The sequence below is a fragment of the Methanolobus profundi genome (assembly GCF_900114835.1).
Taxonomy (GTDB): Archaea; Halobacteriota; Methanosarcinia; order Methanosarcinales; family Methanosarcinaceae; genus Methanolobus; species Methanolobus profundi.
Genome location: NZ_FOUJ01000004.1, coordinates 1 through 373,330 on the forward strand (window position 1 = coordinate 1; position 373,330 = coordinate 373,330).

Genomic DNA, 373,330 nt, shown 5'->3' on the forward strand with positions numbered 1-373,330 from the left:
AGAACATTTGACTCGCATGGCTTAGTCGAATACTGATAGCAGTGACCTCTGGCAGGATCAACCAGAATTGTTGATCACACACAAAGAATATGTTATTTTGGAAGTCATTTAGGAATCAGTCGGAAAGAACTCTCATTGAGAGAATATTTCCTATTTGCACATAGTTTGGTTAATTCCTTAATTGTTTGTAGTTATACACTACCGGTCAGAATTAACCGAACTGCCAAATCCAACGTCAGACAGAAAAAGCTTCTGTCTCCACTTGTTAAAGGCGGTGATTGTAAGTGTTTTCGCGCGATTTGCGCGGACTCCTTCAAAGGCTGCCATCGTATATATACCTTCCGGATCAAGAGATTCGAAGGTAAAGGATGAACCTTTGGAGAATATCTGACACCCCTATATTCCACTCGGATTTTACTTTTAGGTTTTAATCCTATATGGATTTTTCGGCAATGCCATCTTTCAAGAACTTTCTGATAGAAAGCAGTTGAAAGCCCTCCAAAATACCTCAGAGGGATTTCATACATACCAAGCATAGTACATAAACATAACGTATTTAATTATTTTAGATTATATAAATAAAGGCACCTCATATACCAATAAAAGAGAGGTACGCAAGCTTTAACAATATAAGTGACATAGCAATACTCAACCCCCATATAAAAGAAGGAAAAGAGTACATCCACAGTAAAAGCTGCAGATGACCATTATGCTCATACTTAGGTTGCAATGGTCCGAGTTACTCATATAGAGAACAATGAAGTAACAACAAGAACCATGCATGATCCAGACCACACAAAACTGAGATCGATGGACTTAAAAATAGAATGGGGAAATTACTCATATAATAGAACATGGCTACCAGAGGGAAACATCATTATCGCTATTCCCTAAATTTCCAGAATGAACGATCAAAGATCATATGGAAATATACCTATTCGCAAGTGAAATAGCCCAAATGAGAAGGGTACCTGAAAAGGTAAAACAACTATGAAAAAAGAAGTAACAAATAAAGTAAAGCGTATCGATACCGAGGTCGACAGATCTAGAATGAGACGGAAAGATACCGATACTCTCAAGGTCAAAGAGAATGTCTTCGACGAACCTACCCTTAAAACGTTGTACACCTTATCTAATAAAGGAATAGTTCAGGCCATCGGAGGATCTATCAGTACAGGAAAAGAAGCAAATGTATTCCTGGCAGAAGGAGAAGAAGAAAAAGACATTGCTATCAAGATATACAGAATATCTTCAAGCACTTTCAATTCAATGGAAGACTACATCCTGGGAGATCCTCGTTTCAGGAATGTGAGACATTCAAAACGAGACATCATTTTTGCATGGACAAAAAAAGAACAGCGCAACCTAATACGTGCAAAAGAGGCAGGCATCCGGGTACCTGAGCCCATAGTTGCCGAACGTAATATTCTCGTAATGGAATTCATGGGAGAGGATGAAAGACCATACCCACAACTAAAGGACATACGGCTTGACAAAGAAACTGCAAGACCCGTATATGACACAATAATCAATTACCTTGATCTGTTGTACAACGAGGCGAACCTTGTACATGGAGACCTTAGTGAATACAACATACTCATAATACCTGACACCAAAGAGCCTATCATCATAGACATGGGACAGTCAGTAACAAAGGAACATCCTCGTTCAAGAGATTTCATGATAAGGGATATCGAGAACATTGTTCGGTATTTCAAAAAATACGGCATCAACGAAGACCCACATGAAATTTACTCGGCGATCCGGGATAAAGAAGAAAAAACGGAAATAAAAGATTCATAATTATAGGTAGATCAAATGACACATATCAAAGTTCCAAAAGACAGAATTGGCGCAATAATCGGACCAAAGGGCCGCGTCAAGCAGATAATCGAAGAAAAATCAACATCAACACTGGATATTGACAGTGAAGAAGGCATCGTAGAGATCATCCCAGGAGATGACCCGGTAGGTGCCATGAAGGCAGAGGACGTTATCAACGGCATAGCAAGAGGATTCAACCCGGACAAAACATTCGCAATGTTCGATGATGATATGCTCATGCTCGAGGTAATAGACATCTCAAAACACACTGGCACACAGAAAGAACTACTACGCCTCAAAGGCAGGATCATCGGGAAAGGCGGAAAGACCAGAGAGATAACCGAAAGACTGATAGGAATAAAGATGTCAGTCTACGGAAAGACAGTAAGTGTAATTGGAACTCCAGAACAGAACCAGATAGCAAGGACAGCCATAGAGATGCTCATAGAAGGAGCGAACCACGGAAGTGTCTACAGTTATCTGGAAAAGAAGAGACAGGATCTGCTCCAGTCACAACTCGACTACTATTGATACAAGAAAGACTTAAGGGACTCATTGTATATTTCGCCAAAAATATTAATACTCTGAGACCCTATCTCATTACGGTGGATAGATGAGAGGATATACCAACAGTTCCGAGATCAGGATGTATGCAGCCTTTGTGTTGATCCTGCTCCCCACAGCAGCGCTTTGCTACAAAGGACAACTTGCCCTCGGGACAATAGGCCCCATACCACTGGCCATTATTCTTTTTGCTATGCTTGCAGGCTCCATTATAGAGATACCTTTTGCAAAGATACGGTCCAAAAAACCGGAACAGCTTTTCAAGTATGCACCTATCCTTGAGGACATATACTCAGTACCCATCGTAAAGGAACTACCCATTGGGAAGCAAAGGGTGTTCAACACAACACTCACAATCAACTTTGGCGGAGCCATCATACCATCTCTCGCAGTCATATACCTGTTATTGACACAACCCAACAACACTGCCCTTGAGATAATGCTGATCGTTGTTGTAGCAGTTACCATGCTATCAGAGATGATGGGAGGAATAGGTACAGTGATCCATGAGTATATCGGGATCATAGCACTCCCTTTTGCACTCATAGTTGAACCTGAGAATGCAGCAACAATAATGTTCATTGCAGGTGTAGGAGGCATCCTTGCAGGTAACATAATCTCTGTTGCAACCTTTAATAAGGAAAGGACCGGCAGCGCCTTCATAAGCATCGGCGGTGCAGGAAGTTTTAAAGCGATATACGTGACAACTATCGTTGCCACCCTGATATCACATTTCGTCGTCTGACATACCAAGTCTCTCTGCCCTTCTTTTTTCGATCCTGTCCTGCAAGACCTTTGAAGGAATATTGAGAGCCCTGTATTTAGCTATACCATTGTTAGTGAAACGGAATGGCTGAGGCGTATGATCGACACGTGTTGCCCTCATCTTCTGAACTGCCATCACAGGCATAGGAGTCGTATCGATATCATTTGTCTGGATAAAATCAAGGAAGATGACACCATCCCCAAGGAAATCAAAATCATCATACTCTTTTGTCTCGATCCCATGAGATTTCTCTGTCACAAGAATAGCAGTTGTCATATTCTTCTTCAATAACCTGTGAAGACCCCTCCATGATGCAGAAGTACGGAAGTCCCCCGGAGCAGTTAATACATTAAGGGAATCGAAAACTATCCGCTCAGGTTTATGGGAATCTATTATTTCCATCATCTCTTCAGATGTTAGCATAGAGATCCCGAAGATCTCAAGGTATCCATCATCAATATATTTGCCTACGTCCCATCCAAACCTTGCAAAGTGCTGCACAAGCTGTTGTGCCCTCTCCTCAAAAGAGAAGAAGATACATCTTTCACCATTCTTGACACCCTCCATCAGATACTGCATGGAAAATGTGGTTTTACCGGTTCCCGGAGGTCCGGTCACAATTATGGCAAATCCTTTAGGAAAGCCACCTTCCAGAAAATCATCCATACCAGGAATGCCCGTGGACACTCTTTTGATGATACGGTCTATGTTCTGGGTATCAAGTTTGGCCTTAAAGCGTGTAGAATCAAGATTAAGAAGGGCCTTTTCAAGGACAATATTCTTAGCCCCAAGCTCCTTCTCATATCTCTCAAGAACTTTTATCGCATCTGCACTTAATGTAGTATGAATGGGGAATTTGGTTTTCATCACACCACCATGTGTACATAATATGTGATTATATATTTAAAATGTTATGGTAATATGGACATATTCCGGATATTATGAACATGTCATTCCTCATCCTCGGACCTGAGACCTTTTCCAGGCAGGAAGTTACCACGACCTCTTGAAGCCATCAGTTCGCCATCCCATACCACTTCTCCTCGCGCTATCGTGTACTCAGGGAAGATACCATCCATACCCTCATAAGGTGTCCATCCTGCCTTACTATGCAGATTGTCGCCCTTTATTTCCTGAACATGCCCCGGATCGACCACGATAAGATCAGCATCATAACCTTCTGCGAACGAACCCTTTGAAAAGCGATCCAGTTTGAATATCCTGGCAGGATTCTTACTGGTCACATCGATCATACGGCCTAACGGAATCAGATTCCTCTTCACAGCAACAAGCATCAAAGGCATCAGTGTTTCAACACCAGGTACACCAGATGGAGCACTCTTGATATCTGCATCTTTCTCAGCTTCAGTATGAGGAGCGTGGTCAGAAGCCACCATATCTATAGTACCATCATTCAACGCATTAAGAAGCATCTTGACACTCCGGCGATCCCGGAGAGGAGGATTCATCCGGCCATAAGAACCCAATCGTTCCCAGTCCTTTGTAGAAAGGAACAGATGATGCGGTGCAGCCTCACTGGTGATCATAGGAGGAACACCATCCTTGATATCCTGATACCTTTCCTTACGCAAAAGTCCCACTGATTCAAATGCACTGATATGGCAGAAATGAGCCTTTGTAGCATTCTTCTTTATCAACTGTATAGCCTTTTCAACAGCAAATGCCTCACAGTGATTCGGCCTTGCCCTGGAATGAGACTCAGGAGACATGTCATTTTTCAAGTAAGCCTCACATTCAAGCCTTATCTTATCATCTTCAGCATGTATACATGGCAATGCACCTAACTGTTTTAACACTCCGAGTGCCTCATCAAGACACTTCTCATCAATATTAAGAGCACCTGTAGACTCTGCCATGAAGATCTCACCAAAAGCAGTGGCACCAAGTTCCCATAGTTCAGGAAGCTTGCTTATATTGCCCGTAACACCACCATAAAGTCCGAAGTCAACAACCGAATTACGATTCGCGATCTTCATTTTATCCTTAAAGGACTTTTTATCGATAGTTGGAGGAATGGTGTTCGGATGATCAATAACAGTAGTTATACCACCTGCTGCAGCTGAACAGGAACCAGTATACCAGTCCTCTTTCTCAGTAAGACCCGGATCTCTGAAATGAACATGTACATCGATACCTGCAGGTAATGTCAATGCCCCTTTTGCATCAATGATCTGATTCAAACTTTGAACATCGATCTCCCGGGAGATCTGTTTTATCTTACCATCCTCTATCAGGACCTCAGCTGGCTGAAGATAATTATTGTAGAACACTTTTGTGTTCTTGATAAGAATATCCGGCATATTTCCCTATATCCCAGTAAGACTATATGCGTTTTATGACAGAGCAAGAATATCCATAGAGAATCTGTATATATAGGTATGTAGATAATATATAGAAACTATAGTGAGTCGTAGATATTATATTGATATATATTGTAAGGACACAACCCTTATGTATCGATTTTGTTATGGTTCACTGACAAGTAAATTGAATTTAAAAACTCAATGGTGAATCATAAAATGATATCAGGAAAGTTATTAAAGAACATATCGATCTGTTCTGTTGTTCTATTGATAGTTGCAGCCGCATTCATAGGAATTGGTTGCGTTGACCAGGAAAAGACCACAACTGGCGACGATACTGGAGAAGAAGTCACAGGATCACAGTCCATTATGATCAAAGGGTCAGACACAGTACTTCCACTCTCACAGGCAGAATCTGAAGAGTTCATGTATGCAAACCCTGAAGCAAGCATCACCGTCATCGGTGGCGGTTCAGGAGTAGGAATTGCTGCACTCATTGATGGAGAGGTTGATATCGCAATGGCTTCAAGGCAGATCAAAGACTCAGAGATCGAAAATGCACAGGCTAATGGCATTGACCCTGTGGAGTATGATATCGCATGGGATGGAATTGCAGTTGTAGTAAACCCAGAGAACCCTGTAACAGAGCTGACATTCGACCAGCTCAAGAGCATCTATGATGGTAGTGTAAGCAACTGGGCAGACGTTGGCGGAGAAGACCTGACAATAACAGTGATCACCCGTGACAGCAGTTCAGGAACATACGGATACTTCCAGGAAGAAGTACTCCTTGACGAAGAATACCGTGCAGACGCACTTGTACAGCCAGCAACTGGTGCTATAGTACAGGAAGTTGCACAGAACACAGGAGCGATCGGATACATCGGCTACGCATACCTTGATGACAGCATAACTGCACTTGCACTCGATGCAGGCGAGGGATCAGTAGAAGCAACACCTGAGAATATCATAGCAGGAACCTACCCACTTGCAAGACCACTTCACTACTACACGGATGGTGAACCAACAGGGCTTGCAAAGGAATACATTGACTACGTAATGAGTTCCACAGGCCAGGATATCGTCTCAGATGTCGGATATTTCCCGGTAAACTAAGGATACACAGTATCTTGAGGAATAGATGTTGAACAGACAATTAAAGGAAAAGGGTATCGAGTCTCTGCTCTTTGCCGCAGGAGCAGCAGCTGTATTAGCCCTTTTCCTCCTTTGTATATTTTTATTCAAAGACGGATTACTATTATTTGAAAATTATCCGATCAGTAGTTTTCTGACCGATACTAAATGGTATCCGACATCAGAGCCAGAACACTTCGGGCTTTTACCATTGCTTCTTGGATCATTGATAGTGACCGTAGGAGCAATATTGTTCTCCGTACCACTGGGAATAGCAACTGCGATATACATATCTGAACTTGCAGACCCAAAAATATCCAACATATTGAAACCAGTAACAGAAATACTAGCAGGGATCCCATCTGTGGTATATGGTTTCTTTGGCCTCGTCATACTGGTACCTATCGTCCAGAAAACACTACAGATACCAACTGGCCAAACGGCACTTACGGGATCCATAATGCTTGGAATAATGGCGCTCCCAACAATAATATCCATATCAGAGGATGCCATCAGCTCAGTACCAAGGTCCATAAAAGAAGGTTCACTGGCACTTGGCTCCACAAAGTGGCAGACAATATACAAAGTTACAGTCCCTGCAGCCCTCTCTGGAATATCAGCCGCAGTTATGCTTGGTGTTGGAAGAGCGATCGGTGAGACAATGACGGTCATGATGGTAACAGGAAACTCAGCCGTGATACCAGGATTCCCATCAGGTCTTTTTGCACCCGTAAGGACCATGACAGCCACAATTGCACTTGAAATGGGCGAAGTGCCACAGGGAAGTGACCACTTCCACGCACTGTTTGCGATAGGTTCTGTACTTTTCATTACTACATTTATAATCAACATAATAGCCAACTACATAAAAAGGAGGTACAGGTTCAACCTGTAATAACCATGTTCTCCAATGCAAAACTCAATGAAAAAATAGCCTTTGGGTTATTGAAGATCGCAACGGGAATGGTTGTTGCCTTTGTACTGGTAATTCTGTACTATATAGTATCCAACGGATACAGTGCCATCAGTATTGAATTTATCACTGAGATGCCAAGGAGCAGAATGACAGAGGGAGGCATCTATCCGGCCATAGTAGGAACATTATACCTCATCATTGGATCCATAGCTGTTGCAATGCCACTTGGTATGCTGGCTGCGATCTACCTCACAGAATACTCAAAGCCAGGAAAAACAACATGGGCAATAGAAATGGCGATCAACAACCTTGCAGGTACTCCGTCGGTCGTGTTCGGACTGTTCGGACTTGCAATGTTCGTAAAATATCTGGGCTTTGGGGCCTCAATTCTTTCAGCATCATTAACACTTGCACTACTCATACTACCCGTGATAATCAGGGCAAGTCAGGAAGCACTCCTCACAGTACCTAAAGAGTACAGGGAAGCATCACTGGCACTTGGAGTGACAAAGTGGGAAACTATAAGGAAAGTAGTTCTTCCGTCTGCGATACCAGGAATGATAACCGGAGCAATATTAAGTATCGGAAGAGTTGCCGGTGAAACCGCACCGATCCTGCTCACAGGAGCAGCATATTTCCTACCAAGGCTCCCAGACTCCATATATTCACAATTTATGGCACTCCCATATCACCTCTATGTCCTGGCAACCTCAGGAACCAGTATTGCCCAGACAAGACCGATCCAATATGGTACAGCATTGATACTGCTTATAATAGTACTGTGTGTGAATATCGTCGCAGTAAGCGTTAGATCACACTATCGGAAAAAGCTTAAAAGATAATAAGATCACGTCCATTTTTACATGAGATCAGAGGATAACATATGCCAGAAACTTATGAGAACGGTACTGAAATTGAGGTCAAAGACCTTAATCTCTGGTATGGAGACAACCATGCCCTCCACGATATCTCGATAGATATCCCAAAGAACAGTGTGACAGCATTTATAGGACCATCAGGATGCGGAAAATCCACATTCCTCAGATGCCTTAACAGGATGAATGACCTTATACCAAACTGCAGGATCGAAGGTCAGGTCAACATCAGTGGAGAGGACATATATGCAAAAGAAACAGATGTAGTAGACCTTAGGAAGAGAGTAGGAATGGTATTCCAGAAGCCAAACCCATTCCCTATGTCGATATTCGATAATATTGCATACGGTCCCCGCATCCATGGCATGAGTAAAAAGGAAATGCCAGAAATTGTTGAGAATGCACTGCAGTCCGGAGCACTCTGGAAAGAGGTCTCAGACAGACTTGATGTATCAGCCCTTGATCTTAGTGGAGGTCAGCAACAAAGATTGTGCATAGCAAGAACACTTGCAGTAAAGCCTGAAGTGATCCTATTTGATGAACCATGCAGTGCACTTGACCCCATATCGACAAGCAAGATAGAAGACCTGATCCTTGAACTGAAAAAAGATTACACAATTGTCATTGTAACACATAATATGCAACAGGCAGCCAGAATATCCGACCATACAGCTTTTTTCCTACTGGGTGATCTTATAGAATTCGGAAAGACGAACCAGATATTTGAAAATCCGCAGGAGAAGGAAACGGAAGATTATATAACTGGCAGATTCGGGTGAGATCAAATGGCACGAGATCAATTTCAACAGAACATGGAAACTCTTAAAGGATTCGTTATTGAAATGGGAGAATTAGCCCGCAACGCAATTGTTGACTCAATGCAGGTCCTGAGGACACAAGATGCAGAACTTGCAGAGAAGATATTCCAGGGCGATGAGCTGATCGACGAATATGAACTAAAGATAGAGAAATGTTCCACACAACTGATATCACGCCAAAATCCAACTGCAGGAGATATGAGACTTGTAGTATCCTGCTTCAAGATAGCAATTGATCTCGAAAGAATGAGCGATCTTGCCGTCGATATCGCCAATGTTGCAAAATGCATGGAAAAAAATGATCAAGAAGCATTGGAGAATATTTTAAAAATGGCCGAACTATGTGATAAGATGCTACAACGTTCTATCAAAGCCTTTGAGACACTTGATAAGGAAATGGCCTATGAAACTGCCACAAAGGATGATGAGATCGATAGACTCTTTTACAAAACACAAAGTCAGCTCATTGAAAAGATGATCGGGGACAAGTCCATCATAACCAGTGCTTCCCACCTCCTGCTAGTACTTCGTTACCTTGAAAGATGTGGAGATCATACATGCAATATATGCGAAAGTATTGTTTACATAGCATCAGGGCAAAGGGTCAAACTCAATTGACCAGAAACAAACAATATAAAGCCTGATCATAGATACAAAAGAATAGTTGGCATCAGGCCATATTTGTCAAAGGAGGAAACTACCTCCACTACTATTTTTAGCAACATAGCTGATGATCCAGAGACATCTATCAAAATTAGATGAAAAATTATCAGACATATTTAATAGGATTGGATATATAAATATGCAGTTCTAAGAAGATACATACGCAAATCTAATATATGAATCATCGACTAAAATTCAGTTGACAGAAATATCACAATAATATGAATATATCCTGTAAGCAAAGATACGAAAATGAAAGAATTAAGCGCTTGCAGATTTCACTAATAATGGGTAAATAGTTAATGGGTAAATAGTTGGCAACTCTCAAAGAGAGCTATACAAGACAATAAAAGGATTGGGTGAAAAAAATGACGCGTACAAGATACCATGAAACTCTTGATATTTTGAAAAATGATATTACACACATGGGAAAACTGGCATATGAGGCAATTGACCGATCGATACTAGCTCTTAAAGAACTTGACAAAGAACTTGCAAGAACCGTCATCGATGGAGATCAGGAGATCGATGATTACGAGATGAAGATCGAGAAGGCAATATCCCAGATAATAGCACTTCAGAGTCCTACTGCAAAAGATATGAGACTTGTAACCTCCTGTCTTAAAATCGCAATTGATATTGAGAGGATGAGCGATCTTGCAGTGAACATCGCAGAGATCGCAAGAGACATGGAAGGAGAGCATATCAAACCCCTTGTAGATATACCAATAATGGCAGAGGATGCCAGGAATATGCTTGAGCAGTCAATGATAGCTTTTGCAAACAATGATGCAAAGATGGCAGAGGATACTGCAAAAGAAGATGATAAGATCGACAGGGCTTTCTATTCAATAGAAAAAGAGCTAATTGACATGATGAGAGCTGATGAGAGTATAATCATCAATGCATCACATCTTTTGTTCGTATTGCGCTATATTGAGAGGATAGGAGACCATGCATGCAACATATGTGAAAGCATAGTCTACATTGTAGAAGGCCAGAGAGAGGACCTCAACTGATCAGGATATCCAACTGGCCACGATCGAACTTAGAAATCAAATAAGGAACTCTGGGACTTCTTATCGGTCGATGTTTGCTGTTGTGGCTGAACATCCACTTCTTTTTTCTTGAATTCAACAGCGTTTGTTTGCGGTTTGTCTGAGAAGTCGAACAATCCTTTCTGCTTTGAGTCATAGTCAAGGTTGGCCATATCCACACCAAAAACGCCCAGAATACGCTCTACAGGCGGCAACAGTTGTTTTTTGATGTAATAGTCCACATCGATAGGAATATTGTTCTCCCTGACATATTCAGGATCCTCAGCACGATTTACGAACAGGTCCTTTCCAGCCACGATCACGAATGGAATACGCTCCCCTACAGGAGGAGGAGTACCTGTCCTTTCTTCGATCTTTTCTGCTACGGTCAGATGAGGTTGTTTGTTCTTATAACTGGTAGCTTTCTTGGAGAACATACGGGTCATCGTCAGGTCTTCAATAATGGCAGAATCAGTCCTTACATCAATATTCCTTACACCATCCACTACACTACGTACATGCTGAACGGCAGACTCTACATTACCCTCCTTAAGGACCAGCTCCAGAACCCTGTTAAGGGTCTTTGAAGTGAGACCACACCAGTCCCTTCGGACAGTTTCCATTCCCTTTACCTTAATGCCATCTTCCCATCCATCACCGGAGCGCTCAAAGACCCATATAGCATAACGTTTCTTAGCAATGAAAAGTGCACGCCTTGCAATAGATTCGAACTCAAGTTCCATCGGGTCAGGAAGCGAGTCCGATACAGTAGCAGCGATCTTGCTACCTACAAGTCCCAGACCATCAAGAGAAACATCTTTTTTAGAAGCACACTGGACGAATACACTGTCAGTATCACCATAGACCACAGACAAAGATACAACTTCATCATTTGGATCGATCGAAGATAATTCTTCTGTAAAATATGCAGAATCATCCCTCAGGATCACCTTGCTGATGCTGCCATTTATGAGAGCACGAGTATCGAGGATATTATTCCTTCCAAAACTTGTTACAGCATTTGCAAGGGCAAGACTGTATAACCTGGCCCTTGTGTAACCGGAATATCCGTAAAAACTATTGAGCAATATCTTAAGAGCTAGCTGAGTTGCATCAAGAACACGATGCTCAGTCTCATCAGATGTGGCTTTCATCTTCCGCTTTGTCTCAGTTCTTCGCTGCAACAAACTCTCAAGAATAGACGGCATTATACCCTTGGACACACCAGCAGATACGAACTCTCCTCCAGAGGGAGGCTTTATCGTATCACCATCCGGGCGGTCCTGCTCCACTACAGTGGTATAACAGAGATTATGCGCCATCATAATAGTTGGATAAAGTGATTTATAATCGAGAATTACAACATCCTCAAGGAGACCACGCTTTGGCTCAAGGACCTCACCACCTTTGAGTCCTTCACTACTGCGATTCCTCATTGCTACAAGTTCATCGTTAGGCTTTGGAGGGATAACCCTGTCCGCCCTGCCATACTCCCTGAGAAGAAGATTATCCACCATAGAGGTCTGGCCACCATCGACCACTTCCTGCAGGATCGAACCGCTCACCTGGGATATTGCTATATGTTTGTCCAGAAGCCTGAGTTTCAGGATAAGTTCCATTGCAAGCTCAGAGTCCCTTCGGGCATAATCTATGAACTTAAGTATCCTCTCGCCCGAGTCATTCCAGTATTCCTCCATCTCAGAAGGTGCAACATCAAGCTTCTCACTATCAAGGAGCTCTTTTGCCACATTTCTCAAAGTATAACGTTTAAGACTATACTGACTTCGGATAAGAGGCAGAGCATCTACAACGACCCTTCCAGGAATTGATACCATGGTTCGGTTACCGATCTTACGGTAACTCAATAATCTTCCGTCACGCCCCACAGATGACCTGACATTTTCCCCGGAATCAGTAAGTATGTTCACCCTGTCAGCAATATATGGAACATCAAAATCATTTATGTTGTATCCTGATATGACATCTGCATCATATTCCTGGAATATCTCAAAAAATCGGCTTAACATCTGAGCCTCTGAATCGAAACATTCTACATCCTCACCGATACCTTCAACCTTTTTTGCTACGAGGACTACGGTCTCGTGACCATTATATGCAGGACTGAAGGACATACTCACCATGATAACAGGAGAGGTTTCAGGCACAGGCATAGAGCCACCGATAGGAAGACATTCAATATCAAATGCCAGATACTTCAAAGGAGCGATGGACAATTTCTCAATCTCTTCCAGAGAATCAGCAGTAAATACAGAATCGCAATATATCCGCCCTTCAGACACAGGTTCGTTCGAAGATGGAGTAGCAGTCACCCATCCCATCCCATGAAGGTCTTTATCGATCAAAAAGCGATTTCTGAAAAGTATGTCTGTTTCGTATACTTCCTTCACACCAGGAAGTGTCAGAACATCATCACGGATCTCAGGAACATTACGTGGTTCCATGGTCGTGACCTTCAACATTGGCTTCTTAGATACCTGATAACCAACCGGCTCGAACTTAGGAACTATATCCACCTTTTTGATAACATCAAATCGCTCCCTGAGCATAGTGGAAAGTTTGTCGAGTTCCCCTTCAGCATTGAGATAGAAATAAGGCTCAAATCCAGGTACAAAACAACAGACGCTCTCGCCGCCTTCAGCTCTGCCGAAAAGACGAACGACAGGCCCATCATGGGTGCCTATGTAATCAGCGTCCAGTATCTGAAAGTTCATGACATATCTTACAGGTTTGCAGCATATATGCTTTGCGTTGATAATAAAATAAGGAAAAGAATGCCCGGAGCGTGACTCGAACACGCGACCTCCAGATATCTCAGGAGATTTTGGACGCACGGAATTTTATTCCCTATGAGTCTGGCGCCCCAACCAACTAGGCTATCCGGGCAGTGCAGCACCTAAAAGGACAAAGTTATATTAAAGAGTATCGATTGAAAAAGGAACGGTACACACATTTAGAGGAGTATCAAAAAAAAGTTTGCCGGGATCAGTACCCGGTTGCTTCAGCCAGTCCACTAAGAACAGCATAATCATCTGTTGCTCCACCAACGATAAAGACATACTCACCATTGTTCCATACGTAAGTGTATCTTTTTACATTGCTGGTCTCCATAGTAATGTATTGGAGTATCCTTACAGCAGAATGACCATTGAGTGAAACATCAGTAAATCTACTTTCACCTACAGACAGAGAACTAAACCCTGATCGGTATTCAGAAATGAACGCTTCTGCAGATGTCGTGTCCTCCATCTCGATGACATCAATATATACATCTGTGGAATCCTGATACATATAAAGACCTTCTGAAGCCCCAATCACACCAGAGATAGAAACGTATTCTTCGCCTACATATTCAGCAGAGAGTTCACGAACCCCAAGGAATTCATAACTTGCTGGAAGGTCTTCAGATGGTACAAGATCAGAAGTGCCTGCATCAGCAGGAATTGTAGCGATTACATCAGTAGTGTTTCCAACATCATCAACATCCGCGTCAGCAGGAGTTTCTTCAATTACTTCATCCGTGCAACCGGAGATAGATAACATTAGAATGCTTATTAGTAAAACCAAAAATATCTTTTTTATCATGGTTACACCTCTTTGATAAAACATCAATATTAAAAAAAGATAAGTAAGAAGGGATCAACCCTTCTTTATTTTAAAATTTAGTCTCTTCTAACGAGGTATGCTACTGCAAGGAGACCAGCTACTGCGAATACTGCTTCAAATCCAGGGGATTCTTCTTCAGCTGTTTCGTCAGCAGGCTCTTCGTCCTCTTCTTCAGCAGGCATATCATCTTCAGCCATGTCATCTTCAGGCATGTCTACTGCTTCAGACTCGTTACCTTCTACAACATCATCAGCTGGCATCTCTTCGTCAGAGTCGCCTGCATCTGTATCATCGACTGCCATCTCTTCACCGATTGTTCTCTCGATGAATGGGTAGTATCTGAGTACAGAGGTGTTGTCTGCGGTCTTGAGCATAAAGTCTTCTGCAAGTTCGATTTCCTTGTCGGATGTCAGGGAAATTGTACCTGAGTTGTACATTGTGATGGTGTTGGAAACTGAATCGACTTCAAGTTCACCAAACTCATCTGATGATTCAATCTCAAGAATGTTCTCGTAGTCAATGAGCCAGAGACCTTCGACAACAGCAAGGCTGTCTACCTGACCCTGGAATACATCGGTGATGAGTACTCTGAAGACGATTACATCAGACTGGTCACCAACATCGACATCATAGTCCCAGGTTGCTTCGCCATCTGTTACATCAATGACTTCGTCCTCTACGAATTCTCCGTCCTTGGAGAGTTCCATCCAGACCTTGTCACCCTCGACATCGATCTGCTTTGCGGTAAGTTCATAGCCGCCTACAAGCTCGAGTGCGGAGCCAGTTCTGAGTGTGTACTTGTCATCGGTGTCGAGAAGGAGCTTTACAAGCTCGCCTGCATCATCATCTGCAGTTGGCACATACTTGTCTGCAAAGAGACCAATGAGTGGGTATGTCATGTTGTCATCGCCGGTTACATCTGTCTCACCAGCAAAGTCACCTTCGTACTCATTCTGTACGATTGTTGCGTTGTATACAAGACCATCTTCACCGATTGCCTCTCCACTAACAATAGCAGAGTTGTTCACGATTGTAAGGGTCTCGCTTGAAAGGTCTTCGTCTATGTCATACCAGAAACCTGCAAAGTTAGTGGTATTGAATTCGATGTCTCCACTGGAGAGAACATCAGCAAAATCAGTACCGTTGATAATAGTACTGCGCACTTCGATTGACTCCTCAATAGCTGTTGCAGGCACTACTAATGCTGCAAGAGCAAGAAGAGCAACTAATGCGATAGTTGTAAATCTTTTCATTATTTTCCTCCGAATTTATTCTTAAGTAAGTAAGAGTGAGAATCAAAGAATAAAGCGAATTAACGCCCTATCATCTTCTGACAAAGACAATCATTGAGATTCGTCCATTGCCGAAGGAGACTTCATCACCCTCCTAATCCCGTCATATTGGATTACAAGTGTTCTATTAACCAATTGCCGTATTAAAGCTTTTGTGGTCCAATATCAAACAATTATCGCATTGCAATGGCAAACATCGATGCAATTGACGGTAAATGTCGAACTTGTTCGTCGGTCAAAAAGAAAAAACAGGCGAAAACAGAAGTAATGTTTATAGATTGTCGATGTGTATAATATACTGATCCATATCCAAAAAACAGCTCAAAATGACAAATTAGGCCATTGCAACAGGAATAATTCAACATATTTATATATATGATAACATAAAATGGACATAAAATAAAAGTCTAACAGGGCGCATAAATTTTTCGATCCGCTTTATCAGGTAATTACTAATGGTCACAAGGAGTGAATAATAAGATGTTTGATGGTGCAGTTTCTGAAGAAATATCAATGGACGATGAAGCAAATCGTGTTAAAACGGGCATACCGGGGTTTGATGAGCTATGCGGCGGAGGACTGATCCGTGACAGGACATACCTCATATCGGGCACATCGGGTGCTGGAAAAACCAACTTTTCAATACAATTCATCTATAATGGGATTACCAAATATGGAGAAAATGGCATAATTGTCGCCACTGAGGAAAGACCGGAGCAGATAAGAGAGAATGTGCTCAAGTTCGGATGGGACCTGCAGGAACTCGAAGATGAGAACAAGCTTGTGATAATAGATGCATGTTCTACTAAGATAGGTATTCCATCACAGGAGAAATACGTAGACGTACGTCCATTCGACATCAGATCAATGATGGACCAGATAATAGCCACCCAGGAAGAGATCAATGCAAAACGTGCACTTATCGATTCAACAACATCTGTCAGTTTCTACTTACAAGATCCTGCAAAGATAAGGATAGAGCTTCTGAAGCTCAGCACAACGCTTGAAGTCATAGGCCTGACATCAATGATGACATGTGAACTGATAGACGAGACCAAACCATCCAGATTCGGAGTGGAGAACTTCGTTACTGATGGTACTATAGTATTATACTACAAGAGACACGAGAATGTCAGGATGAGAAGTATGGAGATATACAAGATGAGAGGATCGGACCACAGTAAGAAGATCCACCCATACGACATAACTCCAGGCGGATTTGTAATCCATCCACACGAAGAAGTATACTCCATGTTCTAAAAGATACCGCAGAAATCAAAGATCAGGGAACATTTCCTCATGGCCACATTCAACGCACTTGTGCACTACAAGTGCCCGGCCATACTGATCCTGCCTCTTTATAGCCGGATATCTCCAACGATTCATTTTTCCATCACATATAGGACATCTGTAGTTCATTGATATCACCAACAGTTAATTATATAAAAATGTATATTAAATTAACGAATAGAATATTATCCGACATATCGAAGTAAAATTACAAAAGAAGATAGAATGGACCAGCTTAAAAATATCTCATGTGGCATTAAAGGACTTGACACCATACTCGGAGGTATGATGTCACCATCAACCATACTGATAGCAGGATCAGCAGGAGTAGGAAAGACCATCATGTCACTTCAGATGCTTTCAAGTGCATCTAAGAACGGGGAAAAGGCACTTTATATACCCATCACGACAGAGAATCCTGAAAAGCTCAGCATGTACAATTCCACACTCGATTTCTTCGACGATTCTTTTGAGGTCCATCCAATTAACAGACAACTTGCAGAAAAGGACCCTTTAACGACCCTCATTGAAATAGGGAACATAATAGAATCTGTAAAACCTGACAGATTAGTTATAGACCCGGTCACACCGCTTGGATTCGGATTTATCGAACAGGAAAAAAGAAGGTTCTTCTACACACTTGATTCAATGCTACAGGAAAGGAACATGCTCTCATTCCTTGTAGGAGAGTTATTGAAACCAGAGATACACAATTCAGTTATTAGCCACCTGTCAGATGGGATCGTATACCTCACCAGAGAGGATAGGAACTCAAGGGCAGACCACCGCATGGAATTCATTAAAATGAGAGGGATCGACCCTGGAAAGCGGTCAGAGATCACATCTCGCAAGTACCTCTACGACATAAATTCTACAGGATTCACAGTATACCCACACCTGAGACCAGAAGAGAACATCGAGCTGGATGATACAAGAGTGGAAACAGGAATACCTGGCCTGGATAGTATGTTCGAAGGAGGACTCTTCAAATACAACAGCCTTCTGGTAGCAGGAGTACCTGGCACAGGGAAGAAAACATTTGGATTACAATTCATACTTCAGGGATTGGAGAACAAAGAGCCAGCAGTCGTTGTCACCTTTGAGGATACACCGCATCAGATGATACTTGATGCAAAAAGGATGGGATGGGACCTCCAATCATATATTGATGATGGATCGCTCTACTTCATATGTAGCAATCCAAGCGAGACATACCCGGCAGAACATGTGTCCCGTATCAAAGAACTTGTTGAGAAAAAGATGATCCAAAGGCTTTTCTTCGATGGAACGAACCACTTGCAATTATCGATACCTGATGAACTGGAGCTAAGAGGATACCTGTACTCGATCACAAGTTATCTGAAAAGCAGGAACATAACATCCCTGTTCACAACAGACATACCTGCATCAGAATGCCCCGGGAACGAAAAAATAGATGTTGCAGCCATAATGGACTCTGTGCTCATATTACATAATTCCAAAGCAAGGGACCGCAGATATATGTGTGTTACCAAGTCAAGGGGTACAAAGCATAAACGCTCTGTAAAAGAGTATGCTATCGCTGAAAGTGGGATAAAACTCAGAACAGACACTTTGATATAAATTGTCAAAAAAGAAATATAAGAGGAGTTCAGATGCTCTGAACTCTGCGTTCTAAAGACTCACCCAGATCGGTCAGTTTATAGATATCGCATTCCTGTTCAACTAACTCTTTTTCAATTAGCTCGTCGACTATCCTCTTCACAGAAGGCTGGGCTATATGCATGTTCTTTGCCAGTTTCACAGCATCCAGTTGATGTTTGGAGCCCAAAAGTGCAAGCAATTTCTGGCGGTTCTTATTGCCAGTCACAAATCCGATCAATTCTTCCATAATCTGCCTCAATAGATAATTGGGTCGCATGATATATATTACTTTTACATGTCCATAGCATATCGGAAAGATAAACATGGACCGCGGGCATCTGTACAAAGGATACTTTTATAACCAGTAATGCATATGTAAGGGTGGCAGGCTAGTCCGGGTAGGCCGGCGTTACCTGTAACCCGAAATCGCCGATATGCGGGGGACGAAGCCTGGAGAAGATGTTTGGATCACTTTCAAACCTGTAATTTCAACTAAGAAGCCCCGTCCTGCTTGGATGACGTTGATATAAGTGCTTGTTGGAGAACTTGTTCTTATACCTTAACTGTGGGAACCAGCCGAGGCCCGGAAGGGAGCAGGCCTACCATAGACAATCGTCGCTTGGAGGGCTGCGGGGTGGAGAAGAGACTGCAGACCACCTGGAAGTGTGAAAGATAACGACTCTGGGCGTGCCTGTCACTTAAATCAGGAAAACGTTAAATACCTGAATTGCGTTTAGGGATGAACACGACTGTGACGAGATAGCCAAGCCCGGTATGGCGCAGGATTGCTAATCCTGTGGTGCTTTGCGCCTCGGGGGTTCGAATCCCCCTCTCGTCGTACTCTTTTTCAAATAAAGTAACAAATTCCAGTGACCACCATATTACTAATGCATCCTTCGACAAAGAACCTAATAATGATAAGGGGCAAATAGAACAATGATGTCAGAAAAAACAATTATCCCTTTATTGAACAAAGAGGAAACTGAACCTCAAGGTAACCAGAGCGCATGCACTTCCTGTGGTAGCGGAGGATGTTGCGGCGGTTTTGGGATAAAGGCAGGCTCCGAAAAAGATGTGGTGTTCAGGAACATATTCCTTTACACGGCCATGGGAGTAATAATGTTCACTGTCGCCTACCTAATCACAAGGATCATGGCATGGATCAGCGGATGATAGATCTTCGTTTGATGCAGTAAAAGGATACCTTTTGATACTCCCGCATTCAAGACAGGTCATAAGAATATAACCATTCTTGAGACGGGTCCGTGAATTACTGCCTGGAACCAGCAACGAACCACAATTCCTGCAGAAATTCCTTTTAAGATCAGCAGGTATGCTCACTCGATGCCTCATCCCTATCTTCCTTGCAAGAGAGACATATCTTTTACTTCTATTAGGAGAGGCAGGAAACTCTTCTTTTGCAAGAGTAAAGAGATACTCTATACGTTCCATGGCAATGTTTCTGGCCACTGCCTTGTTCTTCTTTCTGGATTTTGCCATGATCATTACATCCACTATTATATGAGTGACAGAATTCTCGTACCAGGAGACTTATCATTTACCAGTGTTTTAAATTGATCTACCGGAACAACAGGCCCATCGTCCTGAGAATATCCTATTGGAACAACTATCTGAGGAGACATTAAAGATACTGCATCCGCTGCAACCATAGCATCCATTGTACCATTTCCACCTACTGGAAGAAGTGCAACATCAATTGAACTGCCCCCTAGTTCAGGAACAGCACATGTATGGCCGGCATGGTAGAAGGTAAGACCACCCAGTACAAACACATATCCTACACCAGGACCAGATGAAAGCTTGTCATTGCAGGAGTCATATGCTGCAACCACTTCTATGTCAACGCCCTTGATGCTTAGTTCACCTGTGAGGGAATCATCTTCCATCACTCTTCGTGCATCTCCCCTGAACTGCAGACCCATTTGTTCAGGAATAAGGGTCGTACAGTCAGACTTTCTGACCTTACGAATTGAATCGGGATCACAGTGACCGAACCTCTCATGAGTGATAAGAAGAAGGTCTGCCATATCATCTTCAGAGACATTACCCTCTATTCCGGAAGGATCAATATAGACCACCATATCATCCGCTTTTATCATAAATCCTGCATTGCCAATCTTTTTTATAAAAACACCATCAATCGTTGTGCTGTCCAAGATATCACATCCCTGTTCAATGAATACACAAATGAGACTAGACCCATATCTAATTGATGATAGCATAAATAATGTGCATTGAACATCCAGACAAATAAAGTAACAGATACATGAGGAAATAACTGCTCAGCCCGGACAAAAAGAACTAAATGTACCAAGGATAAGGGATTAAGGGAACATGAAAGAGAAGAAGATCAACATACTTTGTTCAGCTGCCGATGCAGCCAGCCAGAACATAAAAGAGCATTTGCTCAGGAAAGAGGATTGGCAGGCGACCTCTGAACTTCCAAAAGACTGGAAAGACCTGCTAACTGTCTATGAGGGCATAGATCACAGAATAATAGAGATCAAAGGGCACCACATATACGAAGACAGGATCGATGAGAAGATGAGGAATGCTGGATATGACACAGACCTTATTATAGTGGCCTCAAAACACAGGAGCAAAGATGGAAGATCCGTCCTTACTGCACATTTCACAGGAAACCCTAATTCGGCAGATTTTGGAGGAAGACCACGGGAACTGTCGGTCCCGGCACCAAAGACCATGTGCTCGATCCTGAAGAACATGGAAAAAATGGCAAAGGGAACTAAATATGCCATTAACATGGAATCCACACATCATGGACCTACAGATATGACCACACCAATGGTGTATGCGGAGATCGGAAGCGGAGAAGAACAATGGTCAGACCCTGTAGCAGGAGATATCGTTGCCAGAGCCATATTGAAAGCAAGACCACAGGAGCTCCCGGTAGCAATAGGATTTGGAGGAGGACACTATGCTGCAAGGCAGACCGAGCTGATACTTGAAGCAAACGTTACTTTCGGACATAATTTCCCTGACCACCAGCTCCCACACGTAGACAAGGACATGATCATCCAGGCATTTGAGAAAACAAATGCAGATTTTGTCTATTTCGACAGGAAGTCAATGAGCTCAAAGGAAAGAAAAAGACTCACAGAGATCATAACTGACCTTGGATACACATTATTAAGAGAGAACGAGATCAAAGAGATCAAAGGACTTCCATGGGACCTCTTCGCCAGGATCAAGAGAAAATGTGAAGAGATCGACCCTGAATGCCGGCCCAGAATAACTCAACTTTTCAGATATACTTTTGAAAAGATGGCCTGCAACACAGAATATATGCAGCATCCGGACATTTCTGTTTGTATTCTGAACGAGGAACTTCTTCATGGGTGCATAAAAGCAGATAAAAGCAGAACGATCGACGTTTTAGAGCAGAATGCACCAATATACATGGAGAAGAAGAATGGAACCATTTCAAACTATGTCCTGGGCATCGGCAAAGATGCAAAAACTGCTATGCAGAACGTCACAAATGAATGCATTAAAATACTAAAAGAGCATTATGAAATTAAATATATTCCTGATGAGAATATACTTCAGATAATAAGTAAAAGATTCGATCCAAATGCAGCAAAGGAATTGGGCATACCACCAGGACCAATGTTGGGCGAACTGGCAAAGGGTAATTCTGTTGTTGTGGACGGAAAGATGATCGATCCAGAAATGGTCCATAAAAGAAAGATCAAGGAAATCTTACTGTCCAATTAAATATATATAATCATACCTGTAATCCAATATACGATTTTCATTTGAGGGAGAAAAAGAATGAGATCCATAGTAGAAGAGGCACTTGCAAGGTCTGAACAGGAGGCAAACCTCCGCGGCCAGGCCACACAGAATCCGGAGCATAAAGATATAAACGCAGAATTAGAGGAAATGCTGCGCCAGTTACATACCAATATAAAGGTCATCGGCTGTGGAGGTGGCGGTTCCAACAGCACACAGAGAATGGTCGATGAAGGTATCAAGGGCGCAGAGTTCATTGCCATTAACACAGATGCTCAACACCTCCTGAACATCAAGGCTGACCAGAAGATACTCATTGGAAAGAAGAAGACAAGAGGTCTTGGAGCAGGCAGTCTTCCACAAATAGGAGAAGATGCTGCACTGGAAAGCGTTGATGAGATAGCAGAAGTTGTGAACGGCAGCGATATGGTATTCATTACATGCGGACTTGGCGGAGGAACCGGTACAGGATCAGCACCTGTTGTTGCAGAAGCTGCAAGGGACGCAGGAGCACTCACCATAGCAGTGGTCACATTACCATTCAGTGTAGAAGGACAGGTCAGAAGGACAAACGCAGAAGCAGGTCTTGAAAGACTGAGAGATGTTGCTGATACTGTTATAGTAGTTCCTAATGACAAACTTCTTGAAGTTGTTCCAAGACTCCCATTACAGGCTGCATTCAAAGTATCCGATGAAGTGCTCATGAGAGCGGTCAAAGGTATCACCGAGCTTATCACAAAACCAGGACTTGTTAACCTTGATTTCGCTGATGTAAGGACCGTCATGCAGAATGGTGGTGTCGCAATGATAGGCCTTGGCGAGTCTGATGGTGAGATGAAAGCTGTAGAATCTGTGCAGAAAGCACTTCGCAGCCCACTTCTTGATGTAGACATATCAGGTGCAACATCCGCACTTGTCAATGTAATAGGCGGACCTGACATGACGATCTCAGAAGCAGAAAGTGTCGTTCAGGAAGTATACAACAGGATCGATCCCGAAGCAAGGCTCATCTGGGGAGCACAGGTCAATGATGACCTTGAGCAGACCGTCCGTACCATGATAGTAGTAACCGGGGTAAAGTCACCTCAGATATACGGCCATGGCGGAGCCAAGAACGTAACAAGGAAATACGGAATCGATTTCGTTAAATAGAATACATCCCTTTTTTAACATGAGACCTGTTGATTGTACCCTGCATTATTTTGCCAGGGTCCAATCGAAAGGTATTTTATTAAAGACGTTGTTTTGAAGGCTCTACAGATTACCTAATAGTAAATTCTGACATAACTTACGGCTTCAAAATATACGAATGTAATATAAACGATCATAACCGGTTGTGAAGTACTTTGGCAGAAGATTCATTCGATCTAAGTAAAATCAATAGCGCTAGCATAAACCAATCCCTTAAGACATATCTAAGGGTCCTCAAACTTACAAAGAAACCATCAAGAGAGGAATTTATCACCATAGCCAAAGTCGCTGGGCTTGGTATCCTCGCTATCGGTTTTTTAGGATTCATTACATATGTGTTATTGGTAGAGATGCCTAAATGGGTGTAATTATGACCACAGAGTCTGCAATATTCGTAGTAAAGACCACCGCGAATCAGGAACGTTCTGTAGCAAATATGATCACATTATCAGCTAGGAAAGAACACCTGGACCTCAGAGCGATCCTTGCTCCTGACGAGCTAAAAGGATATGTACTGATCGAGGCAGTTTCACCTGGTGATGTAGAGCAGGCAATACAGACAGTCCCTCATGCCAGAGCACTGGTCAAAGGACAATCCTCGATCGAGGAGATATCACACTTCCTCACTCCAAAACCAACAGTAACAGGCATATCAGAAGGTGCTATCATTGAGATAACATCTGGTCCGTTCAAGGGCGAGAAGGCTCGTGTTAAGAGAGTGGATGAAGGCCACGAGGAGATAACTGTAGAACTGTTCGATGCAGTTGTACCGATACCTATAACTATTCGCGGTGATACTGTAAGAGTCCTCAGGAAAGACGAGGAAGGAAACGTCTGAGAACCTAATTTCCTTATATAATATTTATACAATTCAATGGTGATATTCAAATGGCAAATGTTGTTGAAGCATTGGTCCCAGGAGGAAAAGCAAATCCAGGTCCACCACTTGGCCCTGCACTTGGCCCTCTTGGAATTAACATAAAAGACGTGATCGACAAGATCAATGAAAAGACAAAAGATTACAATGGGATGCAAGTCCCGGTCAAAGTAATAGTAGCAGATGATAAGAGCTTCGAAATAGAAGTCGGAACTCCACCAACATCAGCACTCGTATTACAGGAAGCTGGAATCCAGAAAGGATCCGGCGAACCAAACACTGTAACCGTAGGAAACATAACAATTGCACAGGCAGCAAAGATCGCACGCATGAAGAAGGACGATATCCTCTCATACGACCTTAAGGCTGCTGTGAAAGAAGTCCTCGGTTCCTGTGTCCCTATGGGCGTAACCGCTGAAGGCATGACCGCAAAGGAATGCCAGAAAGCTATCGACGAGGGACAGTTTGACGATGTATTAGCACAGGAAGCATGGTAATACCATGCTTTAACCAATAACTTTAATATAAATACTGGTTATTGGAGTGCCACTATAGACAGAGAGATGGCCAACTGGCCTGATACTCTAAACAGATCCGTAGTAGACCGTAACGGTCCTGCCTGAACCTAGAGTTCACACTACGGGAGGTAAAGAATGGCAGACGAAACAACAGTAGAAGCTATAAAAAAGTTATTAGCTGAATCACCAGAAAGGAAATTCCCTGAAGGTGTGGAACTTGCTATTAACTTAAAGAATCTGGATATGAGTCAGCCTAAGAACCGTGTTGATGAAGAGATATTACTTCCACACGGACTAGGTAAAGACCTCAAGATCGCAGTATTTGCGAAAGGTGAGGTTGGTCTCCAGGCTAAAGAAGCTGGTGCAGAAAGTGTTTTCTCCGAAGAGGATCTTGCAGAGATGGCAGAGGACAAAGCACGCGCAAGATCAGTTGCAAATGAATTCGACTTCTTCATTGCAGAAGTCCAGTACATGGCACAGATCGGTAAGGCACTTGGTGCTATCTTAGGTCCTAGAGGAAAGATGCCAACCCCATTGCCACCAGGAAAGAACGTGGGAGATCTTATCAACAGCGCAAGAAGCTCAATAAGGGTAAGATCAAAGGACAAGCTCACTTTCCACGTATCCGTTGGCCGCAGGGACATGGATATCCAGAAACTTGCAGAGAACATAGAAACAGTCCTTAGCAGAGTGGAAGGTGCCCTTGAAAAAGGTAAGCACAACGTAAAGTCTATTTATATTACTTCCACCATGGGTAAGTCAGTGAGGGTGCTATAATGGAAGAAGATCACCACAGCAGCCACATCCCACAATGGAAAAAGGACGAAGTTGAAGAGATAAAGGAACTCATCAATGAATACCCCATCATGGGAGTCATAGGTATTGGTGGAATTCCTGCAAAGCAACTTCAGAAGATGAGAAGGGACCTTAAAGGCAAGGCTGTTTTGAAAGTCGCAAGGAACACTCTTATCAGAAGAGCAATTGATCAATCCAGTGACGATGTAAAGGAAATGGACCAGTATGTCGATGTACAGACTGCCCTTGTGTTCACAGAACAGAATCCTTTCAAGTTATTCAAGACACTGGAAAAGAGCAAGAGCCCATCTCCTATCAAAGCAGGTGCTATAGCACCTCGTGACATCATTGTCGAGAAATGCGAAACATCATTCCCACCAGGCCCAATACTTGGAGATCTACAGGCAGCAGGTATACCTGCAGCTATCGACAAGGGCAAAGTGGTAATCAAAGAGACAAAAGCCGTAGCAAAGGAAGGCGAAGCAGTTTCACAGAAACTCGCTGCAATGCTTACAAGGCTTGAGATCTACCCAATGGAAGTAGGTCTTGACCTCAGAGCAGCCTTAGAGAACGGACTGGTCTTCACACCAGATGTACTCGCGATCGATGAGGACAAATTCTTCTCCGATATCGTACTGGCAACGCAGCAGGCATTCAACATGTCCGTGTTCGCAGCATATCCAACTGCAGAGAACATCAAGACACTTATTGCAAAGGCAACAACAGAGTCACGCAACCTCGGTGTCAACGCAGTGGTACTGGAACCAGGTATTGTCGATATACTTCTTGGAAAAGCACAGTCAGAAATGCTTTCAGTTGCATCCATTGCATCTTCTAACAATGAAGAAGCAGTTGACGATGAACTGAAAGAAGCACTCGGCGCAGCAGCAAGTGCAGCAGCCGTTGCAACAGAGACTGTAGAAGAAGCAGTTGACGAGAAGGAAGAAGAAGAGGAAGAAGAGTCAGCAGAAGAGGACGGAATGGCCGGTCTTGGAGCTCTCTTTGGATGATCATAATTTACGAACTACAGAATTTACATTGATAAAATAAAAGGTGATTTCACATGGAATACATATATGCAGCACTTTTACTCTACAAAGCAGGTAAAGACATTACAGAAGAAGCAGTTACAGCAGTACTTCAGGCAGCAGGCGTAGACGTTGACGACGCACGTGCAAAGGCACTCGTTGCAGCTCTTGATGGCGTAGACATCGAGGAAGCAATGGCAACCGCAGCAGTCGCAGCAGCACCAGCAGCAGCAGCAGCACCAGCAGCAGCTGAGGCAGCACCAGCAGAAGAAGAAGCAGCTGAAGAAGAAGAAGCAGCTGAAGAGAGCGGCATGGCTGGTCTCGGAGCACTCTTCGGATAAACAACCTATTTCTTGTCCGCCTTTGTGCGGACAAAACATTCTTTTTTTAATCAGCTTTCCTGAAAAGCTGGCATTTTACATATGATTTGATATATTCCTCATTTTCAAGGACCAGATCACTTTCTCTGCAAATATCAGGATAGTGGTTGTTCCAGCTCTCCGGAGTTTCCTTGAACATAAAAAAAGGAAGCATCATTACAGTATCCAATCCAAGTATAGGCTTTGCACAATCGACTATAGCAAAGTAGGAATCATCTTTTAGTATCCTGGAGACTTCCCTGATAGCACCTTTACGCACATCCGAAGTCGTCTCACAGAAGGCCACAGACGTCACTACAAGGTCAAAGGAAGAATCAGCAAATGGAAGCATGTCCATCGTCCCTTTGTAAAGATTAAGCGATATATCTGCCCTTGCGCCCTTAGAGAATGCATAACCAAGCTGGGTACTGGAAAGATCCAACCCATGTATACTAACATCGTTTTCAAGCCTCCTGGAAACCGCCAGACCTACTGATTCGGTCCCACAGCCCAGATCAAGGACAGACATCCCCTTTTGGAGAGGAAGAGCAGCAGCTACCTGCTCATAATAAGTACGACCAAAGCCAAGCATTGTTGCAAAGAGATCATAATGCTTCCCACCAAAGAACCAACCAAAATTATTTCCTTTTTTGTGATTGATCTCCAAACCCCCCATAATACAGATGATCAGCAGAAGCAATAAACATGCACCCGTCTAACTCCCAATAAATAATATGATTCTAACCCTACATATATTTTGCAACCATTCCAGAGACATATTTATGAATCAGGAATTCTTCACAAACATCACAGCGAACAGGAAAATGGCACTTGTAAACCCAATAATACCCATCACAGGCAGGTAGCCATCCCCATTAATAACAAAGTATGAAGAGGATAACAGAATTCCCAGCAGGAATGTGTACTTTGCAATAGAATCTATCGTCCTGTATTTCCGGATCTCATCGGTCTTCTTCTCGAACCTCTCGATCTTGTAACCACGGATAGTTTCAATTACATCATTTACGCCCTGAGGAAGTTCCTTGATGATCTCCAGATACCGGTCACCTTCCAGTTGCAGATACTCGAATGCCTCGAATGGAGAATACCTTTTCATCAGAACCTTCATGATGACAGGTTTAGCATTTTCCAGCAGATTGAACTTTGGATCGAGCTCAAGACAATTAGCTTCGATGAGAATCAGAGCCCTTTCCAGTGTTGAGAACTCAGTTGGAAGGGACAGGTCATACTTCAGACCAAGGGTCGCATAATTATCACTCTGGCGTTCACCGGATGAATAATTCTGTTTCGATATGATGTCATCAAGGTCCAGCTTAAAGCGGCGTATGTTGATATCTTCTTTATTGACACCGGTGATCTTCATAAATGATTCAAAGACAACATCCAGTCTCTTCTTGTAAATACCATAGAAAAGATTGAGCATATTACGCCGGAGCTCATCATCGATAGTGCCCACTGCACCAAAGTCGATATAGGCAATTCCATCTTCCTGCAGTATTATGTTCGAACTATGAGGATCAGCATGATAGAAACCATCAATATAAACCTGCTTTAGATAACTTTTACTGATAATGTCTGCATACCACTTCTTCCTTTCAGGAGATACTTCTGAAAGCTTTCTGATGGTGACACCTTCCATATAATCCATGATGAGAATGTTCTCGTTTGAAAAATCATCATATATATGTGGAACATGAACCTCATCAACATCTGCAAAATTCTCTTCGAAGCGCCTTATATTCCTTGCCTCATTGCTCAGATCAAGTTCACGGTTCAGAAGCTCACTGAATTCATAAAGGAAGCCATCAATATCGAAATTCTTCCCAAGGCCAATAGCCTTTACAATAAGAGGTTTGATGTCCCTTAGTATAGCAAGATCAAGGTTGATGGTATCTAGTAGATCAGGCCTTGTTATCTTTACAGCAACCCTCTTCCCATTGAGCTTCGCCTCATATACCTGAGCAATAGAAGCACATGCTATAGGTTCAGTGTTGAACTCATCGAATATATCAAGAACATCGATATTCGAACTTGAAAGTGTCTCATTTATCTCTTCAGGACCGATACTGCAGCTAAAGCCATCAAATGCTACTTTCATCGTATCGAATCCAAGAGGATTTACATTATCCTGAAGATTACCAAGTTCCTCTATATAGATCGCAGGGACTATATCAGGCCTTTTGCTCAGTATCTGGCCCAGCTTTATAAATGTAGGACCGAGTTCCTCTAAGGCTTTTCTGAGCTTAACTGCCTTTTCCCGATTCTTAGAATCAATTACACAGGGATTTCTCCTGTTGGAGATATAATATTGATTTACTTCGCTATACAGAAGACTGAATAGATTATATTTTGAGAATACCCTAAGAATAGTTATATACCTGCGGATCTTCCGGAGCATCGTTACTATGTTGACTCTTGTACTAGATATAGATTGGCTTCATTCTAATAATTCTTAATTCCACATGACCAGAAGACAGAATTTCTTTGTTCTGAAGCAAATTCCCATTTAATAGAATAAATAAAAAAATATTAGTGTTCAGTAACACCAAACAAGTATTTATAACAAGATCCTTATGTAGAATGAAAAAGCTCCCTGTCAAAAACAGGCTTTTTGGCCGGTTGAGATACCTGTACGTGACCACAATGACCGAAAAACCTATCGTCCAGTTAAAAGGAGTATCCTATTTTTACGCAAGCAGCAAGACAAAAGCTCTCGACAACATCGATCTTGACATCTATGCTGGAAAGAAGATCGCGATCCTTGGAGCTAATGGTGCCGGCAAATCCACTCTTTTCAAACATCTCAACGGCATACTCAAACCTGCAGCTGGAGACATACTCGTAAAGGGTGAGCCAATATCAAAGAAGAACATCAGGACAGTACGCCAGACAGTAGGGATAGTGTTCCAGAACCCTGATGACCAGATACTTGCACCTACGATCGAGCAGGATGTTGCATTCGGTCCGATAAACATGGGACTTGATGAGGAAGAGGTTGAAAAAAGAGTAAAGAAAGCACTGGAACTTGTCAACCTTTCAGGTTTTGAGGAGCGTTCACCCCACCACCTCAGCGGCGGTCAGAAGAAGCTTGTTGCCATTGCAGGAGTACTTGCAATGCAGCCGGAAGTTGTCGTATTGGACGAGCCCACAGCAGGACTTGACCCATTGAGTGCTGAGAATATCATGAAGATAATAGATGGCATGAACAAGAAGTTCGGTATCACTGTCATCCTCTCAACCCATGATGTGGACATCGTTCCTCTTTTTGCAGATATTGTCTACATCATGCACCACGGCAGAATAGAAGCCAGTGGAACTGCCAGAGAGATATTCAAAAAGCACGAAGTTCTTGAGAATGCACATCTGAGAATGCCACGTATTGCAGAGGTTTTCGAACTACTGCAGGAATCCGGCATGGATGCCGACATAATGATCACACCACACGATGCAAGGGATGAGATAATCCGACTGGTGGATAACAGGAAATAAAAGGTCTGCCCATGGAGATCACACTCACTGATATTGAAAGGGAAGCATACAAGGACAGCCCTGTCCACAGACTTGACGGAAGAGCAAAGATCCTCGCAACAATCGCGATCATTGTCTTCGCAGTCAGCCTGCCACGCATGGATGAGACGAATTTCATGAAACTCGCCATCCTTGAGATATATCTCATATCACTGATGGTAATTGCAAGGTTAAATCCCCTGTACACCATCATGAGATTCCTTTCTATACTTCCTTTCGGGCTTGCCATTGTGCTGATCCAGCCATTTGTGAGACAACCTTTCATCGAGTCATTTACCGTATACCCTGTTGACCTGCCACTTGGGATCACCCTGACCTACGAAGGTATTTTCTTTGGAATGGTCCTTCTTGCAAAATATGCGGTCTGCATAACTGCCATTGTACTAATGTCCTCCACAATGAAGATGAACGATATGGTGACCTCGGCCAGGCGTCTTGGAATGCCGGCAGAGTTTACCCTGATACTTTCAATGATGGTAAGATATCTGTTCGTATTCTGGATAATACTCAAACGCATAAGAGTAGCCCAGAAAACACGTCTGTTCTACATATGGAACAAGGGCGTACCACACAGATGGATACTTGAACAGGTGGCTTACACCATAAGCTCACTTTTCATCCGCTCCTACGAACAGGGAGAAAGAACATACATCAGCATGCTCTGCAGAGGATATTCCAGTGCTCAGAAAGTATATGTCCACAAGAACAAGATAAAAAATACAGATATTCTTTTTGCAATAATAACGATCGGAGTATTATTGCTGGCTTTTACAGCCTGATTTAAAAAATAGAAATAAAAAAAGAAGAGCAAAGAAATTATTTCTTTGCAAGTTTTCCTAGTCCAAAGCTAATGCCTAGCACCAGAAGAGTACCAATAACTATGGCAAGGACCTCGCCGGTCTTACCCTGACCCTCGATCGCGTAGTCAGGCATTGGGGATTCCATGAAAGGTTCAGACTCTTCCATCTCAGCTAATTTTGCTTCATCTATAACATTTCCTGCAGCACTTTCCAGACCATCCGGATCAGAAGATGCAAGGAATGGTGCAGCAATAGCTACGAGCAGAGCAATTATTATTCCTGCGTACAGGAATTTCATATTCATACCCTTACTGACACTCACGTTCATGCCCCCACCCCATTGACACTGGTGACGGATGAATCCAGCAGGTCAGGTCTTGCTTTTTCTATTGCAATGATAACTATAGCAGTGATGAGACCTTCACCGATGAATCCAATTATAAGATGGTAAAGACCCATTGCTGCAAGTCCTGCTTCCAGAGGGAAGGTTCCTGCAACATACATCTCAACAGCACATGCCACAGAGGATACGAGCAATCCCAGCCATGCACCTACAAAGGATGCAGCTTTGATCCCAGTCTTGTTCTTCAGAGCGGCAAACGTATAATACCCGACAAAACCAGAGATAACTCCCATGTTCACGATATTTGCACCCATTGTTGTTATTCCGCCGTCTCCAAAGACAAAGCCCTGAACAAGTAATACAAGTGTGAGCACAAGAACTCCGGCCATAGGACTTCCAAATATGATAGCAACCAGTGCAGCACCGACCATGTGTCCGCTAGTTCCCATTCCTATAGGAATGTTAAGTGCCTGTATAGCAAAGATACCTGCAGCAAGTGCAGCAAGGATAGGTACTTTCATGTCATCGAGTTCTTTTCTTGCCCATTTAAGGGACATAAATATGAAAGGCAGAGCTATTACCCAGTAGATGATCGCCTGCCCCATGGGTATAAATGAATCAGGTATATGCATTTTTAATCCTCATGATGTTATAAGTAGTGATATGAAAATAATAGTATTTAGTAACACTTGTGGATACGTAATAGGATGTATATATACTTACTGAACTAACATTATTAGAAAACGTATTACTCAATTTTTGTACAACCTGGACTGTACAAAACCAAGATATATAAAAGAGAAAGTGATAGAACCAAGAGAATACCATGGCTAAATACTCACCATTCATTGCAGCAAAGGCTGTCTGGCAGATGCGGATAAGAAAACGTCCCTTCGTACTGTCACATGCCATCAATTCCAGATGTAACATGAAATGCTCTTTTTGCGAATACTGGAAAGCAGAGGGTGAGGAAATGGCACTAAGTGACATATTCAGGCTTCTTGAAGAAGCACGGGCATTTGGGATACTCGTCTATAATGCATGGACCGTTGAACCATTGCTAAGAGAGGACCTGCCCGAGATATTAGCCCATGCGAAACAGCTTGGAATGGTGACCTCGCTCATTACCAATGGACTACTGCTGGAGAAAAGGATAGATGAACTGAAAGACCTTGACTATCTCTCAGTTTCAGTTGACGGGACCACCAGTTATAAGGATATACGAGGGATCAGCCTTGACAGGATAATGCCGGGTATCCTGAAAGCTAAAAGTATAATCAAAAATCCACTTCTGCTGAACTGCGTCATCAGCGGAAAGAACCTTGATGATATAGAAGAACTCATCACAATGGCAAAAGACCTTGATGTAAAAATATCATTCGAACCCATGTACGAGTTCCAGGGAATAGAGAACAATACATGGAACGATATGGGCATAAGGGACATGGACAAATACCACAGGACAGTGGACAGGATAATAGAGATGAAAAAGGAAGGCTACCCGATCATCAACTCATACACATACCTGGAAATGGTCCGTGACCTGAGGACCGAGTTCACATGTCATGCCAATGACATAATACTGGATGTAACGGCAGATGGCAGCATCGAGAACTGCAGAGTACACCGCAAACCGATCGGCCACATCGATGATGGGATAGCCAATGTATGGAAAAGCACAAAAAAGCTTAGAAAGGACATAGCACATAACTGTAATAAATGCCTTTTCTTTGGTTATGTTGAGAACAGTCTTATGTATAATTTTAATCTCGAAGTTGCACAACACTATGAATGGATGTGAAATATTTGCATCCTATAAAGCAATACATTTAATAAGATAACACCACCAAATAATAATTAAGAGGTGGTGTATAATGTCTGAAATCCTGAAGTCCAGTTCATTAATATCTATTGTCCTGTTCACTTGTATCATACTATCATTGACCGGCCTTGCAAGTGCAGAGTCGGCCATCGGACTCTCCCCCTCGCAACTCAATGTAGAAGAGAATGAGGAGTTCACACTTGATATTATAATAACATCAGATGATAGTGTATCAGGTTGTGAACTTGAGCTTTCCTATGACCCCGGGCTTGTCAGTATAACATCGATCACCGAAGGGGATTTTTTCAAGCAGAGTGGAAAGAGTACTATATTCTCACAGGGAACAATTGACAATGATGCAGGCACTGCTACCGGCATATATTGTGCCATCATTGGTGATGATCTGCAACTCAACCCGGGAACCTTTGCAACCATTACACTTAGCTCAAAGGGAAACGCAGGGATCACTGAAATGGGTCTGAAGAATGTCATCATAACAAATTCTGCAGGTGAGAAACTACCAGTGAACATCAAAAAGGCAACACTGACCATTGGCGATGTGGAGACAGTTGCAGAAGAACAGGAAGATATCGAAATTGGAGCAGAGGAGAAACAAACAGGACAGAATACCCTTATACCGGTCATATTCGCTTTGATGTCCCTGTACTTTATCAAAAGAAAATAAGAACAAAAGATGTAGAGATCATTTGGTACTAATTATCCCGATCTTTACATCATTACCATTGTTCAGACGTAACAACTTTGATGCACTTCCCTGATTCACGGATATCTCGAAGAAACCATGACTGCCTATAAGGGAGAGCATCTTCCCTCTGGACACCTCACCATATGTGCGGAGGAAAGGCATCTGCCTTCCCGCAATGGACAATATAGTACCCTGCAGAATTGCTTTGGTGAGTTCTGCACCCGGAATATTGGTGACGATATTACCGAACTCATCTATGTACACCACTTTTGCACTGATAAAATCCTTCTCTATGATATATTCTGACAGGTCCAGCCCTACATATTCATCAGTCTTGCTTCCAAGATCATCAAGATAGATCCCTTTTGATATCTGTGCGGCCACCGGGGCAAAGATATCCCTACCATGAAATGTTGATGAGACCTCATCCGGAATGTTATCGGAACTTATCTCATAGACCTCCGGGTCCCCGAGGAGGTTGGCTGCAGGGATAAGCAGACCATTATCAGGCCCTACAAGGAATTGTCCCCCTGCACGGATAGCTATTGCTTTCCTATCAGTACCCACTCCCGGGTCGATCACAGCAACATGAATTGTCCCCGGAGGATAATACTTTACAACTGAGTACAAAGCAAGAGCACCTGCATGGATATCAGTTGGCGGGATCGAATGAGTAACGTCAACAATAGTAGTATCAGGAGCAATACTGAGTATAACACCTTTCATGGATGCAGGATAGAGCGATCCAAAGTCCGTGGTCAGGGTAATTATTGACATAAAAAGAATTTTGTTTATCCTAATATAAATATGTGCTTAGGAAATTCTGATACAAATATCATTTATTGACCTACATGGTCGAGATAGACATCAGACTGAAGTCTTATATTGACCCGGAGAGAAAACGATCTCGAACCTTGCACCTTCACCAGGAACACCGGTCTCCCTTATTCCTATCCCCGTAATAGACAGGATCTCTTTAGAAAGGAAAAGTCCGTATCCTGAACTGGAACTGCCTTTCTTGAACAATCTCTTTTTATCGGCAATACCGATACCATCATCCTGGAACACTACTAGAAGATTGTTGCCTTCCTCTTCGGTAGTAATAGTAAGATTTGTGGCATTGCTATGTTTTATCACGTTGCTGGCCAGATTATAGAACACTTTCTTTATCATAGGGTCTGTGAAAACAGAGTAATCCATTACATCTATGTGAAGGTCGATCAATGTCCGGTCTATCGACACCATGGCCCCGGTAAGAGTATCCATCAGATCGACCCACTGAGGAGCCTGGATACCTATCTCCTGATAGTCCTTGGCGAACATAACATGCCTGTCAATGGACTTCACATTAACTTTCATTCTTTCCAGTAGCATGAGAATATCCGGATCTTCCACCCTCTCCATTACCAGATACAGATATCCCTCCAGTATCATTACCTGATTAGTTATATCATGGCGAGTTATAGAACTTAAGAGATTGAGCTTATTGTTCGCCTGCCTGAGTGCTTCCGACCTCTGCTCTTTTTCAGTTATATCCTCTGCAACCACATCGACCAATATCATATTACCATTGATATCATACTGTGCCGAAAGACTGACCGAACACATGATAGTACTTCCGTCCTTTACTTTGAAAACCACATTACGGTCCTTTATCCTGCCTTCGCGTTCCAGTTCTTTCAGTAACTCAAGCCTTGCTTCCGGATAAAGGTACATATCTACAGCTGGTCTGTCCAGAAGTTCATCCTCATCATTAACACCCAACATCCTGCAAAATGCAGGATTTGCCTGGATCACACGACCATCGTCCCATGGTTCAGTCTGGATTATCCCAATATTTACATTCTCTACCAGAGAACGATACTTATTCTCACTTTCCTGCAATGCAAGCATTGCCTGATTTAGTTCACGTATCTGATCCCTTAACTGAGGATAGTAGCTCTTCCTGTGAGATGTCTCGCCCAGACCAATTATCTTGTTCCTGAACGCAGCCATCCGGTCAGCATTCTCAGAGGGCTCCATGATAAAGTTCCTCTATATCCTCTAAGGTGGCAGGACGCGGGTTTGTTGCCAGACATGGATCCAGTAATGCATTATGACTAAGGAAATCAATATCTTCTTCCTTCACGCCTATATTGGACAAACCTGGTTCAATTTCCAGATGTTCGTTCAGACCCCTTATCATACCTACAAGACTGTCTGGACCACTGTCCGTTGATGAGCTATTTCCTGACATTGCGGCTTCAAGGTCCCTGTACCTATCAGGAACCTGAGGATAATTATAAGCGACCACATGTTCCAGAAGCTGAGCATTGCATTCCCCATGGGCTGAATCCAGATAGCCACCCAGGCTGTGTGCCATTGCATGGACCAGACCCAGACTTGCGTTGGAAAATGCCAGGCCTGCATACATACTTCCCAACATGACCTTCTCCCTTACCACAATGTCGTCAGGATCATCATATGCCTTTGGAAGATACTCACTTACCAGTCGCGTAGCTTCCAGTGCGAACATGTCCGTAATGACAGATGAGGCATTCGACACATAGGACTCAAAAGCATGACACAGAGCATCCATACCCGTATCTGCTATCAGTTCCAGGCTCATGGAAGTAGTGATCACCGGATCAATAAGCGCAAGGTCTGCCAGCATGGCCTTACTGATTATGGCGAATTTCCGTTTCTTTTCTTCATCGGTGATGATAGCGAATTGTGAGACATCAGCAGAGGAACCAGCTGTTGTTGGGATGCATATGATAGGCGGAGCAGGGAATTGTACCTCGTCCACACCTTCCAGCTCCAGGACATGACAATGATTGGATGCCACTGCGCCTATGGCCTTACCACAGTCCATGGGACTCCCACCGCCCACTGCAACGATAAGGTCGCATCCTTCATCAATATAGACATCAGCCCCCTGCATAACCTCCTTAGAACGAGGATTAGGGGTTACCTTATCGTAGGTCACTACATCCAGACCTGCTGATGCAAGATTGTCTGCGACTTCACCGGTCCAGCCTGCTTTGACAACACCGGGATCACTTACCAGAAAGATATTCTTTCCTGAGAGACTGAGAGCATACTGGCCTATAAGTTCGCGTGAATCATCCCCTAATATGATCTCAGGTGCCAGGAATTTTCTGGTCATCAGTGTTCCATGCATCACACTGCCATTATCATCTACCCCTTTCATGGCCATGAAACCACAACCTTCCACACAAATTGCCTGTTACTGTTCACATAAAGTATCAATAATGAATATTCTTCCATACCAAACCCCAATAATATATTATATTGTGATATTATAAAGAGATAGCTTTTAGAAGAAAGAGTTGAAGAATTATCTACATAAAGGCAATGTAAAAGTGAAGATGCTTCCTTTTCCGGGCTCACTTTCTGCCCATATAGTTCCACTATGAAGCTCTACAAGCTCTTTTGACAGAGCAAGTCCAAGACCTGTACCCTCGTGTTTTCTTGATTCAGATGAATCGAGCTGGGTGAACGGAGTAAAAAGCTTTTTGAGACCTTCATTGTCAATACCGATCCCATTATCGGTTACAGATATATGGACATGATCGCCTTTGATGGTCGTATCGATCGATACAGTTCCCCCGTTATCTGTAAATTTTATAGCATTGCTGACAAGGTTGTAAATTATTTGTGTGAGCTTTGCCCTATCTGCGAATACACACCCTGCACCATGATCGACCGATGTCTTTAATCTGATATTTTTATCCTCCAACGCATGTTTGAAAGTAAAGAGAAACTCATTATAGAGATCCATAATAAAGACCTCCTCCCTGTACAATCTCATTTGCCCGGACTCGATCCTGGAAATATCCAGTATCTCGTTAATGATACTTAGCAGATGTTTCCCACTTTGAGAGATATTGTTGAGGTACTTATATTGCATGTCATTTATCTCTCCAGAGATACCATCAAGCATTGCATCAGAAAAACCAATTATAGAGTTCAAAGGTGTCCGCAATTCATGACTCATATTAGCAAGGAACTCGCTCTTTGTCCTATTAGCATTCTCTGCAGCGATCTTTGCCTTTAGCATCTCATCCTCAGCTTTTTTCTTCTCAGTGATATCCATTGATATGACAAGGAACCGATCACCCGGAATGCGCACAGCATGAAGTTCCATATAGAATACCCCGCCATCTTTTTTCCTGTAGGGGAACTCACCTGACAATTTGCCTTCATCATGTAACTGCTTAAAGACCCTGACATATATTTCATATCTTTCTGAAAGCACAAGGTCAGTGACATTCATTTGCAGCATCTCCTCCCTGGAATATCCGGTCTGTTTGCATGAGGCAGGGTTCACATCGATGAAGTTGCCATCGAGGTCCATTACAAAAATAGGATAAGGAGAAACTGTCACATATGTCCTGTACTTTTCCTCACTTTCACGCAATGCCTGCATGGTCGTGTTAAGTTCCTGGATCTGCTTCTGCAACTGAGGATAGTAGCTCTTGCGGTGCGATGCCTCACCCAGTCCGATTATACCTTTTCTAAGGTTATGCATCCTGTCATCTTCATCTGAAGGTCCCATTTTTAGTCCCTTTGTTCATCCATACCATAGAACAGTGGTCAATAGAAGGAGATCGCCCAATTTCCCCATCACACGTAGAACAATGTCATATAACATCATATGAGGACAAGACCCTAGCTTTTGTAGTCCCATGAAGAAACATCAGCTGATCGTAACCAAACCTTCCCATAGAACATTATAGCCATCTATTAATAAAGCCATTAGTCCATATTAAGGAAAAATACCGAGAGAAACTTGCAGAACAGGTAATTTGAGATAAGGAATAAAAAGAAAAAGAAGAAAGATAATGCCTTTCGGCATTACTTACAAAGGTCGTAGTTAGCGTTAACGATCTTAAGAGCGCAGAAGTCACCGCACATGGTACATGCATCTTCGTCGCCTGGTGATCTGCTGTCACGGGTTGCTCTTGCAAGTTCTGGGTCAAGTGCGAGTTTGTACTGTGCTTCCCAGTCGAGTTTTGCGCGTGCTCTGCCCATTGCGAGGTCAACTTCACGAGCTGTTTCTGGGTATTTGACCATGTCACCGACGTGAGCAGCGATCTTTGAGGTCTTGACACCTTCAATAACGTCTTCAAGGTTTGGAAGTGCAAGGTGCTCTGCTGGTGTTACGTAACAGAGGAAGTCACAGCCTGCTGCTGCAGAAGCTGATGCGCCGATAGCTGTTACGATGTGGTCACGGCCTGCACCGATGTCAGATACCAGTGGACCGAGCATGTAGAATGGTTTTCCACCGCTCATTGCTTTCATGAGCTTGACGTTCATCTCTACCTGGTCAAGTGGTACGTGACCTGGTCCTTCTACGATTACCTGAAGGTCGTATTTGTCGTGTGCTATCTGTGCACATTCGGAGTTGATGATGAGTTCCTGTACCTGTGCTCTGTCAGTTGCGTCTGCTACTGCACCTGCACGCATTCCGTTACCGGTTGAAAGGGTAACTTCGTGTTCCTTGAGGATCTCACAAAGATAATCGAACTCTGCGTAAAGTGGGTTTTCCTTCTCGTTGTGCAGCATCCATGTGCTCATGAATGCACCGCCACGGGAACAGAGACCACCGAATCTACCGTGTGCCTTCAACCTGTCAAGGACAATGTTGTTGATACCTGTGTGGATAGCCATGAAGTTTGTACCGAGCTTTGCCTGTTCCTCGGTTGCGTGCCAGAGATCGTCCTCTGTCATGTGGACAATGGAACCGTCCCTCTTTGCTGCTGTGATGAATGCCTGGTAGAGTGGAACTGAACCGACTGGAAGGGATACTGCGTCACATACAGCTTTCCTGATACCAAGGAAGTCTCCACCGGTACCGAGCTCCATAAGTGTGTCTGCACCTGCAGCTTCAGCAGCCTTTGCTTTCTTGACTTCCATGTCAAGGTCAACGATATCTGATGATGCACCAATGGATGCATTTACCTTGGTTGTAAGGCCTTCACCCATACCACAGATCTTTATGTCCCTGTAAGGGGTCATTGGGATTACGATCCTTCCTGACGCGATACCACGTCTAATGAACTCTGGGTCTCTGCCTTCATTCTGGGCAACGATCTTCATCTCTTCTGTGATCTTACCATTTTTTGCATCTGTAACTATTGTCATGTTTATACCTCAAGAGTAGATGTAACTTACAATAACTAGATCGTATATAATGTTTGTCAAAAAATAAACTTTAGATAAAGTCAAGTTAACTTTATAGGTGCTGATATTTAATGAAATAATTTAGAACCGGAACAATTCCATCAGACAATAATGTAATACAGTGAGTTCATTTAAAGAAAAGACAGAGACAAATACACAAATATAGAACAGACAGAGGACAAATTAATTTGTTTTTTAGGATAGCAAAATACACATTATTATATAAAAAAGAAAGAGCACATGAAATGAACCAAAAGCTCATTCATTCTTTTCTTCGCTTATCTTCCTTAAAAAACGCATATTCTCCCTGTGAAGAGTAACCATAAGATCGCTCAGCATTCCGAAAACGAACATCTGGAAACCTGCAATGATAAGCAAGGTCGTGAGGATGGTCATAGGAATGCGCGTGACACCATGGAACCACTCGACAACAACATAAGTGCCGGTAAAGAGCCCTGCCATGATAAATGCACCACCGATCAGACCAAAATAGAACATCGGATTGTGAAGCCTGGCCATCTTATAGATAGTAGAACCTATCCTCATTCCATCTTTTAGAGGATTCAGTTTGGTAGCACCCTCCGAATGTCGTGCCAGATATGTCGTTGGAACTTCCTCGATACGCAGATCTTTCTTAACACTCTCGATAGTTATCTCGGACTCTACCTCGAACCCCAGTTTCTTCAATTCAAAGGACTTGATAGCCTTTTTATTAAAAGCACGGTAGCCTGTGAGAATATCGTTGAGCCACACACCATAGGCCATACCGAACATCTTGTTGATCAGCTTGTTACCCAGAAGATTGAGCCTGGTGAATGCCCCTTTCTCATAGTCGACCAACCTGTTACCCATTACATGATCGGCCTTTCCTTCAAGTACAGGACCAAGCACTGCATGGACATCCTTTGCAAGATTAGTACCATCACCATCGGCCATTACAACATAGTCCTCTTCGATAAGATCAAAGGCCTGCTTAATAGCCTGCCCTTTGCCCTTCCCGGTCTGGACAATGACCCTGGCTCCTTCAGCCTCAGCGATCTCACGCGTCCGGTCCTTGCTGTTACCATCTATAACAAGTATATTGTCAAAGCCTTCTGAGCGAAAGTCCCTGATGACCTGACCTACGGTAGCCTCTTCGTTAAGAGTAGGCAACAGAATACAGACATTCTCGTTTGTCATTGATAGAAAATAGAAATGAAAGGTCTTAAAGCAGACCCATGCTGTCAAGCTGCTGTCTTACGACCTCAACACCCTGCTCACAGTTCTCAGGGGATTTTCCGCCGGTGACCACAAGCTTTCCGGAACTGAAGATCAGAACTACGACCTTAGGATCATCGATACGGTAAACAAGACCAGGGAACTGTTCTGGTTCATACTCGATGTTCTCAAGACCAAGACCGATAGCAATTGCGTTAAGGTTCAGTACTGCCTGAAGGTCTGCTGATGCAACGATGTTCTGCACAGTGATCTCTGGATCCTCGATGGTCTTAATTCCAATACCATTGAGCTTCTTTGCCATGTTGCCTATGACAGTATGAACATCAGCCACGTTCTTTGCACCAGTACATACTACTTTACCGGAAGTAAAGACAAGGAATGCTGCTTTTGGGTCAGAGACACGATACACAAGCCCTGGGAACTTCTGCTTGTTATATTCCGCGCCCTCGAATTCAGCTTCTATCTTGGTAAGATCGAACTCCTCTGCAAGCTTGGTAGATGCGACCACATTTTCAATTTTGATGTTGTAATCTGACATAGTATAATCCTCATATTTAAAGCGGGCTAATATTCAACAATTCAGTATATAAACTTATACCCTCTTGTTTATATAGGTTTTTAAGAAAACTCATAAAATGATGAAAGTAGCAGGAATTTTACTATTAACTGCACTTTCGTTCAACTATCCTCTAACTTCTTAAGTCCATCTATGACAGCATCATATTTGCTGCAAACCCTTTCCAGCAGGTTACTTTCAAGGTTCTTGTGGGTCGGGATCAGAATGTCTGCGCCTTCTGAAACCTCAACTCCTTCGGTGGATGTACCATAATCCGGAGCTATGACCACCCCTGTAGAGGACACTCCCAGCCTTAGATCACTGACAATGCGCGCAACCATCTCTGTTGCAGGCTGGACCTTCTTGCTGATCACAAGTGCCTTTGAAGCATACCTTTCCTTGAGGTCCGCGATAAATTCGATACTTGACTCAGCCTTCTCACTATCCCCAACGTTCTCAAGAAGCCTGATAGAATCAATGAGGTCATCGAATGTTGTAGAACTCGCCTCAATGATCTCCCCGTCATAGTATTTGCTGACCTTTTCAACATAGCCTTTTGAGATCACAAGCTTGTAAACATCCTCAAGCTCATCCAGTTCGTCCTCGGTAGGATCATAGGCATTGATGACCTTGTACTCCCTGATGCCACAAAGGTCCATGAGGGATTCATACATAGGCGTGACACCGATGAACCTTCTTCCAAGCCACTTGTTAAGGCCGCTCTGCCCGCTCTGAAGACGGGAAAGCTCAACGATCTTCTTCTTCACAAGTTCAGGGTCATTGGATTCAAGACCGAAATAATCAGCGAACAGAGAAGTAGTACGAAGTAGCTTGGTCCTGCCATGAGGCAAAGCTTCAACAAAACCTCTCTCCTTCAGTTCCCTGATGTGATCATAGGCAGAGTTACCTCTCATATCCACAAGATCGGACTGGATAAGCGGCTGATGGTAGGCGATCATAGAAAGTGTGCGCAACATCGGAGCACTCAGTTCCTTTGGAGCAAATGGTCTCACCATATCAGTATACTTAGGCTTGACCTGCATCACATACCGTTCACCTAGGTCGATCACCTCGATACCAGACTCCCTTGAGGCATACTCATTCACCAGATCAGTGGCAATAGTTATGACCTGTTTTTTCTTCTTACCTGTAAGCTTGGCCAGGGTTGCCGCATCGATCGCGCCCCCGGCAGCAAAAAGCACTGCTTCGATGACTTCCTTATCACTCATATTTCCACTCATAAGCCGGAAAACACCTCTTAAACAGCCCTGATATCATGTTCAGCAGGGTAAACATACAGTTCACCGAACAGTTCCTTCTGTGTAAGCCAGACCTTCTTGTCCGTTGCAAGGAAAAGCAATGATACATACGTCATGATATTCTCAGACCGGTCATCTGTCATCAGGTCGGAGAGCATAACACATTCATGTTCTTTGAACGACTCGGTCAACATCTCACCCATATCCCTGACACGCCCAAGGATATCCTCCTCGTGGGCAATACCAAGAACCTCGTCAGTGGTTACCGCAGACCTCTCTTCCAGCTTGCGGTGGACACTACGGTCCTTCCTTCGGGTCTCGACCTTCTCGGCCTTTCGCAGCTCGACTATAAGTTCCTGAAGCGTAACAGGACGGGTGGCCCTGCGCCTTATCGGAAGTTTAGGGATAGGATATTCATCGACCTCATAGAGATCAAGTTCATCCTCGAACATGTCAAAGACATCCTCTTCCTCCTCTTCCTGAACTATTCCGGTGGACTTCATACGCAAAAGGATAGCTGCATAGAGAAGCGTCCTACCGGATATGCGCAGGTCAAGCATCTGCATCACTTCAATACGTTCGAGGAACATGTCGGTCACATTGACAATATCGATCTCCCAGGGATTGATGGCACCATCCTTTGCAAGGTTCATAAGGATCTCGACAGGCTCACTAAGCACATCCTCCGGGAACTCGAGAAGAGCCTCATCAACACCCATATCTCTTAAAGTCTCAACAAATGCCGGGTCGATGGTGCATGGTAATGAAACACCCGTTGCCGGAACGACATCGATCACCTGGACCATTTCCATGTCCTCTGCTATTTCGTTCAACGTAATTTCACACCTGTAATACTTGTAATGTTATTTTCCTGCATGGCAACACCAATGGTACGCTCTGCAGCCTCGATCATTGGTTTTCTCAGGGAGACGACAATGAACTGTGCATTGGCAACTGCCTTCTTGACACGCTGGGCAACCTTTCCTGCATTGGCACCGTCAAGGAACATATCGATCTCATCGAATGCATAGAACGGTGCTGGCCTGTATTGCTGGATAGCGAAAACAAATGAAAGGGCAGTGAGACTCTTCTCTCCTCCTGACATAGCTTCCAGACGCTGCAAGGTCTTTTCCTTTGGCTGTGCCTTCAATGTCAGGCCACCTGCAAAAGGATCATCATAATTATCAAGAACAAGCTCACCGATACCATCAGAAAGTTCATTGAATATCTCTCTGAAAGGTTCATTGATACCATCATAGGTCTCCATGAAAGTATCTTTCTTAAGCTGCTCATACTGTGATATACGCTCAAGGATCTGCTCCCTTTCAGATGATAGGGTATCACGTCTTGTAACGAGGTCATCAAGTCTTGCCTCTACCTCATCGTACTCATCGATAGCACGCATGTTCACAGGCTCAAGACGCTCCATTGCTTTCTCGATAGAACCGATCCTGGTGCGTACGGTCTCATAATTAGGGACTTCCTCGGACTCCTCGATACCACGTCTCTGGATCTCCTCTGCCAGTTCTGTGACCTGTTCATCAAGGGCTTCCTTAGTAGCTTTGAGAGCCATCATCTGTCTGGTGCTGTCATCGAATCTGACCCTTATCTTATCGTATTCCTTCTTCACAGCTACATGCTCATCATGCAAGCGGACACGTTCCTGCTGTAATTCCTTCAGTTCATCAGCAAGTTCATTCTCACGCTGCTGTTTCTCTTTAAGGGTTTCCTCAAGCTCAGTGATCTTTGCCTTAAGGTCAGCTACACGCTGTTTATGATTGGCCTTGTTCTCATCCATGGACTTGATGAGTTCCCTGTTATCCTCGATCTTCGTGTTTGCATAATCACGGTCAAGATTGAGTGCATTCAATGTGGAATCGATATCCCTTACACGACCATCCAGACGCCTGATCTCTTCATCAAGCTGCTCTGCCTGCCTGTTGAGTTCAGGGACCTCGGAACCTGCAAGTTTCTTTTCAAGGACCTCGATGTCCTTCTCAAGAGAGATAACAAGCTCTTCCTTTTCCTGCTTCTGGGTGACGGTCCTGTCCATCTCGTCCCTGAGTTCCTTACGGGACTCCTCTATCTCGATAAGCTCCTGACCCTTGGCCTCGATAAGCTGAGCAAGACGCTCGCCCCTGCCTTCGATCTCATCAAGTTGCATCTGCTTCTTGGAGATATCCTTGTCATGCTCATGGATCTCACGGTTTATCTGTGAGATGTGGCCTTCCACCTGATCAAGTTTCTTGATGGCATTGGCACGCTTTGAGTCGAGTTCGGTTATCTTCTCAGCTATTTTCACCAGCTTGTCCTTTTCGGAAGCAGCGAATGAAAGACCGGAACTCTGTGGCTGGGAACCACCGACCATTGCACCACTTTTCTCAATGACCTCACCTTCAAGGGTGACCATCCTTAAGCCTCCCATCAGGCGACGTGCATTGGTAAGTGTATCAACGACAAGAGTATCCCTGAAGACATTCCAGAACGCAGCCTCGAACTTCCTGTCAAAATCGACCAGATCCATGGCGTATCCAATTACACCCTCTCTGTCAGAAAGATCCTTATATGGCCTGCGGGCTTCCATCTTGTTCAATGGAAGGAATGTAGCTCGTCCGCCACGCCTCTGTTTAAGGAAAGATATGGCACGTGAGGCATCCTCGTCATTTTCAACAACAATAGATTGCATACGTCCACCGGCAGCTATACCAAGTGCATTGGAATACTTCTGGTCCACACTACCAAGTTCTGCGATAGTACCGTATATTCCCGGAAGACCGTGATGTTTCTTCTCGTTCATCACCATGTCAACTGCTTTGGAATACTTACTGTGGTCCTCTGCAGCACGCACACGCATCTCGATCCTTGCATAATCATTCTGGTGCTTTCGAAGCTCTTCCTCGAATTCCTTTACAATGGTCTTTAGCTGGGAACGGTTGTTCTCAAGGTCATCGATATCCTTTGTCAGGGCATCTATCTTTTCATTGAGCTTCTCAATATCATATTCAACCGACTTTGTATCACTATCAGAAGATTCAGCCTTCGACCTTGCATCAGCGATCTCACTTTCGATATCCCTGACCTCTGCAGACTTTCTCCTCAGGGAATCGAGAAGACGGTCCTCCTGACGCATCAGTTCATTTTTCTCATCCTTGATGGTCTCAAGTCTGGACTTAAGAGTGCTGAGCTCATCCCTTGTCTGAGCAAATTTAGCATCCACATCAGCGATCTTGCTCTGAAGGATCATGCGCTCGGTCTTGCGCTCGGACATTTCGGCAAGGATGCTCTCCTTCCTCATTGTCTCTTCAGAGATATTAGAATCAAGCTCCTCAAGTTTGCCTTTGATCTCATCGATCTCAACAAATATCTTCCTTCGTCTTGATTCGACATCTTCCATTTCCTTTTCAGAAAGCTCGATGGTGTCAACACACCTCGAAACTTCACCTCTGATACCTTCGATGTCCTTCTTGATCTGTATCTGTTCATCCTCACCCATCCTCTGGATGTTGATGGTCATTTCCTCGAGTTCCTGTTCGAGCTTCTCCACATCAAGACGTTTGGTCTCAAGACCAAGTTCCAGTTTACCAAGGACCTCTTCCTTGGCAACGATATCATCAGCAACTGACAGAAGTTCGGTCTTTGCATCCTTGAGCTTTGCAAGCAATACAAAACCCTCGAACTTCATCTTCTCTTCTTTAAGGGACTGATATTTGAGAGCCTGATCACGCTCTGTTTTGAGCTTTCCAAGCTGCTGACCTACCTCTTCTATGATTATGTCTACCCTTTCCACTCTTTCACGTACTATCTCAAGCTCACTGAGTGCCCTGTCCCTTTTACTATCGAACTCGGCAACACCGGCGATCTCATCGATGATCTTACGTCTCTCGGTGGGGGTCATATTGATGATGCGAGTAACATCTCCCTGCATCACAACGTTATAGCCCTCAGGGGTCACGCGGGCCTTGGCAAGATAAGTATGAACCTCAGTAAGGCTCGCAGCCTTGCCATTGAAATAGAAATAACTGTAATATCCGGAGTCTGTCTCACGGATCTTCCTTGTAATAGTGATCTCATCAGCATCGAACGGCATTTCACGGTCAACATTATCAAAACGGATAGTTACCTGTGCAAAATCCGGTTTTTTAGAACCTTCGCCATTGTAGATAAGATCGGTGAGCTTTTCAGCCCTCATTGTCCTTGAACTGGAAAGACCAAGCACGAAGAGGATCCCATCTATTATGTTAGATTTACCACTACCATTCGGACCGGAGATAGTGGTGAAACCATCAAAAAAAGGTATTTTTACCTTTTTCCCGAAGGATTTGAAGTTTATAAACTCAAGTTCCTTGATATACACGCGATTCCTCTGTTTTTATGAAAAAGATTATTTTCTTCGTGTGGTGACCACTACTGCATCTTCATCTTCACGAGCCTCAACGGTCTCGTATTCGGAATCTTCGTCATTACAGGATGATGGTGTGTCCTCTTCTGCAACTATATAATTACAGGATTCGGTCTGCCTGCGTGTATTCCCGGCAAGTCTGAGCTGGCGTTCATCATCGGTCTCTGCAATAATATACTCTGACCGGTGTTCGGGTTCAGGCATTTCAGGCTGCTTCACCGAAGGGACTTCCCTTACATTGAAACGTACATTTGAGGAAGGAGCGATCGATGATCGTTCCTCTGGATCCTGTCCGTCGGACCTGACAGAGACCCTTGAACTAACAGGTCTTGCTGTTGGAATAGGGCCTTTAGGAACCGGTCTTGCGTTAGGGACAGCAGAGGAAGCTACAGGAGAGGGCGGAACTGAAGCGCTTTCTGTCTGAGATGTGAATGGAGCGACAGGTTTTGTTTCCGGCCTGTACAACTTAGGAATTGCTACAGGGACCGGGGTTGGTTCTGGCTCTGGTGCCTCTTTCACAGGAGGCTCTGCAGACTGCCTTTTTTCCACTACCTTCTCTACTACCGGTGCTTTTGGCACAGAGGACTCTTTTAGGGCGCGAAGCATTGATTTCTGGTCAAGGAGCTCATCCATGATACCATTAAGATTACTGCTCAGGGACTGGACCTTACGTTCGAGCTGCACAATACGGTTGTGAAAATCGAGGTCGTTCTTAAGGTCACTTCTTATCTCACGGAGTATCGACTCACGGAGATTGGTCTTGATATCATCTATCTCTGATTCTTTTTCCTTGAGCTGCCGCTCAAGGCGTTCAATTACAAAGTCCCGGTTCTCTGTATTCATGAAAAGCCTCGCAAATCCATTCAGTCCCTCATCGCTGTTATGCGAAAATACTACGTTAATATATGAACAAAAGTATAATATACCTTATGGTCAGCTCATGTATTTTTTTCAACCAATAAATAAGTATTTAATTCGCCTCACCGGGCATAGATGCTGGAATTGTTTGTGACCGGGTCTTTCTCAACTGCAAATACGTGGTCAGCAGAATCAATGAGAGATTCATCATGAGATACGATAAGGATCTGTGCCACCCCTATATCCCTCATCATGTCAATGAGCTTTATCAACTGGTGTATATGTCCCCGGTCAAGGAAAACAGTAGGTTCATCCATTATAAGAGATGGGAGCCCTGCACCATCATTGGATGATGTTCCAAGTGACAACAACCGGTATATAGCACACCGGAGCACGAGATTGAACAAAGCACGTTCTCCACCACTTAGAAGCTTCGGCTCAAGGGCAGTACCATCCTTCTCGAAAACTGTGAGATTGTAATCAGGATCAAGCATCACATGAGAATATGCATTGTTGGAATACATGAATGAGAATATCTCATTTATCAACATATCAAGGGTCTGTATGTTACTGGAACGCAGATGTGCACGGATACGTACATACATGCTTTCAAGTTCCTCTGCATCGGAATATACTGCACTCAGATATTCCCCGCGATTCTTCAGCATGATCAGGTTCTTTTTAAGATCTGCAAGTCGTTTCCGGTCATTTTCAGCCATACCTGCCTTTTTCATCACATCATCCTTCTCGGCCTTCAACTTATCTAACTCGGAATTGATGAACTTGAAAGCAGATCCATAGTCCCTGTTAAGTGACTCGAGCTCCTTCTTATCGAACTCACCCATCTTCTTCTCGATATCTTCCAGAGATCCCTTTTTCTCCCCTATCTGACCATCAAAGAGAGAGATCATTTCCTGGATGCTCTTTATCTTTTCGTCCATCTGCCTGATCTCTGAATCGATCTTATCGAACTCACCAAGTAACTTTTGCATCTCACGAGCAAGTCCAAGCTTTCCAAGAAGGACGGAATGTTCTTTCAGGACAGACTCTTCTCCCTGCTTTATCTGCTGAACCTTTTCTCTGGTCTCAGCAAGAGTCGTTTCAAGAACCTCTTTACCGGATATCAGTTCTTTTACCCTAACCTCATCTTCCCTGATACGTAACCCATACTCTTCAATACGTTTCTCATCTCTCTCGATCGCTTCTTTAGCAGACCCGATATCCCTGATGACGGACTCAATTTCCGACCTATGACCACGGGCTGTTCTGACCTTTTCGACCCTTCCCTCAGCTTCACTCTTCTTTATCCTGAGTTCTGAAAGTTCCGTGCCCAGTTCAATTAACTCTTCATTATCAGAGACAGTTGATTCTTCCACACATGAACCTTTGAGCTCCTGACCACACGTAGGACATTTTCCTGCATCAAGGAGCTGCTTTGAGCGTTGAAGGCGATTCTTTATCTCAGAGACCTTCACCTTGAGTTCTGCTTCCTTAGCATGGAACATCTTCTGCTGGTCATTGACAAGATCAAGTACCTCATCGATATTCTCCAGTTTTTCAAGGCTCAGACCAAGAGACTCGATCTTAGCAACAACGTCCTTGCGCTTGTTGTCAAGCTCTCCGATACTAAGTCTGTGTTTCTCAATGCCATCCTTGATGGCTTTGATCTTAGACTCAACGTCCTTTCCTGAATTCTCAAGAGAACTTACCTGTTTCTCAATATCCTTCACTGACCGGACAGTATTGAGAACATCTTTTTCCAGTACAGCCTTTTTGCTTTTGGTCTCGCTGATATCATCACGCAAAGAACGCTCATCCTCATCCAGCTTTGAAACGACCGCATCAATGTTTTCAGGAGATGCTTCCAGCTTTCCCCCGATCTCTGAGACCCTGGACCTTTTTACCTCAAGAAGCTCCTTACGTGACCTGATATCCTTTAAAAGAGAGTCAATGGAAAGGAAGGATTTTGAACGCCTTTCAACCAATTCCCTGATCTGCTGTTGCACAGCCTCTTTCTTGCTGGCAAGTTCTCCCAGTTCGGACATCTTCTTTGTTACCTCGTCCATTCTGGAAAGAGTGCGATCCCTCTTCTCGTTCAAAGATGAAATTTCCCCATCGATCTCATTGGACCTCGTCCTCAAAGCAGCCAGTCTGCCACTTGGATCACTGTCCTCTACCAGAAGGATCTCACTGGTAACTTCCTTGATACGTCTTTCATTATCTCTCTGATGACGACCGACTCCCACCCTGGCACTTGAAGCCCTTTCACGATATTCCTCCAGTTTACCCAGTTGGAGAAGGTCATCGATCATCTTCTGCCGGTCCTTGGGTTTCGAGTTGATCAGAACATCGATCTCTCCCTGACGAATATAAACACAGTTCCTGTAAGCCTCTTCATCCATATTGAGAAGAGAATGAACTGCCTCATAGGTCCGTGTTGCCTGATCGAATATTATTTCCCCGTCCTTCTTAAAGACGGATCTTGTATTGGATGCACGCCCCTTTTCAGGATCGTTCCTGAAGGACTGCTCAACAGAATAGGTATGACCGTTCTGCTCGAACTCCAGAAATATAGATGCCTTTGAAGCCCCTTTTGTGATGATATCAGAAAGCACGAACTCCTTGTCCAGTGTCTTACTTCCGAAAAGTCCCGTAAAACATGCTTCAAGAAGACTGGACTTTCCACTGCCATTCACACCTGAGACGACTGTCACACCATTCTTGAAGGAGATGTCAAGCTCCTTATAGCTCCTTATATTCTCAACCTTCAGGCGTTTTAGCATCACAGGTAATCACCCAGATTATATTGACGGGGTTTCACAGAACCATTCTCTTTTTTCTCTTCCTCTGAAGAGGGTTTTTCTTCAGGGAGATCATCAAGAGCTTTTTCTGGAAGCTCTTCCTTATCTCCCTCTAAACCTGAGATATTATCAGTATCATGCACCTCTTTCTCATTGACCGACACATCTGATACGGCATCATCAGAAGTATCAGCAACTTCAGCATTGTGCTGATCAGGTACATCTTTTCCAGGCAAGGTCTCTTCTACATCATGGTCTACCATGACCTCGACCGGGGACTCTTCACCAATATTATCAACTTCAATTTCAGGAATCTCTTCAGACCTATCCGTTTCAACATCCACGGAAGGTACAGGAGTACTAAGGGACTCAACAGGTACGGATACAGAGAAATCGATCTTATCAAGCAGTTCACCCAGTTTGTTCTCCGCCTCATCACCAACCTTGGTCTTTACAACATGAGGGTCCCTTATGATATCATCAAGCAGCAGACCACCGGAAGTCAGGTTCATCTTCCTGATCTCTTCCTTGACAACATCATCCGGATCAGAGAAAGAGACATTTAAAGATGGATCTGCAAGCGTATCAACACCTGTACGAAGGTCCTTTATCCCCGGAACCAGTGCACCTCTTGAAAGAAGGAACCTCTCAACCTCACTGAGGTCCATTTTGGACATAACATCACCGGATAGTTCTACAAAGGCCACCTTATCGGTCAGGTCGTATTCCTTTATAGCGGAAAAAACATCATCCAGAGCATTCGAACCTTCTGTGAGAGCAACTGGTATGAAAACAAATTCACGGGTCGATATTGTCCGTTTACTTATCTCTATGCCACTTTTACCAATAGTGACTATATTATATGACCGGGGCTCACGCTCAGCGGTACTGTTCCTTTCGGTGCTCCCGGCATATGTGACCCATACATCATCCACTTTTGTGATCTCATACTTGTGATTATCTCCAAGAAGTACAGCATGAATATCGAACGGTATTGAATCGATCACTTCTTTGATATCCCATTCACCAAATGCGAATGGTTTTACGAGCTGATGCATCACAAGCAGATTATAACGTGCATCTGTCCCTTTGCCATTGAATGTAGAATAATCGAACAATGGTATCTTTGTCTTTGCAACACTGTCGATACCATATATTGCCACATCTCCCAGTCGGTAAGGCTCGGCCCCAAGGCGGGTCACAAGACCAAGACTACCGTAAAGATCAAGCCATTGGGTACTCTGTTTGCTCTCATGGTTACCAACAATAGCAAGCAAAGGAATACCTGCAGTCTTCAATCTTGAGAAAAGGCCCATGGCATCAAGAATATCATCAAGTGTAGGGTTCCTGGAATCGAACAGGTCTCCTGCATGAACTACAGCATCCACACTCATATCAATAGCATCATCCACCACATTGGAAAAAGCATTGAGAAAATCCTTTCGGCGCACATCACTGTGATACTGCCGATACCCAAGATGCGTATCCCCTGTGTGAAGTATCCTTATCTCATCCATCAGGGATTATCATATGTTTTTGTGATTTTTAATTGTTTGGGGCGGATAGAGAAATAGACATTGCCACAGCCTAATTGTATTGTTTTGATATTACAATTCTTTTTTATATAATAAATACCTAATAATACAACGGGCATCATGGATAGTAAAGGACAGATCACTATAGATTATCTTATCAGCGTCACTATTTTCCTGTTTGCAGTTGCTTTTGTATTCAACTACACTTCAGGCATATTCACACCTTTTATCTCGAATTCTGATGAAGTTACTCTTGTCGCTGACAGGGTCTCAACAGTCCTTGTAGAAATGACCCTGACCGAAGGAGATGGAAACGTCCCTAACATGGTGAACAGTTCGAAGGTAGATACATTCCTTACAGACCTCAACAATAGTTACGAAACAACTATCGATGACCTGGGTATGACCGGCTCATATGTCAGATATGACCTCAATGTAACACTCGAAAATGAGACAGGCATCATCCGTATGGCTGGCAAGGAAATGCCATCCGGAGTAAATATCGGACAGACGAAAAGAATAGTTCTTCTCAGATATACCGACACGGGGAACAGAGAGACGGCCATCATGTCATTCAGGGTGTGGTAACATGGTCATATGGATATTCCCGGATGAAATGGATACACACGGCCAGATGCATTCCCTGGAAGCATTGATGGCATCACTGATAATGATCGGAATAATAGTCTTCGCAGTAGAGGCTACTTCTCTGACACCCCTTACATCATCAACTGCAAATGCACACATAGAGGCACAATTGCAGACAATGGGACAGGATATGTTGAATACATTGTCCTACACAGGTCACGAGCATAACTCTGATCTTAAGAATGACATACTGAACTGGAACGGGACAGAATATGTGTGGAACGGGACAGGATACGACTCAAGAGACTCCAATAATATTACACTGGTGAACAGTTCACTTGGAGAGATATTTGAATTCATAGCTATCCCAAGAGGAATTGCCCACAATGTCCATTTCACATGGGTCAATGAGAATGGAATTACCATTTCCAGACCTTACATCTATAATGGGGACCCATCTGACAATGCGGTGATAGTTTCAAAGAAGGTTGTGCTTTCCGATTACGAAGTTGGGAACACATCGACCTTCATAGTAGATACAGGCATACCAGATGCAGATAATAGTAGCGAATTCTACAACATAGTCAACGTCAAGATGACACTCTGGAGAATGTGAGAGAACTGGGGCGTGAAACAATGAAAAGGTTCGATGATAGTGCACAGTTACTTATCCTTGCAGGATTTGCAGTGGGCGTAGGCATTGTAGTTCTTACCATAATGCTGAACAATGTGATATATGCCAGCAACATCGCATCTGAATCAAGCATTGATACTTCACGCAACGATATCGAGAATGCCATCAGTATGACCACAGAAGCATATGAAGATGCATACAGATCGGCAACAGAGGCAGGACCCTTCAATAATACTATTTTTGAACAATATCTGAACGGATACGAGGAAATGGCAGCAAGGAACTATGCCATAGCAGGCCTTACATTCAACCTTGATAATAACACACTGCATGAAGCATATATGACAAAGAACGGACTTTTCGATGGCGAAGATGACTGGACCATCGTCAGGAACGTCAATACAACGGATGTTTTCCTTTTCGAGGTCAACGATACCTCTACGCTTGGGAACAGTTCCAACAGTTTCATGATCACGATAACTAACAGCACAGGACTTCTATGGTCTGTGGAACTGTACAATTCCAGTGGGAATATAAATATCACCGTAACCGACCAGTCATCTGTTATTGAACAACACGTTGCCACCTCACAGATCAATGTGACAGGGGACATGAAAGATTATACCGTCCCAGCATCTTTCCAATTCGATTCCCATACGTCAGGAAATGACTATTCAATAAACATCGTCAATGGAAGCAATGTCATTGCTTACTGCACTTTAAATGGCACTCTTACTACCGGGGAGCCTTTCACTTTTGCAAGATATTTCGTAGCTAAACCCACGATCACAATGCATTCCAGGGAGATGAGCATAACACGCGAAATCCCAACATCCTTACCAGGGAGGGTATCATGAAATTACGTAACCTGAATGAGGACGATAATGCAGTATCGATAACAATAGGATTCATACTTACATTTTCGATAACTGTGATAATACTTGTAACTATACTCAGCTCGTTCTATTCTCTTATGGACAGAGCAGAACAGACCGTTATGCGAGATGAGTTCGAGATACATGGAAATGATATTGCAGTTCGTATCGCAACCATCGACACCATGATCGGAACTGCGACCAATGCAGGCTCTGACGTAGGAGAGCTCAGATATGAGCTGTCGCTTCCCGAGCGAATAGCGGGGAAAACATATTCCATAGAGATCGTTAACAGCAGCAAAGGTATCGTCTTTATGTCAGAGGAAAGGGAAGAAACAAAGATCATTGTCCCATACTACACCAAGAATACGGTGGTCCATTCAACTACATTACATAGCCCGAAGGGAGAGTACATTATCAGGTACGACCCCGGCGCTAATGCCATAATAATATCCTGAGGGAAAGGAAAATGACAGGAAGATATAAAATATTCACTTCAGATGATGCTGTATCAGAAGTTGTCGATTTCAGTATCACCCTTGGAATAATGCTCCTGGCAATAAGCATCATAGGCCTGGTGGGCTATCCTCTTATCGAACACATGAAGGAATCAGGACATATAGAGAATATCAAGCAGAGCTTTTCCGTTCTTACCCCTAACATGAACAAGATCGTCTCGGGCAAGGCCCCTTCACAATCCGTAGAACTGAAGATGTATGGAGGAGGCGTGTTCATCACAGGAAGCAGTTATATGAACATCACCATGGACAAGTGGAATGACTCCTCGTCCTCAATTGATACTATTTCCTTCGAAAGACAATTGCGTATGATACAGAATGACTACAAGTATACGACAATAGCCTATGAGAATACAGGTGCATGGGCAAGATATCCCCCTGGCGGATCGGTCATGGTAACAAAACCGATGTTCGCATATGACGACAGTTCAATGATCATCCCCATGGTGACCATCACAGGAACAAAAGGGATCTCTGGTTCCGGGCTTATCAGAGTTATCTCAGAGGGCGGACAGCTCGCAGTAGAAAAATACGAGAATGTATCCAGGGTCCGGATCGAGATATCCAGTGAATATTATGATGCATGGGCAAGATATCTGGACAATTCCGTAGGCATGCAGATGATCGATCTTAATTCAAGCAGCAGGACCGCGATCATGGAAAAGAACTACAGCCAGAATATCGATGTTTTCGTAACAGTATCGCCAATGAGTGTGACCGTAGAGTGAACAATATAATTTAAAGGTGTTATATCATGAAAAACTTCATAGGATCAGAAAAAGCTGTCTCTGCAGTAGTAGGAGTAATAGTGATACTTGCACTTACGATCACATCGATCAGCGTGATCTTCCTGTATGGTGTTCCAACTATATACAAGATGGAAGATATGGCAAATGCCCAGAAAGTGGAGCAGGCCTTCACGGTATTCGACTCAAGGACCAGTAAGGTGGCTTTAGGTGAGTCACCAAGTCAGACCACATCATTCTCAATGATGGATGGGGACATACAGGTGAACGGGAATAATGCATCATACGAAGAGAGTAAGATCGTTGTTATTTCTGTTGATATAGATGCCGCATGGTACAATAGTTTCAAACAGAAAAGATACAGATGGGAGGGGTGGAAGAACTACACCAGTAATCCCGGTATGAACGAGTTCAATTCTTCAATGGGAAGTATTGTTTTCACCAATGATGACAGGGTCATCGGTTATGAGGGTGGAGGAGTATGGTCCAGATACCCTAATGGAAGATCAGTGATGATCTCACCTCCTGAATTCCACTATAATGGAGAAACTCTTACCCTGCCAATAATGAGAATTGAAGGAGATGCTGCATCTGGTGGAGTATCTGATGTCGCAGTAACGATCAGCTCAGACAATATGCCTACCATAATGTATCCGGACCCTGCAACTGATTCCAGAAGAACGAATCCTCTTACATCGGATAAGGTCATCATTTACATCAAGAGCGAGTTCTATAATGCCTGGGCAGATTACGCAAATTCCCTTGCATATGCCAGTGCTGTAACAGATGACACAAACAAGACAGCAGTCATAGAACTTGAAGTTATTCCTGCAATGGGTAAGGACACTCTTAAAACTGCTTTCAAGATCGGTGCTGTCAATCAGGATAATCCGGCACCCATATACAATTTCTCATTCGACCTCGAAGCAAGGGCATCACAAGGTTTGAACCCGAGTAACTACCAGATCACTGCCACCTCAGGAACAAAGACACTGACCTATACACTTGCAAAGAAAGGTGGTGCCAACCAGCTTGAAATAGGAGTTATCTATGAGGATGTTGCCCCGGGCGGAGGAATTGAAACATGGGAAGGTAATACTGAATTTCCCGTAAGTGGCACGAAAGAAGACCAATCTGCAAATGTGGACCTGCTTTCAACAACATTGACCCTGGAATATGAAGAGAGCAGCGATTTCTCATGGGCGAACAATACATCGATCAGTATAACTCCTGATATTGAATACACCGGTGGGGAAGATGTTGCATTATATGATCTGACACAACATTACCTGAAACTTCTGACGATGGAAGGATCTGTTGTGTTCAACCTGCAGCAACCAGGAAATTCCGATCCAGTGGACTATGATGAATCAACCCTTACTTTGTACTATGATGGAATGCCTGGAAGTATCACTTATCTTCATGTGAGCAGAAATGACCTTGTAGCGACATTGAACTAAGACTGTACTATAATCAGTAAGACCTCTCTGTGTAACAAAATATCACTCATATTTAACAAATCTTTTTTATATTGAGATGGTCATATATACAGACTGAATGAAAGATGAGAGCGGACAGATAGCCGTTGATTTCCTGTTGGGCATATCCCTGGTCCTCATTGCTCTTTCTTTCACAATGCAGTTCGTCCCAGGGCTTTTTACGTCAGGTTCAGCAGGGGAGAGTAGTTTAGACTATACAGCTTACCGCACAGCCACGATCCTTGTAGAGGACACTGGCTGGTGGGAGCACAGCACCGGGAATGGAACTGACTGGGAGACACACACCTCTGATCTGATGAGGATCGGCCTTGCTGTTGACGATGAACCGGGAACAAGGCTCACCAACGTACCCAACCTCATCTCAAAAGATAAGATCGGACAGTTCATGCTACTTGATGAAAGCATTATGGTCGAGGTGCTCGGATTATACAATAATGTTGATGGGTCGCGTTTTGCCTACGGGTACAATATATCGATCACAAAGAAAGGAGCAATCATTAACGTCAATAACACGGCCATTACCCGTGGAACAACAGTCCCGGACGACCAGGAGATCGCAAAGATCTCAAGGATAGTACTGATAGAACATGGAACAACTGCTGTCCTTAAAGGAGATAGTATTACCAGTTCATCCTCATCAAAGGCAACTGTTAACATAACAGGACCTTTTGAAGAGAACATAACAATACAGCTCCAGAATTTAAATATCAGTGGAGTAGGTCCTGCTTTTGTGAATGCCAGCCTTGACGGAGCAATACTGACACAACCTGCTGATATGACCATCTACAGACTGGAAGGATGGGATCATTCACCATTTAGTGGAAGCCTGAACGGTACAGATGTGATCTGTTTTAACATCGACAACTCACTTTTCAATATGGGTACTGAATACAGGATCGACCTGGAGTTCAGTAACGTTACATTCAACAATACAGGAACATCTTTTGTAAATTACAATAATATCAGCAGCCCGCTCTACGAACCTGCTTACCTCACAGTGGAGGTGTGGCAATGAACGAGAAGGGGCAGTTGCATACCCTGGAAGGACTGGCAGCAGCTCTGATGATAACGATGACAGTGCTTGTGATATCACAAAGTACCATGATGGTAACCCCACAGAATGAGCTGGCTGTGAACGTCCATCTTGAGCAGCTCAGTTCAGATGCTCTTGCGGTCATTGATACCGCAGACTCCGGTTCAGTAGAACATGACCTTACAGAATGTGTTTCAAGCTGGAACATGATGGAAGCAACATATCCTGCAAGTAGCCTCTGTGATCTTGATGATGAACTTTCTTACCTGTTGCCTGGTGTACTGTACAACATCGAACTTGCGTACTTCAAGGACCAGAACCTCAATGTGAAGAAGGTTATAATCAATGGTCCACCCGGTGAGAACTCTGTTGTTGTAAGGAGATTTGTAACAATTACCAACGAGACAGTAAATGATGCCGGAGGTGGCTGGAACCTGAAAGAAGATGAATTGAGGGTCGTAGAAGTGAGGATGACAACATGGAAAGTATGAAAGATAATACGAACGGACAATGGATCATTCTTTCTGGACTAGTCATATCACTTATACTTATAGGACTTGCCACCCTGGCCAACCAGGCAGTTATAGCAGGATATCATTCATCCAATGCCGCTCTTGAGTTTCCCAAAGAGAGCATCAGGGAACTAAATTCACATACCAGGGACAATGCAAGGATAATAAAGGACCTCACACTCCATATCAACAGCACCAGTAATGATACTGTACCGTTTATCTATGAAGGTCTTTTCAAAAATTATAGTGAACAGATAGAGGGCCTTTATGCACTCCATGGGGAAACCGCAGACCTTACACTGGTATCTGTTAATTCCACTAATGGAACGGTCAACACATCTGACATCGACATGATATTTGTCAATATCACATATTTCGACGGTAACACATACTATTCTTCAAGACCCGAGATAATCGAGGTGAATGAATGAAGATGCTCAAAGATGAGTCCGGAAGTTCACTACTATTCGAATACATATTGTTCTCCCTGATATGCATTGGCTTTTTCATGGTAGTGAGTATCAATTCCAATGAGATCTTCATCCAGAGACCAAATGAGGTTGTAATGGAGGATGAGATGAGCGATATAGGGAATATGATGAGCACACTGATCACTGACATATATCTGATACTTCCAGATAACGGTAAAATAGAAACAGAGTACAGGATCCCTGAGAAAGTTGGAAAAGAGACGTACATCATCAACGCGGATATCGCTTATACGGACCAGATAATAGAAGTGGTCTCATCATCAGGAAAGACAGTAAGGGTGACCATCGGCGGGATCGCTACTACAATGCCTATCAACGGAACGGTCTCAAGCAGTTCCACATACCACATGATCAGTTATGATTCAACAAGATAGAAAAGATTCAGCTGTTTCGGAGACACTTGGATACATACTTTTGTTCGGTATTGTCACCCTGTCCATGGGAGTGATCTATACGGTGGGCTATCCCGTACTGCAAAGTAACATGGACTCCAATATATTTGAAAGTGCAGAGCAGAGTTTCATCGTACTCCAGAGTGGAATGGACCGTGTAGCCTTTGACCAGGTACCTTTGAAGATACTTAAAATGAAGTTGCAGGGGTCATCTTTGGCCATAAGTAACACATCATCGGTCACCATTACATATGATGGGAACCCGCCATTGAATATAACAACCGGCGATCTTGTTTTTGAAAAAGCAGGAAAGAAGATAAGCTATGAGCTGGGAGGGGTCTTCAAATCATATCCACCTGATTCAACTGTAATGGTATCACAGCCTCCCATATATGCGATCACCAGTGACAATGTGGAAGTGACAACTATAGGGATCGTTTCACTCAAAGGCAGCGATTATGTCTCTGGAAGAGGTATAGCTACCCTCACTATCGAACATGGATCCAGCACCATGGAGCGCACAACATCACCTACAAATGTAGATATACAAATTAACAGCCCCTATGCACCAAGATGGGCAGAATATCTTGAAGACAACGGGTTCTCAGTAACAAATATCACATCTTCCTCCGTCCATGCAAGTAAGAACAATACTATCCTGATCCTGAGTCTGCATGAGATAGATGTGGATATATCCTGAAAAAGATAAGAAGAGACCATAAACCCATCTTCCCAGAACATTCTCCTTTAAGTCATTAACATATACAGATGGTACCTTTTGGTCTGACATATATCACTTCTTCAGCCACCAGTACATCACTTGCATTGTTCACATTATATGCATAAGCAGTGATGTATGCCTTACCGGCCGTAAGACTGGAGAAATCAACTGAATCAGAACCTACAACTGTCAGATTGATGGGGTTCTCATAATTGTCAAAGTAACCAATGCTACTGTAAAGATGCACATACGCAAAACTTGAATTACCCATTGTATCTGTGAGTGTCAACTGTATGTTAGAAGTGCTGGCTATTGGCAGAGTGGTCTTGTCAGGTACCATATCCAGGCTTCCCAGTGAATAGGACAGGACACTGGCCGCACCCCCACCAACACTCGCCGTTCCTCCGCTTGGTATGTAAACAGTGATGTTCTCACCGCTGAGGTCTGTATATGTGACGGTGGAAGTTGGCATTATTATAGGAACATACCCTGCACCATCGATCCTCATCTGGTACCATATACCCCATTTATCGCCGGCACCCATATTTGGCAACTGCCATTCAAGTGTGGACATACTACTGGATATATTGATAGAAGGTTCAGCATTCCCGGTAGCTGGTGCCACAGGGTTGTTGAAGACGGTTGCATTGCCTGTGGTGGCATTGCTACTGCCTGCTATATAACTTGCCTTTGCAACAGATGATGAGGTCACATAGTTGTAAGGTACATGGATATCCAGCACAGGCCCACCTGCAGAGAAGTTCGTTATCTGGGAGGCGATCCCCCTGAAGATATCCTTTAGAACACTGGAATTAGGTGCAAAGTAGTATTCACCACCGGTTATGTTTGCAATTTCCTCAAGTACAGGGTCAACCTCGGATTCATTGTTACCGAACCCCACCGTATAGATCACAGTATTGTTATCCCGTGCCCTGTATGCTTCCTCAAGCAGAGAGTGATAACCTGCATTGTCCATACCATCGGTCATTATGACTATGGTAGAGTTCCCATCTGCTGAAGATAGCTCAGTGTTAGCAACAAAAAGACCTTCGTCGATAGCTGTCAGCCCATCGGCAGTTATTGTATCAATTGCATTCTCCAGATGTGACAGAGAGTCATTCTCAAGGGTCGATGTCACACTGGCTGTCCACTGGTTCCAGGATACCGGAGTACTTTCTGAGACAGGGTCGACGTCATTGAACACTATATCGAAACATTCATAGTACCTTGTAGAGGATGTCTCAACCTCAGAGACAATGCTCCAGGAACTACCGTCCCACCTCTGTACGTTCAGATCATTGTTACCGTCAGAGGTCATCAGGAACATTGCATCAGAATCCGGGTCAGGGGTTAGCTGTACCCATCGTGTATAGCCACTGCCACCAAGCCCTGATGCCAGCGATTCCGGACCCCAGGAACTACCATTCCATATACGGTATCTTGGGATAAGGTCACTTGTACCCCATACCACCATACCTGTTCCACTGGACTGTTCAAAAGCAACATCCATGGACCTTCTGCTATATTCGTACACATCGGTCTCTATCTCCAGTGGTGATGACCAGGATGAACCATTCCATGATGTGACATGAATATCATATTTGTTATCCAGTGCTGCAAGGAGGATATTATCGGAATTGGGATCAGAACCCATCTTTATCCAGTAGACACGTTCATCAGGTTCATACAGGTTGTTTGCAGAACTCCAGGAACTGCCATCCCATATACGATACATCACATAACCCGTGCTCAGATCGGACCATGTGACAATTGCCCTGCCTGTCCCATGTTCATAGGCAAGGTCAAAGCATTGATAACCTGTTGCTCTGGCATTGTTCGTGATAATTACCGGATCAGCCCAGGAAGAGCCATCCCAGACCTGTGCCCTTATATCCCTCTGGTCATCAAGTGTCACAAGTACCATCTCATCGGATGAAGGATCAGTTTCCAGTCTTACCCATCCAACATCTCCCGCTCCAGGACTGCTACCATCTACTGCTGAACCTGAGCTCCAGGAACTGCCATCCCATATACGATACATTGGGATCCTGCCATCTATATCCGTATCCACATATACAACAACAGCATCACCTGATGTCTGTTCATACTTAAGGTCAAAGCCTCTTCTACTGTAGGAATCGAGATGAGATGTGAACTGGTCAACGCTGCCCCATGAGGAGCCATCCCATATCTGTACATTAAGATCGTAATTGTTATCCGAAGTGGCCATTATCACTTCTGAACTAAGAGGATCGGACTCGAGCAGTACATAATAAGGACTTCCACCAACATAATTTGCAGATCCCTCGGAAGACCATTCTATTCCATCCCAGGTCCTGTACCTTGGAGTTCCACCTCCTCCACTGCTATCATAGTATGCGGTCATGATGGTATCGATATCAGATGTTGATACATTTACAGTGAACTTTGTATCTGAACCATTGCCTGACCCCTTGAGAACTTCCAGATAATAAGGATCACCAGCTGAAAGCATATATGATACATCACAACTGCCAGTGCCATTAGAAGATGAAACTACATCTATACCTTCATAGAGATGGACATCCATGAATGATGTGTCATCCCATGTTACATTGAATGTGTAGAAACCAGTCATATCAGGGATGAAATAACCCACCCACGAACTATTATCAAGAACATAACTGGTCTGGTTGTCACTCGATACTATACCTTCAAAACTATAAAGTGCAAGACCCGCAGTGTCGCCTCTGCTCTCATCGAAGCTTGATATGAACGAATGAGATGATATCTTTGCTGCGCTCTTCTTATCGATATATGTTGATATTGTGAACGGCTCGGTACCTGATCCGGTACCTGTCACATTGACGGTCCAGTTCCCTGTTTCTACAGTATCATCGTCATTATCCGGATACAGATATGACAATGGCTCTATCCATATGAATTCCGATGTGTCGCCATTAGGGTAGTAACCCGTAGTATCATCGTAAAGTCCATAGATCACACCTGATGGACTTGTAAGTTGAAGATGGAGCTCATCTGAACTATCCGACCAGTCAAGCTGCACTTTAAGATCGTTCAATGTCTCATTTATCAGGAATGTGGCACCATAGGAATCGGGTAATGCCAGAGAATCCTGGAACCGGTGATCATACGGAGTGAATCCCTCTGTACCATATTCCACCTCAGATATATCATAGTCACTTATTTCCTGAGCTATACTATTATATATCTCATCAAGATCGGAACTGTCAGGAGCATTATAGTATGCACCTCCTGTCTCTGAAGCAATATGCCTTAAAAGAGCTTCATCAAGACTTGAGCCCAGACCAATGGTATAGATAGTGATCTTATTATCATTGGCAAATTCAATGGCCTCTTCCCCATCCTGATCATCACCTGTATTGGTCTCACCATCTGTAAGGACAACCATTACTTTTGTGGTATCGGAACGACCATCGTTTATCAACATATCATTGGCATCGCCCATTCCTTCACCCATTGCAGTATAACCACCTGCCACCAGTGAATCGATCGCATTATGGACCGGTGTCCTGTTAGCGTAAGCATTCATCAGTGTCATCCCAAGGTCCACACTACTTGTTGTAGAGAAAGATACCACACCAACTTCCGAATTGGATACAAGGTTATCAGCAAATCCTTTGGCAGCCTCCTTTGCATCTGAAAGGGCAGTCCCGCTCATACTCCCCGAACGGTCAAGGACAAGAACAACATCAAGAGGTGTACCAGCATAGTAATCAGGGTCCATACTTCCCGAGCGGTCAAGGACAAGCATTGCACTGGCAGCTGGCCTTGTTATTGGTAGTTCACCTTCTACAGAGATGACAGTTGTGACATTCACAAGCGAGCCCGAGCTCACAGATGAAGGTGATACACCCAGATACACGCTCATAAAAGGTTCGGACTTGACACTGATATTAGTTGAAAGAGTTATATTGCCACTTGTAGCGATAATTGAAGTGTTCCCTGAGATATTGCCTGTGAATTTCCCATATATCCTGCCTTCCAGATCTGTCGTTGCATTGAATATATCAGAAGCATTTATCCCATCAACAGTAAACGTTCCCACCGTTGTATTGGTATTATTGAAAGTGACATTGATATCAGCCAGTGAATGCCCCCATTCATCCAGTGCAACAAGAGTTACTTCTGACTCATGGTTACCGTTAAGGCCCTGTGCAAGAACCGCATTTGGAACTGAATAAAGGTCCATCATGTCCAGGGACCCGGCTATAAAATCAAGTGTAGTGCTATTGGAAAAATTAGTATATCCGGTCTCGTTCCTATAAGTGGCTGTCACTGACAGGGACTCTATATATGGTGTTGGGCCGACTAGAGTGTTCGCCTGTCCCTGAGTGTTCAAAGGCACCAGGACAATAGCCCCACTATCTGTAGTGAATCTGACCTGCTCCTTAATAGGAGATGTCAAAGGTAATATTGGATTGGAGAACTGGTCTACCGGTCTGGCCGATAATACATATGACCCCTGATTGTCAGCTATAACATGTTCAGGACTATAGCTCATGAACAGATTGTCGATAACATCTGCAAGACCTGTTATTGTGACGTTAAGGTCCAGAGAGGTGTTCACTGCGCTGATGCCTACGGTATTATCACCTGCCTTTTTGTCAGTGGTGAATACATTTGATACCTTACCGGTGCTATCAGTGGTTCCTTCATCAATATAGATAAAAGCGGAGTTGTAGTCGATCGGACTGTTATAATTGGTATTTTCAGGAGAGCTTACTGTGAAAGTGACATTAACACCCTCAACCGGATTCTCATATCTGTCAAGAACTGTCACATAGATACTTGAGCTCGTATTCACAGTGTAATCATCATTGTACACAACCCTCATCAGACCGGGAGAACGGGATGAGATGTCCAGATACGTGAGGTTCGATACAGTACCAACTGTGGAGTTTATAGAGATGTTCCCTGCAATAGTAGAGTTAAAGTTCAATATCGCACTGCCTGAAGGATTGACAGCATAGGTCTGAACTGAATTGGTCCTGTTCACATCCAGAGCTGTAACATTGTATGGAGCAACTGACAGGTCGATATCAGGTAATGTATTTCCCAGGAGATCTGTGATGACAATATCCAGATCCACGGTAACGCTTGAATTGATATTACCAAATACGTCAACCGGCGAGAATGTTATGTTAGTGACCTCTCCAGCCATATTGGAAAGAGGGTCAACATCTATGATGATAGAAGAGACCTCAGTAGGAAGGAACGTTACATTTGTCAGGTTGTATACACTTCCATAACTTGCATTGATATGGGCTACCCCTGCAACTGTTGAATCAAGAATGACCTCAGCAAAGCCGGAAGAATTTGTCAAAGCAGAAGAAGAACTAAGAGAACCAAGGTCTGTGGTGAAGTTCACCATTGTATTGTTCACAGGGGTCCCATTATTGGATAACAGCACACTTATAGTGGCCGATCGTCCTGCATTGCACAGGATATCTGTTTCCTGATGGTCTAAATTATAAGCTAAAGATGGGTCTGCAATAAAGATCAGAACAAGAACAGCATAGAACAGTTTTTTCAAATACCCCATAGAAATACCTCTGGATCACTTTTTATACCACCCCATTATCATTCCCAAATATCTTCGGCCATATTTTATAATATATTTAATAGTATTATATTATTAATGATATAAGATGCTTATTATATCATTGAGCTTTTTCGGACCGTTTTATGATCAGAAACTGGCTCTTACTGAAAAATCAGAAAATTGATCGATTTTGCGCAACATATAAACGGATATATTTACAAATATTTTTATATTACATTGCATATATATTCAGAGAATGGCGGATGATAGAGGACAGATCGCAGTAGATTTCCTTCTGGGGATATCCTTATTCCTTATTGCTCTGATCTTCACAGTGCAGTTCATTCCAGGCATGTTCATGGCGGGGTCTGCCAGAGAGAGCAGTCTGGACTACACAGCATATCGAACTGCTACTATCCTTGTAGAAGACACTGGATGGTGGGGAAACAGTACAAGTAGTGGAACTGATTGGGAAGAACATCCAGCTAATGCAATGAGGGTCGGGCTTGCAGTAGATGATGATACAAGTTCAAGGCTCACAAATACCCCCAATGTGCTGTCAATGAACAAAACTGTCCAACTGATGCAGATGAACGATGAGGATCTCATTGAGATACTGGGTCTGTACAACAATATAGATGGAACACGTTTCTCTTATGGATACAATATCTCAATAACAAAGAACAATGGTCCGATGGTCCTTGATGGAAGACCCGTAATGCTTGGGGAAACGGCACCATCTGACAGGGAAACATCCAAGATCACAAGGATAGTTCTGGTGGAAGCCGGGACAGTAGCCAATTTTGATGCAGATGACCTTCCTATAGACCCATATACAGCAAGTGTTGAAGACACTATACTGAACATAACAGGACCTCTTGAAAATACTATAGCGATACAGATCAACGGATTGAACATAACAGGTATCGATCCCAGTTTCAAGAAACTGACCCTGGATGGGGTCAACCTCAATGAAGGAATAGACTACACATCATATAAGGTGGATATAAACGGGACAATATCAACGCTTACAAGCACAGGTAAGATAATAGACACAGATATCATTCGTTTTTACCTTGAACCTGGACTTTTGAACCATTCACAGACCTATCAGCTTGAGATTAATCTCAAAGACATAACATTCACAAAAATAGCACCTCCATTTGTAGATTACAGGGATGGGATCGAAGTGTACTACGAACCTGCATATCTTACTGTAGAGGTATGGCAATGAACGACAGGGCACAGCTACATACCCTTGAAGGACTGTTGGCTGCCATTTTGATGACCCTTACAGTACTCATGATCACCCAGAGCACTACTATAGTCTCTCCCCAGAACGAACTGGCTATAGACGTCCAGCTTGAGCAGATGGGGGCAGATACACTTACTGTACTTGATAGAGCCTCGAATACCTCTATTCGTTACAACCTGACACAATGTGTTGCCAGCTGGGACATGACAGAAGCCACCTATCCTGCAAATAATCTGATCATCCTTGATAGCAGCATTGGGAACCTCATACCCGGAATACTATACAATGTGGACCTGGCATATGTTGACAATGGGGATCTTGAGGTAAGCAAGGTGATAATCAAAGGACAGCCAAAAGAGAATGCTGTCGTTGTAAGGCATTTTGTAACCCTCACAAATCAGACCGTACAGAGTATGAACGGGAGCTGGGGACTTGCAGATGATGAGATAAAGGTGGTTGAAGTGAGGATGACAACATGGACAGTCTGAGAAAGGATACAAAAGGACAATGGATAGCATTATCCGGTCTGGTCATATCACTTATAGTGATCGGTCTTGCAGCACTTGCCAACCAGTCAATGGTCGCAGGATACTATTCATCGAATGCAGTACTGGAATTCCCTAAAGAGAATATCCGGGAACTCAATTCACATACAAGGGACAATGCAATGATCATAAGATGTCTGTCGCTTGAGCTCAACAGTACAAGTAATAATTCTGTGCCGGTCATCTATGAACAACTTTTTGCTGATTATAGTAGTCAGATAGAGACACTATATGCAATGCATGGAGAAACCGTAGATGTATCGCTTGTATCTTTGAACACAAGCTCAGGAACATACAATAGTAGCGATATTGATATTGTTTTTGTGAATATAACATACAACGATGGAGACACATATTATGTGTCCCAACCTGAGATCATTGAGGTGAGAAAATGAGGGGGATAAGGGAAAATGAAGAGGGAGTATCCCTTGTTCTGGAATACGTACTTTTCTCCCTGATATGTGTGGGATTCTTTATGATCATAGCTATGAACTCAGATGCAGTGTTCATCCAGAATCCGAATAATGTAGTGATGGAACGGGAAATGAGCGATGTGGGGAACATGATGAGCACAATGATAACAGACATGTATCTGATCCTTCCTGACAATGGATATATCGATACTGAATACAGGATCCCTCAAAGAGCAGGAAGGGAAGAATATGTGATAGATGCGGATATTGCATACTCCGACCAGATAATTGAGGTCATTTCACCATCATCCGGAAAGAAAGTAAGAGTAACGATCGGTGGTATTGCAACGACAATGCCGATCAACGGTACTGCATTCAGCAGTTCCACAGACCATAAGATCAGCTATGACTCAAGAAAATAGAAGAGATGCAGCAGTATCTGAAACCATTGGATACATCCTGTTGTTCGCAATAGTGACACTTTCAATGGGAGTGATATATGCCATAGGATATCCTGCACTGCAATCAAATATCGACGCTAACATATTCGAAAGTGCCGAGCAGAGCTTTATCGTACTTCAAAGCAATATGAACAGGGTGGCCTTTGACCAGACCCCTGTGAAGATCCTTAAGATCAACCTTCAAAGCTCTTCTGTTGCTGTGAGCCAGGGATCGTCGATGACCATAACATATGATGGAAATCCGCCACTTTACATATCTACCGGAGAGGTCGTCTTTGAAAAAGATGATAAGACCATAACATATGAGATGGGAAGTGTATTAAAATCATACCCGGCTTCGGGAAGTGTAATGGTCTCAGAACCACCTATCTACGTCAGCACGATCGACAACACTACTGTGACCACCATAGGACTTATCTCTGTCAATGGTAACGACCAGGCATCTGGAAAAGGTATAACAGTACTGACCCTCAAGCATAATTCAAGTATTATGGATACAACATCCGCACCAACGACCGTGGATATTCAGATAAATAGTACTCATGCTCAAAAATGGGAGCAATATCTTGAAGATATCGGATTCTCTATAACCGGAACCACCGATTCATCGGTCACTGCAACCAGGAACAACACAATGCTTATCCTCAGCAGACATGTTGTTGATGTAGATATATCATAATACGCTCCATTGATAGATCATCAATGGATGTTCCTTTTTTTAGCAGAGTTTTTTAGCTGGTACTTAAAGCTCGGCCAGCATCAATATTACATAGATACAGGCATGACACTTGTTTTTCAGGACCTTAGTAACCCAGAAATAAGATATTATTGAAAAATAGGCAGTGCCTGCATAAAAAGAACTGTACGCAAGGAAAAGTGATCGTTCAGGCATAGTGTCTGAAATAAAAAAAGGCCAGTACACAGATACTGACCCCGGATCGATACTACGGATAATGAAGCATCTTTTCTTAACTTATGGTTATCATTCCCTTTGGTCTGACAATTATGATCTCGGTTGCTGATATGATATCACTTGCATTGTTGACATTATAGGCATATGCAGTAATATGGGCATTACTTGCTACTGCACTGCTGAAATCCACACTATCTGAACCTACAACGGTCACATTTATTGGGTTCTCGCAATTCCCGAAATACCCTACATCAGAATAGAGATAGACATAAGCAGCACTGTGGTTCCCGGTTATGTCCCTGACCGTCAGATCAATGACCGTGGTATCATCGACCAATATCAATGGCCTTTCAGGTTCCACATCAAGAGATCCAAGTATGTAGGAACTCACATTTGCAAAACCACCGCCTACACTTGTACCACCCGAAGAAGGTATATTAACATCTATGATCTCCGAACTGATATCTGTGTATGTCACCGAAGATGTGGACATGATGACCGGTATATAGCCTATACCGTCTACTTTCAGTTGGTACCATACACCCCATTTGTCACCAGACTCCATGTTCGGCAGGTACCACTTAAGCCGGGTCCTGTCGCTTAGTGAGGTCGGGTCAGGTTCTGCATTGCCCGTAGACGGACCTTTAGGTGTTTCAAAGAATGACTCATTGCCTATGGTAGAATTACTGCTCCCTGATACATAGGTGGTCTTTGCAACGGATAAGGGAGTAATGTAGTTATAAGGAATATCTATGTTCATTGCTGTTCCGCTTGCTGAGAAATTAGTGATATCCGCAGCAATACCTGTGAAGATCGCCTTCAGTACACTTGAGTTCGGTGCAAAATAATAGGTACCTCCTGTCATATTTGCAATTTCTTCAAGCATTGGATCGACATCTGAGACATCATTACCAAATCCTACAGTGTAGATCACTGAATTGTTATCCCTTGCCCTGTAAGCCTCTTCAAGCAAGGAATGATAACCTGCATTGTCCAGTCCATCTGACATGATAACGATCGTAGAATTACCTTCTACTGATGAAAGCTCGTTGTTAGCAATGAACAGACCCTCATCTATCGCTGTCAGGCCATCTGCAGTTATAGTATCGATCACATTTCCAAGATGGGTAAGAGTGTCATTCTCAAAAGTAGATGCTGCATTGGCAGTCCACTGGTTCCAGAGCACAGGTGTATCCTCTACAATATTATCTTTATCATCAAGGGCCATATCAAAACACTCGAATATTCTGGTCGATGATGTCTCTACTTCATAGATATATACCCAGGAAGAACCATTCCATTTCTGAATATTGATATCGTGTCCACCATCCGATGTCATGAGGAAGACCTCATCTGTTTCCGGAACTGGTGTTAGCTGGACCCAGCGTGTATAACCGCTTCCAAGGCTTAATGCAGAGGACTGAGCACTCCACGCCGAACCATCCCATGTGCGATATTTAGGCAGATATGAACCATCGCCCCATACTACCATACCTTCACCACTGGAGTCCTCAAAGACCACATTGATCGACCTTCTGTTACTCTCATATACGTTCACCCCGACCTCCAGAGGAGTTTCCCACGAGAAACCATCCCAGACGGTCACATGAACATCTTTATGCTCATCCTGTGTGACAAGGAGCACCTCATCAGAATTCGGGTTTCCTCCCATCTTGACCCAATACACATCTTCAGCAGAAGTGTAAACAGTGTCCTCAGGCAACCACTTGTTATTCCCATTCCATATACTGTACTTGACATAACCGGACCTGTCATACCATGAGACCATGGCCCTTCCTGAATCCTGTTCATAGACCACATCAAAGCACTGGTATCCGGCCTGAGATGCATTGTTTGAAAGCTCCGTGAACTCTGCCCAGGATGAACCATCCCAGACAGTGCCGTAAAGATAACCTGAATCATCAAGCACTGCAAGGACCAGTTCATCGGAATCCGGATCAGATGCAAGCTGGACCCATGATATACTGCCATTACCGGAAGGATTAAAATCATCAACAAGAGATGCAAAGCTCCAGGAAGAACCATCCCATACACGATACATTGGGATGGAACTGTTCATACTAGCATCCATGTAAACAAGGATAGCGTCACCGGATGTCTGCTCATACTTCAGATCAAAGTCCCTTGTATAATAATCGATGTTAGCATCAAGATAAGGAGCAGAACCCAGTGAATGTGATAGTTCTTCCACATCACCCCAGGAGGAACCGTCCCAGACCTGTGCATTAAGGTCAAGGAAATCATCTGCTGTGCACATGATCATCTCTGAATTCAGAGGGTTTGATTCAAGTTCCAGATAATATGGCCATCCTCCAACATAATTGGCATACTTTTCAGCAGACCATGAAGAACCTTCCTCAAGTGTACGGTACTTGGGAGTGGAACCATCCCCACTGGCATCATAGTAACCTACCATGATATTGTCCAGAACAGATGTTTCTACATCTATTGTGAACCTGGTATCTGTAAAGGAACCTTCACCCTTGGCCACATCCAGATGATATGTATTTCCTCCTGTGAGGGTTTTGGATAGCTCACATGCAGATGTTCCGCTTGAAGATGCAATTATGTCCGCTCCACTATAGAGATCAACGTCCATGAGAGAGCCATCATCCCAGCTTACATCAAAAGTGTAGAAGCCATCTTCCTGAGCAGTGAAATAGCCCACCCATGTGCTGTTATCAGGAATATAACTTGTTTGGGTATCGCTTAGTTCCATGCCTTCGAAACTGTAGAGCACAAGTCCTGCACGGTCGCCCCTTGTTTCATCGAAACTGGAAATAAAAGCATGGGAAGACAGTTGTGTTGCACTCTTCTTATCGATATATGTAGTAATTGTGAAGTCCTCTGTGCCCGACCCAAAACCAATTACCTCAACGGTCCAGTTCCCCATTTCAACGGAGTCCATATCATCATCAGGATAGGTAGTGAATACCGGCCTGATCCAGATATACTCTGAAGTATTGCTCTCTGCATAGTATCCATGACTGTCATCTACAATACTGTAGACCTCTCCTGACGGACTCGTCAGTTGAAGGTGAAGTTCGTTATCACTGTTCTCCCAGTCAAGTTGAACTTTGAGATCATTAATTGTCTCGTCGATCTGGAAAGTGTTGTTATAGGTAGCCATATTTGGCATATCCCAGGACAGATCATAAGGGTTGGCGTCCAGAGGGAATGTTTCCATGAGAGAAGCTACAGAGTAATTGTTCCAGGTTATCTCTATGTTCCGTCCCTGATTGTCATAAGCTGACATACCGAGATATGCACGATATTCGTAGAATGTAATTGTATTAGAAACGGGGTCAAGATGACCGGTCAGATCGTATTCATAATCCACCCATTTTCCGTTGTAAGCTGGCATATTAGCAGAAGGTATCAATGTGAAATTATCCCCGTTGATCTGTATAAGACATTCTCCTGCAGCTGCCCCTCCATACTCGGTACCGGCATTGAAGACCGTATCAAGGTCATATCCCTCAAAGCTGAGCAGAACATCCTGATCCAATGGAGTATCCATTTCCAGTGAATCACTGAATACGTGATCATAAGGAGTGAAACCATCAACACCGAACTCAACATCTGTCATATCATAATCACTGAGATCCTGAGCTATGCTGGCATATATGGCCTTCAGGTCCGAACTGGTAGGTGCGTTGTAATATTTCCCACCGGTCTCAGATGCTATATGCATCAGCAATGATTCATCAAGGTTGTTTCCAAGACCTATCGTATAGATCACAATGCCGTTGTCCAGAGCGGTTTCGATCGCATTGTCACCCTGCTGGTCCTCACCTGCATTAGTATTACCATCAGTAAGGACCACCATTGCCTTTTTGGAATCATCACGACCATGATAGATCAGCTGGTCGTTCGCATCTCCCATACCTTCACCCATTGCAGTTGAACCTCCATCCTGGATCGAATCTACTGCATTCTTTGCAAGAGAAAGGTTGGTGTATGAATCAAGGGGGATCAGACCAAGATCAGTAGAACTTGAACTTGCAAATGACACAAGACTTGCCTCTGAATTTGAAGCAAGATTATCCATGAACTCCTTTGCAGCTGTTTTTGCATCAGCTATGGGAGTACCGGACATACTGCCTGAGCGATCCATGACAAGAACAACATCAAGAGGGTCACCTGCATAGTAATCAGGGTCCATACTTCCGGAACGGTCAAGAACAAGCATTGCACTTGCTGTGGGTCTTACTATAGGGAGCTCACCCTCTACGGAGATAACTGTTGTAACATTCACAAGTGAGCCGCTTGTCACGGAAGGAGGACTAACGGATATTGATATGCTCAGGAATGGTTCGTCCTTTATGCTCACGTTGGTTGTCAGTACAAGATCCTCGCTCTCAGCTACAATACTGGTATTGCCTGATATATTACCGGTAAATGTTGCATATAGTCTGCCATCAGAATTAGTGAACGCACTTATATTATTGGTAGTAGCACCGCCTTCCATCCATAGTGTCCCTGTTGTGACATTTGTATTGCTAATGTTAATTGGTACATATGGCAGAGAATGACCCCATTGGTCCAGTGCAACAACGGTTATAGTGGCATTGTGATTACCATTCTGCGTATTGTCCAGGACAGCATTTGGAACGGCATACAGGTCAAGGGAATCCAGTACATCTGCTGTGAAGTTCAATACAGTGCTATTAGTAAATTCCGTATAGCCGGATGCATCCTTGTAAGTGGCATTTATGGAAATAGAGCTCACATACGGAGTAGGCCCAACTTCAATATTGGCACTTCCCTGGCTATTAAGGGGAAGCAACAGTGTACTTTCATTTGTCTCGAATCGGACCTGTTCAGTAATGGCACTTGAAAGAGGTATTATAGGATTCAGGAATCTATCCACCGGCCTTCCGGATAATGTGTAATGGTCTATGTTATTGGCTATAGCATGTTCCGGAGCATAGGTCAGAAATAACTGGTCGATCCCATCAGCAATCCCGGTTATTGTAATATTGTGCTGCAGTGAACTGTTCACTACAGATATATTCACTATATTATCGCCTGATCTTCTGTCTGCTGTGAACACATTGGATACCTGTCCATAGGCATCGGTCAATACATATTCATGATCGACAAAAGCTGAATTATAGGTGACAGGACTGTTGAAGACCGTATCCTCAGGAGATGTTACATTGAAAGTGACATTGGCATCGCTTATAGGATTGGAGTAATGATCATAGAGGATAACATTGATAAGAGAACTGGTATCCACGGTGTGATCATCATCATACGATACCCTCATCGACCCTGGTGAGCCTGGAACGACCTTAATGGAACTACTGTTCGAAGCGGGTCCTGCTTCTGAGTGAATGAATATGTCACCTGCAACTGTCGAGTTCAGGAGAAGAACTGCGCGGTCAGAAGGACCACTGGAGTATGAAATAACGGTGTTTGTCCAATTTGCATCCAATAGTGCGATCTGACCGACTGCCACAGACAGGTCAACATCGTGTACCTGTGTCCCGAACTGGTCATCTATGGTCACACTAAGACTAACAGGCAGACTGGAATTCACATTGCTGAAGTCATCCTGTGGTATGAAAGATAGGTTGGCTGCATTTCCTGCAGAAGTGACCGTATCATTCGTTACAGTAAGAAGAGTAGATATTGATAATGGGGAGAATGTGATATTTGAAACATTGTATGAACTTCCTGAACTCGCATTAACATGCGCTGTCCCTGCAACCGTCGAGTTGAGCGATACCGACACCATCCCTGATATATTAGTATAGGCTGAAGAAGGTATCAGAACTCCATGGTCCGTTGTGAAATACACCAGTGTATTGTTCACCGGTAAACCCATATCCTGGACCATAACATCTATACTGACAGGGCCTCCCGCTTGTCCCTGCTGATCAGTATCCAGGAATTGAATATCTAGTGCAAGAGCAGAGACCGACAACATATAAAATATCACAAATGATAATAGAACTGTTTTGAAGTGTACCATAAAAACTCAATTCTCCCATTGACCTACCAATCTAATATATAATAAAGATGATATTTTTATAGGAGTATGAGGCAAGATATATAAAAATATTATTATATTCTTTTTTTTGGCTGGCTCATGCATTATGAGCATACATTCAAAACGTTCCGTAAGAACAGGATAAATTAAAAAGAAATACTAAAGGATGCTCCGTTAGATACAAAGTATCCTTTTAACTTATAGTGATCATTCCTGCCGGACGTACAACTATCATATCCTTTGCAGTAAGGATATCGCTTGCATTGTTCACATTATATGCATAAGCGGTAATATGCGCCCTTGCAGCAGTAGCACTGTGGAAATCAATAGTGTTCACACCATTTACGGTCAGGTTTATTGGATTCTGATAATTATCGAAGTAACCCATATCCGCATACAGATAAACATATGCAAGGGATAGATTACCTGTCTCATCCCTTACTGTTATCTCAATTTCTGTAGAATCATCCACCAGTATGATCGGTTCATCCGGTACAATATCAAAAGAACCTAACTGAGGTACACTCGTACTGGCAAAACCACCACTTACACTTGTAGTACCCGATTCCGGCAGAACGATAGTGATATTATCGCTACCCAGATCCATATATGTTATCGAGGATGTTGGCAGAATGACCGGTACATACCCTGAACCGTAAACCTGCATCTGATACCATACACCCCATTTATCACCAGAGCTCATTGTTGGTAACTGCCAGGTAAGTATCTTCTCACCTGTGGATGAATTGATGACAGGTTCAGCATTGCCTGTTGCAGATGCTATCGGGATCACAAAGGTTGTATCATTACCGGATGTTGAATTGCTGCTTCCGTTGACATACAACGCCGTTGTAGCGGACAGAGAACCGGCATAATTATCAGGGATATGCATTTCCAGTACAGGACCGGCTGCTGAGAAGTTGGTCAGTTGCAAAGCTATCCCTGCAAAGATATCCTTCAATACACTGGAGTTCGGTGCAAAATAATATGTACCTCCGGTCATATTTGCAATTTCTTCAAGTATAGGGTCCACCTCTGCTTCATTGCTGGCAAATCCGATCGTGTGGATCACTGTATTATTAGCTGCAGCCTTCTGTGCCTCTTCAAGTAGTGAATGATGACCTGCATTGTCAATTCCATCTGTCATTAGAACGATAGTGGAATTGCCTTCTACCGATGAGAGTTCATTGTTCGCTGAGAACAGACCTTCATCTATAGCGGTCAGACCATCTGCTGTCATTGCGTCAACCATACTTTCAAGATGGGAAAGTGAATCATTGCTGAAAGAAGATACTACATCTGCAGTCCACTCACTCCATAGGAGCGGTGCTCCTTCTGAGGCCGAATCCATATAGTAGGCCAGGTCAAAGCTTCCATGATCGCCCAGAGCATCTTCCAGCTCTGTGGCACTGCCCCATGTTGTCCCATCCCATATCTGATAATTGAGATCATTGTCATTATCTGAGGTCAGCAGGAACAGCGTATCAGATGCAGGGTCAGATTCCAGTTGAATATCCTTTGTGGCAGCGCCGATATCTGATGCAGATGACTGCATACCCCATGTGATACCATCAGATGTGGTCCTATATTGAGGATAGCTGGTGCCATCACCCCACATAAGGATCCCAGTACCTGAGTTTGAAGTATAAGCAACATCGATCGACCTGTGATCTGAATTCAGACTGTGGCTCGTAACAATATAAGCAGACCATGATGAACCGGTCCATGCACCTACAATTACCTTATGATCATCTTCAAGGGCCATCAGTATATCATTTGAATTAGGATCAGCTTCTGCTACTACCCAGCAATCATAGGTGGTGCTTGATGAACGCTGGTAAGGATAATAGTACCCAATTGACCTTTTGGTCATTGTGCTCCCATCCCATACATATGATTGAATTGTGACCTTACATGTATATCCATCAGATACTTCGTGAGGATAAGGGAACATGTCAATGTGCGTCTCTTCGTAGATGTTCCATTCTGCGAGAACTACAGTTGCTCTGCCCTTATTATCATATACTACATCAAAGGACTGATAATCACCGTCTGCATCAGATGTGAAATAATTAGAACTTCCCCAGTCGGAACCGTCCCATTCATATCCACGTACTGTTCCTTCATCATCCTTTGTTACAAGGAACATCTTGTCAGAATTGGGATCTGCTGCGAGTTCTATCCATTCCACTGGTCTTGAACCGGTGCTTGTCACAGGTGAAGCCGAACTCCATGATGAGCCGTCCCATATACGGTACTGAGGATATGATGAGCTTTGACCAGAATCGATATAGACAGCCACCGCATCTCCGGACAAATGCTCATATTTTACATCAAACCCTCTCTTTGTATTCGAGTTCAATACACCACTGTTCAACGTGGTGACAAAACCCCATGTATAATCCTTTACCTGAGCCTCTACATTACCAAGACTGTCACTAGTTAACATTATTATCTCAGAGCCTACTGGATTTCCTTCAATGACAATATTGTAAGGTTCTTCAGACAATTGTTTTGCAGATAGTTCACTTATCCACTGAGATGTATGTTCATTCCATGTCCTGTAGCGTGGCCTATCTACCCCGGACTCGGAATATGCAGTGATGATATTATTTATCTCCATAAGTGAAACATCGATGGTAAACTGCGTATCTTCCAGGTAGGTCCCACCCTTTTCAACTTCAATGTAATATGTATCGCCTGTGCTGAGGACTGCTGAGACAGTACACTGACCGGTACCGTCAGATGATGAAAGAAGTTCTATCCCATCATAGAGAGCAATGGTCATTCCAGAGGGATCTTCCCATGTTACATTGAAATAATAAAGGCCATCTGTTTCCGGAGAGAAATAACCCATCCATGAACTGCTACCTGACACATAACTAGTCTGGGAATCGGTCAGTACACCCCCATCATAACTGTAAAGCGCAAGGCCTGCCCTGTCACCATCGCTTTCATTCAGACCTGATACGAATGCATGAGATGAAAGTTGTGCAGCACTTTTCTTATCAATATAGGTAGAAACTGTGAAGTCCTCATCCCAGGTGCCTGTACCCTCAGCAGCCATGCCTGTCACACGAACTGTCCATGTTCCCTCTTCTACAGGATCATCATCACTGTCCGGATAGACATCAGGAAGCGGATCGATCCATATATATTCTGATGTACCGTCATTCCCCGGATAATAACCTGTTTCATCATATCCGATACCATATATCCTGCCGGAAGGACTTATCAGTTGCAGGTCCAGATCCGTATGATCGTTCTGCCACTGAAGCTCTACTTTCAGATCGTTCAGGGATTCATTGATCACAAACGTATCTTCGAAATAGTCACTGGAAAGGGATGTGTCGAAAGTAAGATCATATCCTGACCCAGAGAGCGATGTCTCGGGACTTAACGACTTGATCGCAACTCCATTCTTCCTTATCACAACATTCCTTATCTTGTTGTTACCAACACCAGAAGGATTTGGATCTTCGAAGCCTGCAAAATGGAGTTCCCTGTCATAGTAGTCATAATAGGGGCCCAGAAGATAATCATAATAGTCATAGAAAGTTATGGTATTCTCACCGGAATGGATGGAATTGGTAATATCATAACTAAAGCCAGTCCAGATAGCAGAATTTGCAGGGGTGCTCGAAGATGGAACGGTTACAAAGTTCTCCGTATTGATCTGTATAAGGTTCTCACCTGCACCATCGCCACCAAAATAAGGAGCTGCATAAATGACATCATCGAAGTCATAACCCTCGATCTCCAGAGTGTATGTATCCTGTATTGTTATTGTGTCACTAAATGTATAAGGATAAGGTGTAAAACCTTCTTCACCATATACGATCTCTGTTACATCATAGTCAGAGATATCCTGAGCGATCGTATTGTATATCTCGACGAGATCGGAACTGTCAGGTGCAGAATAATACTTTCCTCCCGTTTCCTGAGCGATCGATCTTAGAAGGGATTCATCGATCTGGTCACCAAGTCCTATTGTATAGATCGGGATATCATTTGCTTTTGCAAGAGATACAGTGTTCGTCCCCTGTTGGTCATTACCCTGATTCGTCAGACCATCAGTAAGAACGATCATAGCCTTGCTGGAACCAGTTCTCCCATCATTGATAAGGAGGTCGATACCATCTGACATACCCTCTCCCATTGCAGTACCGCCTATCGCATCGATCTTATCTATGGAACTATTGAATATAAGGAAGGATTCAGATGTGTTTAGCAATGTGAGGTCCATATCCGTTCTACTGATATCAGCAGGTGTCCATGCAAAGGAAACAACACCGATCCTGGAATTTGAAACAAGGTTCTTTGCAAATGTCTTGGATGCACTCTTAGAGTCGTACATTGCCTGCCCGTGCATACTTCCTGAACGGTCAAGGACAAGTACTACATCAATAGGATCTCCCGCATAGGAGTCCGGATCCATACTTCCTGAACGGTCAAGGACAAGCATGGCACTTGCTGCCGGTCTAGTGAGAGGGAGATCACCTTCTATTGAGATAACAGTTGTTACATTTACAATGGCACCGGTCTCAATGGATGGCGGATCAACTTCAAGGGATATGCTCATAAAAGGTTCATCCCTGACCGAGACATTGATAGAAGTGTTCATATCACTGCTTGTAGCTGTTATATGAGCATTACCCGAAACATTGCCTGTGAACGTGGCATATACACGTCCAATAGAATTGGTAGTAAGAGTGATATGGTCAACTGAGGAATTAGCATCAGCCAACAGTGTTCCAACAGTGGTATTGGTGTTGTTAAGAGTAATATCTACATCTGGCAACGGGTGACCCCATTGATCCAGTGCTACCACCGTGATGGTAGAATTATGGTTTCCGCTTATTGTCTGGTCCAGAACGGCTGTGGGAACTGCATAAACATCCATGGAATCCAGTATATCAGCGGTGAAATTGACTACAGTGCTGTTGACCAGACTTGTGTAACCTGATGCATTTCTGTAAGTAGCAGATATTGGAACAGATTCTACATAGGGGGTCGGACCCACTTCGATATTTGCGCGGCCCCTGCTATCAAGGGGGACAAGGTATGTTTCACTGTCAGTTATAAAACGTACCATTTCATTGACAGTTGTCGTGAGCGGAACTATAGGGTTTATGAACTGGTCTACCGGACAGGCTGAAACTGTATAGATATCAAGATAGTTTGCCAGGGCATTTTCCGGGGAATGTATCATGAAGAACTGCTCAGCCTCACCAGCTATACCGGTAATTGTAAGATCATATTCCAATGAAGAGTTCACAACACTTATCGTAATAGTGTTCACACCAGCCCGCTTGTCGGTCCTGAACACATTGTAGAAATAACCACTGGCATTGGTCGATCCGCTACTTGCAGAAACATAAGCGGAGTTATAGGTAATTGGACTGTTCTGGTCATTGTTCTCAGGAGGAGTTACACTGAAATTGATATCTGCATTCTCTACAGGATTGGAATACTTATCATATACATAGAGATAGAAAGCTGCACTTGTGTCTACAGAGTATTCGTCATTAGAATAAATGCTCATTCTTTTCGGTGCACCAGGAACTATCTGAACAGAGCTACTGTTCGAAACAGAAGAAACTGCCGAACTAACAAGGATATCACCTGCAACAGTGGAATTGATACTAAGGATGGCACGATTGGATGGTCCCGAGGTGGATGAGACTGAAAGGGTTGATATATTTACATCAAGCAGGGAAATGCTGCCAACAGGGACAGATAAAGATGTGCTGTTAACAATTGCTCCAAAAGTATCATTGATGAGGACTGTCAGGAGCACATCCTCGCTTGAATTGATATTCCCAAAAATATCGACAGGATAGAAGGAGATATTGGTAATATTACCCGCCTCATTGACGCTATTGTCTGTTTCAGCAAGAAGGGAAGCAATTTCCAGAGGAATGAAGGTTATATTTGTAAGATCATAGCCACCATCAACACTGATATTAATTTCTGATGTCCCCGCTTGTGTAGAGTTTAGTGAGAACTCGGCAATACCAGAGAGGTCAGAAAAGGCCGAATAAGGACCAGAGAGCTCCATATCAGTTGTAAGATCCACCAGTGCATTATTGACGGGCGTGCCATTACCAGCATACGTGACCTGAACGCTCAGGTTCACAGGGGTGCCTGCGTTGCTTTGTTGATCCTTCGTGAGGATCTCCACATCCAGTGCAAAGGCAGTTGAAGATAGTAAGCAAAGAACTGCGATAGCATATAGTATCGTTTTTAAGATAGACATAGAGAATCCAAACCCCCTCTCTGTTATCGACCAGAGACTAGTATATGATTTATAATATAATATCCGCCCATATACGTTCGTGTAGTATAAAACGATTTCTGTTTAGAGTATCGCTGCATGCCATATTTCACAAAATTGATGAGTGAAACACAAGGTCCAATTATATAGATATCTCTGCTCTTCACCGCTTCTTCAGCATGTAAAGCCCATACTCATCAAATAGACAGGACAGACGAAGCATATTAAATTAATCGGATTATTACAAAAATAAATATATATAATGCACCTTAATATATACAGACAGAGGATTGCCTATGGATGACCAGGGACAAATGAATATTGACTATATAATAGGAATATCAATATTCCTGATGGGAATAATCTTTGTATTCTCATATACTTCAGGAATGTTTGTCCCGTTCCAATCGAACTCAGATGAGATCACGCTTATCGCGGACAGGATCTCAACTAACATGGTCGAACAAACATTAAGTGCGGAAGAAACAGGAACAACAAACCTCCTTGATGGTGTAAAGGTAAGTGATTTCTTTGCACAGTTCACTTTAAACTATGAAGATACTATCGATCATTTCGGGCTTAATGGAACGTATCTGCGCTATGACCTTAATATGACCATTGAGAATGAGACAGATACCATGTATGCGGCAGGGAGAACGCTGCCACAGAACATGAATATAGGTCAGACAAAAAGAATAGTACTGATAAGGGATGATAGTACAGGAAATGTGTCAACAGCTACTCTTTCTGTGAGGGTGTGGTAATGGGTATAAGAGAAATGATATCTGGCAATGACACAAAAGATACAGCACAGATATACACACTTGAAGCTTTGGTCGCGATCTCCATAATACTCGGCATTATCGTATTCTCAGTACAGGCTACATCCCTGACACCACTTACGTCCTCAACCGCCAATGCACACGTGGAAACCCAGCTTTTTATCCTTGGGCAGGATATACTGAACTCACTTGACTATTCCCAGTACGAAGGAAGATCAGATCTGATGAATGACATCCTTAGCTGGGATGGTGACAGCTATAACTGGAACAGTGTGACATATTCCACATCTAACAAGACCCTGAACAATAGTAATACAGCTGATATGCTTGGAAAGATGATCGTTACAAAGGGAATAGCCCATAACGTCGAGTTCACGTGGATAGACAACAAAGGCAACACTGTCACTCTTCCATACATATATAATGGGCAGGCTTCGAACAATGCCGTGATCGTTTCTAAAAAAGTACTTCTTTCTAATTCGGATATTACAGATCCTTCACAATTCGTATCAGACACCGGGATCGAGGATATCGATACAAATACTGACTTCTATAGCATTATAGATGTGAAGCTTACTTTGTGGAGGATGTAATATGTGGCAATTGCATATGAAAAAGGATGATGATTCTGCACAAATGATATTGATAGCCAGTTTTGCCATCGGTCTGAGTATTGTTGTCCTGACACTTATGCTCAACAATATCATCTATGCCAGTAACACTGCATCGGAATCGAACATAGAGACTAATGTCTTCGAGTTCTCTAATGCTATCCATCTGACCAGCCATGCCTATGAAAAAGCATATGAAGATGCAGATAACGGGTCTTTCGACCAGGCAAGGTTCAATGACTATATGAATTCATTCTCGACCAAGATGGCAGAATCTTCAGCATTCTCTGGCACTATTTACATCCTTGAGACTGGGACTTTCATGGAACCATACTTCACTAAGAACGGATTGGTCGACGGGAGAGATGATTGGACAGTGATAGAAAGAGTGAACCACACTGACACTTTTCTGATGGCCATCAATACATCTCTTACAGCTAACCAGTCCGACAGGTTTGTGATCGAGGCTGTGGATACCTCAGGAACAATATGGTCTGCAAGCTTCTTCAGGTCAGGAAGCAACGTGAACGTGACCGTAACAGATGGAGTGACCGTCCTTAATACACAGAACAGTTCCAGTGGTGAACTGAACATTACATCAGACCTCATGGATGGGAGTACACCATTCCAATACTATTTCAATAACAGAACAACAGGAAAGACATATAGTCTCCTGATAAAGAACGGTGATCTTGCCACAGGTACAACCCTTATATCAGGAGATAAGATCAATGGAAAGGGTTTTAAGATCGAAAGGATCGATGTGATCGAGGCCAGTATAAGAATGAACAAGGACGGAAAGCTCAAAGCTAACGTAGTTATACCCGTCCTATTACCAAAAGGGACTGCATGACTAAAAGACTGATCAATGACGAGAGAGCGGTATCCATATCGGTAGGTACAATGCTGATATTCGCAATCACAGTGACAACCATGATCATTGTCATTAGCTCGTTCTATACAATGATAGACAGGGAAGGAGATATGGTCATGAGGAACCAGTTCGAGATCCATGGTAATGACCTCGCACTACAGATATCGAATATTGATACCACTGTCCAGATAGTTAACAATAGCGGAGGTAAGGTCGAGAATGTCAGCTTCCGTTTCTCACTGCCTCAAACGATAGTGGATGAGCAGTACTCGATAGAGTTCAAGAACGATACGAACGAGATAATATTCGAATCAAAAAGAGGATACAACAATCAGGTAAAGGTATCATATGTGACCTCGGAGGTAGATGTAGCATCTACTACCCTGTTCAGCGGACCCGATAACTTTGAATTCTACTATAATCCTGATTCGAACCTCATAGAGGTACGCAATGTCTGAAAGAAGGAGAGGTATGCGGATCAAAGACCCGATGACGGATGATGCTGTATCAGAACTTGTGGATTTTAGCATCATACTGAGTATAATCCTTCTTGCCACCGCGGTCATCGTAGTTGCAGGCATCCCTATTATTAAACATACACAAGAGAGTCAGTATTCCCAGAACATCGTGCAGAGTTTCCAGGTACTGGCCCCGAACATCAATAAAGTGGTCAAAGGAACATCACCATCGCAGTCCATTGAACTGAAAATGTACGGAGGGATATTATCGGTCACAAGTGACAGCTACATGGAAGTGAGCATGAAAGTATGGAACAGTTCCAATGGTTCCTATGATACCGAAACCTACGGAAAACATATGGGAATGATAGAGAACGACTACTATGGGACTTCCGTAGCATACGAGAATACCGGCATATGGGCAATATATGACAGAGGTAATTCGGTAATGAAACTTGAACCACTTTTTACCTACTCCAATAATGTACTTTTTATTCCATATTCATCCCTGTCCGGAATATCAAGTCTCTCCGGTTCCGGTCTTGTAAGGGTCACTACAGATGGAGGAAGGAGAACCATAGAAAGCTATCATAACGTGTCACAGGTGGATATATCGATAACCAGTGAGTACCATGAGGCATGGGGAGAACACCTGAGCGAAAAGATAGATATGCCGATTGTATCAAGGGACGCTGCGAACAATACGGTCCATTTGGGCAGAACCTATACCCAGGACATAGATGTGTACATCATCGAATCCCCGATGCACATCACTCTCAATTAAAAGGAATATGATGAATATGAAGAAATGGAAGAGATACGAGAACGATCGTGCAGTTTCATCCGTAGTAGGCATCATTATCCTCCTGTTGATCACATTGCTATCCATATCCATAATCATCCTTTATACGATACCAACAATAGATGACATGCAGGACCTTGCCAAAGCACAGAAGATAGAGCAGGCTTTTACAGTAGCTGACTCAAGGGCAAGTAAAGCATCCTTAGGCGAATCACCTCTTCAAACCACCAGAGTATCCCTTATGGGAGGTACACTGGAAGTGAGGGGCGATGCTGAAGCCTATAATGAGAGCCAGATAATGATACTTGCAGTCTCCAGTTCATCATCATGGTATGACGATTTTCTTAACAAGAGCGACCAGTGGAACTCATGGAAAGATTACGAGAACGAATCAGACTTCTCAGGGTATAGTTCGACGATACCCATGGGAAAGATCATCTATACCACCGGGGACAGGACGATCGCTTACGAAGGAGGAGGGGTCTGGTCCAGATATGGAGATGGCGGTTCTGTGATGATATCACCACCTGAATTCCACTTCAATACCCAGACGCTTACACTGCCTATTATGAAGATCACAGGAAATACGTCCATATCCGGAACAACTGAAACAGATATTATGGTCCGTTCCACCAACACACCACAGGTACTGTTCCCTAACACTACTATCGACATAAACTTTACAAATCCGATAAGAGCAGATGATCTATTTATCTATATCAACAGTGAGTTCTACGATGGGTGGGCAAAATATGCAGAAACACTAACTGCATCTGAGGTCACACTTGACCATCAGAACCAGACCACCATAATACAACTGGGAACAGTCCCTCCTATGGGCACATTCCCTCTTTCCAGTTCTTTTAAGATAATAAAATTGAATGAATCTAATCCGGACCCGATGTATAACTTCTCATTCTACTTTGAAGATACGGAAGGAGATGCTTCGAACTTCAATCCTGTAAGAACATATATCACGGCAACAGCAGGCACCAAGACCCTTTATTATGAGATCAAGAAGAATGAGATCACTACAATAGAATATACAGATTCATCTTATGGAACGAATAAGGAAAAATGGGCCACATCGGGAGGAAGTGAATTCCCAATATATGAAGATCCCTTGCATGTTAAGATGGCGAACAGCACCTTCGACCTTCTAAGTACGACCTACATGCTAGAATATGATAATCAAGCTGATGCTGAGTTCTCATGGGATGAAGTGAGCAGCACTACAATGTTACCTAATGTTTCTATTACAACCGGAGATGTTTACCCCCTTTACAACGTGACTAATCACTATATGAAACTCCTGGCATCGGATGGACTTATCGTTTGCTCGTGGTCACAAAATAATAATGAAAAGATCAAGGAAGAAGATTCAGAATACACCCTTGTATATGATTCAAGTGGTAATATCGCATACCTGCATATAACTAGCAGCGACCTGGAAGCAAGTGTCGTATAATTTTTGAAGAGAATTAACACGAGCTGCAGACCCACAGAAACACTTAAATCCGGCACATCCATTAATCAATCTCATAAGGTGAAATTCATGAAGAAAGCAATCATCGAAACCGGTAAAGGAACTATTACTATTGAACTGTTCGATAAGGATGCACCAAAGACAGTGGCAAACTTTGAGAAACTCATCAAGGAAGGATTCTATGACGGACTTACTTTCCACAGGGTCATTCCAAACTTCGTGATCCAGGGCGGATGTCCAAGAGGAGACGGAACAGGTGGACCAGGATACTCCATCAAATGTGAAACAAAGGGCAACCCACGCAAACACGGAACAGGTGCACTTTCAATGGCACATGCAGGAAAGGACACAGGTGGAAGCCAGTTCTTCATCACACACTCACCACAGCCACATCTTGATGGCGTACACACCGTCTTCGGTCAGGTTATCGAGGGTCAGGATGTAGTCAACAAGATCAAGCCAAAAGACAAGATGACAAAGGTCACTGTTGTCGAAGAGTAATTATTTTGTTTTGGCAGCTTTTGTGCTGCTACGTTCTATTTTTTAGATGCTCTTATATTTAATCTGCATGACTACGTCATAGAAGAGTTTGACATTTGATGAATAGCACCACTTTTTAAGTTCATGGGAGAAAATGGACTATAGGAGTCTGGAGAATGTGAGGATAAATACAATTTTCCAAAATGCTAACTGAAGTTAAATGTATACAGATTTGAAAATGTTTTTATTTGGCAACTTATACAATATATTGAGCCCATATGTATTATTTGTGAATAAAATCACAAACTTATTATAAGGCATCATCATAATATTACTGCCTAATTTAAAGAGTGGTGTGGTTAAAATGATAAAATTAATGTTGATAGTAGCGGTGGCTATATTGTTTACAGGAACTGCTTCAGCAGCAGTTACATATACAGTAGATGACGATGGCGGACAGGATTTTACAACGATAGGAGAAGCAGTTACATCTGCTGACTGGGGAGATAGGATCATTGTGTACCCTGGAATTTATTCAGAAAATGATTTTGATATATACAAAATCTATTCAATTGTATCATACTCTGGTGACCCTAGCGATACAATAATAGAATACAATGGTTCATATGGAAGATTTTCAGTCGATGGCAGTTTACTAGGCGGAGAAAGCATACTCCTATCAGGATTCACTATCAACAACTATAAAATAATACCAAATATGTGTGAGATTAAAAATAATATTCTAATATCTTCTGAGATAAATGGAGGATTTGAGAACTACGCTAGTAGTGTAAAAATCTATGATAATGTGTTTGAGGGAAAGGGTGTTTCTCTATATAGAGCATCACCCTCTGCAACTGAAATTGTTGGTAACCATTTCTACAATTGTTCAATTGCTCTGAATTCCAAAGATTGTAGTCAAATGAACGTTGAAAATAATGAATTCTCACACAACAACGTAGCCATACGAATTAATTACGCTGGAATTAATTTAGTTAGCAACAAAATATATGATAATGATATCGGGATAGCTGGAGGAAATTCTGTAGAGAACGTCATTTATAATAATTATTTCAACAATACAATTAATACTGAAGGTTTGGCGATATTGACACCACATACTTTTTCAGTTCCTGTTTCTTCTGGACCTAACATCATTGGTGGTCCCTCTATTGGTGGCAATTATTGGGCCAAGCCTGATGGAACAGGATTCAGTCAGACACATTCTGACACTAACAGTGATGGATTCTGTGATGAACAGTTTGAGATATACGGACTCGGAATATATAGTGAGATATTAGTAGGGATTGATTATTATCCACTGGCAGACTGGATACCTGCTAATTCATCACAAAAAGCAATATATACAGTAGATGATGACGGCGGTAAAGATTTTTTAACAATAAAAGAGGCAGTGGATGCAATCCCGATTGATTCATTGGGAGTCAATGAGATCATAGTTTATCCAGGAACCTACACAGAAAACATTGAGGTGTATCATGACAAAGTTACTATAAGATCATATTCAGGAAATCCAGAGGACACTGTTATCAATGGGGACGGCGGAACTGTTTTCGATGTTTATACTCGGCCAGGGTATAAGAGGACGGTTTTTGTATTGGACGGTTTTACAGTCACTGGTGCCGGATGCGGGGTGTCTGCTGAAAAAGAACAAGCATACTACAGTATCTATAATAACGTGTTCGATGACAACGAGCACGGTATTTTAATGAGAGAGCAGATAGAAGTTGATATTCATGATAATGTTTTTCAGAACAATGATATTGGGATGAAAATCAAAAGATGTACTATCTATGATTATGAAATCAGAAACAACACACTGACTGAAAATGATATAGGTATTGAATCCAATGATAATTCAGTTACAATATCTAATAATCGGTTATACACTAACAACCAAGCTATCGTTTTGATGACAAGTGGATCAAAACTAATAAACAACAAGATTTACGATAATAATCTAGGGATTTATGTAGCCGTTACTGGACGAGTACCGATTATTAACAATTATCTGAACAATACTATTAATACTGAAGGGATATATTATAATACAATCTTAAATGGAACTATATCCACGGGACCTAACATAGTAGGTGGTCCTTCGATCGGTGGCAATTACTGGGCTAAACCGGATGGAACCGGGTTCAGCCAGACACACCCAGATAATGATGGTGACGGATTCTGTGATGAAGAATATGAAATATACAATGAGTATGGATCCTCCATAATAGGCGTTGATCACTACCCATTGGCCAAAGAACAGTCATGTCTATCGAATGCAGAGGTTCCTGAATTCCCAACAATCGCTCTACCCCTGATAGCAATTGTAGGATTGGCATTGTTCTTTAAGAGAAGGTAATTACTTCTCTTTATTTATACTATTGAATGTGTTTGGTTCTGGTATAAATAATGTAAATATGAGCAACACAAAATCTGCTCATTTTTGTTTAGAAAAACAACTTGTAAACTAAATACAAAGTAACCATCCACCAAAAGCAGCGTATTCCTATGCTGCTTTCCAGAATAGTAGAGAACTGCAGCTATACTGATAATTCTACAGATGACCAGATATGAATTTAGAATATATTTGCAGTTTTTTTATTTTAGATTTAAGGAAAACGAGGCTTATCCAGGACCTTCTGAATTATTAAAGTTATTCTTAATCTCTGAGAAATGATGATAGTAGGAAGTCTACAGGGTCTCAAATTCACTATTTTCTAAGCAAATCATTTTATCAATTCAAAATACTCCAATCTTGTTTATGATTATACAAGTAGCCTTAAAGTTGAATGTGGTCACAATTGGCATATTGATGAAACAGCAATTAAAATTAAGGGAAAACAACATTTTTTAGGGAAATGATAGATGAAGATACTCGTTTCATGGTTGCCAAACATCTATCCAAGACAAGAACTCAGAGAGATTGTACTATTTTGTTTAAAGATGCTGCAGACAGAGCCATAAGCAAACCTAAGTTCATATTTGCTGATGATTGTTTTGCATACAGGAAACCATTCAATAAGGTATTTTGGGAATACGGAGAACCTACAAAACTGATACAGAACGTAGGTATCAACAGCAGAAAGACAAACAATATTGTTGAAAGGCTACATGGAACTCTCAAAGATATGCTCAGAGCAAGACGTGGACTTGATTCAATGGAAAAGACAGAGTTGCTTCTGAAAGGTTGGTTTATTCATTACAATTTCTTTAGACCACATCATTGAAAGGTAAAACTCCTGTACAGGCGGCAGGAATAGACATTGATGTATCTAACAAATGGAAATCACTTATAGACCAAGCAACAAAATGGAGTATGACAACATGAGCAAAGGGTTAAAAACGACAGTTCAAGAATCAAGTGGGAAATATACTGCTCCTATACCCACTGATTTAGTTAATCTCCTTGACCTCAATAAAGGCGATAAGTTCATGTGGAAAATGGAAGATAAGAAAATTACAATTTAGGTTGTAAAGCAATGACAAAAGATATAGAAGGTGAAATTTATCACTTGGATAAGATGATTACTTCCTTAGTTGAATTGTTGGAAGAAAAGGGTGTACTGGAATACGAAGAATGGGAGAACAAGTTGCGTGAGAAGTTAGATGTTGTTAAAGGGCTAACCAAGTTTGATGATTTGGAAGATTAAATGTTAACTTTTCAATAATTTTATTCCTTTCACCCATATAACAAATGCAACTAGTGATAAAATCAACGAACGTATTGTCATAATATCACCCATGTAAGCTAAAAATTTTTCAAATTGGGTTTTTTCATTAATTGACTGCGAAAGCTCCAATGCAACCGATCCTTGTGAAATTCCGTATTCATCTGCCTTGTTAAATATTTTATTCCTATCTTCCCATTTATCATTAACATGTACCTTATAAAACCCACTGATTTCATTTTCTCTATATTCAGTTATTAGTTCTTCCAATTCATAGTAACCTATACCAGTTAATTTGCTTTTGTAATAAATATCATCAATCGCTTCTTTGTATATCAAATCAATAGAATCGTCTACTGCTTTTTCGTTAGTCCATTCTGTTTTCAGATTGCTGCTTTTCAAAATTACAGTTTTGTCCAATACCAATTTACCGTTAAGTGTAATGTTTCCTTCTCTCCATATTGTTTTTGCATCAATGTAAGATACTCCATTGAAATGAATTCCATCAGCTAATAAAATGGGTGAATTATCATCAATGTTACAATACACACTGTCAGTAGAATTTTCTATATAAATCCATGAACCGTGGAGGTTTATGTTATTAAATGTTGAATTTGTTCCCTCTCCGGCAAGTCCGATTACCATATTTTCTTTTTCGTCGTCAGTAATTTCAGGGATATAATTTTCTATTGGATAAGTTAGTTCAACCACTGTGTTTTCATCGGTACTGTTCGGAACAAAAACAACTGCTGTCCCACGTGAATTAGAAATGGCTATGTTTACAGAATATGGATATCCTTGGTAAAATGAATATGTTTCAGTGTCGTCGGAAGTTAAAACTGACTCACCAACTATTTCTTTATATTGTTTTAAAAATATATCTGCATATTCAAACATATCATCTTCGTCGACATATATGTTGGTGTAACCGCTGAATAAAAACACTGACAATAATAGTATTAAAAAAAATAGTGACATACTAAACGTGTCATGTTTTTTTCTAAACCCCATAACTCATCTTAAAAAAGGCATAGTATAAAAGGAATATCTTTTGTTCTGTTTTTTACGTTTTTCAAAAAAAATCACAAAAAATTATTCCATGTTCATTTATTGTAATTATCTGAGTCGTTTGATTCTCTAATCCATCGTTTCAATACTGGAATAGAGTATAATGTGCTTAGTATACCAAAAAACAATGTGGCTGCTAAATCAAAAAGACCCCTTCCAGTATACGGAGGAATTGCCATACTTGTTGATATACCAATTAAAACCAATGCCATGAATGTGTCTTCTTTCATATTCTTATCCATCCACAACTACGCCATTTCCTAAAATAAGAGCAAATCCTTTTATCCATTCAAACTACTCCTGAACTTAACAGTACCACTATCAGGAAAAATATTTATACAAGAAAGTGGGAGGTTAGCGTTATGTGCCACCGGACATAACGGATTGATAGTTACTGTTGGGTCCGAGTGACAGTAGTAAGAAGGTAGTAATTATGAGACTGAACAAAAAACTGATTCTGGCTATTGCAGCCATACTGGCACTTGTGGTCTTTGTAAGCGGTTGTACCGATACTAACACAGAAGATGTTGCAACTGATATGGATACCGACACAGGTGAAGTTACAACAATAACAGTATCCGCAGCAGCAAGCCTTACAGAAGCATTCACTGAGATCGAAACTGCTTTTGAGACCGAGAACCCGGACATTGATATCAATTACAACTTTGCAGGATCAGGAACTCTCAGAATGCAGATAGAAGGTGGTGCTCCGATCGACGTGTTCGCATCAGCATCACAGAGCCATATGGATTTATTAAGTAACCAGTCATTGATAGTGGAAGATTCAAGAAAGGACTTTGCAGCAAATACTGTTGTCCTGATAACACCTGTTGATAGTGAACTGGACATCACAGGACCTGAGGACCTGATATCAGACGACGTTGGAACAATAAGCATAGGAAACCCTGAGACAGCACCAGTAGGAAAGTACACTGTCGAAGCCCTTGAAGAAGCAGGCCTCTGGGATGAGCTTGCATCAAAGACATTGCTTGCAGAAAATGTAAAACAGGTCCTTGTCTATGTTGAGAGAGGAGAAGTTGATGCAGGGTTTGTATACAGTACAGACGCAGCAACTGCAGATGACGGTACTATAGATATAAAAGCAACCATACCAACAGTAACACCTATCAGCTACCCAATAGCAATTGTTTCATCATCAGAACACCAGAACGAAGCACAGGTATTTGTTGATTTTATAACTTCTGAAGAAGGAACAACAATACTGGACTCCTACGGATTCACAGCTTAAAAGGAAAAATAATGCTCGACCAGATAGGATTTCCCCTGATAATCACTTTGAAGATCGCCGGCCTGTCCACCCTGATAGTGGCGATCACAGGTATGATCATATCATACATACTTGCAAGACGTGATTTCAAGGGGAAATGGCTGGCCGACGTACTTGTCACTTTACCCCTTGTACTCCCGCCAACAGTAACAGGATACCTTCTGGTAGTGTTGCTTGGAAAGAATGGAGTGCTTGGAAGCATTCTTTACAGCCTCACTGGCTGGAGTATAGTTTTCACATGGCAGGCAGCGGTCATTGCAGCCTTTGTTGTTTCACTGCCACTTATGGTCAAGACCACCACAGCAGCGATCGAGGCCGTGGACAGGGAATACGAATATGCGGCCTTCACACTTGGAAGAAAGGAACTGGATACCGCACTTTTCATCACTCTTCCCCTGGCTAAAAAAGGAATACTCGCAGGTATTGTCCTCAGTTTTGCAAGAGCTGTAGGAGAATTCGGTGCAACACTGATGTTCGCAGGGAACATTCCTGGAAGAACGAACACAATGTCAATTTCAATTTACAGCGCATTCCAGGCAGGGAACAATGACCTTGCCAATATGCTGGTCGTGATACTCATAGTAATGTCCCTCCTTTCCATGGCCATAACTGCAAAGATCATAAATGACTGGAAGATATGAGGTGCGATCATGGGCATTAAAGCAGATTTCAGAAAACGGTACTATAGAGATAAGAACGACAAGAAGAAGGGAGTGGAAGCTGCTTTCACACTTGATGCTCAGTTCGAGGTCGGCGATGAACTTGTCGTGTTCTTCGGTCGCTCCGGATCGGGAAAGACAACTGCCCTCCAGTGCATCTCAGGCTTGTTGGAACCAAATGGCGGAAAGATCGTTGTCAATGGAGATGTCTATTTCGATTGCCACAAGAGGATCAACCTGCCGGTACAAAAACGCAGCCTTGGATACGTATTCCAGAGCTATGCCCTTTTTCCGCACATGGATGTCAAGAAGAACATCGCATACGGACTTAAAGGCTGGAATGAGAAGGACAAGGAGGAAAGAGTAGATGAGATGCTCCAGATGCTTGAGATAAAGGGACTGGAGAACAACTTCCCCTCACAATTATCAGGCGGTCAGAAGCAGAGAGTTGCACTGGCACGTGCACTGGCACCTAAACCCAGTATACTTTTACTTGACGAACCATTCTCCGCACTTGACAGGGTCGTTCGTATGAAGCTCAGGGAGAAAATCAAGGAGATCCAGAGAGAACTGAAGATACCTGTGCTCTTTATCACTCACAACCATGTGGAAGCTTTCACGATAGCTGACAAGATAGTTATATTCCATGACGGTCGTGTTCAGCAGATAGGAACATCGGAAGATGTGTTCTACCATCCTAAGAATGAGCATGTTGCAGAACTTGTAGGATTGACCAATATCTTTGAGGATTCGATGTTGGTGGACGAGGACGAGATGGCAGGGACCATTACGATCGGATGTGAACATATGAAAGTCACTGCAAACCGACCTGACTGTGATATCAAAGAGAAGATATCCTGGGGCATCAGGCCGGAGAATATGCGTATACTCCCGCTGACAGATAAGAACAGCTCCGAGGAGAACACATTCCCGGCTCTGGTTAAGAGCATAGTTAACAAGGGATCTAGCAAGGTCCTTGCTCTTAGTGTAAAGGAGCACAGCAAGCTCCTGATAGCCGAGATAGGTAATCAGTCCTTTGAAAATATGGATATTAAGACCGAAGATGAGTGCCTGATACGCATCGAAAGGGACAGGATAGTTCTTTTCTAAAAATGATCACTGATTGTTATTCTTGAACCTGCTGTCAATGTATTCTATAAGTTTACTTCCTGATATCTCAAGACTTGCTGCTGAGGAACGAATATAGAATTCCTCTTTCTCACCTTCCTTCAGGAACACTGGTTTATCGCTGGGGTCGCATTCTACTTTCATAACATGCTTGCCATGGACATCGACGAGCTCAGAGCTTATGTATGGAAGGAATTCATTGCCAATATTATGACCCACTATGTTGGAAAAGTGCTGATTGAACTTATCATTGCTCTGAAAAGCATCGGCTTCAATTCCCAGAATGCTTCCATCGTCTGAAACACCTACCAGCAGACATCCTCCATCTGAGTTCAAATAGGCTACAATGGTCTTTGCAACTGCATGTTCAATGCGTTTATCGGCTTTAGAGGTGTGCAGGTTGGTCCTGAGTGTTGATTTGAACTCTAATGTATTCCCTTCTCCATTGGAGATCAATTTTAGCAGTTCATCCGAGGGAGACATTGGTTCGCTGTCCTGTTTGAAAAAATAAGGGTTCTTTTGAACAAAGCCTGTAACCATTTTGTCAAGCATATTTCCCCTTTGATGATGGATGTATACAAATCCGGCAACAGATATCAAAAATGAGATCAAGAGATCAATGAACAGGTTTGATGCCATGTTCGGTGCGGTGATCCCCATATCGTACCTTGATGCATCATATCCAAAGATATTGACCAGTGCAACGATCGATATTTCCATAATTGTAGCAGTGGTGAACGAAAGACAAAAAGAGAAAACTGCAATGATAGCCGGGGTCATAACTGTGTGTGTCCTCTTCTCCCAGAAAAGTAGATACACGAGTGAGAAAGCTATAGCTCCTACTACCACAGTTGAAAGAGCATTCAATATGAAGTCACCCCACCATAGTTCTTTGATCACCGGAGCCATTATTTCGGGGAATACTGACAGGTAGATGAAGATCAGTATCAAGATCTCGAACAATGAAGGGAACTGGAATTCCCATTTTTTTCTGATAATGGTCGGTAAAAAGGTCAATACCAGAGCGAACAGGCATAAAGAGAAGTTGAGCAGGTCATCACGGAGCAAGGCACTGGCACCTGCAACTATCAGTAACGTTCTGAATATTACAAAAAAATAGAACCTGATCCGCTGTATATTGATATGGCGACCACGCTGTTCATCAGTCATTTCTCTTTTTTTAGCCATTGTGACCATCAGATATACTTTTGATATAAGTTAGACCTGTGAGCTTATATTGCTAGAATACTACATGATTACTATATACATATTGCTGACAGAACAGATCATTTCATACCAAACTGAAATATCCAATAAACTTTTAAAGTTGCATGGCGTTTTGTATTCGAAGAGATGAAGTTCATTGAAAGGCTTTTTGGAAAAAAGCAGGAAAAAGAAGAATCTCATTCAGCTGTTTTTGAGTTCAGGGAACTTGCCGTTGTAGTGAAAGATAAGTCCAGAGAAGAGGAAGAGGATCTCAAACCCGTTGTTAAAGATGGATATGAGACAATAAAGCTGGCTTTGAAAGAACTTGACACCTTAAAGAAAGAGCTGCTTGCAGCAGAGCCTATTGAGGGTGCAAGTAAAAGAGGAGAGAAGCTGGGCGATTCCAACAGGGATAATGTTGCAAACAACCTGAAGCTCATACGTGATAAGGTCAAAACTCCAGGGAACACATCACCGACAGCTGCATCCGAATTCTACATGGAAGCGAAATCCACTCTTAGAACGGTCATGGAGAACACGAACCGAAGCCTGATGTACATCAAAGCACTTTACCCGCAGGAACATCAGAAGATCAACCATGGTCTTGCAGAGCTTGAGGATTCACTTGACGAACTCTATTCCTCGATAATGCAGGGGATCAAAAGACTTGATGACCTGCAGAAGATAGCATCCGGAACAGATGATGTCAGAAGGATCGATGAGGAGATGGAGAAAAGCACAAAGAAGATGCGTGAACTGGATTCCAGATACGAGTCCGCAAAAGAGAAACTTTCCAGGGACGATTCAAAACTTACAGAACTTGAGAACAGCAAGGAGTTCGAAAGGGCAAAGCAACTGGAAACTGAGATCAAAAAACTTGATACAAAAATAGCAGATACTGCTTCTGAAGCAAGGAGATTGTTCACACCACTCTCAAAAGCGATATCCAGAATGGAGAAACAGGACGAGAATGATAGATGTGTACTCTCACCTGAGAACAGGAACGTACTCAGATCGATCAGGGAAGAGCCTGCTAATGCGATAGAACAGGACCTTGGACCATTCCTCTCAGAGCTTACGAACAGAATAGAGAGCGGAGAGCTTGGGCTGAAGGATCAGATGTGCGACAAGGCTCTTAAGCAGATACAGGTCCTCAATGACAAGAAAATAATATCATCGCTTGTTGAACAAAGGAAAGAATATCTTGCAGAAAAAGAAGAGCTTACAGATGAACTGAACGGCCTTAGTATCTACAGGGAGAAAGAGGAACTTGAGAAGGAGATGGGTAAACATCGAAGCCTTGTGAGTTCTGCCAATAACGACATAGATTCAGAGAGCAGGCACCTGTACAGCCTTAAAGATGAGATGGAGATGGCAAGGTCAGCCCTTCTCTCGAATGTAAGATCGGTCTTTGGCAAGGACAGTGAGATAGAATACTAAAATGATCCTATCAGGAGATGAAAAACATGGGACACGATGAAACCAATATTCACAGACTCAAGGAAGTCGATGAATTCGTAAAGACAAAAAAGAGTGAAAAGAAGGAAGAGAAGAAGAAGGACAAGCGGAATATCCTTGGCCTTAATGACTAATTCTCATTTTTTATTTCCACTACTTGAAGGTCACTGTATGATCATGACCGTATTTTCCTATCTTCCCAATACCCACGGGTACACCCTCTTCATCAGAAACATATTTTGTACCTTAGTTCTCTAGAAGAAAAAGTAGTTCAGAGCTCTCATTTTTGGAATGAAGTACCAACATCCCATTGACATTGAAAAAGATGGAAAACGATACATCTGCAGCATACAAAGTGCACAAGGATATCCACTTTGAGAACTATGAGGATCCAATTAGAGCCCTTGGTGGGGCTGTGACTTCAATATGGTTCGGTGTTGGTGCTCCTCTTGGGTGGTGGTATTTAAGAAAAATACAGAGAACACTCGATTTAAAAACTGTTTTTTAGAATAAAACGTGACCATTATCTATGTGGATATCCAGTGATTACATAAAACACTAGTTAAATGTAACATAAACCACAGGTTTACTTCTACACCATAATTAAGGCAAAGCTGACAAAATACACTATAATTGACCCCTCATCAAAGTAATTCCAATTGTCTACAAGAGTATTCACTGTTGCTCTACTGATTAGTAATGTTACACCAAACATATTGGCTACTGACATTGTACTAATTAAATCTCGCACCGTATTTTCTATTTCTATTGAAATGGATGATACAACTATAAAGGAAAATATCAGAACAAGCGTTGCCATGTCTTTGCTTACGAATCTTCCACCGAAAACAAACGAGTAATCATTTGTATTATATAAAGCAATTCCACCTAGCAGAGCCATTATACAGCCAGTTACTGCAATGGTGGCTCCATCCATTAAATATTCAAACATATCCCTACACCGTGTATTCGATTCACTTTTGATCCTTTATAAATATCAAATCTATTTTTTCATAATCCGATGGTATACCCTTGAGAGAGATTTTTGAAACAACGAATCAGCAATTGTGCTTTCTATAGATGTTATATCTTCTTTTTTTAATGCTTCCCATTCAGCCAGATTCTGGTGTTTTTGAAGATATATCAAATCACTTGATTCAAAAACAATGCGTTTATACAACCTTTTTTCTCCCTTCAATGTCAGGCAAACTGCGCTTTTATTAACTACTTCCCACACGAAACCAATAGAAAATATGGCTATAAATGATATTAAGTACAGAATAGATATGAATGAGAGGGAAATAGATCCCTGAATCACAGCTTTGTTCATAGATCCCACTTCCTCTGTTGTTAGTGCACCAGAATAAGTTAAATTCTGGACTAAACCATCTACTGAACTAGCAAATATATTGAACGGTTCTGGATTCGTAGCTATGGAATTCATAAAAGAGTACCACAAAACACATACTATTAAGACAACTACTGCAACGTTTGAAAACACTTTTTCCGTACTGTCTTTAATATCATATAATTCATGAAAAAACAATCTTCGTGGTAAATAGAAAGCATCTTTTACAAGAAATCCGATTAATGCCAATACAAGAATAAAGCTGCTGAAGTCAGCTGGAAGTAACATGAATATAAGACGAAGTATATGGATATAAATTTATTTACAATATATCATGTTTCTTTTTGTCACTCTTTTTATTAGAGAATATTTTATTCAGGGAATAAATCAAACAAATAATACTTATCAGCAAAAGCAAAAATAAAAGAGTAGTAGTTGCTTTGAGGTCATTGACTTCCACTTCAATTTCTTTGGTGCTATTGTTCAATGTTATGTCCTCTTCCCCTACATACTGATAAAATGTTTTTTCATCACGTATGTTTATGGTATAAGACACATGTTCATAAGCACCTAATGTAACTGGGCAGATTCCAGATTCGTTGGTATTTAATTTGATATTGTAACCAACTACTTTTAGCGCGGTTCCGTTATAATTCAACGAAATATCAATACTACAATTTGGAATTGTTTCTCCATTACGTGTTGATTTGATAACTATTTCTTCTGTATTTAGGATATAATCTATTGTTCTGTCCTCGTTTTGGCTTTCATTTTCAAATGCATATACTGGACCAAATAACCAGATATTACTATACGCTGCGAAATTGTTTTGTGGTGGAGCAAGTCTAAATCCCGAATCTGCAACCACCCAACCTATGTCTTCGATAAATACTTCAGACCACGCGTGGTTATCAATGTCGCCACTTGAATCAATATGTCCGTCAATACTTACTCTTCTGTATGTCAGACCTGTTCTGTTTGCCATCTCTTCAAAAATTGTAGCACGTTCCCCACAATTTGCTCGTTGAATGTACATGTACCATCCAGCATCGTCGGTTATCCTAAGATTTGTTTCGTTTGAATTGAACCGTTGTAAACCTAAACCGTTTTCCCATTCGATTATATTTTGTACAATTTCTGTGTCATTTGATGACTCAAGTAAAATGCTCTCACTTGTTTTGTTTAGATATGCATCGATAGATGGCTTTTCATTCTGCACATAATTATGATATTCAATGCGAGGTTTTACCTTATCTTGATAATATTGATAACATTGGTTGGATTCATAACACAGAACAAATAGAGAAAACACTAACACTAGAAAAAGAAGGACTAATTGCTTTTTGTTTCTTATGCACGACTGCATAATTGGCATTCTTTTTTTAAATTGCACATATACCAACTGGCCGATGATAATAAATATTTTATTGCGATACGTAAAGATTGCATTGTTGTTAATGCTGTCAGTGGTATCCGCATCATAAACAATTCAACATTTTTTAATAACATTGTATGAATCTTGTCATATGCGTTATTTCTACGATGTTAAAGGTCTGCTAATACTAACCATTATCATCTACTATGCTTTTTTTGTACTTTTACCAGAAATAACTTCTCTGACAAGTGCTGACTTTTCAACATCGAGGGCAATTGGTGTTTCGTTTATAGTTGCTGCATGGGTTTCAATGCGTGGATGGAGATGGTAATGTAGGATTTGATTGGGAGAAAACTGACGTTACTAATTTTGCAGCTGGTGTAGTTGTCATTGTAGCAATAGCAAGTGGTTTTTTTGGAATTCACTCTCTGAGTGTAAATGAGTTTACTAAGAAACTTTATTATGGAGCTGCCGTTTTTGTTTTGTACGCACTCTGAGTAGAAGTTAGGATTCAGAAATTAAAGTACTCACTTGAGAAAAGAGATGAGTAATATTTTAACTTTCTATTATACACTTTTCTTTGTTCTCTTTTTCATAATTGGATAGAAAAGTATTTGAAAAAAGGAATACAACATATAATTATAGCTTAAGATCATGTGGGGGTCAAAGCGATACAATAATATATTACGGATAATTATATTAATTGTAGTCTTACTCACGAGTATTGCGAATTTCAAATCGCCAAATTTAAATATATTCGTTTAATATGAACTAAAAAGTCTGATAACTAATTGTAGGTGCAATAAAATGTCTGAGGTAGTAGAACACATTCCTGAGCTAAAAGGGGTCGATTTTGATATATTTATCGAGCGGCTAAATCAGGATATTACTGCAGAAGAAGCTAGTGAGGTCCGCAAATGGGCACTCTGCACGACATATCAATTCAAAGACTAATTTTTTTCAATGCCTCTTAAAAGATTTACAAAATCGGTGCTTACTGCTGATTGTCTCCCCCTTATTGGTGATTTTGATTGTGGTAGCTCACAGCACTCTGATTTTGATAAATTAAACGCGTTTCTGAAGGAACGGGCGTTGGAGTACAACCAAGATCATTTTTCTAGAACCAACATATACCATGAAGATGGTAAATGTGCTGCATATTATAGTTTATCTATGAATGCTATTAATGGAAAAAAAATCGATGTTGATGATCAATACCGTTCCTTAAAAAGCTACCCTGCACTATTTTTAACTCGCTTTGCAGTAGATAAAAAATATCAGCGAAGTGGAATTGGAAGGGGAGTAATTAACGACATCATAATGAATGCATATCGAGACGGTGAAGTGGCAGCAAGGTTTCTTTATGTTGATGCAAGCCCAATGTCGGTATCTTGGTATCTTGGTAATCCATTGTTCACAGTGTTGTATTCTGAATTGACAGAAAGAATAGAGCAATGTATAGAATCACATATTATCGAGAAATTGAATAAGCGCTTGGTAGAGGGCCATCCAATTGAGTTTGTGTTGAGTGTGGAAGGGGAATTAGAATCATTAAAAAAGAACAGTGAGAAAATACTAATAGCACATGTTAAAGACATTTTTAATGATTTATGCGAAACAATAACCATATTCACCGACTGCAATTCAAAGATTAAACTGACTTTTGAAAACAACAAACCAAAAATTACTCTTGATAACTTCAACACACGACAAAACCATGAGGGCATTCGTGATTGGTTGAAGCAAGCAGATAATGTTCTAAATCTTGATATTACCGTTCCGCTATACCTGGACATGAAAAAATATTATATGGCCCTCTATGGCTGTTAATCTGGTTGATGATTTGCTAATAACTCTTTTTTAGTAGCGTGCATCCACACCCAAATAACACGATGATTGCGTAAAGAAGGACAGTAATCTCGTTAGTTCTGTTTTTACTTGGACAAAAAATTACACAATAATAGGATTATGGAAAATAAAAAGCGATCCCGAAGGGATTTGAACCCCTGACCCTCGGGTTAGAAGCCCGATGCTATATCCTGGCTAAGCCACGGGACCGCTGTGGATTGGCTGGATTGTGAAATAGGTTTTCTAGCATAAAAGCCTTTTGTAAGGAATGCACTACTTCTCCTAATTACATAAAGTGTGTATGTGAATACAAATAAATAATAGTTTGACATCAACACTAGCAACTATCTATTAATACTGAGGCTTTATACATGAGTGAACTTTTGATATATTACAATGGTGACTTTGTCCCAAAATCACAGGCCACAACATCTGTCTATGATCATGGATTTCTGTACGGTGACGGTGTCTTTGAGGGAATAAGAGCTTACAACGGACGTGTCTTCAAATTACGTGAGCACGTTGACAGGCTCTACGACTCTGCAAAGGCTATCGCTCTTGAAATACCAATGACAAGAGAAGAGATGGAAGAGGCTATTCTGGAAACGCTCCGAAAGAACAACCTTACGGATGCGTATATCAGACCTATCGTATCAAGAGGTGTCGGAGACCTTGGACTGGACCCAAGGAAATGCCCTAAACCGAACATATTCATCATCTCACAGGAATGGGGTGCAATGTACGGTGACCTCTATGAAGTTGGCCTGACAGGTGTCACAGTCTCAGTAAGGAGAAACTCCTGCGATGCACTTTCACCGAACATCAAGTCACTTAACTACCTGAACAACATCCTCGCAAAGATCGAGGCTAACGAGAAGGGCGGAGATGAAGCTATATTCTTCGACCAGAACGGTTACCTCTCAGAAGGATCAGGAGATAACATATTCATCATCAAGAACGGTAAGGTATACACACCACCTACCATCAACAACCTCAAAGGTATCACAAGAGCAACAGCAATTGAGCTTCTTGCGGACATGGGCATCGAGACCCACGTTGAGAACCTTGGAATGTTCGACCTCTACACCGCTGACGAGATATTCGTCACAGGAACAGCAGCAGAAGCTGCACCTCTTGTAAAGGTAGATGGTCGTCCTATAGGTGATGGAAAGCCAGGACCTATCACTGGAAAGATGGTCGAAGCTTTCGAGAAGGCCACAACCACTACAGGTACACCGATCAATCCTTAGAACCTTACATGAAGAGCTGACTCTTCATACCTTTTCTTCTTTTTTATTTCTTCAAAACATTAATTAGTGATAACTTCATTTATATATTGAATAAAAATAATATTATCATGAAATACCAGGTGGAGATGGTGTTCCATAAATGAGGTTTTAAAATGGAAACTGAGGGAGAAAAGGATAAAATAATAGTGAAGAACCTGAAGTATCTTAATGATTCAGTGCTTGCGATCTTACTTCTGATGCCGGTTACCCTTGTTATCATCTTTGAGGCACTTGATGAGACAGGAAATCTGCAATGGATCTCAATCGCAACATGGATTGTATACCTGATGGGATTGTGGTATGTCGCTTCAAGGATATTCAGGCTTAACAAAACGCTTATAGAGTATATTGACGAAAAGTAGACCGACCAGAATGGAACGTAAAGAATTCAGAGAACTGACATCCGTTGAGGATGCAAGGACACTGGTTGACAAGATCAGGGTCCAACCGGAAACTACTATTTTACCAATTGAAGGAACAGCAGGGCAGATACTGGCAGAAGATATACTCTCAGGTGTCAATGTACCTGCTTTCAACCGTTCTATAAAGGACGGATATGCCATCCGTGCAAAGGATAGTTATCAGGCAAGTGAACCAGAGCCACAGGAACTTAAGCTCATAGGTGCCATACCTGCCGGCTGTTCAGACAGCTTTTTTGTTGATGACGGAGAGGCCATAGAGATATCCACTGGAGCACCGATCCCCGATGGTGCTGATGCGGTTATAATGGTCGAGAACACAAAACAAAAAGAGAATTCCGTGCTGATCTACCAGCCTGTGCATATCGGTGAGAACATCATGCGCGCAGGGACCGATATCATGAAAGGTGAAAGGATCCTGCGGAAGAACACACGCATGGGATCCCGTGAGATAGGAGTGCTGGCTTCTATCGGAATGGATAAGGCTCCGGTGAAGAGACTTATCGTGGGAATTATATCAACAGGCAGCGAGTTGATAAAGCCCGGAGAAGTATTGGGGCTTAGCAAGATATATGATGCGAATTCCTATGCCATCGCAGCAGCGATCGAGGAATGCGGCGGAACTCCGAAGATATATGGTATCGTTCCTGACGAAGAAGAGGTCATGGAAAGAACACTTGAAACCGCCATCGATGAATGTGATATAGTCCTCACATCAGGAAGCACCTCAGCAGGTGCTGGTGACATAATGTATATGATCATTGAGGAAAAGGGAGAGACACTCACACATGGCATTGCCATCAAACCCGGAAAACCTGTTGTTATCGGCATGATAGATGGCACACCCACCATAGGACTGCCAGGAAACCCTACATCTGCCCTCAGTATTTTCAACGAGTTCGTGGCACCGATAATTTACAATTCACTTGGCCTTAAGCCATCGTTTAAGACAAAGGTTACCGCTGTAATGGGAACCGGCATACGTTCCGGAGGCAGAGAAGAGCTATTCCCCGTCGGTGTTGTGAGAGGGAAGGTATACCCTGCTGACAAAACATCAGGGGCTATAACCACACTATCTGATGCTGACGGAATAATTGAGATCAGGGCACATACCGAGTATATCGAACCGGGATCCGAAGTTGAGGTCACCATGTTCGGAAACGTAAGGAGTCCTGACCTGATGCTCATAGGAGGGCAGTGTCCTGGAATAGACCTGCTTGAAGAGATGACAGGACTTATGTTCAGGACATTGAACATGGGGTCGAGTGCAGGATTCACAGCAATGTCCGGCGGGACTGCTGACATAGCATGCGTGAATATGGTGGATGCAGATGGAAATTACAATTCATCAGTTCTGGAGAAAATGAACCTTAAGGATGTAGTGCTGGTAAAAGGATACAGACGAGAGCAGGGATTGATATTCAGCCCTGACAACCATGTCTATGGACTTGAGGATATTGTAAATCTCCAGATCATCAACAGGAACCGGGGTTCAGGTACAAGGGCACTTTTGGACAGGGAACTCGGACTGCTGGCAGAAGTGAAAGGAACATCTAAAAGCGAGCTTATCAAAGATCTCAAAGGATATAATTCAGGTTCCAAGACCCACCGGTCGGCCTGTGATGCTGTGAAGAGCGGAAAGGCGGATGTTGCCTTTGGCATTAGGGCTGCGGCAGAGGAAGCAGGACTTGAATTCATTCCGGTTGCAGAGGATGAGTTTGATTTTGTAATAAGGAAAGACCTTCTGGAGATAAAAGAAGTACAAATGTTCCTTGAAACACTTAGCTCTGAGGACTTCTCAAAAAGACTTCCACAGGGAATGTATACATACGAACTGACCGGTAGTATAATATCCTCCTTTTGACGTTAAGTCCTACTGAGACTGAGAAATTCGAGAAGAGCTTTTTTATTTTGACGTTATGGTAGGTTACAAATGGGATTACATGAGGATATACAGGAAGTTGAAGAGGAGATCAGAAAGACTCCCTACAACAAAGCGACATCACACCACATAGGTAGATTGAAGGCAAAACTTGCACGTCTGCGTGATGAGGTTGTCAAGAAAGCCTCAAGTAAAGGAGGTGGAGATGGATACTCTGTTAGAAAATCAGGGGACGCCACAGTAACACTTGTAGGTTTCCCTTCCGTTGGTAAATCCACCCTGCTAAACAAGCTTACTGGTGCCGAGTCTGAGGTCGGTGCCTATGAATTCACTACTCTTGATGTCATCCCTGGTGTACTTGAATATAACAATGCTACCATTCAGATACTTGATGTACCTGGATTGGTCAAGGGAGCTGCCAGTGGCAGAGGCCGTGGAAGAGAGGTTATAGCGGTTGTCAGGAACTGTGACCTTGTAGTATTCATTCTTGATGTGTTCCAGAATTATCATCATGACGTTCTTACACAGGAACTGTATGATGCAGGTATCCGTCTTAACCAGAAGGAACCAGATGTAGTAATTAAAAGACAGGACCGTGGCGGAGTCACTATCAGCAGTACCATGGACCTTGAGTTGTCAGAAGATCTTATCAAAGCCGTACTTAATGACTACAAGATACACAACGCCCACGTACTTATCAGGGATAATATCAATGTGGACCAGCTCATCGATGCCATCATGGGTAACAGGGTCTTCATACCTGCTGTTATTGTGGTCAACAAGGTGGACATGGCAGATGAGTTCGTACTGCAAAAATGCAGAGAAGAATACCCTGATGCAACATATATTTCAGCTGACAAAGAGCAGAACCTTGAAGCTGTTAAGGAAGTTATATATGAAGCTCTTGACTTTATCCGTATATATCTCAAACCACAGGGAGGACCTGCGGATCTGGAAGAGCCACTTATCGTCCGTAACGGCGTTACTGTAGGCGATATATGTGACCACCTGCACCGTGATTTCAGGAGGAAGTTCAGATATTCACAGGTATGGGGAGCTTCCGCAAAACACCCCGGTCAGAGAGCAGGACTTGACCATGTGCTCAAGGATAAGGATCTGTTAACACTTATCATTGCAAAATGATGAGTTAACTGCCTATCCTGCATAACAAATAAGTATTATTATGCATTTATTCTGCTAATCACAATAGTCCCGTAGGGTAGTGGTCAATCCTTTCGGCCTTTGGAGCCGAAGACGCTGATTCGAATTCGGCCGGGACTATTATTTTTATTTAACAATATTCATTGGTAGTTTTGGATCATAAACCATACTTAGCAAAGTTATTAAATATTGATCAGTAAATACTAACTTACATTGAAGGAATTGGCTTTGTGCATACCTATGATGTATAAGGGCATTAAAAACAACCACAAACAATCCTCATTTATTTAATTATATATGAATTGGTTGCAAATTGATCATTGATGAAGCACACAGGTACGAGGCATATATGAGAGAAGTTACAAAAGTATTACTGCTTCTCAAGGACATGGTCTACGAAAGTACCAGCCCCATGGAAATCCTTCGGTTTGCGAATTACTATTGCAATAAAGACCTTGATGTAGTGATCATCATATTCGGTCCAATGGGTGTCATCCTTGGAAAAGCAGATAAATGCGGAGTTCCTGCCTACGATGACAAGATAAGGGAATGTATGGAAATGGGTGTACAATTCAAGTGCTGCAAACTTGGAGCATCCATTATAGGAATGAAAGAGGAAGAGCTTATCCCTGGTATTGAGCTCATCGAATCGCAGGAGATAGCAGAAATGCTTCTGGAATACTGTAGTGAAGGACAATTAATCGTTACATTATAGTATGATCCATGGTGCCCTCAAACCAGAATAGACATGAGGCCTACTTGCTCATAATGTGTGTTAATTCAGTGTACTACCAATTTTCTGTATCTGCTCAGGTTACCTTATTGATTATTCTTGCCATGAACTGCCCTATATGAATACAGACCCCTATACCAGAGTGAAATTGTTGAGTAGAGTGAATTCAATGTTCAGTTGAACTATGTCAGATACATCCAAAGTTTAACATTCAAAAACAATAAGATGATCAAAGAGTTGCTAAAAATAGAAATGGTGTGAAGTTAATCACACCTTGTCCAGCCACATGCTGAACAACTTCTACATCCATCGATACGTCTTATGGCTTCACCACATTCCGGGCAAACACCCTTCAATGAGGTCTGTACTTTAATTGTCTTTTGAGCACTTTTTGGTGCTGCAATTGCTTTTCTCACATTGCCTGAAGCAGGATCTTGTGTCAACGACCTGATATAATTGGCCACGATCGAAGGACATGACTTACCATCGGTATCACGGCCTTTACATGCATCACATTGGATCTTACTCCAGTGATGTGTCAGACTCTTGATATTCGCTCTTCCCTGCAATGCAAGTGAGACGGTGATTGCAAGTGCAGCAGAATGAGCCTTACATCCACCGCCTACTGTGGTCATGAACAACTCCCAGAGGATCGCATCGTCACCATCATTTATTGGATTCTCGAACGATTTACAATATAGTTCACCACACCCGGTTGTGAACTTTGTCCTTTTACCGTTCACAGTTTCCTTTGGATGCAGGTCAATTTTGGTATTGTAATCCAGTCTGAAGAGATTCACCCTCTGAAGAAGCTCACACTTCTCTTCAGGAGAGAGATCCACCATTGCAGAAGCAAGAGTATCAGGGTTCATTATGTCGATCTGGGTAGGAGCGATATCCTCTGCAATATCAGCTTCTTCGGCATCCGTATCTCCACATATTTCAAGGAGTTTTATATCATCCTTGCCTGATTCCTTTGCAGCAACGATAACCTGGTCATCCCTTGAACCATCACGATAAACTGTGAGACCCTTGCAACCGAGCTTCCAGGCCATCATATACAGTTCCCCGATCTGCTCAGATGTAGCATCATAAGGTAGATTGATGGTCTTTGAGACAGCATTGTCAACATACTTCTGAACTGTAGCCTGCATCTTCACATGGTCTTCTGGTGAAATATCGAAAGCTGTGACAAAGTATTCTTTCACATGGTCCGGGACCTCGTCCAGGTCCCTAATCTTCAGAGAGGGAGTTGTTCTGAGCTTTTCCATCAGTTCTTCAGAATAGAAGTCCTCTTCCTTTGCTACCTGCTCAAAGAGAGGATGGACCTGAATGAACTCGCTATCAACGATCTTTCTCTTATACACATAATTGAAGTTAGGTTCAATTCCAAATGACACGCCGGCGAATGTTGCAAGCGTACCTGTAGGTGCAATTGTTGTGATCTGACAATTTCTTGGCGTCTTCTGTGAAGGAAGAGATCCTTGCTGGAACTCGGGGAATGTGCCGAATTCACGGCCAAGCATGTTTGATGTTTCCCATCCAACCTCATCAATGAACTTCATTACCTCTCCGACCATTTCACGACCTGCATCACTGTCATACGGTAATTTCATGTACAACAACATGTCTGCAAGTCCCATGACACCTAATCCAATGGGTCTGGTCTTGTGTGCCATATCATGGATCTCAGTTAATGGGAAATGGTTCACATCTATGACCTTATCGAGGAATGTGACTGCAATTTCAGTGATCTTCCTGAGACGGTCAAAGTCAATTTCATAGCTGCCGTCTTCTGTAGCTTTTAGCATATTGACCAGGTTTATTGAACCGAGGTTACATACACCGAATGGAATGAAATAGAACTCACCACATGGGTTCGATGATCTTATCGCACCAAGATGAGGAACAGGATTTGTGGAATTCACTGCATCAATGAATATCATTCCGGGTTCGCCGGATTCCCAGGCGTTCTCGCATATGATATCGAATATCTCACGTGCATCCATAAGGACAGTTTCCTTATTATGAGGATTCACCAGTTCAAAATTATCGCCCTTCTCAACAGCAGCCATGAAAACATCAGATACAGCAACGGACAAATTGAAGTTTGTCATGGTTTTGTCATTCTTCTTACAAAGGATGAAGTCAAGAATATCCGGATGGTCCACACGGAGAGTGCCCATGTTAGCACCACGCCTCATGCCACCCTGTTTGACCTCTTCTGTAGTTGCATTGATGATCTTCATCCAGCTTAGAGGACCGGATGCAACACCATTTGTTGATGATACAGGGGATCCTTTTGGTCTGGTCGAAGAGAAGTCAAAACCAGTTCCTCCACCGCTTTTATGGACAATTGCAGTGTTCTTGACGGTTTCCATTATTTCAACGATATCATCTTCAACAGGCAGTATGAAACATGCTGAAAGCTGTTGCCTGTCACCGTCTTTACCTGCGTTTGCCAATGTAGGGGAATTTGGCAGGAAATCAAGGTTGTACATTATGTTAAAGAAGTCCTCAGCTAATTCCTTGTCACCATTTGCTATTACGAATGAGACCCTTTCACATAATCCTCTCCAATCCTCCCCTTCATGGTAATACCTTTTACCAAGAATATCTTCAGCAATGGGGCTAAGTGTTTTGCATTGCGTCGTTATTTCCATTTTTTCACCTCATATATTTGAACTAACAAGTTCGTGATCTGTACTCCAGCGACCGATCTTCAGCCGTGTAAAGATACTTAACATTCAGACTCGAGTGGAGCTACGTAATTATTTTAAAAGTGCGCATGTCGTTGAACAAAGTTGCCAGTTCCAGTTTCCGGATATTTATTTTAACAAGGCTGCTACATAGCCAAAGAACATGATCCGACATTCAAAGTGGCAGAACTATAATTCTTATTTCTAGCCTTCACTTCCTGCCTCCATGCCGAATTCCATCCACCCACATTGGAAACTATAAACGACAACAATTGACAGCTCTGGTGCACATAATGACCCATACAATATGGATATAACGGTTGATCCTACCTAGCCTTGAATATCCATTAACAAAAAGTATAGCATTAATGAATTCTGACGAATGTATGACAAATAATAAATAAGAGATGATCAGCCTATTAATAGTATAACAAATGGGGTTAGAACATGAGGTATAAACTAATTACTAGTGTATTGCTATTGGTAACGATAACTTTGGCAGGTATAACTGTCACGTCAGCAACACCCGATGCTCTCGGGGCCTTCAACCAAACATATAGCGTAGAGGGGACAGTACTTGATTCATGTGCTACATGTCACACGGAAGATGCCCTGACACCTTATGGAATGGATGTTCTGGCAAGCGGACTGGATTTTGCAGCAACAGAAGAGACCGACTCTGATGAAGATGGCTTCACAAATATAGAAGAGATCAATGCCCTGACATTTCCGGGAGATGCCGAAGATTATCCTGAGACCATGATGGATGAAATGGAAGAAGAAGCAGAGGACATGGAGCCTATGGAAGAGGAGGCTGCAAGCGAAGAAACATCTGGTAATCAATCTCCAGGATTTGAAATGGTCTTTGCAATTGCAGGAATAGCATCAGCTGCATACCTGAAAAGAAGAAGATGATCAGAAAGATGTCACATCGTTCCGGTAACATTCCGGAACGACCTTTCTTCTAATTTTTATTGATCCGATCCTATCTCTCTTTTTTCTGTCCCTTAATTAAAATTGGATCGAACATAGTTCCTAAACATTACCTATCATCAATACCCAGTTTCTTCTTTGCCTCGTCTGACATCTCATCCGGGGTCCACGGGGAATCGAATACGAACTCTACCTCAACATCCTTTACACCCTCAATACCCAGGACCTTGTCCCTTACATCATCACCGATCCTCTGGTGCATGGGACAGCCCGGAGTCGTCAGTGTGAGTTTGATGTGGACACTATCCCCTTCTATATCTATTCCCCTGACAAAACCCAGGTCAACTATATTGACAGGTATTTCAGGGTCATAACACTCCCGCAGGACATCTATTACTTCTTTCTCTGTGACCATAGTTACCACTCCCTGTTCGGTCATTTATCGACATATCCCTTATTGGAAATTCTGACTGGCATCTATAAAGATGTTTGTGATACGAAATATCAGCCTGACGAAATAGAAAAAATTTCACAAAATATTTATACAACGTACTCTTCCATTTATATGGTACGTATGAATGACAGTGGAAGTTCTTCAAGCACTATGAGAATAATGCTTGTGATTCTCTTATATGTAGCAATGATATTTGTCATGGGGTTAGCTGCAGGATATATGAATCTCAAATGATAGCAGTATTATAGACAGCCATTCTACTAACTGGCTAATTATCAGCATACTGAGTTGCTACTATCGTTCTTATTTTCTATTTGAAAGCAAAAATAAACAAATGGAAGCCACAAAGACTTCCAATATCTAAGTTAACTACTGCCTTTTTATTTTGGAACAAAACATAGCAAATCCGAACATTGACAATGCAAGTATCATACCGAATCCAGGGGACTCCTCTTCCGCATAGTCCTCTGAGGGTTCCTCAAGTGGCATTGATTCATCCATTGCTTCCTCGACTTCATTCACAACCATATCCACTACCATTTCCTCATCAGATCCTAGGGAATCGAAATCTTCCATATCTGAATCATCTACCTCTGGTTCTTCTACTTGTGGTATCTCCACAAAGAATGATGTGTATGGAGTCACAAAACCATATACTAATGACAGAGCAGTTACCTCGGAGACAAGTTCATCGGTCTCGCCTTCGACCTTCATCATATCGAGTTTATCCCTGATAGTATTGTAAGCCCATAGGCGTGGAATGAAACTGTTATCATCCATGGTCTGAACAGAGAACTTATGCTCAGAGGTATAATCTCCATCTCCGGTGCTGCCATCTGCCACTGCAGTAATGACCGATGCACCCTCATCATAGTTACCCAGGATAATTGCCTCAGAACCTGCAAAAAGATGATCCTTACCTGTGATAACCACATTCGTGCCTTCATCATAGGTAAACACCAGGTCTGTCACAAGTGGTGTTGAGATGGTCTCATAGAAATCACTTATACCTGCCGATGCTTCGGAGTTCTCCTCAAAATAGACCGCTATGCCTTTGTTTTCAAGGCTCAGTGCCTGAAGGAAATTAAAATCATAACTATATTCATTTCCAAAGGCTATGGAGAATATAGCTGCATCCACATTGTTAGCTTCCAGCACGTTCTGCCTGATCACCGCAGTTGATGTGACCCCTTCTGTAGGTTCACCATCTGTCAGGAACACTATGACTGGTACATTGTCACTCTTTGCGTAGAACATTTCAAGTGCTTCCACCAGTGCATCATTGATATTCGTACCTCCCCATGAATCTGTACCAAGCACCTCTGATGCTGCTTGAGCCTTGTTGTCCTCGTTTGCCATCAGGATCTCGTCACTATATGGCATGTCATCCGAATCAAAGAATACTATATTGAAACGGTCATTTTCAGGCAAATCTGTGATGATACTTGAGAATGCTTCTCGCACCTGCTCTATCTTCATGCCATCCATTGAACCGGACTTATCTATCACAAAAATGATATCCTTGTTCAGAGGAGAAGTCCCAAGTTCATCGGCAGTGGGTGAGAATATATGCATGAAATAACCTGTTCCATTGATCTCATAGAACAGCATCTCACCGTCAGAATCTGTATTCTCAGTTTTGAACACAATGGTCATATCCGAATCCTGCAGACCTTCTGAAGAATATTCCACCTTTGCACTGTCTGTGGACGGATAGGAAATATCTGTTTCAAGGCCCGGTGTCTCAACACTCAGAATATCGGTGGATGAACTGATATCCACAGTAACGCTCAGGTCTTCCACAACATGGTTGCTCTGAAGATATTGCAGATATTCGTACTCATCCATTGTTCTTGCAAGAGCCTGCTCATAGGTGAGTTTCACTATGATGCTCTGGTTAGCCTCGAAGTTCAGTGAGTATGAGAAAAGCTCGGTATCTCTTGTTTCCAGCAGACCTGCTGTTCTTCCACTTGATACCGCCTCTGCGAACTTCTGCTGTGCCTCTTCATTCTCAAGGATGTCAGCCTGATATTCTTCTCCATCTATCGTTATGGAGAATGCCGACATGAAAGCGCCCTCAGGTATCAGGAACTGGAATTTGTCCGTTACAGATGAATTACCCGTGTTGTCAAGCTTTTCCTCAACGGTGGTAATGGCATAACCATCGTGTATATTGACATCGATATTCATATAGTCGGACCCAATGTTCGATTGCGCCAGAGAAGGCACTATCAGCGATACGCATGCTAAAGATATAAGCAACAAAACCATAGCCCTTATAGAGCTTTTTTTAAGATCCATGATAACCACATATCCCAACTAGACTGTCAGTACTTTGTAATGTTATACATAGATCATAAAAAGTGTTTTGGCCAGAGTTCAAACTGAATGATAAAAATAATTATCTGCAAACTGCATAAAATGCTTTCATAACTACAAAAATCATGAGTATAAAATGGAAAAATAAAAAATACATTGTAATAATATAAAATATCAAAAGAACGGTTATGAAAAACGAAAATTTAGTAGAATAAACAATTGTAGGATCAATCCAAGTTCCACCAATTACCACAATAACTAACACTATACCTATTAAAATAGTATAGAATATATTTGCAAATGCTCTTTCTTTCAATGCACTACCCAATGAAGACCTTGTATCCACTGCTTTTAACATAACAGCAGAATTTATAAGAAAACCAATTATGATTGATGAAAAAGAAATAACGTAGTTAGATTGTTCTAATTTACAGGAAGCTACAAACAAAGGAAACACAGAAAGCACTACTGCAATTATATAAGGAACAAATATTATCCAAAAGATTATGTGAGAAAGGTGGGCATCTCTTTCTAATTTTGAGTAATTATCCCTTATAATATGTGAGACATCAAAAATCATTGGACTTTCGTTATTTGTCATAGCGATCTGTATTTCCTTGCAACACTGGCTGCATACTCACGTGCTTCGCTCATAACATAATTGTGTGCTATTGTTCCATCTTTTTTTATAACATCTTTATCCATAAGAGGGTAAGATTCTCTAAATTTAAGGTCATCTGAATCAATCTTAACTATGAACTCTCTAAGAGGAGTTGTCACCGTTACTTTTACCCCGTTCATTTCTGAATTCGTTACTTCATAAAATACAGTGTCTTTTGAATTTAAAATCATCTTTTTTAGAAAGGTGGTTAGTTCTTTTACTTTCGCATATGGAACCAAACTTTCGTTTTTAGAAGAGGTTATAGACAGGTTTACACTATTCAAGTTGTCAATTTCAATCAATTCATTGTTATTAAGATTTACACCATCATCTGTTGTTGATAAAATCTTGCTTGCATTATCTTTTGAAACATCGTGAGAAATAAATTCTATTTCTGTTATTCGGTCACCATGGTTCATAATATCAATAAGTTCTTTGCTAACTAAAGGATTGACAGATATAATGGCATTTATTTCATTTTCGTCGCCCAATTCCTTTTTTAACATTTCATTCAATTCTTTTTTTAACATTTCACTTAAAATTGTTTTATATCCATTCCTAGAATAGGTTTGAGCTATTAAATAAGCCTTATTTTCTATCAGTTTATCTTGAAAATAAGTAAAAGTCAAATCAAACACTGGAGTTTTCTCACGATCAATAGACTTTTCGTCAATTTCACCAGTATTAGTATCCATTATTTTTCTTATAATCCCATATTCTCCATAGTAAACTAAAGATTGAAGTATATCCATTTCTTTATCTTTGGTAACCTTCGGAGACTTTTCGAATTTTAATGCTTTTTTGCTTGATTTTTGCAAAAACGGTTTTTTATTATAGGTTGATATCGCATTAGAAATTACATCAATAAGAGATTTATTTGTTCCAAATAGATTATTGATATCTTGGTCTTCTTTTGACCTTTTCTCTCGAATTGTTATAGAATAAGGATGTAAGTTTACTTTAGACATTAAATCATTCCACCTATATTTTAAAATAGAGGTTTCCTTTTGCTTAATCTTTAAGAAGTAAAGACTTGATTAAATAAAAAGTAATCCCACTGAAAAAACATGGACAGAAAATATAAATTCCCCCTGCACAGCACATTTAAACCAGAAAAGGATAGAGTACTATCATAAGAGGAGTAGCTATGGCAATGAAATGCGCTTTATCCGAGGAACTTCCAGTCGATGAATACCTGATAACCGAAGAGCCTTACTATGTACCAGTTGGCAATGAGGTGGAGATATTCACAGCCGCTTACAAGAACCTGCTTCCGGTGAATCTCAAAGGACCTACCGGCTGTGGGAAGACACGGTTCATGGAGTACATGGCATGGAAATTACAGCGGCCTCTGATAACAATTGCCTGTCATGAGGACCTCACCGCCACTGACCTTGTGGGACGTTTTCTGATAAAAGGAGAGAGTGTCGAGTGGAGTGACGGACCTCTCACAAAAGCTGTCAGGGCAGGAGCTATCTGCTACCTTGATGAAGTTGTTGAGGCCAGGAAAGATACCATAGTTGTTATTCACCCACTTACTGACGACAGGCGTATAATCCCTATTGACAAGCTTGGAATAGTTGTTAAGGCACCAGATGAGTTCATGCTTTCTGTCTCATACAACCCCGGATACCAGAGCATTGTCAAGGACATGAAACAGAGCACAAGACAGCGATTCGTTGCTATTGATTTTGATTACCCGCCTGCTGAACTGGAAAAGCAGATCGTTGCCCATGAGAGCAAGGTCGACGAGAACACAGCCACCCAGCTTGTGGAAATAGGGCAGAGTATCAGGAACTTCAAACACCATGGTCTTGAAGAAGGGGTCAGTACACGTCTGTTGATATACGCAGGAAAGCTTATCCAGGAAGGTATCGAGTCGAAGGAAGCCTGCAGGATAGCAATGGCAAAGCCAATAACTGATAATCCTGACCTCCAGAAGAGTATCGATGAGATCATTGCAGCCATAATGGAGTGAACTGATACGTGGCAGAAGACACAGGTAAACAAGTACCTGCCACAACCGGGAAGATCGAAGAACTGATAGCAGGCCATTTTCCAAAACTTGACAGTTCCGAAATTACCGAATTAGCAGCAGGCTTTGAGAACTTAGATGACAAAGAGCTGGAAGCAGTTCTTCACGCTGGTAAAGGAGCACTCAGACGTGGAATGAGAGTGCTTATAGCATACCTTGGTGCTGCCCCCTATGTTTACAGAACCCTCGGGGAGAATGAATTTGAGAACTGGCTTGCCCTTGCTAGAGATATCTCAAAACTAAGCGTATCCTGCTGTGAAGGTTTCTTTGATTCCTCACTTGCGATCATAGAGAAAGGTGGTCTGGAACTACTGGAGAATTGGACGAAAACAGGCATAGCCCTGTCCGAACAGAACAAATGGATGGCAATAGCCTACTTCAAACACACTGGAAAAGTAGTGATATCAACCGAACCTGCAAGGTTCCAGGAACTCGTCGGAAAAGGAGAGATCATAGGCAAGGTCAATGTGAAAGTTGCCGAAGCCTATTTTGAACATCTGTGGCTGCTTCACTCACTGCTTACTACTGAGAATTTTGCCTTGTTCTGCCATATAACAGGACACATTATCAAGGTCCACTGGCTCACAGCGATCGAACTCATAAACATAGCAGTAAAGACATTGCCTGCTGTCCGACCATCGAGAAGAGAAGAACTCCTCTCATCAATGGAAAATATCCTTGAGATGGGGGAAGCCCCCGCAATAGCACTGTTAAGGAATGCAGGACCTATCCTGGAAAAAGCAAATGAGAACGATCTGGAAACACTCGTCACAATTACAATGGATATTGCAACCACTGACAGTGAAAGTGCAAAGGTATTCCTTGATACGATCCCACAATACCTTGACATATTGGAACTAAAAGAAGTAGAGGAATGGAAGGATAAAGCCATATCCGCATTCCCTGCTAACAAAACAGCACTCAGAAATGTGATCCCATCGAGCCTTGCACTTGGAGATCACTATGATGATACAAATAAGGATGCAAGATCGATACTGATAGACAAAGGCATCCAGCTTGCAGATATCCAGCCGGAATGTATCCTCAGTTATTTTGAAAATGCTTCCCTTGCATACAATATCCTAAGCTCTGATATGTTCGAGGAATGGATAGGAACAGGAGAAGGGATAGCCATACAGGGACCTGAATTGGGTTCCAGCTATTACAGGAATTCTGTTCTGACATTAAGTAAAATTGAATCAAAAGAACATGAGGAGATATTCAGTATCGCAAATACTCTTCTTAAAAAAGAAGGAGCCCTTAGCAGCACTTTCTTTGAATTCCTCGGTCCTTTTGTTGACAGGGCAGGAACAGAGAATACAGCAAAGTGGGCTGAGATCGGACTGAAAGTATACTCTAAGGACAGGAAGCTTGCATTGGATTATTTCTCTCACTCACCTTCACTGCTTGAGAAACTGGATATTGGAGAATTGGAAGAGTGGACACTGAAAGGACTTGAAGCTGCAGAGGAAAAGAAAACTGCAGGAAAGGCATATTTCTCACTTGAATCGAAGAGTTCCAGAGAACTGGTAGAAGAGCTCACCGGTGCTGTTGCCCTCAAAAAAGTGGCAAACGTACTTAGATACTATGCCCTTGGACTTTCTGGTAGTAATTTTGTTATACGTTCTATGGCAGCATTACCTCTCCAGATAGAAGCAGAGGGCATGAACCCTATCATAGCAGGCAATACCATTTACCTTGCACCGGGGATGGGGATCTATCAGGATACAGAGGATAATTTCAAGATATACAAGCTCAGTGTGATGCACGAGGTAGGACATGTACGTTTCACATCACTGGATGTGCCACAGGAGAACGTGAATGCACTTGCAGAGAGGATACGAGGAAAATATCCAGCTCCAACCAATGAAGAAGCAACAGAACCTGACCAGAACAACGAAGACATCGACCCTGTTGATCTGCTCTCACTTTTCCCGAACCAGATACTTGCTGCGACCATATTCGGAGTGCTGGAAGATGCACGTGTCGAATACGTGATAATGGACCACTACAAAGGAGTGCGTTCAGACCTTGAAGATGTAAGACACAGGATGCTTCTCATGAGACCTGTACCGGAGGAGGGACTGGAAAGGTTCATGGAGGCACTTTTATGGGTCACTACAGGACATGAACCTGAGTTCGAACTGGAAGAAACTGTCAGATCCACCCTTGACAGGGTCAGGGAAGAACTAAATGAAAATATATTCAACCAGGAGTCAAGCACCTTTTCCTCTCTTGAACTTGCCTTTGGTATATATTCCATGATCGAGGAAGTCTTTGGACCACTTGAACAGATCAAGTACATGATGATCAAAAATATAGGTTATCGTGGAATGGACGTAGGTGCTGCCGGACCTATCGACCCTATGATGACAAAACCCTATGAGAATGTCATCAAGAACTTCATCCCTGAAACTGAAACTGACCTCACAGCTGAGGAGGATAGACCTAAAGAGCAGGCCACTGACAGACCCACGCAGGCAATGGAAAAGAACTGGAAGCTTCTTGGCAGATACAAATATGATGAGTGGGACAGTACGATCAATGACTACAGGTCAGAGTGGAGCACCATAAATGAAATAGAACCTGTGGGAGGGTCCACAGCCTACTATAACAAGGCAATGGAACGTTATTCCAATGAAATATCACTACTAAAGCATACATTTGGTCTGATGAAACCCGAGGTATTCCACAGGTTGAAACAGCAGAACGATGGTACTGAGATCGACATCGATGCCTTCACGGAGTCACTTATCGCAAAGAAATGCGGTGTCAATCCTGACGAAGGACTCTACATCAGGTGGGATAAACACGAAAGGGATGTAGCAACCCTATTCCTGATGGATGTGAGCGCTTCCACACGTAAGGTACTTGGTGCAGATGGCAGAAGCATACTGGAAGTTGAAAAAGATGCACTGATAATAATGAGCCAGGCACTTGAGAGCATAGGGGATAATTATGCAATATACGCTTTTTCCGGCAAGAGCAGGGAAGCTGTTGAGTATTTTGTTATCAAGGAATTCGATGAAAAACTCTCTGATGATGTAGCACGGAGGATAAGTATTCTACAACCTGCGTCCAACACCCGTCTTGGACCAGCCATCCGCCATTCCATAAAGAAACTGGAACACGCAGGTGCAAGTACAAAGATGCTGGTGCTGCTCTCTGATGGTGAACCCTATGACAGGTCAAAGGGAGAGGACTCATATCAGGGAGATATCGCACAGGAAGATACGAGAGTGGCAATTGCTGAGGGAAAGAACAGGGGTATGCATTTCTTCTGCATTACAGTTGATAAGAACCCAGGAGATTACCTGGATAATATCTTTTCCGATGTGGGATACACCATAATCGATGATGCTCTTATGCTGCCTGAAACACTGCCATTGTTGTATAAGAGACTGACAACGTGAACTATCTGCCTAAGAATAAATAAAAAGGTAAAACGGAGCTTTAGCTCCGTTTACTGTACATTACATATGCACCTACTAGCAGGACCGATATTCCTCCCAGTATTGCAAGAATACCCGTAGAACTTCCGGAAGTTTCTGAATCTCCTTCAACTGTTATATCTTCCGTACTTTCATCACCTACAGACATCTTAGTATCCTCTTCAACGATATCGGTCACCTCGGCCTCTGAACCTATCACGAATGGAGAGAATCCTGGAGTCTCGCTCTCAAAGTGAACAAATTCATCGTCTTCCTCGGTCACAGAAGTAGGAAGTGCATTCCATGAACCATCTGTATACCTATAGAGATGCACTGTGCTTGCTACGATATTGTTTTCTTCAAGCCATGATCTTTCAACCTTGAAAGTGATCAACAGGTTCTCAACATTCTCCGGAGTTACAAACCCGGATTTACCAACCCAGATATTCATCTGCTGGTAGACAGTACCTGGTGCATCAAGGTCTGCAAATGATGACCGACCTTTCAATACTTCAACAATTGTTGATATCTTACCAGAGTTCTTCAGGGAATCGAACTGAACTGATGAGATAGCATTGCCATCTTTCGTGAACTCGTAATTGACATGTGAGTCCTTATTTACAAAGATGTTCAGCACATCCTTTACAAGAATATTCTCATACTTTTCGCCAGTGGTACCCCCGCCACCGCCTCCACCACCAGAGGAGCCACTTCCACTGGATGAAACACTGCTACCGATATCAATCGGATCATCGGACTCTGGAATATCAAATACAGTAATTCCATATGTAGAGAAGTGAGACACATAAGCTGTCCAGCATTCTTTACCATTGATGATATCTATTGAAGTTGAACAATTATCCCATTTGTATGAGGTCTCATTGTAATAACGAATGGAAACATCCTCTTTGGTCATTCCATCAGGTAAAACCACTGGATCTGTAGGTATTGCGATCAAAGCGCCTGACATGTTCTCCGCAAGAGCTTCATCCAGTTCAACATTAAAGAAATAAAGGCCGATCGATCCATCGTTCAGATCTTCCATTGGTTGAGTACTTTCTGTTACTATTATGGAACCAGTGGTATCATTAGTTCCATTAAAAATAATGGACATACCAAATTCACTACTGTTGAATATTCCTGTTCCATTGCCATAGACCATTGTTTCAAAGTACATCACTGAAGTGCTCTCACCAATGTTACCGGCAAGGTCAGTACCTTTTACATTCACGTAGAACACAATGTCAGTACCACGCGGGAAATATCCTGTCCATTTACTACCATCCTGATAGACTGTGATGGAATCGGAGTTCACTGCAACCTGAGGAGTTTCAGTAAGGTTTTCAGAAACACTTACTGTGACATTCCTATGGGTTTCGTTGTACTGAGAAGTTATTGAGGAAAAGGCAGGAGATGTGTGATCAACTACTACCAGCGTTTCAGAAATTGTGGAATTAGTATTCATTGCAGGATCACTTGCAGTAGCACTCAGGTTATAGTGCCCTTCATCCAGTGATGAAAGGTCGAACTCTGCACTCCACTTGTTATTGATAAGTTCTGCATTTATACTAACGCCATTATCAGTGGGGACCAGGTCAAGTGTGTATCCTACAAAGTTCACATCTTCAGACACTGATGTGTTCACTACAAGACTGGAACTACTATAAACATAGCTTCCCTGAGTAACATGCCCGATGATCTCATCAATGCTGATCACAGGAACTGTGTTGTCTACAACAACAATAACATCTTTTGATGCTGAATTCCCGAGTTCATCATAGCTTATCAAGCTCATAGTGTAAGTTCCGCTTGGCACAGCTTTACCAAGAGAATCACTTGTATTCCAGTACAATGTCAAACTGTATTCACCTGAAACTATGTGATTGGTCAGATCCTGGGTGAAAACCACATGTCCTGAACTGTTCACTATCTGAAACTCACTTTTCAGAAGATACATATCACTGCTATTGAGTGTTATGTCAACTGGATTGTTCACACTGATATTACTCTCAAAACCAACACTTATGCCGACTAAAGGATCACCATCATCAACTACAATTGTATCACTTACTTCAGATGACCAGGCGCCATCATTGTCCTGAACCTTGAAATAGATAGTATGCTCTCCTGCAGAAAGGGACGATGTTGAAAAATCTGAACTGGTATTCAATTGGCCATCTATATCTGATCTCCAGTTATATGCAACAACATAACCATCAATATCAGTACCTGAACCTGCAAAATCAACGACCTCACTAATATTAGATGGGTCAGGGGAAATAGAATCAATGATCGCAAGAGGTTTTCCATTGAGACCTTCATTTATGGTCAAGATAGATGATACCTCTTCAGACCACGCATCATCATCATCCTGAACCTTAAAGTAGATGGTGTGAACTCCTGGAGAAAGAGCATTGGTACTAAAACTTGCTGAATTATTCAAGTAACCATCGATACTGGACCTCCAATTATAACCAGTAACTATACCATCTACATCATTTCCGAGACCTGTAAATGAAACGTATTCATTTTCACTGGCTGGATTGGGAGACATAGATGATATTGTTGCCACAGGCATTTCATTGGGTATTGTCCCCTCAATTTTACATTCTACAAAAGGATAGTATCTCAGATAAGGATCATCCGCGACCTGTAGATACATTCCAGGGGCAAATTCAATTATATCTCCTTCGCTGAGCAAAAGTGTACGGGAATTATACATTTTTATAGTACCACCCCAGGTAGTATCAACAAAAAGCTCCCCGAACTCATCGCCTGCATCAACTGAAACTATATCCTGATGATCTATCAGATAGAGACCATCGACTACCACAAAACTACCATCTCCATCCTCAGAAACTTCATTGATATGTACTCTGGATACTATAACATCATTCTGGCTTCCAACATTCGGATCATAATCCCAGGTTGCTTCACCGCCTGTTACATCGATAACTTCATCTTCAACGAATACACCATCTTTGGAAAGATCCATCCAGACCTTATCTTCTTCTACATCGATCTGCTTTGCAGTCAGTTCATATCCATTCGGAAGATCAAGGACGGAACCGGTCCTTAGTGTATAATTATAACTGCTATCGACAAGCAACTTCGCAAGCTCTCCGGGATCTGTATCCGAAAGGGAGACATATTCCTCACCAAAGAGACCTATTACAGGATATGTGGTATTGTAGAGAACAGTATCCTCAACATTGAACTCTGCAGCATACTCTGCCTGTACGATCGAGGTTGTATAACTGAGCCCTCCTTCATCAGGAAGAACCGGACCACTGTTTATGATCGTCAGTTCTTCTGAGCGAATATCATTATCGAGATCATACATAAATCCTGCAAAGTTGAGAGCCGTCCATGAAGAAGAACCGGTTGCAACAGCCCCCCTTAACTGGTGAACTCCCTGTTCTGTGCATTCCTCCATCAGATAGAACCGAAGGTCATCATCATCCGCGACCTTGAATTCCAGACCTTCTGCTATATTCACAGTATCACTCCTGTTCAGTGTTAATGATCTGTGATTGAGCATTGTGATCGAATCGGAAATACTGTCAACTTCAAGTTCACCGAATTTATCAGATGGGTCCACTTCAAGAATGTTGTCAAAATCCAGGAGCCAAAGACCTTCCACGACTACAAGATCATCAACACTTCCCTGAAAGATATCAGTAATGAGCAACCTGAAGACGATGACATCATTCTGATCGCCCACATCTCTTTTATAATCCCATGTTGCTTCCCCTACCGTGATATCAATAACATGATCTTCAATGAATTCTCCATCTCTGGAGAGTTCCATCAAGACTTTATCTCCTTCTACATCGATCTGCTGTGCAGTCAATTCATATCCATTGGCAAGATCAAGCGTAGAACCGGCCCTAAGTGTGTACTTGTCGTCTGTGTCAACAAGGAGCCGGACAAGTTCTCCTGCATCATCATCAGCCGTTGCAACATATTTATTCCCAAAAAGACCGAGCACGGGGTAAGTATCATTATGAACAGAGGCATCTTCACTTGCAAAGTCAGCTTCGTATCCCATCTGCACAATAGACACATTATACCACAATTCTCCCTGAGGTATTGACCTGCCATAAATATTGTAAATTGTGATACACTCTGAACCAATGCCGTTATCGACATCATACCAGAATCCTGAAAAATCAGTTGGCCTGATTATTATATCAGATACAGTTGAAATAACAGAGCTTCGGAACTCAAACTCATCAACTGTCCTTGGGTCTTTTTTAATGAGCCATTCCCATTCCGTTGTTGCACTGCCATTCTCATTTGAAGCAACCACTTTCACAGCATGTTCTCCGTATGAAGGTGGCAGGGCGTAGTATGAAGAATTTGTTGAAGAAAGAGTGGACTGTACATTTACATCATCAAGGAACCATGTAATATTTGCAGCCTGATTCAAATTTATCCTGAAAAGCTGGGATGTACTCTCTGAGCCTTCAATGGTCTTTGATGGACTGAAAGATACAAACATCAGAGTCTCTTGCTCATTATAGCTTTCAACAAAAGGATAATACCTCAATGCAGGATCATCTGCTACCTGTAGATTCATACCAGGAGCAAATTCAATAGTGTTTCCTTCATTGAGAATAATTGTATCGGAATTATACATTGTGATAGTGCCATCCAGGATAGTATCGACCACAAGCCATTCAAACTCATCACCAGACCCTACGGAAAGTATATCCTTATAGTCTAGCAGATAAAGACCGTCAACTATAGCGAAACCGCCGGTAGCATCCTCTGAAACATCACTGACATGGACCCTGAGAACAATGACCTCTGCCTGCCCTCCAACAGCAGTAGAATAGTCCCAGGTCACCGGGCTTGCTGTAGTATCAATTACTTTATCCTCAATGAACACACCATCCTTTGAGAGTTCCATCAAGACCGTATCATCTGCCACATCGATCTGCTTTACGGTCAGTTCAAAGCCTTCAGGAAGGGTAATTATTGAATCGGTCCTGAGGGAATAATTGCCACCATCATCAACAAGTAACTTCACAAGTTCATCAGGGTCGGTATCCGAAAGAGAAACATATTTTTCGCCAAAAAGACCGACCACAGGGTAGGTGGTATTGTAGAGAACAGTGTCCTCATCGTTGAACTCGCCATTATAATCTGCCTGCACTACAGAAGTTGTATAGACGAGTGATCCTGCAGCAATGGATCTGCTGTAAATGTCTATGATCTCAAGTCCTTCAGAATAAATATTGTTATCAAGGTCATACATAAATCCTGAAAAATTAAGGCCGTTCCAGGCAGAAGGACCAGTTACAACAGTTCCTCTGAGCTCATGCATTCCCTGTTCCGTACATTCCTTCATCAGATAGAACCTAAGATCATTGTCATCTGCGATCTTGATCTTCATATTTTCTGCTATGTCCACAGTATCTCCCATGGACAATGCCAAAGACCTTTGATTGTACATTACAATAGTATCAGAAACACTGTCAACCTCAAGTTCACCGAATTCATCAGATGGTTCTACTTCAAGGATATCTTCAAAATCCAGAAGCCAAAGACCTTCTATGACTACAAGATCATCAACCTGACCCTGGAAAATATCAGTTATAAGTACTCTGAAGACGATGACATCATCCTGATTTCCAACGTCTCTGGCATAATCCCAGGTTACTTCACCAGAGGTCACATCAAGAATTTCATTCTCAATAAGTTCACCATCTTTGGAGAACTCCATCAGGACCTTGTCACCTTCAACATCGATCTGCTTTGCAGTAAGCTCATATCCATCCGGGAGCTCAAGTACAGAATCGGTCCTGAGTGTATATTTATCACCTGTGTCAAGAAGAAGAGGGACAAGTTCTCCTGCATCATCATCGTCCGTTGCAACATAATCTTTCCCAAAAAGACCGATCACAGGATAAGTATCACTATAAATAGAGGAATCGTCGCTTGCAAAGTCAGCTTCATACCCTATCTGCACGATCGATGATCTATAGAAAAGAGATACTTCAGGGATCGTTCTGCCATACATATTATAAATAGTCAGAACCTCAGAACCGATACCCTCATCAATATCATACCAGAAGCCGGAAAAATCAGTTGGTGTTATAACTACACCGGAGATTCCCGATATGATAGGACCCCTAATATCTTTTACATTGCTTGTATTGATCTCTATTGCATTCGCAACACCCACACCAAATAATGACATGATGAGGATTAACCCAATAAATAATGTTTTTAGTTTCACCACAGTACCACCTATAATAACGTGGTGAGAAATAAACAAACATACAATATAAATTTTGTCAAATCATTAATTTTTAGGAATAATATTATAGAATTTTGACAATATATGACTCTATAAGGACATAAAACAGACAGTGTTTTTTCCGATGTAGGATACACCATAATCGATGATGCTCTTATGCTGCCTGAAACACTGCCGCTGTTGTATAAGAGACTGACAACGTAAAAAAAAATAGAAAAAAGGTAGATCGATGATGGAATAAAAAGAGAGGATAAGGATCCTGTATCCTCAATAGCTTGCGTGTATCTTTGCTTCCAATGTTGTATCTTTGGACTCGCTCCATTTAGCATCAAGGGAGATATTGGCCTTAAAACCGGTCTTATGCTTGAAATCGACCTTCTGCCCTTTTTTTACTCCTTTTTTATTCAGGATGGTGCTGCTGCCGTCCTTGACAACGATATCCCATGTTCCTTCATCTGGAGAAGTTATCTCGAAATTGCCTGAGATGGTCACCCATGCTGTTGTCTGGGAAACTGACTGATGACCCTTTCCATTCTTGACCGGAAGCTTGAAAGTGATATCTTTGGTACCACCAAGAAGGACCTCTTCCTGGGATAGTGCGATCAGTTTCTTCAACTGAGCATCGTTTATCCCGATATGCCCCATTATGTCATTATGCACAGAGTTCATCATTCCAGTCATATTTGCATTCTCTATTTGTTCACTCATTTTTATCTCTCCTTGCCCAACCCTGTACCAAACTGCAACGGAAATATCAACCAGACATCTTTATTTTCATTGAATAATATATCCAAAAATAATAGTTGTCTGCACTTCCTGAATATATCTTATTAAATATAAAACTGTGTCGGATATTTTGAATATCGGACCATAAAATATTAACAGAATGTTAGTACCACGATCATTGTGGTAACTAGTGTATTCAGACCGATATCTCCACTACCCGAACGTCCTGGAACTATACACAAGGACCGGAGAAAACTAAGAACAAAAGAAAAAAGATGGTCAGAATACGATGGTCCAGCCGGACCTGACCTCTTTTCCTGTATATTTAACCTCATGCATCAGTTTGCCCTGTGCATTATAGAGTGTGATCACCCCTCCATTATTTGCAAGCATTACACCTTTGCCGGAAAGAAGTATGCGGGTTCCTGAGCCTGCATTAATGCCACCTTTGAGTACGGACTTTCTTCCAGGACCATCCTGAATGAACCAGCCATCAAGATCGATATCCTCTGGAGAGGCATTGAAAAGTGTTATAGCCTCTTTACCTACATCAACACCTGTCGGATTTACAAGTGCACCTACTATTTTTACAGAACCTGCAGGAACAGCGGCCTCAGAAGCATCATCTGTATCATCACATTTTTGCGATGGGATCTTGTGACCATCTGGCATACAATGACCTGTTGAAGCATCTGTATTGAAACACTGCGACTGGAAAGCAAGGAAAATAGCTATCCACCTGTTCTCTTCAGGCAAATGGATAAGAAGGGCACCATCCTGGTTAGGTGCATCATCACCCTGCCACTTTGGAGAATTCCCCTGATTCATATGTATATCGTGAATACCACTACCGGGTCTGAATCCAAAGAAACTGTCAGGAAGGAAGGATTCCGGACCCCATCTTTCACCGAAAGCATAGATGATACTGTCACTTGAACTTACGGCTTTTTTTACATGTTTCTGGATAAGGTCGTTCAGATCATTAGAAGGACCGGGGACATCACATGGCAGAGGAAGCATCTTTGATATGTCAAAGAGCCCGCCACGAACATAATCAAGACGTATCTCACGTGAAGTATTATCAAGTCTCTTATAACCCATTCCAAGATTTTCAAGCTTTTCTGTGATAGGATGAGTGAAGTTGTCATCTACAAAATAAAGCAGTTCTGACGGAGGGATCTTGGAATTGATATTGACAGCCACACGATGCTCGTTCTTTCCATCATGTACAAGTATCTGATAATGGGCACTCTTGCCCTTTCCACATTTACAATCCTTGGGTTTGCCCTTTAATACCCCGTAATTTTCAAGAGACATGATGAAACTTACTCTGCTCCTGAATTAAAAGTTTTCTATTATGAAAGAACGTGTTCATTTGAAACAGATGGCATTCGGTTCCAGACCCATATCATTGAACACGTTTCCAATGATATTCCGTGGGCAGGTATCGTTATGGAACAGATGAGATGGACAATTACAGTCACTCGATCCAAACCCTCGGATAATATCACCATCCAATGCCTCGTTGAGCTTTCCTGCAAGCTGGCATTCAACCGCTTCATCCACCAGAGCATATACTACGCAGACCAGATCGAACTTTGAAGATACTGAAAGGTGGTCCACATGCCAACGTGGCTTTTTATCCTTCATCAATGAGAACAGTACATGGCGTTTCAGTCTTTTAAGACCACCTGAACCCAGTGCTGATCCAACATATACATGATAACCAGAACTAAAAACCACCCCCTGAAACCTTCCCGTATCAAGAGATGAGTCCTTATTTTTGAATATGAGACAGTATACCCCTTTCTCAGTTATATCTGGAAAGTTGCTTTTGTCCTGCATAGGATATACTCTCCAAAGAAAGCATTAAATCATTTCCTGTCAAACTCATATTGATAACTATGCCAGAAGAAATGAAGGATGCAAAAGATGTGAAAGGTTTCAAGCCAAGGGCTGTTGTCTATGCAAAGAAACTGGATGATGACTTCTCAGAAGCTGTGGCACAATTCTATAGTTCCGTATGGGAAGAGAAAGAAGGTGGCCTTTCTAAGAAGCAGAAGCATTTGATGGTATTCGCTATTGCCTGCGCCAGCCAGAAGACAAGCAGTGCCGTGAAGATCCTTCAGAGACTGAAGAAGTACGATGCAACTGCACAGGAGATAAAAGATGTCATGATGCTGGCTGCATGGACCGGCGGGATACAGAATTTTACAACTTTCACACCAAAGATACTGGAAGAAATGGAAAGGCTGGAGTTCTGAACTCCACCTTATCTCATTACATATAATGGAAGAAGGAACCTTATCAGAATATATATGTGTATCACGAGGATCAGAGGCATTCCTATCTGGAAACTTGGATGTCTTGTCTTGTGACGGAAAAGCTGCATACCCAGTATCGACCCGATACTTCCACCTGCAATAGCCCACATAAAAAGTGTCTTCTCAGGTATCCTGTACTTGTTCTTTTTTGCTTTATTCTTGTCGAGCCCCATAAGGGAAAAAGCCACTATATTCACAAGCAGCAAATACGCAAAGAATATAAAGGTTGTATCCATAGCCCTTATTTCACCAGATACCGTATAAATTTTTCCCGGTCAAAAATGAGGGATCATACTTATTGTGGTCCAGCCGGGAAGTGGTTGTCTGGAATGATTGGTAATCATAATTGGGTGGTTAATATGACAAAAAAATGGCTGATATTGATAACAATATTGATGCTTGCAGGCGTACTGGTTAGTGGATGCGCTGATAATGCAGAAGATACAGTTGTAGAAGAAGAGATCGAAGAAACAGTGGCAGAGGATGTAGAAGAAGACGTTGCACCTATTGGTGACGGACAGGATTTCGCGGTAAGAATGGAATACTACGGAATGATGAAACCTTCTGAGCTTGAACTTAACAGAGGGGACACCATAGCCTGGAGAAATTACAAACCGCAGGGAACCTATGTCCTTGTAAGTGACGATGGGCTCTTTGAGGATCAGGAGATGGATTCCAACGATGCATACTCATATACATTCACTGAAAGCGGAACTTACACATTCAGTGTAATAGATACTCCTGACATGACACTCACGGTCACTGTCAATTAATGAGGCTCAATGCCTCATCCATTTTAATTTAAATGTCATTCCTCTTTTTTAAAGTCCATTGATATGGAATTCATGCAGAACCTCTTACCTGTTGGTTTGGGTCCGTCATCGAAAACATGACCAAGGTGGCTTCCACATCGACTGCAGACAACCTCAGTTCTTTCCATGAAGTGACTGTGGTCCTCTTTGAGGGTTACCTTATCGTCAGCAAGGGGTTTGAAGAAACTTGGCCATCCTGAACCGGAATCATATTTGGTATCTGAACTAAAGAGCTCCTGCCCACATGCAGCACAAAGATAGGTACCTTTCTCCTTGTTAGCATAGTATTTCCCTGTGAATGGAGCCTCTGTGCCTTTCTGACGCAGCACTATGTACTGGTCCTTGCTCAATACTTCTTTCCATTGTTCTTCGGACTTCTCTGCAGGAGCATCCTGCTTTTCTGTTCCCTTTGTTTCTTTCACGTTCGGTCTCCCCATGAAAAGTGGATCATATTGTGATAAATAGGTGACGTGTTGACAGATCAAAAAAGGAACATCGTTCATTTAAATATACAGATAAATATAAATATTGTTTATGAGAGATTTAATATTGTTTAACTTACAAATAAACAAACGGGATTAGTTCAATTATTTGGGAGAATAATTGAGAAATATGAAATATTGACTTCTGTCAATTCAAAGGGGAATTTGAATGTCGGATTGGATCACATACTATGAAGACAACAAACTAAGTGCATTGAAGAGAATAAAGAACATGGCCCTTTCTCCAGGATACAGGAAAGAGCTAAGTTGCTGGGTCAACAAATACCTTGATCCATTTTCCGTTGCAAGGACCATATCTATTGAAAGAAAGGAAAGTCTGGATCCTTATTCGAGGATACGCATGGAAGCAGAAAGGGACCTTGAGTTCACACTGCTTACTGCAACCGGAAAGGACAGGAACAGCAGCGACATCATACTATTTGAGAGCAATCTCCTGCTTCTTTTCAACCTTATGCTTAAACATATAAGAGCAGCATAAGCTAAAACCACATTAATAACCGTGTAAAAAGTGTACCGGGCAGGATGAAAGAAAGAGATAAATATACCTATCTGGCCTATTAGTTCCATCCCTTTTTTCAGGGAAGAAGGCAGATTCATTGCAGGACCGAAGTAAACTCTTAGCTGACGAAAGCATAGGTAAGCTCCTTTTCAAACTTTCTGCTCCCGCCACTGTGGGAATGTTAGTTCAGGCTCTCTATAACCTGGTAGATACTGCTTTTGTAGGACAGGCACTTGGTGAGAACAGTATACCAGCCATAGGAGGTATCGCGGTGGCTTTCCCTGTTATGATGATAGTCATGGCAACAGCTCTTGCCATCGGTATCGGTGGAGCATCCATGATCTCGCGCAGCCTTGGTAAAAAAGACCAGGACAGGGCCGAGAACGTAATGGGAAACGTACTGTCCATGGTACTGATAATAAGCGTGCTCATCTGCGTGCTGGGAAGTATATTCATAACGCCCATATTGAGGCTCTTCGGGGCTACTGATACGATCCTGCCTTATGCTACAGATTATCTCAGCATCATATTGTACGGATCAGTGTTCTTCATGTTCGCTCTGGCAATGAACAATGTCGTGCGCTCAGAAGGAAATGCAAAGGTAGCAATGTACACCATGCTTATCTCAGCTCTGGTGAATATCATACTTGATCCTTTTTTCATATTCAACTCAGGATATATCGAGTTCAATTTCCTTGCTGACAAGTTAGGGATCGTTATCCAGCCACTGTATGTGTATGGGTTTGGACTGGGAGTGAAAGGAGCGGCAATTGCAACCGTACTTGCCCAGACCACAGGAGCAATATTCCTGGTATGGTATTTTGCATCCGGAAATTCAAGTCTCAGATTCCACACAAGATATCTTATACCAAAATGGGACATCGCAAAGGAGAGTATCTCAATAGGAATGGGACCACTTGCAAGGAACGCATCCAGTAGTCTGGTTGTGATCGTACTGAACAATATACTCATTGCCTATGGCGGAGGAGATATCGCAATTGCCATCTTCGGTGTTGCCAACCGCCTGTTCATGTTCACATTCATGCCAATGTATGGGATCGTTCAGGGATTACAACCCATTGTGGGATTCAACTACGGTGCAAGGAAGTTCTCCCGTGTAATGGAATCGGTGAAGCTCTCTATGTTCGTTACGACCACCATGGCGATCATTGGATTCATAGTTCTCATTGCCTTCCCGGAACAATTGTTCCGAATATTCACCACCGATCAACAGCTTATCTCATCCGGCAAATACGCAACACGCATCATGGTACTTGCATTGCCACTGGTAGGTTTCCAGGTAGTTGGTGCCTCACTATACCAGGCCATAGGAAAGGCACGACCATCGTTCCTGCTGGCAATGAGCCGCCAATTACTATTCCTGATACCTCTGGTATTGATACTGCCACATTTCTTCCAGTTGACAGGTGTATGGATGGCTTTCCCGTTATCTGACAGTCTATCCTTCATGCTCACTCTTGTAATGGTTATCAGAGAGTTCAAAGTACTCTCAGGAATGGGCGAAACGATCGCCTAGTAATCACCCTGATAGCCATAATACAACGCATTTAAAAAGCATCAGGACAATTCTAGGATTCATGTCATATGAGAACGGACCACTTTTACTGATGATACTTGACGGTTGGGGCTACACCACCGAAGATCAGGGTAACGCAATAACGGCTGCAAATACCCCCGTACTTGACTCTCTGGTAGAGAAATATCCTTCATGCTTACTTCAGGTCTCAGGAGAAGGCGTCGGGCTTCCTGAAGGACAGATGGGGAACTCAGAAGTAGGACATCTTAACATAGGTGCAGGCAGGATCGTCTATCAGGACCTTACACGCATCAACAAGGACATCAGAGAAGGCTCCTTCTTCGAAAATCAGGTTTTTCTTAAGGCAATGGAGAACGTAAAGGAAAATGATTCCTCACTTCATCTTATGGGACTTTTTTCATACGGCGGCGTCCACAGTCATATGGACCACATGAGAGCCCTTGTGGAAATGGCAAAGAAAGAAGGAGTTGAAAAGGTCTACATCCACGCATTCCTCGATGGCAGGGATGTTCCACCACAGACAGCTCTTGAGGACATGAAAGCTCATGAGGAATTCTGCAAGAGCACAGGTATAGCAAAGACTACAACTGTCTCCGGCAGGTACTATGCAATGGACCGTGACAAACGCTGGGATAGAACAGAACTGGCTTACGATGCACTCACACTTGGAGAAGGCATCCTTGCAGATGATGCTGTCTCTGCGGTCAGCCAGGCATATGACAGAGGAGAGAATGATGAGTTCGTCAAGCCTACTGTTGTTACAGATGAGGAAGGTAAACCTGTTGCAACTGTAAAGGACGGAGATTCAGTTATTTTCTTCAACTTCCGTCCTGACAGGGCAAGACAGATGACATACGCATTTGTGGATGATGCTTTTGATGGTTTTGAGAGAAAGCTCAGACCAAATGTCCATTATGTCTGCATGGCCGAGTATGATGAAAAACTGGATGTTCCAATAGCATTCCCACCGGAGTGCATTGAGGATACTCTTGGAGAGGTTCTGAGCAAGAATAACAAAAAGCAGCTTCGAATAGCTGAGACCGAGAAGTACGCCCATGTGACATTCTTCTTCAACGGTGGTGTTGAAAAGGAGAATGAAGGTGAGGACAGGTGTCTTGTACGATCACCTGACGTTGCTACCTATGATCTCAAACCTGAGATGAGCGCATACGAAGTAACCGATGAACTCGTAGCAAAGATACGTTCTGACAATTATGATGTTATAATACTCAATTTTGCTAACATGGATATGGTAGGCCATACCGGCATCGTCGATGCAGCCATAAAGGCGATCGAATCCGTTGATAAGTGTGTTGGAAAGATAGTCGATGCTATTATCGAGAAAGATGGAGCAGCGCTCATAACAGCAGACCATGGCAACGCTGAGAAGATGATAGACTACAATACCGGAAAGCCACACACTGCGCATACTTCCAACCCTGTAAGATGTGTTCTTGTGAACGGAAAGGAAGGAATTGGATTGCAGGATGGAAAACTCTCAGACCTTGCACCTACAATGCTGGAGATACTTGGTATCGATAAGCCTGAGAAAATGACAGGAATGTCGTTAATAACAAAATAAAAGGAATATTTGCTTTTCAGAACCACTTGTCCAGTGTGCTCTGGCCGCTTCCTGAAGAAGCCTTCAGGCGCTCCAGAGCCTTTGTGACCCTGTCCTCTGAGAAATCATGTTCCCCACAGAGGAAAGAGACAACTGCCTGAGCATCAGGTTTGTCCCATTTTAGAGAATAATCATCTGTGACATCAGGAGATTTGAAGAACTCTTTGATATCCTCAAGGTTCGGGATATCAAGTCCTTTTACTTCCAATACCTTTTCAATGCTTCCATGGTCCTTTATGAGCTTAAGGGCTGTTTTTGGACCTACTCCCTCAAGACCTTCATTGTAATCCGTACCCACACAAAGAGCGATATCTATAAGCTGTGAACGATCGATCCCAAGTTCATCAAGGTTCTCTTTCAGGTCGATGACCTCAGGTTTTACATCCACATAGATATTCTTCTTTGGAAGTTTCCTTTTGCCTGAGACAGTAAGGTTCCTGACAACCAGAGGAGAACCAAAAAGAAAAGAATCATAATCCTGTGATGCTATCTTGTCAGCATCACCTTTCTTGACCATGTAAGCAGCCTGCGCTTCCCCTTCTGAGGGTGCATCGACAAAAGGAATACCCATGGCAGTTAACAATTTCTTTGAATCCTCAACTATTGTCGCATCTACCTTTGCAGATGCCTGAGCATACTTATATGCCTCTTCTGCAAGCCCCTTTTCCCGGGCCTCATCCCATTTTACCTTTGCATTCTCACGGGACTCAGTGCGCTTCCGGATAGTAGCTGATTTCCATTCTGGTGGCTTGCCATCAAAAACAAAGACAGGTTTCACTCCTGCTTCAACAATATTGGTCATCCTGTAAAGGATACCGGACAAATGGGATGTTACATTACCCTGTGAATCCTTCAGGGGAGTTCCATCTCTTTGTCGGATGATACTTAAGAACTGGTAAAGTGTATTGTAGGCGTCTATCGCCACTATATCTAAAGAAAGGTCAGATACCTCGATCGTGCTTCTCCTAAGAAGCTCTCCTATATCAACACCCATATCGCATCATATAGAAAATATGTGGATCAGTTCAGCCTTTAGGCCTCACTTGTTATAAGTCCATTGCATTCAAGTCTTACATCAATGACAGAATCGTCATTCGCATCTATCTTTCCCACCTTAAGGATATTTCCTACCCTGTCAATAAGATGTGTTTTGGTTATCTGCACCTGATGCAGATCACCCGATTCTCTATTTTTGTGGATCACCACAAGGTTATGCTGATCACCATCATTCTTACCTAACTTTGACATCATGTTCTTCACAAGTTGTTCAAAGTCGGAATAGATAAGGATCTCAGAGCATTTACCGGCTTTTTTTATTATTCCTATCGGTTCTAAATTAATGCGCATGTACGCACCTCTTATAGATAGAGATATTACTCAGTATCCTACAACAGACTAGTTAATATGGTTTTCGGGTTTTGAATGGAACAATAAATATTATAATGTAAAAAATTATCTGTATCTGGTCCTGTCCAGTGATGCAATTACATCATCCATTCTCAAAAGGACCTCATGAACTCTTGAATCAATATTGTTCTCTACACTCTGAATATTTATTCTCAATGAACGTTCCTTTGCCTCAAGCATGTTATCAAGCTTACGCAGACGCATGTCAACTGAAAGGATCATTCCTGCCAGTGCACCCACCATGACCATGGCAGCCAATATTATCAAAGCATTTGCCGGACTGTATTTAAACCTTCCAAGCCACTCATAGGTCAGCACAAATGAAGAAACTACCATTACAACTGAGAATAATATATCTCTGATTTCCATTCTGATCCCTCTCTACTTAGATAAGGGCTGTTTTGCTATTTATATTATTTAACTCTATTTTTTTAAAAGAGAATCACTTAAATACTGAACCATACCTTTACTATATTTATATAATATTCGTTAATTTATATAATTGGAGTTGAACCATTGAGTTCGGAGACGGGAATAAAGGACTATATACCAATGCTTGTGATGGCAGGTATAATACTGATAGTACAGATCACAGCACTGCTTTTAGCCACACCAATGAATGATAGCGGCATGCAGGCATTCGAGGATCCTGATTCAACTGCTAACAGCATCTATTACATAGGGATCATCCTTGTATTCACGTTCTTCCTGTTGATGGCGATCAAGAAGAACATGGAATGGATCATACAACTGGTCATATTGCTTGCCGTGGGAGCCACCATGTTCTATGTATTCTTCGCCCTGCTCTCCCTTGCGAACATCACAGAGATGACAAACAACATCATATCCACTGTGGTAGCTGCCGTGCTCACCATACTGCTCTATAAGTTCCCTGAGTGGTATGTGATCGATACAGTAGGACTCATAATAGGAGCAGGAGCAAGTGCGATATTTGGAATATCCCTGTCAATACTACCTGTTATCGTGCTGCTCGGATTGCTTGCAATATATGACGCTATATCCGTGTACAAGACAAAGCACATGATCGATCTGGCAGAAGGAGTGATGGACCTGCGTTTACCCATCCTCTTTGTGATCCCAAAACATCTGAGGTACTCATTCATCGAGGATTCTTTCAATAAGGAAGAAGGCAAGGAGAAAGAAGCTTTCTTCATGGGTCTTGGAGATGCCATAATGCCAACGATCCTTGTAGTATCTGCAAATGTGTTCCTGGTGCAGAAAACTGATGCATTGAGCTATATTGGGTTCATATCCTACCCGGCCCTTGGTGCAATGATAGGAACTATCATAGGATTCATAGCACTCAGCGTACTGGTAATGAGAGGAAAGCCACAGGCAGGATTACCATTCCTGAACAGTGGTGTTATACTTGGATACATAGTAGGGGTACTGGCCTCAGGGGCCGGAACACCCTTCTACTGATCCTTTTTTAAAATAAGAAAAAACGAATATCAAATTTCTTTTTTTAATCCTCTTCCGGAAGCTCGGAATTGATATTGCATATAGCACAGTTGGAATTGGACAGACCTGAATTCGACTCGTTGAACTCTGCATCCACAGAACGTGTGCCTTCTGCAAGTACAGCAGCGGTTGAGATAGTGCTTGCTATGAGAATGGAATCGAATATCTCTTCCTTTGAGACACCAAGTCTCTTAGCAACCCTGACATGGGTCTTCATACAATGTTCACAGCGCAATGCTGATGCCACTGCTATGCAAATGAGTTCCACGGTCTTTGGGTCCATACGTTTGAACTCTCTCATAACGCTGTTCTCGTAGATCATACGCGATACGAAAAGTTCAGGCATATCCTTCATGAAGTTAATTATGTAAGGAACCTCACCATAGCGTTTCTCAACATCGGCCAGAATATCTTCCACGGCCTCTTCCGGCTCCTTATCAAGGATCTCTTTTATTTTATCAAGTTCCATAATAACCTCATGGCTTTGTTTTCAGCAGAAGATCAGGCTGTGAACCCTACTTCAGATTCACGTTTGATCTTGATCAATATATAATTTTTCATCTTGGAAAGCGTGACATCGGCCATATCAGAAAGCCTTACACCCTCATCGAACTCAAGGTTCTCCACCTTTTCATGGAACTCCTCATATGGAAGCTTCACACGCAGACCGTCAAGCTGGAGCGTAACCGGAGCAGGCGAGAACACATCGAATATCTCAGGGATCTGCTCATGGATCTCTTTCATGACCCTGGCAGGCAATACGGCCAGTGGGTCCTTTGCAAGATCTTCACGCATCTTCTCCACCACTTTAACGACGTTCTCCAGGAGAATATCGAGAGCACTCAGTTCACCACTTTTCCTCATACGGTGAGCGACCCTTCCAACGCCGCCAACATACAGGTCAGCATTCTCAACATCCTCTGTCTTAACGTCCAGAGGACCGCCGGTGACGATCTTAGGAATGGTAACGCCTTCAAGGAGCTTTGGCTTCTTGTTCTTTATACAATCACTGAAAGTACCGAAAGAGAATACAGCAAGGTCATGTTCATTGATGAGCTTCCTCTCGTAGTTATCGGAAAGTGAGACCCTTCTGCCCATTCCCCTTGCAAGACCGATCATATTGGTATTGGCACCGCCCCTGCGCATAAATTCTGCGACATCACATGCTGAATGTGGCAGGTGGTGTGATGCAAGTGTAGGGGAGACAACAGCTATCTCAGTACCCGTAAGCGGAGCACGGGTGAGCTTACCAAGAAGTTTGGTTCCCAGTGCTTCGATGAGATGGACATCATCCCTTGGTATGAGCATAACAAGAGTGACCTCTGTAGCAGCAGGTACTTTCTGGATAAGGTAACCTCCAAGGTCCTCCAGAAGTTCGGTTATCAGAGTATGCTGATGCACACCACCCTCATAGATATAGGGTTCCAGTATCGCTGCCATTATTCACCCTCCATTAGCTCTTCTGCAAGATCACGTGCTTCCTGTATCCATTCAGGTTTAAGTATATCCTCACTGGCTGCGAAAACGAACCTGTGACCATCCATTGAGTGATAACGCACTCTGAAACCTTCCGGGGTTGCCCTTATTGCCATTTCCACAAGCCTTGACTGGAGTGTACTTTGCGGGTCTGCAACTACCATATCTGCAAGGAACTTTTTCTCGGCATCCACATCTTGAGCCGTCATGATAAGAGTTTTCCTCTCCGGCTGGTAGACCTTTGCACGACCATATTTCGCCCAGAGCTTCTCAAGAAGTTCAGGCAGGTATTTCTCCTGTTCAACGGATATCGTGATCTCTTTCTTCAAATGATTGCTTATATCTACACTGGCCATATCAGAAACTTTTACCCTTGGCTGGCTACCTCTGAGGATCACAGCCATCAGGTAAAGGGATTCCTCTGGTCTTACTATGACCTTTATGCGACCTATGGAACCACCAAGTACAAGCTCAGTAATGATATCAGCAACTATGCTCTTGTACGCATCTCCTTCTGACTGGACAGGGGACTCTACAACGAAAGTCTCAAGAGCTTCCATAGAATTACTCCTCCACGTATCCTGATGCCAGTAAAGCACTTCCTACCGCACCTATAAGGTGGGAATTAGGTGGTACGAGAACATTGATCTTGAGCAACTCTCCAAGAGCCTTCGGGACACCTTCGATAAGTGATGAACCGCCTACAAGGATCAATGGTTCCTTCACATCGACCTCCTGAAGCTGCTGTTCGAATATCTGCTCTACAACACTATGACATGCAGCAGCAGCAACATCCTCAGGAGTTGAGCCCTTTGCGAGTGAGTTGACAAGTGACTGGATACCAAAAACGATACAGTAACTGTTCATATCCACATTCTGCTCCATTCCTTTAACTGCAAGGGCACCGAGCTCTGTGATATCGACACCAAGTCTCTTTGCGGTCATATCAAGGAAACGACCTGAAGCACCTGCACAGATACCTCCCATTGTGAACATTCCGGGGATACCATCATCTACAGAGATAGCCTTGTTGTCCATTCCACCAATATCAATGACCGTAGCATGTCCTTTCTGGGTATCTGCAAGATAGACAGCACCCTTTGAGTTGACAGTGATCTCTTCCTGGATAAGTTTGGCATCGAAGTGCTCGCCAATAAGGAAACGACCATATCCTGTTGTGCCTATTGCCTGAATATCTTCCTGCTTCACACCTGCCTCTTCAAGAGCCTGGTTGAAAGCCTCTGTTGCACTATCAATAACCTTGATGGTTGGTACCCAGCCGGACCCGATTATCTCGTTGTCCCTCATTACAACTGCTTTTGTAGTTGTAGAACCTGAGTCTATACCTGCAGTAAGTCCGCTCTGTTTTTCCCTTGCGAGCAGATGTCTTCTCCTTGCGATAGTTGTAAGAGCTTCCATACGGGTCAGCAGTGTAGCTGCCGTTGTACGCTCTGTGAATGAATAACTGATAACCGGAAGTTCGGAATGTTTGTTGATGTAACGGCGCACCTCGTTCCTGACAATAGCAGCCTCGGCACATCTGAAACATGAGGTAATGAATACTCCATCAACATCCGTGATACCCTCTACAACAGCCTTTGCCCTTGCCATCATGAGACGAAGATCAGGACTTGCAGCCTCAATTCCGAAATCCTTGCCGATATCGTCGAGTATATCGATCTCGATCTCAGGATACACCAGTTTGGCATTGACACTTGATGCTACAGACTCAAGTTCTCCGTGGACACCTGCATATTCAGAACCACATGATACCAGAGCAACTTTTACAACAGCTTCTTCGCTCATTCTGTTGCCTCCTCACCATCAGGCAATGTCTTCAGGAACTCCGCGATCTTATACACGAATTCCTGTCCTTCATCATCGGAGTGAGGGAATTCAAGTTCGAGGAGAGGCATCTCACGGCTTCTTATGAGGTATTTGGTAAGCTCGTTGGTACGTGCACAACCCATGCAACCAAATGCCATAGGTGATTCACCTACAATAATACCAGCATCTGCCTGCTCGATCATCGGGCCCACAAGAGCCATCCTTCCTCTTACACCTGCCGGAACTTCAACAGCTGCATACTTCAGACCGTGTTTTGGTTCCTCCGCAGTGATGTTCATGGGCGGGGAATCCACACCTACGGTAGTAACCTTTTCCTTTATCTTTTCCATCATTGCTATAGGTGTGTGACCGAACCTCTGGACCAGGTCAGAAAGGATCAGACTGTTTGTAGGGTATATGATAACTTTAGCCATTGTATTGCCTCATTGGGTGGATTCTATCAGATCCTGAAGCTCTTTCACTTCATATTTTTTCTTGCGTTCTACTTCCTTGAGAGGAACATGTTTGTCGTATTTATCGAGGGCGTTCCCGATCATTGGAAGCATCATTGCCTCTTCCTTCAGGAAATAGAAACCGGGTCGTGATCCTCCTCCACGGGATGCACGGCATCGCCTGTCATCACCAGGAGGGAAACCTCGCTCCTTTACGAATATATGGTTCTTGTCGAGGTCGACGATCTCCTTTACCACTTTGTTCACAGACTCCCTTGGGCCTGTGACCATGGTTCCAAAACATGTTTCCTTGATAACTATATCAGTACTTGATTCGTATATCCTCATAGCAGCGTCGATCGGCAGCACGCTATCTGAACTTGTGACAACGAGTTTTGTTATAACATCCTCATTTCCTTCGGCCATCTTCATTCCTCCTTGCTGCGTTCTAAGATATACACTATGTCACCATCCTTGAAATGCCTGAGTTTCTCGACATCAAGTATCTTTCCTATGATGTTGGTATTTGAGAACCTCTCTCCTGTCGGCCCGAAAAGATCATCATCTGTGGTCTTGACACCTACCATACCAGCCCTTTTTGCTGCCTGATTGGTAACACCGATCTCACCTGCAATGGTCATCTTAGGTGTGTTCTCAGGGAAGATCTCCTTGTATGATTCCGCCGGTTTCTCTGCCTTGAATATATAGGTGTTCTCATAGGTCATCATCACAGGAAGTACGCCCACAGGATTATACTGCAAGCCAACTGCATGTCTGAAGAAGTCAAGGGTCTTGGGAGCAAGATCATCGTAAAGCTCTATTGTCACAAGCATATCCGGGTCAACACCCTGCACTGTGACCTTCCTTTCCTGAAGGATCTCTATGGTCGTGGAAGGGGATTGCCTGACTATGTAGCCATCGTCCTCAGTATAACCTTCCCTTATGATCTCGATACCTTCAGCGCTCATTGCTTCCTGTGCTTCACTGTTGGTCATTCCAAGAAGCATTACCTGATCTGGAATGGATTCGACCATGATCTTCTGTCCATTCTCCACCATCCTGGCAAGCTCAATACCTTTTACCACATGACCAATGACAGAATGCATGATAGATGATGTGCGGCTATCCGTTGAGATATACAACTTACCGGCACCATAGCCAACGGTCCTTACAAAGACAGAACCTGTTGATCGTGCTTCGAAATTCTCGTAAGGTACAAGTTCACCCTGGAACCTGTGGTCAGATATGAATGATGTGGAACTAAGATCAGTGTGGAAAGTTCCGTCCCTGGTCACTGCAAAGAAGAACTCAGCGCCTTCCGGTGCAAGTGGGTCCATCTCTATCTCCACATAAGTGAAGATCTTTGAACCATCCTCAAGCTTAAGAGAGAGATCGGTCGTGGAAATATGATCTCCTGCCTTTTCCCATTCGACAACTGGCTCCACGGACAATATCCTGTCGCATTTTACGAGATCAGAAAGAACGTGTTTGCTGCTTATGAGCCTGGCAAAGACCCCTTCCTCAGGAGCACCATATTCAGAAGCATGTTTGGTCTTACTGATAATGATATGCGTATTTGCCGCATCGCCACCACCTGCTCCAAACAGCATGGTGAACCTCTCCATATCAGTACTTCCACGTACTGGTTCCATGTCTGTGGCAAATGGTCCAAAAGCAAGCGCGTCCCTGCTTGTCCAGCGAACAGGTACATCAGTAAGCTCTTTAAAAACAGATACCCATCTCTTTGAAGATGGGGATGATTCGTCCAGCAGTTCGATCTTGAACTCACCCTTAGAGGTCTTCACGACATATTCCACAGAAGCCTGGGATCTCGTGTCCTCCCTTTCAATGAGTATTCCAACTGCTGAGCCTTTCTTATAAGGTGCGTTTGACACCTTGATGGCGTCCTCAAGGATAGAACCTTGTGGTAATTTCAATTCCTGTCCGTTGATCTCTACCGTTATTTCGCCACTCGTGTCAAACTCCTCCGTAACTTATCAAGACATCATGTTTCTGCTGCCGCCTCCATGCGCTCTTCATCGGTAAGCTGTGACAGAACGGCAGCTGGTTCTCCAACACTGACAACCTTACCATTTCTCATAAGAGCTACACGATCACATATCTCTTCAAGGAAATCCATATCATGTGACACGATGACGAATGTGTCGCCCATCTTCTCACGTGCTTCCAGGATCGACTTTGTGACCTCTTTCTTTGTGAACGGGTCCATGGTACCCGTTGGTTCATCCATTATAATGATATTAGGCTCCTTCATCAATATCTGAGCCAGAGCAACCCTGTGCCTTTCACCTTCACTAATCTCATCTGACATCTTCGATAATATAGATTTTGCCTTCTCATCAGTGAATCCTGTTGCTTGAAGGGTATTTATTGCCTTTCTGACAGCAAGTTCGTATGGAAGGTCTATACCTATTGATTCTGTGAGATTGTCAATGATGGTCCTGTGAGTATAGAGTCCATATTCCTGATGGAGTATACCCATATATTTGACAGCACGGCCCCTGCATTCAGGTCCTGGTTTCCTCATGTCGATCCATTCATCACCGACACGTACCTGGATATCGCCACTTGTTGGCTGTACGATGCCCATAAGGACCTCGGATGTAGTGGTCTTTCCTGCACCACTTGTACCTGCAAGACCGAATATCTCTCCTTCTTTCACATCAAAGGAGACATCATTAACGGCGTAAACAACACCCCTGCTTACGGATATATACTTTTTGACAAGATTGTCCACTTTGATCAGCGGGTCACCGACAACAACGTCACATTTCTTTTCAACAGAGCAGATCATCTCCATGAACTCTTTTGCTACCTCTGAAGGTGCGCCCTCTCTGGTAATTGCACCATCCTCAAGAATGATAGCCTTGTCAGCAAGATCCTCTACTACCTCAGACCAATGTGAAGTGATGACCATTGTCATGTTGTAGTCCTTGACAGCCTTTGCGATCACACTGTGGACCACATCAGCGGTCCTTGGATCAAGCGTACCTGTAGGCTCATCGGCAATAAGGAGCATTGGGTCCCTTACAAGCTGACGGGCAAGTACTACTCTCTGTTTCTCACCACCACTAAGATCACGGGCCACGTGCATCATACGGTGTGAGAGCTGGACCTTTTCCAGAAGTTCCACTGCACGGGCAAGAGCGTTCTCGCTGCTCACGCCGATCTCAGTGAGGGAATTTACCACATTGGTAATGACCCTGTCATCTCCATAGAGAGCGAATGTACGCTGGAGCATGATAGCGATCCTCTTGGTTATCTCACGCCTCTCATTGTCATGCAATGACAATTTGATGAAATCAGCATCAAAGGCCTTGAGGGTATCCTGACCACATGCAGAACATTCCTGTCCTACTTTGCTTGGTGGTTCTATGTGTCCACATTTCTCGCATCTTGCGAGGTGGTATATTACTTCACCACTGATACCTTCATACTCTTCAACACCACGCAGGACGTGCATCAATACTGTTTTCCCTGAACCGCTTCTACCAAGGATACCGAGAACTTGTCCCTCTTCGATCGTCAGGTTTATATCTTTAAGAACTTTGACACCATCAAATTCAAGTGTCAGGTTTTTGACTTCAATGAATAATGCCATTTGATTTCCTCCGCCCAGGGGTGCATAGGAGTCCTTTTGCACTAATAATGATATGCATATCTACTCAAATTACTTAACGGTTTTGCAGATTGCGCACAAAACTAGCCCTGCTGGAGCCCATGCAGACCTGATAACAAGTTTTTAGCGATCTTTTTAAAGAATTACTGTTGGATTATTGAACTCAATACATAAACATAACGCATCTGCTTCGCGGTGTTAACTTCTAAAAAAGGGAGGAGCATAGTGATTTTACAGAGTAACGCCGTTACTTATTTTCTTTACTATGTCCACAACATCAACGATATTGCTTATGTTAATATCTGCTGCATCCATTAGTACCTGAGGTCTTTCATCACCTTGCTGGGATGTAAGTATTCCCACATCAGCCGCCCTCAAAGCCAGTATATCGTTCATGCCGTCACCCACCATGAGAACATTATCATAGCTCTTTTTGAGATCTTTGACTATACGCTCCTTATCATGGGTTGTGGCAACCGGAAAAACATATTCCATTGGAATATCCAGAAAAGACGCAAGTGTACTGAGGTTATGGGCATCATCACCTGAGGCTATGTATATATCAGTACCAAGCTCCCTGAGAGCCCTGACAGTATCAGAAGTACTGGAATACATCTGCCCTCCCGTACTAAGAACATAAGGCACGACATTTTCCTGAGAGTCCACTATCAACCCTGCGGCAATATAGAACACATGTGGACAGCGTCCCCTGACAAGGCTGACAACATCATTGATGTCACTTACCTTTGTACGGTTCTGCCTGATTATACCGTATACATCATCAATATGAAAAGGACTGCTTGAACAGCTTATACCAAGGTCGATATCATATTTTTCAATGAAATTATGAAGTTCCATACCCGGGTCGCAATTAGCCAGTTCGTCAAAACGTGTGCGAAGAACCACAAGTGCCCTGTCTGCCTTCTGCGCCACCAGAAGTGTTGTCTGTATATCCTCAAGGATCGAGCCTGTGCTCATTTCCTTTGCAACACGATACATATGCAACAGTGTCCCGGCACTGTCAAAGACAACAGCAACACGTTTTTTCATAGAGCATGATCGGTATTAATCAGATATATGTTTAGTCATAGCTTCTGAAAAAAGACGGCCAAATAACTAAATGCAAACAACTACAATTCTCACCGGGGTGCCATGACCAGAACCAACCGGATAATAATTGCCTTGATAATACTTATCGCACTGTCATTCGCCTTTGAGGGTATGAAACATTCGGAAACTGAGGACAGTATCATACTCTCAGAACCCTGGGACCACAGTCCTATCACCGTATATATAGATGACAAAGATGTTCCTGAACATTATAGTCCGAGTTACAGGGAAGATGTAGAGAAAGCACTGGAATACTGGGAGAGTGGTGGCAACGGGCAGCTCACATATGAAGCAGACTTCGAGATCGTCGATGTTGATAATGCGGACATACTGGTAATGTGGGTGGATAACCTTGAGGAAGATGCTGGTGTGGATAATGGTGTTGCGGGATTTGCCAGACCATATATCGTGAACGGACGTTTTGAGCGTATTGACATTGTACTTGAGACCGGGAACTACCAGGGATATTCATGGGTTCAGTACGGTGATATTGCCATGAAGGACATAGCTACGCATGAACTTGGACATGCACTGGGACTGGGACACAGCAGTGACAGGGATGACATCATGTACCCTACATATGACCGCAGAGAGAATCTGAACCCTCTGCTGCTCCATTCTACATGGCCTGTACTTTTGCTTCTGATCATCGCAGCAGTTACTATCATCTCGTATCACGGAACCGGCTGGCTTCACTACAGGAAAAAGAGAAAGAACCTCGAAGATGATATATTCAGTGATATGAACGAAGAGGAAAGGAATGAGTGAGAGAACGATCTATCAGGCGATCCTGAGATACTTTGCCGGAGAAATGATAGACTTCTCTGATCACAAGGTTGATCTCTCAGACCTGACCGAATTTCAGCGAATGGTCCTTGAGGAAGTAAGGAAGATACCTTACGGGGAAACCCTGACGTATCAGGAACTGGCCTGCAGGATAGGAAAAGATGGTGCTGCCAGAGCTGTTGGAACTGCTGTTTCCAAAAACCCGTATCCAATAATAATACCCTGTCACCGGGTGGTCTCATCTAATGGAATAGGAGGTTTTTGCGGAGAGACCTGTGGTGAGAAGGTGGAACTGAAAAGAAGGATGCTGGAAATGGAAGCCAGTGCTAAGGAAAAAGATGAATAATACTACGACAGATATTCATAAAGAGATGAGAGCATGTTCGGATGGACAGGAAGAACAGTAATTGTAGACCTTGAAAGCAAAGCGATCACCGAGACCAGGACCAGAAAGGCATTTGCAGAGCAGTTCATTGGTGGTCGGGGACTTGGATGCAGACTGATGGACGAATTTGCAGCACCGGATGTCGACCCGCTGGGCCCTGAGAATCCACTCATCTTCACTACCGGACCACTTACAGGAACATCTGCCCCGATGTCAGGACACTTTGCTGTTACATGTCGGTCGCCCCTTACCTCAACGATATTCAGTTCCAACGCAGGAGGACAGTTCGGAGCAGAGCTAAAATTAGCAGGGATCGATGCACTTATTATAACAGGAAAAGCTGAAAGCCCAGTCTATCTCAGTATATATGACGAAGATGTGGAGATAGTTCCTGCCGAACATCTCTGGGGAAAGAGCACCTCAGAAACAACAGCATTACTTGAAAATAAAGGAAAGGTTGCATGCATTGGCAAAGCAGGGGAGAAGCTTGTCAGCATGGCCAACATTGTCAATGACAGTATCTATTCCAGTGGTCGCGGAGGACACGGGGCAGTTGCAGGCTCAAAGAACCTGAAGGCGATCGTGGTCAAAGGGACGAACAAGGTCCAGATAGCAGAACCCGATGCCTTTGAAAGGGATGTTGAAAAGGTAAAAAAACTGCTGGTAGCAAACCCACCGGCATCGAAAGGACTGAAGAAATACGGTAGCTCAGTCATATCCGACCTGCTTGATCACACTGGAACACTTCCGGCCCGTAATTTCAGTGAGAAAAGATTTCATGGTGCAGAGAAGATCTCAGGAGAGAACATCAGTAGGAATTACAAGATACAGCAGCAACCCTGCTATGCCTGTCCCATCGGATGCAGAAGAATTGCAGAGGATGGAGAACCGATACCTGATTTTGATTCCATATGGGCATTCGGACCAAATATCGGCAACGATGACATGGAACTGATAAGGGAGATGGACAGGCTCTGCTTCGACTATGGACTGGACCCTCTGTCATGTGGTGCTTCGATTGCAGCATACATGGAGGTCAATCCATGGATGGAAATGGACGAAGTGAAAGGGATGGTCCTTGAGATAGGAAATGGGAAGCATGATGCCTGTAAAGGATCACATGCCTATCTGTGTTCTGTAGACAAAGAGGAATACAGCACATCGGTCAAAGGTCTGGAGCTTCCGGGCTATGACCCGAGGGAGATGGCAGGAATGGCTATTGCCTATGCAACATCCAACACTGGCGGGTCACACCTCAGTGCATTCATGGTAGCACCTGAAATAATGGGTAAACCCATGCTGCTTGACAGGAGATCGTTCGATGGCAAGGCTGCCCTTGTGAGGCATTTCCAGAACCTTACCGCATCTATCGACTCCATGGTCATGTGCCCTTTTTCCATGCTTGCTATGGGAGAGGTTGAAATTGCTGCAATGCTCAGCCATGTGACCGGAAAAGAGTATTCTGCCGAAGATGTGCTGAAAGCAGGTGAGAGAATATTCAACCAGGAGAGGATGTTCAACCTTAGAGCAGGGTTCACATGGAAAGATGATATGCTCCCGGAGAGGTTCTTTGGTGATGAAGGAATTGACAGGGAAGAATTTGAGAAAGCGATATCAGATTATTATCATTTCAGAGGTTGGGACGACAATGGCATACCAGCTGAAGATACATTGAAAGGTCTTGGGATCAGCAGGGATGTGAAATGACCGATATTTCTGCAGAATATGAAATTATAAATACATTTATATTAGTTTCTTCTATTATTACATTCCATTATAGCAGACTCAAAGGTTAACTTCTTATATAGCATTGGGAATTATACCCATTAGACCTTTTAAGCTCATAAATAATTGTTACGATTATGGAGGATTTTAAGTGAAAATACAAGTTGAAATTAAAGAACTTAAAGAGGGTAAGTACGTCATTGTAGATGATGAACCCTGTACCATTAAGAGTATATCCAAATCAAAGCCAGGAAAACACGGTTCAGCAAAAGCAAGGATCGATGTAATAGGACTTTTTGACGGACAGAAGAGATCCATCATCGGACCAGTTTCCGATAAGACCTACGTACCAGTTGTCGAGAGAAAGAACGCACAGGTACTTTCACTTGCTGGCGATGTTGCACAGCTCATGGATATGGGCGACTTCTCAACCTTCGAAATGAAGGTCCCTGAAGAGTACAAGGACAGGATCGTTGAGGGTGAAGAGGTATCCTACCTCACCGCAATGGGCAAGATGAAGTTCGATCTTAGATGATCGGACCTCAAACCTTTTCTTCTTATTTTTCATTATTAAATTTATGTTCTACAAACCTGATATGATGGATGCCCTGGCAGATTATGATGCTGCAAGGTATGTTATATTCGGTGTTCCTTTTGATGCAACCTCTTCCTACAGACCGGGAAGCCGCTGGGCCCCTGATGCTATGAGGAAAGCCTCTGCAAACTTTGAGACATATAATGAGTTCTTTGATATCGATTTTGAGGACCTGCTCATACATGATGCCGGCAACCTTGAACCATATTCTTCCGTAGATGAAACACTGGAAGAACTTCACCTTGCTGTTAAGCCTATAGCAAGGGATGGTAAGATACCGATCATGCTTGGCGGAGAGCACTCACTCACTTACCCATGCGTGAAAGCATGTGCAGAAGAAGCAGACGAAGATATCGGATTCGTTGTTATGGATGCACATTTCGATCTTCGTGAGGAATACGGAGGTATCAGGAACAGCCATGCATGCGTTTCCAGACATGTCCGGGATGATATTACTGACACTTACGTTACCATAGGCGTTCGAAGCGGACCAAAGGAAGAATGGGTCTACGCAAAGGAGAACGGCCTCAAATACTACACTTCCGACGATGTACGTGAAATGGGCATCAAGCAGGTAATTGCTGAGGTTAAGGAATACCTTGGATGCAAAAAGATATACCTGTCACTTGATATGGATGCTCTTGATCCCGCATATGCACCCGGCCTTGGCACACCCGAACCTTTCGGACTTACAGATATCGATGTCCGTGAGATCATACGTGCATTAGCCCCGATATCCGTTGGTTTCGATGTTGTTGAGATAGCTCCGGAATACGACAACGGCATAAGCGCACTGCTTGGAACGAAACTTCTCAGGGAGTTCATCGCAGCACATGCTGCAAGTGAGAGATAACCTTATTTTTAACTACTGCAGATAATATCAGATATCTGCTGCACTTCATTTTCTAATTCTTAATATGCCGGTGGTCTTCTGGAAATATCGATCAGGAATGCTGAAAGGAAGGATATCGAAGCCATAATGCTTATCGAAAATAGTTCATTCCACGAGAACATAGCAGAGAGCAGGGAAACCTTTCTTGAAAGGACCGAAGTATTTCCAGATGGCTTTCTGGTATTGATGGTCAATGGAAGGGTGATCGGCTACATTTCCTCGGAACTCTGGGAATATTCAGAAGACATCGATGTAAGACAGTTCCAGCTCGAACACAGCATTATGGACACTCACAGAAGTAACGGTTCAGAGCTTTACATTTCATCTATTGGAATACTTGAAGAATACCGTGGAAGCGGATATGGCAAGATACTGGTCTCAGAACTGGAAAAAAAGATGATCTACAACTACGGGATCAATAGCATTATACTGATCGTTTCTGAGAACTGGACCGCTGCAAGAAGGATCTATGAGAAGAATGGTTTCGAACGTATACAGACGATATCCGGATTCTTCCATGACGATAACAATTCAGATGCTATTGTGATGAGAAAGATCATCTGAACATCATCCGGCCTTTTGTCATTTGTCCTTTTGTGATCCAAGGTCCCACATCTCGATGAAGTTATCGAGAAGCCTGTCAAAAAAGCTGCCTTTGTAGCGTATCATCAGCCCTGCAGCAGTTTCCGGATCAGGAACATTAAAATTGCTCTCTCTGCCATGGACCACCCTGCTGACGACACCTGATGCTACCATTTTATTAAGATGCCATGAAACTGTGGAAGGTGAAAGACCTACACTTGATGAAATTGCCTTGTTGTTAGCCCCGGGGGCTTCCATGAGAATTATAAGAATATGCCTGCAGGCCTTTTTCCTCAGGAATGAAAGTATCATGCGCTCATCTGCACTCAGTTCTTTGTCCCTGACAAAATAGCGGATGAACTGCTCATCCTTAATTGAGTATATCAGGTTCTTCTTCTCCATGTAGTGAAGATGATACTGCAGGTTCCCTACAGCCATACCAAGAACGCGTTCAAGTTCACGCAGGTGGATCCCGGGTGAACTCTGGATAGTTTCAAATATCCTTTTCCGGCCCTCAAGCTCAAATTCCATTTCAGACCTTCTCTTTTGTCATCATGGCAAAGAAGAACAACAGCAATACTACAAAATTGAGGATACTTCCCCACACTTCAAGACTATCTCCTATAGATGGGAAAAATGACTCTGTGGAATCCAGGAAACCCATTAAGAAATAAGCAAAGAATGCAGCAGTGACCAATAACAATTTTCTTCTGCGCTCCCTCAGATATGAAGCGAGGGATATAGTGAAAAGGACAAATGCCAGGACACTTGAAATCAGGACTATCACATTATCGATTTCCATTTCCATATAAGTAAGTCACCTCCTGAAAAGATGAGAAAGGAAGATCTGCTTCCTCTCACTCAGTTGTGATATCCACAAGTTCCAGCATCTCATCACCTTCGGTCACTGATTCCTCTTTGAGGAGACCAACGCCGCTGGCATAATACTTGTGTTCCTCTATTCCCGGTTCAAGTGGTGTCCACTCCTTTGTCTGGAGACAGTTATCGAATGAACCGTATTCCACCGTTACAGACGCATCAAGGCTCAATACTTCAGCCATGTCCTCAGCTTCACCTTCATAGTATTCCTGCTGATAGACATCACCTATCTGCGGGTCTGCTTTCATCAGGATACCAGGTTCTGCTCCATCAACACCAGCTTCCCATGAGCCTGCTGTGCCTACCAGCTCACCGTCATCATACTCTTTGGAATCCTCACCGAAATACCAGACATTGCCTTCGTTATCATTGGCATACCAGTCGAATGTATCTTCCACTAGTTCACCATCTTCCCACTCTCTTTCCCTGATGACCATGGTCGTTACACCCATTATCTCCTTTGTCTGATCGGTGACATACATCTCCACCCTGATATCCTCGCCATCGGATTCACCCTCAAGGATAAAGGTTGTACCTGCTTCCAGTGGGAAATATGGATTTCCAACCGGATCTGTGAAATCTGCCGGGTCAATTATAGCATCTGATCCTTCGTCAGTATCCTCTGCCATAGTATCATCCATCATATCCACAGGCTCTTGTGCATCCATATCTACCATATCAGCTGCTTCCTCCTGCACCTGCTCATCAGGTGTGTCCTCTGAATATGATGTGTCGGCACACCCGGATACAAGTACAAGTGCCATTCCGATCAGAAGCACTAAAATATTCTTAAACATTTTATATTTCATACCAAACCTCCAATTTTCTCTTCCGGAAAGAAAAACGTGTTAAATAAAAATTGGGCTGGTCTATATTAACGATTCTGGTACAGCCATCGAATATTAATACACACTTCGAACAATTGGAGAGATAAAAAAAGAAATACAGATCAATGTAACTGAAAAATAACTATCTGTCCTGAGGGATCGTAAAACTTATCGTAGTACCTTCACCTACCCTGCTCTCCAGAAAGATCTTGCCACCATGCATGTCAATAAGCTCTTTGACCAGAGCCAGGCCGATACCCATACCACTATAGCTCCGGGCATGTGACCAGTCAAGCTGGACGAAGGGATCGAACAACTGTTCCTGTTTCTCTTCAGGAATACCAATACCGGTATCTGTAACTGTTACAAGCACGTAAGTACCTGAACGCTCGATCCTGACCTTTATTGAACCACCGCTGGGAGTGAACTTTATGGAGTTACCTATGATATGATGAAGAAGTATCATGAACTTGGATTTATCCGCAATGGTCCCATCGATATCGTACCCTACATCAAAATCGAGAGATACACCTTTTTTAAATGCGGTGGCCCTTGTAAGCTTCTTCATATCCTCTATCACAGGTAGCATATCAAATTTGGAGAGATGGATATCCCAGTCACCTGCCTCGATCTCTGCAATATATATCAGTGAATTCACTATTTCCAGAAGATTGGAACCTGCATTCTTAACATTATTTGCATATTTCCTCTGTTTCTCATTGAGCTCACCTGACATATCACTCAACAGGACATCAGAGTAACCTATCACAATGTTCAGGGGTGTGCGCAGTTCATGACTGATGTTCGCAACGAACTCGCTCTTTGATTTAGAGGCATCCTCTGCCAGCAATTTTGCCTGTACCAGCATCTTTTCGGTCTGTTTACGCTCAGTTGTATCTACACATATCCCAAGGAAAGTATCCTCGTCGAGCTTCACAGCTTCAACCTGCATATAGAACCGGGTCCCATCCTTCTTCATAAAAAGGAACTCATCGAATGCAAGCTCCCCGCTTTTCACTTTATTGAAATGATTCACTGCCTTATCTACAGATTCCGGGGCGCAGATATCAGGGATGGACATCGATGCAATTTCCTCTTTGGTGTAACCCATAACATAAGAGGCTGCAGGATTTGAATCAATGAATCTGCCAGTGGAATTTGCTACAAAGATGGGATATGGGGAATTATCCACATATTTACGGTATTTAGCTTCACTTTCCTTCAGGAGTTTCTGCGACCTCTTGATCTCCGTGATATCCAGGATATTGCCCACATAGTACAGAGGAGTGCCCTGTTCATCAAATATTATATTAGAATTAAGCAATGCCCATACCGGAGAACCATCTTTGTGAAGATACCTCTTTTCCATCTGGATAGAACTTATCTCCCCTGCAATTAACTGGTTCTGCTGATCGATATTAGCAGGAAGATCTTCAAAATAGCTTATATCACGAAGATGCTTACCTATGAGCTCGTCCTCGGTGTACCCGAGCATTTTACAAAATGCCCCATTGGCCTGTTCGATCACTTTGTCGTTAAAGGACATTCTGACAATACCAATACCACTTGACTCATACATTATCCTGAAGATGGACTCACTTTCATAGAGCAATGATTCTGCCTTCTTTTGTTTGGAAATATCAGCCACTATAGCAAAAGCACTTGTTATATTCCCTGATCCATCTCTGGATACACTTGTATATAACTTGACCCAGACAAGATGGCCCTTTTTGTGGATATATCTCTTTTCGATCTCAAATGAATCGAGCTCCCCTTCCAGGAGCTTATTTACCATTTTAGATTCAGCTCCACTGCGATCAGGGTATGTAATGTCCAGAAAATTCATTGAAAGCAGCTCTTCCCTTGTATAGCCAACTATTTCACAAAAACGTTCGTTGACCTTCTGGAAATTACCTTCCAATGTCATTTGAGCGATACCTACTGCAGATTGCTGAAAAGTCGCTTTGAAAAGTTCCTCATCTTCAGGATCCAGACATGTAGGTTCAATTGACCCATTCTTTTCAACTTCTTCTTTAAGCTTGTTATGCTTATCGATCATCCAGGGGAAATTGCGTCTCTTTTCCAGATGAGCATTCAAATAAGTGACTATTGAAGTATTATCGAACGGCCCTTCAAAATAGTCATCGGCTCCTGACCCGATCAGTCTCAATTTATGGTCACCGGAAAAAGAGGAAACACCGATGAAGATCACTGGTATGAAATGATATTTTTCGGAGAACTTGATCTGCTGACATACCCTATAGGCCTCCGGGTCATTGATATCCTCATCGATCACAATTATGTCCGGTATTGTTGTCTCAAGCATTGTCAGGACAGAAGTACATGGAGTGACCTCTACCACATCGAGATCGTTCTCGATCATACTGTTGAACAGGCTTTTGTTACCAGACCCGTTCTTAGCTACAAATACTACTGGTCCCAATGAATGATCATTCCCACATTAATTGAATCTAAAGAGATAGTATATTTTATATCTGCATCATATATAAAAATGCAATTGATACTTATTTAACAATTCTACATACTCACAGAAAATATTACAGATAGAGTAGATTAAGTTTTTCATTGTGTTCAGGGAGAGAACTTAAAAATCACCTGAACACAGATAATTATTTACCTACTCCAGACAATGACACAAATGAGAATATGTACGATGAAATTGAAGTAGTATGTCCATCATGCTCACCAAAAATGAGTGTACTGCATGATGTTCTGAAATCAGGACAGAATACTGTCGTTCAGTGCCAGGAATGTGGAAATGTCCACCCTGCAAAGATAGAAAAAACGAAGACTTTCAATGTTAAGGTAATTATCAGTAAAGGAGAGGAATCCTTTACGAAATACACACAGTTGGCATCAGAAGATGATGTGACCATTGAAGATGAGATCATCGTTGATGACGGAGAATCTGATGAAGTGTTCCCGATCCTTGTCACAGCAATAGAGGCTGGAGATAAGAGGCCGGAAATAGCAAATGCCTCAGAGATCGATACGATATGGGGCAGGGCTATTGATGAAGTTGTTGTAAAAGTAGCGGTCCACCATGGCAAGAATACGGATGCCCTTCATAAGAGAGTACCCGGCGGGTATGAGTTCATTATAGGCAAAGAAGAGAACATTGACAGGACAAAAGTAAGGATAAAGAAGATCAAGATAAGGGATGGGAGCCTTGAATCTCGAACAGGTATTGCTGTTCCTGCAAAGTTCATCAAAAGGATATTCGCAGAAGAGATCGTCAGTAAGGGATGGGGAGATGGAAGAACCCAATGGAGTATGAAAGGGAAAGGACGCTTCTGATCAGATCACTAGCAGAACAAGGGGTAAGTGAAAGAACCCTTAAAGCAATGAAGAAGGTACCCAGACATCTGTTCGTACCTTCTATACACGCATCAAGGGCCTATGTGGACAGTCCACTGCCCATAGGTCATGCTCAGACCATATCAGCCCCTCATATGGTTGCCATGATGTGTGACCTCCTTGAACTGAAGGAAGGACAAAAGATACTTGAGATCGGTGCCGGCTCTGGCTACAATGCAGCAGTTATGGCAGAGATCATCGGGAAGAAGGGGCAGATCTATTCTATTGAACGCCTTGAAAAACTGGCGGTATTTGCACATGAGAATCTGGAAAATGCCGGATACTCCAACGTAGAGGTTATACTTGGGGACGGTTCCCTTGGCTGGCCTGACAATGCACCTTATGACAGGATATGTGTTACAGCATCAGCACCGGACACACCACATCCACTTATCGAACAACTGAAACCCGGTGGCATCATGGTCATTCCCGAAGGGGAAGGCTATCAGCGCCTGTATATCATTAGAAAATCCCCTGATGGTGAGGTCACAAAGCAGGACTGGGGAGGCGTTATATTTGTCCCGCTGGTAGGGCATCATGGTTTCAACCCATACGACAGCAAGAGGGGAAAAAAGTAAAGGCTGCCAACTGCGAAACTACTTTTAATATTATGGACATTGAGCGTAGCATATCTTATATTGACCTATTCATGGCGTGAAAGAACGATGTCCTCAAAAGATGAGAAATGGCAATTCTGGATAGACAGGGGAGGCACATTTACCGATATAGTTGCCCGCAAACCTGACGGACAACTGCTTGCCCACAAGCTCCTGTCGGTTGACCCTGAACATTATACCGATGCTGCAATGCACGGGATAAGAAAGATACTGGGAATTGAGCCTGAGGACGTACTTCCCACTGATATCATATCCTCTATAAAGATGGGAACGACTGTTGGTACCAATGCACTGCTTGAACGCAAAGGTGAACCAACTGCGCTTGTCATCACAAAAGGGTTCAAGGATGCACTGAGAATCGGCTACCAGAACCGGCCTGACATATTTGCCCTGAACATCGAACTTCCGGACCTGCTATACGATGAGGTCATTGAGATAGAGGAACGTTACAGTGCGCAGGGAGAAGAACTGGTTTCACTGGATAGAGAGAGCGCCCGAAAGGAACTTGAGATTATCTATTCAAAGGGGATACGTTCTATTGCGATCGTACTGATGCACGCCTATCGTTATCCAGAGCATGAGCTTCAAGTTCGCAGAATAGCAGAGGAGATCGGATTTACCCAGATATCCCTTTCTCATGAAGCAAGCCCTCTGATGAAACTGATAAGCAGCGGTGAGACAACCGTTGTGGATGCCTATCTGTCTCCCGTGCTGCGAAGATATATCGATATGATAGCAGCCACCCTTGAAGCAGGCGGAGGAAATACAAAGCTCATGTTCATGCAGTCCAACGGAGGGCTGGTTGAAGCTACACAGTTCCGGGGCAAGGACTGTATCCTCTCAGGCCCTGCCGGTGGGATCGTAGGAGCTGTGGAAACCTCGAAGATGGCTGGTTTTGATAAAGTGGTAACCTTCGATATGGGAGGAACTTCCACCGATGTGGCCCATTATAGTGGCGAATATGAGAGAAGCTTCGAGACAGAGATCGCAGGAGTTCACCTGCGCTCACCTATGCTTTACATTCATACGGTAGCTGCTGGTGGCGGATCGATACTTCATTTTGAGGCGGGGAGATTCACAGTGGGACCTGATTCTGCCGGTTCTGACCCCGGACCTGCATGTTATCGCAAGGGTGGACCACTCACTATCACTGATTGTAACCTGATGCTTGGGAAAATAGACCCACAATATTTCCCGCATGTTTTCGGACACAGCGCAGATATGCCACTGGATGCTGATGTTGTCAAGGAGAGATTCTCAATACTTGCGGAGGAAGTAAGCACTTCCACAGGAGAAAAGCACAGTGCTGAGCAGGTTGCTGAGGGATTTCTGAAGATAGCCATCGAGAACATGGCCAATGCTATCAAAAAGATATCCATCCAGCGTGGATATGATACCAAGGAATACGTGCTTTGCTGTTTTGGCGGGGCAGGAGCACAACATGCCTGTGGTGTTGCAGATTCCCTGAGCATAAAGAAGATACTGATACATCCGCTGGCAGGAGTGCTTTCTGCATACGGAATGGGACTTGCTGACCAGCGTATAATGAAAGAATCTGCTGTAGAGAAGAAGCTCGGAAAAGAACTTGTTCCAGAACTAAGGGATATTGCGGTTGAAATGGAAAAGAGCGGTCGCCAAGAGATGCTTGTACAGGGTGTGCCAGAGAAGGAGATAAGTGCACTGCATAAGGTCCATGTAAAGTATAGGGATGCCGGGACCTCCATCATTGTTGACCTTGGGGATGAAAATGAGATCAGAGAAGATTTCGAGATCGAGCACAAAAATCGTTTTGGTTTCATCATGGAGAACAAGGAACTTGTCATCGAGGCAATATCTACAGAGATCATAGGTTCTGGTGAAGAGATGCACCATTTCAGCATGGCAGAGAATTCGAAAGTTGTGGCTGGTGAACTGCCGGATACAACTGTCTTCACCTGTGGAGAGTTCCACAGGACCCCTGTTCTCAAAAGGGAAACATTAGCTGGAAGGAAGATAAGTGGATCTGCAATAATTGTTGAAGCAAATACTACAATCAATATCGAACCTGGATGGCAGGCAGAGATCACTAATGAGCGGGAACTTGTCCTTGAAAGAATAGTACCATTGCCAAAGAGGGAATCGATAGGTACTGAAGCTGATCCTGTGATGCTTGAGATATTCAATAACAGGTTCATGTCCATTGCACAGCAGATGGGACATACTCTCCAGAATACAGCTTATTCTGTTAATATCAAGGAGAGACTTGACTTCTCATGTGCTCTTTTCGACCGTGAAGGAGATCTCATTGCCAACGCACCCCACATCCCTGTTCATCTTGGGTCCATGGGGGAGAGTGTAAGGGCCATCATCAGAAAATTCCCGTATATGGAAGAGGGAGATGTATTCATGCTCAATTCTCCATTCGAGGGTGGAACACATCTACCGGACATTACAGTTATCACTCCTGTTTTCCATGAAGAGAAGGTCGCATTCTATGTTGCATCCAGAGGACATCATGCAGATATCGGCGGGGTAACACCGGGATCGATCCCCCCTGAGAGCAGGCATATAGAGGAAGAAGGGGCGCTGACCAGCGGGCAAAAGATAATTTCCGGAGGAAAGTTCCTTGAAGAGGATGTTTCTAAGTGGTTAAGCTCTGGTAAGTATCCCGCACGAAATCCTTTCCAGAACATTGCTGATCTAAAGGCACAGGTAGCTGCCAATGAGAAAGGCGTTACAGAACTAAGGAAACTTGTCGAACACTTTAGCATGGAAACTGTTCAGGCTTATATGAAGCATGTTATGGACAATGCGGAAGAGTCCGTTAGAAGGGTTATAGAGGTTCTGAAAGATGGGGAATACTCACTTTCCTTCGATGATGGGACTATTATCCATGTAAAGGTCAGCATTGACCGTGAAAGAAGAACAGCACATGTAGACTTCACCGGAACATCGGAACAACATTCTGGAAACCTGAACGCTCCTGTGGCGGTCTGCAAAGCTGCTGTGCTGTATGTGTTCAGATCACTTGTGGATAAGGACATACCACTCAATGAAGGATGCCTGCAACCCCTTGAGATAACTATACCCAAAAGAAGTATACTCGACCCGGAATATCCTGCTGCTGTTGTGGCAGGGAATGTTGAGACCTCGCAATACATAGTTGATGCTCTTTTCGGAGCGCTGGGAGTTATGGCTGGGTCTCAGGGAACCATGAACAACTTCACATTCGGAGATGAGGAATTCCAGTATTATGAGACCATCTGTGGTGGTTCTGGTGCAGGCAATGGTTTTGCTGGTACCGATGCTGTGCAGACCCATATGACAAATTCAAGGATAACCGACCCGGAGGTTCTGGAATGGAGATTCCCTGTGAGACTTGAGGAGTTCTCTGTCAGAAAAGGTAGTGGTGGCAAAGGTGCTTATACCGGAGGCAGCGGGGTCGTGCGTAAGATACGGTTCCTGAAACCGATGAGAGCTGCTATTATTTCCAGCCACAGGAAGTTCGCTCCAAAAGGTTTGAACGGCGGAGAGGATGGAAAGACCGGACACAATTACATTGTAAGAACTGACGGAAATGTTGAGGAGCTTGAAGGAAGGGCGCTTGTAGAGATAGATGCAGGGGAAATGTTCGTTGTAGAGACCCCCGGAGCAGGCGGATTTGGCATCCCTGATAAAAATAAAACAAAAAGTGTTAAGTAATGCTTTCACCAAAGCATCTGTGGACGAGATAGAGGCTATAAAGAATGGAAGATCCTGTAGACGAGAATATAGACCCGGGGAATAATATCAAGGAAGTCACTGTTAAAGGTGTGTTCATGATCAACATCTTCGGAAGGGCTGTGCCTGCGGTGATGCTTGAGGATGACGAGGGAATGATGATGCCCATACATATTGGTCAGTCAGAAGCCCTTTCAATAAATTCGGTTCTGAAGAACGAGACCATGCCAAGACCGATGACACATGACCTTGTGGTCTCCATGCTTGAAAGGCTTGGAGCCAAGGTGGACAGGGTTCTGATAGATGATAAAGTGGATAATATCTACTATGCACGGATCACTTTGAAGAGGGAAGGTACCAGCATGGATTTCGATGCCAGACCAAGTGATTGTATCGCTATTGCCCTGAGGAACAATGCCTCGATACTTATCAGTGAAGATGTCTTCAAAGGTGATGCGATAAGCAAGGAGAATTTCATGGGCTCCAAAGCTATCACAGGCTTTACATGAACATGGCATTCATGTTCCATTGAGTTTTCTGCGCAACTTTGACCCAAAAAAGTAATATAGAGAGATTCAGGACTTTACTCTATGAGGCATCGGATATTTTACAATCCTTTTAATTTCATCTTTACGCTGATACTCACTTTTGTGCTGGCATTCAGCATATCAGTGCTTTTCTTCGGCTTTGTCAGCACTGCCTTTGCAAAGATCGGCTTCTCATGGAACGATGCACTCATTCTGCTCCTTGCCTCACTTATAGGGAGCAATATCAATGTGCCCTTGAGAACTATCGAGTCAAAGGTACCGATAGAGGACCACAAGTATGTGAAGGTCTTTGGAGTTTCATACAGAGTTCCTTTCAAGAAGACACACATAACTAAAACAACGGTGGCCATCAATGTAGGCGGAGCACTTATCCCGACAATAGTTTCCCTCTACCTGCTAAGTCTCTTTCCTGAGGCTGCTGTCTATGCACTCTACGCCACTTTCATGGTTGCACTTATCACGAAGGCTGTTGCCAGACCGGTCAAAGGTGTGGGCATCGTATCCCCTGCACTTCTCCCTCCTATAGCTGCTGCCATTTGCTCGATCATCGTTGTCTACACGACCCAGGTACATCACGACCTTATCTTCGCCGTAGCCTATACCAGTGGCACCCTGGGCACCCTGATAGGAGCCGACCTGCTTAACATGAGAGCCATTACAAAACTGGGTGCTCCTGTTGTGAGTATTGGAGGCGCAGGGACTTTCGATGGGGTTTTTCTGGCAGGGGTTATTGCGGTTTTGTTGGTATGAGCTGGAACTTGCATCAAAGATCAAATCTGCATAAATCAGAAAATATGCGAATTCTGGCAATGCATTTTCAACAATTTAAATAAAAATAAAGAAATTGAAAATTATTTTAACACTTGCCATTGTAGTATATATCAAGGACTACATGGTGGCAGAAAAATGAACTTATCCAAAAAAACGAAACTATATGCAGCAATTGGCCTTACCCTTATACTTGGAGTAGTTATCACTTTGGCATCAGCAGGGCCTTTCTACACCATAACTAACAATGACCAGTATTCACATAGTGTGAGCATCGTTATCAGTGGGAATGATGGAGAATACTTCAAACACGAGTCCTATCAACTTGAACCGGGAGGATCTGCCCAACTGGAAAAACCGTATGGATTGATGTTGAAATGGTTCAACCCCTTCAAAGAAGGAGATATTTTCTATTCTGCCATGGACTACGAATATCATATCACATCCGAGGAAAAAGAGAAATTCATCTACATCACTCCCTGTCTTTCCACCTGTATTGAATTCGAACTGACCAATGAAAGCGGGGATTACCAGATACTCCGAAGTTCCTGAAAGATACTAACGACCGGACTCATAACAAACCCTCAGGTGAGAGATTGATCGAAAAGGACAGGATGGATATCATTCCAATAATTTATGTGATAATTGTACTGATATATTTCGCATTTCCAAGCATAGAGCCTTTTTACACCATCACCAATGCTGACGATCATACACACGAGATCAATATCAGTATTTCCAGTTATAATGATGAATATTCATGGCAGGAATATTATAAACTTGGGCCAGGAGAAACAATAGAGGTTAAAAAACCTCTCAGCCTTGTAATTAAATGGCTTAACCCTTTTAGAGGAGAAGCAGAGATATTCCACTCCCCATCAGAATACGCGTATATATTAACTTTAGAGGAATATGAATTTTCCACGGATTTTGAACCAGGAATCTCGACCAGTATATCGTTAGAACTGCATAATAAAAGTATAGAGTTTCCAATAGAAATAATTGATTTGAAATATAGATGATGACAAACATTTTTGGAACTCTTTAACTCACTTTTCTTTCCAGAATTACATTCTCATGAACAAACTGGATGAAAATAACAACCAGCACAGCAGGCAATCCACCAACGACAACAGCCAGGACCTTCAAAACGGTGCTGTCAGAGTACCACATTTGATGCACAGCCATCAGCCAGAGAGTTATCAACCCTGAGATAAACACCAGATATATGAGCGCCACAAAAAGAGTTGTTACAAGGCCTTCAGCATCCGGAGCAGGGTAAGAGAACAAAAAAAAGAGATAGAGCAGGATGATAAAGGATCCCATTACATAAAGCCAGAGTTTCTCAGGTATCCTTTTTGTGTTGTTCAAGCTAAAACCTCATTTGTTATATTTTAATCTCAGTTTTTAAACGCATTATCACTTGTCCCCACAACAAGTATTAAATAAAAACTCGATATCTTCTTATCAAACTACCATCTGCCAGCTAGCCTTGCAGATCAGATAATCAAATGCAGTGAAAGGGACAATATCACATGCTCACAAAAAGGATCATACCATGTCTTGATGTTACGCTTGATGAAGAAGGCGGAACTGTTGTCAAGGGAATAGAATTCGTAGACCTGAGAAAGGCAGGGGACCCTGTGGAACTTGCCAAACAGTATAACGAACAGGGTGCAGATGAACTTGTATTCCTTGACATAACAGCATCCCATGAGGGCAGGGGGACAATGGTAAAGGTCATTGAAAGGACTGCTGATGAGGTTTTCATCCCTCTAACCGTTGGTGGCGGGATCAACTCCATCGAGGACATACGCCAAATACTCAGAGCAGGTGCAGACAAGGTTTCCATAAACACTGCTGCTGTCAAGAATCCAGATCTTATTAAAGAATCATCAGAGATATTTGGTGCCCAGTGTATCGTTACAGCGATCGATTGTAAAAGGAACTTCGATGTAGAGAACAATCCTGACAAGACGATCCTTGAACTTGAGGACGGAACACCTGCATGGTATGAGGTCGTTATCTACGGTGGCAGGCAGCCAACAGGATTAGATGCCGTTCAGTGGGCAAAGAAGGTCGAAGAACTTGGTTCCGGCGAGATACTGCTCACCAGTATGGACAGGGACGGAACCTATGACGGTTTTGACATCCCTATCACAAAGAGGCTCTCAGAGGAACTTGAGATACCTATCATCGCATCAGGTGGCGTAGGCAATCCCGAACACATGTTCGAAGGGTTCACAAACGGAAAGGCCGATGCAGCACTTGCAGCAAGCATATTCCACTTTGGTGAGTACACCGTGAAGGATGTCAAGGAACATCTCAGAGAGAAAGACATTCCTGTAAGACTCTGATCATCAACAATTCCAGAGGAAGTAAGAACATGGAAATATCTGAATTCCAGAAAAGGATGTATGACCTCTATGCCCACAATGACAGAAGGAGAGGTGCAGCAGCCACTACCCTCTGGCTTGTGGAAGAGATCGGTGAACTTGCAGAAGCTGTCCGCAGGGAGGACATGGAAAATCTCAGAGAGGAACTTGCTGATTGTTTTGCCTGGATAGGCGCCATTGCAAATCTCTATGATATAGACCTTGAAGCTGCTTTTCTGGAAAAGTATCCTGACATGTGTCCAACCTGCAAAAAGAATCCGTGCATCTGTACGGATTAAATTTCAATTCACTAATTATACTCTGTTCACTAAATTTGTGTATATACAAATTAATTCATAATGTATATATAATATCCTCACTTCTATTTGTTCGGGGATATAATGATACATAGACGTACTATCTATTCTTTCCTGGTAGTTCTTTTCATCCTGTGCTCTACAGTATCCAGCGGATGTCTGCGGGAGTTCGAGGAACAGGAAGCACACATGGGAATAAGGGACATTGAAATAGCATCAGAAAGTGTCAAAAGCACCTATGCGTGGTTCAATGTGACAACATATGTAGAGAACTGGGGAGCTGACAGCGACGATAATGCAACGGTTATGCTGAAGGTCTTCAACCAACAGACCGGACTGCTTGAACTGAAACAGGAAGCAGATATCGGACCTATAAAGAGCGATGAGACAAAGACCGTAAGCCAGACAATACATCTTCCAAAGAGCGGCAGTTATCGTATAAGTGCCACCATTATCAATGATGGAGAGATGGGCTATGACCTCTGGATGACGCTTTCCGGCTTAGAGAATCTTCCAACCGACCAGCAGGAAACAGGGATCCAGATAGAAGGCATCGATTTCATAGCAAGGGAAGCAAGTTCCAATGGAATTGTGATCGAGAATGATATCTATCTCAAGAACGAGGGTGTGGAGACCACTGAAGATTACCGCATACTCGTAAAGGCCAGGGAAATGGATGCAAGGCTCATTGCAGACAAGGAATGGACAAGTTCTGGTGAGATACAGCCTGAGGATACCATCATCAGAAGTGTCAACCTCACTGTACCTGACAACTACAATTACGTTGTGGAGGTCAGCATATGGGATGGCAATACCGTTGTCCAGACAGGCGAGGATTATGTGCAACTGAACCCTGAGAAAGTAATTGACAGGGACCAGATGGTACAGAACAAGAATGTAGATACAGCAGACTTTGTTGTAGAGGATGACTTTGACTGGGCATATGACGATTATGCTGAAGAAACAGCAGCAGAAGAAAGTCCGGGATTCACAGCAATATTCACGGCAACATCACTGATAACAGCACTATACATCATAAGGAGGAGAGCACAATGAACGATGAGAAGGACATCGGAGAAACGAAAGATGAACAGGTCACTGTCCCTCCAAAAGTGGACGCAAAGTCGGAGAAAGAGAAGAAGGAAAGGACCAACGAGGATTATTTCAGAAGCGGAATGCTTCTGCTTGTGGGCATCATAATTGCTCTTTCGACGCTACAGTTATACTTCTCTGTTGATAACATAATAACTACATGGTTCGAATACCAGTACAGACCTATCTTCAGGTCAGTGTACTACCTGTTTGTGATAGGAATCGGACTGTTCATCCTCAAGAGATATCTGTTGGTTAAGGAAAAGAAGTGATCCATCTTTTCCATTTTCCTTTTTCCATTTTTATCCTCACTTTTTTCACAATATCGATCTTTTCCTACCAACCCAATAATTACTTATTTTTATGAAAGATACTGAATCTGTCCAGACAGAGGGATCTATATGAAAGAATTACCAGATTGGTACTATGATGAGCTCATCCAGATAGGAACTGATTACGCAAGCGAAGAAGAGGTCATGAACTACGACAGAAAAATGACAACTATCAGGAACATAGCCGAAGAGGCTGCGACCATGATAAAGCTCATTGACCTTCAGCCCGGTCATAATGTACTTGAGATCGGATGTGGAACCGGTGAGTTCTCAATAGAGCTTTCGACGCATTGCAAACAAGTAACTGCACTGGACATTTCACAGAATATGCTTGATTTTGCAGAAAAGAAAGCAAATTCAAGACTGAGAGACAATATCAGATTTATCAAAGCAGGTTTTCTGACATTTGATTCCAGCCAGACAAAATATGATGCTGTTGTCACACAGTTGGTACTGCATCACCTGCCTGATTTCTGGAAACTTATCGCCCTGAAGAACATCAACTCAATGCTTAAAAGTGGTGGAAAATTCTTCCTGAAAGATGTAGTTTTTTCGTCAGAAATACAGGATTTTGATGAATATTTCTCTCAGTTATTCCAGAATATGCCACCTGAAGCAGATGATAAGGTTGTGGAGGAAATGAAACTACACATCAAGGAGGAATACTCAACCTTTGAATGGACCATGAAAGGCCTTATAGAACAGGCAGGTTTCAAAATTGAGGAATATGTACACAAAAAGGGTTTCATGGCAACCTACCTGTGCGTTAAGATTTGAGATTCACTCAACGCCTGAACTGAAGGAATAACTTATCACATCCTTCGGGCAGGTATCAACACATTCCCCGCAGAGGATGCACTCCGAATTCTCCATTTTTCCGTTGCTCACCATTGCATTGACATCAAGGCTCATGGGACAGGCTCTGCTGCACTTCCTGCAGTTGATACAATCATCCTTATTCGCTCTAAGCCTCAGGGAAGGGTACTTCAGCATGTTCCTTATCTTCCTTCCGATGACCATGAATGGTGCCATCCAGCAAATGTAGTGACAGCCTGCCCTTTTACCAAATGCCAGTGAAAGAACTGCCAGTATAGTTATCACCACATAATAAACAATGAACTTCATGGGGTTGTCAATTGATATCACGTTCTCTGTGTGGTAGAAGAAATTAATAGTATGCAGACCACCAGCTGAGGCTGCTAGAAAAACGATAGTGAAGATCCAGACCGTCCATATCAGATATTTTATTAGGTCATGCCTTCCACCCTTTGCATCTTTTCCGTTGACCTGAATCAATATTGACTGACATCCTCCTGAGGGACAAAGCCATCCACACCACAGTCTTCCGACAACAAGTGATGACAGAAAAAGTAATGCAAACACAAGCATACTTCCTGAAGCTATTCCCTTTGATGCTGCCTCAACGATAATATAAGGAGAGAAATAGAAGATAGTGAGCGGGAACATAAAGAACGAAATTATGAGAAGCATTTTCCTGAATTCCTGTCTGTTCAAGTATGATCACCTGCTTACTTTATAACCTATTTCCAGATACATGGCATCAAATTTAAAGATGATAGATTAAAGGGGGCTTTTATATACTCTTACCTCATCTGAGCGATTATTATGCTTAATATTCCTGAACTTTTAGCCCCTGCCGGAAACATGGAATCACTCATCGCTGCCGTAGAGAATGGAGCGGATGCAGTCTATCTTGGCATCAAGGATTTCAGCGCCAGGGCATACGCAGGCAATTTCACCATAGAGGAATTCAGGGAAGCACTTGACTTTGCTCACCTCAGAGGTGTGAAGGTCTATGTCACTCTGAACACGCTTATCAAGGACAACGAAATGGAGCAGGCACTTGAGCTCATGTACACCCTTGATGAACTTGGCACTGATGCTATCATCGTGCAGGATATTGGACTGCTCACACTTGCAAGGGAAATGGTCCCCACACTTCCGGTGCATGCAAGCACCCAGATGACAATACACAATACAGAAGGCGTAATGTTCCTGAAAGAGATGGGTGTGAAAAGGATAGTCCTTTCCAGAGAACTCTCACTTGAGGAGATCATCAAGATCAAGTCTGAGACAGGTGCCGAGATCGAGGCCTTTGTTCACGGTGCTCTCTGTATCTGTTATTCCGGTCAGTGTCTCATGAGCAGTATGATAGGTGGCCGAAGTGGTAACCGTGGATACTGTGCCCAGCCATGCCGTAAACAATACAGATTACTGAAAAATGGCAAGGAGATCAAGACAGAAGGTAGCTATCTTCTTAGCCCAAAGGACCTGAACACATCAGCAATACTTCCCGAGCTCATAGAGGCAGGTATCGATTCATTCAAGATCGAAGGTCGCATGAAACGTCCTGAATACGTTGCAGGGGTCGTGAGAATATATCGCCGCCTGATAGACAGATTTGTGGAAGACCCGGAGAACTATTCTGTAACTGAGGAAGAAGCTACAGAGCTTGAACAACTTTTCAACCGTGAGTTCACCACAGGATACTTTGAAGGTGACCCTGCTGCTGACCTGATGAGCCGTGAAAGACCACACAACCAGGGCATAGTTGCCGGAAAAGTTGTGGGCTACAACCGCAAATATGAGAGTATTATAATCGAGGTCACAGGACAGCTTGAATTAGGTGACGGTATTGGATTTGAAGGTTACCGGGATTCAGGTGCCATTATCAGAGGAATGTTCGTCGACAATGAACCGGTCAAAATTGCAAGGACCGGTGATATCATCTCGATGAACTTCGAGGAAGCTCTGAAGACCGGAACAGTTGTTTACAGGACACTGGATGAATCCCTGATGAAAGAGCTACAGAGTTCATTCACATCTCCTGCACCAATACGCAAGGTCCCCGTCTCCATCAATATGAAGGCAAATATCGGAGAGAGAATGGAAGTCTCAGTTTCTGATAATGAGAATAACACTTCTGTCGTGGTCTCTGATTATGTTGTGGAAAAGTCACAGAAAAGACCAACGACTGCAGAAGATGTGGAAAAACAACTCTCCAAGACCGGTAACACAGTCTTTGAACCTGCAGATATCACTATGGATCTTTCCGATGATGCGTTCATACCCATAAAGGAACTGAATAACGCAAGGACCCAGGCAATATCTGAACTTGAGATAAAGAGAGTTGAGCAGTGGAGGAGAGCTCCACATATCAGAGAAACTGAGGATATTGCACTAGAAGAAGAAAAGGCCCGACCAGTTCCTGAAGAGAGAACAAAACTATCAGTAAGTGTTGACAGCCCTGATGCTCTCATGTCCGCTATCAAAGGTGGAGCAGATATTGTATACATCGACACTGACAAGACCGGCCTTAAAAATGGAGGATGGAAGTCTGCTCTTACCATAGCTTCTGAAAAGGACATTCCGGTATACCTTCACACTCCGATCATAGTAAAGGATGCAAAGATGCCGCTCGTCAGAGAAATGATAGAGTTTGCAAAAGAGAGCGAACTTGCAGGAATAATAGCCGCCAACGCAGGAGTTCTCAAGGTAATAACCGGATCAGGAAATGATATCAAGATCATAACCGACAGTCCTATGAACGTTTTCAACAGGCATACCCTTGAATTCCTTTTGGCAAAAGGTGTGGACACAGTTACCCTTTCAACTGAAATGAACCTTGGACAGATCACAGAGATAACAAGGTATGGGAATTGCGAATACATCGTTCATGGCAAGATACAGATAATGGAATCAGAACACTGCCTTATCGGTGGCTTGATGGGAGAAAAAGATGACTCTGGATTCAATTGTGGCTCACAGTGTAAAAGTGGCAGTTTTGAAATAGCTGATGAAAAAGGGTTCGAGTTCCCTGTTAAGACAGACTCTGATTGCAGAACACATATTTTCAATTCGAGAGAGATGTGCCTGCTTGACGATGTACCCCACCTTATCAAAGCAGGCGTTTCAAGACTCAGGATAGATGCAAGAACTCTTGATGAGGAACGTGTGCAAATGGTGACCCGTGCCTATAGAGTTGGAATAGATGCCCTGTATACAGGAAACACAAAACACCTCTGGCAGGGCAGCGATATTTGTGAATTCCATACAAGAGGACATTACCACAGGGGAGTACAATGAAGGTATTCCTTTCAGCATCCATAAGAGGAGGAAGACAGATGCTCTCCACCTATATCGAGATGTGCGCGTATCTTCAGGAAAGCGGATATCAGGTACCTAGCTGGCATGTGGCCGACCCTGAACTTGAGAAGACAGAATCCCTTCTCACCGAGCAGGAGATATACATACGTGACATGGAGTTCCTTGAGAAGAGCGACTGTATGATAGCTGAAGTGAGCACACCTTCTATTGGTGTTGGTTACGAGGTCTGCAGCGCATTACACAGAGATATGCCAGTGATGTGTCTTTACACACCTGAGGCAAATGTCTCCGCAATGATACTTGGTGATGAGAGAATTATCTGCAGGGAATATGACAGTATTGGGTCTATGAAAAAAGAGATCGACGATTTCCTGAACTCTGTCAACAAACCCTAATTTTTTAGTAATCATTAAATACTTATCATAGTAATATTAAACGGGAAAGCATGGTAACTGAAATAGTAATCCTTATAGTAGCTCTTATAGCTGCATTCCTTCTGTGGAAAGTGCTGAAGACTGTAAAGAATATGGTCATTAACACAATTGTGGGACTTATTGTACTTGTCCTTGCAAACCTTGTGTTGGGTCTGGAAATAGCTTACACGTGGGTAGTTATACTTGTATGCGCTATCGCAGGAGTTGTAGGCGCATTGCTCATTGTAGTTCTGAACTATCTCGGAATTGCATTCTAAAGACGAACTATTGCCCTGATCTGGTGGCGCCTGTGTGGTTTGCCACTGAACATTTTTTCTGAAACTACATCTTTCATTTCTATTATCTCAAAGCCAGAAAGCAGAGATGACAGCTCTTCCTGTGTGAAATAGTGGTATATGATGCCATTCTTCCTGCGGAATGTGTCCTTTTCTATTGGCTCTCCGCCATACCTCATATCTTCGGTCCCAAAGACCTCCATTACAAAGACAGCACCTGTTCTCATTACTCTCTTTATCTCAGTTATTGCCATCTGTCTCTCATCTTCCAGCAGATGCTGCAAGACACCAAGACACAGAATGACATCAAAAGAACTCTCAGAAAAGGGAAGTGAGGTTATACTCGAAACAAGGCACTCTGCCTGCGAGTTGTTCTTAAAAAGATATGATCGGGCCCTGCTAACAGCAGTCGATGAAACATCAGTTCCGACGGACTCGTATTTTCTGGAAAGCGGGAGAAGGAACCTTCCGTTCCCGCAACCAAGATCAAGTACCCGGGATGATGGTGAGACCAATCCTTCGAGCATTGATATTGACCTGGGACCCCCCCAGGTCACATGTTTGTATTCTTCTTCCCAGGCAAGGAAATGAGACTTATCTGAATTATTGCCCGGGAAAGAATTCGGTTCCATGTTCAGGGTCTGTATTCTGCTGCTTCCTTGAAGCGCTGTGCTAGGAAGTCCTTCTCAAGTGATGAAAGGAACCATCCTGCCTTTGGACCTGAAGGCTGTCCGAGTACGGATACATAGACCGCCTTGAAAAGCTCCTTTGGATTGACCTCCAGTGATTCAGGAGCTACTTCCAGTGCAGCAGCAATATTTGTATTCAGTTCAGTGCCTGCTTCCTTTGCAGAATATACAAGATTGTGATAATCCTCACCGTTGAGTTCACCGCTCTTATCAAGGATAGCAGAGAAATTGCTCAGGAAAACCCTCTGGAGATCGGTGAGCTGTGAAGTGCTTACAGGAAGCTCTTCCTGCACGCTGAACTTTGCATTATCAGGAGCATACATCTCAAGCCAGTTACCAACATTGTCAGTGAGCTCACGTATACATTTCTCATTGGAAACATCATATCCTGCTCTCTTCACAATGTTCAGTATCTTATCGAGGTCACCTGCTGCAACCTGGTATATGGTTGTCATGTGCTTGAATGGAATATCAGTGTGACAGAGACCTGCTGCATGTGAAAGCTCGATCATTCTCTTATCGTAATCTGTTGCCTTGTCGCTTGAGTGCAGACGTTCGAACTCATCCACAAGTGTGAGAAGTGGCAGTGCAGGGTCAAATCTGATATGCTTTTCAGGCTTTGTACGGATGATAAGGTAACGGAGCACCTCAGGGGGTACTACCTTAAGCATGTCTGAAATGGAAACAACAACTCCGGTTGATGATGACATTGCACCCTTCTGTCCGAGCATGATCCACTCATAGACTATTGGATGTGGAGCCTCATAGCCGAATATCTCCTTTGCGATCTCAACACCGGTATCATAAGATCCACCTCTTGAAGCATGGTCCTTACCGAATGGTTCCACAGTGACACCGAGTGCCTTCCATCTTGCAGGCCAGTCCACACGCCAGGTGAGCTTTCCGCCACCCTTCATTGGTACTGTGTCATTGCTGCCGCATGAACATTCATAGTCCACGGTCTCTGCATCAATGTCAAAACCTGTAACAATAGTAGTGTTAACCTTTCCACACTCGTTACAGATAGGATTGAATGGGTTCCATGTGTCAACAGGGGTCTTGCCTGATCTCTTCTGAAGGATCGCTGCGATCTCATCTTTCTTCAGTAGTGCCTGTTTGATAGCCTCAACATAGGCACCCTCTTTGTAAAGCTCATCTGCCCTGTAAACCTTAGGATGGATACCAAGATGTTCAAGTGCTGCAAGGAATGGTTCAAGGAAGTGCTCTGAGTAGTTCTTGTGCTCACCACAGGGACATGGTATCTCAGAAAGAGGTTTCCCTACATGTTCAGCATAGCTCTCATCCAGGAAAGGATATACCTTTCTTAAAGGGTCGTAGGTATCTGCAATGTAGATGAACTCAGCCTCTGCTCCTTTGTCAATAAGGGCCCTGTATGCTACATCTGCAGTTACGACCTCGCGCATGTTACCAATATGAATGTGACCTGAGGGTGTGATGCCTGTTGCAACAAGATGCTTCTTGCCTTTTGCCAGCACCTCGTCTGCGATGACATCCGCCCAGTGTGTAATATCTGCCATGATTTCACCGATATGATATGAAAATTATAATACCCGGATGACTCCGAATCCAGTAACCTTAGACGATCGTTCCTATTATAATCTTTGCCTATTGAAGATGGACGATCAGGAATTTGAACTGCGATCCTTGTCCTTTTGAGGACAGAAAAGACCTCATATAATTTCAATACGAAAGCTATTAATAAACAGTGGTCTTCATAAAAATATGACACGTATAACCGACAATATGCACAGGATCCCATTAAGCACTTCACAGGACATTTTCAATATGAAGAACCAGCGTGATCCTGAATCCAACGAGCTATGGCCTTTCCTTGTTGTCCACGGGAACCATGCCACCATCAACAATGAATCTGTGATCTATGATGAAGAAGGTGTGTTCCAGGTATATACGAAAAATGTCATGCCAAAGGTAAAGAAGGAATAAAAAAGTAGCTAAAGGACTACCAGTAGGTCTTGAAGTTCAGAAGTTCCTCTACAATATCCCAGTCCTTTCCAAAGAACCTGTAATCCTTTATTAGATTTCCATTGTAACTGATAGTGTCGATATAACCGTACCAGTACACTATCATACCGACACCGTAGATCTCCTCGTATTCCCTGAACTGTTTCTTGATGTAATAATCATGCTCTTTTTCATCACCGAAGAGCGCCTTGCTCTCTATCCATGATATTTTGACACCGTCCACATCAAGTTCCTCGTCCAGCAGGAAGTCAGGTGTCTTTGTAAAACCCTCATCTCTCAGGTCATCCTCTGAGCGATAGGTAAGGCCCCTTTCACTGAGCCATTCAGCAAGTATGTATTCACCCATCTCTCCTTTCTCAGCATGTAATGCATGTGCCTTGGGGGAGAAGAAAAAATCAGAATCCATTGCAGCGATAACTTCCCTTTTCAGGCGACCATCTGGCTGGTCTTCCAGATTCCTGATAAAGCCTTTCTTAGGAATACCCATCTCCTTGAGAAGCATTGAGACCATAAGAGTAGCAGGTATGTCGTTCTTCCTGGCAATTTCAATAATGCTCTTACCCTTCTTCCATTGCCTCAGATGTCTTGGACCCTTGCTTTTGACCTTGGAAAAATTCCTTTTGACCTTTGTAACGGTCTTCTGGTTTAGTATGGAATGAATAGTACCTATAGGCTCTGAGAACTGTTCAGCAGCTCTTCTTACATCATCGACATCGTCCAGACTTGCATATATCTCATTATAGGTTTCAATATCCATTCTCATTCAAATCCTTAAGAATACATTCATTGCATCGGTTCCTGCCGCAATAGGCTTTTGAATACTCAACTATGAGTGCATGGTATTCCTTATAGATACCGACGTCTTTAGGGAGTTGTTCCTCGAACATGCCCTGTAATTGCATATAGTCCCCTTCAATACCTATACACTTCATCATACGAGTAGTGTAGGCATCGATAACGAACTTCGGTTTTTCAGCTGCGTAGAGCACAATGCTATCAGCGGTCTCGTTCCCGACACCTTTGAGTGACAGCAAGGTCCTGCGAAGTTCATCAACGGGCATCGAGAAAACGTTCTCCATACCATGCTCCGCAAAAAAACCAGCTATTCCCTTCAGGCGGGAAGCTTTCTGACGATAGAAACCGCAGCATCTTACAAGCTCTTCAAGCAACCCGGGATCGGCCCTGGAAAGCGGATCAACTTCCAGAAGATCATTCTCTTTGAGACCTTCTATTGCCTTTTCAACATTGGTCCATTTTGTCTGCTGGGTGAGCATAGCACCCACAACGACCTCAAAGGCTGTGTCTGCAGGCCACCAGTGTTGCGGCCCCAGTTCATCCAGCAACAGATCATATACTCTGCAAAGTATCCCGACTTTCATATATCACAAATATCACAATAGGACTATTTCCAGAACTCTTCTTCATAGCCCTCTGGAAGGTCAAGGTCCATCAGTTCATCCAGTGACTTTCTCTTCCTTGGGTCCTTAGCCTTGCCTTCATCACTGCTCTTTGATTCAATAACAGTAGTATTTTTGTCATTGACCACGACCTCTTCCTCTCTTTCAGGAGTTAAAGGCTTTACCGGTGTTTCAGAGACCGGTTTCCCAACACACGCCTCGATATAGCTGTCACAGGTCTCAACCACATTCCTGGAAACTGGTTCAGACACAACCTCTGCGTCAGTAGCTTCCCTTTTGAGATGACCCCTTCCTAATGGACCGGTAGTATCCGGCCAGGGTTTCCTTTCACGTGGTTCCCGCTTCTCAAGCCTTATACGAGTGGTCTCAGCATAGGTATCTTCCAGCGATGTTGACTGAGAGAACTCCTTATGGGTCGAGCTATACCCGATGACACATTGTTCGTCCCCTGTCCGCCATTCTACTACGTAAAGATGGCAGTCTTTCTTCTTACACTGGGAAACTCCGTCCCTGGGGCAAACATCGGGTAACGTCATGATCAATCCTCAATATATTAATGTTCAGATACTTCTTAAAGCATTGGCTATCAGAGGTGCCACACTGACAGAACTCTGTGCCTTTTCTATTGTATCAGTAGCAATAATATCTTTTACCCCTGCATTGAACAGGCGCAATACTGCATTCCTTGCAAGTACCGGATGGACACATGCAAGATAGACATCCTTTGCACCCTGTGACTTGAGGAGCTTTATGGACTCCGCCATAGTACCGCCTGTGGCGATCATGTCATCGATTATGATGATATCCCTGTCCATTACATCGACATTCTTTGCTTTGATGGTAACAGTGTCACCAGAATGACGGGTCTTTTCCAGATAATCGAATTCCAGTCCGACATCCGCCGCAGTATTCTCTGCAAGACTGATAGCACCCTTATCAGGAGAGACTATCAACGGATTATCCAGGTTCAGGGACCTTATATGATAACCTATCAGACGTGATGCGTCAAGGTCGAAGGCATCAGCATTGAAATAGTTCAGTACGCTTGCCTCATGGATGTTCACTGTGAATATCCTGTCTGCGTTTATCGTTCTGGCAATTGCCCTTGCAGTGATAGGCTCACCTGTTTTGAACTTCTTGTCCTGTCTTGCATACCCCATGTATGGTATAACAACATTGATGACAGGCGAATCCTCACAGGCATCTATCAACTGCAATAATGCAATAAGATCAGAGTCCGTGGTCGTACTCTGGATAATGGTAACTTCATCCACGTCCTCATCAAGGATGCGTGAGTACATCTCCCCGTCAGGGAATCTTGTATAATCACACACTGTAGGCTCTATATTGAGCTCTCTTGCGACCCTTGATGAAAGAGCCTGGGATGCTGGTCCTCCTATAATTTTCAAATAATGTACCTCGTTAAAAGTTGATTAATGGATAATTTGGATGCTTCCTAATGTACCCTTATAATACATTAGTTTTGGTTCATTTTGACTTTCTCAAGAACCTTGATATTCTGAATACCAGTAGCAGGATAGTTGCCGGTCTCATCCTTCTCTGCAGACTTGACCATATCCCACACAGTGAGCAGCGCGACTGAAACCCCGGTCAGGGCTTCCATCTCAACGCCGGTCTTTCCAACTGAACGCACCTCTACTATAGCCCGAACTATATTATCCTCAATTTCGAAGTCCACATCCACCGATGTGATCGGGATCTGGTGGCACATTGGAATGAGTTCCGGGGTCTTTTTGACCGCAAGAATGGAGGCCACTCGGGCTGTGGAAAGAACATTACCCTTCTCGACGGTTCCGGTGCGTATCTTGTTGACAGTTGCGTCACTAAGAACTATCTCACCGGAAGCTATCGCCTTCCTTATAATTATATCCTTGCTGCTGATGTCTACCATGACCGCGCGGTCGTTCTCAATATGCGTGAATGTAGCTTCCAATGGATCTCACCGTTTTTCAGTCAATTCTGATATTCTGTCTTTGCAGGTAATCCTCAATAGTACTATTTAGTTGTTCTTTCAGGTGGGTGGCCTCATTAAGACTTAGCTTGATGATCTCCTCGTCCTTTCCATGACTGATGGTTATACGAACCCACTTCCTTTCGATATCAACATTGATCTTTCTGTTTTCCCGCTCCATATCAAAACACCTTCAATATAACATCTGTTATCCGGTCAATTATATCTGTCGCAAGCAGACCGAAGCCTTTCTCCTCAAAGGCAAGATCACCTGCCGCACCACTTATGAACACAGCACATGATGCTGCCTCCATTGCATCGTTCATAGCGAACAGTGCACCTGTAATACCCGTAAGAACATCACCGGTGCCTCCAACGGTCATTCCGGCATTGCCTGTCCGGTTAAGCCGTGTGTACAGGCCATCTGAGATGACATCGATATTACCTTTAAGGGCCACAGTGACACTTTTATCTCCTGCGAACCTGCTGACAATATCCTTCTTTTCATCAAGTCCACGGGGAACTTCCTCACCACAAAGACGTGAGAACTCTGCAGAATGCGGTGTCAGGATGATCTTGCCCCCACTTTTTACGGGCAATGTCAGACCATAAAGTGCATCTGCATCGATCACTGCCTTTTTGCATAAAGGAACAAGCTGTTCCACTGTTGCAAGCGTTCCCTGATCCCTTCCAAGGCCCGGACCTATGACAGTGACATCATGTGAAGTGATAAGGCCTTTCAGTTCAGGAATATTATCAGGGTTCAACCTGTTCCCCATCAATGGAACAACTATCAGGTCAGGGGAAAATGAGGAAACTGTATCAGCTACATTCTCAGGAACCGCCACGGTGACGATATCGGCACCCGTGCGGAGTGCTGCCATTGACGAAAGTGCAGGAGCACCATAGTAGGCGCCTCCACCAATGATGAGGATACGACCTGAATTACCTTTATGAGCATCATTTCTCCGCTGGCCCAATACCATCAGATCACCCGGACCAACATATTCCTCAGCATCTCTGCAGACACCTATAGGAACCACTTTTACTGCACCTGTATACCTTTCACAGCCAGGGATCTCAAGACCGGTCTTCATCCTGTGGAAAGTTACTGTCAGACTGGCGATCACACTCTTTGTTACATCTCCACCATCAAGGTCGTATCCTGAAGGAGAATCTATAGATATAATATAAGAACCGGAAGAATTAATCAGATCGATCGCAGTGGATTCTGGTTCCCTTGGTATACCTTTTATGCCGGAGCCAAGGACACCATCAACAATGATATCCATATCATTCCAGCAAGGATAGCTGACCAGTTCACTGGAATCCGATATTTCTCTGATCTCTCCAATACCACTGTTCTTCAAAAGGGAGAAGTTATGCTTCGATTCCCGGGTCCTTATACGTGATGAATGGCCCAGAAGTATAATTCTGACATCGTAACTCTCATATAATGCAAGATGTCGTGCAGCAACGAATGCATCACCTCCATTGTTGCCCCTGCCGGCAACAAAGAGCACCTTTCCGGAACTTATCTTAGACATTATTTCCCGGGCTATAGCCGCACCTGCATTTTCCATCAACTGGAGAGGATCCAGTCCAAGATATGCGCAATTAGCATCGATCGAACGCATCTTTGAAGAAGTGATAGAGAACATAGTTACCTATTTATTCCTTAGTTTGCATTGTATTTATCAGTTGATATATCATTTCTGTTAAATAATATTCAAAATCATTTTATGCTAATATAACTCTTATACAAAATGGAGGTCTTTTCTATTAACAACGTTGCAAAAGAGATTGGCGCAACTGACAGATCAAAGGTGAAGCCCACATACCTTATTCTTGGAAGTGGCAGCTTTGGTTTTGCTTTGGCCAAGGAACTGAGGGAGCTTGATAAAGAACTTATAATCGTGGATAAGGACTCCCAGAAGGTTGAAACACTTCGTGAGGAAGCATATGAGGCCATGGTAGGTGATGTCAGTGACCCTAACCTTTTTGACAATATCAATACGAAGAACCTTGCAGGAATACTGATCCTGAGCTCAGACCCCAAAGCTAACAAGACAGCTCTCAATAATGTCAGGAACAAGGTTTCCCAGGAAATATATTGTGTTGTGAGAGCACCTGATGTCATCAACATGCAGGAAATGGAGACCATGGGAGCAGACCTTGTTATTATGCCCCCAAGGATGGTAGCCAAGTCACTATCAAGATCACTTGAACGTGCAGAGGCCATGCGTAGGGGAAATAAACTGACCCAATGGTTCGAAGCTAATAAAGATAAGAAACTTGCGATCGTTGTTCATGACAACCCTGACCCTGATGCAATATCCAGTGCCCTTGCATTGCAGAGGATAGCAACGTCATTCAATGTACTTTCAGACATCATATACCACGGAGAGATCGGACATCAGGAGAACAAGGCTTTTGTCAACCTGCTGGGTATCGACCTCTACAGATCAGAGGATGTAGGGTTCACCAGCTATGAGAACCTTGCACTTGTCGATTGTTCAATGCCGGGTGCAAATAACTCACTTCCACCTGAGACACATGTGAATATGATCATAGATCATCATCCCCTCCCCGATGCGGAGCTTGATGCAGACTTCATTGATATACGTCCGAACGTGGGTGCTTCAGCCACCATACTGACAAAGTACCTCCAGGAGCTCAATGTGGATATTGACAGTGAACTGGCCACTGCTCTGCTCTATGGTATCAGGACCGATACTCTTGACTTTAAGAGGAACACTGATTCTGCGGATCTTTCAGCAGCTTCATACCTGTATCCACTATCAGACCACGATATACTGGAGCAACTGGAACGTCCTTCCATGTCTATCGAGACACTGGATGTCCTCGGTGAAGCTATCAACAGCCGACAGGTGATAGGAAGCTACCTGCTCTCAAATGTGGGAAGCATACGTAACAGGGATACATTACCACAGGCTGCAGATTATCTCCTTAACCTCGAAGGTATCTCAACTTCTATCGTATTCGGAGTTACAGATGAGAAGATATACATCTCCGGACGCAGCAATGATATCAGAGTGAACCTGGGTGACGTAATGAAACGCGCTTTTGGAGAAGAGGCCGGAGGAGGTCATGCAACAGCAGCAGCAGCACAGATCCCACTGGGTGTCTTCAGTGCCTCAAAGGATCGTCAGACCCTTCTAAGACTTGTTAACGAAGCAGTTGTAAAGAGATTCCTGTCTGCCGTTGGCGTGGAAGAGACTGACGAATAGTCTCTACTGAGTCTTTTTTTTTGAGTTTTAAAATAGAATATACATATTATGTACTACATGTAATATAGTCTATTATCTAACAAATATAATTAATTATATACTTTTTAGTATGATACTTTTGAACAAGATAGAACAACAGAAGCCGACCCCTTTTAGATGCACTGCCATATAAACGAGCGACAATAACCAGCTAGCTGCAATGGCATCGAGTAGAGTATGAAAGATTAATGAAACAATACACACATAAAACAGCATCAACAAAGCTATTCATACATAATATGCAATAATAGGACTTACTAGTATATAATTCACTGATAAATCATACTGGAGCCTACAACAACAATACGAAAAAAGAGTACATAGACTTACGTAAACATTACACATAATAAGTAAGAGAGTACACCCTCATACATAACATATTGAATTATATGGCAGCTCTGCTCCACAAGTTCCACGAATGCAAAGCCCGGACCAGAATGATCATCATATAGTGCCAATAGATATGGGACGAAACTAAGAAGATATAATGCCAATTGACCGGTACATTCGCCCTCAAAAGGACATATCCAATTATCCAATTATCCCATACAATAAAAAAAGCAGCCCACCGGCTGCATGCAACCTGTTTTAAAATGGCATACCAAAGAAAGTAGATAATTTATAATATATTTTTTAGTTCGGATCAGCCAGGACAACTGATCAGAACTTATATAATATACTAGCATCAAAGATAGCACAATTCAGATCGAACGGCAAAAAGATGAATGTCAAATTCAAAGAAATACTGATCAATGAGCTTGAAGAAGAGATAAAAGCTGCAAAGCTGATAGACCCGCAAGAGCTTGCAAAGCAAATTAAGGAGATCGGGTTCAAGTGTATAATGTGTGGCAAATGTTGTCGCAGGGAATTTGGAGATAATAGGGTCGTTGTGATCCCTGATGAGATCCACAGGATACAAAATAACAGCGATCTGGAATGGAATGACATAGCAGAACCTTTGAACATAGAGGCAGACACACCAGAGGAAGAGTGTTACCTTCAGGCAGGATCAGGGATGATAGATGAGTATGGGAACATCCACACATTTGGATGGATGCTTCACAGAAAGGAGAACAGAGATTGCTCATTCATACCCGACGAAGTCAAAAATAACCGCTGTAACATATACGAACTACGACCCTTACTATGTAGCACATACCCCTTCTATATGGAAGATCTTAAGCTCCAGACATCTGAATGCGAAGGATTGGGAGAGAACATCAGCGAGCATGACAGTAAGAAACTCTCAGAGATGCTGATCAACAGATACCTTGGAGAGCTGCAGGATACCATTCTCACCTACAGGAACTATGAAGGATTCGAGACCGATGAAAAAAGCAGGGAAAAAGCCATGTCCAACCTGAAGCAAGGCTACTTAAATTACGTCGTCCATAATAGTGAGGGAACTTGTAAGATCACAAAGAATATCTGAATTTCATCTTATCGATCGATTTATAATGAATAAACATTATGCAGGAATAAACATGTCCACTAATAATGAACCTATGACGATCTCTGAGAAGATCTTTTCAAAGGCTGCCGGTAAAACGGTAAAAGCTGGAGAATTCGTACTGGCTGATATAGACAGGGCAATGACCCACGACATCACAGGACCTCTTGCTGTAGAAGGTTTCTACGAGATCATGAGGGACAAGGAAGAGAAGAAGGTCTGGGACCCAAGCAAGATAGTGATCCTCTTTGACCACCAGGTTCCTGCAGACTCCCTCAATGCTGCACAGAACCACATCATGCTCAGAAAGTTCGCTAAGGAACAGGGCATAATCAACTATGATGTTTATGAAGGTGTCTGCCACCAGGTAATGCCTGAGAAGGGGCATGTCAAACCAGGAGACCTTGTAGTAGGTTCCGACTCACACACCTGTGCATACGGTTCACTCGGTGCATTCTCAACAGGTATCGGTTCAACTGATATGGCAGCGGTCTTTGCATCAGGAAAGCTCTGGTTCAAGGTACCTGAGACCATCAGGTTCGAAGTCGAAGGAAAACTTCCTGAACACGTCTATTCAAAGGACATCATCCTCCACCTCATCGGAGATGTAGGTGCAGAAGGTGCAAGATACAAGGCAGCAGAATATGCAGGTTCAGCTATCGAAGCACTTTCAATGTCAGAGCGTATGACCATTTCCAACATGGCTATCGAGATGGGTGGAAAGGCAGGTATCATCGAGGCTGACAAGACTACAGAAGCATATCTCAAGGAGCGCATACCTGACTATGAATTTGACCCATACTGGAAGTCAGATGAAGGCGCAGAATGCGAACTTCACAAGTATGACATCAGCAACCTTGAGCCACAGGTCGCATGCCCACACAACGTGGACAATGTAAAGCCTGTAACTGAAGTTGAGGGAACAAAGGTAGACCAGATCTTTGTAGGTTCCTGTACCAACGGAAGGTTCGAGGATATAGAGGTCGTTGCAAAGATGATGGGCGATGAGCCTGTTGCAAAGGATGTCAGACTCCTTATCATCCCTGCATCAAGGACAGAATACATGAAGGTGCTCAGAGCAGGATATATCGAGCAGTTCATGGAAGCAGGTGCAATGGTAGAGTCACCATGCTGTGGTCCATGTATGGGAGGTTCATTCGGACTCCTCGGTGACGGAGAGGTAGGACTTGCAACATCCAACCGTAACTTCAAGGGACGTGAAGGAAGCCCACAGTCCTTCGTATACCTCAGCTCACCTGCAACAGCAGCAGCATCCGCACTTACCGGAGAGATCACAGATCCGAGAAAGATCTGATATCTCACCTTTTCTTTCTTTTTTTAACTCTGAGACCACAAAAGATATATTTTACAAATTAATATGATAGTTCGGACGTTGGTCTAACCAACACTACCCGTCATATTTTGTGTGGATTACAAACCAACGTCACTAAAACCTTTTTTCATATGTTCTAAACTCTTAGCTTAGGCTGTGGCGACCTTTACACCATAAAGATGTAATAGGATTACCTTATATCTGGAAAGGATAGAGCATGACTGAAACCGACCTCTCAATACTTACCGAACTTTACGACATCATTAAGGACAGAAAAGAGAACCCTTCCGAGGACTCATATGTATGTTCTTTGCTCAACCATAGAAAGGGTATAGACAAGATACTTGAAAAGGTGGGCGAGGAATCTATCGAGACAATACTTGCTGTGAAGAGCGAGAACAAGGAAGAGATGATATACGAATCATCAGACCTTTTATTCCATCTTATGGTTATGTTCGTGGCAAAGGGAATATCCCTTGAAGAGATCGCCACTGAGCTTAAGAAAAGAAGAAAATGATCAATGATCATTCTCAATAGCTTATTTTTAATATACTAATTCGTGGAAAACGTCCTTTTTGGACAGTATACCCTTTGGCACACCATCATAGGATACAAGTATGAACCCTATATTGTGAGTGTCAAAGACCTTCACTGCATCATAGAGTGATGTTTCTGAATCCACCGTGATAAGGTCGCGGGTCATTATATCCTTGACCTTTGCAGTCATTTTTCCACTTGCCACTGCATCACCTATATCTGTAAAAGTGACAACGCCAAGGATCATATCAGCGTCCATCACTGGTGCACCGTGAATACTATTGTCAACAAGGAGACGTGCTGTTTCCTGAATGGAAGCATTTCCACTGATAGATATCATATCGGTCTTAGCATAGTTCTTAACAGGCTTCTTTGGAAGCGAGATCATTTCATTTATTGCGAAAACGAGCGTGTTCTGGGTATCATCCCTTCCCACGATCTCTCCACGAACAACCAGTTTGTTCACAGGAGTAGGACCCATCTGTACAAGGTCACCCTGCTCAAAACCCTTGATATTACCAAGGACCTTGATCATGCCATGACATAGGTCAGGATGCCTTACTGTAGTGAAGCTTATCTCCGCTACTGTTGCACCTTCCACAAGATCATCGTTCCTGTAGATAGGAACACTGGCCTCGTGGTCCATGGCAGTGATGCTTAAAGCTTCATAAGCGTCGCCAGTTGCTTTATATCCCCCTTTGGGACCGGGGACACCTTCAACCAGGCCAAGGACTTTCAAAGATTGCATCTGGTTCCTGACAGTGCCAGGATTACGGCTAATAAGCTCAGCGATCTCTTCGCCTTTTACAGCACGATCCTTTTCTCTCTGGAGATTGATCAATGCAATGAGAATATCTTTTTGTATGGGAGTCAGTTCCACTAAATCACCGGTCCATAAACTCAAATCTAGTTTATACATACTCAAAGGAGATATATATAAATATAGTATCTCCTCCTGAGGATACTAGAAAAGGTTTATATTTATAGGAACAGGGCTTTATAGATTAAAGTGATTTGAAGCGCAACAGGAAGGAATATGATCTTTGAAAAAATAAATACAGTCCCTACTTCGGATGAATTACTGGATAAATCATTCAGAAGAGCTACCAGGGCAATGGCAGGAAAGACCATCACCGGAAGGAAAACGGCTCTTGAGGCAAACGAGTCAATGGTGCTGACCGCTGCTAACATACTTACAGATAATCTAAAGAATATAGTAAGAAGATTCCCTACCTTTGAGAATTTGCCACCGTTCTACTATGAACTGGCAGACGTAATGGTAGGTGTAGATGATATGAGGAAGTCCCTTAGCAGGCTTGACTGGGCCAGTGCGAAGATACATGAGGTTGCAAGGGAACATGTAGGAAAGATGAGAAAGAGCAGAGACCCGCTACCTGTGAGAAAACAGTGTTTCGGACGTCTTTCATCCATCATAGGTTCGATCAGCAAGGACCTTCTATTCTTAAATGAAGCCCGTAACAAGCTTAGAAAACTGCCATCGGTCCATGATGAACCGACCATTGTAGTAGCAGGCTATCCGAACATCGGAAAGTCCAGTTTCGTTACAAAGGTAACAGGTGCAACACCTGAGATAGCATCCTATCCATTCACTACAAAAGGAGTATCCATAGGACACTTCTTCGTTGGTAATGACAGGTATCAGGTAATGGATACACCCGGTCTTCTTGACAGACCTATGTCAGAACGTAATGAGATAGAGCTCCAGGCCATAACAGCACTGAAGAACCTGGATGCAGTAGTACTTTTCATCATAGATGCCACTGAAACATGCGGATACGAGATCGAGGATCAGAAACGCATGCTTGAAGAGGTTCGCAGTGGATTCAAGCTTCCAGTCCTTGTGGTCGGTAACAAAGCAGACCTTCCACAGTTCAGAGAACTGGACTTTGTAGACATGAAAATGTCCACAGCAACCGGCGAAGGTATCGAGGAAGTAACCTCAACCCTTATAGAAATGGTAAAAAAGGCCATTGAAGAAAAAGGGCCAAAGGAAGAAAAAGAAGAAAAGATGCCATGGGATGACCTTTAAGGTCATCACAATACTTTTTTCATTATATCAAGTGCATTTCTTAGATCATCCATTGATGAAGCGTAAGAAAGGCGTATATGTCCTTCACCACGGGCACCAAAAGCAGTTCCTGGCACAACTATAACGCCATTAGAGATCATTTTTGATGCTACCTCACCAGAGGTCATACCTTCAGGGATCTCAGGGAAAGCATAGAATGCACCTTTTGGAGAAGCACAGTTCAGACCTGCAGCGTTCAGGCCCTCTACAAGCATGTCCCTGCGAGCCTTGAACTCATCGCGCATTGCAAATACAGAATCCATTGGACCCGTAACAGCTGCTAATGCCGCTTTCTGTGCAATGGAATTGGCACATGCCTGCACATACTGATGCACCTTGATCATCTGATCAGTGTATTCTTTTCTGGCGGCTACATAGCCAAGACGCCATCCGGTCATGGAGAAGGTCTTGGAAACTGCATTCACGGTAATAACATTATCAGAGAACTGAGCAGGGCTGACCTGTTCACCCTCATAGATGAAATGCTCGTAGACCTCATCAGAGATAATAGTTATGTCGTGATCATCAGCGATCTGAGCAAAGGCCTTCATATCAGCCTTGCTCTGTACCGCACCAGTAGGATTGGCAGGAGAGTTGATTATCATAGCCTTGGTCTTCGGAGAGAGATTCTCAAGTACACTCTCAGGACTTATTGTAAGGTCATCAGAGAGAGGAAGTGGAGTAACACGACCACCCATTAAGTGAACCAGGGAATTGTAGGATACAAAACCAGGATCTGCGATCAGTACCTCGTCCCCGGGATCCACAAGAGAAGCGATAGCAAGTTCAAGAGCCTCCGATGCTCCGGATGTCACAATGATCTCATCCGTTGAGACCTCGAAATTGTTCTCTGTCTTGAACTTTGAACTCAAAGCCTCTCGAAGTTCAGGAATACCCGGACCAGCCGTATAACCGGTGAAACCCTCATTGATAGCATTGATAGCAGCCTGTTTTATGTGCTGCGGAGTATCAAAGTCAGGTTGTCCGATACCAAGATTTATGGAATTCGGACCGGCGCCTTCGAACATCTTCCTTATCCCGGAAATGTCTATATCCAGAACCCTTTGTGCAAACTTCGAGCCAGCCATAGTTATCACTTCAATTTGTTTTATTCAATATTTGTGTGTCTTGATTTGAGGTCTTCCTCGGAAGCACCTGTGATGAAGATAAGCTCTGCGATCACAGCATCAAGGAAAACGCTTGATGATGTCTCAAAAGAAGTACCCAGCGGAGTAAGATATGTGTATTCACCACGCATGTGACGTTCAACATATCCGCCTGCATCGTCCTTTGTCCTTCCGGGAAGAGCGATAACTGTGTCGGACAGCTCACCTAATGTTGATTCCTTGTTCGAGGTTATTGTGACAAGTTTGGCACCGATCTCCTTGGCCACACGTCCAAGATTTGATATAGAACGTGTCTGTCCTGAACCTGATATAGCAATAACGAGGTCATCCTTTCTTACTGCAGGGGTTGTTGTCTCACCTACAACGTGAGAAGAAAGTCCAAGGTGCATAAGTCTCATGGCAAATGCCCTTCCAACAAGGCCGGAACGTCCTGCGCCCATCACGAAGATCCTATTCGCACCCATTATATCTTCAAGCATCTGTTTAACAGAGTCCTTATCAAGCTTGTTAGCTACATTTTCAAGGTGCTCAGCCATTAATAAAATAGAAGAAGTCAAGTATTTACATTCAGTTAAGTGGATCTCTTTCATCTGATCTCCTCATATTATCGATCGAAAATTACAGAATCATTTTGTTTTTCTTTTGCATCGTCCTTATAATTGATGCTCTTTAGGCCCCAGCCATCGATATTGCTCAATTCCTCATACAAACGCATGATGTCAGAGTCATCTCCGGTCCAATAGCAGTCTAACACAGTGTCCTTGTCTTTAAGGTCTTCGGTAATAGAACCTGCAAGGCGAAAAAGAGCTTTCTTGCTGGAAAAAGGAATATTAAAAGTAGTCCTGTACCCGGAACTTGACCTTGCATAGGAAACAAGAACATAACCATTGCTCTCGTACTCCATTATATCATCAAAATCACATATCAGTTCCAGTTCGTGAACAGCAGAATTATCGATATTGGAAATACCCAGAAGTATCTGCCCAACCACTACATCTGGTACCTGTCGTCCAAACCATACGGAAATCTTACCATATGTGCAGACTACATTCACATCATCCCTCCCCATCTCGAAAGAAGAAAGGGAGGAATCAGGTGAAATAAGATTATCTCTGTTTTCTTTTTGACCCATTTGCTTCACGCAAATACTTTATTTAGTTGTAGAAATGAGAGCACTGATCATATCACGATCCTTCTTTAGGGTCTTAAGCTGATCAGCCGGTCCAATGACAGTAAGCCTTGACTTAAGAGCATTCTTTTTAAGGATCTTACCAATGAACGAAGTGTCCACCTCTGAAGGATAACTTTCCATTTCTATACCTGAGAAACCATCCGGTTCAATGAGCGTCATTGTCATCTCTATAAGATGTGCCTCTTCTTCAGGACTCAGGCCCTTTTCAAGGACAAGTATCTTCCCGCTTTTAACCTCATCGATAATAAACCTGACCTTTTCCACAGGAGACATTGTAGACAACCTGTGTTCTGATACAAGATCCATCTGGAAGCCCTGCATTGGTATCACCCGAACCTCTTTGCAAGCTCTTCATAGAACGTTTCTATGTTCTTTCCTTCCAGAGCTGAAATTGACACCATTGGGTGTTGTGGGAAAGCATCTCTGATGGTCGATGGTGAAGCCTCTGCAAGGTCAACCTTATTGGCAACAATAAGAAGAGGAAGGCTCCTTGCTTCCATATTACCGATAACGGTCACATTGACCTGAGTGAAAGGATCCTCGGTAGCATCCATTACAAGGATGACACCATCAAGGTTCTCGAGCCATTTCACAGCTTCTATGACACCTTCTGTGGCTTCCTTTGCACGCCTCTTGGATTCAGCTTCATCCATGCCCTGCTCCATGAACTCATGGAAATCGATCTTTGTAGCAAGTCCCGGCGTATCAATGATATCGAGGGTTATTGAGCTACCGTTAGTGTTGATAGTAACTCCTTCCCTTCGTCTTGCTCTTCTTGTCTCATGCGCAATATGTGAGACAGAGCCCATAGCGTCTCCTGTCCAGTCCCTTACTATCCTGTTAGCAAGAGTTGTCTTACCCGCGTTTGGCGGTCCATATATCCCTATACGGGCATTCTGTTTTTTAAACAGTTTTTTGAAAAGGTCCGAAAAATTCCTCTTGAATGCTCTAATTACGCCCATTCATTCCCTCCGTGAAATAGCATTTATATTTAATTATGGATAATTTTAGTAGTATAAACACCCATTAGCATATAATTTTTATTATCTTGATCTGCTAACAGGCAGGTTGTATAATCATATGTCCTTTGTCATTGCAGAGTTTATTGCTATCTCAGCAATGTTCGACCCATAATCGGCCGTTCTGTCAATACTGTCCACCACGGTCCCAAGGGCAACCACTGACCCATAAGTATCCAGCTTCAGTATAACACCATTAAGCTTGTTGATCATAGGGGAGAGCTTTTCCACCCTGTCGATCACCTGATTAGCAAGGTCTACGTCAAAATTGTAAAGAGCATCTATTGAATCCTCAACTATCTTCCTTGATATCTCAGAGGTCTTCTCGATCATTTCCATGATATCATCAGGAATAGGCCCTTCCAGATAGCCTGTTATCTTTGCGATCTTACGTGCATGGTCAGCTATACGTTCGATAGGACCTGCAGCCATCCTCAGATCGTGGTACTCATCGATAGATGTCTCAGCTGCATCCGGCAGCCTTGCCCCGCGCAATATGGAGCGGAACTGTTTTGCTATAAGAAGGAACAGACGATCCACATCATCGTCCCTCTGGTCAACATCCAGAGCAAGATCGGAATCTAGCGTTTTTATCGCCTTTATTGCATCCATATGCATGGAATTGGATATCAGGTACATCCTGCGAACACTTTTTTTGATCGATATCTCATCAGGGTTCAGAAGATCCTGAATGACCACTTTCTTAGCAGTCTCCTCTATGATCTCCGGACCTATGAGTTTGTAACACATGCCTCTGATAACGTTCTTCTGCTCAGCAACTATCCTGTCAGCCTTTACCTCTATAATATCAGAACCTGCAAGATATGCTGCGATCATATCCCTGGTAAGAGCATCTCCCATCCTCCCACTCACATCGATCTGTATTCGCCTTATAGGAGGAGCATCATGTATAGGATCTATAACCAATTTACCATCTGGCTGAGGTTGTAAGGAAACTCTGCTACCTGTCTGTATCCCAACCTTGTCTGCCCATGTTTTTGGAAGAGATATAATATAAGTAGAACCGCCTGTTTGCTGAACTTTTCTGGTCTCTATGAAAATCCCTCATATTATGTTATGGAAATATCTGGATATATAGAATATCAGGTAATATATAGATACTTCCCTGTGAATAAAAATATATATCTGATGCCATATAGAAAGAAAGTGTATGAAAGCACTTGATATCAAACCTCATGAACTTGACACGCTTAAAAAGCTCATGCCTGTAATTTGTCTGTCAATACCATGGGAGATATATTTCTATTCTAATTATTCGACCGGATGGGGTATCAAGTTCTCGGTCTTTTACGCAAACTTTGATGATATCTACGGTACGATCTTTGTAGACCTGATCCAGCAGAGCTCACTGCTCTCCTACGGAGGGTTTTTGCCATCTGTAAGAACACTCGGATGGATATTCGCAGCGATACTATGTATAGCACTGGCGATCTATGAACTTTCAAAGGAGAATATTGAGCTGGAACTGGAAACAAGGACCACCGCACATATACTCATACTATGTGGGATACTGACATTCATCAGTTCAATTGCAGTATGGAACAGCAGTTTCAAAACATTGCCTATTGCACCGTTCTTCTTCCTGGCTTTCGGGTATCTGCTTCTTGTTTCGGATAAAAACAGCTCTACCGTGAAAGAAGAAGATTAAGGAGATAGTATATACAAAACCTCGAATTCCGGGGTTGTCTGTATACATATGCACTATTTGCTAAAGATAGCCTATAGTCTAATTATGCCTATGGGTATAACAATAGGTAACAAAAATTATATATGCATAAATAATCATCCTAAGTAATAATTAAGAAAGTTGGGCTGAATATAGTGGCTATGTTCAGTAAACAAGGGGTACATACCTATTTTTATACAGGCCGCAATTTCCACCGTGCATGGAGTTGCAGACCAGCATTAGATAGATCTTTAGAAGTAGTTTAATCGTATAATATTATACTGGGAAAATAATATGAGATAGTCATATGCCTTTTAGTTTATGAGCTCGAATTGCACTATAAGTCTTCCGGGTCTAATAGCAAAGAAATACGAATACAAATATAATGAGATAAGTAACACAGTGTTGCCAACACTGCATCTATTAAAAAGTTCTGTTCTTGTCTCATTTTCAGGTGCACTAAGGATACACATAGCATTTCTTCTTATGCACATCAGTTCTGCCTTTTTCAACTGTCTTGCAGGAGGGCTGATAATCTATGCGGTCTACACACTTGACAGAGCCATGGATGCAGAAGAGGATCTTGAGAACCGACCTGAATTAAGAGGAGCGTCGAACAAGTTTGCCCTGATAATATCGCTTATCTGTTTTTTAATAGGAGCTGCTATCCTCACCTCCAATGGACTAATATTCTTCGCTTTTCTACCACTAATAACCGGTTATCTCTACACCAAGGGAATTAAAATACGAAACTTCAACCTTAGACTAAAAGGTGGGCGCGGTATGAAGAACCTTGTTGTGGGAAGCACATGGGGAGCTTTCATCGCAGGCATAGCAGGCATAGATGCCACTACCATAATTGCTCCACTTATTGTTTTCCTCTACTTTGGAATGAAACTATTCATCAACTCCACAATATACGATTTCAAGGACATAAAAGGAGATACAATGGCCGGGATCAATACATTACCGGTGATCCTTGGAGAGAGAAAGGCAAAGATGATGCTGTTCAGTCTTCACCTGCTGGCCCATTTGATGCTTGTAGCGGCCATTATCACAGGAATAATAGCATTCGAACCGGTGATAATAATCTATAGTCTTGCCGTCGGACTATTGTATATCAAGACATTCGCAGAGCAAGTCGATATTGAAACAAAGAGCAGACTGACAAAGAGGCTGTTCATGATAGATGGAGAATCAACCTCAATTGTAGGATTAAGAACTATTCTAAGCGGAATAGTAGCCTGAGAGATGATCAGATCGAAGTGATCTTTGTTGACATCTCCTTATAATGATCAAAAAGATCACTTCCCCATTTAAGGGCAGATGGGTCGTACCCTACAAGATCATCCCTTGGGTCATATGCCTCAGGGTTGAAGAAAAGAGACATAGAAAAGAAAACATCCGTCACTACAAATGCGATCTTTACATCATCGACCACAAATAGTTCCGTATTTGGAGACTTCAGGTAGAACTCAAGTTTATCGCGGTGTTCATCCCTTACTTTATTAAAGACCTTTTCAGTAAGTATCAAAGAAGTAGGTACATTCCTTTCAGCCATCCCTACTACAAAATCAGGGTATGTTGGAATGAATATAGAAGATACACCCTTTAGATGAGATGAGCGTGAGATATTTTCAGTGAATATCTTATGAGATTCATAGATGTTCTCAATACTTCCTGATAACACTTTACAGTCCTTCAGATCACGGAGATCATCCAGCATTTTTTGAGGTATGTCTCCCAGATAGTGATCTTCCCAAAAAGACTCATTGTTCTCAATGGTCTCTATAATTTCCAGAAATGGCCTGAAATGAGTGATTATGGCCCGTCCTATGGGAGTTATCTGGTAGTTCTTATCAGTCTTCGCTATCAGATTACAAGCCAGCATCTCTTTTATTCTTGGAGATATCTCCGGAGAGGATACATTAAAGTAGTCTTTGATATCAGACAGAGTACATGGCTTTTCCTCAAGCAGGAATAATATGTCCTTTCTTTTTTCCGAAAAGGTCAATATACTTAAAAGTCCCTTTGATTTCACAACAACCACATCAATTTATATTGAGTTATGTATCCAACCAACCAGTAGAAACTAATTAATTATATAAAAGTTAATTACTCGCTTATAAGTGTTTTCTAAACAGTGACAGCAGAGTACAAAAAATATACATCTCAGTCAAAAGATCAAGCTAAGTCAAGCAGACTTTATATAAGTACTCAAAAATAAAATAGGAAGTTCTTCTGGAAATGAAGAACTTCAGTGTAAGAAATGCCGCATTCCAGTGAACACAAGTGAAACGCCAAGTTTATTGGCCGTTGCAATTACCTCATCATCCCGTATGGAGCCGCCTGGTGACAGGATATACTTAATTCCTGCTTCAGATGCATATACTACACTATCATCGAACGGGAAGAACGCATCGGATGCCATGACACACTTTGAGAATACATCACTGACATAATCATCAAAGGACATATCAGGAGCAGCACGATCATACATGACCTGGAGGTTCTCACGTGCCTTTGTCACAGCAAGCTTCCTGATGGAATCAACCCTGTTAGGCTGTCCTGCCCCCATTGAGAGCATCATGTAGCAACCATCCTCATATTCATAGGCAAGTGTCACTGCATTGGACTTAACGCACTTGCATGCATGCATGGAGAACTCAGAGACTGAACGGAGCTCTTCAGGATATGCCATATCGGTTACGCATTCCCACTTGTCGTATATTCCAATGTTCCTTGACTGCTTCAGGACACCACCGATAACATACTTGTATGTATCTTCCACTTCGAACGGCTCATTCAATTCCGGAAGGTCGAGCAAACGGAGATTCGCGCTCTTATTCTTCAGGTATTCAAGAGCATCAGGCTCAAATCCGGGAGCAAGGATGATCTCCACGAACTTACCATTCAGGAACTCTGCTGCCTGAAGGTCAAAAACAGTGTTCGTACAGATGATACTTCCATAAGCTGAGATCGGGTCGCCGTCCCATGCTGCCTGAAGTGCCTGTAGAAGAGTGTTACCTGTGGCGAGTCCACATGGATTGTTGTGTTTAACGATGTTCACAGCAGGTTTGGAACAAGAAAGTTCCTTAACTGTCTGGAGTGCGTTGTCCGCATCGATATAATTGTTATATGAAAGTTCTTTTCCATGGAGTTGTTTTGCATTTGCAAGGGATGGACCGGTTATTCCGTCCTCCTTATAGAATTTAGCTTCCTGATGCCAGTTCTCTCCATATCTGAGAGTTACACCATCTTTGAAGCTCATACGAAGGACATCCTGTCCAAGTAGTTCTTTACTTAGATACGTATCGATCGTTGCATCGTAATCTGCTGTGTGCCTGAAAGCCTTCACAGCAAGCAGTTCTCTTGTTTCCTGGGAAACAACGCCTGTGGAACGAATTTCTTTAAGGATATGACCATAATCATCAGGGTCACATACTACGCTTACAGAGCGATAGTTCTTTGCTGCTGAACGAAGCATAGCTGGTCCACCGATATCGATGTTCTCTATGGCTTCTTCAAGCAATACGCCTTCTTTTGAAACTGTTATCTCGAATGGATAAAGATTGACCACTACAAGGTCTATCATTTCTACTTCTGCTTTCTGGGCCTCTCCCATATGATCATGGTCATCCCTTATACAAAGGATGCCTCCATGGATCTTAGGATGAAGAGTTTTAACCCTACCGCCCATCATTTCCGGGAAGCCTGTAACATCCGCTACATCAGTGACCTCAATATCTGAGTCACGGAGTAAGCGGGCAGTCCCGCCAGTAGATATGATCTGTATATCCAGTTTTTCGAGTCCACGAGCAAAATCTACAATTCCGGTCTTATCAGAAACGCTGAGCAGTGCTCTCTTTACCAAAAAATCACCGTATGAAATTGGCGGATATACACTAAAAGGTTTCTGGTCAGGATCATGAGTTGAATTTGACAACCGGACACACCTCGATACATTTACCACAGTGAGTACATCCTTCTTTGATGATGGCAAGACCTTTTTTCATTCTGATAAGGCCCTGAGGACATTTTCCAACACAAACACCACATCCACTGCAGAAGAGAGCTCTCCTAACTGAGAGTTCCATCTTTTTCATGAGCCTTCGGGCATCCCTGTCAGAATCACTCCTTGCTGTGACACTTCCTGAAGCAAATACCTGCGCCCTGTCCTCACCTATTGTCACCATGGCAACGCCTTCCATGTAAGACGCCTTTCCAACTGCTTCCAGCATCCCTGTGAGCTCAAGTCTTCCAAGGTCCACTGGACCATCGAATCCACCCTCTGCGGAGATACCACCCTGTTTACATGGGCGATAGCCGGATGTCACGGCGAAATTCAGATCATTCTCATTGCTGCCCTTTGGAATGATATCTATGCCCTTTTTCTTTGCGATCTCCTTCAGCTGAGCAGGCAGGTCCTTCCATCTCCAGAAACCGTGCTTTACCCATTCCTCTGACAGGCCCATACGCTCTGCGTACGAGAGCAGGTGGTCATTGAGCCTCTTTTCCATCTCAGGGTGGGTTTCCTTAAGCCTCACAAGGTCAGACACTGAGCATGAAGGACACAACCAGCATCCTATCCTGTCAAATCCTTCCTCGTATAGTGGATTGTACAACAGATCGTTCTTGAATATATAGAGCCAGACATGCATTGCGGTCCAGTTCTGGATAGGAGCAGCAGCTACCTGATTACCGACCCATGGGTTCTTCCAGACACGCTCACTCTTTGCCCTTGTACTGGATTCATACTTTCTCTGACCTATGAAAGTTAGACATCCGTTCTCGTAATTGTCATTTATTATCTGGGTTATCGGACCAAGTTTACAAACCTTACAGCACCAGCGTACCTCAACACTTGGAGGACCGAAACTGTCAACAGAATCCCAGAAAGCATCACCTGAACTTATGATGTTCAGAGGTTTGCCGTAGAATTCCACAACATCATGGACATTCTGCACGGTTTCAGGGAACTCGATACCAGTGTCTGCGAAGAGAAGCTCATAATCATCAAGACATTCACTCACCAGGTGAAGCACTGCAAGACTGTCCTTTCCTCCTGAATAGGATACTGTTGCCGGCCTGTCAACTGAGGAAGATACATTTTTGATGAACTTGTGAGAACGCTCGATAAAGTCGTTCATATAATTCTCGTTGGCCTTCACCACATCATCCCAGGTCTGTCCGCCCTCAGGAACTGTGATCTCAGCAGGGTCTTCCTTGAACCTTACCTTGACACCAACACCCTTGCCCTTCTCAAGCATCTTTTCCCCGCTCATACGAGAGCGTCCGGTACCAAGCACTTTGCCGTCATGTGTCAGAACGACAACCTCGTCCATAACATTGATAGAAGGATCTGCATCATTTATGCCAGGAGCAAGTACACTTGCACCACCCAGGATGAACTTCTCAGCACCTGCATCTATGGAGACCCAGCTCTTGAGGGTCTTATGATCAGCATTATCAAAGATCCGGCGTGCACCGTTCAATCTTAAAAGAAGGACCCATTTCAGTTGTTCAAGCTCAAAGCGGATAGTAGCTATGACCTCACCGTCAACTATGACCTCATCCATACGGTCATCGTATGGGGATTTGTTCATGACCACCACACGCTCATCGGTCAGTAGCGGAGCATTGAACTGTTGGATCGAAAGCTTGTTTATGAGATCCAGTTCATATTTGAAAGCAGGACGGATGTCTCCCGGAGGAGTTATAGTAACCTGGCTGGTAGCAGCACCACAGGAACATTCTTTCCCAAGAACAGGAACATTACATGAAGGGCACCAGTAAAGGAGCAGTTCACCAAGATAAAGAGGTTTGGACATTCTGTCAACCTAGATATTGAAGTTTTAAATGCTTTTTGGCAACTCATATACATTAAAAGAACTTAGATGCAAGGGAGGGTTTTACGTTGCACATTTCTGAATAAGCACAGGTGTCACACAAAGGACTTTCCTTTTTATCAGGCATAGTTCCTTCCTTTATCTTTCTGACACGCCCAATTGCCTGCAAGACCTGTCTGCGGTCAGTGGAACGTATTTTCACATTCCTGAAAAGTCCGGACCTTGCATAGATAATGTGACCTGCCCTGACCGGAATGCCGTGCATTTCCTCTGCAAGCATGGCAAACGATGCCACATGTAACCTGTCGTTCATCCATACACCATTTTCAGGAGCTTTTCCTGTTTTGATGAGAATAGGCTCGAAAGAACCTTCGCTCTCCAACAGCCTGTAAGGGATCCCTGTAATATTTAGCTTTTCAGAACGAAGGAATGGCTCCTCATCCAGAATTGAGAGCCTTTCACTTAGATCGAGAAGTTCGGGATCCTTTAAGTGAGATGAAAGAGCCTGTTGTATCTCCGGCAAGTATTCCATTATAGTTCCTGATACCTCAGCTATCATTTCCTCTGTGACACCTTCCATCTCAACAGGATAGATCATAGGGATATTCTCCAGCGCCTGTGTAAACAACCCTTCGACCTCTGCAGATGACACATCGTCTTTTGACGAAGAGCCGTTCAACAAATGAGAATAGGACATGGCCATTTCCTTTAATATAAGATGTTCTATATAGTAAGAAGAAGAGGAAGATACAGGCTCGTAGCCGCGGCATGAGTAATATAATTTCCTTGCACAGGAAAAATAAAGAGATAATTCGGAAACCGTTATCTGTATTTTTTCTTTTCGGAGAAACATATTTTAATAGAGAATATATACCATATTATAAATAAGTAGATAGTAGGCATTCAGCAGAATCGACAATAGACGAACTTGTATTCGTTAAATATATATGGTAATCTACCCTTAGGAATATAAAGCATGAGTGAAGACGAATCGCATGACATGGTTCGCCAGCGTCTTGCAGAAAAGATGGCAGGCGAGATTACGCTATCTGAAAAACCTGGCGAGGCCCTTAAAAAATGGCGATTGAACTTCGAGATCGCGCAGACAGACCTTTCGGGGTATCTGAGCGTTTCTCCTTCGGTCATCAGTGACTATGAGAGTGGCAGGAGAAAATCTCCAGGCACGCTCATTGTGAGCAGGATAGTCGATGCGCTCCTTGAGATCGATTCACAGAGAGGAGGGCAGAAGATTCATGCTTATGAGGGGATCCTTTTCGCAGATAAGAAATCAAAGGCCATTTACGCCACCTACGAATACACATTTCCAATGCAGGTTGCAAAGCTTGCCAATATCATTGAAGCAGATATAGTTAATAAAGGGGTAGAAAAACCACTTTACGGTTTTACTGTTGTAGACAGTAAAAAGGCTATTCTCGAACTTTCTTCCCATGAGTTCCAGAAACTCTACGGATGGAGTACGGAACGTGCAATGATATTCACCAAGGTCACAACCGGCAAGTCACCAATGGTAGCCATAAGGGTCACGAACCTGAAACCAGGCGCTGTTGTGATGCACGGACTGCGTGGAAGTGAGGTTCACCTGATGGCAAAGAAAATGGCTGAGATCGACAGGATACCCCTTCTTGCAACGACAATGGATATTGACGAAATGGTAGAAGCGCTGAAGAAATACAGCGAATACCATGTAATGGAATAATATTTTACATTAGATACACATTTGAACGGTGTTAAGATGAGTGTAGGGATAGTCTCATATGGTGCCTATGTACCCAGATATAGAATAAAGATCGAAGACATCGCCCGCGTATGGGGAGACGATGCAGACATACTCAGATCAGGACTGATGGTCAACGAGAAAGCAGTTCCTGATGTTGATGAAGATGCAGCTACAATTGCAGTGGAGGCTGCAAGAGCTGCCGTTACTAGGTCAGACATAGATGCGCAGAGAATAGGTGCCGTATACACCGGTTCAGAAAGCCATCCTTATGCTGTCAAGCCTACCAGTACTATAGTCGCAGAGGCGACCGGAGCAACTCCGGTACTTACTGCAGCTGATTTTGAATTTGCATGTAAAGCAGGTACTGCAGCGGTCCAGGCATGTATGGGACTTGTTTCCTCAGGCATGATAGACCTCGGACTTGCCATTGGATCTGATGTGGCACAGGGTGCACCGGAAGATGCACTTGAATATACAGCAGCAGCCGGCGGTGTTGCATTTGTCATCGGTAACAAAGAATCAGAACTCGCAGCAATTATCGAGGACACATATTCATTTACAACCGACACTCCTGACTTCTGGAGACGTGAAGGAATGCCATACCCTGAGCATGGTGGAAGGTTCACAGGAGAACCAGGTTATTTCAAACATGTTACAAACGCCGCAAAGGGACTTATGGCAAAGATAGACACAAAGCCTGAGGACTATGATTACGCAGTGTTCCACCAGCCAAATGGAAAGTTCCCAAGCCGTGTAGCAAAGATGCTGGGATTCAGCAAAGAGCAGATAAAACCCGGACTTGTCGTACCAAGACTTGGAAACACATACTCAGGATCATGCATGATGGGAATTGCAGCAACACTTGACCAGGCTAAACCAGGAGACCGTATATTCGCAACAGCATTCGGTTCAGGAGCAGGTGGAGATGCATTCAGCATTACTGTGACCGACAAGATAGAAGAGATACGCGACAAAGCACCAAAGGTAGAGGAACTACTCGAAAACCCGATCTACATGGACTATGCCCAGTATGCCAGACACAAGGGTAAGATAAAGATCGCATGAGGTGTGAAAAATGAGAGATGTAGCAATCATAGGTGTTAAGAATACAAAATTCGGAGAATTGTGGGACCGCTCTTTCAGAGATGTAGTAGTTGAAGCAGGCGTAGGTGCTGTCAGTGATGCTGGCGTTGTGGGCGAGAAGATCGACTCAATGTTCGTCGGTAACATGAGCGGTGGACAGTTCGTCGAGCAGGAACACATCGGTGCACTTATTGCTGATTATTCCGGCCTTGCAAAGGATATCCATGTACCTTCCACACGTGTTGAGGCTGCCTGTGCTTCAGGTGGACTTGCCCTCAGACAGGGAATATATGCTGTGGCTTCAGGAATGGATGATATCGTTATCGCTGCCGGAGCAGAGAAGATGACAGATGTACCTTCACCAAAGGCATCATCAGCCCTTGCAGCAGCAGCTGACAGGGAATGGGAAGGTATCATGGGTGCAACGTTCCCGGGACTTTATTCAATGGTAGCAAAGCTCCATATGCACAAATACGGGACCACAAGTGAACAGCTTGCAGAGGTTGCTGTAAAGAACCACCACAATGGTCAGCACAATCCAATAGCCCAGTATAAGAGCCCGATCACAGTCGAATCGGTCCTTAACTCAATAATGGTAGCAGACCCATTACACATATTCGATTGTTCCCCTATCACAGATGGTGCATCCGCTGTGGTGCTTGCACCAGCCGATGTAGCTCATGAGTATACTGACACACCGATCTATGTAAAGGCGACCGCACAGGCCTCAGATACCATTGCACTTCACGACCGCAGGGATATTACTACCCTCGATGCAAGTGTAGCAGCCGGAAAGAGAGCATATGAGATGGCAAAGATGCAGCCAAAGAACATTGACCTTGTTGAGGTTCATGACTGTTTCACCATTGCAGAGATATGCGCAATTGAAGACCTCGGCTTTGCAAAGAAAGGTGAGGGCGGTATCGTAACACAGAACGGTGAGACCGCAATTGGCGGCAGGATACCTGTAAACACTTCAGGTGGACTCAAATCATGTGGACACCCAGTAGGTGCGACCGGCGTAAAGCAGGCTGTTGAGATAGTCGAGCAGCTTCGTGGTGAAGCTGGAAAGAGACAGGTTGACGGAGCAGAGGTTGGAATGACCCACAATGTGGGAGGTTCAGGAGCTACTGCTGTTGTACACATATTCTCGAGGAACAGGTGATCATCATGTCGGTACCAAGATTTTGGAGAAAGCAGATCGCAAGATACAACCTTGTAGGTACTCACTGTAAGAAATGCGATGAATACTTCTATCCACCACGTAACATGTGTCCTGCGTGCAGGCGTGAGGGAGAGATAGAGGATTTCAAATTCAGTGGAAAAGGTGAGGTAGTTACATACACTGTAATTCACACCGCTGCCGAAGGTTTCGAGAACCAGACACCTTATGTCCTTGCGATCATCAAGCTGGAAGAGGGACCAAGTCTCACAAGCCAGATCATATGCGAACCTGAAGAAGTGAGCATAGGCATGAAGGTAAAGCCAGTGTTCAGAAAACTTGGACAGGGCGGAGAACGTGGTATGATCTACTACGGTACAAAGTTCGTTCCGGATAAATGATAGAGATAGAAGTTAAAGCCCGTGCTGAGCATCAGCAAGTAAAGGAACTGCTGACAGGCATGGGTGCTGTTCTTATAGGTGTCCAGCATCACTGCGACACCTATTTTAATGCCCCTCACAGGGATTTTGGAGAAACTGACGAAGCGTTGAGGATACGCTCTGTGGATGGCAGGTCCGTAATGACCTACAAAGGCAAGAAACTGGATACAGTATCCAAGACACGTGAGGAATTCGAGACCGAAATTGATGGCGGAAATACACGAAGCATCCTTCTTGCACTGGGTTTCTATGAAGCCGGCGTTGTTAAGAAGACAAGAGAAGTGTTCAGATATGAGAATATGACCATCTGTCTTGACAATGTAGGAAGCCTCGGAGAATTCATTGAAGTAGAGATCACAGCTGAATCAGACGTTGAGATCCACACAAAAGATATATTCTTATTTTTGGCTAAATTGGGTATTGGAGAAGAGGATTCCATCAGGACATCCTATCTTGAGATGGTGCTCTTAAACAATATATCCGAACAATGTGAAGAAAAAAAAGGGTGAAATGCTTTATTTCAGGTCTATAGGGATCTCAAAGTAGAAACTTGAGCCCTGACCTAATTCACTTTCAACCCATACTTTTCCTTCATGCATTTCCACGAACTTCTTTACCAGAGCAAGTCCCAGACCTGTTCCTTCATAACTGCGGTTATGAGCAGAATCCACCTGGGTGAATTCATAGAACAGATATTTCTGGTCATCAGCAGATATACCTATACCCGTATCTGTTACAATGAACCGGGCCATATTACCACGTTTCTCAACCCTGATATCAACACTTCCATTCTCAGGAGTGAACTTGACAGCATTGCTAAGGAGGTTCAAAAGGGTCTGTTTGATCTTGTTCCTGTCAGCATTGATGGAGAGCAGATCATCGTCGATATGATATGTCACAGATAGTTCCTTTTTCGATGCCAGCGAAGATATCGTTCCTATTGCCTCATCCACTAGTTCTGTGACCGATACTTCCTTCATATCGGCTTCCATCATCCCTGCCTCTATCTTGGAAAGATCAAGTATATCATTAATGATATTCAGAAGATGTTTCCCGCTATTAGAGACATTATTGAGATAACGTTCCTGCTTTTCGTTGATACTGCCAAATGTTTTTAAAAGTAACATATCCGAGAAGCCGATAATAGAATTCAGAGGGGTACGCAGTTCATGGCTCATATTGGCAAGGAACTCGCTCTTTGCACGACTGGCGGTATCAGCTTCGATCTTTGAATTCAGCAAAGCATCCTCATAGATCTTCTTTTCAGTTATATCACGTATGATCAACTGGACCGTACCCTTTTCTTTATCGATCACTGAGGAACTTATATCCGCATAGATCTCCCTTTTGCTGAAGAGACTTAACTTGATCTCAGACCTGACAGAGCCTTCCTTTATTGTATCCTTATAGATATCCACAAGGTTCGGTGAATAACCTTCAGGTGATAAGCACCTGATATCCATAGTGCTAAGTGCAGAATGTGTATATCCAAGAAGCTCAGAGGTCTTGCTGTTCGTATCGACCAGAGAAGCACCAGAGCCTAAAAGCATAATGGCATCATTTGACTGTTCAAAGAGGGAATGATATTTACCTTCCTTGTCTTCAAGTGATCCCAGCATCTCATTGATGTTATCTGCCAGCCAGTTGACCTCATCGTCACCTTCGATCGCTATCCTGGACGAGAGATCACCACTTCTCTGTATATTCCCAAGTCCATGAACGAGAAGATTGAACTTGGCATAATTAACGTTCTTTGCCAGGAATATATGGATGAACAATTCTATGGAACTCAGGAACACTATTATAACTGCAAGATAGAGCAGCATCCTCAGTCCTTCTGAAGTGGTCTGCCCCATTGTTCCTACCTTCATTAATTTGACCGGGTTTCCCATTATGTCATACAATGGAACAACTCCGGCAGGGAGACCTTCTTCAAATGAGCTAGGTGAAGCATTACCTGCTATCCGGTCCACATCATCAATGGCAGTGTAACCATAACCTATGTCCTCCAGAACCATCGGCATTTTGTCATCTGATGCATCCCCTATCTCATTTAGATCGATCATATGGGATACTACAATTACAGAGATGCTCTCATTTTCCCCGCTTCCTGAACTGAAGCACTCCATTGCAACTACCACGGTCCTTTCAGGGAGAAAGACCAGACCTGAGAGAGAACCTTCAGTGATACACTTTGAAAAAACCTCAGGATTGGAAATGATATAGCTTTCAATATCATCAGATGATGGATAACCGGTTATCGTATGCTCAAAGATAAGAGATGCTGTTGAAAGGTTATAGATAAGAATGGATTCAATACTATGTGACCTGAGTAACTGGTCATCGGATAAGACCCGATATAGATCATTTGAATTTCTATCCTCACTTTCATATTGTGCGTACAATGCCAGATTTGAAGCGCTTGAACTGACAACTCTTATCTCATCATCTTCTATCTCATCGATCAGCATATGGGTGTTATGGATAGCATATTCTTCTTCAATACCATGAAGACTTGATGAGAAGAGAAGGTAACTGAAGATGATCATCAGGAACACCGTAATTACAAACAGTATTGAATGTAGGAAGATGTCCTTTTTTTCCATTTCCATTTTTGATGACCCGGACTAAGCGATTGTGAATAATAAAAGAAGCAAAAAAAGCAACTTTGTAATTGTTCCTTATTAACAATTAAATTATATAAACATATCTTATATAAATATATCATACTCCAGAATAATATAAGGTTCAAAGATACCAGTAGCAACCCGCAGACAATGAAGAAAACAACTGGAAATTATCTTGAGATGCGTTTGAAAAAGGAGTCTTAACTTTATTTAATTCATTGTCCCTTATTCAGCAGGTCTTCAGGTGTGTACAAAATGCACTTATTGTTATTACTATCCCATGACAAGCAGTTTTCTTCACAGCAGTTTGTCATCATACCTTCGTATAGCTCATAGTTGCGCATAAAAAGAAGGGAGATCAGATCTTTAAACCAGTTCTTCAATCCTGATATACTGAGCATTGGACTTACTTCCTGTTTTTTACATACTGGAGATCACAGTGAATCTGGTCAGTTATATACATTAACAGGTGGTTATTTGTAAATTTGTTGGTTTGGGGAGGAAGTTCATTCTCAGAAGCCCGTGTACATCACTACCCATTTTAACTACATACAGGACTAAAATACATACATTTTTCAACAAATGATCACCGACAATTTATGTACGTGTTCATACATATCCAGAGAATAGAGCCGGATAAAAGACCCGTCTGATAACGGGTTATCCATATAGATGCTGGCGCATGATCCCCTCAAAAACATGTAGCTCCTATAATTAATATAGCATTTTGCTTTGCTTTCAAAAATGCCAGCATCTATGTTTGCTCTGTTTTTAGTAGATTTTACTTTTCTGAAGGCAGTTTGTCATCGTATAGCTTATATTTCAGCATAAAAAGAAGGTATACCAATCCTTTATGTTTGAAGCGGCCCTTCAATTCTGAGAATTAATCGAACTTCCTGTTTTCAGCGTGATATGAAATAGTAGCGGATTTGGATAGCTATATGACGACATCTGGTGCATGCTGTTAGAGATCTTTTCTTTGTCTGTCAAACCATCCCATATAAGAAATACTTCGCAAATGTTTTTATATAAATTATGTGATACTTATATACATTGAGAAGGAGTTTTTATGGCAATACAATACATTAACAAGGTTGGGGTCTTCTCATTTGGAAAGATCCTTGCAGCTATCTACGGAATACTTGGACTTATAGCTGGAGTTATTATGAGTCTTATGACCCTTAGAATGGGGCTAATGATGGGTGGAGCAGGTCTTAGCTCAGGACTTATGTCCGGGTTAGGAGCGATAATAGCGATACCCATATTCTATGGAATGGTCGGATACGTCAGCGGTGTGATCATTGCAGCAATATTCAATGGAATAGCAGGACTTATAGGTGGCCTGGAAATTGATATCGGATAATTCAACTATCTAATAATAAATGAAAAATCAAAAATGATGGGCCTCACAGCCCATCGTCAAAAATAGCTGGGATGAAAATCAGCAAATGCTGGACCCGGGGTCCATATCCTTGTCTGTTGAAAGCAGGGATACCTTTTCACCTGCATCTGCTGCCAGGAGCATTCCCTGTGACTCGACACCACAGAGCTTTACAGGCTTCAGGTTAACAAGCACGTTCACTGTCTTGCCTATCATCTCTTCAGGCTCGTAGTGTTCTGCAAGACCTGCAACGACCTGTCTTGGTGCTTCATCTCCTATGTCAACCTCAAGACGCAGGAGTTTCTTTGATTTCTTGACCTTCTCAGCGGTAAGGATCTTACCAACCCTGATATCAAGCTTTGCAAAATCATCATATTCTATTTCGTCTTTGAATTCCATCTTTTCTTCTTCCTTTATGCCTGCTTCCTTATCCATAGCAGCCTTTACACGCATTGATGATATCTCTTCCATCTCATCGATCTTATCATCCTCAAGCTTGGTGAAAAGGATACCTGGCTTTGCGAGCTTTGTTCCACTTACAACAGGAACGGTTGCTTCTTCATATGTAACTGCATGGACATCTGAATCCATACCGATCTGCTTCCATGCGACTGCCATACTGCCCGGTGCCATTGGTTCGAACAGCAGAATGAGTGCCTTGGCAAGCTGTATACAGTTCTTAACAACCTTTCCGCAGGCGGCCTTATCTTCTTTAATGAGCTTCCAGGGTTCATTTGACTGGAAGTATGAATTTCCGTATGATGCAAGGGCCATTGCTGTGTCAGCAGCCTTCTTGAACTCGTACTCGGAGTTAGCTCTGATGACCTCTTCAATGGTGGAGTTGATCTTCTCTATAACCTCAGGGTCGATATCTCCCTCCGGGATCTCGCCGAAGTTCTTGAATGTGAAAAGCAGGTTCCTGTACAGGAAATTACCCAGCACGCCTACAAGCTCGGTGTTGATCTTATCCTGGAAGATCTTCCATGAGAAATTGACCTCTTTTGTATGGGAGGTGTAACTTACAAGATAGTATCTGAGAAGGTCAGGATGGAAACCATGATCAAGGTAATCCTCTTCGACCCATACAACGTAACCACGGCTCTTGGAGAACGTCTTGTCCTGGATCTTCAGCATACCTGATGCTACAACTGCTGAAGGCTGGCTGTAATCTGCACCTTTAAGCATTGCAGGCCAGAAGATACAGTGATGGTAAATGATGTCCCCACCGATGAAATGGACTATCGGACAATCGCCTTTCCAGAACTTCTCCCAGTCACCGCCGGTTGCTTCTGCCCACTGCTCCGTGAATGCCATATAACCGATAGGAGCATCCACCCAGACATAGACCACAAGATCATCGTGTCCGGGGAACTTTACACCCCATTCAAGGTTCCTTGTGATACACCAGTCAGTAAGTTCCTGTTTGATCCATCCCATTGCATAGTTACGTGCGTTCAGTGTTCCTCCAAGGTGCTCCAGATGGTCCATAAGGAAATCGTTGAACTCTGAGAGCTTGAAGAAGAAGTGTTCCTGTTCCTTGTACTCAGCAGGACCATTACATATGGTACATAGTGGTTCCTTGAGCTCTCCAGGTTCCAGATGCTTGCCACATCCCTGGTCACACTCATCACCACGTGCCTTCTCACCACAGTGAGGACACGTACCGGCAACGTACCTGTCAGGGAGGAAACGGTCACATTGTGAACAATATGCGATCTCGATCACTTTAGGATATACATAACCCTTATCTATCAGCTTATTAACGATCTCAAGTGTACGGTTGTGATTGGTCTCATCATCAGTTGTGCCATAAGCATCGAAGCCCACACCCATCTTCTTGAATACCTCGTCGAAGTGGACATGATACTTCTGCATGAGTTCTTTAGGTGTGATACCAAGCTCCTCTGCATTCACAACAATAGGAGTTCCGTGGGTATCGGAACCACAGACAAATGTAGTTTCCTGTGAGTTCTTATTCAGGGACCTCACAAAGATATCTGCGGGAATATAGGTTCTAAGGTGCCCTACATGCGCTTTACCGTTCGCGTATGGAAGACCGCATGTTACTAGCACCGGTTTATCAGAAGGAATAGTTGACATTTATTTTCTCCATTGGAAATTGTTCAATAGCTCTGATGTTGCATTGCGTGCAATTATAAAATATATTTCGCTCGCCGGTCATAAGGCAAGGTTTTTGAATGTTCAAATACATTTTATATCCGGGATGGATAATGAGATGAAAGGAGACAATATGGATAAAAAACCAGAGGATGATGCTGAATATCATCTTTACCCTTATAGTTACGACAAAAACGAGAGTGAGGATATCCTGAACTCCGTCCCGTCAGATGGAACTGAAACAGGAACAACTGAAGATGCGACCCCTGTTACAAGTGAACCTGCAGACGCAACTTCCACCGAGGCCGTTGCCCAGCAGGACAATAAGAGCGATATCGCAAGTGGTGAACCTGCATATATTGCCCCCGGACATGTGGGAGAACAGCAAAGGCCACAGCCCCAAATGGAAGCCAGGAAAAGCTATGCAGAACCAGCACAGCAACCACCGGTCACTAAGAAGAAAGGCCGCAAATGGCAATATATCACAATTGTCGCAGTACTTCTTTTCATAATAGGTGCAAGCTTCGCGGTCATCTACCAGACATTCAATGGCGATCTCTATTCCTCAGATGATAAGATAGCTGTCATATACATTCAGGGAACCCTTGTCACCAGCAGTGTCCCCGGAGGATTTGGCTATGCAAGCTCCGAAGAGATCTCAGACAACATCAGAAAAGCTCTGAACGATGATAACGTGAAAGCCATTGTTCTGAGGGTCAATAGCGGCGGTGGAGCATCCACGGCAGGCGAGGAAGTATACTCCGAGGTCAAAAAAGCAAGTGAGAGCGGTGTACCGGTTGTTGTGTCAATGGGAAGTACGGCAGCCAGTGCAGCATATCACCTTTCAGCTTCGGCAGACCTTATCGTGGCAAACCCAACAACAATGACCGGAAGCATAGGAACCATATGGACATTCCAGAACCTCTCAGAATACTACGATGCTGAAGGTGTGGAATACTACGTCGTAAAATCCGGAGAGTTCAAGGATATGGGATATGCCTGGAGAGGACTTTCAGATGATGAAAAGGAATATGCTAACAAGGTAGTTGCACAAGTTTACGGGCAGTTCATCGAAGATGTCGCTGAAGGCAGGGATATGAGCACCAGTGAGGTCAAAAGCCTTGCAGATGGTAGGATCTACATCGGAACCGAGGCAAAAGAACTTGGTCTTGTGGACGAGCTGGGCAATCTCTATGATGCCATAGACATGGCAGCAGATATCAGTGGTATCGAAGGTGAACCAACCGTAGTCTACATGAACAAACCAACTCTCTCAAGCCTTCTTTTTAGCTCAGAGACTGGTGTTGATGTGACGTCTGAAGAATTCCTTTACTATTACGAAGGAAACCCTTACGGATCCATAAACTGATGTGAATGCCATTCACACCTTTTCATTTCGGACCTGCCTTTCTTCTCGGAGAGATATTCGAGAGAAAGGTCAACCTCTTTTCTATTTTACTTGGCAGCGTCATTATCGATGTAAGGGCTACCTATTGCCTGTTCACAGGTTGTCGCCCTCTTCACGGACCGCTCCATAATTTCCTGACTGCAACACTTATAGCGTTGCTTATCTCATGGATACTGTTCTCACAGAGAAACTGGCTGACAAGAGTTACCGATAAACTGAGAATAGAACAAACATATTCTTTCATTTCCATAATTGCAGGTTCGATAATTGGAACGTGGAGCCACGTATTCCTGGACTCTTTCCTTTATACAGATATCATTCCTTTCTGGCCACTCTCTGCCAATCCTCTTCTTGGAATGGTTGGATCAGGAACGATATACACACTATGCGTGATCTCTTTCCTGCCAGCTATTGTGATGTTTACCTACAGATACTGGAAAAGAGCCTGAGCAGGTCCAATAGAACTATTCCATATCCCTGCATTCCTGATACCTGAAACATCCGGTCACATGATCGTTGACCATTCCTACAGCCTGCATGAAAGCATAGACTATAGTTGGGCCAACAAAGTTGAAGCCCCTTTTCTTCATATCCTTGCTTATCCTTTCGGAAAGCTCGGTTTTTGCAGGTATATCTGACATGGACTTCCATGAGTTCTGTATTGGTTTTCCGTCCGGCAGGAATGATCTCAAGTAATTATCGAACGAGCCAAACTCACCTCGTACCTTGATGAAAGCCTTTGCATTGCTGACCGATGAACGTATTTTCAGCTTGTTCCTTATGATACCGGCATCCTGAAGAAGTTCCTCGATCTTTGCACCATCGTAATCAGCGACCTTGTTGTAGTCAAACCCATCGAAGACTTTCCTGTAGTTCTCCCTTCTTTTGAGGATGGTGTCCCAGCTAAGTCCTGCCTGCGCTCCCTCTAGTATCAGGAACTCGAACAACTTCCTGTCATCGTGTTCAGGCACACCCCATTCAGTATCATGATACTTTATCTCGTGTTCGTTGACCTCAGACCACTGGCATCGTTCACTCATATTCTTAAATGAGCTATCAAACATTATATTTCTTCTTTTTATTCACATACAATATCAGGAAGCATAAAGGACTAGTATGAACAGGTGAAATTCTCCTTAAGGAAATATCGGGGTTATTAACATGAGTGGAACAGGCAAAGAGTTCATGGAAAAGACACAGTACGGATATCTTGGTATGTCGGACCAGGCCAGCGGGTATCCTCAGCCGGAACTTGAACTGGGAACAGAGGATAGCGACAGTATAGTGGACCTTCCTCTGCCAAAGGATATCGAAATTGAGGATATCGGATTGAGACAGGCTATCGAAAAGAGATCGAGTGTCAGGAACTATAGTTCAGAACCACTTCCCATTGAGGAGCTATCATACCTTCTCTGGTGCACACAGGGTGTCAAAGAAGTTGTCCGGGATGTCGTGACATTCAGGAACGTCCCCTCAGCAGGAGCCAGACACGCACTGGAGACCTATATTCTTGTGAACAATGTACATGGACTTGAAAAAGGTCTCTATCGCTTCCTCCCGATCGAACATAAGCTTGTTGAGATCGATATGAGTGAAGATATTGCCGACAGGGTAATGCGTGGATGTCTTGACCAGCCATTTGTAAAGAGCAGCGCGGTGACATTCATCTGGACAGCAGTACCATACAGGATGGCATGGAGATACGGACAGAGGGGCTACAGGTATCTGCATCTGGATGCAGGACATACATGTCAGAATCTCTATCTCAGTGCAGGGTCTGTAGGCTGTGGTGTCTGTGCCATAGCTGCATTCCTTGATGAAGAGATAAATCCCGTTATCGGTGTTGACGGGGAGAACGAGTTCGTGATATACGTGGCAACCGTGGGTAAAAAATGAGGGACAGGACAAAAACCGGGTTTGATGATCACAGAACCGTGAAAAAGGAACTTATGCAGATCCCGGGAATTGGGAAGAATATAGCTGATGACCTGTGGAACATGGGTATTCGCAGCATTAAAGACCTCATGGACAGGGATCCTGAAGAGCTCTATCTCCAATTATGTGACATTCAGGGAACTCAGGTGGACAGATGCATGCTCTACGTATTCAGGTGTGCCGTCTATTTTGCATCTAATGAAGAACACGACCCAGAACTTCTAAAATGGTGGAACTGGTCCGATAAGAACATGGAAAAAAGAAAGGAATGATCGATCAGATATCGGCAATTTCCAGCCCAAGATAATCCCGTATTACCGTGAATGCCATAGCTGGAGGGAAAGCTCCAACCTCAGTGATTATCAGGTCGATATATTCTGCCGGTGTCACATCGAAAGCAGGATTGCTGACCTTCACATTTGGAAGCTCCTTGAGTATCTCAGGATCGATGACCTCCTCACTGGAACGGTCCTCTATCTCCACCATCTCACCAAGGAGGGTGCGAGGACTGAATTTATAGGTCTCTGCAGCAACGATCACATTCCTGCGAGCTTCCTGTGCTGCCATTGCAAGCTGTGAAGTACCTATCTTGTTGATCAAAGCTCCGTTGACAGATATCGAATCTGCACCAACTACCACAAGGTCGACTTTCTTCATAGTGAGTCTCACAGCGGAATCAACGATGAGTGTTGTGGGGATACCATAGTCGTTCAGTTCCCTGATAGTGATGAAACCCTGTCTTCTTGGCCGGGATTCTGTTGCGATGACAGAGATGTCCTTGCCCTGATCAAAAGCGGTCTTGATAATTGATATTGCTGCATGTGAATTACAGTGTGTCATTATGACATCACCGTCATGGATACGCTCAGCACCTATCCTGCCGATCTTATCCAATGCCTCTTCTGCATTCTTGATGAACTTCTCTGCATTGGAGTCGATCTCATCGATGGCAGCATATACATTAGTTGAACTGTGTCTCTTTGTAAGAGCAACTGCATTTGGGAGAGAGACCGCCGTTGGTCTGGTATCCACAAGTGTCTTTGCAGCCTCTTCGAGCTTGATCTCGAACTCTTTCATTGGAAGGGACTTCAGTTTCTTTGCATGGTCCCTTAAAGCGGCAGACGCTGCAACGGCGATCCTTCCCGCTCCCCTGATCTCCATAGTTCTTATCTTCTCTGCAGTAGTGTTCAGGTCATCCATAATTATAAGTCGTACTTAAAGAATTTATATTTAGCCAGTCAGAAGAGAGAGAATATGTACCAGCCGGATTTCCAGTACAATGACAGAATAGTACGCCTCCTGGCAAGGATACAGGCAGCAAGGGAGATAATTCTTAATACTCACGTGCCTCCTGCATGGGAAAGACGACTACAGATCAACAACCTTTTCAGGCTTGCCTATCATGCAACAAGTCTTGAAGAGAATGGGCTTTCCATTCGACAGGTTACCAAACTGGTCAACGGACAGGACATATTCGGGGACGAGACCGACAAGAAACAGGTACTGAACTTCCTGGAATTGAACGAATATCTTCAGGGAAGTGACGGAGATATCTCCGAGGAAATGGTGCTCGATCTGCATAGAATTGCCACAAAGGATATACTACCTGAGGATGAACTGGGCAGATACAGAACGACGGTTGCTGAAGGGTTCATGGAACCGGAAAGGGTTAGATACTGTGTCCGGGACCTCATTGACTGGATATATGGTGAAGAAGCCTCAGAGATCATGCCAGCACTTGTAGCAGGTATCGTCCACTATGAACTATATCGTATGCATCCGTTCGAGAAGGCAAGCGGTACCATTGCCACGAGCATCTCTTCATACCTGCTTAGCAAGAACTTCAGGGAAGCAAAGAAACTGTTCACCCTTGAGGAATTCTTCAATCAGCGAAAGAAGGATTATTTTGAAAAACTCGAAGGCTGGAATAGAGAAGAACCAAATTTGAACGAATGGCTGGAATATTATCTCTATGGTCTTGCATTGAAAGTCTCAAGAGTTGAGAACGCCGTACTGAACATAAGCCGTGACTACGGCACGGTGGGTAAATATATACAGACAGGACTGAAGGACCGACAGGTCAAAGCCATACGCTTCGCCCGTGAGATGGGGAAGATCACCAACAAAGAATACCAGAAACTGTGTGACCTTGGTGCCTCAACAGCAAAGCGTGACCTTCAGGAACTGGTTAAGAAAAAGATATTCGTGCAGGTCGGAAGAACAGGAAGAGGAACCTACTACAAGCTCAGATACGACCATCTGGATGAACTTATATGAAAATGAGAGTTCACTCCAGACCGGAATCACGGACTATATTATTGTAGATCTTATCCATGAGACCATAGTATCCTGAAAGTTCTTTGTATATCTCTTCTGCCACATCCTCATGATAAGTGTGGGTCGTCATGTTCCTGTCATCGGTCATATAGAGTGCCTGCATGCTTTCAGTTTCATTTATCAGATCCATTTTGAAAGCTTCACGGAAACATGATTTAGGGGAGTTGCATACAATACCTTCCCTTTCAATGAGATATTCTTTGATCATTTTCCAGATAGCTTCGAACGTATACTCGAAACGCTGGATAGCAGCATCCCTGATTATGACGGAGTATGGCTCGTCCATGATCTCCTGCAGCGTTCCAAGGGCTCTTTTTGCAACCCTTGCCTTCATTTGCAGCTTATACTGTCTTTCCATACTTCTCCCTCATCCAGCACTTTTTGTCTGAAATCCCCGGAAACGGTAGAAAGGTCCACCAGATCCACTGTATAGGGGATGTTCATTTCCTCCAGATCTGCTCTTAATGCAGTTATCTTTTTTCTGTCACAACTATCCTGTGGTAGGATACCTATGTCAATGTCCGATGTACAGTGGGCATTTCCCCTTGCCCTTGAACCGAAAAGAACTATTTTTACATCATCGTCCTCAAATGTCTGAAGGACCGCAGCCTTCACTTTTCGGATAGAGGTTTCAAAGACTTGTGATATATCAGGCATTTTCTGGTTCCTTTCATGTAATTAGGATCTCTATCTACTTTATCAGATTACAGCTTTAAATTATTTATCAGATATCCTCTACTCAAAATCGATTTCAAGTAAAACATCATAGATAGAACTGAGGAATATGTCCGGAAGGTATCCAATAGCCGATGATCCCATCCTCACAAGATGGATGAGACTAGAAATGGGAAAGCTGAACGACGGTATCGTTTCTGAGCGTAAGAGCCTGGCACAGCTTCTGACGGGAGAAAGACCGGTCTCAAGAACAAGATCAGGAAAAGAACATGTCTTTGATAGCTCTGCACTGAAGGAGCTAAGTGAAAGACTTCCACCGGACCTGCACGATAAACTAAAACTGCCTGTGATCTTTTTTTCGGACACAAAAGTACCTGACAGTTGTTACCTGAACGACCCTAACGCACTTTCTGCATTACAGATACTTGAAGAACTGAGTGAGATGAGGCAGATGCAACAGGGAAAGATGTGGGTCGGCAAGTCCATTGCTTATTCTATCATGAGGAAATATCCGACTGTTGTACAGATAGCTATGAGATAAAATCTTGGAATACTCTCACTTTTTATCCAATCAATAATACCAAATATGGGACATTGTAATTATATCAATTATATCGAGGAAAGATCATGACCACCATCCCATCCATTAACCCCACAACAGGCACAGTAATAGGTGAAGTTGAAATGCATACTGACGAGCAGGTGAGCAGGATGCTCAAAAAGTCTGCAGACACCTTCAGGGAATGGAAACGAACCGATATCTCAGAGCGTAATGAGCTCCTGAAGAACTTCGCAGATCTGTTGAGGAAGAACAAGCAACAGTATGGTGAACTTATCACGGCAGAGATGGGAAAGGTCATCAAGCAGGCTGTTCCTGAGGTTGTGAAATGTGCCACCATGTTCGACTATTTTGCTGACAACGCAGAGAGGATGCTTGAACCCGAGCCTGCAGAGGAATTATGCGACTCTACAATACATTATGAACCAATGGGAACCGTTCTTGCTATCAAACCATGGAACTTCCCGTTCTGGCAGGTTCTCAGTGCAGCCGCTCATGTACTTGCAGGCGGTAATGTCATGCTTCTCAAGCATTCCAGCTATGTGCCAATGTGTGCACTTGAGATCGAGAACATCTTCCTTGAGGCCGGATTCCCTGAGGGGGTCTTCCAGACAATGCTTATCGATGGAAAGACCGCATCCTCACTTATCCCAAGGGATGAGATCAAAGCCGTATCATTCACCGGGGGGTTCGATGCCGGACAGAAGGTTGCTGAACTTTCAGCCCACAATATGAAGAAGTTCGTGCTGGAACTTGGTGGAAGTGATCCATTCCTGATACTCGATGATGCCAATGTGGAAATGGCTGCAAAGGTAGCTGTTCCGAGCCGTTTCATCAATACCGGACAGACCTGCATAGCTGCCAAACGTTTCATCGTCATGGAAGAGGGTGCAGAGGAATTCACGGAAAGGTTCGTTGAAGGGACGAATAAACTGAACATCGGTGACCCGATGGACCCTGAGACAGATATCGGTCCAATGGTCAGGGATGAACAGATACTGGCGCTCGAGGCGCAGGTCAACGATGCAATATCAAAGGGTGCAAAGGCAATTGTCCCCGGTGGAAGAATGGCAGGTAAAGGTTACATGTACTCACCAACTGTCCTCAGTAATGTGACCCGGGATATGAAGGTCATGAGTGAGGAGACATTCGGACCTGTGGCACCGATAATCACTGTGAAAATTGAGGAAGAAGCCATCGAACTTGCCAACGATTCCGAGTTCGGTCTGGGAGCAAGTGTCTGGAGTCAGGACCGTGACAGGGCCATGAAGATCGCATCAGAACTTGAGACAGGAATGGTAGGGATCAACTCATTCTGCACACCACAGGCATGCCTGCCTTTTGGTGGTGTCAAGAAAAGCGGAATGGGCAGAGAGCTTTCAAGGCATGGGTTCCTTGAGTTCATGAATATCAAGTCTGTGAAATTAATGTAAGTACACATCAATTCAAAATATAATTCTCATTTTCCTTTTTTCTCTCTTTTTTGAACTACTCCTAAATCAATTATATATCATATCAACTATTAAATAAAAGAAAGGAGTGAAAGCTCCCGTACTTCATATAATACAACAGGGGAATTATAATTGGGTAAGATACGTTCTGTCAATCCTGCAACAGGGGAACTGAATGGAGAGTTCGATCTCTATTCTCAGCAAATGGTGGACCAGAAGATAGAGAATTCAAGAAAAGCATTCGATGAGTGGAAGAAAGAACCCATAGTAGAAAGGACATTTTCCATCGAATGCGTTGCTGAGGTCCTGAGAAGCAGGAGAGAAGAACTTGCAGAGACCATAACAAAGGAAATGGGAAAGCCCATCAAGGAATCCCTTGCAGAGATCGATAAATGTGCATGGACGTGCGATTATTTTGCAGAGAAGGCAGACACTTTCCTTGCAGCTGAATTCGTGGAAACAGATGCTGAAACATCAGGTTTTGTCTACGAGCCTGTTGGGACAGTTCTGAGCATAATGCCATGGAACTTCCCGTTCTGGCAGGCACTAAGATTCGGAATACCTGCACTTGCTGGTGGAAATACAGTACTTCTGAAACATGCAAGTAACGTTCCCATGTGTGCCCTGGAGATAGAGAAGATCTTTATAGAGGCCGGTGTTCCTGAAGGTGTCTATCAGACACTTCTCGTGGATGGCCCCACAGCTTCCTCACTAATATCGAGGAATGAGATCAGTGCCGTGACCTTCACTGGAAGCAAACCAGCTGGAGAAAAGGTAGCAGAGGCAGCAGGAAGAAATATCAAAAAGGTCGTCCTGGAACTTGGTGGGAGTGATCCGCTTATCGTTCTGGACGATGCAGATATCGAAAAAGTGGCCAAAGCAGCGGTTTCAGCCCGGTTCCAGAACTGTGGACAAAGCTGTATTGCAGCCAAACGTTTACTAATTGACGAGACTATCGTGGAAAATTTCACAGACCTTTTCCTTGACAATGTCAGCAAACTCAGGATAGGTGACCCAATGGATCCCGAGACCGATATGGGACCACTTTCAAGTAAAGGACAGATGGAGCTCATCAAAGATCAGGTAGATAAGAGCATTAAAATGGGAGCTAACGTACTGGCACAAGGCGGACCTCAGGAAGGAGATGGATACTTCTACATGCCAACGGTTCTCAGCAATATTGCAAAGGAAGCGCCTGTTGTCATTGAGGAGACCTTCGGACCTGTAGCACCTATAATAACATTCAGCAATGAAGAAGAAGCCATTGAGATCGCTAACAGCACAGAATACGGACTTGGTGCCAGCATCTGGAGCAAAGAGAGCCAGAGAGCTATGAGAATGACACGGCACATAGAGGCTGGTATTATTGCTGTTAACAACATAGTAGCTTCCGACCCACGACTACCATTTGGGGGAATGAAGAAAAGTGGTGTTGGAAGAGAACTGTATCGTATAGGAATGCTTGAATTTATGACTGTCAAATCAATGAAGGTGTATTAAAAAATGAAAGCTAGTGATCTCTTTGTCAAATGTCTTGAAAATGAAGGTGTTGAATATATATTCGGTGTCCCAGGGGAGGAGACCATAGACCTTACCGAATCGCTCCGGAAGTCAAAGATAAAATTCATCCCTACCAGACATGAGCAGAGTGCCGCTTTCATGGCAGATATGCACGGAAGGCTCACTCACAGGCCTGGCGTATGTCTTGCAACACTTGGTCCCGGAGCCACTAATCTCATAACAGGTGTTGCTGACGCACAACTTGACAGAGCACCACTGGTAGCAATAACAGGTCAGTCAGCCCTTGAAAAGACTCACAAGGAATCACATCAATACATCGATATTGTTACTGCTTTCAAACAATTCACAACCTGGAACTCTAAGGTCACACGTCCTGATTTCATCCCTGAGATAGTTCACAAGGCATTCGATATCGCTGCTGACCGTCCGGGAGCAACACATATAGAGCTTCCCGAAGATGTTGCCAAGGAAGAGACATCAAAGGAGCCTATCGCCAGGAAAGTGTATCCTCATATCAGTCTCCACGATGAGAGAGAGCTCAAAAGAGCTGCTGAAATGATAAGAGAAAGCTCCATGCCAATGATACTTGCAGGAAATGGTGTGTTCAGGGAAGATGCAGCGATCGAGCTCAGGAAACTGGTCCAGTTCACAGGACTTCCTGTAGCTACAACATTCATGGGAAAAGGCGCGATACCTGCTGATGATGAGCACTACCTTGGTTCAATGGGTATCAAGGACCGCGACCACATTATGTGTGGGTTTGAAATGGCTGACCTTGTGATATGTATAGGGTTCGATTACGTTGAGTACACACCAAAATTCTGGAATCCTGACAAGTCAAAGAAGATAATACACATTCATAATGACCACCCGGAAATAGATGAGAACTATGTCCCGGACATCATGCTTATCGGAAGTATCAAACAGGCACTTTTCAGCCTGAGACAGCAGTGTGAGTTTACAAGAGAGATGCCGGACAGGTTCACGAAGGTCCGCTCAAGGATGAGAGCAGAGATAGAGGACTATGCAGAGGACTTGTCATTCCCTATGAAACCACAGAGGATACTGAGCGATGTGAGGGAAGCGCTTGGAAGAGATGACATCCTGATAAGCGATGTAGGAGCCCACAAATTGTGGATCGGGCGTCTTTTCCCTGCCTACGAACCTAATACTGTTTTCATATCCAACGGACTTGCTACCATGGGATTTGCACTTCCCGGTGCGATCGCAGCAAGCCTTATCAAACCTGAGAAGAAGGTTGTGGCAATAGCAGGAGATGGTGGTTTCCTCATGAACCTCCAGGACCTTGAAACTGCTGTAAGACTTGGATGCAACTTTGTTGTAGTGATCTTCAATGACTCGAAGTACGGACTCATCGAATGGCATGAGAGAAAAGCGTTCAACGAGACCATAGGTATCGATTTCACTAACCCTGATTTTGTTATGCTTGCACAGAGCTTTGGTGCAAAAGGTGTTAAACTTGAAGGTGCGGAAGAGTTGAGACCAAGACTAGAGGAAGCACTAAGTGCAGGTGGTGTCTGGCTTCTGGATGTGCCGGTTGACTATTCTGAGAATATCAAACTTACAGAGAAACTGAAGAACAACTTCTGTGAATTGTGAGAATAAGGGTTAATCCCTTACATCCACATCTTTCCAGAATGCAACATAGTCCCTGAAATCCTTGCCCACCTTTTCAGGCGAACCTGCTTTGGGTTCAGGATAATACCATGCAGCATCAGTATTGACATCTCCATCAACAACGACGTCATAATAATTTGCAAGCCCTTTCCAGGGACAGGTAGTCTGATAGTCACTTTTCCTGAAGTATTCCATATTAACAGAATCCGGCGGAAAATAATGATTGCCTTCGATCATTATCGTTTCATTGCTCTCTGCAAGAGTAACTCCGTTCCATGTAGCTTTTGCCATATTGACCACTCCATCTGTATATTTGTTCTTTACAGTTTAAAAGAGTGTGCATGGAAGAATTAGTATATATTCTCATGTGAAGAGCCTGAAAGCATCACAGTATTTCTGTCCCCTCTCCATTGACCGCAGATCACTTTATGGTATGGAACATGATCTTTGATGGGAGTGATATAATGCATGATCCGCTTGAGTTCCTGAGAACTGTCAGATCAGTAGCAATTGCAACTATTGATGACGGAAGACCGGCTGTAAGAATGACCGATGTGATGCTTCATGAAAATGGAAAACTCTATTTTCTGACAGCACGCGGAAAAGCATACTACAGGCAACTGAAAGATGATCCTGAGATCGCCATAGTTGCCATGGACAAGAATTATGTTATGGTCAGGGTCAAAGGCAGGATAGAGTTCGTGGGCCAGGAACTTCTTGAAAGGATATTCGACCAGAATCCTGCAATGAAAGAACTGTATCCCGGTGATACCAGAGAGATACTTGAGGTATTCTGTCTTTCAAAAGGGACAGGGGAAGTATTCGACCTTTCAGTTGTCCCTCCTGAACGTGAAAAGTTCGCCTTCGGAGGAGCTACAGTGGAAAAAAGTGGTTACCTGATCAATGATAACTGCATTGCCTGTGGTGTTTGCAAAGATGCCTGTCCTGTAGGAGCCATCATAGAAGGGGAGATTTACACAATAAACGCCTCTATATGCCTGAAATGTGGAAATTGTTATGAGAAATGTCCTGTCGATGCGATCGAACTTATCAAGTGATCGGGAGAGTACATTACAAAAATATCCCTGATGATACATTTATAAAAAGTGTACATCATGTATCTTATAGGGAAGTCGTTATCGAATTACAGTTACTGATAACAAGCGATCTCGGGGTGTTTAACTATGAAAAAGACAATTCTGATACTTTTAGTTGTAATTATGGCTCTTTTTGCCGCTGGTTGCACAGACCAGACCTCAGACATGGCAGATAATACTGATATGGAAGATGCTACTGACCAGCAGATGAAGGAAGAGACCATTGTGATAGGGTCCAAGCTTTTCCAGGAATCATATATCCTTGCTCACATGACAGCTCTTGTTCTTGAGGATGCGGGGTATGACACTGATGTTAAACAAGGTCTTGGTGGGACATTTGTCAATTATGAGGCTTTGAAAGCAGGTCAGATACACACATATGCTGAATATACCGGTACTGCTTACAGCCAGATACTCAGCCTTGAACAGCTTGACAACTGGGACAGGCAGGTCGTGTATAACATGACAGAAGAAGGTCTCATGGAACAGGACGGTGTAATGATAGTCAGCAACCTTGGTTTTGAGGATGCATATGCTATTGCAGTACAGGAAGAATGGGCTGCTGAGAACAATGTCACAAAGATAAGTGATCTCGAACCATACGCAGCAGAAATGACCATCGGTACAGATCCGGAATTTGCCACACGTGAAGATGGACTTCCACGTATCACTGAAGTGTACGGATTTGAGTTCATGGACTACAAGCAGGCAGTCGCTACCGTCATGTACGAAGCCATCAGGAACGACGAGGTCAATGCAATATCAGCATACACTACCGATACAAGAAATGAGGTATTCGACCTCAGAGTGCTTGAGGATGATAAGAACGCACTGCCACCTTACGATGCTATCCTGATAGTCACAGAGGAATTCGCAGATGAGAATCCTGAGGCTATTGCTGCTATGAAGAAGCTCGACGGTGCAATAGATACCGATACAATGAGACAGCTGAACTATCAGTTCGATATCGAGCAGAAGGAACCAAGGGATATCGCATATGAGTTCCTTGTCGCTGAAGGCATCATAGAGGGATAAAGAACAGATATTCTTTTCTCTCTTATTTTTAAACACGAAACAACCCAGGGTGCATGTCATGCAAACCGAAAGGCTGTTCGAGAGAATAGATTCCATCCACCTGGAAGGGATAACAAAGAAGTATGGTCACGGATTTGCAGTGAAGGACCTTGACCTTGAGATACAGGGTGGAGAACTCCTTATCCTGATCGGACCCAGTGGTTCAGGAAAGACCACTGCACTGAGAATGATCAACCGTATGATCGAGCAGGATGCAGGAACCGTTACTATCAACGGGATAAACACAAAGGATGCAGACCCGGTCCGTCTGCGTCGCAATATGGGTTATGTGATACAGAACATAGGTCTCTTTCCTCACATGACCATTGGGGAGAATATCGGTCTTGTACCGAAGCTTGAGGGATGGGATAAGGAAAGGATAAAGGAAAGAGTACGTACCCTCCTTGAATTTGTATCGTTGCCACCTGACATGTTCATGGATAGGTATCCAAGGCAACTCAGTGGCGGACAACAGCAAAGAGTAGGTCTTGCCAGGGCTATGGCAATGGACCCTCCCCTGTTCCTGATGGACGAACCCTTCGGTGCACTTGACCCTATTTTAAGAAAACAGCTCCAGAAGGAGTTCCTCAAGATAAAGAACGAGATCAACCGTACGATAGTTTTCGTTACCCACGATATAGAGGAAGCTCTTGTACTCGGTGACAGGATAGCAATAATGAACCAGGGAGAGCTTGTACAGGTCGGTCCCCCTGAAGAGTTGATCTTCAACCCTGCAAATGAGCTTGTTGCAGATATAGTTGATACCCAGAGGAAATTCAAACACATGGATACTCTCAAGGTCAAAGACCTGATGTCACCTTTCGATGAGAAATACGTACTTGAAGGTAGAACTGAGACCTGTGATGCAGTAGACGTGATGACCGAAAGAGACCTTGAAACTGCTTTTGTGTTCGAGGGTGAGAGACTGATAGGGCAGGTCACTATGGTGGAACTGATGAAATGCAGGACCAGATCACAGAAACTGAGTGATGTTGCAAGACCCGTTAAAATATTCCAGCCGACCGATTCAGTTGCTTTCGCACTCTCTGAAATGAAGAGCACTGGAGAATATCTTGCGATCGTTATGAACTCGAACGATCCGATAGGTATCCTCATTTCTGACGAGGTGCTGCTGAAACTTATCTAAAGGGGAGATACCTGATGGAGAATATGTTGACGATACGGGTCATAGCAGATGTCTGGGAAAGACATCTTATGACCATGCGAACCATTGAGCACCTGCATATGTTCAGCATAGCCCTAATGCTGTCGATAATGATCGGTGTCTCTGTGGGTGTCTTCATATATATGAGACCAAAGACCGCTGATCCGGTCCTCAATTTCCTGAACATCGTTGAGACGATACCTGACCTGGCTCTCATCGTCCTTCTACTACCAATACTCAAACTCGGTGCTGGTCCCACCATTGCAGCATGTGTGCTCTATTCCATACTTCCGGTTGCAAGGAACACATATACAGGACTGAAGGGTGTGGATGAGCAATACACCTACGTTGCACATGCCATAGGACTCTCTCCAAGAGAAGCATTGTTCAAAGTAAGGATCCCCATGTCATTACCGCTTATAGCAGGTGGTATAAGGATAGCTCTTGTGTTCTGCATGGGTGTGGTGACACTTGGAGGACTGGTAGCTGCCGGAGGACTTGGAACGGTGCTGCAGAACGGGATCCAGCTCTATCAGAAAGATGCAATTCTGGTTGCAGGGATATGGACTGGCCTTCTGGCAGTGATATTGGACGGTTTTGCAGGCATTATCGAGAAGAAGCTCCACGAGAGGTATGGAACATGGTAATTCTTGAAACGGTGCTTGAAGCCACATGGGAACATATCGTCCTCGTTTACACTACACTGCTTGTCAGCATAGCTGTTTCCTTACCACTTGCTTTTGCGGCACTTTACAGTAAAAAGATAGAGTTCGCTGTGATGAAGTTCGCGAATCTCGTACAGGCAGTTCCAAGTTTTGCGGTTGTGGCTATCATGGTCCCTTTCCTTGGGATAGGCTTCACACCTGCTGTGGTGGCAATAATGCTGCGTGCTCTGCTGCCTATAATCAAGAATACCTATATCGGTCTGAGCAATGTTGACCCTGCGCTGATAGATTACGCAGAAGGTGTGGGTTTAAGCCAGTGGCAGATCCACAGGCATATTAGATTACCAAATGCATATCCGGCAATGTTCGCAGGTATCAAGTTTGCCGGGATACTTGCTAACAGCATTGCAGTACTGACCGCTTTTATTGGAAGCGGAGGACTTGGAGAAATAATATTCCAGGGACTTATAGGTTACAATACCCGTACCCTTCTGGCAGGTGCAATACCTGCTATCATGCTTGCAGTACTGATAGATGTCTCATTCACAATGCTTGAAAGGAAAGTTACTCCCGGATATGTTAAAGAGTAAAAAGAACAGGTTGAAATATCATATACCGAAATGCTGTGTGAGCCTGTAATGACCCATTTCCATGCTTGATTCATCTATGAGCTTAAAGTATTCAAGACATAGTGGAAGCTTGAGGACCAGACCAAATGCTTTGAGCGCATCGTCCATGTTCTCCCAGTGCAGAACATCCATCCAGGTGCCATCTTCCTTTTTTAAAAGTTCACGGTCAATGAAACCATCAAGTGAACCAAGTTCCTTCATCATGATATTTGATGCTGCAAGGAATTCATTCTCATTTACTCCGGTAATGAGCCTGAACTTGACGACCTCGACCACAATTTCTGACATTTTATCTCCTGAATCATCTATGCATCAATGATTTATTGCTTTATTGCATAAGGCAAAAACAGACACGAAAATGAGTTTTAAGGATGAATTGAAAGGCATTATTCCAGCAGAAGAGCTGCACAGGTTGCCTAACCGTTTTGATATCATCGGGGATATTGCTGTTGTATCGGTCCCTGATGAGATGAAAATATACAATGAGGACATAGCTCGCATTATCATGGGAATGATGCAGAACATCAGGACCGTGCTTAACAAGGTATCAAAGCTTGAAGGCAACAAGCGTGTGGCAGACTTTGAAATAATTGCAGGTAACAGTACGGAAACTGTTCACAGGGAATTCGGCCTCTCTTACAGGATAGACCTGAAGAACTCTTTTTTCAATGGCAGGCTATCATATGAAAGGAAAAGGATCGCTTCCCTTGTGAAAGCCGGGGAGGATGTGCTTGTACCTTTCAGTGGTGTTGGACCTTTTGCCATACCTGCTGCTGCGGCTGGTGCAAAGATCGTTGCAGTGGAAATGAACGGCAACGCATGCAAGTCCTTTACAAAGAACTGTAAACTCAACAAAGTGGAAAAGAACGTCCATATCATCAACGCCGATGCAAACTGCATCCCAAATATGCTCAATATGGAATTTGACAGGGCGATAATTCCGACACCATACGGCATGGACCATTTTCTTGAAAGCATTTCCTCACTTGTTAGAACCGGAGGATATGTTCATTTCTATACTTTCAAACCTAAAGAGGAAATTCCAGAGCTCATCGAGAAGTATGAAGGAATGGGATTTGAGGTTGAGTTCTACCGCAGATGCGGGAATGTTGCTCCGGGCATAAGCAGATGGGTTTTCGATCTTAGAAAAAGAGATATCTTATTCAGATAAAAGAAAAGAGATGAGAAAGCTCCCGCCCTCTCACATTGATTCAGGTGCACCGATACCAAGTGTATCGAGAGCATTTGCAAGAACTATCCTTGCACAGTTCACAAGGGCCAGTCTGCTTGCCCTTATGTCGTCCTCTTCAGCACTTACAACAGGCACGAACCTGTAGAACTGATTGAAGGCGTCTGCAAGTTCTCTTGAATATATTGCTATTGTATGCGGTTTGAGGTCCCTTGCACAGATATCGATGATACTGTCAAAGGCTGCCATCTTCTTGATAAGGTCGACCTCGGTATCCTCTGTCAGAAGTGATGGGTCTATCTTTCCTGCAGGGTCCCATTTGCCTTCCTCTTCTGCCTTTTTAAGGATATTACATGCCCTTGCATGTGAATACTGGATGAAAGGTGCACCCTGCTTTTCGAAGTCAAGTGCCTCTTCCCAGTTGAAGACCGTGGACTTCTCAGGTGAGACCTTCACGATATCATACCTCACAGCACCGATACCTACCATGCTGGCAACGTCCTTCTTGAACTCGTCTTCCATCTCAGGTCTGCGTTTCTGGACCTCTGCATATGCGCTCTCCTCTATCTGTTCGAGAAGGTCATCAGCTGAGATGAACTTTCCACGGCGTGTGCTCATGGAACCTTCAGGAAGTGAAACGAACTCGAAGATAACGATCTCAGGTTCCTTCTTACCTATTGCATTGAGAGTTGCTTTGAGCTGACCAGAGATCAATTTGTGGTCTGCACCAAGTACATCGATCAGCCTGTCTGCGCGTTCTCCCTTCCACTCGTGGTATGCAAGGTCACGTGTTGTGTAAAGTGAGGTTCCGTCACTACGCTGGATGACAAGTGTCTTTTCAAAACCATAATCAGAAAGATCGACAACCAGAGCACCATTATCATCCTCTGTTCTTCCGGTAGCCTTTATTTCCTCAACTATTCTGGAAACTGCACCTGAACGGATGTAACTGGACTCGTGCGGGAAACTGTCATGACTGACATTCATGCGTAAGAGGGTCTGCTTGATACCTGTTACTGCCAGGCTTACAGCCTCATCGAAGCTCTTGATGGTCTCCTCATCACCGCTTTCCACAAGCTGCATACGTTTATCGATCTCAGCGACCTTTTCAGGTTCCTCATTGAGGATCGCATTTGCCTTGATGTAAACATCCGCTATCGCATGATCGGGTTTTCTGGATGTATCGAAATCGAAAAGTGAAAGTGCCCATGAGACGATAGCGATCTGACGACCCATGTCATTGACATAGTACTGGGTCTCGACCTCATATCCTGCCTTTTTCAGGATACGCACAAGTGTGTCACCGATAATTGAGTTACGGATGTGACCTACGTGAAGCGGACCGTTGGGGTTGGCAGAAGTGTGCTCGAGCAATATTTTGCCCTCACAGAAATTGCCACCAAAGGCTTCCTTTTCTTCAAGTATCCTGTTAACCGTATCGTCAACATAATTGCGTCCTGCCTCTATGTTGATATAAGGACCGACGGTCTTGATATTGCCGATCAGGGATCCTTCAGGCAGTTCGATAGCAGCGACTATTTTCTCAGCAAGCTCTTTTGGATTGCTCTTTGCCTGTGCAGCCAGCCTGAAAGCGACCTTTGAAGCAATATCCGCATGCTGTGATGGCTCAAGTCCCATATCGTCCGTTTCATATCCAAGGGACGCAAGGGCATTCTCAAGAGCCTCTGTAACCTGTCTTTTAAATTCAAGGAACAAAGATAACACCTACATTATTAGATCAAAAAATAAAAACAAAATGATACCGGTCCTGTTCAGACACCGGTACTGAATCTGAGGATGGCGACTATACCACCGAATGCGTTCAGGAGCTGGGAACCTTCATCGAAGTCCGTTGATATGAACTCTACCTGTGTTGCCATCTGGTCAGCAAGTTCTGAGAGTTCATCGACTATGTCAACCCTTTCAACGACCTCGACACCTGTTCCACATACCGGACATGGAATAGCGGAAGTATCTTCCTCTCCAGGTTTGAAATTACGGGTAATAGCGTTCTCATAATCTCCGTTCGGACACTTAAGATTAAGTCTTTCAGCCCTCAGGCCTTCGGATATCAGAAGCACTTCCACTGCACCGATGTTCAGGTTATCACGGACCTGTGACTCACCGTATGCAACCTTACCTGAATCAGATACCAGTTCTGTAAAGAAGCGCTGCATGAGTTTCTTTTCGACCATGAGGTCAAGGTCTGAAAGTCTTTCACTTGCAGAGTTCACAAGTTCTGAAAGACCGGATTCATCAGTGTATGCAACATCGAAGAGACCAAGGATCTTCCTCTGGAGCTCGTGGTGCAGGAACTCTCCTGACTCGAACTCTTCCTTTGTAGGGGAAGGACCACCAATAAGCACTCCCTGGAAATCCTTGTGATCTACCGTAAGGAATACATCACTTGCAGCGTCACCGATACGCTTATAGAACTCATGGATAGCGATAAGTCTGAGTTGCTGGAACCTGTGTGCACTCTGTCCTCCTTTTCTCTGTTTTCCGGGAACCGTTGAGGTCAGATTTCTGAAGGTCTCGATACGCTTGCCCACAAGAAGACCTACTGTTGCCTCCCTCCTGTCCAGTACCAGAAGACCGTATGTCTTTGCGTCCTTTAGCATCTCCTCCAATGGTTCAATGAAGAAAGATGAATCACAGTGATACCTGTATGTGATAATAGGCTGTGGTGGCTCTACTATGCGTGTTTCCATATTGGTCTTGTTGGCACCTATGTCAACAGCACCTGTAAAGAATACAATACCATTTTCGGGAACTTCCACATATCTGAGCCTTGAAAGCAGGGATTCCAGTGCACCCTGCACATTATCACGTGTTACTTTGGATTTGATGTTAGCAGCCTGTCCGTGTTCGTTCTTAAGCTGGGATGTAACATCTGATATTTGCTTTGTGGGAGGGATATACAAGGAGATCAGTTCTGTACCACGTCCTTTTTTGGTACGGAGCTCCTCCAATGATTTTTTGAATTCATATTTTGAATGAGCAGATTGTTCTGACATTTTGTGAATACTCCATTTGAATAAAGAGATAAGCTATATCTTCGATTATTTTGGTTGCTTATGTATGCCTTGTTATAAATATAGATTGTGACAGAGAGTATAGAAGAGTTCCTGAATGGTCGGTATCATTGGGGTTCACCTATAAAATATTATTAGTATCTGTCATACAAGATGCGTTACAGAACCATCTTTTGACAGGAGTACTACCCTGCTGACCTCAACATTCCCTGCAACCTTATATCCAAGGTGTTCTGCCAGCTCTTCTGAGAATTCCAGAACCTCTTCAGGAGAAGGCATTGCTTCACGTGGAAGTCTTTTCCTGGAGAAACCAAGGTGCATGTACGCTTTGACCTCTATATAATCCGGTTCTGCTATCTTTATGAGCTCCGCATAGGCTTCCGGGCTGAACATATTGACATCCTTGATAAGGGTAATACGAATGACAGTTCTTGTTTCCTTGTCCCTGAGGATCTCCAGTGATCTTAGAATCCTATCCCATAGCTTTGGAGAATCAGGAACACAGACCTTTTCGTAGGTTTCCCTGTCAGGAGCATCAAGGCTCATATATAATTGTGCAGGATCGATCCTTTCCATCATTTCAGGCACTGTACCGTTGCTTACAACAAAGGTCGTAAAGTCCTGTTCTTTGAATTCCTCGATGAGCTCAGGAAGATGAGGGAAAAGTGTTGGTTCACCGGAAAGTGAGATGGCCACATGTTTTGGATCGTTGCCTTCCTTCCAGAGATGAGGAGGAGCGGAATGTCCGAATCCTGTCAGCAATCTTCTCTGGGACTCAATTGCAGACCTCACTATTTCCTCTGGAGAATCATAGCCAACAGGCATAGTGACATCTATGTCAGTAGGCCTCCAGCAGTGCAGGCATTTCTGATTACAGATAAGGGTCGGTGTCATCTGAAGACATCGATGCGAAGTTATCCCATAGAAGATGGATTTGTAGCATTCACCTTCATCCTTGATAGAACGACGAAGCCAGAGACATGTCTTAACAGCACTGTGTTTGCCTGCGAGACTATAGCCCTGCTTCTTTAACAGGCTTTTAAAATCCGTGATCTCAATATCTTTCTTTCTTCTGCGGGACATCTCTGGCTCTAGTAGAATTTCAGAATATATAAATGTGTGGAAAACAGGAATTCGAAGGAAAAGTAGCAGACACCGGTCCTGAAATGCAGTAAAAGGACCGGTGCTACGGAGGGTGGGGGAAAAATATTAGTTATTATCTCAGTTTCTCTCAGTATTTATGGCTCTTTGCCATCTCTACCATTGCCTGGAGGTTCTCGGTAGGTGTCTTACTGACAATGCCACAACCTGGTGCAAGCAGACCAATACCTGCATCAAGGACCTTCTGTGACTGCTCCTTGATAGCCTCAGGGGTCTGGTTCCAGAGCATGTTCACAGGATCGAGATTGCCGATGATGATAGCATTTTTCACATTTCCTACAGCAGTTGCAGCATCCACATTCTGGTCAACACTGATGGCATCCACACCACATGTTTCCATGACTCCAAGACCCTTGGTCGTGTCACCACAGACATGAAGCACTGTTGCAACATTAAGCTCACGCATTGCATCACAGACCTTCTTGTGGAAAGGCACCACGAACTTCTCGTAGAACTCATTACCGATAAGCTGTGGACTTGCGGTTGGGTCAATGATGACCATTGTATCTGCACCGTTCTCTACCATCTTCTTTGCATATGCGACACTGAAATCGGTTGTGAATTCCATGAGTGCAAGACCAAATTCCTCATTTGTCATGATCTCCATGAACCAGTTGTCACCATTGACGTGCTGAGCAAGGGAAAAAGGACCGATCATACTGCCCATAATAGGAAGTTCGTCTCCGTATTTGTCTGCAAGGATCTTGATCGCATCACATACAACGTTGATCCTGCCGTTGTTAAGATCGTAGCCCTTGAGCTTTTCGATATCTTCCATGCTTGATACAACATGACCAATTACGGATGGCTGCTGTTCTTTTGTACCGTCCTTGATCTCACAGCCGAAGAACTCAGCTTCTGCGGTGATGTCGAAAGGAACACGAACAGCTTCAAAACCTACTACAGTGTGACCTGCTTCAGCGAGTGTTGCCATCTGCTGGGCATCGTAGTTTGCTTCTGGCCAGGAAGCGCCACAAGCTTCCATCTGGTCTACTGTTCCTGTCTGTGTTACTGAGACTGCTGGCATCCTGTCAACAGACTGGCCGGTAAGTGCTCTTGCTAATCTTTCTTTAGGTGTATATTCTGCCATAGATATGATCTCCATAGTGTGATTATGTTCGAATTTGGTTCACTGGAATATATATTTTTCGATAGGTGCGCAGTTAAAGTTAAATATGACATTCAAACAGAAACTGCCGGAAAGATATAAATAGCAGATTATGAGCACGAATACCTATTTTACCAACAAGAAGAGAACATAGGGATATATGCCTTTATTGATAGTGTTTATTGCAAATAATAGTTGATGTATGATATTTGTTCAAAGCCAATACATCCTTAATTATATATGATAGTTCTTAAATAATAACAGACTGATGGAGGAGAGCAGATATGCAAAAAATATAAATATAATTTAAGCAAGGTGCGCACCTCATTATAAATGAGAAAGGTCCAGAAAATGAATACCGGTATTATTGGCAGAATAAAGTATACAGGGATTTCATTTGATCATATTGCCTGAAAAGAAGTATACATATAAGGCTTACTAAAAAAAATTGAATACTGGCAGATGAAAATATTAAAAAAACAACATAAGCAGGCATACTTTATTCCAATATATTGGGATCTGATCAAAAACTGGTGGAAAAATATAAATATAAGAAGCAATTGACTACTTTCTATTAAAGAAATAATCCACAGGCGATCATCTACTGTCATTTGACAGAATGTTCTTTTCTAAAAAACAGGAGAATTGTCATGCAGAACATCTACAAATACCTCAAGTACGCAATTGCAGGGGAAAAACGAACAGAAAGAGAGCATGACATCCTTATATTCAAAAAATCAGAAGAGCTGGCTTTCAAATATGGTATAGAATATGACCCCGAGACCTTCGTTCCTGATGACCTTGAACTTGCAGATGCTGTCTTTGAGGCAGGTATTGAACTTCTCCATTCCACAGGTATATTCTGTAAAAGCACCAAGAGAGTTATCCATATAGATGAAGAGGATATCCTGAAGGCTCTGAACACAACAAATCCTCTTGAGATCGGGAGGCTTAAAGAGAAGGTGGCAGTTCCACATCGCTATCCTATGGTCTCTTTTCCACCTGTCATCATAGGTGGACCCATGGGAGGAAGCGTATCCGAAGACAATTTCCTTTATGTTAACCTGAGTTCTGTGCAAGAGAACGTTGTGCAGGGAATATACAGTGGAGCCATGAAACAGTTTGGAGGAGAATACATACAACCAAGAAGTCCACTGGAGATGCTTGCTGTACTGAAAGCGTCCAGAAATGAAAGACTGGCAACGAAGATCGCAGGCAGGGAAGGACTTACACTTATGGGGCCGAGCACCTCAACGCTAACAACATCATCTTTACTTGTCTCATCTGATGAACTTTACTCAAGTGCAGATCCACAGGAAGTCTATATGGACGACCTCAAGGTGGATTACGACACGCTCTCAAAGTGCATCTATCATCAGGAACATGGTAATCACTACATATCAGGGCAGGTACCTGTTTTTGGCGGGCCATGTATCGGTTCTCCTAAAGGACTTGCTATCATAGATGTGGCAGAGACACTTCAATCCAAGGTACTGGCTCACTCCAGTATACATGCATCTGGTGCAGTACATGCTGAAACCGGATCATCGAGTACAAAGGAGATAATGTGGGCATCAAATCTGGCATCGCTTGCCGTTTCCAGAAATATGAACTATTACACTGCAAGATACTACTGGAACTCTGCCGGTATCTGCACCGACATGATGTTCTACGAGACCGCTGCACAGGCGATCGGCGATACTGTCTGCGGCAGGAATATGCTACTTGGACCAACAGGGCGTCTGGGAAGTACTGCCGATCACTCCTCAGGAATTGAATCAAGATTCATGGGCGAGATGGCGCAATTAGCAACACAGTTGACACTCACAGAAGCTAACAAACTGGTATCCAAGATATATTCCAAATACGCTGATCGCATCAGAAATCCACCTGAAGGCAAACCATTCAACAAGTGCTATAATATCCGCTCCGAATACGATATGGAACCCACCGAGGAATACCTGTCACTCTACAGGAAGATATCTTATGAAATCATGGGCGATATTCCTGGTGAGCCCGTTTGAGAAAATATCAAATAAACCAATCAACAATTTTTAATTATCTGAATGAGGCATGCGTAAATAGGTGCACACATTTATAAAAACAAGGATTAAAAGTGAAAAAGTAATCGATAAAATCATACTTTGCTCAAATTGAATGAGAATCAAAAAACAATACGAAGATATTATAAATGAAATAATAACTTTTGTCAAAAAATATTCTCTTTTTTCATCTGATTCTAAAAAAGATTTCCCTATTTTTGCTATTGTATTCCAAAATAATCCTAATACAAATATTAGCACACAAAAAACAAGAGGTATTGCAATATTAGCAGCAATCAATAGTGATGTAACCAATACAAAAATTGATTTATTGTAGATAATGAACGAACTTGCATACTTACTTAATAATAGCAGAATCCCAGCAATGAAAAGATTTAACAAAAAATAACTTTTTGCTGCTTCAATTACTTTTCTTGGAACAGTTAGCAAATTAGATTCAATAAAAACATAAATAAAAACGAATGCAACTATCGATAAGCTATAATAATCAGAAAGAAGAGAGGAATACCCAGAACCGAGTTGCTTATCCATTATATATTGAACAATAGAAACAATTGCAACGTTGATTGTTATATTCAAAAAAATGGGATTATGAATCTCTTCATTTTTCATATAAATAAAAAGTAGTTTTCTTGTAGATATGTTTATAGGTAGGATTCAAAAAATTAGTTAAACCTGAATTATCAAAAAAGTTAGGTGAGCCAGCGGTGATAAGTCGCTGGCCCGTTAGGGAAGTGATAAACTATGTTATCACAGGGATTTTTTAATCTTAGAATACAAGTCCGAACTCTTCGAGCTTCTTGCGTGCGCCGTCGTAGACCTTCATGTATTCATCAGTTGGTGTTACGGTAGCTACATCGTAACATTCCTGGAAGGTCTTACCCTCTGGTGCATTTGCATAGTTGCCCTCGTAGGAGCTTACAAGGAGGTCGAGGACCTTGTTGACATCATCGATGTTCATTCCTGCTGTTGCTCTTGCAACCTCTCCCATCATCCTTGCTTCCATACCTGTGGTCTTGTCCTGGACAACACCCTTTGCAGCTGCCACACCGGAGAGGATCTCACGGCCGGATGCTGTGTCAGTTATGGACTGGGCGGATGCTTCCAAAAGACACATCTCGGTACATGGACCTGCACATGGATAGTACTGGTTACCGGATATTATGTCAGTGAATTCTGAGATAGTTGCACATGCCCATCCAGCGATCTGGAGGGTTTCACGAGTGTTTGTAGAGCCCCAGCGAATGTGGACCGGACCGTCAAGATGCCAGCTTGCATTGCTCATTACAAATGCATTGATGTGAGTTGCGATATCTACGATAGTGGTTTCTTCTATGCCACCGGCATATCCTCCAAAGATAGGCATCTGTTCATCCATGATAATGTCACTGTTACCCTGATAGTGTGCCATCACACTGATAGCATCGAGGTCGATCTTAAGCTCGTTGAGCTGTGATACTTCGTGACTGTCACTGCAGACCTGGCCACCGACGCAGTCTGAAGCGATATTTCCCTGAGCGGACAGGGAAGTCTCTGGTCCCTATATGCCCATGCCTGGCCTTCCGGCCATTGCAGCTGCATTCTTGATCAGCCTTGTTTCGGTCTTGGCTGCAAGGATCTCATAAGGACTCTTTGGAATTGGTGGTTTGCCACGGACTGTCATCATGACACCGTTGACAATTGTGTCGACTTCCTTTTCAAGAGCATAGCTCATGTGAACTGGCATGAACATGTCTTCGGAAATTGGGGAACCTGTTGGACCACCCTGAACTATTGGCTTTCTCTTGTCGCCAACATTTCTTTTCCTGACGTTGACGGAGTCTCTGCCAGTTCCGAGTGTGAACCCTTTCTGGACGTTGTTAAGAGCATCCCATATCTCATCCTCGGTATATTTTACCACACGGCTTGTGTCGGTGCAGAAAATACCACATTCAAGTAACATCTCAAAACCTGCTTTGAACAGGTTTTCCATCATGTCCTTGTCAGTTGGAACAAATTCGTTCTTGAAGTCAAGGTTATATTTCTGTTTGAGTTCCATTGCCTTCATAGGGATGGTCATGAGGTCCCAGTCGTCCTGGGTCATCTTCTCTCCCTTCTTTGCTCTCTCATAGAACTCGAAACAATCCATTGATCTTGCGAATGTCATCTTTGAACACCTCTTATTTCATAATCTCAAGAGCTACGCGAGCTGCATCTGCTGCGTTCTCTGCTGTTGCATCTGCTCCAATCTCTGCGATCCATGCATCTGATACTGGTGCTCCACCGAACATGATCTTGACAGAGTCACGAAGCCCTTCTTCTGCAAGCATTGATACAGTGTCCTTCTGTCCGAGCATTGATGTTGTCATCAGTGCTGAACCAACGAGGATGACCTTCTTACCCTTGTGCTTTGCAATCTCTTCAACAATATTGTCATTTGGTACGTCAACGCCCATGTCAATTATCCTGAAACCGTTTGCTTCAAGCATTGTTGTTACGAGGCGGTGACCGATATCGTGGATGTCGCCTTCCTGTACGTAGGTTACAGCAAGTCCGACACCTTCATCGTCTGCTCCCTTCTCTTCTGCAAGTACAGGGACAAGGATCTCCATAGCAGCGTTCATTGCCTTTGCAGACATCATGATCTGCGGAAGGTATACCTCTGCTGCTTCGAACTTGTCACCGATTATCTTCATACCTACTGAAAGACCATCGTTAATGATCTCAACAGCGGTCATTCCAGAATCCAGAGCTTCCTGGGTAGCTTCGGCACAACCGTTGATGTTCTGTGTAACGATAGTGTCTCTGAGCTTGTCTAACATTTCCTGATTTGACATAATTTCACCTTGTTTTATTAGTAGTATATTGAAATTAAAAAGTGGAAAACTGTTGAGGCCTGGAACACCGTCCCAGGCGATCACAGTGAACCACTATGAATTCAGGCGATCTGTCCCCTGAATTTCTCACAGCTGTTGATCTTAAGATCGAGCAGTTTCTCGATATTCATCTTAGCTGCGATTCCCTTTGGAGCACCTGCAACTGAAGTGATGACACCGATACCGAGCTCTTCTCTCAGTTCCCTCATTACATACTCATCACTGAGGTCATCTGTGGTTACGTCAAGTTTCTTTGCAACGTAATCCTTTGCTTCTCCAATTCTCATTCCCTTTGCAAATTCCATTCTTGCAACAAGGTCACCGGCAGCTCTAATTCCGCTCATTCCGGAGGTCATTATGTGGGAGATCGGCATACCCATCGGGTCGCCGACCCCTATCTATATACCATCCACGCCAGCAATTTCGACCATCGCCTTGCTGGCTCTTGATACAGCGTCAATTGTAGGGGTTTCGAGCATTGGAATACCACCAACACCCATTCCCATGTTCACATGGCATGGTAGTGTTGAAGCTTCAACAGCTGCTTTGATGAATGTAACAGCTCTTCCAAGGTTCCATGCTGCACTCTTGCTGGTGTTTGTGTTAACAACAGGACCGAAAACGTTTGCTCCTGCCTTTGCAACAAGTGGAGCCTGCTCATGTGGCCACAGACCTGCAAGGGTTGTGCCATCGTACTCAAGCTCACCGTGCATTCCAAGCATAAGTTCTCCTGCCATACCTGCTTCAATATAGATATCAGGGAACTGCTTTCTGAGTGCTTCGATCGCGTGGAGTGATGCATACATGTCACCGTCACCTGCAGCACCGATAGTATCGAAGTTGACACCGTCAGAACCTGATGCCATCATTTTCTGCATGATCCAGACAATATCCCTTGTGAGGTGTTCTGCAGAGTGTTCCATGGATTGTCTTGCTTCGTCGATCTTGAATGCCTTCATAAGGTCACCTGGGTTCTCGAAAGGACCATCTGGTGTGTAGTAAAGACCCATGTTTGGCATTGCACCGTAAAGAAGAGGAACGATCATATTCTGCTGGCAGATTTCCATTGTCTGCATTTCCTGTGCAATTACTGGCTTTGCAGGCTTGTAACTGTAGTCGATGTGACCAAGTTCCATTGTGTCTGCACCAAATGCGCGCTCGTGCATCATTGCACCGACAAGTCTGCTGGATGGAATTCCGACACCACTGTTACCCTGGTCACCATCAATTCTGATAGTACCGATATCGTGGGTCACTGGGACTTCCATACCCTGCTCGACACCAACCATCCTTGAAGGCATGGTGATAATGTCCACGAGCTTGTCGATCTCATCTGCACTAAGATCTGGAATGCTTCCAAGGTCTGCAGCGTCTGCCATACCCTCTTTAAGGTCAGCAACGATCTGCTCCTTTGTCATGAAAATGCGCTTTCCGTCGCCCATTCTCAATTTATATTCTGTTGTCATGATGATTCCTCACTTAAACAAGAAGTTCCTTGGCTTTTACAACAGCTTCACTTGCATTCTCTGCGTAGCAGTCTGCACCGATCTTGTCAGCCCATGCCTGGGTTGCAGGAGCACCGCCGACCATGACCTTGACATCATCTCTCATGCCATTTTCTTTGAGCATCTCGATAACATCCTTCTGGCCCTGGAGGGTGGTTGTCATAAGTGCTGAAAGACCGACCATGTCCGCATTCGTCTCTTTGATCTTGTCAATGAAATTCTGCAGTGGAACATCTCTTCCAATGTCGTGAACTTCAAAGCCAGCGGACTGGAGCATGGTTGATACGATTGCCTTTCCGATGTCGTGTACGTCACCTTCAACGGTACCGTTCACGATTACACCGAGTTTCTTGCTGACAGCATCCTTTGGCATGTCTGCTTCAAGAAGCTTGACACCTTCTTCCATTGCGCCTGCAGCCATCATTACATGAGGAAGGAATAACTTTCCTCTTTCAAAACGGACACCGACTTCGTTCATTCCTGCTGCAAGACCCTTCTCTATGATCTCTGGGGCAGGGATGCCTTCGCCCTTTGCCTTCTCAACTGCTGCTATTACAACATCTTTCTTGCATGTAACTACAGCATCTGAGAGTTCTTTGAACATTTCTTCTTTGCTCATTTGTACACCTCGTTGATTTTTGATAATTTTAAACGATTCTAATTTTATTCTGGTTTGAAGTTGGGGTATAACCCGAAGGTTAAACTGCATAGTTATACGATAGATATATATGTTGCCATTTACCACACTATATAAATGTTACTCATGCATCTCCTTAGTGTCTAGTATTTATATTTTTCTATTATATTGACTTACAGAACCTTCAGGCAAGTAGACTAAAATAAATATCAACGGACACGGTTGATCCACAGGTCCAACCATGGGATGAAGACCTGTAAACTTACCGTGTCCATCTACTCAACTGATCTTAAAGAGATTCTTTTCAGGATTCTCCTTAGAACTGTGAAACGAACGTTCTCGCCTGCCAGAGTGCCAGTAATGCTACGAGCAGGATGGCAACCATCCACATAACATCAGCAGCTGGCAAAGGTGAGTTCACCCAGTAAGCATTGTAAGCTTCCATTGCAGCTTGTGTCTGTACCATTTTCATCACTCCTTATACATACATTAAACAGGCATCTGAAGCCCTTATCTTTCCGAAATCCGTCAATTTGTACTTGTGCAGAAGGAAACCTTTCTTGTAGATCCCTTCTTCATCGACCTTGGTCTCTATATCTTCAAGCATTCCACCTGATGCAAGTTCGATAATATCAAAATTGATGGAATCCCTGTGGAAATTTCCTTTGAGGCCAGGGTACTCTTTCTGGATCTGCGCAACGATCTCATAGTTCCATTTACCACTGTTACACAATTCAAGTATCCTGAATTTGACCGGACGGTTTCCTGCCATTTTAATCACCTCTCAGAGATTCCATTTCACCTGTGTCCTCGGAGAACATGATAGAACTACCTCCAAGACAAAGAGCGCCTCCCAGAAGAATGGTCCATGCAGGAACATCTCCGAAGAAGAGGAAAATGAATATCACAGCGAACAGACCGTACAGGTTACCGATACCCTGTCCCCTGCCCACACCGATGAGCGGGAAGGACTTGTACCAGGCAACATAACAGAAACCAAATGTTATACCTGCAAAGATAAGTACCAGAAGTGTGAGTGGCTCGAATGCAAGAAGTGCATACTTGAACATTGGGAATCCTGCAATTGCAAGTGCTGGAACAATAAGGATCCACCAGATGATGTTCTCACCAAGGAACCTCAGTGTAAGACCTACATCAGGTTCTGCGATGTCAAGACCCTTTCCTGCGATCGCACCTTCAATTCCCCATCCTGCTGCTGCCATAAGACCACCAAGGTAACCGATCCATGCAACATTTCCACTTCCGATCTCAGTAATCAGTCCACCACCGAATATGGTGATACCACCGAGAATGATGAAAGCAATACCCAGATAAGCACGCTTGGATATCTTTTCACCATACCACTTTTGTGCAAGTATGGAACCAACTACAGGATACATGAGTGCTGCAACTGCTGCAAAAGCACCTCCAATGAAACCCATAGCTATAAAAGAACCCAATATGGCCATAGGACCACCAAAAATAGACGCCAGGAAGAACCATTTTGAACAGGGATGGAATTCCTTCACCGTTCTCTTCATCTCTCCGAACTTACCAAGGACACCATTCCAGACGGCAAGAGCCAGAATAACTGTTAATGCATTGAATGCTGTAATTAGTACGGCCACTATTACTAGTGCCATTCCATCGCCACTTCCTGCAGCGATCTCACCGTACATCTCATCGAACGGGTTCAATACCCATACCGTTGTACCTGGTATATACCACATACCCCAGAGAACTGCACAGAAAAGAGCCCACATATAACCATACTTAACCCTTTTCTTGTGTTCTTGCTTTTTTAAAGCTTTTAGATCCAAAGTCAATACCTCCAATTTCAAACCTTCTTGAATAAGATATGCCATTGCATGGCATATTGATAATTCCGGACATTACCGGAACTAATACTCAAAAAAAGGTGAAGCACTGCCATTCCTTATCAGTCTGGCAGCCATCATCCTCTTTTGAGGAGGCTACAACGGAAAAATGATATCCATGTAGCACCAATTGGTGGAAGACAATAAACACAAAAATTGTCTTCAGGTTGTGAGGTTGTACTCGATATACATCCTCACAACTAATTCTCTCAATTTTCTTTTTGTCTTAGAACATTGCGTTAAGCTTGGAAACCACATCAGTGGCGTTCTCGCCATAGACGTCTGCTCCGATCTTGGTTGCCCAGTCCTGGGTCACAGGTGCGCCGCCGACCATTGTCTTGACGGAATCGCGAACTCCTGCTTCCTTGAGTTGTTCTTCGATCTGTATCTGACTGACCATTGTTGTGGTCATAAGAGCGGATGAAGCAACTACATCAGCACTGTTTGCCTTTACTGCTTCAACGTATTTGCCGATCGCTACATCCCTTCCAAGGTCGACGACCTTGAAGCCTGCGATCTTGAGCATTGTTGCGACAATATCCTTACCGATGGAGTGGATATCTCCCTCAATTGTACCGATAACGATAGTTCCTTTGCTTGCTGTCTCTGCGCCCTTTGCTTCAAGTGCTGGTGTAAGTACAGCCACTCCTGCACTCATTGCCTCTGATGCTGCAATGACGTGTGGAAGGAATAGAGTACCTGCTTCGAACTGGTCACCAACCTCGTTCATAGCTGCTGTGAATCCATCCTGAATAAGATCAACAGGATCTACATCTGCATCAAGCCCTTCCTGGGCTGCTGCTGCTGCTGCTTCATCATCAAAATCAAGGATAGCTGCTTTTGCTTTTGAAATAATTTCTTCTTTTGTTGCCATTTCTAAACCTCCTGTTTTACATGCTAGCCCTGAATGCCTTGTCGGCCTTCTCTACAACTGCCTTCATATCCTTGAGCAGGTCAGCGTCTATTGGTGTGACCTCGTGGTTCTTCATGATGTCAACGACCTTTTCATGAGCAACCGTTGCGATGTCCTTTGCACCTGCCATTTCCCAGTCTCCGTACATGAGTCTGTCAATGAGCATTGGGCTGGATGGGAGATCGATGTTCTGTCTTGTTGTCTTGTGTGCAAGGAAGTTGTTTCCAATACCAACCTGGTCAATGGAGTCAACTGCCATGGTCTCCTCGGTTACAGGGATTCCCTGCATTGCCTTCTTTGTCATGGAGATCATATCATTGTCAAGAACGAGCTGTTCGAGTGAGAATGTCATACCGAGCTCAAGCATACCTGCTCCGTACAGGGTGTTTGCACCTGCAAAGGATGGAAGAATTGTTGTCATTGTCTTCTCATGACCAGCCTGGCCATCAGGTATCTTGGCATCTGCCTACGAACCAGCAACGAATGTTGGCAGACCGTAGTACTGACCGAGCTTTGCAACAGCTGCACTGATAAGTCCGAGTTCTGGTGAACCTACTGGTGCTGTTCCTTTCTTAAGATCGAATGTTGTGGTTGAGCTACCGTACCATACTGGTGCACCTGGCTTGACCAATTGTGCGAGTACAATACCTGAGAGTACCTCAGCGTTGTGTGTAACGAGTGTACCTGCAAGGTGTACTGGTGATGAACCTCCAGCCATTGCCATACTAAGTACATTAACAGGTGTGCCAAATCTTGCGCCCTTCATGATAACCTGACATGCATTGTCACCAAGTTCAAGTGGACTTGTTGGGCATGTAAGTGTTGAGAAAAGAGGTTTCTTTGCTGCTTCGTCAGCATCTCCGCCATAGTATGCAGTAGCGATCTGCTGGTAGTATTCTACGTTCTCGCCTACAGGGTCGATGTGGTGGAAGTGCTTTGTTGTGTTCATCAAAGGTGTGAGTGTCTCGTGAACATCCTGTGCACCCTTTCCTGCCCAGTCTCTTGCGGAAACTGCAAGTGAATAGTAGTCGATGTTCTCTGCCCAGTCACAGAGCTTTGCTGTGTCTGCGAGGTCCTTGTCTGTTGAATCAACAGTTGTGTACTTTCCTGGTCCCTCGTAGTTGCACATCTTGACACCAGTACCGAAACAGGTCCAGTGTACCTTTCCTTTGTGCTCCTGCTTGACATTCTTCGCCTTGTCACGTCCCCAGAGAACGAACTTAGAAGGACAGTCACGCAGAGCCCTGTTAACTACAAATTCAGGGATCTTTACGATCTGTGTTTTTTCATCTACTAAACAGCCACCTTCTTTGAAGATCGCTCTAGCTTCAGCATCTGATACCTGGATACCAGTGTTTATAAAAACGTCCATTGTAGCATAGTGAAGTGCTCTGAGATCATCTTCTGAGAAGAGCTCAAGACTTACACCTTCCAATGGACTCTTACCTGGGTAAAAGTGGTTTACCATTTTCTTTAGCCTCCAATTTAAATTATAATTCGGGATTACTCCAAAATTTTCCCGAAAGGATTGAACATGCGTTGAAGCAGTTTGTTCCTGTAGATTACGTAGAAGATACTAGTATATAAATGTTTCTTGGTAATCTAGTATTTATATTTTGCTATGCAGGCTTATCGATATCCAGTATAAAAAGATAACCCAATATCCGCAAAAGAAACAAGTTACAAAAGAGTTATTGATACTGATTCCCAATAATACGATAAACAACTACAGACATATGAAATGTCTGTGTTTCTTTTCTAGTATATATAGATTACTAGATGCCACCGTTCCAATGTAGTATATAAATATAACGAAAGGCACTGGTAGTATATAAATAGCTGAAAAATACCATGGAAAAATGAAAAGATATTATTCAATTTTCCACCGATTATCCATACAGCAAAGTATCTCATACTGAATAATCACATATAAAGATTCTTCCTCATTATGTGTCTATCAAATCAACAAATAAGTAAAACAAGCTGATAGATTGCGTTTTTTGTGTTAACAGCGTTAATTCCTCATGCACAAAATATATATAACTTGATTCTTGAACATCCAGACCATTGATAAGATAAAATAAGGGAGTTCACAAAAATGAGTTACAGTCTTGGAATAGATGCAGGAGGAACATACACCGATGCAGTCCTCTTAAATGATGAGAACAACACGATAATACAGTCGAATAAAGCACTTACAAGCTATCCTGACCCACTGGAAGGGATCACAGAAGCAATAGATGGCCTGGACCCTGTGCGCTTCATGGATGTAAAAGTAGTATCGGTGTCCACTACACTCTCCACCAACAGCATACTTGAAGGGACCGGTTCCCCGGTAGCCATGATACTTATCGGCAACTATGATATCAAGCAAGAACTCCCCACAAGACATTTCCTGCAAGTAAAAGGCGGACATGACCATAACGGAGTTGAGACCAATGACCTGGATGAGGATTCTATCAGAGATTTCGTGCTACAGGTAAAAGATAAGGTCTCAGCCTTCGCAATATCCTCATATTTTAGTGTGAGGAACCACGACCATGAACTCCGCGCAAAAGATATTATTATGGACCTTACCGGAAGACCAGTGGTCTGCAGCTATGAGCTGTCACAGGACCTGGGAGCATTTGAAAGAGCTGTCACGGCATTCCTGAATGCTCAACTGATACCTGTAACTGAAAGGTTCATGACCACCGTCGAATCAGAGATCAGGTCCAGAGGCATCGATGCGAAGATATTCATGCTCAAATGTGACGGATCCGTGATCGGCATACAGAGTGCTCTGAAAAAACCCATTGAATCCATATTCTCAGGACCAGCAGGAAGTCTCGTTGGTGCCTCATTCCTTGCAGAAAGAGAAACATGCGCGGTCATAGATGTAGGCGGTACAAGCACCGATATCTCAGTGATATACAATGGGGTTCCTGAAATGAGCGATGCAGGAGCTGTTGTAGGAGGATGGAAGACAAGGGTCAAAGCAATAAAGATGGAAACATCTGCAATGGGAGGAGATAGCCATGTATGGGTCAAAGGAGAGAAGATCAATATCGGCCCGAGGAGAGTCATACCCCTATGCAGGGCTGCTGTACTCTATCCCGATTTTCTTGAACAGCTCAAAGCAAACCCAATCCCCTCAAAAATGAGAATTGGTGTCAACTACCAGCCAACAAAGTTCTACCTGAGAACGGATTATGAGGTACTGGAAGCAAGCCCTGAAGAAAAAGAAGTACTGGAAGCTGTAAAGAAGCACCCCACATCAACCACCGAGATATTCAACCGAATAAAGAAGTACCCTACAAGTAACGTATTTGATACTCTCATACAGAAAAGGCTCTTGCAGCCCATTGGTTTCACATTGACAGATGCACTCCACGTACTCGGTGAGTACACGGAAAGGAATGTAGAAGCAGCTGAGGTCGGTGCTGATAGGCTCGGTTCACTTGTTAACATGGACAGATATGAATTTGCCCGATATATCAAGAGAGAGTTCGCAAAGAACATGGCATGTGACCTTGTATCATTCTTCCTTGATGGTGTCGAAAAGACCGAGATCAGAAAGATATTCGATATTCAGTCACCTGCAAAGTTCAAGATCGAAGTCCCTGTTGTATTGATAGGAGGACCTGTAACGGCCTTCGTGGAAGAAATGCAGGATATACTGGATGCCGATATAGTCCTTCCTGAATATTCAAGTGTCGGAAACGCTGCCGGGGCACTGGCTGCTAAGGGGATAAGGAGATTCGAGGTACTTATAAGACCCGCATCTATGGCTGCCCCTGACTGGGAATTCCTGGTATTTTCTGAACAGGGAAAAAGCAATTTCTATGAATACAAGGAAGCTCTGGACTATGCTGTGAACCTTGGAGAGACCACCGTGCTCAGTTACATGAAGGATGCCGGACTTGACCCAAGCCACATAAAAATAGATATCAAAAAAGAAGAGGTAATTCCAGTAGGCTGGAAAACACCAATGGAAACGAAACTTGTAGTGCTGGGTGTAGGGGACAGGGACAACTGATAAGCACTTTTACTTCCCTGGCTCCTTTATTGGGTATGATATCGAAATGAGAACATCCTGTCCTCCCCAGTCACCGATCGTGAATTTAGACTTGACAGGAACAAGGATACCTTCTTTGCTCACCAGCGGAATATCGCAGGTAGACAACTTACCGGCCATGATCTCATCGAGGGTCGAGAGAACATCATCCTCCCAGTCATCAGGATAGAGCATAAGGAAATCCTTCATCTCAAGGTCCCTTGGCGTATAATTAAGGCTCTGTACCAGTGTCTCATTTATGTGAAGGACCTGTCCTTCCATATCCATGATGAACACTATCTCATCAAGTGCATCAAGAAGGGAATTCATGTTGTTCTTGCTCTTCTGCATACCCGAATCCTTCTTCATCCGGGATATAATTATACCAACCTGATTGGCTATGGTCTCCGCAAGGTTCCTTGAATTTGCCGGGATCTCAAGTTCCGTATGAGAACCAAGAATAATAGCTGCAACCAGATTATCATTGAACTTTACAGGTATGAACGCCATGGCCTGTAATCCTTCATGATCAAGATCTACCGCTGGCATCATCATATTGATCTCGGAGAAGTACTTGTAGACCGGGAAACCAGTAGTGAAAAGACGTGCTAGTAGTGTGTTTGGTCCAAAGTGTGCCAGGGAGGTGACAAAGCTTTCTGAAAGACCACGATAGGATATGGCATCGAACTCTCCTGTCAGTTCATCGACCACGTACATTATACCGGAATCTATTGCCTTTCCTTCGAGTGTGAAGTCAAGGAGTTTCTCGAATGTTTCCTCAAGTCCGCCGGTCTCACCAAGTACATTGTCAAGATCACATTCTATACGCATGAAGTTATTAGCTTGCTTGCGCTCTGTTATGTCAACAATGATACCCTGCATGTAATCTACCATACCAGCCCCATCATAATGAAGCATGGTCCTCTCATCGACCCATCTGACCTCACCTGATCTGGTAAGTATCCTGTACTCGTGGCTGAAATCAGAGAAACCTTCTCTAGCGGCTCTTTCCACTTCGTTCCTTACCCTTCCCAGATCAGATGGATGGATAATATCACCATAGATGATCTTTCCTGTAATGAAATCAGCAACAGTATACCCGAACTGTTCAATATTCTCAGATACGAACTCTACAGGCCAGTCCTGTTCAGGTTTCCAGAGGAAGACTATTGCAGGGCTTGAGCTCATTATAGATTCCAGCATCCTGCGCATTCTCAATGCTTCATAGAGAACCTCACTTGTGTTCTTGTACTGTACAAGCTTCCACATTCCTTCCATAAGAAGTGTCAACTGGCGTACATCGGATTCATCATAATCCTTTGACTTGTTGGCAACGCTGGCAACTGCAACTATCTGTTCGTTCTCGAACACAGGAACCGTTATGTGTCGGACCATCCGCTCTTTTTTCCCGGGATAGATATCGTCGACACTATCAGAATCATATTGAGTATTGACTATCACCGGTTTTCGCTCACGTATTGCCTCACCCCAGAAACCAGTGGATTTCACAGGATGGACAAAAGGTTCTTCACTGCTCATGAGTACGTCTTCAGCAGCAACAGGCCAATGATAGGTTTCCAGTACATTCTCATCCTCATTGAGGAATTCAAGATAACCTGTCGTACTGTTAGTAAGTTCAGCAGCCTTCTGTATAGCATACTCGGATATCTCACTCATAGGATAATCCTGCATCTGATACAGTTTCAGCAGGGCTTCCAGACGCATCTCATTAAGGGCCAGCAGTTCTTTGTCCTCTTTATTGGTGGATATATCCTCAAGTATCCCTATACCACCCAGCAAAGAGCCATCGTCATCCATGACCGGAGTGAAACTTGCCCTTACCATTATCCTTTTTCCGCTTATGCTGGAAATGTATCCTCCTTCATAATATCCGGCATTGCCAAGAAAAACGACATCTATTGCTTCTTTCAGATTCTCATCGTTCAGAGAGGATAATACGCTGAAACCAACTATTTTCTTTACAGGGGCACCGATGATATCGGAACAGCTCTTGTTACAGTGAGTGATTATACCGTTCTCATCAAAATAGAGGATACCTACAGGAGACCTCTCAAATATTATCTGGTATTTCTTGCCGGTCTCTAACAGCTCTTTTTCGGTCTTCTCGAGTTCAGTGTTGTCGATGATTATACCCTGGAAATGAGTGATGTTCCCATTTTCATCTCTCTTTATGAAAGACCTCTCAGTGACCCAGCGGACCTCATTTGACTTTGTAAGAATGCGATAATTAAGTGAGAAATAGGATGTGTTCTTTTTCTCAGAATGCTTCCTGACCTCTAGGTGGATCCTGTCAAGGTCATCAGGGTGTACTATGTCCCCATAGAGCAATTTTCCAGAAAGGAAATCATCCGTCGAATAGCCTAATTGTGTTATGTTACCAGACACATATTCCACAGGCCATTCACCCTCTGCTTTCCAGAGGAAAGATATTACGGGACTACTGTTATAAACCGCTTCAAGCTTCTTGTCTATAGAAGCAGGAGCAACCACAGTACTCACATGAACTTCATTTTTTCCTGGTATTCTAGCATCTGATATATTCATCACTCCCGAACTTGCATTCATCCTATCCAGCGTTAGCTTCAGGAAACGAAGCTGAGAACGCCATTGATCGGTTCGGATATTGATCATTTTATTGTTTGACACTGGAAGTAGTTTACGACTATATAATAGTAACGATAAAACTGTTTTGACAATAGTATATAAAGATTGTGCAAGATACCATTCACATTAAGCATTATTAGTACAGAAAAAAAGCATCTTGAATCTGATTATTAGAACTATCGCATATACAGAAAATATATATAGATTAACCCGGCAGCCGTTGTGACCCCTAATATAAAGAAGATGTTATAAAGAACGAACAGAATAGTGAATACTGGTTAAAAAATCAATATATGTTCCTTGGTTTCTAAATCAACTATATATATGTTTCCTCTTGCTGTTTTTGATAAAGTATTAAGTACTTCACAAAATAAACAGCATCAATAGACACTATTTCTTTAATAAAAATACAGATTTACTGAACAGAGTGTAGGAAAAATATAAATAATAGTACACCCATACTAGAAAATAGAGATAAAACAAATTGCCTTGATTTAAAATGGGTCTATATCACGGCATCAATCTCTGCAGAAATTCTACCTCCTTCAATTGCTCCTTCGTTCTATCTCCACTAGAACAGAAAGGAGCGGGAATTTCCTGATTATCGATTTATTTTTTGAGGTCTACAGATGTTTTTATCAAGAATGATCAATGTTGAGATCCCTGGTTTTGAAGGTAACGGACCTGCGATACAAAGTACTGTTCTTAAGAATAATATACTGAAGGCGAAAAGCACCTAGGAGGTGCTCTGATGCAGTACAGTCTTGGAATAGATGCCGGAGGCACTTATACCGATGCTGTGTTGATCAGGGACTCTGACGGAAGCATAATAGATTCCAATAAATCACTTACCACCTATCCTGATATCTTAACAGGTATCAGGAATACCCTGGATGGACTGGATCAGCAATACCTTGAAAAGGTCCATTACGTATCTGTTTCTACGACCCTTGCAACTAATAGCGTACTGGAAAGGACAGGTTATCCTGTGGCACTTATCCTTGCCAATGGCACAGACATACCCAACAGTGCGAAGATAGAACATTTCACCCTTGTAAAAGGAGGACACAACAGTGCAGGAAATGAGGTTTGTCCCCTGGACCTTGAACCGGTCAAGGAATTTGTCCTTAGAGTAAAAGATAAGGTATCTGCATTCGCTATCTCATCCTATTTCAGTGTACGTAACCCTGACCATGAACTGAGGATTAAAGAGGTCATCAACGAACTGACCGGACTTCCGGTTGTCTGCGGACATGAACTTTCACAGGACCTTGGTGCATACGAAAGAGGGGTCACAGCATACCTGAATGCCAGACTTATCCCTATATCCAGCCACTTCATGGAAGCCGTCAGTTCCGAACTAAAAAGAAGGAACATCGATGCAAAGCTCATGATGCTCAAATGTGATGGTTCTGTTGTAGGCATCAACGAAGCTCTCAAAAGACCAATCGAATCCGTGTTCTCAGGACCTGCTGCAAGTCTTGTAGGAGCAGCACATCTTTCTGGAAATGAGAATTGTACTGTTATCGATGTCGGAGGAACAAGTACCGATGTCTCCCTTATATACCGCGGATTACCGGAACTTAGCGAAGCGGGTGCTGTGGTCGGCGGCTGGCAGACAAAAGTAAAGGCCATACGCATGGAAACATCCGCAATGGGCGGTGACAGCCATGTATGGGTCAGGAACCATGTCATCAACATCGGACCAAGAAGGGTCATACCACTCTGCCTTGCTGCTGTGGAATATCCAGAGATAATTGAAAAGCTGAAACAAAATCAGGTTATCCTTCGTAACCAGATAGGAGAGAACCTTCAGCCCACCAAGTTCTTTATAAGGTCAGGACTTGAGACCACTGATATCAGTTCTGCTGAAGAGGAACTGCTCTCAAGGATAGGTGACAGACCACTTACTGTTAGCGAGATATACTGGAACGAGAACAGACTTCCAAACCCCGGAACACTTGACCTGCTCATACAGAAAAGGCTCATCAAAGCAATAGGATTCACACCCACAGATGCACTCCATGTCCTTGGTGAATACACCCAATGGAACAGGGAAGCCTCAGTTCTTGGAGCCGGTATACTGGCGGCACTTTCAGGAACGGACGAAGATGAGCTTTGCTTACAAATAAAGAAAGACGTAGCCAGGAATATGGCATTGAACCTGATAGCATTCCTGCTTGAGGATGTGAGCAGGGAAGAGATAGAGAAAGTGCTTAAAAGAAAATTCTTTGCCGGATTCAAGGTGGACCTCCCGGTGGTCCTGCTGGGCGGACCTGTCAGAGCCTATGCAGAAGAGCTTGCAGAGTTCATAGATGCAGAGATCATCGTACCTGAACACTGTAGTGTGGGAAATGCCGTTGGAGCAGTAGCAGGAAAAGGTGCAAGGAAGCTGGAGGTCCTCATAAAGGCCAACTACACCGAATCGAAATACAATCTGAAAACATCATCTTTTGTTACTTTCTTCCCCGGAGGCAGGGAAGAGTTCGCATCATATCAAGAAGCTCTTGAGTTCGGAGAAGAGATCGGCAGCAAGCTTATCATGAACTATATGAGCGATGCAGGTCTGGACAGCACTGAGGTCAGCATCGATATGCTTCGGAATGACATCGTTACACACGAAGGCGGACTTCCTGTGGAAACAAGGCTCACTTTCTCCGGTATTGGCGAGGCCGAAAGGAACAGGAAAATGGAGGTTGAATGATGCAATACAATCCTGGAATAGATGCCGGTGAGACATACACCGATGCGGCCATAGTAAGGGATCTCAACAGAAATGGAGCATGATCACACTATTACAATACCATTGTAATTTTATCACGCGTGTATTATAAACTCAAATGGTCCTCTTTTATCGAACGATCCAAAAACAGAGGTAGAATAAATGCAATACAGTCTTGGAATAGATGCCGGTGGAACATACACCGATGCGGTCATAGTAAGTGATCCGGACAGAAAGGTGGTGGCTTCGAACAAGGCACTCACAACATATCCTAACCTGCTGACAGGTATAGAGAACGCCATCGACGGACTTGACAGCAAATACATACCGGACATTAAACTCGTATCAGTATCAACCACCCTTGCAACCAATACTATACTTGAGAAGACAGGTTATCCTGTAGCTCTTATCCTCATAGGGAAACACACCCTTCCCTCAAGCATGCCCATTGAGGACTACATCGTAGTGAAAGGTGGACATAATGTAGCCGGACTTGAAGATGAGGTTCTAGACCTGGAAGCTGTCAGAGAATATGCCATGAAGGTCAAGGACAGGGTTTCAGCTTTTGCCGTTTCCTCATATTTCAGCATCCGTAACCCGGAACATGAGATAAAAGTGAGGGATATGCTTGTTGAACTCACAGGACTGCCGATCGTCTGCGGACATGAACTGTCACAGGACCTTGGTGCATATGAAAGAGGGGTCACAGCATACCTTAACGCACAACTGCTTCCAATAGCAGACCAGTTCATCCACGCAATTCTTACTGATATTAAGAAAAGGGGTATCGAAGCAAAGCTCATGATGCTCAAATGTGATGGTTCTGTGATAGGTATTCATGAGGCAATGGAAAGACCTATAGAATCAATATTCTCAGGACCTGCTGCAAGTCTTATGGGAGCATCCTTCCTCTCCGGGAATGATACATGTGCCGTTATCGATGTTGGAGGGACGAGCACCGATGTCTCACTGAACTACAACGGACTGCCTGAACTTGTTGATACAGGAGCCGTGGTCGGCGGATGGCATACGAAGGTCAAGGCCATACGTATGGAAACATCAGCAATGGGTGGTGACAGCCATGTCTGGATCAAGAACCGGAATGTCAATATCGGACCACGCAGGGTAGTGCCACTATGTCTTGCTGCTGTAAAGTATCCCGGATTCATGGACCAGTTAAGATCAGGAAGAACACCTTCCAGGGTACAGCTTGCAGAGAATGTCCAGCCTACAAAGTTCTTTGTAAGTACAGGCAAGGAAGCCAGCAATCTTAGCTCATTTGAGAAGGAGCTTATGGAGATAATAGGAGAGGAACCTGTTTCACTCAATGATATCTTCTGGAAGATCGGAAAGCCCATATCTCCCGACAGTGTTGATTCACTGATACAGAAAAGGCTTGTCCAGGCGATAGGATTCACACCAACCGACGTGCTCCATGTTCTCGGAGAGTACACGAAATGGGACCGTGAAGCCTCACTTGTCGGTGCTAAGATACTTGCAAGACTTACGCCCATGGATGAGACCGAACTTTGCATGCATATCAAGAAGGAAGTTGCCATCAATATGGCACTTGACCTGATGAGCTTCATGTACAAAGGAGTATCAAAGCCTGAGATCGAGAAGATGATACGTGGAGATTTCCTCTCGCAGTTCAAGATGAATGTTCCTGTGGTGCTTCTCGGAGGACCGGTTCACTCCTATGTTGAAGAACTCAACAGGCTGCTGATCGCCGATATCATAGTTCCCGAACATGCAGAGGTTGGAAACGCTGTGGGTGCTCTTGTAGGAAAAGGTGTCAAGAGCATAGAGATACTTGTCAAGTCATTCTATAAGAAGACAGAAAGGACCATTCTGGTGTTCTCTCCAGTGGAAAGAAGGGAGTTCTCTACTTATTCAGAAGCCCTTGAATACGCAACCGAGCACGGGAAGGAACTCATAATGCAATATATGGAAAGTGCGGATATCGATCCGAAGGATGTCAGCATCGAGATCAAGAGAGAGGATATCACAATGACAGATGATGGCGGTGCTCCTATAGAGACAAAGTTCATTTTCCTTGGAACAGCATTGCCACAGAAAAAGTGAAGGTTAAAAAAATACAAAAAATGAGAACGGTCAGTAATCGACCGTCTCTGTCTCTTTTATCTTTTCTTTGAACAATGTGTAGGCCCACAACTGGTATATGATGACCAGCGGAACGAACACAAGTGCTCCGCCCAGCATTATTGTCAGGGTGAGCTGGCTTGATGCTGCCTGGAAGATATCGATACCATTCTCAAGTGCGATAGAAGATCTGAGCATGTAAGGATAGATGCTTACCAGCCCGCTCTCAACTATGAAGAGTATCGTTCCGAGGTTGCAGCAGAATGCCATGAATGCCTTTTCCTGTCTTGCAAGCACCACTGCAAGGATGGCAACTATGACAGCTACGGCCGGGAACAGATACAGTACCGGTGTGGCAGAGTAGTTCCTGGTGAAGCCTTCGATACCTGCAAATGAGTATGCAAGGTATACCAGAGCAAGTACAAGTACCACTATGGAGCTTATCTTTGCGAAATTTACAGCTGTTTTTCCCAGTGGACCTTTCGTCTTGAACCTTATCCACAGGGCACCGGAAGTTGCACTGATGAGCACGAACAATATACCTCCGATCAATGCATACGGACTGAAGAGACCCAGAAGTGTACCTTCGTAAACTCCGCCTGCTGCAATGGCAAGTCCCTTGAAGAAATTAGCGAAAGCGACACCAAGCACCAGTGAAATTAGAAGGCTACCTGTGAACCATCCCCATTTGAGGATGTTCTGTATCTTCGGGCTCTCATCCTTGTGGAGATACTCAACTGAGATCCCCCTTATTATCAGTCCGATGAGCAACAGCATCATTGGAAGATACAGGAATGTGAACATCTTTGAGAACACCAGCGGGAAAGCGGCAAATGTGCCACCTGCAGCCAGTATGAGCCATACCTCGTTCCCGCCCCAGAAAGGACCTACTGCCTTCTGGACCTGTATTCTCTGTGTCTTATCCTTTGCAATGAACGGTATAAGAAGACCTGCTCCAAGTGAGAACGAGTCCACCATGAAGTAAACTCCCCATATAACACACCAGAGAACGAACCAGATAACTGCGAGAGTATCATGTGTCAGGATTTCCAGCATTTCACTCAGCTCCTGTAGCATTGACCACTGTCTTTCTGATAAGATAGAATTCCAGGGCGAAAAGCATGAGATAGACACTGCTTATCAGCAGTATGCTCACCAGTACTTCTGATGTAGGGACCAGTGAAACACCACTTTCGGTCCTGAGAAGCCCATATACTATCCATGGCTGTCTCCCTATCTCAGTTACGTTCCATCCTGCAATTATAGCAATAAATGGTAGCGGAATAGACCATTGCATCAATTTAAGGTATAGACGTGACTCATACAGCTTTCCTGTCCTCTGCAAATAAAGACCTGCAAGTGCCTCTGCAATGAAGAGGAAGCCCAGCATTGTCATCAATTTGAAGTTCCAGAATACCATTCCTACAGGAGGAAGGTCCTCTGCAGGCATCTGGTTGAGACCAGTAATTGTCCCGCTAAAACTTCCAGTATAAAGGAAACTTGCAAGACCCGGGATGCCCAGAAGCTCAACACTATTGGAGCCTGTACTTGCATCAGGTATCTGGATAAGATACATGGGTACCGAGGAACCTGTTTCCCATATCGCATCCATAGAAGCTCCCTTTGCAGGCTGGATATCAACAACGTACTGTGCATATCCGTGTCCGAGAACAGGAAGCAGAATAGATGTCACAAGTGCAAGGACAATTGCTATCCTGAATGATCTTCTGAACACTTCATTGTCATTCTTCTTCAGGAAATGGTATGAACATATTCCCACTACGACAAATGCAGTGAGAAGGTAAGCTGAGAGCAGCGTGTGGACCAGCATATACCAAACATAACTATTAGTGAGCAGGGCAAGGAAATCCGTCATAATGACCTTGCTTCCATCAGCAAGAAGTTCATAACCTACCGGGTTCTGCATGAAACCGTTGGCTGTGATGATCCACAGTGCAGATATGTTCGTTCCCAGGGCGACCATCCACATGGAGAATGCCTTGAGCTTCTGCCTGTTACGGTCAAGGAAGAGCCATACACCAAAGAATGTACCTTCAAGGAAAAAGGCCATCAGTGCTTCCACTGCCAGAGGCGATCCAAAAACATCTCCCATGAATTCGGAATAAGCACCCCAATTTGTGCCGAACTGGAATGTCATAGCAAACCCCGTGACAAGTCCGATCGCAAAGTTTATTTTGAATATCCTACCCCAGAAATCAGCCATCTTTCGCCAGGTCTCATCCCTGGTCTTGTAGAAGGCTGTTTCCATTACAGCTACCAACAGTGCAAGTCCCAGCGTCAGCGGGACGAACAGGAAATGAAATGCCACTGTTACGGCAAACTGTATTCTGCTTAATAGAACCAGATCTAACATTATTTATCCCCTTATATGATTTTGTTCGCTTTTGCCACATCCGAAAAAAACCCAGTATGGCACTCCACGTCGTTGAAATAACAATTATAATAATTGTTCATTATAGTTTATAATATTTGCCATGAGAACAAATGAGAGAAAATGAGAACAAGCGCCATTATTTATCTACAAATTGGAATGGCTGGAGAATAAATTTGCAAACAATAGAGGCATCCACATTAGAACAGAGTTACTTACCGAAAAGTTTCATAGTATATGTATATTGTGTTAATTGATAATATGGTAAAATTGAATAACAATAGCATAAGACATTATAATAACTATAGTTCAATAGATACCCGAAAAATATAAGTAGTAATACTTCCTACTAAGAGTTAGATTCAACCAATCATCATGGAAATCAGATCATGTTGATCGAATGGACTCTAAATCCGTTCAGTCGGGTTAAATTCCCGAGGTTTCCGCCATATGTGTTTCATTGTGTGATACGTTCACATAATGACAAGATCTTTTTTTCTTTTGTTTCTGATCCTCTAGTTTACGATATATTCCAGTCCGATCCTGGAAAAAATAGTATCATTCTTCCAGCTGGAAGAATGTCCTGAATATCTCGATGGAATCCAGAAAGTCCTGTTTACCCATCAGTTCCCTGGTCGAATGCATTGCCAGCATTGGGACCCCTACATCCACCACACGAACAGGTATATATTTACTTAGCAATGGACCTAATGTTGTTCCACCCCTCTGATCGGAATGGTTCACAAATTTCTGATATTTCACACCGGTCCTGTCACAAAGTTGCTGAAAAGCTGCAATGGTCTCTACTTCTGATGCATAGGAACGATTTCCGCTGATCTTAATGGTCATACCTTTGTTCATTATCGGCTTATTGGTGATATCATTCTTTTCAGCATAATTTGGATGGAGTCCATGGGCACCATCAGCTGATATCACAAAACAATCCGTCATCTGCCCGGAAGGTAACTCTTTTGTTGCAACCATTCCCATGCGGATCTTTTTCAGAATTGTGCTCAAGGTCACAGAATCAGCACCCTGGCGGGTCATGGAACCGATCTCTTCATTGTCCATGAAGGCAATCATGTTGATCCCTTCCTCACTTTTGGACCCTACAAGAGCTTCCATAGCAGCATAGACCATTGAAAGATCATCGATCCTCGGACAGGAAATGAACTCCTCTTTAGCCCCTACAAGGATACCCTCTTCACTACAATAGACATTGAGGTCCATATCCAGAATGTCCTCACGGTCGACCCCGGCTTCCTTTGCGATCAGATTCAGAAGATGATCATCCTTGACCTCATCCTCTATCAATTGGGTCAGGAGAGGTTGCATCTCTTTCTGGACCTTGATCTCCACACCTTTGTTGACCTCATTGTTCATGTGGATAGCCAGATTAGGAATGATAAGTATAGGTCTCTGAAGGTCCAGATGGATCACTTTTGGCTTCAGCACCTCATCCGATCTCACTGCTATTCTTCCGGCGATGGATAAAGGACGGTCGAACCATGTATTCAGGATAGGACCACCGTAGCGCTCCACATTCAGTGTCAGCATCCCTTCACTGTCCACCTCAGGACAGGGTTTTATCCTGAAACCCGGATTATCCGTATGAGCTGCAATGATCTTCAGTTTCTGTGTCTGATCCTTACTGCTTCCAATAGTGAAAGCCACAAGCATGGAAGGGAAAGGAGCCAGATAGTATTTACCTGACAGGTCCAAAGTCCATGGCTCATTCAGATCCAGTTCCATAAAGCCTTCGCCATCCAGACGTTCCTTTATAGTATCAACTGTCTGAACTGCTGTTGTGGCCTTTTTCATAAATCCGAAAAAATCGCTGATATGATCCATATAATCCATATTTACCATCTCTCTCATGAGATCACATTATTAAAAGATCTCTTTTATCTTCTATCTGGCATAATGATAGATTAATAGATCCTCAGAATACTTAATCCTGTACCCCTGAAATAAAAAAAAGGATCTCCGGGAAAGGGGGACAATTCATCAGAAGGATTTTGGCCCGGAGAAATAAGCGACTTTTCTAGTTTTGGTTTGTTTCAATATCTGTGGCTCTTTGCCATTTCTATCATTGCCTGGAGATTCACAGTAGGTGTTTTGCTCACAGTACCACATCCGGGTCCAAGCAAACCTATTCCTGCATCGAGGACCTGCTGTGACTGCTCTTTGATGGTCTCAGGGGTCTGGTTCCAGAGCATGTTCACAGGGTCGAGGTTCCCTACAATGACAGCTTTTTCGACATTAGCTACAGCTGCTGCTGCATCAACATTCTGGTCTACACTAATGGCATCAACACCACATGATTCCATAAGTGCAAGACCCTGGGTTGTATCACCACAGATGTGCAATACTACAGGTACATTGACCTCGTGCATTGCATCTATTATCTTTTTGTGGAAAGGAACCACGAACTTCTCGTAGAACTCAGCACCTATCAGCTGGTAACTTGCTGTAGGATCGATAATGACCATGGTATCGGCACCGTTCTCAACCATCTTTTGTGCGTAACCAACACAGAAATCAGTTGTGAATTCCATAAGAGCAAGGCCGAATGCCTCGTCTGTGAAGATAGCCATGAACCATTCATCACCATTGATGTGCTGTGCAAGTGAGAAAGGACCGATCATACTGCCCATAATAGGAAGTTCATCACCATACTTATCTGCCAGTATCTTGATAGCATCGCAGACAACACCGATCCTGCTCTGGCTAAGATCATAGCCTTTGAGCTTCTCGATGTCCTCTACTGTTTTTACAACATGGCCGACAACGGATGGTTGCTGCTCCATTGTACCATCTTTTATCTCACAGCCGAAGAACTCAGCTTCTGCAGTTATATCGAAAGGCACACGGACAGCCTCGAATCCAACTACGGTATGACCTGCTTCGGCAAGTGTTGCCATCTTTTCTGCATCATTGTTAGCCTCTGGCCAGAAAGCGCCACAAGCTTCCATCTGTTCCACAGTGCCTGTCTGGGTAACACAAACAGCAGGCATCCTGTCAACAGACTGGCCTGTAAGTGCACGGGATAATCTTTCTTTTGGGGTATATTCTGTCATGATCTTAGGCTCCTGAAGAAGAGATGACTGGAGATTGGAAACCAGCCATCCAGATTTTGGAGGTAATTTTCTGTCTTGTCGAGACAAATGTATAGAAGGTGAGCCAGCGATGATGGGTCGCTGGCTGCTAGGGAAGTGATAAACTATGTTATCACAGGGATTCTTTTATCTTAGAATGTAAGTCCGAACTCTTCGAGCTTCTTGCGTGCGCCGTCGTAAACCTTCATGTACTCATCAGTTGGTGTTACAGTAGCTACATCGTAACATTCCTGGAAGGTCTTACCCTGTGGTGCATTTGCATAGTTGCCCTCGTAAGAGCTTACAAGAAGATCAAGGACCTTGTTCACATCTTCGATGTTCATTCCTGCTGTTGCTCTTGCAACTTCTCCCATCATCCTTGCTTCCATACCGGTTGTCTTGTCCTGTACAACACCCTTTGCAGATGCTACACCGGAGAGGATCTCACGGCCGGATGCTGTGTCAGTGATAGACTGAGCGGATGCTTCGAGCAGACACATCTCGGTACATGGACCTGCACATGGATAGTACTGGTTACCGGAAAGCATGTCTGTGAACTCTGAGATAGTTGCACATGCCCATCCAGCGATCTGGAGGGTCTCACGGGTGTTGGTGGATCCCCAGCGGATGTGGACCGGACCATCAAGGTGCCAGCTTGCATTGCTCATTACAAATGCATTGATGTGAGTTGCGATATCTACAATTGTGGTCTCTTCTACGCCACCGGCGTAACCACCAAAGATAGGCATCTGTTCATCCATGATAATGTCACTGTTACCCTGATAGTGTGCCATCACACTGATAGCGTCAAGGTCGATCTTAAGCTCATTGAGCTGTGATACTTCGTGACTGTCACTGCAAACCATACCACCGGCACAGTCTGAAGCGATATTTCCCTGAGCGGACAGGGAAGTCTCTGGTCCCTATATGCCCATGCCTGGCCTTCCGGCCATTGCTGCTGCTGTCTTGATGAGCCTGGTCTCGGTCTTTGCTGCAAGGACCTCATATGGGCTCTTTGGAATTGGTGGTTTGCCACGGACTGTCATCATGACACCGTTAACAATTGTGTCAACTTCCTTTTCAAGAGCGTAGCTCATGTGAACTGGCATGAATACATCTTCGGAAATTGGGGAACCTGTTGGACCACCCTGTACTATTGGCTTTCTCTTGTCACCAACACTTCTCTTCTGGACCCTGACAGCTTCTCTGCCGGTTCCCAGTGTAAATTCCTTCTGGACGTTGTTGATAGCGTCCCAGATCTCGTCCTCTGTGTACTTTACTACACGGCTTGTATCTGTACAGAAGATACCACAGTCAAGGAGCATCTCGAAACCTGCCTTGAACAGGCTTTCCATCATGTCCTTGTCGGTTGGGACGAACTCGCCCTTGAAATCAAGATTATATTTCTGCTTGAGTTCCATTGCCTTCATTGGGATCTTCATAAGGTCCCAGTCATCCTGGGTTGTCTTCTCTCCCTTCTTTGCTCTCTCATAGAATTCAAAACAATCAAGTGATCTTGCAAATGTCATTGTTATTCACCTCAATTATTACTTACTGCATAAGGTTGAGTGCTACACGAGCTGCATCTGCTGCATTCTCTGCTGTTGCGTCTGCTCCGATCTCTGCGATCCATGCATCTGATACTGGTGCTCCACCGAACATGATCTTAACAGAGTCTCTAAGACCTTCTTCTGCAAGCATGGCTACTGTGTCCTTCTGTCCGAGCATTGATGTTGTCATGAGTGCTGAACCAACGAGCAGAAGCTTCTTACCCTTGTTCTTCTCAACTTCTTCCATGACCTTCTCATTCTGGACATCTACGCCCATGTCTACGATCTTGAAACCGTTTGCTTCAAGCATTGTTGTAACGAGACGGTGACCGATATCGTGAATGTCGCCTTCCTGTACGTAGGTGATAGCAGTGCCTACACCTTCATCTTCTGCTCCCTTTTCCTCTTCAAGTACAGGTAAGAGAAGTTCCATTGCTGCGTTCATTGCTTTTGCAGACATCATGATCTGTGGGAGGTAGATCTCTGCTGCTTCGAACTTGTCTCCTACAATTTTCATGCCTGGTGAAAGTCCATCATTGATTATCTCAACTGCAGTAAGTCCTGCATCAAGGGCTGTCTGAGTAGCTTCGGCACAACCGTTGATGTTCTGTGTAACGATAGTGTCTCTGAGTGTGTCTAACATTTCCTGATTTGACATATTTAGCCTCCGTAATGGTTCCTAGCAATTGTCCGTTTTTCGCACATTGTTTGAACCGGCTGATAGAATCCATAAAGGTCAGACTGCATATATCATAAACTCAATGCAATATGTCCATTGATCTTGAATTAATCATTAGGGAGCAAATTATTAGAGCACTTTACAGAATTATACTAACATTACAAGATTACAACAGCATTGTAATGTTAACAGACGTGCATTTTAAACTAATAAAATACCATAAGGGTAACATCGTCTCTTTATTACAATAAAAACAATATCAAGAGCAATGATAAGGTATAAAATGAAACTCGAAAACATGTCATTGAAGGCAAAATTGATCCTCTATATAGTTATAGGAACACTAGCTGTCCTTTTGATCAGTACTGCAATGACGATCTCAACTGTCACAACTCAGGAAGAAAATCTTGCATATAAACAGGCAACTGAGATGGCCAAGAACTACGCCAGTGAATTCAACGGTGATATGGAAAAGAACATGGCCATTGCAGAGACAATTGCCGTTAGTATGTCCAGCTATGATTCCCTTAGCAGAGAGGAAACAAGCAATATGCTTTACGATCTGTTAGTTGAGCATCCGGATCTCCTTGGTACATACGTTGCCTATGAGCCAAACGCTTTTGATGGCGAGGATGAACTTTATGTAAATTCATCAGGTCATGATGCCACAGGCAGGTTCGTTCCTTACTGGAACAAAATTGGTGGAGATATACAACTTAATCCTCTGGTGAATTATGATAAACTTGATTATTACCAGTTGCCAAAAGAGACCAAAAGAACCGCAATAACTCAACCCTACTACTATGAGGGTGTCTTTATGGTGAGTTTCGTCTCCCCCATCATGAAAGATAACGAGTTCCAGGGAATCTCAGGTGTGGATGTCTCACTGAACTATCTAAATGATGAGATAAGCACGGTCAAAGCATTTGACACAGGCTACGCATTCATGGTAGATGACAGAGGTGTTCTTGTTGCCTATCCTTACAACAAGGAACTGATAGGGGAAAAAACCCTTTATGATTTTGGTATCGAAGAGCTCTCAACAGTAAGTGAGGATATACTCAGTGGAAATAGTGGACACGTAGAGACCATCGACCCTACAACCGGAGAAGATGTTGTGATGTTCTATGAACCGGTCACTACAGGCAACTTTTCCTTTATACTTGTGATACCAAAAGATGAGATATTTGCAGGTGTGCAGAACCTCAGCAATAAACTTTTGTTGATATCTCTTGCAGCTGTACTTTTCATGGGCGGATTTTCATACCTGATCGCATTGTCTTTCAACAAGACAATTACAGATATAGTCCATGATTTCAAGACGATCTCAAAGGATGCTGTCAAGGGAAACCTCAGTACACGAGCTGAAACCAATGTTGAAAAGGATTTCAAAGAAATACCCATTGGACTTAACGAGATCCTTGAGGCCGTGGTCACACCGGTACGTGATACTATCCGCCTTACAAAATCACTTTCCAGAGGTAAACTCTCAGATCGCTCCAAGCTTGAAGCAAAGGGAGAGTTCAAACAATTGGCAAATACACTGGATACTCTCGCAGAATCACTTGATACCATGATAGAAGATTCGAACAGGGTGCTGACTGCCTTCCAGCACAATGATTTCTCACAGAAGATCGAGGTTCACGGTGAAGGAGACTTCGGCAAACTTACAGAAGGTATCGAGAAAACGAGGATCACCCTTGCACAGATAATGGATGAGCGCAAGAAGCTGGAAGAAGTAAGGAAGAAAGAGATCCATCACCGTATCAAGAACAATCTGCAGGTCATTTCAAGTTTACTGGATCTTGAATCTGAGAAATTCGACGATGATGCCGTGATCGAAGCTTTCAGGGAAAGCCAGAACCGTGTGGTTTCCATGGCACTTGTACATGAAGAACTTTACAAGTCCCAGGATATGGAAAGTATCGACTTCTCAGATTACCTGATGAAACTCGTAAACGAATTATCCTATTCCTATATGATGGAAAAAGAAAATATCAAGGTCAAACTGGATCTTGATATTGTCTTCATTGATATGGAAACTGCGATCCCGCTGGGAATGATAGTGAATGAGATCATTTCAAACTCATTGAAACACGCATTTGCTCCCGAGGAAGAAGGGGAGATATTTGTATATCTTGATCTGACCAATGGAAAACTTACTTTGACGGTCGGTGACAACGGGCGTGGTTTCCCTGAGGGAATGGACTTCACTCAGACAGAATCCCTGGGACTCCAACTCGTAACAACATTGACTGCTCAGATCAACGGGACCATTGAACTTGACAGAAATAAAGGTACAAAATTCAAGATCAGATTAAAATAATATTATAACAGGTGATCAACCGTGGAAGATTCAAAAGATATAAAGATACTTGTCGTTGAAGACGAAAGTATTATTGCTTTAAATATAAAAAAGAAGCTAAAGAGTTTCGGATATACTGTCCCGGCAATGGCTACTACAGGAGAAGATGCCATCAAAATGGCAGAGATCACGTTCCCGGACCTTATTCTTATGGATGTGAGGTTAAAAGGTGAAATGGATGGTATACAGACAGCTGCAGAGATACGCAAGAAATTCGATATCCCCATTATTTTCCTGACCGCATACTCAGATGATAAAGTACTCGAAAGAGCAAAAAAGACGGAACCTTACGGATATATAGTCAAACCTTTTAAGGCAAATGACCTCAAAAGCAATATTGAGGTTGCTCTTTACAGATTTGGTATGGACAAGCCAAATAGTGCTGAATGAACCGCCATGAGATTCAATTACAAAACGGAAATTTTCAATTTAAGAAAATACAGGGATTGGTTCAGATGAACAACTCATTGACTGATGTAATCTTTAATTCTGACAAAAGGAAGAATGTCCTTTTACTCCTTATCGAAGGGCAAAAGAGCCGTGAAGAAATAAAAACAAGCCTGAATGTAACTTCAACTGCTCTTATTCCCCAGATCAAGATACTTAAGGAGAATGGACTCGTCATACAGAACGGAGACTACTACACCCTGACAAATATGGGAGAGGTACTTGTTGAGAACATGCTTCCATTGTTGAATGTAGTGGAAGTTTTCGAGGAGAACAGAACTTATTGGAAGAACCGCAACCTTAACGGAATACCTAAATCACTCCTGAAGAGGTTTGGAGAACTCGGAAATTGTCTTATCATAGAACCTGATCTTAACTACCTGTTCGAATTCCCAAGGGAATTTACTGAGAATATAGCAAAATCTGAATACATTATGGTTTACAACGCTTATTTCCACCCGGAGTATCCTGCTATGTATTCAAGACTGGCTGAGAAGGGTATTGATATCTCACTAATTCTCACAGATGCTGTCTATGAAAGAATGAAACAGGATTTTACAGAGGATATAGAGAAGTTCAACAGTTTTGAAACTACTGAATTAAGAAGATCTGACGAGATGACAGGACTTGCTACTCTGGTGAGCAGTGATCGTTTTCTTTTCCTGTGTTTCTTTAATGAACAGGGTCAATATGATCATACAATACTCATGAGCTTTGACAGCAACGCTTTACAATGGAGTGAAGAGTTGTTCGAGTACTATAAAGAGAGATCAGAGATCATCGACTGATCAATAGATATTTCTTTTTATTTGTCTGGTTAAGGACTTCCGGTCTTAAACCAAAAAAAAGGATTCTGGTACAAAAGTACCAGGCTTGTGTTACTCATTTAATTTTTATCTTATTCTTCGACTGGAACAGCTTCAGGTTCACCAAATAGACCATGTTCTCTGTGTGCTGCACTAGCAGCAGCCATTTTATTCCTGTTCTCACGCTGTGAGTAGAACCACAGAGGAATAAAGAGACAGAGCATGAAGAAACCAACACCTGTTGTTGCCCATCCAAGTTCAAGACTGTTAAGGTAGATGATACCTACCAGGAAGAATGGTGTGTTAAGGATAGTAGTTGCAAGAGCGACCTTTTTCCATCCTCTTGGAGCCTTGAATGGTCTTTCCAGCTTTGAGAGCTCAGGGTCGTTCCTGACCTTCACATAGGTGTAAAGACTTATACCGTTGGCGCAGATGTAACCGATCGCAGAAGCAGCCAGGATAGCTGTTGGTGTTCCAAGAAGAATAAGGAACATGTTGAATCCTGCATCAGCAAGCATTGCGTTCATTGGATGTCCATGCTTGTTCAACTTACTCAGAACTGAAGGCAGGTTACCTTCGACTGACATTGAATAGATGGAACGTGCAGATGAAAGGAAAGCTGTCTGAATGATCAGAAGCATTGCACCTATCAACATTATAATTGAAATGGATGCACCAACAGGACCAAGTGCCATGTTTGCCAGTGGAAGCATTGGTGAGATAGGTTCTGCAAGAACTCCGTCAACTCCAAGAGCACCAATTACAGATGTCTGTACAAGTACGTAGAGAATAAGACAGATAGCTCCACAAACAAGCAGTGCCTTTGGTATATCTGAATTTGGCTTCTTGTATTCAGGACCATAGATAGCAGCAGTTTCCCATGCAGCAGCACTCCATTCAGCCATTGCCAGAAGTCCGAGAAGGATCAGAATGTGCTCCCAGTCCCAGCTCCAGTCTGTAGGGAACCATGAATTTGTGATGTTCTCCATGTGGAAATCACCAGTGAAGAATGGTGCAATGGTGATGACCAGAAGAGGTACCAGGGAAATAGCAGCTAAGATCATTCCAGCGGCTGCTCCGTTCTTAAGTCCCTTTGCATTGATGATCGCAAGGGAACCGAAGATGAAACCTCCTACTACCAATGCCATAAGTGTTGAGTTGATACCTGCTAGGGACGGGACCATTCCCTGAACGTAGCTGGATATCAGTATTGCGTAGATCGCAAGTACAGGACTCCATCCGAACCAGTAGCTCCAGGCACTGAAACCACCTATGAACTTACCGAATTTGAACTTTCCCTGGTTGTTCTTGTCCTTGTCTGAACCAAAGACCGTTTGCGTATATCCAGGAAGACCTGATGCCTTTGGGAAAACCGTTGCCAGTTCTCCGAATGCAAAGTTCTGTAAAAAACCAAGGAGCACAGTGGCTCCCCATATTACTATCGCGAAGGACCAGACATAACTTGTAAGATATCCTATTGAAGGCAGGATAAGCAGAGGAACACCCAGTGCTATTGCAAGACCCTGTTTCCAGTCAATGGACCTTTCAAGTTCCTGCGGGTCGCATATATTCTTAGCACACTGTGCACCATGTTCCCAGTCAATGCCTGGTGCTTCATTTGACTTATTACTCAAAGTGATCACCTCATTATGTATTTATTTAAGCGATCTGCTTTCTGAATTTGTCACAGCAGTTGATGTTAAGGTCGAGAAGCTTCTCGATGTTCATCTTTGCTGCAATTCCTTTTGGAGCACCTGCAACTGAAGTGATAACACCGATACCAAGATCTTCTCTCAGTTCCCTCATTACATATTCGTCACTGAGGTCATCTGTGGTTACGTCGAGTTTCTTTGCAACGTAATCCTTTGCTTCTCCAACTCTCATGCTCTTTGAAAGCTGCATCCTTGCAACAAGGTCACCAGCAGCTCTGATCCCGCTCATTCCGGAGGTCATTATGTGGGAGATCGGCATACCCATCGGGTCGCCGACCCCTACCTATATACCATCCACGCCAGCAATTTCGACCATCGCCTTGCTAGCTCTTGATACTGCATCTATTGTTGGGGTCTCGAGCATTGGGATACCGCCGACACCCATTCCCATGTTCACATGACATGGTATTGGTGAATCCTTAACAGCCTGCTTGATGAATGTAACAGCTCTTCCAAGGTTCCATGCTGCACTCTTGCTGGTGTTAGTGTTTACTACAGGACCGAAAACGTTTGCTCCTGCCTTTGCAACAAGTGCTGCCTGCTCATGTGGCCAGAGACCTGCGAGAGTAACTCCATCATATTCAAGCTCACCGTGCATTCCAAGCATAAGCTCTCCTGCCATACCTGCTTCAATATAGATATCAGGGAACTGCTTTCTGAGTGCTTCGATAGCATGGAGTGATGCGAACATGTCACCGTCACCTGCAGCACCAACTGTATCGAAGTTGACACCGTCAGAACCGGATGCCATCATTTTCTGCATGATCCAGATAATATCCCTTGTGAGGTGTTCTGCAGAGTGTTCCATGGACTGCCTTGCCTCGTCGATCTTGAATGCTTTCATGAGGTCGCCAGGGTTCTCGAAAGGACCGTCTGGTGTGTAGTAAAGACCCATGTTAGGCATTGCGCCGTAAAGAAGAGGAACGACCATGTTCTGCTGGCAGACTTCCATTGTCTGCATTTCCTGTGCGATAACAGGTTTTGCTGGCTTGAAACTGTAGTCGATGTGACCGAGTTCCATTGTGTCAGCACCAAATGCACGCTCGTGCATCATTGCACCGACAAGTCTGCTGGATGGAATTCCTACACCACTGTTACCCTGATCACCATCAATTCTGATAGTACCGATATCGTGAGTAACAGGAACTTCCATACCCTGTTCGACACCTACCATCCTTGAAGGCATGGTAAGAATGTCCACAAGCTTGTCGATCTCATCTTCACTAAGGTCTGGAATGCTTCCAAGGTCTGCTGCATCTGCCATACCTTCTTTGAGGTCAGCGATGATCTGCTCCTTTGTCATGAAGATGCGCTTTCCATCTCCCATTCTCAATTTATATTCTGTCATGATGATGCCTCACTTAAACCAGAAGTTCCTTGGCTTTTACAACAGCTTCACTTGCATTTTCTGCATAGCAGTCTGCACCGATCTTGTCAGCCCATGCCTGGGTTGCAGGAGCACCGCCGACCATGACCTTAATATCGTCTCTCATGCCCTGTTCCTTGAGCATCTCGATGACATCCTTCTGGCCCTGGAGGGTGGTTGTCATAAGTGCTGAAAGACCGACCATGTCTGCGTTGGTCTCTTTGATCTTGTCGATGAAATTCTGCAGTGGAACATCTCTTCCAATGTCATGAACTTCAAAACCAGCGGACTGGAGCATGGTTGATACAATTGCCTTTCCGATGTCGTGAACGTCACCTTCAACGGTACCGTTGACAATTACACCGAGCTTCTTGCTTACAGCATCTTTTGGCATGTCTGCTTCAAGGAGCTTGACACCTTCTTCCATTGCGCCTGCTGCCATCATTACGTGAGGAAGGAATAATTTTCCTCTCTCAAAAAGGACACCTACTTCGTTCATTCCGACTGCAAGACCCATCTCAATGATCTCTGGGGCAGGAATGCCTTCGCCCTTTGCCTTCTCGACTGCTGCAGTTACAACATCTTTCTTGCATGTGATCACAGCGTCTGAGAGTTCTTTGAACATTTCTTCTTTGCTAATAATTATACCTCCTACATATTTTGCCTTCAATCTATCAACAAGGGTTTGAGCTTGAAGGACAATCAGTTGTACCATTTCATATGGAGAAAGCATATATATCATAAACTCAGCAAAATACATCCGCCCTACATGAATTTGTTAGCAGGAGACAAGATTTGATTGTTCTTGTAGCATTACAACGCTGTTGTAATCTTACATCAGGTTTAGGATAAATACAGACAAACGCTTCTATTTTCAACAGCAAAATCAGGTTTTCAGAAAAGTTCTGCATACACCTTTGAATTTGCCGCTTAATAACTGATAGAAAAGTATAAATATTGCTAATTGTTGCAGCTTCCCAAAAAATATAAATACTGCTGAAACTGAGTAATATATATATATGTCGACGACAAAGACTACTTTGTTGTTATAATCGATACAATATATCAGTAAAACAACCTAAGATCAACAAAAGGAAGAGAACCAATGATACTCAACACCAAGAACCACAACTGGATGCTGGCATACCTGGGATTCTAGGAATTAGTACGAAAAAAGGTTAAGATCCAGGAGCTGTTAGCATGGAAAGAAAACCACTTGATACACTTATTAGCAAGAACGGATTATGGGTGTCCCGTAACGGACGTCTTCACGGAGTGAAGAAGTGCGAGACATCACAGAAGTATATAAGAATAGAGATGGATTGCGGAGATATTGTTACTATACGCAACTCCAGAACAAGCAGGTCTGCAAGGGCCCTCAGGAACCATAAGTTCCAGAAACCCTGTAAGCACTGTCGCCTGTCAGATGACAGGATCAACGAATTCTCAAAGAAGATCTCAAGAAAGACCGAAGCTGAGGTCAAGATCGTACGCTCTTTCAGGCTGCAACCTGAAAAGCCAGCTGAACCTGTTACAGCAAAACCAGAACAGGTAATTCAAACTAATACACCTTCAACTCACATTCATAATGAACCACGGGCTGGAATAACTGCCGATAGTTCCACCAACCACAGATCAGCTCCGAAAACCAGTAAGAGCAATTCCAGCCCTTCCACATCTAATACAAAGAAGACTTCCCAGCCACAACAACCAAAGTCCAGGAAAACTGAGTTCACTCCCCTGCAGAAGAACAGGATACTCTCACTTTTAGGACCTGGTGAAATGATATCATTCTCAAAGGAGAAGCGCTCCTTTGCCGAGCTGGAATCCACCCTGACCTTAGAGCGCAAGAAGGATATCAGAGGTATTTACGAGAACAGTCGCGAGAACTATCTGGGAAAACTCGAGAGAACAATTACAGAGTTCTTAGTCGACATGGGCTTCCTTGAGGTCAAGTCCCCAATACTCATACCATTCGAATACATGGAAAGAATGGGAGTTGGTGAGGACAAGAAGCTATCAGAGCAGATATTCAGGGTTGGCGACAATATGTGTCTGCGCCCAATGCTTGCTCCAGGATTATACAACCACCTGAGAAAGTTCGATAATGTACTCCCTGACCCTGTCAGGATATTCGAGATCGGTCCATGCTACCGTAAGGAATCAGATGGTAACAGCCACCTTGAAGAGTTCACCATGCTCAACTTCTGCCAGATGGGATCCAACTGCACAAGAGAAGAACTTGAGTATCTCATTAAGGAACTACTGGATTTCCTTGGCATAGAGTACGAGATAGTAGCTGACAGTTGCATGGTCTATGGTGACACGATCGATGTGATGCACAAAAAGATGGAACTCTCATCCGCTGTTGTAGGTCCTGTTCCAATGGACATGGACTGGGGAGTTAACAAACCCTGGATAGGAGCAGGTTTCGGTCTTGAGAGATTGCTCAAGGCAAAGCACGATTTCAAGAACATCAAGCGTGCTGGAAGATCAGAATCCTACTACAACGGAGTAAGTATCAACCTCTGAGGTGCCATCATGATAAGTAATATCAATTACTGGGACCTCGATGCTGTAGCAGATAGTATTATAAGAGGTCGTAAGCTCACAGACGATAACCTGAGGGAGCTTCTTTCCCTGACAGAAGAAGAGGACATACAGAAACTGAACTATGTTGCAAGGAAAGTGAGGGATCACTTTTTCGGCAACAGGGTCTTCCTCTACAGCTTCGTTTATTTCTCAACCCACTGCAAGAACAATTGTGCCTTCTGTTACTACAACAGGTGCAACGATATACAGCGCTACCGTCTGGACATGGACGAGATACGCAGTATAGCAAGGGCAGTTAAGAACGAGACCATCCACATGGTAGACCTTACCATGGGAGAAGATCCATATTTCCACAATGAACCTGAAAAGTTCGTTGACGTTGTAAAGGCAGTGAAGGAAGAGACCGGACTTCCAATTATGATATCTCCCGGTGTAATGGACGATACAACCCTTACAAAGCTCCATGAGAACGGAGCTAATTTCCTTGCCCTCTATCAAGAAACACACGATAAGGACCTCTACCGGAAACTGAGGGTCGGGCAATCCTTTGATGAAAGGAACCACGCCAGACAATTCGCAAAGAATATCGGCTACTGTGTCGAGGATGGAATACTCACAGGTGTTGGTAACGATATCGAGTCAACCATCGTCTCACTTCGTGGCATGGAGAACGGACAGCCTGACATGGTGCGTGTCATGACCTTTGTTCCACAGGAAGGAACCCCCCTTGAAGAAGTTGACCAGGAATCCAGTCTCTCTGAACTGAAGATAATATCAGTGCTCAGACTGATGTTCCCTGATAAGCTCATACCGGCATCCCTTGACCTTGAAGGAATAGATGGTATGGTCCATCGCCTGAACGCTGGTGCAAATGTTGTCACATCCATCATATCTGCAGATTCCTCACTCGAAGGCGTTGTCAACTATGACAGGGAGCTTGAGGAAAGGGACAGGGACTCAAAGAGCGTCATCAAGCGCCTGAGGTCCATGGGCATGGAACCTGCAAGCCAGGCCGAGTTCAATAGTATAATAGAGAAGAGGAGAACAAAGCCTGCCAGAATCCCGGTGGTAGCATGACAACTATCTGCATTATCGGTGGCAAGCTACAGGGTTTTGAGGTCACTTATCTTGCACACAAAGCAGGCATGGATGTCGTACTTGTAGACCGCAGGGAAAAGCCTCTCATACGCAATGTGGTTGATAGTTTCCAGTGTTTTGATGTGGTAAAGGAACCCAAAAAACTGAGAGAACTCTCAGAAGATGTGGACGCCATCATCCCTGTGAACGAGAACCTCGAGACCATAGAGTTCCTCAGAAGCATAAAGGATCAGCTTTCATGTCCTGTACTCTTTGATTTCGATGCCTACCACATCAGTATGGATAAGAAGCGTTCAAAGGACTACTTCAATTCCATCAATATCCCCACACCTGCTGATAAGCCCTCCAGTCCACCATATTTTGTGAAGCCACCTTGTGAGAGCAGCAGTATCGGGACCTCTATAATATATGATAATGCAGGACTTGAGGGACTTGACCCTTCAATGCTCATCGAGGAATACGTAGAGGGTGACGTGATCTCCCTTGAAGTGATAGGGGATGGCACTCACTTTGCAGTTGTAAAGGAAACGAAGATACATATCGATGAAACCTACGACTGCCATATGGTGACACCTATTGATAACTATCCTGAGTTCAGGAAGATCAGCTATGAGCTTGCAAAGAACATCAACCTTCGCGGGATAATGGATGTCGAAGCAATAGACAGCCCTAAAGGACTGAAGGTTCTGGAGATAGATGCAAGGTTCCCGAGCCAGACACCAACAGCAGTCTACCATTCCACAGGTGTGAACCTCGTGGAATTGCTCATGCAGGCATTCTCAGGAGAGGTTCAGGAAATGGACAGTGTTTCTGAACTAAATTACTGCATCTACGAGCATCTGCTACTTGAAAATGATATCCTGAAACCTGTTGGAGAGCATGTGCTCTCTCAGGGAGATGAATACGTACAGTTCCATGCTTCTGAAGGGCTTGAGATATTCGAGTCCAGGGGAGAGAACAAGAACAGTGTTTTCACCCTTATAAGCTGGGGAACTGACAGAGAAGAGACGGAAAAAGTAAGACAGAACGCAATGGAAATGATCATCGGTCATTTCAGTAATGAACAGGAGGAATAAAAATGGCACTTTTAACACCAGAGGACCTTGAGAACCTTTCAATGCAGCTTGAAGAGAACGATGAGATCGCAAGAAGGGTCACAGGTCTTGATATAAGAGGAATATGCGAATCACTTTACGGAACCGAACCAGGCTCTGAAAAAGTTGGTATTATCCCGATAACTGCTGGTAACGGCATCATCGGCAATTTCACATCATCCCTCCTGTACATAGTCGAATATTTCGGTTTTGAAGGATTCATAACAGAACATCCTGATGTAACTGGCTACTATGAAGCTGTTTCCAGGGGTGCTGATATCATAATGATGGCAGATGACCACATCTTCACTGCCCACAACCTGAGAAATGAGAAGATAGTGAGCAATCACGTTGCAACAGGTGTAGTATATGCAGATATCGCATCAAGGTTCCAGGAAGCAAGTTCAAAGGACATACTTGTCATCGGACTTGGAAGGGTCGGCTATGCCGGAGCCTGTCATCTTGTGAACAAGGGATTCAATGTCTATGCCTGTGATCCGAACAAGGAATTTCTCCAGAAGGCTGTTGATGAACTTGGGATCAATCCCTACTGCAGCGATGACAGGAAGAAGTTCTCCATGGTCTTTGAAGCGACACCAAATGCCGACACCATATCAGAAGGAATGATCGAGGAGAGATGTCTTGTCTCAACTCCCGGGATACCATGCGGACTCCCACCTGAGATCGGTAAGAAGTATCGTGTTGACCTTGTGATGGAGCCCCTTGTTATTGGAGTGGCTTCAATGCTGTATTCTGTGATACAGAACTAACATCAGAAATTGAAAATGGAGTGTTGAGAGAATGTATGTTATTTCCCTGGACCTTGGAACAAGCGGTTTCAGGTCACAGCTCATCGACCTTGAGAAGAATGAGACCGTAAAGACCGTTATCACAATGGGGCATCCACTCCCTGGTGGTAATGTAATGGACCACCTCGATTTTGCAATGAGCACCGGAACGGATGTTGCCCACAGACTTATCATCGAAACTGTAAAGGAAATACTGGACAAGTTCGATGTTGAACCTGAGAAGATACAGCGTATAGCGGTCTGCGGAAATCCGATACAACTCTCACTTTTCCAGAACATGGAGATAAGGGACCTTGCATTTGCAGGTGAGAACAAGCAGGAATCACTTGGCGTCAGGGATGTGAAAAGGGATGCAAGGATATTTCCCGCAAACGAACTCTTCGGGGATATCTATCCAATGGATAACTGCGAGATAGTCATCCCGCCAGCGATCAAACATGAGATAGGTGCTGATGCCCTTGCAATGATGCTTGAAACCGATTTCATTCACCAGACAGAACCCTGTCTTGTAACAGATTACGGGACCAATGCCGAAATGGCACTCAAGATCGGCGAGAGGATAATAACTGCAAGTGCTGCTGCCGGCCCTGCAATAGAAGGACAGGGAATAGCATGTGGTATACTTGCCGGTCCCGGAGCTATCAGTGATATCAATGTAGAGAGCGGACACTGGAGACTTACTGTTCTTGACAGTACAATGAACCCCGGAAAAGGGCCTCTTGTAGATCCGGTAAGCGGGGAGACCATCGAGGAAGGAGAACTTGTCCCTAAAGGAATAACAGGTACAGGGGTCATTTCCACAATGGCACTGGCCATCAAGGAAGGACTTATCGAGAAACTCCCGAAACTGCCCAATGGAAAACTGATACTTGGGGACAGTATAATCATCACTGACCAGGACGTAGAAGAGGTCGGTAAGGCTATTGGCGCCATCCGTGCCGCCCACATGACACTAATGGTGGAATCGGGATTGAAGTATGAGGACCTGAGATACTCATACATGTCAGGGGCCACAGGCACCTATGTTGATGCGAACAAAGCACGGCATATAGGTTCAGTTCCCGGTTTCTCAAAGGGAATAATTCAATTCGGTAACACTTCCATTGGACTTGCAAGGAAGATCGCTATAGATGTCTCAAAACTGGATGAGGTCATTGCGGTGGCCAAAAGGATACATGCAGACCATCTGATGATGGCAACCAGTGAGACCTTCAAGGATATTTACGTCTGCGAACTTTCCACCTGGCAGCAGGGAATGCCTGCTGAGATGTATGCTCAGATGCTGGAAATGTACGGTATCCCGGTATTTCCACAGGACCTTGAAGAGGTTGAGATCGAAAGAAGAGTGTCCAGGGATATAGATGATGTTGGATACCTTGGTCTTGATATTGTAACGGATATCGGAATAACACTTGAAGCTCCGGTGGAGAAATGTACACTCTGTCATCAGTGTGTGGAAGAGTGTCCCGAGGATGCAGTGGAGATCGTAGAAATGGATGGACAGAAGTCTGTCTACATAGACAGTCAGCATTGCCTTGGTACAAGCTGCAGGCGTTGTGTGACGATCTGTCCTGAGCAGACCATGAACCATTCACTGCTCAAGATAAAAGATATATAATGATTAATCATTGGAGTTCCAGTGGAAACCAACGGGTTATTTGGTCATTCATTGAACTTCAAAATAGTTGTTTTCAGGGTCTCAAGGTCCACTACCGGCACCTGTGCAGGTGTCGGAACGACATTTACCCTTTTCTGGAACTCGGTCTGGTCCTGCCAGGTACCCGAATTTATCAACAGGACGTTCTTGTACCATTCCACACCCACGGTATGTACGTGGCCACAATGAAGAATATCAGGTACATTTCCAATAACAAAATAATCCTTCTTTTCCGGTGCAATGGAAACACGGCTTCCATATATCGGTGAAAGATGCCTGAACTTCATCATCTCTACCATTGCTTTTGTAGGATCAGCATATGATACACCGGGAACTGCTGCTACCAGATCATCAATGGAACGACCGTGATAGAGCATCACTTTAACGCCATCCAGATCCACAATAGATGGATTACCCACAAAAGTGACATTCTCAGGGAAATAATCCCTGATCGACTCCGGCAATCTGGGCTGTGGTTCAGCCTGACGTACTGCATCGTGGTTTCCAGGAGAAATAATGATCTTGATGTGCTTTGGGATCATTGAGAAATACTCGCCGGCCTTTTTATATTGATCATACACATCCAGGATCGAGAGTTCCTCGTCCTGTCCGGGATAGATACCTACACCGTCAACAAGATCTCCTGCAACAAGAAGATAACGGATCTCCTTTGAGATAGCAGCCAGAGCTTCGTTGTCAGTGTCACCATTAAGGAAATCAAGGAACCTTTCCCATGGTTCTTCAAGAAATGTATTGCTTCCTATGTGAATATCAGATGTTAGGACAGCCTTTCCAGATGTTTTGGTCCTTTTAGGATTTACTGCCGGAAGATCGGGGAGGGTTATCTTCTGCACTATCATAAGATTTCCGTCGTTCGTCAGATTCCCTGTGAACCCAACAACCTCATCCAGTACGAAGTGACTTGCCTGCTCGAACAGTTCCTTATCAGCCATACGTATAAGGACGGAGAACGAACCAGTGGGGTCTTCCACCTCAATGATCTTATGTCCATTACTGGTGCTCTTCATATCAGATATCATACCGATTATTGATATCTCACTGGCATCTTTGCTTCCCCTGAAATTAGTACCTTTTCCTTTTTTCAGGCTCTCGATAGGACGGGCTGTTATCCTGCTACGTATAATATCACTTAGCCTGGTGTAACGGTTCCTGAAGAACTGCACGAACTCCATGTATTCACCTACACATGTAGAATTGTCAGTGATATCAGAAAGAATAGCTATGGGACTTTCAACATTACAGTAATTGCTCTGGAACCCTTCAGGCATGGAAGGTGCCTGGTAGGAATGTTCATAAGAGCTGTCAGCTCCAGAAGTAAGCTCATCTGACAGATGAAAGCTCTCTTCATTCACATGGGTCAGAGAACTGAAACTCTCAAGATCAATATGTTCAACATCGATGACAAGAACTGAGAGGTCTATATTTTCAAGTACATATGCTACAAGTTCCTTCGGGGAACAATGGGAACATATGAGGTCCACTGCTTCGGGACTTATCTGATAACCTTCCTCGATGAAGGCCGTTAGAACATCGATCTCATTCATATCAATAGCAGGTCTAAATGGAAATTATGGTACAATAAAATAACTTACAAAATTATCTGATGCCGTTAACATTTTATTTTGTGCAAATATATTCCTTAACTCATAAATACATTCTTTCATTCGGAATAACGCAGGTATGAACAATGAACTTAAAAGAAGCATTCCATGCTTTCAAAGAAAGCGATGATTTCTTTGTTTCGCTCGCGCGCGACATTTTGACCGTTCTGGCAGCTGTACTGATATTCGCATCTTTCTCCCAGGTGGTCTTCGGGATGTGGGCGCCTATGGTGGCTGTGGAATCCGGAAGTATGGAACCTCATATGAACATCGGTGATATAATCTTCATCCAGAGCATTGACAGGACAGATGTTGTGACCTATGAGGAAGGCAACAATAATTCCTATTCGACATTCGAAAATTACGGCAACGTTATACTTTACAGACCCTATGGCCAGGAAGGTGTTACCCCTATCATCCATCGTGCAATGTACTATGTTGAAGCAGGAGAGCCAATGTGGGATGGCGGGCCCGCTGCTCCTCATGCAGGATATATCACAAAAGGCGATAATACAGTGACGAACCAATACTATGACCAGCAAGGTCGGGTGAGTTACCTGATGCCGGTCAAGGAAGAATGGATAATAGGCATCGCACGTTACAAGGTACCATATGTCGGCTACCTTAGATTGATGCTTCCAAGCTTCTAACTTTTTTTTTACTTTTTTAATTTAAAGATGTAGTTGAGTGGTGAGGACCGGCTTGAAGTTCTCAAGCGGTTTAAGTCTGTAGTCCTCGAAAAGCACTTTTCTGGTACTGTTGATAGGAACGCTCAGAACGATCTCTTTTGTCCTGCCGTATCTTCCTTTACTTACTACAACAGCATTCACGATACCAAGCATGTCCAGCTCGGACATGAGATCAGTGACCCTGCGCTGTGTAAGGATATCCATATCCACATGCAGACATAACTGACGATAGACATTGTAGACCTCGCCTGTAGTTACGTTCTTGTAACCATTGTTCCTCAGGAGCATGACGCTGTAAAGTGCAAGTTTTGACTGGGTCGGAAGTGTGCGTACAACCTCTATGACACGGTCGATCTCGATCTTTTCCTGAGCGCCTTTTACATGCTGTTCTTCAACACGGGACTTATTCTCTCTTTCAGCGATCTCACCTGCAACTCTTAGAAGGTCAAGTGCACGTCTTGCATCACCATGTTCCTGAGCTGCAAATGCAGCACAAAGAGGAATGACCATTTCATCAAGAGCATCTGGCTTGTAGGCTATCTGAGCTCTTTCATGAAGGATATCACTTATCTGATCAGCATCATAAGGAGGGAAAATAATTTCTTCTTCTCCAAGGGAGCTTTTTACTCTTGGATCAAGGAACTCTGTGAATTTCAGGTCATTCGAAACGCCGATCATACTTACCTTAGCATTCGCAAGATCCGTATTTATCCTTGAAAGATTGTAAAGAACGTCATCGCCTTTTTTGATGAGCTTATCGATCTCATCAAGAATAATGATAACAACCTGTCTCTCATTGTCGATCGTCTCTTTAAATTTGAAAAATACCTGATCAGTTGGCCAACCGGTCATCGGGACATCTTCACCGAACTGACGTGTCAGGTTTGCAAGAAGCCTGTACTGAGTGTCAATGACCTCACAGTTCAGATAGACAACTTTACAGGAAAGACCAAGTGATTCACCTTTTCTCTCAAGTTCGATACCAACATGTCTTGTGACAGCAGTTTTACCTGTTCCTGTCTTTCCATAGATAAGGATATTTGAAGGTGTGTCTCCTCTAAGCGCTGAAACAAGGATAGATGCCAGACTGTTGATCTGATCATCACGATGTACAAGAGAATCAGGAGTATATGAATGTCTTAAAACCTCTTTATTTTTGAAAATAGGTTCATTTTCCAGTAGTTCCTGGAATAATCCATCTAATGATTTATTTTGCATTTACTTCTTTCACCCTTTCCTGTAAGATAACGAAACTCACAATAACGCTTTTTTAATGATGATCCCCATCCATCAGATCATCATGTTCTCTCTATTCCAGATGATACAATGGAAGGTGAGGTTATTAATGTTTGTGGTTTAGACCCCTTTGTTTCAACTGGAGTTCAATATAAAATTAAAAAGAAGCATTAAAAAAAGATACAAGAAACATTGTTGTTTATTGATTTCATCTTAAGGTTATAAGCAAACTGGTTTCCTATGGAGTTAAACCCCTTTATTTCAACTGGAAAGTTTATAAACCACAGAGACCCTATGATCTCGACTGGAAGCTAGAAAAAAGATAGAACTACTTTTTTTTTAAATTTTGAAAAAAAGATGGCGGTGTAAGTATCAACAATATAGTATATAAAATTATCTCGTAATCAAGTAAGAAAACTTTGTAAAAATTAAAAAATAAATAAAAAGTTAAGCGCTAAAATCGAAAGATGATTGTTTTTGCTAAGGTTCCAGTTGAAACAATGGGGTCACTCACAGTTGTAAAGATATCAAAGAAGTAAACATGAAAAAATCCTGATATCTGGAAAAATGCATTTTGTAAGATCTTTTATTATCCAGTCGAAACAAAGGGGTCTCTCACAGTAGTAAATATCTTTTAAATATCACCAAATAAAAAATGGGAATCTGAAAACTGAAAAAGTGTTTTTATTTTTGTAAATTAATATATAGAATAAACAATATAATACTCCTATCTGATCAATGTGGTGAATGGGAGCATGAAAAAAGAAAAAGGAAATAATGAATCATCTTTAGCAGTTACCCAGTATACCATTGATGAAATAATAAATAATCCTATTCTTAGAAATGCATTTGATACGTTTCCCTACGTAGCTGCTATCTATGACAAACATTACAATATTTTGTTCCTGAACAAAAGTGGATATGAGTTCACCGGTTTTAAAAGAACGGAACCACTTAACAGAAAATGCTATGAGATGATAGGAAGAACTTCTCCTTGCGAAAATTGTCGCAGGTCCATAGAACAAAAAGAACCATCTTTTGAATACAAGAGCTATCTTGATGATTCCGGTAACAATATTCATCTAAAATCATCTTTTGTCTACAACTCAGAAGGTGAAATAGAATATATCATTGGATATATTCGTTTTTTTAAATACGATAAGGCTTGTTTTTCAGAAGAATATGAACCGGCAAATCTTGAGGTCCTTATTGCTGAAAGAACAGATGACCTTATTGCAGTTAACGAAGAATTACAAGCCGAGGTCATGGAAAGGATCCATATTGAAAATGAGCTTCGTGAGTCACAGTTAACGTTCAATACTTTGATAGAGACAATTCCTGAGATAGTTTATTTTAAAGACTCACATGGCAAAAATATAGTTGCCAACAAAGCATTTGAAAATTTTATTGGCCTGGAGAAAAAAGATATTATAGGAAAGACCGACAGAGAGCTTTTTTCCGATTTCCTGGCAAGTTCTTTCCAAGAGTCTGACGACGAAGTGATGAGAACTAAAAAAGCAGTTCGAACCTCAGCAGATTTTATTGATCCCCAGGGTAATAAGAAATTCCTCGAAACAATTAAAACACCAATTATTGGAGACGACGGAGAAATTGAAGGCATCGTTGGCTTAAGTCGTGATATCACTGACCAGAAGATATCAGAGGATAGCCTGAAGATATCAAGGAATGAGTTGGAGCAGACATATGATTATATCCGCAATCTCATGGAGCTCACACCTATAGCAACTGTATCCCTTGATGCCCAGCAAAGGATAACCACTGTAAATCAGAAAGCTATAGATATGCTGGGCTATGATCTCGACGAGCTTATAGGTGCTCCTTTTATTGGTCTTATATCAAAACCTGAAAAATTCGTGCAGGGTTCTGAAAGATCACTTGTACTGGAGTTTGTTACAAAAGCGGGGACATCAATTGTTGCCAACGTTTCACAATCATTGATAGATAAAGAAGGAATGGATGAAAAGACTGTTGTGACCTTACAGGCTCTGTCTGATCTGAGAGGTATTTTTGTGGATCCTTTGCAGGAAGAATCCATTGAACAGGAATCTGTCCACGATGATAAATATATAGATCTGGAGCCTGGAAATGTCTACTTTATAGATGATGTCAATACAGATGAGACATATCGCTTGTTCTCCAATATGGTCAAAAGTGGGGCGCCGGGTCTTTGTATAACAAGACAGAACCCTGCTAGGGTGCGCAAGACATATGGCCTTCTCAAAACACCTTTCATATGGTTCACAAAGAACCAGACAGGTGATATTCCATTTATCGACTCCAGCGAGCTTTACAAATTGCAGCCTACAATTTTAAATTTCATTGAGAAGGTTGACAGTGGAGTAGTTTTCCTGGATGGTCTCGAATATCTGAGCCTGGACAATGATATAAGATCCGTTATCAAAGCAGTTGAAGAAGTGAACGATTCAGTTATGGATTCAAACTCGAGCATGATAATACATGTTAATTCTCTTGCGCTGGATACGAAGGACTTCTATCTTATGACACGCTGGATGAAACCGATAAAGTGCATTTAGACTGATAGTGGAACACATAAATAAGGACATATTGTGAATGAACTATTCAGAGGTTGAACTGGACTATATCACAGATATCCCTCAACTTGTGACCAATATAGCTATTTCCAATTCCCAGTGGGCCCATGGGTCTGTAGGAATAAGTGATCAGGATATATGGCTACCTAAAGAAGGTGGATGGGATACTATTCCTTTAAAGGCAGTGGAACTTGTTGACAGAAAGCTTCCAAAATCTGTTGTTAATAAGATCATCTCTTCAAGCAAGAACTCAAGTTACATAGTTGTGGACTACAAGAAATTATCACTGTTCGGAACAGGATATGTAACCACTGCGATGATTTTCACCGGTGATAAGAAGAATATTGAAAAATTCAAGTCGTATCTGATGACATTACTTGGTTTTAGTGTGGATGCCATGTATGGTCAGCTCGAACCGGCACAGGTAAGATTGCTTTTTCTGCTTTCAACAGGCATCAAGGATGTAGATGTATTGCTACCCATGTTCGACAGAGACAAACTATTGCTAAAACATGCATTCAATGTACTTAGAAAGAGAAAACTTGTAGATGAGTTCGCTCTTGTTACTCCTACCGGACTTGCATTGGTAGAAGGGCTTAAAGGCAAAGGAGAGGGTTCACTTGGTAAGGACCTCAAGACCTCTTTTAGTAATATCTCGAAAAGCTGGAGCCGCACGACTAGCTTCAGAGCCACAGAGAAGATGAACAAGCTCATATGGAAATTTGAAAGTTCTTCTATTGTAGGACATGTGAGCACTGAGAATATATGGCGTTTCCTTCCTGTCAAGCAGATAAGCTCTGTAAAGATAGAAGAGACCGATATTGGTGCATTGAGCCTTATTATCAAGACAAAATATGATGTCATTGTAACTCTTGAATCCATAGAGAGATCGATAGCTCTGGCTCTCTATGTATGTCTGGATCCCGGAGAAGACAGTGTTTTTAAGCTCATAAGTGCTGTCTATCTTGGAGTAAAGGAAAGACCAGGCTTTGTTTATCTATGTGGCCTTGACTCATTTGCTGTTGAGTCAAAGCTTGAGCATATGAGACAGACAGAGTTTATTGATGATGAATTTAATTTGTTGCCAAAGTCCATAGCCATGATCAGAAAATACATCAATGAAAAGATGAGATGCTCTTCATTAGAAGGTACTTTTGAATCTGAAAGGCTCAGGGAATTTGAAATGAACTATGCTAAAAAGAAGATGATGGATAGATTGGGTGATGAGATTTGAGGTTTATAGATACGATAGAGGGATTGAACAAGGTCTTCCTTACTGATATCCCAAAGAACAGTGTTGTATTGATAACAGGAGCTCCCGGTACTCTAAAATCCGGTTTTACATTCTCAATGCTTTCCAGTTATCTCAAAGCGGCCGATGAATATGGTCTTTACATAACCCTTGAGGAAAGCAAGGCTAATCATATAAGGAATATGGAGCACATGGGTGTCAAACTTACAGAAAATCTTGGGATCCTTGATTATAGTGATTATCGTTTGCAGTTCGATGAGTATTCCCAGGACCTGATAAGTACGATCGAGACCCAGATAATGCAATACAAGAGGAAATGGGGTGCGAAGTTCACATGTGTAGCCCTTGATTCTCTGGGTGCTCTTTACTCTTTGATGGATGAAGGTGAGGATGAGATACGTAAACGCCTGTATCATCTTTTCGAGCCACTGCGCAGGGAGAACCTGACATCATTTGTCATATTCGAGAGTTTCAACACACTTGACCAGAGCCAGTCAGGTGCAGGTATTGAAGGTTATCTGGCAGATGGTATCATTGAGCTGGGTATCTCTTCAAAGCAGAACGTTTCCTATCGTTTCATAAGGGTACTTAAGATGCGTGCTGCTACTCATAGCATGGATCCGTGGGTGGTTACGGTTTCCGATCAAGGTCTTAAGATATACAAGGGTATCTCATGATCCCATATCTTATCCTTCCGGTACCTGCCTGAATTTCAGTTCACAACACAATTGTTTTAAGCATCTTCTATTATTCATATAGCAAATGAATGAAACTGGTCTATCTGAAGAGCAAATACGGAACGTTCTGAACGACTCGAAAGGGCAGGACCTGAAATACGGACGTGTGCTGAGTTCCATGTGCACCTATCCACATGAGATAGCTGTCGAAGCGCACATGCAGTTCATAGAGTCGAACATGGGTGATTTTGGTCTTTTCAGGGGAACATATAATCTTGAAAATGAAATTCTGGGATCTCTTGGTGATCTTCTTCATCATTCTGAAGCTTCAGGTTACATGACCACCGGTGGAACAGAATCCAATATCCAGGCAATACGTTCCATGCGTAATATCTTCCAGAGAAAGGATAAATGTCATAGACCTAATCTTGTAGTTCCGGATTCAGCTCATTTTTCATTTGATAAGGTATCCGATATCCTTGATATCGAACTTCGAAAAGCTTCTCTGGATAAAGACCTTAAGGTGTCTATCGAGTCTGTTATGTCTCTCATTGATGAGAATACCATAGGTCTGGTTGCGATAGCAGGGTCAACGGAGTTCGGTCAGGTGGACCAGATAGATGTTCTTTCTGATATAGCGATAAAGAACAATATCTTTTTACATGTGGATGCTGCATTTGGTGGCTTTGTTCTTCCTTTCCTTGAAGATTCTCAGGAATTCGATTTCAGTTTGCCGGGTGTGACCTCGATAGCCATCGATCCTCATAAGATGGGGCTGAGCACGATCCCTGCAGGTGTTCTTCTTTTCCGCAGCCCGGATCAGCTTGAAAGTCTTAAGGCAGATACCCCTTATCTTACTGTTTCTACTCAGTACACTCTCACGGGAACAAGAAGTGGGGCTGCGGTTGCAGCGACCTGGGCAGTTATGAACCGGCTTGGAAAAGAAGGTTATAGAAAAGTTGTTTCTGACTGCATGAGTACCACACACTATCTATTAGATAGACTCGCTGAGATTGGTGTCTATCCTTTGATAGAACCTGTTATGAACGTAGTTGCACTGGAGATCCCTGAAGCTGATCTTGTGAGAAGCAGGCTGGCGAAAGAATTCAACTGGCAGGTATCTATTACCCAGAATCCTCATGGGCTCCGTCTTGTTATCATGCCACACGTGACCATCGAGATGCTGGATTCATTTGTGCAGGACCTGAAAAAAGTTCTTGACACACTTTGAATATATCCTTTTTTTCTCAGTTCTGTCTTTGTGCTCATAGCAAAAAAGTGAGGGAATAAGGCTTGATGACACCTGGCCTTGAAGCGTGTAAGGCGTGTGTTCATCTTGCCTGTCGTAATTGAAGATACTACTTCGGTACATATACTCTTGAGCCAAGCGGGGTGAAAGTATTCATAAGGGCATTTCAACTAGCAGAACTTCTAAAAATAAGATAAAAATAAATATTAATCCATCTAACATCCTGTCATGAACAGCTCATTAAAGATCGGAAGCATAATGGGAATCCCTATAAAGCTACATATCACTTTTTTGCTTATCCTTCCCGTTTTTGCTCTTGTGTTCGCAACGAATCCGCAACCTTATGGTTTTGCAGACATTGGCTCAACGACAAAGAGCTATGGTCTTTCGCTTCTGACAACGATATTGTTGTTTGCATGTATCCTTCTTCATGAGCTGGGGCATTCCTATATCGCCAAGAGCTATGGTGTTGAGATAAAGGACATAACTCTATTGTTATTTGGAGGCGTATCCTCCATGGAAGAGATACCAAGGGACCCTTCCCAGGAATTCAAGATGGCCTTTGCAGGTCCACTGGTGAGCCTTGTCATCGGTTTTGGTCTTGTGGGACTTAACATAGCTGCAGTTATAGTGATGCCTGCATACGAAGCTACCTCTCTCTACCTGATGGTCAGTATTCTGGCGTCCATTAATATCATACTGGCTCTCTTCAATCTCATACCAGCCTTCCCAATGGATGGTGGAAGACTTCTTCGTGCATGGTATGCAAAGAGGATGAGCTACGTGAAGGCTACCCATTATGCTGCATCATTCGGTAAGATGTTCGCTTTCATAATGGGAGTTATCGGTCTGTTCTACAATGCATGGCTGATATTGATAGCGTTCTTTGTCTACATCGGTGCTTCTGAGGAAGATAAGGCAACAACAGTTACCATAAGTCTCGAAAAATACATAATAGCTGATGTAATGACAAAAGATGTTCTTTCGGTTCCACCTGAAATGACAGTAGAGGATCTCTCACATTTCATGTTCGAGAACAAACATCTGGGTTATCCTGTCATGAAGGGCAATTCTTTAAAAGGGATCGTGACCTTTACAGACATACGAAATATTCTTCCGCATGAACGTTATGCATCCCTTGTTTCCGATGTAATGACAAAGGATGTCATTTCAGTGCCTTCAAGCTCCAATGCGGCAGAAGCTTTCAAAACCATGACAGTCAACAACATAGGTCGTATATTGGTAGTGGATGACGATACTGTTAAAGGTATCCTGTCCAGAACGGACCTAATGCGTTTGTTGATGTTATCGAACGAGTAGTTCTAGAGTTCAAGTATTCTGAAAAGAGGACCTACATTGAAACGTGATAATCTAAGTGATTCACAGGAGAAAGTTCCGGATTATGATCACACCAGCTCAGGCGCTGGGATATATTCGGAAGAGGTCTCTGAAGGATCATCTTTTTCAAGCTCAGGCCCAACTGAGATACAGGTGGTCAAAGAGTTAATACCATCTGAAAAACCAAAACTGGGAGAAAGTACTGAGGAAACGGACAGGCCAAGCGAGATAATACTCGTAGGTACGGCCCATGTATCTGAGAAGAGTGTCAGAGAAGTCAATGAAACTATTGAAAGGGAAAGGCCGGATATAGTTGCTGTTGAACTTTGCAGACCCAGATATGAAGCTATAAAGGGTAATGTCAAAAATGCTGACATCCCTGTAAAGGAGCTTCTAAAGGAAGGCAAGGTCTATTTCTATCTTGTACATATGTTGCTGGCCCATATCCAGAAGAAGTTCGCTGATGAGATGGGTGTCCAGCCAGGTGCTGAGATGATAAGTGCCATTGAGGCTGCTGAGGCCAATGGTGCACAGGTTCTTCTGATCGACAGGGATGTGCAGGTCACACTGCAGCGTTTCTGGAGCAAGATGGGTTTTGTCGAGAAACTGAAGATGCTTGGTGGTCTGATAGCTGCTGTTCTTGGTATTGGTGGAACTCAGGAGATCGACATGGATACCATAACCAATCAGGATATGGTCTCTATGCTTGTGGAAGAGTTCAGGGACTCCTCACCTAATGCTGTGAAGGTCCTGATCGATGAAAGAGATGCATACATGGCCAATAATCTTGTACGGGCTGCTGTTGGCGGCAACAAGAAGATCGTTGCTGTTGTAGGTGCAGGCCACAGGGCAGGTATTCAGAAATATCTTGAGAACCCGAAGACCATCCCAAGTACTAATTATGCAGTGGAAGCACCAAAGAAGAAGTTCAATATAATGAAGCTCTTCGGAGTGGTTGTAGTTGCTATTGCGATAGGTACATTCGCATTGCTTATCCTTTCAGGAGTTCCACTGGAAACCCTTGCTATCGCATTTGGCTGGTGGTTCATAATAAACGGAGTGCTCAGCGCTGCCGGAGCCATTATTGCAAGAGGACATCCGTATTCTGTGCTGACCGCTTTCTCGGTGGCATGGCTTACTTCCCTTAACCCTATGATGGCAGCAGGATGGTTCGCAGGTCTTACAGAGGCTAAATACCGCAGTCCTACCACTGATGACTTCAAGGAACTGGTGGAGATCGAGACAACCTCGGATATGATGCAGAATAACCTCTTCCGTGTTGTGATGGTTGCAGCTCTGGCAAATCTTGGAAGTATGATCGGTACATTTCTTGGAGTATATGTCATGCTTCAGGTCACAGGTATCGACCCCCAGGAAATGATAAGAAATGGTATCAGTGCCGGACTTGCAGTTCTTGGAATGGGATAATTCCCGTTTCTTCTCTTTTTTTACAGATCTTAAGGTTATTACATATCTTTTCTACCATTCATATCCCCGAACTTATCCGCAAGACGGTAGGATATGTCAGAAAGATATGCAGTTCCCCAGGTAGCTGCAATGATAGCACCGAAGAGGTCGAACACAAGGTCCATCATAGTGTCACCTATCCCGTGCTGTGCCAGTATGGCCTGATAACCAAGTCTGAATGTCAGTTCATCGCTCAGGAACTCTATTATTTCCCAGATAACTCCCATTGCAAGTACGAAGAGCAGAATGAAAAGGAAGAGCACTTTTGGCGGTATATAGATCTCATCGACATAGATGTCTATTGCTCTTATCAATGTATATCCGGCAGCAGCAACCACACTGGCTGAGAGTGCATGGGTAACATGGTCCCATTTTGCGATGTCATCGTAGAATGCAAAGGTTCCTGCTGTATGCAGAAAAATAGCCAGGGTAAGCCAGAGGACAAGTCCGGTATCATGAGGGATATTGTACTTTTGTGTTATGAGGTATGGTACAAAAGTGAGTGCCAGTCCTGTAGTTGCATTCACAGTGGTGGACAGGTCCTTTTGAATTATCCCGAAAGTCAGTAATATGACAAGTCCGACCTGCATTATCCTTGCTGCAAGTTTCTGCTTCTCGTCGGATATTCCAAGTAGCCTGCGTATAGGGGCTGGTGGTCTGTGTGTAATGTAGTCCTCAGTTTCAATGGTCTCCAGGGGATGGATCTCGAACATATCACGGGCTCCGGTGGACCTGAAGTACCATCCAAAGACTATCCCGGCAATGGTCCCTGCTATGAGGGCATAGATGAATTCTAACATAACGATGTCATTTATCGCATCAGTACCTGGTCCGAAGGGGAGGTAAGCTGTTCCAAGGCCGGTATCCATCAACCATTCCAGAAGATGTCTCAGACCTGATATTGCAAGGGTGGTGACTATGACAAGCAGTATTGCGAACTTGTAGTTCATCTTCACCGAGGTGAACCAGTGGATCTCAGCCGCTGCCAGCAGTGCGATGGTGGCCACTGAAATGTAATATGGTATACTGGTGGAAAAGAAATAGTAAGCTGTTGAGCTTCCCACAAGTGGCAGTATAGCTGCTACTATAAAGTACCACGATGGCATCAGTGACAGTTTTCGTAATATGATTGCAGGAGCTATTATTATCCATATAACCGAAAAGATGAGTATGGTCCACATGAACCGGCCATAGACCAGATTTCCGATACCCAGTAAAAAGAGCACCAGAACCATTATCCAGCCAGCAAATGCGTTAAGTGGTGTGCTTTTGAGTAGCTTGCTGAGTTTGTCTATTGGTTCCATTACTTTTCTTTTGAATACTATCTCAAGTAAATGTAATGAATTTACCTATTCTTCCGGTATCGGAAGTCCATGTTGTCTCAAAAATGAGAGTTTATCCCAATATCCTCTCTGAAAGATTATCTTATCTTCCACAACGTGGAAAAATCCACATCCACGAAGTCCAAGGGGGTCTTTCCACTCCAGGATTCCCCATTCCCCATCCTCAAAGATGTTCTCTACTATGCAGACCATTTCAGCACGAGCAAACTCTTCTTGGAACATCTTTCTGATGTTTTCTTTACCTTCAACTGGTTCTTCAGGAACCTGATGGTTGACAGCATCCTCACTATACATCTCAGCAAGTTCGTCTGAATCTGCTTTGTTGAAGGCTTCAACCCATTTTTGTATAATTTCCTTTGGACGCATAATCTCTAGCTCCTGTAACCCTCATTTTTTGCTGATCAACAGAACATCCGGCAGGTTCTCGTAGACCTCATCGTAGCTCTTGTACTTTCTCAGAACTTCAACAACGATTGGAAGTGGATTAGCCCAGATCTCAGGGAGGTCTGCTTCACCTTCTATTCGTATTTCGTATGCAAGTTTCTCATGAGGTGGGTTGAACTGGGCATTCACCCCTTCCTTATTTCCTCTTGCATCTATCCGGTACCATCCGATGTCTTCCAGATGAACAGCATTCAGGGCGTGCAGACAGAATGGTCCTTCTTCTGCATTGTCATCCCTGCTCAGGCGCTGGTAACAGATCCCTGCCGGAATCGAGCTTGCCCTGAGAAGTGCTGCAAGGAGATGGCTTTTAGCATAGCAGTAGCCTGTTCTATGTTCAAGGACCTCGGATGCTTTCAGGGTTACAGGGTTCATACGGTGGTCGTAGCTGTGTTTGATCTCATCCCTGACGAACTCGAAACAGCTTCTGGCTATCTCTGTTTGGTCCTGGCTTTTCCCTGCGAGTTCCTTTGCTTTTTTCAGGACTGCGGGGTGGTCGAAGTCGATAATGGGTGTTGGTTTTAGATGATCCTGCATTCCTGTCATAATTTCAACCTATTACTGTTGTTTTTGATGGTTTTTCTATATATCTTGAACATACTACATATTTAAATAGTGATAGATACCTCTATGGTGCTCCGTTAAAATATACGGTGTATGCCTTATTGCTTTGTACACCGATAATTCGAAGCATTCACTCCAAGATGAATAGTTACAAAGTAACTTCATCCGAAGTCACGTTTTTAGCGAAGTGTCCTACGATCATTAGTGTAGCTTCATTTTTGAGCGTTGACAGGACTTACGGTTGTATAACAATTTTTAAAAAACAGGATAAATATGGTATTTATAGAAAATTTAAAAAACGATGATATAAACTTCAAAAATGAGGTTTTATCCGGCCTGACCGTTTCACTGGCACTTGTGCCTGAAGCTGTGGCCTTCTCAATAATAGCAAATGTCAGTCCATTGGTTGGACTCTATTCTGCCTTTATCATTGGATTAATAACAGCAGTTCTAGGCGGCAGGCCGGGGATGATCTCCGGTGCCACAGGTGCAATAGCGGTCGTGGTAGTTGCTCTGGTAGTTCGACACGGGGTTGAGTATCTTTTTGCTGCTGTAGTCCTGATGGGTATTATCCAGATCACTATTGGAGCCTTGAAATTAGGTAAGTTCATCCGACTTGTGCCACATGCAGTAATGTTTGGATTTGTGAACGGACTGGCTATCGTTATTTTCATGGCCCAGCTTGCCCAGTTCAAATTCATTGACACCAATGGGATAGAACACTGGTTAGGCGGACAGGCACTCATGACCATGCTGGGATTTGTTGGCCTTACAATGGCTATCATCTATCTGATGCCCAGATTGACAAAAGCAGTTCCTGCTTCACTAACTGCAATTATAGTTGTCTCAGCAATTGTGATCTCATTCCAGATACAGACCAGAACCGTTGGAGATATTGCATCTATTGCAGGCGGTTTACCGCAGTTCCACCTACCTCAGGTCCCACTCAATTTGGAAACACTTAGGATAGTGTTCCCATATTCAATCATCATGGCACTGGTAGGTCTGATAGAAAGTCTGCTGACTTTGACCGTGATAGATGAAATGACAGAAACAAGAGGCAGAGCAAATAGAGAGAGTGTCGCACAGGGTGTTGCTAATTTTGTCTGTGGTCTATTTGGAGGAATGGGCGGCTGTGCTATGATAGGACAGAGCCTCATTAATATAAATTCAGGTGCAAGAAGCAGAATATCAAGTATCGTTGCAGCTGTTGGTCTATTACTTATTGTGCTGGTAGGTGCCCCACTTATCGAAATGATACCAATGGCAGCATTAGTAGGAGTAATGTTTGTAGTTTCCATTGGAACGTTCGAATGGGCTTCGTTAAAGATATTCCGTAAAGTACCCACAACAGATGTTGTTGTGATGGTGCTCGTGGCAACTATAACTGTCATATTCCACAACCTTGCAGTAGCGGTGATCGCAGGTGTTATCATTTCCGCATTGGCTTTTGCATGGGACAATGCCAAACTGGTGCGTTCAAGAGAAACAGTTGATGACAACGGAATAAAGCATTACGAATTCTTTGGTCCGTTATTCTTTGGTTCAGTTAGAGAGTTCCAAAATAGATTTGATGTACTAAATGATCCGGAAGAGATAATTATCGATCTCAAAGAATCAAGAGTTACAGACCATTCTGCAATTGAAGCATTAAATAAGATCACTGAACGTTATGCAAAGGTGGGTAAAACGGTTCATCTGCGCCATTTAAGCGAAGATTGCCAGATGTTGCTGGACAATGCATCTGCCATAATCGAGGTAAATCACTGGGAAGACCCTCATTATAAGGTTCCTTCTGACATGCTGGGATAAGTTCTCCAGTGGAGAATAGACGGATAACAGTTATTTGAAGAAAGAGGATATCGGTTTTGTCGATATCCTTATAATTCTCACCGAGATATTCTTTTAACAAAATCAATGTTAATAGCTGGTGTTGAGTATATTTTCTTTCAAAGAATGGATTATCTCGAAATTCAAGCTATCACCATGCCAAATTCTATGAATGCTTCTCCGTTATCTGAGTCGTTAATGATGTCTATATCAGCTGCAGAATAATCATAGGTATCAGGTGTGAAATTATACGTAGCGGTTATATTATTATCAAGGGTTACTTTGAATATGTAATTCTCATCAGTATTTTCCATCTCAGGAGGACGTATACGTTCACGAGGATCTAGGGAATACGTATTCGTGAAAATTAGTGTTCCTGTTGAATCAAATAATTCAACTGAGATCGTATGTGCATATTTGTCATGATTGCTGACTGAAAATTCCAGAGGGAATTCTTTTTCAGAAGGGTATGAATTGATCGTGTATTTGATATCTGATTCTTTATAGGCTACATATACTGTTCTTTTAGTATTGTTGTCCATTACCCATCCAATTTGTTCGATCACATATCGTTCATTCTTTGAATCAATGGTTCCCAGAACAGTTTGGTTGTCCACAACAAAAAGAACATTACTTGTTTCTTGTTGGTCCATGACTATTCCATTGTATTGGTACATAGGTTCCATTTCTCTTTCAAGAGTGGTTCCATTTTCATCGTCAAAGTATTCTTTTATGTCTTCGTTTACCCAGATACCGGGTTCCATTTCTAAAATGAAACTTGTACCTGCAAGGTTGAGTTCCATTATCCCTGTGTCTGCGGTTTGTTTGAAATCTACGGCATCTATTGTGATCAGTTCGTATTTTGTAATTATTGATGGAATGTCAATGCTGCTTTCTTCGTAAGATGCCGGATCGAAGCTTTGTATATACCCTTCAGGATGCTCGTACTTGGTGTTTCCTGAGTACGAAGTTACTGTGAATACAAAGGCCATGCATACGACAACTAATATTGCTACCAATAGCAACAATCTATTGTTACTGATTTTCATGCTCACTTCAAACCATCCTCTGATCCAGCATTTCAGTCTGCCCACTCAACGTGAATATTATAGTAGTCATCTCCAACTTTCAGGAAATAGGTTTCATTGCTCTGAAGAAGCTCACCAAATTCATCAATGTTTTTCATAACTTCTACATCCTTATAAGGGACTTTGATCTCTGTTCCAGGAGAGGACACAGCTTTCTGTATATATGGATAGTTTTCCAGTTCAGATCGACCAAGTTCCATAAAATTGTCCGGTTCCTCTGAGAGTTGTTCTGCATATACATAGAGACCTGGTCCTGAAAGATATATCATTGAAAAAAAGATGGCCAGCAAGAACACAGCTAAAAATACAAAAATTCCTGCAATGGTCTTTAGATTTATATTCTGTTTCATCTCTAGTCTCCTTAAGCAGTCAGAAACCCAATTTCGTAGTATTCGTCCTCGAACTTGACTACAAAAGAACCCTTATCTTTAAGAAAATCTAATGTTTCGAGCCATTCATCAGGGTCTGTCTTTATGCTACTTTGGATCTTGATCGCTTCTTCCAGTTCAGGATAGTCATTTAGTTCTTCTTCCGTAACTATGACGAACTCATCGGGAACAGTATCCAGTAGTCTGGCATCTATCTCTTTCGAATGCATGTGGTTGTAAGCACCCCATGTAAAGAAGGCTGCAAAGAGCAGGAAAAACACAACGATCAACAATCCAAGGGATTTTGCTATTGAAGCATATGGATTTTGCTTATTATCATCGATTTTTCTTTTTTCAATTGACATTAATATCACTCTGGTTCACAAGCAGTTCTCAATTTGTATAATGCTAAACTGGGGTACCAACTTTCTTATCTCTCATTAATAGTATCCCGCCAAGTACAAGCAAAATATCGGTTGGAATCCATAAAATTCCCATGAATATGAATCCAACTACACCCGATGCAATTATGATGAGTGCAGAATTACGAACATTTTCCGATAATTTGTAAGCCGCTATGATTCCAATAACTGCAAGTGCTGTTGCTGAAAATGTATGGATTGCCAACACTGTTTTTGGGTCAGATATTCCAAGTACTGGTGTCGCACCATAAATAAAGCCTATAGCTATACCATTGGTGGGTATTATCCCTTCAATTAAGCCGTATAGTCCTAAACTCACAAAGATACCCAGAACTCCACCAATTATTGCCAGGTATCTTCCTCGGTTTTCTGCCATTTGATCACTCTATATTTTTTACAAATTACTATATTCGAGAATTAGTTCATAAATTAATTAAAAATTAAATGTAATTTATTTATTATTTATGGTCATACAATCCAACTGACATTTTTGATATGTAGGTCAGGACTGAAAGATCACATTAGTTGGAGCCATTGGCCATAAAAAATATATAGTTTACTAAAAAATTAGTACAAAGTTAAATTGAATTTTTGCTACTATCTGAACTTAAAGGACAAATATTGTGAACTTCAAGATCATTGCAGTTATGCTCTTTCTTTTCCTTACTGTTAGTTGTGTCTCTGCAACTACGCTAACAGTAGGTGACAACAGCAATACAGATCTCTCTTTCAGTTCTATACAGGATGCTTTAAATTATTCCCAAGATAATGATCTAATAATTATTAGTGAGGGCATTTATTCTGAAAATCTTGTTGTTGATAAACAATTGAAAATTCGATCTGCTTCTGGAGAGAAAGGAGATGTGATTATTAGTTCTGGTAATTTACAACTACCTGTTATTCATGTGATTTCAGATAATGTTGAGATTAGGGGACTGACAGTAACAGGGGAAGATGAGAGAGTGTCATCAGGAATCTTTTTGGATGGTGTTAATAATTGTTTATTGATCAATAATGAGATCACGAATGTTACTGATGGTATTTTGGGACAAGATGTTTCTGACAATATTATCCAATACAATATGTTATCATCAAACGCTTTTCATGGAGTCTATCTTTTAAATTCAACTGCTAACTATTTGGAAGAAAATGGTATTTACAAGAATGAACGTGGAGTGTATCTGAATAATTCTGATAGGAATGTTTTGAGGAATAATAACTTTTATTATAATTCGCATTATGGAATCGCTTTGCTAGAAGCCAACAATAATGATGTTACGAACAATACCTTATTTCTGAATGAATTCGGTATAACTCTTACAAATTCAGAAAAAAATAATGTCAATAGTAATAATGCCAGTTACAATAAGCAGTATGGTTTTTTCTTATTCCAATCGAATTCAAATAATATCAAAAATAATATTCTGATAGACAATAAAGACTCTGGTGTGTGTCTTTTTGTATTTTCTACGAATAATACCATTACTGAAAATAAATTTTTGAATAACTTCAATGGTATTTCAATAACTGCGAATGACAATTTAATTCTGAATAATACTTTTGAATCGAATGATAATTATGGTATTTTTCATCTTAGTAGTAAAAATGAAAATACTATCGAAGGAAATACTTTTCAGGATAATGCTTCTGAAAACAAAAAGATAGAATTTTGGAAGCAGGTTGTTTTGTTTGTACTCATGTTCCTACTGATTTCCTTGATTTCAATAATCTTTAAAATATCCTGGTTGAAAAAAGGTCTCTTTGGTTTAGCAATACTAATAGTACTATCAGTCATTTTACTCATTGTATGGTATTTCCCATTCGAATCAGATCTGCCTGGAAATAATGTTTATGTTGAAGATTTAGTTATCAATTCCTCTCCTATAGTTATCAATTCCACTCCTACAAATGAAACACATTCAATGGTAACACTTTCAATGAACTTGAATTATCTCTACAAAGAGGCATTTGCTCAGGGAAATAATCGAGGGGAAATGATTGATGATTTGCCGGTACGTGTACAAGTGCTATCTTTGGATTCTGAAGACGTAGAGAGAGTAGAATACGAAGAAGAGGTTGTTCTGAACTATTTGGAAGAGAATCCACATAAATGTACGTTTGTTCTAGAAGATGGAATGGAGTATTATCTACATGTTGATGTACAAATGTTAGATGTGTGGTCATATCCCCGTCCATCATATGGAGAGATGCATTGGCTTTCTCTTGGAGGATATAGTGAGAAAGTAGATTTAAGATGATCAGATTTTAGATGATATTTATGGGTAAAATAAGATATATTTTAGTTTTAGCCATTTTTGTAATTGGAGTGGTCAGTTTCATACAGTATATCCAGTATGAATCAGGAAAAAATGGGATTGAAGAAGGTCCAATGATTCTTAGTGTTAATGCTAATGGTAGTCTGGAGACGATAAATGGTAGCTATTTGGATATAACCAAAATGTCCATTCGGAATGGATTCAACGGTGATCTAATTGAAATAAGTAATAAAGATGAAATAAGTTCTTTGACAAAGCATGTCTCTGGATTTTCATATACAGAGAATTCTTCTCTGGAAGGGCGTAAAGGATGGAGGTATGCAGTCAAATTCTACGATGAAAGTCACCTGATATCAACGTTTATTGTTAGCAATAATTATCATGTTAAGGTTGATGGTGTCTATTACACTCCTGATGAACCGGGAATTGAAAGCTATTTCTCTGATAGATACTCTGAGTGGTTCTATTGAAATAACTGGAAAATTAATCATAAGAGAGCTATATTTTGTCAGATTGTCACATCTAAAAAATACAATTTAGCATTTTTTTGTATACAGGGAACTTTAACAGAAAACACTGAGATAAATATTGGTATAGAGGATCAAATGAATTTCAAGATGATTATCTGGATAGTGATCTTAATTGCATTAACAGGTCATGCTTCTGCTACATTTTCGTTAACAGATCTTTCTTCCTCTACATTAATTATTGTAGGGGAGGAAAATGCAGATTTTACTTCTATCCAGGCTGCTATAGATAGTGCAAATGAATCTACTATAATTTGGGTTCAGGACGGTGTGTATTATGAAAACATTTTGATAGATAGATCTGTAGTTCTGATTCCTGCAAAAGGTGACCAGTCAAACGTAGTTATCTATTCAGATAATTCTTCAGGTCATATAATTCATATCACTGCACCAGATACCATTGTCACTGGGTTTAATTTAGCTGGGTATAAGGACAGTAAACCACTATCCGGCATATATCTTGACAATGTGGATAATTGCAGTATTTCCTTTAATGCTATTTCCAATACGCAAGACTCGATAATTTTGCAGGAATCTCATGAATGTAACATAATGATGAATAACCTGTCATCAAACATTCTGCATGGCATCGTCATGACAGATTCTAATAATAACATAATTAAAAAGAACAATATTTTCGACAATAGGTTTGGCATATATACCCAGGAATGTGATTCTAACACAATTGAGAAAAACAACGTCACATCTAACGATGGTTATGGGATCGCTCTATTTGAATCAAACAGCATTGTCATTGAAGATAACGATGTGACAAAAAATGAATATGGAATTTGCTTTACTTCATCTTTATACAATAAAATAAAAGAAAATACCATAAGTGAAAATTCACATATTGGTCTTGTCTTTTGGGAAACAGAGGATGACATAATCGAAAATAATACCATAAAATCCAATGATGAAGGAATTTTTTTCAATGAGGCTTATGGATCAGTTGTCAAAAATAATAAAATAATCAAGAACAATAAAGCAATTAATGTAGAAAGCAGTTCTGGAAATGACATACATTCCAATACAATAAAAGATTCCTTCCCATTCCAATATCTCGCATGGGGAGCTATTTGCTTGCTGCTACTGAGCATTTTGTACTATATGAATAAAAAAGGATACCTTTTAAAAGGGTTAATTGGATCATTCCTGATCTTTACTTTCTTGTTCTCCATTATGGCAATTTATCTTGTTCTCTTCTCTCCATCTTTACCCTATTATAATGTTGAAGTGGAAAATATTAATTTTGATACTGGTCCATCCCAGAATAATGAATCTGAGAACGTTCTTATCGACATGGAACTCAATTATGTATACAAAGATTCAGTATCCCTTATTGTTCCTGACAATGAAAGAAGCAATTATTTGCCAGTAAAAGTCCAGATCAGTTCATTGATCCTCAATCCGGCAGGTACAGTGGGAGATCATAAACCACTAACTGAGGATACGTTCGTTTTAGATTTTTCACAACCATACCTGTATAGTAATGAACTAGAGCTGAAAGATGATAGAATCCATCATGTAAGAACCGAAGTTTGTTCAAAAAGATATTATGACTATCCATGGCCAAAACATGGCGAAGGAATGTGGGAAGTAATCGGTTCTGGGGCAATAGAAATTGACTTGAAGTGATATTTTTAATTTACTGGTACAACGCTGGTATTTTCAGTTCTGAAAAAATACAATTTAAGAAAGCTCAAGCTCGAACTCATAATATGACTAAAGAACAAAAAATATGAAAAATGAAAGAGCCTTTTAGCAAAGGTCTTTCAGGTGGAACTGGTACTTACCGAGTTTGCCGCCGTAGTTTCCTGCGGTGATCTTTGATACACCAGGAACTGCGATAGCTGCTTCGATACCTGCCTTCATTGCCTTCTGGATTGCATCCTCGTCGACACCGTTGATGACAAGTTCGTAAACTGCCTTTACACCTTCTGGGATCTCGGTTCCTTCTACCTTGTCCCTGATGGATGGGCAGAACTTCTCGTTTGCAGTTGCCTTCATGAACTTGTAGTTGTTAAAACCAGCCTTGGAACCACTTGCAACGATTCCGCCTGGGAATGGAGTGATAGTACCGTCAAGGTCCTTGATAGCCTCTACTGCAACCTCTGCTGCTGTGAGTGCTGTCATCTGGCTGTCACCGAAGATAAAGAAGTTACCGCCTGCAATACCTGCTACAGCGCCGATGTTCTCTTCTACAAGGAAGTCACCCTCCATGATAGGGATGCTGAACATCTTGCGACCGTCTACTTCTGTCTCGGATTCCATTCCGTCACCGAAGAACTTGAGTTTGAAACCTACGTTGAACTGCTTCTCAGCTTCTGGCATACCGTTGAAAACAGCTGTTGTTGGAGCTGTAAGTACACACTGACCGAGGCGCTCAAGTAACTGGTGTTCAAGTGACTCGTATCCGAAGGTACAGATCTGGATGTATACACCAGGTCTTCCGTCAGGGGTCTCATCAGGACCTACGAACTTCTCAATACCTGCTTCTGCAGGGCACATAATAACAGAGGTACCGAATCCTGTTGCTTCAAGTGCAGCTATCTCTGCCCAGCGTTTTGTTGCTGCGGTGATAAGTACTCTTGAGATCTTGATCGGGAACGCTTCTGCGAAAGTATCTTCGATTTCTACTCCATTGATTTCCATAATAATACCTCTAAAGTTGAAATTAAATCATAATAGTGAACATCTGGATGTCACTATAACTATTGCAGTAATACAAGACAATTACAATACATATACTCTTCGAAAAGTCGGTTACCTTCCACCCGACTTGCGATATGTCTTGTCAAAAAGTGCGAACATCTCCCTGTCGATCTCCCTGTACTTGCCCAGTTCAAAGACAGCTTCATTGACAAAGACAGAAACAGATTCTATGTTCGAAAGTTTTGCCAGGCTCTTTGATGAACTGGCAGTAGATTCCACCATCTGCTCCCGAATAGAGATCTCGCATACCTCAAGTATCGCATTGACAGCATTCGAAGCCTGATCCTCATGATGGCTCTCTGCGGCAACTGTACAGAAGTGTTCCATAACAGGGATCACTCTGGATACCTTCACATCTGAATGCTTCCTTGCGGCAACGATCCCTATATCCTTCAGAGCTGCTGTCACATCAAGAATAGAATCCTTACCGAATATCTCCCCCACTTCCCTCAGTGTCTCGATAACCTTATCAAGGCAATCATGCTTTTTCAGGTCGGGTGATTCATGAATGGTCTTGATACCGATATCTCTCAAAGCATAGACTATCAGTTTCTTCAGATGGTCCTGACCTTTGCTGTCCACGGTCCTGGCGAATTCAAGGAGCACTTTCCTGATATTCTCAAGGGTAGCAGTATCCCTGCTTGCAGCAGCTTCAAGTGCTATCTTCTTCAGTAGTATCACTGCATTCTCAGTAGGTTCCAGCATCTCTTTTTTGGCAGCCATTATTCCAACATTACCGGTAGCGATAGCAAGTTCGTGTATAGGTGTGGATACCACTTTATTGGTAACTATGTCAACAAGGTCATTTGGACCCTTTGAACGTTTGATAAGTGAGAGTTTATCCAGCGGTGGAAAATGATATCTTTCACTGTACATATCGAAGAAGTCGTTCATGCTGTCCATCGTATGTAGCACGAAGCTTTCCATATCAGCTTCAGCACACTGTTCTCCAATGGAACCAAAGGAGTCGATGACCTCCATTAATGCAAACCTCTCTTTTTCCTCTCCTGAAAGGATCGCAAGCTGGTAGAGGTGTATGTTCAGGTGTTTTATGATGAGCGCTTTGTTCCCACTGGAAGCAAGGACCTTTGAGCATATCTCAGGAATTATCCTGATACCCACGGTGGCTACAAAATTATCCCTGTTCCTGATAGCGCCACGTGTAAGATCTATAACTGGCTGAAGAGGGTCCATGTTCCCTTTTCCTGATTCCAGCTTCCTGTAGCTCTCATTCATGTCGTAGATCTGCAGGTCCTTTGTGAACTTCTCATAATTCTGTTTCACCGTTTCTGTCCTCAGGTGATCAGCCAGAAGGAAAGCTAATACTGAGAGAATGAAAGAATATGCCAGAAGGATGATCATACCGGTAGGTCTGAACGTTCCCAGAAAATGCATGATAGATGCAGCAAGGGCAAATGTACCGATCGTGTAGGAGAACATATCGGTCAGAGCATCCCTCTTTCCTGCAAGCCAGAGACATGTCACCCAGAATATCATAAAACAGATCGCAAGAACGATATTGCTCCAGAAGAGATCCATCTGCTGTCCTTTTAGTATCGTTGCAATGAACCCTAACTGGATAACCAGTGCTCCAATGGCAAGATCAGCTCCGACATCCCTGAGATTGATCTTAAGGTAGTTCTTTACCAAAATGTCTGCAATAAGAAAGACCGATATAACTCCACTTATAAGGGCTGTGTCAACGATATCTGGTATCAGGATCTGCATGGAGATATATTGTACATGTTTATTTATATATATATTGAAATTAAACGACCTGTTACGCCATGCTGCTATTGTTCAATGGAAAGCATCCTGGCATTTATAGCGACTATGATCGTACTCATTGACATAAGCACTGCGCCGGCTGCAGGTGAAAGCAATATTCCTTGTTGGTACAGCACTCCTGCAGCAAGAGGTATTGCCAGTGCATTGTAACCCGTTGCCCAGAAAAGGTTCTGTACCATTTTGCCGTAAGTTGCCCTGGAAAGGCTCAGTATCGCCAGTACATCAAGAGGATTGCTCTTTACAAGTACGATGTCCGCTGTTTCCACTGCAACATCGGTACCTGCTCCAATGGCAACTCCGATATCAGCCTGTGCAAGTGCAGGTGCATCGTTTATACCATCACCTACCATCGCTACCACACTTCCTCTATCTTGAACCTCTTTTATCCTTGAGGCCTTCTCTCCCGGCAGCACTCCTGCAAAATACTCGTCAAGACCTATCTGTTCTGCAACGCGTTCAGCAACCTGTTTCTGGTCACCTGTAAGCATGATGCATTTGATACCCATTTCCCTGAGCTTGCCAACAGCCTCCTTTGATTCAGGTCTGACCACATCCTCGAGCGCAATAGCTCCCACAGCCTTTCCACCGAGAAGAACGAAGACCACTGTCTTTCCCTGTCCGTTTATCTCTTTTAGTTCTTCCTTTGGATAACTGATCCCTTCTTCTTCCAGGTATCCGGGACTGACGACCTTTACATCCTTCCCATTCACAGTTCCCTGTGCCCCCTTTCCTGGAATGGCACTGAACTTCTCTACCTGATATGTCTGCTCCGCTGCTTCAATGATACCTTTAGCTATGGGATGTTCAGAATTTGATTCAATAGAGGCTGCATATCTCAGAATATCCTCATTTTTTATTCCCTTATCAAATGGAATGATATCGCTGACACCAAACTCTCCTTTTGTGAGGGTTCCTGTCTTATCGAAAACGATGGCATCAATGTTCCTTGCTCTCTCGAATGCTGTCCTGTTCCTGATAAGCAGTCCATTCCTTGCTCCTATGGCAGCGGAGACAGCCACCACCAGAGGAATTGCAAGACCAAGGGCATGTGGGCAGGTGATAACCATAACTGTGACAGCTCTTTCAAGAGAGAAGGCCAGGTCGGTGTTAGCCAGTCTCATCCATGCAAAGAAAGTTATTGTTCCAGCTGTCAGGGCTATTATCGTCAACCAGAGGGCTGCCCGGTTGGCAAGGTCCTGTGTTCTGGACTTGCTTTCCTGCGCCTGTGTCACAAGGTCGAGCATCTGTGCCAGGAAAGAATCCTTTCCTATTTTCTGAACCTCAATTGTAAGGGATCCTTCTCCATTAACAGCTCCGGCTATGACCTCGTCCCCTGTTTCCTTTGGAACCGGGTTAGATTCACCTGTGAGCATTGCCTCGTTCACAGAGCTCTTCCCTTCAATGACAACACCATCAACTGGTATCTTCTCACCCGGTTTCACAAGGACCTTATCCTCTTTTTTGAGTTCATCCACAGGGACGTCATCTAGCTTTCCATCAGTTCTTATCAGATGTGCATCCGATGGCATGAGCTTTACAAGTTCCTGCAATGCCATTGATGCTCCCATTACAGATCTCATTTCCATCCAGTGTCCCAGAAGCATGATATCTATAAGGGTCGCCAGTTCCCAGAAGAAGAGCTTGCCTTCAAGTCCGAAGACAACAAGGCTGCTGTAACCGTATGCTACTGTGATCGCCACTGCGATAAGTGTCATCATACCGGGATCCTTTGCTGTGAGCTCGTCCCTTATACCTTTGAGGAAAGGCCATCCGCCGTAGAAGAATACCAGAGTGGAAAAGGCAAAGAGAAGGTATATATCACCTGTAAATGAGGGTATAATGATACCAAATGTTGGATCAAGGAACTGTTGTATGATAGGGGAAAGCAGTAAGATAGGGATTGTCAGTACGAGAGCTATCCAGAACCTCTTCCTGAAATCCTGTACCATCATTGCATGGTGGTTCGAATGTCCCTGATGACCTCCGTGTCCTTCATGACCCTGATGTTCAGTATGATCCATGTGTTCTTCATGAGAACTGTGTTCACCATGATCTTTTTCTGTGATTTCATGGTTCATATCAGGATGTTCTTTTGTGGTTCCTTCGTGTCTTGCATCATGCTCATGCATGGAATGTTCACCACTATGCTGCACGCTATCCTTGTTATCCATACTTCTCCCTTCTTTTTCAGATCATAAGTGCACATTTGTTCTTTGCACTGATCGAACCCATATAGATGTGAGAGATAAAATAATAAAAACTCTTTGGAAATTTCAGACATGGAAACCAATAAGCATTTATAAGCACAAGAATATAAAAAAGTGTATAAAAATATCATAAAGGTGAACTTGTGCTAAAGATAACACCATATATGGGCCCTCTGGTCATAATAGTCTCAATAGCAGGACTATGGTATCCGATACTTGGTTACTTCATGTTGCTTGTGTTCGGTGCCATCTTCCTTATAGCACCTTTCAGAGGTCGCTGGTTCTGTGGAAATCTCTGTCCAAGGGGAAGTTTCATGGATTTCTGGGTCGGGAAGATCTCCACTAAGAAGAAGATCCCCAGATCCCTCAAGAGCTACTGGATAAGAGTACCTCTTTTCCTTTTAATGATGGTGTTCATGGGTTACAGGCTGATCAACACACACGGTATCATCAACCAGATAGGTATGGTGCTGGTCATCATGTGTCTGACCACGTCATCCATTGCAGTGCTGCTGGGTGTTACCATCGCCCCGAGGACATGGTGTACCTTCTGTCCAATGGGAACCCTGCAGAGCATAGTCGGAGTTAACAAGTATCCTCTTCAGGTTGACATGGAAAAATGCATCAAATGCCACAAGTGCGAGAAAGTATGTCCCATGTACCTGAATATCGTTGATATAACACACAATCCTGACTGCATCAAATGTGGAAGGTGTATCGATGTATGTCCCAAGGATGCGCTGAGCTTCGGAAAGGTCAACAGAAGCTCATGATCTTTTCTTCTTTTTTATTTCTCCCACCAGATACAAGAACAATGACCAGCTTTCAAGCAGAGATATGGGAAAAATGGACACTTTGAACTTCGATGGCTCCTGCGACCCCAATCCGGGAGGCATAATGGGCTTTGGCTGGGTTATCAACTGGAGTAGCGGAAAGGCTCCAACAGAGGGAAGTAAGGAAAAGGAACCATCTCCTTCGAACACCAATAATGTTGCTGAATATACTGCATTGAAAGAGGGTATTACCAATTACCTGAAACTTGGTGGGAAAGGTCCTCTTCAGGTCTACGGGGACAGCAAACTTGTCATCAGCCAGATGTCAGGGAAATGGAAGGTCAAGAACCAGAACCTTGCAAAGATCAAAGAGGATACGGCAGCTATCATTAAGAAGAACGAGCTCAAGGTAAAGTTCACCTGGGTCCCAAGGGAGCAGAACACAACAGCTGACCGTCTGGCACTACCCAGGTCAAGGCAGACCAAGTCATCTAGCAGCCCCTCACAAGCATCATCTGTGAAGCCATCTGACAGAAAGTTCGTGGCTGATGTGAACTCGACATCTGTCTCTTCTAATTTGAGATTGAAGATAAATGAATTGAATACAGAACCTTCACCTGGTTTCAAGTCATTCGCGAATCTCAAGGTCGGTGGGTTTGACTCATTTTCCAGAAAGAAACTGGATACTTTGCAGAAAGAAGCAGGTCCAAAGGCCTCCTCTATAGTTGAAAAGGAGTTCAAGGGCAACAGCAGCCAGCAGGCTTCTGCACTCAGGTGGATGCTGCGTGGTCTTTCAACAGATCTTGCTGTCAGGAAGGTCAAAGTCGATATTGAGCTCAGTAAAAAGAAGAAGAGATAGCTTGAAACTTCATTTATGGGTTGCAAAGTGACTTTTTCACAGTGAACCAGAACACACTTCCCCTGCCGATCGGATTATCATCGACACCGACCTCTCCGCCATGAAGTTCCACGATCCTCTTGACGATCGCAAGACCGAGACCGCTTCCTTTAACGCTTCCCTTGTCGGCCTGTCTGAAACGTTCGAATATCATGGTCTTATCATCATCAGTGATCCCAGGACCGATATCTGCTACATGGATCTTCCATTTATCTGCCATATCCGAGACATTGATGCTGATCTTTCCTCCCGGTGGGCTATATTTGACCGCATTTGAAAGCAGGTTCAGAACAACCTCTTCAATGAGCGGGTTTATGAGGGAAGGATATTCCAAAGCATGAACAAAGCTCAGTTCTATATCCTTTTTGTCAGCCTCAGGTTCGAAGTTCCTGATAACCTTCTTCATAAGAGGCAAAAGGTCCTGTTCTTCAAATCTGATATCGTCTATTGATTCCAGTTTGATGAACTTGGATGCCGATTCTATCATATAGATAAGCTTCTCATTGTTCTTATGGATCTTATCGAGCAGGTTCTTCTTACTACTTTCATCTTCGATTATGATCAGTTGCTCTGTGAATCCCCTGATGATGTTTGCAGGGTTGAGCAGGTCATGGGTCAGTATATCGGTGAACAGGACTTTGAGGTAGTTCGCATCCTCAAGTTCCCTAGTATACTTTTTGAGGTTCTCTTCAGTCTGTTTCCGGCTGAGTGCTTCTGCAAGGACGTTTGCCACTGATTGAACGAAGTTCATGTCATCCTTTGTGAACACTCTTTTCTGTGTGGTGTGCACGTTCATGGTCCCAAAGGGTTTTTCCTTGCTACCGATGAGCACATCCATTCCACTGAGGATCCCCTTGCCTTTGAGCATGGAGAGATTATCGAACCTTTCCTGCGAGTCATTATCCTGGATCATATCAGCTTCGCATGAATAGAGAGTATAGCAGACAATATCGTTCTTTTCGGCCTCAGTTTCTCTTTCGTATTTTTCTTCCCAGCCGACCCCTGCCACCATGGAGGGTTTACCATCCTCGTTCTTCATTATCCTGCAATATTCAATGTTGAGAGTGGCTGCAACGAGTTTAACGGATTCCTGCATCAGTTCATCAAGGTCTGCACCGGCAAGTCCTTCCTGTCCAAGTTTTGCGACAGCAGCCTGTTGTTTTTCTCTCATCTGGAGAATATTCTCGACAGACTTGCGTTCACTGATATCCTTTGCATGTCTTACCACAAAGATGACATTGTCATCATCATCAAAAACAGGTGATAGTTCGATAAGTTTTGTCCTGTTATCAAGAGGGTCCTCTATTTCGAATTTCCTGCATGCTCCTGTTGCGAAGACCTCAAGCAGTTTGCATGATCCGCATGGCTCGCTACGCTGCATCAGACAACTGTAGCATAAAGGATTGCTCTTCTTTTCATTCGCCGGTATCGAGTCACAGTTCTTCCAGTTGCTGGTGACGATCCTCATATCACGGTCGATGACAACTATAAGGTCCTGTATCGATGAAAAGGTCTTTTTTAGAAGGTTGAGCTGGTGGTTCATTTGCTCATCGTTTTTTTCTTCACACATCGAAACACGGTCCTTTTTTGCAGGTAGTATCACACTTTTTTTTTGAAGGCAATTATACTACCAGTATAATATTATACTAATTAATGATTGAAAGCACTCTTGGATTCTCGTATTTATATGTATCCTGAAAAAATCGATATGATGATGATGATGACGTTTACAGCAACCTGTTTTATCCAGGACTTATAGGATGGACAAGTGCAAAATCTGCATGAAGAGCTGTGCTAAAATTATAAAAGTTTAATATATCCAATATCAAATATTTAAAAAAAATGAAGATATGATATTACATCAATAATTTTGTGCCACAATGCTTGCAAAATATGGCGTCTGTATCGTTATCCTTACTGCCGCAATGCTCGCAGACGATCTTTGGTCTTGCTTTCTCCCTTGCGTCAATAGATGCAAGGCTCATCTCAGCCGTAACAATTCCTGTAGGAACGGCGATGATACTGTAACCAAGTATCATTACAACAGAAGCAAGTGTCCTTCCAAGTGTGGTCTGAGGTACCAGATCCCCAAAACCAACAGTTGTCAGGGTCACGATGGCCCAGTATATGCTTAGTGGTATGCTTGTGAATCCGTTCTTCTCTCCTTCTATCAGGTACATGAGCGACCCGAGGACCACCACAAGTGTAAGTACCGTGAAAAGGAAGACAGTTATCTTCCTGCTACTTGCTTTCAAAGCATCAATTAGCATTTCGGCTTCGTTCAGGTACTTGACCAATTTGAGGATACGGAATATCCTCAGTACCCTGAGTATCCTGATAACAAGCAGGAACTGGCTTCCCGGAAGGAACAGACTAAGATATGTAGGGATTATAGCAACAGATCCACGATCCCAAAAAGACTTGTAGCATACCTGATCTTGCTTTTGACACAGATCAGACGGAGTGCATATTCGATCGTAAAGATTATCGTAAAGAACCATTCGATATTATAGAGCAGGACTCCATGTGCGGTTCTGAATGAACTGACACTGTCAAGCATGACAGCCAGCACGCTTGCCAATATGCTGATTATAAGAATAATATCGAAATTCTTTCCGGCGGGAGTATCCGCCTCAAATATAACATCGTAGAGACGTCCTCTCCAGTTCTTTACTTCAGGTCTGTTGTCAGAATATTTGTCCTCATATACAGCCATGTGTTTCCCTCAAAAATCAAAAAGGCTCTTTTGACCTGTATTTTCATGCAGGTTATCTACTCTGACACCGATACGTCTGAAGTTGATCTCGCTTTCCTCAAGGAACTGGCTCATCATCTCTCTTGCATTCTGGCTCAGGATATCCCTGTCATTGACAGCGTGGTTCAATGTACGACTCTTTGTTGAAGTTTTGAAGTTAGAGAATATAACAGTTACTGTTACTGAGCGGAAAGATACTTTTCTAGTTCTCACTTTTTCCATGACATCATCCATGAGCTCTTCAAGAAGCGAGAATATCATATTCTCATTCCTGCTGTCATGTTTCAGAGATGCCATCCTGCCTATCTGGTCAGTTGCAGTTCTCTCTTTCACCGGGCTGTCATCAATACCCGAAGCAGCCTGTTTGAGCCACATACCCTTGTTCTTTCCAAAAGTGGATATAAGTTCCATAACATCGAATGCAGCAAGTTCTTCAACGGTGCTGATCCCCATTTCAGATAATTTATCTTCAGTGACCTTGCCGATACCCCATAATTTCTTCACGGGCATTGGTTTCAGGAATCCTTCCGCATCCTCCGGTCCGATCACAGTGATACCATCAGGTTTGCGGAAAGAGGATGCCATCTTGGCTATCAGCTTGTTGGGACCGATACCTACAGAGCAGGTGATCCTTTCCTTTTCCTTTACCTCTTCTTTAATTCTCAGACCTATTTCCTTCGCGGTCTCATAGTCACCTTTACAGGACTCAGTTATATCCAGGAAAGCCTCATCGATGCTTATCTTTTCGAAGGCTTCCTCACTATCGGCATTTGATCTGAGGATCTCCATTACATTTGCCGAGACATCTTCATAGAACGGCTTACGTACAGGAAGAAACACAGCATCAGGATCTTTTGATCTTGCAAGCTTGCAGGGCATTGCAGAACGTATTCCAGCTTCCCTTGCGATATAGTTGGATGTACTTACAGCTCCACCCGATTCCCCTCTGTTGGAATACATGCAGACAACAACAGCTTTTCCTTTAAGCGAGGGGTCTTCCCTCTCTTCTATTGCAGCATAGAAATAGTCCATGTCCACATGAATGATCACACGTTCCATTATCAAGTAACAAGGTTCAGTTACCTTTTATGATTAACTGATACCTACGTTTCTCATCTATCTCAAGGCATCCTTCTTATGAAGTTCAGGACCTGTGATGCGATACCGAAAACAGGTATGCTCTGTGAGAGCAGGAATCTTGTGATGATACTGATGTTGAACGGCCACACAGGTATTGTTCTGTGCTGCCTGTATACTTTTTCCATCAGTTCACGTTCCCTGAAGACAGATCCATACTCCTTCTCATCCATACTGTCAGCTTCCTCCAGTATCCTGCATTCCAGTTTGTTAATGCATTGTTCCAGATGGTCCATCTGGGAACGTTTCTTTTCTCTCCACTTCAGCATGAGCTGATGTGTGCTCCACAGAGGAAGAAAGAACGCTATCAGTGCAAAGAACACAGGCACGAACAACAGTTCAGAGAAAAGGCTGGCATATTCGGCAGACTTGAGGAAATATGAGCTTTGAGGCTCTGTTATCATACCGATGATGATCCAAGAACCAAGATATACCGCAGGTATTGTGACTATAATTGCATTCCAGAGGCAGAGATCTCCAAGTGGTGACAATCCTCCACATCTGTCAGCATGCCCGAGCTGAGGTTCAAAACAGAAGTCCTTTCCCATCTTCCACACATAAACAGCAGTGACTGTCATTTTCCATGCCATTATACCGATAACAAAAGCAATAAAGAACTCAGCCACTGAACTGTAATTCCATGCGAGGACAAAAAGTGAGAAGACTATCCCTGATAAGATCTGGAATGGGCTGTTGATCCTTCCTTCAAGTCTTTGGATGAAACCAAGGTATTCCCGTTCAAGTTCTTCCTGTTCATCAACAGAGCTTGCATCATGTTCATCAGGAACACTTCCGAGTCTCCCTTCTGGACCTGAATTTCTCCTGCAGTCGATGATCACCTTGCGGTCCCATATTATTGCAAAGGTCTCCGGGATCTTTCTCATGAGTATCCGGAAAGCGATAAGGCTCATTGCTGCAGTGAACAGACCGGTGGTATACATGACCCTGCCGGCATGCATATCGTAGTATGATATTATGAATAATATCGTTATGAAGATACCTGGAGGTAAAAGATAGAGCGTCCACCTCATAACAGGAGATCTTATACTTTTGAAGTTCTCCAGTTCCTGCTCTCTCTTATCCGGACATGTGCTGTCTGCAGAAGAACAGGGTTGCTGTTCTGACACTCTCTCCCTCCTTTCAGGGATACTATCAGCCCATTTTCAGAGGATGGTATCCCTGCAATCCACGTAGATATTGCCAAGGCCGGGAACCTTTCCTGCAATTGGTTTGGCATACAGGTACATGTTCTCTTTAAGTGGTTTGAACTTCCTGACCACTTTTATCACCGGGTCGTCAGGGTCTGTATACATTCCAAAGAAATCACATTTCGTATCGAACATGAGATTGTTGCAGTAGTTCAGTATCTCTTCCATTGCAAGTTCATGTTCGGGTTCGAATGCATGGTCCACAACCGAATGGAACTTGAAGAACTCATTCTCTGTAGGGACCTTTGGCATGCTGGTGAAGTGCCTGAGTATTCCGTAGGCATTTGCCATGATCTTCCACATCATTGGTTCCTTTGTGTATGTCATTTCCATCAGGACAGAGGAGTCCCAGAAACCACCACATGCGACTATTTTATCTCTCCATTTAGCTACAAGGAAGTTCTCAAGACCGTATCCGAGCACACGATTCACATATGTTTTGAAACTGCTTGTGGTGAACGGGACGAAATGAGTTCTTCCTTCGTAATAACTATTGATCAGCTTTACAGCTTCAGGAAGGTCTTTGGGATCGATCCTCTCAAGGTCATACTCCCTCTCAGAGTGCTCTTTCTTGTATGCGGACATTGCAAGGATCTGTATCTCTTTCTCCCGGATACATCCAAGTTTCTCACAAAGTTTCAGGAATGCTTCATTGGGTCCGTATGCATAGCAGTAAATATGTGAGGCCTTAGCTTCATGTGCAGCTTTTTCGGCTTCTCTTATGAGCTCTACGGCAATTCCTTTTCTCCGGTGCTCAGGATGCACCATAACTTCTGCTATGTACATGTATCTCTGCTCTGGCTCTCCTTTCAGGGTCCACCCTATCCAGCCCACAGCTTCATCATCTACCTCTGCAACACGTATCTCCCAGTTATCGTAAAGATCATACCTTGCTGTGATATCCGGTCCTTTGTCTATCACCATTGCACATTCTTCATTTCCCTGAGGGCACATTCTTTCGATATTCAACAGGGTCTCGTTGTCTTGTTCTTTAAAAGGTCTGATGTTAACCATTCCATCACCCCAAAGTCTCCTTCATTGGTTCCATGTTACCGGAAAGAAAAAAATCCCGGAAAAGCAGGGTTGTTACTCTGCGCCAAATATCTCTATTTTATATACTCCCAAATAGATCTTGAAGTTGATCGGATATATAATTTTTGGATATAGTATCTGTGAAAAAGAAAAAAAGCTATTCAGCTAAGTAAAAACAAAGGATGTGGCAGTTATCCCCACGATAACCACATCTGAAAATGATCTCTCACATATCAGTCATCGAAGTCTGCAAGCGCTGTGCTGAGATACCTCTCACCAGTATCAGGGAGTATCACAACTATCATCTTTCCGGCATTTTCCTCTCTTTTTGCTACCTCAAGGGCTGCATGGACGGCTGCACCACATGAAATACCAACCAGTATACCTTCTTTCTTTGCCATCTGTCTTGCAGTCTCGAATGCATCATCGTTGCTGACCTTTACCACTTCATCTATCACATCGGTGTTCAGGACATCAGGAACAAAACCCGCACCAATACCCTGTATCTTATGAGGTCCGGGGTTACCTCCTGAAAGTACAGGTGAATCTTCAGGCTCAACGGCTATTGCTTTGAAAGATGGTTTTCTGGACTTGATAACCTCTGCAACTCCGGTAATGGTACCTCCGGTCCCAACACCTGCAACAAGGATATCCACTTCACCATCCGTATCATTCCATATCTCCTCGGCTGTTGTACGACGGTGGATATCAGGATTTGCAGGGTTCATGAACTGGTGAGGAACAAATGAGTTCTCAGTTCTTTTTGCCATTTCCTCAGCTTCAACTATCGCGCCGTTCATTCCTTTACTGCCAGGAGTTAATACTATCTCGGCACCAAGTAATCTGAGTATCTTCCTTCTTTCGATGCTCATTGTATCAGGCATCGTCAGGATCAGTCGATATCCTTTTGCTGCACAGACAAAGGCTAAGCCGATACCGGTGTTTCCTGAAGTTGGCTCTATGATGACCGCATCCTTATTCAGGCATCCATCCTTTTCAGCCGATTCTATCATATTAAGAGCAATACGGTCCTTCACCGAGCTCAGGGGATTGAAGGATTCGACCTTTCCAACAACTGTTGCATGGCATCCTTCAGTTATCCTGTTCAGGCGTACAAGTGGTGTGTTACCGACTGTCTTTGTTATGTCTTCATAGATATTGATCTTCCCAACTCCTGTATATTGTTCTGTTTGCGGTATTTGTCGTTATTTGATGAAAATAAAGAACATCAATGCTTCTTTTCTTTGAAAATGAGCCTTGGTTCCTCGATGATGACCTTTGTGTCTGCTGGCACGGACTCGGTTATCCACACATTACCACCGATAACCGACCTTGCTCCTATGACCGTATCTCCTCCGAGGATGGTTGCGTTAGAGTATATTATAACATCATCTTCGATGGTCGGATGTCTTTTCTGGTCCCTTATGATCCTTCCTGACTCATCTTTTGGGAAGCTCAGGGAACCAAGGGTAACACCCTGATAGATACGGACATTGTTCCCGATCTCGCATGTTTCTCCTATAACCACACCTGTCCCGTGGTCGATGAAGAATCCTTTGCCGATCTTCGCACCTGGGTGGATATCTATTCCCACTGCGCTGTGTGCATATTCTGTCATTATTCTCGGGATGATGGAGATTCCCTGTCTGTGCAGCTCATGAGCTGCCCTGTAGACGGTCATTGCGAATATCCCCGGATAGCTGAAGATTATCTCATCATAGTTCTTGGCTGCCGGGTCTCCCTCGTATGTGGCAATGATATCCGATGCCAGCATGGATCTGATCTCAGGTATCTTTTTCAGGAACATCAGTGTCTCTTCCTGTCCACGGTCCACACACTCGGTGCACTCCTCTTCATAGCGTTTACACTCGTGTATGATGCTGTTGGTTATCTGTTCTGAGAGCTTGTTGAAGAGTTCTGTTATCTCATTTCCGACATGATACGAGAGAGTGTTCCTGTCAACGGTCTGATCCCCGAAGTAGCCGGGGAAGAGGATATCCCTTATCAGGTCGATGATCTCTGTCAGGGCTTCCTTTGATGGTATCACGGCAGAATCCAGATGGTCAAAACAGCCTTTATCAGAACAACTGTTGACCACAAGGTCCACTATATCAGGTATCTCTTCCCGGTATCTGTTGTCGATCATGGAATCCAGTATCGTACATCTTTTTTGTTCTGGTGCTAATGTTTTGTCCATGTTTATCCCATCTTTACTGTGAATTTCTATGTATCTTTATGGTGTTAACACCGTTAACACAATTGACCTCTCAAAGCTCTCTTTTTCTGCATTCTATATATCATTCCAAAAAGCCTGGAACTTTCTTCAATTACCCACTTTCAATGATCCCACATAATGATCGATTATAATCACATTTAAAAGCTTTGGAGCTCCTGCGGAAGCATTGTCCCTATTTCTTCTATGAGCTTCTCTGCTTCTTTTTTAGAATCAGAGGGAGCCAGTTCTGTAAATACTGGTCCGAACACCGATAGCATGGAGTCCAGGTTCGGATATGTATTGACACCTGTACTCAATCCTATATCGAACAATTCTTTATTGGTTCGGTCCGTGTTGTTCTCGTCAGAATGATAGACATCTTTCAGTATGGACAATATCTTTCTGAATTTGAGTTCCATCTGATAGAATATCTTCTCTCTTTCAAGAAGGGAATCTATCTTTATGTCCTGGTTCCATCCCGGCGAATAGGGGAAAGTGAGTTCAAAGGGTTTTTCTCCTGAAGCAGGGTGTTCTAATACCCCCTTATTTCCAGTGGAGAGATCCTGCCAGGGTATTTTCAATCTAAAATTATATCCTGCATTATTGAGGGATGAGAGCTGTATAACGATCATCTCGGTACCATCTCCCCTTTCTCCGAATATACGTGGCTGGGCGGAGTTCAGGCTGAAAAGCGGATACTCACTTTTTTCCACTGTAAGTTCTGCCTTCAGGAATAAGATCTGCATCGGAGCTGCAGGCATACTGAAGTCTATATTGGTGTCAGGTGACCAGTCCTCTATCTCAAGGAATATCTCGTCCACCATGACAGAGCTGCCTCCTGTGTTAGAGAGAATGATGCGAAGTTCATTGTCATTCATAGGATACTTCAGGTCCAGAGTCGAATTGAGCACCTGAAGGTCAGGTGTATCCCTATCCTGGATCCTCTGCCCCTGTGCAGCTATGGCTTCCATGATCTCAGGCAGGAAGATATTGATTTTCTCAAGCTCTCTCTGGAGATCATCATCTGAGTCTTTCATGCTCTGGAGCATTTCCCCAAGTTCATAAAGAGCGTTATCGTTGGCTTTCTCTCCCCCATATCTTTTCTCAACAGCCTTTGCAAGTATAGAACCCAGCAATGGGACCGGTATCTTCCGTAATTCATCGCATACGAATTCTACTAATACCTCGCTACTGGCATCTTTCAGGGAATCAGGTATGCTATCAAGAACGGAGCCAATGTACTCGCGTGAACGTGAAATGATGTCTGCGCTTTCATCAGGCCGTTTCTCAGGGGACATACATAGAATTCTGTCACGGTAATTATATACCCTTTTTGATACCTGCAATTCTTTCCTCTAAACTGCTATTGAAGATTCCTGCTTTCACATCGAAGCTCTGTCATTTAAATAAATTTAAATAGAAACCGATATTAGACATTTTATGCAAATGCCCGAGGATATGGAACGGATAATAAGTGAAGAACTGCTGCCTGTTACTGATATCAATATCAGGGCACTGGCTGAGATCTATGATGAGAAGGACGTTTATCTTTCTGTCTACCTGCCTGTGTCCGGAAGGGAGAATGAACACCTGAACAGGATCTTCACAGATTCAAGGGTAAGTGCGATCAGGAAGTCCCTTTCCCCGGAATTGAGGTCTGAGTTCGAAAGTACTTTTGAAATGGCAGGATCCTATATTTCTGAGCCTCCCATCTCAGGTGAGAAGGGAAGGATAATATTTGCATGTTCATCAAACTCATTTTTGAACGTATATCGACTGGCTGTGGAACCGGAGCGATCACTGGTTATCGATACCTCACCATACCTGCTTCCACTGGCAAAATTGAGGGCAGATTATGAGGACTACGGTGTATTGCTTGTTGACTCACAGGAAGCTAAGTTCACGTGCATACGTTCAGACCTTGCAGAGGAGAAGAAACGCCTTTCTACTGACCTTATGAACAAGCATAAAAAGGGAGGCTGGAGCCAGATGCGCTTCAACCACCTGAGAAAAGGTGCCATAAAGTCCTTCCTTTCCGAGGTTGCTGAAAATGTTCAGGGCACATGTGACCAGTTACAGACAAGAGGTCTGGTACTTGCAGGACCAGGGGAGGCAAAACAACAGCTTATGGAAATGCTGCCACAGGATGTGCAGCAGAAGGTATTGGGTGTTATCGACGTTCCGATCGATATTCCAAGGGATGAACTTGTGGAAGCCGGGGATGCTGTGCTTCACGAAAGTGAGCATTCAGGGTCCAGACATGCTGCTGAAGAACTGAAAAGTGCTATCTTAAAAGGTGGACTGGCTGTGAATGGAGTTGAAGATGTCCGGGATGCACTGGAACAGGCAAGGGCGAATACTCTTCTGATACTGGAAGATTCATCTGTTCCCGGCTGGCTGTGCGAGAGGTGTCAGAACCTTCAGGCCAATGCAAAACCACCAAAAGAATGTGACAGGTGTGGCGGACCGACATCTGCTGTGGATGTGGTCGAAGAACTCTATGAGCTTGCCCAGCGCAGTGGTGCAAAGGTCGTGTTCGTGGAAAAAGAGGACTTCCTGGACTCTGATGATGTTGTGGGTGCGCTGCTGAGATACTGAATATGAACTATTATGTATGCAGTATCATTCAGATGATCATACATGGTAGAAAAGAAATACATGATATACATATAGTGAATTAGTGAACTAGTTCACTTACAGCATGGGTTATGGGGTTGTTATGGTATTTGATATGTCGACACACGAGAAGATATTCAGGAAAGTTATCAATTTAGTGACAGTTATCGTCCTGTACATACTTCTGCTGGCCATAATAATAGGTGTGTTCAATGTTTTCCAGAATATCGGTCTTGTATGGCTGAAAAAAGGTGGCTTCAGTCAGGTAGTGTATAGTGTCCTGACGATCTTTGTGCTTATCGATTTTTTCAAGGCTTTTGCAGATTACCAGGTCCATGAAAGGATCCGGCTCACATATGTGACCGACGCAACCATTTTGATAGTCATGCGTGAGATCACCGTTCTTATATATGGTCACGAATTCGAAAATGATACCCTGCTTGTGTTTGCAGCATTGATCCTGGTACTGGGTATCGTGCGTGCGATCGCTGTAAAGTTCCCTCCATTCGAATGTCCGGGTTCCATATCAGTATCATGTGAAGATGAACAGGTTAAGTGATCTGCTGATCTTTCAGGTCATTTTATACAATAGAAACCAGCCTGCATGTAGGAATACCAGAACAGTTCAACGGTCCTGAATCCTGTTTCCCTCAGCAGTTCGAGATGCTCTTCAACTGTGATCGGGAAATATTCAGTTCCAAAACGTTCAAGATGGATCTCTATCTCTTCTTCGGTCCTGCCGTGTCTGGACTGGAAATCTCCCCAGTATCTTTTTCCAACATCGATGCCTTCTTCAGTAAGAGGGCTGATGTTCTCGAAAGTTATGAAAATACCACCTTCTTTAAGCAGTTCATAACATTTTCCAACCGCTCTTTTCCTGTTCTCCATGTCAAGGTAATGGTGACACTGGATAGCAGTGATAACATCCGGCTGTTCGCTGAGTTCCTTGGTGATATCCTGAGTTGCAGAAGCTTCGAGTATCTCTATTTTGTTACAGGGATATGTTGAGAGTTTTTCCATTGCCTGTTCTAGCATTCCTTCTGACGGGTCGACCATGAGGAACCTTGTATCAGGAAAGTGCTCAATGGCCTTTGAAACGAATGTTCCTGTTCCGCATCCGGTATCCATCCAGATATTTGGGGCTTCAGGTAGGGATCTGACAAGATAGATCGTTTCATCGTGGAATGATCTATAATAAGGAAGGACAGCAGATATTTTGGAATCGTAATCCTCTGGAAGATGAGGGGTTTTGTTTTCAGGAACTTCGTCAGAAGGCATATAGGAAACTGGACCATTTTATTCTTTATATTTTCTTTGCAGAGCCTTTAAGTAGTCTTAGTGTCAAATGACTGATTAGTCATTTTTAGAAATGGATATGGAGTATAAGAGGATGTTATACAGGAACAATCCAAAGAATGGAGATGAGCTCTCAATACTCGGCTTTGGTGCCATGCGCCTGCCGATGAAAGAGGATATGAGCATAGATGAAGCAAAGGCCACAGAACAGCTTCGTTATGCAATAGACAATGGTGTCAATTATGTTGATACTGCCTGGCCGTATCATATGGGAGCTAGTGAGCCTTTCCTTGCCAGTGCGCTTGCGGACGGATACAGGGAAAAGGTCAGGTTAGCCACCAAATTACCTACATGGCTTGTCAACAGTCGTGAGGATATGGACAGATTTCTCAATGCCCAGCTTGAGAGACTGAACACTGACCATATAGATTACTATCTTATACACGGTCTGAACGGGGGAAGCTGGGAGAAGATGAAGGAACTTGGCGTTACAGTTTTTCTTGACAGTGCAAAGGCTGATGGCAGGATCATAAATGCTGGTTTTTCTTTTCATGGGAATGGTAAGGATTTCCCGGTAATAGTCGATGACTATGACTGGGACTTCTGCCAGATCCAGTACAACTATATGGACGAGCGGAACCAGGCAGGTACCGAAGGACTCGAATATGCTGCATCAAAAGGTCTTGGTGTGGTTATAATGGAGCCTTTGCGTGGTGGAAATCTTGCAAGTCCAGTTCCTCCTGAGGTTGAATGTATATGGAATGAGGCCCAGACAGAACGAAGTGCGGCTGAATGGGGTTTGCGCTGGGTATGGGACCATCCTGAGGTTACGGTTGTCCTCTCAGGAATGAATGAGCTGTCACAGATCAAAGAGAACCTCAGGATAGCAGATGAAGCAGAGCCGAATATGCTTACAGAGAGTGAGCTGCAGCTTGTTGGAAATGTCGAAAGCAAATATCGCGAGATGATGAAAGCAGGATGTACGGGTTGCAGATATTGTATGCCATGTCCTGCATCAGTGGATATTCCGACATGTCTTGAGACATATAACAACCTGCATATGTTCAAAGATGAAATGTCGTCAAAGATGATGTATGCCATGAGGCTGGCAGGTGTAGTGAGTTTGGATGAACCCCATTTCGCTTCCCAGTGTGTAAAATGTGGGGAATGTCTTGAAAGGTGTCCTCAGGATCTGCCTATACCCGATCTTCTGGAAGAGGTGGTCAGGGACCTTGAGGGGGATGACCTTGATGAAAGGGTGAAGATGGTAAAAATGATGTTTTTCAGAGAATGATATTTAATTGGTGTTCTCACTTATTCAGAGAAAGGAGATCCATAGATGCTATACAGAAAAATGCCAAAAAATGCAGATGAGCTTTCGATACTCGGTTTTGGTGCAATGCGCCTGCCGGTGAAAGAAGATGGAAGCATCGATGAGGAAAAGGCAACGCAGATGGTCCGCCACTCGATAGACAGTGGTGTTAACTATGTGGATACTGCCTGGCCATATCATATGGGAGAAAGTGAGCCTTTCCTTGCCCGTGCACTTGCTGACGGTTACAGGGAGAAGGTGAAACTTGCAACAAAACTACCTCAGTGGATGGTGAAAACACCCGAGGATATGGACAGGTTCCTCAATGCCCAGCTTGAGAAGCTGAACACCGACCATATCGATTACTATCTGATACACAGTCTCGTGAAAAGTAGCTGGGAGACCAGCAGTGACCTCGGGATCCTTGATTTCCTTGACAGGGCAAAGGCCGATGGTCGCATCATCAATGCAGGTTTTTCCTATCATGGTGCTCCTGAGGACTTTGCACCGATCGTTGATGCTTATGACTGGGATTTCTGCCAGATCCAGTATAATTTCCTGGATACCAATGTTCAGGCAGGAACAGCAGGACTTGAGTACGCTGCATCAAAAGGACTTGGTGTTGTGATTATGGAGCCTCTGCGTGGTGGAAGTCTTGCAGACCCTGTTCCAGAGGAAGTACTTGATATCTGGAACGAGGCTGATGTGAAACGCAGTCCTGTGGCATGGGCCCTGAGATGGGTATGGAACCATCCAGAGGTCACTGTAGTACTTTCAGGTATGAGCGAACCTGCACATGTGGAGGAGAATCTGAGGATAGCAGACGAAGGTCATGCAAATTCACTTACAGAGAAGGAACTGGGACTTGTGAGCAGGGTAGCGGAGAAGTACGGTGAGTTGATGAAGATCAACTGTACCGGATGCAGATACTGTATGCCATGTCCAGCAGGTGTGGATATCCCTGCATGTTTCGATGTCTACAATAACCTGCATATGTTCGGTGGCGGAGACAGGCTGAAGATGATGTACGCTGCGAAGATGGGTGGAATTCTCAGAGGTGCTGAGACAAACTTTGCTTCACAGTGTATCCAATGTGGCAAATGTCTGGATGAATGCCCACAGCACATCCTGATACAGGATATGCTTGAAAAGGTTGCAGAGGAATTCGAGGGTCCAGATCTTGAAGAGAGGATCGCCTTTGCGAAGAAGTTGTTCGCTGATGACAGCTGTTAATTGAGTGACGATGTCAAAAATTAATTAGGGAAGTGCTTTGTTTCCCTCAATTTCATATTTAATTGTAACAACTTGCCTCTGTAAATTCCTCATTGAATGTATCATAAGATCGTACATTCATGTTGTTATTGCAGAATATCGATTTTATGGTAAACAGCGCGGTTTAATTGCGGTATTCAGAAAAAGAGTTAAAGACAACAGTTTTTCTTTTCGGATTGTGCCGGCTTCGACGGACCCTCCGGGATGGTTTTAGTTATTCACGCCTTCTTATCAGCAAAACTTATTGTTACCTTGCTTTGTGTTTCTGATAGTTCTGCAAAGATCATTGGGGAAAAATATCAGTACAACCACCCGCCGCAGGCGGCACGTTCCATTGCCACTAATTGAAAAAGTGATTTTATTCGGTATTGGAAAGTTGTTGACTCCAAAGCTAAAATTTACAGGATCTCTACAGAAAACCTGTATCTCTGTATTGATGAGTATTAAAGAGCAGAATCCATTGCAAAAACCTGTCTTAACCTTTTTTCTTCCCATGAGGACACACATAAACACACAATCCACACACAGGTATCTGTCCGCTGTTCTCCATCTCCTTGAAATGTTCCTCACATTTCTTTGCATCATATCTCATTTCCCGGCTCTCACTTTCTACAAAGTTCCTTCCGGTAAAGGCATTGACCGGACATATATTTACACATTTATTGCAGGTTCCACATCTGTTTTCCATACTGCTTCCAGTAGGCTGGAGGGGTGCATCTGTCAGTATCGTGGCCCACCTGACCCTTGGTCCGTTGTCGGGGGTTATCAGCAGGCAGCTCTTTCCTATCCAGCCAAGTCCTGACATGTGAGCGGCCAGTTTGTGGGAGAACTGGGCGCATATCCTCTCATCATCGATCCTTTTCGATGCAGGGATCGGAAGTGCTGAATAGCTATTATCCTGAATATGGCTGCTGAGGATCGAAGTTGTCATGTCGAGCCTTGAGTTGATAACGTCGTATGCATGATGTTTATAATTCAACAATGCAGACCTCTCATTTCTGTGTGTTATTTTGTCAACGATGGGGTCCATCAGTCTTATCCCAATTGAGATGGCGTATGGATATGCAGACAGTTCCTCACCACCCTGATCAACGATAAACTCCCTGGGACCTGAGAGGTCAGCTACTCCGAAATACTGTACTCCGTTTTCCAGTGCAATTCTGTTCAATTCATCCTGAAGACCCATAACTACACCTCTAACTCAGATAATATTACTCTATACGTTTTTGTATTTTGTTATTTTCATATTCATTTCTCACAAAAGCCAGAGCTTCCTGTGTGCTGTCAAATACATGCACATGCTGCTTTTCCATAAGCCCTGTAAGCTCAACATCGTTCTCAATTATTCTCATGACATTGGGTTGTACGGATGTAAGATATATCTTCTGATCCAGTTTTCTGCTGGACCTGATGAAGCTTTTAAGGCGTTCTACACCTGTTGTGTCAATGAATGGAACATAACGCATTCGCAGGATTATATGAGGTTCACTGATGCTCATGTGCTCGTTTATCTTGCTTTCGAATACGCTCATTGCCCCGAAGAAGAAGGGTCCGTTTATGGTGTATACCTGGACATTATCTTTGAGATAGGGGTCGGCGAAGATGGTTGCATTGATCCCGCTGGCCTTGTCGTAGTTCTCTATTGTCTGTATATCGATCACATTCGTGAGCCTTACGAAGAGAAGCACTATCGAGAGGAACATTCCCATCTGGACGGCAAATACAAGGTTAGTGAGCACTGTCAGCAGAAAGGTGACAAGGAGGACCGCGGTATCCATCTTACTTATGTTCATGGTGGTTTTGAACTCAGTGATGTTTATCATTCTCAGGGAGACCACGATGAGAACACCTGCAAGGTATGCCTTTGGGATAAAGGCTGCAACAGGTCCGAGGTAGAGCAGGATCGTAAGAAGTATTAGGGACTGGAAGATACCTGACATCTGTGTCCTTGCCCCTTCCCGTATATTGATAGCGCTTCTTGCAATGGCTGCTGTACTGGGTATTCCTGAAAAGAAAGGCAATGTGATATTGGCTATTCCCTGGCCTATCAGTTCTTTGTTGCTGTCATGCTTGTTGTTGGTCATTCCGTCACAGACAACAGCACAGAGCAGTGACTGGATCGTTCCGAGCAGTGCGATAGTGAAAGCTGCCGGGAGGATATCGATGAGCAGCTCTGTATCGAAATTCAGCATCTGAACCGTTGGAAGTCCTGAAGGGATGCTTCCTACAAGTGGTATATCGATCTGTAAATAAAGGACCGTAAGGATCGAAAGTACAAGTGCGAGGATGGATGGAGGAAAATTCCTGATGATCCTGATCTCTGAAATAAGGCCGGGAAGATAAAAGAGAAGCAGTACCGTGCTGATACAGATCATTATTGCTGTGTTGCTTATGTGGTCGATATTGGTCATGACAGCATAGATCGTTTCCCATGCTTGCTCCTTTGAAGGTATGACAAGTCCGAGGGCATTTGGTATCTGTCCTATGAGCAGCATTGCACCGATACCGCTTGTGAACCCTGTAATTACGGGCAGAGGGATGTACTTGACGAACTTGCCAAGTCTCAGTATTCCGAACGATACCTGAAATATGCCTGCAATGAAGCCTGCGAGGAGAATTCCTTCGAGGCCGAAGCTGTGAAGGGTTGAAAGTGTGATGACGGTCATGGCTCCACTTGGCCCGCTTATGGAGTACTTCGATCCACCGGTGGCGGATACCAGCATACCCGCAATGATGGCCGTGTATAAGCCCATCTGGGGTTCCACGCCTGAAGCAATGGCAAAAGCAATGGCCAGTGGCAATCCCACAATTGCTGTTATCGATCCGGCCTTAAGATCACTTGCGAATGAACCTTTAAGATATTTTGAGACCCTGTTCTGTATTTCCATATGAAAGCCAGCTGCTCTGTATCAGAGATATCTGATAGAGTAATGGGGAACGATCACATATATATTCTCAACATGGATGATCAAGGCTCACTTTTTTTCGTATTTCTTTTTGAGAAATACCAGTGCATCCTGAGTGCTCTCACAAATATGCACATGCTGTTTTTCCATGAGCTCGGTGAGTTCCAGGTCGCTTTCTATTCTTTTCATGACCTCGGGCTGGATGGAGGTGAGATAGATCTTCTGGTGTAATTTACGGCTGGACTTAATGAAGCTCTTAAGGCGCTCGATACCGGTGGTGTCGATGAACGGAACGTATCTCATGCGCATGATTATGTGAGGCTTACTGATTGTCATGTGCTCGTTTATCTTGCTTTCGAAAACGTTCATGGCTCCGAAGAAGAAAGGACCGTTTATCGTGTAGACCGAGACGTTCTTTTCAAGGTAAGGGTCAGCAAAGATGGTAGCGTTGATACCTTTTGTCCTGTCGTAGTTCTCCATTGTCTGGACGTCGATGACATTTGTCAGTCTGATGAAGAGCAGGATGATGGACAGGAACATACCCATCTGGACAGCGAACACGAGGTCGGTGAGTACGGTTAGCAGGAAGGTGGCAAGCAGGACCATTGTGTCCATTTTGCTGATGTTCATGGTGGTCCTGAACTCAGTTATGTTGATCATCCTCAGGGAAACGAGGATAAGTACACCGGCGAGGTATGCCTTGGGAATGAAAGCAGCGACCGGACCCAGGAAAAGTAATATGATGAGTAGTATCAGGGCGTGGATGATACCTGAGACACGGGTCTTTGCGCCTTCCCTGATGTTGACGGCACTTCTTGCAATGGCTGCTGTACAGGGTATTCCTGAGAAGAAAGGTAGTGCCATGTTAGCGATTCCCTGACCTACGAGTTCTCTGTTGCTGTCGTGCTTGCTGTTGGTCATTCCGTCACAGACAACTGCACAGAGCAGTGCTTCGATGGCTCCGAGAAGTGCTATTGTGAGAGCTGCCGGGAGGACGTTCATGAGAAGGTCCAGGTTGAAATTGAGCATCTGTATCTGCGGGAGTCCGGCAGGTATGCTTCCTACAAGTGGTATGTCGATCTTGAGGTAAAAGACCATGAGGACCGATAGTGCAAGAGCTATTATGGAAGAGGGAAGACTGTTGATGTATCTTATTCTTGCCATTAGTCCGGGGAGATATAAGAGAAGCAGGATAGTGGCAAAACATATCGTTATTGCTGTGGTACTGACATGATCAAGGTTGGAGATGATGGCGTATAGTGTATCCCATACGTGTTCTTTTGAGGGTATTGTAATTCCCAGTGCGTTTGGTATCTGACCTATGAGAATAATAGCACCGATACCGCTCGTGAATCCTGATATGACGGGTAGAGGGATGTATTTGACAACTTTCCCAAGTTTCAGGATCCCGAACAGTATCTGAAATGCACCAGCCAGGAAGCCTGCAAGGAGTAGTCCTTCCAGCCCGAAGCTGTGCAGTGTTGAAAGTATGATAACGGTCATCGCACCGGTGGGTCCGGTGATGGAATACCGTGAGCCTCCGGTTGCCGATACCATCATTCCCGCAATGATGGCCGTGTATAACCCCATCTGAGGTTCCACACCCGATGCAATGGCAAAAGCAATAGCAAGTGGCAACGCCACAACAGCCGTGATGAATCCGGCCTTTAGATCACTCGTAAACGATTCTTTGAGATATTGTAAGACTTTATTTTCATTTTCCATAGAAAAGCCAGCTGACCCGCGTCAAAGATGTTTTGATGGTGGGTAGAAGTGAGAGTAAATATATAAAATCGATCGATAATGAAAATAAGTTACAAATGTTATTGGAAATTATGAAAAATGGTATTTTCTATATTTTTGAACGTAAAAATTAAAAAATAATTAACAATATCAATACATAAAATTTAAATGAAACTCAGTTAATAGTCTTGCAATGAACAAATCACATGAAACTAAAAAAAGGTTTGAAGAAAAAAAGTTTTATGAGAGACTTATTATTTTGCTTGAAGATCAGTCTTTGAATCAAGATAAAAACAATAAGTGGATTTTTAGATTAACACTTTGTTCAGTGGTCATAGCTTTTTTATTGTTCTGGGTAGCGTTTCAGCAAATGAATCTTGAAAATGAGATTTCAGATTCAAACAAGATTCTAGCAAATGTTACCGCACAAGAATATGGTTATCATCAACCAGATGTCAGTTTAGTTGATTCTTATTATGTAAAGCTGTATATTTATCAAATAAATGAAACAGCTACAAAGTTTTCATTTTTAAATTTAGCAAGAGTTTATAATTCTGCTCAATCTGATGATATTGCTTTAGTTAAACCCAAAAACATAATGAAAACAGCTCGAATACCTGATTTAGGTGTGGGTGTCATCTATATTGTAGATAACAGTAGTGGTGAAGTCCTCATACAGCAGAATTTTTCTTTCCCACCTGGTTATACCTATTCTATAGAAGGCCTACCATTTCCTGTACCAGTAATTCCAGGTGATAGCCCTCAGGAAATTCCTTTTTTCCTCACGATAGATTCGACACATGAAAAGGACCATGAAAGTTTTGGTTTTAATATAAATGATAGTTTGGAAGTTTATCATCCCAATGGATTATTGATGAATGAAATTAATATTCCTACTACTAGTAGCATTATGTATAGCAGGGGAGATGAAACAGTTGTTGTAAAAGTGGACAATGGAATAGCCTACACAATAGATGTTCGGTCAACTGATAATGAAACAACGTATCATAATTGGAAAAACCAATTTCTTTTGAAATACAGCAGCAGTGCAGTAACATTATAATGCCTTTATTGAATCTATTTATTCAATAGACAAAATAACCATAGTTTTTAAAATAATTCATAACATCCCTCTAAATTATCTCCCCATCCCCCCAATAAACTCCCATGAACCCCATGATCACTCAACTCCGAGCCGAGCTTGAACAAAACTCTGACGAAGAAGCCAAAGCCAGCTCGAACCGCTTCTTCAAAGAACCAATAAAATGCTATGGCATGAAGACACCAGTTGCCAGAAAAATAGCAAAAGCCTATTACAAGCAAGTATCCAACCAGAGCAAGCAGGAGATATTTGCGCTTTGTGAGGAACTCCTGAGTTCTGATTACATGGAGGAAGCGTTCATTGCATTCGAATGGTCGTACAACCTGAGAAAGCAGTATGAACCTGAGGATTTTGTCATGTTCGAGAGGTGGGTAGGGGAATATGTCAACAACTGGGCAAAATGCGATACTCTCTGCAATCACAGCATAGGTACGTTCATCGACATGTATCCTCAGTTCATTGATCCGCTCAAAAAGTGGACGGCTTCTGAGAATCGCTGGTACAGGCGTGCTGCTGCAGTAACTCTCATTTTAGCGGCTCGCAGGGGAGAATTCCTTGATGATATCTTTGAGATCGCTGACATGTTGCTTATCGATGAGGATGACCTTGTGCAGAAAGGATATGGGTGGGTGCTCAAGGAAGCAAGCAAGCAGCATCAACAGGAAGTATTTGATTACGTGGTGGCGAAAAAGGATGTAATGCCACGGACTGCTCTCAGGTATGCTATTGAGAAGATGCCGAAGGAACTGAGAGCTAAGGCTATGGAAAAATAATGGATCGTTTTTAGCTCAGTTCTTATTACTTCACATGACAAAATCCCTGATATCCAGATACAATGGTTCAAGATCGACAGTTCCATCATCCAATGACTTTGCATATATGTTCCAGTTCTCCACAAGAGGTTTACACTTCTTGAACACCGGAACAAGAGGGTCATCAGGTGTTATAAGCGATGTAAGATAGTATCTGTTCTCTTCCAGCACAAAATTGTTCAGACGTTTCAGCAGGTTTAACATTGCTTCATCTTCATTTGGAGTGAATGCATAGTCTGTCAGGTAATATATCTCAAAAAGTTCATTTTCTGCAGGGATTTTTGGCATCCTTGTGAAGTGATCAATGAAATTCATTACACTACCAAGTATTCTCATGGAAGCAGGTTCTCTTGCATAGTATACTTTTGCGATCACAGACAGGTCCCAGAGTCCGGTACATGCAACGATCTTGCCATCTGATAAGGCCACCCAGAGATTATCCTGATCATAATCCGGGATCTTTTCAAGATGATACATAAAGCTCTCTAAAGTAAATGGAACAAAATGGGCTCTATCTTTATTGTAGCTATTAATGAGTTCAACTATTTGAGGTATCTCACTTTTCTCAGCGGTGCGAACTTGAAATTCAGGAGCAATGTCTGCTTTTTTGTAAACAGAGCTTGCCTGAAGCTGCGTAATACCCATTTTCTGATATCCCGCTTCAGAAAAAACAGCATTTGAAGCCGTATTTTCTTCAAAGATATAGCAGTATACGTAAGAAGCACCATTCTCACGCAGATCACTTTCTACTTTCTTCACAAGTTCTGTTGCAATTCCATGTCTTTGAAAACGAGGATGAACTATCACTTCTGTGAGATATCCATACTTTTTTCCAGCCGGATCCTCTTTCAGTGTCCATCCTACCCATCCGGCCGTTTGATTATCTTCCACAGCGACAAAGACTTTCCAGTTGTCATACATGTCGTATCTTGCCACTGCATTAGGACTTTTGTCCATTGCTTCAGCTATTTTCTCATTTCCCTGAGGACATGATCTCTCAATTTCCAGCAGATCGCTGTTATCCTCTTCAACGAAAGGTCTCAGTAGTGTCATAAGTAACCCCCATTACTTTCTTGTGAGACCCGGATGTGCTTTTTGAGGTCTCACATTCTTTCAAATTTAAAAATTCATGATGTAAGACCCAGAATTTTCAATATATAGTATAGTCTTTTATTTATCTATTAATAAGTTTCGCAATGTACTATGCTATGGATAACGCCGTTACATACTGAAAATCTCGATAGACTAAGGGATAGTAATAATATTTCACAGAGAAAATAATATATCTTCTAAGGTCGATCTGTTATATGGGATAATTAAGAGTGGGAGTTCTGGCAAACTAACTGATTTCTGTATTTTTTGAGGTATAACGACTTTTCCATTTTGCCATTTATCGTACTTTCCATGTTTCCATTGAAATTCATAACATTAACAGGTGATGAAGGAAATGAAAGTCTTAGCTATCAATTCAAGTCCAAGTATGGAAAAGGGCAATACTGCAATGATATTGGATCCATTCATCGAAGGAATGGAAGAGGCAGGGGCAGATGTCGATCTGTTCTATACCAGGGAAATGGATATCAATCCATGTATGGGTGAGTTCAATTGCTGGTACAGGACACCCGGAAAGTGTCTTCAGAAAGATGATATGCAACTGCTTTACCCGGTAATAAACGAAGCTGATGTGTTCGTGTTCGCATCCCCGCTCTATGTGGATGGGGTCAACGGTCCAATGAAGAATGTGATAGATCGCATGCTCCCAAGGGTGGAACCTCACATCGAATTACGTGATGGCCGTTGCCGTCATCCGGTACGGGGAACACAAAAAGAGCGTAAGATGGTTCTGGTCTCAAATTGTGGTTTCTGGGAAAAGGAGAACTTCGACCCGCTGGTCACTCACATGCAGGCGGTCTGTGAGAACGCATCGCTGCAGTATTCAGGAGCTCTACTACGTCCTCATGGTGTGATGATGGCAGAAATGCTCAAGATGGGTGCACCACTGGGTGACATATTCGAGGCTGCAAAGGAAGCAGGCAGTCAATTGGTAAATGAAGGCCGTATGTCACAGGGAACACTGGACACTGTCAGTCGTGAACTGATGACACGGGACGTGTATCTTGAAGCAGTGAAGCAGTATACTCAGAATATTCTGGATGAACTGGAAAAATGATAAGGATGCAGATCATCCTTCCATTTATTCTTCTTCATCTTTCCGATGCTTTGCCAGCAGGAACAATGCTCCTGCCAGTAGCGCCACGATCAGGATAGTTACAGCCACCGGGAGAACATTACTATCATATTGTTCCTCAGGTGAGGGTATATCGTTATCTTCCCCGATGATCTCTTTTTCTTCATAAGCAGGTGCTTCTGATACTTCATCTCCAACTATACGGAAAGTTCCAAGCATGTCTGCCTTAGTACTGAAATATACGAACCCGGCACTCTCCCAACTCTGTTCTGTGGAGAGGTCTGTCCACTCTTCATCACGGTATGTTGCCAGACGTATTGTAGATGGGTCAACATTGTTATCGTCTATCCATTCCTGGCTAACTCTCAGATCGATGTCGATCTCATCAACATTGGCATTGCTTAGTGTTTCCTCTGTTCCGATGGTAATGCTGATAGCAGGTCCCTGAGGTCTGTCAGGATACTCAGATATTTTACCTGTATCATTCTTCAGTATCTGGACCCTTGCAGCTACAAAACCTATGTTCCGGTCAGCTGTGAACTCCATACTTACTACAGGACCCTGTGGATCATCGAATACGATCCTATTGGATCCGTTCTGTACGTATGTTACTGAAGTGTCGGTTGCAGTGGTATTCTCGGACCGGAAGCTTCCTCCCATGTACGTGGTTCTTCCTGTATCCTCGCTACTGCCCGATGTTGTACCAGGTATTGTAATAACGGAACTGGAAGAGGTAGTGTTGTAATAATGTGATGTGTTGTAGAATCTGACCGCAAATGTATAGGTACCAGTTGCTGATCTGTTGTGCTGGAAGCTTGCATTCCCATCGGTAACAGCGATGGTGTCTGTTACTATCCCGTCACTTATAAGGTCTGCATTTCCGATGAATGTCTCACTATATTCTCCAGTGACACTGGCATTGATCCAGAAATCCTCTCCCTTGCCCATAGTTCCTGAAGAGGGGCTGGAGACCATAACAATATCCCTTGGTGTGATATCTATTGTAAAGACAGCCGAATCATTTTCAGCAGGGTTTGTATTATTAGCGTGAACAAGGACACTGATGGTCTGTATCGTGTCATTTGTTACTGTCTGGTTCAGCCATTTTGTCTCACCATCTGTTATAGTACCAGGATTACCGTCACTTATCCATGAAACATTATAGGAAATGGTCACATTGTCAGCAGTTTGATTTGTTACAGTGACAGAGTGGTTAAGATCGAAAGTTCCCCAGTCATAACTGAGGTTTGCAATATTTCCGAGACTGAGTATCGGACTTGGCACGGCCAATGGGAGCTGGTCCACATTGCTTGTCATAAGTGTATAGCTTTCATCGGCTATTCCGTCACCATTGATATCAGGGTTTACCTCACTGAACCCTGTTCCTGTTGGTGTGGCCCAGTAATTCCCTCCCAGATAGGTTCCACCAATGATATTAGTGCCTACTTGCAGCGTGGTATTCCATGTATTGCCGGAGTTCCCTCCTCCATCAACGAAATTGATCGAATTGTTGAAGAGATTATTGTAGATCAGATTGCTGGCTGCACTTATCAGACGGATACCGTTGGCGTTCAGATGAGCTGTGTTGCCTGTAAGTGTATTGCTGCCGGATGAAAGTATAAGGAACCCTGCAACGGCACTGCTATTTGCAGCGTTCTCTGTCAGCACGTTCCCGTTACTGGCGTATGCCAGTGTGAAACCGTATCCATTGCTCTCTGCGGTATTATTTGTCACAGTGTTGGTATTTGAGACACCAAGGGCAAATCCCACACCATTGGAAGCGGCACTATTGTTCGCCAGTGTATTATCATCTGCATACTCCAGTGCTATACCATAATCAGGATTGAGGTTGGCCGTGTTCCCTGTGACCGTACAATTGTGCGAAGCATCCAGCCAGATACCTATTTCCACATTGGAATTGACCGTGTTCCCAGTGACGGTATTATTGCTCGAAGCATCAAGATAGATACCATAGTGAGCATTAGAACCGGCTTCATTGTCCATTATTATGCTGTTGGTTGAAGTGTTCAGGGTGATACCATCAAAACCATTTGAGTAGGCCTTGTTATCTGTGATCGTATTGCTGCTGGTGTTCTTCAGATGGAAACCGAACTGGGTGCTCAGATTAGCTATGTTCCCTGAAAGTGTGTTGCTAACTGAATCTGATATATAGAAACCTCTGATGTTCGAGATCGCAGTGTTGTCTGTGATCGAGTTATTATCCGCACTATTCAGTCTGATTCCACTATCTGAATTATTTTGAAGATCATTGTCAGCCAGTGTATTGTTATCTGCTTCCTCAAGGTAGATACCGTAGGTGCCGGAGATGGCTGTTATATTGGATACAGTGGAACTGCTTGTATTGTACAGATAGATACTTTTCAAAGGAAGAGGTCCGCTCACGTTGAATCCGTCTATCAGTACATCGTAGGTGTCCGCTACATAGAATACGTTACCTGAAGCTGGTGCAACGATATTTGTTGCAGATGCTCCCTCTGTTGAGATGATGTTTATACCGGACTTATTTACAATGACATTCTCAGTGTATGTATCTGGATATACAAATATGGTATCTCCGGAGCTGGAATTATCTACTGCTGCCTGTATGGTAGTATAGTTCCCGGGTCCTGCAACAGTGGTCACATTGAGGGTTCCTGCCGAAGCAATGCTAATACTGAGGACTATCATAGACAGGACGAACAGGCAAGTATATACACTGTTCTTAAATCTGGAAGCCATGTTCCATGGAGCAAAGAACTTTTTCAGGATTGAGATAAACGGGAGAGTATGCTGGAATTTTGCTGTCATGGAACCTCAATGAAAAGTTAGAATAATTATTACGTTTTGTTTGTATATGCACGAATAATATATTTTATGCTATTTAAAATAGTACTTTTGTGATCAAATACAGTACACCATGTGAATATTTCCTATGTTATACTGTGAAAATGAAGGATATCATTTGTGCACTAAACTCTAATGTACAGAAGAATAGTTTTGTATGCCCACTGGCTTTGTCAGGATGTTCAACTGAGCATATCAAATTAAATAGAACAGACTAAAATAATAGAGAAATAATGTGATATTAAGCTTCACTTGAAGGACACAGACCGCTCACAACGCAGATGCCGCACTTCGGACGTCTGGCAATGCATACATTCCTGCCATGAAGGATCAATGTCATGGAAAGGTTCTCAAGGTCTTTCTTTTCTGCAAGTTCCATGAGGTCAATTTCTATCTTCTTCGGATCAGTGTTAGTTGTGAACCCGAGTTTCTGTGAAAGGCGGGTCACATGGGTGTCCACTGCAATACCTTCGATTATATCGTATCCTCTTGCAAGTACGATATTCGCTGTTTTTCTGCCAACTCCGGGCAGTTTCAACAAGTTCTCCATTGTGTCAGGGACCTTTCCACCGAACTCTGTCAGGATCAGCTGTGCACTTCCTATGATGTGCTTTGCCTTCTGGTGGTAGAATCCTGTTGTGTAGATATCCTTTCCAAGCTCTGTAAGGTCAGCTTCAGCAAAATCCTCCACGTTCCTGTACCTTTTGAACAGCACCTGTGTTACCTTGTTCACCTGTTTATCAGTACACTGGGCTGAGAGGATCGTTGCGACCAGCAGTTCCAGTGGATTCTTAAAATGAAGCATAGGCTCAGCATTGGGATACTCGCCTTGCAGAAGTTTGAATATCTGGTTGAAATTATCTCGATTGTCAGGAACAGCGGAATTCATAGGCATGAAATGGATTATGGTATGATACTTCTTAGCTTTATTGAGTACCCCATTGTTTCCACTAGAACTAAAAATAATAACATGAACAATATTTTACGATGAATAAATAGGTGATAATATTTTATCGTAAATATAAGTTGACGGAATAATTCTCATATCCCAAAGCAATAAAAGTGAGGACTCTCTGAAAGTGAGTATTAGGATATAAAGCTAACGAATAGAAAACTGTCTTGAAAAATAAAAAGAAGAAAAGATACGGGTTTAGAGCCCGTAAACTTCAATGTTCTTGTTAGCGAGTGCCTGGATCTTAGCGATCTCTTCAGCTCCACCTTCCATGGTGAAAAGGTGCTTGAAACGACGCTGCATCTTAAGGTAGTCCTCGACCGGTCTGATGTTCTTGCCGATCTTTCTGACCTTGGTAACTTCGCCTTCTTCAACTTCGTACAGTGGCCAGAGACCTGTCTGTACTGCCATCTTGGCGACCTCTACGGTCTTTGAAGTGTCGAATCCCCATCCTGTGGTACATGGAGCATGTGCGTGAACATAGGTTGGACCTTCGATGTCTACAGCCTTCTTCACCTTGTTGATCATGTCCTTTGGATATCCTATGGATGTGGTTGCAACATATGGTGCACCGTGTGCTACCATAATAGCAGGCATGTTCTTCTTTGGTCTGTCGTTTCCGAAGGAAACCTTTCCAGCAGGGCTTGTTGTGGTTGATGCATTGAAAGGTGTTGCACCACTTCTCTGCACACCAGTGTTCATGTAAGCCTCGTTGTCGATACAGACGTAAGTGAGGTCGTGACCTCTCTCGAAGGCTCCTGAGATGGAACGCATACCGATATCAAGTGTTGCACCATCTCCTCCCATAACAAGTACCTTGGCTTTATCCGCTTTGCCGAGTGCCTTAAGAGCAGCCTCAACACCGGAGCCTACAGCAGCTGCATTCTCGAAAAGTGAGTGTACCCATGGTACATCCCATGCAGTTTCTGGGTATGGGGTGGTCATAACTTCAAGACATCCGGTAGGGTTGATGACTATACAGTCCTCTCCGGCGCCCATAAGTGCGAACTTTGCAGCCATTGCGTCACAGCAACCTGCACATCCTCTGTGTCCCGGGGCTAGAAGTGATTTCATAGTAGTTCCTCCTTCACATCAGTGAACTGGCTCTCGATCTTGATACCTGTCTTCATGACCTCTTCTGCTTCATCAATGATCTTCTCGATCGTGTCGATCTTGATGTCACGTCCACCGTGTCCTATCATATAGCCTACGACAGGTACTCTGATGTCAGTGTTGTAGAGTGAGGACTTTGTTTCGGTGAAGAGTGCACCTTCGTTAAGTCCGAGTGAGATGTTCTTGTCAAGCACAACAACTACCTTTGCATCCTTGACAACATTCTTGATAGCTTCAACAGGGAATGGTCTAAATGATCTGACCTTCAGAAGACCGACCTTTACATTCCTGTCTCTGAGTTTATCAATGACGTCCTTAATGGTTCCGACAATGGATCCCATTGCCATGATGATGATGTCTGCATCATCTGTTCGATACTCGTCAATAAGTCCTCCGTAGTATCTTCCGTATACGTCGTAGAATTCATTTGCTACATCCTCTATCTTCTTAAGGGCTTTCTGCATTGCCTGTTCCTGCAGGTACCTGAACTCTGTGTAGTAGTTAGGGTCTGCGAATGCTCCGAAGCTCAGTGGGTTCTTTGGATCAAGAACGTGCTCTGGCTCGTATGCAGGCAGGAATTCATCTGTGAGGTCCTGTTCAAGAAGTACAACAGGTTCGTAAACGTGTGAAAGGATAAAACCGTCCATACAGGTCATTGAAGGCATGAGGATGTCCTTGTCCTCTGATATCTTGTATGCCTGTGCGGTCATATCTGATATTTCCTGTGTGTTCTCTGCATAGAGCTGTAACCATCCGGTGTCTCTCTGGGAGATCGCATCCTGGTGGTCATTCCATATGCTGATAGGAGCACTGACAGCTCTGTTAGCGATGGTCATCACAACAGGGAGTCTCATACCTGAGATGTTGAACAGTACCTCATGCATAAGTTCAAGACCCTGTGAGGTTGTTGCTGAATAACATCTTGCACCGGCTGCTGAAGAACCTACAAGTGCAGAGAGTGCTGAGAACTCAGATTCTACATTGATGTATTCACAGTTTGGTATCTCACCGTCTGCCATGAATTGTGAGAGATCCTCTACAATGTGGGTCTGTGGTGTGATAGGATATGCTGAGATAACGTTTGGTCTGCAGACCTTAGCAGCGTGTGCAACAGCGTATGATCCTTCTACAACGACCATCTTGCTCTTATCAAGTTTGTTCTCTGGTGCCATTTATTTCTCCTCCAGGACCATTTCAATTGCGCTCTTTGGACATTCGTTCGCACAGATCCCACATCCTTTGCAGAAATCATAGTCGAACTCAAAGAATCCGTCATCCCTTGGGTTTATTGAACTGTCTGGACACAGGAGTTCGCATAACTTACATTTGATACATTTATCGTAGTCATAAACCGGCTTGAAAGTTCTCCATCCACCGGTCTTGTTGACCCTTGTGGTGCCTGCTTCACAGACCCCGCCTGGTAAGATAGTCATTTCTTAAGCCTCCTTCATCATATTGTATGCTTCCTGGATCGCTTCAGCGTTCTTGTCTCCGACTTTGCCAGGGAACCTTTCTTTTACAGCTTCCATAATGGATTCAGGCTGTATCTCGCCTGTTGCACCTGCAAAAGCACCAAGAAGGACGGTATTAACGATAGGTCTGCCGATAATGTCCAGTGCGATCTTTGTTGCATTCACTGTCATTATCTTTGCCTTTGTGTCGATGTCGAACTTGTCAGCATCGAAATCACTGTTGATAATAAGTATGCCGTCTTCCTTAAGACCACTTGCAACGTCCACGACTTCAAGGAGTGTTGGGTCCTGTACTATAACATAGTCTGGTTCGTAGATCTGGCTTCTGAGCCTGATGGGTTCATCGTTGATCCTTGTGAATGCCTGGACCGGTGCTCCCCTCCTTTCCACTCCGAATGCGGGGAAGGCCTGGCTGAATTTCCCGTCTGCAAAAGCAGCAACGGCCAAAAGTTCAGCAGCTGTGACAGAGCCCTGTCCACCTCGACCGTGTATTCGTATTTCTTTCATCTAGAATTCTCCATAAACCGTGTGTAAATAACAAATATAACAATTTATTCCGATAGCAAACGTTTTTATCGGTAACACTGCCGTACTGTGTCGAAGAATAGTGCCTAAAAAGCACCGTATTTTTCGTCAACTGACGTTAAATGCAATGTTTAATTGTGTAGAATCTATTAATTACTATTTAGTCTTTCGGTATTTTACACCGTTAATTACACAGACTTTAATAAAAAGTGAAAAATTAAAATAAGCCAGATGGTCTAATAAAAAGTATCAATCGGCATGTTTACACATTTCATCCAGACTTTGCAGGATATCTTCAATAGTATCAGACTCTGAAATACTTCTCCTTATATGTCTGCCATTTCTCATCCCACGGGTGAACCATTGTGCTTGCGCCTTTATGTGTACCGTATGCATCAGATCATACTCTTCCAGAAGCCTGAAGTATTCCCGGAGATCTGTAATTCTCTGGCTACATTTATTGTATTCCAGCATTTCCCCGGTCTCAAGGAAATGGGATATACGCTTGAAAAGGAAAGGATTGCCCATTGCAGCTCTGCCGATCATTATACCGTCACACTCAGTATATTCAAGTATCTGCTTTGCAGATATCTCATCAACGACATCCCCATTGGCGATCACAGGTATGCTCAGTTCCTGCTTTATCCTCCTCACATAGTCATGGTTCGCCTTGCCTGAATATTGCTGTTGCCTTGTTCTTCCGTGAACAGTGATCGCAGAAGCCCCTGCACTCTCTATCAGATGAGCTATCTCCAGTGTCTTCTCCATATCCTCAAGGATGCGTATCTTGGCAGTGACAGGAGTGGAGAGATCATCTGAGAGTTCCTTTACGATCTCATGTATCAGTTCCGGGGATCTTAGAAGAGCAGATCCGCAACCATCCTTTGTAAGAAGTCTTGCAGGGCAGCCAAAGTTTATGTCGATGATCTCAGGCTGGTATATCTCCTCTATCCGAAGGGCAGCCTTTGTCATAATTTCCGGTGAGTTTCCGAATATCTGGATCCCTAATGGTCGCTCATCCTCACAGCTCATACCACGACTGAGTGTCTTTTCATTCTCGTATATGACAGCGTCTGCACTGATCATTTCTGAGTATGTAATAGATGCTCCATATCTTTTGCACATAAGGCGGAACGGCAGATTGGTAACGTTTGCCATTGGAGCCAGCAGGATATTTCCGGGGATCTTAAGATCTGCAATTTTCATAGGGATCGTGTTGCTGGTGCCATTAGCAGTTCAATGGCACGTGTTTTTTGGATGTAGGTATATTTGTGATATTAACAGGGATCGTTCTATCGAAGGGTATACTAATATATAAGTAGGATGTATGGAAAAATCTATTGAAATTACTTGAAGTAACTCTTATTCCTTAACTACAAATACACAAAATAGAACAGGTTCATCTATGACTAAGATCTTAGCTTTTGTTGGAATGCCGGCCTCGGGCAAATCAGAGGCAGCATCCGTTCTTCGCCGCGCAGGTATCACTGTTATCAATATGGGAGATGTGATCAGGGAAGAGGTCGTCCGAAGGGGACTGGAACCTACTGATGCCAATACAGGTGGTGTCGGAACTGACCTTCGTGAGAAAGAAGGCAGAGATGCCGTTGCAAAGAGATGTATCCCAAAGATCAGGGATGCAGATGAGGATTTCATCGGAATAGATGGTGTTCGCAGTGTTCCCGAAGTAGAGCTTTTTAAAGAGGCATTCGGAGATGATTTTACACTTGTGTCCGTGGATTCTCCTCTTGAGATCAGGTTCGATCGTGTTCTTGCACGTAAGAGATGTGATGATATGAAGGACATCAGTGAGCTTAAGGTCAGGGATGATCGTGAACTTGGATGGGGTATGGGTGAAGCCATGGAGATCGCTGACCTTGTTGTCGAGAACAACAGCACCCTTGAGGAGTTCAGAAAAAAGATCACAGCACTTGTGGAATAAGTAGCAGGACCAGTTATTATGATAAAGGTTACAGTTTCAGTGGTTGTCAATCCCACAGAGAGCAAGGATAAGGTCTCCTCTGCTCTGAGCCAGTTATTCCCTGATATCGACTTCGATTACGAGGAAATGCCAGAAAAGAGTGGCCAGTTCATAGGTGAAAGTGATATCTATGGTCTTAAGAACATCCACCATATGATCAGGGAAGAAGAGATAATCGATACCTCCCGTACAAGACTCAATGTGGGTCTATCAGAGGATGGTCTGGAAACATCTTTCATCATCAGTAAACAGGTAGCTACTGTTGGACGCCTGAACTATCCGGCTCAGGCAGAACCCCTTGGCTCTATAGATGTGACCATCGAAGCAGATGATACGTCAGAAATGGAGAGGTTCTTCGACTGGCTTACACCTCCAACAGAGGCGGGGGTTCCTGATTTTGAAATGGATATAAAGGATGTATGAATATGAATGTCAGGAACCTGAGCTTCTCATCACGTGCAGCGGTGGAAGATCCGTTCAACTGGGCTTACAAGCTTGAGGATATCGGATATACCGGCTGGGAAATTGTACAGGAAGGCTCACAATGCCTCAATGATGAGAACATCCGGCAGGTTCGTGACATAACTGATACAACCAACCTTACTCTTACAATGCACCTGCCGTTCTCAGATATGAACCTGGCAGGTCTTAACACAGGGATACACGATGAAGTGATGCGTCAGATGGAATATTATCTGGAAATGGCATCAGATATCGTGGAGCTTGCAGTGCTGCACCCGGGTTATCTTTCTCCATATGGCAATCAGGTCCCTGACAGGGCCTGGGAGGTCAACATCGGATCAGTTCAGAGACTATGTGACTTTGCATCGGACAGAGGCATTCTCATTGCTGTTGAGAACATGCCGGATATCCCGAAGATCTACGGAAAGGTCCCTGATGAGATGCTTGAGATAATGGAACAGGTGGACAGGGAAAATGTTGGAATGACCCTTGATGTCGGACACGCCAACACAATGGGACTTGTGGATGAGTTCGTAGAGAAGTGCCTCGGTAAGATAAAGCACATGCACATCCATGACAACCACGGAGCCCATGATGAGCACCTTCCTCTTGGACAGGGCAGCATCGACTGGAAAAAGTTCATGGGTAGTATCTCAGATTACAAAGGCAGGCTTGTTACTGAGATGGGTAGTCTTGATGAGGGTAGGCAGTGTATCGAGTTTTTGAAAGGTCTCTGATCACCGAACATGAAAGTGTGAACTGATCACAAAATAAGGTGTATATTTTTCTTTTTATTCATCCAGTCTGCCATGCCTGCGGTCTATATCGTCAAGCTGGTCCAGCATCTTTCGTAATGCTGTCCTTATGGCATCGGCCTGTGTAACGAACTTCTTGTTATCTCCTATGTGCCTGCTAAGGTCATCAAGAAGCTCCTGTGGGATATCAACACTCACTTTTGGCATAGTTATACTTCCGTCTTTGAGAACGAAGATAGATTAGTCTAATGGGATTTAATCTTTTAGAAGTAAGAAACATTTCGATGGATAAAAGAGTTAGAAACAGTAATATTATAAGATGCGAGCCGGAAGGGAGTTGAACCCTTGGCCTACGGATTAAGAGTCCGTCGCTCTGCCTGGCTAAGCTACCGGCCCGCGTTGTTCTGCTCAGTTGAGCGAGACACCCATACGTACTAGCCTGATATATACGTTTCGGTGAAACAGGTAAAAAGCAGATATTTTGCCTCCATTTAAGAGTTATTTCCTATATTTTTTTCAATTCAGAAGCAGATATCTTAGTTATGGATCAGTTTTTTCTCAATTAAGGGAAATACCTGTTAAAATAGAAACACTTATGTATAAATAAATGCAGTCAGTTTGTTGGAGTTTTTATAATGTATTGTCCCCATTGTGGTAATTTTAACGAGGATACTGCGGTCTCATGCAGTACATGTGGTAATAGCCTGAGAGGAGGAATATCTTCCACACTTTCCGGTGACTTCCCTTATGTTGGCTTCTGGCCAAGGCTTGCTGCAGCGATAGTCGATGCGGTCATATTGAACATTGTTACATACATTGTTACTACAGCCGTAATGATGGCTTTTGGAGATGCGGTCTTTACAGGTATTGCAATATCCTATGCCCTGTCCCTTGGAATAGGCATTCTTTACTTTGCCGGTCTTGAAAGCTCAGAAAAGCAGGCAACCTTTGGTAAGCAGGCTCTGGGGATCAAAGTAGTAGATATAGAGGGCAATAGAATATCGTTTGGAAAGGCCATTCTCAGATATATAACTAAGATCATAACAGGTCTCATGCTTGGTCTTGGATACTTTGCTATAATCTTCTCCGAAAAGAAGCAGGGTCTCTATGATATGATAGCACAGACCTATGTTGTATATAATAAGTAAGCTTCCATGATGGAAGCTACTATTTTTTATTGTTTTTTATCCCAGCCAGATCCCAGTAATTTCAGATATGCTTCACAACACACCGTGAAAGTCCCATTATCTCGACCATGTCACTGTTATCAGGACTCTGAATGATCATCTGTCCTTTCTTGAGGTATGGGATACGTTTCTCAAACTCTTTTTTAACCTTCATTGTACTGATCGCAGCATCGTTGCTGAGATTGAGGATAACTCGAGTGTTGATCTGCTTGAAGATCGTGTCATCAATGTCCTGTGGGTCCTGTGTGATCAGGAAAAGTCCCAGACCTTCCTTTCTTCCCTGACGTGCAGCGTCGGCGAACTTGGAGATGAGCCTCCTTGAATGCTCTCCGCCTGCCTTTGCAAGATAGCGGTGTGCTTCATCAAGTCCAAGAATGATAGGCGTGTCCTTTACGGCAGCCTCACCTGAAGTGCTCAGTTTGTTATCAACTATCAGGCTCATCAAAGTGAGGGTTATGATATCACGTATACGTGTGTTAGTGATGTACTCTGTGGGGAACACACTGACCTGTCCCGGTTTGAATATCTGCTCAAGCATCTCGGAGATCGGTCTTGCAGGCTGGTCGAACACTTTTGCAAGGGCACGGTTCTTTACCCTGCGTACGATACCATCATACGATGATTCGTGTATCTTGTGTGTTTCCTCAGTGTAATAGTTCCTTGTGATATCATCATCGATAAAGTCAGTAAAACCAATGTATGTGTGTTTTCCGCCCTTTTTGAAGTAATCCTCAAGAAGCACATCTATGCCCACATATTGCAGCTCTGTCATACCAACAGGTGCTATGAGCCATGAATTATTACGTACCATCTCGAATGGGATAGTGAACTCTATCTGTTCTGCCCTTGACCTGCCTGTGTAGCCTTCACCATTGATCTTGGCTACAAAGGTCTTCGTATTCCTGCAGGCACCGAAATTGACCTTCTCAGCCCTGAATTTGAAATCATCCTCATCTGTTATCTCTGGGTTGTCCTCGAACAACTGGGAATACTCATCCTGCGGGTCCATCACCACAAGACATGGATTCCTCCTTTCCTCAGAGCCACGAAGCTTGTAGCGATTGTCTTCGCTCATGAATTGACGCAGTATATTCTTTGTCAGGAAGGTCTTTCCTGTACCAGTACTACCACAGACCAGCATGTGTCTGAATATCAGCGGATCACCCATTGAGTAGTCATTTCTCATGTAATATGGAACTGTAGGAGGTACTGCATGTGTCCTGACAAGCTCACCACCAACGCTCAGGTGTCCCATGAATATCCCTTCCTCCGGTATATTGAGACCTGTCTGTATCTTCTTCTTATCAGTGACTGGTAGTATCGGAGTGTTGGGACGTGGTATCCTGTCGCTCATTCTTCTGGAAAGCCCTGTACCTTTACCATTGGGCTCGTAAAGGATGCATGTAGGGTCAAGGTATGCCAGGAACTTGTAATCCACCTCATCGGTGGTATTGGACTTCAGCATCCTTCTGGAATGTATCTCTGTAGCATCGTCAACTGCGAATTCCTGCAAGTACTGGAGTTTCCATATCCTTGCGAACAGGTCCTCATCTCCGTATGGGACCATGACATAGGTTCCAAGTCTCACTTTCTGGCGATGGGAAGTTGTGATGTATCCGGTGATCCTTGCACCTGCTTCAGTGATCTCCAGGGGATCGATACCAGTTGTTATTATTCCAAATGCCTCATCTGATACACCATTCTCACTTTGTGATGGAACGGCAGGCCCCGGTTCGAAATCCTCGAACATCTCCTTTTCTTCTTCCACACCTGCAGCAACATCAGCTTTTGCTTCTTTCTCAGCTTTGTTATCTGTAGTTTCCCTGTCCCTTGCAAAAGAAAGTATATCCTCATCTCTCATATTTCTCATCCCACCTGGTATCATTATAATTTGTATCTATTCTGGAGTTCCTGAACCTGTCTATTATATGTTTTCTTTCCGGGACAGGTATCTTTGCTATCGTATCTGCTTTTGACAGGGTCTTTGGTATGCCGTTCAGTGCCAGATCGTAGAGCACCTTCCTTGTTATCATGTTCCTCATGTCGTCGTTCTTCACAAGTCCGTAGGGTGATTCGATCTTGAACATTGTGTTGAGCTTGGGGACAAATACCATGAAGAAACTGAGCGCATAATCCTCTGCGTCGAATTTACCGGTAGCAAGATCTGCTACCAGTGGAGATGTTGACTTTAGCATCTTCTCGTAGAACTGGTTTGGCTGAACGAACCAGTTAGTGTAGGTGATATATCTGCCAGTTGCTCTTCGGTCCATTCCCGTTCTTTCAAGAGACAGGGCATTCTTGAAGAACTGTGCATCTACAAGCCATGGAATATCGATTCCGGGATCATGCTTTTTGAGTGCCAGCATTATCTGGATGTCCTCAGGGTTCTTGACAAATCCCACCAGAGGCTTTTTCTTTTCGATATGATGGTCCATTATATCGATATAGTTCTGGATTATCTTTCTGCCACTTGGGTCCGTTCTTATGTCCACCTCATCGGAATTCACTACCATCCAGTACATGACCCTTTTAGGATAGATAGGACCGTCCATTATGAAGAAACTCTCACTTTCCAGTCGTTCAAGCATCCAGAGTATGTGCTCTGACTCACTCAGGTAAAGTGCCACATCGTGCAGGATATCCGTTACCTTCTTTTTAAGCAGGCCCGGCTGGATTCGGATTATCTTCTTTCTTCCTGAACCGTTATCAAAGGATTCCCAGTCCTTGCTTGTATTGATATACACTTTTTCGCTGGAAGTGTATGCTGCTGCCACTATGGTCCTCTTGTCATGTATATCGAGGTCAGAAGGAGTGCTTGCCATGGCACAGTGGCAGAGATCGACATAAAGTCCGTTATCGAATGTCTTTGCAGTGGTACTTCCACTGTCGCATGAATATGTTAATGGAAAAGGGTCTTCTGCCTGTAGCATCCTCTCGATACTTGCTTTCCCGCGTGTCACCGGTCCGATCGATCTCAGGACTACCTTACCATCATATTCCAGTTTCCTGAGACGCTCAAGGATATTGGATATCCTTTCAGTATCGTCATTATCGTTGTCATCCTTTTTGAAGCAGACATCGATGCGATCGACCATCTCATGTATCTCTTTTATGTGAACCGGTTCAAGGGTCATGGTATGGAATAGTATCTGAATGATAATATTATTTTGTATCGATGGTCACAATTTGAAATGATCCTGTGGTGTTCATGTATGGAAATCAATTTTATTTTTTCTTTCAAAAATAGTCGGAAAACTAAATAAGTGCTGAAAGAGTGTGTTTGGAATATAAGGTTAAATAAAGTTGATTAAAGGTAAACTATATTTTTTGAAAACCCTTATATAGTAATCCAATAAGAGTTATGTTACATATATAAAGCTCTTCGATAGTGTTTCTATTGGAGTTTCATTCTTATTTATAAAGAGAGGTAGTAGTTATGGAAAGTTATCAAATATTCCTTATATTGATGGCAGTCTACTTGTTAGGGCTGATCGGTATAGGATTGTATTTCACTAAACGTCAGAGGTCTGTGACAGATTTCTGGCTCGCAGGTCGTAAAATAAGTGCTGTAGGAATTGGTTTCTCGGCAGCATCATCGTGGATGACGGCAGGAGGTATCCTGGCAGTTATCGGTCTTTACATGGTGCTTGGAATGGGTTCCATATGGAGCTTTGTAGCCCCTAATATCCTTGCATTGCTTCTTATCGCCCTTTTCGTTGGTAAGATAAAGCATCTGCCAGCGATCACACAGCCAGAACTCCTGGAACAGAGGTTCAGCAGTGCTATCCGTGGTCCTGTAGCAATTATCATTGCAATAGTAATGGCTCTTTTCGCGGTTGCTGATATCAAAGGTTTTTCACTTGTACTCAGTATCTTCTTCGGTCTTGAACCGATCTATGCAGCAGCCATCGTCGCTCTTGCGATCTCAGTATATGTGACCCTTGGTGGTTTCTCAGCAGTTATCTGGACAGATATGATCCAGTTCATAATGCTTGCAACCTTCTCGATCATAATCGCCTTTGTACTTGTAACTGCAGCAACATCAGGTTCTGCTGATGCAACTGCTATGACAACATCCGATCTTTTCGGTGATGTACCTTCAGGATGGTGGAATCCGTTCGTTGTAGGTATCCCGGCGGTCCTGATAGCTATATTCGCCATCATCCCAGGATGGATCACAGAGCAGGACCCATGGCAAAGGATCTGGGCAGCAAAGGATGAGAGGTCAGCAAGGCTTGGTATGGTCCTTGGTTCATTCCTCATTTTCCTTATCTTCGGTGTAGCATGTACTGCTATCGCGATAAGTCTTAACCACATCTATCCTGAGATACCGGCTTCATTTGCAGATATCGGAATGGGTGCAATGGCGGCAGCAGAACCCGCTCTTCTTGTCTACATTGTAAGCACTCTTTCACCAATTGCGATCGGTCTTTGTGCAGTCGGTCTTGCAGCAGCTGCAATGTCCTCTGCTGATACCTTTGCAACATCAGGTGGTTCCTGTCTTTCACGTGACATCTATCAGAGATACATAAAACCTGATGCAACCATGAAACAGATGATGAAAATAAACAGGATAAGTGTCCTGATCATCGTCGCACTGGCAACTGTACTTTCTTTCTACATTGACAGTATAATCGATGTTATCCACATTGCAACCTTCATTGCAAGTGCATCCTATTTCTTCCCTCTCATGGGAGGTCTTTACTGGAAGCGTGCAACCAAGCAAGGTGCTCTTGCAGGACTTATCGTTGGTGCTATCGTGCAGATCGGTCTGACAGCTGTGGACCTGGCAAATACTGAGCCATTCGCACTGGCCTACCTTGATTCGATCCACCCTGTGCTCTCTAACCACGGTGTCATTGTGGGAATGCTTGCAAGTGGAATAGCTTTCTTCGGTGTGTCACTGGCAACAAAACCATCCAGTACTGTAAACCTTGCTCCGTTCTTCCCTGATGAGGCAGAGAAACTGGAGAAAGAGGCTATGATCGTGGATGAGTCCGATCTTGAGTACAAGAAGCTTCTTGATGTAATTGAGAAGGAGGTTACAGGAGACCGTGCGATCGTCAAGTTGAACCTAGAGGCATCTGCAACTATAAACTGGGACAGGTTCATTACCGAGCTTAAGGAGATCCATCCATCATGGGTAACTCCAGCCGGAAAGGACTCTGTTTACAGATTGACAAAAGCAGATATGCTGGCATGTGTCTCACTTACCCGTGGTGACAGTGAGAAAGAACTCTGGTTCGCAGCAGAACCAATGGCCTCAGATCTTGATCTTAGTGTCAAGGAATTCCTGATAGCCTTCAAGCAGGTTGCAGAGGCACTGGCAAATGTCGGTCTGTTAATGACCCTGCCATCAGGGGATAACTGAGATCCAGTATAGTTTCGTTCTTAAGCTCCGGACAGGTTCCGGAGTAACTATTTTTTCTTCTGTATTTTATTTTGAGTTAAATAAATAACATTTTCAGATATTTATTTACTTCATATATATTATGGACCTATAATATTCAGAACTTATATCTATGGCAAATTCCATAATATAAAATGTGGTACCAATGGAAATCAAAAATCCTATACTGAACATTGAAATGACTGAAGAGAACAGAGATAAGATCCGATCATTGAAGGAAGACTTTGAAAAGCTGAGCACTGAAGAAAAGCTCGATGTAGTGGAACTTCAGAACGTGATGCTCCAAAAGGTTTCCAACCACCGGGACATGTATGGTATTCCTGCAGAGACCAGGAAGGCCGAGAGAGATCCAAATGATATCATCTCACATATGTCATCAAAGTCACTGGATTATTCCCAGACATGTATAAATTATTACATGTCAAAGATCAGCTCTGCACTTAAGAAATAAAGCGGTATACTAGCCGTTTTTATCCCCTTTTCTTTTTGGGTAATTGTTCTGGTAGTGTAAACTCTCATTTTCTTTTACTATTACATGTCATCACTCAAAACCTATAAGTTAAATACATGTCAATAATGCTGGCATGGCAGAGATCATCTTCGACGATATTGGCAGTTTTCCCCTTCCGGCAGGTATATCCAAAGAGTGGATGGCAGGTAAGTTCTCAGAGAAGAGAAATGATGAGGACCTGTTCAAGGTCATCAATGATGCTTTCCTGAAGAAGGTTGAAGCAGGTGTAGAGGTTCCTACATATCCGCAATATCAGGATATGAATGAGCAGTTCCTGTCAGTTATCAGGGATCCTGAATGTACTGAGGAACCATTCAAAGTAAAGACATCTGATGCCCGTATCCTTGAGCTTGAAGCCATTGAAGAGGTTGCCAGGACCTACAGGGAAGAACATGGAGAAAAGCTTGATGTCCGTGTATGTGTCACCGGTCCTCTTGAACTCTATCTTAAGGAATTTGGCGGCACCGAGTATGTCGATATACTGAACCTGTTAGGAGAGAGTGTGGACCGTTTTGTGAAGAACTCACTTTCAAATGCAAAGGACTTCAATATAAAGACAATTTCCATAGATGAGCCAAGTATCGGTATCAATCCTCAGGTCATGTTCTCTGACAATGACCTTATCAAAGCAATGGACATTGCATGCAGTTCTGCCAGAAAGGCCGGTTGCGATGTGGAGATCCATCTTCATTCACCATTGCATTATAAACTTGCATGCCAGACCGAGAATATCAGCGTCATCGGTGTCGAATCTGCAGCAACTCCATCCTATCTTGACCTTATCGATAAAAAGGAACTTGAGGACAGTGATTCCTATATGAGGGTCGGGATCGCAAGGACGGATATCTTCAACCTTGTTGCAGTGCTTAACGATAAATATGACACCAATGTCTGGAAGGAAACCCAATACTTCCCCGAGATCATCAATGATATGGAAACTCCTGAGATCATCTCAAAGAGACTTTCAAAGGCTTACTCAATGTTCGGTGAGAGTATAAAGTACGCAGGTCCCGACTGTGGTCTGGGTTCATGGCCATCACAGGAGATGGCAGCTCAGTTATTCTCTAATGTTAAAGAGGGTATGGATGATTTCAGGAAAGGGTTGTAAGGATTATTTTAGACCGATCATCCATTTGTAAGTATCCAGATTCGTTTTCTGGATTCTTCCCTTGTTTTCTCTTAGTGGAACTCTTTTCATGGTCAGGATCATGATAGAGTGGGTTCTATTCTTCTTCAGTCCTTTTGATCCGATCTGTTCAAATTCGGACCCTATGCCGGAGTCTGACTATAAAGGCAGGTTTGCATGGTCCAGTGTTACGGTCACTGTTGCCAGTGAGGATATTCTTGTTCCAACTGTTGTTCGTGGGAACTGGGTAATAGATGATGTTCCGGATAAGGAAGTGGTAGGAGTAACAGGTTTTGATGGTAATGTTACTTTCACATCTGACAGGATACGTCTTGAGACTGCGAGATTCATCCCGGATGGCTTCTTTAAATTCAATGTAATAAGCCCGGTATCCTGTTAAAAAGCAAAATTCAGTGCAGTGGTTCTTTGAACCATTTCCACCTTATTTATCTTAGAGTTAGTTATGATCTCAAATAAAATCAGTTTAATTTATTTTTATATAATTTTGGCTCTAATTAAAAAAGTGTATATAGTATCGACTTGAACATACTTACAACTATAAGTTGGTATGGTGATACGATATGACAAAAATGGTATACAAGCTAGCAGTTGCTATGCTAATCTTAATCGCAATGGTGATTGTGCCGGCAACTGCTGGATCGTCTTCAAATGAAAAGATTCCCGTTATCATCGGCTTCAAAGGTAAGCCGGATGCTGCACTTGTGAAAGCACATGGTGGCGACATAAAATATCAGTATAATAACATCCCTGCAATTGCAGTAAGTCTTCCTGAGGAAGCTATCAATGTACTAAATAACAATCCTAATATTGCATACATTGAGGAAGATCTAAAAGTTTATGTAAGCAAAAAACCATCTGTAATTCCAGATGACCCGGTAATTCCTGATCAACCTCCTCAATCTTTGCCATGGGGAATTGATAGGATCGAGGCTGATGAAGTTCCCAGTACAATCAATGGGTCGGGAATAAGAGTAGCTGTTATTGATACAGGAATTGATTATGACCATCCTGATCTTAATGTTGCAGGTGGGAAGAGTTTTGTTCGTTATACTTCAGATTACATAGATGATGCTGGTCATGGGACTCATGTAGCTGGAACAATAGCTGCTGTAAATAACACAATAGGAGTTATTGGTGTGGCACCCAATGTTAGCCTTTATTCACTTAAAGCTCTGGATAGTTCAGGAAGTGGGTATGTGACTGACATAAATGCTGCTATTGAGTGGGCTATTAACAATAATATAGATGTAATTTCGATGAGCATAGGTGGTGGCTACACGATATCTCAGGAAGAAGAATGTCAGGCTGCATATGATGCCGGTATAGTGATAGTTGCTGCAGCAGGAAATGAGGCCAGCTCTGTTAGTTATCCAGCTGCTCTCAGTTCAGTGATCGCTGTTTCAGCTACAGACAGCGCAGATGATATTGCATATTTTTCTAACTATGGTCCTGAGGTTGAACTGGCAGCACCAGGCGTCAATATTCTTTCAACTTATTTAGGTGGTGGATATGGGCAGATGCAGGGTACAAGCATGGCTACACCCCACGTTTCAGGTGTGGTAGCACTATTGCTGAGTTCGAATGTGTCTTCAGGAACGGGTGTTGATCTTGATGGAGATGGTGAATGGGATCCTAAGGAAGTAAGATATAGATTGAATGCCACAGCAGACGATTATATGATAGCTTCCGGTGAGGAACATAATGAATCATATGGCTATGGAATTGTAGATGCTAGTGCTGCACTTGACGGTTTGAGTTTGTCAGACGATGATATGGGCAGTACAGATTCTGAGCTTGTAGCGTCTGATCCCTATATTGATAAAGACAGCCAAGCAGGTGGTAAGTTTGTGTCGGCTACAGCTACAGTCAATGTTACATATAAAGGTACCACTGATCCTGTTCCGGGAGCTAATGTCAGTGGAAAATGGATCTATGATGGTATCAGTGACTCAACAATGGTCAAGGCAACAACAAATTACGCTGGTACAGCTGTTTTCACATCCCCTGTTTTTACTTTCAAGGATGATTATCAGCCAACATACTTTGATTTTTATGTAACAAGCGTGACTCTGTAGATCCAGAATTTGAAATAGTGGTGTAATCACCACTATTTTCCTTTAGTATCCCTCATTTTCCAAACATAAAAGCTATCTTTTCATCTATTGTCTGCATAACATGATCTGCAATTCCCAATGTTACATATGTCTCAATATACGCTGCAACAAGCAGTATCAGAATAATAACCCCTAGCATTTTCCATGTGTACCTTGAGAGGATGTAATCCCTTGCGGCTGCAGAAGTGTATGCTACATCTTTTTTGAGTTCTTCGATATCGTCCTTGTTGAAAAGTCCTTTATCTATGACCTCATGGGCCTGCACATATGCAAATCTGTAACCAATAGCTGTTGCCAGCAGAATTGCAGGTATCTCTATTATTCCATGAGGGACTATAGCGATGAAGAAATAGATCACATTGTAGAGCAGACCAACGATAATGCCTTTATTTCCAAATAGTTCAAAGCCTGTCATTGCCCCGTTAAAAGTGAAGAACGCAAGGAGTATTCCCATTAAGGCTCCATTGACCATCAATATCATTAGTGGAACTGTGAATGGGAGCATGTAGGAGAACTTCCTGTACTCATCCCTGCCATAACCACAATATTGCCAGATAGTATCCTCTTCTTCTCCATAGCTATTTTTAATGGACAGGAAGTCCCTGTCGACAATGGCTGTGATCTTGATAAGCAAGGTGTACAATGGTCTCATTGCAAGCTCGAACAGGATGGAGAAACGGGTATATATCCGGTGATATGGTCTCATTGCAATATCCCCTATCAACAGGTGATGGACCATTATGAAAAGTCCGCTACCGATAACTGCGGCCGAAGCTGCAATGCTATTGAAGATGAATATTGCCCACATTGGATCGATATAGTTCGACGTTATAACGACCTTGGCAGTTGCCGCAGATGCAGTACTTACGATCGCCTCACTTACAGGTTCAGGTTCTGCAAATGTCAGTGTAAGGATGTAGGCGACAATACCCAGGGTAAATGCAAATATCATCGATAGCAAGAAGACCCGGGTAACCCACTTTATATCTCTGGTCCCGACCTTTAATGTATCATAATTTCTCTGTTCTACATCTGTCATTCAGATCACTTATGCTGTTGTTGGATATATATATCGATGCATTGAAATACTTTAGGTTAATATAATTAAATTACTATATTACTGTATTACTATCATTATATTTGGGAAGTATATAAATGCGGATACCTACAGGAATAGATGGATTTGATGATCTGGTTCAGGGCGGTCTCCTGGCAGATAGGGTTTATGTTCTAAGTGGTCCACCGGGCAGTGGAAAAACAACATTCGGGGTTCAGTTCCTCGCTCAGGGAGCAAGTACAGGCGAAGTAGGATTATATGTGACCTTATTGGAATGTCCCCAGAACATCATTGATGACATGTCCAACTATGCCATGAATGTTCCTACATTGATCAAAATGAAGAAGCTCTTATTTGCTGACCTTGGTCCACGTATGGAATATGGTTATATGGATGAGATCAACGAGTTCATTACCACAGATTATAACGTCGGCCAAAGCTCGACCGAAAGCGAAGCACCTTCTCCTTCCATTGTTTTCAAAGAGATCGCTGCCTATGTAGCGGAATATGATGTAAAGAGACTTGTGATCGACTCGGTGTCAGCTATCCGATTTACAACAAAGGATCTGTCTTTGCAGGAAAAAGAGATGAGCAGGTTCATACGCAATCTTAAGAAACTGGGTTGTACGACACTGATCCTGTCCGAGATGACAGATCCCACAGCGTATTCTACAGAGCAGTTCGCTGCCCATGGTGTTATCTTCATGCATAATTTCCTTTATGATAAGACAATGACCAGGGCTATTCAGGTTATCAAGATGCGTGGTACAAAACATGATTGTAACATGCGAAGCGTCTCATTTAGTGAGAAAGGACTGATGATCGAAGGTTATCTTGAATGATGGTTGTGCCATATGGTAAAGATATTTAAAAGATCTGAGGACAAGAAGATACTTCCGGAAGATGGGAAGGTACAACTTGCAGATGCAAGTCGTAGGTTGGGGTTTGAGGTAGGTTATCACCGTCATTCTGAGATCGGATGGGTTCAGGAGAAACTTACGCAGATCTATAAGTTCGCTGATGAGTATGATCTCAGGGATTTCGTAAAGGACCATTACAGCCTGGGCAAAGAGGAAGGGTCAAAGGCCAAGGACCGTGATACTAAGACCGGTATTTCCAAGGTAACAGGAAAGGAGAAACCTGAGAAGCCATCAACTATTACAGTTGAGAGGCTCAAGCAGGATGCACCTGTGTACAATGGTTCCGGTTACAAAAAATTGGACACTACATACAGTGGTTCTTCAGATATGACCCGGCAGCCAACTCTTGTGGACCTGCCCAATAATGTGGAAAGAGCAAAGGTCATAGAAAGGCCTTCATTTCTTGAGGGTGCCAAGCATCTGACACCAAAAAAGAAATGATGTGTTTGTTTATGATCAAAATAAGTTATTGTTCATAGCCAAAGGCTATGAATCTCTGCTTTTCATCCAGATTTGAAAGGATGAACCTGTCATTTTTGCTGTAAGCTATTTCCTTAGAACCTTCAAGCTGGAGCATATACTCTTTTCCTGGTGCTGCAGTTTCAACCTTTTCACTACCTTCAGTTATCTCGGTCACTCTGACCGGTGAGGACTGCAGGCCAACATAAAGGTGTAACATGTCATCAACATTGAATGATCTTGCAAGTGGGGAAAGAGTACATTTCAATGTGAAATTTGTAGCAACGGTCTCTTTCTCAGAGAGTATGAAACCTCTGTCTATATCCTTTGATTGAACTCCTTTAAGAGCAAGTCCTACTCTTGCACCTGCAGGTGCGGACTTTGTATCCACATCATGCATCTGTATGGACCTGATCTCAAGTTCCTTCTTTGCGGGGTATGCCACCATCTTATCTTTAGCATTGAGCGTTCCCTGCATCACAACTCCAAGAACAACACATCCGATCCCGGTCACATTGAATGACTGGTCTATTACCGTTCGGGTAGGAAGGCTGTCGAGCTCTCTCTGTTCCTTGTCGACCCTGTCACCTACTGTGAATATGAGCTCCTTCAATTCTTCCATACCTTCAAATGAAGTTGTGGAGATGGTGATGTATTCCCAGTTCTCAAGGACAGTACCAGTTGTTACTTTCTGGAGCTTCTCTTTTAGCTCATCAAGGGCAAAAGGATATGATGTATCTGATTTTGTGAGGACAACGATACCGTGCTTGTATCCCATTACATCAAGTGCGATTATACATTCAGCAGCCTGGGGATCAAGTCCTTCAGGTGGGATGCACAGAAGAGCAATATCAGAAAGATCGAGTGCTGTGACCAGTGATTTTACAGATGCCGGATAACCCGTGGCATCTATGGTTGTGAGTATTCTGTCATTCTTAGCAAAATCATACATTGTTATGTCAGTGACATTACCTTTCTTTCCAAGTTTTCCGGCAAGGGTCGTCTTACCGCTCTTCTCACTTCCGATGATCGCTATTTTTGTCATATAGGCACCCTTTTTGTGTTATGATCGATCTATTAAGATATATGTCTTTTTCATGACCACAACTGCCCTTCTAGCATTGCAAGGGTCTTATCATTTGTGCTCTTGTTCATTTTCCTGACGTTGATGACATATTCATCACCTTCTTTTTCAGGTTCTTCGAAGATCACATACAGTCCGAGCCTTTCAAGGTATGACCTGAACCTGTCAATAATATTCCTGTCTCTTACCCTTATCCTGAACTCATCGGATATCCTTACGCCGCTCTCTACCTGTTCTATAGTGCTTTTCATAGGTCTGAGTATGCTTTCACCAAGTCTCAGACAACGCTCCCTGAACTCCTCTTCACTTTCTTTCCATTCATAGGACTGGAAGCCTTCACGCACAACTCTTGAAAAAAGGTAATCTCTTCCAGCTTCATTGTAGAATTTGAATGCCTGACGAAGATCATTACAATTACTTTCAGAACATGTGTATTTTATTGGTTGCAATACCATCTTCGGATCTTTGATAACGACGCCTTCCCGTCCTTTTTTACCAAGTTCCCTGATAATTTCAGTTATCCTCTCTGATGCTTCACTGATAGCGAATTCTCCAAAGAGTCTTGCCTGTTTGAACCCATATCTCTCTGCAAGTTCTCTTCTTTCGGTCACAGGTATTGCCTGTCCCGTATCCTTGTATCTTATATCAAAAACGAAGAATTCCAGCGAATCGATGCCATATACATGCTTCTGGACATACGGATTCTCCGGTCCTACCATCTCTCCATATATCACAATATCAGGATGGTCTGCGAAGATGTCCATTTTCAGCAGGTTCTGTACCCTTTCGGTAGAATAGGGGCATACATGCCCGCTACGTGTAAAAGCGATAAGCTTTCCGTTGTATTCGATGACACGGACGTTATATCCGTTCATCTTCTCCTCGACAGCAACAATGTCTATCCCGCTGAAACTTTCCTTTACAGCAGGTTCAAGGAGCATTGCCCTCTTGATCTTCGGAAAACCTCTCACAAGTTCAAAGGATCCATGGTGGTCGATGAGCACTGTCCCATCTTCCATATGTGGTGCATGTCCTTCGAACCTATAGATATTATTGTATTCGTCCCAGTTCCTTTTCAGGTTCCTTTTCTCAATTATCTCTTCAAGTTTGGAAGGCGTGAGTTCCATGAACTCTGCCGCCTTCTCAATATCAATTTCTATCTGTGGGTAGTATCTCATTACCAGACACCTGGTTCTACTCACCTATGCCCTTGATGATGCTTCTTCTGGTGATAAGTCCTACCATCTGCCCTTCAAGGTTGACAACAGGAAGTCCTCCAAGATTCTGATCAAGCATCATCTTTGCTGCATCAACTGTGGGCGTGTTCGTGTAAACCGTCTTTACACCCATCTTCATGATGTCCTCAACGATGAGGTTCTTGATACGTGATTCCTGTTTGCTGCCTTCCACAAGGTCACGGAATGACCGCATTGCCTTTGCAATATCCTTCTCGGTCACCATTCCAACAAGCTTGTCACCTTCGATGATAGGGATCCTCCCTATGTTGTTATCAAGCATCATCCTTCTTACATGACTTACACGGTCAGCAGGTCCTGCAACGATAGGATTCTTCTGCATGATCTCGCCGGAGAAACCTGTGAAACTGGTGTTCTTGAGTATCTCGTTCGGAGTGACCCATCCGACTATTTTGTCATTTTCCATGACAACTATCACACCACCGTTCTTTATCATGAGCGTGATGGTGTCGGTGACCTTGGTATCAGGGAGCACTTTCACGAAATTATCTGATATCGCAGTTGCAACATGCAGAGAAGAAGCTGGCTTGCTTCCCTTCTTACGTGTTCCAAGCTCCTTTGTAAGGTTTCTCATCGTGAGCACTCCGAGCAGTTTGTCATCGTGTTTTACCAGAAGACGCCTTGTTCCCTTCTTCTCCATAACATCGAGTGCATGGGAAATAGTGTCTGACTTATCTATCACCAGTGGGTCTGCCATTATATCCTTTACTTCCATTATAATTCCTCTGATCTATTTTGATTCCTGGTCTTTCGATGTTCATTGCACTGCTTTGAGTATCTCTCTCCTGCTGATAAGGCCAATGATCTTTTCCCCATTGACAACAGGAAGAGCTATCGTGTGTTCTGAAAGCATTATCTTTGCTGCGTTCACCGCCTTGTTGTTCACATCTATGGAATGTGGGAGATCTGACATTATATCCTCAGCAACAAGAGGAACTTCCTTTACGTAACGGTATTCCTTCTGACCTGCAGGGCTTGACCGCCTGGTCATCTTTATGCTCTTTGATGGAAGATTTCCTGCGTTGTCTGACATCATATTGAATGCCACGTTGGTAGTTGTGATAATTCCGACAGCTTCGTCAGCATCATCATTGACGATAACACGGTTCGTCTCGTTCTCTTCCATTTCGTGGATAACATGATTTATCGTGTGGTGTCTGTGTACGAAAACTATATCCTCGCTCATCACCTCTGCTACCTTTGTCTTAATATCCTGTTCTGCGAAGTACTTCACGATGTCCGTTCCGGTCACGATCCCTTCCACTTCTCTGTTCTTAACAGCAAGTGCGTTTATACCATTCTCTATCATCAGTTCACTTGCCTGGGAAATGGTAGCTCCAGGGTATATTGTGATAGGGTTCTCATGCATCACCATGCTCACCGGAATTTTGTCTATGGGTCTTCTCCTCCACATTGGCTCAGCTTGAGCAAGCCTCTTTCCAATATCTGTCTTTGTGACAATTCCGACCATTTCATTGTTCTCAGCTACCACCAGGGTACTGATCTTATGCTTGAGCATAAGGTTTCTTGCATGTGCTACGGTTTCTTCCGGTGCTATGGTAAAGACCGGTGAACTCATAATGTCTTTCACATTCATGTTGTTCCTCCTTCTTGAAGTCTGGAAATACGAACCAGACCTGCAGGATATTTTTATTATCCATCTTAGAGCTCATCTTTCTATCATATTGATCGAAGGCTCTTCTTATTTTACTCATATACTGGTCCATGGACCTTTTACGTGCTATCGGGAAACAGATCCCTTTTCTCTTTTATGAGAACCACATTGTAGCAGCTCTCATCGTACTCAGGTTTTAGTCTCCACCTCCTGATGGTCCGATAGTGTCGACTGATATGACCACTGATCTGGTCAGCTCTTTATCATCTGTTAAAAAGAGTTGTTCTGTCATTGTTCCTGTGCCGTATGCTGTGGTTTCCATGCATGGGCCAGACATAGCTGTCAATGGCACATCCTTTGATGGTGGATAATTCTTCAGGAATTCCATAGTTCTGTTTTCAAGTTCCCTGGTCTGATCCTTTATTCTCAAATAAACCACTGTACTCCACAACATCACAAATTTAACGGAAGTCTTGTCATATGATCTCCGAAAGTTTGCGAAAGACATTCAAGTCTCATGGCAAACAACATCTTTTCCTGAAAGTGCTCCATAACACTTTCAAAACGCAGATAATATACAATGCCTGTCTGCAGTAACAGTGGGTCCGGCAAACACAGAATTCCATTTAGGGATCACTTTCCCCGTATGTATTTCAGGTGTTGCTTTGAAAGTCGATACATTTCTTTTTTTAAGATATATCGGGACAGACATTTATTTCACCAACTTGAAGTGTCCTTGATAAGTTGACCAGTCAAAGAACTAGTCGTAGTAACCTTCTTCCTCTTTGCAGTCTTCACAGAGCATCAATCCGTTAACATTCATCGGGCTGTCAACGAGCTTTCCACAACTCTGACATATGCCACGTTCAAGCTCGGTCTCCTGCTGGATATTGTTCTCATGATGCAATTCTATTAGTTCTTCCAGGATCGTTGTCAGGCCCGGAGCTATGGCTATGATATCTCTGTCAGTTATCATTCCCACTATACTGTCACCTTCCATCACAGCAAGCCTGCGGATGTTGGATCTGACCATCATCTCAGCAGCTTCGATAATACTTGTCGAAGGCTTGATCGCTATGATAGGGGACGACATTATCTCCCTGGCTGTCATCTCAGAAGGCAGTACATTTTTAACAACGGTCTTAGCAATAACGTCATGCTCGGTAATTATTCCGGTACTATCACCATCTTCTTTGACAATGATACTGCCGGTATCATTTTCCATCATTGTCCTTGCAACTTCAAGAACACTGGAAGTGATATCGATGCCAAAAATATCCTTTGACATTGTTTCCCTGACCAACATCTCGTTCTGGATCTCCAGAATTGAAACATCGGCTTGCATGTCGTTCTGAATACTCAAGACCATAAGACGTACCTCCGAATCCTGGATCAAAGGAAGCTATTACTTATTACAGTCCACTAAATAAAATGTTATTTTTTATCGTATAAATAGGTGTTCGTGGTTCTTCAGGTATAGGCCACAAGCTGTCCAGTATGTCTACTGTGGTTGTTTATTGAATGATGGTCGTCAGGACCTATAAAAAAGGATCATCCGGGATGCAGCATGTTGGTAATGCAGGAATTCCCGGATATTCTATTGGAACAATTGCCGTTGCTTAACGTATATTTATCTTTGTACGGTTCCCTGCACTGAGCTCTATCTCATCATTGAACCCGGATTTAGAGAACGCATCTATTATCTCTACGGCCATATCAATGTCAAGCTGATCGACAAGAAGTGCATGGTCACCCCAGAGAGCTATCCTTATTCTGCCGGTATCATCCGAGACATAGATATTGGAGACCATGTTGACAGTTCCGTCGTCACGGTTGAATTCTCTCATCTCTCCAAGTCCTGATACCTGGCCGGATATTGAATATGATTCTCCTGGTATGATGTCAGATATGGATGTGAAATCCTCTTTGAACTCTACCTCATCCTCTATCTTGCTGATAGTGCTGCGGTTGCCAACCTGCATTTCCACCTGCTGGTTGAAGTTGTTCTCTCTGGCATACCCGTTGATGATCTCAACGGAATTATCGATCTCCAGTTCTGTTGTGAGATCTGCCATCTCATCCCAGAGGGTCACTCTGATCTTTCCGGTCTCATCACCTATCAGTATGTTTGCGACCTTTCCGGTGCTGCCGTCCTTCTTGTTGAAGGTCCTGATGTCGGATATGTCAAGGATCCTTGCACGGATGTTAAGGTCACCCATTCCGTTCTGTATGTCCTTGATCTGCTTGGAATCGATGCGTGCCTCTATGTTCTCATCGCTCTGACAGAACACTCCGTTATTACCGATGTTGACCTCTACGCCTGAGTATCCTTCTTTTACATAGCCGGCTATCTGGTATGTCTGGCCGACCTCGATCTCTCCTGTCTTTACGAGGTCTGCTCTATCATCCCATAATGTAAGGCGGACAGATCCGGTCTCATCTGCAACCATAATATTTGCAACCCTTCCAATTGTACCGTCATTACGGTTGAATTCCTTTGCAGGGAATACAGACATCACTTTTGCAATGAACTTTACATTACCGCTGTTAGCTGTTATGCCTGATATCTTCTGTAACTGGTTGTCTCCGGCATCACTGACCCCAAGATCATGGGCCACAAGCATAGCGGCGGTCTTGGTGTCGCAGAGTCCGCTCATTTGTTCCACTTTCTCTTCTACCTTACGTGTAAAATCATCTTTACTGATGATGCCGCCAAGTTTATCGTATACTTCGTTGATCTCATCCATAATTATTACCCTGAAAATTGGATCAAATGTCCTAATGATCGTCCATCTATTCTTCCACGTACTCTAATATTCCTTATATAATTATTCTAATCTCACAGAGATGATCATATCCTACAATACTCTCCTTTAAAGATCTTGGAATGGTTCTCACGTCATTTTGATAAGATATATTAATTATGAAGAGTATTTGCAGTTATCATGATCCGTAAATGTAAAGACCATGGCTATTTCAGGGGAGAGGAATGCCCTGATTGTGGAGAAGAAGGACGGTATGTGTTGGATGATGATCGGGAGGAACGCCTTGGAAGGTTCGTTTCCGGTGCATTGAGACATTTCCCGGATGATGTGGGCATCGAGATGGACCCACAGGGATGGGTCGACCTGGATCAGCTCTGCGAAGTCATGAAAAGACGTTATAAATGGGGAACCATGGAACGTCTGGTCTCACTTGTTGAATCTGACAAAAAGGGACGCTATGAGATAGATGACGGCTACATAAGGGCCAGATACGGTCATTCCGTAGATGTGGACCTCATCTCGGATTACCCTGCCAATGAGCTGGATTACCTGTATTACGGTGTCAGCCAGGAAGAGGCAGACATGTTACTTGATAATGGTATCTATCCTATCAGGCAATGTTATGTTCATCTGAGCACGTTATTTGATAAAGCAATGGAAGCAGCTTCTGTTCACACCGATAACCCTGTGATAATCGAGGTCGATGCCAATGCAGCTCAGCAGGACGGAGTGGATATAGTTACTGTGAACGATGATATTGTTCTTGCAAGAGGTATTCCGCCTGAGTACCTTACGGTCGTAGAGGATGAGTAAGCTCATTCCACGACTACTTCAAAAACCTCATCTTTTTTATTTATACTGAACTTAACATCGAGCAGTTGCTCTGTCACATGGATGTTGGTCAGACAATGCTGGCTTATCTCTCTTGTTGTGAACGAGCCTTTTCCCGCAAGTCCCAGGTACGGGATCAACTGGTCTGCAAGGTGAATGTCAACTGATGTCGGAGATAGCAGTTCGTCAACAAGGAACCTGGCAGCATGGGATCCTACCTTTTCGGCAGGCAATCCTCTTTTACCAATGCTTACTGCTCCTTTATGATCCGACCATAATGTGATGCCGCTTCCGGTGGAAAGGAAGTTTTCTGTCTCTAGCTTTATGTCCGATATTATCTCGTTCTCCTCGAGAATAGAGATGGCCGAATCCGCCTGTCTCTTAGCAACATGTTCAGGCAGGTTCGAGCAATGTGATACGCCGAGTACCTTGTTCTTAGCACTCGTTCTTTTATCAAAATTATGTCCTTTGAGATCAGAAGGTTCGATCACTATCTTTATGGTACCTCCTCCTTTTGGATAATAGCCACGTTCTATGATGTCTATCCGGGCTTTGTAACCCATTTTAGAAAGGGCTTTTAAGGTGACCTTTTCGATGTAGTCTATCGATGGGGACCATGCGACATCGGTCCCCCCTGTGATCCTTAGTTCCGTTCTGCCTGAAGAGTAGGCCGCAACAGGCATTATCGACTGCAGTAGCAGGGGTATACTTCCAGCAGTACCAATGTGGATATCTTTTTGAAACCCCTTTATTTCCGATGGAGAAAAGCATATCTGTGTAGATCCGGGAAAAAGTCCTTTGACATTGGCATCGCACATCAGTGCGGCTGTTTCTATAGACTTTAGGTGCTGGGGTTTAAGTCCTTCCTTTGGTCGGTTCTGTCTTATATTCTTTATTTTGACATCTTTTTTTGTGATCGCAGAGAGTGCAACAGCTGTTCTGAGTATCTGTCCCCCGCCTTCGCCAAAAGAACCATCTATTTCGATCATGACCTTCTCTTACTCATTTTCTTCAGTGCACCTTTTGCAGCAAAGCTTACAGGATCTATAAGCATTGATACAGGAGGTGCATAACAGGTCTCGATATTCGCCAGTTCTTCAACAGTGGTCTTCTTATTGATCGCAAGGGTGAGTGCATCTATTCGTTCTTTCACTCCTTCTCCTCCCACGACCTGCGCACCCACAAGATATTGCTCACTGAAGATCAGTTTTATGAAAAGTTGTTTTCCACCGGGGTAATAGTCTGCACGTGTAGATCCGGTAGCCAGTCCTGTTACTATCTTTATATCATTCTCCATGGCCTTCTTTGATGTGATCCCTGTTGTTCCCACCTGGAGTTCTCCGATCACAGCTACCCATGGATTCAGTATAGGTCCAAATTCTGTGGATACTGATGTCAGGTTATTGGTAATGATGCCTGCCATCCTTCTGGCGGTGCTGGCTACCTGGCTTAACATAGCCTTTCCGGTGATGGTATCATGGACCTCGACACATTCGCCTCCGCAGTAGATATCCTTGCAGATCATCCCATTGACAGAAGGCTGCAGGTAATTATCTACGATGATCCCTCCGGTTTCCCCAATATCTATTCCTGCATCAGAAGCGAGTTTATTTTCAGGTGATACTCCAGTGGATAATATTACTAGGTCTGCGGGAAACTCCGATGATGCTATAGTGACAGAGTTAACTTCTTTTTCCCCATTGATGGATCCTGGTGCATAGCCTGTTATGACCTTTACTCCAAGAGATGAAAGGTGTTCATGTACTATATCTGCCATGTCCGGGTCCAGATTATGTGAGAGGATAGATGTGCTTCTGTTGATAAGTGTCGTATCTACATTCCTTTGGGAAGTAGCAGCTGCCATCTCTGCACCAATGGACCCTCCTCCGATGATCACAACATTCGATGTATTCTCAAGTGCTTTTTCAATTCTTTTAGCATCAGAGAGAGTTCTCAATGTGAGGACGTTCTCAAGGGAAGTGCCCGGGATCGGTGGGATGATCGGACTGCTCCCAGTGGCTATGACAAGTTTATCATAGGGATATTTCTCTCCTGCAGATGTCACAGTTTTTTGTTCAATGTCTATGGAGTCCACCCTGGTCTCAAGTCTCAGGTCTATTCCCATGTCCCTGAAGGTCTTTGGTTCTCTCAGGACGAGTGAATCAAGAGAATCTATCTGTCCTCCTATTGCAAATGGCATTCCACACTGGCTATAGGCTGTATGCCGGTCTGTGGAGAATATGGTTATGGAATGGTGGCTATGGCGGGTAAGGCTTGTAGCTATGGCCATTCCGGTTGCACCAGCGCCGATGATGATCACCTTTTGACTGCTGCGTATATTTTTTTGTTGCATAATCCTTTAGAGGTCTGTCTGGATATTAATCCTGTTCCCTATGGTGAGCTATATCAAGATGGGTTGTGTTTTCCATTTGAAATCTCAAACATAACAGGTATATACAAGGATCGCGGCAACCCATAAGTTTATAAAACTTTGAATTCTATTACTTAATGTGATCATTATGATATGGTCATATTAATGCTTGAAAACAAGATAATACAGATACTACGAACAAGGGTATCTTTCAATAATACAATTAAGTCATTCATAATCACTACCTATTAAAAATAGGAATCATCATCGATACAGCATCTATTACATCATAAAAAAGATGCTTAAAGGTCAAAAGCTAAAAGTATTCAATGAGGGATTTGGAAATACTGCTTATGACCAAGCCAGTAAACAGTTGAAATAGCACATTTACATTTTGTGCAGAGTGTAGCTTACTGCTGTTCTCAGCTTGGCGTTGGTTCAGATCAAGTGGAAACCTTCATGTTTAATCATTGGTTTTTAGTTCTACATACTACTGGCCTTTCGGTATGAGTGCCATTCAGGTAGTCTTATTGATTCTCTTTTTTGTATTCCGAATTGTTCTGGTATCGCTCATTACCCAATTTCGGAGATCATTACATGCAAAATGCAGATACTACTAAATATATAATTCATTCAAAGATAGGTGCAGATGGAATAATCGAACGTCCTGATATAGTAGGGGCGATCTTTGGCCAGACCGAGGGATTGCTTGGTTCTGACCTTGACCTTCGTGACCTTCAGAAGACAGGAAGGATCGGCAGGATCGAGGTCGTTGTCAGTGCAAAGGGCGGTAAGACCAAAGGTACTATCCTTATTCCTTCAAGTCTTGACAAGGTGGAGACCTCCATACTTGCAGCATCCCTGGAAACTATAGACAGGGTCGGACCTTGCAGTGCCAAGATCGAGATCACACATATAGAGGATGTAAGGGCAACCAAGCGTCACCAGATAATCGAAAGGGCAAAGTTCATTTTCACAGGTATGTTCGATGAGAACCTTCCTGAATCCCAGGAGATCGCTGATGAGGTTCGCCAGTCTGTAAGGATCGAGGAAATGCAGTACTTCGGTAAGAACAAGATCCCATGTGGACCTGCAGTGTTCGATTCAGATGCGATCGTTGTGGTAGAGGGACGTGCAGATGTCCTTAACCTTTTGAAGTACGGTATAAAGAACACTATTTGTGTTGGTGGCACCAATGTTCCTCCGGAGGTTGCAGAGTTGACCAAGAAGAAGGATACCGTGACTGCTTTCACTGACGGTGACCGTGGTGGAGAGCTCATCATCAAAGAACTTGTTCAGGTAGCCAATATCGATTACATTGCAAGGGCACCTGACGGAAAGAGTGTCGAGGACCTTGTACAGAAGGAAATAGTAAGGTCCCTCAGGCAGAAGGTTCCTGTAGAGCAGGTTATCGATAAGTATGTCATAAAGGATCAGGGAGGACCTGCTGAATCCAGTGGACGTGCTCCACGTCTTCCAAAGCGCAAGGAAAGAAGGACAACGCCTGCAGCACCTGTAGCAGATGTCAAGCGTGTACCTTCATCTCAGGTCAAGAGACCTTCCAGGGAACAGACAAGAGAAAGGGACCCAAGGAAGAAAGAGCCAAGAGAAGCACAAAAGGTAGAAAAGGCACCAGTAGCGGAAAAGACAAAGAAGCCTTCATCTCCTGAGAACAAGAGGTTCAAGGATCATGCAAGTGACCTTATAGGTACTTTCAGTGCACGCTTCCTTGACAGTAAGGATAATGTGGTCAATGAGACCGCAGTTCGCGATCTTGTCAGCACCCTTAAGGATTACGAAGATGAGGTTAAGACCGTTGTCTTTGATGGTGTTGTTACCCAGAGGATACTGGACATTGCAGCTGATAAAGGTATAGAGCGTCTTATTGGTGCAAAGGTAGGTAGTGTGACCAAGCGACCTGCTTCTGTCAAAGTTCTAACTGCAGCTTCACTGTGAATATATAATGTGCGCTTGCGCACATCATATATATTTCTACTTTTTTATTGATATTTTTTTATGTGCTTTCTATCTTTTCTTACAAACTATTCGCTCATTTGTAATGTTTAATCATTTAAATTAAACAGAAAAATTTATAAACTCTACATGCGGCAATCATTTCCGTGGGAAATACCTTTATTATGAAATTTCCCAACTACATGTAGTGCATTATTTTAAACAGTGCACAAATGAACAATTATTGTTCGATTTTAAGCGAAGGTTGGTTGGTATGCACAAAGATGAACTAATACAATTGCACACATTAATGGCACAGATAAGGAAACATTTTGAACACATGGGTCTATCTCCTTACGGAGAATATGATTCGTTATCAATTAGTCCCTTACACGTTCACAGAAGTAAGGCTGAACACAAGCATGCTATATTCGTTCTTGGGAATGACATTGCATCTGCATTATCACAGGATGATGTCTCAGGGATGGGTCGTACATCTATAAGGATGCACGAGCTTGCAACAAGGGCAAGCGAGAATATAGCAAATACAAATTAGATATGATCAAGGAATCTGAAAATACTTCTCTTTCCCAAAAGGTCTGAGTCCTTTTTCGTTCCTATGATCCCTGGTGTGAACGGTGTCAGGCGTTTCTTCATAATGATGCCGTCCTCTCCATCAGAGTAATAGCCATGCTCTATCCAGCATGGTAAAAAATCCATACGTTTATAGAATTCCTGAGCTCTGATGTTAGTTATCCTTACTTCAAGGCTCGCATTTTGAAGTAACTTTGTCATGAATACTGTCAGGATCGAATTCATGAGCTTTGCTCCGACCCCCAGACTTCTGTACCCTCTTCTCACGGCAAGCGAGAATATCCTTCCTTCGTTCGAGGACAGGGCATATCCCACAACAAAACCTACTATATACTTATTATATTCGGCAACAAGGAACCCATCACTGTTCATTTCGTAGAAGTTCATATAGAGAAAAGGGTTGTGTTCTGAAAACGCTTCTGACTCAATTTCCAGAACCTCTTCGAAATCTCCAGGTTCAAAGTTCCTGATAACTATCATCTATAGACCACTGAATTATCTCTCATTCTATCTTTTTTACATGACGCAGGTCAACTGCAACTCCACGGTTGGACCGTCTCATCTCATCTCCGCTCATGTTGGCTCTTCCTACTGCGATAGCATTCTTTCCACTGATCAGCACCTCATCGTTTGGTCTTATCAATGGATCGGCATCTATCACTCCTGGTGCAAGTAGTGAACCACGTGGAACAAAATCATCTATCTTCACAATGTATCTTTCCTGGTCCAGCATTGCCTTTGCACCTTCAATGGTGATCGCCAGGGTCCCGTATTGTGGTATCAATGTAATTAGTTGCTTCTTTCCGACGAAGACCTGATGTTTCGGGAAAGGCCCTTTGATAGTTGATCCTTCAGGTACAAGTATCTGTCCTGAACCTTTTCCGAACTGATAATCTGCAACTGCTTTCATGAGGTCCTTCTGGGTCTGCTCATGGCTTCTTTTTCTTCCAGTGGTAAGTTCGGATACCGTAGTGTTGAGCTTCTTCAGTGATGCAGGTGATGTCACGCTACCGGTACTTGTGTATATTATATCTATACTAAGCTTCTCCGCTACCATCTCACATACCTGTCTGTATGCGTCCTCTACATGTGCAACTATTGAAGTGTATTTATGTTGCAAAAGATAGTTCTCAAGGCAGGATGCAACCCATTTTATTTCTTCAGCATCCCAATATCCCGTTACTGTCGTATCATAATGTGCTGCAGGGTATGTCAGTTCGAGCTCTCTTGGGACTATTCCCATGGGTGAGGTGATTATAACTTCATGTACAAATTTTCTGCTCTTCCCAAGGGCATTGATGAACTTCCAGTGGGAATTGGATGTGGAATATGGTTTTTTGGCAGAACACGGCAGAAGCAATAAGATGTCTGTCTCAGGTGGGGTATATCTTTCCTGTATCCTTTTTGCAAATCTGACGATCTCAACCCTGTTCTGGGATTCGCCGCAGGTTGCGATCAGGGAATTGTTCCTGGCCAGAGGTGCTTTGCCCTCCATATATTTGAATTCCTCATCAGCAAGTCTCATCAGACCAGTAAGCCATGTCCGAACTCTACATTGTCCTTCTATATACTCACGTAGCATCCCGGAACGTATCTTTTCTCTGACAAGGGCTGCTTCAGCTTCCATTGCAGCGATATTGTGCTGTTCCACTATCTTTGCCCTGCTCTTTTTATCCATACTCATAAGATCTGATATGCTGGTGGATGAACAGGCACTGCATCTGCATGGAAGTTCGGCAAGTGAGTCCAGATAGAACTGTCCGGCTGTTGTGAGGTATATATCGTTATGTGCTGCAACGATCGCCTTTGTATTATCAAGAACATCGACACCCAGATAGACAAGCATTGCCAGGTTCTCAGGAGTGCAGATATTAGGTGTGTAGATCGCTGTATCAGATGCTACTGTATCTCTCATCCCGATAATGGTGCTAAGGAAGGTCCTTGCATTGTTCTCGAAGCATCCTGCGCCTTCCATTACATAGAGGTCATGGTCTTCTACTTCCTGACCTGGAATGTATATGGTACCTGTTGCTCCGGTAATTGAGAACTCTGAATTATTTGCAAGTTTCAGAGCAAGGTCATGTGGTGCATCAGGTGTGAGGTCCTGATGGGGGAGTATTATCAATATGTCGTCACCTGCTTTTTCCCTTAGTTCCTGGAGTTGCTTCACTGCTTCTTCTCTGTCTGCGTATCTCCATAGTGAACCTCCGTCAATTATTGGACTGTCAGGGGATCCAAGGCTTCTTGTATCTATTATATAAGGCGTCTGGATAGTTGTTCTAAGCAGAAATTTCCCTATCCTTGCAGCACCATCTCGCTGCTGTACCTCAAAGTATCGTGTCATTGGTGCTTAATAGTTGTAGTCAGATGTAAATGTTTGCCTTCACCAAAAAGTATAAATCTTACTATCCCACTTAAAAAACGATTCCATGCAAAAATCCGATCTACTTAAAAAGCTGCAGGATATCGTGGGGAATGAAAGGGTTTCCGCGTCTGCTGCAGAGCTTTATTGTTATTCATGTGACGCCTCTCAAGTTAGGGGCATGCCTGATTTTGTTATCAGGCCAGCAAATACTGAACAGATCTCAAAGATAGTCAGTCTTGCAAATGAGAAAGAGATCCCTGTGACCGCAAGAGGTGCAGGGACAGGACTTGCCGGTGGAGCTGTGCCGGTAGAGGGTGGCATTGTACTTGACATGTCATCTATGAACAGGATACTTGAGATGGACCTTGGTAACCTTCAGGTCACAATTGAGCCAGGGATTGTTCAGGAAAAACTGAATGATGCACTTGAGCCATACGGTTTCTTTTTCCCGCCAGACCCAGGAAGTTCTGCGATGTGTACCCTTGGTGGACTTATCGCTAACAATGGAAGTGGAATGAGGTCTGTTAAATACGGTACTACCAGGAATTATGTACTTGGACTTGAAGTTGTTATGGCAGATGGTACTGTGGTAAACACAGGTACCAAAGTAACAAAATCGGTTGCTGGTTATTCATTGACCGATCTATTCGTAGGTTCTGAAGGAACTCTTGGTATCATAACAAAGGCTACATTGAAGGTAAGGGCGCTTCCAAAAGAGCGTTCCGTATTGCTTGCCTCTTTCGAGGACCCCGAGCATGCAGGAGAAGCAGTTGTAAAAGTGCTCTCCTCAGGTATTGTACCTTCAGCATGTGAGATCCTTGACAGGAACATTATAGAGGCCATCAACACCTACGACCCGCACATCGGTCTGCCAAAGGCAGGTGCGATCCTCATGTTCGAGGTAGATGGTACTGAGAACACTGTCCGTGAAGGTATAGAGATGATCAAGGATGCATGCAGCACTCTTGCAACAAGCATCAGGGCAGCCTCGGACAAGAAGGAAAGGGATGAGATATGGGCTGCAAGGAGACTTGTAGGTGCAGCGGTGTCAAGGCTTGACCCATTGCGTACCCGTGTGTATGTAGGTGAGGATATTGGTGTCCCGATAAAGGAACTACCTGGTATGCTTCACAAGGTCGGTGAGATATCAAAGGAGTTCAAGCTCCCTATTATGACATACGGTCACATCGGTGATGGGAACCTCCATACCGGAATGTGTATCGATATGCTCAGCGATAAGGAATGGGACAAACTGACCAAGGCCGCAGACAAGATCCATCTCACAGCGATAAGTATTGGTGGAACTGTAACTGCCGAACATGGAGTTGGAAGTGCAAGGGCAGAGTACCTTGGACTTGAACTTGGCAAAGGCCTTGATGTAATGATATTGATAAAGAATGCACTTGACCCCAAGGGAATACTTAATCCCGGGAAGATGGGGGTCTGAGAATGAACGATTCAGATATGCGTTCAATACTGAAATGTGTCCGTTGTGGAACATGCCGCTCGGTATGCCCGGTCTTTGATGTTATCGGCTGGGAATCGGCCAGTTCCAGAGGACGTATGCTTGTTGCCCATGGGCTTTCCCAGGGAATGGAAGCTGATGAAGGTGTCTTTGATAGTATCAACACCTGTACCACATGCGGACTATGTGAACAGATGTGTCCTTCCGGAGCATCTCCTGTGAAGGTCATAGAAGATGTACGTCACCAGCTTGTACTTCAGGGCAAGATGACCGATGCCCAGAAGCTCCTTCGTACTGATGCCATTGAGAAAGGTAATCCTCTTGGTGAGGAAAAGGACAGGATGGCATGGCTTGGAGATTCTAAAAATGATGTCCCTGAAAAAGCTGATCATGTCTTCTTCGCAGGTTGTCTTGCTTCATACAGGTACCCTGAGCTCACAAAGAGAACTTTTGACATACTCAGGAAGTTCGGTGTGACCGTATTACAGGAAGAGGTATGTTGTGGTTCCCCGCTCCTGAGGACCGGCTCTGATCCATCAGAACTAATGTCAAAGAATCTGGAGCAGATCCGCAAGATTGGTGCGCACACGATAATCACTGGTTGCGCAGGATGTTTCACAACTTTGAAGAATGATTATCCTGACAACATTGAAGTCGTCCATGTGGCTGAGTTCCTTGCAGACCGTCTTGCTGAGATGGACCTGAAGAAACTTGATCTAAAGGTTACATATCATGACCCATGTCACCTTGGAAGGTGCAATGGTGTCTTCGATGCACCAAGACAGATCATCAAGTCAATATGCTATCTTGAGGAAATGAAGAGCAACAGGGAAAAGTCCAAATGCTGTGGAGCAGGTGGTGGAGTGCTCAAAGGTTATCCTGAACTCTCCCTTGAGCTTTCAAAGAACAGGCTTGAAGAGATCCCTAAGGATGTCGACTATCTTGTAACTGCATGTCCTCTTTGCCGCACGAATCTCAAACGTGGTGGTCCGAGGGTTGATGTTCTGGATATTATCGACCTGTTAGAAATGGCTATGGAATAGCCATTTTAGTTCTCTTTTTGATAGTTGCTTATTTTAAGAATTAAAAGGGCATGCAGCTCATGTTCTCTTCATCTTTCTGTTCAAGGCCAGTGCCAGAAGCGCACCTGCCAGCTCAAATCCAGGTGTAGGGGAACTCTCAACTGCATTAGGTTCATCTATCTCTTCGATGTATTCTTGCACTATGATGGGTTCTGGGTCTTGTTCCAGTTCCACGTATCCATTCATTCTTCTCAACTCTGTATAATCAACGTTCAATCTATTGATGATAAGGTATGTGGGGTATCTTCCACCATCAATATTTGCTCCAAGTGCTTCGTAGACAATTGAGTTTCCGTCATTTGACCAGTAGACTTCATAGATTGCTGCTCTGTCCCATTCCATAGGGTTTTCTCTGGTACTTTCGATATAAAAATGCAACAATTCCCTGTGCAGCACTGTATTGTTGTTCACGGAGCATATGTCTATGACATATTGTCCATTCCTACAATCCTCTGAGAAGACTACTCTTGGAGCAGCATACATTTTGCTGTCAGGGGAGAACGCAACAGGATAGTATCCTGTGGTAATTATGTTCTTAATGTTAGTGTCATTTCCAGTTATTGTATTGCTTATAAAAAAATCTTCGTCATGTGCACCTATCCATCTCAAAACAACGCTATAATTGCCATCTGGGCTGGTTGTTGTTCGTGGAGTGAACTTCTGAGCTAAGTTGATCTGTGAGTGCTCTCCATCCTCGCTATAGGCAATGATCTGGTGGGCTTCAATACTATCTGGATTTGTGTATGAGTGGGAGTAAAATGAATCCTCACTGATATTTTCATCGATGCCTATTATGGGGCTTGCAATTGATAGTTGTGTCAGGATGCATAGGGTTAATAATATGAGGGCCAACAATTTGTATTTCATTAGCATACCTTCTATTTTTTATATAAAGTATAATTTGAAATACAGTAATCGTAACTGTGTTAAAAAGGTTACGATTTTCTTCTGCGGATCACCAACCTCTTTTTCCACCTTTTTTCCTGCTTATGAGGCAGTTCCAGGAATTGCCTACAAGATCAAGTCTGTCAGCGCGTTTCAATCCTTCATAGACAAGGTTGTAGTTCCCGGGCTCCTTGTAGTGCAGCATCGCTCTCTGTATGCTCTTTTCCTTTGCTGATGTTGCCACATATATCTTCTTCCCGGTGAATGGGTCGATTCCAGTGTGGAACATACATGTTGCAGATGTCATAGGAGTTGGTGTGAAATCCTGCACCTGTCTGGTGTATCTGCCGGTGTCCCTGATGTATTCTGCGGTCTCTATCATATCCTTGAGGGTACATCCAGGATGACTTGACATGAGGAACGCAACGAGGTACTGGTCTTTCCCCAGTTTCTTGTTTATCTCCTTGTACTTCTCCTCAAATCTCTCAAAGATCTCCCTGTCCGGTTTCTTCATAACATCTGTCACATGGTCAGTGTAGTGCTCCGGCGCGACCTTCAGTTGTCCACTTACGTGGTGAGCACATAGTTCTTCCATGTATTCTTCATCAAGCAGGGCGAGGTCGTAACGGACACCATAACCGACGAATACCTTTTTGATCCCTGGCAGGTTCCTGAGTCTGCGCATGAGCTCTATAAGCTTCTTGTGACTTGTGTCAAGGGAAGGGCAGGCCTTAGGGTAGATGCAGACCTTGTCCTTACATACTCCCTTTTCCTCCCAGTTCTTGCAGTCCATTCCATACATATTGGCAGATGGTCCGCCAAGTCCGTTGATTGTGCCTTTGAATCCTTTCATATCTCTGAAGCTTTCGGCTTCTCTGAGTATTGATTCGATGCTGCGGCTGCGTATCATTCTTCCCTGATGCAGGGCAATGGCACAGAAAGAGCATGCTCCAAAGCATCCTCTGTGGGTGTTAATTGAGAATTTCACCATGTCAAGGGCAGGGACCTCCTCTTTGTATGATGGATGTGTCTCACGTGTGAATGGAAGTTCATAGACGTGGTCCAGTTCCTCTGTTGTCAGAGGACGCATTGGCTTGTTCTGGACTACCACTGTCTTTGGATGTACCTGTATGATATCATGACCTCGTATGTGGTCCTGTTCCTGGTATACCGTTTTGAAGGTCTTTGCATAGAGTTCCTTGTCCTTAGAGACCTCGACATATGGTGCGATCTCGATGCGGTCCTTCAGGAGTTCTTCTCTTTTGGCTTTCCATGTCTTGATGTCTATTTTCCAGGCTGTTCCTTCAATGTCAGTTATCTCTGATACGGGAGTTCCTTTGTTCAGTCTGTCTGCTATCTCCAGTATCTGGAGTTCTCCCATTCCGTAAACAAGGAGGTCAGCAGGTGCATCTGCAAGGATGGACTGGCGCACTTTGTCGGACCAGTAATCGTATTGTGCGAAACGGCGGAGTGAGGCTTCAATTCCACCAACTATCCTTGGCACATCTGGATATGCTTCTCTCAGGCGGTTGGAATACACAAGCGTGGCTCTGTTAGGACGGAGTCCCGGTTCATTTCCAGGTGAATATGCATCATCATGGCGCAATCTCTTAGATGGGGTGTAGTTGCTGACCATGGAGTCTGTGTTACCTGCACTGATGGCGAAGAAGAGGCGTGGCTTTCCCAGTTTCTTGAAATCCTCTACATCATCCCATTTAGGTTGTGAGATCACTCCTACTCTGTATCCTGCATCTTCCAGTACTCTACCTATGATACTTGTTCCAAATCCTGGATGGTCTACGTAGGTATCACCGGTGACGATTATAACGTCAAGTTCATCCCAGCCTTTGTTTTTGGCTTCTTCGATACTCATCGGGAGGAACTTTGAGGTATCAGCTCTTCCGCTCTTTTTATTGTGTTTCATGTTGGGTCCTTATAGGAGCATGCTTTTGGACATGCGTAATGAGAATTGTATTTGTGTGTTGACATCATTGCTTGTCACTTCTCCATGTCCCGGGTAAAGTGTTTTGACATCAAGTTGCACAAGTTTATTGATCGAATCGGTCAGCTGTGAACGACTGCCGCCTTCAAAGTCGGTCCTTCCGATACTTCCGTTAGGGAACACCGTATCCCCTGAAAAGAGGCTTTTGGACTTTGTCTCGTAGAGGCAGATGCCTCCCGGAGTATGTCCGGGTGTGTGGATCACTTCCAGTTCCTCTTCCTCACTTACGGGTATTTTGTCACCTTCACTTAGGAGAATATCAGGCTCAAAAGCTGGTGCCTTGTATCCGAACATTGCGGAGGCGCTTACTCTGTCATTCTTGAGAAAAGGTGCATCTTCTTTGTGAATAGCTATCTTTGCACCACTTTGGTTCGCTATCTCCTGTGCTGATGCTGTATGGTCATAGTGGCAGTGGGTAAGTATGATGAGTTCAAGGTCCTTGATATCTATATTCTCACTAATGGCTGAGATGAGTCCTTCTGTGCTCATTCCTGTATCTATCAGTATCTTTCCATTGATGAGGTATGAATTGGCATCGTAAAGGCCTATGTTGAAATGTTTGACCTGCATGTAATTTCTCCTGTGTCAAAAAAGAATGGGTTCAGAGTTCAAATGCCCTGCGGGTATTTTGTACTGTCGCCATGGCTATTTCAGTTTCATCTATTCCTTTGAGACTGGCTATGACCGGTACAGAATCGAGGACAAAGGCCGGTTCGTTCCTGCCTTTCCGTGGTGAGAGGTATGGGCTGTCGGTCTCTATGAGCATGTGCTCAAGAGGCAGGTTCTTTGCTATCTCTTTATGGTGCTCTGAGAAGCAGACAAGTGTTGGTACTGATACATAGTGTCCTGCATCGACTATGTTCTTCATGGTCTCAATTGAGCCGCCATAGCAGTGAAAGACAACTCGGTTCAGGTCCTTTGTCATTTCCAGTGCAAGTTCTTCTCCGTCCCGGCCATGTATGACCAGGGTCTTGTTGTATCTGTCTGCAATATCGATGACCTTGCTGAAGACCTCTTCCTGTCTTTTCCTTCCGGCATCTGTTGTACAGTAATAGAAATCAAGTCCTGCTTCTCCTATCCCCACGGCCTTATCGACATTCCGTTCCATCTGTGCCAGTATCTGCTTGATTTTTTCTTCGTTGGCTTCAGGGACCATCTGAGGACTGAGTCCCAGGGTAGCATGGATATGATCGTATCTTTTAGCGAGCTCAAGGGAATCTGCATTGGTCTTGTAGTCTATGCCGGAATTTATCATTGTGACCACACCACTGGCCCTTGCTCTCTCTATTGTCTCATGCCTGTCCTTGTTGAATTTTGGAAAATCAAGGTGGCAATGGGAATCTATTACTTCATATTTCATGTGTACTCATTTATGGACTTATTATATAGATATGAACCTGTGATCCTGGCATGTTCAAAAACAGAGTTCAAAGGTCGATAAAAAAAGAAAGGATCTGAGAACCGTGGTATCCACGGCCTCGGTTACCAATTTAAGTTATTCCATGCTCCAGAGCTTCTTTTTGTCAAGAAGCAGGTTGATGGCTGTTATGAGTGCGTCCACGGATGCGGTTGCGATATCTGCGCTGGCAGATTGCGCACTGGCCACACGTCCTTCTTCGTCCTCAACAGAGATGGTTACCTCTGCAAGGGCGTCACTTCCGCCTGTAATGGCTTCAAGAGCGAAGTCGCGTACTTTTACCTTCGTGTATTCGCCGATCATAAGTTCTACTGCTTTGAGGGCAGCATCGATGGGTCCTACTCCGTAGTTGGATGCAACTGCTTCCTGGTCTCCGATACTGGCCCTGACAACGGCTGTTGGTGTTGTGAGGTTGCCTGTCATAACAGAGAACTCTTTCAGGATGATGGTCTCGTTTCCGAGGTTCCTTCCAAGGACGGCTGATGCGACTGCATGGAGATCCGCATCACATATGCGCTTACCTTTGTTCGCTATGTCCTTGATCTGGGCAAGTATCTCATTCAGTTGCTCATCGGTGGTCTCGATTCCCATGTCTTCAAGGGACTTCTTGACCGCATGCTTTCCTGCATGTTTTCCTATGACTATACGGCGCTTGTGACCTACCATTTCCGGGGTCATGATGCCGGGCTCGAATGTATCGGATTTTTCGAGTACGCCGTGGGTGTGTATGCCTGATTCGTGTGCGAATGCATTGTCACCGACAATTGGTGTGTTTGCAGGCATGTGTATGCCAGTGTAGTTCTCCACCATTTTTGCAGTTTCAAGCAGATACTCTGTATTGATGTTTGTCTTTGCACCATATATGGATTGAAGACACATCACGACCTCAGCAAGGTTCGCGTTACCGGCACGTTCTCCGATGCCGTTCACAGTTACCTGTATCTGGCTTGCACCGGCTTCTGCTGCCATAAGGCTGTTAGCAACTGCTATTCCAAAGTCATTGTGGCAATGGACGTCAATTGGTATGTTCACATGAGTGTTGATATTCTTTACAAGCTCGTACATGGACGAAGGTGACATTACGCCTACTGTATCAGGTACGTTTATTATGTCACAGCCTGCTCCTTCTACGGCCTGGTACACTTCTATTAGATAGTCAAGGTCGGTCCTTGTGGCGTCCATGGCTGAGAACATACATTTTGCGCCATGGTCCTTGATGTATTCAACGGCATCTACTGCCATTGCAAGTACTTCTTCCCTGCTTTTCTTTATAGTATGTATCCTCTGGATGTCAGAGGTTGATACAAAGGTGTGTACCATATCAACATTACAATCTATACATGCATCCAGGTCTTTGGTTAGGACGCGGGCAAGACCACAGACATCGAGACTCAGACCTTCGTTGGCTATGGCTCTTACATTTTGCTTTTCGCCTTCCGAAGAGACCGGGAAACCAGCTTCGATCACATCTACGCCAAGTTTGTCCAGTTGGCGGGCAATCTTAAGCTTTTGATCGTTGGTGAGTGATACGCCAGGTGTTTGTTCACCGTCGCGCAGTGTCGTGTCAAAAATAGTCTTGTGTTTATCTATAAGTGGTTTATCGCTGTAAAAAGCGATCCCTCAGTTCTACGGTTGAATTCATATTAATCACATCGCCTTGTAACTTATGTTATAAATAGCCTCCGTAGTACATCAGTCTTTCCGTGAATTTCTATAATGTAATATTGTCTGTATCCTCAAAATTTCTATTGAATTCTTCAACGTTCTCCGCAACACTTTTATAGTAAGTCTGTTATGTAAGGGTGCTCGCGAGGAGCTCACTGGTGCGGTGCTCGCATCGGAAAACTTGCTCGTGGGAAACATTCGATGAAGTAATAATTTCATTTCATCAGGCTGGTGTTTACAAAGGTCCATCCTTTGCCTTCGGATCTCTTGATCCGGAAGGTATATATACGATGGCAGCCTTTGAAGGAGTCCGCGCAAATCGCGCGAAAACACTTACAATCACCGCCTTTAACAAGTGGAGACAGAAGCTTTTTCTGTCTGACGTTGGATTTGGCAGTTCGGTTAATTCTGACCGGTAGTGTATAACTACAAACAATTAAGGAATTAACCAAACTATGTGCAAATAGGAAATATTCTCTCAATGAGAGTTCTTTCCGACTGATTCCTAAATGACTTCCAAAATAACATATTCTTTGTGTGTGATCAACAATTCTGGTTGATCCTGCCAGAGGTCACTGCTATCAGTATTCGACTAAGCCATGCGAGTCAAATGTTCT

General features: G+C 43.3%; 332 protein-coding genes, 5 tRNA genes, 1 other RNA gene and 7 pseudogenes. 175 read left to right on the forward strand and 170 right to left on the reverse strand.

Annotation, left to right across the window (positions count from 1 at the left end):
- Positions 1-990: 990 nt before the first annotated feature.
- The 3 genes from BM008_RS09400 to BM008_RS09410 all read left to right on the forward strand — a co-directional run bounded on the left by BM008_RS09400 (position 991) and on the right by BM008_RS09410 (position 3,133).
- Entirely contained in the window at positions 991-1,803 is an 813-nt protein-coding gene (locus tag BM008_RS09400) for a serine protein kinase RIO (protein ID WP_091936371.1), read from the forward strand.
- A 15-nt stretch (positions 1,804-1,818) separates the two neighbouring features.
- Positions 1,819-2,355, forward strand: a complete 537-nt coding sequence (locus BM008_RS09405) for a KH domain-containing protein (RefSeq protein ID WP_091936372.1) — start codon at positions 1,819-1,821, stop codon at positions 2,353-2,355.
- A gap of 82 nt (positions 2,356-2,437) precedes the next feature.
- On the forward strand, positions 2,438-3,133 hold the full coding sequence (locus BM008_RS09410) for a DUF1614 domain-containing protein (protein ID WP_091936374.1): 696 nt from the start codon (positions 2,438-2,440) through the stop codon (positions 3,131-3,133).
- Here the strand turns inward: BM008_RS09410 and BM008_RS09415 are convergent.
- The gene (locus BM008_RS09415; RefSeq protein ID WP_091936376.1) at positions 3,116-4,021 is read right to left on the reverse strand and encodes an RAD55 family ATPase; all 906 of its coding nucleotides are present in this window, start codon (positions 4,019-4,021) and stop codon (positions 3,116-3,118) included. The genes BM008_RS09410 and BM008_RS09415 overlap by 18 nt on opposite strands.
- A gap of 83 nt (positions 4,022-4,104) precedes the next feature.
- The gene (locus BM008_RS09420; protein ID WP_091936378.1) at positions 4,105-5,475 is read right to left on the reverse strand and encodes a dihydroorotase; all 1,371 of its coding nucleotides are present in this window, start codon (positions 5,473-5,475) and stop codon (positions 4,105-4,107) included.
- Positions 5,476-5,694: 219 nt separating this feature from the next.
- Between BM008_RS09420 and BM008_RS09425 the strand changes: the two genes are divergently transcribed.
- From BM008_RS09425 to phoU (BM008_RS09450), 6 genes are all read left to right on the forward strand, one after another.
- Positions 5,695-6,594 (forward strand): PstS family phosphate ABC transporter substrate-binding protein, encoded by a 900-nt coding sequence (locus BM008_RS09425; protein WP_091936380.1) that lies wholly within the window; start codon positions 5,695-5,697, stop codon positions 6,592-6,594.
- Between the two features lie 25 nt (positions 6,595-6,619).
- A complete protein-coding gene (pstC, locus tag BM008_RS09430; RefSeq protein WP_091936382.1) occupies positions 6,620-7,507 on the forward strand; it encodes a phosphate ABC transporter permease subunit PstC in 888 nt (295 codons plus the stop codon).
- Between the two features lie 5 nt (positions 7,508-7,512).
- A complete protein-coding gene (gene pstA / locus BM008_RS09435; RefSeq protein ID WP_091936384.1) occupies positions 7,513-8,370 on the forward strand; it encodes a phosphate ABC transporter permease PstA in 858 nt (285 codons plus the stop codon).
- 41 nt (positions 8,371-8,411) lie between these two features.
- Entirely contained in the window at positions 8,412-9,182 is a 771-nt protein-coding gene (gene pstB, locus BM008_RS09440; RefSeq protein WP_091936386.1) for a phosphate ABC transporter ATP-binding protein PstB, read from the forward strand.
- A gap of 6 nt (positions 9,183-9,188) precedes the next feature.
- The gene (gene phoU, locus BM008_RS09445) at positions 9,189-9,839 is read left to right on the forward strand and encodes a phosphate signaling complex protein PhoU (RefSeq protein ID WP_091936388.1); all 651 of its coding nucleotides are present in this window, start codon (positions 9,189-9,191) and stop codon (positions 9,837-9,839) included.
- A 413-nt stretch (positions 9,840-10,252) separates the two neighbouring features.
- Positions 10,253-10,903 carry a phosphate signaling complex protein PhoU gene (phoU, locus tag BM008_RS09450; RefSeq protein WP_091936390.1) on the forward strand — a complete coding sequence of 217 codons (651 nt, stop codon included), beginning with the start codon at positions 10,253-10,255 and terminating at the stop codon, positions 10,901-10,903.
- A 29-nt stretch (positions 10,904-10,932) separates the two neighbouring features.
- Here phoU (BM008_RS09450) and BM008_RS09455 read toward each other — a convergent pair whose 3' ends face one another.
- The 4 genes from BM008_RS09455 to BM008_RS09470 all read right to left on the reverse strand — a co-directional run bounded on the left by BM008_RS09455 (position 10,933) and on the right by BM008_RS09470 (position 15,798).
- On the reverse strand, positions 10,933-13,653 hold the full coding sequence (locus BM008_RS09455) for a DNA-directed DNA polymerase (protein ID WP_091936392.1): 2,721 nt from the start codon (positions 13,651-13,653) through the stop codon (positions 10,933-10,935).
- Between the two features lie 61 nt (positions 13,654-13,714).
- Positions 13,715-13,825, reverse strand: a tRNA-Met gene (locus BM008_RS09460).
- Between the two features lie 99 nt (positions 13,826-13,924).
- Positions 13,925-14,482: a hypothetical protein gene (locus BM008_RS09465; RefSeq protein WP_143072333.1), complete on the reverse strand. Its 558-nt coding sequence runs from the start codon at positions 14,480-14,482 to the stop codon at positions 13,925-13,927.
- Positions 14,483-14,601: 119 nt separating this feature from the next.
- A complete protein-coding gene (locus BM008_RS09470) occupies positions 14,602-15,798 on the reverse strand; it encodes an S-layer protein domain-containing protein (RefSeq protein ID WP_091936939.1) in 1,197 nt (398 codons plus the stop codon).
- Positions 15,799-16,317: 519 nt separating this feature from the next.
- On the opposite strand from BM008_RS09470, the gene BM008_RS09475 reads away from it, so the two are divergent.
- Complete coding sequence (locus tag BM008_RS09475) at positions 16,318-17,097, forward strand: ATPase domain-containing protein (protein WP_091936396.1); 780 nt, start codon at positions 16,318-16,320, stop codon at positions 17,095-17,097.
- A 255-nt stretch (positions 17,098-17,352) separates the two neighbouring features.
- Entirely contained in the window at positions 17,353-18,729 is a 1,377-nt protein-coding gene (locus BM008_RS09480; protein WP_091936398.1) for an ATPase domain-containing protein, read from the forward strand.
- A gap of 28 nt (positions 18,730-18,757) precedes the next feature.
- On the opposite strand, the gene BM008_RS09485 is transcribed toward BM008_RS09480, so the two are convergent.
- Positions 18,758-18,997 carry a MarR family transcriptional regulator gene (locus BM008_RS09485; RefSeq protein WP_091936400.1) on the reverse strand — a complete coding sequence of 80 codons (240 nt, stop codon included), beginning with the start codon at positions 18,995-18,997 and terminating at the stop codon, positions 18,758-18,760.
- Positions 18,998-19,132: 135 nt separating this feature from the next.
- Here BM008_RS09485 and ffs point away from each other — a divergent pair.
- The 3 genes from ffs (at position 19,133) to BM008_RS09500 (ending at position 19,923) form a co-directional block, all read left to right on the forward strand.
- An RNA gene (gene ffs, locus BM008_RS09490) (signal recognition particle sRNA) lies at positions 19,133-19,447 on the forward strand.
- A gap of 56 nt (positions 19,448-19,503) precedes the next feature.
- Positions 19,504-19,588, forward strand: a tRNA-Ser gene (locus BM008_RS09495).
- 98 nt (positions 19,589-19,686) lie between these two features.
- Positions 19,687-19,923, forward strand: a complete 237-nt coding sequence (locus tag BM008_RS09500) for a hypothetical protein (RefSeq protein WP_091936402.1) — start codon at positions 19,687-19,689, stop codon at positions 19,921-19,923.
- Here the strand turns inward: BM008_RS09500 and BM008_RS09505 are convergent.
- Together BM008_RS09505 and BM008_RS09510 are read right to left on the reverse strand one after the other, a co-directional pair.
- The gene (locus BM008_RS09505; protein ID WP_091936941.1) at positions 19,888-20,250 is read right to left on the reverse strand and encodes a ribonuclease P protein component 4; all 363 of its coding nucleotides are present in this window, start codon (positions 20,248-20,250) and stop codon (positions 19,888-19,890) included. The genes BM008_RS09500 and BM008_RS09505 overlap by 36 nt on opposite strands.
- A 17-nt stretch (positions 20,251-20,267) precedes the next feature.
- The gene (locus BM008_RS09510; protein ID WP_281246276.1) at positions 20,268-20,927 is read right to left on the reverse strand and encodes an MBL fold metallo-hydrolase; all 660 of its coding nucleotides are present in this window, start codon (positions 20,925-20,927) and stop codon (positions 20,268-20,270) included.
- Between the two features lie 178 nt (positions 20,928-21,105).
- Here BM008_RS09510 and BM008_RS09515 point away from each other — a divergent pair, with 178 nt between their 5' ends.
- The 8 genes from BM008_RS09515 (at position 21,106) to rpl12p (ending at position 27,277) form a co-directional block, all read left to right on the forward strand.
- The gene (locus BM008_RS09515) at positions 21,106-22,509 is read left to right on the forward strand and encodes a D-aminoacyl-tRNA deacylase (RefSeq protein ID WP_091936406.1); all 1,404 of its coding nucleotides are present in this window, start codon (positions 21,106-21,108) and stop codon (positions 22,507-22,509) included.
- A 57-nt stretch (positions 22,510-22,566) separates the two neighbouring features.
- A complete protein-coding gene (gene ftsZ / locus BM008_RS09520) occupies positions 22,567-23,679 on the forward strand; it encodes a cell division protein FtsZ (RefSeq protein WP_091936408.1) in 1,113 nt (370 codons plus the stop codon).
- Between the two features lie 224 nt (positions 23,680-23,903).
- Positions 23,904-24,086 (forward strand): protein translocase SEC61 complex subunit gamma, encoded by a 183-nt coding sequence (locus BM008_RS09525; protein WP_394328924.1) that lies wholly within the window; start codon positions 23,904-23,906, stop codon positions 24,084-24,086.
- Positions 24,087-24,088: 2 nt separating this feature from the next.
- The gene (locus tag BM008_RS09530; RefSeq protein WP_091936943.1) at positions 24,089-24,556 is read left to right on the forward strand and encodes a transcription elongation factor Spt5; all 468 of its coding nucleotides are present in this window, start codon (positions 24,089-24,091) and stop codon (positions 24,554-24,556) included.
- Positions 24,557-24,606: 50 nt separating this feature from the next.
- Complete coding sequence (locus tag BM008_RS09535; RefSeq protein ID WP_091936411.1) at positions 24,607-25,092, forward strand: 50S ribosomal protein L11; 486 nt, start codon at positions 24,607-24,609, stop codon at positions 25,090-25,092.
- 156 nt (positions 25,093-25,248) lie between these two features.
- Positions 25,249-25,890 (forward strand): 50S ribosomal protein L1, encoded by a 642-nt coding sequence (locus BM008_RS09540; RefSeq protein ID WP_091936413.1) that lies wholly within the window; start codon positions 25,249-25,251, stop codon positions 25,888-25,890.
- Positions 25,887-26,918 carry a 50S ribosomal protein L10 gene (locus BM008_RS09545; RefSeq protein ID WP_091936414.1) on the forward strand — a complete coding sequence of 344 codons (1,032 nt, stop codon included), beginning with the start codon at positions 25,887-25,889 and terminating at the stop codon, positions 26,916-26,918. Before BM008_RS09540 ends, BM008_RS09545 begins: the two co-directional genes overlap by 4 nt.
- Before the next feature lie 53 nt (positions 26,919-26,971).
- Positions 26,972-27,277, forward strand: a complete 306-nt coding sequence (gene rpl12p, locus BM008_RS09550) for a 50S ribosomal protein P1 (RefSeq protein ID WP_091936416.1) — start codon at positions 26,972-26,974, stop codon at positions 27,275-27,277.
- Positions 27,278-27,323: 46 nt separating this feature from the next.
- Here the strand turns inward: rpl12p and BM008_RS09555 are convergent, their stop codons facing one another.
- A complete protein-coding gene (locus BM008_RS09555) occupies positions 27,324-27,971 on the reverse strand; it encodes a class I SAM-dependent methyltransferase (RefSeq protein ID WP_091936418.1) in 648 nt (215 codons plus the stop codon).
- Positions 27,972-28,082: 111 nt separating this feature from the next.
- On the reverse strand, positions 28,083-29,714 hold the full coding sequence (locus tag BM008_RS09560; protein WP_091936420.1) for an ABC1 kinase family protein: 1,632 nt from the start codon (positions 29,712-29,714) through the stop codon (positions 28,083-28,085).
- A 245-nt stretch (positions 29,715-29,959) separates the two neighbouring features.
- On the opposite strand from BM008_RS09560, the gene BM008_RS09565 reads away from it, so the two are divergent.
- Positions 29,960-30,805: an energy-coupling factor ABC transporter ATP-binding protein gene (locus BM008_RS09565; RefSeq protein ID WP_177188034.1), complete on the forward strand. Its 846-nt coding sequence runs from the start codon at positions 29,960-29,962 to the stop codon at positions 30,803-30,805.
- A gap of 11 nt (positions 30,806-30,816) precedes the next feature.
- On the forward strand, positions 30,817-31,623 hold the full coding sequence (cbiQ, locus tag BM008_RS09570; RefSeq protein ID WP_091936423.1) for a cobalt ECF transporter T component CbiQ: 807 nt from the start codon (positions 30,817-30,819) through the stop codon (positions 31,621-31,623).
- 37 nt (positions 31,624-31,660) lie between these two features.
- Here cbiQ and BM008_RS09575 read toward each other — a convergent pair whose 3' ends face one another.
- Both BM008_RS09575 and cbiM read right to left on the reverse strand, forming a co-directional pair.
- The gene (locus BM008_RS09575) at positions 31,661-31,972 is read right to left on the reverse strand and encodes a PDGLE domain-containing protein (protein ID WP_245747993.1); all 312 of its coding nucleotides are present in this window, start codon (positions 31,970-31,972) and stop codon (positions 31,661-31,663) included.
- Positions 31,969-32,619: a cobalt transporter CbiM gene (cbiM, locus tag BM008_RS09580; RefSeq protein ID WP_091936425.1), complete on the reverse strand. Its 651-nt coding sequence runs from the start codon at positions 32,617-32,619 to the stop codon at positions 31,969-31,971. Before cbiM ends, BM008_RS09575 begins: the two co-directional genes overlap by 4 nt.
- 194 nt (positions 32,620-32,813) lie before the next feature.
- Between cbiM and BM008_RS09585 the strand changes: the two genes are divergently transcribed.
- Positions 32,814-33,788 (forward strand): radical SAM protein, encoded by a 975-nt coding sequence (locus BM008_RS09585; RefSeq protein ID WP_091936427.1) that lies wholly within the window; start codon positions 32,814-32,816, stop codon positions 33,786-33,788.
- Between the two features lie 73 nt (positions 33,789-33,861).
- Positions 33,862-34,494, forward strand: a complete 633-nt coding sequence (locus BM008_RS09590) for a cohesin domain-containing protein (RefSeq protein ID WP_091936429.1) — start codon at positions 33,862-33,864, stop codon at positions 34,492-34,494.
- An 18-nt stretch (positions 34,495-34,512) separates the two neighbouring features.
- Here the strand turns inward: BM008_RS09590 and BM008_RS09595 are convergent, their stop codons facing one another.
- From BM008_RS09595 to BM008_RS09655, 13 genes are all read right to left on the reverse strand, one after another.
- Positions 34,513-35,292 carry an SAM hydrolase/SAM-dependent halogenase family protein gene (locus BM008_RS09595; protein ID WP_091936431.1) on the reverse strand — a complete coding sequence of 260 codons (780 nt, stop codon included), beginning with the start codon at positions 35,290-35,292 and terminating at the stop codon, positions 34,513-34,515.
- A 90-nt stretch (positions 35,293-35,382) separates the two neighbouring features.
- Positions 35,383-36,537, reverse strand: a complete 1,155-nt coding sequence (locus BM008_RS09600; protein WP_091936432.1) for a PAS domain S-box protein — start codon at positions 36,535-36,537, stop codon at positions 35,383-35,385.
- Positions 36,524-37,714, reverse strand: coding sequence for an alcohol dehydrogenase-like regulatory protein ErcA (ercA, locus tag BM008_RS09605; protein WP_218146706.1), 1,191 nt, complete (start codon positions 37,712-37,714; stop codon positions 36,524-36,526). Before ercA ends, BM008_RS09600 begins: the two co-directional genes overlap by 14 nt.
- A 141-nt stretch (positions 37,715-37,855) precedes the next feature.
- Positions 37,856-39,076, reverse strand: coding sequence for a PAS domain-containing sensor histidine kinase (locus BM008_RS09610; RefSeq protein WP_091936434.1), 1,221 nt, complete (start codon positions 39,074-39,076; stop codon positions 37,856-37,858).
- A gap of 299 nt (positions 39,077-39,375) precedes the next feature.
- Positions 39,376-40,665, reverse strand: a complete 1,290-nt coding sequence (thiC, locus tag BM008_RS09615) for a phosphomethylpyrimidine synthase ThiC (RefSeq protein WP_091936436.1) — start codon at positions 40,663-40,665, stop codon at positions 39,376-39,378.
- Positions 40,666-40,962: 297 nt separating this feature from the next.
- The gene (aglJ, locus tag BM008_RS09620) at positions 40,963-41,883 is read right to left on the reverse strand and encodes an S-layer glycoprotein N-glycosyltransferase AglJ (protein ID WP_091936437.1); all 921 of its coding nucleotides are present in this window, start codon (positions 41,881-41,883) and stop codon (positions 40,963-40,965) included.
- Positions 41,884-41,908: 25 nt separating this feature from the next.
- The gene (locus BM008_RS09625; RefSeq protein ID WP_091936439.1) at positions 41,909-42,460 is read right to left on the reverse strand and encodes a TATA-box-binding protein; all 552 of its coding nucleotides are present in this window, start codon (positions 42,458-42,460) and stop codon (positions 41,909-41,911) included.
- A 140-nt stretch (positions 42,461-42,600) separates the two neighbouring features.
- Positions 42,601-43,707: an SMC-Scp complex subunit ScpB gene (gene scpB, locus BM008_RS09630; RefSeq protein ID WP_091936948.1), complete on the reverse strand. Its 1,107-nt coding sequence runs from the start codon at positions 43,705-43,707 to the stop codon at positions 42,601-42,603.
- Positions 43,708-43,736: 29 nt separating this feature from the next.
- The gene (locus BM008_RS09635; RefSeq protein ID WP_245747994.1) at positions 43,737-44,570 is read right to left on the reverse strand and encodes a segregation/condensation protein A; all 834 of its coding nucleotides are present in this window, start codon (positions 44,568-44,570) and stop codon (positions 43,737-43,739) included.
- Entirely contained in the window at positions 44,567-48,091 is a 3,525-nt protein-coding gene (smc, locus tag BM008_RS09640) for a chromosome segregation protein SMC (RefSeq protein ID WP_091936441.1), read from the reverse strand. The genes BM008_RS09635 and smc overlap by 4 nt, the downstream gene beginning before the upstream one ends.
- 27 nt (positions 48,092-48,118) lie before the next feature.
- Complete coding sequence (locus BM008_RS09645) at positions 48,119-48,979, reverse strand: hypothetical protein (protein ID WP_091936443.1); 861 nt, start codon at positions 48,977-48,979, stop codon at positions 48,119-48,121.
- Positions 48,980-49,116: 137 nt separating this feature from the next.
- Positions 49,117-51,777 carry an AAA family ATPase gene (locus BM008_RS09650; RefSeq protein ID WP_091936445.1) on the reverse strand — a complete coding sequence of 887 codons (2,661 nt, stop codon included), beginning with the start codon at positions 51,775-51,777 and terminating at the stop codon, positions 49,117-49,119.
- Entirely contained in the window at positions 51,777-53,312 is a 1,536-nt protein-coding gene (locus BM008_RS09655) for a metallophosphoesterase family protein (protein WP_091936447.1), read from the reverse strand. The genes BM008_RS09650 and BM008_RS09655 overlap by 1 nt, the downstream gene beginning before the upstream one ends.
- 138 nt (positions 53,313-53,450) lie before the next feature.
- On the opposite strand from BM008_RS09655, the gene BM008_RS09660 reads away from it, so the two are divergent.
- The 11 genes from BM008_RS09660 to BM008_RS09710 all read left to right on the forward strand — a co-directional run bounded on the left by BM008_RS09660 (position 53,451) and on the right by BM008_RS09710 (position 61,318).
- On the forward strand, positions 53,451-53,918 hold the full coding sequence (locus BM008_RS09660; protein WP_091936449.1) for a DUF7287 family protein: 468 nt from the start codon (positions 53,451-53,453) through the stop codon (positions 53,916-53,918).
- 1 nt (position 53,919) lies between these two features.
- Positions 53,920-54,534 carry a DUF7288 family protein gene (locus BM008_RS09665; RefSeq protein ID WP_245747995.1) on the forward strand — a complete coding sequence of 205 codons (615 nt, stop codon included), beginning with the start codon at positions 53,920-53,922 and terminating at the stop codon, positions 54,532-54,534.
- A 20-nt stretch (positions 54,535-54,554) separates the two neighbouring features.
- On the forward strand, positions 54,555-55,409 hold the full coding sequence (locus tag BM008_RS09670; protein WP_143072335.1) for a hypothetical protein: 855 nt from the start codon (positions 54,555-54,557) through the stop codon (positions 55,407-55,409).
- Positions 55,406-55,885 carry a DUF7266 family protein gene (locus tag BM008_RS09675; RefSeq protein WP_091936453.1) on the forward strand — a complete coding sequence of 160 codons (480 nt, stop codon included), beginning with the start codon at positions 55,406-55,408 and terminating at the stop codon, positions 55,883-55,885. Before BM008_RS09670 ends, BM008_RS09675 begins: the two co-directional genes overlap by 4 nt.
- 11 nt (positions 55,886-55,896) lie before the next feature.
- Positions 55,897-56,673: a DUF7289 family protein gene (locus BM008_RS09680; RefSeq protein ID WP_091936455.1), complete on the forward strand. Its 777-nt coding sequence runs from the start codon at positions 55,897-55,899 to the stop codon at positions 56,671-56,673.
- Between the two features lie 26 nt (positions 56,674-56,699).
- Positions 56,700-58,151: a DUF7289 family protein gene (locus tag BM008_RS09685; RefSeq protein WP_245747996.1), complete on the forward strand. Its 1,452-nt coding sequence runs from the start codon at positions 56,700-56,702 to the stop codon at positions 58,149-58,151.
- 97 nt (positions 58,152-58,248) lie between these two features.
- A complete protein-coding gene (locus BM008_RS09690; protein WP_091936459.1) occupies positions 58,249-59,205 on the forward strand; it encodes a DUF7287 family protein in 957 nt (318 codons plus the stop codon).
- A complete protein-coding gene (locus BM008_RS09695; RefSeq protein WP_091936461.1) occupies positions 59,202-59,714 on the forward strand; it encodes a DUF7288 family protein in 513 nt (170 codons plus the stop codon). The genes BM008_RS09690 and BM008_RS09695 overlap by 4 nt, the downstream gene beginning before the upstream one ends.
- A complete protein-coding gene (locus BM008_RS09700; protein WP_091936463.1) occupies positions 59,702-60,166 on the forward strand; it encodes a hypothetical protein in 465 nt (154 codons plus the stop codon). Before BM008_RS09695 ends, BM008_RS09700 begins: the two co-directional genes overlap by 13 nt.
- Complete coding sequence (locus BM008_RS09705; protein WP_091936465.1) at positions 60,163-60,600, forward strand: hypothetical protein; 438 nt, start codon at positions 60,163-60,165, stop codon at positions 60,598-60,600. Before BM008_RS09700 ends, BM008_RS09705 begins: the two co-directional genes overlap by 4 nt.
- Positions 60,584-61,318, forward strand: a complete 735-nt coding sequence (locus BM008_RS09710; RefSeq protein ID WP_091936467.1) for a DUF7289 family protein — start codon at positions 60,584-60,586, stop codon at positions 61,316-61,318. Before BM008_RS09705 ends, BM008_RS09710 begins: the two co-directional genes overlap by 17 nt.
- A 55-nt stretch (positions 61,319-61,373) precedes the next feature.
- Here BM008_RS09710 and BM008_RS09715 read toward each other — a convergent pair whose 3' ends face one another.
- Positions 61,374-66,905: a VWA domain-containing protein gene (locus tag BM008_RS09715; RefSeq protein ID WP_091936469.1), complete on the reverse strand. Its 5,532-nt coding sequence runs from the start codon at positions 66,903-66,905 to the stop codon at positions 61,374-61,376.
- Positions 66,906-67,161: 256 nt separating this feature from the next.
- Between BM008_RS09715 and BM008_RS09720 the strand changes: the two genes are divergently transcribed.
- From BM008_RS09720 to BM008_RS09740, 5 genes are read left to right on the forward strand one after another with little or no spacing between them, the layout of a single operon-like run.
- A complete protein-coding gene (locus BM008_RS09720) occupies positions 67,162-68,139 on the forward strand; it encodes a DUF7287 family protein (RefSeq protein ID WP_091936471.1) in 978 nt (325 codons plus the stop codon).
- Positions 68,136-68,648, forward strand: coding sequence for a DUF7288 family protein (locus BM008_RS09725; RefSeq protein ID WP_091936473.1), 513 nt, complete (start codon positions 68,136-68,138; stop codon positions 68,646-68,648). The genes BM008_RS09720 and BM008_RS09725 overlap by 4 nt, the downstream gene beginning before the upstream one ends.
- Positions 68,636-69,100 carry a hypothetical protein gene (locus tag BM008_RS09730; protein WP_091936474.1) on the forward strand — a complete coding sequence of 155 codons (465 nt, stop codon included), beginning with the start codon at positions 68,636-68,638 and terminating at the stop codon, positions 69,098-69,100. The genes BM008_RS09725 and BM008_RS09730 overlap by 13 nt, the downstream gene beginning before the upstream one ends.
- A complete protein-coding gene (locus BM008_RS09735) occupies positions 69,097-69,540 on the forward strand; it encodes a hypothetical protein (protein ID WP_091936476.1) in 444 nt (147 codons plus the stop codon). Before BM008_RS09730 ends, BM008_RS09735 begins: the two co-directional genes overlap by 4 nt.
- Positions 69,524-70,258 carry a DUF7289 family protein gene (locus tag BM008_RS09740; RefSeq protein ID WP_091936478.1) on the forward strand — a complete coding sequence of 245 codons (735 nt, stop codon included), beginning with the start codon at positions 69,524-69,526 and terminating at the stop codon, positions 70,256-70,258. Before BM008_RS09735 ends, BM008_RS09740 begins: the two co-directional genes overlap by 17 nt.
- Positions 70,259-70,547: 289 nt before the next feature.
- Here BM008_RS09740 and BM008_RS09745 read toward each other — a convergent pair whose 3' ends face one another.
- Positions 70,548-76,493 carry a VWA domain-containing protein gene (locus BM008_RS09745; RefSeq protein ID WP_091936480.1) on the reverse strand — a complete coding sequence of 1,982 codons (5,946 nt, stop codon included), beginning with the start codon at positions 76,491-76,493 and terminating at the stop codon, positions 70,548-70,550.
- A 211-nt stretch (positions 76,494-76,704) separates the two neighbouring features.
- Entirely contained in the window at positions 76,705-82,770 is a 6,066-nt protein-coding gene (locus BM008_RS09750; RefSeq protein WP_091936482.1) for a VWA domain-containing protein, read from the reverse strand.
- A 314-nt stretch (positions 82,771-83,084) separates the two neighbouring features.
- On the opposite strand from BM008_RS09750, the gene BM008_RS09755 reads away from it, so the two are divergent.
- The 11 genes and pseudogenes from BM008_RS09755 to BM008_RS14925 all read left to right on the forward strand — a co-directional run bounded on the left by BM008_RS09755 (position 83,085) and on the right by BM008_RS14925 (position 91,952).
- Positions 83,085-83,552, forward strand: coding sequence for a DUF7287 family protein (locus BM008_RS09755; protein WP_091936485.1), 468 nt, complete (start codon positions 83,085-83,087; stop codon positions 83,550-83,552).
- Positions 83,552-84,163 carry a DUF7288 family protein gene (locus BM008_RS09760; RefSeq protein WP_245747997.1) on the forward strand — a complete coding sequence of 204 codons (612 nt, stop codon included), beginning with the start codon at positions 83,552-83,554 and terminating at the stop codon, positions 84,161-84,163. Before BM008_RS09755 ends, BM008_RS09760 begins: the two co-directional genes overlap by 1 nt.
- Position 84,164: 1 nt before the next feature.
- On the forward strand, positions 84,165-85,034 hold the full coding sequence (locus BM008_RS09765) for a hypothetical protein (RefSeq protein WP_091936487.1): 870 nt from the start codon (positions 84,165-84,167) through the stop codon (positions 85,032-85,034).
- Complete coding sequence (locus BM008_RS09770; protein WP_091936490.1) at positions 85,031-85,513, forward strand: DUF7266 family protein; 483 nt, start codon at positions 85,031-85,033, stop codon at positions 85,511-85,513. The genes BM008_RS09765 and BM008_RS09770 overlap by 4 nt, the downstream gene beginning before the upstream one ends.
- Positions 85,506-86,297: a DUF7289 family protein gene (locus tag BM008_RS09775; protein WP_091936492.1), complete on the forward strand. Its 792-nt coding sequence runs from the start codon at positions 85,506-85,508 to the stop codon at positions 86,295-86,297. The genes BM008_RS09770 and BM008_RS09775 overlap by 8 nt, the downstream gene beginning before the upstream one ends.
- A gap of 16 nt (positions 86,298-86,313) precedes the next feature.
- Positions 86,314-87,783 carry a DUF7289 family protein gene (locus tag BM008_RS09780; RefSeq protein ID WP_143072336.1) on the forward strand — a complete coding sequence of 490 codons (1,470 nt, stop codon included), beginning with the start codon at positions 86,314-86,316 and terminating at the stop codon, positions 87,781-87,783.
- Between the two features lie 87 nt (positions 87,784-87,870).
- Positions 87,871-88,302: a peptidylprolyl isomerase gene (locus tag BM008_RS09785; RefSeq protein WP_091936496.1), complete on the forward strand. Its 432-nt coding sequence runs from the start codon at positions 87,871-87,873 to the stop codon at positions 88,300-88,302.
- A gap of 343 nt (positions 88,303-88,645) precedes the next feature.
- A complete protein-coding gene (locus BM008_RS09790; RefSeq protein ID WP_091936498.1) occupies positions 88,646-90,661 on the forward strand; it encodes a NosD domain-containing protein in 2,016 nt (671 codons plus the stop codon).
- Between the two features lie 490 nt (positions 90,662-91,151).
- Positions 91,152-91,529 (forward strand): annotated as a pseudogene (locus BM008_RS09795) (integrase core domain-containing protein); the annotation flags it as partial.
- Between the two features lie 97 nt (positions 91,530-91,626).
- Complete coding sequence (locus tag BM008_RS14920; protein ID WP_177188035.1) at positions 91,627-91,770, forward strand: hypothetical protein; 144 nt, start codon at positions 91,627-91,629, stop codon at positions 91,768-91,770.
- Between the two features lie 11 nt (positions 91,771-91,781).
- Positions 91,782-91,952, forward strand: a complete 171-nt coding sequence (locus BM008_RS14925; RefSeq protein ID WP_177188036.1) for a hypothetical protein — start codon at positions 91,782-91,784, stop codon at positions 91,950-91,952.
- Between the two features lie 3 nt (positions 91,953-91,955).
- On the opposite strand, the gene BM008_RS09805 is transcribed toward BM008_RS14925, so the two are convergent.
- Positions 91,956-92,867, reverse strand: coding sequence for a hypothetical protein (locus tag BM008_RS09805; protein WP_143072337.1), 912 nt, complete (start codon positions 92,865-92,867; stop codon positions 91,956-91,958).
- 206 nt (positions 92,868-93,073) lie between these two features.
- Positions 93,074-93,268, reverse strand: a complete 195-nt coding sequence (locus BM008_RS09810) for a hypothetical protein (protein ID WP_143072338.1) — start codon at positions 93,266-93,268, stop codon at positions 93,074-93,076.
- A gap of 203 nt (positions 93,269-93,471) precedes the next feature.
- On the opposite strand from BM008_RS09810, the gene modA reads away from it, so the two are divergent.
- The 3 genes from modA to BM008_RS09825 are packed head-to-tail and all read left to right on the forward strand — an operon-like array spanning position 93,472 to position 96,095.
- The gene (modA, locus tag BM008_RS09815) at positions 93,472-94,287 is read left to right on the forward strand and encodes a molybdate ABC transporter substrate-binding protein (RefSeq protein WP_091936507.1); all 816 of its coding nucleotides are present in this window, start codon (positions 93,472-93,474) and stop codon (positions 94,285-94,287) included.
- Positions 94,288-94,298: 11 nt separating this feature from the next.
- Positions 94,299-94,967, forward strand: coding sequence for a molybdate ABC transporter permease subunit (gene modB, locus BM008_RS09820; protein WP_091936509.1), 669 nt, complete (start codon positions 94,299-94,301; stop codon positions 94,965-94,967).
- 9 nt (positions 94,968-94,976) lie between these two features.
- On the forward strand, positions 94,977-96,095 hold the full coding sequence (locus BM008_RS09825; RefSeq protein ID WP_091936512.1) for an ABC transporter ATP-binding protein: 1,119 nt from the start codon (positions 94,977-94,979) through the stop codon (positions 96,093-96,095).
- A 6-nt stretch (positions 96,096-96,101) separates the two neighbouring features.
- Here BM008_RS09825 and BM008_RS09830 read toward each other — a convergent pair whose 3' ends face one another.
- Entirely contained in the window at positions 96,102-97,301 is a 1,200-nt protein-coding gene (locus tag BM008_RS09830; RefSeq protein ID WP_177188037.1) for an AlbA family DNA-binding domain-containing protein, read from the reverse strand.
- A gap of 165 nt (positions 97,302-97,466) precedes the next feature.
- On the opposite strand from BM008_RS09830, the gene BM008_RS09835 reads away from it, so the two are divergent.
- From BM008_RS09835 to BM008_RS09840, 3 genes are all read left to right on the forward strand, one after another.
- Positions 97,467-98,759, forward strand: coding sequence for a coiled-coil domain-containing protein (locus BM008_RS09835; RefSeq protein WP_091936516.1), 1,293 nt, complete (start codon positions 97,467-97,469; stop codon positions 98,757-98,759).
- Between the two features lie 26 nt (positions 98,760-98,785).
- Positions 98,786-98,911 carry a hypothetical protein gene (locus BM008_RS15235; RefSeq protein ID WP_281246277.1) on the forward strand — a complete coding sequence of 42 codons (126 nt, stop codon included), beginning with the start codon at positions 98,786-98,788 and terminating at the stop codon, positions 98,909-98,911.
- 191 nt (positions 98,912-99,102) lie between these two features.
- The gene (locus BM008_RS09840; RefSeq protein ID WP_091936518.1) at positions 99,103-99,285 is read left to right on the forward strand and encodes a hypothetical protein; all 183 of its coding nucleotides are present in this window, start codon (positions 99,103-99,105) and stop codon (positions 99,283-99,285) included.
- 84 nt (positions 99,286-99,369) lie between these two features.
- Here BM008_RS09840 and BM008_RS09845 read toward each other — a convergent pair whose 3' ends face one another.
- The 3 genes from BM008_RS09845 to BM008_RS09855 are packed head-to-tail and all read right to left on the reverse strand — an operon-like array spanning position 99,370 to position 101,344.
- Entirely contained in the window at positions 99,370-99,729 is a 360-nt protein-coding gene (locus BM008_RS09845) for a hypothetical protein (RefSeq protein WP_091936520.1), read from the reverse strand.
- Between the two features lie 51 nt (positions 99,730-99,780).
- Positions 99,781-100,413, reverse strand: coding sequence for a hypothetical protein (locus BM008_RS09850; protein WP_143072339.1), 633 nt, complete (start codon positions 100,411-100,413; stop codon positions 99,781-99,783).
- 34 nt (positions 100,414-100,447) lie between these two features.
- Positions 100,448-101,344 carry a transglutaminase-like domain-containing protein gene (locus BM008_RS09855; protein WP_177188038.1) on the reverse strand — a complete coding sequence of 299 codons (897 nt, stop codon included), beginning with the start codon at positions 101,342-101,344 and terminating at the stop codon, positions 100,448-100,450.
- A 470-nt stretch (positions 101,345-101,814) separates the two neighbouring features.
- On the opposite strand from BM008_RS09855, the gene BM008_RS09860 reads away from it, so the two are divergent.
- From BM008_RS09860 to BM008_RS09865, 3 genes are all read left to right on the forward strand, one after another.
- The gene (locus BM008_RS09860) at positions 101,815-101,997 is read left to right on the forward strand and encodes a hypothetical protein (protein WP_143072340.1); all 183 of its coding nucleotides are present in this window, start codon (positions 101,815-101,817) and stop codon (positions 101,995-101,997) included.
- A 310-nt stretch (positions 101,998-102,307) separates the two neighbouring features.
- On the forward strand, positions 102,308-102,454 hold the full coding sequence (locus BM008_RS14930) for a hypothetical protein (protein ID WP_177188039.1): 147 nt from the start codon (positions 102,308-102,310) through the stop codon (positions 102,452-102,454).
- A gap of 9 nt (positions 102,455-102,463) precedes the next feature.
- Entirely contained in the window at positions 102,464-103,330 is an 867-nt protein-coding gene (locus BM008_RS09865) for a GNAT family protein (protein WP_091936528.1), read from the forward strand.
- 153 nt (positions 103,331-103,483) lie between these two features.
- Here the strand turns inward: BM008_RS09865 and BM008_RS09870 are convergent.
- Positions 103,484-103,558 (reverse strand) — tRNA-Arg (locus BM008_RS09870).
- Positions 103,559-103,719: 161 nt separating this feature from the next.
- On the opposite strand from BM008_RS09870, the gene ilvE reads away from it, so the two are divergent.
- From ilvE to BM008_RS09900, 6 genes are all read left to right on the forward strand, one after another.
- On the forward strand, positions 103,720-104,598 hold the full coding sequence (ilvE, locus tag BM008_RS09875) for a branched-chain-amino-acid transaminase (protein ID WP_091936531.1): 879 nt from the start codon (positions 103,720-103,722) through the stop codon (positions 104,596-104,598).
- Between the two features lie 152 nt (positions 104,599-104,750).
- Positions 104,751-104,999, forward strand: a complete 249-nt coding sequence (locus tag BM008_RS09880) for a sodium:proton antiporter (protein WP_091936533.1) — start codon at positions 104,751-104,753, stop codon at positions 104,997-104,999.
- Positions 105,000-105,009: 10 nt separating this feature from the next.
- A complete protein-coding gene (locus BM008_RS09885) occupies positions 105,010-106,920 on the forward strand; it encodes a molybdopterin biosynthesis protein (RefSeq protein ID WP_091936535.1) in 1,911 nt (636 codons plus the stop codon).
- Positions 106,921-106,989: 69 nt separating this feature from the next.
- Complete coding sequence (locus tag BM008_RS09890) at positions 106,990-108,081, forward strand: OBG GTPase family GTP-binding protein (RefSeq protein WP_091936537.1); 1,092 nt, start codon at positions 106,990-106,992, stop codon at positions 108,079-108,081.
- Between the two features lie 65 nt (positions 108,082-108,146).
- Positions 108,147-108,219 (forward strand) — tRNA-Gln (locus BM008_RS09895).
- A gap of 193 nt (positions 108,220-108,412) precedes the next feature.
- Positions 108,413-108,814 (forward strand): DsrE family protein, encoded by a 402-nt coding sequence (locus BM008_RS09900; protein WP_342707573.1) that lies wholly within the window; start codon positions 108,413-108,415, stop codon positions 108,812-108,814.
- Positions 108,815-109,095: 281 nt separating this feature from the next.
- On the opposite strand, the gene BM008_RS09905 is transcribed toward BM008_RS09900, so the two are convergent.
- Positions 109,096-111,495 (reverse strand): adenosylcobalamin-dependent ribonucleoside-diphosphate reductase, encoded by a 2,400-nt coding sequence (locus tag BM008_RS09905; RefSeq protein ID WP_091936539.1) that lies wholly within the window; start codon positions 111,493-111,495, stop codon positions 109,096-109,098.
- 483 nt (positions 111,496-111,978) lie between these two features.
- On the opposite strand from BM008_RS09905, the gene BM008_RS09910 reads away from it, so the two are divergent.
- A complete protein-coding gene (locus BM008_RS09910; RefSeq protein WP_143072341.1) occupies positions 111,979-112,446 on the forward strand; it encodes a PGF-CTERM sorting domain-containing protein in 468 nt (155 codons plus the stop codon).
- 127 nt (positions 112,447-112,573) lie between these two features.
- Here BM008_RS09910 and BM008_RS09915 read toward each other — a convergent pair whose 3' ends face one another.
- The 4 genes from BM008_RS09915 to BM008_RS09930 all read right to left on the reverse strand — a co-directional run bounded on the left by BM008_RS09915 (position 112,574) and on the right by BM008_RS09930 (position 116,866).
- Entirely contained in the window at positions 112,574-112,879 is a 306-nt protein-coding gene (locus BM008_RS09915; protein WP_091936544.1) for a metal-sulfur cluster assembly factor, read from the reverse strand.
- A gap of 408 nt (positions 112,880-113,287) precedes the next feature.
- Positions 113,288-115,219 carry a VIT domain-containing protein gene (locus BM008_RS09920; RefSeq protein WP_091936546.1) on the reverse strand — a complete coding sequence of 644 codons (1,932 nt, stop codon included), beginning with the start codon at positions 115,217-115,219 and terminating at the stop codon, positions 113,288-113,290.
- Positions 115,220-115,319: 100 nt separating this feature from the next.
- A complete protein-coding gene (locus BM008_RS09925) occupies positions 115,320-115,838 on the reverse strand; it encodes a hypothetical protein (protein WP_091936548.1) in 519 nt (172 codons plus the stop codon).
- Positions 115,835-116,866 (reverse strand): hypothetical protein, encoded by a 1,032-nt coding sequence (locus BM008_RS09930; protein WP_091936550.1) that lies wholly within the window; start codon positions 116,864-116,866, stop codon positions 115,835-115,837. Before BM008_RS09930 ends, BM008_RS09925 begins: the two co-directional genes overlap by 4 nt.
- 179 nt (positions 116,867-117,045) lie before the next feature.
- Here BM008_RS09930 and BM008_RS09935 point away from each other — a divergent pair, with 179 nt between their 5' ends.
- Together BM008_RS09935 and BM008_RS15115 are read left to right on the forward strand one after the other, a co-directional pair.
- Positions 117,046-117,876 (forward strand): CbbQ/NirQ/NorQ/GpvN family protein, encoded by an 831-nt coding sequence (locus tag BM008_RS09935; protein WP_091936552.1) that lies wholly within the window; start codon positions 117,046-117,048, stop codon positions 117,874-117,876.
- An 8-nt stretch (positions 117,877-117,884) separates the two neighbouring features.
- Positions 117,885-121,346: a nitric oxide reductase activation protein NorD gene (locus tag BM008_RS15115; RefSeq protein WP_245747998.1), complete on the forward strand. Its 3,462-nt coding sequence runs from the start codon at positions 117,885-117,887 to the stop codon at positions 121,344-121,346.
- Between the two features lie 40 nt (positions 121,347-121,386).
- Here BM008_RS15115 and BM008_RS09945 read toward each other — a convergent pair whose 3' ends face one another.
- The 4 genes from BM008_RS09945 to BM008_RS09960 form a co-directional block, all read right to left on the reverse strand.
- Positions 121,387-127,572: an S-layer protein domain-containing protein gene (locus tag BM008_RS09945; RefSeq protein WP_091936554.1), complete on the reverse strand. Its 6,186-nt coding sequence runs from the start codon at positions 127,570-127,572 to the stop codon at positions 121,387-121,389.
- Positions 127,573-127,899: 327 nt separating this feature from the next.
- Positions 127,900-128,340 (reverse strand): hypothetical protein, encoded by a 441-nt coding sequence (locus BM008_RS09950; protein WP_245747999.1) that lies wholly within the window; start codon positions 128,338-128,340, stop codon positions 127,900-127,902.
- Positions 128,341-128,637: 297 nt separating this feature from the next.
- Complete coding sequence (locus tag BM008_RS09955; RefSeq protein WP_091936556.1) at positions 128,638-129,675, reverse strand: DUF2278 family protein; 1,038 nt, start codon at positions 129,673-129,675, stop codon at positions 128,638-128,640.
- Positions 129,676-129,729: 54 nt separating this feature from the next.
- On the reverse strand, positions 129,730-130,203 hold the full coding sequence (locus BM008_RS09960; RefSeq protein WP_091936558.1) for a GIY-YIG nuclease family protein: 474 nt from the start codon (positions 130,201-130,203) through the stop codon (positions 129,730-129,732).
- 59 nt (positions 130,204-130,262) lie between these two features.
- Between BM008_RS09960 and BM008_RS09965 the strand changes: the two genes are divergently transcribed.
- On the forward strand, positions 130,263-130,622 hold the full coding sequence (locus BM008_RS09965; protein ID WP_091936560.1) for a carboxymuconolactone decarboxylase family protein: 360 nt from the start codon (positions 130,263-130,265) through the stop codon (positions 130,620-130,622).
- An 8-nt stretch (positions 130,623-130,630) separates the two neighbouring features.
- Here the strand turns inward: BM008_RS09965 and BM008_RS09970 are convergent, their stop codons facing one another.
- A complete protein-coding gene (locus BM008_RS09970; RefSeq protein ID WP_091936562.1) occupies positions 130,631-130,918 on the reverse strand; it encodes a DUF1294 domain-containing protein in 288 nt (95 codons plus the stop codon).
- A 123-nt stretch (positions 130,919-131,041) separates the two neighbouring features.
- Here BM008_RS09970 and BM008_RS09975 point away from each other — a divergent pair, with 123 nt between their 5' ends.
- Positions 131,042-131,455, forward strand: coding sequence for a cupredoxin domain-containing protein (locus BM008_RS09975; RefSeq protein WP_091936564.1), 414 nt, complete (start codon positions 131,042-131,044; stop codon positions 131,453-131,455).
- Between the two features lie 35 nt (positions 131,456-131,490).
- Here BM008_RS09975 and msrB read toward each other — a convergent pair whose 3' ends face one another.
- Positions 131,491-131,916 carry a peptide-methionine (R)-S-oxide reductase MsrB gene (msrB, locus tag BM008_RS09980; RefSeq protein ID WP_245748000.1) on the reverse strand — a complete coding sequence of 142 codons (426 nt, stop codon included), beginning with the start codon at positions 131,914-131,916 and terminating at the stop codon, positions 131,491-131,493.
- A gap of 229 nt (positions 131,917-132,145) precedes the next feature.
- On the opposite strand from msrB, the gene BM008_RS09985 reads away from it, so the two are divergent.
- The 3 genes from BM008_RS09985 (at position 132,146) to gpmI (ending at position 135,636) form a co-directional block, all read left to right on the forward strand.
- Entirely contained in the window at positions 132,146-132,475 is a 330-nt protein-coding gene (locus tag BM008_RS09985) for a hypothetical protein (RefSeq protein ID WP_091936567.1), read from the forward strand.
- A gap of 118 nt (positions 132,476-132,593) precedes the next feature.
- A complete protein-coding gene (locus BM008_RS09990; protein ID WP_091936569.1) occupies positions 132,594-134,033 on the forward strand; it encodes an MATE family efflux transporter in 1,440 nt (479 codons plus the stop codon).
- Positions 134,034-134,094: 61 nt separating this feature from the next.
- Complete coding sequence (gene gpmI, locus BM008_RS09995; RefSeq protein WP_091936571.1) at positions 134,095-135,636, forward strand: 2,3-bisphosphoglycerate-independent phosphoglycerate mutase; 1,542 nt, start codon at positions 134,095-134,097, stop codon at positions 135,634-135,636.
- Between the two features lie 16 nt (positions 135,637-135,652).
- On the opposite strand, the gene fen is transcribed toward gpmI, so the two are convergent.
- The 3 genes from fen to BM008_RS10010 all read right to left on the reverse strand — a co-directional run bounded on the left by fen (position 135,653) and on the right by BM008_RS10010 (position 137,451).
- A complete protein-coding gene (fen, locus tag BM008_RS10000) occupies positions 135,653-136,669 on the reverse strand; it encodes a flap endonuclease-1 (protein ID WP_091936573.1) in 1,017 nt (338 codons plus the stop codon).
- Between the two features lie 38 nt (positions 136,670-136,707).
- Positions 136,708-137,022, reverse strand: coding sequence for a hypothetical protein (locus BM008_RS10005; protein WP_091936575.1), 315 nt, complete (start codon positions 137,020-137,022; stop codon positions 136,708-136,710).
- A 105-nt stretch (positions 137,023-137,127) separates the two neighbouring features.
- Positions 137,128-137,451, reverse strand: a complete 324-nt coding sequence (locus BM008_RS10010; RefSeq protein WP_091936577.1) for a hypothetical protein — start codon at positions 137,449-137,451, stop codon at positions 137,128-137,130.
- Positions 137,452-137,598: 147 nt separating this feature from the next.
- On the opposite strand from BM008_RS10010, the gene BM008_RS10015 reads away from it, so the two are divergent.
- Positions 137,599-138,525, forward strand: a complete 927-nt coding sequence (locus BM008_RS10015; protein WP_245748001.1) for a presenilin family intramembrane aspartyl protease PSH — start codon at positions 137,599-137,601, stop codon at positions 138,523-138,525.
- 43 nt (positions 138,526-138,568) lie between these two features.
- Here the strand turns inward: BM008_RS10015 and BM008_RS10020 are convergent, their stop codons facing one another.
- From BM008_RS10020 to BM008_RS10060, 9 genes are all read right to left on the reverse strand, one after another.
- The gene (locus tag BM008_RS10020; protein ID WP_091936579.1) at positions 138,569-139,033 is read right to left on the reverse strand and encodes a carboxymuconolactone decarboxylase family protein; all 465 of its coding nucleotides are present in this window, start codon (positions 139,031-139,033) and stop codon (positions 138,569-138,571) included.
- Positions 139,034-139,065: 32 nt separating this feature from the next.
- Entirely contained in the window at positions 139,066-140,004 is a 939-nt protein-coding gene (locus BM008_RS10025; RefSeq protein WP_091936582.1) for a methanogenesis marker 7 protein, read from the reverse strand.
- Positions 140,004-140,600 (reverse strand): methanogenesis marker 17 protein, encoded by a 597-nt coding sequence (locus BM008_RS10030; RefSeq protein WP_091936583.1) that lies wholly within the window; start codon positions 140,598-140,600, stop codon positions 140,004-140,006. The genes BM008_RS10025 and BM008_RS10030 overlap by 1 nt, the downstream gene beginning before the upstream one ends.
- Positions 140,601-140,604: 4 nt before the next feature.
- The gene (locus BM008_RS10035) at positions 140,605-141,846 is read right to left on the reverse strand and encodes a methanogenesis marker 15 protein (protein ID WP_091936585.1); all 1,242 of its coding nucleotides are present in this window, start codon (positions 141,844-141,846) and stop codon (positions 140,605-140,607) included.
- Positions 141,843-142,301, reverse strand: coding sequence for a methanogenesis marker 5 protein (locus BM008_RS10040; protein ID WP_091936587.1), 459 nt, complete (start codon positions 142,299-142,301; stop codon positions 141,843-141,845). Before BM008_RS10040 ends, BM008_RS10035 begins: the two co-directional genes overlap by 4 nt.
- 9 nt (positions 142,302-142,310) lie before the next feature.
- The gene (locus BM008_RS10045) at positions 142,311-142,745 is read right to left on the reverse strand and encodes a methanogenesis marker 6 protein (protein ID WP_091936589.1); all 435 of its coding nucleotides are present in this window, start codon (positions 142,743-142,745) and stop codon (positions 142,311-142,313) included.
- Between the two features lie 2 nt (positions 142,746-142,747).
- Positions 142,748-144,283: a methyl-coenzyme M reductase-associated protein Mmp3 gene (mmp3, locus tag BM008_RS10050; protein ID WP_091936591.1), complete on the reverse strand. Its 1,536-nt coding sequence runs from the start codon at positions 144,281-144,283 to the stop codon at positions 142,748-142,750.
- A 41-nt stretch (positions 144,284-144,324) separates the two neighbouring features.
- Entirely contained in the window at positions 144,325-145,941 is a 1,617-nt protein-coding gene (gene atwA, locus BM008_RS10055) for a methyl coenzyme M reductase system, component A2 (RefSeq protein WP_091936593.1), read from the reverse strand.
- A gap of 249 nt (positions 145,942-146,190) precedes the next feature.
- Complete coding sequence (locus BM008_RS10060; protein WP_091936595.1) at positions 146,191-147,009, reverse strand: HAD family hydrolase; 819 nt, start codon at positions 147,007-147,009, stop codon at positions 146,191-146,193.
- Positions 147,010-147,111: 102 nt separating this feature from the next.
- On the opposite strand from BM008_RS10060, the gene BM008_RS10065 reads away from it, so the two are divergent.
- The 6 genes from BM008_RS10065 to BM008_RS10090 all read left to right on the forward strand — a co-directional run bounded on the left by BM008_RS10065 (position 147,112) and on the right by BM008_RS10090 (position 152,016).
- Positions 147,112-147,837, forward strand: coding sequence for a matrixin family metalloprotease (locus BM008_RS10065; protein ID WP_245748003.1), 726 nt, complete (start codon positions 147,112-147,114; stop codon positions 147,835-147,837).
- Complete coding sequence (locus BM008_RS10070) at positions 147,830-148,201, forward strand: methylated-DNA--[protein]-cysteine S-methyltransferase (protein WP_091936597.1); 372 nt, start codon at positions 147,830-147,832, stop codon at positions 148,199-148,201. The genes BM008_RS10065 and BM008_RS10070 overlap by 8 nt, the downstream gene beginning before the upstream one ends.
- A 33-nt stretch (positions 148,202-148,234) precedes the next feature.
- Positions 148,235-149,947 carry an aldehyde ferredoxin oxidoreductase family protein gene (locus BM008_RS10075; RefSeq protein WP_091936599.1) on the forward strand — a complete coding sequence of 571 codons (1,713 nt, stop codon included), beginning with the start codon at positions 148,235-148,237 and terminating at the stop codon, positions 149,945-149,947.
- Between the two features lie 169 nt (positions 149,948-150,116).
- Positions 150,117-150,500 (forward strand): translation initiation factor IF-5A, encoded by a 384-nt coding sequence (locus BM008_RS10080; protein WP_091936601.1) that lies wholly within the window; start codon positions 150,117-150,119, stop codon positions 150,498-150,500.
- A 43-nt stretch (positions 150,501-150,543) separates the two neighbouring features.
- Positions 150,544-151,413, forward strand: a complete 870-nt coding sequence (speB, locus tag BM008_RS10085) for an agmatinase (RefSeq protein WP_091936603.1) — start codon at positions 150,544-150,546, stop codon at positions 151,411-151,413.
- Positions 151,414-151,539: 126 nt separating this feature from the next.
- On the forward strand, positions 151,540-152,016 hold the full coding sequence (locus tag BM008_RS10090) for a GNAT family N-acetyltransferase (RefSeq protein ID WP_091936605.1): 477 nt from the start codon (positions 151,540-151,542) through the stop codon (positions 152,014-152,016).
- 18 nt (positions 152,017-152,034) lie between these two features.
- Here BM008_RS10090 and BM008_RS10095 read toward each other — a convergent pair whose 3' ends face one another.
- The 4 genes from BM008_RS10095 to BM008_RS10110 all read right to left on the reverse strand — a co-directional run bounded on the left by BM008_RS10095 (position 152,035) and on the right by BM008_RS10110 (position 156,183).
- Positions 152,035-152,565, reverse strand: a complete 531-nt coding sequence (locus BM008_RS10095) for a winged helix-turn-helix transcriptional regulator (RefSeq protein WP_091936607.1) — start codon at positions 152,563-152,565, stop codon at positions 152,035-152,037.
- A 1-nt stretch (position 152,566) separates the two neighbouring features.
- On the reverse strand, positions 152,567-152,842 hold the full coding sequence (locus BM008_RS10100) for a hypothetical protein (protein WP_091936609.1): 276 nt from the start codon (positions 152,840-152,842) through the stop codon (positions 152,567-152,569).
- 49 nt (positions 152,843-152,891) lie between these two features.
- Positions 152,892-153,722: a hypothetical protein gene (locus BM008_RS10105; RefSeq protein ID WP_091936611.1), complete on the reverse strand. Its 831-nt coding sequence runs from the start codon at positions 153,720-153,722 to the stop codon at positions 152,892-152,894.
- 160 nt (positions 153,723-153,882) lie between these two features.
- Entirely contained in the window at positions 153,883-156,183 is a 2,301-nt protein-coding gene (locus tag BM008_RS10110; protein WP_091936613.1) for a PAS domain S-box protein, read from the reverse strand.
- A 269-nt stretch (positions 156,184-156,452) separates the two neighbouring features.
- Here BM008_RS10110 and BM008_RS10115 point away from each other — a divergent pair, with 269 nt between their 5' ends.
- The 7 genes from BM008_RS10115 to BM008_RS10145 all read left to right on the forward strand — a co-directional run bounded on the left by BM008_RS10115 (position 156,453) and on the right by BM008_RS10145 (position 163,772).
- The gene (locus BM008_RS10115) at positions 156,453-157,058 is read left to right on the forward strand and encodes an HVO_0476 family zinc finger protein (RefSeq protein WP_245748004.1); all 606 of its coding nucleotides are present in this window, start codon (positions 156,453-156,455) and stop codon (positions 157,056-157,058) included.
- Positions 157,028-157,696, forward strand: a complete 669-nt coding sequence (locus BM008_RS10120) for a protein-L-isoaspartate O-methyltransferase (RefSeq protein ID WP_091936616.1) — start codon at positions 157,028-157,030, stop codon at positions 157,694-157,696. Before BM008_RS10115 ends, BM008_RS10120 begins: the two co-directional genes overlap by 31 nt.
- A gap of 87 nt (positions 157,697-157,783) precedes the next feature.
- Positions 157,784-161,416, forward strand: a complete 3,633-nt coding sequence (locus BM008_RS10125) for a hydantoinase B/oxoprolinase family protein (protein WP_091936618.1) — start codon at positions 157,784-157,786, stop codon at positions 161,414-161,416.
- 44 nt (positions 161,417-161,460) lie between these two features.
- Entirely contained in the window at positions 161,461-161,943 is a 483-nt protein-coding gene (locus BM008_RS10130; protein ID WP_177188040.1) for a bifunctional nuclease family protein, read from the forward strand.
- Positions 161,944-162,024: 81 nt separating this feature from the next.
- Positions 162,025-162,732, forward strand: a complete 708-nt coding sequence (locus BM008_RS10135; protein WP_091936621.1) for a DUF1614 domain-containing protein — start codon at positions 162,025-162,027, stop codon at positions 162,730-162,732.
- A 156-nt stretch (positions 162,733-162,888) separates the two neighbouring features.
- On the forward strand, positions 162,889-163,302 hold the full coding sequence (locus BM008_RS10140) for a hypothetical protein (protein ID WP_091936623.1): 414 nt from the start codon (positions 162,889-162,891) through the stop codon (positions 163,300-163,302).
- Positions 163,303-163,346: 44 nt separating this feature from the next.
- A complete protein-coding gene (locus tag BM008_RS10145) occupies positions 163,347-163,772 on the forward strand; it encodes a hypothetical protein (protein WP_091936625.1) in 426 nt (141 codons plus the stop codon).
- Positions 163,773-163,794: 22 nt separating this feature from the next.
- Here BM008_RS10145 and BM008_RS10150 read toward each other — a convergent pair whose 3' ends face one another.
- Complete coding sequence (locus BM008_RS10150; protein WP_091936627.1) at positions 163,795-164,121, reverse strand: hypothetical protein; 327 nt, start codon at positions 164,119-164,121, stop codon at positions 163,795-163,797.
- 164 nt (positions 164,122-164,285) lie between these two features.
- Here BM008_RS10150 and hisF point away from each other — a divergent pair, with 164 nt between their 5' ends.
- The 5 genes from hisF (at position 164,286) to BM008_RS10175 (ending at position 167,643) form a co-directional block, all read left to right on the forward strand.
- Positions 164,286-165,107 (forward strand): imidazole glycerol phosphate synthase subunit HisF, encoded by an 822-nt coding sequence (gene hisF, locus BM008_RS10155; protein ID WP_091936629.1) that lies wholly within the window; start codon positions 164,286-164,288, stop codon positions 165,105-165,107.
- 29 nt (positions 165,108-165,136) lie between these two features.
- Positions 165,137-165,424: a MazG nucleotide pyrophosphohydrolase domain-containing protein gene (locus BM008_RS10160; protein WP_091936631.1), complete on the forward strand. Its 288-nt coding sequence runs from the start codon at positions 165,137-165,139 to the stop codon at positions 165,422-165,424.
- A 102-nt stretch (positions 165,425-165,526) separates the two neighbouring features.
- A complete protein-coding gene (locus BM008_RS10165; RefSeq protein ID WP_091936633.1) occupies positions 165,527-166,498 on the forward strand; it encodes a DUF7490 domain-containing protein in 972 nt (323 codons plus the stop codon).
- A complete protein-coding gene (locus tag BM008_RS10170) occupies positions 166,495-166,806 on the forward strand; it encodes a DUF8060 family membrane protein (protein ID WP_091936635.1) in 312 nt (103 codons plus the stop codon). Before BM008_RS10165 ends, BM008_RS10170 begins: the two co-directional genes overlap by 4 nt.
- A 129-nt stretch (positions 166,807-166,935) precedes the next feature.
- A complete protein-coding gene (locus BM008_RS10175; RefSeq protein WP_091936637.1) occupies positions 166,936-167,643 on the forward strand; it encodes a class I SAM-dependent methyltransferase in 708 nt (235 codons plus the stop codon).
- A 3-nt stretch (positions 167,644-167,646) separates the two neighbouring features.
- Here BM008_RS10175 and BM008_RS10180 read toward each other — a convergent pair whose 3' ends face one another.
- Positions 167,647-168,381, reverse strand: coding sequence for a 4Fe-4S binding protein (locus BM008_RS10180; protein WP_218146707.1), 735 nt, complete (start codon positions 168,379-168,381; stop codon positions 167,647-167,649).
- 111 nt (positions 168,382-168,492) lie between these two features.
- On the opposite strand from BM008_RS10180, the gene BM008_RS10185 reads away from it, so the two are divergent.
- The 3 genes from BM008_RS10185 to BM008_RS10195 are packed head-to-tail and all read left to right on the forward strand — an operon-like array spanning position 168,493 to position 171,685.
- Entirely contained in the window at positions 168,493-170,973 is a 2,481-nt protein-coding gene (locus BM008_RS10185; protein ID WP_091936639.1) for a U32 family peptidase, read from the forward strand.
- On the forward strand, positions 170,970-171,389 hold the full coding sequence (locus BM008_RS10190) for a nucleoside 2-deoxyribosyltransferase (RefSeq protein ID WP_091936641.1): 420 nt from the start codon (positions 170,970-170,972) through the stop codon (positions 171,387-171,389). Before BM008_RS10185 ends, BM008_RS10190 begins: the two co-directional genes overlap by 4 nt.
- 50 nt (positions 171,390-171,439) lie before the next feature.
- On the forward strand, positions 171,440-171,685 hold the full coding sequence (locus BM008_RS10195; RefSeq protein WP_091936643.1) for a pro-sigmaK processing inhibitor BofA family protein: 246 nt from the start codon (positions 171,440-171,442) through the stop codon (positions 171,683-171,685).
- Here the strand turns inward: BM008_RS10195 and BM008_RS10200 are convergent.
- Together BM008_RS10200 and lysS are read right to left on the reverse strand one after the other, a co-directional pair.
- Positions 171,682-172,335 (reverse strand): class I SAM-dependent methyltransferase, encoded by a 654-nt coding sequence (locus tag BM008_RS10200; RefSeq protein WP_091936645.1) that lies wholly within the window; start codon positions 172,333-172,335, stop codon positions 171,682-171,684. The two genes, BM008_RS10195 and BM008_RS10200, sit on opposite strands and share 4 nt — an antisense overlap.
- A 2-nt stretch (positions 172,336-172,337) precedes the next feature.
- Positions 172,338-173,930, reverse strand: coding sequence for a lysine--tRNA ligase (gene lysS, locus BM008_RS10205; RefSeq protein ID WP_091936647.1), 1,593 nt, complete (start codon positions 173,928-173,930; stop codon positions 172,338-172,340).
- 205 nt (positions 173,931-174,135) lie between these two features.
- On the opposite strand from lysS, the gene BM008_RS10210 reads away from it, so the two are divergent.
- Positions 174,136-174,357, forward strand: a complete 222-nt coding sequence (locus BM008_RS10210; protein WP_091936649.1) for a hypothetical protein — start codon at positions 174,136-174,138, stop codon at positions 174,355-174,357.
- A 16-nt stretch (positions 174,358-174,373) separates the two neighbouring features.
- On the opposite strand, the gene BM008_RS10215 is transcribed toward BM008_RS10210, so the two are convergent.
- From BM008_RS10215 to BM008_RS10245, 7 genes are all read right to left on the reverse strand, one after another.
- Positions 174,374-175,159: a C15orf41 family protein gene (locus BM008_RS10215; RefSeq protein WP_245748005.1), complete on the reverse strand. Its 786-nt coding sequence runs from the start codon at positions 175,157-175,159 to the stop codon at positions 174,374-174,376.
- Positions 175,143-175,775 (reverse strand): endonuclease III domain-containing protein, encoded by a 633-nt coding sequence (locus BM008_RS10220; RefSeq protein WP_091936651.1) that lies wholly within the window; start codon positions 175,773-175,775, stop codon positions 175,143-175,145. The genes BM008_RS10215 and BM008_RS10220 overlap by 17 nt, the downstream gene beginning before the upstream one ends.
- Before the next feature lie 23 nt (positions 175,776-175,798).
- A complete protein-coding gene (locus tag BM008_RS10225; RefSeq protein WP_091936652.1) occupies positions 175,799-176,350 on the reverse strand; it encodes a hypothetical protein in 552 nt (183 codons plus the stop codon).
- Between the two features lie 24 nt (positions 176,351-176,374).
- Positions 176,375-177,223 (reverse strand): ribose-phosphate diphosphokinase, encoded by an 849-nt coding sequence (locus tag BM008_RS10230; RefSeq protein ID WP_091936654.1) that lies wholly within the window; start codon positions 177,221-177,223, stop codon positions 176,375-176,377.
- A gap of 68 nt (positions 177,224-177,291) precedes the next feature.
- Positions 177,292-177,768, reverse strand: a complete 477-nt coding sequence (gene moaC / locus BM008_RS10235) for a cyclic pyranopterin monophosphate synthase MoaC (protein WP_091936656.1) — start codon at positions 177,766-177,768, stop codon at positions 177,292-177,294.
- A 16-nt stretch (positions 177,769-177,784) separates the two neighbouring features.
- On the reverse strand, positions 177,785-177,967 hold the full coding sequence (locus tag BM008_RS10240) for a hypothetical protein (protein ID WP_091936658.1): 183 nt from the start codon (positions 177,965-177,967) through the stop codon (positions 177,785-177,787).
- A 1-nt stretch (position 177,968) separates the two neighbouring features.
- The gene (locus BM008_RS10245; protein WP_091936660.1) at positions 177,969-179,447 is read right to left on the reverse strand and encodes an NAD(P)H-hydrate dehydratase; all 1,479 of its coding nucleotides are present in this window, start codon (positions 179,445-179,447) and stop codon (positions 177,969-177,971) included.
- 105 nt (positions 179,448-179,552) lie between these two features.
- On the opposite strand from BM008_RS10245, the gene BM008_RS10250 reads away from it, so the two are divergent.
- The 4 genes from BM008_RS10250 (at position 179,553) to hisE (ending at position 184,376) form a co-directional block, all read left to right on the forward strand.
- Entirely contained in the window at positions 179,553-181,037 is a 1,485-nt protein-coding gene (locus tag BM008_RS10250; protein ID WP_091936661.1) for a DHH family phosphoesterase, read from the forward strand.
- A 760-nt stretch (positions 181,038-181,797) separates the two neighbouring features.
- Entirely contained in the window at positions 181,798-182,508 is a 711-nt protein-coding gene (locus BM008_RS10255; RefSeq protein WP_091936663.1) for a YkgJ family cysteine cluster protein, read from the forward strand.
- Positions 182,509-182,560: 52 nt separating this feature from the next.
- On the forward strand, positions 182,561-183,841 hold the full coding sequence (locus BM008_RS10260; protein ID WP_177188041.1) for a 3-isopropylmalate dehydratase large subunit: 1,281 nt from the start codon (positions 182,561-182,563) through the stop codon (positions 183,839-183,841).
- A 235-nt stretch (positions 183,842-184,076) separates the two neighbouring features.
- Positions 184,077-184,376 (forward strand): phosphoribosyl-ATP diphosphatase, encoded by a 300-nt coding sequence (hisE, locus tag BM008_RS10265; protein ID WP_091936665.1) that lies wholly within the window; start codon positions 184,077-184,079, stop codon positions 184,374-184,376.
- 27 nt (positions 184,377-184,403) lie between these two features.
- On the opposite strand, the gene BM008_RS10270 is transcribed toward hisE, so the two are convergent.
- A complete protein-coding gene (locus BM008_RS10270) occupies positions 184,404-185,276 on the reverse strand; it encodes a CBS domain-containing protein (RefSeq protein ID WP_091936667.1) in 873 nt (290 codons plus the stop codon).
- 156 nt (positions 185,277-185,432) lie between these two features.
- On the opposite strand from BM008_RS10270, the gene BM008_RS10275 reads away from it, so the two are divergent.
- Positions 185,433-186,446, forward strand: a complete 1,014-nt coding sequence (locus tag BM008_RS10275; RefSeq protein WP_091936668.1) for an NOG1 family protein — start codon at positions 185,433-185,435, stop codon at positions 186,444-186,446.
- Positions 186,447-186,451: 5 nt separating this feature from the next.
- Here BM008_RS10275 and BM008_RS10280 read toward each other — a convergent pair whose 3' ends face one another.
- The 6 genes from BM008_RS10280 to BM008_RS10305 all read right to left on the reverse strand — a co-directional run bounded on the left by BM008_RS10280 (position 186,452) and on the right by BM008_RS10305 (position 190,879).
- The gene (locus BM008_RS10280; protein WP_091936670.1) at positions 186,452-187,573 is read right to left on the reverse strand and encodes a pyridoxal phosphate-dependent aminotransferase; all 1,122 of its coding nucleotides are present in this window, start codon (positions 187,571-187,573) and stop codon (positions 186,452-186,454) included.
- Positions 187,574-187,593: 20 nt separating this feature from the next.
- Positions 187,594-188,148 (reverse strand): 6-phospho-3-hexuloisomerase, encoded by a 555-nt coding sequence (gene hxlB, locus BM008_RS10285; protein WP_245748006.1) that lies wholly within the window; start codon positions 188,146-188,148, stop codon positions 187,594-187,596.
- Positions 188,149-188,216: 68 nt separating this feature from the next.
- Positions 188,217-188,744, reverse strand: coding sequence for a hypothetical protein (locus tag BM008_RS10290; protein ID WP_091936674.1), 528 nt, complete (start codon positions 188,742-188,744; stop codon positions 188,217-188,219).
- 18 nt (positions 188,745-188,762) lie between these two features.
- Complete coding sequence (locus tag BM008_RS10295; RefSeq protein WP_091936676.1) at positions 188,763-189,125, reverse strand: DUF2073 domain-containing protein; 363 nt, start codon at positions 189,123-189,125, stop codon at positions 188,763-188,765.
- Positions 189,126-189,130: 5 nt separating this feature from the next.
- Positions 189,131-189,766, reverse strand: coding sequence for an Era-like GTP-binding protein (locus BM008_RS10300; protein WP_091936678.1), 636 nt, complete (start codon positions 189,764-189,766; stop codon positions 189,131-189,133).
- 114 nt (positions 189,767-189,880) lie between these two features.
- On the reverse strand, positions 189,881-190,879 hold the full coding sequence (locus BM008_RS10305) for a phosphate uptake regulator PhoU (RefSeq protein ID WP_091936680.1): 999 nt from the start codon (positions 190,877-190,879) through the stop codon (positions 189,881-189,883).
- Positions 190,880-190,994: 115 nt separating this feature from the next.
- On the opposite strand from BM008_RS10305, the gene BM008_RS10310 reads away from it, so the two are divergent.
- Positions 190,995-191,492 carry a hypothetical protein gene (locus tag BM008_RS10310; protein WP_091936682.1) on the forward strand — a complete coding sequence of 166 codons (498 nt, stop codon included), beginning with the start codon at positions 190,995-190,997 and terminating at the stop codon, positions 191,490-191,492.
- Between the two features lie 339 nt (positions 191,493-191,831).
- Positions 191,832-192,758 carry a UbiA family prenyltransferase gene (locus BM008_RS10315; RefSeq protein ID WP_091936684.1) on the forward strand — a complete coding sequence of 309 codons (927 nt, stop codon included), beginning with the start codon at positions 191,832-191,834 and terminating at the stop codon, positions 192,756-192,758.
- Between the two features lie 7 nt (positions 192,759-192,765).
- On the opposite strand, the gene BM008_RS10320 is transcribed toward BM008_RS10315, so the two are convergent.
- The 4 genes from BM008_RS10320 to BM008_RS10335 form a co-directional block, all read right to left on the reverse strand.
- Complete coding sequence (locus BM008_RS10320; RefSeq protein WP_177188042.1) at positions 192,766-193,551, reverse strand: helix-turn-helix transcriptional regulator; 786 nt, start codon at positions 193,549-193,551, stop codon at positions 192,766-192,768.
- A gap of 216 nt (positions 193,552-193,767) precedes the next feature.
- On the reverse strand, positions 193,768-195,384 hold the full coding sequence (gene purH / locus BM008_RS10325; RefSeq protein ID WP_091936976.1) for a bifunctional phosphoribosylaminoimidazolecarboxamide formyltransferase/IMP cyclohydrolase: 1,617 nt from the start codon (positions 195,382-195,384) through the stop codon (positions 193,768-193,770).
- 52 nt (positions 195,385-195,436) lie between these two features.
- Positions 195,437-197,341, reverse strand: a complete 1,905-nt coding sequence (locus BM008_RS10330; RefSeq protein WP_091936688.1) for a phosphoadenosine phosphosulfate reductase domain-containing protein — start codon at positions 197,339-197,341, stop codon at positions 195,437-195,439.
- Positions 197,342-197,393: 52 nt separating this feature from the next.
- Entirely contained in the window at positions 197,394-198,212 is an 819-nt protein-coding gene (locus BM008_RS10335; RefSeq protein ID WP_091936690.1) for a CRISPR-associated protein Cas4, read from the reverse strand.
- A 123-nt stretch (positions 198,213-198,335) separates the two neighbouring features.
- On the opposite strand from BM008_RS10335, the gene BM008_RS10340 reads away from it, so the two are divergent.
- From BM008_RS10340 to cyaB, 5 genes are read left to right on the forward strand one after another with little or no spacing between them, the layout of a single operon-like run.
- Positions 198,336-199,076, forward strand: coding sequence for a helix-turn-helix domain-containing protein (locus BM008_RS10340; RefSeq protein ID WP_091936692.1), 741 nt, complete (start codon positions 198,336-198,338; stop codon positions 199,074-199,076).
- 36 nt (positions 199,077-199,112) lie between these two features.
- Positions 199,113-200,162, forward strand: coding sequence for a hydroxymethylglutaryl-CoA synthase (locus tag BM008_RS10345; RefSeq protein WP_091936694.1), 1,050 nt, complete (start codon positions 199,113-199,115; stop codon positions 200,160-200,162).
- Positions 200,163-200,172: 10 nt separating this feature from the next.
- Positions 200,173-201,345 (forward strand): acetyl-CoA acetyltransferase, encoded by a 1,173-nt coding sequence (locus BM008_RS10350; RefSeq protein WP_091936696.1) that lies wholly within the window; start codon positions 200,173-200,175, stop codon positions 201,343-201,345.
- 5 nt (positions 201,346-201,350) lie between these two features.
- Positions 201,351-201,743, forward strand: a complete 393-nt coding sequence (locus BM008_RS10355) for a Zn-ribbon domain-containing OB-fold protein (protein WP_177188043.1) — start codon at positions 201,351-201,353, stop codon at positions 201,741-201,743.
- Entirely contained in the window at positions 201,740-202,291 is a 552-nt protein-coding gene (cyaB, locus tag BM008_RS10360) for a class IV adenylate cyclase (protein WP_091936698.1), read from the forward strand. The genes BM008_RS10355 and cyaB overlap by 4 nt, the downstream gene beginning before the upstream one ends.
- A gap of 6 nt (positions 202,292-202,297) precedes the next feature.
- On the opposite strand, the gene BM008_RS10365 is transcribed toward cyaB, so the two are convergent.
- A complete protein-coding gene (locus BM008_RS10365) occupies positions 202,298-204,394 on the reverse strand; it encodes a sensor histidine kinase (protein WP_091936700.1) in 2,097 nt (698 codons plus the stop codon).
- A 1,084-nt stretch (positions 204,395-205,478) separates the two neighbouring features.
- Between BM008_RS10365 and BM008_RS10375 the strand changes: the two genes are divergently transcribed.
- Positions 205,479-205,772, forward strand: a complete 294-nt coding sequence (locus BM008_RS10375; protein WP_091936704.1) for a hypothetical protein — start codon at positions 205,479-205,481, stop codon at positions 205,770-205,772.
- A gap of 78 nt (positions 205,773-205,850) precedes the next feature.
- Here BM008_RS10375 and metG read toward each other — a convergent pair whose 3' ends face one another.
- Positions 205,851-207,890 (reverse strand): methionine--tRNA ligase, encoded by a 2,040-nt coding sequence (metG, locus tag BM008_RS10380; RefSeq protein WP_091936706.1) that lies wholly within the window; start codon positions 207,888-207,890, stop codon positions 205,851-205,853.
- A 151-nt stretch (positions 207,891-208,041) separates the two neighbouring features.
- Between metG and sppA the strand changes: the two genes are divergently transcribed.
- Both sppA and BM008_RS10390 read left to right on the forward strand, forming a co-directional pair.
- On the forward strand, positions 208,042-209,277 hold the full coding sequence (sppA, locus tag BM008_RS10385; protein ID WP_091936980.1) for a signal peptide peptidase SppA: 1,236 nt from the start codon (positions 208,042-208,044) through the stop codon (positions 209,275-209,277).
- Between the two features lie 5 nt (positions 209,278-209,282).
- Entirely contained in the window at positions 209,283-209,765 is a 483-nt protein-coding gene (locus BM008_RS10390; RefSeq protein WP_091936708.1) for a hypothetical protein, read from the forward strand.
- A 15-nt stretch (positions 209,766-209,780) separates the two neighbouring features.
- Here the strand turns inward: BM008_RS10390 and BM008_RS10395 are convergent, their stop codons facing one another.
- Positions 209,781-210,356 (reverse strand): DNA-3-methyladenine glycosylase I, encoded by a 576-nt coding sequence (locus BM008_RS10395; RefSeq protein ID WP_091936981.1) that lies wholly within the window; start codon positions 210,354-210,356, stop codon positions 209,781-209,783.
- Positions 210,357-210,477: 121 nt separating this feature from the next.
- Here BM008_RS10395 and BM008_RS10400 point away from each other — a divergent pair, with 121 nt between their 5' ends.
- On the forward strand, positions 210,478-211,212 hold the full coding sequence (locus tag BM008_RS10400) for a SagB/ThcOx family dehydrogenase (protein ID WP_091936710.1): 735 nt from the start codon (positions 210,478-210,480) through the stop codon (positions 211,210-211,212).
- Positions 211,209-211,523, forward strand: coding sequence for a helix-hairpin-helix domain-containing protein (locus BM008_RS10405; protein ID WP_091936712.1), 315 nt, complete (start codon positions 211,209-211,211; stop codon positions 211,521-211,523). The genes BM008_RS10400 and BM008_RS10405 overlap by 4 nt, the downstream gene beginning before the upstream one ends.
- Before the next feature lie 4 nt (positions 211,524-211,527).
- On the opposite strand, the gene BM008_RS10410 is transcribed toward BM008_RS10405, so the two are convergent.
- Positions 211,528-212,451 (reverse strand): ribose 1,5-bisphosphate isomerase, encoded by a 924-nt coding sequence (locus BM008_RS10410; RefSeq protein WP_091936714.1) that lies wholly within the window; start codon positions 212,449-212,451, stop codon positions 211,528-211,530.
- Positions 212,452-212,505: 54 nt separating this feature from the next.
- Here BM008_RS10410 and BM008_RS10415 point away from each other — a divergent pair, with 54 nt between their 5' ends.
- Positions 212,506-213,528 (forward strand): Fic family protein, encoded by a 1,023-nt coding sequence (locus tag BM008_RS10415; protein ID WP_091936716.1) that lies wholly within the window; start codon positions 212,506-212,508, stop codon positions 213,526-213,528.
- A 10-nt stretch (positions 213,529-213,538) separates the two neighbouring features.
- On the opposite strand, the gene BM008_RS10420 is transcribed toward BM008_RS10415, so the two are convergent.
- Positions 213,539-213,946, reverse strand: a complete 408-nt coding sequence (locus BM008_RS10420; protein WP_091936718.1) for an HI0074 family nucleotidyltransferase substrate-binding subunit — start codon at positions 213,944-213,946, stop codon at positions 213,539-213,541.
- Positions 213,919-214,245 carry a type VII toxin-antitoxin system MntA family adenylyltransferase antitoxin gene (gene mntA / locus BM008_RS10425; RefSeq protein WP_091936720.1) on the reverse strand — a complete coding sequence of 109 codons (327 nt, stop codon included), beginning with the start codon at positions 214,243-214,245 and terminating at the stop codon, positions 213,919-213,921. The genes BM008_RS10420 and mntA overlap by 28 nt, the downstream gene beginning before the upstream one ends.
- A 127-nt stretch (positions 214,246-214,372) precedes the next feature.
- Between mntA and BM008_RS10430 the strand changes: the two genes are divergently transcribed.
- The 4 genes from BM008_RS10430 (at position 214,373) to BM008_RS10445 (ending at position 219,414) form a co-directional block, all read left to right on the forward strand.
- Positions 214,373-214,804 carry a DUF61 family protein gene (locus BM008_RS10430; protein WP_091936721.1) on the forward strand — a complete coding sequence of 144 codons (432 nt, stop codon included), beginning with the start codon at positions 214,373-214,375 and terminating at the stop codon, positions 214,802-214,804.
- Between the two features lie 86 nt (positions 214,805-214,890).
- Positions 214,891-216,255 (forward strand): NAD-dependent succinate-semialdehyde dehydrogenase, encoded by a 1,365-nt coding sequence (locus BM008_RS10435; RefSeq protein WP_091936723.1) that lies wholly within the window; start codon positions 214,891-214,893, stop codon positions 216,253-216,255.
- A gap of 150 nt (positions 216,256-216,405) precedes the next feature.
- Positions 216,406-217,773, forward strand: a complete 1,368-nt coding sequence (locus tag BM008_RS10440; RefSeq protein ID WP_091936725.1) for an NAD-dependent succinate-semialdehyde dehydrogenase — start codon at positions 216,406-216,408, stop codon at positions 217,771-217,773.
- 3 nt (positions 217,774-217,776) lie between these two features.
- A complete protein-coding gene (locus tag BM008_RS10445; protein ID WP_091936726.1) occupies positions 217,777-219,414 on the forward strand; it encodes an acetolactate synthase large subunit in 1,638 nt (545 codons plus the stop codon).
- A 9-nt stretch (positions 219,415-219,423) separates the two neighbouring features.
- Here BM008_RS10445 and BM008_RS10450 read toward each other — a convergent pair whose 3' ends face one another.
- Positions 219,424-219,723 (reverse strand): DUF427 domain-containing protein, encoded by a 300-nt coding sequence (locus BM008_RS10450; protein ID WP_091936728.1) that lies wholly within the window; start codon positions 219,721-219,723, stop codon positions 219,424-219,426.
- Between the two features lie 173 nt (positions 219,724-219,896).
- Between BM008_RS10450 and BM008_RS10455 the strand changes: the two genes are divergently transcribed.
- The 5 genes from BM008_RS10455 to BM008_RS10475 all read left to right on the forward strand — a co-directional run bounded on the left by BM008_RS10455 (position 219,897) and on the right by BM008_RS10475 (position 224,023).
- Positions 219,897-220,490: a 4Fe-4S binding protein gene (locus tag BM008_RS10455; RefSeq protein ID WP_091936983.1), complete on the forward strand. Its 594-nt coding sequence runs from the start codon at positions 219,897-219,899 to the stop codon at positions 220,488-220,490.
- Between the two features lie 126 nt (positions 220,491-220,616).
- The gene (locus BM008_RS10460) at positions 220,617-221,564 is read left to right on the forward strand and encodes a glycine betaine ABC transporter substrate-binding protein (RefSeq protein ID WP_091936729.1); all 948 of its coding nucleotides are present in this window, start codon (positions 220,617-220,619) and stop codon (positions 221,562-221,564) included.
- A gap of 58 nt (positions 221,565-221,622) precedes the next feature.
- Positions 221,623-222,750 (forward strand): ABC transporter ATP-binding protein, encoded by a 1,128-nt coding sequence (locus tag BM008_RS10465; protein WP_091936731.1) that lies wholly within the window; start codon positions 221,623-221,625, stop codon positions 222,748-222,750.
- A 14-nt stretch (positions 222,751-222,764) separates the two neighbouring features.
- Positions 222,765-223,415 carry an ABC transporter permease gene (locus BM008_RS10470; RefSeq protein WP_245748007.1) on the forward strand — a complete coding sequence of 217 codons (651 nt, stop codon included), beginning with the start codon at positions 222,765-222,767 and terminating at the stop codon, positions 223,413-223,415.
- Positions 223,409-224,023 carry an ABC transporter permease gene (locus tag BM008_RS10475; protein ID WP_091936733.1) on the forward strand — a complete coding sequence of 205 codons (615 nt, stop codon included), beginning with the start codon at positions 223,409-223,411 and terminating at the stop codon, positions 224,021-224,023. The genes BM008_RS10470 and BM008_RS10475 overlap by 7 nt, the downstream gene beginning before the upstream one ends.
- Before the next feature lie 18 nt (positions 224,024-224,041).
- On the opposite strand, the gene BM008_RS10480 is transcribed toward BM008_RS10475, so the two are convergent.
- Positions 224,042-224,350, reverse strand: a complete 309-nt coding sequence (locus tag BM008_RS10480) for a hypothetical protein (RefSeq protein WP_091936735.1) — start codon at positions 224,348-224,350, stop codon at positions 224,042-224,044.
- A 70-nt stretch (positions 224,351-224,420) separates the two neighbouring features.
- On the opposite strand from BM008_RS10480, the gene BM008_RS10485 reads away from it, so the two are divergent.
- A complete protein-coding gene (locus BM008_RS10485) occupies positions 224,421-225,233 on the forward strand; it encodes a class I SAM-dependent methyltransferase (protein ID WP_091936737.1) in 813 nt (270 codons plus the stop codon).
- 30 nt (positions 225,234-225,263) lie between these two features.
- Here the strand turns inward: BM008_RS10485 and argS are convergent, their stop codons facing one another.
- The 4 genes from argS to mtbA (BM008_RS10505) all read right to left on the reverse strand — a co-directional run bounded on the left by argS (position 225,264) and on the right by mtbA (BM008_RS10505) (position 230,537).
- Positions 225,264-226,967: an arginine--tRNA ligase gene (argS, locus tag BM008_RS10490; RefSeq protein ID WP_091936739.1), complete on the reverse strand. Its 1,704-nt coding sequence runs from the start codon at positions 226,965-226,967 to the stop codon at positions 225,264-225,266.
- Between the two features lie 56 nt (positions 226,968-227,023).
- Positions 227,024-228,268 carry a peptide chain release factor aRF-1 gene (prf1, locus tag BM008_RS10495; RefSeq protein WP_091936741.1) on the reverse strand — a complete coding sequence of 415 codons (1,245 nt, stop codon included), beginning with the start codon at positions 228,266-228,268 and terminating at the stop codon, positions 227,024-227,026.
- Positions 228,269-228,430: 162 nt separating this feature from the next.
- Positions 228,431-229,369: a 4-demethylwyosine synthase TYW1 gene (gene twy1 / locus BM008_RS10500; protein WP_091936743.1), complete on the reverse strand. Its 939-nt coding sequence runs from the start codon at positions 229,367-229,369 to the stop codon at positions 228,431-228,433.
- 148 nt (positions 229,370-229,517) lie between these two features.
- On the reverse strand, positions 229,518-230,537 hold the full coding sequence (gene mtbA, locus BM008_RS10505; protein ID WP_091936745.1) for a methylcobamide:CoM methyltransferase MtbA: 1,020 nt from the start codon (positions 230,535-230,537) through the stop codon (positions 229,518-229,520).
- Positions 230,538-231,205: 668 nt separating this feature from the next.
- Here mtbA (BM008_RS10505) and BM008_RS10510 point away from each other — a divergent pair.
- Entirely contained in the window at positions 231,206-232,579 is a 1,374-nt protein-coding gene (locus tag BM008_RS10510) for a monomethylamine:corrinoid methyltransferase (RefSeq protein ID WP_091936746.1), read from the forward strand.
- Between the two features lie 30 nt (positions 232,580-232,609).
- On the opposite strand, the gene BM008_RS10515 is transcribed toward BM008_RS10510, so the two are convergent.
- From BM008_RS10515 to mttB, 10 genes and pseudogenes are all read right to left on the reverse strand, one after another.
- The gene (locus tag BM008_RS10515; RefSeq protein WP_091936748.1) at positions 232,610-233,230 is read right to left on the reverse strand and encodes a hypothetical protein; all 621 of its coding nucleotides are present in this window, start codon (positions 233,228-233,230) and stop codon (positions 232,610-232,612) included.
- A 157-nt stretch (positions 233,231-233,387) separates the two neighbouring features.
- A pseudogene (locus BM008_RS10520) lies at positions 233,388-234,764 on the reverse strand (monomethylamine:corrinoid methyltransferase).
- Between the two features lie 13 nt (positions 234,765-234,777).
- The gene (locus tag BM008_RS10525) at positions 234,778-235,434 is read right to left on the reverse strand and encodes a methyltransferase cognate corrinoid protein (RefSeq protein WP_091936750.1); all 657 of its coding nucleotides are present in this window, start codon (positions 235,432-235,434) and stop codon (positions 234,778-234,780) included.
- A gap of 101 nt (positions 235,435-235,535) precedes the next feature.
- A pseudogene (gene mtbB, locus BM008_RS10530) lies at positions 235,536-236,939 on the reverse strand ([dimethylamine--corrinoid protein] Co-methyltransferase).
- A 13-nt stretch (positions 236,940-236,952) separates the two neighbouring features.
- Positions 236,953-237,597, reverse strand: coding sequence for a dimethylamine corrinoid protein MtbC (mtbC, locus tag BM008_RS10535; protein WP_091936752.1), 645 nt, complete (start codon positions 237,595-237,597; stop codon positions 236,953-236,955).
- A 334-nt stretch (positions 237,598-237,931) separates the two neighbouring features.
- Positions 237,932-238,081: a hypothetical protein gene (locus BM008_RS14935; RefSeq protein WP_177188044.1), complete on the reverse strand. Its 150-nt coding sequence runs from the start codon at positions 238,079-238,081 to the stop codon at positions 237,932-237,934.
- 12 nt (positions 238,082-238,093) lie between these two features.
- A complete protein-coding gene (locus BM008_RS10540; protein WP_091936754.1) occupies positions 238,094-238,387 on the reverse strand; it encodes a hypothetical protein in 294 nt (97 codons plus the stop codon).
- Position 238,388: 1 nt separating this feature from the next.
- The gene (locus BM008_RS10545; protein WP_091936755.1) at positions 238,389-239,435 is read right to left on the reverse strand and encodes a DMT family transporter; all 1,047 of its coding nucleotides are present in this window, start codon (positions 239,433-239,435) and stop codon (positions 238,389-238,391) included.
- A 283-nt stretch (positions 239,436-239,718) separates the two neighbouring features.
- The gene (locus BM008_RS10550) at positions 239,719-240,366 is read right to left on the reverse strand and encodes a cobalamin B12-binding domain-containing protein (protein ID WP_091936757.1); all 648 of its coding nucleotides are present in this window, start codon (positions 240,364-240,366) and stop codon (positions 239,719-239,721) included.
- A gap of 16 nt (positions 240,367-240,382) precedes the next feature.
- Positions 240,383-241,873, reverse strand: a pseudogene (mttB, locus tag BM008_RS10555) ([trimethylamine--corrinoid protein] Co-methyltransferase).
- A gap of 630 nt (positions 241,874-242,503) precedes the next feature.
- Here mttB and BM008_RS10560 point away from each other — a divergent pair.
- On the forward strand, positions 242,504-244,423 hold the full coding sequence (locus BM008_RS10560) for a hydantoinase/oxoprolinase N-terminal domain-containing protein (RefSeq protein WP_091936759.1): 1,920 nt from the start codon (positions 242,504-242,506) through the stop codon (positions 244,421-244,423).
- Between the two features lie 9 nt (positions 244,424-244,432).
- On the opposite strand, the gene BM008_RS10565 is transcribed toward BM008_RS10560, so the two are convergent.
- Positions 244,433-247,093 carry a PAS domain-containing protein gene (locus BM008_RS10565; protein ID WP_245748008.1) on the reverse strand — a complete coding sequence of 887 codons (2,661 nt, stop codon included), beginning with the start codon at positions 247,091-247,093 and terminating at the stop codon, positions 244,433-244,435.
- A 724-nt stretch (positions 247,094-247,817) separates the two neighbouring features.
- Between BM008_RS10565 and BM008_RS10570 the strand changes: the two genes are divergently transcribed.
- Complete coding sequence (locus BM008_RS10570) at positions 247,818-249,770, forward strand: hydantoinase/oxoprolinase N-terminal domain-containing protein (protein WP_091936761.1); 1,953 nt, start codon at positions 247,818-247,820, stop codon at positions 249,768-249,770.
- Between the two features lie 180 nt (positions 249,771-249,950).
- Positions 249,951-251,873 carry a hydantoinase/oxoprolinase family protein gene (locus BM008_RS10575; protein ID WP_091936763.1) on the forward strand — a complete coding sequence of 641 codons (1,923 nt, stop codon included), beginning with the start codon at positions 249,951-249,953 and terminating at the stop codon, positions 251,871-251,873.
- 30 nt (positions 251,874-251,903) lie between these two features.
- On the opposite strand, the gene cydB is transcribed toward BM008_RS10575, so the two are convergent.
- The 6 genes and pseudogenes from cydB to BM008_RS10605 form a co-directional block, all read right to left on the reverse strand.
- Positions 251,904-252,947, reverse strand: a complete 1,044-nt coding sequence (gene cydB / locus BM008_RS10580; RefSeq protein WP_091936765.1) for a cytochrome d ubiquinol oxidase subunit II — start codon at positions 252,945-252,947, stop codon at positions 251,904-251,906.
- A gap of 1 nt (position 252,948) precedes the next feature.
- Positions 252,949-254,265 (reverse strand): cytochrome ubiquinol oxidase subunit I, encoded by a 1,317-nt coding sequence (locus tag BM008_RS10585; RefSeq protein WP_091936767.1) that lies wholly within the window; start codon positions 254,263-254,265, stop codon positions 252,949-252,951.
- 576 nt (positions 254,266-254,841) lie between these two features.
- Entirely contained in the window at positions 254,842-256,161 is a 1,320-nt protein-coding gene (locus BM008_RS10590) for a M18 family aminopeptidase (protein ID WP_245748009.1), read from the reverse strand.
- Between the two features lie 182 nt (positions 256,162-256,343).
- Positions 256,344-257,363 carry a methylcobamide:CoM methyltransferase MtbA gene (mtbA, locus tag BM008_RS10595; protein ID WP_091936769.1) on the reverse strand — a complete coding sequence of 340 codons (1,020 nt, stop codon included), beginning with the start codon at positions 257,361-257,363 and terminating at the stop codon, positions 256,344-256,346.
- 170 nt (positions 257,364-257,533) lie between these two features.
- Positions 257,534-258,910, reverse strand: a pseudogene (locus BM008_RS10600) (monomethylamine:corrinoid methyltransferase).
- 22 nt (positions 258,911-258,932) lie between these two features.
- Positions 258,933-259,589 (reverse strand): methyltransferase cognate corrinoid protein, encoded by a 657-nt coding sequence (locus BM008_RS10605; RefSeq protein WP_091936771.1) that lies wholly within the window; start codon positions 259,587-259,589, stop codon positions 258,933-258,935.
- 304 nt (positions 259,590-259,893) lie between these two features.
- Between BM008_RS10605 and BM008_RS10610 the strand changes: the two genes are divergently transcribed.
- From BM008_RS10610 to BM008_RS10620, 3 genes are all read left to right on the forward strand, one after another.
- Positions 259,894-261,936: a histidine kinase dimerization/phosphoacceptor domain -containing protein gene (locus BM008_RS10610; RefSeq protein ID WP_091936773.1), complete on the forward strand. Its 2,043-nt coding sequence runs from the start codon at positions 259,894-259,896 to the stop codon at positions 261,934-261,936.
- A gap of 21 nt (positions 261,937-261,957) precedes the next feature.
- Positions 261,958-262,365, forward strand: a complete 408-nt coding sequence (locus tag BM008_RS10615; RefSeq protein ID WP_177188045.1) for a response regulator — start codon at positions 261,958-261,960, stop codon at positions 262,363-262,365.
- A 65-nt stretch (positions 262,366-262,430) separates the two neighbouring features.
- Positions 262,431-263,210 carry a helix-turn-helix transcriptional regulator gene (locus tag BM008_RS10620; RefSeq protein WP_091936775.1) on the forward strand — a complete coding sequence of 260 codons (780 nt, stop codon included), beginning with the start codon at positions 262,431-262,433 and terminating at the stop codon, positions 263,208-263,210.
- A gap of 110 nt (positions 263,211-263,320) precedes the next feature.
- Here the strand turns inward: BM008_RS10620 and BM008_RS10625 are convergent, their stop codons facing one another.
- From BM008_RS10625 to mtbC (BM008_RS10635), 3 genes and pseudogenes are all read right to left on the reverse strand, one after another.
- A complete protein-coding gene (locus BM008_RS10625; protein WP_394328925.1) occupies positions 263,321-264,832 on the reverse strand; it encodes an APC family permease in 1,512 nt (503 codons plus the stop codon).
- A 55-nt stretch (positions 264,833-264,887) separates the two neighbouring features.
- Positions 264,888-266,288: pseudogene (mtbB, locus tag BM008_RS10630) on the reverse strand ([dimethylamine--corrinoid protein] Co-methyltransferase).
- A gap of 13 nt (positions 266,289-266,301) precedes the next feature.
- Entirely contained in the window at positions 266,302-266,931 is a 630-nt protein-coding gene (mtbC, locus tag BM008_RS10635) for a dimethylamine corrinoid protein MtbC (RefSeq protein ID WP_245748017.1), read from the reverse strand.
- A gap of 575 nt (positions 266,932-267,506) precedes the next feature.
- On the opposite strand from mtbC (BM008_RS10635), the gene pylS reads away from it, so the two are divergent.
- The 5 genes from pylS to BM008_RS10660 are packed head-to-tail and all read left to right on the forward strand — an operon-like array spanning position 267,507 to position 273,478.
- Complete coding sequence (pylS, locus tag BM008_RS10640) at positions 267,507-268,838, forward strand: pyrrolysine--tRNA(Pyl) ligase (protein WP_091936779.1); 1,332 nt, start codon at positions 267,507-267,509, stop codon at positions 268,836-268,838.
- Between the two features lie 9 nt (positions 268,839-268,847).
- Positions 268,848-269,936 carry a methylornithine synthase PylB gene (gene pylB / locus BM008_RS10645; protein WP_091936781.1) on the forward strand — a complete coding sequence of 363 codons (1,089 nt, stop codon included), beginning with the start codon at positions 268,848-268,850 and terminating at the stop codon, positions 269,934-269,936.
- Positions 269,933-271,033, forward strand: coding sequence for a 3-methylornithine--L-lysine ligase PylC (gene pylC / locus BM008_RS10650; protein ID WP_091936783.1), 1,101 nt, complete (start codon positions 269,933-269,935; stop codon positions 271,031-271,033). Before pylB ends, pylC begins: the two co-directional genes overlap by 4 nt.
- 2 nt (positions 271,034-271,035) lie before the next feature.
- The gene (gene pylD, locus BM008_RS10655) at positions 271,036-271,821 is read left to right on the forward strand and encodes a 3-methylornithyl-N6-L-lysine dehydrogenase PylD (RefSeq protein ID WP_091936785.1); all 786 of its coding nucleotides are present in this window, start codon (positions 271,036-271,038) and stop codon (positions 271,819-271,821) included.
- 31 nt (positions 271,822-271,852) lie between these two features.
- Positions 271,853-273,478 carry a methylamine methyltransferase corrinoid protein reductive activase gene (locus BM008_RS10660; protein ID WP_091936787.1) on the forward strand — a complete coding sequence of 542 codons (1,626 nt, stop codon included), beginning with the start codon at positions 271,853-271,855 and terminating at the stop codon, positions 273,476-273,478.
- Between the two features lie 44 nt (positions 273,479-273,522).
- Here the strand turns inward: BM008_RS10660 and BM008_RS10665 are convergent, their stop codons facing one another.
- The gene (locus tag BM008_RS10665; protein ID WP_091936789.1) at positions 273,523-275,082 is read right to left on the reverse strand and encodes a DNA-directed DNA polymerase II small subunit; all 1,560 of its coding nucleotides are present in this window, start codon (positions 275,080-275,082) and stop codon (positions 273,523-273,525) included.
- Between the two features lie 143 nt (positions 275,083-275,225).
- Here BM008_RS10665 and BM008_RS10670 point away from each other — a divergent pair, with 143 nt between their 5' ends.
- Positions 275,226-275,789, forward strand: coding sequence for a S24/S26 family peptidase (locus BM008_RS10670; protein WP_091936790.1), 564 nt, complete (start codon positions 275,226-275,228; stop codon positions 275,787-275,789).
- Positions 275,790-275,810: 21 nt separating this feature from the next.
- Here BM008_RS10670 and BM008_RS10675 read toward each other — a convergent pair whose 3' ends face one another.
- Entirely contained in the window at positions 275,811-277,046 is a 1,236-nt protein-coding gene (locus BM008_RS10675; RefSeq protein WP_091936792.1) for an ORC1-type DNA replication protein, read from the reverse strand.
- 773 nt (positions 277,047-277,819) lie between these two features.
- Between BM008_RS10675 and BM008_RS10680 the strand changes: the two genes are divergently transcribed.
- The 6 genes from BM008_RS10680 to BM008_RS10705 all read left to right on the forward strand — a co-directional run bounded on the left by BM008_RS10680 (position 277,820) and on the right by BM008_RS10705 (position 285,581).
- The gene (locus BM008_RS10680) at positions 277,820-279,619 is read left to right on the forward strand and encodes a PAS domain S-box protein (RefSeq protein WP_091936794.1); all 1,800 of its coding nucleotides are present in this window, start codon (positions 277,820-277,822) and stop codon (positions 279,617-279,619) included.
- Positions 279,620-279,656: 37 nt separating this feature from the next.
- Positions 279,657-280,871 (forward strand): hypothetical protein, encoded by a 1,215-nt coding sequence (locus BM008_RS10685; protein WP_091936796.1) that lies wholly within the window; start codon positions 279,657-279,659, stop codon positions 280,869-280,871.
- Entirely contained in the window at positions 280,868-281,566 is a 699-nt protein-coding gene (locus BM008_RS10690) for an RAD55 family ATPase (RefSeq protein ID WP_091936798.1), read from the forward strand. The genes BM008_RS10685 and BM008_RS10690 overlap by 4 nt, the downstream gene beginning before the upstream one ends.
- Before the next feature lie 85 nt (positions 281,567-281,651).
- Entirely contained in the window at positions 281,652-282,797 is a 1,146-nt protein-coding gene (gene mfnA / locus BM008_RS10695; protein WP_091936800.1) for a tyrosine decarboxylase MfnA, read from the forward strand.
- Between the two features lie 246 nt (positions 282,798-283,043).
- Complete coding sequence (locus BM008_RS10700; RefSeq protein WP_091936802.1) at positions 283,044-284,135, forward strand: CBS domain-containing protein; 1,092 nt, start codon at positions 283,044-283,046, stop codon at positions 284,133-284,135.
- A 36-nt stretch (positions 284,136-284,171) separates the two neighbouring features.
- On the forward strand, positions 284,172-285,581 hold the full coding sequence (locus tag BM008_RS10705) for a TraB/GumN family protein (RefSeq protein ID WP_245748010.1): 1,410 nt from the start codon (positions 284,172-284,174) through the stop codon (positions 285,579-285,581).
- A 38-nt stretch (positions 285,582-285,619) separates the two neighbouring features.
- Here the strand turns inward: BM008_RS10705 and BM008_RS10710 are convergent, their stop codons facing one another.
- From BM008_RS10710 to BM008_RS10720, 3 genes are read right to left on the reverse strand one after another with little or no spacing between them, the layout of a single operon-like run.
- On the reverse strand, positions 285,620-286,924 hold the full coding sequence (locus BM008_RS10710) for a DUF2238 domain-containing protein (RefSeq protein WP_091936803.1): 1,305 nt from the start codon (positions 286,922-286,924) through the stop codon (positions 285,620-285,622).
- A 45-nt stretch (positions 286,925-286,969) separates the two neighbouring features.
- Positions 286,970-287,329 carry a nuclear transport factor 2 family protein gene (locus BM008_RS10715; RefSeq protein ID WP_091936805.1) on the reverse strand — a complete coding sequence of 120 codons (360 nt, stop codon included), beginning with the start codon at positions 287,327-287,329 and terminating at the stop codon, positions 286,970-286,972.
- Positions 287,330-287,350: 21 nt separating this feature from the next.
- Complete coding sequence (locus BM008_RS10720; RefSeq protein WP_091936806.1) at positions 287,351-287,950, reverse strand: transglutaminase-like domain-containing protein; 600 nt, start codon at positions 287,948-287,950, stop codon at positions 287,351-287,353.
- Positions 287,951-288,241: 291 nt separating this feature from the next.
- On the opposite strand from BM008_RS10720, the gene BM008_RS10725 reads away from it, so the two are divergent.
- Positions 288,242-289,780, forward strand: coding sequence for a SulP family inorganic anion transporter (locus BM008_RS10725; RefSeq protein WP_091936808.1), 1,539 nt, complete (start codon positions 288,242-288,244; stop codon positions 289,778-289,780).
- A 161-nt stretch (positions 289,781-289,941) separates the two neighbouring features.
- Here the strand turns inward: BM008_RS10725 and BM008_RS10730 are convergent, their stop codons facing one another.
- From BM008_RS10730 to BM008_RS10745, 4 genes are read right to left on the reverse strand one after another with little or no spacing between them, the layout of a single operon-like run.
- Positions 289,942-290,853, reverse strand: a complete 912-nt coding sequence (locus BM008_RS10730; RefSeq protein ID WP_143072342.1) for a hypothetical protein — start codon at positions 290,851-290,853, stop codon at positions 289,942-289,944.
- 26 nt (positions 290,854-290,879) lie between these two features.
- Positions 290,880-291,236, reverse strand: a complete 357-nt coding sequence (locus BM008_RS10735; RefSeq protein ID WP_091936812.1) for a hypothetical protein — start codon at positions 291,234-291,236, stop codon at positions 290,880-290,882.
- Between the two features lie 11 nt (positions 291,237-291,247).
- Positions 291,248-291,619, reverse strand: a complete 372-nt coding sequence (locus BM008_RS10740; protein ID WP_091936814.1) for a hypothetical protein — start codon at positions 291,617-291,619, stop codon at positions 291,248-291,250.
- A gap of 43 nt (positions 291,620-291,662) precedes the next feature.
- Positions 291,663-292,052 (reverse strand): hypothetical protein, encoded by a 390-nt coding sequence (locus tag BM008_RS10745; protein ID WP_091936816.1) that lies wholly within the window; start codon positions 292,050-292,052, stop codon positions 291,663-291,665.
- Between the two features lie 247 nt (positions 292,053-292,299).
- Between BM008_RS10745 and BM008_RS10750 the strand changes: the two genes are divergently transcribed.
- The 3 genes from BM008_RS10750 to BM008_RS10760 all read left to right on the forward strand — a co-directional run bounded on the left by BM008_RS10750 (position 292,300) and on the right by BM008_RS10760 (position 296,117).
- Positions 292,300-293,934, forward strand: coding sequence for a right-handed parallel beta-helix repeat-containing protein (locus BM008_RS10750; RefSeq protein WP_091936818.1), 1,635 nt, complete (start codon positions 292,300-292,302; stop codon positions 293,932-293,934).
- A 20-nt stretch (positions 293,935-293,954) separates the two neighbouring features.
- On the forward strand, positions 293,955-294,422 hold the full coding sequence (locus BM008_RS10755; protein ID WP_143072343.1) for a hypothetical protein: 468 nt from the start codon (positions 293,955-293,957) through the stop codon (positions 294,420-294,422).
- Positions 294,423-294,557: 135 nt separating this feature from the next.
- Positions 294,558-296,117, forward strand: coding sequence for a right-handed parallel beta-helix repeat-containing protein (locus BM008_RS10760; RefSeq protein WP_091936822.1), 1,560 nt, complete (start codon positions 294,558-294,560; stop codon positions 296,115-296,117).
- A 123-nt stretch (positions 296,118-296,240) separates the two neighbouring features.
- Here BM008_RS10760 and fhcD read toward each other — a convergent pair whose 3' ends face one another.
- From fhcD to BM008_RS10775, 3 genes are all read right to left on the reverse strand, one after another.
- A complete protein-coding gene (fhcD, locus tag BM008_RS10765) occupies positions 296,241-297,134 on the reverse strand; it encodes a formylmethanofuran--tetrahydromethanopterin N-formyltransferase (RefSeq protein ID WP_091936824.1) in 894 nt (297 codons plus the stop codon).
- 111 nt (positions 297,135-297,245) lie between these two features.
- The gene (locus tag BM008_RS10770) at positions 297,246-298,922 is read right to left on the reverse strand and encodes a hypothetical protein (protein ID WP_091936826.1); all 1,677 of its coding nucleotides are present in this window, start codon (positions 298,920-298,922) and stop codon (positions 297,246-297,248) included.
- A gap of 65 nt (positions 298,923-298,987) precedes the next feature.
- Complete coding sequence (locus tag BM008_RS10775; protein WP_394328923.1) at positions 298,988-301,153, reverse strand: heavy metal translocating P-type ATPase; 2,166 nt, start codon at positions 301,151-301,153, stop codon at positions 298,988-298,990.
- A gap of 179 nt (positions 301,154-301,332) precedes the next feature.
- Between BM008_RS10775 and BM008_RS10780 the strand changes: the two genes are divergently transcribed.
- Both BM008_RS10780 and BM008_RS10785 read left to right on the forward strand, forming a co-directional pair.
- Positions 301,333-301,962: a 4Fe-4S binding protein gene (locus BM008_RS10780; protein ID WP_091936828.1), complete on the forward strand. Its 630-nt coding sequence runs from the start codon at positions 301,333-301,335 to the stop codon at positions 301,960-301,962.
- A gap of 73 nt (positions 301,963-302,035) precedes the next feature.
- Positions 302,036-302,821, forward strand: a complete 786-nt coding sequence (locus BM008_RS10785; RefSeq protein ID WP_218146708.1) for a ribonuclease HI family protein — start codon at positions 302,036-302,038, stop codon at positions 302,819-302,821.
- Positions 302,822-302,834: 13 nt separating this feature from the next.
- Here BM008_RS10785 and BM008_RS10790 read toward each other — a convergent pair whose 3' ends face one another.
- The 8 genes and pseudogenes from BM008_RS10790 to BM008_RS10825 form a co-directional block, all read right to left on the reverse strand.
- The gene (locus tag BM008_RS10790; RefSeq protein WP_091936832.1) at positions 302,835-304,430 is read right to left on the reverse strand and encodes a sensor histidine kinase; all 1,596 of its coding nucleotides are present in this window, start codon (positions 304,428-304,430) and stop codon (positions 302,835-302,837) included.
- A 286-nt stretch (positions 304,431-304,716) separates the two neighbouring features.
- A pseudogene (locus BM008_RS10795) lies at positions 304,717-305,576 on the reverse strand (ion transporter).
- 9 nt (positions 305,577-305,585) lie between these two features.
- Positions 305,586-306,674: a DNA polymerase IV gene (dinB, locus tag BM008_RS10800; protein WP_091936833.1), complete on the reverse strand. Its 1,089-nt coding sequence runs from the start codon at positions 306,672-306,674 to the stop codon at positions 305,586-305,588.
- 62 nt (positions 306,675-306,736) lie between these two features.
- The gene (locus BM008_RS10805) at positions 306,737-307,879 is read right to left on the reverse strand and encodes a hypothetical protein (RefSeq protein ID WP_091936835.1); all 1,143 of its coding nucleotides are present in this window, start codon (positions 307,877-307,879) and stop codon (positions 306,737-306,739) included.
- Between the two features lie 36 nt (positions 307,880-307,915).
- Complete coding sequence (locus BM008_RS10810; protein WP_091936837.1) at positions 307,916-308,974, reverse strand: GNAT family N-acetyltransferase; 1,059 nt, start codon at positions 308,972-308,974, stop codon at positions 307,916-307,918.
- A gap of 251 nt (positions 308,975-309,225) precedes the next feature.
- Positions 309,226-310,155 carry a cysteine synthase A gene (cysK, locus tag BM008_RS10815; protein ID WP_091936839.1) on the reverse strand — a complete coding sequence of 310 codons (930 nt, stop codon included), beginning with the start codon at positions 310,153-310,155 and terminating at the stop codon, positions 309,226-309,228.
- 65 nt (positions 310,156-310,220) lie between these two features.
- Positions 310,221-311,189 (reverse strand): serine O-acetyltransferase EpsC, encoded by a 969-nt coding sequence (gene epsC, locus BM008_RS10820; RefSeq protein ID WP_091936840.1) that lies wholly within the window; start codon positions 311,187-311,189, stop codon positions 310,221-310,223.
- A 176-nt stretch (positions 311,190-311,365) separates the two neighbouring features.
- Positions 311,366-312,505, reverse strand: a complete 1,140-nt coding sequence (locus BM008_RS10825) for a hypothetical protein (RefSeq protein WP_091936842.1) — start codon at positions 312,503-312,505, stop codon at positions 311,366-311,368.
- Positions 312,506-312,647: 142 nt separating this feature from the next.
- Between BM008_RS10825 and BM008_RS10830 the strand changes: the two genes are divergently transcribed.
- Positions 312,648-313,805, forward strand: a complete 1,158-nt coding sequence (locus BM008_RS10830; RefSeq protein WP_091936844.1) for a baeRF10 domain-containing protein — start codon at positions 312,648-312,650, stop codon at positions 313,803-313,805.
- A gap of 121 nt (positions 313,806-313,926) precedes the next feature.
- Positions 313,927-314,382, forward strand: coding sequence for a phosphate-starvation-inducible PsiE family protein (locus BM008_RS10835; protein ID WP_245748013.1), 456 nt, complete (start codon positions 313,927-313,929; stop codon positions 314,380-314,382).
- Between the two features lie 17 nt (positions 314,383-314,399).
- Here the strand turns inward: BM008_RS10835 and BM008_RS10840 are convergent, their stop codons facing one another.
- On the reverse strand, positions 314,400-315,101 hold the full coding sequence (locus tag BM008_RS10840) for a class I SAM-dependent methyltransferase (RefSeq protein WP_091936846.1): 702 nt from the start codon (positions 315,099-315,101) through the stop codon (positions 314,400-314,402).
- A gap of 112 nt (positions 315,102-315,213) precedes the next feature.
- Here BM008_RS10840 and BM008_RS10845 point away from each other — a divergent pair, with 112 nt between their 5' ends.
- Positions 315,214-316,413, forward strand: coding sequence for an aldo/keto reductase (locus BM008_RS10845; RefSeq protein WP_091937001.1), 1,200 nt, complete (start codon positions 315,214-315,216; stop codon positions 316,411-316,413).
- A gap of 45 nt (positions 316,414-316,458) precedes the next feature.
- Positions 316,459-317,664, forward strand: coding sequence for an aldo/keto reductase (locus BM008_RS10850; protein WP_091936848.1), 1,206 nt, complete (start codon positions 316,459-316,461; stop codon positions 317,662-317,664).
- 514 nt (positions 317,665-318,178) lie between these two features.
- Here the strand turns inward: BM008_RS10850 and BM008_RS10855 are convergent.
- The 3 genes from BM008_RS10855 to BM008_RS10865 form a co-directional block, all read right to left on the reverse strand.
- On the reverse strand, positions 318,179-318,889 hold the full coding sequence (locus BM008_RS10855) for a 4Fe-4S double cluster binding domain-containing protein (RefSeq protein ID WP_091936850.1): 711 nt from the start codon (positions 318,887-318,889) through the stop codon (positions 318,179-318,181).
- A 25-nt stretch (positions 318,890-318,914) separates the two neighbouring features.
- Complete coding sequence (locus tag BM008_RS10860; RefSeq protein ID WP_091936853.1) at positions 318,915-320,591, reverse strand: SulP family inorganic anion transporter; 1,677 nt, start codon at positions 320,589-320,591, stop codon at positions 318,915-318,917.
- Between the two features lie 87 nt (positions 320,592-320,678).
- The gene (locus BM008_RS10865; protein WP_091936855.1) at positions 320,679-322,334 is read right to left on the reverse strand and encodes a SulP family inorganic anion transporter; all 1,656 of its coding nucleotides are present in this window, start codon (positions 322,332-322,334) and stop codon (positions 320,679-320,681) included.
- 211 nt (positions 322,335-322,545) lie between these two features.
- Here BM008_RS10865 and BM008_RS10870 point away from each other — a divergent pair, with 211 nt between their 5' ends.
- Both BM008_RS10870 and BM008_RS10875 read left to right on the forward strand, forming a co-directional pair.
- Entirely contained in the window at positions 322,546-323,415 is an 870-nt protein-coding gene (locus BM008_RS10870) for a hypothetical protein (protein WP_091936857.1), read from the forward strand.
- A gap of 104 nt (positions 323,416-323,519) precedes the next feature.
- Positions 323,520-324,227 (forward strand): DNA alkylation repair protein, encoded by a 708-nt coding sequence (locus tag BM008_RS10875; RefSeq protein WP_091936858.1) that lies wholly within the window; start codon positions 323,520-323,522, stop codon positions 324,225-324,227.
- Positions 324,228-324,257: 30 nt separating this feature from the next.
- On the opposite strand, the gene BM008_RS10880 is transcribed toward BM008_RS10875, so the two are convergent.
- The gene (locus BM008_RS10880; protein ID WP_091936860.1) at positions 324,258-325,319 is read right to left on the reverse strand and encodes a GNAT family N-acetyltransferase; all 1,062 of its coding nucleotides are present in this window, start codon (positions 325,317-325,319) and stop codon (positions 324,258-324,260) included.
- Positions 325,320-325,713: 394 nt separating this feature from the next.
- Between BM008_RS10880 and BM008_RS10885 the strand changes: the two genes are divergently transcribed.
- Positions 325,714-326,436, forward strand: coding sequence for a flavodoxin family protein (locus BM008_RS10885; protein WP_091937003.1), 723 nt, complete (start codon positions 325,714-325,716; stop codon positions 326,434-326,436).
- A 24-nt stretch (positions 326,437-326,460) separates the two neighbouring features.
- Here BM008_RS10885 and BM008_RS10890 read toward each other — a convergent pair whose 3' ends face one another.
- The 7 genes from BM008_RS10890 to dusB all read right to left on the reverse strand — a co-directional run bounded on the left by BM008_RS10890 (position 326,461) and on the right by dusB (position 334,566).
- Positions 326,461-329,262 carry a NosD domain-containing protein gene (locus tag BM008_RS10890; RefSeq protein ID WP_091936862.1) on the reverse strand — a complete coding sequence of 934 codons (2,802 nt, stop codon included), beginning with the start codon at positions 329,260-329,262 and terminating at the stop codon, positions 326,461-326,463.
- A 277-nt stretch (positions 329,263-329,539) separates the two neighbouring features.
- Complete coding sequence (gene nth, locus BM008_RS10895) at positions 329,540-330,193, reverse strand: endonuclease III (protein WP_091936863.1); 654 nt, start codon at positions 330,191-330,193, stop codon at positions 329,540-329,542.
- A gap of 255 nt (positions 330,194-330,448) precedes the next feature.
- Positions 330,449-331,324: a pyruvate synthase subunit PorB gene (porB, locus tag BM008_RS10900; protein WP_091936865.1), complete on the reverse strand. Its 876-nt coding sequence runs from the start codon at positions 331,322-331,324 to the stop codon at positions 330,449-330,451.
- Entirely contained in the window at positions 331,321-332,535 is a 1,215-nt protein-coding gene (gene porA, locus BM008_RS10905; protein WP_091936867.1) for a pyruvate synthase subunit PorA, read from the reverse strand. Before porA ends, porB begins: the two co-directional genes overlap by 4 nt.
- The gene (porD, locus tag BM008_RS10910) at positions 332,536-332,796 is read right to left on the reverse strand and encodes a pyruvate synthase subunit PorD (RefSeq protein ID WP_091936869.1); all 261 of its coding nucleotides are present in this window, start codon (positions 332,794-332,796) and stop codon (positions 332,536-332,538) included. It lies immediately after the preceding gene.
- 3 nt (positions 332,797-332,799) lie between these two features.
- Positions 332,800-333,342: a pyruvate ferredoxin oxidoreductase subunit gamma gene (locus BM008_RS10915; RefSeq protein WP_091936871.1), complete on the reverse strand. Its 543-nt coding sequence runs from the start codon at positions 333,340-333,342 to the stop codon at positions 332,800-332,802.
- 267 nt (positions 333,343-333,609) lie between these two features.
- Positions 333,610-334,566 carry a tRNA dihydrouridine synthase DusB gene (dusB, locus tag BM008_RS10920; protein WP_091936873.1) on the reverse strand — a complete coding sequence of 319 codons (957 nt, stop codon included), beginning with the start codon at positions 334,564-334,566 and terminating at the stop codon, positions 333,610-333,612.
- Between the two features lie 199 nt (positions 334,567-334,765).
- Between dusB and BM008_RS10925 the strand changes: the two genes are divergently transcribed.
- Genes BM008_RS10925 through BM008_RS10935 form a run of 3 tightly spaced genes read left to right on the forward strand, consistent with a single transcriptional unit; the run spans position 334,766 to position 336,540 of the window.
- Positions 334,766-335,302, forward strand: coding sequence for an AAA family ATPase (locus BM008_RS10925; protein WP_091936875.1), 537 nt, complete (start codon positions 334,766-334,768; stop codon positions 335,300-335,302).
- A gap of 18 nt (positions 335,303-335,320) precedes the next feature.
- Positions 335,321-335,764: an RNA-binding domain-containing protein gene (locus BM008_RS10930; protein WP_091936877.1), complete on the forward strand. Its 444-nt coding sequence runs from the start codon at positions 335,321-335,323 to the stop codon at positions 335,762-335,764.
- 2 nt (positions 335,765-335,766) lie between these two features.
- A complete protein-coding gene (locus BM008_RS10935; RefSeq protein ID WP_091937004.1) occupies positions 335,767-336,540 on the forward strand; it encodes a sugar phosphate isomerase/epimerase family protein in 774 nt (257 codons plus the stop codon).
- 54 nt (positions 336,541-336,594) lie between these two features.
- Here BM008_RS10935 and BM008_RS10940 read toward each other — a convergent pair whose 3' ends face one another.
- Entirely contained in the window at positions 336,595-336,765 is a 171-nt protein-coding gene (locus BM008_RS10940; protein ID WP_091936879.1) for a ribbon-helix-helix domain-containing protein, read from the reverse strand.
- A gap of 115 nt (positions 336,766-336,880) precedes the next feature.
- Positions 336,881-336,954 (reverse strand) — tRNA-Lys (locus BM008_RS10945).
- 239 nt (positions 336,955-337,193) lie between these two features.
- Here BM008_RS10945 and BM008_RS10950 point away from each other — a divergent pair.
- On the forward strand, positions 337,194-337,706 hold the full coding sequence (locus BM008_RS10950; RefSeq protein WP_091936881.1) for an RDD family protein: 513 nt from the start codon (positions 337,194-337,196) through the stop codon (positions 337,704-337,706).
- Between the two features lie 61 nt (positions 337,707-337,767).
- Here BM008_RS10950 and BM008_RS10955 read toward each other — a convergent pair whose 3' ends face one another.
- Complete coding sequence (locus tag BM008_RS10955; RefSeq protein WP_091936882.1) at positions 337,768-339,606, reverse strand: ATP-binding protein; 1,839 nt, start codon at positions 339,604-339,606, stop codon at positions 337,768-337,770.
- On the reverse strand, positions 339,596-340,879 hold the full coding sequence (locus BM008_RS10960) for a DNA double-strand break repair nuclease NurA (RefSeq protein ID WP_091936884.1): 1,284 nt from the start codon (positions 340,877-340,879) through the stop codon (positions 339,596-339,598). The genes BM008_RS10955 and BM008_RS10960 overlap by 11 nt, the downstream gene beginning before the upstream one ends.
- 302 nt (positions 340,880-341,181) lie before the next feature.
- Here BM008_RS10960 and BM008_RS10965 point away from each other — a divergent pair, with 302 nt between their 5' ends.
- The 5 genes from BM008_RS10965 (at position 341,182) to BM008_RS10985 (ending at position 346,888) form a co-directional block, all read left to right on the forward strand.
- Positions 341,182-343,116: a sodium:solute symporter family protein gene (locus BM008_RS10965; RefSeq protein WP_091936886.1), complete on the forward strand. Its 1,935-nt coding sequence runs from the start codon at positions 341,182-341,184 to the stop codon at positions 343,114-343,116.
- A 184-nt stretch (positions 343,117-343,300) separates the two neighbouring features.
- Entirely contained in the window at positions 343,301-343,606 is a 306-nt protein-coding gene (locus BM008_RS10970; RefSeq protein ID WP_091936888.1) for a hypothetical protein, read from the forward strand.
- A 133-nt stretch (positions 343,607-343,739) separates the two neighbouring features.
- A complete protein-coding gene (locus tag BM008_RS10975) occupies positions 343,740-344,774 on the forward strand; it encodes a methionine synthase (RefSeq protein ID WP_091936890.1) in 1,035 nt (344 codons plus the stop codon).
- 88 nt (positions 344,775-344,862) lie between these two features.
- Positions 344,863-345,192 carry a hypothetical protein gene (locus BM008_RS10980; protein ID WP_091936892.1) on the forward strand — a complete coding sequence of 110 codons (330 nt, stop codon included), beginning with the start codon at positions 344,863-344,865 and terminating at the stop codon, positions 345,190-345,192.
- Positions 345,193-345,373: 181 nt separating this feature from the next.
- Positions 345,374-346,888 carry a S8 family serine peptidase gene (locus BM008_RS10985; RefSeq protein ID WP_091936894.1) on the forward strand — a complete coding sequence of 505 codons (1,515 nt, stop codon included), beginning with the start codon at positions 345,374-345,376 and terminating at the stop codon, positions 346,886-346,888.
- Positions 346,889-346,940: 52 nt separating this feature from the next.
- Here the strand turns inward: BM008_RS10985 and BM008_RS10990 are convergent, their stop codons facing one another.
- Positions 346,941-347,966, reverse strand: coding sequence for a stage II sporulation protein M (locus BM008_RS10990; RefSeq protein ID WP_091936896.1), 1,026 nt, complete (start codon positions 347,964-347,966; stop codon positions 346,941-346,943).
- 116 nt (positions 347,967-348,082) lie between these two features.
- On the opposite strand from BM008_RS10990, the gene BM008_RS10995 reads away from it, so the two are divergent.
- Positions 348,083-348,826, forward strand: coding sequence for an RAD55 family ATPase (locus BM008_RS10995; RefSeq protein ID WP_091936898.1), 744 nt, complete (start codon positions 348,083-348,085; stop codon positions 348,824-348,826).
- A gap of 12 nt (positions 348,827-348,838) precedes the next feature.
- Positions 348,839-349,345, forward strand: a complete 507-nt coding sequence (locus tag BM008_RS11000) for a hypothetical protein (RefSeq protein ID WP_091936900.1) — start codon at positions 348,839-348,841, stop codon at positions 349,343-349,345.
- A gap of 25 nt (positions 349,346-349,370) precedes the next feature.
- Here BM008_RS11000 and BM008_RS11005 read toward each other — a convergent pair whose 3' ends face one another.
- From BM008_RS11005 to BM008_RS11035, 7 genes are all read right to left on the reverse strand, one after another.
- Positions 349,371-350,408, reverse strand: a complete 1,038-nt coding sequence (locus tag BM008_RS11005; RefSeq protein WP_091936901.1) for an EF-Tu/IF-2/RF-3 family GTPase — start codon at positions 350,406-350,408, stop codon at positions 349,371-349,373.
- A 50-nt stretch (positions 350,409-350,458) separates the two neighbouring features.
- Complete coding sequence (locus BM008_RS11010) at positions 350,459-351,625, reverse strand: RNA ligase (RefSeq protein ID WP_091936904.1); 1,167 nt, start codon at positions 351,623-351,625, stop codon at positions 350,459-350,461.
- 16 nt (positions 351,626-351,641) lie between these two features.
- Positions 351,642-352,418 (reverse strand): CBS domain-containing protein, encoded by a 777-nt coding sequence (locus BM008_RS11015; protein ID WP_091936906.1) that lies wholly within the window; start codon positions 352,416-352,418, stop codon positions 351,642-351,644.
- 42 nt (positions 352,419-352,460) lie between these two features.
- On the reverse strand, positions 352,461-353,300 hold the full coding sequence (locus tag BM008_RS11020) for a CBS domain-containing protein (protein ID WP_091936908.1): 840 nt from the start codon (positions 353,298-353,300) through the stop codon (positions 352,461-352,463).
- Between the two features lie 214 nt (positions 353,301-353,514).
- Positions 353,515-353,748: a hypothetical protein gene (locus tag BM008_RS11025; protein WP_091936909.1), complete on the reverse strand. Its 234-nt coding sequence runs from the start codon at positions 353,746-353,748 to the stop codon at positions 353,515-353,517.
- 330 nt (positions 353,749-354,078) lie between these two features.
- Positions 354,079-354,687: a CBS domain-containing protein gene (locus tag BM008_RS11030; RefSeq protein WP_177188047.1), complete on the reverse strand. Its 609-nt coding sequence runs from the start codon at positions 354,685-354,687 to the stop codon at positions 354,079-354,081.
- Positions 354,688-354,937: 250 nt separating this feature from the next.
- Positions 354,938-356,065 (reverse strand): OB-fold nucleic acid binding domain-containing protein, encoded by a 1,128-nt coding sequence (locus BM008_RS11035; RefSeq protein ID WP_091936911.1) that lies wholly within the window; start codon positions 356,063-356,065, stop codon positions 354,938-354,940.
- Positions 356,066-356,263: 198 nt separating this feature from the next.
- Here BM008_RS11035 and BM008_RS11040 point away from each other — a divergent pair, with 198 nt between their 5' ends.
- Complete coding sequence (locus tag BM008_RS11040) at positions 356,264-356,896, forward strand: RNA 2'-phosphotransferase (protein WP_091936913.1); 633 nt, start codon at positions 356,264-356,266, stop codon at positions 356,894-356,896.
- A 2-nt stretch (positions 356,897-356,898) separates the two neighbouring features.
- Here the strand turns inward: BM008_RS11040 and rtcA are convergent, their stop codons facing one another.
- Together rtcA and BM008_RS11050 are read right to left on the reverse strand one after the other, a co-directional pair.
- Positions 356,899-357,903: an RNA 3'-terminal phosphate cyclase gene (gene rtcA / locus BM008_RS11045; protein ID WP_091936915.1), complete on the reverse strand. Its 1,005-nt coding sequence runs from the start codon at positions 357,901-357,903 to the stop codon at positions 356,899-356,901.
- Positions 357,900-359,267: an NAD(P)/FAD-dependent oxidoreductase gene (locus BM008_RS11050; protein WP_091936917.1), complete on the reverse strand. Its 1,368-nt coding sequence runs from the start codon at positions 359,265-359,267 to the stop codon at positions 357,900-357,902. Before BM008_RS11050 ends, rtcA begins: the two co-directional genes overlap by 4 nt.
- A gap of 615 nt (positions 359,268-359,882) precedes the next feature.
- Here BM008_RS11050 and dnaG point away from each other — a divergent pair.
- Positions 359,883-361,241 carry a DNA primase DnaG gene (dnaG, locus tag BM008_RS11055; protein ID WP_091936919.1) on the forward strand — a complete coding sequence of 453 codons (1,359 nt, stop codon included), beginning with the start codon at positions 359,883-359,885 and terminating at the stop codon, positions 361,239-361,241.
- Between the two features lie 271 nt (positions 361,242-361,512).
- Positions 361,513-361,794: a UPF0058 family protein gene (locus BM008_RS11060; RefSeq protein WP_091936921.1), complete on the forward strand. Its 282-nt coding sequence runs from the start codon at positions 361,513-361,515 to the stop codon at positions 361,792-361,794.
- Here BM008_RS11060 and BM008_RS11065 read toward each other — a convergent pair.
- Both BM008_RS11065 and arcS read right to left on the reverse strand, forming a co-directional pair.
- Positions 361,791-362,312 (reverse strand): GNAT family N-acetyltransferase, encoded by a 522-nt coding sequence (locus BM008_RS11065; RefSeq protein ID WP_245748015.1) that lies wholly within the window; start codon positions 362,310-362,312, stop codon positions 361,791-361,793. The genes BM008_RS11060 and BM008_RS11065 overlap by 4 nt on opposite strands.
- Before the next feature lie 22 nt (positions 362,313-362,334).
- Positions 362,335-364,176, reverse strand: coding sequence for an archaeosine synthase subunit alpha (arcS, locus tag BM008_RS11070; RefSeq protein ID WP_091936923.1), 1,842 nt, complete (start codon positions 364,174-364,176; stop codon positions 362,335-362,337).
- Between the two features lie 85 nt (positions 364,177-364,261).
- On the opposite strand from arcS, the gene BM008_RS11075 reads away from it, so the two are divergent.
- Both BM008_RS11075 and BM008_RS11080 read left to right on the forward strand, forming a co-directional pair.
- Positions 364,262-365,644 (forward strand): FAD-binding oxidoreductase, encoded by a 1,383-nt coding sequence (locus tag BM008_RS11075; RefSeq protein WP_091936925.1) that lies wholly within the window; start codon positions 364,262-364,264, stop codon positions 365,642-365,644.
- Positions 365,645-365,646: 2 nt separating this feature from the next.
- Complete coding sequence (locus tag BM008_RS11080) at positions 365,647-366,705, forward strand: (Fe-S)-binding protein (RefSeq protein ID WP_091936927.1); 1,059 nt, start codon at positions 365,647-365,649, stop codon at positions 366,703-366,705.
- 57 nt (positions 366,706-366,762) lie between these two features.
- Here the strand turns inward: BM008_RS11080 and BM008_RS11085 are convergent, their stop codons facing one another.
- The 5 genes from BM008_RS11085 to BM008_RS11105 all read right to left on the reverse strand — a co-directional run bounded on the left by BM008_RS11085 (position 366,763) and on the right by BM008_RS11105 (position 372,638).
- Positions 366,763-367,611, reverse strand: a complete 849-nt coding sequence (locus BM008_RS11085) for a TolB-like translocation protein (protein WP_091936929.1) — start codon at positions 367,609-367,611, stop codon at positions 366,763-366,765.
- Between the two features lie 88 nt (positions 367,612-367,699).
- Positions 367,700-369,553, reverse strand: coding sequence for a YgiQ family radical SAM protein (locus BM008_RS11090; RefSeq protein WP_091936931.1), 1,854 nt, complete (start codon positions 369,551-369,553; stop codon positions 367,700-367,702).
- 9 nt (positions 369,554-369,562) lie between these two features.
- On the reverse strand, positions 369,563-370,201 hold the full coding sequence (locus BM008_RS11095; protein WP_091936933.1) for an MBL fold metallo-hydrolase: 639 nt from the start codon (positions 370,199-370,201) through the stop codon (positions 369,563-369,565).
- 31 nt (positions 370,202-370,232) lie between these two features.
- Entirely contained in the window at positions 370,233-370,991 is a 759-nt protein-coding gene (locus tag BM008_RS11100; protein ID WP_091936935.1) for a TatD family hydrolase, read from the reverse strand.
- A gap of 135 nt (positions 370,992-371,126) precedes the next feature.
- Positions 371,127-372,638, reverse strand: a complete 1,512-nt coding sequence (locus tag BM008_RS11105; protein ID WP_091936937.1) for a 2-isopropylmalate synthase — start codon at positions 372,636-372,638, stop codon at positions 371,127-371,129.
- Between the last annotated feature and the right edge of the window lie 692 nt (positions 372,639-373,330).

Bases quoted from the DNA above. Each gene is read 5' to 3' on its own strand.
- BM008_RS09925 (WP_091936548.1), bottom strand. From the start codon at position 115,838: ATGACAAATAACGAAAGTCCAATGATTTTTGATGTCTCACATATTATA.
- porA (WP_091936867.1), bottom strand. From the start codon at position 332,535: ATGGCACCAGAGAACAAACTTGATAAGAGCAAGATGGTCGTTGTAGAA.
- BM008_RS11060 (WP_091936921.1), top strand. From the start codon at position 361,513: ATGCACAAAGATGAACTAATACAATTGCACACATTAATGGCACAGATA.
- dnaG (WP_091936919.1), top strand. From the start codon at position 359,883: ATGCAAAATGCAGATACTACTAAATATATAATTCATTCAAAGATAGGT.
- dinB (WP_091936833.1), bottom strand. From the start codon at position 306,674: ATGGAACGTGTGATCATTCATGTGGACATGGACTATTTCTATGCTGCA.
- BM008_RS09730 (WP_091936474.1), top strand. From the start codon at position 68,636: ATGGACAGTCTGAGAAAGGATACAAAAGGACAATGGATAGCATTATCC.
- BM008_RS09625 (WP_091936439.1), bottom strand. From the start codon at position 42,460: ATGTCAGATTACAACATCAAAATTGAAAATGTGGTCGCATCTACCAAG.
- BM008_RS11080 (WP_091936927.1), top strand. From the start codon at position 365,647: ATGAACGATTCAGATATGCGTTCAATACTGAAATGTGTCCGTTGTGGA.
- BM008_RS10125 (WP_091936618.1), top strand. From the start codon at position 157,784: ATGTCCTCAAAAGATGAGAAATGGCAATTCTGGATAGACAGGGGAGGC.
- modA (WP_091936507.1), top strand. From the start codon at position 93,472: ATGAGACTGAACAAAAAACTGATTCTGGCTATTGCAGCCATACTGGCA.
- BM008_RS10540 (WP_091936754.1), bottom strand. From the start codon at position 238,387: ATGGCAGGAAACCGTCCGGTCAAATTCAGGATACTTGAATTGTGTAAC.
- BM008_RS09945 (WP_091936554.1), bottom strand. From the start codon at position 127,572: ATGTCATTATTTGGTGTGGGTGTTGCGAATGCAATAGAGATCAATACA.
- BM008_RS10685 (WP_091936796.1), top strand. From the start codon at position 279,657: ATGAACTATTCAGAGGTTGAACTGGACTATATCACAGATATCCCTCAA.
- BM008_RS09920 (WP_091936546.1), bottom strand. From the start codon at position 115,219: ATGGATCTTAAAAAAAGCTCTATAAGGGCTATGGTTTTGTTGCTTATA.
- BM008_RS10840 (WP_091936846.1), bottom strand. From the start codon at position 315,101: ATGCCTTCTGACGAAGTTCCTGAAAACAAAACCCCTCATCTTCCAGAG.
- BM008_RS10300 (WP_091936678.1), bottom strand. From the start codon at position 189,766: ATGGGCGTAATTAGAGCATTCAAGAGGAATTTTTCGGACCTTTTCAAA.
- pylD (WP_091936785.1), top strand. From the start codon at position 271,036: ATGGCACTTTTAACACCAGAGGACCTTGAGAACCTTTCAATGCAGCTT.
- BM008_RS14935 (WP_177188044.1), bottom strand. From the start codon at position 238,081: ATGGTACAGACACAAGCTGCAATGGAAGCTTACAATGCTTACTGGGTG.
- BM008_RS09470 (WP_091936939.1), bottom strand. From the start codon at position 15,798: ATGAAAAGATTTACAACTATCGCATTAGTTGCTCTTCTTGCTCTTGCA.
- BM008_RS10120 (WP_091936616.1), top strand. From the start codon at position 157,028: ATGGAGTATGAAAGGGAAAGGACGCTTCTGATCAGATCACTAGCAGAA.
- BM008_RS09960 (WP_091936558.1), bottom strand. From the start codon at position 130,203: ATGCAGGACAAAAGCAACTTTCCAGATATAACTGAGAAAGGGGTATAC.
- BM008_RS10980 (WP_091936892.1), top strand. From the start codon at position 344,863: ATGGTCAGGATCATGATAGAGTGGGTTCTATTCTTCTTCAGTCCTTTT.
- BM008_RS10160 (WP_091936631.1), top strand. From the start codon at position 165,137: ATGGAAATATCTGAATTCCAGAAAAGGATGTATGACCTCTATGCCCAC.
- BM008_RS11005 (WP_091936901.1), bottom strand. From the start codon at position 350,408: ATGACAAAAATAGCGATCATCGGAAGTGAGAAGAGCGGTAAGACGACC.
- BM008_RS10295 (WP_091936676.1), bottom strand. From the start codon at position 189,125: ATGCAGGGCTTCCAGATGGATCTTGTATCAGAACACAGGTTGTCTACA.
- BM008_RS10760 (WP_091936822.1), top strand. From the start codon at position 294,558: ATGAATTTCAAGATGATTATCTGGATAGTGATCTTAATTGCATTAACA.
- BM008_RS10330 (WP_091936688.1), bottom strand. From the start codon at position 197,341: ATGTCCAAACCTCTTTATCTTGGTGAACTGCTCCTTTACTGGTGCCCT.
- mtbC (WP_245748017.1), bottom strand. From the start codon at position 266,931: ATGTTCAAAGAACTCTCAGACGCTGTGATCACATGCAAGAAAGATGTT.
- BM008_RS10365 (WP_091936700.1), bottom strand. From the start codon at position 204,394: ATGGAAATGGAAAAAAAGGACATCTTCCTACATTCAATACTGTTTGTA.
- BM008_RS09410 (WP_091936374.1), top strand. From the start codon at position 2,438: ATGAGAGGATATACCAACAGTTCCGAGATCAGGATGTATGCAGCCTTT.
- BM008_RS09400 (WP_091936371.1), top strand. From the start codon at position 991: ATGAAAAAAGAAGTAACAAATAAAGTAAAGCGTATCGATACCGAGGTC.
- BM008_RS10870 (WP_091936857.1), top strand. From the start codon at position 322,546: ATGAACAAATCACATGAAACTAAAAAAAGGTTTGAAGAAAAAAAGTTT.
- cbiM (WP_091936425.1), bottom strand. From the start codon at position 32,619: ATGCATATACCTGATTCATTTATACCCATGGGGCAGGCGATCATCTAC.
- BM008_RS10755 (WP_143072343.1), top strand. From the start codon at position 293,955: ATGGGTAAAATAAGATATATTTTAGTTTTAGCCATTTTTGTAATTGGA.
- BM008_RS09810 (WP_143072338.1), bottom strand. From the start codon at position 93,268: ATGAAAGAAGACACATTCATGGCATTGGTTTTAATTGGTATATCAACA.
- BM008_RS09420 (WP_091936378.1), bottom strand. From the start codon at position 5,475: ATGCCGGATATTCTTATCAAGAACACAAAAGTGTTCTACAATAATTAT.
- gpmI (WP_091936571.1), top strand. From the start codon at position 134,095: ATGTCATATGAGAACGGACCACTTTTACTGATGATACTTGACGGTTGG.
- BM008_RS10075 (WP_091936599.1), top strand. From the start codon at position 148,235: ATGTTCGGATGGACAGGAAGAACAGTAATTGTAGACCTTGAAAGCAAA.
- BM008_RS09535 (WP_091936411.1), top strand. From the start codon at position 24,607: ATGGCAAATGTTGTTGAAGCATTGGTCCCAGGAGGAAAAGCAAATCCA.
- BM008_RS10020 (WP_091936579.1), bottom strand. From the start codon at position 139,033: ATGGAACTTGATAAAATAAAAGAGATCCTTGATAAGGAGCCGGAAGAG.
- BM008_RS10340 (WP_091936692.1), top strand. From the start codon at position 198,336: ATGAGTGAAGACGAATCGCATGACATGGTTCGCCAGCGTCTTGCAGAA.
- BM008_RS11000 (WP_091936900.1), top strand. From the start codon at position 348,839: ATGGTAAAGATATTTAAAAGATCTGAGGACAAGAAGATACTTCCGGAA.
- BM008_RS09660 (WP_091936449.1), top strand. From the start codon at position 53,451: ATGGATAGTAAAGGACAGATCACTATAGATTATCTTATCAGCGTCACT.
- BM008_RS09830 (WP_177188037.1), bottom strand. From the start codon at position 97,301: ATGGCTAAAAAAAGAGAAATGACTGATGAACAGCGTGGTCGCCATATC.
- BM008_RS10715 (WP_091936805.1), bottom strand. From the start codon at position 287,329: ATGCGTCCAAAGGAAATTATACAAAAATGGGTTGAAGCCTTCAACAAA.
- ilvE (WP_091936531.1), top strand. From the start codon at position 103,720: ATGAGTGAACTTTTGATATATTACAATGGTGACTTTGTCCCAAAATCA.
- BM008_RS09655 (WP_091936447.1), bottom strand. From the start codon at position 53,312: ATGGATGAGATAAGGATACTTCACACAGGGGATACGCATCTTGGGTAT.
- rtcA (WP_091936915.1), bottom strand. From the start codon at position 357,903: ATGATCGAAATAGATGGTTCTTTTGGCGAAGGCGGGGGACAGATACTC.
- BM008_RS09480 (WP_091936398.1), top strand. From the start codon at position 17,353: ATGGACCAGCTTAAAAATATCTCATGTGGCATTAAAGGACTTGACACC.
- phoU (WP_091936388.1), top strand. From the start codon at position 9,189: ATGGCACGAGATCAATTTCAACAGAACATGGAAACTCTTAAAGGATTC.
- BM008_RS10435 (WP_091936723.1), top strand. From the start codon at position 214,891: ATGACCACCATCCCATCCATTAACCCCACAACAGGCACAGTAATAGGT.
- BM008_RS10290 (WP_091936674.1), bottom strand. From the start codon at position 188,744: ATGGGTCAAAAAGAAAACAGAGATAATCTTATTTCACCTGATTCCTCC.
- BM008_RS10455 (WP_091936983.1), top strand. From the start codon at position 219,897: ATGCATGATCCGCTTGAGTTCCTGAGAACTGTCAGATCAGTAGCAATT.
- BM008_RS09675 (WP_091936453.1), top strand. From the start codon at position 55,406: ATGAAATTACGTAACCTGAATGAGGACGATAATGCAGTATCGATAACA.
- BM008_RS09645 (WP_091936443.1), bottom strand. From the start codon at position 48,979: ATGAATACAGAGAACCGGGACTTTGTAATTGAACGCCTTGAGCGGCAG.
- BM008_RS09540 (WP_091936413.1), top strand. From the start codon at position 25,249: ATGGCAGACGAAACAACAGTAGAAGCTATAAAAAAGTTATTAGCTGAA.
- BM008_RS09405 (WP_091936372.1), top strand. From the start codon at position 1,819: ATGACACATATCAAAGTTCCAAAAGACAGAATTGGCGCAATAATCGGA.
- BM008_RS09515 (WP_091936406.1), top strand. From the start codon at position 21,106: ATGAAAGAGAAGAAGATCAACATACTTTGTTCAGCTGCCGATGCAGCC.
- twy1 (WP_091936743.1), bottom strand. From the start codon at position 229,369: ATGTCCCGCAGAAGAAAGAAAGATATTGAGATCACGGATTTTAAAAGC.
- BM008_RS09415 (WP_091936376.1), bottom strand. From the start codon at position 4,021: ATGAAAACCAAATTCCCCATTCATACTACATTAAGTGCAGATGCGATA.
- BM008_RS10250 (WP_091936661.1), top strand. From the start codon at position 179,553: ATGGAGGTCTTTTCTATTAACAACGTTGCAAAAGAGATTGGCGCAACT.
- BM008_RS09710 (WP_091936467.1), top strand. From the start codon at position 60,584: ATGATTCAACAAGATAGAAAAGATTCAGCTGTTTCGGAGACACTTGGA.
- ftsZ (WP_091936408.1), top strand. From the start codon at position 22,567: ATGAGATCCATAGTAGAAGAGGCACTTGCAAGGTCTGAACAGGAGGCA.
- sppA (WP_091936980.1), top strand. From the start codon at position 208,042: ATGGATAAAAAACCAGAGGATGATGCTGAATATCATCTTTACCCTTAT.
- BM008_RS10430 (WP_091936721.1), top strand. From the start codon at position 214,373: ATGTCCGGAAGGTATCCAATAGCCGATGATCCCATCCTCACAAGATGG.
- BM008_RS11095 (WP_091936933.1), bottom strand. From the start codon at position 370,201: ATGCAGGTCAAACATTTCAACATAGGCCTTTACGATGCCAATTCATAC.
- BM008_RS10175 (WP_091936637.1), top strand. From the start codon at position 166,936: ATGAAAGAATTACCAGATTGGTACTATGATGAGCTCATCCAGATAGGA.
- BM008_RS09505 (WP_091936941.1), bottom strand. From the start codon at position 20,250: ATGGCAAAATCCAGAAAGAAGAACAAGGCAGTGGCCAGAAACATTGCC.
- rpl12p (WP_091936416.1), top strand. From the start codon at position 26,972: ATGGAATACATATATGCAGCACTTTTACTCTACAAAGCAGGTAAAGAC.
- BM008_RS10245 (WP_091936660.1), bottom strand. From the start codon at position 179,447: ATGTTCTCTATCACTTCTTCAAAGATGCGTTCGATCGATGCTAATTGC.
- BM008_RS09455 (WP_091936392.1), bottom strand. From the start codon at position 13,653: ATGAACTTTCAGATACTGGACGCTGATTACATAGGCACCCATGATGGG.
- BM008_RS10005 (WP_091936575.1), bottom strand. From the start codon at position 137,022: ATGCGCATTAATTTAGAACCGATAGGAATAATAAAAAAAGCCGGTAAA.
- BM008_RS09930 (WP_091936550.1), bottom strand. From the start codon at position 116,866: ATGTCTAAAGTAAACTTACATCCTTATTCTATAACAATTCGAGAGAAA.
- mtbA (WP_091936769.1), bottom strand. From the start codon at position 257,363: ATGACAGAATATACCCCAAAAGAAAGATTATCCCGTGCACTTACAGGC.
- BM008_RS10470 (WP_245748007.1), top strand. From the start codon at position 222,765: ATGGAGAATATGTTGACGATACGGGTCATAGCAGATGTCTGGGAAAGA.
- BM008_RS11085 (WP_091936929.1), bottom strand. From the start codon at position 367,611: ATGAAATACAAATTGTTGGCCCTCATATTATTAACCCTATGCATCCTG.
- BM008_RS10070 (WP_091936597.1), top strand. From the start codon at position 147,830: ATGAGTGAGAGAACGATCTATCAGGCGATCCTGAGATACTTTGCCGGA.
- BM008_RS10105 (WP_091936611.1), bottom strand. From the start codon at position 153,722: ATGAAATATAAAATGTTTAAGAATATTTTAGTGCTTCTGATCGGAATG.
- BM008_RS10030 (WP_091936583.1), bottom strand. From the start codon at position 140,600: ATGGAAGCTCTTGAGACTTTCGTTGTAGAGTCCCCTGTCCAGTCAGAA.
- BM008_RS10065 (WP_245748003.1), top strand. From the start codon at position 147,112: ATGACCAGAACCAACCGGATAATAATTGCCTTGATAATACTTATCGCA.
- BM008_RS10925 (WP_091936875.1), top strand. From the start codon at position 334,766: ATGACTAAGATCTTAGCTTTTGTTGGAATGCCGGCCTCGGGCAAATCA.
- pstC (WP_091936382.1), top strand. From the start codon at position 6,620: ATGTTGAACAGACAATTAAAGGAAAAGGGTATCGAGTCTCTGCTCTTT.
- BM008_RS10255 (WP_091936663.1), top strand. From the start codon at position 181,798: ATGAATGTCAAATTCAAAGAAATACTGATCAATGAGCTTGAAGAAGAG.
- BM008_RS09890 (WP_091936537.1), top strand. From the start codon at position 106,990: ATGGGATTACATGAGGATATACAGGAAGTTGAAGAGGAGATCAGAAAG.
- BM008_RS10445 (WP_091936726.1), top strand. From the start codon at position 217,777: ATGAAAGCTAGTGATCTCTTTGTCAAATGTCTTGAAAATGAAGGTGTT.
- atwA (WP_091936593.1), bottom strand. From the start codon at position 145,941: ATGGCATTATTCATTGAAGTCAAAAACCTGACACTTGAATTTGATGGT.
- BM008_RS11075 (WP_091936925.1), top strand. From the start codon at position 364,262: ATGCAAAAATCCGATCTACTTAAAAAGCTGCAGGATATCGTGGGGAAT.
- BM008_RS09695 (WP_091936461.1), top strand. From the start codon at position 59,202: ATGAACGAGAAGGGGCAGTTGCATACCCTGGAAGGACTGGCAGCAGCT.
- BM008_RS10610 (WP_091936773.1), top strand. From the start codon at position 259,894: ATGAAACTCGAAAACATGTCATTGAAGGCAAAATTGATCCTCTATATA.
- pstB (WP_091936386.1), top strand. From the start codon at position 8,412: ATGCCAGAAACTTATGAGAACGGTACTGAAATTGAGGTCAAAGACCTT.
- BM008_RS10090 (WP_091936605.1), top strand. From the start codon at position 151,540: ATGCTTATCGAAAATAGTTCATTCCACGAGAACATAGCAGAGAGCAGG.
- BM008_RS11090 (WP_091936931.1), bottom strand. From the start codon at position 369,553: ATGAAACACAATAAAAAGAGCGGAAGAGCTGATACCTCAAAGTTCCTC.
- prf1 (WP_091936741.1), bottom strand. From the start codon at position 228,268: ATGTCAGAACAATCTGCTCATTCAAAATATGAATTCAAAAAATCATTG.
- BM008_RS09850 (WP_143072339.1), bottom strand. From the start codon at position 100,413: ATGTTACTTCCAGCTGACTTCAGCAGCTTTATTCTTGTATTGGCATTA.
- BM008_RS10170 (WP_091936635.1), top strand. From the start codon at position 166,495: ATGAACGATGAGAAGGACATCGGAGAAACGAAAGATGAACAGGTCACT.
- BM008_RS10720 (WP_091936806.1), bottom strand. From the start codon at position 287,950: ATGACAGGAATGCAGGATCATCTAAAACCAACACCCATTATCGACTTC.
- BM008_RS10880 (WP_091936860.1), bottom strand. From the start codon at position 325,319: ATGACACTACTGAGACCTTTCGTTGAAGAGGATAACAGCGATCTGCTG.
- BM008_RS10510 (WP_091936746.1), top strand. From the start codon at position 231,206: ATGCAGAACATCTACAAATACCTCAAGTACGCAATTGCAGGGGAAAAA.
- BM008_RS10400 (WP_091936710.1), top strand. From the start codon at position 210,478: ATGAGTGGAACAGGCAAAGAGTTCATGGAAAAGACACAGTACGGATAT.
- BM008_RS10830 (WP_091936844.1), top strand. From the start codon at position 312,648: ATGCAAATGCCCGAGGATATGGAACGGATAATAAGTGAAGAACTGCTG.
- BM008_RS09880 (WP_091936533.1), top strand. From the start codon at position 104,751: ATGGAAACTGAGGGAGAAAAGGATAAAATAATAGTGAAGAACCTGAAG.
- BM008_RS09595 (WP_091936431.1), bottom strand. From the start codon at position 35,292: ATGTCAATAATTACCCTGACCACGGACTTTGGATCGCTCTATCCTGCA.
- BM008_RS09425 (WP_091936380.1), top strand. From the start codon at position 5,695: ATGATATCAGGAAAGTTATTAAAGAACATATCGATCTGTTCTGTTGTT.
- BM008_RS10315 (WP_091936684.1), top strand. From the start codon at position 191,832: ATGAGCTCGAATTGCACTATAAGTCTTCCGGGTCTAATAGCAAAGAAA.
- BM008_RS10420 (WP_091936718.1), bottom strand. From the start codon at position 213,946: ATGGAAAGACAGTATAAGCTGCAAATGAAGGCAAGGGTTGCAAAAAGA.
- BM008_RS09955 (WP_091936556.1), bottom strand. From the start codon at position 129,675: ATGTCTCTTGAAAATTACGGGGTATTAAAGGGCAAACCCAAGGATTGT.
- pylB (WP_091936781.1), top strand. From the start codon at position 268,848: ATGATAAGTAATATCAATTACTGGGACCTCGATGCTGTAGCAGATAGT.
- BM008_RS09765 (WP_091936487.1), top strand. From the start codon at position 84,165: ATGTGGCAATTGCATATGAAAAAGGATGATGATTCTGCACAAATGATA.
- mtbC (WP_091936752.1), bottom strand. From the start codon at position 237,597: ATGAGCAAAGAAGAAATGTTCAAAGAACTCTCAGATGCTGTAGTTACA.
- BM008_RS09565 (WP_177188034.1), top strand. From the start codon at position 29,960: ATGACCGAAAAACCTATCGTCCAGTTAAAAGGAGTATCCTATTTTTAC.
- BM008_RS09935 (WP_091936552.1), top strand. From the start codon at position 117,046: ATGGCAATGAAATGCGCTTTATCCGAGGAACTTCCAGTCGATGAATAC.
- BM008_RS10405 (WP_091936712.1), top strand. From the start codon at position 211,209: ATGAGGGACAGGACAAAAACCGGGTTTGATGATCACAGAACCGTGAAA.
- BM008_RS10665 (WP_091936789.1), bottom strand. From the start codon at position 275,082: ATGAATGAGATCGATGTTCTAACGGCCTTCATCGAGGAAGGTTATCAG.
- BM008_RS09600 (WP_091936432.1), bottom strand. From the start codon at position 36,537: ATGGAGCCCTCTGAGAATGCTGACCGGATGGCTGCGTTCAGGAACAAG.
- BM008_RS09750 (WP_091936482.1), bottom strand. From the start codon at position 82,770: ATGTCTATCTTAAAAACGATACTATATGCTATCGCAGTTCTTTGCTTA.
- BM008_RS10480 (WP_091936735.1), bottom strand. From the start codon at position 224,350: ATGTCAGAAATTGTGGTCGAGGTCGTCAAGTTCAGGCTCATTACCGGA.
- BM008_RS10995 (WP_091936898.1), top strand. From the start codon at position 348,083: ATGCGGATACCTACAGGAATAGATGGATTTGATGATCTGGTTCAGGGC.
- BM008_RS09650 (WP_091936445.1), bottom strand. From the start codon at position 51,777: ATGCTAAAACGCCTGAAGGTTGAGAATATAAGGAGCTATAAGGAGCTT.
- BM008_RS10855 (WP_091936850.1), bottom strand. From the start codon at position 318,889: ATGGGTCTTCAGGATGAATTGAACAGAATTGCACTGGAAAACGGAGTA.
- BM008_RS10740 (WP_091936814.1), bottom strand. From the start codon at position 291,619: ATGTCAATTGAAAAAAGAAAAATCGATGATAATAAGCAAAATCCATAT.
- BM008_RS09485 (WP_091936400.1), bottom strand. From the start codon at position 18,997: ATGGAAGAATTGATCGGATTTGTGACTGGCAATAAGAACCGCCAGAAA.
- BM008_RS10200 (WP_091936645.1), bottom strand. From the start codon at position 172,335: ATGGAACCGAATTCTTTCCCGGGCAATAATTCAGATAAGTCTCATTTC.
- BM008_RS11040 (WP_091936913.1), top strand. From the start codon at position 356,264: ATGATCCGTAAATGTAAAGACCATGGCTATTTCAGGGGAGAGGAATGC.
- BM008_RS10115 (WP_245748004.1), top strand. From the start codon at position 156,453: ATGAGTGTACTGCATGATGTTCTGAAATCAGGACAGAATACTGTCGTT.
- BM008_RS10280 (WP_091936670.1), bottom strand. From the start codon at position 187,573: ATGGCTGGCTCGAAGTTTGCACAAAGGGTTCTGGATATAGACATTTCC.
- BM008_RS11010 (WP_091936904.1), bottom strand. From the start codon at position 351,625: ATGAGATACTACCCACAGATAGAAATTGATATTGAGAAGGCGGCAGAG.
- BM008_RS10095 (WP_091936607.1), bottom strand. From the start codon at position 152,565: ATGGAATTTGAGCTTGAGGGCCGGAAAAGGATATTTGAAACTATCCAG.
- BM008_RS10395 (WP_091936981.1), bottom strand. From the start codon at position 210,356: ATGAGTGAACGATGCCAGTGGTCTGAGGTCAACGAACACGAGATAAAG.
- BM008_RS10210 (WP_091936649.1), top strand. From the start codon at position 174,136: ATGACACGTATAACCGACAATATGCACAGGATCCCATTAAGCACTTCA.
- fhcD (WP_091936824.1), bottom strand. From the start codon at position 297,134: ATGGAAATCAATGGAGTAGAAATCGAAGATACTTTCGCAGAAGCGTTC.
- BM008_RS10185 (WP_091936639.1), top strand. From the start codon at position 168,493: ATGCTTAATATTCCTGAACTTTTAGCCCCTGCCGGAAACATGGAATCA.
- BM008_RS09780 (WP_143072336.1), top strand. From the start codon at position 86,314: ATGAAGAAATGGAAGAGATACGAGAACGATCGTGCAGTTTCATCCGTA.
- BM008_RS09705 (WP_091936465.1), top strand. From the start codon at position 60,163: ATGAAGATGCTCAAAGATGAGTCCGGAAGTTCACTACTATTCGAATAC.
- thiC (WP_091936436.1), bottom strand. From the start codon at position 40,665: ATGACAATAGTTACAGATGCAAAAAATGGTAAGATCACAGAAGAGATG.
- modB (WP_091936509.1), top strand. From the start codon at position 94,299: ATGCTCGACCAGATAGGATTTCCCCTGATAATCACTTTGAAGATCGCC.
- BM008_RS09775 (WP_091936492.1), top strand. From the start codon at position 85,506: ATGTCTGAAAGAAGGAGAGGTATGCGGATCAAAGACCCGATGACGGAT.
- BM008_RS10680 (WP_091936794.1), top strand. From the start codon at position 277,820: ATGAAAAAAGAAAAAGGAAATAATGAATCATCTTTAGCAGTTACCCAG.
- BM008_RS11050 (WP_091936917.1), bottom strand. From the start codon at position 359,267: ATGCAACAAAAAAATATACGCAGCAGTCAAAAGGTGATCATCATCGGC.
- BM008_RS11030 (WP_177188047.1), bottom strand. From the start codon at position 354,687: ATGGTCTTGAGTATTCAGAACGACATGCAAGCCGATGTTTCAATTCTG.
- BM008_RS10355 (WP_177188043.1), top strand. From the start codon at position 201,351: ATGTCGGTACCAAGATTTTGGAGAAAGCAGATCGCAAGATACAACCTT.
- BM008_RS10970 (WP_091936888.1), top strand. From the start codon at position 343,301: ATGGAAATCAAAAATCCTATACTGAACATTGAAATGACTGAAGAGAAC.
- dusB (WP_091936873.1), bottom strand. From the start codon at position 334,566: ATGAAAATTGCAGATCTTAAGATCCCCGGAAATATCCTGCTGGCTCCA.
- BM008_RS10585 (WP_091936767.1), bottom strand. From the start codon at position 254,265: ATGTTAGATCTGGTTCTATTAAGCAGAATACAGTTTGCCGTAACAGTG.
- BM008_RS09950 (WP_245747999.1), bottom strand. From the start codon at position 128,340: ATGAGTGAACAAATAGAGAATGCAAATATGACTGGAATGATGAACTCT.
- BM008_RS10345 (WP_091936694.1), top strand. From the start codon at position 199,113: ATGAGTGTAGGGATAGTCTCATATGGTGCCTATGTACCCAGATATAGA.
- BM008_RS09590 (WP_091936429.1), top strand. From the start codon at position 33,862: ATGTCTGAAATCCTGAAGTCCAGTTCATTAATATCTATTGTCCTGTTC.
- BM008_RS09575 (WP_245747993.1), bottom strand. From the start codon at position 31,972: ATGAACGTGAGTGTCAGTAAGGGTATGAATATGAAATTCCTGTACGCA.
- mfnA (WP_091936800.1), top strand. From the start codon at position 281,652: ATGAATGAAACTGGTCTATCTGAAGAGCAAATACGGAACGTTCTGAAC.
- BM008_RS09840 (WP_091936518.1), top strand. From the start codon at position 99,103: ATGGAAAACGATACATCTGCAGCATACAAAGTGCACAAGGATATCCAC.
- BM008_RS09760 (WP_245747997.1), top strand. From the start codon at position 83,552: ATGGGTATAAGAGAAATGATATCTGGCAATGACACAAAAGATACAGCA.
- BM008_RS10860 (WP_091936853.1), bottom strand. From the start codon at position 320,591: ATGGAAATACAGAACAGGGTCTCAAAATATCTTAAAGGTTCATTCGCA.
- BM008_RS10010 (WP_091936577.1), bottom strand. From the start codon at position 137,451: ATGGAAATCAGAGATATATTATTCTCAGTTGTAATGGTAGTTTCTTCA.
- BM008_RS10485 (WP_091936737.1), top strand. From the start codon at position 224,421: ATGAGTTTTAAGGATGAATTGAAAGGCATTATTCCAGCAGAAGAGCTG.
- BM008_RS09475 (WP_091936396.1), top strand. From the start codon at position 16,318: ATGTTTGATGGTGCAGTTTCTGAAGAAATATCAATGGACGATGAAGCA.
- BM008_RS10605 (WP_091936771.1), bottom strand. From the start codon at position 259,589: ATGTCAAATCAGGAAATGTTAGACACACTCAGAGACACTATCGTTACA.
- cbiQ (WP_091936423.1), top strand. From the start codon at position 30,817: ATGGAGATCACACTCACTGATATTGAAAGGGAAGCATACAAGGACAGC.
- BM008_RS14920 (WP_177188035.1), top strand. From the start codon at position 91,627: ATGAGCAAAGGGTTAAAAACGACAGTTCAAGAATCAAGTGGGAAATAT.
- BM008_RS10465 (WP_091936731.1), top strand. From the start codon at position 221,623: ATGCAAACCGAAAGGCTGTTCGAGAGAATAGATTCCATCCACCTGGAA.
- BM008_RS10460 (WP_091936729.1), top strand. From the start codon at position 220,617: ATGAAAAAGACAATTCTGATACTTTTAGTTGTAATTATGGCTCTTTTT.
- BM008_RS09715 (WP_091936469.1), bottom strand. From the start codon at position 66,905: ATGGGGTATTTGAAAAAACTGTTCTATGCTGTTCTTGTTCTGATCTTT.
- BM008_RS09835 (WP_091936516.1), top strand. From the start codon at position 97,467: ATGAAGTTCATTGAAAGGCTTTTTGGAAAAAAGCAGGAAAAAGAAGAA.
- BM008_RS09965 (WP_091936560.1), top strand. From the start codon at position 130,263: ATGCCAGAAGAAATGAAGGATGCAAAAGATGTGAAAGGTTTCAAGCCA.
- BM008_RS11015 (WP_091936906.1), bottom strand. From the start codon at position 352,418: ATGGAAGTAAAGGATATAATGGCAGACCCACTGGTGATAGATAAGTCA.
- BM008_RS10225 (WP_091936652.1), bottom strand. From the start codon at position 176,350: ATGACGTTACCCGATGTTTGCCCCAGGGACGGAGTTTCCCAGTGTAAG.
- BM008_RS09670 (WP_143072335.1), top strand. From the start codon at position 54,555: ATGAAAAGGTTCGATGATAGTGCACAGTTACTTATCCTTGCAGGATTT.
- BM008_RS10590 (WP_245748009.1), bottom strand. From the start codon at position 256,161: ATGAGAGAGATGGTAAATATGGATTATATGGATCATATCAGCGATTTT.
- BM008_RS10310 (WP_091936682.1), top strand. From the start codon at position 190,995: ATGAAAGCACTTGATATCAAACCTCATGAACTTGACACGCTTAAAAAG.
- BM008_RS10350 (WP_091936696.1), top strand. From the start codon at position 200,173: ATGAGAGATGTAGCAATCATAGGTGTTAAGAATACAAAATTCGGAGAA.
- epsC (WP_091936840.1), bottom strand. From the start codon at position 311,189: ATGGACAAAACATTAGCACCAGAACAAAAAAGATGTACGATACTGGAT.
- BM008_RS10875 (WP_091936858.1), top strand. From the start codon at position 323,520: ATGAACCCCATGATCACTCAACTCCGAGCCGAGCTTGAACAAAACTCT.
- BM008_RS09985 (WP_091936567.1), top strand. From the start codon at position 132,146: ATGTCGGATTGGATCACATACTATGAAGACAACAAACTAAGTGCATTG.
- BM008_RS10335 (WP_091936690.1), bottom strand. From the start codon at position 198,212: ATGTTTCTCCGAAAAGAAAAAATACAGATAACGGTTTCCGAATTATCT.
- BM008_RS11065 (WP_245748015.1), bottom strand. From the start codon at position 362,312: ATGATAGTTATCAGGAACTTTGAACCTGGAGATTTCGAAGAGGTTCTG.
- pylS (WP_091936779.1), top strand. From the start codon at position 267,507: ATGGAAAGAAAACCACTTGATACACTTATTAGCAAGAACGGATTATGG.
- BM008_RS09790 (WP_091936498.1), top strand. From the start codon at position 88,646: ATGATAAAATTAATGTTGATAGTAGCGGTGGCTATATTGTTTACAGGA.
- BM008_RS09885 (WP_091936535.1), top strand. From the start codon at position 105,010: ATGGAACGTAAAGAATTCAGAGAACTGACATCCGTTGAGGATGCAAGG.
- BM008_RS10770 (WP_091936826.1), bottom strand. From the start codon at position 298,922: ATGCAGATCCTGATACCAGATATCGTTGACACAGCCCTTATAAGTGGA.
- cyaB (WP_091936698.1), top strand. From the start codon at position 201,740: ATGATAGAGATAGAAGTTAAAGCCCGTGCTGAGCATCAGCAAGTAAAG.
- BM008_RS10195 (WP_091936643.1), top strand. From the start codon at position 171,440: ATGGTAACTGAAATAGTAATCCTTATAGTAGCTCTTATAGCTGCATTC.
- BM008_RS10725 (WP_091936808.1), top strand. From the start codon at position 288,242: ATGGTATTTATAGAAAATTTAAAAAACGATGATATAAACTTCAAAAAT.
- BM008_RS10135 (WP_091936621.1), top strand. From the start codon at position 162,025: ATGAGGCATCGGATATTTTACAATCCTTTTAATTTCATCTTTACGCTG.
- BM008_RS09665 (WP_245747995.1), top strand. From the start codon at position 53,920: ATGGTCATATGGATATTCCCGGATGAAATGGATACACACGGCCAGATG.
- BM008_RS09905 (WP_091936539.1), bottom strand. From the start codon at position 111,495: ATGGAAATAACGACGCAATGCAAAACACTTAGCCCCATTGCTGAAGAT.
- BM008_RS10775 (WP_394328923.1), bottom strand. From the start codon at position 301,153: ATGGATAACAAGGATAGCGTGCAGCATAGTGGTGAACATTCCATGCAT.
- BM008_RS09805 (WP_143072337.1), bottom strand. From the start codon at position 92,867: ATGTTTGAATATGCAGATATATTTTTAAAACAATATAAAGAAATAGTT.
- BM008_RS10140 (WP_091936623.1), top strand. From the start codon at position 162,889: ATGAACTTATCCAAAAAAACGAAACTATATGCAGCAATTGGCCTTACC.
- BM008_RS09740 (WP_091936478.1), top strand. From the start codon at position 69,524: ATGACTCAAGAAAATAGAAGAGATGCAGCAGTATCTGAAACCATTGGA.
- porB (WP_091936865.1), bottom strand. From the start codon at position 331,324: ATGAAATCACTTCTAGCCCCGGGACACAGAGGATGTGCAGGTTGCTGT.
- BM008_RS10940 (WP_091936879.1), bottom strand. From the start codon at position 336,765: ATGCCAAAAGTGAGTGTTGATATCCCACAGGAGCTTCTTGATGACCTT.
- BM008_RS09680 (WP_091936455.1), top strand. From the start codon at position 55,897: ATGACAGGAAGATATAAAATATTCACTTCAGATGATGCTGTATCAGAA.
- BM008_RS10375 (WP_091936704.1), top strand. From the start codon at position 205,479: ATGGCAATACAATACATTAACAAGGTTGGGGTCTTCTCATTTGGAAAG.
- pylC (WP_091936783.1), top strand. From the start codon at position 269,933: ATGACAACTATCTGCATTATCGGTGGCAAGCTACAGGGTTTTGAGGTC.
- speB (WP_091936603.1), top strand. From the start codon at position 150,544: ATGTTCTACAAACCTGATATGATGGATGCCCTGGCAGATTATGATGCT.
- BM008_RS09745 (WP_091936480.1), bottom strand. From the start codon at position 76,493: ATGGTACACTTCAAAACAGTTCTATTATCATTTGTGATATTTTATATG.
- BM008_RS10985 (WP_091936894.1), top strand. From the start codon at position 345,374: ATGACAAAAATGGTATACAAGCTAGCAGTTGCTATGCTAATCTTAATC.
- BM008_RS09610 (WP_091936434.1), bottom strand. From the start codon at position 39,076: ATGGGACCTTCAGATGAAGATGACAGGATGCATAACCTTAGAAAAGGT.
- BM008_RS10850 (WP_091936848.1), top strand. From the start codon at position 316,459: ATGCTATACAGAAAAATGCCAAAAAATGCAGATGAGCTTTCGATACTC.
- BM008_RS10825 (WP_091936842.1), bottom strand. From the start codon at position 312,505: ATGTCCCCTGAGAAACGGCCTGATGAAAGCGCAGACATCATTTCACGT.
- BM008_RS10040 (WP_091936587.1), bottom strand. From the start codon at position 142,301: ATGGCTAAAGTTATCATATACCCTACAAACAGTCTGATCCTTTCTGAC.
- BM008_RS10550 (WP_091936757.1), bottom strand. From the start codon at position 240,366: ATGGCAACAAAAGAAGAAATTATTTCAAAAGCAAAAGCAGCTATCCTT.
- BM008_RS10415 (WP_091936716.1), top strand. From the start codon at position 212,506: ATGTACCAGCCGGATTTCCAGTACAATGACAGAATAGTACGCCTCCTG.
- BM008_RS09915 (WP_091936544.1), bottom strand. From the start codon at position 112,879: ATGGTCACAGAGAAAGAAGTAATAGATGTCCTGCGGGAGTGTTATGAC.
- BM008_RS10890 (WP_091936862.1), bottom strand. From the start codon at position 329,262: ATGACAGCAAAATTCCAGCATACTCTCCCGTTTATCTCAATCCTGAAA.
- BM008_RS10675 (WP_091936792.1), bottom strand. From the start codon at position 277,046: ATGCAAAATAAATCATTAGATGGATTATTCCAGGAACTACTGGAAAAT.
- BM008_RS10950 (WP_091936881.1), top strand. From the start codon at position 337,194: ATGTATTGTCCCCATTGTGGTAATTTTAACGAGGATACTGCGGTCTCA.
- BM008_RS11100 (WP_091936935.1), bottom strand. From the start codon at position 370,991: ATGAAATATGAAGTAATAGATTCCCATTGCCACCTTGATTTTCCAAAA.
- BM008_RS10810 (WP_091936837.1), bottom strand. From the start codon at position 308,974: ATGGTTAACATCAGACCTTTTAAAGAACAAGACAACGAGACCCTGTTG.
- BM008_RS10025 (WP_091936582.1), bottom strand. From the start codon at position 140,004: ATGGCAGCGATACTGGAACCCTATATCTATGAGGGTGGTGTGCATCAG.
- BM008_RS09770 (WP_091936490.1), top strand. From the start codon at position 85,031: ATGACTAAAAGACTGATCAATGACGAGAGAGCGGTATCCATATCGGTA.
- BM008_RS10915 (WP_091936871.1), bottom strand. From the start codon at position 333,342: ATGAAAGAAATACGAATACACGGTCGAGGTGGACAGGGCTCTGTCACA.
- BM008_RS09785 (WP_091936496.1), top strand. From the start codon at position 87,871: ATGAAGAAAGCAATCATCGAAACCGGTAAAGGAACTATTACTATTGAA.
- BM008_RS10525 (WP_091936750.1), bottom strand. From the start codon at position 235,434: ATGTCAAATCAGGAAATGTTAGACAAGCTCAGAGACACTATCGTTACA.
- pstA (WP_091936384.1), top strand. From the start codon at position 7,513: ATGTTCTCCAATGCAAAACTCAATGAAAAAATAGCCTTTGGGTTATTG.
- BM008_RS10390 (WP_091936708.1), top strand. From the start codon at position 209,283: ATGCCATTCACACCTTTTCATTTCGGACCTGCCTTTCTTCTCGGAGAG.
- ercA (WP_218146706.1), bottom strand. From the start codon at position 37,714: ATGGCCATGAAAGGGGTAGATGATAATGGCAGTGTGATGCATGGAACA.
- BM008_RS14930 (WP_177188039.1), top strand. From the start codon at position 102,308: ATGTCTGAGGTAGTAGAACACATTCCTGAGCTAAAAGGGGTCGATTTT.
- BM008_RS09690 (WP_091936459.1), top strand. From the start codon at position 58,249: ATGAAAGATGAGAGCGGACAGATAGCCGTTGATTTCCTGTTGGGCATA.
- porD (WP_091936869.1), bottom strand. From the start codon at position 332,796: ATGACTATCTTACCAGGCGGGGTCTGTGAAGCAGGCACCACAAGGGTC.
- BM008_RS10990 (WP_091936896.1), bottom strand. From the start codon at position 347,966: ATGACAGATGTAGAACAGAGAAATTATGATACATTAAAGGTCGGGACC.
- BM008_RS11035 (WP_091936911.1), bottom strand. From the start codon at position 356,065: ATGGATGAGATCAACGAAGTATACGATAAACTTGGCGGCATCATCAGT.
- BM008_RS10220 (WP_091936651.1), bottom strand. From the start codon at position 175,775: ATGAAAGTCGGGATACTTTGCAGAGTATATGATCTGTTGCTGGATGAA.
- BM008_RS09700 (WP_091936463.1), top strand. From the start codon at position 59,702: ATGGAAAGTATGAAAGATAATACGAACGGACAATGGATCATTCTTTCT.
- BM008_RS10935 (WP_091937004.1), top strand. From the start codon at position 335,767: ATGAATGTCAGGAACCTGAGCTTCTCATCACGTGCAGCGGTGGAAGAT.
- BM008_RS09555 (WP_091936418.1), bottom strand. From the start codon at position 27,971: ATGGGGGGTTTGGAGATCAATCACAAAAAAGGAAATAATTTTGGTTGG.
- BM008_RS09975 (WP_091936564.1), top strand. From the start codon at position 131,042: ATGACAAAAAAATGGCTGATATTGATAACAATATTGATGCTTGCAGGC.
- BM008_RS10570 (WP_091936761.1), top strand. From the start codon at position 247,818: ATGCAGTACAGTCTTGGAATAGATGCCGGAGGCACTTATACCGATGCT.
- BM008_RS09845 (WP_091936520.1), bottom strand. From the start codon at position 99,729: ATGTTTGAATATTTAATGGATGGAGCCACCATTGCAGTAACTGGCTGT.
- BM008_RS10130 (WP_177188040.1), top strand. From the start codon at position 161,461: ATGGAAGATCCTGTAGACGAGAATATAGACCCGGGGAATAATATCAAG.
- BM008_RS10275 (WP_091936668.1), top strand. From the start codon at position 185,433: ATGATCTTTGAAAAAATAAATACAGTCCCTACTTCGGATGAATTACTG.
- BM008_RS10865 (WP_091936855.1), bottom strand. From the start codon at position 322,334: ATGGAAAATGAAAATAAAGTCTTACAATATCTCAAAGAATCGTTTACG.
- BM008_RS09720 (WP_091936471.1), top strand. From the start codon at position 67,162: ATGGCGGATGATAGAGGACAGATCGCAGTAGATTTCCTTCTGGGGATA.
- BM008_RS10885 (WP_091937003.1), top strand. From the start codon at position 325,714: ATGAAAGTCTTAGCTATCAATTCAAGTCCAAGTATGGAAAAGGGCAAT.
- BM008_RS10735 (WP_091936812.1), bottom strand. From the start codon at position 291,236: ATGAAACAGAATATAAATCTAAAGACCATTGCAGGAATTTTTGTATTT.
- BM008_RS10215 (WP_245748005.1), bottom strand. From the start codon at position 175,159: ATGAGAATGGATATTGAAACCTATAATGAGATATATGCAAGTCTGGAC.
- BM008_RS10565 (WP_245748008.1), bottom strand. From the start codon at position 247,093: ATGATCAATATCCGAACCGATCAATGGCGTTCTCAGCTTCGTTTCCTG.
- BM008_RS10620 (WP_091936775.1), top strand. From the start codon at position 262,431: ATGAACAACTCATTGACTGATGTAATCTTTAATTCTGACAAAAGGAAG.
- BM008_RS10965 (WP_091936886.1), top strand. From the start codon at position 341,182: ATGGAAAGTTATCAAATATTCCTTATATTGATGGCAGTCTACTTGTTA.
- BM008_RS14925 (WP_177188036.1), top strand. From the start codon at position 91,782: ATGACAAAAGATATAGAAGGTGAAATTTATCACTTGGATAAGATGATT.
- BM008_RS10190 (WP_091936641.1), top strand. From the start codon at position 170,970: ATGAAGGTATTCCTTTCAGCATCCATAAGAGGAGGAAGACAGATGCTC.
- cydB (WP_091936765.1), bottom strand. From the start codon at position 252,947: ATGCTGGAAATCCTGACACATGATACTCTCGCAGTTATCTGGTTCGTT.
- BM008_RS11020 (WP_091936908.1), bottom strand. From the start codon at position 353,300: ATGAATGTGAAAGACATTATGAGTTCACCGGTCTTTACCATAGCACCG.
- BM008_RS09755 (WP_091936485.1), top strand. From the start codon at position 83,085: ATGGATGACCAGGGACAAATGAATATTGACTATATAATAGGAATATCA.
- BM008_RS10060 (WP_091936595.1), bottom strand. From the start codon at position 147,009: ATGAAAAAACGTGTTGCTGTTGTCTTTGACAGTGCCGGGACACTGTTG.
- BM008_RS10100 (WP_091936609.1), bottom strand. From the start codon at position 152,842: ATGGAAATGGAAATCGATAATGTGATAGTCCTGATTTCAAGTGTCCTG.
- mtbA (WP_091936745.1), bottom strand. From the start codon at position 230,537: ATGGCAGAATATACACCTAAAGAAAGATTAGCAAGAGCACTTACCGGC.
- phoU (WP_091936390.1), top strand. From the start codon at position 10,253: ATGACGCGTACAAGATACCATGAAACTCTTGATATTTTGAAAAATGAT.
- BM008_RS10410 (WP_091936714.1), bottom strand. From the start codon at position 212,451: ATGGATGACCTGAACACTACTGCAGAGAAGATAAGAACTATGGAGATC.
- BM008_RS10450 (WP_091936728.1), bottom strand. From the start codon at position 219,723: ATGGCAAAAGCTACATGGAACGGAGTTACTCTTGCAGAGAGCAATGAA.
- BM008_RS09530 (WP_091936943.1), top strand. From the start codon at position 24,089: ATGACCACAGAGTCTGCAATATTCGTAGTAAAGACCACCGCGAATCAG.
- BM008_RS09585 (WP_091936427.1), top strand. From the start codon at position 32,814: ATGGCTAAATACTCACCATTCATTGCAGCAAAGGCTGTCTGGCAGATG.
- lysS (WP_091936647.1), bottom strand. From the start codon at position 173,930: ATGGCAGATATTACACACTGGGCGGATGTCATCGCAGACGAGGTGCTG.
- BM008_RS09825 (WP_091936512.1), top strand. From the start codon at position 94,977: ATGGGCATTAAAGCAGATTTCAGAAAACGGTACTATAGAGATAAGAAC.
- BM008_RS09910 (WP_143072341.1), top strand. From the start codon at position 111,979: ATGAGGTATAAACTAATTACTAGTGTATTGCTATTGGTAACGATAACT.
- hisE (WP_091936665.1), top strand. From the start codon at position 184,077: ATGACTGAAACCGACCTCTCAATACTTACCGAACTTTACGACATCATT.
- BM008_RS09735 (WP_091936476.1), top strand. From the start codon at position 69,097: ATGAGGGGGATAAGGGAAAATGAAGAGGGAGTATCCCTTGTTCTGGAA.
- BM008_RS10955 (WP_091936882.1), bottom strand. From the start codon at position 339,606: ATGAGAGATGAGGATATACTTTCTTTTGCAAGGGACAGGGAAACTACA.
- BM008_RS10240 (WP_091936658.1), bottom strand. From the start codon at position 177,967: ATGGAGCGGGAAAACAGAAAGATCAATGTTGATATCGAAAGGAAGTGG.
- BM008_RS10260 (WP_177188041.1), top strand. From the start codon at position 182,561: ATGTCCACTAATAATGAACCTATGACGATCTCTGAGAAGATCTTTTCA.
- BM008_RS10660 (WP_091936787.1), top strand. From the start codon at position 271,853: ATGTATGTTATTTCCCTGGACCTTGGAACAAGCGGTTTCAGGTCACAG.
- BM008_RS10560 (WP_091936759.1), top strand. From the start codon at position 242,504: ATGAGTTACAGTCTTGGAATAGATGCAGGAGGAACATACACCGATGCA.
- arcS (WP_091936923.1), bottom strand. From the start codon at position 364,176: ATGACACGATACTTTGAGGTACAGCAGCGAGATGGTGCTGCAAGGATA.
- BM008_RS10515 (WP_091936748.1), bottom strand. From the start codon at position 233,230: ATGAAAAATGAAGAGATTCATAATCCCATTTTTTTGAATATAACAATC.
- BM008_RS09865 (WP_091936528.1), top strand. From the start codon at position 102,464: ATGCCTCTTAAAAGATTTACAAAATCGGTGCTTACTGCTGATTGTCTC.
- BM008_RS10960 (WP_091936884.1), bottom strand. From the start codon at position 340,879: ATGACCCTTGAACCGGTTCACATAAAAGAGATACATGAGATGGTCGAT.
- nth (WP_091936863.1), bottom strand. From the start codon at position 330,193: ATGCCTATGAATTCCGCTGTTCCTGACAATCGAGATAATTTCAACCAG.
- BM008_RS10845 (WP_091937001.1), top strand. From the start codon at position 315,214: ATGTTATACAGGAACAATCCAAAGAATGGAGATGAGCTCTCAATACTC.
- BM008_RS10785 (WP_218146708.1), top strand. From the start codon at position 302,036: ATGGACACTTTGAACTTCGATGGCTCCTGCGACCCCAATCCGGGAGGC.
- BM008_RS10835 (WP_245748013.1), top strand. From the start codon at position 313,927: ATGGTATTTGATATGTCGACACACGAGAAGATATTCAGGAAAGTTATC.
- BM008_RS09500 (WP_091936402.1), top strand. From the start codon at position 19,687: ATGATGTCAGAAAAAACAATTATCCCTTTATTGAACAAAGAGGAAACT.
- fen (WP_091936573.1), bottom strand. From the start codon at position 136,669: ATGGGTGTTGATATAGGAGAGCTTCTTAGGAGAAGCACGATCGAGGTA.
- BM008_RS10165 (WP_091936633.1), top strand. From the start codon at position 165,527: ATGATACATAGACGTACTATCTATTCTTTCCTGGTAGTTCTTTTCATC.
- BM008_RS10930 (WP_091936877.1), top strand. From the start codon at position 335,321: ATGATAAAGGTTACAGTTTCAGTGGTTGTCAATCCCACAGAGAGCAAG.
- BM008_RS10475 (WP_091936733.1), top strand. From the start codon at position 223,409: ATGGTAATTCTTGAAACGGTGCTTGAAGCCACATGGGAACATATCGTC.
- BM008_RS10790 (WP_091936832.1), bottom strand. From the start codon at position 304,430: ATGTGTGAAGAAAAAAACGATGAGCAAATGAACCACCAGCTCAACCTT.
- BM008_RS09970 (WP_091936562.1), bottom strand. From the start codon at position 130,918: ATGGATACAACCTTTATATTCTTTGCGTATTTGCTGCTTGTGAATATA.
- BM008_RS10700 (WP_091936802.1), top strand. From the start codon at position 283,044: ATGAACAGCTCATTAAAGATCGGAAGCATAATGGGAATCCCTATAAAG.
- BM008_RS10575 (WP_091936763.1), top strand. From the start codon at position 249,951: ATGCAATACAGTCTTGGAATAGATGCCGGTGGAACATACACCGATGCG.
- BM008_RS10670 (WP_091936790.1), top strand. From the start codon at position 275,226: ATGAACTTAAAAGAAGCATTCCATGCTTTCAAAGAAAGCGATGATTTC.
- BM008_RS09725 (WP_091936473.1), top strand. From the start codon at position 68,136: ATGAACGACAGGGCACAGCTACATACCCTTGAAGGACTGTTGGCTGCC.
- mntA (WP_091936720.1), bottom strand. From the start codon at position 214,245: ATGCCTGATATATCACAAGTCTTTGAAACCTCTATCCGAAAAGTGAAG.
- BM008_RS15235 (WP_281246277.1), top strand. From the start codon at position 98,786: ATGGGACACGATGAAACCAATATTCACAGACTCAAGGAAGTCGATGAA.
- BM008_RS10710 (WP_091936803.1), bottom strand. From the start codon at position 286,924: ATGGAACCAATAGACAAACTCAGCAAGCTACTCAAAAGCACACCACTT.
- scpB (WP_091936948.1), bottom strand. From the start codon at position 43,707: ATGAGTGATAAGGAAGTCATCGAAGCAGTGCTTTTTGCTGCCGGGGGC.
- BM008_RS09685 (WP_245747996.1), top strand. From the start codon at position 56,700: ATGAAAAACTTCATAGGATCAGAAAAAGCTGTCTCTGCAGTAGTAGGA.
- BM008_RS10745 (WP_091936816.1), bottom strand. From the start codon at position 292,052: ATGGCAGAAAACCGAGGAAGATACCTGGCAATAATTGGTGGAGTTCTG.
- BM008_RS10035 (WP_091936585.1), bottom strand. From the start codon at position 141,846: ATGAGCGAAGAAGCTGTTGTAAAAGTTGCTCTGGTATCATGTGGTTCT.
- hxlB (WP_245748006.1), bottom strand. From the start codon at position 188,148: ATGGCTGAGCACCTTGAAAATGTAGCTAACAAGCTTGATAAGGACTCT.
- BM008_RS10045 (WP_091936589.1), bottom strand. From the start codon at position 142,745: ATGGCCGAAGGAAATGAGGATGTTATAACAAAACTCGTTGTCACAAGT.
- BM008_RS10975 (WP_091936890.1), top strand. From the start codon at position 343,740: ATGGCAGAGATCATCTTCGACGATATTGGCAGTTTTCCCCTTCCGGCA.
- BM008_RS09465 (WP_143072333.1), bottom strand. From the start codon at position 14,482: ATGTTATCTATCTCCGGTTGCACGGATGAAGTAATTGAAGAAACTCCT.
- hisF (WP_091936629.1), top strand. From the start codon at position 164,286: ATGCTCACAAAAAGGATCATACCATGTCTTGATGTTACGCTTGATGAA.
- metG (WP_091936706.1), bottom strand. From the start codon at position 207,890: ATGTCAACTATTCCTTCTGATAAACCGGTGCTAGTAACATGCGGTCTT.
- BM008_RS09560 (WP_091936420.1), bottom strand. From the start codon at position 29,714: ATGCTCCGGAAGATCCGCAGGTATATAACTATTCTTAGGGTATTCTCA.
- aglJ (WP_091936437.1), bottom strand. From the start codon at position 41,883: ATGACAAACGAGAATGTCTGTATTCTGTTGCCTACTCTTAACGAAGAG.